This is a genomic window from Herbaspirillum sp. WGmk3, from assembly GCF_023952535.1.
GTDB lineage: Bacteria > Pseudomonadota > Gammaproteobacteria > Burkholderiales > Burkholderiaceae_D > Herbaspirillum > Herbaspirillum huttiense.
Map to the genome: position 1 here is coordinate 57,048 of NZ_JAKYWT010000003.1, position 454,293 is coordinate 511,340.

At 61.7% G+C, this 454,293-nt stretch carries 431 protein-coding genes, 4 tRNA genes, 1 pseudogene and 1 riboswitch (2 of these 437 running past the window's edge); of the genes and pseudogenes, 196 read left to right on the plus strand and 240 right to left on the minus strand.

The window, feature by feature from the left end; genetic code table 11:
• The 11 genes from MKD49_RS12150 to MKD49_RS12200 all read right to left on the minus strand — a co-directional run.
• Positions 1-3,046, minus strand: partial view of a T6SS effector BTH_I2691 family protein gene (locus MKD49_RS12150; RefSeq protein ID WP_252696416.1) — the 5' portion only. The gene continues 179 nt to the left of window position 1, outside the view; only the first 3,046 of its 3,225 coding nucleotides appear in the window; the start codon lies at positions 3,044-3,046; its stop codon lies beyond the left edge, outside the window.
• Positions 3,036-4,040, minus strand: coding sequence for a hypothetical protein (locus MKD49_RS12155; protein WP_252696417.1), 1,005 nt, complete (start codon positions 4,038-4,040; stop codon positions 3,036-3,038). Before MKD49_RS12155 ends, MKD49_RS12150 begins: the two co-directional genes overlap by 11 nt.
• Positions 4,041-4,042: 2 nt before the next feature.
• Positions 4,043-6,913 (minus strand): type VI secretion system Vgr family protein, encoded by a 2,871-nt coding sequence (locus tag MKD49_RS12160; RefSeq protein ID WP_252696418.1) that lies wholly within the window; start codon positions 6,911-6,913, stop codon positions 4,043-4,045.
• Positions 6,914-7,009: 96 nt separating this feature from the next.
• Entirely contained in the window at positions 7,010-9,685 is a 2,676-nt protein-coding gene (gene tssH / locus MKD49_RS12165; RefSeq protein WP_252696419.1) for a type VI secretion system ATPase TssH, read from the minus strand.
• A 72-nt stretch (positions 9,686-9,757) separates the two neighbouring features.
• Positions 9,758-10,846: a type VI secretion system baseplate subunit TssG gene (gene tssG / locus MKD49_RS12170; protein ID WP_252696420.1), complete on the minus strand. Its 1,089-nt coding sequence runs from the start codon at positions 10,844-10,846 to the stop codon at positions 9,758-9,760.
• On the minus strand, positions 10,810-12,654 hold the full coding sequence (gene tssF, locus MKD49_RS12175; RefSeq protein WP_039783887.1) for a type VI secretion system baseplate subunit TssF: 1,845 nt from the start codon (positions 12,652-12,654) through the stop codon (positions 10,810-10,812). Before tssF ends, tssG begins: the two co-directional genes overlap by 37 nt.
• A complete protein-coding gene (tssE, locus tag MKD49_RS12180; RefSeq protein ID WP_134223451.1) occupies positions 12,655-13,143 on the minus strand; it encodes a type VI secretion system baseplate subunit TssE in 489 nt (162 codons plus the stop codon).
• 190 nt (positions 13,144-13,333) lie between these two features.
• The gene (locus MKD49_RS12185) at positions 13,334-13,825 is read right to left on the minus strand and encodes a type VI secretion system tube protein Hcp (protein WP_034330822.1); all 492 of its coding nucleotides are present in this window, start codon (positions 13,823-13,825) and stop codon (positions 13,334-13,336) included.
• A gap of 34 nt (positions 13,826-13,859) precedes the next feature.
• Complete coding sequence (gene tssC / locus MKD49_RS12190; RefSeq protein ID WP_034330820.1) at positions 13,860-15,353, minus strand: type VI secretion system contractile sheath large subunit; 1,494 nt, start codon at positions 15,351-15,353, stop codon at positions 13,860-13,862.
• Positions 15,354-15,364: 11 nt separating this feature from the next.
• Complete coding sequence (tssB, locus tag MKD49_RS12195) at positions 15,365-15,865, minus strand: type VI secretion system contractile sheath small subunit (protein WP_034330819.1); 501 nt, start codon at positions 15,863-15,865, stop codon at positions 15,365-15,367.
• Positions 15,866-15,956: 91 nt separating this feature from the next.
• Positions 15,957-16,583: a tetratricopeptide repeat protein gene (locus MKD49_RS12200; protein WP_209535260.1), complete on the minus strand. Its 627-nt coding sequence runs from the start codon at positions 16,581-16,583 to the stop codon at positions 15,957-15,959.
• 367 nt (positions 16,584-16,950) lie between these two features.
• Here MKD49_RS12200 and tssJ point away from each other — a divergent pair, with 367 nt between their 5' ends.
• The 8 genes from tssJ to MKD49_RS12240 all read left to right on the plus strand — a co-directional run bounded on the left by tssJ (position 16,951) and on the right by MKD49_RS12240 (position 27,167).
• Complete coding sequence (tssJ, locus tag MKD49_RS12205; RefSeq protein WP_034330816.1) at positions 16,951-17,580, plus strand: type VI secretion system lipoprotein TssJ; 630 nt, start codon at positions 16,951-16,953, stop codon at positions 17,578-17,580.
• A 61-nt stretch (positions 17,581-17,641) separates the two neighbouring features.
• A complete protein-coding gene (gene tssK, locus MKD49_RS12210; protein WP_039783881.1) occupies positions 17,642-18,988 on the plus strand; it encodes a type VI secretion system baseplate subunit TssK in 1,347 nt (448 codons plus the stop codon).
• A gap of 2 nt (positions 18,989-18,990) precedes the next feature.
• The gene (gene icmH / locus MKD49_RS12215; protein ID WP_371925474.1) at positions 18,991-19,764 is read left to right on the plus strand and encodes a type IVB secretion system protein IcmH/DotU; all 774 of its coding nucleotides are present in this window, start codon (positions 18,991-18,993) and stop codon (positions 19,762-19,764) included.
• Between the two features lie 39 nt (positions 19,765-19,803).
• On the plus strand, positions 19,804-22,737 hold the full coding sequence (locus tag MKD49_RS12220) for a type VI secretion system Vgr family protein (protein ID WP_252696421.1): 2,934 nt from the start codon (positions 19,804-19,806) through the stop codon (positions 22,735-22,737).
• Positions 22,738-22,757: 20 nt separating this feature from the next.
• Positions 22,758-24,182 (plus strand): hypothetical protein, encoded by a 1,425-nt coding sequence (locus tag MKD49_RS12225; RefSeq protein WP_252696422.1) that lies wholly within the window; start codon positions 22,758-22,760, stop codon positions 24,180-24,182.
• Positions 24,179-25,144 (plus strand): hypothetical protein, encoded by a 966-nt coding sequence (locus MKD49_RS12230; protein ID WP_252696423.1) that lies wholly within the window; start codon positions 24,179-24,181, stop codon positions 25,142-25,144. The genes MKD49_RS12225 and MKD49_RS12230 overlap by 4 nt, the downstream gene beginning before the upstream one ends.
• Positions 25,145-25,348: 204 nt before the next feature.
• Positions 25,349-26,188, plus strand: a complete 840-nt coding sequence (locus MKD49_RS12235; protein WP_252696424.1) for a hypothetical protein — start codon at positions 25,349-25,351, stop codon at positions 26,186-26,188.
• A gap of 142 nt (positions 26,189-26,330) precedes the next feature.
• Positions 26,331-27,167: a hypothetical protein gene (locus MKD49_RS12240; protein WP_252696425.1), complete on the plus strand. Its 837-nt coding sequence runs from the start codon at positions 26,331-26,333 to the stop codon at positions 27,165-27,167.
• A 118-nt stretch (positions 27,168-27,285) separates the two neighbouring features.
• On the opposite strand, the gene MKD49_RS12245 is transcribed toward MKD49_RS12240, so the two are convergent.
• The gene (locus MKD49_RS12245) at positions 27,286-29,502 is read right to left on the minus strand and encodes an OsmC domain/YcaO domain-containing protein (RefSeq protein ID WP_252696426.1); all 2,217 of its coding nucleotides are present in this window, start codon (positions 29,500-29,502) and stop codon (positions 27,286-27,288) included.
• A gap of 677 nt (positions 29,503-30,179) precedes the next feature.
• Between MKD49_RS12245 and MKD49_RS12250 the strand changes: the two genes are divergently transcribed.
• Positions 30,180-31,010 carry a hypothetical protein gene (locus tag MKD49_RS12250; protein ID WP_252696427.1) on the plus strand — a complete coding sequence of 277 codons (831 nt, stop codon included), beginning with the start codon at positions 30,180-30,182 and terminating at the stop codon, positions 31,008-31,010.
• On the opposite strand, the gene MKD49_RS12255 is transcribed toward MKD49_RS12250, so the two are convergent.
• Positions 30,967-31,455 (minus strand): DUF488 family protein, encoded by a 489-nt coding sequence (locus MKD49_RS12255; RefSeq protein WP_252696428.1) that lies wholly within the window; start codon positions 31,453-31,455, stop codon positions 30,967-30,969. The genes MKD49_RS12250 and MKD49_RS12255 overlap by 44 nt on opposite strands.
• A 460-nt stretch (positions 31,456-31,915) precedes the next feature.
• Here MKD49_RS12255 and MKD49_RS12260 point away from each other — a divergent pair, with 460 nt between their 5' ends.
• From MKD49_RS12260 to MKD49_RS12270, 3 genes are all read left to right on the plus strand, one after another.
• Entirely contained in the window at positions 31,916-32,386 is a 471-nt protein-coding gene (locus MKD49_RS12260; RefSeq protein ID WP_252696429.1) for a Panacea domain-containing protein, read from the plus strand.
• On the plus strand, positions 32,373-32,900 hold the full coding sequence (locus MKD49_RS12265) for a hypothetical protein (protein ID WP_252696430.1): 528 nt from the start codon (positions 32,373-32,375) through the stop codon (positions 32,898-32,900). The genes MKD49_RS12260 and MKD49_RS12265 overlap by 14 nt, the downstream gene beginning before the upstream one ends.
• A gap of 674 nt (positions 32,901-33,574) precedes the next feature.
• On the plus strand, positions 33,575-35,323 hold the full coding sequence (locus MKD49_RS12270) for a methyl-accepting chemotaxis protein (RefSeq protein WP_252696431.1): 1,749 nt from the start codon (positions 33,575-33,577) through the stop codon (positions 35,321-35,323).
• A gap of 1,789 nt (positions 35,324-37,112) precedes the next feature.
• On the opposite strand, the gene MKD49_RS12275 is transcribed toward MKD49_RS12270, so the two are convergent.
• The 3 genes from MKD49_RS12275 to MKD49_RS12285 form a co-directional block, all read right to left on the minus strand.
• Entirely contained in the window at positions 37,113-37,697 is a 585-nt protein-coding gene (locus MKD49_RS12275) for a diguanylate cyclase (RefSeq protein WP_252696432.1), read from the minus strand.
• A 249-nt stretch (positions 37,698-37,946) separates the two neighbouring features.
• Positions 37,947-38,372 carry a CBS domain-containing protein gene (locus MKD49_RS12280; RefSeq protein WP_252696433.1) on the minus strand — a complete coding sequence of 142 codons (426 nt, stop codon included), beginning with the start codon at positions 38,370-38,372 and terminating at the stop codon, positions 37,947-37,949.
• A gap of 85 nt (positions 38,373-38,457) precedes the next feature.
• On the minus strand, positions 38,458-38,634 hold the full coding sequence (locus MKD49_RS12285) for a hypothetical protein (protein WP_252696434.1): 177 nt from the start codon (positions 38,632-38,634) through the stop codon (positions 38,458-38,460).
• A gap of 228 nt (positions 38,635-38,862) precedes the next feature.
• On the opposite strand from MKD49_RS12285, the gene MKD49_RS12290 reads away from it, so the two are divergent.
• Entirely contained in the window at positions 38,863-39,036 is a 174-nt protein-coding gene (locus MKD49_RS12290) for a hypothetical protein (RefSeq protein WP_252696435.1), read from the plus strand.
• A gap of 10 nt (positions 39,037-39,046) precedes the next feature.
• Entirely contained in the window at positions 39,047-39,382 is a 336-nt protein-coding gene (locus MKD49_RS12295) for a YetF domain-containing protein (protein ID WP_252696752.1), read from the plus strand.
• Positions 39,383-40,092: 710 nt separating this feature from the next.
• On the opposite strand, the gene MKD49_RS12300 is transcribed toward MKD49_RS12295, so the two are convergent.
• On the minus strand, positions 40,093-40,563 hold the full coding sequence (locus MKD49_RS12300; RefSeq protein ID WP_252696436.1) for an Lrp/AsnC family transcriptional regulator: 471 nt from the start codon (positions 40,561-40,563) through the stop codon (positions 40,093-40,095).
• Positions 40,564-40,671: 108 nt separating this feature from the next.
• Between MKD49_RS12300 and MKD49_RS12305 the strand changes: the two genes are divergently transcribed.
• Positions 40,672-41,232: an alpha/beta hydrolase gene (locus MKD49_RS12305; RefSeq protein WP_252696437.1), complete on the plus strand. Its 561-nt coding sequence runs from the start codon at positions 40,672-40,674 to the stop codon at positions 41,230-41,232.
• A gap of 102 nt (positions 41,233-41,334) precedes the next feature.
• Here the strand turns inward: MKD49_RS12305 and MKD49_RS12310 are convergent, their stop codons facing one another.
• Positions 41,335-42,543 (minus strand): MFS transporter, encoded by a 1,209-nt coding sequence (locus MKD49_RS12310; RefSeq protein WP_252696438.1) that lies wholly within the window; start codon positions 42,541-42,543, stop codon positions 41,335-41,337.
• Positions 42,544-42,584: 41 nt separating this feature from the next.
• Positions 42,585-42,914 carry a DHCW motif cupin fold protein gene (locus MKD49_RS12315; RefSeq protein ID WP_252696439.1) on the minus strand — a complete coding sequence of 110 codons (330 nt, stop codon included), beginning with the start codon at positions 42,912-42,914 and terminating at the stop codon, positions 42,585-42,587.
• A gap of 86 nt (positions 42,915-43,000) precedes the next feature.
• On the opposite strand from MKD49_RS12315, the gene MKD49_RS12320 reads away from it, so the two are divergent.
• The 7 genes and pseudogenes from MKD49_RS12320 to MKD49_RS12350 all read left to right on the plus strand — a co-directional run.
• Positions 43,001-43,804: a helix-turn-helix domain-containing protein gene (locus tag MKD49_RS12320; RefSeq protein WP_252696440.1), complete on the plus strand. Its 804-nt coding sequence runs from the start codon at positions 43,001-43,003 to the stop codon at positions 43,802-43,804.
• A gap of 92 nt (positions 43,805-43,896) precedes the next feature.
• Positions 43,897-44,265, plus strand: a complete 369-nt coding sequence (locus MKD49_RS12325; RefSeq protein ID WP_252696441.1) for a hypothetical protein — start codon at positions 43,897-43,899, stop codon at positions 44,263-44,265.
• 558 nt (positions 44,266-44,823) lie between these two features.
• Positions 44,824-45,192 (plus strand): VOC family protein, encoded by a 369-nt coding sequence (locus MKD49_RS12330; protein WP_017451633.1) that lies wholly within the window; start codon positions 44,824-44,826, stop codon positions 45,190-45,192.
• Positions 45,193-46,084: 892 nt separating this feature from the next.
• Positions 46,085-47,836, plus strand: coding sequence for a methyl-accepting chemotaxis protein (locus MKD49_RS12335; RefSeq protein WP_252696442.1), 1,752 nt, complete (start codon positions 46,085-46,087; stop codon positions 47,834-47,836).
• Between the two features lie 941 nt (positions 47,837-48,777).
• On the plus strand, positions 48,778-49,278 hold the full coding sequence (locus MKD49_RS12340; protein WP_252696443.1) for a spore coat U domain-containing protein: 501 nt from the start codon (positions 48,778-48,780) through the stop codon (positions 49,276-49,278).
• Positions 49,279-49,431: 153 nt separating this feature from the next.
• Entirely contained in the window at positions 49,432-51,054 is a 1,623-nt protein-coding gene (locus tag MKD49_RS12345) for a methyl-accepting chemotaxis protein (RefSeq protein WP_252696444.1), read from the plus strand.
• Between the two features lie 793 nt (positions 51,055-51,847).
• Positions 51,848-51,994: pseudogene (locus tag MKD49_RS12350) on the plus strand (ZIP family metal transporter); the annotation flags it as partial.
• 57 nt (positions 51,995-52,051) lie between these two features.
• On the opposite strand, the gene MKD49_RS12355 reads toward MKD49_RS12350, so the two are convergent.
• From MKD49_RS12355 to MKD49_RS12370, 4 genes are all read right to left on the minus strand, one after another.
• Positions 52,052-52,555 carry a ferritin-like domain-containing protein gene (locus MKD49_RS12355; protein WP_252696445.1) on the minus strand — a complete coding sequence of 168 codons (504 nt, stop codon included), beginning with the start codon at positions 52,553-52,555 and terminating at the stop codon, positions 52,052-52,054.
• A gap of 78 nt (positions 52,556-52,633) precedes the next feature.
• The gene (locus MKD49_RS12360) at positions 52,634-52,837 is read right to left on the minus strand and encodes a KGG domain-containing protein (RefSeq protein ID WP_252696446.1); all 204 of its coding nucleotides are present in this window, start codon (positions 52,835-52,837) and stop codon (positions 52,634-52,636) included.
• A 213-nt stretch (positions 52,838-53,050) separates the two neighbouring features.
• The gene (locus MKD49_RS12365) at positions 53,051-53,575 is read right to left on the minus strand and encodes a CinA family protein (RefSeq protein WP_252696447.1); all 525 of its coding nucleotides are present in this window, start codon (positions 53,573-53,575) and stop codon (positions 53,051-53,053) included.
• 1,193 nt (positions 53,576-54,768) lie between these two features.
• On the minus strand, positions 54,769-54,987 hold the full coding sequence (locus MKD49_RS12370) for a hypothetical protein (protein ID WP_252696448.1): 219 nt from the start codon (positions 54,985-54,987) through the stop codon (positions 54,769-54,771).
• A gap of 224 nt (positions 54,988-55,211) precedes the next feature.
• Here MKD49_RS12370 and MKD49_RS12375 point away from each other — a divergent pair, with 224 nt between their 5' ends.
• Together MKD49_RS12375 and MKD49_RS12380 are read left to right on the plus strand one after the other, a co-directional pair.
• Complete coding sequence (locus tag MKD49_RS12375) at positions 55,212-55,700, plus strand: DUF421 domain-containing protein (protein WP_252696449.1); 489 nt, start codon at positions 55,212-55,214, stop codon at positions 55,698-55,700.
• Between the two features lie 20 nt (positions 55,701-55,720).
• Positions 55,721-56,239 (plus strand): DUF421 domain-containing protein, encoded by a 519-nt coding sequence (locus MKD49_RS12380; RefSeq protein WP_252696450.1) that lies wholly within the window; start codon positions 55,721-55,723, stop codon positions 56,237-56,239.
• Between the two features lie 70 nt (positions 56,240-56,309).
• On the opposite strand, the gene MKD49_RS12385 is transcribed toward MKD49_RS12380, so the two are convergent.
• Together MKD49_RS12385 and MKD49_RS12390 are read right to left on the minus strand one after the other, a co-directional pair.
• Complete coding sequence (locus MKD49_RS12385; protein ID WP_371925475.1) at positions 56,310-56,444, minus strand: DUF4399 domain-containing protein; 135 nt, start codon at positions 56,442-56,444, stop codon at positions 56,310-56,312.
• Positions 56,445-56,844: 400 nt separating this feature from the next.
• The gene (locus tag MKD49_RS12390; RefSeq protein ID WP_252696451.1) at positions 56,845-57,315 is read right to left on the minus strand and encodes a helix-turn-helix domain-containing protein; all 471 of its coding nucleotides are present in this window, start codon (positions 57,313-57,315) and stop codon (positions 56,845-56,847) included.
• 61 nt (positions 57,316-57,376) lie between these two features.
• On the opposite strand from MKD49_RS12390, the gene MKD49_RS12395 reads away from it, so the two are divergent.
• The 9 genes from MKD49_RS12395 to MKD49_RS12435 all read left to right on the plus strand — a co-directional run bounded on the left by MKD49_RS12395 (position 57,377) and on the right by MKD49_RS12435 (position 62,926).
• Positions 57,377-57,577: a hypothetical protein gene (locus MKD49_RS12395; RefSeq protein WP_075259287.1), complete on the plus strand. Its 201-nt coding sequence runs from the start codon at positions 57,377-57,379 to the stop codon at positions 57,575-57,577.
• 15 nt (positions 57,578-57,592) lie between these two features.
• A complete protein-coding gene (locus MKD49_RS12400) occupies positions 57,593-57,835 on the plus strand; it encodes a hypothetical protein (RefSeq protein ID WP_252696452.1) in 243 nt (80 codons plus the stop codon).
• Complete coding sequence (locus MKD49_RS12405) at positions 57,828-58,028, plus strand: hypothetical protein (protein WP_044530748.1); 201 nt, start codon at positions 57,828-57,830, stop codon at positions 58,026-58,028. Before MKD49_RS12400 ends, MKD49_RS12405 begins: the two co-directional genes overlap by 8 nt.
• Positions 58,029-58,084: 56 nt before the next feature.
• Positions 58,085-58,282 carry an ogr/Delta-like zinc finger family protein gene (locus MKD49_RS12410; RefSeq protein WP_252696453.1) on the plus strand — a complete coding sequence of 66 codons (198 nt, stop codon included), beginning with the start codon at positions 58,085-58,087 and terminating at the stop codon, positions 58,280-58,282.
• A gap of 85 nt (positions 58,283-58,367) precedes the next feature.
• Complete coding sequence (locus MKD49_RS12415) at positions 58,368-58,589, plus strand: hypothetical protein (RefSeq protein ID WP_252696454.1); 222 nt, start codon at positions 58,368-58,370, stop codon at positions 58,587-58,589.
• 431 nt (positions 58,590-59,020) lie between these two features.
• A complete protein-coding gene (locus MKD49_RS12420) occupies positions 59,021-61,072 on the plus strand; it encodes a replication endonuclease (protein ID WP_252696455.1) in 2,052 nt (683 codons plus the stop codon).
• A complete protein-coding gene (locus tag MKD49_RS12425; RefSeq protein ID WP_252696456.1) occupies positions 61,069-61,215 on the plus strand; it encodes a hypothetical protein in 147 nt (48 codons plus the stop codon). The genes MKD49_RS12420 and MKD49_RS12425 overlap by 4 nt, the downstream gene beginning before the upstream one ends.
• Before the next feature lie 26 nt (positions 61,216-61,241).
• Positions 61,242-61,604: a hypothetical protein gene (locus MKD49_RS12430; RefSeq protein WP_252696754.1), complete on the plus strand. Its 363-nt coding sequence runs from the start codon at positions 61,242-61,244 to the stop codon at positions 61,602-61,604.
• Positions 61,605-61,840: 236 nt separating this feature from the next.
• The gene (locus tag MKD49_RS12435) at positions 61,841-62,926 is read left to right on the plus strand and encodes a tyrosine-type recombinase/integrase (protein WP_371925467.1); all 1,086 of its coding nucleotides are present in this window, start codon (positions 61,841-61,843) and stop codon (positions 62,924-62,926) included.
• Between the two features lie 35 nt (positions 62,927-62,961).
• On the opposite strand, the gene MKD49_RS12440 is transcribed toward MKD49_RS12435, so the two are convergent.
• The 7 genes from MKD49_RS12440 to petA all read right to left on the minus strand — a co-directional run bounded on the left by MKD49_RS12440 (position 62,962) and on the right by petA (position 67,511).
• Positions 62,962-63,162 carry a hypothetical protein gene (locus tag MKD49_RS12440; RefSeq protein WP_252696457.1) on the minus strand — a complete coding sequence of 67 codons (201 nt, stop codon included), beginning with the start codon at positions 63,160-63,162 and terminating at the stop codon, positions 62,962-62,964.
• Positions 63,163-63,284: 122 nt separating this feature from the next.
• A tRNA-Thr gene (locus tag MKD49_RS12445) sits at positions 63,285-63,360 on the minus strand.
• 25 nt (positions 63,361-63,385) lie between these two features.
• Positions 63,386-63,874, minus strand: a complete 489-nt coding sequence (locus MKD49_RS12450; protein ID WP_039783873.1) for a ClpXP protease specificity-enhancing factor — start codon at positions 63,872-63,874, stop codon at positions 63,386-63,388.
• 121 nt (positions 63,875-63,995) lie between these two features.
• The gene (locus MKD49_RS12455; RefSeq protein ID WP_017453790.1) at positions 63,996-64,607 is read right to left on the minus strand and encodes a glutathione S-transferase N-terminal domain-containing protein; all 612 of its coding nucleotides are present in this window, start codon (positions 64,605-64,607) and stop codon (positions 63,996-63,998) included.
• 98 nt (positions 64,608-64,705) lie between these two features.
• The gene (locus tag MKD49_RS12460; protein WP_034330805.1) at positions 64,706-65,470 is read right to left on the minus strand and encodes a cytochrome c1; all 765 of its coding nucleotides are present in this window, start codon (positions 65,468-65,470) and stop codon (positions 64,706-64,708) included.
• A gap of 23 nt (positions 65,471-65,493) precedes the next feature.
• The gene (locus MKD49_RS12465) at positions 65,494-66,900 is read right to left on the minus strand and encodes a cytochrome bc complex cytochrome b subunit (protein WP_034330803.1); all 1,407 of its coding nucleotides are present in this window, start codon (positions 66,898-66,900) and stop codon (positions 65,494-65,496) included.
• A gap of 2 nt (positions 66,901-66,902) precedes the next feature.
• Positions 66,903-67,511, minus strand: a complete 609-nt coding sequence (gene petA / locus MKD49_RS12470; RefSeq protein ID WP_034330802.1) for a ubiquinol-cytochrome c reductase iron-sulfur subunit — start codon at positions 67,509-67,511, stop codon at positions 66,903-66,905.
• Positions 67,512-67,803: 292 nt separating this feature from the next.
• On the opposite strand from petA, the gene mscL reads away from it, so the two are divergent.
• The gene (mscL, locus tag MKD49_RS12475; protein ID WP_039783869.1) at positions 67,804-68,241 is read left to right on the plus strand and encodes a large conductance mechanosensitive channel protein MscL; all 438 of its coding nucleotides are present in this window, start codon (positions 67,804-67,806) and stop codon (positions 68,239-68,241) included.
• Between the two features lie 70 nt (positions 68,242-68,311).
• Here mscL and MKD49_RS12480 read toward each other — a convergent pair whose 3' ends face one another.
• A complete protein-coding gene (locus MKD49_RS12480) occupies positions 68,312-69,076 on the minus strand; it encodes a Nif3-like dinuclear metal center hexameric protein (RefSeq protein ID WP_121040407.1) in 765 nt (254 codons plus the stop codon).
• A gap of 49 nt (positions 69,077-69,125) precedes the next feature.
• Between MKD49_RS12480 and MKD49_RS12485 the strand changes: the two genes are divergently transcribed.
• Complete coding sequence (locus tag MKD49_RS12485; protein WP_034330798.1) at positions 69,126-70,307, plus strand: Do family serine endopeptidase; 1,182 nt, start codon at positions 69,126-69,128, stop codon at positions 70,305-70,307.
• 18 nt (positions 70,308-70,325) lie between these two features.
• Positions 70,326-71,015 (plus strand): DUF2461 domain-containing protein, encoded by a 690-nt coding sequence (locus MKD49_RS12490; RefSeq protein ID WP_121040409.1) that lies wholly within the window; start codon positions 70,326-70,328, stop codon positions 71,013-71,015.
• A gap of 88 nt (positions 71,016-71,103) precedes the next feature.
• Here MKD49_RS12490 and tatC read toward each other — a convergent pair whose 3' ends face one another.
• The 24 genes from tatC to MKD49_RS12610 form a co-directional block, all read right to left on the minus strand.
• Entirely contained in the window at positions 71,104-71,877 is a 774-nt protein-coding gene (tatC, locus tag MKD49_RS12495) for a twin-arginine translocase subunit TatC (RefSeq protein WP_121040411.1), read from the minus strand.
• A 42-nt stretch (positions 71,878-71,919) separates the two neighbouring features.
• The gene (gene tatB / locus MKD49_RS12500; protein ID WP_134136891.1) at positions 71,920-72,444 is read right to left on the minus strand and encodes a Sec-independent protein translocase protein TatB; all 525 of its coding nucleotides are present in this window, start codon (positions 72,442-72,444) and stop codon (positions 71,920-71,922) included.
• A gap of 122 nt (positions 72,445-72,566) precedes the next feature.
• Positions 72,567-72,776: a Sec-independent protein translocase subunit TatA gene (tatA, locus tag MKD49_RS12505; protein ID WP_039783860.1), complete on the minus strand. Its 210-nt coding sequence runs from the start codon at positions 72,774-72,776 to the stop codon at positions 72,567-72,569.
• Between the two features lie 71 nt (positions 72,777-72,847).
• On the minus strand, positions 72,848-73,228 hold the full coding sequence (locus MKD49_RS12510; RefSeq protein ID WP_121040415.1) for a histidine triad nucleotide-binding protein: 381 nt from the start codon (positions 73,226-73,228) through the stop codon (positions 72,848-72,850).
• Positions 73,229-73,273: 45 nt separating this feature from the next.
• Positions 73,274-73,612 (minus strand): phosphoribosyl-ATP diphosphatase, encoded by a 339-nt coding sequence (locus MKD49_RS12515; RefSeq protein WP_069374928.1) that lies wholly within the window; start codon positions 73,610-73,612, stop codon positions 73,274-73,276.
• Entirely contained in the window at positions 73,609-74,112 is a 504-nt protein-coding gene (gene hisI, locus MKD49_RS12520; RefSeq protein ID WP_252696458.1) for a phosphoribosyl-AMP cyclohydrolase, read from the minus strand. The genes MKD49_RS12515 and hisI overlap by 4 nt, the downstream gene beginning before the upstream one ends.
• On the minus strand, positions 74,109-74,873 hold the full coding sequence (gene hisF / locus MKD49_RS12525; protein ID WP_034330780.1) for an imidazole glycerol phosphate synthase subunit HisF: 765 nt from the start codon (positions 74,871-74,873) through the stop codon (positions 74,109-74,111). Before hisF ends, hisI begins: the two co-directional genes overlap by 4 nt.
• Position 74,874: 1 nt before the next feature.
• The gene (gene hisA, locus MKD49_RS12530; RefSeq protein ID WP_039783854.1) at positions 74,875-75,672 is read right to left on the minus strand and encodes a 1-(5-phosphoribosyl)-5-[(5-phosphoribosylamino)methylideneamino]imidazole-4-carboxamide isomerase; all 798 of its coding nucleotides are present in this window, start codon (positions 75,670-75,672) and stop codon (positions 74,875-74,877) included.
• 78 nt (positions 75,673-75,750) lie between these two features.
• The gene (gene hisH, locus MKD49_RS12535; RefSeq protein ID WP_134136894.1) at positions 75,751-76,389 is read right to left on the minus strand and encodes an imidazole glycerol phosphate synthase subunit HisH; all 639 of its coding nucleotides are present in this window, start codon (positions 76,387-76,389) and stop codon (positions 75,751-75,753) included.
• Between the two features lie 61 nt (positions 76,390-76,450).
• On the minus strand, positions 76,451-77,047 hold the full coding sequence (gene hisB / locus MKD49_RS12540) for an imidazoleglycerol-phosphate dehydratase HisB (protein WP_121040419.1): 597 nt from the start codon (positions 77,045-77,047) through the stop codon (positions 76,451-76,453).
• Between the two features lie 72 nt (positions 77,048-77,119).
• On the minus strand, positions 77,120-78,226 hold the full coding sequence (hisC, locus tag MKD49_RS12545) for a histidinol-phosphate transaminase (protein ID WP_252696756.1): 1,107 nt from the start codon (positions 78,224-78,226) through the stop codon (positions 77,120-77,122).
• Positions 78,207-79,040 carry a site-specific DNA-methyltransferase gene (locus MKD49_RS12550; RefSeq protein WP_204727033.1) on the minus strand — a complete coding sequence of 278 codons (834 nt, stop codon included), beginning with the start codon at positions 79,038-79,040 and terminating at the stop codon, positions 78,207-78,209. The genes hisC and MKD49_RS12550 overlap by 20 nt, the downstream gene beginning before the upstream one ends.
• A gap of 4 nt (positions 79,041-79,044) precedes the next feature.
• The gene (gene hisD, locus MKD49_RS12555) at positions 79,045-80,361 is read right to left on the minus strand and encodes a histidinol dehydrogenase (protein ID WP_034330743.1); all 1,317 of its coding nucleotides are present in this window, start codon (positions 80,359-80,361) and stop codon (positions 79,045-79,047) included.
• Positions 80,362-80,400: 39 nt separating this feature from the next.
• The gene (hisG, locus tag MKD49_RS12560) at positions 80,401-81,051 is read right to left on the minus strand and encodes an ATP phosphoribosyltransferase (protein ID WP_134223469.1); all 651 of its coding nucleotides are present in this window, start codon (positions 81,049-81,051) and stop codon (positions 80,401-80,403) included.
• Positions 81,052-81,081: 30 nt separating this feature from the next.
• The gene (gene murA, locus MKD49_RS12565; RefSeq protein WP_134136897.1) at positions 81,082-82,332 is read right to left on the minus strand and encodes a UDP-N-acetylglucosamine 1-carboxyvinyltransferase; all 1,251 of its coding nucleotides are present in this window, start codon (positions 82,330-82,332) and stop codon (positions 81,082-81,084) included.
• 9 nt (positions 82,333-82,341) lie between these two features.
• On the minus strand, positions 82,342-82,578 hold the full coding sequence (locus MKD49_RS12570) for a BolA family protein (RefSeq protein ID WP_252696459.1): 237 nt from the start codon (positions 82,576-82,578) through the stop codon (positions 82,342-82,344).
• 47 nt (positions 82,579-82,625) lie between these two features.
• Entirely contained in the window at positions 82,626-83,390 is a 765-nt protein-coding gene (locus MKD49_RS12575) for an ABC transporter permease (protein ID WP_034330737.1), read from the minus strand.
• Positions 83,387-84,307, minus strand: a complete 921-nt coding sequence (locus tag MKD49_RS12580) for an ABC transporter ATP-binding protein (RefSeq protein WP_039783846.1) — start codon at positions 84,305-84,307, stop codon at positions 83,387-83,389. Before MKD49_RS12580 ends, MKD49_RS12575 begins: the two co-directional genes overlap by 4 nt.
• 326 nt (positions 84,308-84,633) lie before the next feature.
• Complete coding sequence (locus MKD49_RS12585; RefSeq protein WP_034330732.1) at positions 84,634-84,927, minus strand: lipid asymmetry maintenance protein MlaB; 294 nt, start codon at positions 84,925-84,927, stop codon at positions 84,634-84,636.
• A 46-nt stretch (positions 84,928-84,973) separates the two neighbouring features.
• Positions 84,974-85,615 carry a phospholipid-binding protein MlaC gene (locus tag MKD49_RS12590; protein ID WP_209532728.1) on the minus strand — a complete coding sequence of 214 codons (642 nt, stop codon included), beginning with the start codon at positions 85,613-85,615 and terminating at the stop codon, positions 84,974-84,976.
• A gap of 292 nt (positions 85,616-85,907) precedes the next feature.
• Positions 85,908-86,645, minus strand: a complete 738-nt coding sequence (locus MKD49_RS12595; protein ID WP_034330729.1) for a VacJ family lipoprotein — start codon at positions 86,643-86,645, stop codon at positions 85,908-85,910.
• Positions 86,646-86,650: 5 nt separating this feature from the next.
• Entirely contained in the window at positions 86,651-87,127 is a 477-nt protein-coding gene (gene mlaD, locus MKD49_RS12600) for an outer membrane lipid asymmetry maintenance protein MlaD (protein WP_034330727.1), read from the minus strand.
• A 73-nt stretch (positions 87,128-87,200) separates the two neighbouring features.
• Positions 87,201-87,980 carry a lipid asymmetry maintenance ABC transporter permease subunit MlaE gene (gene mlaE / locus MKD49_RS12605; protein WP_121040431.1) on the minus strand — a complete coding sequence of 260 codons (780 nt, stop codon included), beginning with the start codon at positions 87,978-87,980 and terminating at the stop codon, positions 87,201-87,203.
• Positions 87,977-88,780 (minus strand): ABC transporter ATP-binding protein, encoded by an 804-nt coding sequence (locus tag MKD49_RS12610; protein ID WP_198516418.1) that lies wholly within the window; start codon positions 88,778-88,780, stop codon positions 87,977-87,979. The genes mlaE and MKD49_RS12610 overlap by 4 nt, the downstream gene beginning before the upstream one ends.
• A 221-nt stretch (positions 88,781-89,001) precedes the next feature.
• Between MKD49_RS12610 and MKD49_RS26580 the strand changes: the two genes are divergently transcribed.
• Both MKD49_RS26580 and ychF read left to right on the plus strand, forming a co-directional pair.
• Positions 89,002-89,082, plus strand: a complete 81-nt coding sequence (locus tag MKD49_RS26580) for a hypothetical protein (protein WP_371925476.1) — start codon at positions 89,002-89,004, stop codon at positions 89,080-89,082.
• Positions 89,083-89,190: 108 nt separating this feature from the next.
• Positions 89,191-90,282 (plus strand): redox-regulated ATPase YchF, encoded by a 1,092-nt coding sequence (gene ychF / locus MKD49_RS12615; protein WP_034330723.1) that lies wholly within the window; start codon positions 89,191-89,193, stop codon positions 90,280-90,282.
• 194 nt (positions 90,283-90,476) lie between these two features.
• Here ychF and MKD49_RS12620 read toward each other — a convergent pair whose 3' ends face one another.
• Entirely contained in the window at positions 90,477-91,394 is a 918-nt protein-coding gene (locus tag MKD49_RS12620; protein ID WP_034330719.1) for a LysR family transcriptional regulator, read from the minus strand.
• A gap of 129 nt (positions 91,395-91,523) precedes the next feature.
• On the opposite strand from MKD49_RS12620, the gene MKD49_RS12625 reads away from it, so the two are divergent.
• The 10 genes from MKD49_RS12625 to MKD49_RS12670 all read left to right on the plus strand — a co-directional run bounded on the left by MKD49_RS12625 (position 91,524) and on the right by MKD49_RS12670 (position 101,562).
• Positions 91,524-92,282 (plus strand): 5-oxoprolinase subunit PxpA, encoded by a 759-nt coding sequence (locus MKD49_RS12625; protein WP_039786339.1) that lies wholly within the window; start codon positions 91,524-91,526, stop codon positions 92,280-92,282.
• 30 nt (positions 92,283-92,312) lie between these two features.
• Positions 92,313-92,561: an acetyl-CoA carboxylase gene (locus MKD49_RS12630; protein ID WP_039786338.1), complete on the plus strand. Its 249-nt coding sequence runs from the start codon at positions 92,313-92,315 to the stop codon at positions 92,559-92,561.
• 10 nt (positions 92,562-92,571) lie between these two features.
• A complete protein-coding gene (locus tag MKD49_RS12635) occupies positions 92,572-93,960 on the plus strand; it encodes an acetyl-CoA carboxylase biotin carboxylase subunit (protein WP_252696460.1) in 1,389 nt (462 codons plus the stop codon).
• Between the two features lies 1 nt (position 93,961).
• The gene (locus MKD49_RS12640; protein ID WP_204727029.1) at positions 93,962-94,861 is read left to right on the plus strand and encodes an allophanate hydrolase subunit 1; all 900 of its coding nucleotides are present in this window, start codon (positions 93,962-93,964) and stop codon (positions 94,859-94,861) included.
• The gene (locus MKD49_RS12645) at positions 94,851-95,828 is read left to right on the plus strand and encodes a biotin-dependent carboxyltransferase family protein (protein WP_209569328.1); all 978 of its coding nucleotides are present in this window, start codon (positions 94,851-94,853) and stop codon (positions 95,826-95,828) included. The genes MKD49_RS12640 and MKD49_RS12645 overlap by 11 nt, the downstream gene beginning before the upstream one ends.
• A gap of 199 nt (positions 95,829-96,027) precedes the next feature.
• Positions 96,028-97,359, plus strand: a complete 1,332-nt coding sequence (locus tag MKD49_RS12650) for a cytosine permease (protein WP_252696461.1) — start codon at positions 96,028-96,030, stop codon at positions 97,357-97,359.
• Between the two features lie 213 nt (positions 97,360-97,572).
• Positions 97,573-98,142 (plus strand): PAAR domain-containing protein, encoded by a 570-nt coding sequence (locus MKD49_RS12655; RefSeq protein ID WP_252696462.1) that lies wholly within the window; start codon positions 97,573-97,575, stop codon positions 98,140-98,142.
• Positions 98,143-98,213: 71 nt separating this feature from the next.
• A complete protein-coding gene (locus MKD49_RS12660; protein ID WP_252696463.1) occupies positions 98,214-99,131 on the plus strand; it encodes a hypothetical protein in 918 nt (305 codons plus the stop codon).
• A complete protein-coding gene (locus MKD49_RS12665; RefSeq protein ID WP_252696464.1) occupies positions 99,131-100,324 on the plus strand; it encodes a type VI immunity family protein in 1,194 nt (397 codons plus the stop codon). Before MKD49_RS12660 ends, MKD49_RS12665 begins: the two co-directional genes overlap by 1 nt.
• A 116-nt stretch (positions 100,325-100,440) precedes the next feature.
• A complete protein-coding gene (locus MKD49_RS12670) occupies positions 100,441-101,562 on the plus strand; it encodes a Fic family protein (protein WP_252696465.1) in 1,122 nt (373 codons plus the stop codon).
• Here MKD49_RS12670 and MKD49_RS12675 read toward each other — a convergent pair.
• The 6 genes from MKD49_RS12675 to MKD49_RS12700 form a co-directional block, all read right to left on the minus strand.
• Positions 101,541-102,374: an ABC transporter ATP-binding protein gene (locus MKD49_RS12675; RefSeq protein ID WP_252696466.1), complete on the minus strand. Its 834-nt coding sequence runs from the start codon at positions 102,372-102,374 to the stop codon at positions 101,541-101,543. The two genes, MKD49_RS12670 and MKD49_RS12675, sit on opposite strands and share 22 nt — an antisense overlap.
• On the minus strand, positions 102,371-104,161 hold the full coding sequence (locus MKD49_RS12680; protein WP_252696467.1) for an ATP-binding cassette domain-containing protein: 1,791 nt from the start codon (positions 104,159-104,161) through the stop codon (positions 102,371-102,373). Before MKD49_RS12680 ends, MKD49_RS12675 begins: the two co-directional genes overlap by 4 nt.
• Before the next feature lie 10 nt (positions 104,162-104,171).
• A complete protein-coding gene (locus MKD49_RS12685; RefSeq protein ID WP_252696468.1) occupies positions 104,172-105,224 on the minus strand; it encodes a branched-chain amino acid ABC transporter permease in 1,053 nt (350 codons plus the stop codon).
• Positions 105,225-105,380: 156 nt separating this feature from the next.
• Entirely contained in the window at positions 105,381-107,441 is a 2,061-nt protein-coding gene (gene paaZ, locus MKD49_RS12690) for a phenylacetic acid degradation bifunctional protein PaaZ (protein WP_252696469.1), read from the minus strand.
• Positions 107,442-107,655: 214 nt separating this feature from the next.
• A complete protein-coding gene (locus MKD49_RS12695; protein ID WP_204727025.1) occupies positions 107,656-108,801 on the minus strand; it encodes an ABC transporter substrate-binding protein in 1,146 nt (381 codons plus the stop codon).
• Between the two features lie 72 nt (positions 108,802-108,873).
• Positions 108,874-109,494, minus strand: coding sequence for a TetR/AcrR family transcriptional regulator (locus MKD49_RS12700; protein ID WP_252696470.1), 621 nt, complete (start codon positions 109,492-109,494; stop codon positions 108,874-108,876).
• Positions 109,495-109,811: 317 nt separating this feature from the next.
• On the opposite strand from MKD49_RS12700, the gene MKD49_RS12705 reads away from it, so the two are divergent.
• From MKD49_RS12705 to MKD49_RS12765, 13 genes are all read left to right on the plus strand, one after another.
• The gene (locus tag MKD49_RS12705) at positions 109,812-110,414 is read left to right on the plus strand and encodes a phenylacetic acid degradation protein PaaY (RefSeq protein WP_252696471.1); all 603 of its coding nucleotides are present in this window, start codon (positions 109,812-109,814) and stop codon (positions 110,412-110,414) included.
• A gap of 128 nt (positions 110,415-110,542) precedes the next feature.
• A complete protein-coding gene (gene paaA / locus MKD49_RS12710; protein ID WP_039786318.1) occupies positions 110,543-111,529 on the plus strand; it encodes a 1,2-phenylacetyl-CoA epoxidase subunit PaaA in 987 nt (328 codons plus the stop codon).
• Positions 111,530-111,622: 93 nt separating this feature from the next.
• Positions 111,623-111,907, plus strand: a complete 285-nt coding sequence (paaB, locus tag MKD49_RS12715) for a 1,2-phenylacetyl-CoA epoxidase subunit PaaB (RefSeq protein ID WP_008332574.1) — start codon at positions 111,623-111,625, stop codon at positions 111,905-111,907.
• Positions 111,908-111,919: 12 nt separating this feature from the next.
• Positions 111,920-112,672: a 1,2-phenylacetyl-CoA epoxidase subunit PaaC gene (gene paaC / locus MKD49_RS12720; RefSeq protein WP_252696472.1), complete on the plus strand. Its 753-nt coding sequence runs from the start codon at positions 111,920-111,922 to the stop codon at positions 112,670-112,672.
• Positions 112,669-113,202, plus strand: a complete 534-nt coding sequence (paaD, locus tag MKD49_RS12725) for a 1,2-phenylacetyl-CoA epoxidase subunit PaaD (RefSeq protein ID WP_134136917.1) — start codon at positions 112,669-112,671, stop codon at positions 113,200-113,202. Before paaC ends, paaD begins: the two co-directional genes overlap by 4 nt.
• 36 nt (positions 113,203-113,238) lie before the next feature.
• Positions 113,239-114,309: a 1,2-phenylacetyl-CoA epoxidase subunit PaaE gene (gene paaE, locus MKD49_RS12730; protein WP_252696473.1), complete on the plus strand. Its 1,071-nt coding sequence runs from the start codon at positions 113,239-113,241 to the stop codon at positions 114,307-114,309.
• A 61-nt stretch (positions 114,310-114,370) separates the two neighbouring features.
• Positions 114,371-115,162 (plus strand): 2-(1,2-epoxy-1,2-dihydrophenyl)acetyl-CoA isomerase PaaG, encoded by a 792-nt coding sequence (gene paaG, locus MKD49_RS12735; protein ID WP_252696474.1) that lies wholly within the window; start codon positions 114,371-114,373, stop codon positions 115,160-115,162.
• A gap of 1 nt (position 115,163) precedes the next feature.
• Positions 115,164-116,702, plus strand: a complete 1,539-nt coding sequence (locus tag MKD49_RS12740; RefSeq protein WP_252696475.1) for a 3-hydroxyacyl-CoA dehydrogenase — start codon at positions 115,164-115,166, stop codon at positions 116,700-116,702.
• Entirely contained in the window at positions 116,695-117,183 is a 489-nt protein-coding gene (gene paaI / locus MKD49_RS12745) for a hydroxyphenylacetyl-CoA thioesterase PaaI (protein ID WP_121040462.1), read from the plus strand. The genes MKD49_RS12740 and paaI overlap by 8 nt, the downstream gene beginning before the upstream one ends.
• A 35-nt stretch (positions 117,184-117,218) precedes the next feature.
• On the plus strand, positions 117,219-118,559 hold the full coding sequence (gene paaK, locus MKD49_RS12750) for a phenylacetate--CoA ligase PaaK (RefSeq protein ID WP_121040464.1): 1,341 nt from the start codon (positions 117,219-117,221) through the stop codon (positions 118,557-118,559).
• A gap of 41 nt (positions 118,560-118,600) precedes the next feature.
• Entirely contained in the window at positions 118,601-119,803 is a 1,203-nt protein-coding gene (gene pcaF / locus MKD49_RS12755) for a 3-oxoadipyl-CoA thiolase (protein WP_252696476.1), read from the plus strand.
• Positions 119,804-120,001: 198 nt separating this feature from the next.
• Complete coding sequence (locus MKD49_RS12760) at positions 120,002-120,901, plus strand: SAM-dependent methyltransferase (protein ID WP_209584558.1); 900 nt, start codon at positions 120,002-120,004, stop codon at positions 120,899-120,901.
• Positions 120,902-121,122: 221 nt separating this feature from the next.
• Positions 121,123-122,241 carry a sensor domain-containing diguanylate cyclase gene (locus tag MKD49_RS12765; protein WP_034330685.1) on the plus strand — a complete coding sequence of 373 codons (1,119 nt, stop codon included), beginning with the start codon at positions 121,123-121,125 and terminating at the stop codon, positions 122,239-122,241.
• Positions 122,242-122,249: 8 nt separating this feature from the next.
• Here the strand turns inward: MKD49_RS12765 and MKD49_RS12770 are convergent, their stop codons facing one another.
• From MKD49_RS12770 to MKD49_RS12800, 7 genes are all read right to left on the minus strand, one after another.
• Positions 122,250-123,137 carry a DMT family transporter gene (locus MKD49_RS12770; protein WP_252696477.1) on the minus strand — a complete coding sequence of 296 codons (888 nt, stop codon included), beginning with the start codon at positions 123,135-123,137 and terminating at the stop codon, positions 122,250-122,252.
• Positions 123,138-123,338: 201 nt separating this feature from the next.
• Positions 123,339-123,599 (minus strand): YfhL family 4Fe-4S dicluster ferredoxin, encoded by a 261-nt coding sequence (locus tag MKD49_RS12775; RefSeq protein WP_034330680.1) that lies wholly within the window; start codon positions 123,597-123,599, stop codon positions 123,339-123,341.
• Between the two features lie 83 nt (positions 123,600-123,682).
• Positions 123,683-124,165, minus strand: coding sequence for a pantetheine-phosphate adenylyltransferase (gene coaD / locus MKD49_RS12780; protein ID WP_006461533.1), 483 nt, complete (start codon positions 124,163-124,165; stop codon positions 123,683-123,685).
• Between the two features lie 36 nt (positions 124,166-124,201).
• Complete coding sequence (rsmD, locus tag MKD49_RS12785) at positions 124,202-124,873, minus strand: 16S rRNA (guanine(966)-N(2))-methyltransferase RsmD (RefSeq protein ID WP_121040472.1); 672 nt, start codon at positions 124,871-124,873, stop codon at positions 124,202-124,204.
• 95 nt (positions 124,874-124,968) lie between these two features.
• Positions 124,969-126,291, minus strand: a complete 1,323-nt coding sequence (locus MKD49_RS12790) for a pitrilysin family protein (RefSeq protein ID WP_134136930.1) — start codon at positions 126,289-126,291, stop codon at positions 124,969-124,971.
• A gap of 37 nt (positions 126,292-126,328) precedes the next feature.
• Complete coding sequence (locus MKD49_RS12795; RefSeq protein ID WP_121040476.1) at positions 126,329-126,988, minus strand: ParA family protein; 660 nt, start codon at positions 126,986-126,988, stop codon at positions 126,329-126,331.
• A gap of 136 nt (positions 126,989-127,124) precedes the next feature.
• Positions 127,125-128,504, minus strand: a complete 1,380-nt coding sequence (locus MKD49_RS12800; protein WP_252696478.1) for a pitrilysin family protein — start codon at positions 128,502-128,504, stop codon at positions 127,125-127,127.
• A gap of 169 nt (positions 128,505-128,673) precedes the next feature.
• On the opposite strand from MKD49_RS12800, the gene ftsY reads away from it, so the two are divergent.
• The 4 genes from ftsY (at position 128,674) to rpoH (ending at position 132,970) form a co-directional block, all read left to right on the plus strand.
• Positions 128,674-129,894 carry a signal recognition particle-docking protein FtsY gene (ftsY, locus tag MKD49_RS12805; RefSeq protein ID WP_121040480.1) on the plus strand — a complete coding sequence of 407 codons (1,221 nt, stop codon included), beginning with the start codon at positions 128,674-128,676 and terminating at the stop codon, positions 129,892-129,894.
• A 4-nt stretch (positions 129,895-129,898) separates the two neighbouring features.
• Positions 129,899-130,591, plus strand: a complete 693-nt coding sequence (locus MKD49_RS12810) for a cell division ATP-binding protein FtsE (protein ID WP_121040482.1) — start codon at positions 129,899-129,901, stop codon at positions 130,589-130,591.
• Entirely contained in the window at positions 130,588-131,511 is a 924-nt protein-coding gene (gene ftsX / locus MKD49_RS12815; RefSeq protein ID WP_034330663.1) for a permease-like cell division protein FtsX, read from the plus strand. Before MKD49_RS12810 ends, ftsX begins: the two co-directional genes overlap by 4 nt.
• Positions 131,512-132,070: 559 nt before the next feature.
• On the plus strand, positions 132,071-132,970 hold the full coding sequence (gene rpoH / locus MKD49_RS12820) for an RNA polymerase sigma factor RpoH (protein ID WP_134223498.1): 900 nt from the start codon (positions 132,071-132,073) through the stop codon (positions 132,968-132,970).
• A gap of 88 nt (positions 132,971-133,058) precedes the next feature.
• Here the strand turns inward: rpoH and MKD49_RS12825 are convergent, their stop codons facing one another.
• From MKD49_RS12825 to MKD49_RS12845, 5 genes are read right to left on the minus strand one after another with little or no spacing between them, the layout of a single operon-like run.
• Positions 133,059-133,649 carry an SCO family protein gene (locus tag MKD49_RS12825; RefSeq protein WP_034332698.1) on the minus strand — a complete coding sequence of 197 codons (591 nt, stop codon included), beginning with the start codon at positions 133,647-133,649 and terminating at the stop codon, positions 133,059-133,061.
• Positions 133,650-133,661: 12 nt separating this feature from the next.
• Positions 133,662-134,555, minus strand: coding sequence for a heme o synthase (cyoE, locus tag MKD49_RS12830; RefSeq protein ID WP_134223499.1), 894 nt, complete (start codon positions 134,553-134,555; stop codon positions 133,662-133,664).
• A complete protein-coding gene (locus tag MKD49_RS12835; RefSeq protein WP_034332702.1) occupies positions 134,552-135,688 on the minus strand; it encodes a heme A synthase in 1,137 nt (378 codons plus the stop codon). The genes cyoE and MKD49_RS12835 overlap by 4 nt, the downstream gene beginning before the upstream one ends.
• A gap of 44 nt (positions 135,689-135,732) precedes the next feature.
• On the minus strand, positions 135,733-136,362 hold the full coding sequence (locus MKD49_RS12840; protein ID WP_252696479.1) for a cytochrome C oxidase subunit I: 630 nt from the start codon (positions 136,360-136,362) through the stop codon (positions 135,733-135,735).
• Positions 136,349-137,065, minus strand: a complete 717-nt coding sequence (locus tag MKD49_RS12845; RefSeq protein WP_252696480.1) for an SURF1 family protein — start codon at positions 137,063-137,065, stop codon at positions 136,349-136,351. The genes MKD49_RS12840 and MKD49_RS12845 overlap by 14 nt, the downstream gene beginning before the upstream one ends.
• Positions 137,066-137,174: 109 nt before the next feature.
• Between MKD49_RS12845 and MKD49_RS12850 the strand changes: the two genes are divergently transcribed.
• Positions 137,175-137,375, plus strand: a complete 201-nt coding sequence (locus MKD49_RS12850; protein WP_006461519.1) for a twin transmembrane helix small protein — start codon at positions 137,175-137,177, stop codon at positions 137,373-137,375.
• Between the two features lie 72 nt (positions 137,376-137,447).
• Here MKD49_RS12850 and MKD49_RS12855 read toward each other — a convergent pair whose 3' ends face one another.
• From MKD49_RS12855 to MKD49_RS12890, 8 genes are all read right to left on the minus strand, one after another.
• Positions 137,448-138,308, minus strand: a complete 861-nt coding sequence (locus MKD49_RS12855) for a cytochrome c oxidase subunit 3 (RefSeq protein ID WP_034332705.1) — start codon at positions 138,306-138,308, stop codon at positions 137,448-137,450.
• 138 nt (positions 138,309-138,446) lie between these two features.
• On the minus strand, positions 138,447-138,623 hold the full coding sequence (locus tag MKD49_RS12860) for a DUF2970 domain-containing protein (RefSeq protein ID WP_166675599.1): 177 nt from the start codon (positions 138,621-138,623) through the stop codon (positions 138,447-138,449).
• Between the two features lie 73 nt (positions 138,624-138,696).
• Positions 138,697-139,269: a cytochrome c oxidase assembly protein gene (locus MKD49_RS12865; protein WP_034332707.1), complete on the minus strand. Its 573-nt coding sequence runs from the start codon at positions 139,267-139,269 to the stop codon at positions 138,697-138,699.
• On the minus strand, positions 139,266-139,376 hold the full coding sequence (locus MKD49_RS12870; protein WP_252696481.1) for a cytochrome oxidase small assembly protein: 111 nt from the start codon (positions 139,374-139,376) through the stop codon (positions 139,266-139,268). The genes MKD49_RS12865 and MKD49_RS12870 overlap by 4 nt, the downstream gene beginning before the upstream one ends.
• A 49-nt stretch (positions 139,377-139,425) precedes the next feature.
• Complete coding sequence (gene ctaD, locus MKD49_RS12875; protein ID WP_121040494.1) at positions 139,426-141,045, minus strand: cytochrome c oxidase subunit I; 1,620 nt, start codon at positions 141,043-141,045, stop codon at positions 139,426-139,428.
• A gap of 18 nt (positions 141,046-141,063) precedes the next feature.
• Positions 141,064-142,224 carry a cytochrome c oxidase subunit II gene (gene coxB / locus MKD49_RS12880; protein WP_252696482.1) on the minus strand — a complete coding sequence of 387 codons (1,161 nt, stop codon included), beginning with the start codon at positions 142,222-142,224 and terminating at the stop codon, positions 141,064-141,066.
• A gap of 22 nt (positions 142,225-142,246) precedes the next feature.
• Entirely contained in the window at positions 142,247-142,717 is a 471-nt protein-coding gene (locus tag MKD49_RS12885; protein WP_134223504.1) for a DUF2244 domain-containing protein, read from the minus strand.
• Between the two features lie 426 nt (positions 142,718-143,143).
• Complete coding sequence (locus MKD49_RS12890; protein WP_121040500.1) at positions 143,144-144,088, minus strand: methyltransferase domain-containing protein; 945 nt, start codon at positions 144,086-144,088, stop codon at positions 143,144-143,146.
• A 136-nt stretch (positions 144,089-144,224) separates the two neighbouring features.
• Between MKD49_RS12890 and MKD49_RS12895 the strand changes: the two genes are divergently transcribed.
• Together MKD49_RS12895 and MKD49_RS12900 are read left to right on the plus strand one after the other, a co-directional pair.
• Positions 144,225-145,076 (plus strand): ComF family protein, encoded by an 852-nt coding sequence (locus MKD49_RS12895; protein ID WP_252696483.1) that lies wholly within the window; start codon positions 144,225-144,227, stop codon positions 145,074-145,076.
• A 37-nt stretch (positions 145,077-145,113) separates the two neighbouring features.
• Positions 145,114-145,596, plus strand: a complete 483-nt coding sequence (locus MKD49_RS12900; RefSeq protein ID WP_252696484.1) for a tRNA (cytidine(34)-2'-O)-methyltransferase — start codon at positions 145,114-145,116, stop codon at positions 145,594-145,596.
• Between the two features lie 60 nt (positions 145,597-145,656).
• Here the strand turns inward: MKD49_RS12900 and MKD49_RS12905 are convergent, their stop codons facing one another.
• From MKD49_RS12905 to MKD49_RS12920, 4 genes are all read right to left on the minus strand, one after another.
• Positions 145,657-146,451, minus strand: a complete 795-nt coding sequence (locus MKD49_RS12905) for an ABC transporter ATP-binding protein (RefSeq protein WP_034331301.1) — start codon at positions 146,449-146,451, stop codon at positions 145,657-145,659.
• A 1-nt stretch (position 146,452) separates the two neighbouring features.
• Positions 146,453-147,346: an ABC transporter permease gene (locus tag MKD49_RS12910; protein WP_209532631.1), complete on the minus strand. Its 894-nt coding sequence runs from the start codon at positions 147,344-147,346 to the stop codon at positions 146,453-146,455.
• Positions 147,347-147,488: 142 nt separating this feature from the next.
• Positions 147,489-148,460 (minus strand): ABC transporter substrate-binding protein, encoded by a 972-nt coding sequence (locus MKD49_RS12915; RefSeq protein WP_034331298.1) that lies wholly within the window; start codon positions 148,458-148,460, stop codon positions 147,489-147,491.
• Positions 148,461-148,610: 150 nt separating this feature from the next.
• Positions 148,611-149,591 (minus strand): ABC transporter substrate-binding protein, encoded by a 981-nt coding sequence (locus MKD49_RS12920; RefSeq protein ID WP_034331297.1) that lies wholly within the window; start codon positions 149,589-149,591, stop codon positions 148,611-148,613.
• A gap of 211 nt (positions 149,592-149,802) precedes the next feature.
• On the opposite strand from MKD49_RS12920, the gene MKD49_RS12925 reads away from it, so the two are divergent.
• Together MKD49_RS12925 and MKD49_RS12930 are read left to right on the plus strand one after the other, a co-directional pair.
• Entirely contained in the window at positions 149,803-150,189 is a 387-nt protein-coding gene (locus MKD49_RS12925; protein WP_039783788.1) for a DUF2946 family protein, read from the plus strand.
• Between the two features lie 88 nt (positions 150,190-150,277).
• Positions 150,278-150,796 carry a copper chaperone PCu(A)C gene (locus tag MKD49_RS12930; RefSeq protein ID WP_252696485.1) on the plus strand — a complete coding sequence of 173 codons (519 nt, stop codon included), beginning with the start codon at positions 150,278-150,280 and terminating at the stop codon, positions 150,794-150,796.
• A gap of 78 nt (positions 150,797-150,874) precedes the next feature.
• On the opposite strand, the gene rfaE2 is transcribed toward MKD49_RS12930, so the two are convergent.
• The 4 genes from rfaE2 to MKD49_RS12950 all read right to left on the minus strand — a co-directional run bounded on the left by rfaE2 (position 150,875) and on the right by MKD49_RS12950 (position 154,680).
• Positions 150,875-151,357 (minus strand): D-glycero-beta-D-manno-heptose 1-phosphate adenylyltransferase, encoded by a 483-nt coding sequence (gene rfaE2 / locus MKD49_RS12935; RefSeq protein ID WP_034331294.1) that lies wholly within the window; start codon positions 151,355-151,357, stop codon positions 150,875-150,877.
• Between the two features lie 124 nt (positions 151,358-151,481).
• The gene (locus MKD49_RS12940) at positions 151,482-152,336 is read right to left on the minus strand and encodes a ferritin (protein WP_034331293.1); all 855 of its coding nucleotides are present in this window, start codon (positions 152,334-152,336) and stop codon (positions 151,482-151,484) included.
• A gap of 137 nt (positions 152,337-152,473) precedes the next feature.
• Positions 152,474-153,346 carry a PhaM family polyhydroxyalkanoate granule multifunctional regulatory protein gene (locus MKD49_RS12945; protein WP_252696486.1) on the minus strand — a complete coding sequence of 291 codons (873 nt, stop codon included), beginning with the start codon at positions 153,344-153,346 and terminating at the stop codon, positions 152,474-152,476.
• 29 nt (positions 153,347-153,375) lie between these two features.
• Complete coding sequence (locus MKD49_RS12950; protein ID WP_252696487.1) at positions 153,376-154,680, minus strand: branched-chain amino acid ABC transporter substrate-binding protein; 1,305 nt, start codon at positions 154,678-154,680, stop codon at positions 153,376-153,378.
• Positions 154,681-154,790: 110 nt separating this feature from the next.
• Here MKD49_RS12950 and MKD49_RS12955 point away from each other — a divergent pair, with 110 nt between their 5' ends.
• The 4 genes from MKD49_RS12955 (at position 154,791) to MKD49_RS12970 (ending at position 158,961) form a co-directional block, all read left to right on the plus strand.
• On the plus strand, positions 154,791-155,936 hold the full coding sequence (locus MKD49_RS12955; RefSeq protein WP_252696488.1) for a DUF3108 domain-containing protein: 1,146 nt from the start codon (positions 154,791-154,793) through the stop codon (positions 155,934-155,936).
• Positions 155,937-156,094: 158 nt separating this feature from the next.
• Positions 156,095-156,865, plus strand: a complete 771-nt coding sequence (locus MKD49_RS12960) for a DUF3108 domain-containing protein (protein ID WP_209532619.1) — start codon at positions 156,095-156,097, stop codon at positions 156,863-156,865.
• A 120-nt stretch (positions 156,866-156,985) separates the two neighbouring features.
• A complete protein-coding gene (gene queC / locus MKD49_RS12965; RefSeq protein ID WP_252696489.1) occupies positions 156,986-157,735 on the plus strand; it encodes a 7-cyano-7-deazaguanine synthase QueC in 750 nt (249 codons plus the stop codon).
• A 38-nt stretch (positions 157,736-157,773) separates the two neighbouring features.
• Complete coding sequence (locus tag MKD49_RS12970; protein ID WP_134223514.1) at positions 157,774-158,961, plus strand: serine hydrolase; 1,188 nt, start codon at positions 157,774-157,776, stop codon at positions 158,959-158,961.
• A gap of 142 nt (positions 158,962-159,103) precedes the next feature.
• Here the strand turns inward: MKD49_RS12970 and MKD49_RS12975 are convergent, their stop codons facing one another.
• Positions 159,104-161,419 (minus strand): penicillin-binding protein 1A, encoded by a 2,316-nt coding sequence (locus MKD49_RS12975; RefSeq protein ID WP_209584658.1) that lies wholly within the window; start codon positions 161,417-161,419, stop codon positions 159,104-159,106.
• A 352-nt stretch (positions 161,420-161,771) separates the two neighbouring features.
• Between MKD49_RS12975 and pilM the strand changes: the two genes are divergently transcribed.
• From pilM to MKD49_RS13015, 8 genes are all read left to right on the plus strand, one after another.
• Positions 161,772-162,671 carry a type IV pilus biogenesis protein PilM gene (pilM, locus tag MKD49_RS12980; protein ID WP_134223515.1) on the plus strand — a complete coding sequence of 300 codons (900 nt, stop codon included), beginning with the start codon at positions 161,772-161,774 and terminating at the stop codon, positions 162,669-162,671.
• A gap of 8 nt (positions 162,672-162,679) precedes the next feature.
• Positions 162,680-163,252, plus strand: coding sequence for a pilus assembly protein (locus MKD49_RS12985; protein WP_252696490.1), 573 nt, complete (start codon positions 162,680-162,682; stop codon positions 163,250-163,252).
• Positions 163,249-163,836, plus strand: coding sequence for a type 4a pilus biogenesis protein PilO (gene pilO / locus MKD49_RS12990; RefSeq protein ID WP_252696491.1), 588 nt, complete (start codon positions 163,249-163,251; stop codon positions 163,834-163,836). Before MKD49_RS12985 ends, pilO begins: the two co-directional genes overlap by 4 nt.
• A complete protein-coding gene (locus MKD49_RS12995; RefSeq protein WP_252696492.1) occupies positions 163,833-164,480 on the plus strand; it encodes a hypothetical protein in 648 nt (215 codons plus the stop codon). Before pilO ends, MKD49_RS12995 begins: the two co-directional genes overlap by 4 nt.
• Positions 164,477-166,513, plus strand: coding sequence for a type IV pilus secretin PilQ (pilQ, locus tag MKD49_RS13000; protein WP_252696493.1), 2,037 nt, complete (start codon positions 164,477-164,479; stop codon positions 166,511-166,513). The genes MKD49_RS12995 and pilQ overlap by 4 nt, the downstream gene beginning before the upstream one ends.
• Before the next feature lie 199 nt (positions 166,514-166,712).
• Entirely contained in the window at positions 166,713-168,512 is a 1,800-nt protein-coding gene (gene aroKB, locus MKD49_RS13005) for a bifunctional shikimate kinase/3-dehydroquinate synthase AroKB (RefSeq protein ID WP_204727003.1), read from the plus strand.
• 1 nt (position 168,513) lies between these two features.
• Positions 168,514-169,665 carry a deoxyguanosinetriphosphate triphosphohydrolase gene (locus MKD49_RS13010; protein ID WP_039783766.1) on the plus strand — a complete coding sequence of 384 codons (1,152 nt, stop codon included), beginning with the start codon at positions 168,514-168,516 and terminating at the stop codon, positions 169,663-169,665.
• A gap of 451 nt (positions 169,666-170,116) precedes the next feature.
• Positions 170,117-170,872 carry a DUF5610 domain-containing protein gene (locus MKD49_RS13015; protein ID WP_121040536.1) on the plus strand — a complete coding sequence of 252 codons (756 nt, stop codon included), beginning with the start codon at positions 170,117-170,119 and terminating at the stop codon, positions 170,870-170,872.
• 161 nt (positions 170,873-171,033) lie between these two features.
• Here MKD49_RS13015 and MKD49_RS13020 read toward each other — a convergent pair whose 3' ends face one another.
• Positions 171,034-173,385, minus strand: coding sequence for a Tex family protein (locus tag MKD49_RS13020; RefSeq protein WP_252696494.1), 2,352 nt, complete (start codon positions 173,383-173,385; stop codon positions 171,034-171,036).
• 242 nt (positions 173,386-173,627) lie between these two features.
• Here MKD49_RS13020 and pth point away from each other — a divergent pair, with 242 nt between their 5' ends.
• On the plus strand, positions 173,628-174,206 hold the full coding sequence (pth, locus tag MKD49_RS13025) for an aminoacyl-tRNA hydrolase (protein WP_034331266.1): 579 nt from the start codon (positions 173,628-173,630) through the stop codon (positions 174,204-174,206).
• A 74-nt stretch (positions 174,207-174,280) separates the two neighbouring features.
• On the opposite strand, the gene MKD49_RS13030 is transcribed toward pth, so the two are convergent.
• Both MKD49_RS13030 and MKD49_RS13035 read right to left on the minus strand, forming a co-directional pair.
• On the minus strand, positions 174,281-175,048 hold the full coding sequence (locus MKD49_RS13030) for a DsbC family protein (protein WP_252696495.1): 768 nt from the start codon (positions 175,046-175,048) through the stop codon (positions 174,281-174,283).
• A gap of 182 nt (positions 175,049-175,230) precedes the next feature.
• Positions 175,231-176,463 (minus strand): UbiH/UbiF family hydroxylase, encoded by a 1,233-nt coding sequence (locus MKD49_RS13035; RefSeq protein WP_252696496.1) that lies wholly within the window; start codon positions 176,461-176,463, stop codon positions 175,231-175,233.
• 85 nt (positions 176,464-176,548) lie between these two features.
• On the opposite strand from MKD49_RS13035, the gene MKD49_RS13040 reads away from it, so the two are divergent.
• From MKD49_RS13040 to MKD49_RS13050, 3 genes are all read left to right on the plus strand, one after another.
• A tRNA-Phe gene (locus MKD49_RS13040) sits at positions 176,549-176,624 on the plus strand.
• A gap of 323 nt (positions 176,625-176,947) precedes the next feature.
• The gene (locus MKD49_RS13045; RefSeq protein WP_252696497.1) at positions 176,948-177,379 is read left to right on the plus strand and encodes an STM2901 family protein; all 432 of its coding nucleotides are present in this window, start codon (positions 176,948-176,950) and stop codon (positions 177,377-177,379) included.
• Positions 177,379-177,747, plus strand: a complete 369-nt coding sequence (locus MKD49_RS13050) for a DUF1493 family protein (RefSeq protein WP_209584494.1) — start codon at positions 177,379-177,381, stop codon at positions 177,745-177,747. The genes MKD49_RS13045 and MKD49_RS13050 overlap by 1 nt, the downstream gene beginning before the upstream one ends.
• Positions 177,748-177,835: 88 nt before the next feature.
• Here the strand turns inward: MKD49_RS13050 and MKD49_RS13055 are convergent, their stop codons facing one another.
• The gene (locus MKD49_RS13055; RefSeq protein ID WP_252696498.1) at positions 177,836-178,600 is read right to left on the minus strand and encodes an OmpA family protein; all 765 of its coding nucleotides are present in this window, start codon (positions 178,598-178,600) and stop codon (positions 177,836-177,838) included.
• Between the two features lie 7 nt (positions 178,601-178,607).
• Complete coding sequence (locus tag MKD49_RS13060) at positions 178,608-179,303, minus strand: hypothetical protein (protein WP_252696499.1); 696 nt, start codon at positions 179,301-179,303, stop codon at positions 178,608-178,610.
• Between the two features lie 204 nt (positions 179,304-179,507).
• Between MKD49_RS13060 and MKD49_RS13065 the strand changes: the two genes are divergently transcribed.
• The gene (locus MKD49_RS13065) at positions 179,508-182,864 is read left to right on the plus strand and encodes an autotransporter domain-containing protein (protein WP_252696500.1); all 3,357 of its coding nucleotides are present in this window, start codon (positions 179,508-179,510) and stop codon (positions 182,862-182,864) included.
• A 73-nt stretch (positions 182,865-182,937) separates the two neighbouring features.
• Positions 182,938-183,798, plus strand: a complete 861-nt coding sequence (locus tag MKD49_RS13070; protein WP_252696501.1) for an alpha/beta hydrolase — start codon at positions 182,938-182,940, stop codon at positions 183,796-183,798.
• A 101-nt stretch (positions 183,799-183,899) separates the two neighbouring features.
• Here the strand turns inward: MKD49_RS13070 and mqo are convergent, their stop codons facing one another.
• On the minus strand, positions 183,900-185,549 hold the full coding sequence (gene mqo / locus MKD49_RS13075) for a malate dehydrogenase (quinone) (protein ID WP_252696502.1): 1,650 nt from the start codon (positions 185,547-185,549) through the stop codon (positions 183,900-183,902).
• Positions 185,550-186,051: 502 nt separating this feature from the next.
• Between mqo and cheD the strand changes: the two genes are divergently transcribed.
• From cheD to MKD49_RS13090, 3 genes are all read left to right on the plus strand, one after another.
• Positions 186,052-186,663: a chemoreceptor glutamine deamidase CheD gene (gene cheD / locus MKD49_RS13080; RefSeq protein WP_034341503.1), complete on the plus strand. Its 612-nt coding sequence runs from the start codon at positions 186,052-186,054 to the stop codon at positions 186,661-186,663.
• Positions 186,664-186,839: 176 nt separating this feature from the next.
• A complete protein-coding gene (locus tag MKD49_RS13085) occupies positions 186,840-187,139 on the plus strand; it encodes a type II toxin-antitoxin system RelE/ParE family toxin (RefSeq protein WP_252696503.1) in 300 nt (99 codons plus the stop codon).
• A 28-nt stretch (positions 187,140-187,167) separates the two neighbouring features.
• Positions 187,168-187,650, plus strand: coding sequence for an addiction module antidote protein (locus tag MKD49_RS13090; RefSeq protein ID WP_252696504.1), 483 nt, complete (start codon positions 187,168-187,170; stop codon positions 187,648-187,650).
• 91 nt (positions 187,651-187,741) lie between these two features.
• Here the strand turns inward: MKD49_RS13090 and otnI are convergent, their stop codons facing one another.
• The 6 genes from otnI to MKD49_RS13120 all read right to left on the minus strand — a co-directional run bounded on the left by otnI (position 187,742) and on the right by MKD49_RS13120 (position 194,012).
• A complete protein-coding gene (gene otnI / locus MKD49_RS13095) occupies positions 187,742-188,545 on the minus strand; it encodes a 2-oxo-tetronate isomerase (RefSeq protein WP_008332711.1) in 804 nt (267 codons plus the stop codon).
• Positions 188,546-188,674: 129 nt separating this feature from the next.
• On the minus strand, positions 188,675-189,988 hold the full coding sequence (locus MKD49_RS13100) for an MFS transporter (protein ID WP_034341512.1): 1,314 nt from the start codon (positions 189,986-189,988) through the stop codon (positions 188,675-188,677).
• Positions 189,989-190,265: 277 nt separating this feature from the next.
• Complete coding sequence (locus MKD49_RS13105; protein ID WP_008332714.1) at positions 190,266-190,913, minus strand: aldolase; 648 nt, start codon at positions 190,911-190,913, stop codon at positions 190,266-190,268.
• Positions 190,910-192,196 (minus strand): 3-oxo-tetronate kinase, encoded by a 1,287-nt coding sequence (gene otnK / locus MKD49_RS13110; protein WP_252696505.1) that lies wholly within the window; start codon positions 192,194-192,196, stop codon positions 190,910-190,912. The genes MKD49_RS13105 and otnK overlap by 4 nt, the downstream gene beginning before the upstream one ends.
• Before the next feature lie 37 nt (positions 192,197-192,233).
• Positions 192,234-193,130: an L-threonate dehydrogenase gene (ltnD, locus tag MKD49_RS13115; RefSeq protein WP_252696506.1), complete on the minus strand. Its 897-nt coding sequence runs from the start codon at positions 193,128-193,130 to the stop codon at positions 192,234-192,236.
• 180 nt (positions 193,131-193,310) lie between these two features.
• Positions 193,311-194,012, minus strand: coding sequence for a FadR/GntR family transcriptional regulator (locus MKD49_RS13120; RefSeq protein ID WP_121040565.1), 702 nt, complete (start codon positions 194,010-194,012; stop codon positions 193,311-193,313).
• Between the two features lie 250 nt (positions 194,013-194,262).
• Between MKD49_RS13120 and MKD49_RS13125 the strand changes: the two genes are divergently transcribed.
• A complete protein-coding gene (locus MKD49_RS13125; protein ID WP_121040567.1) occupies positions 194,263-195,204 on the plus strand; it encodes a 5'-nucleotidase in 942 nt (313 codons plus the stop codon).
• A 48-nt stretch (positions 195,205-195,252) separates the two neighbouring features.
• Positions 195,253-195,870 (plus strand): RDD family protein, encoded by a 618-nt coding sequence (locus MKD49_RS13130; RefSeq protein ID WP_252696507.1) that lies wholly within the window; start codon positions 195,253-195,255, stop codon positions 195,868-195,870.
• A 9-nt stretch (positions 195,871-195,879) separates the two neighbouring features.
• On the opposite strand, the gene MKD49_RS13135 is transcribed toward MKD49_RS13130, so the two are convergent.
• Together MKD49_RS13135 and MKD49_RS13140 are read right to left on the minus strand one after the other, a co-directional pair.
• The gene (locus MKD49_RS13135) at positions 195,880-196,545 is read right to left on the minus strand and encodes a ceramidase domain-containing protein (RefSeq protein ID WP_209584477.1); all 666 of its coding nucleotides are present in this window, start codon (positions 196,543-196,545) and stop codon (positions 195,880-195,882) included.
• A gap of 120 nt (positions 196,546-196,665) precedes the next feature.
• Positions 196,666-197,865, minus strand: a complete 1,200-nt coding sequence (locus MKD49_RS13140) for an MFS transporter (RefSeq protein WP_209584472.1) — start codon at positions 197,863-197,865, stop codon at positions 196,666-196,668.
• Positions 197,866-197,984: 119 nt separating this feature from the next.
• On the opposite strand from MKD49_RS13140, the gene MKD49_RS13145 reads away from it, so the two are divergent.
• Together MKD49_RS13145 and MKD49_RS13150 are read left to right on the plus strand one after the other, a co-directional pair.
• On the plus strand, positions 197,985-198,866 hold the full coding sequence (locus MKD49_RS13145; RefSeq protein ID WP_252696508.1) for a helix-turn-helix domain-containing protein: 882 nt from the start codon (positions 197,985-197,987) through the stop codon (positions 198,864-198,866).
• A complete protein-coding gene (locus MKD49_RS13150) occupies positions 198,851-200,407 on the plus strand; it encodes a CYTH and CHAD domain-containing protein (RefSeq protein WP_252696509.1) in 1,557 nt (518 codons plus the stop codon). The genes MKD49_RS13145 and MKD49_RS13150 overlap by 16 nt, the downstream gene beginning before the upstream one ends.
• A 33-nt stretch (positions 200,408-200,440) precedes the next feature.
• On the opposite strand, the gene pelG is transcribed toward MKD49_RS13150, so the two are convergent.
• From pelG to MKD49_RS13185, 7 genes are all read right to left on the minus strand, one after another.
• Positions 200,441-201,811, minus strand: a complete 1,371-nt coding sequence (gene pelG, locus MKD49_RS13155) for an exopolysaccharide Pel transporter PelG (RefSeq protein ID WP_134136983.1) — start codon at positions 201,809-201,811, stop codon at positions 200,441-200,443.
• An 11-nt stretch (positions 201,812-201,822) separates the two neighbouring features.
• On the minus strand, positions 201,823-203,448 hold the full coding sequence (pelF, locus tag MKD49_RS13160; protein ID WP_121040584.1) for a GT4 family glycosyltransferase PelF: 1,626 nt from the start codon (positions 203,446-203,448) through the stop codon (positions 201,823-201,825).
• The gene (locus tag MKD49_RS13165; RefSeq protein WP_252696510.1) at positions 203,445-204,509 is read right to left on the minus strand and encodes a hypothetical protein; all 1,065 of its coding nucleotides are present in this window, start codon (positions 204,507-204,509) and stop codon (positions 203,445-203,447) included. The genes pelF and MKD49_RS13165 overlap by 4 nt, the downstream gene beginning before the upstream one ends.
• On the minus strand, positions 204,499-205,989 hold the full coding sequence (locus tag MKD49_RS26585; protein WP_252696511.1) for a PelD GGDEF domain-containing protein: 1,491 nt from the start codon (positions 205,987-205,989) through the stop codon (positions 204,499-204,501). Before MKD49_RS26585 ends, MKD49_RS13165 begins: the two co-directional genes overlap by 11 nt.
• A gap of 11 nt (positions 205,990-206,000) precedes the next feature.
• The gene (locus MKD49_RS13175) at positions 206,001-206,630 is read right to left on the minus strand and encodes a penicillin-binding protein activator LpoB (RefSeq protein ID WP_252696512.1); all 630 of its coding nucleotides are present in this window, start codon (positions 206,628-206,630) and stop codon (positions 206,001-206,003) included.
• 135 nt (positions 206,631-206,765) lie between these two features.
• The gene (locus MKD49_RS13180; protein WP_252696513.1) at positions 206,766-210,860 is read right to left on the minus strand and encodes a tetratricopeptide repeat protein; all 4,095 of its coding nucleotides are present in this window, start codon (positions 210,858-210,860) and stop codon (positions 206,766-206,768) included.
• Entirely contained in the window at positions 210,790-213,774 is a 2,985-nt protein-coding gene (locus MKD49_RS13185; protein WP_252696514.1) for an endo alpha-1,4 polygalactosaminidase, read from the minus strand. The genes MKD49_RS13180 and MKD49_RS13185 overlap by 71 nt, the downstream gene beginning before the upstream one ends.
• 543 nt (positions 213,775-214,317) lie before the next feature.
• On the opposite strand from MKD49_RS13185, the gene MKD49_RS13190 reads away from it, so the two are divergent.
• The 6 genes from MKD49_RS13190 to MKD49_RS13215 all read left to right on the plus strand — a co-directional run bounded on the left by MKD49_RS13190 (position 214,318) and on the right by MKD49_RS13215 (position 218,482).
• Positions 214,318-215,064: a GntR family transcriptional regulator gene (locus tag MKD49_RS13190; protein WP_034334379.1), complete on the plus strand. Its 747-nt coding sequence runs from the start codon at positions 214,318-214,320 to the stop codon at positions 215,062-215,064.
• A gap of 65 nt (positions 215,065-215,129) precedes the next feature.
• Entirely contained in the window at positions 215,130-215,912 is a 783-nt protein-coding gene (locus MKD49_RS13195; protein ID WP_121040592.1) for a transporter substrate-binding domain-containing protein, read from the plus strand.
• Positions 215,913-216,116: 204 nt separating this feature from the next.
• The gene (locus tag MKD49_RS13200) at positions 216,117-216,788 is read left to right on the plus strand and encodes an amino acid ABC transporter permease (protein WP_034334375.1); all 672 of its coding nucleotides are present in this window, start codon (positions 216,117-216,119) and stop codon (positions 216,786-216,788) included.
• Entirely contained in the window at positions 216,785-217,441 is a 657-nt protein-coding gene (locus tag MKD49_RS13205; protein WP_034334373.1) for an amino acid ABC transporter permease, read from the plus strand. The genes MKD49_RS13200 and MKD49_RS13205 overlap by 4 nt, the downstream gene beginning before the upstream one ends.
• On the plus strand, positions 217,422-218,156 hold the full coding sequence (locus tag MKD49_RS13210; RefSeq protein WP_077236161.1) for an amino acid ABC transporter ATP-binding protein: 735 nt from the start codon (positions 217,422-217,424) through the stop codon (positions 218,154-218,156). Before MKD49_RS13205 ends, MKD49_RS13210 begins: the two co-directional genes overlap by 20 nt.
• A 170-nt stretch (positions 218,157-218,326) precedes the next feature.
• Positions 218,327-218,482 carry a hypothetical protein gene (locus MKD49_RS13215; protein ID WP_252696515.1) on the plus strand — a complete coding sequence of 52 codons (156 nt, stop codon included), beginning with the start codon at positions 218,327-218,329 and terminating at the stop codon, positions 218,480-218,482.
• Positions 218,483-218,578: 96 nt separating this feature from the next.
• On the opposite strand, the gene MKD49_RS13220 is transcribed toward MKD49_RS13215, so the two are convergent.
• Positions 218,579-219,124 (minus strand): hypothetical protein, encoded by a 546-nt coding sequence (locus MKD49_RS13220; protein ID WP_039783703.1) that lies wholly within the window; start codon positions 219,122-219,124, stop codon positions 218,579-218,581.
• Between the two features lie 301 nt (positions 219,125-219,425).
• On the opposite strand from MKD49_RS13220, the gene MKD49_RS13225 reads away from it, so the two are divergent.
• From MKD49_RS13225 to puuE, 5 genes are all read left to right on the plus strand, one after another.
• Positions 219,426-220,484 carry an adenosine deaminase gene (locus tag MKD49_RS13225; RefSeq protein WP_252696516.1) on the plus strand — a complete coding sequence of 353 codons (1,059 nt, stop codon included), beginning with the start codon at positions 219,426-219,428 and terminating at the stop codon, positions 220,482-220,484.
• A 442-nt stretch (positions 220,485-220,926) separates the two neighbouring features.
• Positions 220,927-221,667: a GntR family transcriptional regulator gene (locus MKD49_RS13230; protein WP_034334381.1), complete on the plus strand. Its 741-nt coding sequence runs from the start codon at positions 220,927-220,929 to the stop codon at positions 221,665-221,667.
• Between the two features lie 223 nt (positions 221,668-221,890).
• Positions 221,891-223,342: an NCS1 family nucleobase:cation symporter-1 gene (locus tag MKD49_RS13235; RefSeq protein WP_252696517.1), complete on the plus strand. Its 1,452-nt coding sequence runs from the start codon at positions 221,891-221,893 to the stop codon at positions 223,340-223,342.
• Between the two features lie 39 nt (positions 223,343-223,381).
• Complete coding sequence (locus MKD49_RS13240) at positions 223,382-224,116, plus strand: aspartate/glutamate racemase family protein (RefSeq protein WP_121040599.1); 735 nt, start codon at positions 223,382-223,384, stop codon at positions 224,114-224,116.
• Between the two features lie 64 nt (positions 224,117-224,180).
• Positions 224,181-225,113 (plus strand): allantoinase PuuE, encoded by a 933-nt coding sequence (gene puuE / locus MKD49_RS13245; RefSeq protein WP_252696518.1) that lies wholly within the window; start codon positions 224,181-224,183, stop codon positions 225,111-225,113.
• A gap of 945 nt (positions 225,114-226,058) precedes the next feature.
• On the opposite strand, the gene MKD49_RS13250 is transcribed toward puuE, so the two are convergent.
• The gene (locus MKD49_RS13250; RefSeq protein ID WP_252696519.1) at positions 226,059-227,303 is read right to left on the minus strand and encodes a urate hydroxylase PuuD; all 1,245 of its coding nucleotides are present in this window, start codon (positions 227,301-227,303) and stop codon (positions 226,059-226,061) included.
• A gap of 271 nt (positions 227,304-227,574) precedes the next feature.
• Positions 227,575-228,399, minus strand: a complete 825-nt coding sequence (locus MKD49_RS13255) for an outer envelope protein (RefSeq protein ID WP_252696520.1) — start codon at positions 228,397-228,399, stop codon at positions 227,575-227,577.
• 715 nt (positions 228,400-229,114) lie between these two features.
• On the opposite strand from MKD49_RS13255, the gene MKD49_RS13260 reads away from it, so the two are divergent.
• The 7 genes from MKD49_RS13260 (at position 229,115) to MKD49_RS13290 (ending at position 236,776) form a co-directional block, all read left to right on the plus strand.
• A complete protein-coding gene (locus MKD49_RS13260; RefSeq protein ID WP_252696521.1) occupies positions 229,115-230,155 on the plus strand; it encodes an ABC transporter substrate-binding protein in 1,041 nt (346 codons plus the stop codon).
• Between the two features lie 44 nt (positions 230,156-230,199).
• Complete coding sequence (locus MKD49_RS13265; protein ID WP_034332722.1) at positions 230,200-230,985, plus strand: ABC transporter ATP-binding protein; 786 nt, start codon at positions 230,200-230,202, stop codon at positions 230,983-230,985.
• A 28-nt stretch (positions 230,986-231,013) separates the two neighbouring features.
• On the plus strand, positions 231,014-231,793 hold the full coding sequence (locus MKD49_RS13270; RefSeq protein WP_051057499.1) for an ABC transporter permease: 780 nt from the start codon (positions 231,014-231,016) through the stop codon (positions 231,791-231,793).
• A 179-nt stretch (positions 231,794-231,972) separates the two neighbouring features.
• Positions 231,973-233,523 carry an ABC transporter ATP-binding protein gene (locus MKD49_RS13275; protein WP_034332724.1) on the plus strand — a complete coding sequence of 517 codons (1,551 nt, stop codon included), beginning with the start codon at positions 231,973-231,975 and terminating at the stop codon, positions 233,521-233,523.
• On the plus strand, positions 233,516-234,610 hold the full coding sequence (locus MKD49_RS13280) for an ABC transporter permease (protein WP_034332725.1): 1,095 nt from the start codon (positions 233,516-233,518) through the stop codon (positions 234,608-234,610). The genes MKD49_RS13275 and MKD49_RS13280 overlap by 8 nt, the downstream gene beginning before the upstream one ends.
• A gap of 16 nt (positions 234,611-234,626) precedes the next feature.
• A complete protein-coding gene (locus MKD49_RS13285) occupies positions 234,627-235,547 on the plus strand; it encodes an ABC transporter permease (protein ID WP_034332726.1) in 921 nt (306 codons plus the stop codon).
• 89 nt (positions 235,548-235,636) lie between these two features.
• The gene (locus MKD49_RS13290) at positions 235,637-236,776 is read left to right on the plus strand and encodes a BMP family ABC transporter substrate-binding protein (RefSeq protein ID WP_034332727.1); all 1,140 of its coding nucleotides are present in this window, start codon (positions 235,637-235,639) and stop codon (positions 236,774-236,776) included.
• A 96-nt stretch (positions 236,777-236,872) separates the two neighbouring features.
• On the opposite strand, the gene MKD49_RS13295 is transcribed toward MKD49_RS13290, so the two are convergent.
• The gene (locus MKD49_RS13295) at positions 236,873-237,148 is read right to left on the minus strand and encodes a HigA family addiction module antitoxin (RefSeq protein ID WP_209532542.1); all 276 of its coding nucleotides are present in this window, start codon (positions 237,146-237,148) and stop codon (positions 236,873-236,875) included.
• 22 nt (positions 237,149-237,170) lie between these two features.
• Positions 237,171-237,449: a type II toxin-antitoxin system RelE/ParE family toxin gene (locus MKD49_RS13300; RefSeq protein ID WP_039783937.1), complete on the minus strand. Its 279-nt coding sequence runs from the start codon at positions 237,447-237,449 to the stop codon at positions 237,171-237,173.
• A 240-nt stretch (positions 237,450-237,689) separates the two neighbouring features.
• On the opposite strand from MKD49_RS13300, the gene minC reads away from it, so the two are divergent.
• The 8 genes from minC (at position 237,690) to prmC (ending at position 244,739) form a co-directional block, all read left to right on the plus strand.
• On the plus strand, positions 237,690-238,487 hold the full coding sequence (gene minC, locus MKD49_RS13305) for a septum site-determining protein MinC (RefSeq protein ID WP_252696522.1): 798 nt from the start codon (positions 237,690-237,692) through the stop codon (positions 238,485-238,487).
• Positions 238,488-238,559: 72 nt separating this feature from the next.
• Positions 238,560-239,375: a septum site-determining protein MinD gene (minD, locus tag MKD49_RS13310; protein WP_039783678.1), complete on the plus strand. Its 816-nt coding sequence runs from the start codon at positions 238,560-238,562 to the stop codon at positions 239,373-239,375.
• Position 239,376: 1 nt separating this feature from the next.
• Positions 239,377-239,646 (plus strand): cell division topological specificity factor MinE, encoded by a 270-nt coding sequence (gene minE / locus MKD49_RS13315; RefSeq protein ID WP_006465131.1) that lies wholly within the window; start codon positions 239,377-239,379, stop codon positions 239,644-239,646.
• Between the two features lie 122 nt (positions 239,647-239,768).
• Positions 239,769-240,470, plus strand: a complete 702-nt coding sequence (locus MKD49_RS13320; RefSeq protein ID WP_034340459.1) for a response regulator transcription factor — start codon at positions 239,769-239,771, stop codon at positions 240,468-240,470.
• Positions 240,471-240,746: 276 nt separating this feature from the next.
• Positions 240,747-242,039 (plus strand): glutamyl-tRNA reductase, encoded by a 1,293-nt coding sequence (gene hemA / locus MKD49_RS13325; protein WP_252696523.1) that lies wholly within the window; start codon positions 240,747-240,749, stop codon positions 242,037-242,039.
• 107 nt (positions 242,040-242,146) lie between these two features.
• Positions 242,147-243,226, plus strand: coding sequence for a peptide chain release factor 1 (prfA, locus tag MKD49_RS13330; protein WP_252696524.1), 1,080 nt, complete (start codon positions 242,147-242,149; stop codon positions 243,224-243,226).
• A 185-nt stretch (positions 243,227-243,411) separates the two neighbouring features.
• Positions 243,412-243,906: a disulfide bond formation protein B gene (locus tag MKD49_RS13335; RefSeq protein ID WP_034331943.1), complete on the plus strand. Its 495-nt coding sequence runs from the start codon at positions 243,412-243,414 to the stop codon at positions 243,904-243,906.
• Positions 243,906-244,739 carry a peptide chain release factor N(5)-glutamine methyltransferase gene (gene prmC, locus MKD49_RS13340; protein ID WP_209584406.1) on the plus strand — a complete coding sequence of 278 codons (834 nt, stop codon included), beginning with the start codon at positions 243,906-243,908 and terminating at the stop codon, positions 244,737-244,739. Before MKD49_RS13335 ends, prmC begins: the two co-directional genes overlap by 1 nt.
• Positions 244,740-244,773: 34 nt before the next feature.
• Here the strand turns inward: prmC and MKD49_RS13345 are convergent, their stop codons facing one another.
• The 7 genes from MKD49_RS13345 to MKD49_RS13375 form a co-directional block, all read right to left on the minus strand.
• Positions 244,774-248,370, minus strand: a complete 3,597-nt coding sequence (locus MKD49_RS13345) for an indolepyruvate ferredoxin oxidoreductase family protein (RefSeq protein WP_252696525.1) — start codon at positions 248,368-248,370, stop codon at positions 244,774-244,776.
• Between the two features lie 600 nt (positions 248,371-248,970).
• Positions 248,971-249,852 carry a phenylalanine 4-monooxygenase gene (phhA, locus tag MKD49_RS13350; protein ID WP_252696526.1) on the minus strand — a complete coding sequence of 294 codons (882 nt, stop codon included), beginning with the start codon at positions 249,850-249,852 and terminating at the stop codon, positions 248,971-248,973.
• An 80-nt stretch (positions 249,853-249,932) separates the two neighbouring features.
• Positions 249,933-250,670, minus strand: coding sequence for a GNAT family N-acetyltransferase (locus MKD49_RS13355; protein ID WP_252696527.1), 738 nt, complete (start codon positions 250,668-250,670; stop codon positions 249,933-249,935).
• 12 nt (positions 250,671-250,682) lie between these two features.
• Positions 250,683-251,915 carry a multifunctional CCA addition/repair protein gene (locus tag MKD49_RS13360; protein ID WP_034331934.1) on the minus strand — a complete coding sequence of 411 codons (1,233 nt, stop codon included), beginning with the start codon at positions 251,913-251,915 and terminating at the stop codon, positions 250,683-250,685.
• Between the two features lie 10 nt (positions 251,916-251,925).
• Entirely contained in the window at positions 251,926-252,627 is a 702-nt protein-coding gene (locus MKD49_RS13365; RefSeq protein WP_034331932.1) for a glutathione S-transferase family protein, read from the minus strand.
• Between the two features lie 44 nt (positions 252,628-252,671).
• On the minus strand, positions 252,672-253,640 hold the full coding sequence (locus MKD49_RS13370; protein WP_252696528.1) for a complex I NDUFA9 subunit family protein: 969 nt from the start codon (positions 253,638-253,640) through the stop codon (positions 252,672-252,674).
• 73 nt (positions 253,641-253,713) lie between these two features.
• The gene (locus MKD49_RS13375; protein WP_252696529.1) at positions 253,714-255,714 is read right to left on the minus strand and encodes a lytic transglycosylase domain-containing protein; all 2,001 of its coding nucleotides are present in this window, start codon (positions 255,712-255,714) and stop codon (positions 253,714-253,716) included.
• A 34-nt stretch (positions 255,715-255,748) separates the two neighbouring features.
• Between MKD49_RS13375 and MKD49_RS13380 the strand changes: the two genes are divergently transcribed.
• Complete coding sequence (locus MKD49_RS13380) at positions 255,749-256,345, plus strand: 5-formyltetrahydrofolate cyclo-ligase (RefSeq protein WP_252696530.1); 597 nt, start codon at positions 255,749-255,751, stop codon at positions 256,343-256,345.
• Between the two features lie 45 nt (positions 256,346-256,390).
• Here the strand turns inward: MKD49_RS13380 and metF are convergent, their stop codons facing one another.
• The 4 genes from metF to metK all read right to left on the minus strand — a co-directional run bounded on the left by metF (position 256,391) and on the right by metK (position 260,663).
• Positions 256,391-257,233 carry a methylenetetrahydrofolate reductase [NAD(P)H] gene (gene metF / locus MKD49_RS13385; RefSeq protein WP_252696531.1) on the minus strand — a complete coding sequence of 281 codons (843 nt, stop codon included), beginning with the start codon at positions 257,231-257,233 and terminating at the stop codon, positions 256,391-256,393.
• The gene (locus tag MKD49_RS13390; RefSeq protein WP_008332818.1) at positions 257,230-257,583 is read right to left on the minus strand and encodes a phage holin family protein; all 354 of its coding nucleotides are present in this window, start codon (positions 257,581-257,583) and stop codon (positions 257,230-257,232) included. The genes metF and MKD49_RS13390 overlap by 4 nt, the downstream gene beginning before the upstream one ends.
• Before the next feature lie 151 nt (positions 257,584-257,734).
• Positions 257,735-259,141, minus strand: coding sequence for an adenosylhomocysteinase (gene ahcY, locus MKD49_RS13395; protein WP_088755197.1), 1,407 nt, complete (start codon positions 259,139-259,141; stop codon positions 257,735-257,737).
• Between the two features lie 49 nt (positions 259,142-259,190).
• Positions 259,191-259,280: riboswitch (S-adenosyl-L-homocysteine riboswitch) on the minus strand.
• A gap of 219 nt (positions 259,281-259,499) precedes the next feature.
• On the minus strand, positions 259,500-260,663 hold the full coding sequence (gene metK, locus MKD49_RS13400) for a methionine adenosyltransferase (RefSeq protein WP_039783651.1): 1,164 nt from the start codon (positions 260,661-260,663) through the stop codon (positions 259,500-259,502).
• Between the two features lie 189 nt (positions 260,664-260,852).
• Here metK and MKD49_RS13405 point away from each other — a divergent pair, with 189 nt between their 5' ends.
• The 3 genes from MKD49_RS13405 to dapF are packed head-to-tail and all read left to right on the plus strand — an operon-like array spanning position 260,853 to position 263,501.
• Positions 260,853-261,698: a lysophospholipid acyltransferase family protein gene (locus tag MKD49_RS13405; protein ID WP_121040627.1), complete on the plus strand. Its 846-nt coding sequence runs from the start codon at positions 260,853-260,855 to the stop codon at positions 261,696-261,698.
• Positions 261,695-262,579 carry a lipid A biosynthesis acyltransferase gene (locus MKD49_RS13410; RefSeq protein WP_034331920.1) on the plus strand — a complete coding sequence of 295 codons (885 nt, stop codon included), beginning with the start codon at positions 261,695-261,697 and terminating at the stop codon, positions 262,577-262,579. Before MKD49_RS13405 ends, MKD49_RS13410 begins: the two co-directional genes overlap by 4 nt.
• 58 nt (positions 262,580-262,637) lie before the next feature.
• The gene (gene dapF / locus MKD49_RS13415; RefSeq protein ID WP_134223577.1) at positions 262,638-263,501 is read left to right on the plus strand and encodes a diaminopimelate epimerase; all 864 of its coding nucleotides are present in this window, start codon (positions 262,638-262,640) and stop codon (positions 263,499-263,501) included.
• A gap of 104 nt (positions 263,502-263,605) precedes the next feature.
• Here dapF and MKD49_RS13420 read toward each other — a convergent pair whose 3' ends face one another.
• On the minus strand, positions 263,606-265,222 hold the full coding sequence (locus tag MKD49_RS13420; protein ID WP_252696532.1) for a tetratricopeptide repeat protein: 1,617 nt from the start codon (positions 265,220-265,222) through the stop codon (positions 263,606-263,608).
• Positions 265,223-265,589: 367 nt separating this feature from the next.
• On the opposite strand from MKD49_RS13420, the gene MKD49_RS13425 reads away from it, so the two are divergent.
• The 4 genes from MKD49_RS13425 (at position 265,590) to MKD49_RS13440 (ending at position 269,390) form a co-directional block, all read left to right on the plus strand.
• Positions 265,590-266,741: a porin gene (locus tag MKD49_RS13425; protein ID WP_121040633.1), complete on the plus strand. Its 1,152-nt coding sequence runs from the start codon at positions 265,590-265,592 to the stop codon at positions 266,739-266,741.
• A gap of 252 nt (positions 266,742-266,993) precedes the next feature.
• The gene (locus MKD49_RS13430; RefSeq protein ID WP_039783642.1) at positions 266,994-267,662 is read left to right on the plus strand and encodes a DUF484 family protein; all 669 of its coding nucleotides are present in this window, start codon (positions 266,994-266,996) and stop codon (positions 267,660-267,662) included.
• Positions 267,663-267,696: 34 nt separating this feature from the next.
• Positions 267,697-268,689, plus strand: a complete 993-nt coding sequence (gene xerC / locus MKD49_RS13435; protein WP_252696533.1) for a tyrosine recombinase XerC — start codon at positions 267,697-267,699, stop codon at positions 268,687-268,689.
• A 128-nt stretch (positions 268,690-268,817) separates the two neighbouring features.
• Positions 268,818-269,390 carry a Fur family transcriptional regulator gene (locus tag MKD49_RS13440; RefSeq protein ID WP_252696534.1) on the plus strand — a complete coding sequence of 191 codons (573 nt, stop codon included), beginning with the start codon at positions 268,818-268,820 and terminating at the stop codon, positions 269,388-269,390.
• Positions 269,391-269,412: 22 nt separating this feature from the next.
• Here MKD49_RS13440 and MKD49_RS13445 read toward each other — a convergent pair whose 3' ends face one another.
• Positions 269,413-270,150, minus strand: a complete 738-nt coding sequence (locus tag MKD49_RS13445; protein ID WP_034331773.1) for an HAD-IA family hydrolase — start codon at positions 270,148-270,150, stop codon at positions 269,413-269,415.
• A 77-nt stretch (positions 270,151-270,227) separates the two neighbouring features.
• On the opposite strand from MKD49_RS13445, the gene MKD49_RS13450 reads away from it, so the two are divergent.
• Entirely contained in the window at positions 270,228-271,148 is a 921-nt protein-coding gene (locus MKD49_RS13450; protein ID WP_252696535.1) for a TraB/GumN family protein, read from the plus strand.
• An 82-nt stretch (positions 271,149-271,230) separates the two neighbouring features.
• Here MKD49_RS13450 and MKD49_RS13455 read toward each other — a convergent pair whose 3' ends face one another.
• The 5 genes from MKD49_RS13455 to MKD49_RS13475 form a co-directional block, all read right to left on the minus strand.
• On the minus strand, positions 271,231-271,755 hold the full coding sequence (locus tag MKD49_RS13455) for a DUF2059 domain-containing protein (RefSeq protein ID WP_121040643.1): 525 nt from the start codon (positions 271,753-271,755) through the stop codon (positions 271,231-271,233).
• 110 nt (positions 271,756-271,865) lie between these two features.
• Positions 271,866-272,759: an acetylglutamate kinase gene (argB, locus tag MKD49_RS13460; RefSeq protein WP_121040645.1), complete on the minus strand. Its 894-nt coding sequence runs from the start codon at positions 272,757-272,759 to the stop codon at positions 271,866-271,868.
• Between the two features lie 131 nt (positions 272,760-272,890).
• On the minus strand, positions 272,891-273,673 hold the full coding sequence (locus tag MKD49_RS13465; protein WP_034331769.1) for a hypothetical protein: 783 nt from the start codon (positions 273,671-273,673) through the stop codon (positions 272,891-272,893).
• Between the two features lie 68 nt (positions 273,674-273,741).
• Positions 273,742-274,542, minus strand: a complete 801-nt coding sequence (locus MKD49_RS13470; RefSeq protein ID WP_204726975.1) for a type III pantothenate kinase — start codon at positions 274,540-274,542, stop codon at positions 273,742-273,744.
• Positions 274,539-275,381 carry a biotin--[acetyl-CoA-carboxylase] ligase gene (locus MKD49_RS13475; protein WP_121040651.1) on the minus strand — a complete coding sequence of 281 codons (843 nt, stop codon included), beginning with the start codon at positions 275,379-275,381 and terminating at the stop codon, positions 274,539-274,541. Before MKD49_RS13475 ends, MKD49_RS13470 begins: the two co-directional genes overlap by 4 nt.
• Positions 275,382-275,492: 111 nt before the next feature.
• Between MKD49_RS13475 and MKD49_RS13480 the strand changes: the two genes are divergently transcribed.
• From MKD49_RS13480 to MKD49_RS13495, 4 genes are all read left to right on the plus strand, one after another.
• Positions 275,493-276,644: a VanZ family protein gene (locus MKD49_RS13480; RefSeq protein WP_121040653.1), complete on the plus strand. Its 1,152-nt coding sequence runs from the start codon at positions 275,493-275,495 to the stop codon at positions 276,642-276,644.
• 67 nt (positions 276,645-276,711) lie between these two features.
• Positions 276,712-277,062 carry a ferredoxin gene (locus MKD49_RS13485; protein ID WP_039783618.1) on the plus strand — a complete coding sequence of 117 codons (351 nt, stop codon included), beginning with the start codon at positions 276,712-276,714 and terminating at the stop codon, positions 277,060-277,062.
• 78 nt (positions 277,063-277,140) lie between these two features.
• Positions 277,141-277,803: an alpha/beta hydrolase gene (locus tag MKD49_RS13490; RefSeq protein ID WP_209584390.1), complete on the plus strand. Its 663-nt coding sequence runs from the start codon at positions 277,141-277,143 to the stop codon at positions 277,801-277,803.
• A gap of 288 nt (positions 277,804-278,091) precedes the next feature.
• Complete coding sequence (locus MKD49_RS13495; RefSeq protein ID WP_034331763.1) at positions 278,092-279,246, plus strand: D-alanyl-D-alanine carboxypeptidase family protein; 1,155 nt, start codon at positions 278,092-278,094, stop codon at positions 279,244-279,246.
• A gap of 243 nt (positions 279,247-279,489) precedes the next feature.
• Here the strand turns inward: MKD49_RS13495 and ahpF are convergent, their stop codons facing one another.
• Together ahpF and ahpC are read right to left on the minus strand one after the other, a co-directional pair.
• Positions 279,490-281,091: an alkyl hydroperoxide reductase subunit F gene (gene ahpF / locus MKD49_RS13500; protein WP_252696536.1), complete on the minus strand. Its 1,602-nt coding sequence runs from the start codon at positions 281,089-281,091 to the stop codon at positions 279,490-279,492.
• Positions 281,092-281,335: 244 nt separating this feature from the next.
• On the minus strand, positions 281,336-281,899 hold the full coding sequence (gene ahpC, locus MKD49_RS13505; protein ID WP_008332872.1) for an alkyl hydroperoxide reductase subunit C: 564 nt from the start codon (positions 281,897-281,899) through the stop codon (positions 281,336-281,338).
• Positions 281,900-282,257: 358 nt separating this feature from the next.
• On the opposite strand from ahpC, the gene MKD49_RS13510 reads away from it, so the two are divergent.
• On the plus strand, positions 282,258-282,710 hold the full coding sequence (locus MKD49_RS13510) for a thioesterase family protein (RefSeq protein WP_252696537.1): 453 nt from the start codon (positions 282,258-282,260) through the stop codon (positions 282,708-282,710).
• A 92-nt stretch (positions 282,711-282,802) separates the two neighbouring features.
• Here MKD49_RS13510 and MKD49_RS13515 read toward each other — a convergent pair whose 3' ends face one another.
• The gene (locus MKD49_RS13515) at positions 282,803-284,671 is read right to left on the minus strand and encodes a phosphoenolpyruvate carboxykinase (GTP) (RefSeq protein WP_252696538.1); all 1,869 of its coding nucleotides are present in this window, start codon (positions 284,669-284,671) and stop codon (positions 282,803-282,805) included.
• A gap of 387 nt (positions 284,672-285,058) precedes the next feature.
• Positions 285,059-285,265 carry a LysR substrate-binding domain-containing protein gene (locus tag MKD49_RS13520; RefSeq protein ID WP_252696539.1) on the minus strand — a complete coding sequence of 69 codons (207 nt, stop codon included), beginning with the start codon at positions 285,263-285,265 and terminating at the stop codon, positions 285,059-285,061.
• Positions 285,266-285,445: 180 nt separating this feature from the next.
• Here MKD49_RS13520 and MKD49_RS13525 point away from each other — a divergent pair, with 180 nt between their 5' ends.
• Positions 285,446-286,432, plus strand: a complete 987-nt coding sequence (locus MKD49_RS13525; protein ID WP_134137016.1) for a D-2-hydroxyacid dehydrogenase family protein — start codon at positions 285,446-285,448, stop codon at positions 286,430-286,432.
• Here the strand turns inward: MKD49_RS13525 and MKD49_RS13530 are convergent.
• Entirely contained in the window at positions 286,410-287,174 is a 765-nt protein-coding gene (locus MKD49_RS13530; protein WP_034330392.1) for a hypothetical protein, read from the minus strand. The two genes, MKD49_RS13525 and MKD49_RS13530, sit on opposite strands and share 23 nt — an antisense overlap.
• Before the next feature lie 206 nt (positions 287,175-287,380).
• On the opposite strand from MKD49_RS13530, the gene MKD49_RS13535 reads away from it, so the two are divergent.
• Entirely contained in the window at positions 287,381-287,866 is a 486-nt protein-coding gene (locus MKD49_RS13535) for an asparaginase domain-containing protein (RefSeq protein WP_034330389.1), read from the plus strand.
• A 25-nt stretch (positions 287,867-287,891) separates the two neighbouring features.
• On the opposite strand, the gene MKD49_RS13540 is transcribed toward MKD49_RS13535, so the two are convergent.
• On the minus strand, positions 287,892-288,794 hold the full coding sequence (locus tag MKD49_RS13540) for a LysR family transcriptional regulator (RefSeq protein ID WP_209584381.1): 903 nt from the start codon (positions 288,792-288,794) through the stop codon (positions 287,892-287,894).
• Between the two features lie 161 nt (positions 288,795-288,955).
• Here MKD49_RS13540 and MKD49_RS13545 point away from each other — a divergent pair, with 161 nt between their 5' ends.
• Entirely contained in the window at positions 288,956-290,014 is a 1,059-nt protein-coding gene (locus MKD49_RS13545) for a YeiH family protein (RefSeq protein ID WP_209584379.1), read from the plus strand.
• A 103-nt stretch (positions 290,015-290,117) separates the two neighbouring features.
• Here the strand turns inward: MKD49_RS13545 and MKD49_RS13550 are convergent, their stop codons facing one another.
• Complete coding sequence (locus MKD49_RS13550) at positions 290,118-290,588, minus strand: SRPBCC family protein (protein ID WP_034330381.1); 471 nt, start codon at positions 290,586-290,588, stop codon at positions 290,118-290,120.
• Positions 290,589-290,714: 126 nt separating this feature from the next.
• Between MKD49_RS13550 and MKD49_RS13555 the strand changes: the two genes are divergently transcribed.
• The 7 genes from MKD49_RS13555 (at position 290,715) to MKD49_RS13585 (ending at position 298,600) form a co-directional block, all read left to right on the plus strand.
• Complete coding sequence (locus MKD49_RS13555) at positions 290,715-292,787, plus strand: UvrD-helicase domain-containing protein (RefSeq protein WP_209584377.1); 2,073 nt, start codon at positions 290,715-290,717, stop codon at positions 292,785-292,787.
• A gap of 218 nt (positions 292,788-293,005) precedes the next feature.
• Positions 293,006-293,818: a basic amino acid ABC transporter substrate-binding protein gene (locus MKD49_RS13560; protein ID WP_039783602.1), complete on the plus strand. Its 813-nt coding sequence runs from the start codon at positions 293,006-293,008 to the stop codon at positions 293,816-293,818.
• Positions 293,819-293,985: 167 nt separating this feature from the next.
• Positions 293,986-294,729 carry an amino acid ABC transporter permease gene (locus MKD49_RS13565; RefSeq protein ID WP_252696540.1) on the plus strand — a complete coding sequence of 248 codons (744 nt, stop codon included), beginning with the start codon at positions 293,986-293,988 and terminating at the stop codon, positions 294,727-294,729.
• A gap of 85 nt (positions 294,730-294,814) precedes the next feature.
• Positions 294,815-296,113 carry a TIGR03862 family flavoprotein gene (locus MKD49_RS13570; protein ID WP_134223602.1) on the plus strand — a complete coding sequence of 433 codons (1,299 nt, stop codon included), beginning with the start codon at positions 294,815-294,817 and terminating at the stop codon, positions 296,111-296,113.
• Positions 296,110-296,319, plus strand: coding sequence for a SlyX family protein (locus tag MKD49_RS13575; RefSeq protein WP_083859453.1), 210 nt, complete (start codon positions 296,110-296,112; stop codon positions 296,317-296,319). The genes MKD49_RS13570 and MKD49_RS13575 overlap by 4 nt, the downstream gene beginning before the upstream one ends.
• Before the next feature lie 39 nt (positions 296,320-296,358).
• Positions 296,359-297,513 carry a DNA polymerase IV gene (dinB, locus tag MKD49_RS13580; RefSeq protein WP_252696541.1) on the plus strand — a complete coding sequence of 385 codons (1,155 nt, stop codon included), beginning with the start codon at positions 296,359-296,361 and terminating at the stop codon, positions 297,511-297,513.
• A 160-nt stretch (positions 297,514-297,673) separates the two neighbouring features.
• Positions 297,674-298,600 carry a recombination-associated protein RdgC gene (locus MKD49_RS13585; RefSeq protein ID WP_034330361.1) on the plus strand — a complete coding sequence of 309 codons (927 nt, stop codon included), beginning with the start codon at positions 297,674-297,676 and terminating at the stop codon, positions 298,598-298,600.
• Positions 298,601-298,668: 68 nt separating this feature from the next.
• On the opposite strand, the gene lhgO is transcribed toward MKD49_RS13585, so the two are convergent.
• Both lhgO and MKD49_RS13595 read right to left on the minus strand, forming a co-directional pair.
• Positions 298,669-299,886 carry an L-2-hydroxyglutarate oxidase gene (gene lhgO / locus MKD49_RS13590; RefSeq protein ID WP_209532486.1) on the minus strand — a complete coding sequence of 406 codons (1,218 nt, stop codon included), beginning with the start codon at positions 299,884-299,886 and terminating at the stop codon, positions 298,669-298,671.
• Between the two features lie 68 nt (positions 299,887-299,954).
• Positions 299,955-300,596, minus strand: a complete 642-nt coding sequence (locus MKD49_RS13595; RefSeq protein WP_252696542.1) for a TetR/AcrR family transcriptional regulator — start codon at positions 300,594-300,596, stop codon at positions 299,955-299,957.
• Positions 300,597-300,823: 227 nt separating this feature from the next.
• Here MKD49_RS13595 and fusA point away from each other — a divergent pair, with 227 nt between their 5' ends.
• Positions 300,824-302,929, plus strand: coding sequence for an elongation factor G (gene fusA, locus MKD49_RS13600; protein ID WP_088755108.1), 2,106 nt, complete (start codon positions 300,824-300,826; stop codon positions 302,927-302,929).
• Between the two features lie 177 nt (positions 302,930-303,106).
• Here fusA and MKD49_RS13605 read toward each other — a convergent pair.
• From MKD49_RS13605 to rpmH, 8 genes are all read right to left on the minus strand, one after another.
• A tRNA-Asp gene (locus tag MKD49_RS13605) sits at positions 303,107-303,183 on the minus strand.
• A 111-nt stretch (positions 303,184-303,294) separates the two neighbouring features.
• The gene (locus tag MKD49_RS13610) at positions 303,295-303,888 is read right to left on the minus strand and encodes a nitroreductase family protein (RefSeq protein ID WP_252696543.1); all 594 of its coding nucleotides are present in this window, start codon (positions 303,886-303,888) and stop codon (positions 303,295-303,297) included.
• Positions 303,889-304,259: 371 nt separating this feature from the next.
• Entirely contained in the window at positions 304,260-305,372 is a 1,113-nt protein-coding gene (locus MKD49_RS13615; RefSeq protein ID WP_252696544.1) for an acyltransferase, read from the minus strand.
• A 267-nt stretch (positions 305,373-305,639) separates the two neighbouring features.
• On the minus strand, positions 305,640-307,040 hold the full coding sequence (mnmE, locus tag MKD49_RS13620; protein ID WP_252696545.1) for a tRNA uridine-5-carboxymethylaminomethyl(34) synthesis GTPase MnmE: 1,401 nt from the start codon (positions 307,038-307,040) through the stop codon (positions 305,640-305,642).
• Between the two features lie 154 nt (positions 307,041-307,194).
• Positions 307,195-308,895: a membrane protein insertase YidC gene (gene yidC, locus MKD49_RS13625; protein ID WP_252696546.1), complete on the minus strand. Its 1,701-nt coding sequence runs from the start codon at positions 308,893-308,895 to the stop codon at positions 307,195-307,197.
• A 16-nt stretch (positions 308,896-308,911) separates the two neighbouring features.
• Positions 308,912-309,265 (minus strand): membrane protein insertion efficiency factor YidD, encoded by a 354-nt coding sequence (yidD, locus tag MKD49_RS26590; protein WP_034340575.1) that lies wholly within the window; start codon positions 309,263-309,265, stop codon positions 308,912-308,914.
• Between the two features lie 18 nt (positions 309,266-309,283).
• Positions 309,284-309,697 (minus strand): ribonuclease P protein component, encoded by a 414-nt coding sequence (gene rnpA / locus MKD49_RS13635; protein ID WP_134223607.1) that lies wholly within the window; start codon positions 309,695-309,697, stop codon positions 309,284-309,286.
• A 26-nt stretch (positions 309,698-309,723) separates the two neighbouring features.
• Entirely contained in the window at positions 309,724-309,861 is a 138-nt protein-coding gene (gene rpmH, locus MKD49_RS13640; protein ID WP_006461360.1) for a 50S ribosomal protein L34, read from the minus strand.
• A 1,257-nt stretch (positions 309,862-311,118) separates the two neighbouring features.
• Between rpmH and MKD49_RS13645 the strand changes: the two genes are divergently transcribed.
• The 4 genes from MKD49_RS13645 to MKD49_RS13660 all read left to right on the plus strand — a co-directional run bounded on the left by MKD49_RS13645 (position 311,119) and on the right by MKD49_RS13660 (position 316,614).
• The gene (locus MKD49_RS13645; protein WP_013236263.1) at positions 311,119-313,041 is read left to right on the plus strand and encodes a PrkA family serine protein kinase; all 1,923 of its coding nucleotides are present in this window, start codon (positions 311,119-311,121) and stop codon (positions 313,039-313,041) included.
• A 102-nt stretch (positions 313,042-313,143) separates the two neighbouring features.
• Positions 313,144-314,412, plus strand: coding sequence for a YeaH/YhbH family protein (locus tag MKD49_RS13650; protein ID WP_034336397.1), 1,269 nt, complete (start codon positions 313,144-313,146; stop codon positions 314,410-314,412).
• Positions 314,409-315,938: a SpoVR family protein gene (locus tag MKD49_RS13655; RefSeq protein ID WP_008332933.1), complete on the plus strand. Its 1,530-nt coding sequence runs from the start codon at positions 314,409-314,411 to the stop codon at positions 315,936-315,938. Before MKD49_RS13650 ends, MKD49_RS13655 begins: the two co-directional genes overlap by 4 nt.
• A 22-nt stretch (positions 315,939-315,960) precedes the next feature.
• Positions 315,961-316,614, plus strand: a complete 654-nt coding sequence (locus tag MKD49_RS13660) for an LON peptidase substrate-binding domain-containing protein (RefSeq protein WP_039783570.1) — start codon at positions 315,961-315,963, stop codon at positions 316,612-316,614.
• A gap of 64 nt (positions 316,615-316,678) precedes the next feature.
• Here the strand turns inward: MKD49_RS13660 and MKD49_RS13665 are convergent, their stop codons facing one another.
• The 19 genes from MKD49_RS13665 to metH form a co-directional block, all read right to left on the minus strand.
• The gene (locus MKD49_RS13665) at positions 316,679-317,368 is read right to left on the minus strand and encodes a MarC family protein (protein ID WP_039783569.1); all 690 of its coding nucleotides are present in this window, start codon (positions 317,366-317,368) and stop codon (positions 316,679-316,681) included.
• A 121-nt stretch (positions 317,369-317,489) separates the two neighbouring features.
• A complete protein-coding gene (locus MKD49_RS13670; protein ID WP_252696547.1) occupies positions 317,490-318,740 on the minus strand; it encodes an MFS transporter in 1,251 nt (416 codons plus the stop codon).
• Positions 318,741-318,840: 100 nt separating this feature from the next.
• A complete protein-coding gene (locus MKD49_RS13675) occupies positions 318,841-319,302 on the minus strand; it encodes a hypothetical protein (RefSeq protein WP_252696548.1) in 462 nt (153 codons plus the stop codon).
• 342 nt (positions 319,303-319,644) lie between these two features.
• Entirely contained in the window at positions 319,645-320,226 is a 582-nt protein-coding gene (locus tag MKD49_RS13680; RefSeq protein WP_039783564.1) for a tetratricopeptide repeat protein, read from the minus strand.
• Positions 320,227-320,434: 208 nt separating this feature from the next.
• A complete protein-coding gene (locus MKD49_RS13685; protein ID WP_252696549.1) occupies positions 320,435-321,019 on the minus strand; it encodes a hypothetical protein in 585 nt (194 codons plus the stop codon).
• 86 nt (positions 321,020-321,105) lie between these two features.
• A complete protein-coding gene (locus MKD49_RS13690; protein WP_157845652.1) occupies positions 321,106-321,603 on the minus strand; it encodes a hypothetical protein in 498 nt (165 codons plus the stop codon).
• Positions 321,604-321,707: 104 nt separating this feature from the next.
• Positions 321,708-322,259, minus strand: coding sequence for a shikimate kinase (locus tag MKD49_RS13695; protein ID WP_039783562.1), 552 nt, complete (start codon positions 322,257-322,259; stop codon positions 321,708-321,710).
• A 66-nt stretch (positions 322,260-322,325) separates the two neighbouring features.
• Positions 322,326-322,775 (minus strand): hypothetical protein, encoded by a 450-nt coding sequence (locus MKD49_RS13700; RefSeq protein ID WP_157845651.1) that lies wholly within the window; start codon positions 322,773-322,775, stop codon positions 322,326-322,328.
• Between the two features lie 86 nt (positions 322,776-322,861).
• The gene (locus MKD49_RS13705) at positions 322,862-323,419 is read right to left on the minus strand and encodes a hypothetical protein (protein ID WP_252696550.1); all 558 of its coding nucleotides are present in this window, start codon (positions 323,417-323,419) and stop codon (positions 322,862-322,864) included.
• Between the two features lie 71 nt (positions 323,420-323,490).
• Positions 323,491-323,943 carry a hypothetical protein gene (locus MKD49_RS13710; RefSeq protein ID WP_252696551.1) on the minus strand — a complete coding sequence of 151 codons (453 nt, stop codon included), beginning with the start codon at positions 323,941-323,943 and terminating at the stop codon, positions 323,491-323,493.
• A 120-nt stretch (positions 323,944-324,063) separates the two neighbouring features.
• A complete protein-coding gene (locus tag MKD49_RS13715) occupies positions 324,064-324,861 on the minus strand; it encodes a hypothetical protein (protein ID WP_039783560.1) in 798 nt (265 codons plus the stop codon).
• Positions 324,862-325,235: 374 nt separating this feature from the next.
• Positions 325,236-325,664: a hypothetical protein gene (locus MKD49_RS13720; protein ID WP_252696552.1), complete on the minus strand. Its 429-nt coding sequence runs from the start codon at positions 325,662-325,664 to the stop codon at positions 325,236-325,238.
• 352 nt (positions 325,665-326,016) lie between these two features.
• Positions 326,017-326,334, minus strand: coding sequence for a hypothetical protein (locus MKD49_RS13725; protein ID WP_252696553.1), 318 nt, complete (start codon positions 326,332-326,334; stop codon positions 326,017-326,019).
• 219 nt (positions 326,335-326,553) lie between these two features.
• Positions 326,554-326,877 (minus strand): hypothetical protein, encoded by a 324-nt coding sequence (locus tag MKD49_RS13730; RefSeq protein WP_252696554.1) that lies wholly within the window; start codon positions 326,875-326,877, stop codon positions 326,554-326,556.
• Positions 326,878-327,217: 340 nt separating this feature from the next.
• Complete coding sequence (locus MKD49_RS13735; RefSeq protein WP_252696555.1) at positions 327,218-327,943, minus strand: site-2 protease family protein; 726 nt, start codon at positions 327,941-327,943, stop codon at positions 327,218-327,220.
• A gap of 9 nt (positions 327,944-327,952) precedes the next feature.
• Complete coding sequence (locus tag MKD49_RS13740; RefSeq protein ID WP_252696556.1) at positions 327,953-328,963, minus strand: DUF2167 domain-containing protein; 1,011 nt, start codon at positions 328,961-328,963, stop codon at positions 327,953-327,955.
• A gap of 215 nt (positions 328,964-329,178) precedes the next feature.
• Positions 329,179-329,511: a hypothetical protein gene (locus tag MKD49_RS13745; RefSeq protein WP_252696557.1), complete on the minus strand. Its 333-nt coding sequence runs from the start codon at positions 329,509-329,511 to the stop codon at positions 329,179-329,181.
• A gap of 99 nt (positions 329,512-329,610) precedes the next feature.
• Positions 329,611-329,895 carry a WGR domain-containing protein gene (locus MKD49_RS13750; RefSeq protein ID WP_034336458.1) on the minus strand — a complete coding sequence of 95 codons (285 nt, stop codon included), beginning with the start codon at positions 329,893-329,895 and terminating at the stop codon, positions 329,611-329,613.
• Positions 329,896-330,028: 133 nt separating this feature from the next.
• Entirely contained in the window at positions 330,029-333,772 is a 3,744-nt protein-coding gene (gene metH / locus MKD49_RS13755; protein ID WP_252696558.1) for a methionine synthase, read from the minus strand.
• A 200-nt stretch (positions 333,773-333,972) separates the two neighbouring features.
• On the opposite strand from metH, the gene MKD49_RS13760 reads away from it, so the two are divergent.
• A complete protein-coding gene (locus tag MKD49_RS13760; protein WP_252696559.1) occupies positions 333,973-334,572 on the plus strand; it encodes a 5'-methylthioadenosine nucleosidase in 600 nt (199 codons plus the stop codon).
• 86 nt (positions 334,573-334,658) lie between these two features.
• On the opposite strand, the gene fmt is transcribed toward MKD49_RS13760, so the two are convergent.
• The 7 genes from fmt to hemE all read right to left on the minus strand — a co-directional run bounded on the left by fmt (position 334,659) and on the right by hemE (position 344,067).
• A complete protein-coding gene (fmt, locus tag MKD49_RS13765; RefSeq protein ID WP_252696560.1) occupies positions 334,659-335,612 on the minus strand; it encodes a methionyl-tRNA formyltransferase in 954 nt (317 codons plus the stop codon).
• 33 nt (positions 335,613-335,645) lie between these two features.
• Positions 335,646-336,452, minus strand: coding sequence for an SDR family oxidoreductase (locus tag MKD49_RS13770; protein WP_121040730.1), 807 nt, complete (start codon positions 336,450-336,452; stop codon positions 335,646-335,648).
• Positions 336,453-336,552: 100 nt separating this feature from the next.
• Positions 336,553-337,260 carry a thiol:disulfide interchange protein DsbA/DsbL gene (locus tag MKD49_RS13775; RefSeq protein ID WP_252696561.1) on the minus strand — a complete coding sequence of 236 codons (708 nt, stop codon included), beginning with the start codon at positions 337,258-337,260 and terminating at the stop codon, positions 336,553-336,555.
• A 107-nt stretch (positions 337,261-337,367) separates the two neighbouring features.
• Positions 337,368-338,027 carry an SPOR domain-containing protein gene (locus tag MKD49_RS13780; RefSeq protein WP_121040734.1) on the minus strand — a complete coding sequence of 220 codons (660 nt, stop codon included), beginning with the start codon at positions 338,025-338,027 and terminating at the stop codon, positions 337,368-337,370.
• A gap of 21 nt (positions 338,028-338,048) precedes the next feature.
• On the minus strand, positions 338,049-339,782 hold the full coding sequence (gene argS, locus MKD49_RS13785) for an arginine--tRNA ligase (protein ID WP_134137043.1): 1,734 nt from the start codon (positions 339,780-339,782) through the stop codon (positions 338,049-338,051).
• A 286-nt stretch (positions 339,783-340,068) separates the two neighbouring features.
• Positions 340,069-342,252, minus strand: a complete 2,184-nt coding sequence (locus MKD49_RS13790) for a primosomal protein N' (protein WP_252696562.1) — start codon at positions 342,250-342,252, stop codon at positions 340,069-340,071.
• A gap of 717 nt (positions 342,253-342,969) precedes the next feature.
• The gene (gene hemE, locus MKD49_RS13795; RefSeq protein WP_252696563.1) at positions 342,970-344,067 is read right to left on the minus strand and encodes a uroporphyrinogen decarboxylase; all 1,098 of its coding nucleotides are present in this window, start codon (positions 344,065-344,067) and stop codon (positions 342,970-342,972) included.
• A gap of 224 nt (positions 344,068-344,291) precedes the next feature.
• Between hemE and MKD49_RS13800 the strand changes: the two genes are divergently transcribed.
• Positions 344,292-345,089, plus strand: a complete 798-nt coding sequence (locus MKD49_RS13800; protein ID WP_121040742.1) for a transporter substrate-binding domain-containing protein — start codon at positions 344,292-344,294, stop codon at positions 345,087-345,089.
• A gap of 32 nt (positions 345,090-345,121) precedes the next feature.
• Here the strand turns inward: MKD49_RS13800 and MKD49_RS13805 are convergent, their stop codons facing one another.
• Together MKD49_RS13805 and MKD49_RS13810 are read right to left on the minus strand one after the other, a co-directional pair.
• Positions 345,122-345,934: a polyphosphate kinase 2 family protein gene (locus tag MKD49_RS13805; RefSeq protein WP_034330975.1), complete on the minus strand. Its 813-nt coding sequence runs from the start codon at positions 345,932-345,934 to the stop codon at positions 345,122-345,124.
• Positions 345,935-345,986: 52 nt separating this feature from the next.
• Positions 345,987-346,454: a CoA-binding protein gene (locus MKD49_RS13810; protein WP_252696564.1), complete on the minus strand. Its 468-nt coding sequence runs from the start codon at positions 346,452-346,454 to the stop codon at positions 345,987-345,989.
• Positions 346,455-346,497: 43 nt separating this feature from the next.
• On the opposite strand from MKD49_RS13810, the gene MKD49_RS13815 reads away from it, so the two are divergent.
• The gene (locus MKD49_RS13815) at positions 346,498-346,851 is read left to right on the plus strand and encodes a hypothetical protein (RefSeq protein ID WP_252696565.1); all 354 of its coding nucleotides are present in this window, start codon (positions 346,498-346,500) and stop codon (positions 346,849-346,851) included.
• Here MKD49_RS13815 and MKD49_RS13820 read toward each other — a convergent pair.
• The 10 genes from MKD49_RS13820 to MKD49_RS13865 form a co-directional block, all read right to left on the minus strand.
• On the minus strand, positions 346,839-347,261 hold the full coding sequence (locus MKD49_RS13820; RefSeq protein ID WP_008332978.1) for a F0F1 ATP synthase subunit epsilon: 423 nt from the start codon (positions 347,259-347,261) through the stop codon (positions 346,839-346,841). The two genes, MKD49_RS13815 and MKD49_RS13820, sit on opposite strands and share 13 nt — an antisense overlap.
• A 121-nt stretch (positions 347,262-347,382) precedes the next feature.
• Positions 347,383-348,783 (minus strand): F0F1 ATP synthase subunit beta, encoded by a 1,401-nt coding sequence (gene atpD / locus MKD49_RS13825; RefSeq protein ID WP_008332979.1) that lies wholly within the window; start codon positions 348,781-348,783, stop codon positions 347,383-347,385.
• A 57-nt stretch (positions 348,784-348,840) separates the two neighbouring features.
• On the minus strand, positions 348,841-349,713 hold the full coding sequence (atpG, locus tag MKD49_RS13830) for a F0F1 ATP synthase subunit gamma (protein ID WP_034330979.1): 873 nt from the start codon (positions 349,711-349,713) through the stop codon (positions 348,841-348,843).
• A 30-nt stretch (positions 349,714-349,743) separates the two neighbouring features.
• Positions 349,744-351,285, minus strand: a complete 1,542-nt coding sequence (atpA, locus tag MKD49_RS13835; protein WP_034330981.1) for a F0F1 ATP synthase subunit alpha — start codon at positions 351,283-351,285, stop codon at positions 349,744-349,746.
• A gap of 45 nt (positions 351,286-351,330) precedes the next feature.
• A complete protein-coding gene (locus tag MKD49_RS13840) occupies positions 351,331-351,864 on the minus strand; it encodes a F0F1 ATP synthase subunit delta (protein ID WP_034330982.1) in 534 nt (177 codons plus the stop codon).
• Between the two features lies 1 nt (position 351,865).
• Positions 351,866-352,336 (minus strand): F0F1 ATP synthase subunit B, encoded by a 471-nt coding sequence (locus MKD49_RS13845; protein WP_034330984.1) that lies wholly within the window; start codon positions 352,334-352,336, stop codon positions 351,866-351,868.
• Between the two features lie 74 nt (positions 352,337-352,410).
• Positions 352,411-352,656, minus strand: a complete 246-nt coding sequence (gene atpE, locus MKD49_RS13850) for a F0F1 ATP synthase subunit C (protein ID WP_006461334.1) — start codon at positions 352,654-352,656, stop codon at positions 352,411-352,413.
• A gap of 76 nt (positions 352,657-352,732) precedes the next feature.
• Complete coding sequence (atpB, locus tag MKD49_RS13855; RefSeq protein ID WP_039783516.1) at positions 352,733-353,554, minus strand: F0F1 ATP synthase subunit A; 822 nt, start codon at positions 353,552-353,554, stop codon at positions 352,733-352,735.
• On the minus strand, positions 353,551-353,895 hold the full coding sequence (locus MKD49_RS13860; protein WP_039783514.1) for an ATP synthase subunit I: 345 nt from the start codon (positions 353,893-353,895) through the stop codon (positions 353,551-353,553). Before MKD49_RS13860 ends, atpB begins: the two co-directional genes overlap by 4 nt.
• Before the next feature lie 603 nt (positions 353,896-354,498).
• Complete coding sequence (locus tag MKD49_RS13865; protein ID WP_252696566.1) at positions 354,499-355,980, minus strand: HD domain-containing phosphohydrolase; 1,482 nt, start codon at positions 355,978-355,980, stop codon at positions 354,499-354,501.
• Positions 355,981-356,188: 208 nt separating this feature from the next.
• On the opposite strand from MKD49_RS13865, the gene MKD49_RS13870 reads away from it, so the two are divergent.
• The 4 genes from MKD49_RS13870 (at position 356,189) to rfbD (ending at position 360,290) form a co-directional block, all read left to right on the plus strand.
• Positions 356,189-356,974 carry an alpha/beta fold hydrolase gene (locus MKD49_RS13870; RefSeq protein ID WP_134137050.1) on the plus strand — a complete coding sequence of 262 codons (786 nt, stop codon included), beginning with the start codon at positions 356,189-356,191 and terminating at the stop codon, positions 356,972-356,974.
• Between the two features lie 240 nt (positions 356,975-357,214).
• On the plus strand, positions 357,215-358,291 hold the full coding sequence (rfbG, locus tag MKD49_RS13875; protein WP_199725060.1) for a CDP-glucose 4,6-dehydratase: 1,077 nt from the start codon (positions 357,215-357,217) through the stop codon (positions 358,289-358,291).
• A gap of 34 nt (positions 358,292-358,325) precedes the next feature.
• A complete protein-coding gene (gene galE / locus MKD49_RS13880) occupies positions 358,326-359,336 on the plus strand; it encodes a UDP-glucose 4-epimerase GalE (protein ID WP_121040756.1) in 1,011 nt (336 codons plus the stop codon).
• Between the two features lie 3 nt (positions 359,337-359,339).
• Positions 359,340-360,290: a dTDP-4-dehydrorhamnose reductase gene (gene rfbD, locus MKD49_RS13885; protein WP_252696567.1), complete on the plus strand. Its 951-nt coding sequence runs from the start codon at positions 359,340-359,342 to the stop codon at positions 360,288-360,290.
• A gap of 41 nt (positions 360,291-360,331) precedes the next feature.
• On the opposite strand, the gene MKD49_RS13890 is transcribed toward rfbD, so the two are convergent.
• Genes MKD49_RS13890 through rfbF form a run of 4 tightly spaced genes read right to left on the minus strand, consistent with a single transcriptional unit; the run spans position 360,332 to position 364,629 of the window.
• Positions 360,332-362,032 (minus strand): hypothetical protein, encoded by a 1,701-nt coding sequence (locus tag MKD49_RS13890; RefSeq protein WP_252696568.1) that lies wholly within the window; start codon positions 362,030-362,032, stop codon positions 360,332-360,334.
• An 11-nt stretch (positions 362,033-362,043) separates the two neighbouring features.
• Entirely contained in the window at positions 362,044-363,267 is a 1,224-nt protein-coding gene (locus MKD49_RS13895; RefSeq protein WP_134137055.1) for a class I SAM-dependent methyltransferase, read from the minus strand.
• Positions 363,264-363,821 (minus strand): dTDP-4-dehydrorhamnose 3,5-epimerase family protein, encoded by a 558-nt coding sequence (locus MKD49_RS13900; protein WP_252696569.1) that lies wholly within the window; start codon positions 363,819-363,821, stop codon positions 363,264-363,266. Before MKD49_RS13900 ends, MKD49_RS13895 begins: the two co-directional genes overlap by 4 nt.
• Before the next feature lie 28 nt (positions 363,822-363,849).
• Positions 363,850-364,629: a glucose-1-phosphate cytidylyltransferase gene (rfbF, locus tag MKD49_RS13905; RefSeq protein ID WP_134137057.1), complete on the minus strand. Its 780-nt coding sequence runs from the start codon at positions 364,627-364,629 to the stop codon at positions 363,850-363,852.
• Between the two features lie 367 nt (positions 364,630-364,996).
• On the opposite strand from rfbF, the gene MKD49_RS13910 reads away from it, so the two are divergent.
• The 12 genes from MKD49_RS13910 to MKD49_RS13965 all read left to right on the plus strand — a co-directional run bounded on the left by MKD49_RS13910 (position 364,997) and on the right by MKD49_RS13965 (position 376,251).
• Positions 364,997-366,538 (plus strand): glycosyltransferase family 4 protein, encoded by a 1,542-nt coding sequence (locus MKD49_RS13910; RefSeq protein WP_252696570.1) that lies wholly within the window; start codon positions 364,997-364,999, stop codon positions 366,536-366,538.
• Between the two features lie 5 nt (positions 366,539-366,543).
• Positions 366,544-367,386: a hypothetical protein gene (locus MKD49_RS13915; RefSeq protein ID WP_252696571.1), complete on the plus strand. Its 843-nt coding sequence runs from the start codon at positions 366,544-366,546 to the stop codon at positions 367,384-367,386.
• A 364-nt stretch (positions 367,387-367,750) separates the two neighbouring features.
• Positions 367,751-368,701, plus strand: a complete 951-nt coding sequence (locus tag MKD49_RS13920; protein WP_252696572.1) for an NAD(P)-dependent oxidoreductase — start codon at positions 367,751-367,753, stop codon at positions 368,699-368,701.
• Positions 368,698-369,285, plus strand: coding sequence for an SIS domain-containing protein (locus MKD49_RS13925; protein ID WP_034331006.1), 588 nt, complete (start codon positions 368,698-368,700; stop codon positions 369,283-369,285). Before MKD49_RS13920 ends, MKD49_RS13925 begins: the two co-directional genes overlap by 4 nt.
• Before the next feature lie 2 nt (positions 369,286-369,287).
• Complete coding sequence (locus MKD49_RS13930) at positions 369,288-370,280, plus strand: GDP-mannose 4,6-dehydratase (protein WP_252696573.1); 993 nt, start codon at positions 369,288-369,290, stop codon at positions 370,278-370,280.
• 85 nt (positions 370,281-370,365) lie between these two features.
• The gene (locus MKD49_RS13935; protein WP_209533854.1) at positions 370,366-371,193 is read left to right on the plus strand and encodes a transketolase; all 828 of its coding nucleotides are present in this window, start codon (positions 370,366-370,368) and stop codon (positions 371,191-371,193) included.
• Positions 371,190-372,122 (plus strand): transketolase family protein, encoded by a 933-nt coding sequence (locus MKD49_RS13940; RefSeq protein ID WP_134223631.1) that lies wholly within the window; start codon positions 371,190-371,192, stop codon positions 372,120-372,122. Before MKD49_RS13935 ends, MKD49_RS13940 begins: the two co-directional genes overlap by 4 nt.
• A gap of 1 nt (position 372,123) precedes the next feature.
• A complete protein-coding gene (locus tag MKD49_RS13945; RefSeq protein ID WP_252696574.1) occupies positions 372,124-372,729 on the plus strand; it encodes a haloacid dehalogenase-like hydrolase in 606 nt (201 codons plus the stop codon).
• Positions 372,690-373,721, plus strand: coding sequence for an aminoglycoside phosphotransferase family protein (locus MKD49_RS13950; RefSeq protein ID WP_252696575.1), 1,032 nt, complete (start codon positions 372,690-372,692; stop codon positions 373,719-373,721). Before MKD49_RS13945 ends, MKD49_RS13950 begins: the two co-directional genes overlap by 40 nt.
• Before the next feature lie 3 nt (positions 373,722-373,724).
• Entirely contained in the window at positions 373,725-374,393 is a 669-nt protein-coding gene (locus MKD49_RS13955; protein WP_121040779.1) for a class I SAM-dependent methyltransferase, read from the plus strand.
• Between the two features lie 5 nt (positions 374,394-374,398).
• Positions 374,399-375,454 (plus strand): zinc-binding dehydrogenase, encoded by a 1,056-nt coding sequence (locus tag MKD49_RS13960; RefSeq protein ID WP_121040781.1) that lies wholly within the window; start codon positions 374,399-374,401, stop codon positions 375,452-375,454.
• Positions 375,455-375,471: 17 nt separating this feature from the next.
• The gene (locus tag MKD49_RS13965; RefSeq protein WP_134137062.1) at positions 375,472-376,251 is read left to right on the plus strand and encodes a phytanoyl-CoA dioxygenase family protein; all 780 of its coding nucleotides are present in this window, start codon (positions 375,472-375,474) and stop codon (positions 376,249-376,251) included.
• Positions 376,252-376,271: 20 nt separating this feature from the next.
• On the opposite strand, the gene MKD49_RS13970 is transcribed toward MKD49_RS13965, so the two are convergent.
• Positions 376,272-377,705 carry a GSCFA domain-containing protein gene (locus MKD49_RS13970; protein WP_252696576.1) on the minus strand — a complete coding sequence of 478 codons (1,434 nt, stop codon included), beginning with the start codon at positions 377,703-377,705 and terminating at the stop codon, positions 376,272-376,274.
• Positions 377,706-378,228: 523 nt separating this feature from the next.
• Here MKD49_RS13970 and MKD49_RS13975 point away from each other — a divergent pair.
• The 6 genes from MKD49_RS13975 to MKD49_RS14000 all read left to right on the plus strand — a co-directional run bounded on the left by MKD49_RS13975 (position 378,229) and on the right by MKD49_RS14000 (position 384,739).
• Positions 378,229-379,023, plus strand: a complete 795-nt coding sequence (locus MKD49_RS13975; protein ID WP_252696577.1) for a nucleotidyltransferase family protein — start codon at positions 378,229-378,231, stop codon at positions 379,021-379,023.
• Between the two features lie 208 nt (positions 379,024-379,231).
• The gene (locus MKD49_RS13980; RefSeq protein WP_034331021.1) at positions 379,232-379,780 is read left to right on the plus strand and encodes a WbuC family cupin fold metalloprotein; all 549 of its coding nucleotides are present in this window, start codon (positions 379,232-379,234) and stop codon (positions 379,778-379,780) included.
• A complete protein-coding gene (locus MKD49_RS13985) occupies positions 379,777-381,018 on the plus strand; it encodes a class I SAM-dependent methyltransferase (protein ID WP_134137065.1) in 1,242 nt (413 codons plus the stop codon). Before MKD49_RS13980 ends, MKD49_RS13985 begins: the two co-directional genes overlap by 4 nt.
• A 1-nt stretch (position 381,019) precedes the next feature.
• A complete protein-coding gene (locus MKD49_RS13990) occupies positions 381,020-381,769 on the plus strand; it encodes an SDR family NAD(P)-dependent oxidoreductase (protein ID WP_121040791.1) in 750 nt (249 codons plus the stop codon).
• 67 nt (positions 381,770-381,836) lie between these two features.
• Positions 381,837-383,333 (plus strand): PfkB family carbohydrate kinase, encoded by a 1,497-nt coding sequence (locus MKD49_RS13995; RefSeq protein WP_034331025.1) that lies wholly within the window; start codon positions 381,837-381,839, stop codon positions 383,331-383,333.
• Between the two features lie 227 nt (positions 383,334-383,560).
• Positions 383,561-384,739: a class I SAM-dependent methyltransferase gene (locus MKD49_RS14000; RefSeq protein WP_252696578.1), complete on the plus strand. Its 1,179-nt coding sequence runs from the start codon at positions 383,561-383,563 to the stop codon at positions 384,737-384,739.
• Positions 384,740-384,789: 50 nt separating this feature from the next.
• Here MKD49_RS14000 and MKD49_RS14005 read toward each other — a convergent pair whose 3' ends face one another.
• The 3 genes from MKD49_RS14005 to MKD49_RS14015 all read right to left on the minus strand — a co-directional run bounded on the left by MKD49_RS14005 (position 384,790) and on the right by MKD49_RS14015 (position 386,066).
• Positions 384,790-385,719, minus strand: coding sequence for a glycosyltransferase (locus MKD49_RS14005; protein ID WP_121040795.1), 930 nt, complete (start codon positions 385,717-385,719; stop codon positions 384,790-384,792).
• A 59-nt stretch (positions 385,720-385,778) separates the two neighbouring features.
• Positions 385,779-386,018, minus strand: coding sequence for a hypothetical protein (locus MKD49_RS14010; RefSeq protein WP_252696579.1), 240 nt, complete (start codon positions 386,016-386,018; stop codon positions 385,779-385,781).
• A tRNA-Arg gene (locus MKD49_RS14015) sits at positions 385,991-386,066 on the minus strand. Before MKD49_RS14015 ends, MKD49_RS14010 begins: the two co-directional genes overlap by 28 nt.
• A 243-nt stretch (positions 386,067-386,309) precedes the next feature.
• Between MKD49_RS14015 and MKD49_RS14020 the strand changes: the two genes are divergently transcribed.
• Entirely contained in the window at positions 386,310-386,870 is a 561-nt protein-coding gene (locus MKD49_RS14020; protein ID WP_121040797.1) for a cytochrome c5 family protein, read from the plus strand.
• Between the two features lie 176 nt (positions 386,871-387,046).
• On the opposite strand, the gene MKD49_RS14025 is transcribed toward MKD49_RS14020, so the two are convergent.
• The 5 genes from MKD49_RS14025 to MKD49_RS14045 all read right to left on the minus strand — a co-directional run bounded on the left by MKD49_RS14025 (position 387,047) and on the right by MKD49_RS14045 (position 390,585).
• Positions 387,047-387,778 (minus strand): OmpA family protein, encoded by a 732-nt coding sequence (locus MKD49_RS14025; RefSeq protein ID WP_121040799.1) that lies wholly within the window; start codon positions 387,776-387,778, stop codon positions 387,047-387,049.
• A 176-nt stretch (positions 387,779-387,954) separates the two neighbouring features.
• Positions 387,955-388,401, minus strand: coding sequence for a hypothetical protein (locus MKD49_RS14030; RefSeq protein WP_252696580.1), 447 nt, complete (start codon positions 388,399-388,401; stop codon positions 387,955-387,957).
• A gap of 55 nt (positions 388,402-388,456) precedes the next feature.
• Complete coding sequence (locus MKD49_RS14035) at positions 388,457-388,867, minus strand: phage holin family protein (protein ID WP_039783474.1); 411 nt, start codon at positions 388,865-388,867, stop codon at positions 388,457-388,459.
• Positions 388,868-388,878: 11 nt separating this feature from the next.
• The gene (locus MKD49_RS14040) at positions 388,879-389,187 is read right to left on the minus strand and encodes a YqjD family protein (RefSeq protein WP_039783473.1); all 309 of its coding nucleotides are present in this window, start codon (positions 389,185-389,187) and stop codon (positions 388,879-388,881) included.
• A 228-nt stretch (positions 389,188-389,415) separates the two neighbouring features.
• A complete protein-coding gene (locus MKD49_RS14045; protein WP_121040803.1) occupies positions 389,416-390,585 on the minus strand; it encodes a type 1 glutamine amidotransferase in 1,170 nt (389 codons plus the stop codon).
• A 293-nt stretch (positions 390,586-390,878) separates the two neighbouring features.
• Here MKD49_RS14045 and MKD49_RS14050 point away from each other — a divergent pair, with 293 nt between their 5' ends.
• Positions 390,879-391,400 carry an NAD(P)H-dependent oxidoreductase gene (locus MKD49_RS14050; RefSeq protein ID WP_209570038.1) on the plus strand — a complete coding sequence of 174 codons (522 nt, stop codon included), beginning with the start codon at positions 390,879-390,881 and terminating at the stop codon, positions 391,398-391,400.
• A gap of 80 nt (positions 391,401-391,480) precedes the next feature.
• Positions 391,481-393,319: a glutathione-regulated potassium-efflux system protein KefC gene (gene kefC, locus MKD49_RS14055; protein WP_134223676.1), complete on the plus strand. Its 1,839-nt coding sequence runs from the start codon at positions 391,481-391,483 to the stop codon at positions 393,317-393,319.
• 187 nt (positions 393,320-393,506) lie between these two features.
• Here the strand turns inward: kefC and MKD49_RS14060 are convergent, their stop codons facing one another.
• The 5 genes from MKD49_RS14060 to MKD49_RS14080 form a co-directional block, all read right to left on the minus strand.
• Positions 393,507-394,991 carry a DegQ family serine endoprotease gene (locus MKD49_RS14060; protein WP_039783465.1) on the minus strand — a complete coding sequence of 495 codons (1,485 nt, stop codon included), beginning with the start codon at positions 394,989-394,991 and terminating at the stop codon, positions 393,507-393,509.
• 158 nt (positions 394,992-395,149) lie between these two features.
• Positions 395,150-396,484 carry an ATP-binding protein gene (locus MKD49_RS14065; RefSeq protein ID WP_121040811.1) on the minus strand — a complete coding sequence of 445 codons (1,335 nt, stop codon included), beginning with the start codon at positions 396,482-396,484 and terminating at the stop codon, positions 395,150-395,152.
• Positions 396,481-397,137 carry a response regulator gene (locus tag MKD49_RS14070; RefSeq protein WP_034332266.1) on the minus strand — a complete coding sequence of 219 codons (657 nt, stop codon included), beginning with the start codon at positions 397,135-397,137 and terminating at the stop codon, positions 396,481-396,483. Before MKD49_RS14070 ends, MKD49_RS14065 begins: the two co-directional genes overlap by 4 nt.
• Before the next feature lie 21 nt (positions 397,138-397,158).
• Positions 397,159-397,353, minus strand: coding sequence for a DUF2905 domain-containing protein (locus tag MKD49_RS14075; protein WP_034332265.1), 195 nt, complete (start codon positions 397,351-397,353; stop codon positions 397,159-397,161).
• Positions 397,354-397,363: 10 nt separating this feature from the next.
• Positions 397,364-398,524, minus strand: a complete 1,161-nt coding sequence (locus tag MKD49_RS14080; protein WP_252696581.1) for a class I SAM-dependent methyltransferase — start codon at positions 398,522-398,524, stop codon at positions 397,364-397,366.
• Positions 398,525-398,559: 35 nt separating this feature from the next.
• Here MKD49_RS14080 and MKD49_RS14085 point away from each other — a divergent pair, with 35 nt between their 5' ends.
• The 3 genes from MKD49_RS14085 to MKD49_RS14095 all read left to right on the plus strand — a co-directional run bounded on the left by MKD49_RS14085 (position 398,560) and on the right by MKD49_RS14095 (position 400,153).
• Positions 398,560-399,327, plus strand: coding sequence for an SDR family oxidoreductase (locus MKD49_RS14085; protein WP_252696582.1), 768 nt, complete (start codon positions 398,560-398,562; stop codon positions 399,325-399,327).
• Between the two features lie 18 nt (positions 399,328-399,345).
• Positions 399,346-399,735, plus strand: coding sequence for a dihydroneopterin aldolase (locus MKD49_RS14090; RefSeq protein WP_008333021.1), 390 nt, complete (start codon positions 399,346-399,348; stop codon positions 399,733-399,735).
• 163 nt (positions 399,736-399,898) lie between these two features.
• Positions 399,899-400,153 (plus strand): type II toxin-antitoxin system HigA family antitoxin, encoded by a 255-nt coding sequence (locus tag MKD49_RS14095; protein WP_252696583.1) that lies wholly within the window; start codon positions 399,899-399,901, stop codon positions 400,151-400,153.
• 81 nt (positions 400,154-400,234) lie between these two features.
• Here MKD49_RS14095 and MKD49_RS14100 read toward each other — a convergent pair whose 3' ends face one another.
• From MKD49_RS14100 to MKD49_RS14115, 4 genes are all read right to left on the minus strand, one after another.
• Positions 400,235-400,867, minus strand: a complete 633-nt coding sequence (locus tag MKD49_RS14100) for a YitT family protein (protein ID WP_008333023.1) — start codon at positions 400,865-400,867, stop codon at positions 400,235-400,237.
• Positions 400,860-402,050 carry an amino acid aminotransferase gene (locus MKD49_RS14105; RefSeq protein ID WP_252696584.1) on the minus strand — a complete coding sequence of 397 codons (1,191 nt, stop codon included), beginning with the start codon at positions 402,048-402,050 and terminating at the stop codon, positions 400,860-400,862. The genes MKD49_RS14100 and MKD49_RS14105 overlap by 8 nt, the downstream gene beginning before the upstream one ends.
• A 120-nt stretch (positions 402,051-402,170) precedes the next feature.
• Positions 402,171-403,487 carry an MFS transporter gene (locus MKD49_RS14110; protein WP_121040819.1) on the minus strand — a complete coding sequence of 439 codons (1,317 nt, stop codon included), beginning with the start codon at positions 403,485-403,487 and terminating at the stop codon, positions 402,171-402,173.
• A gap of 66 nt (positions 403,488-403,553) precedes the next feature.
• Entirely contained in the window at positions 403,554-404,969 is a 1,416-nt protein-coding gene (locus MKD49_RS14115) for a M20 family metallopeptidase (protein ID WP_252696585.1), read from the minus strand.
• Positions 404,970-405,233: 264 nt separating this feature from the next.
• On the opposite strand from MKD49_RS14115, the gene MKD49_RS14120 reads away from it, so the two are divergent.
• The 3 genes from MKD49_RS14120 (at position 405,234) to rfbG (MKD49_RS14130) (ending at position 408,865) form a co-directional block, all read left to right on the plus strand.
• On the plus strand, positions 405,234-406,169 hold the full coding sequence (locus MKD49_RS14120; protein ID WP_039783445.1) for a LysR family transcriptional regulator: 936 nt from the start codon (positions 405,234-405,236) through the stop codon (positions 406,167-406,169).
• Positions 406,170-406,382: 213 nt separating this feature from the next.
• Positions 406,383-407,345, plus strand: a complete 963-nt coding sequence (ttcA, locus tag MKD49_RS14125; RefSeq protein WP_199900276.1) for a tRNA 2-thiocytidine(32) synthetase TtcA — start codon at positions 406,383-406,385, stop codon at positions 407,343-407,345.
• A gap of 443 nt (positions 407,346-407,788) precedes the next feature.
• Positions 407,789-408,865, plus strand: a complete 1,077-nt coding sequence (gene rfbG, locus MKD49_RS14130; protein WP_199725041.1) for a CDP-glucose 4,6-dehydratase — start codon at positions 407,789-407,791, stop codon at positions 408,863-408,865.
• Between the two features lie 49 nt (positions 408,866-408,914).
• On the opposite strand, the gene MKD49_RS14135 is transcribed toward rfbG (MKD49_RS14130), so the two are convergent.
• A complete protein-coding gene (locus MKD49_RS14135; RefSeq protein ID WP_034332253.1) occupies positions 408,915-409,964 on the minus strand; it encodes a glycosyltransferase family 4 protein in 1,050 nt (349 codons plus the stop codon).
• A gap of 318 nt (positions 409,965-410,282) precedes the next feature.
• Between MKD49_RS14135 and glmU the strand changes: the two genes are divergently transcribed.
• Positions 410,283-411,641: a bifunctional UDP-N-acetylglucosamine diphosphorylase/glucosamine-1-phosphate N-acetyltransferase GlmU gene (gene glmU, locus MKD49_RS14140; RefSeq protein WP_252696586.1), complete on the plus strand. Its 1,359-nt coding sequence runs from the start codon at positions 410,283-410,285 to the stop codon at positions 411,639-411,641.
• A 143-nt stretch (positions 411,642-411,784) separates the two neighbouring features.
• On the opposite strand, the gene MKD49_RS14145 is transcribed toward glmU, so the two are convergent.
• A complete protein-coding gene (locus MKD49_RS14145; protein WP_034332250.1) occupies positions 411,785-412,276 on the minus strand; it encodes an Lrp/AsnC family transcriptional regulator in 492 nt (163 codons plus the stop codon).
• Between the two features lie 211 nt (positions 412,277-412,487).
• Here MKD49_RS14145 and glmS point away from each other — a divergent pair, with 211 nt between their 5' ends.
• Positions 412,488-414,305, plus strand: a complete 1,818-nt coding sequence (gene glmS, locus MKD49_RS14150) for a glutamine--fructose-6-phosphate transaminase (isomerizing) (RefSeq protein WP_034332249.1) — start codon at positions 412,488-412,490, stop codon at positions 414,303-414,305.
• A 102-nt stretch (positions 414,306-414,407) separates the two neighbouring features.
• On the opposite strand, the gene MKD49_RS14155 is transcribed toward glmS, so the two are convergent.
• From MKD49_RS14155 to mdlC, 4 genes are all read right to left on the minus strand, one after another.
• Positions 414,408-415,334, minus strand: a complete 927-nt coding sequence (locus MKD49_RS14155) for a ketopantoate reductase family protein (protein WP_252696587.1) — start codon at positions 415,332-415,334, stop codon at positions 414,408-414,410.
• Positions 415,331-416,710, minus strand: coding sequence for an MFS transporter (locus MKD49_RS14160; RefSeq protein WP_252696588.1), 1,380 nt, complete (start codon positions 416,708-416,710; stop codon positions 415,331-415,333). Before MKD49_RS14160 ends, MKD49_RS14155 begins: the two co-directional genes overlap by 4 nt.
• Positions 416,711-416,924: 214 nt before the next feature.
• Entirely contained in the window at positions 416,925-418,376 is a 1,452-nt protein-coding gene (locus tag MKD49_RS14165; RefSeq protein WP_252696589.1) for an aldehyde dehydrogenase, read from the minus strand.
• A gap of 86 nt (positions 418,377-418,462) precedes the next feature.
• Entirely contained in the window at positions 418,463-420,061 is a 1,599-nt protein-coding gene (gene mdlC / locus MKD49_RS14170; RefSeq protein ID WP_252696590.1) for a benzoylformate decarboxylase, read from the minus strand.
• Positions 420,062-420,239: 178 nt separating this feature from the next.
• On the opposite strand from mdlC, the gene MKD49_RS14175 reads away from it, so the two are divergent.
• Positions 420,240-421,205: a LysR family transcriptional regulator gene (locus tag MKD49_RS14175; protein WP_252696591.1), complete on the plus strand. Its 966-nt coding sequence runs from the start codon at positions 420,240-420,242 to the stop codon at positions 421,203-421,205.
• A gap of 311 nt (positions 421,206-421,516) precedes the next feature.
• Entirely contained in the window at positions 421,517-422,587 is a 1,071-nt protein-coding gene (locus tag MKD49_RS14180; protein WP_252696592.1) for a PHB depolymerase family esterase, read from the plus strand.
• 87 nt (positions 422,588-422,674) lie between these two features.
• Here MKD49_RS14180 and MKD49_RS14185 read toward each other — a convergent pair whose 3' ends face one another.
• A complete protein-coding gene (locus tag MKD49_RS14185) occupies positions 422,675-423,166 on the minus strand; it encodes a DinB family protein (RefSeq protein WP_252696593.1) in 492 nt (163 codons plus the stop codon).
• 75 nt (positions 423,167-423,241) lie between these two features.
• Positions 423,242-424,420, minus strand: a complete 1,179-nt coding sequence (locus MKD49_RS14190) for an MFS transporter (protein ID WP_252696594.1) — start codon at positions 424,418-424,420, stop codon at positions 423,242-423,244.
• A gap of 95 nt (positions 424,421-424,515) precedes the next feature.
• On the opposite strand from MKD49_RS14190, the gene MKD49_RS14195 reads away from it, so the two are divergent.
• Complete coding sequence (locus MKD49_RS14195) at positions 424,516-424,962, plus strand: helix-turn-helix domain-containing protein (RefSeq protein ID WP_252696595.1); 447 nt, start codon at positions 424,516-424,518, stop codon at positions 424,960-424,962.
• 217 nt (positions 424,963-425,179) lie between these two features.
• Here the strand turns inward: MKD49_RS14195 and MKD49_RS14200 are convergent, their stop codons facing one another.
• The 6 genes from MKD49_RS14200 to MKD49_RS14225 form a co-directional block, all read right to left on the minus strand.
• Positions 425,180-425,767: a mechanosensitive ion channel family protein gene (locus tag MKD49_RS14200; protein ID WP_199725043.1), complete on the minus strand. Its 588-nt coding sequence runs from the start codon at positions 425,765-425,767 to the stop codon at positions 425,180-425,182.
• A 212-nt stretch (positions 425,768-425,979) separates the two neighbouring features.
• A complete protein-coding gene (locus MKD49_RS14205; protein WP_252696596.1) occupies positions 425,980-426,516 on the minus strand; it encodes a DUF2846 domain-containing protein in 537 nt (178 codons plus the stop codon).
• Positions 426,513-429,692 (minus strand): CusA/CzcA family heavy metal efflux RND transporter, encoded by a 3,180-nt coding sequence (locus MKD49_RS14210; protein ID WP_252696597.1) that lies wholly within the window; start codon positions 429,690-429,692, stop codon positions 426,513-426,515. The genes MKD49_RS14205 and MKD49_RS14210 overlap by 4 nt, the downstream gene beginning before the upstream one ends.
• Positions 429,693-429,721: 29 nt before the next feature.
• Positions 429,722-430,987 (minus strand): efflux RND transporter periplasmic adaptor subunit, encoded by a 1,266-nt coding sequence (locus tag MKD49_RS14215; protein ID WP_252696598.1) that lies wholly within the window; start codon positions 430,985-430,987, stop codon positions 429,722-429,724.
• 8 nt (positions 430,988-430,995) lie between these two features.
• On the minus strand, positions 430,996-432,282 hold the full coding sequence (locus MKD49_RS14220; RefSeq protein WP_252696599.1) for a TolC family protein: 1,287 nt from the start codon (positions 432,280-432,282) through the stop codon (positions 430,996-430,998).
• Between the two features lie 69 nt (positions 432,283-432,351).
• Positions 432,352-432,723, minus strand: coding sequence for a cobalt transporter (locus tag MKD49_RS14225; RefSeq protein ID WP_134134359.1), 372 nt, complete (start codon positions 432,721-432,723; stop codon positions 432,352-432,354).
• A gap of 378 nt (positions 432,724-433,101) precedes the next feature.
• Between MKD49_RS14225 and MKD49_RS14230 the strand changes: the two genes are divergently transcribed.
• Positions 433,102-434,031, plus strand: a complete 930-nt coding sequence (locus MKD49_RS14230) for an NADP-dependent oxidoreductase (protein WP_252696600.1) — start codon at positions 433,102-433,104, stop codon at positions 434,029-434,031.
• Between the two features lie 50 nt (positions 434,032-434,081).
• Here MKD49_RS14230 and MKD49_RS14235 read toward each other — a convergent pair whose 3' ends face one another.
• Both MKD49_RS14235 and MKD49_RS14240 read right to left on the minus strand, forming a co-directional pair.
• Positions 434,082-434,657 carry a carboxymuconolactone decarboxylase family protein gene (locus MKD49_RS14235; RefSeq protein WP_252696601.1) on the minus strand — a complete coding sequence of 192 codons (576 nt, stop codon included), beginning with the start codon at positions 434,655-434,657 and terminating at the stop codon, positions 434,082-434,084.
• A 179-nt stretch (positions 434,658-434,836) separates the two neighbouring features.
• Positions 434,837-436,399, minus strand: a complete 1,563-nt coding sequence (locus MKD49_RS14240; protein ID WP_252696602.1) for an ankyrin repeat domain-containing protein — start codon at positions 436,397-436,399, stop codon at positions 434,837-434,839.
• A gap of 447 nt (positions 436,400-436,846) precedes the next feature.
• Between MKD49_RS14240 and MKD49_RS14245 the strand changes: the two genes are divergently transcribed.
• Positions 436,847-437,776, plus strand: a complete 930-nt coding sequence (locus MKD49_RS14245) for an amidohydrolase family protein (RefSeq protein ID WP_252696603.1) — start codon at positions 436,847-436,849, stop codon at positions 437,774-437,776.
• Between the two features lie 69 nt (positions 437,777-437,845).
• Here MKD49_RS14245 and MKD49_RS14250 read toward each other — a convergent pair whose 3' ends face one another.
• The 6 genes from MKD49_RS14250 to MKD49_RS14275 all read right to left on the minus strand — a co-directional run bounded on the left by MKD49_RS14250 (position 437,846) and on the right by MKD49_RS14275 (position 444,127).
• Positions 437,846-439,168, minus strand: coding sequence for an MFS transporter (locus tag MKD49_RS14250; protein ID WP_252696604.1), 1,323 nt, complete (start codon positions 439,166-439,168; stop codon positions 437,846-437,848).
• 61 nt (positions 439,169-439,229) lie between these two features.
• The gene (locus MKD49_RS14255) at positions 439,230-440,171 is read right to left on the minus strand and encodes a hydroxyacid dehydrogenase (RefSeq protein ID WP_252696605.1); all 942 of its coding nucleotides are present in this window, start codon (positions 440,169-440,171) and stop codon (positions 439,230-439,232) included.
• Positions 440,168-440,857, minus strand: coding sequence for an RraA family protein (locus tag MKD49_RS14260; protein ID WP_121040874.1), 690 nt, complete (start codon positions 440,855-440,857; stop codon positions 440,168-440,170). The genes MKD49_RS14255 and MKD49_RS14260 overlap by 4 nt, the downstream gene beginning before the upstream one ends.
• Positions 440,858-440,904: 47 nt before the next feature.
• On the minus strand, positions 440,905-441,825 hold the full coding sequence (locus MKD49_RS14265; protein ID WP_252696606.1) for an SMP-30/gluconolactonase/LRE family protein: 921 nt from the start codon (positions 441,823-441,825) through the stop codon (positions 440,905-440,907).
• On the minus strand, positions 441,822-443,168 hold the full coding sequence (locus MKD49_RS14270) for an MFS transporter (protein WP_134134350.1): 1,347 nt from the start codon (positions 443,166-443,168) through the stop codon (positions 441,822-441,824). The genes MKD49_RS14265 and MKD49_RS14270 overlap by 4 nt, the downstream gene beginning before the upstream one ends.
• Positions 443,169-443,179: 11 nt before the next feature.
• Entirely contained in the window at positions 443,180-444,127 is a 948-nt protein-coding gene (locus MKD49_RS14275; RefSeq protein WP_252696607.1) for an amidohydrolase, read from the minus strand.
• Positions 444,128-444,254: 127 nt separating this feature from the next.
• Here MKD49_RS14275 and MKD49_RS14280 point away from each other — a divergent pair, with 127 nt between their 5' ends.
• Positions 444,255-445,136: a LysR family transcriptional regulator gene (locus MKD49_RS14280; protein ID WP_121040882.1), complete on the plus strand. Its 882-nt coding sequence runs from the start codon at positions 444,255-444,257 to the stop codon at positions 445,134-445,136.
• 117 nt (positions 445,137-445,253) lie between these two features.
• Here the strand turns inward: MKD49_RS14280 and MKD49_RS14285 are convergent, their stop codons facing one another.
• The 3 genes from MKD49_RS14285 to MKD49_RS14295 form a co-directional block, all read right to left on the minus strand.
• The gene (locus MKD49_RS14285; RefSeq protein WP_209583318.1) at positions 445,254-445,751 is read right to left on the minus strand and encodes an SgcJ/EcaC family oxidoreductase; all 498 of its coding nucleotides are present in this window, start codon (positions 445,749-445,751) and stop codon (positions 445,254-445,256) included.
• Between the two features lie 168 nt (positions 445,752-445,919).
• Positions 445,920-446,603, minus strand: coding sequence for a response regulator transcription factor (locus MKD49_RS14290; RefSeq protein WP_134134346.1), 684 nt, complete (start codon positions 446,601-446,603; stop codon positions 445,920-445,922).
• Positions 446,604-446,615: 12 nt separating this feature from the next.
• A complete protein-coding gene (locus MKD49_RS14295; protein WP_252696608.1) occupies positions 446,616-448,244 on the minus strand; it encodes a HAMP domain-containing sensor histidine kinase in 1,629 nt (542 codons plus the stop codon).
• A 156-nt stretch (positions 448,245-448,400) separates the two neighbouring features.
• Between MKD49_RS14295 and MKD49_RS14300 the strand changes: the two genes are divergently transcribed.
• From MKD49_RS14300 to MKD49_RS14315, 4 genes are all read left to right on the plus strand, one after another.
• On the plus strand, positions 448,401-449,420 hold the full coding sequence (locus MKD49_RS14300; RefSeq protein ID WP_252696609.1) for a GNAT family N-acetyltransferase: 1,020 nt from the start codon (positions 448,401-448,403) through the stop codon (positions 449,418-449,420).
• A gap of 307 nt (positions 449,421-449,727) precedes the next feature.
• Complete coding sequence (locus tag MKD49_RS14305; RefSeq protein ID WP_252696610.1) at positions 449,728-450,849, plus strand: alpha/beta hydrolase; 1,122 nt, start codon at positions 449,728-449,730, stop codon at positions 450,847-450,849.
• A gap of 467 nt (positions 450,850-451,316) precedes the next feature.
• A complete protein-coding gene (locus tag MKD49_RS14310; protein WP_252696611.1) occupies positions 451,317-451,994 on the plus strand; it encodes a YitT family protein in 678 nt (225 codons plus the stop codon).
• Between the two features lie 115 nt (positions 451,995-452,109).
• Positions 452,110-453,369: a nitrate regulatory protein gene (locus MKD49_RS14315; protein ID WP_121040894.1), complete on the plus strand. Its 1,260-nt coding sequence runs from the start codon at positions 452,110-452,112 to the stop codon at positions 453,367-453,369.
• A gap of 24 nt (positions 453,370-453,393) precedes the next feature.
• Here the strand turns inward: MKD49_RS14315 and atzF are convergent, their stop codons facing one another.
• Positions 453,394-454,293: the 3' portion of an allophanate hydrolase gene (gene atzF / locus MKD49_RS14320; protein WP_252696612.1), read on the minus strand. Its footprint extends 516 nt past the window's final position; the window shows 900 of its 1,416 coding nt (coding positions 517-1,416); its start codon lies off the right edge, out of view; its stop codon occupies positions 453,394-453,396.

Here is a 454,293-nt window from a genome sequence, read left to right on the forward strand (position 1 = left end):
CGACGGTGGGCCAAGATATATCAGATTGCTTCAAAGGCTTGGTAGCGTTGGCAGTCAAGGGCCATGGTGGATTACCGTATTTATCTCGGTAGAGCCGCACATTTCCATATTTCTTATGCTTCGCATACCACTCCCACTCGTAGGCTGAATTCTCTTGGTCGAACATGCCAAAGCTGATTTTCAGGCGCACATTGTCAGAGAGATGACCGTCAAAGTCCAGCGCGCCGCTGAGCCGATTGACCATACTGCGTGTACCCATTTCTATCCGCAGACCCGCAATAATGGCGTTGAGTTCGGCCATTTCCTCGATCATCTGAGCATCGGTCCAGAGCCCCTTCTGATTTCTGTTCTCTCCGAAATAGCAGCGGTCAGCCCACATCTCGGCCTGGGTGGATTCGGAGTTCATCGCATACCATGTTGCAGCGATTCCCAAACCCACAAGGACCAACGCAACACCTATGGGGCCAAAGAGCGTACTGCTCCCTATGACCGCTGCAGTACCACTGGCCACTGCAGAACCAACAAACATCATCGATGCCACCAAATAGAAATCGCTAGCGGTCTTATCGCCATGCTTTCCTGCTCGCTGGGAAGAGGAAAAGGACTGAATCGCGTCCACGATCCCCGATATCGCCCCCATCAAACCTGCGGCAACGAAGAGGCGTCGGCCAAGCATATCCTTCCCTACGATCTTAAACACTGTCCCGGCCGTCTCCGTAGTTGCCGCGAGTACCCCGATACCGGCGGAGATTAACGACAACTGTGCCTCATCACCATCTGCTCCGAGCTTTTCCTTCACCTCCTTTAGGGCCCCCTTGAATGCCCAGGCCTGGAAGACTACCGCGCCGCCCGCCAGTAATGGCTCTTGCAACTGGCTACCAACTCGCAGCCCTTTACTCATTAGACTGCGCGTAAACTCGCTGGCCTGAGAGAGGCTCATGTCCACTCGGCGCCCCAGCCCACCGAGCTCACGAGTGGCAGTTTGGCTGATAATCACGCTAGATATCACCACTGACCGAATCACATTGTTAACAGCGGTCGTCCCTTCCTTCTTTACTTTCTCCAGCATGGCATTAATGGTAGCCGCCTTCTCGAAAGTCCAGAGCGTGACCTCGACCAAGGTATCACGTACTCTGGCGTTATTGATACTCATCAAGCCCGCCAGCACTAGCGATCCGACCTCCTTGCGAGCCTTTCCTGCTGCTTGAAAGGCAAGATCGGACAACAAGCGCTGATACTCCCGCACCGTCATCTGGACTTTGATGAAGATGGGTTCTACATCGTTGTACAGTATGATCGCCGCCTGAGTTGCTCGATGCGCAATCAACGCGGCCTGAGGGTTGATCTTGGATTCAAGGCGGCCGACCGAAGCGGAAATAGCCAACATAATCTGAGTCAGCGATTGCTTGATCCCTCCGCTAACTTCCCTAATTTTCTTTTGAACGCCTTCGCCCTGCTCTGAAGCAACCAGATTTTTACTGATGTCATACAGCTTATCGCCTTTGTTGACTTCACCATCCGCTGGTACCAGATAGGCAATGAGATCCATTCGTTTACCGAACAACGCTGGCCAGATGGGTGTATTCGGATCATCGACCTTCGCATTGATCCAGGCCTCCCAGACCGATTGTGTGTAGGTATCTTCGCCTGCGCCGCCGGCCAACGCAGGCGCATATGCCTGTACCAGCGCCACGTAATCACTACTGTAGCGAGTCCGATAATCCTTAAGATGATCCAGCCATGCACTATCCTTGGCCCATAAAGACCAGTCATGTGCGTGCTCCTTAATCTCCTCTGAATATTTTTTCATCGCCTCCTGGTAACGCGCGTCGAATGCACTGCGTTTGGCCTCACTATAGCGTTTGGCGATCTTGGACCAAGCGGCTGCGGCGTCTTGCTCTGCACGCTCTTTGCGGCTAGTGGTGTAGGTCGTTCCAACCCCACCCACCCCCAACGCAGGATCAAGCTGGTTGATTGTCACGGTTTGCACATCTGGCAGATTTTTCTTCTTCTCCTCCACCGTACGTGCAGCTAATGCAGCCTTTTCAAAGTAAGCCTTCAGTCCCAAGATAGACTTAGATATCACAAGAGGCCGCATTACCAAGTCGGTGTAGTTCTGCCGAAACTGAATGAAGTGCAGTCGAGCCGAATTAAGCTCTTGCACGATGCCCACCGGATCAGCCAAGACCACAGCTGCAGTCTTCCGTGCCGCACCGAACTGCTTGAGCGTTTTCTGGGAGTATGCCTTGACGTAACTACCGAGTGCAGCAAGTTGACCAGCTCGCGGGAAGTTTCCGTGGAGGCTTTCCCACATGAAGTTCTGATCTACCGTCTTTTCTACCATCCAAACCTTAGCGGGATAGGTCAGACGTAGCCTGTATTCTTTATCGTCTAGTGCGTATTCTTCCGCAAAGTTGTGAAGCTCGGCAGCCGTTTCGCTGACTTCAAGTGCGTGCTTGTGCTGCGCCGGGTTAGCGGCTAGAGCCGTGCAATCAACGTGCTGCATACGGGTGTCGGGCTTGGCCTCGAAAGCATCACGCACCTCTTTCCGCCACACAACGTCAGCAAACCCGATCCATACTTTTTTATAACGTTCTGGGATATTGATGAAACTCGCGGGGATATTGTGGCCGTCCCGCTTGCACGCCTCAGTCAAGGGACGATCGGCCTTTGCGTCCGGATCATCCGGATTCTTCATCAAACGCAGATAGCCGTCCTCAGTCACCGCATACGTTTGCCAGTGGCCTCTCACTCCTAGATAAACATGAACATACCCTTTGCGTAGCACCCGCAGGGTGTATCGGTTTCCTTTTAGCGGTTGCGCAGAGAACTTTTCCATCTGCGGCAATGAAAGCAGATTGGTGTTCAATGTGGTGACGTAGGCCGGCTTGACCGCATAGCGTAATGGCAGAATCGGATAGCCAGTACGCTGGCAAAAACTGCATTGACCGTTGCTGCCGAGAGCGCATTTCTGGGCGCTATCGGCATTGGCGCGCATCTTAGCTGCACCGGTGGCTGATTTAACTTGAGTGACGTCAGTGTCCATCAGAATCTCCAAATAACGTTGGACCGGCCTCGCGTGTGGCGGCGATCTCTTCCAGTGTGTCGTCAGTCAGCCTGCACATCAGTTCACTCAAGGTCCGCTCTCCTTGCAGCGCCTGCCTGATAGCATTCGCTGCAGCGGGATGGCTTGTCCAAGCGGGTGAAAACGAAAAATCATTGAGCGCGAAGAACACCAGATCTTCTGTACGCTGCAATCCCAGCGCAGCGGCCCGCTGCAGGGATGCGTCGATGGTAGTTTCGGGGTAGACAGGCAACGTGTGACCAGCATCCGCCATCGCCACCGCGACCACTCGTGCATTCGCTACCCTCTGCTGCGCCTCCCAGTGGCGCTGGCTGAGGTGATCCTTGCCTGGGACGCCATCGGCCAAATCACTGGCAGCGAGACTCCGGAGCTCTCCTTTCATATCGAGCCACATCCAGTGACTGATCGGCCCAATCCAGCGCCGCAGAAAACTCTCACGTCCCGCATCAACAACCAGCGAAAGACGATGAGGCTCAAACAAAGGCAGCACGCGACGGCATCCACGCGTCAGGTCGAATAACTCGCACGCGGGAGCCAAATGTTTGGCGACTTGATGAGCAGAACTTTCTGAGACCAGCCATCCACAGACATAACTGCCGTTGATACTATCGCGCCGATACCAAGCATGAGCAATACTCAAGTCCAGCAGCGCGTCGTCTGGGTACCCGCGATCACCAGGCGAATACAAGGTCACCAAGGCGGGGCAAATCGCTGGGTCGTGAGCAAAGTCGGCACGCGGCACCAAAACAGCCTCTGCCGGGATATCGCGTTTCTTCAGCCGCGTGATATGCAATTCATCGTCGTCAGCGCAAGGGTGATTCCCATCAAGCAGCAAGTGGACATAGCTCCCCGGATTGACTTCGCGCAATTGAAACAAGACGGCACGCAATTGTTCATTAATTTGTATTTGGCTCATGATGAGATTCGTCTTCCACCATTCATCGGATTCGAGCACCGTCAGGCACCAGTCTTATACTCACAATCAGCCAACGGTCCAGGTACCGGCAAACTTGCACTGGAGCCAGAGCTCGCCGGTCCCGTCAACTCCTTGGCACTAGCCCTGAACTCCATCGCCCCCGGCCCATGCACCTCGATGTTGCCGCCCTCGAGTTTCAGCCACGCGCCCTGCGCACTGAACTGCACATGCTGCTTGCCCGTGATCTGCACGTCCTGCCCCACGCTGGCCACCGTCACCTGCTTCGCCGCCGTCATGAGCGTCTTGCCCGACTGGCTCTGCACGCTGACCTTGCCCGATGCAGCATGTAGCGCCATGCCGGCATCCTGAACCGGCTTGCTGGCATCACCGACTTTGCCGTAAGTGAAAAGACTGATCCCTGCCTTGGCCAGATGATGCAGATTGCCCTGGGCAATCTGGTTGATGTCCTTGCCCGCCGTGACGCTGCTGGTCACCCCGGCTGCCAGAATCGCGCTGGCCGGTGTTGCCGCCGCGATGCCGGCCGGACTGGAGAGCTGCAACTGCGGCGCGCTGAAGGCGGTCGCGCCAGTTGTGCTTGCTTCGCTGCCCTCACCACCGCTGCCATTGCCCGATGAAGCCGTGGCACTCGCCTTGAGCACCTCGACCGACTCCGCCAGCGATTCCACCGCGGGCAACTTGCCTGCTTCCGTCTCGCCCTCGAATTTGGCATTGTGCTTCTGCGCGGTCTCCGCCAATTGCTTCTGCTTATCGACGCTGTCCGCCAGCTGCGAAAGCGCACCCCGCACATCCAGCTGCGCCCCCGAACTCTTCTCCGTCGACAGCAGCAATCCCTGACCGCCGCGCACGGCCGCACTGTAGCGGGTCTTCAGCTCGAAGCCCTGACCAGTGGTGGCCAAGCGCTGATTGTCGGTCTGCTGGCGCAGCAGACCAAGATTCAGTTCGCTGGCACCGTCATGGCCATCCGCATGCTGCTGCAGCGAGGCGCGCGACTGGCCGGGGGTATCGTCAAACACCAATTGGTTGTACGCGCCACCGCCGCTCTGGCTGGCACCCAATGCCTGTGTCTTGATACCGGAGAGCACCGCCGCATGCTGGTGCCCGTCCGTATCGCCAGGGAACCACGCCGGTGCATTGCCGGTGGCCGCACCTGCACCCTGCCCGGCCTGGTTGCCCTGGGCATTGTCCTGCCCGCGACCGTTGTACAGCGTGCCGATGACCACCGGACGGTCGATGTCGCCTTCGATGAAGTCGATCAGGACTTCCTGCCCCACGCGCGGCACCGCCTGCCCCCCCCAATTGGCGCCCGCCGTCGGCGCAATACCCGCCAGCACCCGAACCCAGGTGCCAGATTGTTCATTGGCTGGCGCGCCAACGTGACCTTCCGGTGCCGGAGAACTCAAGCCGCTGTGGCTGCGCTCGCCGCGCTGCCAATGGAATTGCACACGGATCCGGTTATCGCGGTCAGTATGGACCGCCTGTCCCTGCGCGCCGACCACCACGGCCGTCTGCTGGCCGCTCGCCACCGGCTTGGGATGCAGACGCTTGCCCTCAGCATCCGTCAGCAGGGGACGATACGGAATCTTGATGCGGATCGCCTCGAAACGATTGCGGTAAACCGGCCGTGCAACGCCGCGCGCAGGCTGCAAGGCGGCATCGAGCAGACTACCCGCAGCCGCGCCCTCGTCCAGTGCGGCTTCGCCCAGCAGACGCATCGCCTCCGCCGTGAGATCCGCGTTCAGATTGTTGTGTGCCTGGTGAACCACCCGCAGCAGCGCGAACTCGTCATCCGCGCCACCGATATGGTCGTAGTGACCAGTGAGGGTAAAGCTGGTCGCGGGCCTGAGACTGCGCACCGTGCCCGTGCCGGTGAAGATTTCATTGCGCGCCTCGATGGCCTGCATCTGATTGCGCGCCTGGCGTTCGGCCTGCGCACGGTTCTCGTTGGCGTAGACGCCGGGCGCATCGCGCAGGGTCAATACCAGACCGCCCGGTGTTTCGCCCTGGCTGGCGTGGGCATCATCGCCACCGGTACTGCTCATGCTGCTGGCCTCTCGTACAGCGGCCTGGCGGTAGTCCCAGGTCAGGATCTCGACCGCATTGCTCTGCCAGCGGCGCACGCTGCGCCAGCGGTCAATACTGTCCTGCGACATCACCGCTCCCGGCTGGCTGAAGGCAATCTGGTCACGTGCATTGGGCTTGAAGCTGCCGTTGTGGTCAGCGATGACCACAGTGTGCGTTCCCAGGCTGGCGCTGCTCGGGTCGCCGGTGTGCTCGATGTAGTAGAACAGGCCTTCCTCGGCCAGCAGGCGTTCGACGAAAGCGAGATCGGTCTCCTGGTACTGCGTCGCCAGACTGCGCCTGGGGTAGACCGAGGCATCCTGCAAGTCCAGTCGCCAGGCGGGCTGCAGCTTGCCTTGTCCCTGGTAGTCACGGAAGACGGATTCGATGATGTCCGGCACCGTCATGTCCTGGAATACTGCACTGTCGCGCCGATGCCGCAGGAAGGCCAGCCACGGCTCGATGGTCAGCAGGTAACGTGCCATGCCGCCATTCGCCCCTTCCATCCGGCAGTCGGTGACGTGGCCATGGAAGGCGCGCGGCACACCATCGGTATCCAGCTCAACCAGCACCGGCTGCCCCAGCAGCTTGCGCAGGGAAATGCCGGCGTTCAGGCTGAGGCAGGAGAGCTGCAGGCGATAACCGGCGATGTCCGCCTTGCCATCCATCGCGCCGCGCTCCTCCTGGAACGCACTGATCTGCTCGACGGCCTGCAATTTCTCGGCCATCAGCGTCTCAGCGCCCAGCTCCGCTCCTGCGGCCATGTACAGCCGCATCACCCGCGTGGATTGATTCCACGCCCCCGCCAGGGCGGCGATGGCCGAGGCAATCATGATTGCCCCACCGTTGATCGGACAAACTTAGCGGCGGGCGCTGCCGGGTGAAGGTGTGGAGAGGAACACGTCATGATCTTGACCGCTTCGTGAAGATTACTGGATGGTGTACTTGAAATCGCCCTTCTTGCTGGCCGAGACCTTGATGCGGCTGATGCCCTGCCCTTCGGCCATGCGCGCCAATACGCTTTCGGCGATCTCCGGCAAGAGGCTGCCGTTGAGGATGTTGTCCACATTGCGCGCGCCGGAATCAACCTCGGTGCAGCGCGCGAGCACGGCTTCGACCAGCGCCTTGTCGTAGCTGAACTCGGCCTTGTGGTTGCCGGCGATCCGGTTGGCGATGCGCGCCAGCTTGAGATGAATGATCTCGACCAGCACCTCATCGGCAATCGGGTAATACGGGATGACCTTGAGACGCCCCAGGAAAGCCGGCTTGAAGGCCTTGACCAGCTGGGGCCGGATCAGCGCATCGAGCTCATCCGGGGTGGGCAACTCTTCCGCAGTCTTGTTCAGGCACGCCTGCATCATCTGCGAGGAAGCGACATTGCTGGTGAGGATGATGATGGTGTTCTTGAAGTCGATTTCGCGGCCTTCGCCATCGTCCATCACGCCCTTGTCGAAAACCTGGAAAAACAATTCCAGCACATCCGGGTGCGCCTTCTCCACCTCGTCGAGCAGCACCACGCTATACGGATTGCGCCGCACCGCCTCCGTCAGTACGCCGCCCTCGCCATAGCCGACATAACCCGGCGGCGAACCCTTGAGGCCGGAGACGGTATGGGCTTCCTGGTATTCGCTCATGTTGATGGTGATCAGCTTGCGCTCGCCGCCATACAGCACGTCGGCCAGTGCCAGCGCAGTCTCGGTCTTGCCGACGCCGGACGGTCCGACGAACAGGAACACGCCCTTGGGCTTGCCCGGATCATCCAGATTGGCGCGCGAAGTACGCACGCGCTGTGCGACAGCAGAGGTCGCCTGCGGCTGCCCGAGCACGCGCTCGCGCAGCAAGGCGTCCAGGCCCAGCACAGTCTTGATCTCGTCCTTGACCATCTTGCCCAGCGGGATGCCGGTCCAGCCGGCCACGATCTCGGCTATCACATGGCCATCCACCTGGACCGGCACCATCGGGGTCTCGCCCTGATGCTGCTTCAACTCGTCCAGCAACTGCTTCAGGTCGGCGCGCGCAGCATCGGCATCACCGCTGTTGCTACCTTCCTTGTTGGCGCCTTCCAGCGCGGCACGCGTCTGCTGGATGCGCTCATTCAAGCCACGCTCCTGCTCCCAGCGGGTCCGCAGATCGGCCTGTTCAGCCAGGGCCGCGGCGTGTTGCGCCTGCAATTCGGCCAATCGTGCCTGATGCTCGGAGCCGCTGGCGCTCTCGCGCTGCAGTGCGCCGATTTCGACATCCAGACGCTCGATGCGCCGCGTGACGCCCTCCAGCAGCGCCGGCGTGGCATTCTGTCCCAGCGCCACCTTGGCGCAGGCAGTATCGAGCACGCTGATGGCCTTGTCCGGCAGCTGGCGGCCGCTGATGTAGCGATGCGACAGGCGCACGGCTTCGGTGATCGCTTCGTCATACACGCGCACGCCGAAGTGCTTTTCCATGAGCGGGGCCATTGCACGCAGCATGGCGCATGCCACTTCCTCGGTCGGCTCCTCGACCTTGATGACCTGGAAGCGGCGGGCCAATGCGGCATCCTTCTCAAAATACTTCTTGTATTCGCTCCAGGTCGTGGCGGCGATGGTGCGCAACTCGCCACGTGCCAGGGCGGGCTTGAGGAGGTTGGCGGCGTCGTTCTGTCCGGCCTGGCCACCGGCACCGATCATGGTGTGCGCCTCGTCGATGAAGAGAATGATGGGATGCGGGCTTTTCTTGACCTCGTCGATCACGTTCTTGAGGCGATTCTCGAACTCGCCCTTGACGCTGGCACCGGCCTGCAGCAGGCCCATGTCCAGCGTATGGATCTCCACGCCTTGCAAGGGCTGCGGCACATCGCCCTGGGCGATGCGCAGGGCCAGGCCCTCCACCACGGCGGTCTTGCCCACGCCGGCCTCGCCGGTCAGGATGGGATTGTTCTGGCGGCGGCGCAGCAGGATGTCGACCGCCTGGCGGATCTCGGCGTCACGTCCGATGACCGGGTCGATCTTGCCGTCACGGGCACGCTGGGTCAGCTGGGTGGTGTACTGGTCCAGCGCCGGGGTCTTGCTGGCAGCGCGCTGCTGCAGTTCGCCCACGGGATCGCCGCCTGCGCTGTCCTCTTCACCCGGCTTGCCGCCGGCATCTGCCATCGCGGGCGCTTCCACCGAACCTTCGGTGAGTTTGTGCAGGTCATGCTTCAGTTCGTCGACCTTGAATTTGGCAAACAGCTTGGAACCGCGATAGGCCAGTTGCGACAGCTCGCTCTGGGTCAGCAGCGCCAGCAGCAGGTGGCCGCTGCGGATGGCGGGATTACCGCTGTCCAGCGAAGCGATCAGCCAGCCATGTTCGAACAAGGTTTGCAGATGAGGAGACAGCACCGGGGTCCGGGTATTGCCGTTCTTGAAGGTGCCGATTTCGCGTTCGAGATCAGCCTGCAGACTGTCGAGACTGATGCCGCTACGTCGCGCGATCAGGCAAAAGTCGGATTGCGGCTGCTCCAGCAGGGCCAGGAACAGGTGTTCCAGGTCCACTTCATACTGGCCGCGCGACATGCACAGCGTGGCTGCGCGTTCCGTGGCCAGGCGCGCGGACTCGTTGAGTTTGCTGATCAGGGATTTCAGGTTGATGCCCATGCTGCGTTTCCTTCCTGCTTTGAGTGGCGACAGCCTTGGCGGCCATCTTGGTTTTTGTGGTTTTCTTTCACATCACTGAACGGCAATTTCGTAGCGGATATCGGCACGGTCCCTTGTTTCGGGCGCGGTGGCGATGAAGGTGTCCCAACCCAGGCGTCCTCCTTCATTTGTGCCCGCAAGCGCCATCCCGCGGACATCCTGCGCACGCAGCACCAGCTGCACTTCATATTCGAGCGTCGATCCGGTGAACATGCCCAACATGCGCGCCAAGGCCAGGGAGGCCTTCTTCCCTGGCAGGAACTGCTCGAAATCCTTCATCGCCAGCGGGCCGATACGCAGACGCATGCGCAGGTCGCGCTGCCAGACTCGCTCGCCGGCCATGGCCGTGCCGAGGGCCGAATTGGTCGAACCCAGCATGGTCTGGTGTTCGCGCGGCACCTTGTACCAGTAGCCGACGAACTGCTCGATCTGCAACGGCACCGAGAAATACTCGCCCAATACCTTCTGCATGTAGGGTGCCGAGGCGGGACGGTGGCGGAAGGCCCCCGCGAAGTGCGCCAGGGATTCGTCGCGGACACCGTTGCCCTCGATATCCTGCAGGCGCTCGCGCAATGAACGGAAACCGAGCCCGGACAGGGACAACAGCAACGGCAGGAAGGTATCGCGGCGGCCGGCTTCGTATTGAAAGGCCAGCCGGTACTTGCTCCACGCCTGATAGAACAGGGCGAGCGAACGCGTGGAAAAGGCATCCAGGAAAGCACGCGGACCTTCATCTCGCTGCTCGATCTGGTGACGGGCGATGCGCTCGGTGTAATGCGCAGGAAGCGAACCGCTGCCGCCCAGGAAGCCCATGAAGGTCGGCGTCAGCCGCACATACTTCATCTGCCCGCTGCGCAGTGCCTCTGCCATGTCAGCGACGGAGACAGTCTCGTCTTCGCGCGGCGGATAGGTCTCAATTCCCTCGATTTCGCTGGCAGGAAAACCGAGTACGGTGCGATTGGCAAAGCGCAGGAAATCACTGACCGCACGTTCATGCGGCACCCCGTTGCGCTTGAACCAGAGTTCGATCATGCGCACGGCCTGGAAAAACTGGAAGCGGTGAGGAGCGGCGAACAGCCGCTCGATCACGCTAGGCTCAAATCTCCGCTGCGTGGCCTGCATTTGAGCAGTTCCTCCCCGGTTCTTTTGGATATCACGGTCAACTGCGAAAAGCTGTTGGCGTGGACGTACAAACCCATGAAGCGATCGATCACGCCGGCAAAGGCGTGCAAGCCGCTGCCGACGAAACCTTCTTCATCCACAGTCAGCTTGACCTCGATGCCGCGCACCAGGCTGGCGAACGGATTGCCCGGTAACCATGCGGTGGTGGCTTTGTGATCGATGGCAGCGATGGCGCTGATCTGACGTTGCGAAATGGGTGAATTGGATTGGTCGTAAAGCGTGAGCATCTCCTGGAAGGCTTCCAGCCCGCCCCGCATGAGGGAGAGGTGATTCAGCGAGAGATGCGAGATCAGACGCCATTGCGCGCCGCGCCCACGCTCGAAGCGCGACGGCAGCGTCGGCTTGCGCAACAAGGCGGCGGTGCGGATTACGCCGCCACCTTCCAGGCTCAAGTCTCCGCCCGGCAGGCCGTAGGTCAGCAAGGCAGGCAGGTCGCGGTTGGTGCAGGTCAGCTCGATGCTCAGGGTATCGGTCTCGACCTTGGCCGGATCGAAATCGATATCGACGATCGAGATCTCCGTTTCATATCCGGGGCTCTTCAGGGCGACCAATTCGTCACGGCGCATGGCCCAGTAGTGACCATCACTCTCCGGTGCCTGGCCGTGGCGCAGGGAATAGAAGGGGCGGAAACGCGTGATCGATTCGCCTTGCGGCGTCTGGCGCACCAGCTGGACCGAATCAATCGAGTAGACCTCGTAACCGAAGGCACGACGCCCGTCGGGCAGAACCGGATAAGAGGCACCGGCATGCGTCAGGCGGATCGGATCGCCCCGCTGGCTGAACAGGTTGATGACTGGCGTGCAGCCCAGCAGCAGATTGGCCGCGCTGACGCCGCCGAGCTGGCGGGCGATATGCGAATCGGCGCGCAAGCCGGACAGGCCCAGGTGCAAGGTGAAGCTTTTGGTCCCGGCCGGCAGGACGGCGAGAATGGCCGACAGATCGATGTCGAAGAAATTGAATTTCTCGGGGAAGGCAAAATACTCGGTCAGCAGGCGATAAGCAGGATGCGATTGCGACGGGAAGTCGATCAGCGCGTCCTCTTCAGCGAACCCCACCTCGGCCAGCGGAACCTTGCGCAGCCCGGTCCAGCGGCCGCTGCGCGGCAGCTCGACCCAGGCAGCCGTGCTGCGCATGAAGAGGCTGTCACGCAGGGCGGCGCAGAACGAGGCCTCGCCATCGATGAAGACGCGCAGCGAGGCCAGGCCCAGCTTGGACAAGGTCACCTGCTCGGTGGTGGTCTCGATGGTGATGGACAGGGAGGATGTCACCGAAGTCGGCAATACCACTGCCTCGGGCGCATCGATGATGGGAGAAAAGACCGCTTGCGCTAACCGGATGGGCGCGACCGGCACATCGTAAGCGCTCTGGAACCGGCAGATCACGCCCTTCACCGGCCGCGTGGATAGCGCCGTCCCGCGCGGGATGACGGTGGCGTTGGTCAGCTGCGCAGCCGAGGCTGCAGAGTCCATGCGCGCGATCGAGCAGGAGGGGAAAGGTCGCAGGTAATGCGGATAGAGGACCTCGAACAAGGCCTCGGTGAATTCGGGGTAGTCGTCATCAAGCCGCTTGGAGACCCGCGCGTTGAGCAGCGCATAGGACTGGATCATGCGCTCGATATGTGGATCCTCACAGATCTCGCCGGCCATCAACAGGCTGCCTGCGATCTTGGGATAGCGCTCGGAGAACTCGCGGGAATAGCGCCGCAGGAAGCTCAGCTCGCGCTCGTAATAGGGAAGCAGCTCTTGCACTTAGACTCCTATGCGCGTGGTTCGCGACTTGCTGATCGAATATTGCAGGGTGGACGGCTGCAGGACGGCGTCAAAATTGACGGTCTCGCGCGCCGCATTGACCACGAGCAAGGCACTGATGGCGAAATTGAGGCGGTTGATCGAACCTTCCTGGATCTCCAGCGTGGCCTTGACGTTGCGCAATCGTGGCTCGTGCCGGGAGATGGCTTCTTCCAGGGAATGGCAGATGGCAGTGCGGTCATCCAGGCTGGCCAGGCTCATCCCGGCAAAATCATTGAGACCATAGGCGATGATGGAGGTGCTGCATTCGGGATATTGCTGCAGCAATTCCTCGGGCACGACGGAGCGCGTGTTGAGCATCGCTTCCAGATCGCGTGCGACGGCATCCTTGAGTTCTTCTATGGAAAGGCGGCTGACGACAGGGCTGAAGGAGGAACGCGGTCCATCATTCATCAGCTTGTCAAACAGGCTGGGCGCGAAGCCTTTCATATGCTTTCCCCCGTCTGGTGATCGAATTATCGGGTGGGTGAATCGACTGGCCTGGCCGACCAATCAACGATCTTGATAGTGAATCACACGGTGTTGAAAGCGGAAGTCCGCCGGAAGACCGGCGGACGTCATACGCTTCATGAATGGCTGTTCTTTTGCCGACAGCTCATCCGTTCAGTGCAAGGTTGCCTCAGATGACCTTGTTGGTCGACAGATCCCAACCGCCCGAGGTATTGCCGGCGGTCCCGCCATCCTTCTTCTGCTGGGTGTACTTCCACTTGACGGTGGAGTACTTCAGGCCGACCACTTCGTTCAGGATCTCGCCCGACTCGATGGAGGGAGCGACGCTGCTGATCATGACGTTGGTCAGTTCGATTTCGAAATAGCGGACGCGCTCGCCCTTGCCATCGGCGCGCATGAATTCGAACTTGGCCTTCGGGATGGTCTTGCCCGAGGAAGAGTTTTGCAGCAGCAGCGGCGAAGCCAGGTCAGCCACCTTGGTGAACACGATGTCCTTGTGCTCGCAGCGCTCGGCGGTGTGGCCACCACCAGTCGATGCGGTTGCCGATTTCGGCTGCAGGACTTCCCAGTCAACGGTCTTGCACTCGATCCAATCCTTGTGCAGGTCATCAGTGGATTCACCCTTGATGCCGTCGATTTGCAGATAGACGTCAATTGCCATAACTTATCCTGTAAACATGAGGGAGGAAAAATAGTTAAGATTTACCTGCCTGCGGCAGCTCCGCAACCAGCCGGAGCGACACGGACAGTTCATCCAACTGAAAATGCGGACGCAAGAACGACACGGCGCGATAAACGCCTGGCCGTCCCGGCACTTCCGACACCTGTACCGAAGCTTCGCGCAGCGGGAATTGCGCTTTTGCTTCCTGCGTGGCGTTGTCATCCAGCAGCACGTATTGCGCGATCCAGCGATTGAGGAAGTCTTCGACGTTTGAAGCGGCAGCAAAGCTGCCGATCTTGTCCCGCATCATCGACTTCATGTAGTGAGCGATGCGCGAGACGGCAAAGATGTATTGCAACTGCGAGGACAGGACCGCGTTGGCATTGGCCGCATCCGTGTTGTACTTCTTGGGCTTCTGAGCGGACTGGGCACCGAAGAAGGCGGCGTAATCCGTGTTCTTGCAGTGGACCAGCGAGATGAAGCCCAGATCCGACAGTTCTTTCTCGCGACGGTCGGTGATGGCGATCTCAGTGGGGCACTTGAGGGCGACTTCGCCTTCATCCGTCTTGAAGGTGTGGGTGGGCAGGTCCTCGACCAGGCCACCACCTTCCACGCCGCGAATGGCCGCGCACCAGCCGAAGTCCTCGAAAGCCTTGGTCAGTTTGCTGCCGAAGGCATAGGCAGCGTTGCACCACAGGTATTTGGAGTGGTCGGTGCCATCCACATCCTCGACGAAGTTGAAGCCTTCAACGGTGGTGCCATCCTTGGGATTGAATGGCAGACGGCCGAGGAAGCGCGGCAGGGTCAGGCCGACATAGCGCGAATCCTCGGATTCGCGGAAGGACTTCCACTTGGCGTATTCGACCGTGTCGAAGACCTTGGACAGGTCACGCGGCTTGCCCAGGTCGGCATAGCTCTCCAGGCCGAACAGCTCAGGCGATGCGGCGGTGATGAAGGGAGCGTGCGACGCAGCGGCGATGCGCGACATCTGCTCGATGAAGTACATATCTTCAGGCTGGCGCGTGATTTCGTAATCGCCCAGCAAGGCACCGAAAGGCGCGCCACCGAAGGTACCGAATTCTTCTTCATATACCTTCTTGAACATGGCGCTCTGGTCGAATTCCAGGGCCGAGTTGAAGTCCTTGACCAGTTCCTTCTTGGTGGCGTTGAGGATCTTGATCTTCTGATTCTCGCCAACGGTGGTGTTGCGCACCAGGTAGTTCAGGCCTGTCCAGCTGCCTTCGAGCTTCTGGAATTCGGGGGCATGCATGATGGCGCTGACCTGGTTCGAGATCAGATGATCCAGTTCGGCAATGCGGGCATCCAGGGTCGCCGACAGGTTGTCGGAGACGACCACCGTCCCTTCCATGACCTGGCTGACCAGTTCGGTAATCAGATCCTTGGCGCGGTCATGCTCGGAAGAGGACTTGGCGACCTTGCTTTGTTCGACGATGTCATCCAGAAGAGTGCTGGCGGCAGCGGCAGGCGCAGCACTTGCGGCAGCTTCGGTATTGGCTTGAGCGGACATGGGAATCTCTTTTACTTGTTGGTTTGCTTGCTGAGTTCGGCCAGCTTCTCGGTGCTGTTGAGCACGTCGCTGAGGATGTCTTCCAGCTTGTCGTTGCCGGCGATCTTGTTGCGCAGATCGGCCAGCTTGGTGCGGGCTTCCAGCAGCTTGCGCAGCGGCTCGACCTGCTGCACCACCGACTCGGGACGGAAGTCTTCCATCGAGCGGAACTTCAGTTCTACCGCGAATTCCCCGCCTTTGTCGGAGAGCTCATTGGAGACGCGATAAACCGCGCGCGGCTCGATGCCCTTCATGACTTCGTCGAAATTGTCGGGATCGATATTGATGAACTTCCGATCCTTCAGGCGCGGCTGCGGCACCTCCGAGTTGCCGCCAAAATCACCGACCACGCCGGTGACGAAGGCCAGTTCCTTCTTCTCGATGGCGTCACCGATCTCGACGTCATACGTCATCTGCACGCGCGGGGGACGCACTTTCTGCAGTTTTTTCTGGATGCTTTCTCTTTTGGCCATGTTTGCTCCGCTGCTGTATTGAGTGAACGCCCCATTCGCCTGAGGCGGCTTGAAAAGCGGGGACAGCACAAACTGCCCCCGCTGGCGCGCCTTACTTCAGATTGCCAAACGGATTGGGACCGCTGCCGCCGCCACTGCTGCCATTGCCAGCATCCGCGTCTGCAGCCGGTGCAGGAGCCGCCTTGCGGGCTGCCTTGCCGCGCGGACGGGCCGCTGCAACAGGCTTGGCCGGAGCGGGCACCAAGGTGTTTTCGCCGAGGCTTTCACGCAGGATCTTGGTCAGGTCCTGTGCTTCGGTCTTGACCGAACCATTCAATGCATTTTGTGAGCGCAGATCCCCCAGGGACTTGGTGGCCAGACGCAGACCGGAGACGGTCACGATGCTGTTGGCGACCTTGTCGGCGGGATCACGCTTGAGGGCTTCCTGGGCGTTGACGATCGCATCACTGTAATCACCTGCATCGAAGCGGATCTGGGCGATACGCAGCCAGGGCGTCTTATCAGCAGGGAAGCGGCTTGCCACTACCTTCAGCACCGACACGGCCTCGTCGGTCTTGCCTTCCGCCTGCGCGGTATTGGCCTGGGCCACTCCGCTTTCCAGCGTGTTCTTGGCCTCATCTTCCGGATTGGGCTTGCCCTGGGTATTGGCACAACCCGCCAACATCACCGCCAGCAACGCCGGAATGATCAGACCTGTCTTGAATTTGCTCGCACGCATTGGAAACCACTCCTTATATTTTTGACATTAAGAAAGCCTTGCACGACATCGCGCAAGCAAATTAGTCGGCACCGAAAAATTCCGGAGATTCCTGATTTTTAGACTGCAAATGAGATGCGACGGCAGTTTTCTGGCGAAATTGATGCTTCTGGAAACCGCACTTTTTCACTACGCCACGTTCTAATCACGACTATCAGGTTGTTGCCCGACTTAATAGTTTTAAGTAATTTGAACTTAAGCTCGTCCAAATGTATCGCATAGACCTTCAAGGGAAAATGCAGTTCCACAATCTGTAAAGACTTCCTAAAATTTTTTCGGCTCGCGAGAAATCGCTCATCAGAAATCCAATAAACCGCACGGGGCAGCGTTGAAAAACCGATTGATTAATCACCTGACAACTGGAGTTGTCATTTTTTCTCTATCCGGCTGCGCCGCCGTCGGCGCGGCCTCCGGGGTCGCGCAGGCCGCCAAGTCCACGCTGGAGGCACTCGGCCTGAAGAAGCCGGACACGCCGGAACTCCCCGACGCCCAGAAGCAGCCGCGTACCGTGCCGATCAAGCTGCACGCGTCCAAGGCGCTCAATGTCGATTCGCAGCAGCGGCCGCTGGCCCTGGTGGTAAAAATTTATAAGCTCAAGCAGAACATTAGTTTCCAACAGGCGTCATATGACACGTTCCTGAGTGCGCAAAAAGAAAAGGAAGCCTTGGGAGCCGACCTGCTGGAGGTCAAGGAAGTCACGCTGGTACCGGGCCAGCGCTATGAAATTTCCGAAAAGGTCAGTTATGAGGCCGGCTATATCGGTGTCGTGGCGCTGTTCGTCAATCCGGCACCGCAGCGCTGGCGTGTCGTCTTCAAGGCCGATGAAGCGGAGAAGAATGGCATTACCGTCGGCCTGCAATCCTGCTCATTGACAGTGGGTGCGGGGGCGGTGGCCATCGATATGCAGGGCAAGCCGCTGGAAAAGAATCTGATGCTGGCACCGGTTCAGTGTCATTGAAATTCAAACAACAATTCGCAGGACATCGCGACATGACAATCATCACGACGGGGCAATCCAAGTGAATCACTCCAACAAAGTCCTCTGGGGCGAAGGTCTTTTCCTCCGGCCACAGCATTTCCAGCGCCAGGATCATTATCACGAAACGCGCCTGCACCAGACCGCGCTGGCGCTCAATCCCTACTGCTGGGGCATCTCCTCCCTGCAGGTGGACCGCGATGCCCTGAACAACAATACGCTGCGCATTCTCGAACTGTCGGCCATCTTCCAGGACGGGGAGATCTACAAGGCACCGGATGGCGACGATCTGCCCGATCCCATCGAACTGACTGAAATCCCGCTTTCCCAACAATCCGTCACCTTCTACGCCGCCCTGCCGGCACTGAAGAGCTTCGGCAGCAATTTCGCCTCGGGTACCGGCAATCATCAGTCCAGTCGCTACATTCAAGACAACATCGAGACGCCGGATCTTTTCACCGATGCTGCCAAGGCGGAGATGAGCTATTTGAAGAAGGCGGTGCGGCTGGTCTCCGAGAACGAACCGCGCGACTCCCTGGTATGCATTCCGATCGTGCGCTTGCGCCGCGCAAGCTCATCAGGATTCGAACTGGATCCCGATTTCGTCGCCCCCAGCCTGTCGGTGCATGCGGCGCCCTTGCTGTTCCTGCGCCTGCGCCGCCTGCTGGATGCGTTGCAGGCCAAGGTCAGCGCGCTCTACGGACATCATCGCGAACCCAGCAAGAGCGTGGTGGAATTCCGATCGGGTGACATCACCTCCTTCTGGCTGCTGCATACGGCCAGCACCGCTTACGCCAGCCTCTCGCACTATCTGAACAATCCCCTGCTGCATCCCGAGCGCCTGTATGAACAATTGCTCGGGCTGGCCGGCTCGCTGATGACCTTCTCGCGCAGCCTGGCGCTGGCGGACCTGCCACCGTATGACCATCGTGATCCTGGTCCGCCGTTTGCGCGGCTCGATGGCATCATCCGCGAGCTGCTCGATACCGTCATCTCGTCACGCTATTTCGCCATCGCCCTGCACGAGAGCAAGCCGTCGTATCACATGGGCATGCTGGACTCGGGCAAGATCGACGAGAAGACCAGTTTCTACCTGGCCGTCAACGCCGACCTGCCGGCCATCGAGCTGGTGGATGTGGTGCCGCTGCGCTTCAAGATCGGCGCGCCCGAGGATGTGGAGAAATTCGTGCTGGCCGCACTGCCCGGCGTGAAGCTGGTGCACTCGCCGCAAGTGCCGGCTGCCCTGCCCGTGCGCCCCGATACCTATTACTTCACATTGGAAAGCAAGGGTGCCATGTATGAGCGCATGCTGCAGGCGCAATCGATCTGCATTTATGTACCTTCCGGCATCCGTGACCTCAAACTCGAACTCCTGGCGGTGACGCAATGAACATGACTTCGGCCCCTTCCCTGCTCGATCAGGACCATCTCCCCCCGGCCCAGATGGCCGCCGCGCCGGTCAATGCGCGCTCGCTGCTGGATCTGATGTATGACGGTTTCTACGCGCTCTTCATGCTCAAGAATGGCAGCGCGCCGGTGGATGAAGCTTCGTTCTCGGTGAAGATGCAGAAATTCCTGGGCGATGTGGAACGCAATGCGAAGAAACTCGACGTCTCCCCGGAAGATGTCTACGCCGCCAAATACGCGTTCTGCGCCTCGGTCGATGAAATCATCCTGCGCTCCAGCTTCGGCATCCGCGACGCCTGGGAGCGCCGTCCGCTGCAGCTGACCATGTTCGGCGATCAACTGGCAGGTGAAAATTTCTTCAAGCAGCTGGAAGACCTGCGGGTCCGCGGCAATGCGCACATCCAGGCGCTGGAAGTGTTTCACATGTGCCTGTTGCTGGGGTTCCAGGGCAAGTACGCGCTGGAAGGTCCGGAGAAACTGAATTATCTGACTGCACGGCTGGGGGACGAAATCGCCCATCTCAAGGGCAAGAGCGCCGGCTTCGCGCCACATTGGGCGCGGCCTGACGCCATCGTCAACAAGCTGCGCAATGATGTGCCGCTGTGGGTGGTGGCTTCGCTGTTTGCCTTCATCGCCCTGTTCGCGTACCTCGGCTTGAACTGGATGCTGACCAGCGGCACGGAGAACGGACTGGCCGGCTATTCCGATATCGTCAAGCTGGCACCGCGTACCGCTAACCTGACCATCACCCTGCCCTGAACGCGATCTCTCCCCTGATAGTCTTGGAAGGCCACACAGATGAATCTGCCTTTTCCCGATTCACTTTCCAGCGTCATCAACCAACTCTTCGGCCCTGGCCTGTCGCAACATGCGCGTCTGATCACGCTCGCCAGCGCGCAGGAAGCTGGTCTTCCGGAGTCCCTGGTCGTGGAGCGCTTCCACGGCCAGGAAAGTGTCAATGACAATTTCCAGTTCGAGGTCGACGCCCTCTCCGTCTCCACCGATCTCGATCTGAAGCAATTCATCGGGACCGAACTGACCCTGCGCCTGCTTCAGGCCGATGGCAGCCGACGCGCCTGGCACGGCTACTGCACCCAGGCTTCGTGGCTGGGTGCCGATGGCGGACTGGCGCGCTACAGGCTTAGGCTGGAATCCTTCCTGGCCTTCCTCGACCGCCGCCGCGACAGCTTCCTGTTTCAGGATATGAGCGTCACCGACATCGCCAGCGCCGTCCTGAAGGAATACCCGCAAGCCAATTTCGCTCTGGATGTCACCCAGACGCTCACCAAGCGCGACATCTGCACGCAATACCGCGAGAGTGATTTCGCCTTCCTGCGCCGCATCCTGGCCAGCGAGGGCCTGAACTTCCGCTTCGAGCATCAGCAGGAGGGTGAGCAAGGCCAGGCCTCCGGCCAGCAACAGGCGCGACACAAGCTGGTCATCTTCGACCGCGAGGCCAAGGCACCTGATCTGCCCGGCGGCGATACGCGCATCCGCTTTCACCGCATCGCCGCCACCGAATCCAGCGATGCGATCACCGACTTCAGCGCCGCGCGCAGTGTGCGTTCCAACGCAGTGGCGCTGGCCAGTTGGCATCCCGAGAAGATATCTTCACCTTCGGCCGAAGAGAGCTCCAGCCTGGATGCCGGCGAAGTCCCTGCCTTGGCGGTCTACGACGGCACCGGCCAGCAGGACTTTGCAGACCAGGAGGCGGCCGCGACCCATGCGCAGTTGATGCTGCAGGCTCTGGAAATGCAGAACAAGCGCTTTGAAGGCGCGGGCGCGGCGCGCCAGCTCAGTGCAGGTATGCAATTCACGCTGAGCCAGCATGAGCGCTATCCCGAGGGAGATAACCGCTTCAAGCTGCTCTCGGTGAGCCACAGCGCCCGCAACAACTTCGACAGCAACATTGCCCAGATCCTCGATCAGGTCGCCCCCGCCTCGCTGGGAAATTTGTTCGGCAAGACGCCCTCTTCGGGCAGCGTATCCGATGACGACCTGAAGGCAGGGACCTACCGCAACAGCTTCGTCGCCGTGCGGGAGGTAGTCCCCATCGTTCCTGCTGCAATCACGGAGCGTCTCAAGCCAACGGCGCGTGGCACCCAGACTGCGCTGGTGACCGGCCTGCCGGATGCGGCCGTTACCACGGACCGCAATCACCGCGTCAAAGTCCAGTTCCACTGGCAGCGCGGGAAGTCGCCCAATCCAGGCGGCTTGCGCGAGACCGGCAACCTAGATGACAAGGACGGCAATGCCCCCGGCAACGACGCCTCCGGCACCTGGGTGCGCGTGGCAGAAGCGCAGTCCGGCCCTAACTGGGGCAGCCAGTTCACGCCGCGCATCGGCAGCGAAGTGCTGGTCGATTTCATCGAGGGTGACATTGATCGTCCGGTCGTGGTCGCACAACTTTACAACGGTAATGATGTGCCGCCCTTCCCGGCAGGAGCCGAGTCTGACGCCAACCATGCCGGCACGATTTCGGGCTGGCACAGCACGGCGCATGATGGCAGCGGTTTCAATCAATGGGTGGTGGACGACACGCAGTCGCAACTGCGCATGCGTCTGGCCTCGAGCCAGGGCAAATCCCAGCTCAATCTCGGCCATCTGATCGATCAGGCAGATACCGGAGCCCGGCGTGGCAGCTATCGGGGCCAGGGCTTTGAACTGCGTACGGACGCTTGGGGCGTAGTGCGCGGTGCGGAGGGCTTGCTGATTTCCTCGACGGCGCGACCTGTCGCCGGTGCCAGCATCACCAGCACGCAGATGGATGCCCACGAAGCTGTGGCGCAGTTGAAGGGTGCGCAGCAACTTGCGCAGACCATGGGCGAGGCCGCCACACAGCAGCAGGCGCTGCACAGTGCGGACGCCTTGCACGCCAAGACCGATTTCATCTCTGTCATCGACCCGCAGGATCAGGGCAAGCATCCGGCCAGCGTCAATGGTCAGGACGCATTCAAGAGCCAGGCGGGCTCCCGTGAAAGCGACAGCGCGCAACCGGTCGAAAAGTTCAGCAAGGCCGCTGTACTGATGGAGTCACCCACCAACGTCAACTGGGCCAGTGCGGCTTCCACCGTGCTCTACGCTGGCGAAAACCTTCACTGGACCACACAGGGGGATACCCACTGGACTGCCGCCGACACCGCCAGCCTCGCGGCGGGCAAGGCAGCCACGCTGTTTGCGCACGACGGCGGCATCCAGGCCTTCGCCGGCAATGGCCCGGTTTCCTTGCAGGCGCATACCGATGCGCTGGAGATCCTGGCAGACAAGGATGTGAGCGTCATCAGCGTCAATGAAGGCATTGAGATCAAGGCGCGCCAGAAGATCGTGCTGCAGGCGGGGCAGGCTTCGGTGACGCTGGAGGGTGGGAATATCACGTTTGCCTGTCCGGGGACGTTTTCGGTGAAGGGGGCGACGCATGCGTTTCCGGGTGGGGCCGCGCTGGCGGCCTCTCTATCCCCTCTGCCTGATCCCAATGCTGAAATAAGCAACTTCATCGATATCAATTATCGGGACGTCTATGGAGAGCCGATGCGGGACGTCGCGTACAAAATCAAGTTCTCGGACGGTGCCACCATTCAAGGAAAATTGGATGCGAAAGGAAGTGCGCATCACGAAAATGTGCCCCAGAAGCCGACCCATGTGGAATACGAACCAAGGACACCCGATCTGGAGTCACCTTGGAAACCCCTATCCGAGCTGGTCGCAAAGGCGCAGGAAAAATTTAATTCTTAACGGCGCTTTCCTATCAATCCATGAATGACCAATTCGAAAATGCTCTGGCCTGGTTTTCTTCTGCGCCTGGGCGGTGGATCTCAAGTGCGAGAAAAGATCTCTCGGCTGCAGGAGAATGGCTCTGGGGCGTGATTCAGGGTGATTTCAACGAGAATCCGACGACAGCGCAAACTGCGGTGAGTACCGTAGTTTCGATGATACCGTTTGTAGACCAGATTTGTGATGTTCGGGATATCGTCGCGAACTGCAAGAAAATCCATTCGGAGCCCAATGAAGTATGGCACTGGGTAGCTTTGTGCTTGACGCTGATCGGCCTCTTCCCGACGTTGGGATCGTTGGTGAAGGGCTGCGGCAAAGTGATGTTCTCGGCGCTACGCCGCGCTTCATTAGGAGCCGCCAGAAAGGCAACCGCCGTATTGCCCGATATGACGAAATATATCGAACTCAGCATTTCTCTCCTGAACCGCTTTCTTGCTAGACCTGAGGTCGTCAAAACGCTGAGAGCATTGAAGATCGATAATCCCTATAAGTATCTGGCCGTGAAGCTGCGGGAAGTAAAAGCCCAAGTGAATGTCGGCAAGTTGCTTGCGGCCTTTGATGATGGGAAGAAAGCCACTTTATCGCTTCTGGAGTTGGTCAGAAAATGGGGGGGAGCTGCTTTGGGTGATCGCGCCATCGGTCTGATGAAACTGGTAAATGAAGTGCGCGCTCAAGCAGATCGGATGCTTGCCAAGGCGCTGAAACCTCTACAAGATCTGTTGGACCAGCTAGCCCGGCGCTTGGATATTGAATCGGACATGCTCCATCGCGCCCGTCTCAACACAGTCAATCCACATGGCTTCCGCAGAACCACCACTGATGCAGAAAAGGATGCTTTCGACAAAGACCTTCCGTCTTGGGCGACCAAATCCAAGACGTTGAAGTATCCTCCACTGGAAAAAGCTCCCCCCATTCCCCCAGGGTATCCTCGATTTGATGATGGGCTCGCCACAAAAAATGCGTACGACACTTTCAATACCATACGACCATTGGACCTGCCCCCCGGCACCAAACTGCGTCGGGTGCTTGACCCGAAGTCAGCGGACAATTCGATCTGTTGGATGACTGAAGAAGAATTCCAGAAGCTCCAGAGCAAAGCAGACTGGCGCAAACGCTTCGCAGTCTGGGCAAGCTGGAATAGCAACGGGGAAGTGATTACCTACATTGTTCCCGAAGGCGGCCTAAAGGTGTGGGAGGGTGTGGTAGCTTCGCAGAAATTGAAGAATTCAAGCTATGTGCTTGAAGGTGGAGCACGACAAATTGTGGTCAATCCGGATGACCTGAAGAAAGCCTTGGTGAGCAAGCGACAACCTACCCATTGGGGCTATGATGAATTCGGTCAAAAGACCGATCTGGTTGGTGTCCCGGTTCTCACTAACAATTGGTACGAGTCGAAAAAGAAATGATTAACTCTCCTGGCCATCTCGATCCACAAGAGATTTTTCTCTTGGAACGTTACACATCTCTTGAATACCTGGGCCAATTGCGAGACAACTGGCACGAGCTACTTGAATTTGTGGAATCACGGCTGAGTCAGTTCATGCAAAACTTGCCTCCCGATTACCGCAATCGTGCTTTACCTGAACAGCCTGATATCGTTTGGGGAGAGCAGGTGCTTCCCAACTTCCGAGATACATTCGACAGCCTCTGCAGCGGTTATATCAAGCTGTCTCATGGAGACCTCGATGGACTCAACAGCGCGCATGGAGTGCGCTCTGACTTCAAGGGGCAGCTCGAATTTTCCGCCGAGTGGATGGGCGAGGAAGGCGTACGTACGTATCGGCACCTGCTGAGTCAGGCGCTCGTCCGGGCGAGCAACATCATTTCTACTCTAGGTCCATACTGGTCGGCCGGAACCTTGTCACCCGGCTATACGCCGGAGGATCGCGGGCCACTCGATGCGCCGGATACCTGGCCTGGCTACGCGCTTGATCCTTCGACCACCGCGCGAACAGGACAGCCACCACCAAGACCAGGCATCTATGTTCCAGACCAATCCAATTCCAGTGCTCAGTTCCTGGGCCCGGATATTGATGAGGCTCCCGAATGCAGCATATTCTTGGGAATGCAATCTCTCTACATTCCTGGCACCTCGGAAAAATACGGCGAAGAAGCTCTGCATCAGACCGCTCCATGCACATGGACGCTGGTCAAGAAGGTGGCCCATCAACGGAAAATAACATCGCTAAACGCGCCGCAGGATTTCCAGCGACGCGTTGCAAGCGGAGAACTGTGCCCGGAGGATGGATATTATTTCACGCCTGCCCAACTGAATTCCCGACGCAAATTCAAGCGCGGAGAAACCATGCCAAGCCTGAATTCCCAATATGGCGCCACCATCTGGCAATGGGACTCCGATCAAGAATGAAGATAAACGGAGGGCTTCAAAGCTGACATGTGCTCAACGGTATCGATATCCATTACCTGGATGTTGGGGAGAGTTTCAAATGGCTGAACGCTCTGTCTGACCGCTGACGATCACGCTGAGAAATTCCCGGTGCATTCATCTTTTTACTCCCTCGAATACCAGCGGGCTCGTGTGTCCACCGCATTCAAATCCACGATAGGCAGAATGCTGATTTTCGTTATGGCGACCGCGATGCTGGGCGGCTGCGGCAATGGCAGCGGAGCCGAGCACCGCGCAATGAACGAGCTCATTCATATCCAACTCGGCCAGTCCGGCGACGATATCCTCAAGAACTATCCCGGACTGTTTTCGATGAGCGATCATCCCTCTGGCGCAAAGTTCTATGCGGCCAGATGGACCAAGGACGCGCGCGGCACAGTTGAAATCGGGCCATCCGAGACACTGTTTGTCATTCACCATGCGTTGAGCGCAACAGGGAATTACTCGCCTTCATTTGCCAACGAAAACATCATCGAATGGAACATCAATGCTGGCCTGGCGGAAAGCAGTCTAATCATGCACGACGCTGCAAGGAAGCAATTTCAATCCATTCGTGCAAATCTGCGCAAGGCCTCCTGGCATCGCTATATCGATCCGGATGCCCCCCGCCTGTCGGGTGCAAACGCGCTTCGCTATGCAGAATCCACGTCCTCCATTTATGGACTGGATACGGATTACGAGCCAACCCTGGACGAATGGATGCATCTTCCCGGCCGCACACTTTGGAAACTCTGGAGCAAGGAGGGCTACCTGACGATCGCTTTGTCCCGCGATCATCCTCTGAACGACGTCAACCAGCCGGGTGCCTACTTCATTGAATTCAACCTCCGGAGTGAAAAAGAGCAATTCCGCCAACTGGTGGGCCCTGACAAGCGGACGGTTTGGCAGCAAGCATTACCCGCTGAAATGAAGCTGCTGAAAGAAGAGCGCCAGCAGGCCGAAAGTACTTTGCGCAAACAGGGAGTCAATATTGACGAAGCCTATCGGGATCCGCCGGGCCTCTGATGATTGTCCACTCCACCCAAAGCGAGATGAGGACTCAAGTACCCAAGCCGGGCAAGACCAAATAGACAATGAGATCGCACTGCAGCTTCACTTTATATTGCTCATGCCAGTGAAAGCATTCCGGCTATTCCGAGTTAGCGCGATGACTTCCATGTTCTGGATCATCGCGCTCCTGACCGCCTGTTCTCCCGACAAATCAGAGAAGTCGATCAATATGCTCCATCAGATCGAAATCAGCGCCAATCAATCCGCCAAAGAACTTCTCGCACGCTACCCAAATCAGATAGTTCTGATCAACAGCCCCCCCAACGTCAACTTTTATTCAGTGGACTGGCCTCGCGATGCCTTGGGTGCCGTGGAGATACGCAACGGCACACACGCATTCATGCTCAATGATGTTCTTGGAATTTCTGGTAACGAGGATTCCCACTTCCCGGACGAAAATATCATTGAATGGAACATCTACGCCGGCTTGGGCGCTGAAGAGCATATCCCGCACGATGAGGCAAGGCAGAGAATGATGCGCATCCTGGACAACATAAGAGCCGCTGGCTGGCGTCACTACACAGAGCGCTCGCTGCCGCGGCTGAAAGGAGCGCAAGCCTTGCACTTTGCCATCACCTCACCGGTGCACTCGCTGGATCCCGCCTACGTGCCTGACCTGGATGAATGGATGAGTCTTCCCGCTGATGCGACATGGCGCTTCCAGCTTGACCATGCTTACCTGACCTTGACCCTGACCCGCGACACGGAACGACTTGACAGAAACAAGCCAGGCGCTTACTTCCTCAAGTTATCCCTGGTTGGCAGCAAGGAAGAGGCACGTCAGATAGTTGGGCCTGCAAAGCGATCAGATTGGCAAAACGCACTCACTTCGGAATTGCCGCTATTGAAGCAAGACCGGGATCAGGCTGAAGAGACGTTGCGACGACGCGGCGTTGTCATCGATAGCGCTTACCAGGACCCATCCATTCCTTGAAAGCCTGCTTCAGGCGAAAGTTGAAAGAATGGATGCATCTTCCCGGGCTTTGCACAAGAAAAAACGGCCTGATCGCAGATCAGGCCGAGTGGTCATTTCCGCAGCAAGGACAACTGCATCAAGCTGCTGAAGCAGAATCCGCCTGCGCAAACAGGGCACGCGCCTTGTGCAGCTTGCGATAACTATCCAGCAAGCGCTGATGGCGATCCAGCCCTTCGAGCTTCATGCTGGTCGGCGTCAAGCCAAAGAAGCGGACGCTGCCGTTCACCGATCCGATGGCCGCATCCATGCGCGCGTCGCCGAACATGCGGCGGAAGTTGGTCTCATAGTCGGATAGCTCCAGCTCATCATCCAGCTCCACTTCCAGCACGACATTCAACGCCTGGTAGAACAGGCCACGTTCCACCGAGTTGTCGTTGTATTGCAGGAAGGCACCGACCAGGTCGTGCGCTTCTTCAAACTGCTGCAGGGCCAGATTGATCAGCAGCTTCAGTTCAAGGACGGTCAGTTGGCCCCACTCGGTGTTCTCATCGAAGTCAATTCCGATCAGGGTGGCGATGTCCGAGTAATCATCCAGCTCGTTGTTTTCCAGACGATCGAGCAAGGCAGCCAGGGCCTTGTCATCCAGACGATGCAGGTTCAGGACATCCTCGCGGAACAGCAGCGCCTTGTTGGTGTTGTCCCAGATCAGATCCTCGACCGGATACACCTCGGAATAGCCCGGCACCAGGATGCGGCAAGCGGTCGCTCCCAGCTGATCGTAGACAGCGACATAGGCCTCCTTGCCCATCTCCTCCAGGATGCCGAACAGCGTAGCGGCCTCCTCGGCGTTGGAATCTTCGCCCTGGCCGGAAAAATCCCATTCCACGAATGCGTAATCCGCCTTGGCACTGAAGAAGCGCCAGGACACGATGCCGGACGAATCGATGAAGTGCTCCACGAAGTTGTTGGGTTCCGTGACAGCATTGCTCTCGAAGGTCGGCTGCGGCAGATCGTTGAGTCCTTCAAAGCTGCGTCCCTGCAGCAGTTCCGTCAGGCTGCGCTCCAGCGCCACCTCAAAGCTCGGGTGTGCGCCGAAGGAAGCAAACACGCCGCCGGTGCGCGGGTTCATCAAGGTCACGCACATTACAGGATAGACACCGCCCAGCGAGGCATCCTTGACCAGTACCGGGAAACCCTGTTCTTCCAGTCCCTTGATACCGGCCACGATACCGGGATACTTTGCCAGGACCTCCTGGGGAACATCGGGCAGGCAAATCTCGCCTTCCAGGATTTCACGCTTGACCGCGCGCTCGAAAATCTCCGACAGACACTGCACCTGCGCTTCAGGCAAGGTATTGCCGGCACTCATGCCATTGCTGACGAAGAGATTCTCGACCAGGTTGGAGGGGAAATACACCACCTGGCCATCCGACTGGCGCACGTAAGGCAGCGAACAGATGCCGCGCTGTGCGTTGCCGGAATTGGTATCGACCAGATGCGAAGCGCGCAGCTCGCCATCGGGGTTGTAGATCTCCAGGCAATACGTGTCCAGGATCTCCTTCGGCAATTTGTCCCCGCGGCCGGGCTTGAACCAGCGCTCGTTGGGGTAATGCACGAACTCGGCATTGGCGATCTCCTCGCCCCAGTAGGAACCCGCATAGAAGTGGTTGTTGCTGATGCGCTCGATGTACTCGCCCAGCGCCGAAGCCAGCGCACTTTCCTTGGTCGCGCCCTTGCCGTTGGTAAAGCACATCGGCGAGTGCGCGTCGCGAATATGCAGTGACCACACATTGGGAATGATGTTGCGCCACGAAGCAATCTCGATCTTGATGCCCAGCTCAGCCAGCAAGCCGGACATGTTGGCGATGGTCTGCTCCAGCGGCAGGTCCTTGCCCAAGATGTGCGTGCTCGTGCCAGCCTCGGGCTTGAGCGTCAGCAGCGATTGTGCGTCGGCGTCCAGGCTCTCCACTTCTTCGATGATGAATTCCGGTCCCTGCTGCACCACCTTCTTGACGGTACAGCGCTCGATGGAACGCAGGATGCCGCGGCGGTCTGCTTCCTCGATGTCGGGTGGCAGTTCGACCTGGATCTTGAAAGTCTGCTGGTAGCGGTTTTCCGGGTCGACAATGTTGTTCTGCGACAGGCGGATATTCTCGGTGGAGATGTTGCGCGTATTGCAGTACAGCTTCACGAAATACGCTGCGCACAGGGCCGATGACGCCAGGAAGTAATCAAAGGGACCCGGCGCCGAACCGTCTCCCTTGTAGCGGATGGGCTGGTCGGCGATGACGGTAAAGTCGTCGAACTTGGCTTCAAGACGCAGCTTGTCGAGGAAGTTGACTTTGATTTCCATGGCGAGATTCCGAGAATGAACCGAAGAGATGGCGGTAAGGCGTGCGAGCGACAGCGGCCCACAATTTTGTCGCGACGACGGCGACGGCCGTGGAGCGAGTCCGGCAGTCGTCGCGAAAAGATCTTCGATGATAGCCTAGTGCGGTTGCACCAGCATTGCCGGCCCATGTTGAGCACGCAGCGCGCTGCTGGATCACGATGGGCCTGCAAGATTGCGAACCAAAAGAAAACGGCTCACATCGCTGTGAGCCGCTTCGGTATTTGGTGCTGGCTGCAGGACTTGAACCCGCCACCCCCTGATTACAAGTCCGGCGCGAATTTCAATTATATCAAAGACTTAGATCATTTTTTGCTTCGCAATCAAGAAATTTAGCGCCTCGCAGGCCCTTATTGGGCCTGGGTCGCTTGAGAATTGCGAAGCAGAATTTTCATTGCCAGATACGAATGTTTGCTACAGTTGCCGATGTACTTAATCGGTCAAGTGATGGATATTTCGATTTTTTCTGAAGATCTGTTTTGGTCCGAAATGGGGGCGCGGTCCGAAAAGAGGTGGACTCTTCTGGCCAAGAACGGATCTAGTCCGGCTTGCTTGCGATCATTTCTCGTTAATCGGGAAATCTGGCAGAATTGACGTGGGGATTGTCGAGGAGAACCCTCTAACTAAACATGGGGACTGCGATGGCAGTAAGCCGGACAGAAAAAATTTTAATTCTGGCGAAAACTTATCCTTCACCGAGTGCGCAGTACATGGAGACATCGTGCGTTGCCGGCATCAACCAAGACGGCGTGATGCGACGCTTGTACCCCGTACCATTTCGGATGATTGAAGATGGGCAACAATTCAAAAAGTGGCAATGGATTGACGTCATTGTCGAGAAAGCCAATAAAGATCATCGACCTGAGAGCCATAAACTCTACGTTGACACCATTAGCTGTGGCGATTTGATCGGGACGAAACGAGAATGGATCCACCGCCGCGAGTGGCTCGATAAAATTCCTACGTTCACAAATTTCGATGCGCTTGAGGCCGATCGGCTTAGCAGTGGATTATCTCTGGCCCTTTTGCGGCCTAAAAAGCTGCTCCGGTTAGAGGTCACTAAAGCCAAAAATCAGGACTGGACCGACGAGGAAAGGGAGAAACTTGCTCGAGAACAGATGCAGGGAAATTTGTTTTCAGAGGTGGAAGTCAAAAAGGAAGTTAAGACGCTCAAAAAGGTCCCATATGATTTCCACTACTGGTATCTATGCGATACGCCCGATGGCGAGAAGGAGTTCAAAAACAAAATCGTCGATTGGGAAGCGGGTGCGCTCTACTGGAATTGTGTGAAAAGCTACCGGACAGATTGGGAAAGCCAGTTCAGAAAGAAGCTGGAAGAAGACTTTGCTTCCAAAGATTTGATGTTTTTGATGGGCAACCAGCACCGATTTCAGGATCAATGGTTGATCATCAGTCTCATCTACCCGCCTAAGCAAAAAGCTCACGAACTTGCGCAGTCGTCTTTGTTTTAAATACGGCTGCCGGCTTCTTTATATGGTTGATTTGGGTTCCAGCGAGAGCATGGATCGCATTGGCCACCATAGAGCGGTGGCAGAAATTGTGATCAGCCTCATAGCATAAGAGTGCGCAATTGGACGAGTTGACCAGCTCGCTTAGCTCGGCAATAGCTTCATCTTGGGTCTTAAGGTATTTCATGAAACCATCGGTATAACGTTTCCAGCTGCCGTCGGCGCGATACTGATCTCGCACATTCCTTGGGCATCCCAGTTGCACCATGTGCAAATAGTCGACGCCTTGAGAATTCACAGCACTGGCCAATGCCTTCTTCGAGAAACCCGGCTTGCGGGATAACGGCAGCTCACGGATGTCGACCAATGTCTCAATGTCGTGCTTTTGCAGCAACACCAAGAACTCGTCGACACTCAAACCTTCGTAACCAATCGTGAAAATCGTCATTTTTCCCTCACTGAATACGAGATTCTAGCCCATCGACTACCTTTGGCAAATAAACTTGGCCGGCGTGCTGTATTCTCGGCGATTATGTCGCGGGTCTTGATCATTAGGCAAAAAAATACCCTCGACGCGGTGCGGAGGGCGAGAATCCAATTCCGAGGAAATTGGTGGAGACGTGTCCAATATATTGCAATGCAACACGGAATGCAAGGTCTCCTATCGGCCAGAAGCAGACGTCGCCTGCCCAAGAAAACCCGCCCGCGTATGCGAACATTGCTTGACCGCAGGAACCTAGCGTGATGTATTGGGACTTAGCTATGGATCGTTGAAATTTGCCGCTTAATACTCAAATATGATGTAGGTCAGCGACATATACTGTATAAATAAACAGTGTTCAATGTGTACCTTATGCTATAGTTCGCGCGCCAGACTTTTTTTACCCACTTGATCGAAAGGAGAATGTATGGCAACGGCACTCGCTGTGGCTCAACGCTTCCTTGATCTAGCTGCGGCTGAAGGGAAGACCTTGACTAACATGAAGCTTCAGAAGCTCGTGTTTTTCGCGCATGGGGTCTATTTGGCAGGTTTTGATGCGCCGCTGATTGAGGAGCCGATTAGGGCTTGGGATTTCGGACCGGTGATTCCGCCTCTCTACGAGAAGCTGCGGAAATACGGGCGTGACAAAGTTGACTTTGATCTAGCCCCGGAAACGCGTAGTACCTTGGAAAATGATCCTCAAGCGGATGAGGCGATCATGGCCGTATGGGAAGCGTATCGAAATCACACGGCAATTCAACTCTCGCAAATCACTCATTTGCCTAAAACGCCCTGGGATCAAATCTGGAACCGGCCGGATGGCCGTTATGAAATGATCCCGAACGCGATCATCAAAGAATATTATAAGAATCGCGTTCAACGGAATGCAGGAACCTGACGGCGAGAAAAAGAAAAATGTGCAGTCCTCGGCTTCTCATAAGCTGGGGCTGCATCTTTTGCCTGAAGATATTCCTCTGGATTTCGGTGATGAGGATGCGCAAGAAGAGTTTGATCCTAAAAAGCCCTTGGATCAGCTAAAGCTGGAATCTGAGGTGCGGCAACTCCAGCGCAATGATGAAGAGCTTGCTCACAAGCTCCAGGAAAACAAAGAGAACCATCAATTAAGACAAAAGCACGCCAAGCGGCTTTTTGTGCTCGCGATTCTTTGGATCGCAATCCTCTGGATAGTTTTGCTGATCCAAGGATTTGGGAAATTCCCTATCCCTTCTTTTATTGCCGGTTACGAAAACCTGGAATTTAATCTTTCAGATTCGGTGCTAATTGCGTTCATGACATCCACGACGACCACGGTTGTCGGTCTCTATGGTATCGCGGCATATTGGCTCTTCCGGTCGCAGTCGAAAAAAAACGACAAGACCGAAAAAAATAGGAAAGAAAAGAAGTCCAAGTAATCGAACTGCCTCATGACAAAACGCCGCAGCCATCGTTAAAACGATCGCTGCGGCATTTTTTTGCGCCTGCAACCTTGGCCTGTCCGACGCCTATCAAAATGCACCTGTGGTGCGTCAAAATGCGTCAGTTTTGATGCCTGCCAGCGGGGGTATCAAGCCGGGCCAGGCGGGCCCCAGCGACTGACGCAAATTTGAGTCAAAACCGACCTATGTAGCGGGCAGGCGCGGGGTGGGGGCAACCGCACGCGCGAAGGCGAAAGTTCACGCCATCGATACCAAAAAGACAACACTTTCCCCCGCCGCCCTCGTTCCCGAAGCCCCCTAATGATGCGTAGCCGTCTTTGAAGGCGAAAACACACGTAAATCCCTTTCCCAGAGAGAAGTCACTAAAAATTTTGCTAAAGAATTAAGAGATAAGCCCGTTGTTAAAGTATGCGGTCAAGAGTCTTGCGTTCAGCATTGCACTTCTGATTTCCGATTTAGCAAAGTGAATTTTCACAATGGCAAAAAGCCTGCACTGAATGTAACTATCAGTGCGGAGAACTCGCTCGCGTGACTTTGACTAAGTAGTGCGCCGATTCACGCACAATCAAAAACTAGATATCTGGACATGAAAGGGGGGGCCCTATGGGTTGATACGTCGGTATCAACTCAGTATCTATCCAGGAGAAAATATGAACATCAGAAATATGAAGATCAGTACCCGATTAGCCACCTGCTTCGCACTGCTTATCGGCATTATGTGTCTGATCACGGGAACATCGCTGAAAAGTCTATCTTCTCTTGATGCGGCCAACACGGAAATTGCGAATGATCGATACGTCAAAATTGCATTAGCCTCAGAAATGTCTGATAGCGTTAACGGTGCCGCCAGAAACTTACGAAATGCGTTGCTCGCTCGCAGCGCAGAAGAAATGGAGCGTTTTCTTGGGCGCTCGGAAGCGCACAGTGTTAAGACCAACCAATCCCTTGCTGAACTGGAAAAGATAATTAATACACCTCGTGGCGCTGAGTTACTTAAGGCAGTGAAGGATTCTCGAAAAGCTTACCAAATACCCCGAGATCAGCTGAAAGCGATGATCAAGCAACAAAAAAGAGAAGAAGGAACAGAACATCTGTTCACACATGTGATCCCGCTGCAGGACAAGTATTTTTCAGCGTTAAATGAATTCGTAGCATTCCAAAAGGCGCAAATGGATAGCAGCGTCACCGTAGGTAAGGAAACTGCCAACTCGGCAATCTCTATCGTCCTGATTTTCTCTGGCATTGCCATCATTATTTCCGTCATAAGCGCCTGGTTAGTGACACGGTCTATCACTCGTCCTCTTAATGAAGCAGTGAAGGTTGCAAGTGCTGTAGCAGAAGGAGACTTAACGCAACAGATCGAGGCTAACACGAAGGACGAAACCGGTATGCTGCTCTCGGCATTAAAGACAATGAATGGAAATTTGCATCGCATCGTCTCCCAAGTGCGTGAGGGTACGGACACCATCAACACTGCGTCGTCAGAAATTGCTACCGGCAACCTCGATTTATCCTCCCGTACAGAGGAACAAGCAGGAGCACTGGAGGAAACTGCATCATCAATGGAGCAACTAACATCCACGGTCAAGCAAAACGCAGAAAATGCACGCCAAGCTAATAACCTGGCTGTGGTCGCTTCGGACGTGGCAATACACGGGGGCGGCGTGGTCGATCAAGTAGTTCAAACCATGGGAGAAATCAACCAAGCCTCGCGTAAGATCGTAGACATCATCGGTGTTATCGATGGCATCGCCTTTCAGACCAACATTCTGGCATTGAATGCCGCTGTAGAGGCCGCCCGGGCCGGCGAACAGGGACGTGGATTTGCAGTCGTGGCGTCAGAGGTGCGCGTCTTGGCACAACGCAGTGCCTCCGCAGCAAAAGAGATCAAAGTCCTGATTGAGGAATCGGTGACCCGGGTAGAGAACGGTAGTCGCCTTGTGGAACAGGCAGGCTCGACAATGAGCCAGGTGGTATCCAGCGTCAAACGGGTTACTGATGTAGTCGCAGAGATCTCCGCTGCCAGCCACGAGCAAAGTGATGGCATCGAACAAATTAATCAGGCAATCACGCAGATGGATGAAGTAACACAGCAAAATGCCGCATTAGTTGAAGAAGCTGCTGCAGCATCACAATCATTGCAAGAGCAATCAAAGCACTTGAGCGAGACAGTGAGCATTTTTAAGCTGGGCACTCGCGATTTTTCGGCTGCCAGACCGCCACAAAACACTTCGACACTTAAAAGAGCCCAAAAGCAACCTGTAAACGTCATAAGTCACGAGATAGAGGGAGCAATAACGAACGGGAAGCCATCGCAGCCAAAGATATCGCGAGCTGCACCTGTTAGCTCCACCTCGAAGATTGGCGTAGAGGACAGTAGAGACTGGTCGCAATTTTAAGGCATTGAGTTAGACAATAGCCGCCCCCTAAAGAGCTGTCAGGGGGCGTTACCTTGAAGGTGTAGCACCTCCGACTTCAGCCAAACCAAGATGACCTCAGATCAACGTACCCGGACAGTACTGCAATGAATTGCCGTGAGTAAAGTATATAAATTATTAATAGAATATCACTCATCTATATGAGTCATTTAAAATATGCCGCTGCCGACCATTGTGTTATGCGAGCTGTGCAGCCTGCCGCCGGCAGAGGTCGACCGGTTGCGGGTGATGATTGAAGTGGCGATGTCTGGCGCGTGGGCCCACGCATCACCGAGCAGCTCGCGCGCCTAAGGCTATGCTCGCAGACGTCATTAAAAAAAGAGTGGTGAAGTCAGATCGGCGCCGATCGATCCTTGACTACCTGAAGGGCTTCTATAGTGCTTCTAAGCGCCGGGCGTGTGCGCTGATTGGGATTCCCGTCGCGTCTACCAATACAAGAGTTGTAAAAATCCACAAACGGATTTGCGCATGAGAATGAAGGAACTTGCCGTCAGACGAGTTCGCTAAGAAGATCGGTGTCCTACTTAGGCGGGAGGTTTTGGTCATAGCACAGGTGTTATCTACCGTATCTATAGGGAAGAGGGCCTCAGCCTTCGATATCGACAAGGTCGTCGTTCGAAATCTCAGGCCACGCGCCCTCAACGGTCACCTACGACACACCCTGGTCAGGCTTGGAGCTTGGACTGTGTCGCAGAACGACTTTCGAACGGTAATCGCTTTCGCTGCTTGACCATTATTGATGTTTTCACGCGGAAATGCTTAGCCATTAGCGCCTTAGACCGCTCAATATGTCACGGTCACATCTATACCGCCTCCGCTAGGCGTCATGCCCTCCCCAAAACTTGACTTCTTACTTTCGGCCATGTTCTCAGAACTAATCAGAATCGTTGGCTTGGTGTCGTCGCTGCACGCGCTAGTGGTATTTGGTTGGCCGGTAGACGTGACAAGGACTTTAATGTTGCACCGGGTTAAGACAAATGCACTTACGCCAAGCCGGGCGGAGCTGGCAGCCGATACAAGCTTAGGAATGCCTGCCCCCGAAAGCGCTGACAAAATAATCAGTAATTGTGAAGTGAGGCGCATGTTTGCTCTAATCATGAATTGTTGAGCTCAGTATGCGCCGATCAAGATCCAGCGCTATCAGTCGTTTCCTTATTTATAGTTAGCAATTTAATCGCGTATCGCATTAATGTCGCTGCGAAGTGGGTAACTCACTGAGGACCAGATTTTTCTGGGATTGGACGTCTACTTTCGGGGCCAAGTGAAACTGAGCAGAGGATAATGAGAAATGCTTGGTAGCTTGAGCGCAGCGAGAGAATAGCTCAATCTCGTGAAGGAGCAGGAATTACCCGAGCGAGAAATCGTTTTCGAGCAAATTAACGCCGGGAGCATCGTTGCTCTGTGCGTTTGTGGCTACCACGTAGTTGACTTTCATGGCCCGACGCAATGAGCTGATACGTCCCTTGAAGTGGAAGTCAACGCCGTTCTGCGAATTTGGTTTCGAGTCCAAGTTTGGAGGTCGAATTGCAATTCTCCAATTTTTTGATGCAGATGGCTATTCGCCCCGCTTTGATGTTATGTACGCCTCCGAGAATAGCGAAGCAATGCAGAGGGTATTGAAGCGATCAAGTGGAAGCGCGTTTGGTCTTGCAAGAACTAATAGCCGTCGGCTTCTGGCCAGAAGCTGAACATCAAGAAAAAAATAGCTTTCGAAGCGGAAGATTCTGGTTATCAGAGAACAGCTGGCGATCTATTTGTTCTTAGTAGATGTGCTTTTCTTATGTGTATGTCGGCGTGCGCAAATTCCTGATGTAAGCTCTTGTAGGTAGGGCAGCGCCTCCAGGAGAACTATGGCGAACAATACCGCCCCAATATAGCTTGCAGGTAATGGTACCTGCTTGAGGCGCAAGCTGAAGTCCGCTATCTCATCACCAGCGCGAAATAGCGCCTGAAACTGCCCCCAATGTATCAGGGCCAGCACGGAAAGCGCCATCAACGGGACCATTTCCAGAAAACTATGGACATGCTGCTCTATGGGGGTTACCCGCCGGCGATGAACAGCATAGGTGACATCCCAAAGGGCAGTCGCCTCGTGCGCAAGAAATGCGAAGATCATTACGGCAAGAACAAGGGCGTTGACCTCAAAGAAAAGAGCAGCCAACACAGGGACACCCATCTCTAGCAACATGAGCAAATGCAGTAAAGATTCCCGCAAACCGCCATGTTGGCTGATATGAGAACGCTTATGGCAATACCAATCAGCCAGGCCAGCGCAAAGCCACACCGGCACCACAAAATACATGAGGTAACGCTCGCCGATAATTTCAGCTTCCATAGTGATAGATCAGAGCGCACATGGTGTTCTTCTGAGAATATTTTTTGTTACACGCTATCAAGCTCCACCGGTTCTGGGATCAATCGTGTCCACTTCCGACTGGGCAATCTACTTATTCGGCGTACCCGTGTCGGTATCGCGGTTTTCGATGTGCTTCCCCTCTGAGGCGTAAGCGTGGCATTAGACATTGACTGCCTCGGGCGTCAGTTCTCCCGCGGTTGAATTTTGAACTCGATAGGCATAACGGCCTTACTTGGGCAGATCGGTTGAAATCTCAGCCAATGCCTCATCTGTCTTTGGCTGCTCCTCCTTGGAGGCGATATCGCCCAAGGTGACGATACCGACCAACCTCTTCTCTTGATCCAGTACAGGCAAGCGCCGCAACTGATCGCCTCCCATGTATTCAAGTACCTCTTCTACAGACTGGTTTTCAAAGCAAAACGCCACTTCGTTGCTCATGAATTCCTTCACCTGGGCGCCTTCCAGCGTCTGGCGTTTGGCGAGTCCTCGCACTACGAGATCTCGGTCGGTCACGACTCCTACCAGCTTGCCGGCCTCGCAGACTGGGAGGGAACCGACGTCCATCTGATCCATCAATTGTGCAGCCAGCATCGCTTGGTCTTGCGGAGTGATGGTGCGTGCGCCGCGTGTCATTACTTCTGAAACGGTGGTCATGACGATCTCCTCAAATCTAAAACTGTTCTGCAAGCGAAAAAACAGCCGCCATCAGACGGCCGGTACTCATTGCACGATCAGCAGATCACTTGGTGTTCTTGTGGCTCTGCTGGCCGCCCTTCACGTGTTGCTCGTGCGAGCCGCCATGTGATGGGCTGGCCGACTTGGTGCTGCTGCTGGAAGCCGGGGAATTCTTGTGGCTCTGCTGTCCTGCCTTGACGTGCTGTTCGTGGCTGCCGCCGCGCGTATTTTCGCTAGACATTTGCAATCTCCTTGATCAGTTGGCAAAGATCGGATGTGTTGAGTACTTCCGAACGCTTAGATTACGGATAGAGCAAGTCAGCTGCTATCAGTGATCGTAGCGTTGGGCGGTGAGTTTCTGCTGTCGGATAGGTCAGCGACTTTTGATGAGAAGAGATATCAACTCATCTCGACCGGAATGAACCCAATTTAGGAGTATCAAAACGCAGAATCACAGAGGAGACACGAAATGGATATTTCTTCTGCACTGAGTAGCGTTGTGGCGGGCCTTGACCTATGGGACAAGAACGATGATCTGAATGCGACGGCCATGGTTATACGTGCCCTCATAGTCTTCGTCGCGACGCTGACCTTCTTGCGCATAGCGGGGTCGGCGATCCTTTGGTCAGGGGAGCGCCTTTGATCTCTGCTTGATGGTCCTGTTGGGCGCCATCTTAAGCAGGGCCGTGGCAGGTGCCTCTGCGATGATCCCGACATTGCGCGCCGGAGCGACTATCGTCATTCTTCATCGGACGCTTGCGATGATTATCATGCGTTGGCCAGCCTTGAATAACCTGGTCAGCGGCCATGAACGTCAGCTAGTTCGGGAGGGAAAATTGAATCGGGAAGAAATGCGGTCAGGATTAATCAGCCATGCCGATCTAAAGATTGCTTTACGCAAGAAAGGAGGTGGTATCGACCTGGATGAGGTTGCCAGTGCTGCGCTCGAAAGAAATGGAGAAATCAGTATTCGCACAAAGTCCGAGTAGGGGAAATTAGCTTTGCACCATTACTCATCTATTGAATAGGCAGGCAAGGACTTTCGCCAGAGCTCGGCTATTTCCGTGATTTGATCCCATGCGTCATCATGTGGTCATACAATCGTTCTTCGCCGTCCGCAAACTGTGCAGTTTGCATGTATTTTCCCGGGAGGCAAGGTCAACATGTTTTTTCAACTGCTTGCGTTGTAGTGGAATACGCTGCAAGGCGATCGTCGCGGGGAGCTGCCGGCCCCCCAGTTGTGCACAATTACGCCGACTTGATATGGACAGGCGGCAGGAAAGGCTGTTCCGTGCTTCTTTCTCAATGCCGTTATGGGACTTCCGCTATCGACCAGAAGCAGATGCTCTAGCGATCAGGGAAATCTCCCCTGGACATCTCTCGAAACACGGTTCGTCGGTATATCCGATCCGGAGCGATCGAGCCTTCCTATCCCTCAAGGCAGTCATCCAGTTCCCTAGATGAATTCGCACCTGGACATTCAGCCTGGCTCAGCGCTGAGGCGGTTAAATCGCGCAAGCAGGGACGAATCCTGAAACAGATGTTCTTGGATCTAAGAGAACTGGGATATGAAGGGTCGTATGGCCGGGTGGCTGCCTTCGGAAGACAACGGAAGGTGGGTCAAATGGAGCGGGGCAATTCTGCGAGAAAATCAGCAACTGGGGTCACCTTGAACACGGACTGCAATCGTAAAGGAGATTCAAGCCCTTGCAACGATAGCTTTCGAAGGGTAGCTTGCCAAAATTACTGAAGTGGTAACAGACCCGAACCTTGCCAGGGCATCGATGGCGGCTTCCAGTTGCGCCATCCCTTCCACCACGACGCGCACAATAAAGCAGTCCTCCCCTGTAATGCGGTCTGCATCAATAACCTCTGGCATCGTCTCGAAGGCGAGCAGGCAGCGTCTGATCTCCGCGTGGGTCGTGCGGATCCGCACCATTGCAGAGATATTGTGACCCACCAAGCCAGGATTTATTTTTGCCGCGTAGCCTTCGATGACACCCCGGTCTTCCAATTTCTTGATGCGTGCGGTGACTGCTGGTTGAGATAAACCAATTTCCTTTCCCAGTGCCGTATTGCTAATGCGCGCATTGTGTTGAAGCGCCTCCAAGATGCGCCAATCCAGGCGGTCTAGCTCATCCCCTTTGATTTCATTCGTAGAGTCACTCATCTTTTTTTAATTCATTCACGTGAAGCCTTCAATTCATTCGAAGGTTCATGGTGCCTTAATTCCGCTCTTCATACAATGAGCGCTGTTTCATCAATGGAGACTTCGCAAATGCATCATTCCGTCCTTCTGGTTCCTGGTATCGGCAACTCCGGCCCTTCGCACTGGCAGAGCTTATGGCAGTCTTCACATCCGAATTGGCGGCGCCTCATGGTCGAACATTGGGACAAAGTTGAATGCGAAGACTGGGTATCCGCACTAGAGCGACAACTTGTCAATGCTCCTGCAGGCACGTTGCTGGTAGCACATAGCCTTGGATGTCTAGCGGTAGCACATTGGGCTGTACAATCGCAGAAGAAACTTGGAGGCGCCTTGCTGGTCGCCGTTCCCGATCCTGCATCCTCTTCATTTCCACGTTGCGCGGCGCATGGATTCTTGCCGTTGCCTTCTGAACAATTAAGATTTCCTACGCTGGTCGTCAGTAGCACCGACGATCCCTACGGGAGCGTGGAGCATAGCCGAGAATGCGCCAATGCCTGGGGCAGCGAGTTCGTCAATGTCGGAGCGAAAGGGCATCTAAATGCTGAAAGCAACTTAGGTGCTTGGCCGGAAGGGCTAGAGTTGCTCGCAAGAATATCCACCTCCATCGATTATGGCCAAGGGAAGCTCTAGGGCCTGTTCACGCATTTTTATGAAATGGGTTCTAGCCAATACGCGCATATTGCAAAGAAGAAGCTACTTAACGATTTCCAAGCCTGTTTGACAATAAATCGGCTATCGGAAGGCCTTGGTACGCCATCGAAGCCGTAACAGAGTGATGAACCAGTTAGCGAGGGCAATCGCCAGCACTGCAATGAGGAAAGCCATGAGGCCCCAATGGAAGATCAATTTTCCGGCGATCCACGGGAATCCGAATACCCCGAGAAAATAGGCGAGACTGAACAGCAGCAGGGATTGGGATGTCAATCCCGGTGGCGATTCTTGCACCACCAGTCCATTGATGACCGAATAGGTCAAGCCATATCCGGTTCCCAGCGTGAGGGCCGCAATCAGGTAGCTGAGCGGTGTGGCAACGAAAAGCGTCAACATCAGAACCGACACCGCCATGACTGCGCTCAAGACACAGGACGCGATGTAGGGATCGCGCTTAACGACAAGACGGGCGATGAACAACCGGCAAATGATCGCAGCACACATGAATCCCATGAAGAACAAAGCATAGTCCAGCTGTTTGATGTGTGCATAGGAGGTCTGGAAGCTGGATAATCCGCCGAAAATGCACGCGCTCAGCCCGACCATAATGATTGAGTAAATGGCTTTGGAGCGGCATACGCTGACGCAGGCGGACCAGTTCAGACGATGCCCCTGTATGCCGTCCTCAATGTCTTCTCGACGCCTGGACAGCCCAGGGGCAAGCCTCCAGAACAGCGCCGCGCCCACCATGCTGGCGACAGCGGCAATGTCGAACGCCAGGTGCAGCGTGAGGCCGGACGCGGTCACCGTACGGCCGATGAGCGGACCGCTACCGATGCCAGCCATCATGCAGCCGGAGAGGAGCGCGAAGTGCTTCGTCCGGTGCGCTTGCGGCACCATCATAGCCACGATGATCGGGCCCAGGGTATAGAAAGTGCCCCAGCCCAGACCGAGGATGAGCGCACAGCCGCAAAACGCCAGCAGCCGAGGAGGAACCATGGTGAAGCCCAGGCATGCCAGGCCCAGCAACAGACCCGCGCAGGCAATCGCGTGCGCCGCCCCGATTGCATCCGATACGTGGCCCGAGAAAACCACGGCGAAGAAGGTGCTGGCCATGGCCACAGAAATTACCGTCCCTGCATCGGCGTCACTGCCACCTTTGCTGCCCATGAAGATCGACAATAGAAACGTCGTCCCATACGACATCGATAGAAGATAGCTGGCCAAGCAAAATAACGCGAATGCTTGTGGTGCCTGCTTGGATGCGGAGGCTGATCGCTGCTGTTCCATGGAGTGGAGACCTTTGCGGTGTTATGGGATGCCTGAGCGGCTCAGTCCACAATGAACAAAGTAGCCCCGCTCGCTGTGTAAGAGCGATGCGCCTCGGCGTTGTCGGCTACCTGATAACTGATACCAGGAGTCAGCAGAAAGGTCCGTCCGTCCGCCAGCTGGCTTTCCAACTCCCCTGCAAGGCACAGCAGGATATGTCCTTTGCGGCACCAATGGTCTGCGAGATAGCCAGCGCTGTATTCCACCATCCGAACGCGAATGGCACCGAACTGGCGGGTGCGCCACCAGGCGACGCCTTGTTCCCCTTTGTGCTCTGTCTTTTCGACATCTTCCCATTCGGTGATGCCGAACGGAATGTTGGCTATTTGCATGTCTCGTCCTCTCAAATAAAAAAAACTTGTGGGTGTACAGCATAGCCATGCTACCGTCTGTCCGAATAACGAATAATGGACATTAAATGTCGGCAAATGGACAAGAAGATATGTTGCTGATACCACCGACACTGACGCAATTGCCGCGCCCGATATATGTACGCGCTCAGGCCATGGCGTCCAGTGCGCATTTCGCTGAACACCAGCATGAGTGGGTACAGTTCCTGTATGCGACGTCTGGGATGCTGCGGGTTACTCTGCCGAGTGGTAGCTTCACCGTGCCATCGCGGTTTGCTGTCTGGATTCCCGCCGGGATGCGGCACCAGGTCAGCGCGCAGACCGAAGTAAGCTTTCGCAGCCTCTATCTCACCGCTGCAGCGACATCAGGTATGGTGGTTGATCGGTCCCGCGTGGTGGAGGTTACGGCACTGACGCGTGAACTGATCGTAGCGGCGGCCAAGCTCCCGCCGGAATATGACGAGCAGGGCCGCGCTGGGCGCCTGCTCGCCACCCTGCTCGACGAATTGGCAGATTTGCAGGAAGCCGAAATGTATTTACCTCTGCCAAGCGATGCACGGCTCAAGATCATATGCGAATGTCTGATGCAGGATCCCAGCGATGATCGCGAACTTGACGCTTGGGCCAGGCGCATCCATGTCTCTAGCAAAACCCTGGCGCGCATGTTTGAGCGTGAAACCAATATGAGTTTTCGCCAATGGCGCCAGCGCTTGCGTCTATGTCGGGGGTTGGAGTTCATGGCCAGCGGACGTAGCGTGACAGAAGTCGCGTTAGACGTAGGCTACAGCAGCAGCTCCTCATTCGTTGCCGCCTTCAAGCAGCAGTTCGGAAAGACACCGCGAGAATTCATGCAGAATGGATCGCCATTATGACTCGGAAATTATGTCCGCACCCGGCCAGAAGCGGTCCGTCGGGCCATTGTAGGCTGTCATTTTCCCTTCAGAATCACGAACGAGAATAGCCAATGATCAACAATGAAACGACGCCAGTCATCATCGAGGTTGCCCGAGCATTCGTACAGTTGGTGCAGGGGAGCACATCAGCTTGGGAAAAAGCCTATCTAAGACTTCAATTCGAAGATGGAAACACTGAGGCAAAGGGCTCTTATGTCTCCGGCAATGACGTTGAAATTATCGAGGTCATAAAAAATAGGGCCTTTTTCCATCCTATCGCTCGCTCGGGAGGTGAGCTTTTTTCGCACCTGGGCAAGAATGCCGGCGTTTTCTTGTTGACGATCAATGACCAGTTTGAGTATGACTTCCAGTTTGAGTACACAGACATGAATCGATGGCGTATCAGCAAATTAAACGACGGAACGGGTATTCCGACTTGAGATAGGACTTGCTCAGGCAACGGCCGCAATCGGCCACAAGCGGACGTTCGTCGCTAGACTTGCTATTGGATAATAATTTGTTTTTCAGCTTATTGTGAAGGGTAGCTAATGGAAAATCCTGGCTCCACGCCCATCTATCCCCGGCGTATTTGCTGAGACGCATGCACCGTTTCTCCAAACAAAGAAGGTCAGCACGAAAGAACTCAGGAAAATCCCGATGCCAAATTTGTTAGTTAAAGTATAACTTTTAACTAACAAATTATCTGTCAGGAATTCCATGCTTTCCCGTGAGCACGTCCTAAATTGTGTGTTGACTTTCGTTGGCATCTACTGCGTTTATATCGTATTGATCGGCGTGGTCTTTGGCTTATATGTGTGGAGCCGGGTTTATCAAAAAAGGAAGGATATGGGTTATGAGCCAAAATGACCGCTATCGGCCAGAAGCAGACTTTCCCGAAGAGTCAGATACTGGCTGAAAAAAATAGCTTTTATTGATAAAGTCGGTAGCCAAGGGCCTTGGGCCAAACTCTCAAATTTCCTATTCCTCTGCTCAAAGCCATGACTGCACCGCTCAATACGATTTTGATATACGCCCGTAATCCCGCCGTAACCAGTGCTTTCTACAAAGATCATTTCGGATTCAAGACGACCGGTGAAGTAGATGACGGCCTCATCGAACTGAATGCTCCAGGTGCTGGCATCAACCTTTTGATTCATCAGGCAGCCAAATCTCTGAAATTTGGGCAGGCAGTGGTCAAGCTGATGTTCAGCGTTTCCGATGTTGAAAAATTTAAGGCCGACTCGGCGCAAAGAGGCTTGGAATTCGGCAGTACCCATCAGGCAAATGGCTATCAATTCGCTAACGCGAAAGATCCTGATGGAAATTCGGTATCGATATCCAGTAGAGAATATCGCCAGCGAGCGTGAAAGAGAGCGGCTGCTTTCGGCCAGAAGCTGACGTCTAAGCCAATAAAAAAAGCCCGCAATCGCGGGCTTTTTTTGGGGCCATAAACCTTTCTACGGGCAATTCTATTACACAGATAGGCGTCTATTACCCAAATTGGGTCCCGGCATAAGCCGGAACCCTTGTGTATTACTGGTGCTGATGGGCGGAATCGAACCGTCGACCTACTGATTACGAATCTGCGAGGAAATCCATAAAAATCAAGGGCTCAGAGTGTTTATTGCTCCGCTATTCAAAAACATGGTGGCCCGTAAAGCCAATTAGAATGGGGCGAATTTGGAATTGCGGAGCGGAGTTTTCGTCGCTGAACGCGAATGTCATCGCCCATCCTGATCACAGGTTGTCCCCCGCTGTCGCCGCAGAAATGGACCTTCCCAGCTATTTTTCAGCTTATCGTAAAATAGATTACGGACAAATCGGCTCCTTCTTCCTGTCTGCTTCATCAGAATTACTTCTTAGGCGATTGGCGAATTACACGTATAGATCATGGCTTCTGGGCAAAAAAAAGCCCTCGGCTATGAGAGCGGAGGGCCTTAATCCAATTTCAAGGAAATTGGAGGAGACGCTTTAAATATATTGCGATGCAGCAGAAAAATCAAGTGCCATCAATTTCCGAGCCTCTAAGCAATTAGTCATTTCATCTGCTGGGCGGAAAAGGGGCTGGTTGAGGACCAGTATTCATTAGTACGTCGAGAATTACAGAAACAGCCCTTCCCTTCAATAATGTATGTGGCGAATAAGACAGGAAAATCCTGATATCGTACTTATTCCTCCGACAATAAAATCTGCTACAGCCCATCCTGATTATCAGGATGGGCGCTGTATATCGCGGCAATAACAATGCGGAGGGCAACAATGAAATGGTTCTATAATCTTAAGATCTCTAAAAAACTTATCGTAACCTTCCTCATAGTGGTGACGATGGTAGCTGCGCTCGGAGCTTTCTCTATCCGTCAGTTGGACAAAGTCAACAGCGCTTCTACGGAAATTTCGACCAACTGGCTTCCTAGTATCCGCACTCTTGCGACCTTGCAGCTGACACTGTCGCGCATCCGCAGTTTTGAAATGCAGCATCTTCTGGCCAGAGACGTCAAGGAATACGAGGACATCGAAAAAAGCTCCAAGAAACAGATCGATGCACTGCGAAAACAACAGGCTCTGTACGTATCGCAAATTTCGGAACGCGAAGAAAAAACGGTATATCCAGAAGTCGAGAAGTTGCTCACGATCTTCCTCAGTGAGCATGACAAAATCTTGGCCATTTCACGTCAAGGCAAGGTCGAGGAAGCTCGCGCCCTGCAACGTGGTGAGGCCACGCGTGCATACCGCGCGCTGTTGGAGAACCTGGACAAGCTCATCGAAGTCAACGATAAGGGTGCGGATGGCTCCAATGCCGTTGCAGACTCTATCTACGCTCAATCCCGACTGTGGATTATAGGTACGCTGATCGCCTGCATCGCAATTGCCATGACGTTAGCACTTTGGGTATCGCGCCTAATCGCTCAGCCGCTTGAGCAAGCAGTGTCGGTGGCGCAGCGCGTGGCTGGCGGCGACCTGACCGCAGTCATACCGGCTTCCGGCAAGGATGAGACGGGCCAACTGCTAGCGGCTCTTAAGAGAATGAACGAAAGCCTGCTACATGTCGTCTCTGAAGTGCGCGAAGGCACGAGTACCATTACAACTGCCTCCACCGAGATTGCCAGCGGTAATCTTGACTTGTCCTCGCGAACTGAGCAGCAGGCCAGCTCGCTAGAAGAGACCGCTTCGGCGATGGAAGAACTGACTTCCACTGTTAAGCAGAATGCACATAACGCCCGCCAAGCCAGCCAACTGGCCGTGTCAGCTTCAGAGGTGGCGGTCGCTGGCGGCGATGTCGTCAATAAGGTAGTGAATACCATGGGCTCGATTAATGAGTCATCACGCAAGATTGCCGACATCATCAGTGTGATCGACGGCATCGCCTTCCAGACTAACATTCTGGCTTTGAACGCAGCCGTGGAAGCGGCACGGGCGGGTGAACAAGGCCGCGGCTTTGCGGTGGTTGCGTCGGAAGTTCGTTCTCTGGCCCAGCGCTCAGCCTCTGCTGCCAAAGAAATTAAGGAATTGATCGAAGGTTCGGTAGCGCAGGTTGACGTCGGGAGCAAGCTGGTGGAAGAGGCAGGAAGCACCATGGTCGAAGTGGTCAATAGCGTACGACGCGTCACCGATATTGTCGCTGAGATCAGTTCCGCCAGCCAAGAGCAGAGTCAAGGCATCGAGCAGGTTAATATCGCTATATCGCAGATGGACGAGGTTACCCAGCAGAATGCCGCGCTCGTCGAGGAAGCTGCCGCAGCAGCCCAGTCGTTGCAAGAGCAGGCTGAGAAGTTGACGGGAACGGTCAGCGTCTTCAAACTCAATCGCGACGATACGCCAACCATGCAGCAACAAGCACGCGCAGCTCGCTCGATGGCAACCGTGACCGCCCCAGCTCCAGCGTCACAGAAGATGCCGGTGGCGGCGGCTCCGCATAAAGTAGATTCGGCGGCCAAGTCGGCTATCAAATCGGCTGCTGGGAAGGCCTTTCACGCCGATTCCCATGATAGTGGTAGCTGGGAGCAATTTTAGGTGAAGATGTTGTGAGTCAGCGGCCGCCCACGCCCGTCTATTCCGCGGTGTGATTTGCTAGGATGCTTAACCGGTTTCGACGTCCGACTATCCTCGTTGTTTCTTTCGGCTAGGATGTCCGCTATCGGTCTCGGCCCTACATCGTCTGTCCAAGAAAATGCCCGCGTATTCGCGGGCTTTTTTCATTTGGAGCATCTGTTTACGGATCTGTGAGAAAACGATAAAAATCAGAAGCTTAAGGTAATTATTGTTTCGCAATTCAAAAATCCGGCGGACCGCAAGGCCGGTTAGGACGTGGCTCGATTTGCAGTTGCGGAGCGAGATTTTCGCAGCCAATTGCGAATGCCGAGCCGTTTCTAAAAGCCGCTGGCGACAGCCGTAATCTCGGGTAGTGGGCAATCCCGATAACGCTCATCCGGGAATCCATCGACCTCAACGACCGATATCGCTCAATCATCTTGCAATTTTTACAAGCCTGGACGATTAGGCACCCGGGAAATTCCTGACCTGTCTGAGTGCTTGCTGGGGGAAACCACTACAGCCACCAGGGAGGATGCTGCCTAAGATGAACTCATTCTAGGAGAGCATCATGTTGACTACCTTTCTGCTGACCGTCGTTGCCTCTGCCTTGATCGCTGTTCTCATAGCTTCGCTTAGCCTTTAGATGTCTGGAAGTCGGTGCCATCAATTAGAACACCGGATCGGAAGGCATTTGGATAGCCTGACGGCGAACATCATGTGATGAGTTGCCGAAGTATAACGATGAGCTTAAAGCTGGTTCTTACTGTTCAGGTTTTTCCTTAACTAAATTGCTAGTGCGGTAGGGAATTCCCGGATGTCAGGCGAGCTCTTCAGAAATTACAGTATCTCCATACCACCGCTGCACGGGGAAGTTCTTGCAAGGGGCGAGGACTGGGCAGCCAGACCAGGAGAAACAAAAAATGTTCTTCATCAAGAAAAATCGTATCGTCGCTGCTTCCATCGCTGCTGTCGTCCTGGCTTCCAGCGCACCGGCTTCCTTCGGTGCTACCGCCAGCGGCACGCTGACCATCAGCGCCTCGGTCGTGGCTGCCTGCACCGTGGTCGGTTCGGCCATCGCCTTCGGCGCCTACACCCAGACCGTAGTGAACCAGACCGGCACCATCACCGTGCTCTGTACCAACGGCACCGCCTACAACGTCGGCCTCGATGCTGGCACCGGTACCGGTGCTAGCGTGAGCAATCGCAAGATGAGCGCAGCCGGCGGCGGTACCCTGAACTATGCGCTGTACCGCGATTCGGCCCGCAGCAACAACTGGGGTTCGACCATCGGCACCGATACCCTGACCGGCACCGGTTCCGGCCTGACTCAGACCCTGACCGTCTATGGCCAGATCCCAGCGGCCCAGACGCCACTGGCAGGTGCCTACTCGGATACCGTGACCGTGACACTCACCTACTAAATCGCAAATCGCGGCACCGAGCCGAATGACGCTTTGCCGCGGATTGAACGTCCCACTAATCGCCCGTTGAGCTGTCCCCAAATTATCGGGTGCCGGTAGCAGCCGGCATGCAGCAGATGTCAAAAATGCCGGTATTTAACCTAGGGGAAATATATGAATGCGCTCAAGAATATGAAGATTGGAACCAAACTGGCGTCGGCGTTCACAGCCTTAGTAACGCTAACGGTTCTACTGGCGGGAATAGCATTAGGTAGCATCAATTCACTTACTGTATCCATCAGGGCGGCCGATGCGGTACAGGATCAGCGCCTGGTACCGCTCTATCTCGCGAGAGAAGCTTTAGATCAAACGGGTCTCGCCGCTCGCAATGCCTACGTCTTCAGAAGTGATGCAGAAGCGCAAAAGGAGCTGGCAATCGTCGATGAACAGAAGCAGATCTATCTCAAGGCGCTCAAAGACATGGAGCCGCATTTCGCCGGCGACAAGGGTTTTGAGAAGGTCCGCGTGGGCCTTTTGCAGATGGCTGAAGAGTTGAAACGTCCGCGTATCTATCGTGAAGGCGGAAAGTCGGAGGAGTTTCGCGATTTTCTGGTTAATGAGTGTAGCCCACTACGCCGCCAGATCGTAATCGATATCAACAAGGTTATCGACGAAGTAGGCGCAGAAAATGCTAAGGCCCATGACGCCACCATCGACCTCGCAGCGAAGGCCTCCGTGGTAGTAGCCGTGTTGACCGCCATAGTGGCGCTCATTTCTGTACTTGTTGCGTTCGCGATCACCCGGGGACTTTTGAAGCAACTTGGCGGAGAGCCCACTTACGCTGCAGATATTGCGCAGCAGATCGCGGCTGGTGACCTGACCTCCGAAGTAAATGTCAAAGACGGCGACACTACCAGTTTGCTGTTCGCCATCAAGAAGATGCGCGATAGCTTAGTCGGAATTGTGGGAAGGGTAAGAGAAGGCACTCACTCCATCGAACAGGCATCTACCGAAATCGCAACAGGCAACTTGGATTTGTCCTCGCGCACGGAACAGCAGGCAGGGGCATTGGAAGAGACAGCTTCAGCGATGGAAGAACTGATGTCCACCGTGAAGCAAAACGCTGATAACGCCAAGCAGGCGAGTGAGCTGGCGGTGTCCGCTTCGAACGTCGCCACCCAAGGTGGTGAGGTGGTTGGCAAGGTGGTCAGCACAATGGAAGGTATCAATGCTTCCTCACGAAAGATCGTCGACATCATCAGCGTGATTGACGGGATTGCGTTCCAGACGAATATCCTGGCATTGAATGCCGCCGTCGAAGCAGCAAGGGCCGGTGAACAGGGGCGCGGATTTGCTGTCGTTGCATCGGAGGTCCGTAGCCTGGCACAAAGGAGCGCTACGGCAGCAAAAGAAATCACCGAACTGATCAATGATTCCGTGGTGCAGATTGCCCAGGGAAGCAGCCTGGTCGAGCAAGCCGGGATGACCATGGAAAATGTGGTCACCAGTGTCAAGCGGGTGACCGATGTGGTGGCGGAAATTTCTCATGCGAGTCAGGAGCAGAGTCACGGAATCACTCAAGTCAATCTCGCAATCACCCACATGGACGAAGCGACTCAACAGAATTCTGCGTTGGTCGAAGAGGCTGCTGCTGCTGCGAATGCGATGATGGAGCAGGCGGGCGAATTGGCCGGATTGGTCTCTACATTCAAGCTCGATAATGCGCAAAGCTCCGCTACTGTCGCAGGCATTGGAAAAAACACGGAGATGGGTGCCAGAGCCTTGGCACTAGGTTGAAAGGAACAGAATCATGGAAAATCGCCCGCTTCGTGCGGGGGCGATTTTTTTGGGGAAGCTGCTGATTACGAATTAGCGTTGCTGGGGCTAAAAGCTTATAAAAATCAGCAGATTAGTGCGGGGTGGGTTATTGAGACCTGCGATTGGTGCGTGTAAGTGCTTGATTTCATTTAAACGGAGTCAGACGAATAACCCGCTTTTAGCCAAGCGCGGCGGCCGATAATAGAATGCCGTGCATCGTGTTCGTGATCGGCCAGAAGCGGACAATCGAAAAGCAAGAGGCCCGCTTTCGCGGGCTTCTCGCTTTAGAGATCCGCATTCAAAAAAGTGAGTACCGTTTTTTGCGGTCACTCGCGGCTATTTGAGCGCACACAACGCCAATTAGCTCGCCCCGGCAACGTCGCAGTTGTTTGGTCGTCGGCAGAAAATATAGTCAATTTCTGCCGACGGCATCGTCTCGTTCAGCTGCCTTATGCTTGATTTCGGAACAGCAAGCCTCCTATCAGACTTGTGGACTATTACTCCGGGTATCCCGCGCAGAGTAAACATCGTCCGTTTTCTTGGCTTGCTCTGGAAGATGGTCCGTTTCTAGCGGCTTGGCGATTTCTTGTTCGCGGAATCGGTATCAGTTTCACGATTCTCTACGTTTCCGTTGCGCGGCTTTCTCACCGTCACATCAAAAGCGTCTTGGGCCGGCATTTCGTTTTCACGGGTGGGAAGTTTGGATTCGATAGACATTTCGTAGCTAAATAAAGTTGCGGCTACCAGAAGACGGCCGAGAGAAGGGTCACCACTAGGCGGAGCGGCGGGCCCCATGCTGTTCGTGCTTGCGCATAATGTCATCCCGGATCCACACCAGCGCCGAGATGACCGGAGAGCCACCTGCGGCCGGATGGCGGGCTTCGTCTTGATGATGATGCTCGATACTGCGTTGGCGTAAAAAACGCCTCCCAGGCTGAAGTTAACGAGGAAGGCGGGAGGTCGCTATCGTAGTGATTCATGCGGCCTGTGCGGCCTTTGCCTCCTCCGCAACCTTCTCTAGTGCGAGCACGCTCAGTTTCTGGTCAGTTGCCTTCTCTTCCTCCAACGTGTCATGCAAAAGCTTAGCGGCATCCTTCAAGCCAAGCTGCTTGGCCAGGGCACACAAAGTGCCGTAACTGGCGATTTCGTAGTGCTCCACCTTTTGCGCTGCACCGATCAGGGCGGCATCAAGGACGGGGCCATTGGCAATCTCTTCGATTTGCTCCTGCCCTTCTTCGACCAATCCTTCCATTGCAACGCACTTGATGCGCTTGAGTTTGAGGTTGGCACCCTCGACCAGTTGGTCGATGCGCTCAATTTGCCCCCGGGTTTCTTCCAGATGTGTTTCAAAGGCGGCGCGCAGTTCGGGATTGGTGGCGGCACGAGCCAACTTAGGCAGAGCCCGTGTGAGCTGTTTCTCGGCGCTGTAGACGTCGGAGAGGCTGTGAATAAAGAGGTCCTGCAGAGTTTTTGCTGTCATGGCGAACTCCCAAATATCAAAAGGATAGGAAATGAGAAAAAGGGCCCATCTGGGCCCTTTCTCAGGACGGTGAATGAATTAACGGTTGTTACCGCCGCCGCTGTGGCTGTTTTGGCCACCCTTCTGCCCAGCCGCACGCGCTTCTTCGGAAGAGAATTCATGCGCTGTGCCCTTCTCGTGGGCAGCCTTGCCACCTTGGCTGGCGATTTCACGTTGCTTGTCCGCATCCATCGAAGCGAAACCGCGGTTGCCGGTCGAGCCCTGATTTTGTTGATTTGCCATCTTGATCTCCTTTGTGGTTGAACGGGATTGGTCGGGGATACGTCATCGCACAATACGTGAGCCATGGGGCCCGACGTAAATTCATCGTAGCCGCAGGAGGGCTGCAGTCCTATCAGCAGTCGTCTCAATTAGGAGGACGGAACTGCTGTCGGACATGCCAGATACCTTGAAGATGAGTGAGGGTCCTAATGCTTCCTTTTGATCGCCTCGGGCCTATGCCTCATTCTCTTGAGACAGCAGCCGCACCGCTTCATTGATCGCATGCAGCGCAGCGGCATACCGTACTTTCTCCCGATCGCCGTCGAAATGGCACGTGGCCACGCGCAACTGCTGCTGCCCGCCACGATGCCATACCCATGCAAAGCAGACGGTACCTGCTTTGGTGCCATCGGGCGCGTCATCGGGACCTGCCACGCCAGTGTTGGCGATGGCCAGCGTAGCGTTGCAACCGGCAAGCCCGCCGCGCGCCATCCGCTCGGCAACGTATTCGCTGGTCAGCCCGTGAACGTCAACCTCTTCCTGCGTCACGCCCAGCATGCAATTCTTGGCCGGCACCGTGTAGGTTACAAACGCGCCTTCCAGCCAGGCTGCACAGCCTTCGATGCCGCCCAGTTCAGCGGCGATCAGCCCGGCGGTGCAGGACTCCACGGTAACAAGATGCAGTCCTCTGTGCTCCAGCACGCGCCCGAGGCGTTCTGCCGATTTTTTCATTGCCGCTTCCTTCTCTTTAATGTTCATGGCGTCTCAGCCTGGGGCAGATAAACCACCATATCGGCCGCCTTTTGCGGCGTCACGGCCAGTTCAGCCATGGCGCTTTCTGGCTTGAGGTGCCGGGAGTGACGGATTCAGTACGCGAGATTTGCGGGTGTGTTGGGCAAGATCCCTGCAATGAAATGTCGTTCTTGAATACCGTCGAGTCCGCCCGAAAAACGTCTGTGCCCCAACAATGCCTGAGATGCGATGGCATGACTTGAACGCGTATTGTGTCAGGACCACCGGCCCCCGCACGACATCGCCGACGGCGAGCACCGAGGCATCCTCCGGGGGGCGCTTCCTACGGCGCATCAATGTACCGGTCAGCGCTGCGGCGATAAATGCCGTCGCCAGCAGCGCGGAAAACAGCCGCATATGCGCGCGTTGAAGCGTTTGCGCATCAATAGAAAGCGGATCAGTTGGAAGTAATCAACTCTGCGAGCAAAGAACAGTCGGCTATTCTATTTTGAAGAGTCAGGCTGGGCATTGTTCTCTGCGGGAGTGCCAGGTGAAGCCGTTGGTGCAGCAGTGTCAGGATTTGTTGACTGTTTAGGGTTCTTTTTTTGATCATCTTTCAGCGGCTGCTTTTTCTTAGCCGCCTTACTGTTCCCTGTAGGTGGCTGCTGAGCTCCAGGGTTTCCAGTAACTGCACGGTTATCGCCAGTCGGACCGCGCTGCTCAAACGGCTGAGCAAACGTTGCGGCAGAGGCGGTAACCAGCACTAGCACAAGACCATATTCTCGAATTGCTGTCATATTGCTCTCGCAGATAAAAATACGATTCCTATTTTGAATATGAGGATCTGGCCCTAGAGGTCAGGTCTTCAATTTTAGTCAATTGATTCCGGCCGATTGAGTGTTGGGCCTTGGCGCAACTATTTTTAGGCGTATCCCTTACCAGCACATCGTGCGAGGAGTGATAAACCAGAGCGCGCATCGGCCCTCAGTGGTGAAAGTTAAAAGGGGTAGCGTAGCCCCATAAGGGGATATTCTTGGGTTGCCGCTGCACGACGTCGAATTCAGATTTGGCGATTCCCTTGTTACGGCTGCCGGCATCCAGTTCCCCGCTTCAAAGCGCTCGCTCCGTCTGGGCTTGCTGGTAGCGTCCCCGGCTGACTGAGCCGGACCAGGAATTTTCCGTACGAGCCTGTTGATTCAATGGCCACGCGTACTGCCGTGTTACTGATTCGAGGCACTGCTGCTCTGTTCCTGCTGGCCGGTGTTATTGTGGCTTTGCTGGCCCGCCTGAACGTACTGTTCGTGCGATCCGTCGCGTGTGCCGCCTTGCTGCTGCGCCGACGCGCTGTTGCTCTGCTGTTGTTGGCCAGTGTTCTTATGACTCTGCTGACCTGCCTGCACGTGTTGTTCGTGGCTGCCGCCTTGATTCTGGTTTGCCATTTCAATTCTCCTCTGGATTGCTGCGCTGTATTGCCTTCGGATAATGGGCTCCCTCGAACGAGTTCGCCATAAGCCAAACGGAAGAAATCCTGTCGGCAAACGCTGTCAGTGCCTGATTGTTTGAGCTCAGCTCATCGTCAAAGGAGAGAGCATTTAGCGGATAACAGTGAATTTAGCGGCCGCCCGCATGGTCAAATGAGGGTCTAGTCAGCAGGGGAATGCAGATGAATGTGCAATGGGATGAATTGACCAGCTTCAGCGTCTCGCCTTGGGAGATCGTTTTGCGCGGAACGCTGGTTTATCTCTTTCTGTTCGTCTTCTTTCGCTTCGTCTTGCGGCGTGACACTGGCAATGTGGGTGTGGGGGATTTCCTGTTGGTGGTGATCGTCGCGGATGCGTCACAAAATGGAATGAGCGGCGAGTCTAATACCGTTCCTGACGCCTTGCTCCTAGTACTTACGCTGATGGCATGGAACTACTTGATCGATGTCGCGAGCTACCGGTCAGCGCGCATCAGGAAGTGGCTGGAACCTCAACCGCTGCCTCTGGTGGAGAATGGCAGGATGCTGCGCCGGAACATGCGCAAGGAGCTCGTCACACCGGACGAGATCCAAGCCAAGCTGCGCGAGAACGGCATTGCCTCGCTCGATCAAGTCGCGCGTATGACGATGGAAAGTGATGGCGAGCTCAGCGTCTTGAAGAAAAGCCAATAGCTGCTGACAGGAGATGTCCCATGAATTTGATTTTGCTTTATAGCGACGTCGACCTGTGGAGTAAGAGCGACGATCTTGGCGCGCTCTCCATGCTATCCCGCGCCGTCATTGTCTTTCTGGCGACCTTGCTATTCCTTCGGTTGGCCGGACGACGCTCGTTCGGGCAAGGCAGCGCCTTCGATCTCTGCCTGATGGTGCTGCTGGGCGCCATCCTCAGCCGGGCGGTCGTCGGGGCCTCCGCCATGGCTCCTACGTTGTGTGCTGGCGCCACCATAGTGGCCTTGCACCGATTACTTGCTATGTTATTGATGCGCTGGGCGTCGTTTGACGACCTGATCAGCGGCCGGCAGCGAACGCTGGTTGAAGACGGCTGGGTCAATCGGGATGAGATGCGCGCGGGACTGATCAGCATGGGAGATCTGGAAACTGCCTTGCGTAAGAAGGGAGACGGAATCGCTCTCAAGAACGTCAAGAGGGCCATCCTCGAACGCAACGGTGAGATTAGTATCCAGATGCAGCCGGGGTGCTGCGACCAATAAGCGTTCCCCTGCCCAGTGCACCTCTCAGAACTCCCTAGACACGGTCAGTTCTGCGCCGCCATCCGTTATTTCACTGTGATGTTATGCCGTGCGCAATCATGTGGCCATACGATCGCTCTTCGCCGTCAGCGAACTGGGCTGTCAGTTTGAATTTTCCTGGAGGCAGGATCAGCGTCGCTTCTGTCTGGCCTTGATCAAGGTGTATATGGGTTTCGTCGCGCGGGTTATTTTGCCTTTACCTATCGGAGAGTGATTGATCAGCAGATGATGGTGGTCCGTATGATTAACCGGTGTTCCCACAGCTTGAGTAGTCATCGAATGCGCTGACAGACGGACTTTGAACGGACTTGTGACCGTTGCTCTGTTGAGTTGCATCGAAAACTGACCCACTTTGGTGTTCGTTGAAATCCTACATTCAAATCGCATATTTTCTAAACCCAGGCGGGAACAAGGTAGGCGTTGTCTGCCATACGTCTGCCCTCGAAGCCTCGTGGCCGTCCTTGAGGGCACAATTTAGGCTGCTACCGTCGGCACCACCGCTTGGTCCTGCCCACGGTTAGTTGAACCTGAGTAAGCGGGAAATCTAACCGCTACCTCAATCCACTCTATTTCACTTTTACTTTTTTGCGCCCCATTATGATGTTCTGCGGAGCAGTGATATCTCCAGTAATTTGCTGACCAACTGATCCGTGGATCGTCATTTGGATATTGCGCTTGTGTGTTTGCGATGGGGGCGAAGCATCCGAGGTGCCTATCCCTTCAACCATCCCAAGTAAGCGAGCCTTTCCCATTAGATCCAGATTGCGGAATCGAGCGAGTAATTGTTCTTCATCCAAAGACAGCGCTTGACCACTTCTTATACCCGTCACGACAAATTGCACGTCCACACCCAAACGTGCCACAGCTTGCAAATAACCGGCATCCGGGCGACGTTCATCTTGTTCGTAAAACAATTGCGCACGGCGCTGCACGCCTCCTATGGCTGCAAATTCAGTTTGATTAAATCCCAGTCGGGTGCGTTCCGACTTGAGGCGTTCCCCAATTGTGTTCATAAAGACGCATAAATCGATTGACATGGGTCCATTTGGACTCTATATTCACGCCATTGCTAAGTGACGTATACAACGATTATCCCATATGCCTACCTTCTCCAAGCACGTATGCCGCCCGCACACCGATACTTCGGTGGCCGTTACCTTCCGCCTTGAAGCCGATGAAGAGCAAAGACTGGCCGAGCTGGCCCGCCAGGATTTGCGCACGCGCTCTTCTTTTGTGCGCCTGCTGATCTTACGCGGCATGGCCGCCTACGACAAAGACGTCAAAGCCGGACGGGCTTGAGCATGGGAGACCGCCATGTACGATGATCCCCGCAAAATCCGTCATCACCGCATCGTAGTGCGCGTCAACGACGACAATTACGACATCATGAAGGCCCTGGCACAGTACCAAGGCGAAAATCTGGCCACCTTGGCCCATGATCTGTTGATGCATCAGGCCATCGCCCTGGCGCAATCCTATTCGATGCCGATCTTATCCGAGCAGAACGTGCAAGCCAAGGCGCTCACGAGCCACTTTTCAGTGCCTCGCAATGCCTGATATCGAACTGCCGTTCACCCATCCTGCGTTAGTCGAAGCCCTGGAAGTGATCATGATGCGAGAAGGCTTCGACACAATTGAACAGGCCGCTGAGTTCGCTCTAGCGCAATCTGTTCGAGAAGGTATCAAACGTGTTACCGGCAAGGGGCGTGCACTCTATGCCATCAAGGGAAAGAAAACAACATGCGTGTAATCAGCCTGCCGTGCCCTCATTGCCAAAGCCCTGTGCGTGCAGCCAAAAGCCGGACCATGTCTACGCTGATGAAGGAAATCACCTATCGATGCCAGAACGTCGATTGCGGCCATACCTTCGTTGCCACGCTGGAGATTTCTCGTACCGTTTCCCTGTCGGCCATGCCCAATCCCGAGGTGAGCCTTCCCATCTCACCCCGTGCGTACCTCCCCCCCAAGGAGCAGGCACGGCCTGACTTGCTGGTGACCGCGTAGCCGGTCGCTGAATCCCAAATTGACTAAGACCTGTCGTGCGCCGTTTGGCGCACGCGGGATTCGCTCACCCTCAAGAAACATCACCATGGCTCTCGATCAGCAACAGACAACGCTTGCGCTCGCCTCGCTGCGGCTTCGCATGGGCGACGACCTCAGAGAATTTCAATGCGCCCAACGCATGCTGATGCGCAAAGCCGTGCTGCAGGACGAACTGCAGTGGAATGTGATCTGGCAAGGAAAGAATGTTATTTCCGCCCGCCTCGTCCAACGCTTGCAGCGCCTCGGCGGTCTGATGGGGGCGTGGTAATGCGTACTGTGATCGCTCATGGAATCGCTGTGTTGTTGCTGCTTGCACCGGCTCTTCTGGCGGCTCTCGGGCTGGTGCGAGGGTAATTATGCGCGGTGCACGAATTAAGGACCATGCGTCATTCCGTCCGGCATCGGACCTTCTGCGCGAGCGCGCGGCATGGGTGCCCACCCCGCCGGGTAATGAAGCCGCTAAGGCTGAGCTCAGTAAATCCATTTCGCTGTTGCGCAATCGCAGGCGGCCCGATCTGCAAACTGGCATTGCTTATTCGTGGGCGGCGATGCCCAGGCCAGTGCGTCGACACATCCTCGCCCTGGCAGGACTCTCGGCGGATCGCTGGGAATCCCCTATTCACTCCTTCACTGAAGCAGAACGCCTGGCGATGCGCCATGCCGTGCTGCGTGCCATTACGACGTATGAAAGAGCGCTCAATGCAGTCTAGAACAGTCGATGCGAAGACACGCCGTCGCCATCGGGCCTTCGTCGAATCGCAGCAGTTTGCCGGAGAGCTGGCACGTATTCCGCTGAAGTGGCGTGGACGTGTCGTGAGCCAGGCCCTCGAACTGATGTCGGTATGGCACTGGAACAAGATTTTTGAGCCGGTTGCGGTTCAATTCGTCCGGGAATTCGCTGAGCAGTACGTGCCGGCGGGCGTGGATCTGTCGCAGGATGATGCCGATATTTGTGCCACGGCCGAGAAAGCTGCCGAGAACGTCAAGAAGGTTTTGTGGAAGGCGATTTCTGATACCCACGCACGCGACCTCATTGAACAAGAGTGCAGCGACTACGGCATTGATATGCCGGAAGTGGATGATGACGACCTGCGCGCCATCATTGCGCGTGTGGTGGATCCGCGCTGGTGGCGCAGGCAACTGCGTAAGGTGGTTGGTCGTGCCTTTGAGGGCGGCAATATCCGCTTGGGCTATGTGCACTATCACGGCGAGCCCTATGCCAGTAATGACGCCGTACTCTCTCGCCTGGCACAAAACAGAAGAAATGCCGCCGCGCTGGAAGCGACGATGGTGCGCAATGAGGCTGGCCAGGAATTCAGTATTGCTGAGCTGGCCGAGAAGACGACTGCCAATAAGACCATCCGTCGCGGCGAACTCATGCTGCGCATCAATGGCTTCGAGGTAATTGCGAAGGAGTGCAACGATCAGGGGCTGTTCCTCACATGGTCGTGCCCATCGCGCTTCCATGCGACGCTGCATACGGGCAAGCCGAATCCGAAATATGACGGCTCGGACCCGCGCACAGCCAATAAGTACCTTGGCAAGATGACTGCGCTAGCGCGTTCGGCGCTGGCTCGTCGCGGTATTGGTCTGTACGGCTTCCGGATCGCTGAACCGCATCATGATGGTTGTCCTCACTGGCACATGCTGGTGTTCGTGCGCGCGCTGCCGGACTACACCACGCTCCACGTCAAGGACGTGGCCAGCCGCGCTATCCGCGTCATGAAGCGATACGCCTGGCGCGTGGATCGCGGCGAACCGGGTGCATTCAAGCGCCGCCTGGATGTGAAACGTATTGACTGGGCAAAAGGTAGTGCTGCCGGTTATATCGCTAAGTACGTGGCCAAGAATATCGATGGCGTGGCGGATCACAAGACCAAAGAAGGTTACCTCATCACTACTGATATGGCGGGGGACCGTGAGCTGACGCCCTCGGCCCGTGTGGAAGCCTGGGCGGCTCGCTGGGGTATTCGCCAGTTCCAGCAATGGGGTGGCGCACCGGTGAGCGTCTGGCGCGAGCTGCGCCGCGTGCCGGCAGACATGGTCAAACAGGCTCCTCCGGCCATGGCCGCCGCATGGGATGCCGTACAAAAGGTCGAGGGCGAGAAGCGTGCGTGCTGGGCAAATTATCTGCGTGCGCAGGGCGGCGCGCTGTTGAAGCGAGACGATCTGATGGTCACGCTCGCGAAGGAGACCAAGACTGTCACCGGCCGCTATGAAGAATGCGAGCGGGTCATGCCCTATGGCGTCCAGTGCCGTCAGATGGTCGGTGTGGTTTTTAAATCCGTTCGTCACACATGGACGCCAGTTCAAGGGCACGACGCCCGCGCTACGGCGGGCTCGGGGTTCCCTTGGACTCGTGTAAATAACTGTACGCAGCCCGCTGGGCCTGACTTTGCAGCTGATGCGTCCTTCGAGCCGAAGGCATCACCCGCGCCGGTCATGTTCAAGCCCGACCAGGCCGCGCAAGTTGAGCATGCCTGGCTTGCCCTGGGCGCATGCCCCTGGCCTCGGCCGGTGGTCGATGACAGGCCAGCGTGGCAAGCGCCGACCACGACGGCGGACGAACAGCGCCAGGCCCTGGCCTCATGGGACGCCATCAAGGCATGCCCCTGGCCGCGCATGGTGCCGCAGCCCGACAAGTCCCCGCGTCGCGCCACACCGCGCCAGGTGGCCGACTGGCGCGCCGGGCAGCTCGATGTCAGCGAACTTCCGATTGCCCCCAACCTAACGAAAGAGAACGCCCCATGACCGCGTTTCGTGTCGTCGTGCGCACCGCCAGCGCACGCCATTCCTACACCGCCATCGCAGCCCATAGCTGCGACGTGATCGCCGCCGCCGTCGATCACTTTGGCGTGTGCTCCGTTACGGCCATTCAGGAGAACCAGAAGTGAACGCAACCACAAACACCAATCCCGCAGTGTCTTACCGTGCCGAAGGCTACGCCGCCAAGTATTTCGCCAAGCAGCCGAAACAGCGTGATTTCGTCATACTGCCACCGCAGCCCCTGGACCGCATCACGTTCAACACACCCGACGACGGTGTGCTGGCCGGCTATGTGTCGATCATTCGTCAGCACCTGGGGAACGGTGAGCGGTTCGCCTGGGTAGAGCTGGATAACGAGCCGCCCGGAATGTTTCGCGGCGTGACGCTGGCAGACATCATAACTTGCGATGATTCTGGCACCTCTCGGAGAAACGGGGATGCCGGCGGACAAGTTCGAGGCCTGTGCCTGGGAGACTACAGCGCCAGCTTGCGTGAAGAGGGGGAGGCACGTGACTGAAATCTTTCTCGATGATGCAAGCCTTGACCGTCTAACCGGAATCCGCCGCGGCTGCACACGCGACGGGATCAAACGATCAAAGCATGAGATGCAGGCTGCATTTCTGCGTGACGTCGGTATTCCGTTTATCTCGAATGCGCGCGGCCGCCCCGTGGTTCTGCTGTCAGCGGTAGAATCGCGGCGCGTGGCAGAGACACCGAAAGCAGGATGGTATCCAGCAGTGATGAGGACATAAAATGGGTCGCAGACCATCTAAAAACTCTAATCTCCCGCGCGGGATGCGCGCGCGTATCCAGCGTAGCGGCGCGGTGTACTACTATTACGAATTAGGGGGCGAGGCGCGCAAGGAAATATCGTTGGGGCCGAACTATGTGGAAGCCGTGCGTAAGTGGGCTGAACTGGAGGCGCTGCCGCCAGCGACGTTCTCCAAAGTGGTGACATTCCGATATGCATGCGAGGTATATCGGAAAAAATATCTGATAGAAAACGCACGTAAGACGCGAGAGGAAAAGTTGCGGCAGATAGAAACACTACTTGAGTTTTTCGACAATCCGCCTGCGCCGCTGGAGGAAATCAAGCCCATCCACATCAAGCAGTTCCTGTCGTGGCGCGTCCAGCGAACTCAAGATGCATTGCGCAAAAAGGGGGAACTGGTCGAAGGAAACGAAGGCCGCGTAGCCGCTAATCGAGAGAAGTCGCTGATTTCACACATCTGGAATGCTGCACGAGCCGAAGGGCTGACCGACCTCCCGAACCCGTGCGCCGGCATCAAGTCGTTCCGCGAATACGGCCGCGAAACCTACGTCTACGACGACGTGTTTCAGGCTGTTTGGAGCAAAGCTGATGTGCCGACCCGCGAGGCAATGGACTTGGCATACCTCACCGGCGGACGGCCAGCTGACCTATTGAAGATTGACGAAACACACCTACGTGACGGCAGCATCGAGGTACGGCAGAACAAGACCGGCCACAAGTTGCGCATCGCCATTGAGGGAAAGCTGGCCACCTTGATTGAACGTATCAAGGCCAGGAAGCGGAAGATCTCCGGTGTTGTGGTCTCAACCAAGCTCATCGTCAACGAAGAAGGGCAGCCCCTGGGAAAGTATGCTTTGCGCTTCCGTTTCGACACGGCCCGCGCGAAGGCTGGTATCGAGGGAGACGACTTTCAGTTCCGCGACCTCCGCGCAAAGGCAGCCACTGACAAGACGGACAAAACAAAGGATATTCGAGAAGCCCAGCAGCAGCTCGGCCACACCAGTGTAGTGATGACAGAGAACTACGTCCGTAAACGCCGTGGCCGCAAGGTCATGCCCACCGAATGAAAAAGCTGCCCATTGGGCAGTCTTTTTACAACGCCTTATCTTTTTTGCAGAGCCTCATTTTCAGTTCTGATCAACGCGCCCCTTGAAATTGCTCTATCCATCGCTTGAGTTGACTCTACTAAGCCGAATCCTTGCTCCACCAGTTTGAGCCTGAGAGTCGAGGCACGCATGTCGCGCACACCGTGCGCGTCAAACACAGCAATCACATCTTCTTGAGTTGGAATTTTGTCGGTCATCGGGAAGAGACTCAAACACGAATGTTTTTTGGCAACATCCGCTAAGTGTAAAAATTGCGAAGCAAAACAAGAATTGCGAAGCAAAAAAAAGCGGCCCACATCGCTGTGAGCCGCTTGGGTATTGGTGCTGGCTGCAGGACTTGAACCCGCCACCCCCTGATTACAAGTCAGGTGCTCTACCAGATGAGCTAAGCCAGCAAAAACTTCAGCCGGCGATTATAGCCTACTTGATGCGTGTCAGTACAGGACGGCCACCCTTTTTCGGTGGTTCCGGATCATCATCGCCCTTGTCGCTGCTTTCAGCCGGCTTCTTTTCGGGTTCGGAAACAGGTACCGAGGACAGCACAGGCGCACTGCTTTCCTGCTCAGGAGCCGGTTGCACCTCGTCGGCCGTGGCCGGCGCAGGCGCTTCAAACGCCATGCCCTGGCCGTTTTCACGGGCGTAGATGGCGATCACGTTTTCCACAGGGATCAGGATGTCGCGCGAAACACCACCAAAGCGGGCGCTGAAGTGAATGTTGTCGTTCTCCATCTTCAAGCCGCTGGTGGCCTCGAAGCTGATGTTGAGGACGATTTCGCCATTCTTGACGAATTGCATCGGCACGCGGGTGCTGCTGTCGACGACCACGGCAATGTGCGGCGTGTAGCCATTGTCGGTGCACCACTCATAGATGGCGCGCAGCAGATAAGGCTTGGTGGAGACTTCTGGCATGACTGGTGTGGTCTGCGATGCGACGGTAAAAACCGCATCTGCCGGCAAGGCCGGGGTGGAAAGCAATATGAACTTCTGTGAACTGCACCGCCGCCCAAGGCGGCAGTGCAGCCGGAACAGCTTAACGGCGCATGACCTTTTCGGACGGGGTCAGTGCTTCGATGTAGGCAGGACGCGAGAAGATGCGCTCGGCATACTTCATCAGCGGTGCCGCTGTCTTGGAGAGCTCGATGCCATAGTGATCCAGACGCCACAGCAACGGGGCCAGGGCCACGTCCAGCATGGAGAACTCGTCGCCCAGCATGTACTTGTTCTTCAGGAACAGCGGTGCCAGTTGGGTCAGGCGGTCACGGATCTCGTGGCGGGCCTTTTCCTGGTTCTTCTCGGCAGCCTTGGACTTTTCATTTTCCAGGGTGTGCACGTGAACGAACAGTTCCTTCTCGAAGTTGAACAGCATCAGGCGCGCACGCGCACGCATCAGCGGGTCAGCCGGCATCAGCTGCGGATGCGGGAAGCGCTCATCGATGTATTCATTGATGATGTTCGATTCATACAGGACCAGGTCGCGTTCAACCAGGATGGGCACTTGGCCATACGGGTTCATGACCGAAATGTCTTCCGGCTTGTTGAAGAGGTCAACGTCGCGGATCTCGAAATCCATGCCCTTTTCGAACAGGACAAGGCGGCAACGTTGCGAAAATGGGCAGGTCGTGCCCGAGTAGAGAACCATCATTTTTTCAGAGCCCTAAAAACAAAAGGGGGGCGAGACGCATAACGCTCACCCCGATACGCAATTCCGCAAAAACTGCGCGGATACGTGATTGTACGTTTTTACTTGATGTTCTTCCAATAGGACGCGTTCAAACGCCACGCCAATACCGAGAATATTCCCAGGAACAACAGTACCCAGACACCCAGCCGCTTGCGCGTATTCTGCGCCGGCTCGCCCATCCATTGCAAATAGGCAACGAGATCGGCGACATTGTTGTCATACTCCGCCGCGCTCATCTTGCCCGGCTTGACTTGCTCGAAGCCGGCAAACTTGTGGATGGTCTTGTTCGCGTCGTGAGGATCCTTCTCTTCCACGAACTTGGCCTTGCGGATACCTTGCAATTCCCACAACACGTGCGGCATGCCGACGTTGGGGAAAAGCATGTTGTTCCAGCCGGTGGGGCGGCTGTCGTCCGTATAATAACTGCGCAGGTAGGTATAAATCCAGTCCGGACCGCTGCCAGCCTCCGAGGCCTTGGCCCGGGCGATCACCGACAGGTCCGGCGGCGTTGCGCCAAACCAGGCCTTGGCGTCCTGCGGCGACATCGAGATCTTCATCAGGTCGCCGACCTTTTCCCCACTGAACAAGAGGTTGTTCTTGATCTGGTCTTCGGTCAGGCCGATGTCGCGCAGGCGGTTGTAACGCATGGCCGAGGCCGAGTGGCAGTTCAGGCAATAGTTGACGAACAGCTTGGCACCGTTTTGCAGCGAGGAAACATCCTTGGTACGGTCCGGGGCATGATCCAGCGGGAAGCCCCCTTCGTTGGCGCAGGCCAGCGCCGGCAGCAAGGCCAGCGCGGCAATCACTTTCTTGAGCAATGTCATGTTCTTGTCCTTTGGCGGCTGGCTTAGTGCGGATGGTAGACGACGCGCTCGGGCACCGGCTTGAAGGTACCGGCAGCACTCCACCACGGCATCAGCAGGAAGAAGCCGAGATAGATGAAGCTGCACACCTGCGAGACGGTGGTGCCGATGGCCGTCGGCGGTTGCACGCCGAGGTAGCCAAGGATGACGAAGGCGATGGCAAAGACCAGGTACACGTACTTGTGCCAGCTTGGACGATAGCGGATCGACTTGACCTGCGAATGATCCAGCCACGGCAGGCCGCCCAGGATCACCACCGACAGGCCCATCAGGACCACGCCCCAGAACTTGGCATCGAACACCAGCATGCCGGCGATGATGGCCAGGCCGATCACGATGGCCACGATCTTCAGCTTGGCCGTCAGGCGCGACTTGAACACCAGCAGCAGCACATAGCCTGCCACGCCGGCAATCAACCAGCCCATGAAGTCCGCGGTCGTGGCGCGAAGAATCGAGTAGAACGGCGTGAAGTACCAGACCGGTGCGATGTGCGGCGGGGTCTTGAGCGAATCGGCCGGGATGAAGTTGTTGTACTCCAGGAAGTAGCCGCCCATTTCCGGCGCGAAGAACACCACGGCCGAGAACACCAGCAGGAAGATCGAGACACCGAAGATGTCATGCACCGTGTAATACGGATGGAAAGGAACCCCATCCAGCGGTACGCCACGTTCGTCGGTCTTTTCCTTGATTTCCACGCCATCCGGGTTGTTGGAACCCACTTCGTGCAGCGCGATGATGTGCGCAGCCACCAGTCCGATGAGCACCAGCGGAATGGCGATCACGTGGAAGGAGAAGAAGCGGTTCAGCGTGGCGTCGGAAACGACATAGTCGCCGCGAATGAGCAGCGACAGGTCCGGGCCGATGAAGGGGATGGCGCCGAAAAGGTTCACGATCACCTGAGCGCCCCAATAGGACATCTGCCCCCAGGGCAGCAGGTAACCGAAGAAAGCTTCACCCATCAGGCAGAGGAAAATCCCCACCCCGAACAGCCACACCAGTTCGCGCGGCTTGCGGTAGGAGCCGTAGAGCAGGCCCCGCACCATGTGAAGATAAACGACGATGAAGAAGGCCGAAGCGCCGGTGGAGTGCATATAGCGCACCAGCCAGCCCCAGGGCACATCACGCATGATGTATTCGACCGAGGCGAAGGCCAGATTGGCGTCCGGCTTGTAGTGCATCACCAGGAAGATGCCGGTGACGATCTGGATCACCAGCACCAGCAGTGCCAGCGAGCCGAAGATGTACCAGAAGTTGAAGTTCTTCGGGGCGTAGTATTCGGAGAGGTGGGCTTTCCAGGTGGCCGTCAGCGGAAAGCGCGAATCGACCCAGTTCAGGGCCTTGGCTGCTACCGGTGCATCATCCGGCAGCTTCTTTTCGTGAAATGCTCCCATGATCAGGCCTCCCCTTTCTCGTCCTTGCCGATGACGAGCTTGTTGTCGCCTTCAAACATGTAGCGCGGGACTTGCAGGTTGTCCGGCGCTGGCTTGTTCTTGTACACGCGGCCGGCCAGGTCGAAGGTCGAGCCGTGGCAGGGGCACAGGAAGCCGCCATGCCAGTCGTCCGGCAGCGAAGGCTGCGGGCCGCTCTGGAAGCGGGAACTCGGGGAGCAGCCGAGGTGCGGGCAGATGCCGACCACGACCAGGATGTCCTTGCGCAGCGAACGCCACTCATTGAGCGCATAGTCGGGCGTTTCGGAGAAATCGGTGCGCTTGGAGTTGGGATCGGCCACCTCGCCATCGGTCTTCTTGAGGGACTCGATCATCTCGGGGGTGCGCTTGAGAATCCAGACCGGCTTGCCGCGCCACTCAACGGTGCGCATTTCACCGGGAGCCAGTGAAGAAATATCCACTTCCACCGGTGCGCCTGCTGCCTTGGCGCGTTCTGAAGGTTGCAGGGTGGAGACGAATGCTCCAGCGGTGGCCAAACCCGCTACACCTCCGGCCGCACAAGTCGCAACAAGCAAACCTCGTCGACTTGCGTCGACCTGATTCTCGTCAGTCATAAAGACCCCAATCTCCAAATGTAAGTTAGCGTGGACCTTCTAAGTGACCCTCATGCAACTTTTCGATTATATATAAGCTGAATAGGGTTTTGTAGCTAACGGCCGGTATGGTACAGGCTTGCGAAAATGAACATTTGACGCAGCGCAACCCCTTGTCAATCTGCTCTCGTTCTCAGTTTTTTTGCAGTGCGGCGTCAGTGCTTGTCCGATTTACTTTTGCTGGCGGGCAGGATATAACGCGTTGTAAGCCCGCCTCATGTTTAAACAGCAACTTTCAAAGGAGAAACCAGGGATGAGCATGCTCAAGGATTTTCGCGCCTTCGCGATCAAGGGAAACGTGGTCGACCTGGCCGTCGGTGTCATCATCGGCGGGGCCTTCGGCAAGATCGTCAGTTCTCTGGTCGAGGATATCATCATGCCGCTCGTCGGCAAGATCTTCGGCGGCCTGGATTTCGCCAACTACTACCTGCCCCTGAACGGCCAAGCCTATGGCCTGCCGCTGGCCGAAGCCAAGAAGGCCGGTGCAGTCTTCGCCTACGGCAACTTCCTGACCATCTTCATCAACTTCCTGATCCTGGCGTTCATCATCTTCCAGATGGTGCGTGCCATCAACAAGGCGCGCGACCTGGCTTCCAAGCATGAAGAAGCCGCACCGGCCGCGCCGGCACCAACGCCGGAAGACGTGCTGTTGCTGCGTGAAATCCGCGATTCGCTCAAGAAGCAAGGCTGACGCCTGCCCTGCCCCAAAAAGCTTCACTTACCTGACACGGTAAGTGAAGCAACATGTATCGCAGCCCCTCTCACACGGGATTGTCGATATCGATGAAGCGATGCTCGATGCCGAAGTGCCTGGCCACATGTTCCCCCAGCGCCTGGATGCCATAGCGCTCGGTGGCGTGATGGCCGGCGGCGAGATAGACGGTGCCGCTCTCGCGCGCCAGATGCACGGTCGGTTCTGAAATCTCGCCGCTGATGTAGGCCGTGGCTCCTGCTTCGATGGCCTCGCCCAGCATGCCCTGCGCTGCACCGGTACACCAGGCGACCTGCCCGATGGCCTGCTGCGGATCGCCGATGAGCAAGGGCATGCGTCCCAGGCGTTTTTCGATCAGCATCGCCAGGTCGGCGGCGGTCTTGACGGAGGGCGCATGGCAACGTCCGATCCAGCCGATGTCGTTCTCGCCGAAGCGGCCAGTGGCGTCAAAGTCGAGTCGTTTGGCCAGTTGCGCGTTGTTGCCCAGCTCCGGATGCGAATCCAGCGGCAAGTGATAGCCGAACAGATTGATGTCATGCCCCAGCAGCAGCTTCAGGCGCCGCTGCTTCTGCCCGATCACGCGCATGTCTTCACCGCGCCAGAAGTAACCGTGATGAACCAGGATGGCATCGGCCTGCCATTCCACTGCCGCCTCGATCAGGGCCAGGCTGGCCGTGACGCCGCTGACCACGCGCCCAATGGTGGCGCGCCCTTCCACCTGCAAGCCGTTTGGGCAATAATCGCGATATTGCGCCGCGTTAAGCGTCTGCCCCAGATAGACTGCGAACTCGTTTCTGCTAATGTGGCGGGTCATCTCTTCCTCATCCGATCAGATTTTCAATCCAAATACCAAAAATTCTTTTATGCGACGTTTATGGCTGTTGTTTGCCCAGACCGTGACAGTGGGTCTGGCGGTGTGGTTCATTGTAGCGACCTTGAAGCCGGACTGGCTGTCCGGATCCTTCACTTCGCGTGCACGCCCTGCCCAGTCCACCATCCAGATGCAGGAAGCCACACCCGCCGCGCCCGCCCTGGACTCCTATCGCCACGCCGCGCGCCAGGCCATGCCCTCGGTGGTCAATATCTTCACCACGACCGAAGCGCGCCCGCAGAAGAGCCCCTTCCAGAACGATCCGTTCTTCCGCAAGTTCTTCGGCGACCAGTTCGACGAACAGCAGCAGGATGACAAGCAATCCAGCCTGGGTTCGGGCGTGATCGTCAGCCCGCAAGGCTACATCCTCACCAACAACCACGTGGTGGAAGCCGCCGACAAGATCGAAGTGGCCCTGGCCGACGGCCGCAAGGCCAGCGCCAAGGTGGTCGGCATCGACCCCGAGACCGACCTCGCCGTCATCAAGATCGACCTGCCCAACCTGCCCGCCATCACCCTTGGCCATCCGGAAAACAGCTCGGTAGGCGACGTCGTGCTGGCCATCGGCAATCCCTTCGGCGTGGGCCAGACGGTGACCATGGGCATTGTCTCAGCACTGGGCCGCAACCACCTGGGCATCAATACCTTCGAGAACTTCATCCAGACCGATGCCGCCATCAATCCCGGCAACTCGGGCGGTGCGCTGGTCGATACCAACGGCAACCTGCTGGGCATCAACACGGCCATCTATTCGCGCACCGGCGGCAACCTGGGGATCGGCTTTGCGATCCCGATGTCCACCGCCAAGACCGTGATGGAAGCCATCATCAGCCATGGCCAGGTGGTGCGCGGCTGGATCGGGGTGGAACCGCAGGACATCACGCCGGAACTGGCCGAAAGCTTCGGCCTGGGCAAGAAGACCGGCGCCATCATCGCCGGCGTGCTCAAGGGCGGTCCGGCTGACCGCGCGGGCATGCGTCCGGGCGACATCCTGGTGAGCATCGACGACAAGCCGGTGGCCGATACCACCGAGATGCTCAACGTCATCGCGCAATTGACGCCGGGCCAGCAGATCGCCATGACGGTGCTGCGCAAGGCGCAGGAAACCAAGCTGAACATCACCGTGGGCAAGCGTCCGCCGCCGCCCAAAAACGATGATGCCGACGAAGAATGAGCCAGGAGAATCTGATCCATGCACGTGCGTGACCTGATCCAGTTCCTCGGGGAACTGTCCGAAAACAACAACCGCGCCTGGTTCGTCATGAACAAGCCGCGCTATGACATCCTGCGCGAGGAATTCCTGGCGCTGACCATCAAGCTCATCGCCGAGATCAGCAAGTTCGATCCGGCCATTGCCGGCTGCAATCCGAAGAAGGCGCTGTTCCGCATCAACCGTGACATGCGCTTCTCCCATGACAAGCGCCCGTACAAGACGCACTTCTCGGCCGCCATCACGGCCAGCGGGCTCAAGAAGCCCAGCCAGGGCGGCGGTCCGGCCTACTACTTCCACATCAATGAAGCGGGACAACTGCTCATTGCCGGTGGTGAATACCTGCCACCGACGCCGCGCCTGCGCGCCATCCGCAACCGCGTGGTGGAGGATGCAGCAGGCTTCACCAAGATGCGCAAGAACAAGAAGCTTGTTGCGACATATGGCGACCTGCAGGAAGAAGGAAAACTGCAGCGCCCGCCCAAGGGCTTCGATCCGGACACCCCAAACATCGAATACGTGAAGCTCAAGAGTTTCATCGTCTGGACCGAAGAGGACATCCGCAAGAAGATTCCGGCCGACCTCGGGAAGCAGGTACTGGAAGGCTTCAAGGATGCCTATCCGCTGGTGCAATGGCTGCGCGAGATTCCGCTGGTGACCATCGAAGAGTGAACGGTTTATCCAGCTCCTTCTCCTGAAGCCAGAAACGACAAAGCCCGCTCATCATCGAGCGGGCTTTGTTTTTGGTGAATTGCCAGGCTTATTCGGTGGGCACGGAACTGCCAGGTTCCGCCTCCGGCGCACGCGTGGCACGCTCGAAGATCGGTGCCACCAGCAGGCCCACCTCGTAGAGCAACACCAGCGGCACGGCCAGCATCAGCTGGCTCATCACGTCCGGCGGCGTGACGACGGCGGCAACGATGAAGGCACCGACGATCACGTAGGGACGGATCTGCTTCAACTTGGCCAGCGGCACCAGGCCCATGCGAACCAGGACGATCACGATCACCGGAACCTCGAAGGTCACGCCGAAAGCCACGAACATGGTCAGCACGAAGTCGACGTAGCTGTCGATGTCCGGTGCCACCGAGACTGACTTGGGCGCGAAATTGTTGATGAACGGGAAGACCACGCCAAAGACGAAGAAGTAGCAGAACGCCACACCCGCCACGAACAGCAGCGAGGACGAGATCACCAGCGGCGCGATCAGGCGCTTCTCGTGCGCATACAGGCCAGGCGCGACGAAAGCCCACAGCTGGTACAGCACCCAAGGCAGCGAGATCAGCACGGCCACCAGCATGGTGACCTTGATGGGGATCAGGAAGGGAGTGATCACGCCGGTGGCGATCATCTTGCTGCCGGCGGGCAGCGCATGGATCATCGGCGCGGCCAGCACGTCGAAGATATGGGCCGCAAACGGCATCAGGCAGAGGAACACTACCAGCACCACCGCAGCCGCCTTGACGATACGGCTGCGCAATTCGATCAGGTGCGAGATGAAGGTGTCTTCGGCTTGGGTGTTTTCTTCAGCCATGGATTCGGAGCATTCTGATGAAGTGAGACGCGCTGCGCCAAATTAGAAGAAACCTGCCGACTTGCCCACCCCGACCGGACGGCGATACTTGGCCACGCGGGCCGAGGCCGAGATCACGCGGGTCTTGTGGCCGCTCTGGTGCTTGTACCAGGACGGCACGCCGGTGGTGCGCGAGAGCTTCTTGCGGCGGAAAGCCTTGGCCTTGATCGCATGCAGGGAGGGGTCGGGCGTGCGGGTCCAGCTGCTGCCGGCACTGCTGCTGTCGGACACGGAGGAATCGTCGCCGCCGTTCCAGGCGTCATTGATCGACGCTTCCGTATCGGACATGCTTTTATGAATGCTGTTGCTGACGTCGCTGGCGGCGTCCTGCACATCCTTGTGCATCTTGCGCAGCTCGTCGAGTTCCATCTCGCGGCTGACTTCGGACTTGACGTCGTTGATGTAGCGCTGGGCGCGGCCGAACAGGGTGCCGGCCATGCGCGCCACCTTGGGCAGGCGCTCGGGGCCGATCACGACCAGCGCGACCACGCCGATCAAGGCCAGCTTGGTAAGGCCGATATCAATCATGAGTCTGTGTGGACATTAAGAGGACAACGCGGGCGCGCCATGCGCTTGAAGACGGGAGTGCCCGCTGCAAATCACGATGCGGGCCCATGCAAGCCCGCCAGGAGGGCTGGCGGGCGGCCTGATCAGCTGCCGGACTTGTCCTTTTCCTTGGCCTGCACGTCGATGGCCGGGTCCTTCTTGGCCGGATCTTCCTCACCACCCTTGACGCCATCCTTGAAGCCCTTGACTGCCTTGCCCAGGTCGGAACCCATGTTGCCGAGCTTCTTGGTGCCGAAGACCAGCATCACGATCACCAGAACAATCAGCCAATGCCAAATACTGAACGAACCCATTCTCTTCTCCTAAGCGGACATCCCTGCCCTGTGTACAAGTGAAACCTGCCAGCCCCCGGGCCGGCGAATGCTTATTGTTGCACGAACCGTACCCGCCAGGGATGCGGGCCGCCAATCACGTGCATGTGCAGATGGTACACCTCCTGGCCACCATCCGGTCCGGTGTTGACCAGGGTCTTGAAACCGCCGGTGGGCTTGCCTTCGGCATCGATGCCATAACCGCAGCCCTGCTCGGCCGCCAAGCGCGGTGCCAGGGCCAGCATCTTGCCCAACAAGGCCGCATGCTGCTCACCGCAATCGGCCAGCGTTGCCACATGCTGGCGCGGCACGATCAGGAAATGCACCGGCGCGGCCGGGTTGATGTCGTGGAAGGCGATCAGGTCCTCGTCCTCGTAGATCTTCTTCGAGGGAATCTGGCCTGCTGCGATCTTGCAGAAAATACAATTATCCAAAGCCGTACTCCTGGGAAACAAGGGGATGGGAAGTGCGCAGGACGCTCAGTCCTTGCGGGCAGCCTTTTCTTCCAGGCCCGAGAGGCCTTCACGGCGCGCCAGTTCGTTGAGCACATCCTGCGGGCTCAGATCGAACTGCGCCAGCAGGACCATGGAATGGAACCACAGGTCGGCGCATTCGTAGAGCACCTTGGACTTGTCGCCCGAGACGCGGGCATCCTTGGCGGCCATCACGGTTTCGGTGGCTTCCTCGCCGATCTTCTTGAGGATGGCGTCATCCCCCTTGGAGAACAGCTTGGCGACGTAGGATTTCTCCGGATTGCCACCGTTGGCCAGCTTGCGCGACTCGATGACTTCGGCCAGTCGCTTCAGGGTTTCACTCATGATGGGGTCTTGTCGCTGTCCACGGGCTTGGGGATGGTCTTGCGCACGCGCTTGGGCTTGGCGGCCGGCTCAGCGGCCACTGCGGTCGCGGGGCCACCGCCGGCACCCGGCTGCAGATCCTTCAGCACCGGCTCCACCGCGACCCATTCGCCGCTGTCAGCGCTGCCTTCGAATTTCTGGAAGAAGCAGGAATGACGGCCGGTATGGCAGGCAATGCCGGCCACCTGCTCGACCTTGAGCAGCACCACGTCTTCGTCGCAGTCCAGGCGGATTTCGTGCACTTTCTGGAAGTGACCTGATTCTTCACCTTTGTGCCAGAGCTTCTTGCGCGAGCGGCTCCAGTAGACCGCCTGGCCGATCTCCACGGTGCGCGCCAGCGCCTCGCGGTTCATCCAGGCGAACATCAGCACATCATTGGATCCGACTTCCTGGGCGATCACCGGCACCAGGCCGACTTCGTCCCATTTGACCTTGTTGAGCCATTTGGCGCTGATGCTCATGCCAGCCTCATGGAAATGTTCTGGTCGGCCATGAAGCGCTTGGCTTCCTGCACGGTGTGCTGGCCATAGTGGAAGATGCTGGCGGCCAGCACCGCATCGGCCTTGCCCTTGGTGATGCCGTCGGCCAGGTCCTGCAGGCCGCCCACGCCGCCCGAAGCAATCACGGGGATGCTGACGGCTTCGGAGACCGAACGCGTCAGGTCGAGGTCGAAACCGCTCTTGGTACCATCGCGGTCCATGCTGGTCAGCAGGATCTCGCCCGCGCCCAGCTGCGCCATCTTGCGCGCCCATTCGACCGCATCCAGGCCGGTGGCCTTGCGTCCGCCGTGAGTGTAGACCTCCCACTTGCCGTCGCCGGCGCGCTTGGCGTCGATGGCCACCACGATACATTGGGAGCCGTACTTGTTGGCGGCATCGGCCACCAGCTGCGGATTGGTCACGGCCGAGGTGTTGATGCCGACCTTGTCGGCCCCGGCGTTGAGCAGGCGGCGCACATCTTCCACCGCGCGCACGCCGCCACCCACCGTCAGCGGGATGAAGACCTGCGAAGCCACGGCTTCGATGATGTCCAGGATCAGGTCGCGGCCATCGGAGGACGCGGTGATGTCGAGGAAGGTCAGCTCATCGGCACCCTGCTCGTCGTAACGGCGCGCGATCTCGACCGGATCGCCGGCATCGCGCAGCTCCAGGAAATTGACGCCCTTGACCACGCGACCAGCGGTCACGTCCAGGCAAGGGATGATGCGTTTTGCAAGGGCCATGTTATTTGCTGCCGGAGAGGCGGTTGGCTTCCAGTTCGCGCGTCAGTTCATCCGCACGATCCTGGCCGCTGCGCAGGTCCAGCGTGCCTTCGTAGATGGAACGGCCGCAGATGACGGCTTCGATGCCTTCATCCTCGACGCGGCACAGCGCCTCGACGTCGCCCACGTGGTGCACGCCGCCCGAGGCGATGATGGGAATGGTCACGGCCTGCGCCAGGCGCACCGTGGCCTCGATGTTGACGCCGCCCATCATGCCGTCGCGGCCGATGTCGGTGTAGACGATGGCTTCGCAGCCATAGCCTTCGAATTTCTGCGCCAGATCCACCACTTCGTGGCCGGACAGCTTGCTCCAGCCATCGGTGGCGACCTTGCCATCCTTGGCATCCAGGCCCACGATGATCTGGCCGGGGAAGGCGCTGCAGGCGTCATGCAGGAAGCCGGGATTCTTCACCGCGGCGGTGCCGATGATGATGTAGGAGAGGCCATCGTCCAGGTAGCGTTCGATGGTGTCCAGATCGCGGATGCCGCCACCGAGTTGCACCGGGATTTCCTCGACGTCGTTCTCTTCGGCGAAGCTGGCGACCGCCTTGAGGATGGCCTTGACCGCCGCCTCGTTCTTGGGCTTGCCGGCGAAGGCACCGTTGAGGTCCACGAGGTGCAGGCGGCGCGCGCCCTGCTTGAGCCAGTGCAGGGCCATTTCCGCCGGATCTTCGGAGAAAACGGTGGCTTGTTCCATATCACCTTGTTTGAGGCGTACGCAATGACCGTCTTTCAGGTCGATGGCGGGTATGAGCAGCATGGCTAGGGGATGACTAGTCAGTAAAAAAGAAGGGTTGGCGACGGTCTGCGGCGAGGTTCTTGCCGGAAAGGCAAAAAATCAAGGTTTCCAGTGTACGAAATTCCGATACAGCTGCAAACCCGCCGAGGCACTTTTTTCCGGGTGGAACTGGGTTGCAAAGATATTATCGCGGGCCACGGCACAGGCGAAGTCACGGCCATACGGCGTTTGGCCAACGATGTGCGACGATTCGGCCGGTACGGCGTAGTAGCTGTGGACAAAATAGAAGAAGGCATTATCCGCAATTCCTTCCCACAGCGGATGGGCGCTGGTCTGATGCACATGGTTCCAGCCCATCTGCGGCACCTTGAACAGCGATCCATCATCCTGGCGCACGCCTTCGAGCTCGAAGCGCAGGACCTTGCCGGGCAGCAGGCCCAGGCCGGGGGTGTCGCCTTCTTCACTCCAGTCGAACAGCATCTGCTCGCCCACGCATACGCCGAACAGCGGCTTGGTGCGGGAAGCTTCAAGGACCGCATCTTGCACGCCCGATTCACGCAGGCTGCGCATGCAATCGGGCATGGCGCCCTGGCCGGGCAGGACCACACGGTCGGCGGCGCGGATATCGGCGACTTCGCCGGAGATGCGCACGTCGGCTTCAGGCGCGACATGGCGCAGCGCCTGCGCCACCGAGCGCAGGTTGCCCATGCCGTAATCGACTACAACAATTTTATTCATGGCGACATTGAACGGCGCTCGCGCGCCGGGAAACCCAGATGAGTTAGCGATACCCTGCGTTTTACAGGCTGCCCTTGGTGGACGGAATCGTACCCGCAGCGCGCGGATCAAGTTCCACGGCCATGCGCAGCGCGCGGCCGAAGGCCTTGAACACGGTTTCGGCCTGGTGGTGGGCATTCACGCCACGCAGGTTGTCCACGTGCAGTGTCACCTGCGCATGATTGACGAAACCGTGGAAGAACTCGCTGGTCAGGTCCACATCGAAGGAACCGATCATCGAGCGGGTAAAGGGAATGTGGTATTCCAGGCCGGGACGCCCGGAGAAATCGATCACCACGCGCGACAGGGCTTCATCCAGCGGCACGTAGGCATGGCCGTAGCGACGGATACCCTTCTTGTCGCCGATGGCCTTGGCAAACGCCATGCCCAGGGTGATGCCCACGTCTTCCACCGTATGGTGCGCGTCGATGTGCAGGTCGCCCTTGGCCTGGATGTCCAGGTCGATCAGGCCGTGGCGGGCGATCTGGTCCAGCATGTGATCCAGGAAGGGCACGCCGGTATCCAGCTTCTGCTGGCCGGTGCCATCCAGGTTGATCGCAACGCGGATCTGCGTCTCGTTGGTATTGCGGACGACTTCGGCGGTTCTCGGTGTAGACATGGTCGGGGTTGGACGGGGTTCTATCGTTGGTAATGCGTGATGCCTGCTTGCCTGCGGTGGACCTTCAAACCTTCACTGCTCGCGCAGTGCATCTTTCAGGGCCGTCAGGAAGATGGCGTTTTCTTCATCCGTACTGACGGTAATGCGCAAACAGTTTTGCAGCAATACGTGCATTCTACCGGCATTTTTGACAAGTACCCTGCGCGCCAGCAAGGCGGCACAGACTTTATCGGCCTCCGGGACGCGGATCAGGATGAAATTGGCCGCCGAAGGGAACACCTCCACCCCCTCCAGCGCCGCCAGTTCGGTCGCCAGCACGCTGCGCGCCTCACGCAGCTGCGCCGCCTGCGCCTCCAGCACCTGCAAGTGTTCCAGCACGAACAGCGCGGCCGCTTCGGTGAGCATGTTGACGTTGTAGGGCGGACGCACCTTGTCCAATTCGCGCAACAGCGCCGGGGCCGCCGACAGGTAGCCCAGGCGGATGCCCGCCAGCCCCAGCTTGGAGACGGTGCGCATCACCACCAGGTTGTTGTGCTGCGGCAATGCCGGCATCAGCGTCGATGCAGCGAAAGGCTGGTAAGCCTCGTCCACCACCACCAGGCCATAGGGTGCGGCGGCTTCGATGATGCGCAGCACGTCGGCCATCGGATAGAGCGTGCCGGTCGGATTGTTGGGATAACCCAGCCAGGTGACGACGGGCTTGTGTTGCTCAATGGCTGCCAGCATCGCGGGCAGGTCCAGCGTCAGGTCCGCGCGCAGTGGCACGCCCACATAATCCAGCCCGGCCATTTTTGCCGAGACGCCATACATGACGAACCCCGGTTCCGGTGCCAGGATGGTCCGCCCCGGAATGGCACAGGCTACTGAAAGCATGGTGATGAGCTCATCCGAACCATTGCCCAGCAGGACGTCATAGCCCGCAGGCACGCCCAGTTTCGCGCAGATGGCGGCTTTGAGGCGGGTATAGGACGGCACCGGATAACGGTTGAGCTCCAGCGCTGCCAGCCGCTGCGCCAGTTCTTCACGCAAGGCCGGCGGCAGCAGGTAGGGATTTTCCATCGCATCGAGCTTGACCATCCCTTCGGACGACGGCACGTGATAGGACTGCCAGCCGCGCACCAGCGGGCGGATCACGTTGGCTACCAGGTCGCCCACGGTCTCAGGCTTGGAGGGATTCATCATCTTGGCTCGCAGGCGCCGGCGCATCGAGAGCGTCGAGACGCTGGCGGATCAGTTCGCAATAATCGGGATTGAGTTCAAAGCCGGTGAAGTGGCGACCGCAACGGCGCGCAGCCACGGCGGTAGTGCCGCTGCCCATGAAGGGATCGAGCACCACGCCGCCCGGCGGGCAAGACGCCTTGACCATGCGCTCCACCACTTCCAGCGGTTTCTGGGTGGGATGGTCGGCGCGCTCTTTATGTTCACGATGCAGGCGCGACACACTCCATACATCCTTGGGGTTGTAGCCCATTTCCAGCCACTTGGCCCCGACGAAGATGGAGCGTGAACGCGCCTTCTTGGTCTGGGCATCGTAGGGAATGCGGATGGCGTCGAGATCAAAGAAATAATCCTTGGCCCGCGCGAAGAAACCGATGGTGTCATGCACCGAGGAATAGCGCCGGGTGCTGCCGCCCATGGAGGGCACGCGGCGATCCCAGATGATCTCGTTGATCATGGTCATGCGCTGCTTGAGCATCACGAAGATTTCCGGCGAATTGCGCCAGGTCAGGAAGATGTAGAGACTGCCATTGGGCTTCAACTTGGGCAGCGCGGCATCGATCCACTGCTCGGTCCACGACAGATAAGCGGCCGTATCGAGCTTGTCGGAATCGTTGCCGTAATCCTTGCCCAGCCCATAGGGCGGATCGGCGATCATCAGGTCGACGCTGCCATCGGGAATGCGCGCCAGGCCAGCGGTGGCCGAGAGCGCATCCTCGCAGAATACGCGGTCCAGCCAGCCAGCACCTGCGAGGGAGTCGGTGGCGGAGGTCATCCTGTCACTTCCTGAGCCGCAGTTCGGCCGAGCGGGCGTGCGCCTGCAAGCCTTCACCGTAAGCCAGTTCGGCAGCGATCTTGCCCAGCGTCTGCGCGCCCTCTTCCGAGACGCGAATGATGCTCGAACGCTTCTGGAAGTCATACACGCCCAACGGTGAAGAGAAGCGAGCGGTACGCGACGTCGGCAGCACGTGGTTGGGACCGGCGCAGTAGTCGCCCAGAGATTCGGAGGAGAAGCGTCCCAGGAACATGGCACCGGCGTGACGGATCTGGTCCGCCCACTGCTGCGGCTCCTGGGCGGAAATCTCCAGGTGTTCGGCGGCGATCATGTTGGCGATCTCGCAGGCTTCTTCCATGTCGCGCACCTTGACCAGGGCGCCACGGTCGGTCAGCGAAGTGCGGATCACGTCCTTGCGCGGCATGTCTTCCAGCAGGCGGTTGATCGAGGCTTCCACCTTGGCGATGTAGTCCGCATCCGGGCACAGCAGAATGGATTGCGCCAGCTCGTCGTGCTCGGCTTGCGAGAACAGGTCCATGGCGATCCAGTCGGGATCGGTCGCGCCATCGCAGATCACCAGGATTTCCGAAGGACCGGCGATCATGTCGATGCCCACCACGCCGAACACACGGCGCTTGGCGGCGGCCACATAGGCATTGCCGGGACCGACGATCTTGTCCACCTGCGGGATGGTGGCGGTGCCATAGGCCAGCGCACCCACGGCTTGCGCGCCACCGATGGTGAAGACGCGATCGACACCGGCGATGGCGGCTGCGGCCAGCACCAGTTCATTCTTCACGCCGTCCGGGGTCGGCACGACCATGATGACTTCCTGCACGCCGGCCACCTTGGCCGGAATCGCATTCATCAATACCGACGAAGGATAGGCGGCCTTGCCGCCCGGCACGTAGATGCCCACGCGATCCAGCGGCGTGACCTTCTGGCCCAGCTCGGTGCCATCGGCTTCGCGATACAGGAAACCATCCGATCCGCATTCCTTCTTCTGGCGCTCGTGATAAGCGCGCACGCGGTCGGCGGCGGTCTGCAGCGCATGGCGGCGCGCCTCGGGCAGGCCGGCCAGTGCGGCTTGCAGCGCATCCTTGCCGATTTCCAGGCCGGCCACGGAAGCGGCCTGCAGGCGGTCGAAGCGCTGGGTGTATTCCAGCACGGCCACATCGCCGCGCGCCTTCACATCGGCCAGGATGGTCGCTGCAGCGCGGTCGATGGCCTCGTCTTCGCTGGCTTCGAAGGCCAGCACGGCCGACAGCTTGTCACGGAAGCCGGCTTCGGCGGAATCGAGTTTTCGGATGGCAATGCTCATGGTCTCACCTGCTCTGCGAAGATATCTGGGGTCGGGGATTTACTTGGCCTTGGACGCCTTCTCGAAGGCATCGAGAATCGGCTGCAGGCGCTCGCGCTTCAACTTCAGCGCGGCCTGGTTCACCACCAGGCGCGAGGAGATGTCGATGATGTGCTCGACTTCCACCAGCTTGTTGGCGCGCAGCGTGCCACCGGTGCTGACCAGGTCGACGATGGCATCCGACAGGCCCACCAGCGGGCCCAGTTCCATCGAGCCATACAGCTTGATCAGGTCCACGTGCACGCCCTTGGCAGCGAAGTGCTCGCGCGCGGTATTGACGTACTTGGTCACCACGCGCAGGCGCGCGCCCTGGCGCACCGCGCTGGCGTAGTCGAAACCTTCCTGCACCGCCACCGACAGGCGGCATTTGGCGATGTTCAGGTCGATGGGCTGGTACAGGCCTTCACCGCCGTGTTCCATCAGCACGTCCTTGCCGGCCACGCCGAAATCGGCCGCACCGTATTGCACGTAGGTCGGCACGTCCGAGGCGCGCACGATGATGACGCGCACGTCGGGGTCATTGGTCGGCAGGATCAGCTTGCGCGAGGATTCGGGATCCTCGGCCACGGTGATGCCCGCGGCCTTGAGCAGCGGCAGGGTCTCTTCGAAGATACGGCCCTTGGACAGCGCCAGCGTCAGTTGTTGGGTCATGATGGTGTGCGTTTTCTGGGGTCCGTCAATTTACTTGATGCGTTCGATATCGGCACCGATGGCCGACAGCTTGGCTTCCATGCGGTCATAGCCGCGGTCGAGGTGGTAGATGCGTTCCACCACGGTCTCCCCTTGCGCGGCCAGCCCGGCGATGACCAGCGAGGCCGACGCGCGCAGGTCGGTCGCCATCACCGGCGCACCGAGGAATTTTTCCACGCCGGTGACGATGGCGGTATTGCCTTCCACATCGATGGCCGCACCCAGGCGATTCAATTCCTGCACGTGCATGAAACGGTTCTCGAAGATGGTCTCGGTGACGTGGCTGGTGCCTTCGGCCAGGCAGTTCAAGGCCATGAACTGCGCCTGCATGTCGGTCGGGAAACCCGGATATTCGGTGGTGCGGAAGCTCACCGCCTTGGGACGGCGCGCCATCTGGATGCGGATCCAGTCTTCACCCGAAGTGAGGATGGCACCGGCATCGCGCAGCTTGTCCAGTGCGGCATCCAGCAAACCGGCGCGGGTGCGGTGCAGGGTCACGTCGCCACCGGTGGCGGCGACAGCGCACAGGAAGGTGCCGGTCTCGATGCGGTCCGCGATGACTTCATGCTCGGCACCGTGCAGCTTCTCCACACCCTGGATCACCAGGCGGTCGGTACCGATGCCCTCGATCTTGGCGCCCATCTTCACCAGCAGGTGGGCCAGGTCGCCCACTTCCGGCTCGCGTGCGGCATTTTCCAGCACGGTCTCGCCATCGGCCAGGGCCGCGGCCATCAGGAGGTTCTCGGTGCCCGTCACGGTGATCATGTCGGTGACGATGCGCGCGCCCTTGAGGCGCTTGGCCTTGGCATGGATGTATCCGGCCTCGATATGAATTTCCGCGCCCATCGCCTGCAGTCCCTTGATGTGCTGGTCCACCGGACGTGAACCAATGGCACAACCGCCGGGCAGCGACACCTTGGCCTGGCCGAAGCGCGCCAGCAAGGGCCCCAGCACCAGGATCGAGGCGCGCATGGTCTTGACCAGTTCATACGGCGCTTCCGGGCGGGTGATGTCGTTGCCGTTCAAGACCAGTTGCTCGCCGTTCTCGCGCACGCGCAGGCCCATCTGGCTCATCAGCCTGGTAATGGTGACCACGTCCTGCAGGTGCGGCACATTGGAGAGCACAAGGTCGCCATCGGTGAGCAGGCCCGCGCACAGGATGGGCAGGGCGGCGTTCTTGGCACCGGAAATGGTGACGTCACCGGAGAGGCGCTTGCCGCCACGGATCAAAAGCTTGTCCATCGTGTTGCCTTATTTCTGGAATTCTTCGGGAGTCAGGGTCTTCATCGACAGCGCGTGGATCTCTTCACGCATGCGGTCGCCCAGGGCGGCATAGACCAGCTGATGGCGCTGGATCAGGCGCTTGCCGATGAAAGCCTCGGCGACGATGACGGCGGTGAAGTGCTGGCCATCGCCCTCCACTTCCAGGTGCTGGCAGTCGAGGCCGGCGGCGATGTAGCTTTTGACGAGTTCAGGTGTGGGTAGCATGGTGAGGCTCTTCACGGGAATGGGGGAGATGGCGGGGCGCAGGGTGTTCAATGCGAACCCGCGCGCAGCTTGTAGCCGCTTTTGAGCATGCGTACGGCCAGGGTCGACAGCGCCACGAAGAACACGGCGACGATACCGAGGCTGGTCATGGGGGGAATGTCGGACTGGCCGAAGAAGCCGTAGCGAAAACCGTCGATCATATAAAAAAACGGGTTGAAATGCGATACCGCCTGCCAGAACGGGGGCAGCGAGTGTATCGAATAGAACACGCCGGCCAGGAAGGTCAGCGGCACGATCAGGAAATTCTGGAACGCCGCCAACTGGTCGAACTTCTCCGCCCAGATCCCTGCAATCAGGCCCATGGTGCCCAGGATGCCCGCACCCAGCAGGGCGAACACCAGGATCCACAGGGGGGCGACGAAGTCTAGGTGACCGAACCAGACGGTGACCACGAACACGCCCGCACCCACCATCAGGCCACGCACCACGGCCGCGAGCACGTAGCCGCCGAACAGCTCCCAGTGCGACAGCGGGGTCAGCAGCACGAACACCAGGTTACCGGTGATCTTGGACTGGATCAGCGAGGAAGAGCTGTTGGCAAAAGCATTCTGCAGCACGCTCATCATCACCAGGCCCGGCACCAGGAAGCCGGTGTAGTTCACGCCCGGATAGACCTGCACGCGGTCCTGCAGGACGTGGCCGAAGATCAGCAGGTACAGCAGGGCCGTGACGATGGGCGCAGTGATGGTCTGGGTGGCGACCTTCCAGAAACGCAGGATTTCCTTGTAGAACAGGGTGCGGAAACCGATCATTTTTCATCTCCCATGATCTGGATGAAGACGTCTTCCAGGTCGGCCTGCTGCAATTGCAGATCATCGATCTCCGCGCCCGAGGCGCGCAGCGTGGCCAGAATGGGTTCGACTTCCTTGTAGTCATTCACGCGCAGCGTGTACTTGTTGGCGGCATTGCCGGCCAGCAGCTCCTCTGGATGGGTGACCAGAGCCTTGAGGCCATCGGGCAGGCTGCCGCGCTTCAGTCGCAGCACCATCTGCGAACCGGAGATGCGGCGGATCAGCGCATCGGTCGAATCCAGCGCCACCACCTTGCCGAACTTGAGCATGGCGATGCGATTGCACAAGGCCTGGGCTTCTTCCAGGTAGTGCGTGGTCAGCACGATGGTATGCCCCTCGCGGTTGAGGCGGCCGATGAACTGCCAAAGGGTCTGGCGCAGTTCCACGTCCACCCCGGCGGTCGGCTCATCGAGCACGATGACCGGCGGCTTGTGCACCAGCGCCTGGGCCACCAGCACGCGCCGCTTCATGCCGCCGGAGAGTGCGCGCATGTTGGTATCGGCCTTGTTGGTGAGGTCGAGGTTGTCCATGACCTCGTCGATCCACTTGTCGTTGTTGGTCAGGCCAAAATAGCCGGATTGCATGCGCAATGTCTCGCGCACGGTGAAGAAGGGATCGAAGACCAGTTCCTGCGGTACCACGCCCAGGTTCATGCGCGCGCCGCGATAGTCGCTGACCACGTCATGCCCGTGGATGGTGACCGAGCCGGAATCGGCCCGGTTCAGGCCGGCGATGATGGAAATCAACGTGGTCTTGCCGGCGCCGTTGGGGCCCAGCAGACCAAAGAATTCACCTTCTTCGATTGCCAGCGACACACCACCCAGCGCCTGCAGGGACTGGTAGCGCTTCTTGATGTCTGTGATTTGGAGAGCGGCCATTGCCTCGCCCGTTCAATACGTTACTTGCCAGAAAGAAATAAGGAGCCAGGAGTTCCACCGTGGAATCCGCTGTCCGCCTCGCCTCGGCCGCGCCATCCTCCCGACGGGGAAGCGTATGACGCAGTCATGTTGTCGTTGCGCTATGAAATAGCCAGAATGTTTTGCCGATGCCGACGGGCGGGAGAATGCCTGGCGGAAACGTGATCCGCTGCCAACGCCGCGAGCGCGCCTGCAAAACCTTCGATTATAGGGGAATTCGATATTCCGGGCCGCCGTAGCACGGGCTTCCCGGCACCCGGGAGCCCGGGCCGCGAGGGAAAATGCGATCAGTGATGTCGATCGGTAGCGGAGGTCGGTGCGGCTGCACCTTGCAACAGGGCGGTCACGCCGTAGAGATCGGCCAGGCTCTGCAGGTTGGCCGGCAAGGGACCGAAATCCAGCGCGGCGCCACGGCCGGCAGCGGCACGCCGCCAAGCCAGCAGAGTCGCCACGGCCGAGGAATCGACCACGGCTACCTCGCTGACGTCAATGCTGGCCTGGCCGGCGGCGATGGCCGACAGGCCTTCGCGCAGGACGGTGCTGGCATTGGTGAAGGTCAGCGAGGCGCCGGGCTTGAACATGGTGCGTTCTTTCGGTTCAGGAGATTGGTCGATGAACGGAAACAGCTTACTTCTTGCCGTTGCCGCGGGCGGCCAGCTGCTGGTTCTTGTCGGTCAGCGCCTTGATCAGGCCGTCGATGCCGCCCTTGCTGATCTCGTTGGAGAAGGTGCCGCGGTAGGCTTCCACCAGCCAGGCGCCCAGCACGTTGACGTCATACAGCTTCCAGCCGTCGGGCTTCTTTTCCAGGCGATAGCTCAGCTGGATCGGCTCGCCGCCGCGCGAGGAGATTACCTGCGAGTTCACTTCCACTTCGGTATCGGTCGGGGCGGCGCGCAGCGGCTTGAATTCGATCTTCTGGTCACGCACCTGCGACAGCGCGCCGGAGTAGGTGAACACCAGCAGACTGCGGAACTGGGTGATCAGCTGCTTCTGCTGCTCCGGGGTAGCCTGGCGCCAGTAGCGGCCGGCGGCCAGCTGGGTCATGCGCTCGAAGTCGACGTAGGGGAGGATCTTCTGTTCCACCAGCTGCATGATGCGGGTGTTGTCGCCGGACTGGATATCCTTGTCATTCTTGGCAGTATCCAGCACTTCCGAGCTGATGCGCTTGACCAGCGCATCCGGGGCTTCCTGGGCGGACGCTGCGCCGGAGAAGGACAACGCGGGAACCGCGAAGGCAGCGATAGCGAAAAGTTTGGTAAGCATCTTCATAAGTCGGTTTTCCATTCGAGTCAGCAGAAGGTGCCGGGGCTGCCCGGGCTGCATCGCAATGAGTCGCGATGCGTGCGCCGACGGCAGCCGGCATGTCCTTCGAAGCCCGCCCGGGAGCGGGGTTCCCGTGCCGTCACAGTTCGGCACGGATGTTACAGATTGCCCTCGGAGGGCAAAGAAACTGGGCAGACAGCGCAGATTGGGCAATTGGCCCGCATTTCAAGACAAGACTGCGGCACCGCAAGCGAGACCGCGGCCTCCCCGCCGGTCAGCGGGGCAAGGCCGGCGGCCATCAGGGCTTGATCGTTTCTTCCTTCTGCTCGCGGCCGCTGAAGCCACCATTGATCTGGCTCTGACGGCGTTGCAGGTAGGCGTCGCGCACGAAGTCGTACTTGTCCAGCGCGGCATCTTCCAGCAGGGTCGAGGCATCCAGCAACTGGGCGCGGCGGTCGACGATGCGGACCACGGCACCGACGTTGCGCCAGCGGGTCGGACGCTTGTAGGTCCACAGGTCGCCGTACAGGTCCACCGGCATGCCGGCGGTGTCACGCAGCGTGGACGGGCCGAAGAACGGCAGCACCACGTACGGGCCGGAGCCGACGCCCCACTTGCCCAGGGTCTGGCCGAAATCGGACTTCTCGCGCGGCAGGCGGGCTTCGGTCGCCACGTCCAGCACGCCACCCAGACCGAAGGTGGTGTTGATGGCCACACGCATGAAGGTCGAGACGCCCTGCTCGATCCGGCCCTGCAGCAGCTGGTTGATGGACGACCAGACATCGCCGATGTTGCCGAAGAAGTTGCCCACGCCATGCTGGATCGGGGTCGGAACCACGGTGTCGTAGGCTTGCGCGGCCGGCTTCAGTGCCACCTTGTCGACCGTGTCGTTGAAGCTGAACATGGTGCGGTTGAAGCCTTCCAGCGGATCGTTCGGATTGTTGCTGGTGCTGGCGCAGCCGGTCAGGGCTGCCGCCGCCAGGGTCAGGGCGCCGAGACGGCCTGCGTAGACGGTGCTGATGGCTTTTTTATTCATTTGATTCATTTGGAATCATCCTTTCCCTCTGCCGCCTTGCTGTACAGGAATTGACCGATGAGGTTTTCCAGAACGATGGCGGATTGTGTCATCTTAATCGTATCGCCCGAGGCCAGGTTAGCAGTATCGCCGCCTGGCTCGATGCCGATGTATTGTTCACCCAACAGACCCGAGGTCAGGATCTTGGCCGAGCTGTCCTTGGGGAATTTGTAGCTTTCGTTCATGTTCAGCGTGACCACGGCGCGGAAGGTCTGGTCATCGAAGCGGATCGAATCCACCCGGCCCACGACCACACCGGCGCTCTTGACCGCCGCACGCGACTTCAGGCCGCCGATGTTGTCAAAATTGGCCTTGAGGGCATAGGTCTTCTGGCCGAAGGACATCGAGCTCATGTTGCCGACCTTGAGCGCCAGGAACGCCAGCGCGGCCACACCGGCCAGCACGAAGATTCCTACCCAGGCATCCAGAGATTTACGTTGCATATTGAACCCTTTTTCTACCCTTTTATTCACATCATTGCGCCCCGACCGGGCGCTTGTCCAAGCACTGCGGCACTCAGCTGAACATCAGTGCAGTCAGCAGGAAATCCAGGCCCAGCACGGTCAGCGAGGCGATCACCACGGTCCGGGTGGTGGCCCGGGCCACGCCTTCGGGGGTCGGCTGCGCTTCATAGCCCTGGAACAGCGCCACGAAGGTGACGGCGATACCGAAGACGATGCTCTTCAACACGCCATTGGCGATGTCATTCCACACATCCACGCCGCCCTGCATCTGCGACCAGAAGGCGCCTTCATCCACGCCGATCAGCAGCACGCCGACCACATAGCCGCCCAGCACGCCGACGGCGCTGAAGATGGCCGCCAGCACCGGCATGGCGATCACGCCAGCCCAGAAGCGCGGGGCCACCACGCGTTGCAGCGGGTTCACGGCCATCATTTCCATGGCAGAAAGTTGCTCGCCGGCCTTCATCAGTCCGATCTCGGCGGTCAGCGAGGTCCCGGCGCGGCCGGCAAACAGCAGGGCCGTCACCACCGGCCCCAGTTCACGGGTCAGCGACAAGGCTACCAACAGACCGAGCGCCTGTTCCGAACCATACTTGTTGAGCGTGTAATAGCCCTGCAGCCCCAGCACGAAGCCCACGAACAGGCCCGACACGGTGATGATCACCAGCGAGTAGTTGCCGATGAAGTGGATCTGGTCGGTGATCAGGCGCGGGCGGCGCAGCAGGCCCAGGGAGGCGCCCAGCATATTGATGAACATGCGTCCGGCGAAGCCGACCCCGACCACGAATTCGCGCACGCTGCGGCCGAGGCCGCTGACGAAACCGGCGATCATGCTGCACCTCCCAGGCCCAGGTCCTCGGCCAGCGATTTGCCGGGATAGTGGAAGGGCACCGGGCCATCCGCCTGGGCGTGGACAAATTGCTTCACATAGGGATCGGTGGATTCACGCATTTCTTGCGGTGTCCCCTGCGCCACGATCTTGCCGGCCGACAGGAAATACACATAGTCGGCAATGGCGAAGGATTCATTGACGTCGTGCGATACCAGGATCGAGGTCGAGCCCAGGGCATCGTTGAGCCGGCGAATCAGATTGGCGGTCACGCCCATGGAAATCGGATCGAGCCCGGCGAAGGGTTCGTCATACATGATCAGCGCCGGATCAAGCGCGATGGCCCTTGCCAGCGCCACCCGGCGCGCCATGCCGCCGGAGATCTCGGCGGGTTTGAGCGAGGCGGCATTGCGCAGTCCCACGGCGTTGAGCTTCATGAGCACCAGGTCGCGGATGAGCGTTTCATCCAGATCGGTATGCTCGCGCAGCGGGAAGGCCACGTTGTCGAACACCGTCATGTCGGTAAAGAGCGCGCCGTTCTGGAACAGCATGCCCATTTTGCGACGCAACACGTAGAGTTGTTTGGTCGCCAGCGACGGCACGTTCTCGCCATCGACTTCCACCCTGCCCTCCTGCGGCTGCAGCTGCCCGCCGATCAGGCGCAGGATGGTGGTCTTGCCGGATCCGGAGCCGCCCATCACCGCCACCACCTTGCCACGCGGGAAGTCCATCTGCAGACCGGTCAGGATAGGCCGGTCGCCATAACGGAAGTGCAGATCGCGGATTTCGACGATATTAGTCAAAGCAGGCAAAGGGATTCGTTGAGGATTTGGGAAAACCGACATTGTAGAGCAAATTTTACAAATCGCTTTCAAGAAGGCAATACAGCCTGTAAATGGCGGGAGCCGAAAAGCCCCGTTCTTTACAAGTTGCCTGCATGTTCACCACAAATAACTACAATTTCCGCCAACCAACTAGATGACGATTGAGTCATTTAAATATTGCATCGGCAAAAAATTTCTCATTGCGTGGTGCGCCTGCAACGAAATGGTGCAATGCAGACAATTTTCCGAGACGCGAATCAAGGCTCGCATGTTACCAGTGATGGGGAGATACCACAGCGCGGGGGTGCGGAAGGATGCTGCATCGCAAAGCTGGGGCTTGGGGCGTGCGGCTTGCTACAATGTCGGTTTTGCTTTCGGAAGAATCTGTCATGAGCCTCAAATGCGGCATCGTGGGTCTGCCCAACGTCGGTAAGTCCACTCTTTTCAACGCGCTGACCAAGGCGGGCATCGCCGCCGAGAACTATCCGTTCTGCACCATCGAGCCCAACGTCGGCATCGTGGAAGTGCCCGATCCGCGTCTGAAGGCGCTGGCCGAGATCGTCAAGCCCGAGCGCATCCTGCCGGCGACGGTGGAATTCGTGGACATCGCCGGCCTGGTGGCGGGTGCCTCCAAGGGTGAAGGTTTGGGCAACCAGTTCCTGTCGCACATTCGCGAAACCGACGCCATCGTCAACGTGGTGCGTTGTTTCGAAGATCCGAACGTGATCCACGTGGCCGGCCGCGTGAGCCCGCTGGACGACATCGCCGTGATCCAGACCGAACTGGCGCTGGCCGACATGGGCACGGTCGAGAAGGCCATCCACCGCGAGCAGAAGAAGGCCCGTTCCGGCGACAAGGATGCCGCCAAGCTGGTGGCCCTGCTGGAGCGCATCATGCCGGCGCTGGACGAAGCCAAGCCGGTGCGCGCGCTGGGCCTGGATGCCGAAGAGATGCTGCTGATCAAGCCGCTGTGCCTGATCACGGCCAAGCCGGCGATGTACGTGGCCAACGTCTCCGACAGCGGTTTCACCGACAACCCGCTGCTGGATCAGCTGACTGCCTACGCGCAGGAACAGAACGCGCCCATCGTGGCCATCTGCGCGGCCATCGAAGCCGAGATCGCCGACCTGGACGACGCCGACAAGGCCGACTTCCTGGCCGACATGGGCATGGAAGAACCGGGCCTGGATCGCCTGATCCGCGCGGCCTTCAAGCTGCTGGGCCTGCAGACCTACTTCACCGCTGGCGTCAAGGAAGTGCGCGCCTGGACGGTGCCGGTGGGTGCGACCGGCCCGCAGGCGGCCGGCGTGATCCACACCGACTTCGAACGCGGCTTCATTCGTGCGCAGACCATTGCCTTTGAGGACTTCATTGCCTTCAAGGGTGAGGCCGGTGCCAAGGAAGCGGGCAAGATGCGCGCGGAAGGCAAGGAGTATGTGGTCAAGGATGGGGATGTGATGAATTTCTTGTTCAACGTGTGACGCCTTCCCGATCGACGCGAGTCGACCTCAATAAAAACCCCGAATTGATTCGGGGTTTTTTATTAACAGCCGCCTTGCGGCTTGATTCAATGTCGTACCAACATGTAGTACTTCCACTTGAAACGCCTCCGGCTCGCGATCAGGATTCCAGCCACTGATCGGCAAGTGCGTCCGGATGCTCGCCTTGCCGGCCCTTATCTCCTCCCACTACTCAACTGCGGCGTCAAAAACGACTGCCTGAAATACTCCCGCACCGCCTCCATGGCTGGCGTGAACGCCACCCCCTTGCGCCAGGCCAGCCCCACATTCATGGCCGGCACGTGATCCATCAGCAGCACCGTCTCGATCCGCAATCCCTCCAGCGACCAGGGCCGATACACCAGGTCCGACAGAATCGCCACCCCCGAACCATTGGCCACCATGCTGCGCACCGCCTCGATGGAACTGGTGCGCATGATGATGTTGGGCTTGCGTCCGCTTTGATTCCAGTAGCGCAGCGCGGTCTTGTCGGCCTCGTCCACCGTCAGCAGGATGAAGGGCTCATTGGCCACTTCGGACAAATTCACCACCGTGCGCTCGCCCAGCGCGTGCCGCGCCGGCAGCCACAGGCGGCGCACTGATCCGAACAAGGTCTCATAAGCAATCTCGCGGTGACGCAGATTGGATGTCAGCACCACCGCCATGTCGATCTCGCCCTCCACCAGGCTCTGCTCGATCTCCGCGCGCTCCTTCTCATGCACGTGGATCTTGATGCCCGGATAGGACTGCGACAGCCGCTGCAGGTGGTGCGGCAAAAAATACCCCAGCACCGTGTAACTGGCCGCCACCCGCAAACTGCCGCTGGCCGTGTTGTCCGGCAAGGGACTCTTCATCGCATCGTCCACGCTGCGCAGGATCGAATACGCATGGTTGAGGAAATGCCGCCCGCTGTCGGTGAGGATCATCCCCTGCGGAGAACGGATGAACAGCGGTGCCCCCAGCAAAGCCTCCAGTTCCTGGATGGCACTGGTGACCGAGGATTGCGAAATGTGCAGATGGATCGCCGCCTGCGAAATCTGCCCCACTTCCGCTGTGGCCACGAAATAACGGATCTGCCGGAGGGTGATGGCCATGTTTGACGCCCTTCATAAGCTATCGGATTTTTCGATATCAAGCCCTCTGATAATACATCTGTCCAATACCGTTGACGATTTCTATACTCGGTTTCATGTGCTGATTCCGACAGCACCGGAGACCACCAGATGAAGACAATCGACCTGAATTCGGACATGGGCGAAGGCTTCGGCCCCTGGACCATCGGCGATGGCGTCGATGCGGCCATCATGCCCCTGATCAGTTCAGCCAACATCGCCACCGGCTTTCACGCAGGCGATCCCAACACCATGCGGCGTACGGTGGAACAGGCCCGGCAACACGGCGTTGCCATCGGCGCACATCCCGGCTTTCGCGACCTGGTCGGCTTCGGCCGCCGCCATCTGAATGCGCCGGCCATCGAACTGGTCAACGACATGCTCTACCAGCTCGGTGCCCTGCGTGAGTTCGCCCGCCTCAACGGCATGACCCTGCAGCACATCAAGCCGCACGGCGCGCTCTACATGCACCTGGCCCGCGATGAAGAAGCCGCCCGCGTCTTCGTGCAGACGCTGCGCCAGCTGGACCCGAACTTGCTTCTCTTCTGCATGCACGGCTCGGCAGTCTGGCGCGTGGCGCAGGAACTGCAGCAGGCGGTGGTCTGCGAGTTCTATGCCGACCGCGATTACGACAACAGCGGCTCCATCGTCTTCACCCGCCGCGTCGGTGCGCTCGATCCGGCCCAGGTCGCGGCCAAGGTGCTGCGGGCGTGTCGCGAAGGCGTGGTGCGTACGGTAGAAGGACGCGACATCCCCATCGCCTTCGACTCCGTCTGCATCCACAGCGATACCCCCGGTGCACTGGCGCTGGTGCAGGCCACGCGCAAGAGCCTGGACGCGGCCGACATCGCCATTGCCGCGCCGCGCTGATCCCCCCATTCGTTACGAAGGAGAAAAGTCATGGCAGTCCACGAAGTGCACTCCCCTTTGCCCGGCACCTTCTATCGCCGGTCCAGCCCCGATGCCCCACCCTATGCAGAGGCAGGCGACGTCATCGAAGCCGGCCGCGTGATCGGCCTGATCGAAGTGATGAAACAATTTACGGAATTGCAGGCCGAGCAAGGCGGCAAGCTGCTGGCCTTCCACGTCGGCAACGGCGACCCGGTCGAACCCGGCCAACTGGTCGCCGTGATCGAGACCGCAGACTGAGGCCGGCATCATGACGACTTCCCTGCGCAAACTCCTCATCGCCAATCGCGGCGAGATCGCGGTGCGCATCATTCGTGCCGCACAAGCCCTGGGCATCAAGACGGTAGCTGCCTGTAGCGAAGCCGATGCCGATTCGCTGGCCGCGCGCATGGCCGACGAAGTCCAACTCATCGGCCCGGCCCGCGCCGACCGCAGCTATCTCAATATGGACGCCTTGCTGAAGGCGGCACGCGACAGCGGTGCCGATGCCATCCATCCTGGCTATGGTTTCCTCTCCGAAAACGCTGCCTTCGCCGAAGCCGTCAGCGCGGCCGGATTGATCTTCGTGGGACCGGAGGCCGATACCATCCGCCGCATGGGCGACAAGGCCGAAGCGCGTCGTACCGCAGCCGCCGCCGGGGTGCCGGTGGTGCCCGGCTCGGCGGGTGAACTGGAGGATATCGCCAGCGCGCTGGCCTGTGCCGACGAGGTCGGCTATCCGCTGCTGATCAAGGCCTCTGCCGGAGGCGGCGGCCGTGGCATCCGCATGGCGCGCGATGCCGCCGAACTGGCGCGGGAGTTTCCGCTGGCGCAGGGCGAAGCCCAGGCCGCCTTCGGTTCCGGTGCAGTGTATCTGGAGCGTTTCATCCGCCGTGCGCGCCACATCGAAGTACAGATCCTGGGCGATGGCCAGCGAGCCGTTCACCTGTTCGAACGCGAATGCTCGCTGCAACGGCGTCGCCAGAAGGTCTTCGAAGAAGCCCCCTCGCCAGCGCTCACGCAGGAACAGCGGCAGGCCCTCTGCGACAGCGCCGTGCGCCTGGCCGCCCGGCTGCGCTATCGCGGTGCCGGGACGCTGGAATATCTGTTCGACGACGAGAGCGGCGAGTTCTTCTTCATCGAGATGAATACCCGCATCCAGGTCGAGCATCCCGTCACCGAGATGATCACCGGCATCGATCTGGTCCAGGCCATGTTGCGCATCGCCGGTGGCGAGCCGCTGGGCCTGCAGCAGTCCGACATCCGCATGCAGGGCGCGGCGCTGGAGATGCGCATCAATGCTGAAGATCCCGAGCGCAATTTCTTCCCCTGCCCCGGCACTGTTGCCGAACTGCAGTGGCCGCAGGGCGAGGGCATCCGAGTGGAGAGCCATCTCTATGCGGGCTATCGCATCCCGCCGTATTACGACTCGCTGCTGGCCAAGCTGGTGGTCCATGGCAAGGACCGCGCGCAGGCCATCGCCCGCGCCCAGGCGGCGGTTGCTGCCACGCACATCACCGGCATGGCCAACACCTTGCCCCTGCATCAGTGGTTGCTGGCCGATGCGCGCGTGCAGGCCGCCCGCTTCGATACCGGCGCGCTGGAAAGCTGGCTGGCCGAACGTGCCAACGCGCGCACCGCGCAACTTGAGGAGGCCTGAAATGAACCGCCCACAGACCGCCCCTGCCACGCCCATTCGCTACAGCATTGCAGGTGACGAACATCTCTTTGCGGAAGTATCGGAGTCGATGTCACTGGAAGCCTTCTTCCGCGCCATGGCCATCACGCGCGCAGTGGAACAGCTGGCATTGCCCGGCGTACTCGATGTCTGCCTGGCCAATGCCTCCTTCCAGATCCGCTTCGATCCCGACCTGATCCATCCGCTGGCCCTGCTGGAACAGGTCAAGGCGCTGGAAAGCAGCACCACGGCCGAGCGCCGCATCGATACGCGCATCATCGAAGTTCCGGTGCTGTATGACGATCCCTGGACCAATGAAACCCAGGCGCGCTTCCGCGACCGTCACCAGGATCCCGCCTCCACCGACCTGCAATACGCAGCGCGCATCAATGGCTACGACGAAGTGCAAGCCTTCATCGCAGCCCACAGTGGCACGCCGTGGTTCGTCTCCATGGTCGGCTTCGTGGCCGGCCTTCCCTTCATGTACCAGATGGTCGAACAGGACCGGCAACTGCAAGTCCCCAAGTACCTGCGTCCGCGCACCGACACCCCAAAGCTGACACTGGGACACGGCGGCTGCTTCGGGTGCATCTACTCGGTACGCGGTGCGGGCGGTTACCAGATGTTCGGCGTCACGCCTGCGCCAATCTACGATCCGCAACAGGGCCTGCCCTACCTGCAGGAATCGATGGTGTTCTTCCGCGCTGGCGACATCGTGCAATTCAAGGCCATCGATCGCAGCGCGTATGACGCCGCCATCGCGGCCGTCGATGCCGGTCGTTTCGACCTGCGCATCCGCCCGGCGCGATTTGATCTCGATGCCTTCCAGGCCGATCCCCAGGCCTGCATCCATGCTCTCAAGGAGGCCCTCCATGACGATTAAGGTGAAACAGCCCGGCCTGGCGACCTCGGTGCAGGATGGTGGCCGGGAAGGCTACTACCATCTGGGCATCCCGCCCTCGGGGGCGCTGGACCAGTACGCCCTGCGCAGCGCCAACCTGCTGGTCGGCAACCACGCCACCACCTCCGCGCTGGAGTGCAGCCTGCTCGGACCGCAACTGGAATTCCGGTCTGACGCCCTGGTCGCCGTGACCGGAGCGCGCATGCAGCCGCGTGTGGATGGCAGCGAACGCCCGCTCGATACCGCCTTCATGGTGCGCAGCGGCCAGGTCCTGAGCTTCGATTATCCGAAAGCGGGCGCACGCAGCTATCTCGCCATCGCCGGCGGCATCGATGTGCCGGTGGTGCTGGAAAGCCGTTCCACCTATGCGCTGGGTGCGCTGGGCGGGTGGCAGGGACGCAAGCTGGCCAAGGAGGATGAACTGCCGCTTGGCCGGGCCTCGTCGAAGGCGGTCGAGGGGCGTGCCCTGCCGCTGTCACTGGTGCCGGTCTTCGATCGCGAAGCCACGCTGCGCGTGGTGCCGGGGCTGTATATACATCGTCTCACCGAGGAGGCCGTGGAGCGCTTCTTTGCCGATACCTGGACCGTCGGCTCGGAAGCGGACCGTATCGGCTACCGCTTCAAGGGCGGCCAGGCGATGCAGTTCAAGCCACGCGAACAGCCCTTCGGCGCCGGCTCGGATCCCTCCAACATCGTCGATGCCTGCTATCCCATCGGCTCGATCCAGATCCCCGGGGGCCTGGAACCCATCGTCCTGTTGCGGGATGCAGTCTCCGGCGGCGGCTACGCCACCATCGGCACGGTCATCAGCGCCGACCTCGACCTGATCGGGCAATTGCAGCCCAACCACAAGGCGCAGTTCGTGCGGGTGACGCTGGAGCAGGCCCTGGAGGCCCGCCGCCAGTACCAGCAGCGCTTCCAGCGCCTGAGCAGCCTGCTGGGCAGCTGACACTTCCGCGCAGGTCACACCGCGTTTGACGCTTGTCCCCAGGCCAGTCCGCACAGGCGGCTGCCCTGGGGCCGGGCCCGGCTTTGCCTTCGTCTTCGTACTCGCAGTCGCAGCAACTTGCAGCAACTTGTTGGAACGTCCTTCTTGCCTCTCATCCGCCTCATTGAATCATTGCTTCAACGTCTCTGGAGAAACTGACATGGCCGGCCTATCACACACGCAGAACAAGGAAACCGATCTCTCCACCCACAGCGTTCCCGCCAGCGCGCGCATGGGCAAACTGTCGCTGACGATGGCCTGGTGGGCCGTCTGCAGCGCGATCTTCTACATCGTCGTGGGCGCATCGCTGGCGCTGACCTACGGCGCGCGCAATGCCCTGATCGGCATGGTGCTCTCGGTCATCAGCTACGGACTCATCAATGCCTGCATCAGCCGCTACGCCATGCGCACCGGCCTGTCGGTGGCCCTGTTCTCGCGCATCCTGTTCGGCCGGCTCGGGGCCTCGCTGGCCACGCTGATCTTCTTTTCCACCGCGATCTATTACGCCGTCTTCGAGGGCTCGGTGATTGCGGTGGCCCTGCATCATCTTTATCCCTCGCTGCTCTATCCGGTCGCGGCGCTGATCGTGGTGCTCTACAGCGTGCCGCTGGTGTTTGGCAGCGTGCAGAACTGGCTGGACAAGTTCAACGGCGTGCTGCTGCCGTTCTATCTGCTGGGCCTGCTGATGGCACTGGTGCTGGCGGTGAGCCAGTATGGCTACCAGCCGCAGTGGCTGGACTTCGGCCCGGCGGTGCCGCCGGCAGATGGCTGGTGGAGCTGCTTCACGTATTACATGGGCGTATGGGTATTGATGATGTTCACCTTCGACTATGCCCGCTTCGGCAAGCCGGAAGATGCGACGTATCACGGCCGCTTCAATTTCGGGATGCCCTTCTACCTGGTCACCATCCTGCTCAATGGCGCCGCCGGCATCTATCTGGCCAGCAGCATTCCGCAGGATGGCCCGCTGTCCGAGGTGTCGGTGGTGATGGCCATCCTCAAGCTGATGGGCTTCTGGGGACTGCTCTTCGTCTGGGTCACGCAGACGCGCATCAATACCGCCAACTACTATCTGGCAACGGTCAACATGCAGGCCTTCTTCGGCAACCTCCTGAGCCTGCACGCCTCGCGCCTGGTGTGGTCGGTGGTGGTCAGCGCAGTGGTCTATGCGCTGATGCTGGCGGACGTGTTTTCCTATCTGCTCAAGGCACTGGCCTATCAGGGCGTGTTCGTGGTGGCCTGGGTGGGCGTGGCGCTGGCGCATATTCTCACCGTACCGGATCACGCTGGCACCGGTGAAGGGTCGGCCGGCATCAATCGTGTCGGACTGGGGGCGTGGTTCTGCGGCGTGGTGCCGGGCTTCGTGCTGATGGAGATGGCAGGCTTCTGGCCATCGCTGTCGGCACCGCTGACCTTCGTGGCTTCAATGGGGGTGTATGCCTTGTGGCAGCAGCGGGGACGCGCGGGCAAGACCTGGCAGACGGCAGAGTGATTCCGTTCCGGTACAACACGAAGGCACCCGCGGGTGCCTTTTTTCATGGCTGGACAATCCTGCGGCCAGCCACCCTGCGACACCGGCCACCGAAGATTTTCGAGGATCGACAAAGCTTAGCGACGATTGCCCTGATTTGCCCGCCCGGCCAACTTATCCCGCCAAAAAGATCTTGATAGCCTCGACCGCTTTGACAGCGATCAGGAGCTTGATATGGCAATCATCGGTTTCATCGTGATGGGCGACCGCACCTCACACGGCGGGGTAGTGATGTCGGGTGATCCGACCTGGACGGTGGACGGCCAGCCCATCGCCCGCATCGGCGACAAGGTAAGCTGTCCGCGTTGCAAGCGCGTGGCGACCATCATCAGCAGCCGCTTCCCGACGATCATGGACAACGGCCAGCCGGTGGTCTATGACCAGGACGTCACCGACTGCGGCGCAATCCTCTACTCGCGGCACAACAATCACGCTGGCTGGGGTTCGCCAGATGAAGACGGCGTCCCGAGCGAGCCGCCGCAACAAAGCGCCCCGCGCCAGGCACCGCGCTTCCAGGAGCACTTCGTCCTGCGCAACAACACCACCGGCGAACCACTCGCAGGCGTGCCCTACCTGATCAAGACAGGTGATGGCCGGACGGTGGAAGGCGAGACCGATGCCCAAGGCCGCACCGATGTGGTCTGGACTGATTCCCCCCTGCCGCTGCAAGTGATCGCGCGTCCCAAACCGATGGGTGGCGATGATCCCTACCATGTGCCGGAGTGGCGTAGCGAGGATATCTGATGGGAGAAGGTATCTCGCCATCGTCCCGCCCAATCGGCCGCTCGGGTACGCACCAAGGCCCCAGAGGCCGCGTGCTGTCGCTCGACAATCCCATGGATCGGAGTTACCTGTGCGCGGTGATGTGCATGTGCAATCAGGGGACCAAGCTCAAGGACAGCCTCGGGCGGGCACTGAAGCAGCGCTGTACCACCGCCAGCATCTGGAATGACGAAGAGCGCAACCAGCTGGTCTGGCGCTACAAGGCCGAAGTCGGATACAGCATGGCAAGCCATCCGCCTGCGCCGCTGATGAGTCGGGAACAACCCAATCGTCCCAGCCGGTTTCCGCTCGGACGAGCCATGGCCGATGGGCTGCTCAAATGGCAGCTGGATGGCAAGCCGCAGAAGGGGCTATTGAGGATTCCGGACTGCATCATTCTTGCGACTACAGGCGAAGAGCTGGCCGCCATGCGGGCGTCGAGGAAGATTGATTGGAAGCGGCTGATGCCGGTGCAGGAGAATATCGAGGCGGTGGTGGAAATCAAATTCGAGGGAGATACCCTGAAACGCCATCAGCTCCTCGATTATCGGACTATCGCCGGTGAGCGAGACAAGTTTCAGATACTCGAAATAGCAGAATGCGATTGCAAAAGCAGACGGGAAATTCCCGAAAATAAGCCCGTACGAGTACCTGTCACCACTCCACTAGAAAGTGAACGGACGAAAAGAAGGCATTGGTTCCGACCAAATCCTCCTCCCCCCCATCCAATACCCGCACCTCAACCTGTGAGGCCAGATTATGGTCCGGTCGCTTCAGAAGCTGAAGGTGAATCAATAGTGGACTTCCTCAAAGGCGCGGCAGTCGTCGGAGGCAGCATTCTGGTCGGCGCGATAGCTATTGCGGCACTACCGCTGGAAGCCGCAGGTGCAGCAGCAGCTGCATTGGTCGTTTTGGCGGCGGGCACGAGAACAGCCAACGCGAAACCCATAGGCAAGAAAGACAAATACTGATGAACGAGAAACTTGCAGAAATCGAATCCCTGTGTCCCGATTTTCAATATGTGGACGACAACCGCATTATCACCAGCATAGGAATGACTGCCACATTTTATTTCTGGGGTGGACACACGTCGGAGAAGCGTCAAGCACTGGTTGATTTCTTCGAGGCGTACGAAGAGGCTTTTGGCATTCACCTGAAATGGGGCTGTGATCCCGATAGTTGGGCGACAAGAAAGTTTTCCAACGCCAGATTTCCGACACTGCGTGACCATGTAGCGGGCCTTGATGAGGATGACTGTGTCGAATGGCACCTCTCTTCCAGCGCACATCGTGAAGAGGTTGCGCAGTACTCGATCACCTGCCTGACTGAACGCGGTTGGCAGAGGGGATTTATATCGGATCTGCAATTCCAGCTACCACGCGATCACGCCTTTGATCCGCACCACCGCAAGACGCTTGATGAACTACTTTTACGCGCCATCGAAACACTGAAGCCGTTCCATGGTCGGGCAGGACTGGCTGCCATTCTTCCCGAGCAGGATGTTTCGTATGAGCCAGAAGCCTTCGACCTCGCCACGCGTTATCGCTCACTCTACATACCCGGTGCCGGCGACCTCATTCGCGCGCCTGTTGGTCCCAAAAGCATTGACTGGATCACTATCGTCGGCGACGTACTGGCTGAACGTATGGGCGGCGTGGATGCCTGTGCAGACTATTGTCGAGAGATTGGCGTAATACCTGTCCGTCACCGGCAAGCGCTGGTACTGCGTACCGGAGCGACGCCGGAAATCGGGCCTGTCACGCAGACTGTGCCAGCGGGCTATGTAAAAGTCGACAGGGCATTACGACCGTTGCGCGACGGTGCACATGGCTCAATGGGAGGCGGCTCCAGCGGCGGAGAAGTTCGCTTCAATCGTTGCACTTCCGATCAATGGATACGCCGCCTTGACCAGTTGGGTGCGTGGCCGCCGGCCACGCCACTGAGGCTGGGCAAAGTACTGGATGGCACTCAACCCATCAAAAAGGTACGCCTGAAAACAGGCCGACCCAGTCCCTGTTATGGCCGCTTCCACCGCCCTGGCACAGAGAAATTCGGCGTGATCCTGATGCCCGGCGACATCGCCCCCTACTGGCTGAACCTGGGACCGCACGGCGAATTTCTCGGACGCGAGGCCATCACCTGGGAACTGCTCGCCGAACTCTAAACCCTTGACAACCTGAGCGCAGCCCTCAAAAACCCTGCCTGGCCGTCGTCCATTCACCGCATTTTTTTCGGCAAACAGACTTGCCCCCTGCGGCGAATACCCTCCATAATCACCGCATGAATCACGGTGATTACACTTACCTCTGGCAGGCTCCCGACTGGCCCCGATGGCGCTACGACCTCAACGTCCTGGCCGCACCACTGGCCGAGGTGAGTCATGCGCAAGGCCTGCTGCTGGGCCGGCTGGCCGATGTGGGACTGGGGCTGCGTGATGAAGCCAACCTGCTGGCCCTGACCGAGGACGTCCTCAAAACCAGCGCCATCGAAGGTGAACAGCTCAATCTGGCCTCGGTCCGCTCTTCCGTGGCACGTCGCCTGGGTGTCGACATCGGTGCCTTGGCCCCGGTGGATCGCCACGTGGAAGGGGTGGTCGACATGATCTTCGACGCCACCACGCATCACCGCAAACCACTGACGGCCAAGCGTCTCTTCGGCTGGCATGCGGCCTTGTTCCCGACCGGCTATTCAGGGATGAGCGAAATCATCGTCGGCGACTGGCGCGATGATGCCCAAGGCCCCATGCAAGTAGTCTCCGGTCCACTGCATCGACAGAAAGTCCATTATGAAGCGCCCCCGGCCCGACGCCTGGCGCGCGAGGTGACGCGCCTGCTCAACTGGATCAATACCGCGAACCCGGTAGAGCCCGCCCTGCTGCGCGCGGGCCTGGGGCATCTTTGGTTTGTCACCCTGCACCCTTTCGATGACGGCAACGGACGCATCGCCCGCGCCATCGGCGACCTGCTGCTGGCCCGCGCTGACGGCAGCCCGCAGCGCTTCTACAGCCTGTCGGCGCAAATCCAGCGCGAACGCAAAGCCTATTACGAGATCCTGGAACGCACGCAAAAGGGCGACATGGATGTCACCCCCTGGCTGCTGTGGTTCCTGCAGATGCTGTCAGCTGCGGTGAGGCAGGCGCATCGCACGCTGGATGCGGTACTGGTGAAGGCCCGCTTCTGGCAGAGAATCGCGGGCACGCCGCTCAATGGCCGTCAGGTCAAAGTGCTCAACCGTCTGCTCGATGGTTTCGAAGGCAAGCTGACCAGCAGCAAATGGGCGGCGCTGGCGAAGTGTTCTTCCGACACCGCCCTGCGCGATCTCAATGAACTGGTCGCGCTGGACCTGCTGCACCGTTCGGCCGCAGGGGGCCGCAGCACGAGTTACGAACTCACGCTTCGCTGAATCAGCTCCACCGGCTCCCGCGCCACCCCCAAATAACTCTCCACAATCCTCTTGTCCGCCGCCAGCACCCCCGCCGGCCCTTCACAAACGATCTCCCCCATCTCCAGCACATACCCGTAATCGGCCACCTGCAAGGCCGCCCGCGCATTCTGCTCCACCAGCAAGGTGGCCACGCCGGTGCTGCGCAATTGGCTGATAATGGAAAGAATTTCCTTGGTGATCAGCGGGGCCAGCCCCAAACTGGGTTCATCCAGCATCAGCAACTGCGGCTTGGCCATCAAGGCGCGCCCTACCGCCAGCATCTGGCGCTCACCACCGGACAGCGTCCCGGCCGCCTGCTTGCGCCGTTCCTTCAACCGAGGGAACAAGGCATAGACAAACTCCTGCTGATCCAGATAGCCGGACTCGCCATTGCGCCGCCGCTTGTACGCACCCAGCAGCAGATTGTCCTCCACGCTCATGGACGTAAACAATTCACGCTTTTCCGGCACCAGCGACAGCCCGCGCGCCACGCGCTCCTCCACCTCCATCTGGCTCACATCCTCGCCCTGGAAGGCGATCCGTCCGCTGGCCGCCGCACCCGGCGGCATCGCGCCCATCATGGCATTGAGCAAGGTCGATTTGCCCGCGCCATTGGGCCCAATCACGGTCACGATCTGCCCGGCCCGCAGCGACAGCGCGGCCTCGGTCAATGCCGGCACCTTGCCATAGCGCGCCGAGAGCCCGCTGACTTCCAGCAACAGCGGCGCGCTCGCCGCACGCACTTCAGATTCCACGCTGGCAGGGTTCATCATGGTCGCGGCGGTCATCATTGGGCTCCTCCCAGATAGGCTTCCAGCACCGCCGGGTGGACCTGGATCTGGGCCGGCGTGCCCTCGGCAATCTTGGTGCCGAATTCCATGACCACGATGTGGTCCGTCAATTGCATCACGAAGTCCATGTCGTGCTCCACCAGCAGCACCGCCATGCCCTCGCCGCGCAGCTTGTCCAGCAATGCCGCCAGCGCCTGCTTCTCTTTCAGGCGCAGACCGGCCGCCGGTTCATCCAGCAACAACAGCGCCGGATCACAGCACAGCGCGCGTGCAATCTCCAGAATGCGCTGCTGGCCCAGCGCCAGGCTGCCCGCAGGGCGGTCAATCAGATCGCCCAGGCCGACACGCTCCAGCTGCCGCCGCGCCTCACTGAGAATGCGCGCTTCCTCCTTGCGATTGGCCCGCGCCAGGCTGGCCAGGATGCCGCGCTGGGGCGCGAACTCGCCGCGCCGGAACGCGCCCATGGCCGCGTTCTCCAGCACGCTCATGCCCGGCACCAGCCGCACATGCTGGAAAGTGCGCGCAATGCCACGGCTGGAGATCTCGCGCGAGGACAAGCCCGCCAGCGACTGCCCGCGGTAATTGAGCTTGCCGCTGGTAATGGAGAGCACACCGGTCACCAGATTGAACGTGGTCGACTTGCCCGCGCCATTGGGCCCGATCAGTCCCACGATCTCCCCGGCCTTCACCGAAAAGCTCACGTCATTGACCGCCACCAGTCCACCGAACTGCTTGCGCGCCGCTTCCACTTCCAGGATCACTTCGCCCCGCGCCGGCTTGGGAATCTGCGTCAATGGCGCAGCATCCTCTGGCAACTGGCGCGGCAGGCGACGTCCGAAGCGGGCCTGCAGACGCGGCCACAAGCCCTCGTTGGCGAACTGCAAAAAGATCACCAGCGCGATGCCGAAGACGATGGCCTCGAAATTGCCGCCGGTGCCCAGCACCCCCGGCAACCACTCCTGCAGAAAATTGCTCAGCACCGCCAGCAGCCCCGCACCGAGGATCGCTCCCCACACATGGCCGGCACCACCGACGACCACCATCAGCAAATAGTCGATGCCGTATTTCAAACCGAAGGGCGTGGGATTGACCGCCTGTTGCAGGTGCGCGTAGAGCCATCCGGAAATGCCCGCCAGCACGGCCGCGTAGACGAAGATGACGATCTTCAGCCGCGCCGTATCGACGCCCATGGCCTCGGGCATGACGGTGCCGAACTTGAGCGCACGCACCGCGCGCCCGGCCCGCGAATCGAGGAAATTGACCACCGATACCAGCGCCAGGATCACCACGGCCCAGATCAGCAGATACATCGAGGCCCCGTTGCCGAAGGTGAACTGGCCGATGGCAATCGGCGGGATGCCGTTGATGCCGTCATGCTTGCCCAGCATCTCCAGGTTGCCGAACAAGTAGTACAGCGACAGACCCCAGGCAATCGTGGACAGCGGCAGGTAGTGGCCGGAGATGCGCATGGTAAGCGTGCCGATCAGGAAAGCCGACAAGCCGGTCAGCCCGATCCCCGCCAGCAAACCGACCCAGGGCGAGAGTCCGAACTGCGTCGTGAGATACGCAGTCGTGTAGGCCCCGATGCCGACAAACGCCGCCTGCCCGAACGAGATCAATCCCGCCACGCCGGTCAGCAACACCAGTCCCAGCGCGACGATGGCATACAGGCCGACATAGGACAGCAGCGTGACCCAGAACGGTGGCAGGCCCAATTGCGGCAGTACCAGCACGATGGCGAAAAACAGCACCGGCAAGGCGGCGCGATGCGATGTGAATGCAGTCATGGCGGCGTCCTCAGGCTTCTTCGTCGATGTGGTGGCTGGTCAGCGAACGCCACAGCAGGATGGGGATGATGACCGTGAAGACGATCAGCTCCTTGAAGGCACTGGCCCAGAAGGAGGAAAAACTCTCGATCAGCCCGACGGACACCGAGCCCAATGCCGCAATCGGATAACTGGCCAGCCCGCCGAAGATGGCTCCCACAAAGCCTTTCAGGGCGATGATGAAGCCGGACTCATAGTTGACGATGGTGAAGGGCGCAATCAGGATTCCGCACAGCGCACCGATCCCCGCCGACATCGCGAAGGACAGCTTGCCCGCCTGGTTGATGCCCACCCCCACCAGCCGCGCGCCGAGACGATTGACGGCAGTCGCGCGCAGGGCCTTTCCGGTCAGCGTGCGTTCAAAGAAGACGTAGATCACGGCGATCAGGGCCGCCACCGTCACCAGCACGATCACGCTCTGCCCCGAAACCGGGCTCTCACCCAGAGTGAATTGCATCTCGGTGAAGGGCTTGGTGTTGGTCCCCTCGGGGCCGAACATCAGCAGTCCCAATCCGACCATGGCCAGATGCACACCGAGTGAGACGATCAGCAGCACCAGAACGCTCGAATGCGCCAGCGGCTGGTAAGCCACGCGATAGATCATGGGTCCCATCGGCACCACGATCAGCAGCGTCAGCAGGATCTGCCAGGGCATGGCCAGCGCTTGCAGGTCCACGTAGCGCGTCAGTGCGTAGAGCACCAGCGGCAGGCCGATCTGCATCGCCAGCAGCGACGGCAGGCGGCGCAGAAAACGCGCGCGCGTTGCGGCCAGGCGCAGCGCGTTGCCGCCTTCAACGGCCAGCGTCACACCGCCCAGCGCCACCAGCAGCAAGGCGGTGCCGGGGGCATGGCCGTTCTGGATGGCCGCCAGGGTCAATGCGCCGAAGGCGACGAACTCGCCCTGCGGCAGGAAAATCACCCGTGTCACTGAAAACACCAGGACCAGCGCCAGCGACAGCAGCGCATAGATCGCGCCGGTCGTGATGCCGTCCTGGATCAGCACGGTCAGAATGCTGGTATCCACTTGTCTCCTCCTGTTGATGCCGGCCGCCGCAGATCGGGCTGCGACTGGCCGGGATAGGCCCGGTTCTTGTCAGAGATGAACCTTTGGGGCTGCTTTCTTGTGTCTGGCGCGGAATACCGGATGGAGCATGAAGCTTTCTGCAAAAAACCGGATGGCTCAAGCCTGCGGCTTCTTCGCCACCAGGGTCAGGATGTCGTAGGACGCCACCAGCTCGCCGTCCTGGTTGCTCACCTCCACATCCCAGGCCACCACGCCCTGCCCCTGGCCGTTGGCATCCTTCTTGTTGCGGTCGATCTTGCGCTTGCAGGTCAGGCGCGCCGAGATGGTGTCGCCGATGCCGACCGGCTTGACGAAGCGCAGCGTGTCGAGCCCGTAGTTGGCCAGCACCGGACCCGGCGCCGGCGAGACGAACAGGCCGGCCGCTGCCGACAAGACGAAGTAGCCATGCGCGATGCGCTTGCCGAACGGCGACTGGCGTGCCGAGATGTCGTCGAAGTGCATGTAGAAATGGTCGCCCGAGAGGCAGCCGAAATTGACGATGTCGGCTTCGGTCACGGTACGGCGGTGCGTAGCCAGCGAGTCGCCGATCTGCAGGTCCTCGAAGTAGTGGCGGAAGGGATGGATATCCGATTCGCGCACCTTCGCGCCCCGCACGTGTTCGCCCACGACTGCGGCCAGCATGGTCGGTGAACCCTGCACCGCCGTGCGTTGCAGGTAATGCTTCACGGCGCGCGAGCCGCCCAGTTCCTCACCGCCACCGGCGCGGCCAGGACCACCGTGCTTGAGCTGCGGCAGGGGCGAGCCGTGGCCGGTGGATTCCGGAGCCGCTTCGCGATCGAGCACCAGCAGACGGCCATGCCAGGCAGCGGCCGCAGGAATGGCACGCGCCGCCACCGATGGACTGCGCGTGACCAGGCTGGCCACCAGGCTGCCGCGTCCGCGTGCGGCCAGCGCCAGGGCTTCATCGAGATCGTCATAAGGCATCAGTGTGCTGACCGGACCGAAGGCCTCCACTTCATGCACCGGGCTGCCGGCGGAGGTATCACGGGCCAGCAACAGGGTCGGTGCAAAGAACGCGCCCTCGCCCACGCCTTCGCCTTGCGGCTGGAAGCTGCTGCCCGCACCCAGGATCAGCTCGGCACTTTGTTTCAGCAAGGCCACGCGTTCTTCCACATCACGTTGCTGTGCGCGTGAGGCCAGCGGCCCCATGCGCACCGACTCCAGCGCAGGGTCGCCGATCACGGTCTTCGACAGGCGCGCGACGAGTTTTTCCGAAATTGCATCTAAGTGTTGGCGCGGCACGATGGCACGGCGAATGGCGGTACATTTCTGGCCGGCCTTGGTGGTCATCTCGCGCGCCACCTCCTTGACGAAGAGATCGAATTCTTCATCGTCGGCATTGACGTCAGGGCCAAGAATCGCGCAGTTCAACGAATCGGCTTCGGCATTGAAGGGAATGGAATTCGCAATCAGGTTGGGATGCGCCCGCAGCTTGGCCGCCGTATCGGCCGAGCCGGTAAAGGTCACCACGTCCTGCGCCTGCAGGCGGTCGAGCAGGTCGCCGGTGCTGCCGATGACCAGTTGCAGGCTGCCCTCGGGCAGCAGGCCGGATTGCTGGATCAGGCGCACCGCCGCTTCAGCCAGATAGCTGGTGGCAGTGGCCGGCTTGACGATGCAGGGCATGCCGGCCAGGAAGGTCGGGGCGAATTTCTCCAGCATGCCCCAGACCGGGAAATTGAACGCATTGATGTGCACCGCTACGCCTCCACGCGGCACCAGGATGTGCGTCCCGGCGAAGCGGCCCTGCTTGCCCAGCGAGATGGCCGGGCCTTCGTGGACCAGGTTGGACGAGGGGAATTCATTGGTGCCGATGCTGGCATAGGTGAACAGCGTGCCGCTGCCGCCTTCGATGTCGATCCAGCTGTCGGTGCGGGTCGCGCCCGTGTGGGCGGAGACGGCGTAGAGCGTTTCCTTGTGCTCGACCAGGTACTTGGCCAGCGCCTTGAGGATCGCTGCACGTTGCTGGAAGTCCAGCTGCATCAGCGCCGGCAGGCCCTTCTTGCGGGCGTGCTCCAGCGCTTCGCCGAAGTCGATGGATTCCTGGTGGGTGCTGGCGACGGTGTGGCCATTGACTGCGCTGTGCAGTGCCTGGGCCGGGCTTTCACCGAACCAGCGGCCGGCGATGAAACTCTGGAGCAGAGGGGGACGGGTAGTCATCGGGGACTCCTGATTTGCATAGTGGATGAGCTTTACAAAATGAGGCAGCAGCGGCGGTTACATCCGTCACCACCGGCCGTTCGACCTGAGTAGCGGCGCAGCCGCGTATCGAAGGCGTGGCTACGGTACAAACTCCGCAGCGCCTTCGATACGGCCCGTCGGGCCTACTCAGGTCGAACGGTCAGTGGTGCGCGAGCGTATTCGTTGTTGCTGCTCAGGGCTGGTACTGCCAGGCGCCATCAACGATCTTGACCATCACCGAAGCACGCTGGTCCAGGCCCAGGTGATCGGTGGCCGACATGTTGTAGACGCCATGCACGCCGGTGACTTCCTTGGTGGCTTCCAGCGCATCGCGCAGGGCGGCGCGGAATTCCGGCGTACCCGGCTTGCCGCGCTTCAAGGCCACGGGGATGGCCGACTGCAGCAGTACGCCCGCATCCCAGGCATAGCCGCCGAAGAGCGAGACGCTGTCCTTGCCATGCGCGGCTTCATACTTGGCGGTGTAGTCCAGCGCCACCTTGCGAATGGGGTTGGCCGCAGGAAGCTGCGCCGCTACCAGCACGGGGCCGGCCGGCAGCAGGGTGCCGTCGAGCATCTTGCCGCCCACGCGCAGGAAGTCGGCATTGGCCACGCCGTGGGTCTGGTAGATCTGGCCCTTGAAGCCGCGCTCCTTCAAGGCACGCTGCGGCACCACGGCCGGGGTGCCGGAGGCGGCGATGAGGATGGCATCCGGCTTGGCCGCCACCAGCTTCAGGGCTTGCGCGGTGGCCGAGGTATCGTTGGGGGCGAAGCGTTCATTGGCCACCAGTTCCAGTTTCTTGAGGCCGGCGGCCTTCTTGAATTCTTCGTACCAGCCTTCGCCATAGGCGTTGGAATAACCGATGAAGGCAATGCGCTGGTAGCCGCGCGCCACCATGTCCTTGGCGATGGCCAGCGACATCATGATGTCGTTCTGCGGGGTCTTGAAGACCCACTTCTTCTTGGCGTCCATGGGCTCGACGATGCGCGCGGCGGCGGCCAGCGAGATCATCGGCGTCTGCGCTTCGGCGGCCACTTCGATCATCGAGATCGAGTTGGGGCTCACCGACGAACCGACGATCACATCCACATTGTTTTCGGAGACGAAGCGGCGTGCGTTCTTGACCGCCTGCGTGGTGTCGGAGGCGTCATCGAGGACGATGTAGTTGATCTTCTGCCCGCCGATGGTGGCAGGCAGAAGTGCGATGGTGTTTTTTTCGGGGATGCCCAGCGAAGCGGCCGGGCCGGTGGTAGATACGGTGACGCCGACGTTGATGTCGGCGTGTGCGACGAGCGCGCAGCCGGCCAAAGCCAGCGCCAGCAAAGGGCGAGCAAACTGCATGGAGGTCTCCTTGATGATTTTGTCATTGTGGTGCTGCATGCCTGCAATGACGCTACCGATCAAGGGCTCACGTCATCGTTTCTTCTTTTCGGTGCCTTCCAGGCTGACGGCACCGATTCCGCCAAACAGCAAATCGGACACGACCACGGCCATGCGTTCATGGGTCAGTTCGCCCTCGGGCTTGAACCACATGAACATCCAGTTGATCATGCCGAACAACAGCATGGCCAGCGGCTTGGCCATGCGGCTGCGATCCAGTTCCGGCCGCACCGCGCACATGGCCTCGGCCACCGCCTTGACCACCTTGCGCTCGCCGGTGAGGATGCGCTTCTGGTCTCCCGGTTCCAGGAAACGCACGTCCTCGGTCAGGACGCGATGCTCGTTCTGGGCATCGCGGTATTCCTCCACGAAGCGCTGGATCAGCAGGCGCAAGCGCGGCTCGGGCTCCAGCTCCTGCTGCGCAACTTCATCGACCAGCGCACAGAGGCGATCGATGTGGTCTTCGCAGATGTGCATCAACAACTGGTGCTTGTCGGCAAAGTAGTGATACAGCGACGCCTTGGACAGGCCGCACGCCAGCGCCACCTCATTCATCGATGTGCCCACGAAACCATTGCGCGCGAACAAGGCTGCCGCCTGTTCGATGATGGTCTCGCGCTGGTTGTCGTATCCCGCTGCTCGCTTGCGTGGCATAAATGCTTCCTCGTCGATATTTCCGCAAAGTCATGATTGTGCCGTAAATCAAAACTCTTACGAAACATCTATCGGAGACATCCCGCTCTGCCAGCCTCCCTGCCCTGCCTCAACTTCCCTGCGCCCTGACCACGGTCAGAAAAAATCTTCAAAACATTATTGACCAACCGGTCGGTCGAAATTATTATTCCTCAAAAAACAGCGGCAGGCAAATGCTTTTTTCCATGCGTTTCAAGCGGGAAAGACAAGCAAAGCCCGGCACGCTGCAACCACAAGCGGCTGGCGCCTGCAGTGAAAGCGCTGGCCAAGGAGACGCTGTGCCCTGTTACTCGATCGAAGGCGTGATCCCGGTGGTCGACCCGGCCGCCTATGTCCATCCCACGGCGGTGCTGATTGGCGACGTTATCGTCGGTCCCGATTGCTACGTCGGCCCGGCCGCCTGCCTGCGCGGCGACTTCGGCCGCATCGTGCTGGAACGCGGTGCCAACGTGCAGGACACCTGCGTGGTGCACGGCTTCCCCGGCCATGCCACGGTGGTCGGCGAGAACGGCCACATCGGCCATGGTGCGGTGCTGCACAGCTGCACCGTCGAACGTGATGCGCTGGTGGGCATGAATGCGGTGGTGATGGATGAGGCAGTGGTGGGCGCACAGTCCATCGTGGCGGCCTGCGCTTTCGTGCGCGCCGGCATGCAGATTCCCCCGCGTACCCTGGTGGCCGGTTTGCCGGCCAAGGTGGTGCGCGCCCTGACGGAAGAAGAGATGGCCTGGAAACGGGCCGGTACCGAGACCTATCACGACCTCGCCAAGCGCAGCCTGAAGAGCCTGCGGGAGGTCAGCCCCCTGGCGCAGATCGAAGAGGACCGGCCGAGCCTGGCCGCGCCCTTCGTCGAACCGCTGATCGCAGCCAGGCGGGCCTAGCAGACGGCATCAGATTTTTTTCAGTTTCAAGATTCACGCCTACACCTCACGCAGACGCAGGGCCGGTCCCTGCGGCAAGGACCGCGTTCGTCCTGCCTCCGCGTGATCCACCTTCATGGAGAAGCAGCATGTATGCACAACTCGTAGAAACCGGACTGGCCAAGGTGCGCAGCGCCGATGACATGTCCCCCGAAGAACAGGCTTTCCAGGCGCGCATCGATGCGGGCGTCAAGATCGAGCCCAAGGACTGGATGCCCGAGGCCTATCGCAAGACTCTGGTGCGCCAGATCTCGCAGCACGCCCACTCGGAAATCGTCGGCCAGTTGCCCGAGGCCAACTGGGTCACACGCGCCCCGACCCTGGAGCGCAAGGCCATCCTGCTGGCCAAGATCCAGGACGAAGCCGGGCACGGCCTCTACCTCTACAGCGCGGCAGAAACCCTGGGCGTGTCGCGCGATGCGCTGCTGGGCGACCTGCATTCCGGCAAGGCCAAGTACTCCAGCATCTTCAACTACCCGACCCTGAGCTGGGCCGACATGGGGGCCATCGGCTGGCTGGTGGATGGCTCGGCCATCATCAACCAGATCCCGCTGTGCCGCTGTTCCTACGGTCCGTATTCGCGCGCCATGGTGCGCGTGTGCAAGGAGGAATCCTTCCACGCCCGCCAGGGCTACGACATCATGCTGGCGCTGTGCCGTGGTACGCCCGAGCAGAAGCAGATGGCGCAGGATGCGCTGAACCGCTGGTGGTGGCCGGCGCTGATGATGTTCGGTCCCTCCGATGCGGAATCGGTCAACAGCGCGCAATCGATGCAGTGGCGCATCAAGCTCTTCTCCAATGACGAACTGCGCCAGCGCATGGTCGACCAGACCATCCCGCAGATCGAATACCTGGGCCTGACCGTGCCCGACCCCGATCTCAAGTGGAACGAAGAACGTGGCCGCTACGACTTCGGTGAAATCAACTGGGACGAATTCCACAACGTCCTGCGCGGCAATGGCCCCTGCAACCGCGAACGCCTGGCCACCCGCAAGAAAGCCTATGACGACGGTGCGTGGTTCCGCGATGCGCTGGTGGCGCACGCCGACAAGCGTGCCGCGCGCAAGGCGGCGTGATTCGCCCATCGTCTGTTTCTGAATCGCTTCATCTCACAACCTGCCAGTGGCCGCCCGACATCACCGGGCGGCCCGCCAACAAGGAAACGCATCATGAGCAAGGAATGGCCTCTCTGGGAAGTCTTCATCCGCAGCCAGCACGGTCTGGCCCATAAACACGTCGGCAGCCTGCATGCCCCCGATGGCGAGATGGCCATCAACAACGCGCGCGACGTCTACACCCGCCGCAACGAAGGCGTGGGCATCTGGGTGGTGCGTGCCGCCGACATCGTCTCCTCCAGCCCCGGCGACAAGGCCCCGCTGTTCGAACCGGCCAACAGCAAGGTGTATCGCCACCCGACATTCTTCCCCATGCCGGCCGAACTGAAGAACCTGTAAGAGGCGCGCACCATGACCCACAAAACCGATTACGTGCGACGCCTGGGCGACAACGTCCTGGTGCTCTCGCAACGCCTCTCCGAATGGTGTGGCAAGGGCCCGGCCCTGGAAGAAGACATGGCCTTGATCAACGTCTCGCTGGACCTGATCGGCCAGGCGCGCCTGTGGCTGGCCTACGCCGCTGAACTGGAAGGTGCAGGACGCAACGAAGACCAGCTGGCCTTCCTGCGCGATGCCCATCAGTTCCACAACCTGCTGCTGGTGGAGCTGCCCAATGCCAGCTATGCCGATACGCTGGCACGCCAGTTCCTCTTCGACGTGTGGCATTACTTCCTGCTTGAAGGCCTGTGCGACAGCAGCGATGCACGCATCGCCGAGATCGCGCAGAAGTGCTTCAAGGAAGTCACCTATCACGTACGCCGCAGCACCGACCTGATGATCCGCCTGGGCGATGGCAGCGAAGAAAGCCATCACCGCATGCAGGACGCCATCGATGCGCTGTGGATGTACACCGGCGAACTGTTCACCACCGACGCGCTGGACCAGGCCATGCAGGCCGATGGCATCGCACCGGATCTCGCAGAACTGCAGCAGAAGTGGCAGCAGCACGTCACCGAGGTGATGCGCGAAGCCACACTGCAACTGCCAGCGTCCGGACTGTGGATGCAGAGCGGCGGCAAGCAGGGACGGCATACCGAACACCTGGGCTACCTGCTGGCGGAGATGCAGTTCCTGCAGCGCACCTATCCGGGAGCGAGCTGGTGAACGAGCTGGCCTCCCGCGCGCAGACGCTGCAGGCGAGCATCTGGGAATGGCTGGAGGCCATTCCCGATCCGGAGATTCCGGTCATCTCGGTGGTGGACCTGGGCATCGTGCGCGCCGTCGAGGTTTCCGATGACGATGCCGAGGCAGCACGCTGCACCGTGGTCATCACCCCGACCTACTCCGGCTGCCCGGCCATGGGCGTGATCGCGCAGGACATCAGCACGGCACTCAAGCAGCACGGACTGGCCGAGGTGGCCATCCGCACGCAGCTGGCACCGGCCTGGAACACCGACTGGATGAGCGAGAAAGGCCGCCGCAACCTGCAGCAATACGGCATCGCGCCCCCGGCGCAGCAGGTGGTCGACATTCGCGGCATCAGTATCCGGCGACAGGCAACACCGCAGGTGCAATGCCCGCATTGCGGTTCGATGCAGACGGTCTGCGTGAGCCAGTTCGGCTCCACCTCCTGCAAGGCGCTGTACCAGTGCAAGGACTGCCGCGAGCCGTTCGATTACTTCAAGGCGCATTGAGCCGCGCTCAATGTCCCAGAACAAAGGCACAAGATCATGAGCAAATTCTATCCACTGACCATCTCGGGCGTGAAACAGGAAACGCGCGACACCATCGTGGTCTCCTTCGCCGTCCCGCCCGAATTGCAGGACACGTTTTCCTACCAGCAAGGCCAGCACCTGACGCTGCGCTCGCACATCGAGGGCGAGGAATTGCGCCGCTCCTATTCGATCTGCGCGGCCACCCAGGAAAAGCAGTTGCGCGTGGCCATCAAGCGCGTACCGGGCGGGCTGTTCTCGAACTGGGCCAATGAATCCTTTGTCCCGGGACAAAGCATCGAAGTGATGCCGCCCATGGGCCACTTCAACGTCCCGCTGGATGCGGCCAACCGCAAGCACTACCTGGCCTTTGCGGCGGGCAGCGGCATCACGCCGATGATCTCCATCATCAAGACCACCCTGCTGGCCGAGCCGCACAGCCGTTTCACTTTGGTCTATGCAAATCGCGCTTCCTCCTCGGTGATCTTCAAGGAAGAGATCACCGACCTCAAGGATGCCTACCTCGAACGCCTCAACGTGATCTGGGTGATGAGCCGCGAACAGCAGGACGTGGAATTGTTCAACGGCCGCATCGACCGCAGCAAGTGCGATGCCTTCTTCGCCTCCTGGATCGATCTCAAGGACGTGGACGCCGCCTTCCTGTGCGGCCCGGAAGAAATGGTGCAGGCCGTCTCCGATTCGCTGCAGGCGCATGGCCTGCCCAAGACACAGATCAAGACCGAATTGTTCGCCGCCAGCGCGCCCACGCGTTCGCATGCTTCGCGCCCGGTCGTCGGCAAGAAGGAATGCGAAGTCACGGTGATCGTCGACGGTTATCACAACGTCTTCACCATGGACAAGGAAAAGGAATCCGTGCTCGACGCAGGCCTGAAGCACGGCATCGACCTGCGCTACTCCTGCAAGGGCGGCGTGTGCGCCACCTGCCGCTGCAAGGTGGTCGAGGGCAAGGTCGACATGGATGCCAACTACGCGCTCGAAGACTACGAGATCGCGCGCGGCTTCGTCCTGAGCTGCCAGTCCTTCCCGGTCAGCGACAAGCTGCTGCTGGACTTCGACCAGGACAACTGAGCCAGCCACGCCCGCACGATGCGGCCCTCCCTTTGATCAGCCCCTGAACTTTCCTGAGCCCATGAGCGACTCCACCATCCTCTTCGAGAACCATGACGGCATCGCCGTCATCACCCTGAACCGCCCCGACAAGCTCAACAGCTTCACCGTGGCCATGCATCTGGAATTGCGCGAGGCCATCGCCACGCTGCAGGCCGACCCCAGCGTGCGGGTGCTGCTGCTCACCGGTGCCGGACGCGGTTTCTGCGCCGGCCAGGACCTGGGCGACCGCGCCGTCAAACCCGGTGACGGCGCCGTCGACCTGGGCGAATCCATCGACAAGTACTACGGTCCGCTGGTGAAGTCGCTGCGGGCGCTGCCCTTCCCGGTGATCTGCGCCGTCAATGGCGTGGCCGCCGGTGCGGGCGCCAACCTGCCGCTGGCCTGCGACATCGTGCTGGCCGCGCGTTCGGCCAGCTTCGTGGAAGTGTTCTGCAAGCTGGGATTGATCCCCGATACCGGCGGCACCTATTTCCTGCCGCGCCTGGTGGGCACGGCGCGCGCCATGGGCATGGCACTGCTGGGCGAGAAGATCAGCGCCGAGCAAGCCGAACGCTGGGGCCTGATCTGGAAGTGCGTGGACGACGACAAGCTCATGGAAGAAGCCTATGCCATGGCCACCCACTTCGCCCGCGCCCCGACCAAGGGCCTGGCCGCCACCAAGGCCACGCTGTATGCCAGCCCGGCCAATACGCTGCCCGAACAGCTGGACCTGGAACGCGACACCATGCGCGCCCTCGGCCACAGCCGCGACTACCGCGAAGGCGTGAGCGCCTTCCTGGAAAAGCGCGCGCCGCAATTCACGGGACAATGACATGAGCGCAGCAGAGTCTCCGCACGCCCTGCCCGCCACGGCCCGCGTCGCTGTCATCGGCAGCGGCACCATGGGCGCCGGCATTGCGCAGGTGGCGGCAGTCGCCGGCCATCCGGTGCAGCTCTACGACAGCCGCGACGGTGCCGCGGCCAAGGCCATCGCCGACATCCGCGCCAGCCTCGACAAGCTGGCCAACAAGGGCAAGATCACGCACGAACAGGCGCAAGGCGCGAGCGACCGGCTGTCGGTAGCGCACGCGCTGCAGGAAATGCGCGATGCGCGCCTGGTGGTGGAAGCCATCGTCGAACAGCTGGCGGCCAAGCAGGAACTGTTCGGCAAGCTGGAAGCCATCGTCGATGCGCAGTGCATCCTGGCCAGCAATACCTCCTCGATCTCGATCACCCAGATCGCAGCCACGCTGCGCCATCCCGAACGTCTGGCCGGCATGCATTTCTTCAACCCGGTGCCGATGATGGCGCTGGTGGAAATCATCCGCGGCGTATGCAGCGATGCCACCGTGGTGCAGTGCCTGCATGACACCGCGCTGGCCTGGGGCAAGGTGCCGGTGGTGGCCGCCTCGACACCGGGCTTCATCGTCAACCGGCTGGCGCGTCCCTATTACGCCGAGGCCTTGCGCGTGCTCAACGAGCGCGGTGCGCAGCCCGCTACCATCGACGCCATCCTGCGCGAGTCCGGCGGTTTCCGCATGGGGGCGTTCGAACTGATGGACCTGATCGGGCATGACGTCAATTTCGCCGTCACGCAATCGGTATTCCAGGCGTATTTCAATGATCCGCGTTTCACGCCTTCGCTGATCCAGCAGGAACTGGTGTACGCCGGCTTCCTCGGGCGCAAGAGCGGACGCGGTTTCTATCGCTATGGCGAGGCACCGGAAACGCCACAGCCAGTCACCGTCCCGGCATTCGACACGCCCACGGTACCGCTGCAATTGTTCGGTACGCATCCGCTGGTGGAAGTGATCCGCGCGCGCTATCAGGGCCGCGTGGAGTACTGCGAGGCGCGCGCCGACCAGCTGCTGATGAAGGCCGGCCCCGGCCGCCTCTACATGACCGGCGGCCGCACCGCGACCCAGCAATCCTACGACTACAACATGCCCGACGTGGTGCTGGTGGACCTGGCACTGGACTATGCCACGGCCCCGCGCCTGGCCCTGACCCGCGCCGACCAGTGCCGCGACCGTGCCTGGGAGGCGGTGGCGGGCGTGCTGCAACACTGCGGCTTTGCCCTCTCGCCGCTGCAGGACGTGCCGGGCATGGTGGTCATGCGCACCGTCTGCATGCTCATCAACGAAGCGGCGGACGCCGTCAGCCAGGGCGTGTGCAGCAAGCAGGACGCCGACCTGGCCATGCAGAAGGGCGTCAACTATCCGCGCGGCCCGCTGGCCTGGGCCGATGCCATCGGCGTCGACACCGTCGCCAATGTACTGCGCCAGCTCAGTGCCACCTATGGCGAAGACCGCTACCGCGTCTCGCCCCTGCTCCAACGACTGCAAGCATCCGGGAGGAAATTCCATGAGTGAAACCGCATTGTCATTCCCATCTGCCGAGATGGATCCGCAAGCCCTGGCCGAGGCCACGGTACAAGCCATGTTCCCGCGCGACAACGCCTCCCAGGCGCTGGGCATGAGGATCCTGGAAGTCGCGCCCGGCCGCGCGCGCATGAGCATGCTGGTGCGCAGCGACATGCTCAATGGCCACGCCACCTGCCACGGCGGTTTCATCTTCGCGCTGGCCGACAGCAGCTTTGCATTTGCCTGCAACAGCCGTAATCTCAACACCGTGGCATCGGGGTGCAGCATCGAATACGTGGCACCGGCCCTGCGCAATGACGTCCTGACCGCCGAGGCACAGGAACGCACGCTGGCCGGCCGCACCGGGGTCTACGACATCACCGTGAGCAACCAGGACGGCAAGATCATCGCGCTGTTCCGGGGCAAGTCCTATCGCATCAAGGGCGAGGTGATCAGCGGACTGCCAGCGGCGCAGCAAGGCCACGCATAAAAGAACACCAATACCAACAGAGACAGGAGACCACCATGACCACCCGCACTCCACAACCCGGCGATCTGGAACCCATCGAAACCGCCAGCCGCGACGAACTGCAGGCGCTGCAGCTGCAACGCCTGAAATGGTCCTTGCAGCACGCCTATGACAACGTGGCGCACTACCGCAATGCCTTCGACCAGGCCGGCGTGCATCCGGACGATCTCAAGAGCCTGTCGGATCTGTCCAAATTTCCCTTCACCACCAAGCAGGACCTGCGCGACCACTATCCCTTCGGCATGTTTGCCGTACCGCGCGAACAGGTGGTGCGGGTGCACGCTTCCAGCGGCACCACCGGCAAGCCGACCGTGGTGGGCTATACGCAGAACGACATCGATACCTGGGCTACCGTGGTGGCGCGCTCCATTCGCGCCGCCGGCGGCCGGCGTGGCGACATCGTGCAGATTTCCTATGGCTATGGCCTCTTCACCGGCGGCCTGGGCGCGCACTATGGTGCGGAAAAATTGGGCTGCACCGTCATCCCCATGTCAGGCGGCCAGACCGAGAAGCAGGTGCAGCTCATTCGTGATTTCAAACCCAGCATCATCATGGTCACGCCCTCCTACATGCTCAACGTGATCGAAGAATTCCAGCGCCAGGGACTGGATGCGGCGGCCAGCTCGCTGAAGGTCGGCATCTTCGGCGCCGAGCCCTGGACCGATGCCATGCGCCGCGAGATCCAGCAGCGCGCCGGCATCGATGCAGTGGACATCTACGGCCTCTCCGAAGTGATGGGGCCGGGCGTGGCCAGCGAATGCATCGAGAGCAAGGATGGCCCGGTGATCTGGGAAGACCATTTCTATCCCGAGATCATCGACCCGGATACCGGCGAAGTGCTGCCCGATGGCTCTGAAGGCGAACTGGTCTTTACCTCGCTGACCAAGGAAGCGCTGCCGATGATCCGCTACCGTACCCGCGACCTCACGCGCCTGTTGCCGCCGACCTCGCGCGCGATGCGCCGCATCGGCAAGATCACCGGACGCTCGGACGACATGCTCATCATCCGTGGCGTGAACGTGTTCCCGACCCAGATCGAGGAACTGATCCTGAAGCTGCCGCAACTGGCCCCGCAATACCAGCTGCAGATCGAACGCCACGGCCACATGGACAGCATGTGCGTCTTCGCCGAGCTGCGCGAAGATGCCTCCAACGAACACGTGGAGGCGCTGGAGAAGGAACTGCAGCACAGCATCAAGACCTATGTCGGCATTTCGACCAAGGTGACGGTGGTGCCGGCCGGCATGATCGAGCGCACTTCGGTGGGCAAGGCCAAACGCGTGATCGACCATCGCAAGAAGGCGGAAGCCGCCGCCACCTCGGCCGTTCCGGCCTGATGCCCGGCCCTGCAACCCTTGATCCAGGAAGAAAAAAACTTATGGAAGCATTGATCTGTGACGCCATCCGCACGCCCTTCGGCCGCTATGGCGGTGCATTGGGCGCAGTGCGCGCCGATGACCTGGCGGCCGCGCCCATTCGCAGCCTGATGGAGCGCAACCCCGGCGTGGACTGGCGCTGCGTCGACGACATCCTTTACGGCTGCGCCAACCAGGCCGGCGAAGACAACCGCAACGTGGCCCGCATGGCCGGTCTGCTGGCCGGCTTGCCCATCGAGGTGCCGGGCACCACCCTCAACCGCCTGTGCGGCTCCAGCCTCGATGCAGTGGGCATGGCTGCACGCGCCATCAAGTCGGGCGAGGTGCAGCTGATGATCGCCGGCGGCGTGGAGAGCATGACGCGCGCGCCCTTCGTGATGGGCAAGGCGGAATCGGCCTTCTCGCGCAGTGCCGCGATCTTCGATACCACCATCGGCTGGCGCTTCGTCAATCCGCTGATGAAGGCGCAGTACGGCATCGACTCGATGCCCGAGACGGCCGAAAACGTCGCCACCGATTTCAACATCAACCGGGCCGACCAGGATGCCTTTGCGCTGCGCAGCCAGCAGCGCTGGGCCGCAGCACAAGAGGCCGGTTTCTTCGCCGGCGAGATCGCACCGCTGGCCATCCCGCAGAAGAAGGGCGATCCGCTCATCGTCACCACCGACGAACATCCGCGCCCGGACACCACCCTGGCCACGCTGGCCAAACTGAAGGGCGTGGTGCGTCCCGATGGCACGGTCACGGCGGGCAATACCTCCGGCGTCAACGATGGCGCCTGCGCGCTGCTGCTGGCCTCACCCAAGGCGGCCGACCTGTATCGCCTGAAGCCGCGTGCGCGCGTGCTGGGCATGGCCACCGCCGGTGTCGCGCCGCGCATCATGGGCTTCGGCCCGGCCCCGGCAGCACGCAAGGTGCTGGCGCAAGTCGGCCTGACGCTGGCGCAGATGGACGTGATCGAACTCAACGAAGCCTTTGCCGCACAGGGACTGGCGGTGACGCGCGATCTGGGCTTGCCCGACGATGCCGCACACGTCAATCCGAATGGCGGTGCGATTGCCATCGGCCATCCGCTGGGGGCTTCCGGCGCGCGGCTGGTGACCACCGCCCTCAACCAGCTGGAGCGCACCGGTGGCCGGTATGCGCTGTGCACCATGTGCATCGGCGTGGGCCAGGGCATCGCGCTGGTGATCGAACGGGTGTGAGCCCATGAGACTGGCCCGTGCGCGCATGTTTGCTCGCTTGCAACATGCCGCGCACGGCAGCAGCACTTCACGAAGCTGACATCGGGATCGGGTAAAATGCCCGGCCACGGCAGGCCTTTGCCGAGCTCCGGAGCTCGCCGCCCTGCCCCCGAATCCACCCCGCCGGCCTGCGCGCCGGCCCTTCGCCAGTGCAGCATCATGAGCAAGCAAGCCAACAGCGCCCCCGGCCGCCAGCCGAACCGGGCCAAACCCGCCGCCGAGAGCGCCCCGCAGGCGCATGAGATCCGCCCCGGCCAATCCATCGAACTGCTCAAGGAACTCCACATCCTCACGCGCGACGGCAAGCTGAACCAGGACAGCCGCCGCAAACTGAAACAGGTCTACCACCTCTACCAGTTCATCGAACCGCTGCTGCAGGAAGTGCTGGACGATCATCCCGACGTGAGCCTGGTCGACCATGGCGCGGGCAAATCCTATCTCGGCTTCATCCTCTACGACCTGTTCTTCAAAAGCCTGCAAGGGGCACCGCGCATCTACGGCATCGAAACGCGCGAAGAGCTGGTGCGCAAGTCCGAAGAACTGGCCGCACGCCTGGGCTTCGGCGGCATGTCCTTCCTGAACCTGTCGGTGGCCGATTCCATCACCTCGCCCAGCCTGCCGGAAAAGATTGACGTCGTCACCGCCCTGCACGCCTGCGATACCGCCACCGATGACGCCATCCATTTCGCGCTGGCCAAACAGGCGCGCTTCATCGTGCTGGTGCCGTGCTGCCAGGCCGAAGTGGCCTCGGTGCTCAATCGCAACAAGGGCAAGTCGCTTGCCAATTCGCTAACCGAGATCTGGCGCCATCCGCTGCACACGCGCGAATTCGGCAGCCAGGTCACCAACGTGCTGCGTTGCCTGCAGCTGGAAGCGCATGGCTACAAGGTCAGCGTGACCGAGCTGGTGGGCTGGGAACATTCGATGAAGAATGAGTTGATCATTGCGCAATACCGCGACCTGCCGCGCCGCCGTCCGGCCGAGCGCCTGCAGGAAGTGCTGCGCACGCTGGGTCTGGAAGAGATGGGCGAGCGCTTCTTCGCGCCCCTGGCCGCCTGAGGCGGCGCCAGCAGGCAAGCGGACGGGAACGCTTCTTGCTGGACAGTAATGACAGCGGGACGGGCTTCATTTGCCGCCGTCCCTGCCGATAACGTCGGATCGGATCACGGCAATCGCAATACAGGCAGTCAGGCCGCACGCGCGACATCGCGGCCGCAGGGAGACCGGGCAACCGGATTGGGCAAGGGGCCGGCCGGACGCCGGAAAATGCAGATGAGCACATGAAAGCCACCATCGATATGGAATCGCTGATTGCCGACAACGAGCAACTGAGGAGCGAGCTGCAGGAGCTGCTGCAGCAGGCGCACATCAACCAGTCCATCATCGAACGCCATCAGGCCTTCGACCTGAAACTGATCGGCGCCAGCGAATTCCGCGAACTGATTGACGTCATCCTGACCGTGATGCCCGGCGTGTTCAGCCTGGAGACGGTGACGCTGTCCCTGATCGATGGCGACTACGCGATCCAGCGCATCCTGCGCGACCTGCAGATCGGCGTGAACGAATTCCCCAAGCTGCTGTTCCTGAAGGCCCCGCTGCACTTCATCGACGAGGATGGCCCGCTGGACGACGAAAAACCGCGCCTGGGCCAGTACGTGCCGGCGCTGCACGGCGCGCTGTTCCCGCATTACCAGCCGGTGAGCGTGGCGGTGCTGCCGCTGGTGCGCCAGCACCGGCTGCTGGGCTACCTGTCGCTGGGGAGCGCCTATGCCGAGCGCTTCACCCGCAGCCTGGCCACCGACTTCATCCAGCGCCTGGCCACCGTGGCGGCCATCTGCCTGGAAAACGTCATCAACAACGAACGCCTCAAGCACATCGGCCTCACCGATCCGCTGACCGGCGTGAACAACCGCCGCTACATCGAGCAGCGCATGCAGGAAGAAGTGGCACGCAGCCAGCGTGACCGCTCGGCACTGTCTTGCCTGTTCATCGACATCGACCATTTCAAGCGCGTCAACGACCAGTTCGGCCACCAGAGCGGCGACGATGTGCTGCGAGAAGTGGCCGCGCGCATCAAGAAGGAACTGCGCCTGTCGGATGCGCTGGGCCGCTTCGGCGGGGAAGAGTTCGTGGTCCTGCTCACGCACGCCACGCGGGACGACGCCGCACGTATCGCCGAGCGTATCCGCGCCGGCATCTGCAGCCGTGGCGTGATGATTGAAGGCTCGCGCGATCCGCTGCGCATCAGCGCCTCGATCGGCGCGGCCTCGCTGTCACCACCCGACCGCAGCCGTCCCGCCGCCGAGGTCAAGCAGGCCATGCTCAAGGCCGCCGACCAGGCGCTCTACCAGGCCAAGGAAGCCGGCCGCAACCGGGTCATGCTGGCACCGGCCGAATGAGCGACTGATCAGGCCGGCTGCGCCGCTACCCGGCGATCGCGCACGATCCACGGGGCGGCGATGATGAGTACGCCGCCGATCAGATCCTGCGGCCGCAGCTCGGCCGCGCCCAGCATCCAGGCCGAGAAGGTCGCGACCAGGATTTCGGCCAGCATGATGACGGCCGCGATGTTGGCCGGCAAGCGCGCCACGCCATATTGCAGGCTCAGGTTCGACACCAGGAACAGTACCGCCCACAACGCCACCACCGGCGCGGCCGCCACCGGCAGGGGCAGCGGCCAGGCCACCACCCCGGCCGTCGACAGCACCACGCCCAGCAGGCTGGCAAAGACGCCGCTCCCCACCAGCATCGCCACCGCCCGCGTGCCATCGGAGAAGCCATGCAGGCGGCGCAACAGCACGTTGGTCACCGCAAACAGCAAGCCCGAGGCCACCGCCATCCAGTCCGGCAGGCTCTGCGGCAGCGGCAGGCCCAGCCGCGGCTGGTACAGCACGATGAAGGCGCCCCCCAATCCCAGGGCCACGCGCGCCAGCGAGCGCGGGGTGATGGCCTCGTGCAGCACCAGGCGCGCCAGGATCACGGTCCACACCGGCATCAGGTAGAACAGCAGGATCACCCGCACCACGTCGCCATAGGCCACCGCCATGTTGAAGGAGGCATTGGTCAGCCCCGTGGCCAGCCCCACGCCCAGCAGGGCCGGATGGCGCCACAGCAGCGGCAGTTCGCGATGGCGCAGGGTCAGCAGCAAGAGCGCACAGCCGCTGAAGATGGCGGCCGTGGCCCAGACCGGATGCAGGCCCATGCCTTCCAGCGCGCGCGTGCCGGTCCAGGACAGGCCCCAGATGAAGGTGTTGAGCAGCAAGGCGGCGACGGCGGATTTGGGAAGGGAGTGCATGTCGTGTTCAGGAGGAGGCGCGTCAGTCAATCCGGGAGGCAAGCCAATGTACGTGCGCAGTGGCAGACGGTGGTTGGCCGGCGCTGATAGCGGGTATTAATCCAGGCTTAATGCTCCCAGCAAGGAGCATTAACAAAATCAAAATGCCGTTCAGTGCAGCACTGAACGGCATTCAATTGCAGCACGGCCGCAGCCGGACGATCAGCTGCGCTTGGCCTCGGCCTGCAGGCGTTCGTACTTGTCCATCAACTGCTCGCGGCTTTCGCGCCAGGCCGGATTGAAGGGGATGCAGGCCACCGGGCAGACCTGCTGGCACTGCGGCTCCTCGAAATGGCCCACGCATTCAGTACATTTGTCCGGATCGATCTCATAGATCTGCGGCCCCATGTAGATGGCCTCGTTGGGGCATTCCGGTTCGCAGACGTCGCAGTTGATGCAATCGTCGGTAATCATCAGTGCCATTGCCGCACCTCGCTTGCTTGAAACATCATTGCACTACCTTTTGCTTGCCTGTTGCCTGGCTTGAATCCTGACCATCGCCGGCATCATTGCTTGGCGATCTTTTCCTTGAGCCACTTCTCTACCGAGGGGAACACGAACTTGGACACATCGCCGCCCAGCTGCGCAATCTCGCGCACGATGGTGCCGGAGATGAACTGGTACTGGTCGGACGGGGTCAGGAACAGCGTTTCCACGTCCGGCAGCAGGTAGCGGTTCATGCCGGCCATCTGGAATTCGTATTCGAAGTCCGAGACCGCGCGCAGGCCGCGCACGATGACGCGCGCATTGTTCTGGCGCACGAAATCCTTCAAGAGGCCCGAGAAGCTCTCCACCTGCACATTGGGATAATGCCCCAGCACTTCGTTGGCAATCGACAGGCGCTCTTCGAGCGAAAAGAAGGGCTTCTTGTTCTTGCTGTCGGCTACGCCCACGACCAGCTTGTCGAACAATCCGGAAGCGCGGCGGACCAGGTCCTCATGACCGCGCGTCAACGGATCGAATGTCCCCGGATATACAGCTGTGACCATGGTGTCTCCTCTCCGGCTATTGAATCAGAAGGCGCATTATGCCTCAATTTGGGTGCCGCTTTTGCGTTGCAATAAATGATAGAAGACCATGCCGGCCTTGTCGGCGCGGACCACTTCCCAGTCCTGCATCCATTCGGGGGCCTGCTCGCCGTCGAGCGGATATTCGGCTTCGGCATAGACCAGTCCGGAGGGCGTGAGCAAAGGCATGCAGGCTGGCAACACTTTTTCCAGCCAGCCCTGGTGATACGGCGGATCGATGAAGACCAGGCCGTAGCCCGCGGGCTCGCGCTGGGCCGCGCTCTGCACGGCGGCCAGGGCGTCGCCACGGACGATGGCCAGCTTGTCGGCCTTGAGCTTGTCGCGGTTGGCTTCCAGCTGGCGCACGGCCGGGCTGCTGTTTTCCACCATCACCACGCGGCGCGCGCCACGGCTGGCGGCTTCGAAACCGAGGGCGCCGGAGCCGGCGAAGAGATCCAGGCAGGCCACTTGCTCCCAGGCGCCATCGATGAGATGGGTGATCCAGTTGAAGACGGTCTCGCGCACGCGGTCGGGCGTGGGACGCAGGCCTTCGGCGTCCAGCACCGGCAGCGGCGTGCGCTTCCACTGGCCGCCGATGATGCGCACCTGGTGCGGGCCACGGTTGACGGGCCGGGATGGCTTGCCGCCCTTGGAGGGCGCGCCATGGGAGGGGGGACTGCTCTTGCGCATGACTTTCCTTGCTGCTGACGGCGGGGCCGTTGACGGGATCGGTGGATCCCCTGATTCTCAAATGAACAAATGGACTAAACGATTTACCCGGCGATTTACTCGGCGGCTTCACCGACGATGACGGTGGACAATTCTTCCGGATGCACATGCTTGCGGAAGGCCGCACGCACATCCTGCACGCTCACCGCGCGGATGCGTTCGATCCAGTGGTCCAGGTAATCCAGCGGCAGGCCATAGAAGCCGATCACCGAGAGGTTCTCCAGCAGCTTGGCATTGCTGTCGATGCGCAGGGCGAAGCCACCGGCGAGGTTGTCCTTGGCGGCCTTCAGTTCGGCGGCGGTCGGGCCTTCCTGCAGGAATTTGTCCAGCGTGGCGCGGGTCACGCGCAGGGCTTCGGCGGTCTGCTCCTTCTTGGTCTGCAGGCCGATCTGGAACGGACCCGGCTGCGCCAGCGGCGAGAAATAACTGTAGACGCTGTAGCTGAGGCCACGCTTCTCGCGCACTTCATCGGTCAGGCGCGAGACGAAACCGCCGCCGCCCAGCACGTAGTTGCCCACCGTGAGCGCGAAGAAATCATTGTCGCCGCGCTGGATGGCCGGGGCGCCGATGAGGATGTGCGATTGCGAAGCCGGATGGGCGATGCGGCGCTCCACGCCCTTGGGCGCAGCCACTTGCGGCAGGGCCGGCAAGGCGCTGCCCTGCGGCAGTTCACGCGTGAGGGCGCTGGCGATGCTGCGCGCCTGCGCTTCGGTGATGTCGCCGATCAGGGCAATCACGGCGCGGTTGGCCACGTAGTGGGCGCGATGGAAGGCCAGCAGGTCCTCACGGGTGATGGCCTGCAGACTGGCTTCGCTGGCATCGACGGCATAGGGATGGCTGCCGTAGGCGGCTTCCATGAAGGCCTTCTCGGCGATGGTTTCGGGCTTGGTCAGTTCTTCCTTCAGATTGGCGATGGCCAGCGCACGGTCACGCTCCAGGCCCGCCTGCGGGAAGGCCGGATGGGCCAGCATGCGGCCCAGCAAACCCAGCGCGGCATCGCGCTCGGCGGGCGAGGACAGGCTGCGCAGGCTCACGCCGGCACGGTCCTGCCCGGCCCCGCCATGCTGCTGGGCGGCGACATCGGCAAAGCCGTCGAGGATCTGGGCTTCGGTGAGTGCCGGCGCGCCGTTGGCGGCCTCCACGCCGCGCGTGAGGCTGGCCACGGTCAGCTCGGCCAGGCCGGCCTTGGCGGCGGGATCACGGCGCTGGCCGGCATCGAACTGCACGCTCACATCCAGCATGGGAATGGAGTGATTGGCCACGAACAGCACGCGCGCGCCATCGGGCTGGGTCCAGGACTGGATGGCCAGGGCCGCCGAGGCGGGAGCGCTGCAGAGGAAGGCCAGCGGGAGCAGCAGGAGAGGAAGAATTTTTTTCATGGAAACGGAAATCGAAAGCGACGGGGCAAGCGTGATGTCAGGCGTTCTGTTCAGGTTCAGGTGCAGCGGCGGGCTGTCCGCCCAGCCACTGCAGGATGGGCTGCCACTGGTCGAGATCGCGCTGCACGCGCGAAGGCGCGATATCCCACAGGGTCAGGCCGTGCGCGGCCAGTTGCACGTAGTTCTGGGTATCGCGCAGATGGCCCAGCACCGGCAGCTTCAGGCCCTCGATGAAGCGCTGCAGCTGCTCGGCCGAGCGGGTGCGGGCATCAACCCGCATGCCGACGATGCCGACATCGATCTCGCCATCGCGTACCGCCTTTTCATTGGCCAGGCGGCGCAGGAAATCCTGGGTGGCCAGGATGTCGAAAATCGAGGGCTGCAGCGGCACCAGGATCTTGTCGGCCAGCTTGAGGGTATCGTTGAGACGCCAGCCATGCAGCCCGGCGGGCGTGTCCAGCACCACGTGGGTGCTGCCCTTGGGGGGCTTGGCGACGTAGTCCTCGTTGATGTCCCAGGTGCTGATGGGGCGCGCCTGCTCCGGACGGATCGACAGCCAGGCACGCGAAGACTGCTGGCGGTCGATGTCGCCCAGCATGACGGCATGGCCAAGGCTGGCGAAATAACCGGCCAGGTTGGTGGCCAGGGTGGTCTTGCCTACGCCTCCCTTGGGGTTGGCGACGACGATGACGGGCATGGTTTTCTCCGTAAAGAACAGAAGCCGATCGATCAGAAAAGGAAGAACTCAGCGACTTGGACATCCCATTAAGCCGTCGTTAATGCCGTTCGATACAGCATTCATCCCGGCTTAATGGTGCAAAAAACGTCAATCCTCAATGCAACAGGCCGGGCGGCGGCGCGGCGGGCTTCTTGCCGTTCAGCGGCAGCGGGACCAGCGTGGCGACCGTGAGCGTATCGTCCTTGAAGTATTTCTGGGCCACCGCCTGCACCTGGGCGGCGGTCACGCTTTTGAGGCGGTCGATGATGCGGTCGATGTTCTTCTGGCCCAGGCCGGTGGTTTCCATCATGCCGATCTCCATGGCCTGGCCGAAAACGGAATCGCGCTTGTAGACCTGCGAGGCGATCAGTTGCGTCTTGACGCGCTGCAGTTCCTGCTCCGAGACGCCTTCGCTGGCGATGCGCTGCACTTCGCCGCGCAGCAGGCCTTCCAGCTGTTCGGTGGAAACGCCGTTGGCCGGGCTGCCTTCCAGCGTGAACAGCACCGGGCCGCGTGCTACACCGCTGTAGCTGGCACCGACGGCAGTGGCCTGGCTGGCGGTGCGGATCAGGTTGGCCGTCAGGCGGGCATTGTCATAGCCATCCAGCACGGCGGAGAGCACGTCGAGGGCGTAGGCTTCCTGGTCGGCTTCCACATTGCGCAGGGCGGGCACCTTCCAGGCCATCACGACATAAGGATTTTCAGCCGGTGCCTTGACGGTGACGCGGCGCAAGCCCAGTTGCTCGGGCTCGTTCTGCGGCTTGCCCTGTGGCACGGGGTGGGACGGGATCTTGCCGAAATATTTTTTGGCCAGGGCCAGCACGCGCTGGGCATCGACGTCCCCGGCCACCACCAGGGTGGCGTTGTTGGGGGCGTACCACTGGCGATACCAGCCGGCGATGTCCTGCACCGTCATGTGCTGCAGGTCGTCCATCCAGCCGACCACGGGGTGGTGATAGGGGTGGGCGGTCCAGGCGGCGGCGTTCAGGGCTTCATTCAGCAGGCCCATGGGCTGGTCATCGGTGCGCCAGCGGCGTTCTTCCATGATGACGCGGATTTCCTTGGCGAATTCCTTGGCATCGAATTGCAGGTTGGCCATGCGGTCGGCTTCGAGCGCCATCACCTTTTCCAGATGGCTCTTTTCGATCTGCTGGAAGTAGGCGGTGAAGTCATTGGCGGTGAAGGCGTTTTCCTGCCCGCCCAGCTCGGCCACCAGGCGGCTGAATTCGCCGACCTTGTGGTTCTTGGTGCCCTTGAACATCATGTGTTCCAGCGCATGCGATACCCCGGTGGTGCCGTTGAGTTCATCGATGCTGCCGACCTTGTACCAGACCATCTGCACCGCCGTGGGGGCGCGCCGGTCTTCCTTGACGACCACTTTCATGCCGTTGGCCAGCACGAATTCGCGCGCCGGCTCGGCCCGCACCTGCGCCGCCGTAGCGGCCAGGAGGCTCAGCAGGGCGGTGGCCAGGAGGGCTCTGATCTTCGATTTCATGGGCTGTGCTCTGATAAAATGCAGGATTCATTGACCCTGGCGGCCATGCGCGGGTCTTGTGGAAGGGCAATTGTAACCTGTCCACTGCGGTTGTCAGGGCAGCCACGCGCCTGCCGTCCCGCCCTCCCCCGCCCCGGCCGCAGCTACCATCCAGCCTATCCGCCATCCGATGTTCAGTTTTTTCAAAAGAAAACCCAAACCGGAAGCGCAACCCGCGCTGCCGCCCCAGGCCGAACCGGCAGCCCAGCCGGCCCCGGTGGTTCCGCCCCCGACTGAATCCGTTGCTCCTGCTCCTGCCGCTCCCGCTGCGGTTCAGCCACCAGTTGCCGCGCCTGCACCGGTAGCACCGCCAGCCCCGACGCCGATCGCTGACCCGGAGCCTGTGCCCCAACCCTTGACTGCCCCGGCCGCCCCCCCGGAGCCGGTGGCCGCCATCGAAGAGTCCGCCGAAGAAGTCGAGATCGTCGCCGCGCCGGAACCGGCCCCAGAGGTCAAGCGCTCGTGGCTGTCGCGCCTGAAGGCCGGGCTGTCCAAGACCTCGAGCAACCTGACCACGCTGTTCGTGGGTGCGCGCATCGATGAAGACTTGTACGAGGAACTGGAATCGGCCCTGCTGGTATCGGACGCCGGCGTGGAAGCCACCCAGTGGCTGCTGGCCGAGCTGAAGAAAAAAGTCAAAAACGAGCGCCTGACCGAAGCCGCCCAGGTGCGCACCGCCCTGCGCACCCTGCTGATCGACCTGCTGCAGCCGCTGCAGCGCCCGCTGGTGCTGGGCCGCGACAAGCCGCTGGTGATGATGATTGCCGGCGTCAACGGTGCCGGCAAGACCACCACCATCGGCAAGCTGGCCCTGCATCTGCAGGCGCACGGCCAGTCGGTGCTGCTGGCCGCCGGCGACACCTTCCGCGCGGCCGCCCGCGAGCAGCTGGCAGTCTGGGGCGAGCGCAACAACGTCCAGGTGATCGCGCAGGAATCCGGCGATCCGGCCGCCGTCGCCTATGACTCGGTGCATTCGGCACAGGCGCGCGGCACCCATGTGGTGATGGTCGATACCGCCGGCCGCCTGCCGACGCAATTGCACCTGATGGATGAACTCAAGAAGATCAAGCGGGTCATTGCCAAGGCGATGAACTCGGCACCGCATGAAGTGCTGCTGGTCATCGACGGCAACACCGGCCAGAATGCGCTGGCCCAGGTCAAGGCCTTCGATGATGCGCTGGGGCTGACCGGCCTGGTGGTGACCAAGCTGGATGGCACCGCCAAGGGCGGCATCCTGGCCGCCATCGCCAAGACCCGCCCGGTGCCGCTGTACTTCATCGGCGTGGGCGAGAAGATCGAAGACCTGCAGCCGTTCAATGCCACCGAATTCGTCGATGCCCTCCTGAGTTGAACCGATGATTGAATTTACCCGGGTTTCCAAGCAATACGCGCGCGAGGTCTATGCCCTGCGCGACATTACGTTGTCGGTGAAGAAGGGCGAATTGATCTTTTTGGCCGGCCCTTCCGGTGCCGGCAAGTCCACGCTGCTGAAGATGATCGCGGCCATCGAGCGGCCCACTTCGGGCAAGCTCACCGTCAGCGGCACCGACATCGCGGGCTTGAAACCTTCCGGCCTGCCCTACCTGCGGCGCAACCTGGGGCTGATCTTCCAGCAGCAGAAGCTGTTGCTGGACCGCAATCTGCTGGCCAACGTGATGCTGCCGCTGATCGTGACCGGCTCTTCCCGCCCGGATGCGGAAAAGCGCGCCCGCGCCGCGCTCGACAAGGTCGACCTGCTGGAGAAGGCCATGTGCGAGCCGCTGGAACTGTCCGGCGGTGAGCAGCAGCGCGTGGCCATTGCACGCGCCATCGTCAACCGTCCGCAGATCATTCTGGCTGACGAGCCGACGGCCAATCTGGACCGGGCCAATGCCAACAAGGTGCTGGCCGCCTTGAAATCCTTCCACGGCGTGGGCGTGACCTGCCTGATCTCGACCCACGACGAAAATTTCCTCACCGGTGCCGACCGCATCATCTACCTGGACCGTGGCCGCATCGTCGATGGCTGGCACAACGGCGTGGCCAATCCCGTGGAGGTGTCGCCATGAACTGGCTCCGACAGCATTTCGCCGCCATTGCGGACGCCCTGCGCCACCTGCTGCGCTCGCCGGGCAATTTCCTGTTGAACGTGCTGGTGGTCTCGATTGCGCTGGCGCTGCCCTTTGCCGGCCTCTCGGCGCTGGAAAACGTGCGCCCGATCTCGGAGCAGATGTCGGTGGAGCCGGAGATCAGCATCTTCATGAAACCCGATGCCAGCCGCGAGGCCGCGCAGGCCGTGGGCAAGACCATCAGCCAGGTGTTGAAGGACAGCAACACCAATGGCAAGGTCGAGTTCATCCCGCGCGAGAAGGCCTTCGATGCGATGAAGAGCAAGACCGGCCTGGCCGATGTGCTCGCCACGCTGGGCAGCAATCCGCTGCCGGACAGCTACGTGGTGCGCCTGCCCGGCTTCGAGAACGCCATGAATGCCAGCCGGGTGGATGACATCGCCCAGCAGCTCAAGAAGCAGCCGGGCGTGGATACGGTGCAGATCGATTCCGAATGGGTCAAGCGCCTGGCGGCGCTGCTGCGCATCCTGCGGCTGGTGCTGCTGTTCCTGGGGATCACGCTGGGGGCGGTGGTGGTGGCGGTCGTTTTCAACACGATTCGCCTGCAGGTCATGACGCAGCGCGACGAAATCGAGGTCTCGCGGCTGTTCGGGGCGACCAATTCCTTCATCTATCGTCCGTTCTATTACACCGGCGCGCTGCTGGGCCTGTGTGCGGGCGCGGTGGCGCTGGGGCTGGTGGTGGCGGCGCAGCAGCCGCTCAATGAAGCCATCCTGGATTTCGCCCACCTGTATGCCTCGGAATTCCAGCTGGCCCTGCCCAGCCCCATGGCCATCGGCCTGCTGCTGGCCATCAGCGGCTTGTTGGGCTTGTTCGGGGCGATGCTGTCGGTGCGCAGGCAGTTGGCCAGGAAGGCTTGAGCGCCACCTCAGCCATCCGGTTCGCCTGGCCTGAAAGCCCGCTCATGCGGGCTTTCCTTTTTTGACAGGAACATTCACCTGATCCTGCTGCCCATACAATAAGAGCGGCGTCAGATCGTCTTCTACTTGAAGCCAAGTTCATTTGACCGGTTTACCACCCCCCCAGCACCGAAGCTTCCCAATGCAGGATGGCCATTTCCTGCGCCTTGCCCCTCACTTGGCGCGCTGCAAAAAAGTGTTACAAGTTTCTGGCCCCCTTTTGACCCCAATCGCAACTTTTGTCGCCCAAAGGCGACTAATATGAAGGGGAAGTAATGCAATGATTAGCTGAGCAGCAATAGTTCTTGGCTATCAACACCGCACCATCATGCAATTAGCACTCTTGGGTGACGAGTGCTAGAATACCTATTGAATTGCTCCAGTTTTATCGGAGCACTGCAGCAAACAGCGTCTGGCCACGTTGGCCGCGCCGGGGAAGTTGGCAACATTGCCCCCGGCAACCGAAGCATCCGCTTCCTACCGTTTCATACTGTTTCCGCAAAGGAACCAAGGAGAATCCATGAAAACTGCGTCTGCACACACTGCACTCATGCCTGCCGAGTCCAATGCACTCGCGCTGGGTTTTTCCGGCAGCCTGGGCAATATCGACGCGTATATCTCGGCAGTGAACCGCCTGCCCATGCTGACCCACGAAGAAGAGGTCAAGCTGGCGCGCGACCTGCGTGAAAAGAACGACCTGGGCGCCGCTCAGAAGATGGTGCTGTCGCACCTGCGCCTGGTGGTGTCGATTGCCCGTGGCTATCTCGGCTACGGCCTGCCGCACGCCGACCTGATCCAGGAAGGCAATATCGGCCTGATGAAGGCCGTCAAGCGCTTCGACCCGGCCCAGAACGTGCGTCTGGTGTCTTATGCCATGCACTGGATCAAGGCCGAGATCCACGAGTACATCCTGAAGAACTGGCGTCTCGTGAAGGTCGCGACCACCAAGGCCCAGCGCAAGCTGTTCTTCAACCTGCGCAGCCACAAGGAAGGCCTGGACGCGATGACGCCGGCCCAGGTCGAGGCCCTGGCCAAGACCCTGGACGTCAAGCGCGAAGAAGTGATCGAGATGGAAACCCGTCTGTCCGGTCGCGACATCGCCCTGGAGTCGCCCACCGATGATGAAGATGACAAGTTCGCCCCCATCGCCTACCTGTCCTCCGACAATTCGGAACCGACCCGCGTGATCGAAGCCAAGCAGTACGACCGCCTGCAATCCGAAGGCCTGGAAGCGGCCCTGTCCAAGCTGGATGACCGTTCGCGCCGCATCGTCGAAGCCCGCTGGCTGGCCAATGACGATGGCTCGGGTGCGACCCTGCATGAGCTGGCTGACGAGTTCGGCGTGTCGGCCGAGCGTATCCGCCAGATCGAAGCAGTCGCGCTGAAGAAGATGAAGACCTCGCTGCAGGCTTATTCCTGATCCGGATTTCATTCAGATCAGCAGCAATGAAAAAGGCACCCTCGGGTGCCTTTCTTTTTATCCAAACGATTTATATCGTTTCAAGCCATCACGACAGCAGCAGCTTGATGTCATGCGCCAGCGTCTGCGGCCCTTGTCCGTGCTTGACGAACAGGCGGATGTGTCCCTGCGGATCGAACACGTAGCTGCCCGCCGTGTGATCCATCGTATAGCTGCCCGGCTGCTTGCCCGGCACCTTCTGGTAGAACACCTTGAATTCCTTGGCCACCTTCTCGGTCTGCTGCAGGTCGCCGCGCAAGCCAAGGAAACGCTTGTCGAAGGCCGGCACGTATTGCGCCAGCACTTCCTGGGTATCGCGCTCCGGATCGACGGTCACGAAGAGCACCTGCACGCGGTCGGCGTCCGGTCCCAGTTCCTTCATCACGTTGGACATCTCGACCATGGTGGTCGGGCACACGTCCGGGCACTGGGTATAGCCGAAGAACATCACCACCACCTTGCCCTTGAAATCGGCCAGAGTGCGCGGCTTGCCGGTATGGTCGGTCAGGGCGAAGTCCTTCGCGTAATCCAGCCCGGTGACATCGGTATTGTTGAACTTCAGTTCAGGCTTGGACGGCCCGCAGGCCGCCAGCAGCGTTGCGCAGCCGGCCAGCAGCAGCGCCGAGAGGAATCGTTTCATGCGTTCAAGGAATCAGAAACTGCGGAACAGGAAGTAATGGTCCACCAGCAGCACCGCAAACAGGATGGACAGGTAGACGATCGAATAAGCAAAGGCCTTGCGCGCGATCAAGTCGGTGTAGTGGCGGTAGATCTGCCACGAATACCAGAAGAAGATCGCCCCCAGCACGATGGCGGTACCCAGGTAGATCAGGCCGCTCATGCCGATGGCGAAGGGCAGCATGCTCACCGCCAGCAGTGCAATGGTGTACATCAGGATGTGCAGCTTGGTGACATCCATGCCATGCGTGATGGGCAGCATCGGCAGGCCGGACTTGGCGTAATCGTCGCGGCGGTACATGGCCAGCGCCCAGAAATGCGGCGGGGTCCAGATGAAGATGATCATCACCAGCACCCAGGCCTGCATCGGCACGTCATTGGCCATGGCCGCCCAGCCCAGCGCGGGCGGCATGGCACCAGCCAGGCCACCGATGACGATGTTCTGCGAGGTCGCGGGTTTCAGGATGATGGTGTAGATGATGGCGTAGCCAACGAAGGTGGCGAAGGTCAGCCACATGGTCAGCGGATTGACCAGGTTGTACAGCACCCACATGCCCAGGCCACCCAGCACGCCCGAGAACACCAGCGTCTGTCCCACCGTGATTTCGCCGCGCGCCATCGGACGGCGGGCGGTGCGCGCCATGCGCGAATCGATCTCGCGCTCGACCAGGCAATTGATGGCGAAGGCCGCGCCGGCCAGCAGCCAGATGCCCAGCGTGCCGAAGATGACCTTGTGCCAGTCCGGCAGGTCAGGCGTGGAAAGGAACATGCCGATCACGGCACAGAACACTGCCAGCTGCGTCACGCGCGGCTTGGTCAGTGCCCAGTACTGGGCGATGCGGTTGGGTTGGGCGGTCAATGTGGTCATGGCGTGACGGGCCGGGCGGATGCTGGTGGAGCAGCGGCGGCCAGGCCGGAGGGTGCGTAACGGACCTTGTAGTTTAACATGACCATCAGGATGACCAGCAGCGCCGCGCCGCCGTTGTGGATCACCGCAATGGCCAGCGGCCAGTTCAGATAGATGGTCGCCAGGCCAGTACAGAGCTGCAAACCCAGCACCGTCAGCATCCAGCGGGCGGTCTTGCGCAAGCCTTCATCACGCAGCGCGCGGTGTGCCAGCCATACAACATACAAGATGACGACAAAGGCAAAACTGCGATGCACCCAGTGGATCGCGGTCAGCGCTTCCACCGGCAGGTAGTCGCCCGAGGAGGTCATGCCGAGGTGGCGCCAGAGCGTGAAGCCGTGTTCGAAGTCCATCTCCGGCACCAGCTTGCCATTGCATAGTGGGAAGTCGGAACAGGCCAGCGCCGCGTAATTGGTGCTGACCCAGCCGCCCAGTGCGATCTGCAAACCCAGCAGGGCCGCGCCGATGGTGGCCGGCACGACCAGCGCGCGGCCTGCGGGCGAGACCGGCACATGCGGTTCCTGCCGCGCCCCCAGCCAGGCCAGCATGGCCAGGAGCGTCAGGCCCAGCAGCAAGTGGATGGTGACGATGATCGGTTGCAGCTTCATGGTCACGGTCCAGGCACCGAAGGCGCCCTGCAGGCAGACGAAGCCCAACAGCGCCGTCGGGAACCAGGGACGGAACTGCAGTTCGGTCTTGCCCGACTTGATCCAGCGCCGCCAGGCGGCCACCATCAGCACGATGATGAGGAAGCCCACGGCCATGGCGAAATAGCGGTGGATCATTTCGATCCAGGCCTTGGCCCAGGTCACCGGACCAAACGGCATGGCTTCCTGCGCGGCATTGATGTGCTCATGCGCCAGCAGCGGATTGGCATGGCTGTAGCAGCCCGGCCAGTCGGGACAGCCGAGGCCCGAATCGGTCAGGCGCGTGAAGGCCCCGAACATGATCAGGTCGAAGGTAAAGAACAGCGTCACCCACACCAGCTTGCGGTATTTGTTGGCCACGCCCTGTGCGCGCCACACCAGCGCCAGCGGAATCAGGGCCACCACGAGCCCGGTCAGGCCCAGTTGTATCAGCGTCGTTGCATTCATCTTGAGTCAAACGTGCGTCACTGCGTGCAGGGGATCCATCCGCATCAGCCGATGGAGGAAGCGCGCAGCAATTTGGAAATGTCCTTCTTCATCTTGCCGGGGTCGGGGTCCTTGGGGAAGCGCATCATCAGGTTGCCCAGCGGGTCGATCAGGTAGATGTGGTCTTCGGCCGAGCTGCCGGCATCGGCCGGCAACCAGGACTGCAATTTGCCAGCGTCAACCCGAAGGATATCGGTTCCGTCGAATTCGCGCAGGAGCAAAGTCGCAATCGGTGCGCGATCCGTGACCAGCCACACGCGCTCGATGCGCTCCATTTCCTTGCCTTGCATCAGCCGCAGCTGGCGCATGGTCAACAGTTTCTTCTGGCAGGGTTCGCCGCAGTCGCCGCGATCGACCTGCAGCATCACCCACTTGCCCTTGTAATCCTGCAGCCTGGCCGGACCGCCATCGATGGCACTGCTGCCCAGATCCGGAATCGGATACTGGCGCGGATCGATCAGCGCGCCATAGTTGTTGCGGCTCTGCGGCTTGATCACGTAATAGGTGAGGTAGGAAGCGATGAGCGGGGCGGCACACACGGCCACCACCGCCAGCATCTTCCAGCGGCCGATGCGGCGGCGCGCCTCGTCGACGGATGCGGCTTGCGCGGATTGCTCAGCTTCAGGCTTTGTCATGACGACCACGTTTGTATCCTGTCACGATGAAAAAAAGAAGAGCCATGCCCGCCAGTGCATACCACTGCACGGCATAGCCGCGATGACGATCGATACCCAATGACGGAGCGGGCCAGTCGCGCACCAAGGTATCGCCCGCCGCCCCGCCCTGCTCGATCACCAGCGGTGCCAGCGTTATACCGCTGGCCTTGGCCAGTGCCGGCACATCGAGATTCTGCAGGATGGCTTGCGGACGCGGTGCATCGGCCGTCCCCAGTTGCAGCACATGCCCGGCATCGCGACGCAGGATGCCTTCCACCTCGGTAACGCCCGATGGCGACGGCACCTGAGGCACGCGCGTGCGATCGGCCGCATCGCGCGGGGCCCAGCCGCGTGCCACGACCACGGCCGGTCCGCTGCCCTCGGGCTGGAACAGCGTGAGCACATGGAAACCGACGGCGCCGTTGTAGGGGCGGTTCTCCAGATACAGCGTCCATTGCGCAAGATAGTGGCCACGCAGGCGGATATGGCGGAACTCTGCATCGCTCACATCACCCGGCAGCGCACTCAGAGGAGCTTCGCTGCCCCGCGCCTGCATGCGCTGCTGCAAGGCCAGCTTCTCTTCGGCGCGATGCGTCTGCCACTGGCCCAGCGCAATACCGGCGGCGGCCACGACGAGCGTGGCGCAAAACGGGATGAGGCGAAAAACGAATCGGGTCGGCATCGATGAAGTTTGGCCTTACAATGAAGCGCGCACGGGACTAGAAAAATCTTAAACACACCAGCGTCGCAGCATACCGCATGCACGCCTTCGGAGACAGGGTTCCATCCTCATGAAAATCATCGTCGCCATCGCCTTCATCCTGATCCTGGCCAGCCTGGCCTCGGCATTGATCTTCCTGATGCGCGACAAGGGCAAGAGCAATCGCACGGTCCAGGCGCTGACGCTGCGGGTCGGCTTCTCGGTGGCGCTGTTCCTCTTCATCCTGCTGAGCTACAAGCTGGGCTGGATACAGCCGACCGGCATCCGCTGATTTCATCCGCACGCACCCCACAAAAAAGCCGCACCGAAGTGCGGCTTTGTCATGGCGCAGGCGGTGCCCGCCTTACAGCCAGTACACCACCACATACAAGCCCAGCCACACCACGTCCACGAAGTGCCAGTACCACGCCGCGCCTTCGAAGGCGAAGTGATGCGTGGGCGTGAAGTGCCCGCGCAGCACGCGATAGAGCACCACCGACAGCATGATCGCGCCCATGGTCACGTGGAAGCCGTGGAAACCGGTCAGCATGAAGAAGGTCGAGCCGTAGATGCCGGAGGTGAGCTTGAGGTTGAGCTCGCTGTAGGCGTGGATGTATTCATAAGCCTGAAAGCCCATGAAGACCGCACCCAGCAGGATGGTCAGGAACAGCCACACGGCCGTCTGCGCACGATGGCCGGCGCGCATGGCGTGGTGCGAGATGGTCAGCGTCACGCCCGAGGTCAGCAGCAGCAAGGTGTTGATGGTCGGGATCGGGAACGGACCCATGGTGGTGAAATTCTCCACCGTGCCGGCCGGGCCGACATTGCCCCACTGCCCGGTGAAGTCGGGCCAGATCACCTTGTGGTCCAGATCGGCCAGCCACGGCATGGTGATGCTGCGCGCATAGAACAGCGCGCCGAAGAAGGCCGCGAAGAACATCACCTCCGAGAAGATGAACCAGCTCATGCTCCAGCGATAGGACAGGTCGATGCGCTCGCTGTAGAGGCCCGACTCGGATTCACGAATCGCATCCCCGAACCAGTAGTACAGCACCACCAGCACCATCAGGATGCCGAGGATATTGACGTAGGGCGCCCACGAGACGCCATTGACCCAGGCCGAAGCCCCGATCATGGTGATGAGCATGGAAATGCCCGCCATCATCGGCCAGCGCGACGGGCCTGGAACGAAATAATGGGGTGCCTTGGCTTGTTGAGAACTCATGTTCTTCTCCCGGTACGAAATCCGATTGTCCTGGCCTGGGCAAGAGCAGCAAACTTGGGCATTAAGCTGCGTTGAATGCTCTTGCGATACAGGGTTTACGTTTCCTTAATGCTCTTTTTCGGTCAGTCTCGATCAGCCTCATCCACCTGCCGCGCTGCGTACCACCAGCTTGACGATGCTCACCAGCACGGTCACGAAGATCACCGCACCGAGAATGCCGGCGATGATGACGTGCACCGGATTCAGCCGTGCTGCATCCGACTCGTAATCCTTGCGCTTGCGCACGCCGAAGAAGGACCAGAACACCGCCTTCATCGTCGCGCCGAAGGAGGCCTTGCGCCGGGCCGCCTGTTTCAGCTCATCGTTCACACCCGCTCCTCGGGGCTGGTCAGCCCGCCGTCTTGGCCTTGCCGTTGATCTCGAAGAAGGTATAGGACAGCGTGATCGTGGTCACTTCCTTGGGCAGCTTGGGGTCGATGTAGAACACCACCGGCATCTGCTTGGCCTGGTTTGGTCCCAATGTCTGCTGCGTGAAACAGAAGCACTCCACCTTCTTGAAGAAGGCCGCCGACTGCAGCGGTGCATAGCTCGGGATGGCCTGGGCATCCACGTTGCGCGGCTGGGTGTTGACCACTTCGTAGGTGACCTGGGTCATCTCGCCCGGGTGCACCTGCATGCTGGCCACCGTCGGGCGGAAGCGCCACGGTCCCTGGGCATTGCCATCGAACTCCACGGTGATGGTGCGCGTCTTGTCGATCTGCGTATTGGCCGGCGCTTCCACCGTCACATCCTTGGGCGTGAGGAAATTCACGCCGGTCACTTCGCAGATCTTGCGATAGACCGGGATGAGCGCATAGCCAAAGCCGAACATCAGCACGGCCACCACCAGCAGCTTCCTGAACATCACGCGGTTCAGGCCGCGTGATGTCGTCTCTTCTGCCTGATCGTCATCTCTGCTCATTTGGCGAACCAGATGCGGTTGATGAAGATGCCGACGAAGAAGGCCAGCACCACCAGCCCCAGCAGCAGGCCGGTGCGCAGGTTGTTGGGTTTCTTGCGTTCGGTCATGAGGGTTGCCTTTGCATTAGGGACGATGACTTGTGTTATCCACAGGCGTTTACTTCACCACCGGCGGTTCTTCGAAGGTGTGGAAAGGCGCCGGGCTGGGCACGGTCCATTCCAGGCCCTCTGCCCCTTCCCAGGGCTTGGCTTCCGCCTTCTTGCCACCCTTGATCGAGGGGATGACCACGAAGAACAGGAAGTACACCTGCGACAGCCCGAACCCGAAGGCACCGATGGAGGCCACCATGTTGAAGTCGGTGAACTGCGCCGGGTAATCCGCATAGCGGCGCGGCATGCCCGCCAGTCCCAGGAAGTGCATCGGGAAGAAGGTGATGTTGAAGGTGATCAGCGAGGCCCAGAAGTGGAACTTGCCGCGCCATTCGTTGTACATGAAGCCGGTCCACTTCGGGCCCCAGTAGTAGTAGCCGGCGAAGAGCGCGAAGAGCGAACCGGCCACCAGCACGTAGTGGAAGTGGGCCACCACGTAGTAGGTATCCTGCATCTGGATGTCGATCGGGGTCACGGCCAGGATCAGGCCGGTGAAGCCGCCCATGGTGAAGACGAAGATGAAGCCCACCGAGAACAGCATCGGCGTCTCGAAGGTCATGGAGCCGCGCCACATGGTGGCGATCCAGTTGAAGATCTTCACGCCGGTGGGCACGGCGATGAGCATGGTGGCGTACATGAAGAACAGCTGCGCGGTCACCGGCATGCCGGTGGTGAACATGTGGTGCGCCCAGACGATGAAGGACAGGATCGCAATCGAGGCCGTCGCATACACCATCGAGGCATAGCCGAACAGCGGCTTGCGCGCGAAGGCCGGGATGATCTGCGAGACGATGCCGAAGGCCGGCAGGATCATGATGTAGACCTCGGGGTGGCCGAAGAACCAGAAGATGTGCTGGTACATCACCGGGTCACCGCCGCCGGCGGCGTTGAAGAAGGAGGTGCCGAAGTGACGGTCGGTCAGCGTCATGGTGATGGCACCGGCCAGCACCGGCATCACGGCAATCAGCAGGTAGGCGGTGATGAGCCAGGTCCAGCAGAACATGGGCATCTTCATCAGCGTCATGCCGGGCGCGCGCATGTTGAGGATGGTGACGATGATGTTGATCGAACCCATGATGGAAGAGGCGCCCATGATGTGCATGGCGAAGATGCCCATGTCCATGCCGGGGCCCATCTGGGTCGACAGCGGTGCGTACAGCGTCCAGCCGGCCGCGGTGGCGCCGCCTGGCACCAGGAAGGAACCGGCCAGCAGGAGCGCGGCCGGCGGCAGCAGCCAGAACGAGAAGTTGTTCATGCGCGCAAAGGCCATGTCGGAGGCCCCGATCTGCAGCGGGATCATCCAGTTGGCGAAGCCCACGAAGGCCGGCATGATCGCACCGAACACCATCACCAGGCCGTGCATGGTGGTCAACTGGTTGAAGAATTCAGGACGGAAGAACTGCAGGCCCGGCTGGAACAGCTCGGCCCGGATCAACAGCGCCAGCACGCCGCCCGAGAGCAGCATGGTGAACGAGAACCACAGGTAGAGCGTACCGATGTCCTTGTGGTTGGTGGCGAAGAGCCAGCGCCGCCAGCCGTGCGGATGGTCGTGCGCGTGGTCGTCGTGAGCGTGCCCATGCCCGTGATCGTGGGAATGATCGGGGGCGTGATCGGCGGTGGTAGTCATGTCCGGTTCTCCAAACGATTACTTGCGGGCGGCCAGGATTTCGGCCGGCTGCACGATGTTTTCCTGGGCCTTGTTGGACCAGCTGTTGCGCGTATAAGTGATCACGGCGGCGATTTCGGTGTCGTTCAAGACACCCTTCCAGGCCGGCATGGCGTTCTTGCCGTTGAGCAGGATGTGGATCTGGCCATCCTTGGGGCCATTGACCATCGCGCTGCCATCGAGCGCCGGGAAGGCACCCGGCACGCCCTTGCCATTGGCCTGGTGGCAGGCCACGCAGTTGGCCGCATAGACCTTCTCGCCGCGCTGCTTCAGCTCATCCACCGTCCAGACCTTGCTGGGATCATCGGCCTTGGCGGCCATTTCCTTCTTCTTGCCCTCGACCCATTTCTTGTAGTCGTCATCGCTGACCACGTTGACCACGATGGGCATGAAGGCGTGATCCTTGCCGCACAATTCCACGCACTGGCCGCGATAGGTACCGATCTTCTCGGCGCGGAACCAGGTGTCGCGCACGAAGCCGGGAATCGCATCCTGCTTCACGCCGAAAGCGGGGATGGTCCAGGAGTGGATCACGTCATTGGCGGTGGTAACGATGCGCACCTTCTTGTTGACGGGCACCACCACCGGATTGTCGACTTCGATCAGGTAGTTGTCGTTTTTCTTCAGGGTCGGATCGGTGACCTGCTCGCGCGGCGTGGCCAGGCTGGAGAGGAAGGAGATGCCTTCACCATCGCCCTTGAGATAGTCATACCCCCACTTCCACTGCATGCCGGTGACCTTGATGGTGAGGTCGGCGTTGGAGGTGTCCTTCATGGCCACCACGGTCTTGGTGGCCGGCAAGGCCATGCCGATGACGATCAGGAAGGGCACCACGGTCCAGGCGATTTCCACGGTCGTGCTTTCGCGGAAGGACGCGGCCTTGTGGCCGACCGACTTGCGGTGCTTGATGATGGAATAGAACATCACGCCAAAGACCGCCACGAAGATGACCAGGCAGATGATCAGCATCAGGATGTGCAGGTCATAGATCTGCTCGGCGATCTTGGTCACCGGTGGCTGGAAATTCATCTGCAGCACGGCCGGTCCGCCCGGACTATCCACCACTGCCCAGGCCGGCAAGCCGGCCGCCAGCAGCGAGGCACCGAGGGTCAAGGATTGAAGGCGCTTCGCAAGTTTCATGGATTTCCTCAAAAGCCCAAAATTATAAGAATGAGAGTGCTGCCATCCCGCCACCCCTGGCGGCCAGTTCCTGTTGCAACTCCTGCACCAAAGCGCGCCGCTGCCACAAGCTCATGAACCGGCCAATTTCCACGCGCTGCCCCCGGCTTTCCAGGGCCACCAGCGACTGCCGGCCCACAGGAAAAGCGATGCGCATGCCATGCAACTGCAAGCTGCTGCGGTGCGAACGACTACCCTGGATGACTTCCACCTCCAGGCCATGATCGGCCAGCACCAGCACTTCGCGATCGGTGGCGTGACGGGCGTAGACCAGCATGGCCGCGCCCACCGCCACCAGTTCAATGCATGAAAAAACCAGGATGATCCAAGCGCCGCGCAGCGTGAAGCCCAGCGCGACCGTGAGTGAAACCGTACAAAGGACTGCGAAGACCCACGCCAGCTGGCGTGGCGCAATCGAACAATTGCGCTTCAATATCCATTCCCGCGTCTCCATGGCACCTCGCCAGCATGATTGTCGGTCGAGCGTGTCTCTGTCTCTTACCGCAGGGGATGCTCACTGGATGCGGGCCAGCCCGTTCCTGCCGGGGGCCGTCTTGCGTGGGGCGCACTCCGTGGCTATCCGTTTTGCGGTCTTTATTTATTCTTGCTATTCGTTCGTACTGGAATTTCTTTGTGTGAATTTTTTTACCCATTTGAGTATAAGGGCTAACGTCGCCATGGATCAAGCACGCACCGCCGCATTGACAACGGTGGCGCTTGCGGGCTGTCCGGCGGGCCGGGATAGTGGCAGCAGAGCCGCCAGGGGCGCGGCTTTGCGGCGATATGAAGGCTTCGACAGGAACAGGCAGGGCGTAACGATACAGCAACTATCTGACAGGCCAGATAGGGCTGGGCGACTAAGCCTTATATGAAGTTTCGACTATCGCGGCGGGCGTTCGAAGCGAATGATGCTCTCGCCGGCCGCGGTGGTCTTGGGCACCGGACGGAAGGCGTGGCCGTAGACGACCTCGAAGGTCAGCGGGATCTTGCCGTCGGGCTTGCGCATGGCCTCGAAGGCCGCCAGCAGGCGCTGGTACTGGCTGCGGCTCATCATGCTGCGGCGCCGCGATTCCAGCGGATTGCCACCCCAGGCGCGCACATCTTCCAGCAGGCGCTGGGGCGTTTCGTAGGTCACGGTGATGGTTTCCATGTCCATCACCGGTGTGGAAAAGCCGGCATTGACCAGCATGTCGCCGAAGTCGTGCATGTCGACGAAGGGCAAGGTGTGCGGTGCAAGATCGATTTGTTCGAAAGCGCTGCGCACTTCGCGCAGCGTATCGGGGCCGAAGCAGGAAAACATCAGCAAGCCCTCCACCCGCAGCACGCGCCGCCACTCGGCAAACACGCGGTCGGGCTGGGGATGCCAGTGCAGGGCCAGGTTGGACCAGACCAGGTCCAGCGCATTGGCCGCCAGCGGCAGGCGCGCGAAGTCGGCACAGGCCAGTTCGGGACCACCGGCATTCGGACCGGAACCGAGCCACTTGTTGATGGAGCCGAACAGGCGGTTCATGGCCGTCTGCGCGCCGCGCTGGTGGTCGGCGGCCCTGGCGAGCATGCCGTAGGCGCCGTCCAGACCGATCACCTGCGCCTCGGGATAGCGTTTCTGCAGCACCGGCAGGTCGGCCCCTTCGCCGCATCCGGCGTCCAATACTTCACGCGGGGCGATTTTCACCAGGGCCAGGCGTTCCTGCATGCGGGCCGAGACTTCACGGCGCAGGAAATCGGATTCGGCCACGCGCTGGGGCTGGCCGAAACGGCGGCGCACCAGGGGCAGGTCGATGGGAGCGCTCAGCTTGGCGCTGGCAGAAGGCGGCGGCAGGGACATGGGCAACGGAACAGGAAGATGGACTGCGCAGCAGCGTGGCAAGCTCGGGCGGCCAGCAGAGGGCCGCCGATCCACGGGGCTGATGCGATAATGCGCGTAGTTTAGTCGAAATCCATTTTTCCCGGGCGCACCTCGCATGGATCTCAAATCCTCCAAACCCGCTGCCGCATCGCCCCAAGCCAAGCCTGGCAACGCCTATCGCGCCGTCGGCGGCAAGCCGGCCCGGCCGGGCAAGCCATCCGGCCCCGGCTGGCTGCAGCGCCTGCTGGCGCATGTGCCGCAACTGCTGCCGTCTTCCTGTGCGCTGTGCGGCGCGGCCGGACGCGAGACTCTCTGCGCGCCCTGCCACAAGCGTTTCTACACGCGCCAGCACCGCCGCTGCATTCAGTGCGCCCTGCCCATGCCGGTGACCGGCAAGGAACTGCGCTGCGGAGCCTGCCTCAAGGATCGCCCGGCGTTCGACGCCACCATCGTGGCCACCGATTATTTCGCCCCGTCCGACCAGCTGGCGCTGGCGCTGAAGTTCGGCGGCGACCTGCGCCTGGCACCGCTGCTGGCGCGATTGATCTTCGATGCGACACGGCGCAATCCGGTGCCGGGCAGCGACGTGCAGCTGCCGATGCCGACCTTGCTGGCCCCGGTGCCGCTGGGATTGGCGCGATTGCAGGAACGCGGCTTCAACCAGGCGCTGGAAATCGCCCGGCCGCTGGGCAAGCTGATGGACATCCCGGTGCAGCCGCGCCTGCTGGAACGCGAGAAGGAAACCGATGCGCAGTCGGCCCTGCCGGTCGGGGCTCGCGCGCGCAACGTGCGTTCGGCCTTCGCCCTGCCCTTCGCGGCCATGGACCAGGTGCGCGGGCTGCATGTGGGCATCGTCGACGATGTCATGACCACCGGCGCCACCTTGAATGAAGTGGCGATCGTGCTCAAGCGGCACGGCGCCCGGCGCGTGACCAACCTGGTCTTTGCGCGCACCCTGCCGACCTGAAGCGGGTCGGCCATCCTTTACATAGCAGGAGAATTGTTTGTTCCACGTCGTCCTGGTCGAGCCGGAGATCCCTCCCAATACCGGCAACATCATCCGCCTGTGCGCCAATACCGGCGCGCAACTGCACCTGGTGGAGCCGCTCGGCTTCCCGCTCGATGACGCCAAGATGCGGCGCGCCGGGCTGGATTACCACGAATACGCCAACATGCAGGTGCACAAGGACTGGGACCAGTTCCTGGCCCATCGCCGCCAGGACCCGCAGTTCAATGAGGCGCGCATGTTCGCCATGACCACGCATGGCTCCACGCCCTTTGCCGGCCTGCCCTTCCGTCCGGGCGACACCTTCGTGTTCGGCTCGGAAACACGCGGGCTGGCACCGGAGCGGCGTGAATCCTTCCCCACTGCACAGCGCATCCGTCTGCCGATGCGGCCGGGCAATCGCAGCATCAACCTGTCCAATACGGTGGCGGTGGTGGTGTATGAAGCCTGGCGGCAGAATGGCTATGACGGTGGCAGCTGACGACCCGCTGCGACCATGAAAAACGGCTCCCGAGGGAGCCGTTTTCGTTGGTTGCGCCGATCAGCCCAGCAACAGGGCGTCGTCCGAGAGCTTCTCGCCGCGCGTCTGCTCGAACATCTTGAGCAGGTCCGGCACGTCCAGTCCGGCGCGTTCGGGGCCGGAGACATCCAGCACCACGCGGCCCTGGTGCAGCATCACGGTGCGGTCGCCGTAGTCCAGCGCCTGGCGCATGCTGTGGGTCACCATCATGGTGGTCAGCTTGGCCTCGGAGACGATCTTGGCCGTCAGTTCCAGCACGAAGGCGGCCGTCTTCGGGTCCAGCGCGGCCGTGTGCTCATCCAGCAGCAGGATGCGCGAAGGCTGCAGCGAAGCCATCAACAGGCTCACCGCCTGGCGCTGGCCGCCCGAGAGCAGGCCGATGCGGTCGGTGAGGCGATTCTCCAGGCCCAGGTTGAGGATGGCCAGCTTCTCGCGGAACAGCTCGCGCATCTTGCCGCGAATGGCGAAGTTGAAGCCGCGGCGGCGGCCACGGGCCATTGCCAGCGCCATGTTCTCCTCGATGGTCAGCGCCTCGCAGGTACCGGCCATCGGATCCTGGAACACGCGCGCCACCATGCCAGCGCGATCCCACGCCTGCTTGCGGGTGACGTCGGTGCCGTCGATTTCGATCTTGCCGGTATCGACCAGCAGGTCACCGGAGATGGCGTTGAGGAAGGTCGACTTGCCGGCGCCATTGGAGCCGATCACGGCCACGAACTGGCCGGTCGGGATTTCCAGCGAGAGGCCGCGCAGGGCCGGGTTCTCGATGGGCGTGCCGGGATTGAAGGTGATCTTGAGATCGGTGGCTTTCAACATTTCAGGCTCCCTTTCTCAGCAGTTTCAGTTTGCGCTTGCCCATGGGCAGCACCAGCGCCAGCATCACCAGCACGGCCGTCACCAGGTTCAGGTCCTGCGCCTGCAGGCCGATGAAGTCGCTGTTGAGCGCCAGGGCAATGAAGAAGCGATACAGGATCGCGCCCAGGATCACCGCCAGCGTGGTCCACACCAGGCGACGCGCCGGCAGGATGTTCTCGCCGATGATGACGGCAGCCAGGCCGATGACGATGGTACCGATGCCCATGGAGATGTCGGAACCGCCCTGGGTCTGCGCAAACAGGGCACCGGCCAGGGCCACCAGGGCATTGGCCAGGGCCATGCCGGCCAGCGTGGCGCGGCCGGTGGCGATGCCCTGGGCACGCGCCATGCGGGCATTGGCACCGGTGGCGCGCATGGCCAGGCCGATCTCGGAAGAGAAGAACCAGTCCAGCAGCAGCTTGGCGCCAGTCACCACCACCAGCAGGATCAGCGGTCGGGCCACGTAGTCGGGGATCGAGTCCGGCTGCAGGATGCTGAAGATAGTGGGCTCGGAAATGAGCGGCACGTTGGGTTTTCCCATGACGCGCAGGTTGATCGAGTACAGCGCGATCATCATGAGGATACTGGCCAGCAGGTCCATGATCTTCAGGCGCACGTTCAGCCAGGCGGTGATGAATCCGGCCAGTGCACCGGCCAGCAACGCGACGAAGGTGGCGAGGAAAGGATTGAAACCGGCTGCGATCATGGTGGCGGCCACGGCACCGCCCAGCGGGAAGCTGCCGTCGACGGTCAGGTCAGGGAACACCAGGATGCGGAAGGAAATCAGCACGCCGAGGGCCACCAGACTGAAGATCAGGCCGATCTCCAGGGCGCCCAGGAGGGTATACAGCGACATAAAAAGGACTTTCTAAAAAAAACACATTCGGCACGGCGCGGTACGCCAATGCCGAATGTCTTCTGCGTGGCGCCGGCGCTGCACGGGTGGTGCGGCGCCGGCGGTGCATGGCCGACGAATCAGACTGCGGTCATGCTCAGTTTCAGTTGAGGACCTTGGTGGCCGACTTCAAAAACTCCGGCGACAGGGTCACGCCCTGCTTCTGCGCCGCCGAGGTATTGACGTACAGCTCAAGATTCTTGACCGGCGAGGAAGCGATCTCGCCGGCCTTCTCGCCCTTCAGGATACGGGCCACGACCTTGCCGGTCTGGCGGCCCATGTCGTAGAAGTTCACGCCCAGGGCGGCCACGGCACCGCGCTTGACGCTGCCGGTATCGGAGGCGATCAGCGGGATCCTGGCGTCATTGCAGACCTTGGCCAGCGACTCGAAGACCGAGACCACGTTGTTGTCGGTGGTGGTGTACATCACGTCGATCTTGCCGATCAGGCTCTTGGCGGCCGGAGCCACGTCCACCGAACGGGGCGCGGCGGCTTCCACCAGGGTCAGGCCGGCTTTCTGCAGCTCGCCCTTGAGGTTGTTCAGGGCCGACACGGAATTGGCTTCGCCCGGATTGTAAACCACGCCCACCCGCTTGGCCTCGGGCACCACGCGCTTGATGACCTCGACCTGCTTGACCGGGTCCAGCATGTGCGACAGGCCCGTCACGTTGGTGCCGGACGGCTTCCAGTCCTTGACCAGCTGTGCGGCCATGGGATCGGCGATGGCCGAGTAGACGATGGGGATGCTCTTGGTCGCGGCCACCATCGGCTGCGCCGAGGGGGTGCCGATGGCCACGATCACGTCGGGGTTGTCACCCACGAACTTCTTGGCGATCTGGCCGGCGGTACCGGCATTGGCCTGGGCGCTCTGGAAATCCCACTTCAGATTCTTGCCGGGCTCGAAGCCCTCGGCGATCAGTTCGTCCTTGGTGCCGTCACGCACGGCGTCCAGCGCCGGGTGTTCGACGAAGGAGGTGATGGCCACCACCTTCTCGGCGGCCAGGGCCGACGCGCAGATGGCGCTCAGGGCGAGCGCGCCGGCGATGGCGCGCAATGACTTCGATACTGCAAACATGGTCCTCTCCTCGTTCATGGTGGTCAGGCCTCGGCGTTCCTCTCGACCGGGCCCGTTATGCGTATGGGCAGATCTTGCTGCGGTGTTGCGGTGTTGCGGCCAGATACGGAAGATCCCGCATGGCAGCGGGATCTTCAGGCGAACCCTGGTTTATTGCTTGATGACGGTCTTGGCCGAGCTCACCAGTTCCGGCGACAGGGTCACGCCCTGCTTCTGGGCGGCGGCGGTGTTGACGAACAGTTCCAGCTTGCTGCTGGTGGCCGAGGCGATGTCGCCCGGCTTTTCACCCTTGAGGATGCGGCCGACCACCTTGCCGGTCTGGCGGCCCAGGTCGTAGTAGTTCACGCCCAGGGCAGCGATGGCGCCGCGCTTGACGCTGTCGGTGTCGGAAGCCACCAGCGGGATCTTGGCGTCGTTGCCGACCTTGACCAGCGCTTCATAGGCCGAGACCACGTTGTTGTCGGTGTTGGTGTAGATCACGTCGACCTTGCCGATCAGGCTCTTGGCGGCCGAACCGACGTCCACCGAACGGGGTGCGGCGGCTTCCACCAGGGTCATGTTGGACTTGGCCAGCAGTTCCTTCAGGGCCTTGACCACCACGGCGGAGTTGGCTTCGCCCGGGTTGTAGACCATGCCCACGCGCTTGGCGTTGGGGACCACGCGCTTGATCAGGTCGATTTGCTTGTCCAGTTCCAGCAGGTCGGACACGCCCGTGACGTTGGTGCCGGAGGCTTTCCAGTCCTTCACCAGTTGCGCGGCGACCGGATCGGTCACGCCGGAATAAACCACCGGGATGCTCTTGGTGGCCGATACCAGGGCTTGGGCCGAGGGGGTGGCGATGGCCACGATGACGTCGGGCTTGTCGCCGACGAACTTGCGCGCGATCTGGGCGGCGGTGCCGGTGTTGCCCTGGGCGCTCTGGTATTCCCACTTCAGGTTCTTGCCGGCTTCAAAGCCTTCTTCCTTCAGCTCGTCCTTCACGCCGTCACGCACGGCGTCCAGGGCCGGGTGTTCGACGATGGCGGTCACGGCGACCGATTTGTCGGCAGCCATGGCCGGGGCTGCGCAGACGGCAGCCAGGGACAGGGCGGCGACCATCGCGCGCAGTGTCAGCTTGTTGGTGTAGGACATGCAGTCTCCCTTGGAAAAATGTGAACGAAAACCCAAAAACCCGAAAAGACGCTAAGTCTAGCCTAGCGCCTGTCAACAATCAATTTGCATGAAGGCCCGCCGCCGCCCGCACTGGCAGGCGGGCCGGGCGGCTCGCATTGCGAGGCATCCCCTGATCGGGATCAAGCAGCGTGCCGGGCAAAATGGGACACGGGCGCTATAATCAGGCCCCATGTCTTCCCGCCTGCGCCCCTCCCCCACACGACTTGCCTTGCGCCGCCCCTGGCTGCGCCTGCAGGTGTGGACCAGCCTGGCGCTGCTGCTGGCGATGGTGGCCGCGCCCTGGTGGCAGCAGGCCGCCGCGCGCACCCTGCGGGACAGTCCGGCCATGGCCATCTGCAGCGTGGGCGGCGGCGCTTCCGGCAATGCACCGGCGCATCTGGCGGCCAGCCATTGTCCGCTCTGTTGCGGCACACAAGCGGCCACGCCGGCACCGGACTCTTCCTTCGATACCACGGTCCTGCCGGGCATCAGCTATCCGCTGGCCGGCACCGCGCTACGCCTGCGTCCGCTCAGCCTGGCACCTGGTTCGCCGCGGGCCCGTGCGCCACCGGCCTGAACCCGCCGTTCCCCGGGTCTTTGCGCCCACCCATGCAGGCCGCGCGCCCGCATTCCAGACATGAACAAGACAACCAGGAATCACTGATATGAAGCATTTCGTCCAAAAGCTGGCCACCTTGGCCATCACCTCCGCCCTGCTGGCTGCCGCCCCGCTGTCACAGGCCCATGAATACAAGCTGGGCCAGCTGGAAATCGGCCATCCCTACGCCCGCGCGACGGTTCCCGGCCAGCCGGCCGCCGGTGCCTACGTGAGCATCGAGAACAAGGGCAGCGCGCCGGATCGCCTGGTGGGCGTGTCCTCGCCGGTGGCCAAGTCGGGTGAAATCCACACCATGGCCATGGAAGGCAACATCATGAAGATGCGCGAAGTCGAGGGCGGCCTGGAAGTCAAACCCGGCCAGAAGATCACCATGCAGCCGGGCAATGGCTACCACATCATGTTGATGGGCCTGTCCAAGCCGCTGCAGGCGGGTGAGAAGGTGCCGGCCACGCTGACCTTCGAGAAGGCCGGCAAGGTCGACGTGACCTTCAACGTCGAGGACCGCAATGCGGCAGCGGCGGGCAAGGACGACATGAAGGACATGAAGGGCCACACGCACCACTGATCCACCGGGCAGCCTGAAACGGCAAGGCCGGCAGCGAGCGATGCTCCTGCCGGCCTTGTCGTTTGCAGCCTGACGCGATCAGCCAGCCAGCTTGCGCACCTTGGCCAGCAGCTTGGTGGTGGAGCGGTCATGCTCGAAGGCAATCGACAGCACCTGGCCGCCATAGGCCGCCACCGCCTGGCCTTCGGGGATGGCGTGCATGTCGTAGTCGCCGCCCTTGACGTAGATCTCCGGACGCGCCTGCTGCACGGCTTCCAGCGCCGTGTCTTCATCGAAGGGGACTACCAGCGACACCGATTCCAGCGCCGCCAGTACCGCCATGCGGTCTTCGCAGGTGTTGATGGGACGGTCATCGCCCTTGCCCAGGCGCTTGACGGAGGCATCGGTATTGGCTGCCACCACCAGCGACGCACCCTGGGCGCGGGCCTGCGCCAGGTAGGTCACGTGGCCGCGATGCAGGATGTCGAAGACGCCATTGGTCATCACCACCGGCTTGGGCAATTGCGCTACGCGCTGCTGGAGTTCGTCGCGGGTGCAGAGTTTGGATTCGAAGTCGGCCATCTTGATCGGGATCGGTTCGGGTGAGCGGGTGATTGATTGCTGATTGCAGGATGAAAAAAGCCGCAACCTGGGTTGCGGCTTTCGTGATTGTACTGCCTTGCTGCCTGTGAAGGATTTTTCCCTGTCAGGCGGCGGCTGTGCCCGGCGGCAGGATGCGCTGGGTCACTTCCTTGCGGTAGCGGTTCAGCTCCTGGACGTTGCTGAAGGTACGTTCAAACAGCAGCGACATGTTGTGCAGGATGCGGTCCACGACCTTCTTTTCCCACTCGCCGTCGAACTTGATCTGGTTGTCCAGCCAGCGTTCCAGCCATTCCGGATCCGGCAGGCGGCTCTGGACGGTGTCGTTGGGGAACAGCGCCTGGTTCACGTGCAGGTTGGTCGGGTGCAGAGGCTTTTCAGTGCGGCGCGCCGAGGCCATCAACACGCCGATCTTGGCGAAGGCGGCACGGGCCTTGTCGCCCACTTCGTTCAGGGCCTTCTTCATGTAGCGCAGGTAGGCGCCGCCGTGGCGGGCTTCGTCCTGGCTGATGATCTTGTAGATCTGCTTGATGACCGGCTCGGTGTGCCAGTCGGCGGCACAGCGGTACCAGTGGTTCAGGCGGATCTCGCCGCAGAAGTGCAGCATCAGGGTTTCCAGCGGCGGGGCGGGATCGAACTCGAAGCGCACGTTGTGCAGTTCTTCTTCGGTCGGGCACAGGTCCGGGCGGAAGCGGCGCAGGTATTCCATCAGCACCAGCGAGTGCTTCTGTTCCTCGAAGAACCATACCGACATGAATGCCGAGAAATCGCTGTCCCCGCGATTGTCGCGCAGGAACATCTCGGTAGCCGGCAGCGCCGACCATTCCGTGATGGCGTTCATGCGGATGGTCTGCGCCTGTTCGTCGGTGAGCAAGGAAGCGTCGAACTTGTCCCAGGGAATATCCTTATCCATATTCCAACGGACCTGCTCTAGCGATTTGAACAATTCTGGGTACAGCATCTCAGTATGTGCCTATATGCGTTAAGTGTTTGATTTTAACAAGATTTTCCCGATCCATACTAAAACGGTCAGGTTTCAGCAATATGACAGAGACCCGGCGCGGCTGCGCCCGGGGCCAGGCTCTGCCATGGCGAGGATCAGGGGGAATTTGGCTTGCGGGAGGCTGGCTTCTTGTTTTGCCGGGATTGTACAACAGCCGTCCGGGCGGGCGCGCTCGTATTTTCCGCACGCTTGGGCGCTTTCTTGACCGGTGGCTTCTTCGGCGCCGTCTTGGCTCCCTTGGCCGGCTTGGGAGCGCCAGCAGGCTTGGCTTTGGCGCCTGCCTTGGGCTTGGGGGCAACTGTCTTATTTTCGCTACGCTTGGGAGCCTTCTCGGGCTTGGGCGGCTTGGCAGGCTTCAACAGCGGTTCCTGCTCAGCCAGGCCACCGGCCAGGGCGTTGCCGACGGCATGCTTGAATTGCTCCTGCAACACATTCCACCAGGCATTGGGATTGGCGATGGCGGACTGGAAATCCGGCGCCGGCGGAGCACTGCCCTCGGCTTCTGCAGCAGGCTCGGCATCGGCCTGCGGCGCAGCGGCTTGCTCCTCTGCAACTTCAGGCGCGGAAGCAGGTTCTTCCTCTTCTTCAGGCGTTTCTTCGGCCTGGGTGCCTGCTCCCGGCCACATCGGGAAACTGAAGGGGAAAGCCGGGGCCGCGCTGCCCTCTTCCTCCGCCGGGGCCTCGGCCTGGGGCGTGCCGCGCGACGCCATGATCTCGCTCATGGCCTGCAGGGTGGAGAGCGTGGCGCTCTGCACTTCCAGGGTCTGGATGGTGGCCTTGAGCATGTTCAGGTTCAGCTCCAGCCAGGAGGCCACGGTCTTCAGGTCGCTGATCTTCTTGTTGATGTCCTCCACCGACAGCGAAGGCGTGGCCATGGCGGGGGCGCCCATGCTGCTCCACATCTTCTTCATGAAATCGATGGTATCGGCTACCGAGCCTGCGCCCGGCATCTGCTCATGGTTCAACATTGATCGCTCCTCTTGTTGTGGTGTCGTGCTCAGCGTGGCGGGCGCTGCATCCGGCAGGTGCTCGGCAGTGCGGTCTGCTCGGCCGGGATGAAGCGCTCGGTACGGAATCCGAAGCCGCTGCCCTCATTGTCGAAGCGGATGCCGCCGCTGTCGGCGCGCTGCATCTGCATCAGGTAGAGCGGCTGGATCAGCTGGTGATCCTCGGCCCGCAAGGTGGCCTCGTGGAAGGCGTTCTGATAATGCGCGCCTTCCAATGCATATGCAACCGCCTTGGGATCGGTGCTCCTGGCTTTCTCGATGGCCTTGACCAGCATGTCGATCATCACCTGCATGCGCAGGTAGAGGTAATCGTCCTTGGGCTGCGGGTAGCGCTTGCGGAATTCCTGGTAGTAGGCGTCGCTGGGCGAGCCCGGATTGCCACCGGCATTGGGATGCCATTCCGCCACCGCACGCACCACGCCCACACCCGCGTCCCCAATGGCCGCAGGCGCGCCCAGGCTGTTGGCATAGAAGGTGTAGAACTTGGCCTTGAAGCCGGCATCGCGTGCGGCCTTCACCAGCAGCGTCAGGTCATTGCCCCAGTTGCCGGTGATGACGGCGTCGGCCCCGGCGCTGCGCATCTTGGCAATGTAAGGCGCAAAATCCTTGATCTTGCCGATGGGATGCAGCTCGTCGCCGACGATGGCGATATCGGGCCGCTTGGCCGTGATCTGCTCGCGGGCGGCCTTGGCGACCTGGCGGCCGAAGCTGTAGTCCTGGCCGATCAGGTAGACCTTTTTGGTCGCCGGATCAGCCTTGATGGCTTCGGTCAGGGCCTGCATGCGCATGTCGGCACTGGCATCGAAACGAAAATGCCAGAAGCTGCATTTCTCGTTGGTCAGCGTGGGATCGACCGCCGAATAATTCAGGAACAGCACGCGCCGGTCCGGCTCGCGCTGGTTGTGCTTGTTGACCGCATCGATCAAGGCCGCAGCCACGGCCGAGCTGTTGCCTTCGATCAGGAAGGGAATGCGCTCGTCCGTCAACTGGCGGAACTGCACCAGCGAGTCTTCCACGCCCAACTTGTTGTCGAAGGTGGAGAGCTGCAGCAGGTGCTTGCCATCGGGCAGATTCACGCCGCCGCGCGCATTGACGCGCTCGATGGCGTAGCTGATGTTGCGCACCACCGCTTCACCGGCATTGGCGAAAGGACCGGAGAGGCCATCGATCATGCCGATGCGCACCGGCGGCAAGGGTGCGGCAACGCTGGAAACCGGGGTGGAAACGGCGGCCAGCGCCAGCAGGGCGGCCGGGAACATGCGCAGGGGCAGGCGGAAAGACAGGGACAGGTTCATCGATTCTGCAAGAGACAGCGGCAAAACCCGCATTGTACGTTGTTTGAAATGGCCCTCCTTTGCCCTGCGCCCCCACGACGCTCCTTGCATGATCCGATACACTGGCGGGCATGAGCGAAGTTTCCCGTCCCACCCGGCGCTGGCCGCGCCTGTTGATCCTGATTGCATCGAGCCTGGCACTGCACGCCGCGCTGGTGGACTGGGGCCGGCGCCAGATCGTGATGCCGGGCCGGACGCAGGAACAGGCCATCACGGTGGAACTGCGCCCGGTGCCGCCGCCGGAGCAGCCGGTGGCACTGCCGACACCCAAGCCGGTACCACCGAAGACGGCCAAACCGTCCACTCCCGCCAGTCGCCCGGCACCACAGCCACGGCGCGCGCCCGAGCCCTCCGTCGAACCGCCAGACGAGCCTATCCGCGAGACCGTGGAACGCATCACCACGCCTGCCCCGGAAGCGCCGCAAACGGCCGCAGCGCCCTCCCCTGCGGAAACTGCGGGCCCGGCCTCGCCAGGCAGCGGACCGGGCAGCGGCACCGCCAGCACCGCAACCGGCAGCGGCGATGCGCCCGAGGCCGCCGCCGGCAAGCAATACCAGACCAGCGCCCCGCCCAGCGTGCTGCTGGAATACGACGTCACCGGCACCAAGGACCAGCAGCCGGCCTACGGCCGCGGCAGCATCGCCTGGCACAACGAGGGCGATCACTACAAGGTGGAAGGCAAGGCCAAGGCGCTGTTCTTCACGCTTCTCAATTTCACCAGCGTGGGCGAGCTTGATGCCTGGGGCGTCTCGCCCGAGCTCTATACGGAACAGAAAGGCTTCAAGTCGGCCACCAACACCCATTTCAATCGCGAACGCAACGTCGTCAGCTTTTCCGCCTCCACCACCAGCTACCCGCGCCGGGGCGGCGAGCAGGACCGCGCCAGCCTGATCTGGCAACTGGCCGCCATCGGCCGGGGCGATCCGGGCCAGCTCCAGCCGGGCGCAGTGATCGACCTGTTCGTGGCCGGCGTGCGCGATGGCGAAATCTGGCGCGTGCAGGTGTTGGGACAGGAAAGCCTGACCCTGCCCGTCGGCACGGTCCAGACCTGGCACGTGGTGCGCCAGCCCAAGCCCGGCTCCTATGACGACCGCGTCGATATCTGGCTGGCCCCGCAGCATGAGTGGTATCCGGTGCGGGTGCGCTATACCGACCTGCGGCCCAATGGCGACTACACCCAACTGGACCTGTCGGGCCTCAAACCGGTGGACCAGTAAGACCAGATCCTGCAAGCCCTGTCAAAATCGGAAACAATTGCGCACAATTACGCGCCCGGACGGCAGAACCGCCCCCCGGCATTTTGGTCGTATTCCTTCATATGGCTCGGCATTGCCTCATCGCCGAGCCCCACAGAGACCAACACGAAGAGCTCGCCATGACATTTCTTTCATATCGCCTCAAAACCACCCTCGCTGCGCTGCCGCTGGCCGCCCTGATCGCCAGCGCGCCCGCCCTGGCCGCCGACGGTCCGCATCCGGTGGACAAGCGCCCCTTCAACCTGCCGCCTTCGGCCGAGCTGCATTACGCCATCACGGCCAAGCAAAGCGGCCTCGACCTGAAGGGGGAAGGCCTGGTCAAGTGGACGCAGAGCAAGACCGCCTACAGCGTCAACACCGAAACCCGCGCCATGCTGCTGGGCAAGATCCTGGAAACCAGCAGTGAGGGCAGCATCGACGCCTACGGCCTGGCTCCGTCGCGTTTCGTCGAAAAGCGCCTGCGCCGCGAACCGACCACCACCACCTTCAATCGCGAACAGAACAAGATCACCTTCACCGAATCGGCCGAGAGCTTCCCGCTGCAGGGGGGCGAGCAGGACCGCACCGGCATCACCTGGCAGTTCGTGGCGATTGCCCGCGCCAATGCCGCCAAGATGAAGCCGGGTTCGGAGTGGAATTTCTTCGTCGCCGGTCCGCGTGATGCCGAGCAGTGGACCTTCAAGGTGGTGGGCCGCGAAAAGATCAAGACCGCCCAGGGCGAGACCGAAGCGCTGCACCTGTTCCGCAATCCGCCCCCGGACGACCAGGCCCAGAAACTCGACATCTGGCTGGCACCGAAGATGGAGTGGTATCCGGTGCGCCTGAAGTTCACCGATCCCAATGGCGACTATATCGAGCAGGTGCTGGATTCGGTCAAGAAAACCAACTAAGCTTGCCGCTATTGCAGGCGCGGGGCCAGGCCGGCAGCGATGCCGCCTGGCCCCGCGTGCGTTTTTCGCCCCCATCACGCGCCTGATTCCCCCGATTCCGATTACTTGTTGAGCCCGACCATGTCCGCCAATCCCGCCACTCCCGCCATCGCCCCGACCCTCAGCACCCAGAGCGCCCTGGTGCTCTTCTCCGGCGGCCAGGATTCCACCACTTGCCTGGCCTGGGCGCTGTCCCGCTATCAACGGGTGGAGACCATCGGCTTCGACTACGGCCAGCGCCATGCCATCGAACTGGAAGTGCGTCCGGCCCTGCTGGAAAAGATGAAAGCCTTCTCGCCCGCATGGCAAGCACGCCTGGGCGAGGATCACATGATCGACCTGTCGCTGATCGGCAAGATTTCCGACACGGCCTTGACACGCGATGTCGCCATCGCCATGCAGGACAACGGCCTGCCCAATACCTTCGTGCCCGGCCGCAACCTGCTGTTCATGACCGTGGCCGCCACGCTGGCTTATCGCCGTGGCTTGAACGTGCTGGTCGGCGGCATGTGCGAGACCGATTTTTCCGGTTATCCCGATTGCCGCGACGACACCATGAAGGCGCTGCAAGTGGCGCTCAACCTGGGCATGGCCACGCAACTGAAGGTGGAAACCCCGCTGATGTGGATCGACAAGGCCGAGACCTGGTCCCTGGCCGAATCGCTGGGCGGCACCGCGCTGGTGGACCTGATCCGCGCCGACACCCACACCTGCTACCTGGGCGAACGCGGCCAGCTGCATGACTGGGGCCATGGCTGCGGCAAATGCCCGGCCTGCGAACTGCGCGCCCGTGGCTATCAACAGTACGCGGCACGCAAAAGCGCCGGGTAATCGGGCACAATAGGCTCACCATTCCAAGAGCGAGCCTCATGCCCCAAGCCCGCACCACCCTTCTGCTCGCCCGCAGCGCCGCCGCCTTGCTGGTGCTGCTGGCCAGCGCCGAGATCGGCCGCCGCATCGCCGACCTGCCCAGCCTGCCCGCGCTGGTCGACCTGCAATTCGACCTGACACCACGCAGCCAGAGCTTCAAGGTGTTCGAGGACAACCCGATTGCACGATCCTCGCATCCACAGCCGCTGCCCACCGCGCTGCGCCCGCTCAACATTGATGTGCCCTGGAAAGACGGCAAGCGCCTGCCGCTGATCGATTTCATCAAGGGCACGGCGGCGCACGCCTTTGTGGTGATCCAGGATGGCAGCGTGGTCTATGAGCGCTACATCGATGGCTACGATGCCAATTCGCGCTTCACTTCCTTCTCGGTGGCCAAGTCCTTCGTCTCGGCGCTGACCGGTGTGGCGCTGAAACAGGGCAAGATCCGATCGCTCAATGATCCCATTGGCCGCTATCTGAAACCCGATGAGATTTCCCCGGCTTACGCCAACATCACCATCGGCCAGTTGCTGGACATGCGCTCCGGCATCGATGTCGATGAAAACTACGGCGGTTCGCTCGCCTCGCCGGTGGTGCGCATGTTCGTCAGCACCGACCTGCAGCGTTTCATCGCCCGCCGCAGTGGTTTGCGCTTTGCACCGGGTTCTCGCTTCGAATATCGCAGCGTCGATACGCTGATCCTGTCGCGGGTGCTGGCGCGCGCCACCGGCATGCGCCTCTCCGACTTCGCCCAGCAGGCGCTGTGGGAGCCGCTGGGCATGGAGCAGGACGCCAGCTGGAGCGTGGACAGCCGCCAGCATGGCGTGGAGAAGGCCTTCTGCTGCCTCAATACCACGGCGCGCGACTTCGCCCGCCTCGGTTTGCTCTATCTGCATGGCGGCCGCATCGGCGAGCAACAGATCGTCAGCCCGGCCTGGGCCGCGGAGCCACGCCAGCCGGTCAACAACGGCAATGCGCTGGATTATCGCGATGGCTGGTGGATCCCGCCGGGCAATGCCAATGACCGCGACTTCTCGGCCATCGGCGTGTTCGGCCAGTACATCTACGTCAACCCGGCCACGCGCACGGTCATCGTCAAACTCAGCGACTACGGCACGGAGCAGGATGAAGTGCTGACCATGCTGGCCATGCGCAGCATCAGCCATGTGGTGTCGGGCAAGGAGTAAGCTGGCCTGCCGCATACCGATGGCCATGAAAAAACCGCCTGTCTTGCAACAGGCGGTTTTCGTTTGAAGCGGCGATCAACGGAAAAAATTTAAATGATATAAATCGTTTATATTTTTTGATCCGTTCATCGAAAATCAGAAATCAGAACAGCTCGTTCTTCATCTGCGTCTTGGCTTTTTCTTCTTCCGGCGTCAGTCCACCGCGATCGCCCATGCCCAGGTCACGCACCATTGCGCTGGGCGGGAACTCGGCATAGTAGTACTCGCCGCCCGATTCGATCACGCCATCCGGCACCTTGCGGTCCACGTTGGGCACATCCTTGAGCGCCTTGGACATGTAGCTGATCCACACCGGCAGGGCCAGGCCGCCACCGGTTTCGCGGTCGCCCAGGCTCTTGGGCTGGTCATAGCCAATCCACGCAATCGCGGTCAGGCCCGGTTGATAGCCGGCGAACCAGGCATCCATGGAATCGTTGGTGGTACCGGTCTTGCCGGCCAGGTCGGTACGCTTCAGCGACAAGGCCTTGACGGCGGTGCCATGGCGCACCACGTCGCGCAGCATGCTGTCCATGATGAAGGCATTGCGTGCATCGATGACGCGATTGGATTCATCCTCGGCAGTAGCCGGCTTGGCCTGCGAGAGGACTTCGCCGTTGCTGTCGGTGACCTTGGTGATCAGGTAGGGATTGATCTTGTAGCCGCCGTTGGCAAACACCGAATACGCGCCCACCATCTGCAGCGGCGTGACGTTGCCCGCGCCCAGCGCCAGGGTCAGGTAGGGCGGGTTCTTGTCGGCATCGAAACCGAAGCGGGTGATGTATTCCTGCGCATACTTCACGCCCACGCGCTCCAGGATGCGGATGGACACCAGGTTGATCGACTTCTGCAAGGCGCGGCGCATCGAGATCGGGCCTTCGAACTTGCCACCGTAGTTCTTCGGCTGCCACACCTGGCCGCCGGTCTGGGTGAAGGTCAGCGGCGCATCATTGATGATGGTGGCCGGCGACAGGCCCTTTTCCAGCGACGACGAATAGATGAAGGGCTTGAACGACGAACCCGGCTGGCGCCACGCCTGCGTGACGTGGTTGAACTTGTTGCGGTTGAAGTCGAACCCGCCGACCAGCGAGCGGATCGCACCATCGCGCGAGTTCACCGAGACGAAGGCCGATTCCACTTCCGGCATCTGGGTGATGATCCAGCTGTTGCCATCCTGGAACACGCGGATGATGGCGCCACGGCGGATCTTCTTCTGCGGCGGTGCCTTGTCCGACAGCAGGTTGGCACCGAAGCCCAGGCCGGCACCGGAGATGCTGATCTCTTCGCCGGTCGAGAGCATGGCGGTGATTTCCTTGGGCTTGGCCTCCAGCACCACGGCGGCGACCATGTCGTCACTGTCGGGATGGTCGGCCAGTTCCACTTCAACCGCATCTTCCACCACTTCCTTGGTGGCCTTCTCCGGCAGCTCCATGTAGCCTTCCGGACCGCGATAGCCATGGCGGCGCTCATAGTCGATGATGCCGCGGCGCAGGGCGATGTAGGCGGCGTCCTGGTCAGCCTTGGTGATGGTGGTGAAGACGTTCAGGCCGCGCGTGTAGGTCTCGTCCTTGTATTGCGCATAGACCAGCTGGCGCGCCATTTCGGCCACGTATTCGGCATGCATGCCGAAGGCCGAGCTGTCGCCCTTGACGCGCAGCTCCTCATCCTTGGCTTCCTGATACTGGGCATCGGTGATGTAGCCCAGCTGGCGCATGCGCAAGAGAATGTACTGCTGGCGCGCATGCGCGCGCTTGGGATTGACCACCGGGTTGTATGCCGAGGGGGCCTTGGGCAGGCCGGCCAGCATGGCTGCTTCGGCGATGGTGAGGTCCTTCAGTTGCTTGCCGAAATAGATCTGGGCGGCCGAGGCGAAGCCATAGGCGCGCTGGCCCAGATAGATCTGGTTCATGTAGACCTCAAGGATCTGGTCCTTGGTGAGGTTGTTCTCGATCTTCCAGGCCAGCGGGATCTCGTAGAAGAACTTGCGCGTGGCCTTCTGCAGGAAGGTCGGCTCGTTGCTGGTCAGGAAGAAGTTGCGCGCCACCTGCTGCGTGATGGTGGAAGCACCGCCGCCGCCGCCGGACAGGTTGGAGAAGGTGGCGCGGGCGATACCCTGGTAGTCGACACCGCCGTGTTCGTAGAAACGGTCATCCTCGATGGCCAGCACGGCCTTCTTCATGATGTCCGGGATGTCCTTGAAGTGCACCAGGTTGCGGCGCTCCTCGCCGAATTCGCCGATCAGCACGCCATCGGCGGAGAAGATGCGCAGCGGGATCTTGGGGCGATAGTCGGTCAGCGTATCGAGGTCGGGCAGCTTGGGATAGGTCAGGGCGACGATGAAGGTCACGCCCAGCAGCACCATCACCACCAGGCCCAGCACGGTACCGAACAAACCCAGAAGGATGCGCAGCGACCAGTGCATGCGCTTGCGGGGCGCTTTTTCTGCGGGGGCATCCGCCGATGCCGGTTTGGGTTGATCGCCGCCGTTGGAAGATGAAGACATTCGAATTAAGCGTTAAAGCAGGCCGAAGCTGCAGGCCAGAGCCGGAGTGGAAGAAACAAGCCCGCATTATAGCGGCTCGCCCTGAGCCGCCGCGCGGCCGGGTGTTGCAAATAGACCAAAGGGCAGGAGGCCGGTTCCGGAGTGAGAGCGGGGAAGTGCGGCATTGGGCGCAAATTGCTGCAAATTGACGGGCATTCCTCAAGTTTCAGCGATTCCCGCCTGGCCGCGCAGACCGGAGAATCCGGGGTTTCCCTCCGCATGAGAACGGCATATGACAGGCTTACCTCTCTTTTTCGGCCTCGGCACCCCGCGCCTGTGCGCAGGCCTCGACATCGCGACCGACCGTGTGCGGCTGGCGCTGCTGCGCCGTAGCGGCCGCCGCGCGCAGTTGTTGAAGCTGACGCAGCGGCTCACCGGCGGGGTGATCTGCCGGGACGGACAGATCACCGACTTCGAGGCCTTGACCCTGATCTGCCGCTCCCTGCTGGACGAGGCCGGCTGCCAGGGTGCCGCCTTGGCGCTGGCGGTCCCGGTGCAAGGCCTCACCGGACGCCGACTCGTGCTGCCGGCTGACAGCCACCCGGTACAACGCTGGCGGCAAGTGCAATCCGAACTCGCGGCCCACGGCATCGCCGCTGACGATCACGCCATGGACTACCGTGAACTGGGTCCGCCGCCGGGCTCGCCCTCGGACCAGCAGGTACTGGCGGTGGCCGCCTCCCGGCTCATCATCGAAGACCGCCTGTCGCTGGCTGCAGCGGTGGGCCGGCCGCTGGTCACCCTGGCACCGGAAGACCTGTGCCTGGCCGCCTGGCTGCGCGACGACCGGCTTCCCGGCGAGACCGCCGTGCTGCGCCTGGATCGCAGCGCCCGCTGGCTGCTGCACGGCGAGGGTCCCAGCCACGCCTTGCCGGAGGTCAGCGCCCGCGGCGGGCACCTGGCCCTGCTGGCGCACGCCGCGCCCTTGCTGAAACCCCTGCCGCGTCGCCTGCTCCTGAGTGGCGACCATCCGGCTCTCGGCACGATTGCCCGCGCCTTCGTCAAGTACGCGGGGCTGGAGGCCCGGGTGGCCGCGCCTCCCTCCTCGCTGGTGCTGACGCCGCAGATCGCGGCGCTGATGCCGCCGGACTACCAGCTGGCACTGGCCCTGGCCTGGGAGGGACTGGCATGAGATGCGACATGGATTTCTCTCAGTCACCGGCACAGCGGCGGCGCACGCGGGAACGGAATTTCTATCGGGTGCTGGTCTTCTTCCTGCTGCTGGGCATCGCGCTGGCGGCCTTCCCCGGCTGGCGCGTTTCCTTGCACACGGCCTCACTGGAAAAAGCCAATGTGCTGTTGACCGGCGAGTTGCACACCCTGGCACCCCAGTCCAGGCAAACGGCCGAGTTGCGCAGCCAGATCGCCGCGCTGGAAAAGCAGATCACGGCACACCAGCAGCTCGGCAAACGCCGCCAGCAGTCGGCGCAATTGCTGCGGGCTGCCGCCCGAGCGGCGCAGGCAAGCGCGGGCAAGATCCGCCTGCACCGCCTGTTGCTGCAAGGCGATCGCGGCGAATTGCGCGGCCAGGCGGCCAGCGCGCAGGAAGTCCGCGACTTTACCGCCGCGCTGGGTGCTGCCGGCCTGGAGGGGGCCACCCTGCATGACCTGCACGTCGAAGACGGTGCCTATGCCTTCATCTTGGCCATCCCCCTGCCCGCCTTGCAGACGGGTACGTCCCCCGCGCCCGCAGCCAAGGTGGCCGCACCGTGAACCAGTCGCGCTGGCAGACCCATCCCGCGCACTGGCCGTTGCTGCCCCGGCTGGCCTTGTGTTTGCTGGCCCTGCTGGCGTGTGCCGGCAGTGGCCTGCTGCTGGCCGTGAGCGAACTGGATGAGGCACGGCGGTCCGCGCGCCAGCGACAGCAGGATCTGCGCGTGCAATACCAGGCGGCATTGACCCAGCAGGCGCAACTGCCTGCCCTGCAATCACGTGAACGGGCGCTGGCGGTACGACTGACCGCGCAGCAGAGCCAGTTGTGGCCGACCGAGCAGCTGCAGCCGGAGCTGCTGCAAGCCAAGCTGGCCCGCCGCGCCAGTGAATGCGGGTTGACGCTGTCCTCCTTCAAGCCATTGAGCGGCAAGCTGGCCGCGGCCATCGTGCTGCGCGGCAGCCATGCCGGCCTGCTGCGCTTTGTGGAACTGGTCAGCAGCCTGCCCTTGCCGGTGATGGTCGAGCGGCTCGATGTCAATGTCGTCGAACAGGACGGGCAAAGCGAGTTGCAGATGAATGCCTCCGTGAGCGCACTGGTGACGGCGAGCCTGTCCGGCACCGGGACGAAGGAGAGCGCGCCATGAGCCCGCTCTGGCTGGCAGCGCTGCCGGTCTTGCTGGCGGGGCTGGTGATGGGCGCAATGATGGCGCTCGACCATCCCGATGAAGTCCACGCCACGCGGATGTGGATCACGCAGGTCCGGCCCTCTTCCACCCTACCCCTTCCTGCTGCCGCCCTCTCCGACGCGGCGACGGAAGACAGCCTCCCCGGCGAGGACAGCGAGTTGCCCGATCCCTTCCAGCTCGGCGCGCTTGCGCCCGCCAGTCCGACGCGACCGGCCGCCTCACGGGTTCGCGCGCAAGATGAGGAGGATGAAGAAAACAGTCCAGTCCCGGCCGCCGCCCCGATTGCCCCGCTTCCGACGCCCGTCCTGCGCCTGCTGGGTACGCTGCGCCGTGATCAGGAGTGGATCGCCATCGCTGAACTGGAGGGCAGCACCAGGCAGTTGCAAACCGGGGATACGCTGCCTGGCGGCCTCGGACGTGTCCTGGCGGTACGCGAAGACGCCCTCGACATCGGCCAGGAGGACGCTGCTCGACAGACCATTGCCATGGCCGCCCTCCCCGCTGCCGGCCCGATGCCCCTCGCCCCTGCGCGCAAGGTCCCGGCGCGAACTTCCCAGCGCAACACACGTCGCCGCCTGATCCGTCCCGGAATGTCGCCATGAAAATGATCCTGTTCCTGCTGGCCCTGCTGGCGAACCACGTTGCCTTGGCGGAAAACCGCCTGCTGGCCATCCACCTCCATCCCCGTGCAGACGGTACGACCCTGGAACTGCAGTTGCAGGCTCCGGTGGACCCTGCACTGGTCCAGAACTTCCTGTTGATCGAGCCACCGCAACTGGTCCTCGACCTGCCCCGGAGCACGGCGGCGGCAACGCTCGCACGGTCCCTGAGCGGCAGCGGCCTGGTCAAGCGCATCCAGCTGGCCGAGGATGATGAACGCCTGCGCCTGCAGGTGATGCTCAAGCACGCCGCCATCTACCAACTGCGCGCCGAAGAAGATCGCCTGCTGGTGGACCTGACGCTGCAGCCGCCCTCCGATCCCGTTGCGCTGCAAGCGATCGACTTGCGCCGCGGTCCACAGGGCGAGGCGCACCTGGCAGTGGACATGGGTAGCCACGCACATACCGTGCAGGTACGCCAGCTGGGCGGACGCCTGATCGCCGACATCGCCGGTGCGACCGTCCCGCTGGCCCTGCGACGCCTGGTCGAGACCGGACAGATGGGCACGCCGGTCCTGCAATACCGTGCTTACGGCCATAAGGACGGCGCGCGTCTGGTCCTGGAGATGCAGGGCCAGTGGCGCTACCAGGCCTATCAGAGCAAACGCCGGCTGATGATCGATGTCGTGCCGGTCAAATCGGCTCTGACCGGGATTGCGGCGGCCGGCTTGCAGGAAGGCAAGACCTACGGCGGCCCCCGGCTGTCGCTGAACTTCCAGAACATCGAGGTGCGCACCGCCCTGCAAGTGCTGGCCGAGCACAGCGGCGTCAACATCGTGGCCAGCGATACGGTCACGGGCCAGCTGAGCCTGCGCCTGAAGGACCTGCCCTGGGAGCAGGTGCTGGACCTGATCCTGCAGGCCCGGGGGCTGGAAATGCGCCGTCATGGCGAAGTGCTGTGGATCGCGCCGCGCGACGAGATGCTGGCGCGCGAGCGACTGGAGCTGGAGCAGAAGGCCATGATCGCCGACCTCGAACCCTTGCACGCCGAGAGCTTCCAGCTCAATTACCAGCGTGCCGACACCCTGCGCAAGGCGCTGGGCATCGGCGAAGACGGCAGCACCCAGGCCAATCGCCGCAATGCCCTGCTGTCGCGCCGGGGCAGCGCCATGATCGACAGCCACACCAACCAGTTGCTGGTCACCGACACGCTGGCCGTGCTGGCCAACGTACGCAAGCTGATCGAGCGCATCGACGTGGCCTCGCGCCAGGTCCTCATCGAAGCCCGCATCGTCGAGGCCGACGACAGCTTTTCGCGCAATCTTGGCGTCAAGCTCGGACTGGCCGCCACCACACGCGGTGCCGCCGTCGGCAACGGCTATGCGGCCATCGCTGAACAGAGTGGCCAGACGCCGGCCACACCCGATCTCACCCTGCGCGAACCGGCCCTGAACCTGCGCGCCGACGGCCTCAGCGGCGCAGCCCCGGGCAGCTTCGCCTTCACCCTCTTCAATGCCGCTGCCCGGCGCTTCCTCAACGTCGAACTCTCGGCACTGGAAGCCGACGGGCGCGGCAAGATCGTCTCCAGCCCGCGCCTGATCACGGCCGACCAGCAGGCAGCGCTGATCGAGCAGGGCGAAGAAATTCCCTACCAGCAATCTGCCGGCAATGGCAGCACCGCCACCGCCTTCAAGAAGGCCAACCTCAAGCTGGAGGTCACGCCCCAGATCACCCCGGACGGCAACGTGATCCTCGACGTCGACGTCAACAAGGACAGCCGGGGCAGCGTCACGCCGGGCGGGCTGGCCATCAACACCAAGCACATCAAGACCAAGGTCCAGGTCGAGGATGGCGGCACGGTGGTCATCGGCGGCATCTACACCCAGACCGACAACGACCACGAGACGCGGGTACCGCTGCTGGGCGACCTCCCGGTGCTGGGGGCGCTGTTTCGCAGCCAGAGCAAGGTGCGGGACAAGACCGAGCTGCTGATCTTCCTGACCCCGCGCATCGTCGCCGGGCCGCGCCCGTATTGAGCCGGAAGGCCCCGGCCACGGGATTTTTCCCCGGTGGCGGGCCAAAGAACGGTAAAATCGCTGTTCCAGGCCCGCTGCGCCGGGCGCAAGCCCGCCAGCGGCGGGCAACACAGCCGTCCACCGGGCGGCAGGCGACCGTGCCGGCAGACGTGCGGCGCCATGACATTGGCCAGTAGCGCAAAGCGCAGAATTCTTAGATATGACGGGAAGCATTTTCCTTGTCGGCCTGATGGGAGCCGGCAAGACCACCATAGGCCGGGCCCTGGCCAAAAAGCTGAACAAGCGCTTCGTCGATTCGGACCACGAGATCGAAGCGCGGACCGGTGCCACCATCCCGGTGATCTTCGAGATCGAGGGCGAGGAGAACTTCCGTCGCCGCGAAGCCGAGATCATCCGCGAGCTCGCGGCCCAGCCCGACATCGTGCTGGCCACCGGCGGCGGCGCCGTCCTGCGTGCCGAGAATCGCGAGAATCTCAAGAAGGGTGGCACCGTCGTCTACCTGCGCGCCAGCATCAACCAGATCCTGCAACGTACCGGCCGCGACAAGAACCGCCCGCTGCTGCAGACCGCCGATCCGCGCCGCAAGCTCGAAGAGCTGTCGCGCCAGCGCGATCCGCTGTATCGCGAAGTGGCCGATTTCGTCGTCGAGACGAACCGGCCCAATGTGCAATTCCTGGTGCAGACCATCATCAGCCATCTGGAACTCTCGCCCAAGGATGGTTCCTGGCTGGCCGAACCGGAACCTGACGAAACCGTCGTATTCGAGAGTCACAGCGCGGTCCTGACGCAAGGCGCGGACGGCAGCACCACGCTGTCCCGCAGTCATTCCACCCAGATCTTCCATGGTGCCGCCAGCACCGAACCGAATCTTCGCAGCATGAACCAGAACACCGCTCCCGCCGCTACTACGATCGCTTCGCTGACCCTCAACGTCGACCTGGGCGAACGCAGCTATCCCATCCACATTGGCCGCGGCCTGCTGGATGACGCCACGCTTTTGCCGCAATACGTCAAGGGCAAGCGCGTGGCCATCGTCACCAATGACAAGGTCGGCCCGCTCTACCTCGACAAGGTGGCGCAAGCGCTGCGCGCGGCCGGCAAGCAGGTCACCGAGATCGTGCTGCCCGATGGCGAGGAAGAGAAGAACTGGGCCAGCCTGATGAAGATCTTCGATCGTCTGCTGGCCGACAAGTGCGACCGCAAGACCACCCTCATCGCCTTGGGCGGCGGTGTGATCGGCGACCTGACCGGCTTTGCGGCGGCCTCCTACATGCGCGGCGTGCCCTTCGTGCAAGTGCCCACGACCTTGCTGTCGCAGGTGGATTCCTCGGTGGGCGGCAAGACCGGCATCAACCATCCGCTGGGCAAGAACATGATCGGCGCCTTCTACCAGCCGCAGGCCGTGATCGCCGATACCGCCACCCTGCACACCCTGCCCCCGCGCGAACTGGCGGCCGGCATTGCCGAAGTCATCAAGCACGGTGCCATCATTGATGCACCCTTCTTCGACTGGATCGAAACCAATATGGCGCGCCTGGTCTCCAAGGATGACGCCGCCCTGGCCTATGCCATCCAGCGCTCCTGCGAGATCAAGGCCGAGGTGGTGCGCCAGGACGAACGCGAAGGCGGCCTGCGCGCCATCCTCAACTTCGGCCACACCTTCGGCCACGCCATCGAGAATGGCCTGGGCTACGGCCAGTGGCTGCATGGCGAGGCCGTCGGTTGCGGCATGGTGATGGCGGCCGATTTGTCGCAGCGCCTGGGCTATATCGATGGCGCCACGCGCGAGCGCATCCGCGCCGTGACCGCCGCGGCCGGCCTGCCGACGGTGGCTCCGAATCTGGGCACCGAACGCTGGCTGGACCTGATGGAAGTGGACAAGAAAAACGAAGGCGGTGCGATCAAGTTCATCCTGATCAAGCCGCTGGGCAGTCCCCTGATTACCAACGCGCCGCAGGAACTGCTCCTGCAAACCCTGGCGGCCTGTACCGGAGAATGACATGCACACTGAAGCGCCCGACCATCTCGCCCCCTATGCCGCCCACTCGGCAAGTTCGCGAGGCCGGCGCTTCAGTGAAACGCCACCGGGCTCGCGCAGCGAATTCCAGCGCGACCGTGACCGCATCGTCCACTCCACCGCCTTCCGCCGTCTCGAATACAAGACGCAGGTCTTCGTCAATCATGAAGGCGACCTGTTCCGCACCCGCCTGACCCACAGCATCGAAGTCGCCCAGATCGCCCGCTCCTGCGCGCGCAACCTGCAACTGAACGAAGACCTGGTGGAAGCCATCTCGCTGGCCCACGACCTCGGCCACACGCCCTTCGGCCATGCCGGACAGGATGAGCTGAACCACTGCATGAAGCATCACGGCGGCTTCGAGCACAACCTGCAGAGCCTGCGCGTGGTCGATGAGCTGGAGCAGCACTACGCTGCCTTCGATGGCCTCAATCTCACCTTCGAGACGCGCGAAGGCATCCTCAAGCACTGCTCCCTGCACAATGCGCGCCAGCTGGGCGAGATCGGCGTGCGCTTCCTGGAAAAGAAGCAGCCCTCGCTGGAAGCACAGCTGGCCAACCTGGCCGATGAGATCGCCTACAACAATCACGACATCGACGATGGCCTGCGCTCCGGACTGTTGACCATGGAGCTGATGAGCGAAGTCGATTTCTTCGCACGCCATCTGCGCGAAGTCGAACAGACCTATCCCGGCATCACCGGACGCCGCGTCATCCATGAGACGGTGCGCCGCATGATCAATGCGCTCATCGTCGACCTGAACCGGACCTCGCGCAGCCGCATCGCCGAGATCGCCCCGCGCGACATCGAGGATGTGCGCAATGCGCCGCAGCTCATCGCCTTCTCCGATGCGATGGCAGCCGAAGCGGCCATCCTGAAAAAATTCCTGCGCGAGAAGCTCTACCGCCACTATCAGGTCAATCGCATGACGGCCAAGGCACGGCGCATCATTGCCGAGATGTTCGAAGCCTTCACCTCTCAGCCCAGCCTGCTGCCGCCGGACTATCAGGTCAAGGGCATCACGGATGAAACCCAGCGTCTCGACAAGCAGGCGCGCAAAGTCGCCGACTACATCGCCGGCATGACCGATCGCTATGCCATTCGCGAGCATCGGCGCTTGTTCGTGATGGAGTGAGGATTGATGGAGCGGGGGCGACGCCCGCGTTGAACGCAGCGTGTCGATACGCTGCGTTTTCATTCAGCGCATCCGTGCGCCCTCATTGTCGTGCTGCCAGCGCAATTTCATTACCTCACTGCAATTGAAATCCCGCTGCCGGTCTCTCGCGCACATTTCGTTACATTTTTTCTTGATCGCCTGCGTCCGTCGCGGTCAGCCCGACGGCACGCACGGTATCGCCGCAAACCCGCTTCCAGCAAGGCTTTTCCAAAGATTGCGCGGGTGCAATGCAGACTTGTCAACGAAGTCCCCCAGAAACTGACAGGTGTAAATTTCTGTCAATATCAAGTCCGCTTTGAACAGGCCGTTATGCAGGAATGGAGTGGATGCGCATGGTGCGCAGTTTCGCTTCCGTGGATCCGTCTCCCCCTCTGATGCCCGGATCCCCTTTCATTTTCAGGAGACCGTCATGGCTATCGGCAACACCAGCGGCGTGGACAACAAGTCCCTGCTGCCCGTCACCCCTTCTTCCACTTCGTCGACCTCTGCCGCAGCGTCAGACAACGACAAGCTGCCCGCCACCGCCGGCGACAGCAGCGGCGGCGACAAGATCGCCCAGGCCAAGCAAGCCAACCTGCTCACCGTGAGCGGCGCCAAGGCCCAGTTCAATCTCTCCATCGTGCAATCCTCGCTGGAGGTATCGCTGCAGACGCAGAACGATCCGCTGTCACTGGTCTACAAGACCGCCATCGAGAACATCAACGATATCCTGCGTCCGCAGCTGGGCGACAACGCCATCCAGACCGCATCGACCCAGGACAATTCGCCGGAGGCAACGGCCGGCCGTATCGTCTCCTTCATCACCAACATGTTCGAGCTCTACAAGCAGAACAATCCGGACAAGGAAGACGCCAGCAACATTGACGACTACATGAACCTGATCTTCAAGGGTGTCGACCAGGGCTTCAAGGAAGCACGCGGCATCCTGGAGAGCCTGAACGTGCTGCAAGGCGATATCGCCAGCAACATCGACAAGACCTATGACCTGGTGCAGAAGGCGCTGGGCGACTTCATCAACAAGGTCAAGGGCGGCAAGCAGGAGGGTGAGGACGGATCGGGCAGCGAAGGCAATGCGGATGGCCAGGGCGGTACGCTGGTGGCCAGCGAGACGACTGTCAGTATTTCAGTGTCGGTGAGCCAGACGCGGATCAGCACCAGTGCGTAATCGCACCTTGCAGTCGCGCTGAGCTGCAAAAGCCAATTCGCAAAAACTAATAAAAAAGAGGCTGTCTCTCTTGGGAGACAGCCTCTTTTTACTTATTTTTCATGACATCGAAAGGCGTGAGAAAAACCGCCCTCGACATCACAAACCATCACAAAAAAACATCACCCACGCAACTTCGCAAACGCCGCCGCCATCGCATTGTTGGCCGGTGCCTGCTCACGGCCGCGCTGGTTCTGGTGTTGCGACAAACGGCGCGAATCATTGCGATCGCCGCGCTGTTCATTGCGCGCACCCGGGGCTGGCGCGGTGTCGTTCAAACGCATGGTCAGGGCGATGCGCTTGCGCTTCTCGTCCACTTCCAGCACCTTGACCTTGACCACCTGGCCGGCCTTGACCACGGTGTGCGGATCCTTCACGTAGCTGTTGGAGAGCGCCGAAATGTGGACCAGGCCATCCTGGTGCACGCCGATGTCGACGAAGGCACCGAAGGCCGCGACGTTGGTGACCACGCCTTCGAGGATCATGTCCACGCGCAGATCCTTGATCTCTTCCACGCCTTCCTTGAAGGTCGCCGTGGTGAACTCGGGACGCGGGTCACGGCCCGGCTTGTCGAGCTCCTTCAGGATGTCGGTGACGGTAGGCACGCCGAACTTCTCATCGGCATACTTGGCCGGCGACAGGCCCTTCAACAGCGAGGTCTGGCCCAGCACGCTCTTCACATCCTTCTTGATGTCGGCCAGGATCTTTTCCACCAAAGGATAGGATTCCGGGTGCACCGCCGAGGCATCCAGCGGGTTCTCACCATTCATCACGCGCAGGAAGCCGGCGGCTTGCTCGAAGGTCTTGTCGCCCAGGCGCGGCACCTCACGCAATGCGGCGCGGGAATTGAACATACCCTTCATATCCCGGTAGGACACGATGCTCTGCGCCACGCTGGCGTTGAGCCCGGAGACGCGTGCCAGCAGCGGTGCGGAAGCGGTGTTCACATCGACCCCCACCGCGTTGACGCAGTCCTCGACCACGGCATCCAGCGAGCGCGCCAGTTGCGACTGGCTCACATCGTGCTGGTACTGGCCCACGCCGATGGACTTGGGATCGATCTTGACCAGCTCGGCCAGCGGGTCCTGCAGGCGGCGCGCAATCGAGACCGCGCCGCGCAGCGACACGTCCAGATCCGGCAATTCCTTGGAAGCGAATTCGGAGGCCGAATACACCGACGCGCCCGCTTCGGAGACCACGATCTTGGTGAGCTTGAGTTCGGGACGCAGCTTGATGAGGTCCTGGGCCAGCTTGTCAGTCTCACGCGAGGCGGTGCCGTTGCCAATCGAGATCAGCGAGACATTGTGCTTCTCGGCCAGTTGCGAGAGGGTATGCAGCGAACCGTTCCAGTCATTGCGCGGCTGGTGAGGATAGATGGTATCGGTAGCCACGACCTTGCCGGTGGCGTCGACGATGGCGACCTTCACGCCGGTACGCAGGCCCGGATCCAGGCCCATGGTGGAACGCGGGCCGGCCGGCGCGGCCAGCAGCAGGTCCTTCAGGTTGCGGGCGAAGACGTTGATGGCTTCGGCCTCGGCCTTCTCGCGCAGGTTGGTCATCAGCTCGGTTTCGAGGTGCATGAAGACTTTCACGCGCCAGGCCCAGCGCACCGTGTCGGAGAGCCACTTGTCGGCCGCACGGCCCTTGTTGGACACTCCGAAACGTGAAGCAATGCGACCTTCGCAGGGGTTGTGCGGGGCATCCCACTTCGGCTTCTCTTCTTCGGTATCCAGGCGCAGGATGACGTTCAACATCTCTTCGCGGCGGCCACGGAACAGTGCCAGCGCGCGGTGCGAGGGGATGGTGGAATAGGTTTCGGAATAATCGAAATAGTCGGCAAATTTTTCACCGGCATCCTGCTTGCCCTCGATCACCTTGGATTCGACCACGCCGTGCTCGGTGATGTATTCGCGCAGGCTCTGCAGCAGCTCGGCATCTTCCGAGAAACGCTCCATGAGGATCTGGCGCGCGCCATCCAGGGCGGCCTTGGTATCGGGCACGCCGGGGTTGTCGCCGTTGTCGGTGGTGAAGGCGGGCTTGAGGAACTTGGCCGCTTCTTCTTCCGGATTCAGGGTCGGGTCATTCAGGAGCGCATCGGCCAGCTCGGTCAGGCCGGCTTCGGCGGCGATCTGGGCCTTGGTGCGGCGCTTGGGCTTGTAGGGCAGGTAGAGGTCTTCCAGGCGGGTCTTGTCTTCCGCGTGGGTGATGGCGTCCAGCAGCACGGGCGTCATCTTGCCCTGCTCTTCGATGGAGGCGATGATCGCGGCGCGGCGGCTTTCCAGCTCGCGCAGGTAACGCAGGCGCTCTTCCAGCAGACGCAGTTGGACATCGTCCAGGCCGCCGGTGACTTCCTTGCGGTAGCGGGCGATGAAGGGAACGGTGGCACCTTCGTCCAGCAAGGCGATGGCGGCAGCGACCTGAACCGGCTTGGCGGCGAGTTCGAGGGCGAGTCGTTGTTCGATAGAAGGCAGCATGGTGAAACCCAGTCAACAGTTGAGCAATTAAGCGGTTAAGCGTTTATGCAGTGAAGAAAAACAAGCGTTGGATGATACGCAATTCAGGCAGCCAAGCCAATCTTGACATTATGCGATTGCACGCCAAAGTGCCTTGGCACGGGCCTCGCGGCCCCCTGCCCGGCTGCACGCGGATTGGACGCGCGGCCGCAAAGCCGGGATAATCGGCGCTTTCGCATTGCGCGTCCTCGTCCTTTAGCACCATGTCCATCCGTCTCATCGTCGGTCTCGGCAACCCCGGCCCGGAATACGAACAAACCCGCCACAACGCCGGCTTCTGGCTGGTCGACAATCTCGCCGGTCCGGTGCGCCTGGCGCGCGAGCAGCGTTTCAACGCGCTGGCGGGCAAAACCAGCATCGCCGGCAATGAGGTCTGGCTGCTGGAACCGCAGACCTACATGAACCGGTCCGGCCAGTCGGTCGGTGCACTGGCGCGCTTCTACAAGATCAATCCGGATGAAGTGCTGGTGGTGCATGACGAACTGGACCTGCCGCCGGGCGCGGCCAAGATCAAGAAAGGCGGTTCCTCGGGCGGACACAACGGCTTGAAGGACATCACCGCTGCGCTGGGCACGCAAGACTACTGGCGCCTGCGCCTGGGCATCGGCCATCCGCGCACGCTGGGGCTGCAACAGCCGGTGGCCGACTTCGTGCTGCACCGGCCGCGCAAGGAAGAACAGGCGCTGATCAACGAGGCGCTGGACAAGAGCCTGAACGTCATCCCCCTGCTGGTGCAGGGCAAGTTCGAACAGGCCATGATGGAATTGCATACCGGGAAGTAATCCCCTGCCGGGGAAAAAACAAGGCAGATGAACGAAGGGCGCTCGACATGCGAGCGCCCTTTTTCTTGATCCGCTTACTTCAGCGAAGACAGCTTCTGTTCCAGTCCCTTGGCATCGACCGCGCCAGGAATGCGCGAGCCATCGGCAAAGAAGATGGTCGGCGTGCCGGTGACCTTGAGCTTCTTGCCCAGGGCCAGCACCTCTTCATGCGGGGCGTTGCAGGAGGCGGCAGCGGCCGGTGCTTCCTTGCCGCTCACCATCCACTCGTTCCAGGCCTTGCTCGGATTGGGTGCGCACCAGATGTTGCGCGACTTCACGATGGAATCCGGCGACAGGATGTTGTACTGGAAGGTGTAGTAGGTGATGTTGTCCACTTCCTGCAGGGTCTTGTGCAGGCGCTTGCAATAGATGCAGTTGGGATCCTCGAAGATGGCGATCACGCGCTTGCCGTTGCCCTTGACGGTCTTGATGGCCTTGTCCAGCGGCAGGGCCGAGAACGGCGTCTGGTTCAGCGAATCGATCTTTTCCTTGGTGTAGTCGCGATAGGTCTGCGAATCGACCACGCGGCCGATGAAGAGATACTGGGCCTTGGCATCGGTGTAGATGACGTCGCCATCGATCTGGATTTCATAGAGACCGGCATAGGGCGTCTTGGTGACGGCATCGACCTTGGCATCCTTGCCCAGGCGCGGCTCGATGAGCTTCTTGATGGTGGCCTCGGTGCTGTCGGCGGCCTCGGCTTGCGCATGGGCGCTCACGCCCACGACGGTGGAAGCCAGCAGCACTGCCGCCATGCTCAGATGGCGCAAGGAGCTCGCACCTGCGGTCAAAAAATTTTTCATACTCGTCCTGATTCAAATCAAACGCACGCCCAATCTTCGGAACGTCGGCCGCAAAGCCGCGCCGGGACTGGGTTCGCACATGTCTTTCAACAATGTAGGGGGAAGGTGTTGCGCTGGCGAAGACAGGCATCGATACCGCCGCGCTTCGCCAGAGGCCCTACCTTACCCGAAATCACCGTCCCTTACTGCCCCAGCGCATGGGCAATGAGGCGGCGTTTCAGGATGGGCAGATGGTTGACCAGGCTCATGCCGAGGTTGCGCACCAGGCGCACCGGCTCGGCCTCGGTGGAGAAGAGGCGATGCAGGCCGTCTGTGGCGATCTGCATCAGGAGCACTTCTTCCTTGCGGGCGCGGGCATAGCGGCGCAGCACGCGCTCGTCGCCGCAGTCGTACTGCGGTTCACGCTTGACCAGGATGTCGATCAACGCGGCCACATCGCCGAAGCCCAGGTTCATGCCGTGGCCGGCCATGGGGTGCACGACGTGGGCGGCGTCGCCGATCAGGGCCACGCGCGGGGCGATCATCGCGTGCGGTTTGATCAGGCGCAGCGGGAAGGCCTTGGCCACTTCGGGCTGCAGCGGCGTGAGCGTGCCCAGCACAGGCGCGGCCCACTGGGCCAGGCGCTCGGCCAGGGCCGACAACGGCAGCTGCAGCAATTGATCGGCCAGCGCCTGGGGCGCGGACCAGACCAGCGAGACGCGGTTGCCCGGCAGCGGCAGCAGGGCGATCACGCCTTCGGTCGGGCTGAACCACTGGTAGGCCACGCCGCGATGGGGCAGCTCGCAGGAGAAATTGGTGACGATGGCGTTCTGGCCGTAGGCGCGGTAATCGAGGCCGATATCGCACTGGCCGCGTACCCAGGAGTTGGCGCCGTCGGCACCGACCACCAGCGCGGCCGACAGCGACTGGCCGGATTCCAGCGTCAGGGTGGCGGTCTCACCGGCCACTGCCAGCGCGGTGGCGCGCCCGTGCAGCACGCGCACGTTGGGGGCGAAGCGCAGGGCGGCGTCGAGCGCCTGGTCGAGGTTGCGGTCCTCGACGATCCAGGCCAGGGCATCGGTGCGGGCAGCATAGGCATCGAAGGAAAGCAGGCCGGGGCGGGCTTTCTCGGGCAGGCCATCGCCATGCACGGTCATGTTGTCCACCGGCGCGATGCGGGCGGCATCCATGGCGTCCCAGACGCGCACCGACGACAGCAGGCGGTGCGCGGTGTGGTTGAGGGCGTAGACGCGCACGTCCCAGCTGGCGGGGTCGGGCGCGGTGGTTGCAGGCGGGGGGGCCAGCAGGGTCACCTTGAAGCCCGCCTGGGCCAGCCCCAGCGCCGCCGTCTTGCCGACCGCGCCGTCGCCGACGATGCAAATGTCAGTGCCAGACGCAGCCGGCGAAGAAGTATGGGTGTGTGCTTGGGTAGTCATGCTGGCGATTATAAACGGGGTCGCGAAAACTATTTTTCAAAAAGGACTTGCATAATTTTTTAAAGTGTCTATACTTGTCCGTCTTGGCCTGGTAGCTCAGTTGGTAGAGCAGAGGATTGAAAATCCTTGTGTCGGTGGTTCGATTCCGCCCCGGGCCACCAAGTTACAAGAAAAACGCCAACCTTCGAGTTGGCGTTTTTCATTTCTGCGCCAACATTCTTTGGCCCATTCGGGTTTGCGCCTCTGATCCTCTTGCAACCCACATCCCTACCCATGCCGCTTGCAGCAAACTGATTGGTTATCGGCATAGCGTCCGGCAACTGAGTTACTCCTGGCATCGCCCCAAAGAACCAGCACAACTCACAAGATCGAGTTCTGCGACACTTGCTTGCCTCTTGGTGCAGGTCTTAGAACTCAGCAGTTAGCACCCAGTCTGATCGCGGTTTGATGAGTAATCCCCCCCTCAACACGCGAAGACTAAATCATGGACAACACATACAGCTTTGGCCTGCACACCAAACTTTCCCCTAACGAGCTGCTCTTCTACGTCTTCATCGATGAGACGTGCAAAGAGTTTGGCGTCGATGACGTCAGTGCTGCTGCCGCAGTTCTTGTCGGTCAAAATTGGATTCCGACCAGAGCCAAGCCTCGGGGCGCAACCAAAGGCACCTCGTTAGCCTCAATCATGGGGCGTAGATATCTCAACTACGATTTGAAGAGAAAGATTCTTCCAACTGTTACTAACAGAAGTATCAAGACGCTCAAAATTTTGATGACAGCCAATATCGGAAAATTTATTGGTCGTGCGGTACCCATGGTCGGGTGGGCGGTATTAGCCTATAACGTAGCGTCGATCACCAGCCGTTCTATCGCGAACTATAATCGCAGGGTCAAACCGGAAGACAGGGTCTTTTAATGCGGGACATTACTTGGGAAAGATTGGAAGCTTGGGTCCGCAAGGAAAACAGCACGAGTCCCAAAAAGCTGATCACTCGCGATACTCAGCTCTACAATGACTTGGATGTCGATGGTGAAGAAGCGGTTGATTTCATGGAGCACTTCTTTGAAGAATTCTCCATCGACTTCGGGGACTACAATTTTGATCACTATTTTGTCCCCGAAGGCTTCAGCCCACTTGAGATTTTCCTGCTCATGATCTCGAAGAAAAAGCGGGCTTCATACGACAGGCCACCAATCACCCTGGGCATGCTCTACCAGGCAGCCCTTGATGGCCGATGGGATTGTGCCCGCCTGGATTCATTGTCATCACTTTCACAGACATGAATCACCCCTCCCCATCACGCCAGCTGATAATAAAAATACGTAAAAAATCCGCCCTGATCGCTCCGCTTGCGACGATCACGACCTGAGCTCAATTCCTCTCCCCCCCATTGACGAACCGCACCTCCACCCGCCGGTTGCGTTCATCACTGGCTGCCAGCCCCTGCAGCGGTTGCGAATCCCCATACCCCGCCACGATCACGCGGCGCGCCGCTTCCGGCGCACTGCGTCCGATCAGCAGCAAGCGCGCTTCGCGGGCACGCGCCGCAGACAGCGTGAAGTTGTCATCGTAGACCGTGCAATACGCCCGCACATCGGTCACCGGTGCCTTGACCGGCTTGTCATCCGTATGGCCTTCCACATAGATGCGGCCCGCCGGATACTGCTGCAAATACTCCGCAATCCGCTCCTCGACCTGCGCAAACGCGGCCCGCGCTTCCGGCTCCACGCAAGCACTGCCGCGCCGGAATGCCCCCTCTTTCAGCGTAATCTTCCCCGCCTCGGTATCGACCGCCACCAGGTTGGAAGCGCCCTGCTGCGCAAACACCGTCTGCACCTGGCGCAACACGACCGTCAATCCCGGCCCGTCGGATTCGCGGCGGGCCGTCGCCGGCGCGGCTGGCGGTGGTGCAGCTTCAGCCGCTGCAGGCGCCGGTGGGGTGGGTGCTGCAGGAGGCAAGGGGGCAGCCGGTGCCGGTGCCGACGTGGAAGCGGCTGCCACCTGCGGTGCCTCCGCACGCAGCTGCGCAATCTCGGGACCACCCGCCCGGCTCACCGCCAGCAGGACGATCAATACCCCCGCCAGCGCCGCCATCAGCCCGGTAGCCGCGACCCATTCGTGATCGGATTGACTCATCACGGCCTCAGGAAGAACGTCCGGACTGGCGCTGCAGCGCTTCCAGCCATTCGCCATGGCGCAGATGCGCGCGCTGAGCCTCGGCCTGCTGTGCCGCCAGCAGGGCTTGTCCGCTTTGCTTGATGGCGTCGACCAGACGCTGCTGTTCTTCTGCGTGTTGCACCGCCTGCGCTTGCGCAGCCGCAGTGGCCGCGTCCTTGAGAATGCCGATGCTCCACGCCAGCCGCGCCTGCTCATGCCCGCGCAAGATCATCCAGCACTTCAGAATCAGAAACGCCAGCATGCTCCACGCGGCAATCTTGAACTTGCTGCCCAGCGCATCGATCACCGCTCCCAACGCCCCCGGTGCGGCCTGTGGCCCGAGCACGCCCGCCGTCGCCGTCAAGGCCAGGCCCAGGCCGATGAAGGTGCCCAGCAAACCCAGCATCAGGATCAAGCCCGGCATCGCGGCGGCCCAGCGTTCCGGCGCAGCGGCCACGGCCTGGCTCAGTTCGTCCGGAGTGGTCGTCGCAGGCAGAGGCCCGCGCTCACCGGTCAGCGCTTGCCACCGCGCCTGCCACTGTGCAGGCCGGGCGCTGCGTGAAAGCAGCAGCGGCAGTGCGATCACCAGCAACAGCAACACCAGCGCAAACACCCACTGCAGGCCGCCATAGGCCGTGCCATCCCATTGCGGCAGCAGGAAACTCCACAGCGATTTATCCATGAACAGCCCCTGTCTGCATGACGAACCTTCCCATCCTTGCTCCCCCTCTTCTTTACATTGTCAGCGTCTTGTCACGACAGGAGATTATCAGAAAGACCACACTGAGGGACGAAAAGCCCCGCGCAGCCGACCGATGTAATGGTCCGGTCACAAGTTGTCAGCAAACTTTCAGTTCTTGACAACTTGCTACCAATTTCTTTGCACATGGCCCGCTCTTCTTTACCTCTTCGCCTGCTTCCGCTGGCCCTGGCCCTGCAAGCCATCCATGCCCCTGCCCAGGCGGCCAACTACACGGTGGCCAACGGCGCGACCGACACCAGCGCCAAGACCCTGACTAAGAACGGCGCCGATACCATCACCGTCAATGCCGGCGGCACCCTGGCTTCCGGCAGCGCGGCCACCATCCGCACCTCGCAGGACAACGACAACCTCAGCACCGTCACCATCAACAACGCCGGCACCATCGGCCAGAACAGCGGCCTGACAGCCATCAGCATCAACCACAAGAAGGTCAACCTGATCCTCAACAACGCCGCTGGCGGCGTCATCACCAGCTCCTCCAGCAGCGCCAAGACACCGACCATCCTGATCGGCAAAGGCAGCGATACCTTCTCCATCGTCAACCTCGGCACCATCTCGCAGACCGGCCCCACGCCCACCAATGCGGACAACGGCAAGAACTACGCCATCAATGCCAACGGCGACTACTCCACCGCCGGCAATACCATCGTCAACGGCTCGGCCAGCAACAGCAGCGCCACCATCAGTTCGTCGAGTTCGAGCGCGATCAAGATGGGCTCCAACATTCTGCTGACCAACTACGGACGCATCTTCACCACCAGCCCGGTCAACACCTCCTGCCCGGATTACCTGTCGGCCTGTGCCAGCGGCTCGCCGCCGAAAGCGGCCGATGGCATCTCCATCGACGACGGCATCCGCAATGCGGTCATCGTCAACTACGGCAGCATCACCGGTGCGCGCCACGGCATCGATGGCGGTGATCCGGTGGCCGCCACACCAGACAGCAATCTCGCCAATGCCATCCAGCTCACGCCGCGCCTGAGCGCCACCGGCATCACCTTCGACGCCACCTATGCCGATGGCAGCACGCGCAGCAACGTGACCATCAGCAACAACGTGGTGATCAACCAGGCCGGCGGCGTCATCACCGGCAACAATGGCTCGGGCGTGGGCTTCGACAGCCATGGCGTGGTCTTCAACTACGGCACCATCATCGGCAACTACGCCGGCAGCGGACGCGTGTATGACGTGCTCGGCAATGGCGCCACCACCAGCAATGGCGATGGCGACGGCGTCGATATCGACGGCACCGCCTATATCGAAAACTGGGGGACCATCCGTGGCAATGGCGCAGGCGGCCTCGATTCCACCGGCCAGCCAAACGGTGCCGATGGCATCGCCGCCGGTGGCGGCACCATCATCAACCACGCGGGCGCGGTGATCTATGGCGATGCCCACGGCATCCTCATCGACGATGGCAATGACTGGTCCAAGGACCCGAGCAATCCGCGCATCACCTACAACAACGGCAACACCACCGGGCGCGGCACCGGCGGGGCCAGTGGCGTCAATGGTGCCAAGGCGTATATCGTCAACGACGGCAGCATCACCGGCAACAAGGGCATCGCCATCGGTCTGGTCGGCAATTACGATGACACGCTCATCAACAACGCCAGCGGCGTCATCACCGGCGGCGCCCAGGCCACGCTCACCGGCCAGGGTGGCAGCACCGTACCGGGCGCGGCGGTGCAGATGGGCGGCGGCAACGATACGCTGATCAACTACGGCCGCATCGAAGGCAAGAATGGTCTGGCCATCGACATGGGCGACGGCGACGATTCACTGCAACTGCTGGGTGGCACCGTGATCGGCACCATCAACGGCGGCGCAGGCATCGACACGCTCACCACCGGCGGCACGCAGACCTTTGCGGCCGGGGTGCTGTCGGGCTTTGAAAACTACGTCGTGCGCGACGGCGTCACACGCTTCAATTACGACCTCGGCACCGTCAGCAACATGACCGTCAACCAGGGGGCGGTACTGCAGGTCAATGGCGCCTTCGGCACCAGCGGCAACCTCGCCATCAATGGCGTATTCCAGGCGGCGGAGGGTACGGCCACGCGCACCATCAACGTCGGCGGCAATCTCTCCGTGGGCAGCAACGGGACCCTGCAGGTGGCCGTGGCGGGACCGCAGGCCGATCGGATCAATGCAGCCGGCAGCGCCACGCTGGCCAACGGTGCGACCCTACAGCCGGTGGTCAAGACCTATGTCCCCAACACCGCACGCTGGACCATCCTCTCGGCCGCAAGCGGCCTGTCGGTCGATGTGTCGACGATCCAGCTGGCCGACACCGCCACGCTGGACTACGGTCTGCAAGTCTCGGGCAATGACCTGATCCTCACCGCCCGGCGCACCGCCAGCGTGAGCGACGTCAGCGGCAGCCCGCTGGGCCGCGCGCTCGACGCGCTCGGCAACAACAGCAGCAACGCCCAGGTGCAGAACCTGCTGGCCTCGCTGGATGCCTTGCCCACGGCCGCCGCCTATCGTAGCGCGGTGCGCCAGTTGCAACCGGAAACCAATCGCGCCAGCCAGCAGGCGGCGCAGGTCTCCATGGGCAGCGTCTTCTCGGCCGTGGCCGGACGCGTGGACAGCGCACGTGGCGATGCGCCTGTGGCCAGCCAGGGTGGCAGCGGCGTGGCCACCGGCGAAGCCGCCGCACGCGGCCGTGTCTGGCTGCAAGGTCTCGGTGCCTGGGGCCGTCAGCAGGCCCGCGCCGGCGCTGATGGCTATGATGTCAGCGCCTACGGCATGGCCGCCGGCATGGAGACCGACCTCTCCGCCCGCGAAGTGGCCGGCCTCACGCTCGGCTACACGCGTGCCGGCACGCGTGGCAGCGACAACGCCAGCGGCAATGACGTCAACGTCGATGCGGTGCATGTGGGCGGCTACGTTGGCCTGGACATGGATGGCTGGACGCTCGACGGCGCGCTCATGGTGGGCGGCAATCATTACAGCAGCCAGCGTGCCATCCCCTTCCTCGGCCAGACCGTCAGCGGCAGCTACAACGGCTGGCAGGTCGGTGCCCGCGTGGAAGCCGGCCTGCCCTTCGCCCTCAGCCAGCGCTGGTCGGGCCGCTGGCTGGCCGGCCTGCGCCTGTCGCACCTGAGCAATGAGGGCTACACCGAAAGCGGCAATGCGGCGCTGGCGCAGAACGTGGAATCCAGCCGCGCCAATTCGGTACAGCCGACCCTGGGCGCGGAATTCAATCGCCTGAGCGACAACGGCGACCGCCTGCAACTGCGTGCGCGCTACCTGCACGAGTTGGCGGGCAACCCGGATGTCACCGCCAGCTTCGTGGCCGGCGGCCCCAGCTTCACCACCGCCAGCACCGCACCCAATCGCGATGCCGTGCAACTGGGCGTGAGCTATCGCTTCAACGGAGCCCAGGGCAGCTATGGCACGCTCGGCTATGACGCCGAAGTCCGCGACCGCTCGCTGATGCATCAACTGACCGCACGTGTGGGCTGGCTGTTCTGATGCTGACCTGTCCATGAAACAAGGCCCGCAGCTTGCGCTTGCGGGCCTTTTTCACTCCGGCGACAATCGCCCGATGCGCTCCTCTTTCCTCTCCCGGTTCCGGCTACCCCGCCCTGCCCTGGCCCTCGCCAGCCTCGCCCTGCTGGCCGGCTGCGCCAGCGATCCCGATCTCGTGCAACGTGCCGATGCCCTGGTCGCACCTGCCGGCCTGCAACGCGAGGAAGTCCGCGGCGGTCCCTTCGTGCTGACGGCCTACGTGCACGCGCGCCCGAAAGCCCCGCTGTTGCGCGTGTATCTGGAAGGCGATGGCCGCGCCTGGATCACGCGTACTCAGGTCTCCCCCGATCCGACGCCCCATACCGCCATGGGCCTGCGCCTGGCCGCCAGCGATGGCGGCGACGTGGTGTATCTGGCGCGGCCCTGCCAGTTCACGCCGATGGCGCGCAATCCGATCTGCCAGCCGGAGTACTGGGCCGGCCTGCGCTATTCCCCGCTGGTGGTGAGTGCCATGGATGAGGCCCTGAGCCGCTATGTGGCGCGGCTGCAGCCGGCCCGGCTGGAGCTGGTGGGATTCTCGGGCGGCGGTGCCATCGCCGTGCTGCTGGCGGCGCGGCGCAAGGATGTGAGCGCCATCCGCACGGTGGCCGGCAACCTCGATCACGTGGCCGTCAATCAATGGCACAAGGTCTCGCAGATGCCAGGCTCGCTCAATCCCATCGATGTGGCGGCGCAGGTGGAGCGCATCCCGCAACTGCATGTGAGCGGTGCCGAGGATACCGTCATCCCCACTGCCATCACGCACAGTTTCGTCGACCAGGTCGGCCGCTGCGCCGGACTGGTGACCGTGCAGGGCATGGCGCACCAGAGCGAATGGGATCAACTCTGGCCCAGGCTGCTGGCAGTGCCCCTGCCTTGTGCGGCCAAGCGTTCCTGACCGATCCGCCATAAAAAATGGGTAGCCGGGAAAATCCGGGCTACCCATTTTTCTAACAAAACTTCATATCGCGATTGCCTGAAAAACAGGCAACCCCGCCATCACAGCGCCATATCGGCCGATGCGTTGGCTTTTGGCTTTTCCATGCTGCCACCCTTGCCGGTCTGGCCGGCCGCCTTGGGCGCGATCACCGGCGGCGGCATCAGTTGCAGCACATCGGCGGTGTAGGCCCACTCCTTGGCGACCTGGTCCGGGTGGTCATTGAGCTTGGTGCCATAGCTGGGCACGATCTGGCGCACCTTCTGCTGCCATTCGGGCGTGGCCAGCTTGTCCTTGAAGACCTTCTGCAGCACGGTCAGCATGATCGGCGCGGCGGTCGAGGCACCGGGCGAGGCACCCAGCAGACCGGCGATGCTGCCATCGGCCGAGGCCACGATTTCGGTGCCCAGCTTCAGCACGCCACCCTTGGCCTCATCACGCTTGATGATCTGCACGCGCTGGCCGGCTTGCCACAGACGCCAGTCTTCCTTTTTGGCGTTGGGGAAGTATTCCTTGAGCGCGGCGAAACGCTGATCGTCGGACTGCATCAACTGGCCGGCCAGGTATTCCACCAGCGGGTATTCATCGATACCGACACGGGCCATCGGCCAGACGTTGTGCGTGGTGGTCGCCGAGAACAGGTCCCACAGCGAGCCCTGCTTCAGGAACTTGGTCGAGAAGGTGGCGAAGGGGCCAAACAGGATCACGCGCTTGCCATCCAGCACACGGGTATCCAGGTGCGGCACCGACATCGGCGGCGCGCCCACGGAGGCCTTGCCATAGGCCTTGGCCAGGTGGCGCAGGGCGATGTCCTGGTTGTCGGTGATGAGGAAGGAACCGCCCACCGGGAAGGCGGCGTAGTCGCGTGCCTCGGGGATGCCGGACTTCTGCAGCAGCTTCAGGGCACCGCCACCGGCACCGATGAAGACGAACTTGGCATCGGTCTCGGTGGTGCTGCCATTCTTGAGGTTCTTGTAGACCACGCGCCAGGTGCCATCACCGTTGCGGGTGATGTCGCGCACTTCGCTGGAGAGCTTCAGGCCGAAGTTGGGACGCGTCTGCAGGTAGGCTGCAAACTGGCGGGTGATTTCGCCGAAGTTGACGTCAGTACCCAGCGGGGTCCAGGTGGCGGCCAGCTTCTGGTTGGGGTCGCGGCCTTCCATCATCAGCGGCACCCACTTCTTGATCTGCTCGTGGTCTTCCGAATACTGCATGCCGGCAAACAGCGGGCTGGCCTGCAGGGCTTCGTAACGCTTCTTCAGGTAGGCGACGTTGTCATCGCCCCAGATGAAGCTCATGTGCGGGGTGGAATTGATGAAGGAGCGCGGATTCTTCAGCACGCCGCTCTTGACCTGCCACGACCAGAACTGGCGCGAGATCTGGAAGGCTTCGTTGATCTCGATGGCCTTGGCGATCTGGATCTTGCCGTCCTTGTCTTCGGGCGTGTAGTTCAGTTCGGCCAGGGCCGAGTGGCCGGTGCCGGCGTTGTTCCAGCCGTTGGAGCTTTCTTCGGCCACGCCATCGAGGCGCTCGACCATTTCCATCGACCAGCCCGGTTCCAGCTCATTGAGCCAGACCGCCAGGGTGGTGCTCATGATGCCGCCGCCGACCAGCAGCACGTCGACCTTCTTGACGTCCGCCGCCTGCGAAGCGGGCGTGACGACCAGCGCAACTACGAATCCCAGCAGGGCCAGGAAGGATTTTTTCAACATTGTCTAATCCATTTGTGATGAGAGAGGGCTGCCTCCCCTGCACAGTGGCGGGGAGTCGGACAACCGGTGCATGTCACAGGCCGCAGCGCCTGCCGTGGAGGGCGGGCGCGAAAGCGCTGCGTCATGTGGGCCTTGCAGATCAATGCAAGCCCGGCCGGGCGTGGCCGCGCGGGGCCACGGCGCACGTACAGGCCTGTAGCCTGGGTGGTGCCTGCCGGTTTCAACTGCCTGTCCGATACCTGTCTCCGGCATTTGGGGAATGCCTGTACAAATCGTCTCCGTCAGAGCGGACCGGGATCGGGTCATGTCGAGGGGGCGCAGCGTACCACGGGACGGGAGCCAAAGGCGATTGCGGATATCCCCTATTAACGATGGCGCACAAGCATGTTTTGGGCTAGGGAATTCCCCGATATCGTGTGGGCCGTGCCTGACTGACAATGCATGAACCGCCAACACTCACCGTCCCTCATCGGGGCGCACACAAGAACGATCAGGGGCCCGTATGCAAACCGTCATCAACAAGCCGGAGAATTTCGCGTCGTATCGGTATCACGACCGGGCCTTCAATTGCGACACTGCCAAGATCCTGCCGGGCGAATATTTCTATACCGGCGAGGACATGATGATCGTGACCGTGCTGGGTTCCTGCGTCTCGGCCTGTCTGCGCGACCGCGTCAGCGGCGTGGGCGGGATGAACCATTTCATGCTGCCTGATGGCGGCGGCGAAGCCGACAGCCCGGTCTCGGCCTCGATGCGCTACGGCACCTATGCCATGGAAGTCTTGATCAACGACGTGCTCAAGGCCGGTGCCCGGCGCGAGAACCTGGAATGCAAGGTCTTCGGCGGAGGCGCGGTGCTGCGCGGCATGAACGCGATGAACGTGGGCGAACGCAATGCCGCCTTCGTCAAGAATTACCTGTCGGCCGAGAAGATCCGCGTGGTGGCCGAAGACCTCAACGACATCTGGCCGCGCAAGGTGCATTTCTTCCCGCGCACGGGCAAGGTGCTGGTCAAGAAGATCAAGGACGCCGCTGCCGATCTGGCCAGTCGCGAACGTGAATATGCGTCCAAGCTGCAGGCCAAGCCGGTGGGTGGGGAAATTGATTTGTTCTGACGTTTTCGGGACGTTTTCAACGCCACTCATTTTCCGCACATGAGTCGTTCCATCGCATGCAGGAAGGCTCGTCAATTCACGATATTGAACGCAACAAAAGAGAGTGATTCGGGTCTATTGTATCCAAATGGATACAATCCTGAGCGATATCGCATACAATGCTTCCATCGCTCCCCATGTACATCATCAAGGAAACAGGCAAATTCCAGTTGTGGCTGACCCGCCTGAAGGATCCGCAGGCGCGAGCGCGCATCCTGGCTCGTATATGGCGTGCCAGCCATGGCAATTTCGGTGACTGCGAACCAGTTGGTGATGGCGTCAGCGAAATGCGAATAAATTACGGGCCCGGATATCGCGTCTATTTTGCAAGGGAGGCCGACGTGACCTATCTCTTGCTATGCGGGGGAAACAAATCTACCCAAGCGCGCGATATCGTCGCGGCAAGGGAGTTATGGAATCAATTGAAGAATTCATGACATCGACCGGGATCTCAAGGGAGTCACCATGACCAGCCGAAAACTTAGCAACAAGGATCTGCACGTTTCCACCTTTGATCCGGCGAACTATCTCGACAGCAAAGAGACCATCACGGCCTATCTGCAAACTGCGCTCGAAGAAAACGATCCTGACTTCCTGATGGCCGCACTCAGTGACGTCATCCGCGCGCAGGGTATCGCGGAGGTGGCCGGCAAAGCAGGCTTGGGGCGTGAAAGCCTCTACAAGACCCTCAAGCCGGGTGCGGAGCCCAGGCTGGGCACCGTCCTTCGCTTGCTCGGAGCACTCGACCTGCGCTTGAGCATTGCCGCACCTCAGGGGGGGCGCAAAGCCAAACGATCCGGCACCGTAAAAACATCATCAGCCCAGGCTCCTGCAACAAAGAAACCGGCACCACGACGCGCCGCCATCACCAAGATGATACCGGTGAAAAAGCCCGGCACGACGCGTGCCACCAAGAGCGGAAAACAAGGCAACCCTATCTGCGCTTGAGTCCTGCGCAATCAAAGAAAATGCCGTCCGGCTCAACACCGGACGGCATTCTCACATCTCAGCCAGCTCCGGTTCCGGAGCCGTCAAGCCATCACTTCTTGAGCGTGGTCAGGCCTTGCTCAGCCAGCGCCTTCAACCACCCCAGTCCCGCCGAGGTCGCTCCCGCCGGGTTGTATTCGCAACCGATCCAGCCCTGGTAACCCAGGCTGTCGATCAGCTTGAGCAGATACGGATAGTTCAGCTCACCCACATCCGGCTCATGGCGCTCGGGCACGCCGGCAATCTGGATGTGGCCGATGCCGGGCATGTCGCGCTTCAACTTCACGGCCACGTCGCCTTCGACGATCTGGCAGTGGTAGCAGTCGAATTGCACCTTCAGGTTGGGCGCACCCACTTCGGCACAGATGGCCTGCGCATCGTCCTGGCGATTCAGGAAGAAGCCCGGAATGTTGCGGGTGTTGATCGGCTCGATCACCACGGTCAGCCCGGCCGATTCAGCCTGGTGTGCCGCATACGACAGGTTGTCCAGGTACACCGCACGGTGGCGCGCGCGATCCTGCTCGGGCTTGATCAGGCCGGCCATCACGTGCAGGGTCTTGTTGCCGATGACGGAGGCGTACTTCAGCGCAGTCTCGATGCTGCGCTTGAATTCGTCTTCGCGGCCCGGCAGCGAGGCGATGCCGCGCTCACCGGCAGCCCAGTCACCCGGGGGCGCGTTGAACAGCGCCTGGGTCAGGCCGTTGGCCTCCAGGCGCGACTTGATCTCTTCAGGCTGATAGTCGTAAGGGAACAGGAACTCGACGCCGGAGAAGCCATCCTTGGCGGCGGCGGCGAAGCGGTCCAGGAAATCGTGTTCCACATACATCATGCTCAGGTTGGCGGCAAAACGCAGCATCGGATTCTCCTTGGTAACGAAGGGGCCAGTGTAGCGCGAACACTCTTGCGCGCGTCCACACAGGCAGAAGGTGCAGAAAACGTCAAAGCCCGCAGGCACAGGCATGCGGGCTTTGAACGGGACATCACATTACTTGTTGACCATGCCCGGCTTGGTGGCCAGCGTGGCAATCGAACCCACCACCAGCATCACTGCCAGCATGTACATGCCGGTAGCGTTGTTGTGGGTCAGGTCCTTCAGGTAGCCGATCAGGTAGGGGCTGACGAAACCGGCCAGGTTGCCCACCGAGTTGATGGCGGCAATACCGACAGCCGCCGCAGCGCCCGACAGGAAGGCGGTCGGGAGCGACCAGAACAGCGGTGCGCAGGTCAGCACGCCGGCCGCGGCCAGCGACAGCGATGCGATCGAGACCGCGGTGTTGTCGGCGAACAGCGCCGCACCCACGAAGCCCACGCCACCCATCAGGGCCGGGATCACCAGGTGCCAGCGGCGCTCACGCATGCGGTCGGCGCTGCGGCCGATCAGGTTCATGGCGATGATGGCGCAGCCAAACGGAATGGCCGACAGCAAGCCGATTTCCAGGTTGCCCTTCACACCGGTGGCCTTGACCAGCGTCGGCATCCACAGTGTCAGGCCGTATTGACCCATGACGAAGGAGAAGTAGATCAGACACATCAGCCAGACACGCGCATCCTTCACGATGGCGCCGAAGCCGTGCTTGCTTTCCTTGCCCTTGGCATCGCCGTCGATGTCGGCTTGCAGGCTGGCCTTCTCTTCATCGGAGAGCCACTTGGCGCTCTTGACGTCGTTGTCCAGGTACAGCACCGTGGCCACGCCGATCAGGACCGCCGGAATGGCTTCGATCAGGAACATCCACTGCCAGCCTTCCAGGCCGCCATTGTTGTGGAACGCATCCATGATCCAGCCCGACAGCGGGTTGCCCAGGATGCCGGCCACCGGAATGCCGGACATGAAGACCGCGATCACCTTGGCACGGCGGTGCGAAGGGAACCAGTAGGTCAGGTACAGGATGATGCCGGGATAGAAACCGGCTTCGGCCAGGCCCAGCAGGAAGCGCAGGACGTAGAACTGGGTCGCGTTCTGCACGAACATGAAGGCCGCCGAGAGGATGCCCCAGGTGATCATGATGCGGGCGATCCAGATGCGCGCGCCGACCTTGTGCATCAGGATGTTGCTGGGCACTTCAAAGAGGAAGTAGCCGATGAAGAACAGGCCAGCGCCGAGACCGAAGACGGTCTCGGAAAAACCCAGGTCCTGCGACATCTGCAGCTTGGCGAAGCCGACGTTGACGCGATCCAGATACGCGATCACGTAGCACAGCATCAGGAACGGCATGATGCGCCAGAAGACTTTCTTGTACAGTCCGTCCTTGGATTTGTCGTTGACGTCGAGTCCGACGCCGGAAGTGCTTGCGGTGGTCATGGTGTTACATCTCCCTAAGAGTGTCGCGGCTGTCTATGCACGGCCGCTGGTTGCTTGGTGCCCGTGGTCTGACGGGCAATTTATGGATTCAATCGGACCCGCGTGCCGCTCCTTGCGGAACGATACACAGGCCGGCATTGATTGGCCGGTCTTGTGCCGGCTTGGCTGCACCCACCACCTTCCGTTGGGCGCAAGCGGGGCATGGCGGACTGGCTGCGTCCGCCATGACGTGTTGTTGCTATGGGTTGCTGAAGCTGCCTGAGCGCTACCGTTACTGCTACCAGCGCGCCTTGAAGGTGTCGCGCAAGTCCTGCAGCGCGGGCTCTTCCAGCGGCGTGGCACGGCCACCGGCCAGGTGCCACAGCTTGGCGGTTTCTTCCAGTTCTTCCAGGGCGAAGGCGGCCTTGGAGACCGAGCTTTCCCACACCACCGGACCGAGCCGCTCCAGCAGCACGCCGCGCACTTGCGTGGCGATCTTCGCCACCTGCTCGGCCACTTCCGGCGCGCCCGGACGGGCATAGCGGATCAGCGGGATGTGGCCGACCTTCATCACGTAATACGGGGTGATGGGCGGCAAGACATCCTGCTCGCTGTAGACACCATTGATGGTCAGCGATACCAGATGCGTGGAGTGCGTATGCACCACCGCATGCATCTCGGGATTGTTGTCGTAGATGGCGCGATGCAGGACCAGGGTCTTGGAGGGCTTGTCGCCCGAGACCCATTCCCCTGCCGCATTGACCTTCGCAATGGCCGCCGGATCGAGGAAACCGAGGCAGGCGTCGGTCGGCGTGATCAGCCAGCCGTCATCGAGACGTGCGCTGATGTTGCCGGCCGACCCGACGGTATAGCCACGCTGATAGAGCGAAGCGCCGATGCGGCAGATCTCTTCGCGCAGCGCGCTTTCGTTGGTGTTGCGGCTCATGCCGTCTTCCCGTCGAGATAGCGCAGTGCCTTCTCGAAGAAATCGACGCTGCCGAAATTGCCCGACTTCAGGGCCAGCGCAACCGGCTGTTCATCCAGCGTGGCAGTGGCCGGCACGCCCGGATCGATCTGCGGGCCGATGCGCAGGGCGCGCACATCCAGCGCCTGCACCACCGCACCCGAGGTCTCGCCACCGGCCACCACGAACTGGCGCACGCCACGTTGCTTCAAGCCAGCGGCGATCGATGCCAGCGCCTGTTCGACCAGGTGACCGGCCTTGGCGACGCCCAGTTCTTTCTGCACGGCCTTGACTTCATCGGGCGTGGCGGTCGCGTAAATCAGTACCGGCTCGTTCTTGATGCGTTCATCGGCAAAGGCCAGCGCCTGTGCCACCACGTCTTCGCCACGGGCCAGGGCCAGCGGGTCGATGCGGAAGGCGGGACGCTTGGCCTTCCATTCGGCCACCTGCGCATTGGTCGCCTTGGAGGCAGAACCGGCCAGCACCACCGACAGACCGTCGACCTTGGGCAGTTGCGCGGCTTCACCGGCAGCAGTCAGCAGACCGGCGCGGCGGAAGTTCTCGGGCAGGCCCAGCGCCACGCCGGAACCACCGGTGATGAGCTTCAGTTCGGCGCAGGCTTCGCCCAGCGTGAACAAGTCCTTGTCGGAGACAGCATCGGCGATGGCCATCTTGACGCCGTCGGCGCGCAGGGCGGTGAAGCGTTCCTGCGTGGCGGCCGCGCCGCGTGCCACGGTGTCGTAGCGCACCAGGCCGACCTTGGATTCGGTCTGGCGCTGCAGGACGCGCACCAGGTTGGCATCGGTCATCGGAGTCAGCGGATGGTTTTCCATGCCCGATTCATTCAACAGCACATCGGCCACGAACAGGTAGCCGCGATAGATGGTGCGGCCGTTTTCCGGGAAGGCCGGGCAGGCGATGGTGAAGTCCTCGCCCAGTTCCTTCATCAGCGCATCGGTCACCGGACCGATGTTGCCTTCGTCGGTGGAATCGAAGGTGGAGCAGTACTTGAAGAAGAACTGCGTGCAGCCCTGCTGCTGCAGCCAGCGCAGTGCGGCCAGCGATTGCTCGATGGCTTCGGCAGCGGGAATGGTGCGCGACTTCAGTGCGATCACCAGCGCGTCAGCCGCCACGGCCGGCATTTCGCTGGGCACGCCGATGGTCTGCACGGTGCGCATGCCGCCGCGCACCAGCATGTTGGCCAGGTCAGTCGCGCCGGTGAAATCGTCGGCGATACAACCGAGCAAGGGACGGGATGTGGACATGAAAACTCCTCGATTCAGATGCAGGGACGACGCTGGATTACTTGGCCTTGGCCGGCGGCAGGTCGATGCCGGGGAAGATCTTGATGACGGCCGAATCATCCTCGCCGCCATGACCGGCGGTGGAGGCCATCATGAACATCTGGTGCGCAGCGGCCGACAGCGGCAGCGGGAATTTGCTGCGGCGAGCGGTATCGAGCACCAGGCCCAGGTCCTTGACGAAGATGTCCACCGCCGACAGCGGGGTGTAGTCGCCGTTGAGGATGTGCGGCACGCGGTTTTCGAACATCCACGAATTGCCGGCGCTGTGGGTGATGACGTCATACAGTGCATCCGGATTGACGCCTTCGCGCAGGCCCAGGGCCATGGCTTCAGCGGAGGCGGCGATGTGCACGCCGGCCAGCAGCTGGTTGATGATCTTGACCTTGGAGCCGATGCCGTGGGTATCGCCCAGGCGATAGACCTTGCCGGCCATGCCGGCCAGCACGTCTTCGATCTTGGCATAGACGTCGGCAGGACCCGAGGTCATCATGGTCATCTCGCCGGAAGCGGCGCGCGCGGCACCACCGGAGACTGGTGCATCCAGCAGCAGCAGGCCCTTTTCTGCCAGGCGCTTGCCCAGTTCGACGGCGAAGTCCGGCGCCACGGTGGCGCTGGAGATGACGACGCTGCCCGGCTTCATGGCGGGAACGGCACCGTTCTCACCGAAGAGCACCATCTCGGTCTGGGCGGCATTGACCACCAGGGTGATGACCACGTCGACCTTGGCGGCCAGCTCGGCCGGGTTGGCACAGGCCACGCCACCGGCGGCGGCGAACTTGTCCAGGACTTCCTTGCGCACGTCGCAGGCATGCACATTGAAACCGGCACGCAACAGCGAGCTGGCCACGCCATAACCCATGGCTCCCAAACCGATCACACCTACATTCTTGGACATAATTGCCTCCGCATTGATGACGCCGCTGCCGCTCTTGACGGGCAGGACATTGCGCCGGGTTGATGATGCAACGCCGGCAAAGGCCGGCGTCAGAATTTCAAATTTCGTAAAACTTATAAACCGTTTAAATCGTTTAAAACATTCAAATCATTTGCTGCCGTTCAAGCCGGGACACTCTCTTCAGGACTGTCCCTGGCTCAAGCGCCGTGCCGCGTTGAACATGTGGGTCTGGGCGGCATTGCGGGCCGCCATTTCATCACCGGCGCGAATGGCCGCGACGATGGCCTCATGTTCTTCGCGCACCTGGCGCGAGAAATCCTCATACCGTGCTTCATTGCCACGCGTCACCGCCGTGGCCGCTTCCAGATACTGGGACAGGAACTCCAGCGTCTTGATGAAGTACGGATTGCGCGTGGCCTGCGCCAGTGCGCGATGGAAGGCCACATCGGCGGCCACGCCATCACCGCCGGCTGCCACATCGGCCCCGATCTGCACCAGTGCCGCGTCAATCGCCTGCAGGTCTTCTGCACTGCGGCGCTTGGCTGCCTGTGCGGCGACTTCGGCCTCGATGGCACGGCGCAGCTCGACGATCTGCAGCACCGCCTCGGGCGAACTGACCTCGGTGTAATCGATGCGCAGCGGCTTGATGCCGGCCTGCTCGGTCACGAATACGCCGCTACCCTGGCGCGGTTCGACCACGCCTTCATGTTTCAGGCGCGCGATGGCTTCGCGCACCACCGTGCGGCTCACACCGAACTGCTGCGCCAGCACCGCCTCGGTGGGCAGCTTGCTGCCCCGGGGGAAGGCACCGGCGTCGATGTTTTCCAGCAATTGCCTGGCTACAGTGTCGCTGAGCGCCTGTGCGGGGATCTTCTGAAACATGCTGTCTCGCGGTCGTTATCGTAAAGTTATCCGGTCATCATACAAATTTATTTTGAACGGGGCAATCCGATTTTTTCTCTTTACCGGGAGTAACACCCCCGTTTGGCAAACAATATGCGCAGTTGACGGAACTTGACGTGATATATGCAGCAGTTCGCTCCAGACATCAAGAATACGAATATCTCTGCCAAGGCTGCGCCAGCAGGCCGGGGGCTCTACAATCAGGGCTTTCCTGCCACGGATGTGCCGCATGCCCTACGATCTCTCGGACAAGCTCGTCATTGGAATCTCTTCCCGCGCCCTCTTCGATCTCGAAGTGGAGAACGCCATCTACGACCAGCAGGGTGTGGATGCTTATGCGCAGTACCAGCGTGATCACGAGAATGATCCGCTGCAGCCGGGCACTGCCTTCCCGCTGGTCAAGGCGCTGTTGCAGCTCAATGAACTGATTCCGGAACGCCGTCTGGTGGAAGTGGTGGTCATCTCGCGCAACACGCCCGACACCGGCCTGCGCGCCTTCAATGCCATTGCCGCCCACAAGCTCGACATCAGTCGTGCGGCCTTCACCGGCGGCGGACCGACTGCGCCTTATCTGCAGGCCTTCAAGATCGACCTGTTCCTCTCGCGCGATACCGGCGACGTGCAGGAAGCCATCGATGCCGGCGTGGCGGCGGCCCAGTTGTATGCCGCGCCGCTGGACTACAGTGCGCCGGACAAGCAGATCCGGATTGCCTTTGATGGCGATGCCGTGCTGTTCTCGGCGGAGTCCGAGCGCATCTTTGCGGAGAAGGGGTTGGAGGCCTTTGCGCGGCATGAACAGCGCCATCGCAAGAAGGCCATGAAGGAAGGGCCGTTCGCCAAATTGCTGCTGGCCTTGTCGGCGATCCAGAAACAGTTTCCGCCCAAGCAGTGCCCGGTGCGCATCGCCATCGTCACGGCACGCAACAGCCCGGCGCACCAGCGCGTCATCCATACCTTGCGGACCTGGAATGTGACGGTGGATGAAGCCTTCTTCCTGGGCGGGCTGAACAAGGCGGAAGTACTGCAGGCCTTCGGCGCGCACATGTTCTTTGATGACCAGGAGGGGCATGTGCAGAAGGCGGCCGTGGTGGTGCCGTCGGGGCGGGTGCCTTACAAGGGAGGCACGCTGGAAGGGGCACGTGCGGCGCGGGGGCGGGCGGCCAAGGGCTGAATACAAGAGCGGATATCCGGACGTCTCAACCAACAACAAGGGGAAAACATGGCAGCAGACCTGAACAGCAACATGGCCGCGCAATTGCGTGAAACCTACAACGAAATGAGCGCGGAGGACCTCTTGCACCTGCGCGCCCAAGGCACGCTGACCGAGACCGCCGAAGCGGTACTGCAAGAAGTCCTGCAGACGAAAGGAATGGATCCGGACGAGGCACGGACCATCGAGGAAGGCTTCCGGCACGAAGTCATGGTCAATGCCGCAGCAGCATTGCGGCTGCCATCGCTCGGCAGGCGGCTCACCGCGCACATCCTTGACATGTTTGTCACGATCGTCGGCCTGTTCGTGGTGACGATTGCCATGGAGAAGCTTTCCCCTGCTGGCAGGGAGACCAATTCAATGATCTGCGTATCGCTGGCCGTGCTCTACCTTCTTTTCAAAGACGGCATTGGCGGACGCAGCATCGGCAAGCTCATGATGGATATGAAGGTCGTCAGCTACAAGGATGACCGTGCGTGCGGCTTGCTGCAATCCGCAGTGAGGAATGTCAGCAGCTTTCTCGGCATCCTTGACAGCATCTTTGCACTAGGCAAGCAGCGCCGCCGTCTGGGCGATCTGCTGGCCGGCACGCAAGTGATCAACAGCCGCGTCAGTGTAACGCTCTGACGCCTTCGCTTACCTGGGCGGGCGGTCTGCGTTGAGTACGAAAGCTCGGGTCGTGAAATACAGCACCACCCCATTGAGCAAATGCCAGAACATGTGTGTCCCGATGCTCACGTACTGACAAGCCACCATGTCCAGCGACCGCAACACCAGCGACAGCGTAAATACACCGGTGGCCAGCAGCAGGATCCCTGGCTCCACCTTGCGCATGCGCCAGTGATACACGCCCAGCCCGCCAATGAACAGCCACGCCGATCCATACGACGCCACCGAACCATTGAGCCACTGATCCGGCAGCATGCCGACGCCATACGTGACGACAAAGAAGAACAGCACCCAGCCCATCGTCACCAGCCAGCTGCAGCGCGCCACCTGGCGCACATAGAAGGCCAGGAACAGCACCTGATAGACCGAAATCGGAATGACATCGGCGAACAAGGCCCAGCGTTGCGCAAAGGTGTGGAAAAGAAAACTGCCCACGCCGATCACGGCCACCATCAGCGTCAGGATCCGTGACATCACCACGCCACCGCGTTCCTGCGGCAACGGCAAGCGCCACAGGAAATACGCCGCAAGCAGGAAGGCGAGATTGGAAAGGGCATTGACGGGCTCAGCCCAGAAGGCGGTGCTGAGGCGTTCGCAATACAGGTCTACCGGGGAAAGAAGCGATGCGGTCATGGTGTGTGTCGCGCTGGTCGTCGCAGATCAAGGGGGAATCGTAACCGGCGATCAAGAAGCCACCTGTTCACGATGCAGCCGCCATGATCCGCGAAGCCGCAGAATTTTTCCAGTCGCGCTTTACTGTCCTTGCGTGTCCGCCCCGATCACCCTGCCCGGCCGCCCCGCCAGCCAGCCCAGTACGCCCATCAGTACTGCACCGCCGGCACACAGCGCCAGCACCAGCGTCCATCCCCCGCTGGCATCATGCAGTCGCCCCATGAGGATGGGCCCGGCGGCCGCCAGCAGATAGCCCACGCTTTGCGCCATGGCCGACAGTGCAGCAGCCTGTGGTGGTGTCGATACGCGCGTACCGACAAAGGCCAGCCCCAGGATCAGCACCGCGCCCGTCCCGAATCCAAACAGCGGCACCCAGACGATGGATGCCTGTGGCCACGCAATGAGGCCGATGAGGCTCAGGACAGTCGCAGCAGACATGCTCACCGCCACCGGGCGATGATCGCGCATGCGCGGACCCAGCGGCACCAGCAGCAAGCCCGGCAAGGCCGAGGCCAGCTGCATCAGGCCATGCAGGTTGCCCGCCTCCACCGCACTGTGCCCATTGGCCGCGAGGATGGAAGGCAACCATGCCGTCACCACGTAATACACCAGCGAATTGGTCCCGAGAAAAAAGGTCACCTGCCACGCCAGTGGCTGCCGCCACATCGAGGCCGCGCGCGCAGGCGCCGTGGCCGGGCGCGTATCACGCCGCAATTGCGGCAGCCAGACCAGTACCGTCACCACCGGCAATGCAATGAACGAAGCCAGCGCCCACGCCCAGCCCAGGCCCGCCGCCAGCGGCACCGCACAGACCGAGCCCAGCGCCGACGCACCACCCATGGTGAGCGCATAGATGGCCGTCATGCGCGTGAGGTCATCGGGAAAATCGCGCTTGAGCAAGCTGGGCAAGAGCACGTTGCCGCCGGCAATCCCGCAGCCGATCACGCAGGTCCCGGCCAGCAAGGCCGCCACCGATCCCGAAGAGCGCAGCACGATACCGCCCGCAATCAACAGCAAGGCCAGCAGGAGCGTGCGCTCCAATCCGAGGCTGCGCGCCACGCGGGCCGCCAGCGGCGAGACCAGCGCAAAGCACAGCAGTGGCAAGGTCAGCATCAGCCCGGCGGCACCGGCCGAGAGGGCGAAGGTCTGTTGCAGCAGCCCCATCACCGGCCCCACGGCCGTGACCGGTGCGCGCAGATTGGCGGCGATCAGCAGGATGCCTGCAATGAGCCAGACACTGCGATGAACAGGGCGAACGTGAGAAGGATGCGTGGCGTGCATGGCGGGCGTGATGGCAAGGATTGATCGAAAGCAGCAAGCGCCCAGCTTAGCCAATCGCAGCCTGTACGAATTTGGCTACAATGCCAGCCTATTGCTAAAAACGGTCAACCCTGCTCCCTATGGCCACTCTCTACGCCAGCCTGGTCGAACACGATCCGGACCGCCTCGACGCCGCGGTCACGGCCCTGCGCGTGCATACCAGCCAGAGCGAGCGAGAAACCCCCTTCCACAGCCATCGCAAGGGCCAGCTGGTGGTGGCCCTGCGCGGCGCGGTCACCTGCGAGACGGCCCAGGGCATGTGGATCGTGCCGCCGCAGTCGGCGGTGTGGATTCCGCCTGGCGTGCCGCACAGCAACCGCGTCACGCTGGACGGCCAGCTGTGCTTCCTCTTCATCGCGCCACATGCAGCCAGCATGCCGGACCAGTGCTGCACGCTGGCACTGTCGCCCTTGCTGGTGCAGATGATCTGCCACCTCGCCGAGCAGCGCCAGGATTACGCCCCGCACGAGCGCACCGCGCGCCTGGCCTCGGTCCTGGTGGAGGAACTGGAACACAGCCAGCGCCACGCCCTGCCCTTGCACCTGCCGATGCCCCAGCATTCGCGCCTGCGTGCCATTGCGCGCCACCTGGCCGAACAACCGGCCGACCGCAGTACGGTGGCCGAATGGGGCCAGCGTCATGCGATGAGCGAGCGCAGTTTTGCGCGCTTCGTGCAGGCCGAAACCGGCATGAGCTTCGGCCGCTGGCGGCGGCAGATCCACCTGATGCTGGCCCTGCAATGGCTGGCCTCGGGCAGCTCGGTGCAACGCGTCTCGCAAGACCTGGGCTATGAATCGGTGAGTGCCTTCATCACCATGTTCCGCAATACCCTGGGCAAGCCGCCCGCGCGCTACATGGCGCAGCGCCAGGCACCGCTTGCCCGCCCCGCTTCTTCCCCACCGGCCAGCCCGGCGGCCCCCTACTTCCAACCGACACGGAACGCCTCATGGAAACCGAACTGAAACTGCTGCTCGCTCCCGAGCACACCAAGGCCTTCATCCGTCATCCGCTCATCAAGCGCTACGCCCAGGCCGCGCCGCGCATCAAGGACCAGACCGGCACCTACTTCGATACGCCCGAGCTGCTGCTGCGCCAGAACGAAGCCGGACTGCGGGTGCGTCGGACCGGAAATGAATATATCCAGACCCTCAAGGCAGGCGGCGGCGTCAGTGGCGGCCTGCACCAGCGCAATGAATGGGAGTCGCTGGTGGAAGGTGAACAACCTGACCTGCCGGTGCTGCGCGAGCTGGCGGCCTCCGACGAAGCCTGGGCCAGGAAGGTGTTCTCCGACAAGACCGCTGCGCAGTTGACGCCCATCTTCAGCACCCGCATCCAGCGCATGGTGTGGGACCTGGTACTGCCAGATGGCAGCGAGGTCGAATGCGTGCTCGACCAGGGCACGGTAGAACATGGAGAGCTCAAAGCGGAGGTCTGCGAAATCGAACTGGAACTCAAACAGGGCGAGGCCAGCGCCCTCTTCGATTTCGCACTGCAACTGCTGCAGACCCTGCCGCTGCGCATCGGCATCCAGAGCAAGGCGCAGCGCGGCTATGGATTGTTCCACCAGGCGCGCCGTGCGCAGCAGGCCATTGCCGCCACCTCGTCGGCCAGCCGTGCCAAGCCGCTGCAGCTGACCCGCAAGATGCCGGTGGAGCGGGCCTTCCTGGCGGTGGTCAACAATTGCGTGGAGCAGATCCAGGCCAATGACATCGCCGACCAGGACAGTGACGACATCGAACGCCTGCACCAGATGCGCGTGGGCCTGCGCCGCCTGCGCTCGGCCTTCACGCTGTTCGAGCCCGTCATTGCCCTGCCCGCTGCCCTGGCCGCTGAATTCGACTGGGTCTCGCAAGCCATCGGCCATGCACGTGACTGGGATGTACTGGCCACGCAAACGCTGACCACGCTGCCACCGCACGCCATCGGTGCCATCGATCTGGAACGGGTGCGCCATGCCGCGCTGGTGGAAGCCGGCAAGGAACATGCACTGGCGGTACAGGCCGTGGCCTCGCCGCGCTATACCGCGCTGGTCCTGCAGTTCAGCCGCTGGCTGCTGACCTCTGGCTGGCGCGATGGCCTCGGCGAGGCGGGACAGGAAGCCCTCTCGCAAGCGCTTTTCCGCTATGCACGGCAGATGCTGCGGCGGGATGAGAAACGCCTCAACAAGCGCGGTGCGCATCTCGAAGAAAACGACCGCGCTCGCCACCGTACCCGCATCGCTGCCAAGAAGATGCGCTACGACATCGAGTTCTTCCAGGCGCTGTATGGCGAGAAGAGCAGCCGCCCCTACCTGAAAGCCTTGTCACGCCTGCAGGAGCAACTGGGCGTGCAGAACGACCTGGTGGTGGCCGATGCCCTGCTGCAGCAACTGCAGCAGAAGCAGGTACGCCTGGCCCCGAGCATCGCCTACGCGCGCGGCTTCCTGGCCGGCCAGGTCAACGATGGCCACGAGCGCATGCATCGCCTGTGGAAAAAATGGAAGGCGCAGGAGTTGCCTCAGTGAGTACCGCAATGAGTGCTGCAATGAGCGCCGCGCTCATTGCAGCATGAAGGTCTCGTACTCCAGCAGTTCCAGCTTGCGGGTGAGCAGCACGAAACCGGCCAGCACCACCACGAACACCGCCAGCGCAAATCCGAAACCGTAGAAGGTCGGACCCAGGTGCAGCGAGAGCGCGGTGAGCGCGAAGTTGAGCACCACCAGTCCCCCGCACAGGCCCAGCACGATGCGGCGCTTGTCGAGATAGAAGAAGACGTTGAGGATGCCCAGCAGCACCACCTGCAGGCTGGCCGCGATGACGTCGATGTAGAGCAGCGGCAGGTAGAGCGTGGAAATGCCCAGCCACTTCAGGATGGACTCACCCGTCACCATCAGCAGCAAAGTGGTGATGGCCTGGATCTTGATGATTTCCAGCAGGCCCAGGCGCACCGTTTCCACCATGCCGTTGCGGTGTTTCTCGATGGTTTCCAGCGAGGCCCCGGTGCGCACGGCCTCGTAGAAGGCATCGTAGTCCTCGACGAAATCGGTCTCCATGCGCAGCAGGAAAATGGCCATGCCCGGAATGATCGAAAGGTAAGCCAGGAACACCGGCAGGTCATAGATCACCGAGGCGCGCAGCGGACCGATGATGGCCTGGCTGGTCTCGGGCGTGTACCAGAACATGGCCTTGTCGATCCAGATCGCGGTGTTGTAGAGCAGGCCGATGGCCATGAGCGAGGGATAGAGTTTCTTGCGCTCATAAAACTCGAAGGAGATGAAGCGGTCCGACGGAAAATTGCGCAGGATCAGCGCCATCATCGCCATCAGCAGCACCGCCTGGCCGATCACGAATCCGCCCATCAAACCCTCCAGCCCCAGCGGACGCAACAGCAGCGCCGCCACCACCGTGATGGCATAGCCGAGCGCATAGATCCAGAAGATGGCCTTGTACTGCTTCATCCCCGACAGGAAGATGGTGGCGATCCAGATGTTGCACATGATGATGAAGGCCGCCAGCAACAGCAGCCGGTACAGCGCACTCTGCTGCGGGAACAGGAAGGCCACCGCCAGCAGGCCCAGCACGCCCCCCACCACCGTCACCGCCATCGACACCGAATGGAAATTGGGCAGAATGGCGTGATTGTCCTTCTCGAACAGACGGTCCGCTGCGAAGCGCGTCAAGGCCAGCTGGAAAATGCCGGTGAAGATCAGCGACAGCGAAATCACGTAGGTGATGCTGACCTGGAATTGCACGATGGCCAGCTTGGGCATGTTCACCGTATAGCTCACCAAACCGATGACCAGGATGCCGACGATGGACATGATCCACGGCCCCGAACTGATCAGGGCCGCATAGGAATACGCCTGCATCAGCGAGAGCAGGCTGTCGCGCTTCAATATCTTGCGCAGTTCAAAACCGATACCGGCCATGGCGGTCCTCGTCAGTGCCGCACCGGGCAGCGCAACGGCTGTCCGGATGCGGCGTCGCTGTCCGGCCCACCCTGCGCCAGCGAACGCTGGTACAGCTCACGGTAGGCACCGAACATCATGTCCTGGGTGTAATAACGCTCCACGCGCGCAATGCCTGCGGCCTGGGCCGCGTGCCAGCGCTGCGGATCGGTCAGCAGTTTCAATGCCGCGTCGGCCAGCGCCTGGGGCTGGGCGATGCCGACCACATCCCCCGCTGCGCCCAGCGCCTGGTCTTCTTCCGACAGTCCATACAGCAGCTGGCGGCACGATCCCACATCGGTGGCAACGGCCGGCACACCGGCCGCAAAACCTTCCAGCAGCACCAGTGGCAAGGCCTCGCTGATGCTGGAGAGCACCACCAGTCCGATCTTGGGCATGAGCTCGTCGATCTTCTGGAAACCGAGGAACTTGACCTTGTCGGTCAGGCCCAGGCCATCGGCAATCGCATGGCACTCACCGGCATAGGCCGGGTCTTCATCTTCCGGTCCGGCGATCCAGGCTTCGGCCTCCGGATACTGGTTGACCACGGTACGCATGGCACGGATGAAGGTCTTCACATCCTTGATCGGCACCACCCGGCCCAGCAGGCAAAGCACCGGCGGAATCTTCTCACTGCGCAATGCGCGCAGCTTGGACAGGCGCGGCAGGTCAATGCCGTTGGGGATATTGCGCGTGCGCTCGGCCGGTGCGCCGTCATGGATCTGGCGCAGACGGTTGGTCTCGTAGAGCGCGACGATGTCGTTGGACGCCTGGTAGCACAGCCGGCCCAGCGCCTCGAAGAAGCGGATCCACATCTCGCGGAAGTAGGGAATCTGCGAGGCATCCTTTTCGAAGACGTTGCGGTTGTCGCGAATCCACTCGCTCTGGAACAGGTCGATCTTGCGTTCCTTGGTGTAGATGCCGTGTTCGGAAAGGATCAGCGGACGGCCGGTCTGCATCTTCATCAGCGCCCCGAGGAAGCCCGCGTAACCGGTGGAGATGGTGTGATAGCAGCGCGCCGGGATCAGCTGGCGCGCCACGCGGGCCAGGGTCCATACCGGCTGGTGCATGATGCGCACGGTCCAGAAGTAATCGACGAAGGAAGGATCGGTGCAGAAGATGCGGTATTGCGAAGCGAGGTAATCCCAGGAACGCTTGCTGAAGAGGAAGGTGTCCTGGTCCATCTTGCCCCCATCTTCCATCATCGGAATCAGCTCACCCAGTTGCGCCACCAGCGCCGAATGCGAGGTGGCATCGGTGCGGTCGTAGGCGCGGAACATGGCATGCAGTTCGTCGATGCGCTCGAAGGCGGCTGCATCGCCGCGCGAACGCACCACCTGCGTCGCCGAGAGATGTTCGTGGATGAAGTGCGTTTCCAGATGGACCACGTTGTCCGGCAGTGCGTACTTGGGGGTGCCGTAATCCTCGGGCCGACTGCCGATGAAGCACAGGCCGAAACGGATCTCGGGAAAACCCCGGATGATCTGGTTGACCCAACTTGACACGCCACCGCTCACATACGGGAAGGTCCCTTCCAGCAGCAGCATGACGTCGCAGTCCTTGGCGCGGCGCTGGTAGGACGCATCGCCGGCGACCGGTTTGACGACAGGCGCATTCATCGGCGGCCTCCGCCAGGACGGCCCGCAGGCGCGGGACTGAAGGTGTCAGGCCGGTTGGCAATGGTGCGCCGGCCATGGCGCCAGTAACGGTGCAGCTGCGGCTGCGAGGACACGCTGGGATCGTATTGCATTTCGATGAAGAGCTTGCGAACTTGTTCGTAGTCGTGTTCGAGGAAGCTGAGTTCGGCCAGGTAAGGCAGGAGACGCACGCGCGAAAAACCATATTCATGGGCGCGCTGCATGGCCTCGGCGGCGTCGGCCACGTTGCGGTTGGCCAGCTCCATGCGCGCCAGCATGAACCACAGGCCCGGTTGGGCGGCATCGATCTGCAGCGCCGCCCGGGCGTGCTCGCGCATCTGGGTGTAGGAGTAGTTCAGCAGGTCGCCCTGCACCAGGTTCTGGTAGATCAGTTCCTGATAGAGCTCGGCCACCTGCTGATGCAGGATGCTCAGGGTCTCGGGGTCGGAGACGGTCTTGAGGTGGTTGCGCATGTCGACGATGCGCTGGGTGATCTTCTTTTCCTTGCCATCCAGGATGCCATAGGCCAGCAGCCGCACGTCGTCCGCCGGATCGCCCAGCAGGCTGCGCAGCGAAGCGCCGCTGGCGCGCGTGGGCGTGCTCTGGATCGCCACCAGTGCATTGAGCCGCTTGTCCACGGGCGTGGCGACGTTGCCCAGCTGCGCCCGCACGCGGTTGCCGGAAAAACCGCTGCCCTCGCGCCTGCGCGCAGTGACGAAGGCCGGGGCCTGGGTGGTGTCGAAATGGTCTTCCGGCTTGTCCTTGGGCCAGAGCACGGCCACCAGCAGCGCCACCACGGCACACAGCACGCCGCCGATGGGAATGAAGAAATTGAAGAAGAACAAATACAGCAGCAAGGCCGTGCGCGGACGCCGGTACTGCGGCGGTGCCACCTGCGCGATGGCCAGCGCGAACAGCGCCGAGGAGGCCAGGTGCAGCAGCAGATAACCGGAGAGTACGCCCAGCCCGTTGCCGCCCTGCAGCAGCAGGGCCACGGAGGCGGTCTCGAAACTCAGACCGGCAGCGGAGAGTTTAAGCAGCACAGCGTTCCACCAGGTTGATCAAGAGGCGCATCGGCTCATCGCTGCCCAGCGCAGCGGTGTGCGCAGCGGCGAAGTTGGCCAGGGACTTGTTGTCGAACTGCGCGTGCGAAGCGGTTTCGATGCGCATCAGGTAGCCATCCACCGCTGCCGGTCCGGCCAGCGGCAGCAAGGTCATCAACACGTTGCGGCCACCGGCCTTGTAGGTCCAGACCACATCGGCGGCGCGCTTCAAACGGCGTACCTGATCGTACATGTCGCGCGAGAGTTCGTCGTCACCGAACACCAGCGCCACCAGCGAGGAATCGATGTCGGTGCTGCGCTTGAGACGATGCAGGCGCACCAAGTCCACCGCCAGTTCCGGCGGGCAGGTCGGCAGCTGCTGCAGGATGGCGCGGGCGCTGTCGCCCATCTCGATGCCGTCGGCGTAGTAGTCGATGAGCACCGACATCAGTTGCAGCGTGTCTTCGTTGAGGGCCAGGAAGGGCAACTGTTCCACCACCAGCAAGCCGAACTGGCGGCCCTCGTAGTTGCGCAAGGGCGCACAGACCAGATAGCGGCTCTGGTTGCGCAGGGTCTGGTTCAGGCTCTCGGTCTGGATATGGCCCAGCTTCTGCTGCGTCAGGCAATAGCGCACCAGCGGGTCGTCGGCCGCCAGCGGCGTGACCTTGCCCACGCTGGCCACGGCGTCAGGCAGGACGTGTCCATGAACATCGCAAGCGAAGACTGAGGCCGACTCCACCTGGCAGCTCTGCACCAGGATCTGCAGGAAGGCATCCGGTGCCGGCATGCGTCCCGGGTCCAGCAGGTATTGCGTGAGCGTGAGGGCGCGCATGCGGTCCAGCGATTCACGCAGGGTCAGCGGCTTGGACAGCAGGTCCTGTTCCAGCCGCTCATGCGACAGGCGCAGCAGGAAGTGATTCTTGGTGAGCATGGTCAGGCGCTCTTCCAGATAGGCATTCACCCCGCGCAGGCGGCGGCTGCGCGCATTCCACACTTCGGCGAACTGGCCGCACAGCAGCGTCAGCACCAGCCCGCCCAGGAAATAGGCTTGCGGAAAGGCCTGCGCCGCCGACACCACGGCCTGCGCCTCATCCTCATGATGGCCATGCATGAGCAGATACCAGCCCCCCAGCATGGTGGCCACCGCCACCACGCCCAGCGTGCTGCCGTAGCGCATGGCAAGGATGGCCGGCATCAGCCACAGCCAGGGGAATTGCGCCTCCAGCCCGAACGGATCCTCCGGCGCCAGCCACCAGGCCACACCCAGCGCGGCGGCCACCAGCGCAATGGTCTCGACGATGCGCAGGGCCGCCTTGCGCGGTGATCCGCTGTCGGTATCGAAGCGCGTAAACAGGCGTGACCAGAACTTCTGGCGCTTCTGCGCCGCCGTCGGTGCCGGACGCGGACTGGCCGCCCACGGCTGGCCGCCGCCGGGACGTCCGGAGACCGGTGGTGCAGTGGGCCGTTGGCTGTCGTTCACGTTCTCTCCCATCAGGGGCGCTGCATCTCGAGTGTGGCGGACTCGGCCTGCGCAGCAGCATCCGCGGCATTGGCCGCATTGACGGCCGCCGAGGTCCGCGCCAGCGCGCGCAAGGGCGACAGCAGGCTGCGCATGAGTTTCTGCGCCACGGCCGACAAGGCTTCGCGGCTCCAGCCACTCTTCGCGCCGGCCGCTGCCCAGACCACCTTGCCACTGGAGACCTCGATCAGCTGCAGCGTCAGGCCCACCGCCGGCTCGCCATCGATGCCGACCTTGTAGCGCCATTCATCGACGCTGCCGGAGAGTGCATGGGTGATGTTCTCGCTGCGTGCCCAGTCTAGGGCGGCATCGAGCTGCTTGCGGTCCATCGGTTCGAACAGGGTTTCATTGTTGAGCGACGCCGGATAGCGGCGCAGCTCGGCCAGGCCATTGGCGCGCAGGATGCTTTCCGAGATCGACTCGGCACGCAGTCCGGCCTGCGGGGTCTCGGTGTGATTGGCAAAGGGCAGCAAGCCCCAGCGCGCATCGGCCGGCACCACCGGCGCGCGGCCGATGTCGGTGGTGGAGCAGGCGGCCAGGCCCAGGGCCAGTACGGCAGCGCTGCCGAGTTTCAACAGCGTGTAGCGGATCTTGTTTGTCATGGTGGTCACCTTGGAGCAATACGCGGCCTTTCGCGGCCATAGATTAATGAGGACTGATTCATCGATTTCATTGATCAATCATTTTTCGACACGATACGGACAGCGAGGCCTTCATCTTCGGTTTCGGTTTCCATTTCAGTAGAACCATTTGTAGAGCACATTCAATTCAAACCCGCGCTGCGGCGTGTTGGGCGTGGCGCTGGTGCTCTGTGCCGCCACCGACAGCACGTCCTGCCCCAGCACGCTGCCGGCCACCCCGGCGCGCAGGTTGCGGCCCCAGCCGATGTCGGAAGTGCGGGTCAGGCCGAACTCCGCATAAGGACGCCAGGCGCGCGTGTAGGCATTTTCGATGACGGTGCCGGCCCCCAGTGCCACACCCCACGAGCGCGCATCCAGCGGCATGTAGCGGAAGCCGGTCGGATCGTTGCCGGCCGGGACCAGGCGCGCGATCTGGCTATCGCTGGCACCACGATCACTGAACCTGGCATCGTTGACGAAGCCGCGCAGGGTCAGGTTGGGATACTCCACGCGCAAGTGCGTCCCGATTTCGGCATTGAGGGTGCGGCCATTGCCGAGCGCCGTGCCGGATTGCGTCTGGTAGCGCTGCAGGCCGCCGCCCAGGCGCAGGTATTCGGTACGGCTCAATTGCAGATTCAGGTTCAGTTCGCCGCCGCTGCGCCGTCCGCCCACGCGGATCAAGGCCGAATCGATGGCCGCCAGGTTCAGCCCGCCATTGCCGGAGAGCGTGAGCTTGGGCGTGAGCTGCTGCGAGAATTCCAGGCGCAGGCCATTGAAGGAAGTCATCGCATCGCGGTGCTGCAGGCTGGCGCTGACGAAGCCATCCTCGATGCGACGGCGCAGGGTGAATTCGAAGAGCCGGTCCACCGCCGGCACATCGCCCAGCAGAGTCGTGTCGTCCACGGTCTGGTGCCGTTCGGTATAGCCGAAGGAGAAGCGCGTGCCCGGCGTGAGCGCCACGCCGGTGTTGACCGTGAACAGCTTGGTGGCCAGCGGGAATTCGCGCGTGGCGGTGTAGCCCGCCGAGAAGCGCGGCGGCTCATCGGTCACCAGCCCGGTCAGCCGTCCGTGCAGTTCATCGTCAGCGGGCAGGCGTTCGAGCTGGTCGAAGGCCAGCGTCTGTGCCAGGCCGACGCGTCCGGCCACGCGTGCCGCTTCGACGCGGTCATACATGGGCAGCCAGTCGGCCAGGTTGTCCAGCATGGCATTCAAGCGCTGGCGATCATCGTTGCCCAGCGCCATGGCCAGCTCGCCCCACAGCGGCTTGTCGAGCTGTTTGGCAAAGCGCGTGGCCAGCCAGGTGCGGGCCAGGTCGGACTGGTTCTGGTTCATCGCATAGGCCAGCGCCAGTTCGCGTGCACCGGAAGACAAGCGCGCATCATCGCCCGGGCGCTGGCCGGTGTCGGTGGTGGGCGCAAACAGTGCTGCCGGCCCCTCGGCCAGTTGCGCTGATCGCACCTCATCCTGGCTGCGCTGGACGGCATCGCTGCGCGCGGCTTGCTGCATGTCCTTGAGCAGGGCCGGGCCGTTGGCGGGGTTGGACTGGCCGTCCGGCCGCGGTGGCAGCGTCACATCGCTGCGCAACAGTGCGCGCATGACGCGGGCGCTGTCATCGGCACTCATGAACAGCGGTGCCAGCGCCGCCAGACGATCGCGCCATTCATGCAATTGCCCGGGCGGGACATTGCGCAGCCGTTGCGGATTGCGCACTTCCAGCCAGGCATGGCGGCGGATGCGCCAGGCCAGGTCGGGCTGGCCGGTGGCATCCAGCGCCTCGGCATAACTCATCAGCCACAGGTAATCGTCGTGCGGGAAGCCGGATTTGCGGAACCAGTGCAGCGCCTGGTTCTGCCGATTCAGCGACATGTTGGCGGCGGCGTACGGTCCCCACAGTTGCGGCGTGGTCTCGGCATCATGGGCCCACATCGTCATGGCGCGATTGAGCAGTGCGGCATCGCGCGTGGCGATCAGTACCCAGAGGGTCTCGGCCCGCACATCGGCCGCGCGCGGTGCCAGCGACAGCGCCAGGCGCATGTCGGCACGCGCGCCCTCGAGATCACGCTGCAATTGCTTGACCGAGGAACGCACGCTGAGGAAAGGAACGTATTTTTCCAATGCCGCATTCTGCTGCGGAGTCAGGCTGGCGAGGAAGCTGCGCGCGCCCTCCAGGTCATTGAGACGCAAGCGATAGGTCAGCGCCTGCACCGCGAAATTGGGCACGCCGGTGCGGTGGAAACCGAACTCGGCCAGCTCGGCGGCGGCGCGTGGTTCGCGGTCCTGGATCACCACCATCATGTTGCTCATGTCGCCTTCGGCGGCCTGGTCTGCGGCCAGCAGGCGGTCATAGCCGATGCGCGCCTCTTCATTCAGACCCATGTAGCGCGCCACTTCCGCATAGGTGCGCCAGAAGTCGGCATTGCCGTCCGGTGCCACCCTGGCGGCAGCGCGCAGCACTTCCAGCGCATCGTCCAGGCGGCCGCGCAGATACAGGGGATTGGCGGTCATCAGGGCGTTCGCAGCAGAAGGGCCGAACTCCTCGCGCTGGCGGCGCAAGGTCGCCAGCGCAGCATCATCGCGGCCCATGCGCAGATACAGCTTGGCCAGCGCTTCCATGGTGCCGTTGCGCTCGGTGGCGGCGTCGGGAGTGCGGGCCGGCTTGCCGCGCAGACGCTCTTCCAGCAAGGCGGCGGCGCGTTCGGGCTGGCCGATGTTTTCGTATTGCGCCACCAGCAGGTTGACCCACTGCGCATTGCCGGGCTCGACCTGCATCTTGTGCTGCAGGGCCTCGACCAGCATGTCTTGTTCAAAGGTCCCGGCGGCGGCACGCAGGACGTTGTCCCATGCCGCCTCGTCACCCGACAGGCGCGCATAGGCCAGCCATTGCGGCGTGGCCTGTTCCGGCACGCCGCTCCATTCGGAGACCTCGGCCAGGCGCTTGCGCCAGGCCGCGTCATCGGGGCGCTGGCGCACCGCCGATTGCGCCAGCAGGCGCGCATCGACCAGGTTGCGATTGGCCAGGAAGACGTTGTAGGCCAGCGTGTAGATCTCCTCATCGAAGGGCAGCCTGGCCAGCGCGCGGCTGGAAGCCACATCGGCCGCCGAGGGCTGGTTCTCCCCGGCCACACGCAGCAGGCGGCCCTGCTGCATCGCGCGCTGCAGTTCATTGTGCAGGCGCCGAGGGTGGTGCAGCAGCGATTGCATCTGCTGCAGCGACTGCCGGAAGTCCTGCATGGACACGGCCACCACGCCCCCCTGCCCGGCCCGCACAGCCGCCAGCGGCGACGGCGCACGCGCCATCGACAATTGCAGCAACTGCTTCACGTAACGTTCGGCGGCATCCGGGCGATTGGCCGCCTGGGCCAGCCGCGTCAGGTACAGCAGCACGGTCTTGTCATTGGCCAGCGGACCGAGGTTGGCCTCGGCGGCGGCCAGCGCTTCCTGGTAGAAGCCGCCGGCCTGCAGGGTCCGCATCGCATCGAGGAAATTCTCGCGGCGCGCCGCCAGCGATCCGGCATGTTGCATGGCCAGCAGGTAGAAGGCCGCGCTGCTGTGATAATCGCCCACGCCCAGACTCTGCTGGCCCAGGCGCACCGCTTCGGTGTAGGACATGTCGGCCGTGCTGCGATCGGCCAGCAGGCGCGCGAAGGCAGCGCGTGCGGACTCGCCGTCACCGAGTGCCAGCGCATCCTGCGACAGCGTCAGCCATTGCTGCGCAGTGAGCGGATAGGTCATCAGCACATTGAGCTGTTCGCGCAACTGCGCCAGCAAGAACGTGCGCTCGGGCGCATCCTTGGGCAGAGCGAAGACTTCCTGCTGGCGGATGCGATATTCCAGCCAGGCCGCCGACAGGCGCGCCGCGGCGCTGCTGTCCAGCTGCAGCAAGGCCAGTTGCGCGCGCGCCTCCCCGAACTGGCCGAGGTCGATCATCTGCTTGACCAGCTCGGCACGCAGCGCCGCATTGCCGGGCTGGGCCTTGAGGAAGACCTTGATGTACTCGACCGTCAGCTGGTCGGATTTGCCGCTGGCATTGGCCACTTCCAGCCGCTGCTGCAGCGAGACCTTGGGATAGACCAAGGCGAGCACCGTCCCGACTGCCAGCGCGAAGCCGGCGATCGTCCAGGGCGAGAACAGCCTGGCCCGTTCATAAGGTGCATTGAACGAGTACCAGGTGCCGTGTTGTCGCGAGCGGGGCGGTTGCGGAGCCGATGTCATATTGATGAACTGCAGTCTTGCCGGTGAAATTGCGGTACCACGTCTGGCCGGTGATGCTGACCGACTTGCCCTTGGCCAGCGCCACGCCATTGGCGGTGGCAGTACAGGCGCGCGCGCCGCTGACGCTGAAGGTCGTCACGCCATTGGCGGTGAGCGAAAAACGCAGCTCGGCCTTGTTGCCGTTGATGCTGCGCTGGAAATCACCGACCTGGCCGGCCGCTTCCAGCAGCATGGGCAAGGCCGGCGACGCATCGGATGGCTCGTCGGCGCTGCGCTGGCGGATGCGCACTTCGCCGGCCGACGTGATCAGGTAACGGCCACTCGGGCCCGGCGCGATCCCGGCGATGCCGGGCTGTGACAAATCCACGTCAGGCGCATCGGCCGGAATGCGCAGCGTGCGCAGATACTCACCGGTGCGATACACCAGCGTGCCATCGGCAGTGCGGGCGATGCTGGTATTTTCGAAATCGATGACCTTGCGGATGTACTGCGAGACGTACAGCCGCGTGAACGGCTGCGCCTCCGCCCAGCGGTGGATCTTGTGCAGGGCCGCCACCGAGGCGGGCTTGGTGCCGGCGTAGAAGTGGTAGTAGATGTCCACCGCCTTGAAGCGGACCGGCTCGCCGGTCAGTTCATAACTTTCTATGGCGCGCTCGAAACCGTAGAAGGGACCGGTCCAGTTGCCGGTGTAGACATTCTCGTCCTGGTTGGGCGCGAAGACCTGGTACCAGCCCTGCTTGCGCACCCCCTGCGCGGCGATGTCGGTCCAGGTGTTGCGGCTCCTGGTGATCATGGTGTCGCCGCCGTTCATGTTGAGGAAACCGTCCAGATAAGTCTGGGCGATGGCCTCGGGCGGCGGCACGCAGTTGCCGGTCCAGAGGAAGACTTCGGCCTTCTTTCCCGGGGGCAGCAGGGTCTTGTTGATGTAGTCCATCGACCCCTTGATCTCGCGCTGCAAGTTGAATTTGTAGTTGGGGATGTCCAGCGTGCGCGAGGCATCGCCATCCATCTGGTTGATGTCCGCGGTGCGGGTGTCATACATCGCATCGGCCCAGTTGAAGGGATGCGAGAAGGAATGGCTGGCCGGCTCGACATAAGGCAACGTGAACATCTTGCGCGCCAGCGCCGTGGTCTGCGCCGAGAGCTGCGGATAGACGCCCTGCGGGCTCAGCTCGCCCTCCACCACCGAGACCGTCACGGGGAAGCGGTATCGGTCCCAGATCTCCCGCTGCAGCACTTCGACCGCAAAGGGCGAGCCCGGATATTCGGCCTTGGAGGGAAACCCATCGCCATCGAGGTGGCTGGTCTGGATGCGGCGGCCGCCCTCGGTGGTCACATCCGGCACCGGGATATCGGGCAGGCGCAGCGCACGTTTGAGGAACAGCATGGGCTGCAGCACCCAGCGCGGCGGGTCCATCACCTGCAGCGTGGTGGTAGCGAACGGGGCCAGGGCGAAACCACCCCAGGGCATGATGGCGGCGGCATCGTAGATGTTGTTGCGGCCATCCTTCATGCGCAGCAGCGACTTGGCGGCAGGATCGGTCAGGCGCACCAGCTCCAGCTGCGTGCGGTCCACGCGCGGCTTGGTCTCGAAACCCATCAGTTCGGGATCGGCTTGCGTGACCTCCAGCTGTTCCGGCGCAGGGGCGGAAAAACTGGTCAGCCCCAGCATGCCGGCACTGAGCCTGGTCATCTGGAAACCGAAGGCATTGAAGATGGCCACCGGCACACCTTCCTTGATGCGCTGCCCGATCCACGGACCCAGGCGCTGGTGATCGGTACCGCTGCGGAACCAGGTCACCACGCCCGCATAGCGTCCGGCCAGAGGCTCGGTGGGCAGGCCCTCGCGGCCGACTTCACGGAATTCATAGCGCAAGCCGAGGTGATTCAGCTGGATGCCGAGGAAGCGTTGTGCCTCGGTGGTATGCAGGTCATCGCCCTTGGCCACATCCAGCAGCACCAGCACATTGCGCGGCACCAGTTCGACACTGGACACGCCCATGGACATCAGCGTGCCATCGGCCACCCAGGGCAGGAAGCCGTCGGCGCTGATCTTTTTGGCGGTCTCGCGCGCCAGGGCGCGGGCACCGGGCTGGAACGGGTCGACGTAATCGATGGCGATGGCCGGCAGGCGATAGCGGTCGCGGATGGTGCGCAGCTGGCCGGAGAGCCAGGCGCGGTCATTGTCGGTGACGGCACCATAGCTGCGGCGGCCGGCGTCGTAGCCGCGATAGAGCGATTCGGCAGCCACCGCATACGTCAGCGGTGCCACATCGGGGAACAGTTCGAAGCCGCGATTGAGAATCAGCTTCGCCTCCGGATAGCGGCGCTTGAATTCGCGCAACGTGGCGATCATGGCCTGCGTCTGGGCGGCGCGTTCGGCATCGGTCTTGGCGAACAGCTGGTAGGAATCCAGCGTGTCGAGGAAGAAACCGCGCCAGCCCTGCGCCCACAAGGGCGCCACGATCTTGTCGAGGAAGAAGTCGCGCCAGCCGGGCGCGGTCTGGTCGATCACGCGGCTGCCCCAGGCGGCGTTGTCGCCCTTGAGCAGGCCGGGCGGCATCTGCTTGTAGTAAGGCCGCGAAGGCTGGACCTCGCCCAGCGAGACATAGGCAAACAGCTGGTGCGCCCCGTTGGCCGCACTGCGCGTGCGTGCGGCCGGGTCGCGCACGAAGGCCGGTTCCACCACGGCCACGTCAAAGGCCTGCAGGTCAGCCAGCGGGGGATTGGGGCCGTAATAGAAGGCGATCGAGGTGGGCGCGGCCGCCGTGGCCGCCGCCGGGTTCTGGGCCGGCGCTGCACCGGTCACCAGCGCCGCCGCGCTGGCGGCCAGGGTCCAGGCCAGCGCCCGCAAGGCGCGCCAGGTCCGGCCGGCTGTTTGTTGTATGGCTTGGCTTGCTGCAGAGCGCGGCACGGGCTCTCCCTGATGGATTTGTTATCAATTTGGCAGGCCGTATGAAACCACGGCTGCGGCATTGCGGAAATCCGGAAAATCCTGACATGGATGAGCTTCCATCCTTGTTCTTGTTAAATTTGCCGGATTTTCCCTGTGTGCTTGTTAGCAATTTGTATCAGATTCTAACTAGATTCAACTGCAAGTTTATTACTTGAAGGGAATTTCGATGTCTCTTGATGTGAATATTTTGACGCCCATCCAAGATAATCCGCTGCCTGAAATTGCCAATGCATTCATATTCGACAATGCGGCGCACAAAAGCAGGGCAGCCCAAACCCGCCTGTGGCGGGCTCAAACGCACCAAAAGCAGGCAAGCCCTGCGCCGACTCCTTCATTTCGTCCATTTTGCGCCGCATCACCCGCCCTCCCGCCAGCGTGACCACATTGCGACACCCCGCGCAAACCCTTGCCACACCGGCGTCTGGCCGCCAATAATCGTCGCGGCTTGTTGTATGCCAATCTTGTATATCAGCGTGGCACACAACTTGCTGATGAGAGGATATGAACACCGATCCTTCCGCCAAGTCGTCGTCGCAGATAGCGGTCCGCATCACCGAGGCCATCCTCGCCAAGCAACTGGCACCGGGGACGCGCTTGGGCGAACAGCAGCTGGCCGATCTGTTCGGCGTCTCGCGCACCCAGGTGCGCGAAGCGCTGACCCGGCTCATGGCGCGTGGCATCGTCACCGTCAGTGCCCGGCGCGGCTGGTTCGTCATCGAGCCGACTGCTGAACAGGCGCGCGAAGCCTTCGAGGCACGCCGCGTGATCGAACTGGGGCTGTTGCGCCAGGCGCGGGTGCGGCCGATCAGCGCGCAGGCCATCGGCCAGCTGCGCGATCACATCGCACGTGAAGAGGCGGCCATCGCCGGGGCCGATGTGGGGGCGCGCAGCTATCTGCTGGGGGACTTCCATGTCTGCCTGTGCGAATGCCTGGGCAACTCGCTGCTGTCGGAAACGCTGCGCGACCTGACCGCGCGCACCACCTTGACGGCCATGCTGCACCAATCGTCGGAGCAGGCTGAGGATTCGTGTTCGGAACATGTATTGATCGTCGAAGCGCTGGAACGCGGCGATCTGGAACGGGCAGAGCAACTGATGCAGGACCACCTGCAGCATGTGGAATCAGGGCTCACCCAGGTGCGCAGCAGCGATCCGCTGGAACCGCTGCGGCAGGCGCTGGCATCGGTGTCGCGGCAGGGGGCTGCGGGCGAGACCGGACTGCCGCGCCAGGAAAGCAAACGGCCTTGAGCAGCACAGTACAGCACAGGCCACTCATCAACGTAGTCAACGACGTCAACCCAAGGGAAACTGCTATGAAACTGACCAAACTCCTGCTCGGCCTGATGGCCGGCGCCATGATGTTCTCCGCTTCGGCTGCCCGCGCCGACGCCCTGGACGATATCCAGAAGCACGGCACGCTGCGCGTGGCGGTGCCGGCCGACTTCCCGCCGTTCGGCTCGGTCGACAGCGACCTCAAGCCGCTGGGCTTCGACATCGACGTGGCCAATCTGATCGCCAAGAAGATCGGCGTGAAGGTCGAACTGATCCCGGTCTCCAGCGCCAACCGCATTCCCTACCTGACCACGAAGAAAGTCGACCTGGTCATCTCCAGCATGGGCAAGAACGCCGAGCGTGAGAAGGTGATCGACTTCAGCGCTGCCTATGCGCCCTTCTTCAATGGCGTGTTCGGCCCGGCCGACCTGCCGGTCAAGAGCGCCGCCGACCTGGCCGGCAAGACCATTGCCGTCACCCGTGGCTCGGTGGAAGACCTGGAACTGACCAAGATCGTGCCGGCCTCGGCCACCGTGAAGCGCTACGAAGACAACAACAGCACCATCAGCTCCTTCCTCTCCGGCCAGGTGCAGCTGGTAGCGACCGGCAACGTCGTGGCAGCCGCCATCATCGCCAAGAACCCGCCCAAGAAGCCCGAGACCAAGTTCCTGATCAAGGATTCGCCCTGCTTCATCGGCCTGAACAAGGGTGAGAAGAAGCTGCAGGACAAGGTCGACGCCATCCTGGCCGACGCCAAGAAGGACGGCAGCCTCAACGCCATCTCCCAGAAGTGGCTGGGCCTGCCGCTGCCGGCTGGCCTGTAATTTGCTGGTGTGACCGCACACCTTCGTGGTGTGCGGCATGACAGTTGCGGAAATCCACCAGTACAGTAGCAAGGCGACGGCAATACGGTCGCCCTAGAGCACCAATACAGTACCAATACAGCAGCAAACCAGTTTCACCCCGGCAGCAGGCAGGCGGACAACCCGGCAAACGCAGCATTTTCGAGGCAGGGCAGACACGACATCATGGCTTATCAATTCGATTTTCTTTCCACGCTCGACTACACCGACGTCATCGTCAAGGGTGTGGCGACCACCGCCGAGCTCATCGCCATCGGCGGCGTGCTGGGCGTGGCCGTGGGCATCTTCGGTGCCTGGGCACGCACGCAGGGGCCGGGCTGGCTCAAACCCATCGTCAGCGGCTATGTGGAGATCATCCGCAACACGCCCTTCCTGGTGCAGCTGTTCTTCATTTTCTTCGGCCTGCCTTCGCTGAACATCCACATCAGTGAAATCACCGCTGCCATCCTGGCCATGGTGATCAACCTGGGTGCCTACAGCACCGAGATCATCCGCGCCGGCGTGCAGGCGATTCCGCGCGGGCAGATCGAGGCGGCGCAATCGCTGTCGATGTCGCGCGGGCAGATCTTCCGCCACATCATCCTGCGTCCGGCGCTGCAGAAAATCTGGCCGGCACTGTCTTCGCAGGTGGTCATCGTCATGCTGGGCTCGGCGGTGTGTTCGCAGATCGCGGTGGAAGAATTGTCCTTCGCGGCCAACTACATCCAGGGCCGCAACTTCCGCGCCTTCGAAGCCTACATCGTCGCCACCGCCATCTACCTGGTGCTGGCCATCCTGTTGCGCCAGTTGCTGCGCCTGATCGGCAACCACTTCATCACCGCCCGGAGGACCGCATGATCACGTTCACCACCTGGGACATCGTCCGCAACCTGATGCTGGCGTGGCGCTGGACCATCGTCCTGTCGCTGGTCACCTTCGTGCTCGGTGGCGCACTGGGCCTGATCATCCTGTTCATGCGCACTTCGCGCCAGAACTGGCTGCGACAAGTCGCCCGGCTCTACATCGAACTGTTCCAAGGCACGCCGCTGCTGATGCAGTTGTTCCTGGTCTTCTTCGGCATTGCGCTGTTCGGTATCGAAGTGCCGGCCTGGCTGGCGGCGGGACTGGCGCTGATGTGCTGGAGCGCGTCGTATCTCGCCGAGATCTGGCGCGGTTGCGTGGAAGCCATTCCCAAGGGGCAGTGGGAAGCCTCATCGGTGCTGGCCATGGGCTACTTCCAGCAGATGCGCTACATCGTGCTGCCGCAGGCTTTCCGTATCGCGATTGCACCGACGGTGGGATTTGGCGTGCAGATCATCAAGTCGACGGCGGTGACCTCCATCATCGGCTTCATCGAATTGTCCAAGGCCGGCACCGTCATCACCAATGCCACCTTCCGCCCCTTCACGGTGTTTGCCATCGTGGGTGCCTTCTACTTCGTGCTTTGCTGGCCGCTGTCCAAGTACAGCCAGTCTTTAGAAAGGAAATACAATGCCGCTCATCGCCATTGACAACGTCAAGAAACGCTTCGGCGACAACGAAGTCCTCAAGGGCATCAGCCTGGACGTCGAGCCCGGTGAAGTGATCGCCATCATCGGCAAGAGCGGCTCGGGCAAGTCCACCCTGCTGCGCTGTATCAACGGCCTGGAGAGCATCGACGAAGGCAACATCAGCGTGGCCGGTGCCAAGCTGGGGGCGAGCGAACTGGAGCTGCGCAACCTGCGGCTGAAGGTCGGCATGATCTTCCAGCAGTTCAACCTGTTCCCGCATCTCTCGGTGGGCCGCAACGTGATGATTGCGCCGATGATCGTGAAGGGCACGAGCGAAGCCGAAGCGATGGCCACGGCCAAGGCCAATCTGGAGAAGGTCGGGCTGGGTCACAAGTTTGATGCATTTCCGGACCAACTCTCCGGCGGCCAGCAGCAGCGCGTGGCGATTGCGCGCGCACTGTCGATGAGTCCGCAGGCGCTGCTGTGCGACGAGATCACCTCGGCGCTGGATCCTGAACTGGTCAACGAAGTGCTGACCGTCATGCGCGGCCTGGCCAAGGAAGGCATGACCCTGCTGATGGTGACGCACGAGATGCGCTTTGCGCGCGAGGTCTGCAACCGGCTGGTGTTCATGCACCAGGGCAAGGTGCATGAGATCGGACCGCCGGAGGAATTGTTCGGCAATCCGAAGACGCCGGAATTGCAGCAGTTCATCGGGATGACGCAAGGGGCTTGAAGCGGACTCTGCACAAGTTGCTGTAGCGGGATCACAACCCCAGGTCTGGAAGAATTTCCGGGCCTGGGTTTTTTAATGCTCAACCTTCTTTCGATGACCGTCGGACTGCTATGGTCCCTTCGTCTCAACAGCTCCAATTTTTCAACACTGCTCAAGCGAAGGAAGCGACCATGATCAGCGCTGCAATGACGGAATCGGAATATCTCGCCGCGCTTGCCGAGATTGAAACACTGATGTTGGCGACACTTGACTCTGAAGATGGGCAGCGTTTGGATGCGCTGGTGTGCCTTGTCCAAACCTATGAGTCAAAATATTGCCGGCTGTGAAGGCATTTCCGGCCGACACCGCCGAAAATCATTGCCCCATGCAAAAGCCCCGGCTGAAACCGGGGCTTTTGCATGATGCGATCGGGCAATCGCGAATCATCGGTCGACTTCACACACCTTCCGGTCATTCTCATAAAACACCACCGGCCCCGTCGTGAACCGTTCCTTGGGAATGGCCACCATCAGGTAATCCTTGATGCGATACGAAGCGCCGGAAGCCGGTGCGCGATAGAGATAGTTCAGACGCAGGGTGCCGTCGCGCAGACGCAGAGACAAGGGCGTGAAGACATGGGGACGTTCCGCCGCATCCGGGGCGGTCATGCTGCGCGCCACCACCAGATATTGCTTGCGTTCAAAATGATCGGCCGAAGGACCGAAGGGACGCTTGTCGTTCATCACCGGAGCCGGCTGCATCCAGCGGTCCCACTCGGCGCGGCTGCGGATCAGGGCACAGAAAACCGGCTGGCGCTGCTCATCCCAGTTCTTCAGGAAACCCTGGTAGGAACCGCTCAGGACCGTCTTGTACGGTACCACCGTCGGATCCTCGGCTTCCGTCCACGGCATCATGGAACACCCCGACATGGCCACCAGTACGGTGCCACCCACGATCCACTGCATGCTTTCCCTGATCGACTTGCGCATTCGTTTCCCCCAAGAAGCTTAGCATTTAAACATGGCTTGCCCGATGCTGGCGAGATTTAGTTGCATCCCTGCCAAAGTCCCGCCCGGCGAGAGGACGCAGCACTGCTGCTCAGAACTCACGCAGCCTCTTTGGTTCAGCGGCATACCGGCTTTTACCTTTGTGGAGCCAGGGCTGCGATTTGCGTGATAATGCGGGGTCCGGAAGGCGGCTATGCTGGCGCGGCGAAGTGTCGCGCGGCGCCCACGGGTCTGTTCCCGCGCCCGCCTTCCCTGTTTCTGCCATTTTTGAAGGGTCGTTTCCATGAGCTCAGCTGTCATTTCTTCCTCCGCTACCGGCGCCGCGCTGGACGGTTTCATCGCCGGCCTGCCGAAAACCGAACTGCACCTGCACATCGAAGGCACGCTGGAACCCGAGCTGATGTTCGCCCTGGCCCAGCGCAACAACGTCGCCCTGCCCTATGCTTCGGTCGAGGACCTGCGCGCGGCCTACAACTTCAGCGACCTGCAGTCCTTCCTCGATCTCTACTACGCCGGCGCCAACGTGCTGCGCACCGAGCAGGACTTCTACGACATGACCGCCGCCTACATTGCCCGCGCGCAAGCCGACAACGTGCGCCATGCCGAGATCTTCTTCGATCCGCAAACCCACACCGAGCGCGGCATTCCGATCGCTACCGTGTTCGCCGGCATCGCCGCCGCCCTGCGCGATGCGCGCCGTCGCGACGGCTTCGGCAGCGTGATGATCATGTCCTTCCTGCGCCATCTTTCCGAAGAAGATGCCTTCGCCACCTTGGAAGCGGCACTGCCGCTGCGCGAGCAGTACGCCGACCTGTGGCTGGGCATCGGCCTGGATTCTTCCGAACGCGGCAATCCGCCGGAGAAGTTCGAACGCGTCTACGCCCGCTGCCGTGAACTCGGCTTCCGCCTGGTGGCCCACGCCGGTGAAGAAGGTCCGGCCGCCTACGTGATCGGCGCGCTGGACGTGCTGCACGTCGAACGCATCGACCACGGCGTGCGCAGCGAGGAAGATCCGGCCCTGATGCAGCGCCTGGCGCAACAGCGCATCCCGCTGACGGTGTGCCCGCTATCCAACCTGAAGCTGTGCGTGGTCAAGGACATGGCCGAGCACAACCTGGCGCGCCTGCTCGATGCCGGCCTGGCCGTGACCGTCAACTCCGACGACCCGGCCTACTTCGGCGGCTACATGAACGCCAACTACCACGCTGTCGCCCGCTCGCTGAACCTCTCGCGCGAGCAGGTGCTGCAGCTGGCACGCAATGGCATCGACGCCTGCTTCCTGTCCGACGAAGACAAGGCCACCCTGCACCAAGAGCTGGAACAGTACGCCACCAGCCACTGAACCTGCCGCAGCTTGCAACACCGCGCCCGGCCATGTGCCGGGCGTTTTCATATCCCTTGCGGTCAAGCACGCTTCTTGCATAGGAGTTACAGGGGATTGGCGACGGTCCGGCCCGTCTTTTGCAGCGCGCCACCGGCACCATTGACCACCCGTTTTTGCCGCAATCGAACGCACAGATTGACAACAATTTTTGAAATCAAGATTACGCCATGCAGCATGCGGTACGCCATTGTTCACAAGGGAAGTTTGCCCGATCGGCGCTGCGTCGCAGCATCGAAAGTCGCGTCGGCGGTGACCCAAAGAGGGTCACAGGGCATTCTTTTTGGTGCAGAATGAGCCCCGTTTTGTTGCAAATCCATTTTCAGATTGTTGACGATCCATGCGCCTCGTTGTTGACCGGCAAGACCTTCCAGACAGTCATTCCAGCCAGAGCATGAGCATCATGAACAAAGCCAGCAAAACCGCACGCCCCCCTGCCGCCCCGGCCCGCGCAAGTGCACGCGAGCGCGAAAGCACGGGAGCGGTCGAGGAGAGGATGTACCAGGACATCTATGACGCGATCATGGAACACCGCCTGCCGCCGCGTACCAAGCTGACCGAGCAGACCCTGTGCCAGATCTACGACACGGCCCGCCACACGGTGCGCAAGGTGCTGTCGCGCCTGGCCTCGGAGGGCATGGTGGATCTGGAAGCCAACCGGGGCGCTTTCATCGCCAGCCCTTCGCATGCCGAGGTGCGCGACATGTTCGAGCTGCGCAACATCCTCGAACATGCGGTGCTGGAGAAGGTGGGGCGCGAGGCGGGCACGCGCCAGATCGCCGGCTTGCGGCGCATGGTGGAGGAAGAGCGGGATTGCTATCTGAACGGTGACCGGCCGCGCTGGATCCGGCTTTCCGCCCAGTTCCACCTGGCGCTGGCGGAACTGACGGGCAACGCGCTGCTGGTGGAAACGCTGCGCAAGCTGGTCTCGCGCACCACGCTGATGATCGCCAAGACGGAGGCGCCGGGCCACAACGCCTGCTCCTTCGATGAACACGAAACCGTGCTGGAAGCGCTGGAAAAAGGCGATGTTGCCGCAGCCCAGTCGCATATGGCACATCACTTGCATTTGTGCGAGGACCGGGTACGGCCGGATGCGGACGATCAGTTCGATCTGCGTGCCGTGCTCGGCAAGGGACTGTGACCCACGGGCCGGCGCGCACACCCTGATTTTCCCGCCAGGGCGGATCAGGAAGATGGAAGAAGGAAGTGAGAAACAAACAGGGCCACGTCGCGCGGCCGAATGCAATACCGACCGTGTGACCACCACCATGCCGACAAGAGCATGCAGGAAGTCCGTTGAACAGCCCGGCTGCGGCCGGGCGTGATTCGTTTCACCCAACCTTTCTCTCTGATGGAGACCGGCCATGACTACCGACGCTTCCCCCTCCGCTGCACCCGGCGCCTATCTCGCCGGCGCCGACGATGCGCGCCTGACCAATGAAGACCTTGCCCCCCTGAAGAAACAGACCTGGGGTTCCTACAACATCTTTGCCTTCTGGATGTCCGACGTACACAGCGTGGGCGGCTACGTATTCGCCGGCAGCCTGTTCGCCCTGGGCCTCACCAGCTGGCAGGTGCTGATCTCGCTGCTGATCGGCATCAGCATCGTCTACCTGCTGTGCAACCTGGTGGCGCGTCCCAGCCAGGCGCATGGCGTGCCCTATCCGGTGATGAGCCGCCTGTCCTTTGGCGTGCTGGGCGCCAACGTCCCCGCCATGATCCGCGGCCTGATCGCGGTGGCCTGGTACGGCATCCAGACCTACCTGGCCTCGGCCGCCTTCGTGGTGGTGGTGCTGAAGTTCTTCCCGGAACTGAAGCCTTATGCCGATGTTCATGTGCACTCCTTCGCCGGCCTCTCCGCGCTGGGCTGGGGCGGCTTCCTGCTGCTGTGGGTGTTGCAGGCGCTGGTGTTCTGGAACGGCATGGAGACCATCAAGAAATTCATCGACTTTGCCGGTCCGGCGGTCTATGTGGTCATGTTCATCCTGGCGGGCTGGATGATCTACAAGGCCGGCTGGCAGAACGTCGGCCTGAACCTGGGCGAGATCAAGTACAGCGGCTGGGCCGCGGTCTCGGTGATGATCACGGCGATCTCGCTGGTGGTGTCCTACTTCTCGGGGCCGATGCTCAACTTCGGCGACTTCTCCCGCTACTGCCATACCTTCGCCGATGTGAAGCGCGGCAACTTCTGGGGCCTGCCGGTCAACTTCCTGGCCTTTTCGATAGTCACGGTGGTGACTACTTCGGCCACCATTGCCGTGTTTGGCGAACTGATCACCGATCCGGTAGAGACCGTCTCGCGCATCGACAGCACGACCGCTGCCGTGATTGGCGCGCTGACCTTCCTGACGGCCACCATCGGCATCAACATCGTGGCCAATTTCGTCTCGGCTGCCTTCGACTTTTCCAATCTCTCGCCCAGCCGCATCAGCTGGCGCGCCGGCGGGATGATCGCCGCCACGGCCTCGATCTTCATCACGCCCTGGAACCTGTTCGGCAATCCGGAAGTGATCCACTACACGCTGGATGTACTGGGCGGCTTCATCGGGCCGCTGTACGGCATCCTGCTGTCGGACTACTACCTGGTCAAGCAACGCCAGGTGAAGGTTGAGGATCTCTACACCATGCGTCCCGAAGGCCGTTACTGGTACACCAATGGCGTGAACCGTGATGCGGTCAAGGCGCTGGTGCTGGCTGCTGCCGTGTGCGTGGCCTGCGTGATGCTGCCGCAGCTGCGCAAAGCGGCGGACTTCTCCTGGTTCATCGGTGCGGCGCTGGGCGCGGTGTTCTACCTGATGTTCGCGCGCAAGCGTTGAGCGTCGCCGACCTGGACTTCATTGCATCAAGGAACAAGCATGCGCATCAAGCTGATCAATCCCAACACCACCATGAGCATGACCGAGGCCATGACTGCCTGCGCCCGTCAGGTAGCGGCACCCGGCACCGAGATCACGGGCGTGAGTCCGCAGATGGGGCCGGCCTCGATCGAGAGCCACTATGACGAGGCGCTGGCCGTGCCGGGCCTGCTGCAGGAAATCGAGCAGGGCGAGCGCGAGGGTGTGGATGCCTACGTGATTGCCTGTTTCGGTGATCCTGGTTTGTCGGCCGCGCGCGAGCTGGCGCGGGGACCGGTGATCGGGATTGCCGAAGCGGCGATGCACATGGCCAGTCTGGTCGCCCCGTCCTTCTCGGTGGTGACCACGCTGGCGCGCACCAGCGGCATGGCCTGGCATCTGGCCGAGCGTTACGGCATGCAGCGTTTTTGCCGTAACGTGCGCGCCTGCGAGATTGCGGTGCTGGAGTTGGAGAATCCGGCTTCCGATGCGCGGGCGCGCATTACCGACGAGTGCCGGCGTGCGCTGGCTGAAGACGGGGCCGAGGCCATCGTGCTGGGGTGTGCCGGCATGGCCGACCTGTGTGCGGCCATTGGCCGTGACATTGGTGCACCGGTGATCGACGGCGTGACCGCAGCGGTCAAGCTGGCGGAGTCGCTGGTGGCGCTGGGGCTGGGCACGGCCAAGGGTGGTGAGTGGGCGCGGCCTTTGCCCAAGGCTTATCATGGATTGCTCAGCGGTTTTGCACGTGTGTGATTTTCCCTGCGGCGCTGTGGTCGGGCGCTGCGATTTCCTTTCTTGACAGCCAAACGAAGAACTTATGTCACAGCAACAAACTTACCCTCGCGACCTGGCCGGCTACGGCCGCAACCCGCCGCACGCGCGCTGGCCCGGCCAGGCGCGGGTGGCTTTGCAATTCGTGCTGAATTATGAAGAAGGCGGCGAGAATTGCGTCTTGCATGGCGATCCGGCGTCGGAGCAATTCCTGTCCGAGATCGTGGGGGCGGCGGCTTATCCGGCGCGGCACATGTCGATGGAATCGATTTACGAATATGGGTCGCGGGTGGGGGTGTGGCGCATCCTGCGCGAGTTCGAGAAGCGTGGTCTGCCGATGACGATCTTTGGCGTGGCCACGGCCTTGCAGCGTTCGCCTGATGTGACTCAGGCGTTCCAGGAGCTGGGGCATGAGATTGCTTGCCATGGCTTGAAGTGGATTCATTATCAGAACATGGATATCGAGACCGAGCGGGCGCATATGCAGGAGGCGGTGCAGATCTTCCGTGAGCTCACCGGGAGCGCGCCGCTGGGCTGGTATACGGGGCGGGATTCGCCCAATACGCGGCAGCTGGTGGTGGAGCACGGGGGCTTTGCCTATGACTCCGATTACTACGGGGATGATCTGCCGTTCTGGACTGAAGTCGAGACCAGCGGTGGCGTGAAGGCACCGCATCTGGTGGTGCCTTATACGCTGGATTCCAATGACATGCGGTTTGCTACGCCTCAAGGGTTTAACACTAGCGAGCACTTCTACCAGTACCTCAAGGATAGTTTCGACGTGCTCTATGAAGAGGGTGAAGACGCGCCGAAGATGCTGTCCATCGGGATGCATTGCCGATTGCTCGGACGGCCTGGACGGTTCCGTGCCCTGCAGCGCTTCCTGGATTATGTGCAGTCACACGACAAAGTCTGGATCTGCCGGCGTATCGATATCGCTGAACACTGGAAGAAGACGCATCCATTTTTGGAGCGCTGATTTATTCCTTTTTGGAATTTATCTGTACCGCCTTGGGGTTTTGTCCTTGGGCGGTATTTTTTTGTCGGTGATGGTTTTGTGGCTTGGGGTAGTCTGCACGGAAATCTTTCCTGCGCTCTAGCTTAATTCTGTTCTCTCTCCGGTCGGAAGAACGCGCCGGGGGCGGCCCGGCAGCCGCTCACTTTTCTTGTCTCGCCAAGAAAAGTAAGCAAAAGAAGGCGACCGCAACTCCGCCGCCCTCCTTCGGAGGGTCCCCGCTTCAGTACCCAATAAAACGGGAAAAATAAAGTCGCTTCGCTCCGGTTATTTTTCTGATCCGTTTTATTGGGTACTGAAGCGGCGGCGCAGATGCGGACGACTGAAACGGCTCGCCTTCGGCCTCGCAACATCTCCGACTCGCCTTCGGCTTTGCGTTGGCGTTCTCTCGCCTTCGATACGTCGCTGCGCGACTACTCAGGACGAACGGACGGAAATTATTTAAACAAAAAACAAAAAAAGGAAAAACCCAAAACCCAGAGCGGGAATGGGAACGAACAAAAGGTCGATGCCGCAGGCGAGCCCACGCAAAGCCGAAGGCGAGTCGGAGACACGGCGAGGCCGAAGGCGAGCCCGTGGGGGGTGCTGTCCCCATAGAGCCAGCCGTCGCAGCGGAGCGAAAAGTGGATCAGAAGGATAGTGGGAGCGAAGCGACTCTATCCTTCCCACTTTTCGCTTCGCTGCGGCGGGGACCCTCCGCAGGAGGGCTGGCTCTTTGGGGTCGCCTTCTTTTGCTTACTTTTCTTGGCGAGACAAGAAAAGTGAGCGGCTGCCGGGCCGCTCCCGGCGCGTTCTTCCGACCGGAGAGAGAAAATAATTAAGCTAGAGCGCAGGAAAGATTTCCGTGCAGACTACCCCAAACCACAAAACCAGAAAAGCAGTCTGCCAAGCCACCAAGCAATCAAACCATCATTTAACGGGAGCGCCGCTTTCGAACCACTTCCCGATGATGGCACGTTCATCGTCGGTGATCTGAGTCATGTTCCCTAAGGGCATGGCCTTCTGCACGACAGCCTGTTGATAGATCTGCTGAGCGTGCTGGGAGATATGTTCAGGCGAATCGAGCAGCACGCCTTTGCCGGGCACAGGCATGAGGGCAGGTTTGGCGGCATGGCACTGGATGCATCGTGCCTGGATGACTTGCTGGACTTGGGCAAACGACCCTGCAGCCACAGCTTCGCCAGCAGGAGCAGGAGCAGCAGAGGAAGAAGGAGCAACAGCAGCCACCGGCTTGGACTGCATGGCAGGGCTCATCCACAAGATCACCGCCAGCAGCAGTGCAACAGCAATCCCCGGATACCACCAGTTATAAACCCCCTTGTGCCGCAACACGAAGAACTGCCGGATCAAGGCACCAGCGGCCATGATGCACAACAAGACAATCCAGTTATGCGGCGCGCTGTAAGTCATGCTGTAGTGATTGGACAGCATGGCAAACAGCACCGGCAAGGTGAAGTAAGTATTGTGGACGCTACGCTGCTTGCCGCGCTTGCCATGAATCGGATCGGGCGCTTGCCCGGCGCGCATGGAGGCCACCATCTTGCGCTGCCCCGGAATGATCCACACCAGCACGTTCGCGCTCATGATGGTGGCAAGGGAAGCCCCGCTGATGAGGAACGCCGCCCGCCCCGAGAACAGATGGCAGGCTGCCCAAACCGAAACGATCACCTGCAACCCGACCAGAATATTGACCAGCCGATCCGCCCCCGGCCGATCCCCGATGGTGCTGCAGATCGCGTCATAGATCAGCCAGTTGAAGACCAGGAAGGCAATCGCCGTCCCGCCCGCCATCGACGCCGACATGTCGAACACATTGCGATCCACCAAAAAGACGTTCGCATTGAAGAGATACAACAGCGAAAACAAGGCAAAGCCCGACAGCCAGGTACTGTAGGACTCCCAATAAAACCAGTGCAGATGCTCCGGCAACACCTTGGGTGCAAGAAGATACTTTTGCGGATTGTAGAAACCGCCGCCATGCACCGCCCACAGCTCCCCGCCGACGCCCTTCTCCTTGAGCTCAGGATCGGTCGGTGCCACCAGACTGTTGTCCAGCCAGACGAAATAGAACGAAGACCCGATCCAGGCAATCGCCGTGATCACGTGCAGCCAGCGCAGCAGCAGGTTCAGCCAGTCAAGTAGGTATGCTTCCATGATGCTCCGCTCTCAAATCCCTGTTGATGACGAAGGCCGCAACACGCAAACCCCCATCCTGTTCAAAACCCAGCAATTAGATATCAGCCCGGCCGATACCTCATGCCTGAAAACCTATAGCCAACATATGGCAAACAACATAGCGCCCGGGGCGCCACCGGCCAGCCACAGTGTAGCCAATTCCCGCCCAGGGGCGAGCACCCAATAAAAATGCCGGATCCGAAGACCCGGCATCGCCTTGATGCTGCAAGCAGCCGGATCGACCGGACGCTTAGAAGTGATACTCGGCGCGCACCATCGGGGTCTTTGCCAGCGAACCCGCCACGTTGCTCGGGTTGCCGAACTTGTTGCGCCAGTATTGATACTCCAGACCCACGCGGAAGGTGTTCTTGCCCATGCCCATCGTGGTACCGAGGTCATACATGATCTGGCCGTCGAAGTTCAGCTCGGGCGCAGTCGGACCACCGAACTCGTTCTTGCCCTTGGACGCGATGTAGTTCATGTAGCCTTCGAATGCCAGCCCGGTCGAACCCAGCGGGATGCCCCAGGCCAGGTTCAGCATCGGGTGCGTGTCGTAGCTGTAACGGCTCGACACACCGATCGGCTGGTTGCTCTCGAACAGCGCCAGCACGCTCACGTTCAGGAAGCCCGGCACGTCCAGCATCAGGGTCGGACCGACCACCCACATGCGCTTCTTGGAAGCGTAGCTCTTGTCATTCTTGGTGTTCCAGTCAAAGCCCAGCGTCAGGCCGACACCGCGTGCCGGGCCGAAGGACAGGTCCTTGCCGCTGATCTTGCCGATGTCCAGGGTATTGCGGTAGACGATGTAGGCTTCCTGCGCATTGTCATCCTTGCTGTCCGACATCAGCAGGTCCACGTTCAGGAAGTTGGTGCCGTACTTGTAACCGCTGGCGTGCTGGAAGTTGATGATGTTCTTGGTGATGTCCTGCGAATTGAAGGGCTCGGCAAACTTCGTGCCGTAACGGTAGCCGATCGAATTGTCCGACCAGTCAGCCGCCTGCGCCGACATGCTGCCGGCCGCCGACGCGACCACGGCTGCCATCATCCAGTACTTCCCCTTGATACCCTTCTTCATAAGTTTCTCCCTGTGTTGCTTGTCTAAAAAAATGGCGATTGAACCGGAGCCCGGTTCGCATATCGTGACGCCCTGCACTCTCCCCGTCACGGCATGGAATCCGCACCCCTCGTGTGCTTGCCCTCGTCAAATCAGGTCTGGCAAATGGCTGACCATCTGGCCGACACCCACACCGACCGGAGCGTTTACGCAAAGCCCGTGCCAGCCCCCAAGCTGGCCCTGTGCGCCTGCGATCGCCTGCCTCCGAAGTGCCTGATCGATTGCCCGCAACGCGAGCCGCACATCGCTGCATCGAGCGATGCGCCCCGCGCGCCGGGGCGCAATCCTAGCCGAGTCCCGGCACTTTCCCAAGCCCTCTTCCAGGACTTGGTTGCATGGTGACTCGCATTGTCGACAATCGTGGCAACGATGTGCGATCCGACAAAAATGCCCAGGAGGCGCATGCCGTCTGCCTTACAGCGCTGTAAGCCAATTTTTTTTAGTGCATTTTTTTCTACTTAGGTGCAGACAAGCACCAAATTGTCGCAAATGAATTTTTTGATTGTCGACAAAACGAAAAGCAGCTGTCGATCATCGGCACCACCCCTTGCCGACGGCGTGACGCCCGTCAAGGCCGACAAAGCGGAGCAGACGCGAACCGCAGGAGGCTTGGCACATTAAATGCTATTGAAGCTCCGGGATCTGACATTCAAACGAACAAGGAAGGAAGTCCACCGTGCATTCCAGCAAGCTCTTCAAACTCGGCACCACCGTTCTCGGCCTGGTACTGGCCGCCAGCTCCTCGCTGGCGCTGGCACAGGAAACCAAGGTCAAGTTCCAGCTGGACTGGCGTTTCGAAGGACCGGCCGCCCTGTTCCTGGTGGCCAAGTCCAAGGGCTACTTCGCACAGGAAAAGCTGGATGTCACCATCGACGCCGGCAACGGCTCCGGCAATGCGGTCAACCGCGTGGCCTCCGGCACCTATGACATGGGCTTTGCCGACATGGCCGCCCTGATGGAATTCACCGCCAACAATCCCGATGCCCCGGGCAAGCCGGTGGCCGTGATGATGGTCTACAACGACACGCCGGCCGCAGTGTTCTCGCTCAAGAAATCCGGCATCAAGAAGCCGGCGGACCTGGCCGGCAAGAAGCTGGGCGCACCGGTATTCGACGCCGGCCGCCGCGCTTATCCGATCTTCGCCAAGGCCAATGGCCTCGATGCCACCAAGGCGCAATGGACCAGCATGGACCCGCCGCTGCGCGAAACCATGCTGGCACGCGGCGACGTGGATGCCATCACCGGTTTCTATTTCACCTCGCTCCTGAACCTGAATGCGCGCGGCATCAAGGATGAAGACATCAACGTCATGATGTACCCGGACTACGGCGTGCGCCTGTACGGCAATACCATCATCGCCTCCGAAACCATGGTCAAGCAGAAGCCGGAAGCCATCAAGGGCTTCCTGCGCGCCTTCGCCAAGGCCAGCCGCGATGTGATGGCCAATCCGGAAGCCGCCATCAAGGTCCTGAAGGAACGCGATGGCCTCATCGATGAAAAGCTGGAACTGCGCCGCCTGAAACTGGCCATCGCCAGCGCGATCGCCACGCCGCACGCCAAGGCGGAAGGCTACGGACAGGTCTACAGCCCGCGCCTGACGCTCATGGCCTCGCAAGTCTCGGACGCCTACGGCACCAAGACCCGCGTCAACGCCGACAAGATCTGGAATGGCAGCTTCCTGCCGAGCAAGGCCGAGCTGGACGTGTTCCCCAAGTAAATCATTTATATCGTTTACCAAATTCATCCTTGACTGAAGCATTCATGAGCGAACCCTTCGTCGATTTCCGCCACGTCTACCTGGCCTATGACGGCGCCGCCGAATTTGCGGTGGAAGACATCGACCTGCAGACCCGCGCCGGCGAATTCATCGCCATCGTCGGGCCGTCCGGCTGCGGCAAGTCCACCTTCATGAAGCTGGCCACCGGCCTGAAGCAGCCCAATCGCGGCAGTGTCGTCATCAATGGCCAGACGGTCACGGGGCCGCTCAAATTCGTGGGCATGGCCTTCCAGGCCCCGACCCTGTTGCCCTGGCGCACCACGCTGGAAAACGTGCTGCTGCCGCTGGAGATCGTCGAGCCCTACCGGCGCGAGTTCAAGCAGAAGAAGGCCGAGTACACAGAGCGTGCGCTCAAGCTGCTCAAGACCGTGGGCCTGGATGGCTATGCCGACAAATTCCCGTGGCAACTCTCGGGCGGCATGCAGCAGCGCGCCTCGATCTGCCGCGCGCTGATTCATGAGCCCAAGATGCTGCTGCTGGATGAACCCTTCGGCGCGCTCGACGCGTTCACCCGCGAAGAGCTGTGGTGCGTGCTGCGCGACCTGTGGGCCGAGCGCCGCTTCAACGTCATCCTGGTCACGCACGACCTGCGCGAGGCGGCCTTCCTGGCCGACACCATCTATGTGATGAGCAAGCGCCCTGGCCGCATCGTGGTGCGGCGGGAAAACCCGCTGCCGCGTCCCTGCCCGCTGGAAACCACCTATACCGACGGCTTCAACGCGCTGGTGCATGAACTGCGCGAGCACATCGGCCACGTGCGCAATACCTGACCCTCACCAGGCCCGGCCAAGGAAACTCATGAAAACTCCGTTCAACGGCAAACTCAACCGCGCCGCCACCACGCTGGCGCCCTGGATCCTGCTGCTCGCCATCCTGGGCGTGTGGCAATTCATCTGCAGCGTGTGGCAGGTCTCCGACTTCATCTTTCCGAGTCCCGCTTCCATCCTGCAGGCCATGGTGGATTACGCCGGCCCAATTACGGAACATGCCCTCTCGACCTTTTGGGTCACCATGGTGGGCTTCGCCATCGCCGTGGCGGTCGGTGTGACGCTGGGCTTCGTGATCGGATCTTCACCCGTGCTGTATGCCGCCGCCTACCCGCTCATGACGGCCTTCAATGCCCTGCCCAAAGCGGCCTTCGTGCCGGTGCTGGTGGTCTGGTTCGGCATCGGCGCGGGGCCGGCCATCCTCACGGCATTCCTGATCTCCTTCTTCCCCATCATGGTCAACATCGCCACCGGCCTGGCCACGCTGGAACCGGAGCTGGAAGATGTCTTGCGCGTGCTGGGCGCGCGCCGCATGGACATCCTGCTCAAGGTCGGCCTGCCGCGTTCGATGCCGTATTTCTTCGCCTCCCTGAAGGTGGCCATCACGCTGGCCTTCGTGGGCTCGACCGTGTCCGAAATGAATGCCTCCAATCAGGGCATCGGCTACCTGCTGGTCTCGGCCGGCTCCTCGATGAAGATGCCGCTGGCCTTTGCCGGGCTGGTGGTGATCGGGGCCATGGCCATGGCCATGTACGAGCTGTTTGCCATCATCGAGAAACGCACCACCGGTTGGGCGCATCGGGGAAAATGAGGTAAATCGGGCCGTTACGCCGCAACAGGGGCGCAAAACCCGGCAAAAGCGGTATGCGGCGCGGCGCAATTTGTCTATGATGTCGCGCGTGCGAGCCGCAGGGGCGCTCGCGGCGGCCGCAGGCACGCGGACCGCGTTGCATTTCGACATGACCACATTCATCACCACAGGGAAATCACGTGAGCGCAGTTCCACTCCGTCTTGAAATCAGCCATGTGCGCAAGGCCTACCCGGGCGTGCTGGCCAATGACGATGTCAGCCTGGCGGTGGCGCCCGGCGAGATCCACGCCGTGCTCGGGGAGAACGGCGCGGGCAAGTCCACCCTGATGAAAATCATTTTCGGCGCCGTCAAGCCGGACGCCGGCGAACTGCGCTGGAACGGCGAGACCGTGCAGATCGCCAATCCACAGGTGGCGCGCAAGCTGGGCATTGCGATGGTGTTCCAGCATTTCTCGCTGTTCGATACGCTGACCGTGACCGAGAACATCGCCCTGGGCCTGGATGCCAAGACCGACCTCAAGGAACTGGCCGAACGCATCACCCGCACCGGCGAAAAATACGGACTGGAACTCGAACCGCAGCGCCATGTGCATACACTGTCGGTCGGTGAACGCCAGCGCGTGGAAATCGTGCGCGCGCTGCTGACCGAACCGCAATTGCTGATCCTGGACGAGCCGACCTCGGTGCTCACGCCCCAGGCGGTGGAAAAACTGTTCGTCACCCTGCGCCGCCTGGCCGACGAGGGTTGCAGCATTTTGTACATCAGCCACAAGCTCGACGAAATCCGCGCGCTGTGCCACAGCGCCACCGTCATGCGCGGTGGTCGCGTGACCGGCAACTGCGATCCGCGCAATGAAAGCAGCGCCAGCCTTTCGCGCATGATGATCGGTGACGAACTGGTGCGCCTGCAGCGCGAACGCAATCCCGATTCGCTGCGCAATGAACGCAAGCTGCACGTCAATCGTCTCTCGCTGCCCAAGGCGCATCTGTTTGCCACCGAACTGAAGGACATCGAATGTGAAGTGCGCGCCGGTGAAATCGTCGGCATCGCCGGGGTTTCGGGCAACGGCCAGCAAGAGCTGCTGGCGGCGCTCTCGGGCGAAGACCAGCGCGCTGCGCCCAACATGATCATGCTGGCCGGCAAGGCCGTGGGCGATCTCTCGCCCAATCCGCGCCGCGCGGCCGGCCTGGGCCTGGTGCCGGAAGAACGCCTGGGGCGCGGTGCCGTGCCTGGGCTTTCGCTCACGGCCAACATGCTGCTGTCGCATCAGAAAGCGCCCTACGTGAAGCGCGGCATGATCGATTTTGGTTTTACGCGGCGCGCTGCGGCGTCCATCATCGAACGCTTCAAGGTCAAGGCGGCAGGACCAGATGCCCCGGCCAAGAGCCTGTCGGGCGGCAATCTGCAGAAATTCATCGTCGGCCGCGAAATGGAACGCAAACCCGCCGTCTTCGTGGTGGCCCAGCCGACCTGGGGGGTGGACGTCGGTGCCGCCGCCCAGATCCACGGCGAAATCTTGAAACTGAAACAGGAAGGTTGTGCAGTGCTGGTGATCTCGGAAGAACTTGACGAATTGTTCGCATTATGTGATCGCCTGCACGTCATCGCCAAGGGGCGTCTGTCGCCTTCCATCCCCATCGAACAGGCCACGCGCGAACAAGTGGGGGTGTGGATGAGCGGCTTGTGGGATGAACCGGCAGCCGCTGCGGCGGAGGTGAACCATGGCTGAACGCATGAGCTTCCCGCTGCGTCTGGAACTGCGCGGTGCGCCGTCCAAGACCATGACCTATCTGTCGCCGGTGATCGCCATCGTCGCCACCCTCTTCCTCGGTGCGCTGCTGTTCCTGGCACTGGGCAAGGATCCGCTGGCCGGCCTGAAGGTGTTCCTGGTTGACCCGTTCAATGGCAAGCGCGCCATCAGCGAGCTGCTGCTCAAATCCGTGCCGCTGATCCTGTGCGCGCTGGGGCTGGCGGTGTGCTTCCGCGCCAGCATCTGGAACATCGGTGCCGAAGGCCAGTTCACGGTCGGCGCGCTCTGCTCGGGCGCCATGCTGGTGTGGCTGGATGTGCCGGGGCACGGCATTTCCGGCGGCATGGGGCTGGTGCTCATGATCGTGGCCGGCGTCATCGGCGGTGCCTTGTGGGCGGCCATCACGGCTTACTTGCGCGACCAGTTCAATGCCAATGAAATCCTGGTCTCGCTGATGCTGACCTATGTGGCGCAGCTGCTGCTGATGTGGGCCGTCAATGGCCCGCTGAAGGATCCCAATGGCATGAACTTCCCGCAATCGAAGGTGTTCTCCGGCGAATTCATGCTGCCCATGCTGATGTCGGGCACGCGCCTGCATATCGGCTTTGCGGTGGCCATCGTGGCGGCCATCCTGATGGCGATCTTCATGATGCGCAGCCTGCGCGGCTTCTCGCTCATGGTCGGTGGCGTGGCACCGCATGCGGCGCGCTATGCGGGTTTCTCGGCACGCTCGGCCTTGTGGGTATCGCTGCTGATCTCGGGGGCCTTTGCGGGACTGGCCGGGGCCTTCGAGATCGCCGGGCCGATCGGGCAGCTGTTACCGTCGGTGTCGCCGGGCTATGGTTTCGCCGCCATCATCGTGGCCTTCATCGGCCGCCTGCATCCGGTGGGTGCCATCCTGGGCGGGCTGATCATGTCGCTGCTGTACCTGGGCGGCGAGCTGGCGCAGTCGCGCCTGGGCCTGCCTTCGGCCATCACGGGCGTATTCCAGGGCATGCTGCTGTTCCTGCTGCTGGCCTGCGATACGCTCATCGATTACCGCCTGGCGTGGAAAAAGAAAGTCTAAGGAATCAGGACAGGACATGGAACAACTCGCTCCTCTCATCGCAGCCTCCATCAATGCCGGTACGCCCCTGCTGCTGGCGGCCATCGGGCTGTTGATCAATGAACGCTCCGGCGTGCTCAACCTGGGTGCTGAAGGCATGATGCTGGTGGCCGCCATCGCGGGCTTTGCGGTCGGCTATGCCACCAAGAGCCCGCTCCTCGGCTTTGTTGCCGGTGCCGTCTGCGGCATGCTGATGGCCACGCTCTTCGCCTGGCTGGCGCTGCGCCTGGCCACCAACCAGGTCGCGACCGGCCTGGCACTGTCGATCTTCGGGGCTGGCCTCTCCGCTTTCGTCGGCCAGCGTTTCGTCGGCCTGGCGCTGCCGGCGCAACCGAATTCGATTCCGCTGCTGGGTGATATTCCCTTCCTCGGCAAGGCGCTGTTCCACCAGCACTGGATGAGCTATGTGGCCTTCGCGCTGTGCCTGGCCAGCATCTGGTTCCTGTATCGCACACGGGCCGGACTGGTCTTGCGTGCCGTGGGCGAGTCGCCGGAATCGGCGCATGCGCTGGGCTATTCGGTGCGTGGCATCCGCTATCTGGCGCTGCTGTTCGGCGGTGCTTGCTGCGGCCTGGCGGGTGCCTACATGTCGCTGGTCTATACCCCGATGTGGGTCGAAGGCCTGGTGGCCGGACGCGGCTGGATCGCGCTGGCCCTGACCGCCTTCGCCACCTGGCGTCCGGCACGGGTCTTGCTGGGTTCGCTGCTGTTCGGCGGCGTCACCATTGCGCAGTTCTACCTGCAGGGCATGGGCGTGACGGTGCCCTCGCAGATCCTGTCGATGGCCCCGTACCTGGCCACCATCGTGGTGCTGGCGCTGATCTCGCGCAACCCCGACTGGATCCGCCTGAACATGCCGGCCTCGCTGGGCAAGCCGTTCCGTCCGGGCGCTTCCTGAACTATTTATACCGTTTATATCGTTTAAATCGTTTATTCCGTTTCTGTAGCAGCACTTGCATTTATCCACTGACCTTGAGGGAGAACACAATGAAGATTTCGCGCAGGGCATCCTTGACGATGCTCGCCACCCTGGCGGCAGCAACCCTGATCGGTTGCGGCAAGAAGGAAGAACCCGCTGCCGCCGCGCCCGCTGCTGCGCCGGCTGCTGCGGCACCGGCGGCTGATCCGCTGAAGGTGGCCTTCGTCTACATCGGCCCGGTGGGCGACGCCGGCTGGACCTTTGCGCATGACAAGGGCCGCAAGGCGGTCGAAGAAAAATTCGGCGACAAGGTCAAGACCACCTTCGTGGAAAACATTCCTGAATCCGCAGCGGATGCCGAGCGCGTCTTCCGCCAGCTGGCCACCGATGGCAACAAGCTGATCTTCGGCACCACCTTCGGCTACATGGAAGCGATGCTCAAGGTCGCCAAGGAATTCCCGGATGTGAAGTTCGAACACGCCACCGGCTTCAAGACCGCCGACAACCTGGCGCAATACGACGTGCGCACCTATGAAGGCGCTTACCTGGCCGGCGTGGTCGCGGGCAAGATGAGCAAGTCCGGCAAGCTGGGCGTGGTGGCCTCGGTGCCGATTCCTGAAGTGATCCGCAACATCGACTCCTTCACCCTGGGTGCGCGTTCGGTCAATCCGAAGGCCACCACCGCCGTGGTGTGGGTCAACAAGTGGTTCGATCCGGGCAAGGAACGTGAAGCCGCCACCACCCTGATCGGCCAGGGCGTGGATGTGCTGATGCAGAACACCGACTCCGCGGCCGTGGTGCAGACCGCGCAGGAAAAGGGTGTGTATGCCTTCGGCTGGGACAGCGACATGACCAGCTTCGGCCCCAAGGCCCACCTGGCTGCTTCCATCATCAACTGGGGCGTGTATTACACGGCGCGCGTGCAAGCCGTGCTGGATGGCTCGTGGAAGAGCAGCACCAGCTGGATCGGCCTGAAGGAAAACGGCATCGACCTGGCCGCCTTCAATCCTGAACTGCCGGCCGACGTGAAGTCGCTGGTGGAAGAGCGCAAGAAGGGCATCGTCGACGGCTCGGCGCCGATCTGGAAGGGTCCGATCAAGGACAACGCCGGCAAGGAAGTGCTGGGCAAGGACGCCGTGGCCGATGACGGCTTCCTGCATGGCATCAAGTTCTACGTCGAGGGCGTGGACGGCAAGGTGCCGGGCTGATTTCCGGTTTCCTCACCCGGCGCTGCTGTCAGGCGCCGGGGCAAGCTTGACGAAGACCGCTGGCATCGCGAGGTGCCGGCGGTTTTTTATTGGGGATCACGCAGTGATGCGTTCGATCACCGGACGGGCCAGTTTGCCCGCTTGGTGCAGATCGTACTGCAATTGCATCCCGGCCCAGAGTTCGGGGCTAGTGCCAAACGCCGCAGCGAGGCGATAGGCCATGTCCGGCGAAATGCCGGCGGCACCGTTGACGATACGCTGCAGCGTGACACGGGCGACACCCAGACGCATGGCCGCTTCCGTGACGGTCATCTCACCCAGATATTCCCTCAGGACCTCGCCCGGGTGCGGCGGGTTGAACATGCGCGTCATGACTGACCTCCGTTGATTTGCATTAGTGATAGTCGCGGTAATCCACCAGTACCGCGTCCTTCCCCTCGAAAGCGAAAATCAACCGCCAATTGCCATTGACGGTGATCGCCCATTGCCCCTTCAGATCACCTTTGAGTGGATGCAGCGCCCATGCAGGCGCTGACAGGTCTTCCGGACGGATGGCTTGTTCCAGCGCAGCCAGCTGCAATCGCAGCCTGCCCGCATGGGCGGCCTGGATACCGGCCTTGCTGCCCGTCTCAAAGAAACGTTGCAGCCCTTTGTGTCGGAAACTCTTGATCATGGCGATTAATGTATCTTGTAACGCTACACTTTACAAGACTGGCGTAGAGTGTAGCTGGACACTGGCTTTTCGCCATAAATATTTGACAAATCGACGGCACCCGCTGCGCCCCCTCCTTGCCTGCCGAAAACCCCCGCTCCACCGCTATCGCAGCCGCATCCAGCCTGTATAATGCACAGCCAAACCGGGTGGAAAGCCAGCATTTTCCTTCACTTTCCGCCGCATTGAACTACAGGATTTATGCAAAAAGCGCGCAAACCGATCGAAATCAAAATTTCCACTGTAGTTGCCATTTCGGCAATCCTGCATGAAACCGATCCGACTTCGCTGGAAAAAGCCCTGAAGGAAATGACTGGCGGCGTCGCCGATTTCTTCGAAGACGAATTCGCGGTGCTGGACATCGGCACCCTGGATGCGGCGGCCGCTGCGGCCATCGACTGGAGCGCCGTGGTGGCCCTGTTCAAGCGCTTCCGCTTGAATACCGTGGCCGTGCGCAATGCGCCGGAAGAGTTGCACGGCGGCATCGTCGCCCAGGGCCTGGCCATCGACAACTCGGCCGTGGCCGGTGCCGGCACCGCCAATGCACGTGCGCAGGAGGCGGCAGCCCAGCAAGCCGAGCCGGCACCGACACCGGTAGCCGCCCCCGCAGCACTTGCCGCTCCCGCCGCGCCCGCTCCCCAGCCCGCCCCGGCTCCGGTGGCCAACACCGTGGTCATCGACACCCCGGTGCGCGCCGGCCAGCGCATCTATGCGCGCGGTGCCGACCTGGTGGTGCTGGCCGTGGTCAACAACGGTGCCGAGCTGATCGCCGATGGCTGCATCCACGTCTACGCACCGCTGCGCGGTCGTGCCCTGGCCGGTGCCTCGGGCAATACGACCGCGCGCATCTTCGCCGCTTCACTGGAAGCGGAACTGGTTTCCATTGCGGGGGTCTATCGGACCTTCGAGAACGGTCATGCGCCCGAACTCGCCGGCAAGCAGGTGCAGGTGCGCCTGCAGGGCGAACGCATCGACGTGCTGCCAATGGCGGCATCGTAAGGCTGCGGCGTAAATCATTTAAACGAATCCAGCCGGAACCGCCGGCGTACTGTTCTTCTTAAGGAGTTTTTCGTGGCAAAAATCATCGTTGTGACTTCGGGTAAGGGCGGCGTCGGCAAAACGACGTCCAGCGCCAGTTTCGCATCGGGCCTGGCCATGCGCGGCCACAAGACGGCCGTGATCGACTTCGACGTCGGTCTGCGCAACCTGGACCTGATCATGGGCTGCGAGCGCCGCGTGGTCTACGACCTGATCAACGTGATCAACAAGGAAGCCACCCTGAACCAGGCCCTGATCAAGGACAAGCACTGCGACAACCTGTTCATCCTGCCGGCCTCGCAAACCCGCGACAAGGACGCCCTGACCGAAGAAGGCGTGGAGCGTGTCCTGAACGACCTCTCCAAGATGGACTTCGAATACATCATCTGCGACTCCCCGGCCGGCATCGAGCACGGTGCGGTGATGGCGCTGACCTTCGCCGACGAAGCCGTGGTGGTCTCCAACCCGGAAGTGTCGTCGGTGCGTGACTCGGACCGCATCCTCGGCATCATCCAGGCCAAGTCGCGCCGTGCCTCCTCGGGCGGCGAGCCGGTCAAGGAACACCTGCTCATCACCCGCTACTCGCCCAAGCGCGTGGAAGACGGCGAGATGCTGTCCTATACGGATGTGCAGGAAATCCTGCGCATTCCCCTGATCGGCATCATCCCCGAATCGGAAACCGTGCTGCAGGCCTCCAACCAGGGCTCCCCCGCCATCCACATGAAGGACAGCGACGTGGCCCAGGCCTATCAGGACGTGGTATCGCGCTTCCTCGGCGAGACCGTCGAGCTGCGTTTCACCACCTACGAAAAGCCGGGCTTCCTGCAGCGCATCTTCGGAGGTAAGTGACATGTCCCTGCTTTCTTTCCTGTTCCCCAGCAAGCCCAAAAGTGCGGTGGCGGCGAAGGAGCGGCTGCAGATCATCATCGCCCGCGAGCGTTCCAACGGCCGCCAGGGCCCGGACTTCCTGCCGGCCCTGCACAAGGAACTCATCGAGGTCATCTCCAAGTACACCAAGGTCAACGCCGACGACATCAAGATCTCGCTGGACCGCCAGGGCAACCTGGAAGTGCTGGATGTGAACGTGGTGCTGCCTGACAGCGACGTACCGGCTGCCTGAGCGCACATACCGCACTCTGCATGAAGAAAAGGGCAGCTTCGGCTGCCCTTTTTGCCAATACGGTCCACCACACCCGGGCTCTGCGCGTTGACTGCCTTTTACTGCTGCCCTGAACTGATGCAATGAAAATCGGGATCCTTTCCAAAGACGCCGATACCGTGACCCTGGTCACGCAGCTGGCCGATCGCCATGACTGCCAGGTCTACAGCGGCGTCGAAGGCTTTGCCGCCGCCTGTGCCGACCGCGCCAACCTGGTCGTGCTGGATCTGGACGACCTGCAGCGGCATCAGCATGCGGTCACCATGCTGGTCCAGCAGCACCGTCCGCCGGCGGCCTCCAAGGCGCGGCCGGTGGTGTTGCTGCTGTGCACGCCGGCTCATCAGCACTGGCTGCGCAACCTGCGCATGGCGGGGGCCGATGATTTCCTGGTCAAGCCGGTGGACCGCCAGGAACTGGCCCTGCGGCTGGACTTGCTGCTGCTGGCCGCGCAGCCCTACGAAGCCCCGCCCAGCGTGGTGGAAGCCGGCGGCTTCATGGTCGACCTGGCGCGCCTGCGCATCACCCATCCCGAGCGGCCCGGCCTGGATGCCACGCTCACCCGCAAGGAAGTCGAACTGGCGCTGCTGTTCATGCAGCACCTGGGACGCCCGCTGTCGCGCGCCTTCCTGCAGGAACGCATCTGGGGGGCCGAGCCGGAAACCCCGACCCGCACCATCGATACCCACGTCTCGCGCATCCGCACCAAGCTCAAGCTGCATCCCGGCAATGGCTACCAGTTGGCCACCGTCTACGGCTACGGCTACCAGCTGGAGCGGCTGGAATAACACGCCGGGAGCCTTCGCGCAGGCCAGCCGGAGAGTGTTGCATCGGCACCCCGGCCATCTGCGCCAAGCCTGATCCATGTCAGGGACATATACCTATTATCAGGGGGCGCCCCAACCCGAAAGTGGGCAAAGAGTATAATTATTCCCAAAACCGGGGCCGAATCTGTCTGATTTTGTACGAATTGCATTGTTTCGTACGCTTTTCATTCAGTTTCACAGCCATAGAAGTGCAATTTTCCAGCTCATCGGCACTGCTGCCTTATAGTCGATTCCTCCATGCATTTGCTCGCCGTCGGACTCAACCACACTACCGCGCCGGTCTCGCTGCGCGAGAAAGTGGCATTCCCCGCTGACCAGATCGGTCAGGCGGTGGCGTCCGCGCGTGCGTGGTTTGGCGGCAATGACAAGATCGTGGCCGCGGGCGAAGCCGCCATCCTTTCCACCTGCAATCGCACCGAGCTGTATGCCGCTGCGGCGGCCGGGCAAGACGGGGTGGAATTCGCCATCGACCGTACCGCGCAGTTCCTGGCCGAGTATCACCACATTCCCTACGCCGACCTGCGTCCCTACCTCTATTCGCTGCCGCAGGACAATGCCGTGCGCCATGCCTTCCGCGTCGCCTCCGGGCTGGACTCGATGGTACTGGGCGAACCGCAGATCCTGGGCCAGATGAAGGATGCAGTACGCCAGGCCGATGCCGCCGGCGGCCTGGGCACCTATCTGCACCAGCTGTTCCAGCGCACCTTTGCGGTGGCCAAGGAAGTGCGCAGCACCACCGAAATCGGCGCGCACAGCGTCTCGATGGCCGCCGCTGCCGTGCGCCTGTCGCAGCGCATCTTCGATTCCATCTCCGGCCAGAACGTGCTCTTCATCGGTGCCGGAGAGATGATCGAACTGTGCGCCACGCACTTCGCGGCCCAGAATCCCAAGACCCTGACGGTGGCCAACCGCACCATGGAACGCGGCGAAACCCTGGCCCATCGCTTCAGCGGCCGTGCCATCCGCCTGGCTGACCTGCCGGCGCAGCTGGCCAGCTTCGACATCGTGGTCTCCTGTACCGCCTCGCAGCTGCCCATCATCGGCCTGGGGCTGGTGGAACGGGCCGTCAAGGCACGCCGCCACAAACCCATCTTCATGGTCGACCTGGCCGTGCCGCGCGATATCGAGGCCGAAGTCGGCCGCCTGGATGACGTTTTCCTCTACACCGTGGACGACCTGGCCTCGGTGGTGCAAAGCGGCGTCGAAAACCGCCAGGCTGCGGTCGCGCAGGCCGAAGCCATCATCGAAACCCGGGTGCAATCCTTCATGCACTGGATCGACAGCCGCGCCATGGTGCCGCTGATCCAGGACCTGCACGAAACCGGCGAGGCCCTGCGCCTGGCCGAACTGGAGCGCGCACGCCGCATGCTGGCCAAGGGCGAGGATGTGGAAGCGGTGCTGGACGCCCTCTCCAAGGGCCTGACCGCCAAGTTCCTGCACGGCCCGCAACAGGCCCTGCACCACGCCCAGGGTGAACAGCGCAGCCAGCTGGTCTCGCTGCTGCCGCAACTGTTCCGCGCCAAGCGTTAGCGCCTCTCCCGCCGCGCTGGCCGCTGCCTGCGGCTGGCAACCTCGCGCCGTCGCCGACGGCTGCCGTCGTCCCCCTCATTGCTGACCGATACTGACTTCCCGACCTCATGAAACCCTCAATGCTCGCCAAACTCGACCAGCTCGCCGAACGGCTGGAAGAGCTCAACAGCCTGCTGGCCCAGGAAGATGCCACGTCCAGCATGGACAACTTCCGCAAGATGACCCGCGAACACGCCGAACTGGGCCCGCTGGTAGCGCTGTACCACGACTATGTGCAGGCCAGTGAAGATATCCGCACCGCCGGCGAGCTGCTGTCAGACCCCGACATGAAAGCTTTCGCCCAGGAAGAAATCGATGGCGCCAAGGCCCGCATGGAGGGGCTGGAGCTGGATCTGCAGAAGATGCTGCTGCCCAAGGATCCCAATGATGAACGAAACATCTTCCTGGAAATCCGCGCCGGAACCGGAGGTGACGAATCAGCCCTGTTCGCCGGCGACCTGCTGCGCATGTACACCCGCTATGCAGAACGCCAGCGCTGGCAGGTGGAGATCGTCTCGGCCTCGGAATCGGAACTGGGCGGCTACAAGGAAGTGATCGCCCGCATCGCCGGCTTCGGCGCCTACTCGCGCCTGAAGTTCGAATCCGGCGGCCACCGCGTGCAACGCGTGCCGGCCACCGAGACCCAGGGCCGCATCCACACCTCCGCCTGCACGGTGGCCGTGATGCCTGAAGCCGATGAAGTCGAGGATGTGGACATGAACCCGGCCGACCTGCGCATCGACACCTATCGCGCCTCCGGGGCTGGTGGGCAGCACATCAACAAGACCGATTCGGCGGTGCGCATCACGCACTTGCCGACCGGCATCGTGGTGGAATGCCAGGACGACCGCAGCCAGCACAAGAACAAGGCGCAGGCCATGAAAGTGCTGGCAGCACGGATCAAGGACGTGCAATTGCGCGAGCAGCAATCCAAGGAAGCCGCCACCCGCAAGTCCTTGATCGGCTCGGGCGACCGCAGCGAGCGCATCCGCACCTACAACTTCCCGCAGGGGCGCATGACCGACCACCGCATCAACCTGACGCTCTACAAGCTCGATTTCATCATGGATGGCGACCTGGACGAACTGACCAATGCCCTCATCACCGAGCACCAGGCTGAACTGCTGGCCCAGCTGGGCGACGACTGAGGCCAACGGAACCAAGCCGGGGGGATCCGTTCAGAGTGCCTTTGCCTGCGCGGGCAGCATGCACGCAGGCCCGGACTTCTCTACAATCGCGTCATGGCAAAAAAACCGCCGGATCATCCGCGTGGTCCCGCCCATCGAACTGCCCCGACGCATTCCCCCATTAATGAATCTCTGAATCCTCAACCATGAAATCATCCAAAGCGGTTTTCCTGCTGGTGGCGCTGGTGTGCGCTGCCCTGCTGGGCGTTGCCATGTACCTGCAGATCGTCGAAGAAATGCAGCCCTGCCCGCTGTGCGTCATCCAGCGCTACATGTTCGTGCTGGTCGGCGCCTTCGCCCTGATCGGTGCCCTGATGCCCGAAGCCGCCCGCCGCGGCAGCGCCGGCCTGGGCCTGCTGGCCGCGCTGGCTGGCGCCGGCACCGCGATCTGGCATCTGTACGTAAAGGCGCATCCGGGTGTCTCCTGCACCACCGATCCGCTGGAAACGGCGCTCAACCAGCTGCCCACGGCCAAGCTGTGGCCGCAGATGTTCACCGCCGACGGCTTCTGCTCGGCCCCCTGGCCCCCGGTGTTCGGCCTGCAGATCCCGACCTGGTCGCTGATCTGGTTCGGCGTGCTGGCCCTGGTGCTGGCCGTGCAACTGTTCAAGCGCGCCCCGCGCACCACCATCTGGAAGTGATGGAGCCGCTCTCCAGCTATGCCGGCTGTACGCTGGCCACCGTATTGAAGACGGCGCCGCTGGAGCCGCTGGAGAACCGCATCCTGCTGTGCCACGCGCTGCGCATGACGCGCGTGCAACTGATCACGCAATCCGAACGGCGGCTCGATGCCGCTGAATCGGAGGCGCTCACGGCCCTCTACACCCGTCGTCTGCGTGGCGAGCCGATTGCCTACATCATCGGCCAGCGCGAATTCTATGGACTGGACTTGCGCGTCACGCCGGATGTGTTGATCCCCCGGCCCGATACCGAGCTGCTGGTGGAACTGGCCATGGAAAGATTGCCGCAAGGCGCGGCGCTGCTGGACATGGGGACCGGTTCTGGGGCGATTGCCATCGCCATTGCCCATACGCGGCCCGATGCGGTAGTGACGGCACTGGATGCCAGCGCTGCTGCACTGGCCATCGCACGTGAAAACGCCACCGCCAACCAGGTCCGCCTGACGCTGCTGGAAAGCGACTGGTACGCCGCCCTGCCCCAGGATCAGCGCTTTGCAGTGATCGCCTCCAACCCGCCTTATATCGTCGCAGGGGATGTACATCTCTCCCAGGGCGACCTGCGCTTCGAACCGGTCGATGCGCTCACCGATCACGCTGATGGCCTGACCGACCTGCGCAGCATCATCGACGGCGCACCGGCGCATCTGCTGCCCGGCGGCTGGCTGCTGATGGAGCATGGTTACGACCAGGCCGCTGCGGTGCGCGGACTGCTCTCCGGCACCGGCTTCAAGGAAGTCCGGAGCTGGCGCGACCTGGCCGGTATTGAACGGGTCAGCGGCGGCCGCCTGGCCTGATCCGCTGACCGTTTCTGGCTTTCCTCCTGCTCTCTCAGGCCGCCCGCTTGCCGCCTCCTTGCGGCGAGTGCGGCTGACCGCTTGAGACGCCCTGTTCCAGTTGCGCCAGCAAGGTAGCCTGCTTTTGCATGGCCGCTTTCAGATGGCGTTCCTTCACGTGGCCATAGCCGCGAATCTCTTCCGGAATGCGGGCCACGGCGACGACCTGTTCCAGGTTCTCGGGCGTGAGCTTTGCCAGCAGGCGTGACAGGGTGGCACGGTACTCGCTGATCAGCGCCCGCTCCTGTCTGCGCTCATCGGTGTAGCCAAAAGGATCGAAGGCCGTACCCCGCAGGAAGCGCAGCTTGGCCAGCACGCCGAAGGCCGGCATCATCCAGCTGCCGAAGGCCTGCTTGCGCAGGTGTCCCTTGTCGTCGCGCTTGGCCAGCAGCGGCGGGGCCAGGTGGAAGCGCAGCTTGTAATCCCCCTCGAACATGCCGGCGATCTTGGCGCGGAAGGCCGGCTCGGTATAGAGGCGCGCGACTTCGTACTCATCCTTGTAGGCCATGAGCTTGAAGAGACTGGTCGCTACCGCACGGCTCAATTTGAAGCCGCGTGCCGCCTCACCCAGCGTGCTCTCGCGCGCACGCACTTCTTCCACGGCATCGCGATAGCTGCGCGCATAGGCGGCGTTCTGGTAATCGGTGAGGAAGGCCACGCGGCGCTCCACCAGTTCATCCAGGCTCGGCGTGCGCTTGAATTCGATCACCTGCGCCGTCATGCCGTTGCGGCTCGCGGCGGCCAGCACGAAGTCCACATCATGTGCGGCTACACGGCCCCAGGCGAAGGCCTGCTTGTTGAAATCCACCTGCAGCGCGTTGAGTTCGATGGCGCGCAACAGGGCCGCTTCCGACAACGGTACCCACCCCTTTTGCCAGGCATAGCCGAGCATGAACATGTTGGTCGCGATCGCATCGCCCATGAGCGCCGTAGCGATACGGCCGGCATCAATCAGTGAAAGATTGTCGCGGCCGCAGGCCTTGGCGATCTCGCCTTCGCTGGAGGCAGTGGGGAATTGCCAGTCCGGATTGCGGACGAACGCGGCAGTGGGCATCTGCGTCGAATTGACCGCTGCATGGGTACGCCCCTCGCCCATGCGCGAGAGGGCATCGCGGCCTGCAGTGACGATGACGTCGCAGCCGATGACCAGGTCAGCCATGCCGGTGCCCACGCGGGTGGACTGGATGTGCGCCGGGTCCTCGGCCACGCGCACGTGCGACATCACCGGCCCGCCCTTCTGGGCCAGTCCGCTCATGTCCAGTACCGAGCAGGCGCGGCCTTCGACGTGCGCCGCCATGGCGATGATCTGGCCGATGGTAATCACGCCCGTGCCGCCTACGCCGGTGACCACAATGCCATACGGCTGGGCCAGCCCCGGCAGCACCGGCTCGGGCAAGGTCGGCAAGGCCGGACCCGATTGCGTCTTGGCGCGTACCGGCTTCTTCAGCTGGCCACCTTCCACCGTCACGAAGCTGGGGCAGAAACCGTTCACGCAGGAATAGTCCTTGTTGCAGGAAGACTGATTGATCTGGCGCTTGCGGCCGAACTCGGTTTCCAGCGGCTCCACCGACAGGCAATTGGACTGCACGCTGCAATCGCCGCAGCCTTCGCACACCGCCTCGTTGATGACGGCGCGCTTGGCCGGGTCGGGATAGGCATTGCGTTTGCGGCGACGGCGCTTTTCCGATGCGCAGGTCTGGTCATAGATCATGGCCGACACGCCCGGCTGTTCACGCAGTTCGCGCTGCACGGCATCGAGTTCGCTGCGATGCCGGATGGTCACGCCCTCGGCCCATTGGGTGCCGGCCGGATACTTGTCCGGCTCATCGGTGACCACGATGATGGGACGCACGTTCTCAGCGGCCAGCTGGCGCGAGATCATGGCCGGATCGAGCGGGCCATCAAACTCCTGGCCACCGGTCATGGCCACCGCATCGTTGTACAGGATCTTGTACGTGATATTGACCTTCGCCGCGACCGAGGCGCGCACTGCCAGCAGGCCGGAATGGAAGTAGGTGCCATCACCGAGGTTGGCGAAGACGTGTTTTTCCGTCGTGAACGGTGCCTGGCCTACCCAGGTCACGCCCTCGCCGCCCATGTGGGTGAAGAGGCTGGTCTCGCGGTCCATCCAGGTGACCATGTAATGGCAACCGATACCGGCCAGGCCACGGCTGCCATCGGGCAATTTGGTGGAGGTGTTGTGCGGGCAGCCCGAGCAGAAATGCGGCACGCGGTCCTTGTCGGGATCGGGCTTGCTGCTGATGTTGAGGGCCGCTTCCTTGGCTTCGAGATAGGCCACGCGGGTGCGCACACGCTGCTCCACCGGATGACCGGCGAAGTAGCGCGAGATGCGCGTGGCAATCGCGCGTGCGATCTGCGCCGGATTGAGTTCATAGGTGGCCGGCAGCAGCCAGTTGCCATGGCCTTCGCGCTGCGAACCGCTCCATTCTCCGGTGTCATCGAATTTGCCGACCACGCGGGGTCGAACATCGTCGCGCCAGTTGTAGAGTTCTTCCTTTAATTGGTATTCAAGAATCTGGCGCTTCTCCTCGACCACCAGGATCTCGTCCAGACCCTGCGCGAATTCACGCACGCCTTCGGCTTCCAGAGGCCAGGTCATGCCGACCTTGTAGAGACGGATGCCGATGTCGGCGGCGACCTGTTCATCGATGCCCAGGTCTTCCAGCGCCTGGCGCGTATCGAGGTAGGACTTGCCGGCAGTGATGATGCCGATGCGCGCACGCGGACTGTCCCAGATAATGCGGTTCAACTTGTTCGCACGTGCGTAAGCGAGGGCGGCATACCATTTGTAGTTGATCATGCGCGCTTCCTGGCCCAGCACCGTATCCGGCATACGGATGTTGAGACCATCGGGCGGCAGTTCGAAGTCCGGTAACTCTATCTTCACGCGCTCCGGATCGATCATCACCGACATGCCCGATTCGACCAGGTCGGTCACGCATTTCATTGCCACCCACAAGCCGGTGTAGCGGCTCATGGCCCAGCCATGCAGGCCGTAGTCGAGATACTCCTGCACCGACGACGGATAGAGCACCGGAATGCCGCAGGCCTTGAGGATGTGCTCGCTCTGGTGTGCGGCGGTAGAGGACTTGGCGGCGTGGTCATCGCCCGCGATCACCAGCACGCCGCCGTGTTTGGAGGTGCCTGCCATGTTGGCGTGCTTGAAGACATCGCCGCAACGATCGACCCCCGGGCCCTTGCCGTACCACAGCGAGAACACGCCGTCGTATTGCGCGCCCTTGAAGAGATTGACCTGCTGCGTGCCCCACACACTGGTGGCGGCCAGGTCTTCATTCATGCCGGGATGGAATTTGACCTGTTTGGCTTCCAGGTATTTGCGCGCCTTCTCGGCGGTCTGGTCGACCGAGCCCAGGGGGGAGCCGCGATAGCCCGTGATGAAGCCGGCGGTGTTCAGGCCCGCGCGTTCATCGTATTGCCGCTGCAGCATCGGCAGGCGGATCAGCGCCTGAATGCCGGTCATGAAGACGCGGCCGCGCTCCAGTGCATATTTGTCGTCCAGGGATACATCGTCCAGCAGCAGGCGTTGCCCGCCGGGTAGGGGTGCGTTCATGTGGTCTCCGTGCCAAAAATCTTGTTTTTGCCTTGCACATGCTCCCGCCAGTCACGCCCCGCACCCTGTCGCTGTGCGGCTACGCCGATCTGTCGGGAATCGGGAACACCTCAGTCTTGTGAACCGGGTGTCTTCAAGTTGTGGGGTCAAGTTAGCACAAGGGTGACCGGCCCGCTACGCGCGCCGCAGCAGGGTTTCCGGGCTTTTTTGTCTTGCGGGAAACTGTTTCCGCAAGTCCTGCGGCATTCACTGCATTGCGGAGAAGAAAATGCCGGAAAGCGAAAAACAACAACATTTCCGGCTGAAAAAAAAGGGCTGCGGACGCCCCAAGTGTTACAAGCAAGACGTGAATGTAACAGCCCGTAAAAGCCGTTGGACCAGCTCGGCCGCTGACGTTTAATAGACCTCACTTGAACAGCGATTGATTGGTATCCGTTACTGTGCAAGGTTCCTCCCCTCTAGTGTTGAAAGCACCACTAGCTCGCGGATCCGGCCTCCCCTGTCGGATCCGCTTTTTTTATGTGCGCTTCTGCCGGGCACAAAAAAAAAGCCGGACGCATGTCCGGCTTTCCTGAGCGCTTGCTTGCAGCGATGTCATCTTCAGCGATTGGGCGGGAAATTGGTCTCGCCCGGCAGCAAGGTATTGGCCGGCAGGGCCTCCTGCTGCTTGAGCCGCTCGTAGAGCGGCGTGAAGTCCGGCGCGGTATCGTTGAAGAGCTGTTCGAAATCCTTGATCACGAAATAGGTCTCCTGATAGGTGTCGATCTTGTAGAGCGTGCGCATGATGCGCTCCACTTCAAACGGCACGCGGCGCGGCTGGTCGCTGGAGAGGCAGTACTCGACCTCGCCGCCCGAGGAGAGGATGCCGGCACCATAGATGCGCAAACCCTCCTTGCTCTGGATCAGCCCGAACTCGATGGTGTACCAGTACAGGCGCGCCAGATAGGCCAGCCCGTCGAGCTTGAGCGCCTTGAGGCCACCCTTGCCGTATTCCTGCAGGTGGTTGGCGAAGATCGGATTGAACAGCAGCGGGACATGGCCGAAGAAGTCATGGAACAGATCGGGCTCGACGATGTAATCGAACTCGTGCTCTTCACGCAGCCACACCGTGACCGGGAAGCGGCGATTGGCCAGGTGCTCGAAGAAGGTGTGGTCCGGCACCAGGCCCGGCACGGCCACCAGCTCCCAGCCGGTGGCCTTGAAGAGTGCTTCGGTGGTGCGGTCAAAGCGCGGGATGCCTTGCGAGACATCGAGCGCCTTGAGGCTGTCGATGAAGACATCACAGGCGCGACCCGGAATCAACTTGGCCTGGCGTTCATAGAGACGACGCCACAGCGCGTGCTGGGCGGGCGTGTAGCCCTCCCAGTTCTGGGCCACGACGTAGTTGGCGTCGGCCTGGCTGTAGTCGCCGCGCAAGGCTCCGCTATCGGACTTGGTGGCGACGGTGGCGAAGAAATCATCGGTGTTGGGATTGGTGCTCATGGCATACCCGTTATCAAAGTGAGGCGCATATTATGCGCTCCCGGCACGGGATGGTCATGTGCGTTCGCGCAAGCAGCGCGTCAGGCAGCAGGCGGCGGCGTGCCGTCGTCCTTCTTTTTGGTACCGATGCCGGTCACGCGCGCGCCCCATTTCAGCAGTGCCTTGAAGTTGGCCTTGACGATATAGTCCAACATTGCAACTTGCTCTTCCAGCGCTTCCTGGAACACCGTGGCCGAGTTGGCAGGCTTGATCTTGAGGTAGGCATCGGCCTCGCCATAGTCGCGGTGGATTTCCATGCCGGCCTTCTTGGCGATGTGCATCATCACCTTGTTGGACGAGAGACAGTGCATGTACAGCGTATCGACATCGGCATTGCGACAGTGCATCGAAGCGCGCATGAACAGGCGCGTGCCCACCCCGAGCCCGCGTGCGGCGGCCGTCACCGAGACCCCGAACTCGGCCACCACCGGCTTGATGGTGGCACCGCTGATGCGCGTGCTCTCCTTGGGCGCGAAGGCCAGGTGGCCGACACCGAGCAGTCGCAAGCGACGGTCATAGACGCCGAAGACGGTATCGCGCTCGAAGTTGATGCCCTCCACGTAGCGCGTCACCATCTCATCGGAGAGCTTGGAACCGAAGCGCAGCAGGCGATCCTTTTCTTCCAGCGCCAGGAAGTGGCGCAGCAGGTGGCGGCGCGCACGCGGCGAGAGCTCCTTGACGAAGACGTTGGGCTTGTCCTGCTTCTCCGGCTGTGCAGGCGGCAAGCCGGATTGCTGGCCACGCAAGCGCTGGAGGAGACGGGACAGGGGATGGCTCATCGTGACGTTTCCTCAAGACTGCGCCGGACGATGCTGCTCGACATAGGCCGCCACTTGCGCGGTACGTGCCGCCAGGATGGCCTCAGGAATGCGTTGCGGCTGTGCCTGCTGCTGCGCGATGGCGCCGGCATCGATGGCCTGCGCGGCCTGCAGTGCGCCTTCCAGATAAGCCGCCTGCGGGAAGGGCTGCAACTCCAGCCCGGTGCGGCCGCGATGGTCGCATTCCGAGGCGCGCAGCATGTCGACGAAGCGCTGCGGTTTGCGGAAGGCATCGCACCGTGCGAAGAACTTGACCAGGGTATCGGGACGCATCTCGAAGGAGCGTCCCACATTGCCATGTTCGCGCGCCGTCATCAGCGCCAGGTCACGGCATTCGCCGGGCACCTTCAGGCGCGTGCAGACGTCTTCGGCCAAACGCTCGCTGCGCGCTTCATGGCCATGATGGCGCGGCCAGATCTCGGGTGGCGTGGTGCCTTTGCCGAGGTCGTGCAACAGCGCGGCAAATCGGATCGGCAATGAAAAATTCTGCGCGGCGGCCCAATCGACCACCAGCATCACATGAACACCGGTATCGATTTCGGGATGCCATTTCTCCGGCTGCGGTACGCCCCACAGCGCATCGAGTTCGGGCAGGATGCGCTGCAAGGCGCCGCAGGCGCGCAAGACCTCGAACATGCGAGACGGCTTGTGCTCCATCAGGCCGCGCGCCAGTTCCTGCCAGACGCGTTCAGGCACCAGCGCATCCACCTCGCCCTCTTGCACCATGCGCTGCATGAGCGCATTGGTTTCCGGGGCCACCGTGAAATCGGCGAAGCGCGCCGCAAAACGTGCTACGCGCAGGATGCGTACCGGATCTTCGACAAAGGCCTCGGAGACATGGCGAAATACGCGCGCCTCAAGATCGGCACGGCCGTGATACGGATCGACCAGGGTGCCATCCTCATCCTGCGCAATCGCGTTGATGGTGAGGTCGCGGCGCGCGAGATCGTCTTCCAGCGTCACATCGGGTGCGGCATGGAAGGCGAAGCCCTTGTAGCCGGGCGCGGTCTTGCGCTCGGTGCGGGCCAGGGCATATTCCTCGTGGGTGTCGGGATGGAGGAACACCGGGAAGTCCTTGCCGACGGGGCGGAAACCCAGTTCCAGCAACTGCTGCGGCGTGGCCCCCACCACCACGTGGTCGCGGTCCTTCACCGGCAGGCCCAGCAAGCCGTCGCGCACTGCGCCGCCGACGGTGTAGGTCTTCATCGGCTGCGCCTCACTGGTGGTCCGGAAGGATTTCCTTCTCGGCCAGCGCCTCGGCGATCCAGCGCGCCACCGCCGGGTGCTCGCGCACACGGTCGGCATAGGCTTGCAGGGCCGGAGCCAGCGGCACCTGGTAGCTGACGAAGCGCATCACCACCGGTGCATAGAAGGCATCGGCAATGGAGAAATCGCCGAAGAGGAATTCATGATGGCCGAATTGCGAGAGGCACTCTTCCCAGATCTCGCACACGCGCGCGATATCGGCTTGTGCGTCGGCGGTGCGCCCCTTGCCGGGGTAGCGGCCACGGATATCCATGCTCATGGCCGTGCGCAGGCCGGTGAAACCGGAGTGCATCTCGGCACAGATGCTGCGCGCGATGGCGCGGGCATCGGTGCGGGCCGGCCACAGGTGGCGGTCAGGGAATTGCTCGGCCAGGTATTCGCAGATGGACAGCGAATCCCAGATCGCGATGTCGCCATCGAGCAGCACCGGCACGCGGCCCGAGCCGGTGTAGCGGGCGATCTCGCCGGCGGTCTCGGGCTGGTCCAGCAGCACGCGCACTTCCTTGAAAGGGATATCGAAGGCCACGGCGGTGACCCACGGGCGCATCGACCACGAGGAATAATTCTTGTTGGCGATCACCAGGGTGGGCATGTGGCGTCCGGCCTTTTGCAGGGTTTCGGACAAGACCGGATCCAGTTCTGTATCTTGCATGGGAGCTCGTTTCTCGAAGATCAATGTCGCGGCGACTGAACCATTCAGCGTCGCGCGGTGCTACGGAAAAAGTCGAATTGCTGTTGCGGGCTGCGCGGCAGGAGATAGCCGGGAATGACGTCTTCCAGTGCGCGCGGCGTGAGCTGCAGCTCGGGGGCGATGGGGCCGTGCAGGACATTGTCCACCTTCATCGAGGCGACGTTGTCGCGGCTCATCAGCTTGCCCGGCAGGTGTTCCAGCGCGAAAGCCTGCAGCCAGCCGGCCGCATCGGGCAAGCCGATCACCGGACGCGGATGGCCGCTGTACCAGCCCGACAGGCGCACCAGTTCACGCAGAGAATATTGCTTGGGCCCGCCCAGCTCGAACACCTTGCCGCCCAGACGCGGCAAGGCCAGGGCATTGACGAAGGCCTGTGCCACATCACCCACGTAGACCGGCTGGAAGCGCGCATCAGGGCTGCCCAGCGGAATCACCGGGAACAGGCGGTTCAGGCCGGCGAACATGTTGATGAAATTGTCGCCCTCTCCGAACACGACCGACGGACGGAAGATGGCCACATCGAGCGCCTGAGAAGCCAGCGCTTCCTGTTCGCCGGCCGCCTTGGAACGCAGGTACATCGACGGCCCCTGGGCATCGGCGCACAGCGCGCTCATGTGCAGGTAGCGCGGCACGCCCTGCTGCACGCAGGCGGCCACGATGCGGCGCGGCAGCAGCACGTGCTGGCGTTCGAAATCCGGACCATAAGGGGCACCGCCACGCGCCGGGCGCGATTGCAGGATGCCGACCAGGTTGATGACCACGTCCGCCTCGGCCACCAGGCGCGCCAGCACGGCATCGTCATGGATGTTGGCCTGGACCACGCTGACCACGGGCGAGACCAGCAGATGCTTGGCGCGCTCGTAGCGGCGCGTGGGCACCATGATGCGGTAGCCGGTGGTGCTGCCCAGCAGTTCGATCAGGCGAGTGCCGATGAAGCCGGAACCGCCGATGACGAGGATCTTCTTGACTGCCATTTGTCTCTCTCCGATTTCCAGGGAAGACCGCTGGCCGCCGCGTCAGTGAGGGACGGCGGCCGCGGCGATGGGATCAGGGCAGGTCGGTGGCGACGTTGGCATTGGGGGCCACCGTGCCCATGCGCTGCTTCAGGGATTGCGGGCGGTTCTCGAACATGGCCGCATAGTAGGTCGCATTGGACATCACGTTCTTGACATAGCCCCGGGTTTCATTGAAAGGGATGATCTCGGCGAAGATCGCCCCTTCGACCGGACGCGGCAAGGTCGCGCGCCAGGTGCGCGGACGGCCGGGGCCGGCATTGTAGCCGGCGGTGGCCAGGGTTTCCGAGCCTTCCAGGTTGTTCAACACCATGTCCAGATAGCTGGTGCCCAGCAGCAGGTTGGTGTTGATGTCATTGACCTGGTCGGCCGTGAATTCGGTCATCCCGATCTTCTTGGCAACGAACTTGGCGGTAGCCGGCATCAACTGCATCAGGCCGGAAGCGCCCACGTGCGAACGGGCCGACTTGATGAAGCGCGACTCCTGGCGGATCAGGCCATAGACCCAGGCATTCTCCATGCCCAGCGGACGCGTGGCCGCATTCATCTCGGGCAGGTGCGGTGCCGGGAAGCGCTGGGTGAAATCGAACTCGGTCTTGGTGCGGTCGGAGGTGTTGACCATGCGGTCCAGCACATCATTCTGGCGTGCGTATTCGGCGGCGGCCAGCAACTGGCGGTCGGTCATGTTGCGCAGTTCCCAGTTCCATTCGCGGATGGCTTCGAAGCGCAGGTTCAGCTGATAGAACTTGAGCGAACGCTTGAAGCCGGCATTCTGCGAATACAGCGCCACTTCACCGGCGCCCGGCGGGGTCGGGCCGGGCGGAATGGTGATCTGCTGACCCAGCTCTTCCAGCGCCAGCTGGCCATAGAAGCTGAAGTTGGGCGCGATCGATTCGAACAGGCGGCGCGCGGCCTCGTTCTGGCCTTCGGCCTTCAGGGCACGGCCGAGCCAGTAGACCCAGGCAGTGTCGCTGCGCAGCGGGGCCGGCATGGCTTCGATGGTCTTGCGTACGGTCTTCCAGTCGCCGTCGCGAAGGGCCATGCGGACCTTCCATTGCATCGCATCCTGGGTCAGCGGCGCGTCCTTGGCTTTGCGCCAGTAGTCCGAGGCTTCCGGTGCCAGCTTGTAGGATGCGGCCAGGGCAATCTGTGCCCAGCCAAGCGCGACCTCCTGCGAACTCATGTTGCGGCCGGCATCGTTGAGATAGGTCGCGGCCTGGGACGGATTGTTTTTGGCGATGCGGCCCAGGGCGATGATGTAGAGCTGGTGATTCACCGGGCCCCGGCCCGGTCCCTTGGCCAGCATCAGCGCCGGACGATCCATCACCTGGGTCACGCTGACATCGCCGCTGTCGACCAGCACCGCCGCACGGCGGGCCACGGTGGCATTGCCGTTCTCGGCGGCCTGGCGGATCTGGAACCAGACGTCGGCATCGCTGAACTGGCCGTTCTGCGCCAGGGTGGCGATCAGGTCGCTGCAGCCCTGGCCATAGTCCTTGGGATTGCTCAGCAGCGCACGCGCCTCCTCGGCCACATTGGCCCCCTTGAGCGCGCGCGAGTTCAGGGCAAAGCACTTGACCTGGGTATCATCATTGAGCACGAACTTGGGGTACTGCTCATCGAAGACGGCCCAGTTGCCGGTCTTGCCCAGGGCCAGCAGCCAGTCGTTGCGCAGGCGATCAACGATGGCCTGGCCGTCCCAGCGGGCCAGGAAATCGCGGATCTCCTGCTCGCTGGCGCTGTAATCGCGCACGCGCGGCTTGAGCCGGTAGTAATCGACATAGGACGCCAGCTCATAGCCCGACAGCCGCGAGGCCAGGTCTTGCGCCAGCGCGGCGTTGTCGCTGGCGGCCGCCTGGCGCAGGGCCAGGAAAATATCGTCAGGAGCGGCGTCCGGGGCCACACGCTTCTGGGCGTGGGCGGCGGGCGCAGCGGTGAACATGGCACCGGTCGCCAGCGCCAAGGGGAGCGCCACGGAGGCGGCCAGCGCGCGCAGGCGCTGGTTGAACGGATGATTCTTCGGACGCATACTCATGCAAGCTTCTTCATGCAGATTGTTGGAACAAATAATGAACCCAAGCATAGCACGCGATACGCCCCCTCCACCGACGGAACAGGAGGCGGCCGCCCTTCACAAACAGCGCCTGCGCGCCGAGCTGCTGGCGCGCCGCAAGGCCCTGCTTGACGAGGACAAGATCGCAGCCGATGCCATCATCGGGCAGCGGGTACTGGACTGGTGCGCCACGTACGCCATCCACAGCCTGGCGGTGTACCAGCCGATCCGGCGCGAACCGGATCTGTCTGCGGCCTATAACGCGCTGGCCGCGCGCGGGGTGCACCTGTGCCTGCCGGTGGTGGTCGATAAAGATTCGGCACTGGAATTTCGCGCCTGGCAGCCTGGCGATCCTCTGGAAAAGGATGGGATGGGCACACTCGTGCCACCGGCCGGGACCACCGTCGTACAGCCGCAGGCCTTGCTGATTCCTTGCCTGGGTGTCAATGCGGCAGGATGCCGTCTGGGCTATGGCGGCGGCTTCTACGACCGCACGTTGGCGGCCAGTCCGCGGCCGCTGGCGGTGGGGGTCTGCCACGGCTTCGGACGGGTCGAATTCGAAGCGCAGGCGCACGACATCGCGCTGGATAGCGTCATTTTCGACGATATATGAAGAAAAAAGCCGGACTCAGGTCCGGCTTGAAAAGGCAATCTCCGCCTACTTCACCAGTTGTTGCCAGATCGCCTCGGTCGGCCCCGCCTGGTTCAGTGAATAAAAATGCAAACCGGGCGCCCCCCCAGCCAGCAGGCGCTGGCACAGCTGGGTCACCACGTCCTGACCGAAAGCGCGGATCGATTCGGTATCGTCGCCGTAGCTGGCCAGCTTGAGACGGATCCAGCGCGGGATCTCGGTACCGCACATGTCCGAGAAACGCATCAGCTGCGTGTAGTTGGTGATAGGCATGATGCCGGCAATCACCGGAACGGTCGCGCCCAGTCTGGCGGCCTCGTCCACGAAGCGGAAGTAGGCGTCGGCATTGTAGAAATACTGGGTGATGGCCGAATTGGCACCGGCCTTCACTTTGCGTGCGAAGTTCTGCACGTCGTCCTGCGGCGAGCGCGCTTGAGGGTGCATCTCGGGATAGGCCGCCACTTCGATGTGGAACCAGTCGCCGGTTTCGGCGCGCACGAACTCGACCAGTTCGTTGGCATGGCGGAATTCGCTGGAGGCCTGGTCCACGGCGCCATAGCCGCTGGGCAGGTCGCCGCGCAGAGCCACCAGGCGCTTGATGCCTTGGGCACGATAGTCTTCCAGGATGGCACGCAGGCTGGCACGGGAGCTGCCGATGCAGGACAAGTGCGGCGCGGCGTTATGGCCTTCACCGATGATTTCCAGCACGGTGTCGCGCGTACCCTGCTGCGTCGAACCGCCGGCACCGAAGGTCACCGAGAAATACTTCGGTGCCAGCGCCGCCAGCCGGGCGCGGGTAGCGCGCAGCTTTTCCGCCCCCTCGGCAGTCTTGGGCGGGAAAAATTCGATACTGAAATTATGTGTACTCATTGATTCGAACCCGATTTCAGCAACAGTGTGGACAGTGCCCAAGACACGATGCTGTAGAGCAGTGCGCCGCCAACCGCAGACCAGAAGCCGGCCACGTGGAAGCCGCCGACCAGTTGCGCCACGACCCAGAACATGAGGCCATTGATGACCAGGATGAACAGGCCCAGGGTGAGCATGGTCACCGGCAGGGTCAGCACCACCAGCACCGGGCGCACGATGGTATTGACGAACCCCAGGATCAGCGCGGCCAGCAGGGCCGAGCCGAAGCTGTCGACCTGCACCGAGTGCATCAGGTAAGGAACGGCCAGCAAGGCCAATGCATTGATGAGCCAGGTCAGCAGCAGGCGCATGTAAAAACCTTTCGATCCCGTCGGGGAGTGATGAAGATACGTGAAGCTTGCATCACCTCAGGAGGGGATGCAAGGTCCGCGGGCGGGAGACGATGCTGAGACTGCCGGGCCGGCCCTCTCAGGGGAAGAGAGGGCCGGCGCCAGGCAGAGATCAGTAGCGGTAGTGCTCAGGCTTGTAGGGGCCTTCGACCTTCACGCCGATGTAGGCGGCCTGTTCGGCGGTCAGTTCGCTCAACTGCGCATTGAGTTTCTTCAATTGCAGACGGGCGACCTTTTCGTCCAGGTGCTTGGGCAGCGTGTAGACGCCGACCGGATAGTCCTTGGTGTTGACGAACAGTTCGATCTGGGCAATGGTCTGGTTGGCGAAGGACGAGCTCATCACGTAGGACGGGTGGCCGGTGGCACAACCCAGGTTCACCAGGCGGCCTTCGGCCAGCAGGATGATGCGCTTGCCATCGGGGAAGATCACGTGGTCGACCTGCGGCTTGATGTTTTCCCAGGTGTACTGCTTCAGGGCGGCAACTTCGATTTCATTGTCGAAGTGGCCGATGTTGCAGACGATGGCCTGGTCCTTCATCTTCTTCATGTGCTCGTGGGTGATCACATGGTAGTTGCCGGTGGCGGTGACGAAGATGTCGCCGTGTTCGGCGGCGTAGTCCATGGTCACCACGCGATAGCCTTCCATGGCGGCCTGCAGGGCACAGATCGGATCGATCTCGGTGACCCACACTTGCGCCGACAGCGCGCGCAGGGCCTGGGCTGAACCCTTGCCGACGTCACCGTAACCGGCCACGATGGCGACCTTGCCGGCGATCATCACGTCGGTGGCGCGCTTGATGCCGTCCACCAGCGATTCGCGGCAGCCGTACAGGTTGTCGAACTTGGACTTGGTGACCGAGTCGTTGACGTTGATGGCCGGGAAAGCCAGCTTGCCTTCCTTGAACATCTGGTACAGGCGGTGCACGCCGGTCGTGGTCTCTTCGGTGACGCCCTTGATTTCCTTGATGCGCTTGGAATACCACTGCGGGTCCTTGGCCAGATAACGCTTGATGGCGTTGAAGAGGCACACGGCTTCTTCCGAATCGGGCTTGTCCAGCACCGAAATGTCCGCCTCGGCACGAGTGCCCAGGTGCAGCAGCACGGTGGCGTCGCCGCCGTCGTCCAGGATCATGTTGGAATAGCCACCGTCGGTCCATTCGAAGATGCGGTGGGTGTATTCCCAGTATTCATCCAGGGTTTCGCCCTTGACGGCGAACACCGGGGTGCCGTTGGCCGCGATGGCCGCAGCAGCGTGATCCTGGGTCGAATAAATGTTGCAGGAGGCCCAGCGCACTTGCGCGCCCAGTGCTTCCAGGGTCTGGATCAGCACGGCGGTCTGGATGGTCATGTGCAGCGAACCGGTGATGCGTGCGCCCTTCAGGGGCTGGGAAGCAGCGAATTCCTCGCGGATCGCCATCAGGCCCGGCATTTCGGTTTCAGCGATCTTGATTTCCTTGTGGCCCCAGTCGGCCAGCTTGATGTCTGCGACGATGTAGTCTTGGGTAGGATTGGTGGTCATGGCAATGGCGCTGTTCACGCCCTCCTTTCATGAAAAAGCCAGAAAAAAAGTAACGTGAGCGCGGTTGCCAGGCGACTTGCGCCTGTTCACCGCTTCAAGCCTGGCAGGGGATGTCCCTGTCGCAACGCTCCTTGCAGCGGTGAGGCATTGTGAGATTTGGCGTTCCGGACGCAATGCCAACATCGGAACAGTGCGCGAATCTTCATTCGCGGGAACAGCATTGTAGCGCGGGTCAGGCGTTAGTCAATCCTCGGAACAGGCGTGTGAATCACTATTCACAAGCCTTTCCAGCAGGTTTGCAGATGCATTGGCGCTTCATTGTGCATACTGCAAGCCGGCTCGTGCCGGATGGGCTGGCTTACAGGCCGGCCGAGGCACGCAGGGCGGCGACCTTGTCGGTGCGCTCCCAGGTGAATTCCGGCTCTTCGCGGCCGAAGTGGCCGTAAGCGGCGGTCTTGGCGTAGATCGGACGCAGCAGGTCCAGCATCTGGACGATGCCCTTGGGACGCAGGTCGAAGTGCTCCTGCACCAGTTGGGCCAGCTTTTCATCGCTGATCTTGCCGGTGCCGAAGGTGGTCACCATGACCGAGGTCGGCTTGGCGATACCGATGGCATAGGACACCTGGATCTGGCAACGCTCTGCCAGGCCGGCAGCGACGATGTTCTTGGCCACATAGCGGCCGGCGTAGGCAGCCGAACGGTCGACCTTGGACGGGTCCTTGCCGGAGAAAGCGCCGCCACCGTGGGGCGCTGCGCCACCATAGGTATCGACGATGATCTTGCGGCCGGTCAGGCCGCAGTCACCCTGCGGGCCGCCGATGACGAAGCGGCCGGTCGGGTTGATCAGGTAGCGGGTGTTCTTGAGCCACTCGGCCGGCAGCACCGGCTTGATGATTTCCTCGATGGCGGCTTCGTGGATGTCCTTCTGCTCCATCTCGGGCGCATGCTGGGTCGACAGCACCACGGTATCGATGGCGACCGGCTTGCCATCCACATACTTCAGCGTGACCTGCGACTTGGCATCCGGACGCAGCCAGGGCAGGCGGCCATCCTTGCGCAGTTGCGACTGGCGCTCGACGATGCGGTGGGCGTAATAGATCGCGGCAGGCATCAGTTCCGGGGTTTCATTGCAGGCGTAGCCGAACATCAGGCCCTGATCGCCGGCACCTTGCTCCAGATCAACGCCACGGCCTTCGTCCACGCCCTGAGCGATGTCGGGAGATTGCTTGTCGTAGGCCACCAGCACGGCGCAGCTCTTGTAGTCGATGCCGAAGTCGGCGTTGTCGTAGCCGATGCGCTTGATGGTTTCGCGGGCCACATCGATGTAGTCGACGTTGGCACGGGTGGTGATTTCACCGGCCAAGACCACCAGACCGGTGTTGCACAAGGTTTCGGCAGCGACGCGGGAATGCGGATCCTGGGTGAAAATGGCATCCAGGATGGCGTCCGAGATCTGGTCGGCAACCTTGTCGGGATGGCCTTCGGAGACGGATTCGGAAGTGAAGAGATATTCGTTGGACATGCAAGCCTCTGACTGAAAACGATTTACCAATGTCGCGGCCCATCGTTAGTCGTGCCTGCGACGCTTTAGCGATATTTGTACCCCGTCTCGCAAGTTGTCATTAACTCGACGGCTTGTGCTATTTTACGCGTCTTGCATTTTTCTGCAATTTGACGGCGGAGCAACTCCGCCTTTTTGTTATCGGCAAGTATGCTCGTTTCTTTATTCCGCCTGCTCTCTTTCCTGCCGCTGCCGGCCTTGCATGCCCTCGGCGTGGTGGTGGGCTGGCTGGTTTTCCTGCTCTCCCCCGCCTATCGCCGCCGCCTGACTGACAACATCACCCTGGCCGGCCATCGCGGCAGCCTGTGGAAATCGGTCGGGGAAGCCGGCAAGGGCATGTTCGAGCTACCCTTCATCTGGTGCGCCCGCCCGGAACGGGTGTTGCGCACGGCGCGCATCGTCAACTGGGATCTGGTCCAGCAGGCACTGGACGCCAAGGCCGGCATCGTCTTCCTCACTCCGCACCTGGGCTGTTTCGAGATTTCGGCGCAGTCGGTGGCGCGCCATCACAGCCTGAGCGTGCTGTACCGCCCACCGCGCAAGGCCGCACTCAAGCCGCTCATCGAGGGTGCCCGCGCCCGCGCCAACCTGCACCTGGCACCGGCCAACCTGTCCGGCGTGCGTATCCTGCTCAAGGCCTTGAAGAATGGCCAGGCCATCGGCCTGCTGCCGGACCAGGTGCCGCAGAATGGCGAAGGCGTGTGGGCCAATTTCTTCGGCAAGCCGGCCTATACCATGACCCTGCCAGCCAAGCTGCAACAGATGAGCGGCGCGCCCATCATCCTGGCCTATGCCGAGCGCCTGTCCTGGGGACGCGGCTACGCCATCCATTTCGTGGCCTTTGAAGGTGAACTGGGCGAAACGCCCGAGCAACAGGCTCGTGCCATCAACGCCGCCATGGAAAAGCTGATCGCCCGCTGCCCGGCGCAATACATCTGGAGCTACAACCGCTACAAGACGCCCCCGGGCGTAACCCCGCCGGGAGCCGCGCAATGAGAGCCCTGATCGGGCTGATGTGGCTGCTGCACTGGTTGCCGCTGCCCATTCTGGGACGGCTGGGCGAGGCGCTGGGCTGGCTGCTCTATATCTATATGCGCCCGCGCCGCCGGATCACCCTGATCAACCTGCGGCTGTGCTTTCCCGAGAAATCGGAAGAGGAACGCCGCCTCATCGCCCGCCGCCACTTCCAGGCCTACGCCCGCAGCGCCCTGGAGCGCGGCATCCTGTGGTGGGCCCCGGAGTCCCGCCTGAAGCGCCTGATCCAGGTCGAGCCCGGCATTCCCTTCGAGACGCTCGACAAGGGTCCGACCATCCTGCTGTGCCCGCATTTCGTCTGCCTGGAGATTCCCGGCATCGCGCTGGTGCTCAACTCGGACTACTCGGTCTGCACCATCTACTCCCGCCAGCAGAACGAAGTGGTGGACCAGGCCCTGCTCAAGGGACGCTCGCGCTTCCGCCCGGTGACCCTGCTGGCGCGCGAGAAAGGGGTCAAACCCATCATTCGCGCCATGCGCGAGGGCCTGCCCTTCATCATGCTGCCGGATATGGATTTCGGCACCCGCGATGCCGAGTTCGTCCCCTTCTTCGGCGTGCCGGCCGCCACGCTCACCGCCACCGCCCGCATCGCGGCGGCCACCGGCGCGTCGGTGGTGCCGGTGATCACCACCTTCCTGCCCGGCTATCGCGGCTGGAAGACCACTTTCTATCCGGCCTGGGAAAACTATCCGGGCGACGATATCGTGGCCGCCACCCGCCGCATGAATGCCTTCATCGAAGAACGCGTACTGGAAGCCCCGGCCGAATATTTCTGGGCGCACAAACGTTTCAAGAACCGGCCCCCGGGCGAGCCCGACGTCTACCGCAAGGGCCAGCACTAGGCCCTGATCTCCCTCCCTGCGCCCTGTGAATCGGGCGCGGCGTACTTATAATGATGTGATGAAAATCAAATTTACCAAGATGCATGGTGCCGGCAACGACTTCGTCGTGCTTGATGCCGTTAACCAGGCCATTTCGCTCACCCCAGCCCAGTGGCAGTTCATCGCCGACCGCCGCTTCGGCATCGGGGCCGACCAGATGCTGGTGGTGGAAAAGGCGCAAGCCCCTGGCGTCGATTTCCGTTATCGCATCTACAACGCCGATGGCGGCGAGGTGGAGCAATGCGGCAACGGCGCGCGCGCCTTCGTGCGTTTCGTCACCGAAAAGGGCCTGACCGACAAGCGGGCGATCCGGGTGGAAACCATGTCCGGCGTGATCGAACCGCGCCTGGAAGCAGACGGCCAGATCACCGTGGACATGGGCGCGCCCATCCTCACGCCGGCCGACGTCCCCTTCGACAGCCGCGGGCTGCAACACCGTACCGAAGCCGAGGACACGCTGTGGCCGCTGGATGTGGCCGGCAAGACCACCTGGATCTCGGTGGTGTCGATGGGCAACCCGCATGCGGTGCAAGTGGTGGAGGACAGCGAAGCGGCCCCGGTCCTGGTGGACGGACCGCTGATCGAGCACCATGAACGTTTTCCCAGGCGCGTCAACGCGGGCTTCATGCAGGTGGTGGATCGCCATCACATCAATCTGCGCGTCTACGAACGCGGTGCAGGAGAAACCCTGGCCTGCGGCACCGGCGCCTGTGCCGCGGTCGTCGCGGGTATCCGCCGTGGCCTGCTGGATTCGCCGGTAGCGGTCCAGACCCACGGCGGCGTGCTCAACATCGCCTGGGCCGGCCCGGGCGAACCGGTGATGATGACTGGCCCCGCGGTGACGGTGTTTGAAGGCGAAATCGAACTGCCTGATTCGCTTTGATCCCGGAGAGTTCGGGATCAAGACAAAGCGGCTTGCTGAGGCATCAGCAAGCCGCTTTTCATTTGCGCTGCAAGGCTTGCGCTGAACAGTGACTTCAGGTTCAGTCAGGCCGCCAGATCCTGGGTCTCGGTTTCCTCGTCTTCCTGCGACTGGGGCAGCACGGTCTTCAGACGGTACAGACGCTGGCGGTAATTGCCTTCCGGCCCGCTGGGACCGCAGTCCATGTCTTCGAAGAGCCGTCCGATACGGTTGAGCGTACCACGCTGCTCGCCGGTCTCCACCATGATGAGCCGCCGCTTGCTGCGCGCGTACTGGCTGCGGATGTCGATCATCAGGCAATGTCCGCAATCCGCCTGCTTCAGGTCGATCAACAGGGCTTCGGGCCGGGTCAGGCCAAACAGCATGGCCAGCTCGATGCGGGCGGCCAGGAAGGGATGGGCATTGACCTGCTCGCGGCTCATCTGTGCGCGGGCCTGCACGGCCCAGGCGGCAGATTGCGGACGATCCGCCACCTTGTCGAGCAAGGCTTGCGCCTGTTGCGCACCCTGGCTTGCCGCCTTTTGCAACCAGTACAGCGCACGCACGTCATTGGCGGGATCGTCACGCCGGTTGCGCCACGCGCCCACGCCGCATTCCAGCTGCGCCTCCACATGACCCATCTCGGCGGCACGCTCCAAATAATGCTGCACATCGGCAAGGTTGCGCTGTGAAAATTCCGGCTTCAAATAGATACGGGAAAGAACAAACCAGGCCGCTGCCATCCCCTGCTCGCCCGCCAGGGTCAGCCAGCGGATGGCCTTCTTGTAATTGGCCGAGCCTTGTCCGGCAAATCGGCGCTCACCCGAGGCATCTACCCGCCCATACAACAGGCCCAGGGCCAGTTGCGCATCCCGGTCGCAGGCCAGGGCCGCCAGTTCCAGCAGTTGCTGGGCCTGCAGGAGATCAGGGCGCTTGTCGGACTGGTGCACTTCGGCCAGGCGGCGCAGCAACTGGATGTTCTGCGCACCGAGCGCAGCAGCCAGCGCCTCCGAAGGAGCATTGAGCTGCGCCACCTGCTGTTCATGCTGGCGCAACAGGGCATCGGCCAGGGGCTGGGCGCGCTGGCGGAAGGCCGCAAAGTCGGACTGCTGCCAGGCGCTGTCGGCCAGCGCATGCTGGGCCTGTTCGATACCGGCATCGGCGGCTTTCTGCGTCCATTGCTGCAATTGCTCGGGCCTGACCGTTGCCGCCGCCGCTGGCGCCACATCGGCTGCGGCCTCTGACGATACTGCTGTCGGGACCAGCATGCGTTCGCCCTGACGCGCCAGCAGCCACTGGGCATCCGGATCGCCCTCCGCTGCCACCGTTTCCAGCGCGCGCAGCGCGCGGCTCTTCTGCTCGGGACTGGCCGCCGCCACGCCGGCAGGATGTTCCAGGAGCAGGCGCGCCAAGGTCAGACCAGCGCGCGTGGCCCCCGCCTCGAAGGCGCGCTCGTACCATTGCGCAGCTTCGTGCGGCTTGCCCAGCTGGCTCACAACTTCATAGGGAATATGCCGGGCAATGAGCATCCAGGCATCGGCCAAGCCCTGGCGGGCAGCCCGCTCCAGCCAGTGCCATGCGGTGCCCGGACTTTGCGGCAAACCGTTGCCGCCAAACAGGTAGCGCTGGCCCAGGCTCAGTTGCGCCTGGGCATCTCCGGCACGTGCTGCCCGGATGATTGCTAGATCTTCGCGATTGGCCATCCAGCCTCCACATCAGGTCAGAAAGCCAAAATTATGCCGCACAATCGACATTTTTTTAAAATTCCCTGGAAAAGTATCCAAATGCATCGTTTTAACAACAAACTTGTTGACGAGACGGGGCGGATCAAGTTTTGCGCGGCCATGCCGTTAATGAGTGACACGCTGCAAGCCAAAATTTGCCTGTCATGCATTGACGGGCAGGAAAGCGTTTGAAAAAAACAACACTCCATCCGTGGATTGACGCTTTCAACCAAAATTCCTCCCTCCACGTGACCAATCTGCGGCCACGCCAAATGAGAACCCTTAATGTCTCACCATCCGACCAGAAGTACGGATCCTCAAGACTATTTTTATAGAAGGATGTCAAATGAAAAAATCTCTGCTGGCACTGGCCGTCCTCGGCGCGTTCGCAGGTGCTGCTCAAGCACAAAGCTCCGTTACTATCTACGGTATCGTTGATACCGGTCTGGTTTACACCAGCAAGGCTGTCAACACTGGCAACGCCAGCACCGGCAGCAAGTTCGGTCTGAACTCCGGCATCATCCAAGGTTCGCGTATCGGCTTCAAGGGCGTTGAAGATCTGGGCGGCGGCCTGTCGGCTGTGTTCCAACTGGAAACCGGCTTCAACAACGACAACGGCGCTCTGAACGGCCAAGATCCGAACACCACCAACCTGTTCCGTCGCAAGTCGGTCGTTGGTCTGTCGGGTGGCTTCGGCACCGTGCTGGTTGGCCGTCAAACCGACTTCGCTGACACCATCTCCGCTTACACCTCCGTGAACGATTTCGGTGGCGTGACCGGCGCTGTTGGCCACAACCTGAACCGCCTGGAAGGTACCCGTACCAACAACTCCATCAGCTACACCACCGCCAACCTGAGCGGCTTCACTGGTAACCTGATGTACGGCTTCGGCGAAACCGCTGGCCAAACCTCCGCTGGCCAATCCTTCGGCATCGGCGGCAAGTACGACAACGGTCCTCTGGGTCTGGGCATCAACTACTACCAGTCCAAGCAAGGCGCAACTCCTTCGGACACCAGCCTGCTGTCGACCGCTACCGCTACCCAAGCCGGTAACAGCGCCTACAAGGGCCTGAACGTCGTGGCTTCGTACCAGTTCGGTCCGGCCCGCGTGTACGGTAACTACTCGCGCGTCAAGCAAGACCTGAACACCGGTTCGCCGACCGCCGTTGCTGCCAAGACTCTGGGTGCTGCCAACAAGGCCGACATCTATGAACTGGGTACCGCTTACTCCCTGAGCCCGTCCCTGAAGCTGCTGGGCGCAGTGACCCACACCCGTGCTGACTTCAACTCGTCCTCCAAGGGCAAGCTGACCCAAATCAGCCTGGGCACCGACTACTGGCTGTCCAAGCGTACCGACCTGTACGCATTCGTGGCTAACATCCGCGCAACCGACATGGCCAACACCGGCGTGTTCGGCGATGCAACCGGTACCGCCGCCATTGGCAACGCCAGCGACAGCCAAACCGCTGTTGCCGTTGGTATCCGTCACAAGTTCTAATTCAAGGACCTGAAACCGGTGTGAACACATCGGTTTCAACCTGAGTTGAACCTGAGTCGTACCGGAAGAGGCCTGCATGAGCAATCATGCAGGCCTCTTTCTTTTTGCCCTCATCCGCTGCCATCGCCCCGTCCAACTACCCTGAACGGCGCCGATGATTGTCAGTGTGTCCGATAGCGAGGATAATCTCGCGATACTTCCGGTGCGCCCCTCCCCGCGCGCCACCGGCACTCCAACACAGACCCCGCGACGATGACCACCGAACTGGATTCCAGCCTGATTGCCGACTACCTGCTCGACCACCCTCATTTCTTCGAGGAGCACGCCGAACTGCTTTCGACGGTCAAGCTCACCAGCCCGGTCATGGGCCGCGCCGTGTCGCTGCAGGAACGCCAGATGGAAATCCTGCGCGAGAAGATCCGCGTACAGGAACTGCGCATGGCCGATCTCATGCGTATCGCCCAGGAAAACGACGAGATCACCAGCAAGTTCCAGGCATGGAGCCGCGCCCTGCTGCTCACACGCGATGCCGACGACCTGCCGCGCGTGCTGGTGGACCGCCTGCAGGAGATCTTCCACGTGCCGCAAGTCACCGTCCGCCTGTGGAATCTGGGCCCGGCCCACGCCGGCAACTGGGCCACGCAGGAAGTCTCGGACGACGCCCGCATCTTCGCCAATGGCCTGTCGGCCCCGTTCTGCGGCCCCAACAAGGATTTCGAAGCCGCGACCTGGCTGGATGATGCCGCCTCCGTGAAGTCGGTCGCCATGCTGCCGCTGCGCGTCGGTGCGGCACCGGAAGCCTTCGGCTTGCTGGTGCTGGGATCGCCCGATCCGAATCGCTTCACTGCCGACATGGGCACCGATTTCCTGACCCGCATCGGCGAAACCGGCAGCGCCGCCCTGGCCTGCCTGCTGCGCTGAGCGCGGCCGAGCGCGTCCCACCGGGAGTCATGGCATGGATGGCCCAGCTTCCCCGGCGTCTTCCCTGATCGGACAGTATCTTTCCTTCCTGCGCAGCCAGCGCAAGCTGTCGCCGCACACGCTGGACAGCTATGCGCGCGACCTGCAGGAGCTGCGCGCCCTGCTGGCCCCCGCCGATCAACCGCAAGAGGCCGAACCCGCGCTGCAGCGCGTGACCCAGGCCCAGATCCGCAAATGCGCTGCGCGCCTGCATGCGCGCGGGCTGAATGCACGCTCCATCTCGCGCAAGCTGTCGGCCTGGCGCGGCCTGTTCGCCTGGCTGGCCGTGGAACAGGCGATGCCTGCCAACCCGGTCGACGGCGTCAAGCCGCCCAAGAAGAGCAAACCCCTGCCCAAGGCCCTGCCGGCCGACGAAGCCATCCGCCTGGTCTCCCAGGCCGATCCGGCGCGCGACCCCGATTCCACCCTGGCGGCCTGCAACCGGGCCATGTTCGAACTACTGTATTCGAGTGGGCTGCGGGTCTCTGAACTGGCCGGCATTGATGTGAAAGACGTACGCGAAGGCCCTTACGAATCAGCAGGCTGGATCGATCTGGAAGAAGCGGAAGTCACCGTGACCGGCAAGGGCGGCAAGAAGCGCAAGGTCCCGGTCGGGCAGGCCGCGCTGCAGGCGATCCGCGACTGGCTGCCCCTGCGCGCCAGTCTGGTCAAGGCCGATGGCGGCATGGATGGCCATGCGCTGTTTCTCAATGAACGTGGAGCGCGCATGTCGCCCCGGGTCACGCAGCTGCGCCTGAAAGCGCATGGCAAGAGTGTGGAGATGCCGGCCGACGTCCATCCGCACATGCTGCGGCATTCCTTCGCCTCGCATGTACTGCAGAGTTCGGGGGACTTGCGGGCGGTACAGGAAATGCTGGGCCACGCTTCCATCACCGCCACCCAGGTCTACACCGCACTGGACTTCCAGCGCCTGGCCCAGGTCTACGACCAGGCCCATCCGCGCGCCCGCAAGGGCGGCGGGAAATAGTCACTGACGAGCCACAGTCCGGCCGCGCCGCCGCGAGCGCCGGGCCGTGATCGGCTAAAATGGAGGCTTCCGCACGCCACGTGCTACCGAATCCTTTCGCCAGTCCTGCTGGCCCAGCACACTCGCCCATGCCGACCATGAAAGCCAAAGCCGCCGACTCCTCTCCCGCCAGCACCGCCGCCCAGGCTGCGACGGTGACCGCGCTGGCCGAGGCGCAGCTGCGCGAGGCCGGCGTGCGCGTGACGCAAGCCCGGGTCAACGTGCTGGGCGCGCTGCTGGAAACCCGCAGCGCCGCCTCCCATCAGGATATCCAGGATCGCTTTGCCGACATGGACCGGGTCACCCTCTACCGTGCCCTGGATTGCCTGACCGAAGCCGGCCTGGCACACAAGATCTCCAGCGACGACCGCATCTTCCGCTACAGCGCTGGTGCCGATCACGCTGAACACGGGCTGCACGACCATACGCAGGGCAAGCAGCACCAGCACGGCCACTTCAAGTGCACCCGCTGCAACCGCGTGTTCTGCCTGGATGCCAGCGATGGCACCGACTTCCTGGCCACCGTGCTGCCCGATGCCGACCGTCACCGCTCCACCGCCGCGCAACTGCAGTCGGCCTTGCGCAAGACCCTGGGCAAGGGCTTCCAGAGTCACGAAGTGGAACTGACCATCAAAGGCTGGTGCGCCGACTGCGCCGACTGACTTTTTGACACATCCCTTCAGGTCAGCGCGCAGCACCCAGCGCCGCGAGCCGTCGCGGCAGCTGCCGCACTGAACGAACCTTCACATCGACAAAACCCGGCAGGCGACTGAGCGCACGCTGGCCTCCCATGTGCCCGAGCAGGGCCTGGCTGCCGCGCAGGTACTGGGTGACCCATGCCGTGCGCACGCCCAACTCGCGGGCACTCTTGAGGTTATCCACCGTATCCTCGACCAGGATGCAGCGCCGTGGGGCCACCTTGTGGCGTGCCAACAGCTTGCGCAGCATGATGCGCGAAGGCTTGGGGCGCAGCTGGCGATGCACGTGCATGGATTCGATGGAAATGTGATGCGAGAAATGCCGGTGCAGCCCCAGGTGCCGCACCAGCTCGCGCGAATAGCGGCGCGGCGCATTGGTGAGCAGGATCTTCTGCCCCGGCAACTGCGAGAGCCAGCGGCCGATGCCGCGCTCGGCGCGCACCATGCCCGGGAGGTCGTCGAACAGATGCGCTTCATGCAGGAATTCATCCACCCCCAGTCCATGATGCCGCACCAGCCCCAGCAGGGTCGCGCCGTAGAGCTTCCAGTAATGCCGCCGCAGGTAATTGACCGCCGCTTCGTCGCTGGGCTGGCCATCGTTATCCAGCACGCGCTTGATGATGCGGTTCATGTTGGTGTTGATGGCGGGGAAGATCGCGTGCGAGGCGTTGTGCAGGGTATTGTCGAGATCGAACAGCCAGAGCGGTGTAGTATTGGACGCCATAAAAAGACCGGCGCGCCGCCGTCGCCGGGGCGCACCTTCAGCAAGCTAGGAAAGAAAGGCCAGCAGTGACCGGATTGATGCAACGCTTGATTATAGTGAGTTTGACCTGGCTGTCCTGCCTGAACTTGCTCTCCCCGGCCCGCGCCGCGACGCCAGCCGATGCAGCTCCGGCCGCCCCGCCGCGCGGCGCGCTCTACCAGGTCTCCGATGGCCGCCATACGCTGCTGCTGTTTGGCACCATCCACGTCGGCGCACCCGATTTCTATCCGCTGGAACCGAAACTTCAGCAAGCCCTGGCCGCCGCCCCCACGCTGGCGCTGGAACTGGATCCGCAGAACACCGCCGCCATGCAGAGCGCCGTGCAACGCTATGCGGTCTATCCTGCCGGTCAACAACTGCTGGACCAACTCGACCCGGCGCTGCGCGAACGGACCCGGACCACGCTGCAGCGTTTCGGCATGACGCCGGACAACGTACAGCAACTTCGTCCCTGGATGCTGGCCATGGCCCTGACCGTGCAGGAATATGTGCGCCACGGCTATCGCACCGACCTGGCCGTCGACAGCCACCTGGCTGAGAGCGTGCGCGCACATGGTGGCAGGGTGATCGAACTGGAAAGCGCCGACCGCCAGCTGGGCCTGTTCAGCAAGCTGACGCCGGCGCAGCAGGCGCAATTCCTGTCCGATACCCTGCAGGAGCTGGACGATGCCGACCTCACCCGCAAGCTCGATCGCCTGGTGGCAGCCTGGCGCAGGGCCGACAGTGCCGACTTCGGTGCCGCCTTGCAGGAGATGCAACAGGATGACAGTTTCGCCAGCCGCTTTGCCGTGCAAACCCTGCTGCGTGAGCGCAATCCTGGCCTGGCGGCGGGTATTGCCGGACTGCTGCGCCAACAGGACAAGGCCGTGGCGGCTATCGGCATCCTGCATCTGGTCGGGCCGCACAGCGTGCCGGTGCTGCTGGGCAAGCAAGGCCTGCAGGTCAGACAACTCTATTGACCCGGTCGGACCAGGATATCCGGAAAACATACAGGGATGAGCGTACTCGTCCCTGTTCATCTCACCAGCGTCAGAAAACGGCTTACTTCGCCGCCTTGATTTCCGCCATGAAGTCCTGCTGGATCTGCTGCATCCTGGGCTGCATCGCGATGAGCGATTGCTGCATCAGGTCCATGTTCCGCTGCATCAACACTGGCAACTTGTGGATCATGGCCTGTCCGGCCGGGGTCCGGTAGAAGTCGAGCATACCCTGCACCTCTTCCTCCGTGAAGGTCTCACGGTAGAGGCGTATATAGGCCGGCTCCATCTTCTCCCAGTTGATGCTCTCCCTGATGAGGTTGAGCATGCGGAATTTCATCTTGTCCATCGCCTGCTGCTGAGCCGGGGTGGGCTTGTGCCCCGCGAGCACCGCCGTCATGACCTGATCCATGCGCGCTGCCTGCTGGTCCATGATGCCGTCAACGAGCTGACGCGATTGGGTCACTTCCAATATCTGGCGAACGGTGTCCTCGCTGGCGGGTGCCGCCAGCGCAGGTGCCGAGACGGCAGACAGGGCAGCCAAGGCCGACAACGCGACGGCCAGCAGGATACGGCGGTGATGCATCATGGTTTCTCCAGTCGATGAGGAAGGCAAACAAAAAAGGATGGGGGCACCATCCTTTGGGGGTTCATGGCGATCTGCGCCGCCTTGATGTTGAAACTTGAATCGCGTGTGGATCAGTGCGAACGGATCATGGTCCCGAAGGCCTGCTCGGTCAGCACTTCCAGCAGCAGCGAGTGTTCAATACGGCCATCGATGATGTGCACCGTGTTCACGCCCGACTTGGCCGCATCCAGCGCCGAGGAGATCTTGGGCAGCATGCCGCCGGAGATGGTGCCGTCGGCGAACATCTCATCGATCTCGCGCGCCGACAGGTCGGTCAGCAGGTTGCCGGCCTTGTCCTGGACGCCGGCAATGTTGGTCATCATGATCAGCTTTTCGGCGTGCAGGATCTCGGCGATCTTGCCGGCCACCACGTCGGCATTGATGTTGTAGGCCTGGCCGTCGTCGCCGAAACCGATCGGCGAGATGATGGGGATGAAGGCATCATCCTGCAGCGCCTTGACCACCGCCGGGTTGATCGCGTCGATCTCACCCACGTAGCCGATGTCGAGGAATTGACCCGGATGCTCCTTGTCCGGCATCTGCATCTTGCGCGCGCGGATCAGGCCGCCGTCCTTGCCGGTCAGGCCCACCGCCTGGCCGCCGTAGTGATTGATCAGCATCACGATGTCCTGCTGCACCTCACCGCCCAGCACCCATTCCACCACTTCCATGGTTTCTTCATCGGTAATGCGCATGCCCTGCACGAAGGTCCCCTGCTTGCCGATCTTCTTGAGCGCCGCATCGATCTGCGGGCCGCCGCCGTGGACCACCACCGGGTTCATGCCGACCAGCTTCAACAGGATCACGTCGCGCGCGAAGCCGTGCTTCAGGCTCTCTTCGGTCATCGCGTTGCCGCCGTACTTGACCACGATGGTCTTGCCGTGGAATTTGCGGATATACGGCAGCGCCTCGGCCAGGATTTCGGCTTTGATCTGCGGGGCTACGTGGGTGAGGTCGGTGGTCATGGCAATGTCCTGTCGATGCGATGAGGAAAAAGTGATGGGGTGATGCGGTTAGGGACGCGATTTTACATGGAAAGCCGCTTGCCTTCGCACTGCAACATGCGGCGTGTCCTATCCAGACAACGCCGCCGCGCTCAGGCGCTGCAGGCGCGGATTTCCTGATCCGGGAAGGCGCTCTTGATGTTCTCCAGTGCGGTGCGGGCTTCCGGGCTCAGGTCGCGCAGCTGGAATACCTGTTTGCCGGCCCCCGAGCGGCGCGCAATGATGCGGGCGCTGCGCACGCCCCGCGAGATCAACTGGCCCACATAGGCCTTGGCCGCCTCCTCGGTACGGAAGATGCCCAGCGAGACGCCCGAACGCAGTGCCGGATTGGGGAAACTGTCTGGAATGACGTAGAAATCGCCGATACCCAGCCGGCGCAGTTCGGCGATGCGGCGGTCCGCGCCCTCGCGGCCATCCTGGGGCGGGATGTAGACCATGTGGCTGGTGACGTCCTGGGTCAGCTTCTGGACCACCTTGTCGCCCAGCTTGAGGCTGGCCAGCTGGTCCGAGAAGCGGCGGGCGTCGGCGGCGGTAAAGTTGCCGACTTCGGTACAGGAAGGCGTGACCGTGGCGACCTGCGGGACCGCTGGCTGGGCCGGGGCTGCCGTGGCGGGGGTGGCCGCAGGGGCAGGCGCTGCGGCCGCCGTCCCAGTGTCGGCAGCGGCGGCCTGCGCGATTGCTGGCTGCGCGCGCAGTTGCGACGCGAGTTTGTCGCTATTGGCGGGCAGCACGCTGAGCAGTTCCGGGCGCAATTGCTCAGCCAGGCGCTGCGGCTCGCGCCGTTCGGACGCGTTGGCACCGAAATAGCCGCGCGACATCCCGAACAGGACCACGTTGCCTACCAGCAACAGCCAAAAAAGCAGTTTCAGCTTCATCCGCGCCCAGTCTTCCTTGCCCTCATTGATTTGCCTGTCTGCATGGACAAGCGCTCAGCGTCCATGGTTCATACCCGCATGGTGGCCATATGAAGGCCTATGAGCACCAGATTATCCACTTTTTCCAGTGGCGTATCGCCCGATGCGAGATACGGCGCCAGCAACAAGCCGGCGCCCCCGGCCAGCAGGCAGCGCAGCGGAACGTTCGGACGCAGGCGCCGCCGCTCGGCCAGCGCATGCTCGATGGCTCCGACCTGGGCCGCGATGCAACCGGCGACGATGGCCTCGACGGTATTGTCCGCAAACAGGCGTTCGGGCGGTGCGGCGCCATCGATGCGCGGCAGCTGGGCGGTATTCAAGGCCAGCGAGGTGGCCATGGTACCGAATCCCGGCAGGATCATGCCGCCCTCGAAGCACCCGTCGGCACTGACCACGTCGATGGTGGTGGCCGTGCCGCAGGTCGCCACCAGCAACTCCTGGTCCGGAAACAGCGCCCGCGCACCGATGGCCGCCGCAAAGCGGTCGCAGCCCAACTGGCCGGGATGGCGGTAGCCATTGCGCACGCCAGCCCGCTCGGCTGTGGAAGCGAACCATTCGACGATCACACGCGGTCCGAAGACACCGTGCAGAAGGGCCTGCAGGCTGTCGCGCAGGGCCGGGCCGGCGACGTTGGACACACAGATCTGCAACGCCTCCTCAGGAGCAGCCTGTCTGGCCAGTGCCCCCCAGTCCCGTGCCAGCCTCTCCACCTGGGCGCGTTCCACCGCGCCTTGTTGTTGCCAGCGCGGCAGCGGCAGCGTGGTCCGTTCCGCATCGGCCACGACCGCCCACTTGATGCGGGTGTTGCCGGCGTCGACCAGCAGCCTCATGCGTCTTGCAACCGCAAGGAGACATCCCCGGCCAGGATCTCGACCTGCCCGGCCTCGGTGTCCATGAGGAATCGGCCCATCATGTCCACGCCCACGGCCGTGCCTTCCTGCAGCACGCGGCCATTCTCGACGATCTTGACGGCCTGGCCGGCATAGGCGTGGAAGGCTTCCCAGCGCTTGACGAAGGCCCCGAAGCCGCGCGCCTCGAACTCTTCCAATACGCCTGCCAGCGCGCTGGCGATGATGGCCAGCACGGTTTCGCGCGGCGGCTTCTGCAGTTCGGGGGCCGCACCGATGGCGCGCTGCAGTTCATCTTCCAGCCCCGGCGGAACCGCCAGATTCAGTCCGATGCCGATCACGGCCCAGGTGGCATTGCCCTGGCGGCCATCCGCGGCGGTCTCGATCAGGACACCGGCCAGCTTGGCGCCATCGCGCAAGACGTCATTGGGCCACTTCAGTTGCGGCCGGATGCCGAACACTTCCAGCGCCTCGGCCAGCGCCACGCCCACAGCCAGCGGCAGACCCAGCAGCGCGTGCATGGGACGCTGCAGGCGCCAGGCCAGCGAAAAGGTCAGGGAATCTTCCGGTGCGGCGCGCCACGGACGGCCCGCGCGGCCACGGCCGGCGGTCTGGCGGTCGGCCACCAGCAGCAGCGGACGCTGCAGGGACGACAGGCGCTGCATCAGGTCGACATTGGTGGAACCGGTCTCGGCCACGGCTTCGACATCGATGCGTTGCTGCCCCTGGGGATCGGAACCGGCCAGGAGCATGCCGATGCGCTCGGGACGCACCAGCGGTGCCGATTCAGACTCGGCGGGCATGGGAAAAGTCAGTGTCATGCGGGCATTGTAACGGCAGAGCGCACCTGCGCGGGGGGCCGGGCACGCTGCAATGGTAAAGACGGCAGCCGGCGGGCGCTGCCTGGCCCGAAATCGGTTACCCTCTGGCCCATGCCCGTTCCACCCGATTCCCGCTCCGAGCCTCCCGCTACCCCGGCCAGTGCACCGGCAGCCTCGTCGTTCGCGCGCGTGAGCCTGCTGGTCTATACCCTGCTGATCGTCTATGCCAGCTGGTATCCCTTCTCCGGCTGGCGCGACATGGGAATCAAACCCTTCGATTACCTGGGCGCGCGCCTGCCCTACTACTGGACCGTGTTCGACGTCTGGACCAACGTGGCCGGCTACATCCCGCTGGGCCTGCTGCTGGTGCTGGCCCTGCATCCGCACCTGCGGCCCCGGTGGGCGATATGGCCGGCCACGGTGGCCGGTGTGCTGCTGTCGGCCTGCATGGAGGCGGTGCAGACCTACCTGCCCACGCGCGTGCCCTCCAATCTCGACCTGCTGACCAATTCGCTGGGCGTGGCGCTGGGGGCCGTGCTGGGCGCAGCTTGCAGTCGTTATTTCCTGGAGGATAGCCGCTTCCTGATGCTGCGCCGCCGCTGGTTCTCGGGCGCGGCCAGCCGCGGGCTGGTGGTAGCGTGGCTGTGGCCGCTGGCGCTGATTTATCCACAGAATCACCTGTTCGGCCTGGGACATCTGGTGCCGCCGTTGTCTGCATTCTTTTCCGACCTGTTCGATACCCCCATCGACCTCGCCACCACCTGGCTCAACAGCGCGCAACCGAGCGCCGAGCAATACTGGCTGGCCGACGTCATCGTCACCGCCTGCGGCCTGACCGGCGCGGCCCTGCTGGTGCTGCTGCTGATGCGCCGACAGGCCCCGCGCCGGCGGCTGGTAACGCTTTACCTGCTGGCCTGCATCGCGGCCAAGTCGCTGGCCTGCGCGCTGTTCTTCGCGCCGCAGAATGCCTTCGTCTGGATTTCTCCCAGTGCCGTGGGCGGTATCATGCTGGGGACGCTGATGATCGTCGGCCTGGCCTGGGCCCCGCCTACGGCGCAGCGGCGCGTGGCAGCGCTGGCACTGATCCTGAGCCTGGTGGTGACCAACGCAGTCCCGGCCAATCCCTATTACCTCTCCACGCTGGAGACCTGGGTCCAGGGCAAATTCCTCAACTTCGACGGGGCCGCGCAGTTCCTGTCGGTGCTGTGGCCCTTCCTGGCGATCTGGTTCCTGTTGCACCCGGTGCACCGCAGGCCGGGCTGAGCGGGGTGTATCATTGACGCTTTGCCGGCCCGCGCCGGCACTGCCGTCACTCTCCACAGGGCATTCCATGAGCGATCAAGAGCAACCGCAAGAGCAAGAGCAAGAGCAACCCTATTACGAACATCACGTCTTCTTCTGCCTGAACCAGCGCAAGCCGGGCGAGCGTACCTGCTGTGCCGACAAGGGCGCGCAGGCCGCGCAGGAACACGCCAAGAAGCGCATCAAGCAACTGGGCCTGTCCGCGCCCGGCAAGGTCCGCATCAACAAGGCCGGCTGCCTGGAGCGCTGCGAAGAAGGCCCGGTGGTGGTGATCTACCCGCAAGGCACCTGGTACACCTACGTCGACAATGAAGACATCGACGAAATCATCGACAGCCACATCGTCGGCGGCAAGGTCGTGGACCGCCTGAAAATCTGACGATATGAAAGTTTGATCATGCTGCCGCCCTGAATGCCGGGCGCAGCAAGCTTCCCCTCATCCGTTTCCCCGCACGCCATGAACGTACATACCCAAAACTTCCAGATCGCCGGTGCCGTCGGCCAGCTCGAATGCGCACTCGACCTGCCGGATCCCGAGCAATTCGCCGCGCCCGTCGGCCTGGCCTTGGTGGCCCATCCGCATCCTCTGTATGGCGGCACGATGGACAACAAGGTCGCACAAACCCTGGCCCGCACCTTCCTGGCGCTGGGCTACGTGGCGGTGCGCATGAATTTCCGCGGCGTGGGCAAGTCCGAAGGGGTGCACGACCACGGTGCCGGCGAGACCGACGACATGGCCCTGCTTCTGCAGCACATGCGCGCGCAATATCCTGACCTGCCGCTGGCACTGGGCGGTTTCTCCTTCGGTACCTTCGTTCAGGCGCAATTGCAGCAGCGCCTGCTGCAACAGGATGCAGCCAGCGCCGCCGAACGCCTGGTGCTGGTCGGCACCGCTGCCGGCAAGTGGCCCATGCCGCCGGCCCCGGCCAATACCATCCTGATCCACGGCGAGCAGGACGACACCATTCCCCTGTCCGCCGTTCTGGACTGGGCGCGCCCGCAGGAGCTGCCGGTGGTGGTGATTCCGGGCTCGGATCACTTTTTTCACCGCAAGCTGCAACATATCAAGAACGTCGTGGTCGAAAGCTGGCATCGCCGCCCGGCGCAGCTTCAGGCCTGAACCTTTCCGGCACGTCCGGCGTTCATCCGGAAGCATGGCGGCGCTGTACGAGGCCAGAGCCAGGGTGCATGCCGGTATCGTGAGGGGATTTTCGGGGATGAAGATCCATTCAATTGGGAACGATGCCACATGACGTTTTATAATTCAGTGCGACCAGCCAGACCGGCGCAGCGCGCGCCATTGCGGTTGTTCGCATCGATTGAACCAGACTGATCCGTCCTGCCTCACCCTCTTTTCAAACCAACAGCTACGATGTTCCCCCGTGCTGGCAATTTTTCTTAGGCACCGATGAAAAAGCTTCTCGCGGCATTTGCCGCAACCGTCCTTTCCCTTTCCGCCCTGACCGCCTCCGCCCAAAGCCTGCCGCCGCCGACCGTGGCGGCCAAGAGCTGGCTGCTGCTGGATGCCTCGGCCAACCAGGTGATCGCCTCCAGCGACGCCGACACCCGCGTGGAACCAGCCTCGCTGACCAAGCTGATGACCGCCTACCTGGCCTTCGCCGCCCTGCGTGACAAGCGCCTGAGCCTGGAGCAGGAAGTGAACGTTTCAGTCAACGCCTGGAAGGTCGATCCGAGCAGCTCCAAGATGTTCATCGAGCCCAACAAGCCGGTCTCGATCGACAACCTGCTGTATGGCCTGATCTCGGTCTCCGGCAATGACGCCGCCGTGGCCGTGGCCGAAGCCGTCTCCGGTACGGAAGATGCCTTCGTGCAGCTGATGAACCGTGAAGCGCAGCGCCAGGGCCTGACCAACACCCACTTCAGCAACCCGCACGGCCTGCCCAGCGCCGACACGTACACGACCGCGCGCGACCTGTCCATTCTGTGCCGCAACCTGATCAACGACTTCCCTGACTATTACAAGCGCTATTACTCGGTCAAGAAGTTCACCTACAACAACATCACCCAACCCAACCGCAACCGCCTGCTGTGGCTGGATCCGACGGTGGATGGCATGAAGACCGGCCACACCTCCAGCGCCGGCTATTCGCTGATCACCTCGGCCCATCGCCCGGTGCCCAACGGCGAGCGTCGCCTGATCTCGGTGGTGATCGGTACCGTTTCCGACCAGGTCCGCACCCAGGAAAGCCAGAAGCTGCTGAACTGGGGCTTCCAGAACTTCGACGCCGTGAAGCTGTATGCCAAGGGCCAGGCCGTGGATACGCCGGACGTGTGGAAGGGTTCGCAGAGCAAGATCAAGGTCGGCTTCAAGAACGACGTCTACATCACTATCCCCAAGGGCACGGCTGACAAGGTCAAGACCAAGCTGGAACGCAATGATCCGCTGATCGCCCCGATCTCGGAAAACGCCAAGGTCGGCACCCTGAAGGTAACCATCGATGACAAGACCGTGGCCGAACTGCCGGTGATCGCACTGGAATCGGTGGGCCCGGCTGGCTTCATCGGCCGCGCCTGGGACTCGCTGCGCCTGATGTTCAAGTAATCCTCAGGTGGTTCTGCCGCCACGGCGGCAGATGAGCAAGATGAGCAAGTCAAGAAAACGCCATCGGGTGACCGATGGCGTTTTTTCATGTGCGCTGCCAAGGCCACGCATTGCATGCCGATACGTATACGCAAACCCTTGGATGCATCGGATCACATACCCCAAGCCAGAAACAAAAACGCCACCGGCGAACCGGTGGCGTTTCTTTTACTGCTTTGCTGGCTGGCTGAAATCAATCAGCAATCAGGCCGCAACCGCTTCCATGGCTACTGCCGGTGCCACATCATCCGCCGACGACCGGATCAGGTGATCGAAGGCCGACAGGCCAGCCGTTGCACCTGCACCCACGGCGATGACGATCTGCTTGTACGGCACCGTGGTGACGTCACCGGCCGCGAAGACGCCCGGAATCGAAGTCTGGCCCTTGGCGTCGATCTCGATCTCGCCGTGCTTGGACAAGGCCAGGGTACCCTTGAGCCATTCGGTGTTGGGCACCAGGCCGATCTGGACGAACACGCCTTCCAGTTCCACGTGCTTGACCTCACCGGTTTCACGTTCCTTGTAGCTGATGCCGTTGACGCGCTGGCCGTCACCGGTGATCTCGGTAGTCTGCGCCGAGGTCACGATGGTCACATTGGGCAGGCTCTTGAGCTTGCGCACCAGCACCGCATCGGCCTTCAGTTCGGCTGCGAACTCGATCAGGGTCACATGGGCGACGATACCGGCCAGGTCGATGGCTGCTTCTACGCCCGAGTTGCCGCCACCGATCACCGACACGCGCTTGCCCTTGAACAGCGGACCATCGCAGTGCGGGCAATAGGCCACGCCCTTGTTCTTGTATTCCTGCTCGCCCGGCACGTTGACGTTGCGCCAGCGGGCACCGGTGGACAGGATCACGGTCTTGCCCTTCAGCACGCCGCCATTGGCCAGCTTCACTTCGATCAGCTTGTCGCCCGGCACCAGCGCTTCAGCGCGCTGCACGTTCATGATGTCGACGTCATAGGCACGCACGTGCTGTTCCAGCGCGGTGGCGAATTGCGGGCCTTCGGTTTCCTTCACCGAGATGAAGTTCTCGATGGCCAGGGTGTCGAGCACCTGGCCGCCGAAACGCTCGGCCACCACGCCGGTACGGATACCCTTGCGCGCTGCATAGATCGCCGCAGCTGCACCAGCGGGGCCACCGCCGACGATGAGCACGTCATACGGCTCCTTGGCGCTCAGTTCTTCACCCTTGCGGGCAGCGGCACCGGTGTCGAGCTTGGCGAGGATCTCTTCCACGCCGGTACGGCCCTGGCCGAAAACTTCACCGTTCATATAGACGGTCGGCACGGCCATGATCTGGCGTTGCTCGACTTCACCCTGGAACAGCGCGCCATCAATGGTCACGGACTGGATGCGCGGGTTGATGATGGACATCACGTTCAGCGCCTGCACGACTTCCGGGCAGTTCTGGCAAGTCAGCGAGACATAAGTCTCGAAGCGATAATCGCCGTCCAGGTTCTTGATCTGTTCGATGACCTTGTCGTCGAGCTTGACCGGGTGCCCGCCGACTTGCAGCAGCGCCAGCACCAGGGAGGTGAATTCGTGGCCCATCGGGATCGCGGCGAATTCGACGCTGATATGGGTCCCGGGGCGGTTCAGTCTGAAGGACGGGGTACGTCCCTGGGCATCGGCACCGCGTTGCTCGACCAGCTTGATGCGGTCAGACAGCAGCACGATGTCTTGCAGGAGTTCCTGCATCTCACGGGACTTGGCGCCATCATCGAGCGACGCGACGATCTCGATCGGGTGGCTGACCTTTTCCAGATAGGCCTTCAATTGGGTCTTGAGATTGGCATCAAGCATGATGATTACTTCCTCGTTGAGAGATTCTAGGGTCGCCCTGACCACGGCCTCGCCCTTGTGGGGGTTGGCCGCTTGCCCGGGGGGAGCGGGCCAGGACGGATACTGCAGGGGAATTACTTCAGAGAATTTAATTGCCGAGTGGGCGTAGCGAGCGGCCCGAGGTCCGCGGGAGAAGCGCAGCCGTACTCAGGTACGGCGAGCATCGCAGCGCGGAGATCGGGTCGCGCAGTAGCCCAATCGGTAATTAAATCTTGCCGACCAGGTCCAGCGAAGGCTTCAGGGTGGCAGCGCCTTCTTCCCACTTGGCGGGGCAGACTTCACCCGGGTGCGATGCCACGTACTGGGCAGCCTTGACCTTGCGCAGCAGTTCCGAAGCGTCACGGCCGATGCCGTTGTCATGCACTTCCATGACCTTGATTTCGCCTTCCGGATTGATCACGAAGGTGCCGCGCAGTGCCAGGCCTTCTTCTTCGATCAGCACTTCGAAGTTGCGTGCCAGGGTTGCGGTCGGGTCGCCCACCAGCGGGTACTGGACCTTCTTGATGGCTTCCGAGGTGTCGTGCCATGCCTTGTGAGCGAAGTGGGTGTCGGTGGACACGCCGTAGATTTCAACGCCCAGCTTCTTGAATTCAGCGTAGTTGTCGGCCAGATCTTCCAGCTCGGTCGGGCACACGAAAGTGAAGTCGGCCGGGTAGAACACGAACACGGACCACTTGCCCTTCAGGGTGGCTTCGGTGATGTCGACGAACTTGCCATCGTGGTAAGCGGTTGCCTTGAACGGCTTGATAGTGGTGTTGATCAGGGACATTGTCGATTTCCTTTTAAAGGGGGGTTGAGTGAAGCGATGGGTTGAATAGTAGAACGCCAAACAAAATAGATCAATTTTATTTAATCAATACTTTTGATTGGATTTAACTATCAGTCTTGAGGATCAGGCTATCGGCAGCGCCGGCGCCCGCAAAACGACGCGGTCACCGGAAACACATGGCATCGGCCTGCGCAGATGCAAGCGCGACACTGGCCAATCTCTGACCGTGATCGCTTAAGATGGAACACTTCCGGCCGCGCCAAGGAGCGGGTGCGAGCGGAAGTGGGAGCAATGTTACTGCAAGCACGCCGTTCTTGTGCAGCTGCACAAGCTGACCAATCCTGACCCTGATGAACCGATGAGCGAGCACCGTCCCCAACCCGGCCGCCGCGCCGATTTCCTGCACTTCCACGCCATTGCGACACGCTGGATGGACAACGATGTCTATGGCCACGTCAACAATGTCGTCTACTACAGCTGGTTCGATACCGCCGTGAACCACTACCTGGTGCAGCGGGGCGTGCTGGACATCGAGCGAGGGGAAGTGATCGGGCTGGTCATCGAAACGCAGTGCAACTATTTCGCTTCCGTGGCCTTTCCGGACCTCATCGAAGTGGGCGTTCGCGTATCGCATCTGGGCCGCAGCAGCGTGCGTTACGAGCTGGGCATCTTCAAGGCGGGGGAAGAGACTGTCGCTGCGCAAGGCCACTTCGTGCATGTGTACGTGGATCGCGCCAGCCGCAGACCGGTGGCCTTGCCCGAGGCATTGCGGGCGGCGCTCATGCCGCTGACCTTGCTGATGCCGGGCTGAAAAAACGCTTCGGCCAGATCCGCCACCCCAAAAAGAAAACGCCCGCCGCATCAATGCGGCAGGCGCTTCCTGTCTTCTCCGAACCGGTCAGCTTAGGCTGCCAGCTTCTTCTCCAGCTTGTCCTTCACACCCTGCAGTTCGGCCGGCAGCTTGTGCTTGAGCTTGTCGAACAGTTCGGCATGCAGCTCCAGTTCCTTGACCCAGGCGGCCTTGTCGATGGAGGTGATGGTGGCGAACTGTTCGGCGCTGAAGTCCAGGCCTTCCCACTGCAGGTCATCGAAGCGCGGGGTCACGCCGAACAGGTGTTCGACACCGCCGGTCTTGACGCCCTGCGGATCCTCGATGCGGTCCAGCATCCACTTCAGCACGCGCATGTTGTCGCCGAAGCCGGGCCAGACGAACTTGCCATCGGCATCGGTACGGAACCAGTTCACGCAGTAGATCTTCGGCAGCTCTGCGGGCGAGGCGGCGATCTTCTTGCCGATGTCCAGCCAGTGCTGGAAGTATTCGCTCATGTTGTAGCCGGCAAAGGGCAGCATGGCGAACGGATCGCGGCGCACCACGCCCTGCTGGCCGACGGCCGCAGCAGTGGTTTCAGAACCCATGGTCGCGGCCATGTACACGCCTTCCACCCAGTTGCGGGCTTCGGTCACCAGCGGCACGGTGGTGGAACGGCGGCCACCGAAGATGAAGGCCGAGATCGGCACGCCGGCCGGATCATCCCAGGCCGGATCGATCACCGGGTTCTGGGTCGCGGCCACGGTGAAGCGGGCATTCGGGTGCGCTGCCTTGCGGCCGGTTTCCTTGCCGATTTCCGGGGTCCAGTCCTTGCCCTGCCAGTCGATCAGGTGCGCCGGGGCTTCCTTGGTCATGCCCTCCCACCAGACGTCGCCATCATCGGTCAGCGCCACGTTGGTGAAGATGGTGTTGGCTGCAACCGAGGCCATGCAGTTGTAGTTGCTCTTTTCGTTGGTGCCCGGGGCCACGCCGAAATAGCCGGCTTCCGGGTTGATGGCATACAGGCGGCCATCGGCACCCGGCTTGATCCAGGCGATGTCGTCACCGATGGTGGTGACCTTCCAGCCGCCGAAGGCCTTGGGCGGGATCAGCATGGCGAAGTTGGTCTTGCCGCAGGCCGAGGGGAAAGCGGCAGCCACGTAGTGCTTCTTGCCCTCCGGGGATTCGACACCCAGGATCAGCATGTGCTCGGCCAGCCAGCCCTGGGCGCGGCCCATGGTGGAGGCGATGCGCAGGGCGAAGCACTTCTTGCCCAGCAGCGCATTGCCGCCGTAACCCGAACCGTAGGACCAGATCTCGCGGGTTTCCGGATAGTGGACGATGTACTTGGTGGCATTGCACGGCCAGGCCACGTCCTTCTGGCCGGCGGCCAGCGGTGCGCCCACGGTGTGCACGCAGGGCACGAACTCGCCATCGCTGCCCAGCACGTCATACACGGCCTTGCCCATGCGGGTCATGATGCGCATGTTCACGGCCACATAGGGGGAGTCGGACAATTCCACGCCGATGTGGGCGATGGGCGAACCCAGCGGACCCATCGAGAACGGCACCACGTACAAGGTACGGCCGGCCATGCAGCCGTCGAAGAGGCCGTTCAAGGTCTGGCGCATCTCGGCCGGATCGGTCCAGTTGTTGGTCGGGCCGGCGTCTTCCTTGTTCTGCGAGCAGATGAAGGTGCGGTCTTCCACGCGGGCCACGTCCGACGGATCGGAGCAGGCCAGGTAGCTGTTGGGACGCTTGGCTTCGTTGAGCTTCTTCATGGTGCCGGCGGCGACCATTTCAGCGCACAGGCGATCGTATTCTTCCTGCGAACCATCGCACCAGTAAATGCGAGCCGGCTTGGTCAGCGCGGCGATTTCGGCGACCCAGTTGATCAGTTTCTGGTGTTTGACGTAGGCGGGCGCATTGACTGCGGGAATGCCTGCCATGAGGGGTTGGTTCATATGCTACCTCCAATGCCACAAGTTGATGAATTCGGTTGGCACGGCAGGATCGTCGTTGCACGGGCCTGGCGGGATACGCACGCCAGTCTGCAATACGGCGGTCTTGTCGATGGCGGCCGGCTCCAGGAGCCCGGCTACCCGGCCCGCCTCCTTGCTGGCGGCGGGTTTTGCTCACTCTTCGACAGTCGAGAGTGCAGGAAAGTGGCAGCGATTGTACCCCGATAAAACGGAATTTACGCAAATTTGTAGCGAAAAATACCCGACTTATGTAGTAGGTAATTACAAATCAAAAAAAATCTGTTAATTCATTACCGTGGGATATAACAGTCATTCCTTGATAAACCGCATGAACACTGGATTTGCGGGGCATTGCGGGCGATACACCATTCACAACGTGAATATCTCCTGCAGAAATGCGACGAAAACTTTCACCTTGGCTGTCTCGCGGCGTGTTGGTTGGTAAAGCACCACGATGTCCGGACCGGCCACCTGCCATTCCGGCAGCACCGGCACCAGGCTGCCCTCCTGCATGGCCGGATCGAGGGTCACCGACATCTGCTGGATGATGCCGCTGCCGGCCTGTGCGGCAGTCATCGGAGTCGCTGGCGGCCGCCGGATCGGGCGGCCCTGAAAAATATGCGAGCTTTACGCGCCGCCCCAATTGCATGGGCAGCAGCGCCCGTGCCGAATCCCGGCAATCGCTTTATGATGGACGTCCACGCCGGCCACGCAGGTGGCCGGTCACAGCCCCTCAAGAGTGCCAGGAGACTTCCCATGAAAATCGCCATCCTCGACGACTACCAGGATGCCGTGCGCCACCTAGATTGCTTCCGCCTGCTCGACGGCCACGACGTCAAGGTCTTCACCAACACCGTGCGCGGCACCGGCCAGCTGGCCGCGCGGCTGGCGCCCTTCGACGCCGTGGTGCTGATCCGCGAACGCACCGCCCTCACCCAGCCCCTGCTGGAAAAACTCCCCCTGCTGAAACTGATTTCCCAGACCGGCAAGGTCAGCGGCCATGTCGACGTGGCCGCCGCCACCGCGCGCGGCATCGCCATCGTCGAAGGCGTGGGCGACCCGACCGCGCCGGCCGAACTGACCTGGGCCCTCATCATGGCTGCCATGCGCCGCGTGCCGCAATACTGCAGCGCCCTGCGTGCTGGGGCCTGGCAGCAGGTCTCGCCCACGCCGCATCACAACCTGATCGGCACCGCCCTGAAGGGGCGCACCCTGGGCATCTGGGGCTACGGCAAGATCGGCAAGCTGGTGGCCGGTTATGGCCGCGCCTTCGGCATGCAGGTGGTGGTGTGGGGACGCGAGGCCAGCCGCGAGCAAGCCGTCAAGGATGGTCTGCAAGCTGCCGCCAGCAAGGAAGATTTCTTCACCCAGGCCGACGTACTGACCCTGCACCTGCGCTTGAACGACGCCACGCGCGGCATCGTCAAGGCCAGCGACCTGGCCCGCATGAAGCCGACCGCCTGCTTCGTCAACACCAGCCGCGCCGAACTGGTCGAGGCCGATGCGCTGGAAGCGGCCCTGCACGCCGGCCGCCCCGGACTGGCTGCGCTCGACGTCTACGAGCGCGAGCCGCTGCCGGTGGATTCACCGCTGCTGAAGATGGACAACGTGGTGGCCGCCCCGCACCTGGGCTATGTGGAAAAAGACGGATATGAACTTTACTTCCGCGCGGCCTTCCAGAACATCGTCGACTACGCCGCCGGATCGCCCAAGAACGTGCTCAATCCTGAGGCTCTGGGGTGATGCGGTGAATGGTTCTGACCGGCGGGTCATAGGTGAGCTGGGGCATGGCCCCGGCGCGCTTCCACAGGTGCCGCCAACCCGGCGGCCAAGGTAGCGGCGGGCCGGCGTATTCGGGGACGTTGCGCCGGATCGGGATCACCGGCAGGTGTTCCGGGATGCTGCCGTTGCTGTGCCAGCCGAGGCTGAAGGCGTAATCCGGCAAGAGCGTGGCGCAGACCAGCTCGAACCAGCTGGCGTGGGCTTCGTCTTCGCCCAGCGCCTGGGCCAGCCCCTGCGGATCGAACTGGGCCAGCAGGCGCGCCAGTTCCTCGGGGGACGAAGAAGGTCCGTCGCCCCAGCCCATCACCGGATTGAAGTTGTAATCGGCGCCCGAGCCATACCAGCCCTCGCGCCAGGGCCGCTCGATCCAGTTGCGCGGGCCGCTGAAGAGATGCCAGCGCCAGTGCAGCCCGGACGGCTTGGGCCAGCTATAGAGGTAGAGCCGCTGATAACCGGCACGATGCAGCTCGCGCACCATGGCCATCAGGCGCGCATGCGGCATGCGGTCCGGCGGAGCGCGGCGAAACAAAATGGGCGTGCCATCGGCGTGCTGCACTTCGTCCGACGACAGGTTCAGGTCCAGGGTGCGCACTTCGCTGCCGAAGCGCGCAGAAATCCAGCCCGTCATCAGGTTGACGAGCACGATCACGCCATAGCCACGATGGCGGTGGAAGATGACGGTGCCGGGTGCCAGAGGTTTCATATGCGGTCCATTATAAATGTCCTTGGAAAATCGCTCCGGCCCCGCCCGTCTCGACACGAAAATGAAGCTTCCTGCGTGTAAGATAGCGCCTGCCAGCAGCCATAGCGCGGCTATCCGGGGGGAAGCGGCTGGCACGCGGCGTCCGGGACCGCATCTTGCTTATCCCGCGATGTGAACATTTTGACCAGTTGGAAGATAGGAAACCCATGAGCCTGCGCATCATCGCCACCGGTGGCACCTTCGACAAGCATTACGACGAAATCGCGGGCCAGCTTGGCTTTGGCGAGAGCCACCTGCCGGACGTCATCGCCCGCGCCCGCATCACCACCGAAGTCTCCCTGGAAACCCTGCGCCTGCTCGATTCGCTGGAGATGCAGGACGGCGACCGCCAGCGCGTGCTGGAAGCCTGCCAGGCCTCGGCGCAGCAGGCCATCGTCATCATCCACGGCACCGACACCATGCAGCAGACCGCCCAGGTGCTCGGCCAGGCGCTCACCGACAAGACCGTGGTGCTGACCGGCGCCATGATCCCCTACGAGATCGCCAATTCCGACGCCTTCTTCAACTTCGGCTTTGCCTGCGGCGTAGCCCAGGTCCTGCCGCCGGGGGTGTATGTGGCCATGAACGGCCGCATCTTCGCCTGGAACAAGGTGGCCAAGAACCGCAGCGCGGGCGTTTTCGAGCCGATCTGATTCCGGCCTTTGGCAGGCCCCGTCTTCAGTGCGGTGCCTGCCGCTGCGCCCAGTCGCGGCAGAACGACAGCAGCGCCGCGAGGCTGGGCGAAGGCGCGCGGTGGCGGCTGACCACCATGTAGAAATGCCGGCGCAAGGTCGGCAGGGGCGTGTCCAGTTCGACCAGCTTCCTCGATTCGATCAGATCTTCCACCACCGAACGTGACAGGCAGCTGATGCCCAGGCCTTCGGCGGTGGCGCGCTTGATGGCTTCCGAATTGCCGAACTCGAAGGACGACGGCAAATAGTGCAGGTAGGGAATGAGCGCATGCTCGACCGCCTCGCGCGTGCCGGACCCGGCCTCGCGCAGCAGCCAGTCGGCTTCGCGCAGCATCTTCAGGGTGATCTTGCGGCGCGCGCGGACGATGGGGTGTTTGGGCGCGGCCACCACGATCAGTTCATCGGTCATCCACGGCTCCACCTGCACATCATCGGCATGGCAGGGCCCTTCGATGAGCCCCGCATCCACTTCGAAGTTGACTACGGCCTCCACGATATCGGCGGTATTGGCCACCAGCGCGCGCACTCGCGCTCCTGCATGACTGCGCCGATAAGCGGCGATCATGGCCGGCAGCAGATAGCTGCCGATGGTGGTGGAAGCCCCCAGGTGCAGGTCGCTGCCGGCGGCCGGATCGCTGAACTGGCGCTCGATGGTCTGGGCCGCATCCAGCATGTGGCGCGCCTGCGGCAGCAGCTGTCGGCCGCTGTCATTCAGCACCAGCCGCTTGCCGACACGGTCGAACAATTGCACGCCCAGCAGGCTCTCCAGTTCGTTCAGCGCAGCGCTGGCCGCCGACTGCGACAGCGCCACCAGCCCGGCCGCCGCCGTGGTCGAGCCCGATTGGGCCACCGCCAGGAAAATCTGCAATTGCCGCAGCGTGATCCTCATCGATCCTCCGTTATGCATTTCCAACATGGGGGTGCGCAGAAAACGTCACCGTCCATCTACCTGTTTAACAGGTAGATATTAGCAAAATAACGCGTTTTTCTTTTATAAGCCCGGCGCGTAAAGTGCACTCCATCGACAGCACACCCTTCGTGGAGAGCCCCATGCGTACCGCCATCCAGACCTCCTCCCTGCCGCCGGCCGCCGCCGGACTGGCGCTTTCGGGCGCCGTCGCCTGGGCAGCTATGAGCCTGGGCAATATCGGCTGGCTGCAGAATCACGGCTTCTCGGCCCTGACCGTGGCCATCGTGCTGGGCATCCTGATCGGCAACACCGTCTATCCGCGTCTCGGTGCGTACTGCGGCGAGGGCGTGCGCTTCTCCAAGCAGACGCTGCTGCGTGCGGGCATCATCCTCTACGGCTTCCGACTGACCTTCCAGGACATCGCCCACGTCGGCGTGGCTGGTGTGGTGATCGATGCGGCCATGCTGCTGTCCACCTTCGGGCTGGCCTGGCTGGTCGGTACCAAGTTGTTGAAGCTGGATCGTGACGCCGCGCTGCTGATCGGTGCCGGCAGCTCGATCTGCGGTGCGGCTGCCGTGATGGCCACCGAGCCGGTGCTGCGCGCGCGCAGCGAGCAGGTCACCGTGGCGGTCTCGACCGTGGTCATCTTCGGGTCGCTGGCGATCTTCCTCTATCCGCTGCTCTATACGCTGCAGGCCGAACCGGTGTGGGGCCTGCGCCTGCCGGACTTCGGCGTCTACATCGGTTCCACCGTCCATGAAGTGGCGCAGGTGCTGGCCGCTGCACGCTCCATCGATCAGCACACGGCCGACGTCGCGGTGATCACCAAGATGGTCCGCGTGATGATGCTGGCGCCCTTCCTGCTGATGCTGTCGATGAAGGTCGCACCGTCTGCAGCGGCGGCATCGGGGGCTGCACATGCAACGAAGAAGCTGTCCATTCCCTGGTTCGCCTTCGCCTTCATCGGTGTGGTGGTGTTCAACTCCTTCTTCCCGCTGCCGGCCGCGGTCAACCAGCTGGTGCTGCAAGCCGATACGCTGATGCTGGCCATGGCCATGGCGGCCCTGGGCTTGTCCACCCACCTCTCGGCGCTGCGCAGCGCTGGCATCAAGCCCATGATCCTCGGTGCGGTGCTGTTTGCCTGGCTGGTGATTGGCGGTGCCCTGGTCAATGGCGCATTGGGACGCTTGCTGGCCTGAGGCCCACTCCACCTCATCAAGCAAAAAGGCGCGCTCCGCAGGGAGCGCGCCTTTTTTGTTACATCAGGAAAACTGACTCAATGGGAAACTTGATTCAGTTTCTTCAATGCAGCTCACCACGCTGGGTCAGTTCGCGGATGATGCGCACCGTATCGATATCGGCTTCCTGATAAGCCGAGCGGCGGAAGTTGTCATAGAAAGCTTCTTCGCCGGTGACATCCTCGGGCTTGCCGTCGTCATACTCAAAGCGCACGAAGAGCACATCGGCCTGGGGCTCCTCGATGGTCATGCTCATGCGCGACGCCGGGATCTCGCCCTGCGAGGGCACTTCATAGAGCACCTGGATCTGCGGCAGGTAAGTGACCTTGTCGATGATGACCAGCTCGCCATAGCGTAACTCGCGGCGCACGCTGTCGAGGCTTTTTTCGGAGAGGCGGCAGTCATCCAGATGCGGCATGAACAGGCGCGGCGACTCCGCACGCAGGACCAGGCCGCGCCAGAGTTGCTCGCGGGTCAGGGAATCGATCAGCGGATTGAGCGGATCGTTGATCTGGATGAGATGGTTGAATTTCATGGTTGCTCTCGTGTTGTTGTTGCCGCCGGCAATGCGGGCATTGTCCCACAGGCGCAGCCGGGCCGGTCGGGCGGGCTGCTACAATGGCGCCTCGTTTCTTCTCCTGCCCACGCCGATCGCCTCCGTATGTCCGCACCCTCCTTCGGCCTGAACAAGCCGCAAAGCGAAGCCGTCCACTACATGGCCGGGCCCTGCCTGGTGCTGGCCGGTGCCGGTTCGGGCAAGACCCGCGTGATCACGCAGAAGATCGCGCACCTGATCGAGAACTGCGGTTACGAATCGCGCAACATCGCCGCGCTCACCTTCACCAACAAGGCCGCGCTGGAAATGCAGGAGCGCATCGCCAAGCTGCTCAAGGATCCCAAGCAGGCCAAGCACCTCACGGTCTCGACCTTCCATTCGCTGGGCGTGAAGATCCTGCGGCAGGAGTCCAAGCATCTGGGGCTGAAGGACCGCTTTTCAATCATGGACAGCGACGATTGTTTTTCCCTCGTGCAAGAACTGGCGGTCACCACCGACAAGGCCATCATCCGCGGCATACAGAACTCCATTTCCTTGTGGAAGAACGGCCTGGTCGATCCCGAGCTGGCCGAAAAGAATGCCCGCACCGAAGACGAAGCCCAGGCCGCGCGCATCTACCGCAGCTATGTGGCTACGCTGAAGGCGTACCAGGCGGTCGATTTCGATGACCTGATCCGCCTGCCGGTGGAACTGTTCCGCAGCAACGAGGAAGTGCGCGACCGCTGGCAGCGCAAGCTGCGCTACCTGCTCATCGACGAATACCAGGACACCAACACCTGCCAGTACGAACTGGTCAAGCTGCTGGTGACCGGCGTGGGCAAGAAGCCGATGTTTACCGCCGTGGGCGACGACGACCAGGCCATCTATGCCTGGCGCGGCGCGACCATCGAGAACCTGAAACTGCTGGGCGTGGATTTTCCCAACCTGCACCTCATCAAGCTGGAGCAGAACTATCGTTCCAGCACGCGCATTCTGCAGGCGGCCAATGCGGTGATTTCCAACAATCCCAAGCTGTTCGACAAGACCTTGTGGTCCGAGCACGGGCTGGGCGATCCGATCACGGTCATGGCGATGGATGATGAAGAAGCCGAAGCCGACCAGATCGCCATCACGCTCTCGGCGCACCGCTTCGAGCGGCGCGCCAAGTTTGCCGATTACGCCATCCTGTATCGCGGCAACCACCAGGCGCGCATCCTGGAAAAATCCTTGCGGCGCGAACGCATCCCCTACGTGATGTCGGGCGGGCAGAGTTACTTCGACCGTGCCGAGATCAAGGACATCATTGCCTACCTGCGCCTGATCGCCAACCAGGACGATGACCCGGCCTTCATCCGCGCCGTCACCACGCCGCGCCGTGGCGTGGGCCAGGCGACATTGGAGGTGCTGGGCACGCTGGCCGGGCAGTGGCAGTGTTCGCTGTTCGAGGCGGTCTACAAGGGCGGCCTGGAAGACAAGCTGACCGACCGCCAGCTGCTGCCGCTGCGCAAGTTCTGCGACTTCATCAATGCGCTGGAATCGCGCGCCACGCGGCCGGGTCCGTCCGGCAGCGGCGAAGAGGCGGGCAAGGTGCTGGACGACATGATGGAGGCGATCAACTACGAGTTCTACCTCTACGACAGCTTCGAGGAGCGCGCGGCGCTGGCACGCTGGCAGAACGTGGTGGACTTCATCAACTGGTTGAAGGAGCGCGCCTGCGGCGGGCGCGATGGCGAGGGTGAAGAGAAGAACCTGCTGGAGATCACGCAGATGGTGGCGCTCATGAGCATGCTCGAAGGGCGCGACGAAGAGCAGGATGCGGTGCGCATGTCGACCTTGCATGCGTCCAAGGGACTGGAGTTTCCGCACGTGTTCCTGGTGGGCGTGGAGGAAGGCATCCTGCCGCACAAGGGCGACCCCGACACCCCGCCCGAGGCCGCCGCTGCGCGCGTGGAAGAGGAGCGCCGCCTGATGTACGTGGGCATCACGCGCGCGCAACGTTCCCTGCACCTGTCCTGGTGCAAGCGCCGCAAGCGCGCCAAGGAAGTGATCGAATGCCAGATCTCGCGCTTCGTCAAGGAGATGCGCCTGGATGAGGGCGAGGCGGTGCCGCAGGAGAGCGAGAAGATCACGCCGCAGGCGCGGCTGGCGAATTTGAAGGCGTTGTTGCAGAAGCCGCGTCCGACGCCTGAAGGAAGTTGAGTCCAGGGGCGCATACGTGCCTGAAGCGTGGCGAAAATGTCGATATCACGCACATCCATAGTGCGATTTGATCTCGAAATGAGCGCCCTGACCGCATCGCGGTTTACAATGCCGCCTGCAAAAAAATCCCCGAGTTTCACCCAAGCAACACCGCCCGCCGCGCTACCCGCTCGTCTGCCCCTGTTGCCCCAAACCATTCCAGACAAGGAAATCAAGCAATGATCAAGATGTTCTCCCGCCACGCCCGTACGCTGGCACTGACCGCCGGCTTCGTCGGCATGCTGGGCCTGGCCGCCTGCGGCAAGCAGGAAGACAAGAGCGCCGCCACCCCGGCACCGCAAGCCGCAGCCGCCCGCGTCTACGTGGTCGGCGTGGAATCGGCCTATGCGCCCTTCTCCTCGGAAAACGAACAGAAGGATGTGGTCGGTTTCGACATCGACGTCATGAAGGCCCTGGCCAAGAAGATCGGCATCGAAGTCAAGTTCGTACCGACGCCCTTCGAAGGCTTCTTCAACTTCCTGGCGCAAGGTGACCGCGACCTGCTGATCTCGGCCATCACCATCACCGATGAACGCAAGAAGTCGGTGGCCTTCTCCGAGCCCTACTTCGTGGCCACCCAGACCATCGCCCTGCCGGCCGCCGACACCAAGGTCAGCAAGATGGACGACCTGAAGCCCCTGACCGTCGGTACCCAGAGCGCCACCTCCGGCGACGAACTGGTGCAGCAGGTGCTGGGCAAGAACAGCGCCAAGATCAAGCGCTTCGACTCCACCCCGCTGGCCCTGAAGGAACTGGAAAGCGGTGGCGTCGACGCCGTCGTGGCCGATGAACCGGTGGTCAAGAACTACATCGCCAACAACCCCAACAGCAAGCTGCGTACCGTCACCGATCCCAGCTTCCCCAAGGAAGACTACGGCATCGCCGTGCGCAAGGATGATCCGGAACTGCTGGCCAAGATCAACAAGGGCCTGGCCGACATGAAGGCCGATGGCAGCTTCGCCGCCATCAGCGCACAATACTTCGGCAAATAAGCCCGCACGCCGTCCCGCTGCTCCTGCCGACCTCTACAGGAGCAGAGGACTGCATGAGTGCATGAGTGCTTGAGTGCATGACTGCCTGATCCGGCAACAAGACGGCGGCCCCGGCCGCCGTCCCCGTTTTGTTCCTTTCCCGATTTCAACCACCAATCGAGTCCGACATGGATTTCCGCTGGAGCATCATCCAAGGCTACGCGCCACTGTTCGCCAAGGGCGTCCTCATGACCTTGCAGGTGTCGCTGATCAGTATCCTGATCGGCACCGTGATCGGCTTGCTGGTGGGCATGCTGCGCCTGGCCGACCTGCAGCACGGCCCCTGGAAGTGGCCGCTGAAGCTGCTGCGCTGGCTGGCCAGCTTCTACGTCGCCTTCTTCCGTGGCACGCCGCTGTTCGTGCAGATCATGCTGATCCACTTCGCGGTGATGCCACTGCTGGTGCAACAGGAACACGGCCTGCTCATCACCGGCGAACTGGCGCGCACCATCAAGCAGGACTATGGTGCCTTCCTCTCCGGCACGGTCGCGCTGTCGCTCAATGCAGGAGCCTACATTTCGGAAATCTTCCGAGCCGGCATCCAGTCCATCGAACGCGGCCAGTCCTATGCCGCCGCCAGCCTCGGCATGAACTACGGGCTCACGATGCGCTACGTGGTACTGCCGCAGGCGTTTCGCCGCATGCTGCCGCCGCTGGGCAACGAAGCCATCACGCTGTTGAAGGATTCCTCGCTGGTCTCGGCCATCGGCCTGGCCGAACTGGCCTATGCTGCGCGCACCGTGGCGGGCACGTATGCCCGTTACTGGGAGCCGTATATCACCATCTCCATCCTGTATTTCGCCATGACCATCTGCCTGGCGCTGGTGGTGGCCCGTCTGGAAAACAAGTACAGCGCGCCGCATCGCCGCTGACCGATTTGCCCGCCGATCCGCAGCGATCAGCGGGAAGCGCGTGCGCTGCTCGCAGGCGGGCGGTATCATGCCGCGCATGACATCGATGCACACTCTTCCCCAACTCGCTCCCGGCAGCCGCCGCGTGGCCGTGATCGGCGCCGGTCCGGCCGGCCTGATGGCCGCCGAAGTGCTGGCCGCGCAAGGCGCCGCCGTGGACGTCTACGACGCCATGCCCTCGGCCGGCCGCAAATTCCTGCTGGCCGGGCGCGGCGGCATGAACATCACGCACTCCGAACCGCAACCCGACTTCCTGCCGCGCTATGGCCATCGCCGTGAACAGGTCGCGCCCTTCGTGCGCCGCTTCGACGCCGACCAGTTGCGCGCATGGATACACGGCCTCGGCATCGAGACTTTCGTGGGCAGCTCCGGTCGCGTCTTCCCGCGCGAGATGAAAGCCGCGCCGCTGCTGCGCGCCTGGCTGCATCGCCTGCGCGAAGCCGGCGTGCGCTTCCACATGCGCCATCGCTGGGTGGGCTGGCAGGAGGACGGCGCGCTGCGCTTTGCCCATCCTGACGGCCACACCGATGTGCAAGCCGATGCCGTGGTGCTGGCTCTGGGCGGCGCCAGCTGGCCGCGCCTGGGCTCGGATGGCAGCTGGGTGCCGCTGCTGCAAGACCGCCAGGTCGAGGTCGCACCGCTGCTGCCTTCCAACTGCGGCTTCGAGCTGGACTGGAGCGAACATTTCCGCAGCCGCTTCGCGGGCGAACCGGTCAAGCCGGTGGTAGCCAGCACGGCGCTGCCCAGCGGCGGCGTGCAGAATCGCCGCGGCGAATTCATCATCACCGCCGAAGGCATCGAAGGCAGCCTGGTGTATGCCATGTCCTCGGCGTTGCGCGACACCATCGCCGCAGAAGGCGCGGCGCGTCTCTACCTGGACCTGCTGCCCGACTGGCCGCTGGAAAAAGTGGAAGCCGAACTGGCCCATCCGCGTGGTGCGCGTTCGCTCTCCAGCCACCTGCAAAGCCGCCTGCATCTCAAGGGCGTGAAGGCCGGACTGCTGCGCGAGCTGGTCAGCAAGGACGACTTCGCCGACATGGGCAAGCTGGCGCGCGCCATCAAGGCCCTGCCGCTGACCGTGCTGCGCACGCGTCCCATCGCCGAAGCCATCAGCAGCGCCGGTGGCGTCAGCTTCGAGGCGCTCGATGATGCGCTGATGCTGCGTGCCCTGCCCGGCGTGTTCTGCGCCGGCGAGATGCTGGACTGGGAAGCGCCCACCGGCGGCTACCTGCTTACTGCCTGCTTTGCCACCGGCCGCGCCGCTGCGGCCGGTGCCTTGCATTGGCTCATCAGTGATGACCGCGCTGCCAGCCTGAGCAACTCTTCCAAGGAACAACACAAGTGACCCAAGACGACCGCCTCATCGACCTGGAAATGAAACTCGCCCATCAGGAACACCTGCTGGACGAACTGAACCAGACCGTCTATCGCCAGGAAAAGAAGATCGAGGAACTGGACATGCTGCTGCATGCCCTGGCCAAGCGCTTCAAGGAATTGTCCGACACCAGCCAGGACCGCGCCGCCGCCAACGAGAAGCCGCCGCATTACTGATCGCGCCGCTTCCGTTTCCTCTTCGCTGCTCGCACCACCATGGCCAACGAACGCCGCATCGCCCACCTCGACATGGATGCTTTCTATGCGTCGGTGGAATTGCTGCGCTATCCCGAGCTGCGCGGCCAGGCGGTGGTCATCGGCGGCGGTTCGGCCACGCGGCCGGTGGAATTGCCCGATGGCACGCGCCAGTATTTCCGCATGCGCGATTACGCCGGGCGCGGCGTGGTCACCACCTCCACCTACGAGGCGCGCGCGCTCGGCGTCTTCTCGGCCATGGGCATCATGAAGGCGGCCCAGCTGGCACCGGACGCCATCCTGCTGCCGACCGACTTCGAGGCCTATCGCAAGTATTCGCGCCTGTTCAAGGAAGCGGTGCGCAGCATCGCGCCGCTGATCGAGGATCGCGGCATCGATGAAATCTATATCGATCTTTCTGCGTGGCCCGATACCGCGCATGAGGTCGCGCGCCAGATCAAGGACGCGGTGCATGCCGCTACCGCCCTGACCTGCTCCGTCGGTGTGGCGCCCAACAAGATGCTGGCCAAGATCTCTTCCGAACTGGACAAACCCGACGGGCTCACCATCCTCACGCCCGAGGATATCGAGCGCCGCATCTGGCCGCTGCCTGCGCGCAAGATCAACGGCATCGGGCCGAAGGCCGCCGAGAAGCTGGCGGCATTGGGTATCGAGACCGTGGCCGACCTGGCACGCGCATCGCCTGAGTTGCTGCGCGCGCATTTCGGACGCAGCTATTCCGAATGGCTGGGACGTGTGGCGCAGGGCGTCGATGATCGCCCGGTGCAGACTTATTCCGAACCCAAATCCATCAGCCGGGAAACCACCTTTGAACGCGACCTGCATGCGCGTGCCGACCGTACACAACTCTCGGAAATCTTCACCGCCCTGTGCGTAAAGCTGGCCGGTGACCTGGAGCGCAAGGGCTATGTCGGCCGCACCATCGGCATCAAACTGAAATACGCCGATTTCCAGGGTGTGACGCGCGATGTTACGCTGCCCGCACCCACCGGGGACGCTGCCACCATCCGCCAGGCGGCGGGGGAATGTCTGAAGCGAGTGCCGCTGGAAAAGAAGCTGCGCCTGCTCGGTGTGCGCGTGGGCGCGCTTTCGCGCAAGGATGAGCTTGCCTTGACGGCGCAGGCGCTGCAGGCGGAGTTGCCGTTCGGCGGCTGATCCATTTTTCCGCGAACTATTTGTGCGTTTTTCTGACGTACTCTGCGGCAAGCCTGGCCACGAAAAATTTAACTGCAAGCGTGGACAATCCGACATCGCTTGCGGCGAGACGGGCGTGTAAAATCTCCCCCTTTCCCTCTTTGCCCTGCTCCGGAAACCTATGTGGTTCAAGAATCTCCAGATCTACCGTTTGCCCGCACCGTGGGCGATCAATGCCGACGAACTCGAATCCCATCTCGCGCCGCAGGCCTTCACCGCCTGCTCCAGCCTGGACATGCAGAGCCAGGGCTGGGTGCCGCCGCGCAACAATGAAAAACTGGTGCATGTGGTCAACCGCCAGCTGCTGTTGAAACTCGATACCGAGAAGAAACTGCTGCCCTCGACCGTCATCAACCAGGTCACCAAGGCCCGTGCCGCCGAGCTGGAAGAGCAGCAAGGTTTCCCGCCGGGCCGCAAGCAGACCAAGGAATTGAAGGAACAGGTCACCGACGAACTGCTGCCGCGCGCCTTCTCGGTAGTGCGCAGTACCTGGGTCTGGATCGATCCGGTCAATGGCTGGCTGCTGGTCGATGCCGGCTCGCCCTCCAAGGCCGAAGAAGTCCTGAAGCTGCTGTTCAAGGCCATCCCCAAGTTCCCGCTGGAAACGCTGCGTACCGTCATGTCGCCGGCAGCGGCCATGACCGACTGGCTGGCCAGCGACGAAGCGCCCAACGGTTTCACCGTGGACCAGGATACCGAGCTGCGCTCCACCGCCGAGAGCAAGGCCACGGTGCGCTATGTGCGCCACACGCTGGAAGCCGACGACATCCGCCGCCACATCGAAGCCGGCAAGCAGTGCACGCGCCTGGCGCTGACCTGGGCCGACAAGGTGTCCTTCGTGCTGACCGAGAACCTGTCGGTCAAGCGCATCGCGCCGCTGGACGTGCTCAAGGAAGACAGCGAGATCGCCGGCAAGAACGACGATGAACGCTTCGATGGCGACTTCATGCTGATGACCGGTGAGCTGGCCAAGCTGCTGACCGCGCTGGTCGACGCGCTGGGAGGCCAACTGAAGGAAAACGACGGAACACTGGCCCGCGCGGCCTGACCGGCATCGCTTCAGTACGCCAGTACGAATGAAAACGCCGCGACGGGCTGACCGTCGCGGCGTTTTTTTCATATCGTCCCGTGCGGGTGGATCAGGTTGCGCACGATGTGCTCGCCGATGGCCAATGAAGAGGTGGCCCCCGGCGAAGGCGCATTGCGGATATGCGTGACGCGGCTGCTCTGGCGAATCACGAAATCGTCCACCAGCCGGCCATCGGGTTCCATGGCCTGGGCACGAATGCCGCGCACGGCCGGGGTCACGCTCACCTCGGACAGGGCCGGCACATAGCGGGCAGCTTCGCGCACGAAGTGCCGCTCGCTGACCACCGTTTTCAGTTCACGCAGGGTCGCGGCCATGTTGCGGCTGGCGAATTTCCAGAAACCCGGATAGCCGAGATAGTCGGCCACATCGCGCAGGCTGAAACGATCCCCTTGGTAATTCTCGCGTCCCAGCGAAATGAAGGCGTTCGGACCGATGGTCATCTGGCCATCGATACGCTTGGTGAAATGCACGCCGAGGAAGGGAAAGCGCGGATCGGGCACCGGATAGATCAGGCCCCGGACATGCGACTTGAAGGCTTCATCGATGACGTAGTACTGACCGAAGAAGGGCACGATGCGCGGCGTGGCGACATCGCCCGATTGCTGCGCCAGCCGGTCTGACTGCAGGCCGCAGCAGGCGATGGCGAAATCGAACGCATCACCGTGCACCTCGCCGCCGGCCAGTTCGATCTGCACATGCTGCCCTTGTTCGAACACGCGTTGCACCGCTGCATTGAGACGGATCACGCCGCCCCTTTGCACGATCTCCTGCGCCATGTGCTGCGCGATCTGGCCATAGCTGACGATGGCCGTGCGCGGCGAATACAGCGCGCGCAGCCCTACGCAATGGGGTTCGATCTCGCGCAGGCGTGCGCCGTCGATCATCTCCACATCCGGCACGCCATTGGCCAGCGCCTTGCGATGGATGGCTTCCAGGCGCGGCAATTCGTCCGCGTCCAGCGCCACCACCACCTTGCCGCATTCATCGTAGGGCAAGCCATTCTGCTCGCAGTAGCGCCTGACCAGCTCGACGCCACGCCGGCACAGCCGCGCCTTGAGGCCGCCCGGTTCGTAATACAGGCCGGCGTGGACCACGCCGGAATTATGGCTGGACTGGTGGCGGGCCACGGCGTCTTCCTTCTCGAAGACGGTGACGCGCACATCGGGTTGATCCAGCAGCAACTGGCGAGCCACGGCCAGGCCGTTGATGCCGCCGCCGATGACGGCATAGTGCAAGGGTCTCATGAGGCTGGCAAGGGTCCTGGTAACGGCAAAGGGAGGGAGGATATCGTAACGGGCGCAGCAGGATTCATTCACTCCGGCGGCAGCGCATGCACCATCACGTTTTCCAGCGGCAGCATCGCATGCGGCAGTGTGGCGGCCAGCCGCGCCGTGGAGACCCCATCGCGCGCACCCAGCGCCAGTCCGTTGAGAAAGCTGGTGTAAAAATCGCCCAGGGCCGTCACATCGGCATCGGCCCGGATCTCCCCTTCACGCTGCGCCTGCAGCAGGCGCGCGCGGATTTCATTGCGGCGCTTGTGGCGACGTTGCGAGAGCGCATCACTGTGCTCGCTGTTTTCGGGTGCACAGTTGATGGCGGAAATCACTACCATGCATCCCTTTCCTGTCGGCAAGCCCGGCACCGTCGACTTGCCCGAATACATGCGCACGCTGGCGCGCAGCATCGCTTGCAGGTCTTCGCGAATGCCCTTGCCGGCCTGCAACAGGCGCAGCGGTTCGGCGCTGATGGTGCGCGAGTAAACCTCCATGACTTCACGGAACAGCGCATCCTTGTCGCCGAAGGCCGAGTAGAGACTGGGGGCCTTCACGCCAATGGCCTCGCACAGATCGGCCATGGTGGTGCCTTCGTAGCCCTTGCTCCAGAACACTTGCATGGCCTGCTGCAGCGCCTGGTCGCGGTCGAAGCTGCGCGGGCGGCCACGGGTTTTTATCATCGGTTTCCTTTGCGGGGTATTACCCCTGGCGGTAATGGTATTGCGGAGAAGTGTAGTTTAATTTAGTCGGCATTACAAAAATAAATCGCCAGCCCTTGAACTTTGGGGAAGAGGTTCCTATTATCTAATGCTCGTTACATAAATAAACTTTGTAGCGGGCAATTTGATCAACCGTAACCATCAACACTGAATCCAGCATTTGACGGCACCCATCGAAAGGACATGCCATGAGCCGCAAGACCCGAATAGAAAACTACCGCAACATCGGTATCAGCGCGCATATCGACGCGGGCAAGACCACGACCACCGAGCGCATTCTTTTTTATACGGGTGTGAACCACAAGATCGGTGAAGTGCATAACGGTGCGGCCACCATGGACTGGATGGAGCAGGAGCAGGAACGCGGCATCACCATCACCTCGGCCGCCACCACGGCCTTCTGGAAGGGCATGGCCGGCAATTATCCCGAGCATCGCATCAACATCATCGACACCCCGGGCCACGTGGACTTCACCATCGAGGTGGAGCGTTCCATGCGCGTGCTCGATGGCGCGGTGATGGTGTACGACTCGGTGGGCGGCGTGCAGCCGCAGTCCGAGACCGTCTGGCGCCAGGCCAACAAGTACAAGGTGCCGCGCATTGCCTTCGTCAACAAGATGGACCGCATCGGTGCGGACTTCTTCCGCGTGCAGAAGCAGATTGAGGAGCGCCTCAAGGGCAAGGCCGTTCCCATCCAGATTCCGGTGGGTGCGGAAGACCATTTCTCGGGCGTGATCGACCTGGTCAAGATGAAAGCCATCATCTGGGACGAAGCCAGCCAGGGCGTGCTGTTCAAGTATGAAGACATCCCGCTGGAGCTGGAGGACACCGCACGCCACTGGCGTGACCTGATGGTCGAGCAGGCCGCCGAGGCCAATGAGGAACTGCTGGAGAAATATCTCTCCGGCAATCCCCTGACCGAAGACGACATCAAGCGCGGCCTGCGCCTGCGCACGGTGGCCAACGAGATCGTGCCGATGCTGGCCGGCAGCGCCTTCAAGAACAAGGGCGTGCAGGCCATGCTGGATGCGGTGATCGATTACCTGCCCTCGCCCGTCGACGTGCCCGCCATTGCCGGCCATGCCGAGGACGACAGCGAGATCGAGCGCCATCCTTCGGACGAGGAACCGTTCTCGGCGCTGGCCTTCAAGATCATGACCGATCCCTTCGTGGGGCAGCTGACCTTCTTCCGCGTGTATTCCGGCATCGTCAATTCGGGCGACACGGTCTACAACCCGGTCAAGGGCAAGAAGGAACGCCTGGGCCGCATCCTGCAGATGCACGCCAACGAGCGCAAGGAAATCAAGGAAGTGTTCGCAGGCGACATCGCAGCCGCCGTGGGCCTGAAGGATGTGACCACCGGTGACACGCTGTCGGATCCGGAACATCCCATCATCCTGGAACGCATGATCTTCCCTGAGCCCGTGATCTCGCAGGCAGTGGAACCTAAGACCAAGGCCGACCAGGAAAAGATGGGCATCGCCCTGAATCGCCTGGCGCAGGAGGATCCGTCCTTCCGCGTGCATACCGATGAGGAATCGGGCCAGACCATCATGTCGGGCATGGGCGAGCTGCACCTGGAAATCCTGGTGGACCGGATGAAGCGCGAGTTCAACGTCGAGGCCACGGTCGGCAAGCCCCAGGTGGCTTACCGCGAAGCGATCCGCAAGGGCGTGGAAGATGTGGAAGGCAAGTTCGTCAAGCAATCCGGTGGACGCGGGCAGTATGGCCATGTGGTCATCAAGCTGGAGCCGCAGCCGGCCGGCAAGGGTTATGAATTCGTCGATGCCATCAAGGGTGGCGTGGTCCCGCGCGAATTCATCCCGGCGGTCGACAAGGGTATCCAGGAGTCGCTGAAGGCGGGCGTGCTGGCGGGTTATCCGGTGGTGGACGTGAAGGCCACGCTGACCTTCGGTTCGTACCATGATGTGGACTCCAACGAGAACGCCTTCCGCATGGCCGGCTCCATGGCCTTCAAGGAAGCGATGAAGCGTGCGGGTCCGATGCTGCTGGAGCCGATGATGCAGGTCGAAGTGGAAACGCCCGAGGAATTCATGGGCAACGTGATGGGCGACCTGTCCTCACGGCGCGGGATGGTGCAGGGCATGGAAGACATGGTGGGCGGCGGCAAGCTGGTGCGTGCTGAAGTCCCGCTGTCGGAAATGTTCGGCTACTCGACCACGCTGCGTTCGCTCTCGCAGGGACGCGCGACTTACTCGATGGAGTTCAAGCACTATGCCGAGGCACCGAGGCAGGTGGTGGAGCAGTTGTCGGGGAGCAAGGGCAAGGGTTGATTGGACTTGCTAGCTGCTGGCTGCTAGCTGTATGAGGAAGCCGATGCATCTTGGGGTGCATCGGCTTTTTTATTCGAATGATGCGCGCCTTCGATACGCCCTGCGGGCTACTCAGTCCGAACGGGAAAGAAGCGCAAAAACAAAAACGCCCCATTCTTTCGAATGAGGCGTTTTATCTGGCGGAGCGGACGGGGCTCGAACCCGCGACCCCCGGCGTGACAGGCCGGTATTCTAACCAACTGAACTACCACTCCTAAAACCGTTTCAGCTGTCGTTGCTTGCTGAAAGATCGCTATTATAGGAGAGGCTTTTTGAAAATACCAGCCCTTTTTAAAAATAATTGCGAAATATTTTACGGCCCGGCATCAAGCCTTGAACTTGCCCTCAAACGCCAGCTTGGACAACGGCTCACGCGGGCTCGGGACTTCACGTGCCTGCAGGCCTTCCGGCAGGATGGCCTTGTCACCCAGCTTGCCCACCACCACCATCGCCTCCACAGAGAACTCGGCCGGCACGTTCAGCTCGGTACGCGCCTTGTCCTTGTCGAAACCGGCCATGCCGTGCGCATGCCAGCCGGACAGCGACGCCTGCAGCGCCAGGTAGCCCCAGGCAGAACCGGTGTCGAAGGAATGGGTCGGCGCAGGCACCGCCTCGGTCGCACCCGGCGGCACCATCACGGTACGCGACAGCACCACGAACAGAGCCGATGCATTGGCGCACCAGGAACGGTTGAATTCATTCAACAGACCCAGCAGGCTGTCCCAGGCAGGCGTGCCACGGCGTGCATAGACGAAGCGCCACGGCTGGGCATTGTAGGCCGAGGGTGCCCAGCGAGCAGCTTCGAGGAAGGTCAGGACGGTTTCTTCGGAGATCTCGGCACCGTTGAAGGCGCGCGGGGACCAGCGGTTCAGGAATTGCGGATCGATGGGATAGTCGGCGTTGCGCGGATTGGCGGACATGCTCTTTTCCTATGAGGATGAGGGTGGATGAATTCAGGCAGCAGGCATCTTAGCAGCGCCGCCCCTTTCCTGCAGAGCCGGCACGCAGCCATAAAAAAACCCGCGCACCTTGCGGCCGCGGGTTAAATCCAATTCTCAGGGGTGATGAATTGGAGGGGGAGGAACTTCAGAATAACGATGGCCCTCTCGCGCCTCCAACGTTTTTACACGCTGTAACATCCGTTGCAATTGTGCAGTGGACTGTGGGGACTTTGTCAGGATTCGAAACTGGCCCGATTTTGCTCAGCTCGCATGCTCTATATACCGACAACACTTGCGCTGGCGGGGATTACCCCCCCCCTTTACATTGCCGGCAGAGCTGCACGTTCCATTCACCCCCGTGAGGAAGACGGTGCGTAAAGCCAGCGCTTTCCAAACCTTATTCCGGGAGATTCAATATAGCGATAACTGCAATAGGCCACTATCGCGGTAACCGCAAACAGACCCGCGCTTGCGAAAAACCATCCCCACGTTGGCAGCGGACCTGAACTGAGCAGCCAAGAAAAATAGGGAAGCATCAGCAGCAAGTGAAAAATATAAAGCGAGTACGAAATGTCGGCCAAGATTTTCGACGACCGATGCGCGAACACACGTTGAAGCCCACTTCTGAGGATTTCAAGATGCCGTGCGGACGACAGAAACCAACACCCAAAAACGAAAAGCAACGGAATAGGCAGGCTTCGATTTCCCAATAAAAGGAAAAACAATACCGTCGCAATCACAAACATCCGGGAAATTCTCCCGGCATCCGGATTCAGCATTAAATAAGCCAGCGCGATGCCTGCTGCAAAGTTGTGGAAACTGAGCGGCAACAAGCTCGGCATAGGGAAGTCCAACCCCGAACGTCTTATGACCATCCACGCGCAGTACATGAGGATGAGCGTTACGGGCAAGGCGATCTTGAAATTTTTGCGGTAGCCGAAGTACAGCAGCGGGAAAACGAAATAGAACTGCATTTCAAGGCCCAAACTCCAGTCTGGAAGCGGGGTACTGAACGCAAACTTCGGAAACAAGCCAAAAATGAAACTCACATGGACCAGGACACTGGTGACGTAATCCTCGATGTAATACCGCTCCATTGAGGTTGCCGACGAGGGCAAGACCTGCGCGATCTGCTCGCGGCACTGCCCGAGATAGCTTGAGAGAAGCAATGCAAAAAGCAGGGCCACATAATAAGCCGGCGCTATTCTGAAAAAACGTCGAACGTAAAAATTACGGATACCGGCCGAGCTTTGAAGATGGTCATATCCGGCCGATGTGGAGCATTGCAAATAAATGAGGAAACCAGAGGCCATCATGAATACATTGACCGCCTCTTTGCCCAGCGCACCAGTCAAGTAACCCGGCCCGCCGCCAAGAATAGCCGCGTGGTGAAAAAACACGAGAACTGCCGACCAGCCCCGTAGAAAGTCCAGTAGGGCAATATCGTGTTTAGTCGTAGACATCTTTAATCGAAGATCCTTTTCTTGGTGAGCAACTGCCGGCGTAAAACAGATTTCACTACCGGTCAAACCTGGCAACACGCGTAAGCTCAAGCACTCTTGATAAACTTTTGGCAATTTTTTTTGCGAGGATAGCATAACGAGATCAGACAGCTCGTACGCAAAAAACCTTCATCTCGGATGTGCTCCGGAGCTCTTCGGGAAAGCGCACCCGGGCAACACGCTTCAAGATAGGTCCGGCCAAGTGCGCGACGAGGCGCAGATCCCTCGCTATTTCCCGATACAGAACCGCGAAAAAATCACCCCCAGCAAATCATCCGGCGTGAACTTGCCCGTGATGCTGGACAAGCGTTCCTGCGCCAGTCGCAGCTCTTCTGCAAACAGATCCAATGCATGCTCACCAGCCTCATTGTCCAGCGCCGCATGTGCCGCTGCATGGGCCAGATGCTCATCGGCCGCCTTCAGCGCCAGCAAATGCCGCTCGCGTGCGAGGTAACGCGATTCCACCGTCTGCTGCCAACCAGCAATGCGCAACAACTCGGCACGCAGCAACTCCACGCCCTGCCCTTCGGCGGCCGACAGATACACATGCGTGGCGTCCGGCATCGGATCCACCGCCGGCTTGTGGCCCGAGCGGTCGATCTTGTTCCAGATGCGGATGATGGGCACGCCCTCGGGGAAGCGCGCGGTGATTTTTTCATCTTCCAGCGTCGGGCCACGGTCCGCATCCAGCATGTGCAGGATCACGTCCGCCTTGGCCACCTCGGCCCAGGTGCGCTCGATGCCGATGCGCTCGACTTCGTCCGGGCCGCTGCCATCTTCACCAGCCTCGCGAATACCCGCAGTGTCGATGATGTTGAGCGGCATGCCTTCGATCTGAATCGTCTGCGTCACCTTGTCGCGCGTGGTGCCGGCGATCGGCGTGACGATGGCCACATCCGATCCGGCCAGCACGTTCAGCAGAGAAGACTTGCCCACGTTGGGCTTGCCGGCCAGCACCGCATTCAGACCATCACGCAGCAAGGCCCCTTGCGCGGCATGCTTGAACACCTCTTCCAGCGTGCTGCGGATGGTGGCCAGCTGGCCGCGCGCGTCGCTCTGTTTCAGAAAATCGATTTCTTCTTCGGGGAAGTCCAGCGTCGCTTCCACCAGCATGCGCAGGCGCGTGACCTGGTCCACCAGCTCGTGGATCACCTTGGAGAACGCGCCCGAGAGCGATTCGGAGGCCGACTTGGCCGCCGCCTCGGTGGTCGCTTCGATCAGGTCGGCCACCGCCTCGGCCTGGGCCAGGTCGATCTTGTCGTTCAAGAAGGCACGCTGGGTGAATTCGCCCGGCTCGGCCAGACGCAGGCCGATCTCGTGGCCCGCCTGCACACAGCGCGCCAGCAGCATCTGCATCACCACCGGGCCACCGTGGCCCTGCAGTTCCAGCACATCCTCGCCGGTATAGGAATGCGGGGCCGGGAAGTGGATCGCCAGGCCCTGATCGATCGGGCTGCCATCCTCATTGAGGAAGGGCAGATAAGTGGCGTGGCGCGGTGCCAGGCTGTCGCGGCCGCAGACGGCGCGGATCACCGGGGCCAGGTTCTTGCCTGAAATGCGGACCACGCCGATGCCCCCGCGTCCGGGTGCGGTGGCGATGGCGGCAATGGGAGAAGAATCGAAAGTCATCTGCAAATACTTGTTGTTGTGTTGAGGTGAGCCCGCCGCTGCATCCCCCTCGGAGCAACGGCGTAAAGCCATGTTAACCCTGCTTGCGCTCTACGACCGAAAAAAAACCCGTGGATTCCACGGGTTTTTCCTTTGATGGCCTGCAAGAAGCAAATTATTTGGTCTTGCCGCTCTCGATATTGCGGGTGATCACCCATTGCTGCGCGATCGACAGGATGTTGTTCGTCACCCAGTACAGCACCAGGCCGGACGGGAAGAAGAAGAACATGAACGAGAACACCAGCGGCATGAACATCATCACCTTGGCCTGGACCGGATCCGGCGGCGTCGGGTTCAGCTTGGTCTGCAGGAACATCGACGCAGCCATGATGATCGGCAGCAAACCGATGGGCATGTTGAAGTAAGGGATGGTGCCGAACAGGCGGTCCGGGGCGGTCAGGTCATGCACCCAGCCCAGCCAAGGCGCGCCGCGCATTTCCACCGAGGCCAGCAGCACCGAGTACAGCGCGATGAACACCGGGATCTGGATCACGATGGGCAGGCAGCCGCCCAGCGGATTGATCTTCTCGGTCTTGTAGAGCGCCATCATCTCGCGGTTCATGGCCTGCGGATCACCCTTGTGGCGTTCGCGGATGGCCTGCATCTTCGGCGAAACCGCCTTCATCTTGGCCATGCTGCGATAGCTGGCCGCCGACAGCGGGAAGAACACCAGCTTGATCAGCACGGTCAGCAGGATGATGGTCCAGCCCCAGTTGCCCACCAGGTTGTGGATGTGGGTCATCAGCCAGAAGATCGGCTCGGCGATCACGGTCAGGTGGCCGTAGTCGCGCACCAGGTCCAGGCCCGGGGCAATCGCTTGCAGGGTCTTGGAGACGGTGGGACCGGAATACAGCTGGGTATCCATGGTCACGCTGGCGTTCGGGGCCACGCTGCCCAGCGGCAGGATGGAACCGACCGCGTACAGGTTGTCGCCGACCTTCTTGCTGAAGATGTCGCGCTGCGCGTTCTGCGGCGGGATGAAGGCCGAGACGAAGTAGTGCTGCACCATGGCGATCCAGCCGTTGTCCGCCTTGTTGACGTGCTGCTGCTTGCCGTTGGCGATCTTCTCGAAGTCCAGCTTCTCGAAGTGCTCGGTGCTGCTGTAGACGGCAGGACCGGTGAAGGTGCTGTAGAAGTGCGATTCGCCGCCCGGCTTGTTGCCGTCGCGCACCAGCTGCAGGTACAGCGAAGGATTGATCGCCGCACCCGTGGTGTTGGTCACGGTGTGCTTGACGTCGATCAGGTAGCTGTCGCGCTTGAAGGTGTAGGTCTTGGTCAGCTTCACGCCGCCCTGCTCGGCCACCAGCACCAGCTGCACTTCATTGCCGTTGTCCAGCGAACGGGCGCCGGGCTGTGCGGTGAAGATGGTCTTGTGGTTGGGGAAGGGACCGCCGATCAGGCCCGACTCCGCCAGGTACATGTGGCCGGGTTCGGAATCGAACAGCACGACGTTCTTGGTCGGATCGACCACGTCGGGTTGCTTCAGCAGTTCCAGGCGCTTCAACTCACCGCCCACGGTATCGATGCTGGCCTTGACCAGGTCGGTGGTGATGGTGATGGTTTCGCCCTTGGTGGCGGCAGCCACGTCAGCACCGGGGACCGCGCCAGGTGCCGGTGCCGGCGTGCCAGCCTGCGGCACCGGGGAACCGGTCGGGCTGGCGGTGGGCGCGGCCAGATTGGCGGCGGCTTGCTCCTGAGTCGGGTTGGCCGACGGGAAGAACATCGACTGATGTCCGTTATGGCGCATCCAGCCATCCCACAGCAGCAGCAGGGAGAAGGAGAATACAACCCACAGGACGGTACGTTTGATATCCATATGCGTATTGATGAGTTCAGGAGTGGCTGCAACCGTCAGCGGCCACAGGGGGAGACAGCCGCGCTGCCGGAGACGGCAGCGCAGAGGTCGGGGAATCGGGAACGACGGAAGAAGACGGGCTGTTCGCCTGCGCCTGCGCATGGGCTTGCGCCTCGGCCGAGCCGGGCACGAAATCCAGGCCGCCGGCATGCCAGGGATGGCATTTGCAGAGGCGCTTGCCGGCCAGGACACTGCCCTTGAGCGCGCCATGCAGACGCACCGCCTCGGCGGCGTAGTCGGAACAGCTGGGATAGAAACGGCAATTCTGCCCCAGGAAAGGGCTCACTCCCAGCTTGTAGGCACGCAACAGCAGGAGCAGAGGGGTCTTCATCACTTCCTGTTTTCCTGGCTATTTCCTGGCGAACGCGGGGGCGCTCGGCAGGAAGGCGAACAATTGCATCAGTTCGGCACGCAGCATGGCCTTGACGGACGCACTGCGGGCAGGATCCTTCCTGGTATTGACCGGGCGCGACAGGCGCACGATGCAGTCCACGGCAGGCAGTTCAGCCTGGCGAAACAGCTCGCGCGTGGCCCGCTTGATCGTGTTGCGGGTGACCGCACGCGGTGCCAGCCGCTTGGCCGCCACTACGCCCAGACGGGCTTGCGGCAGGCTGTTGCGGCGTGCGTACAACACGAAATGCTCGGTACGATACACGGGGCGCAAACGAAAAACGGATGAAAACTCATCCGTTTTAACGATTCGCCGATCGCGTGGGAAGTCGCCTGCTTGACGTGCTGGAAGCGGTGTACGGACGTCCGTCACACGAAACGGCAGCGCAAAGCCCCGGCTTAAACTGCAGCCAGACGCTTGCGGCCCTTGGCGCGACGGGCGTTGATCACGGCACGGCCGCCACGGGTTGCCATACGGGCACGGAAACCATGGGTACGCTTGCGACGCACGACGGAAGGTTGGTAAGTACGTTTCATGTTGGACTCGCTAAGTTGGGCTGCCTTGGAGCAAACAGCAAAAATAAATCGGAATTCTGGAACCGCTTTCGGTGTGCCTGTTCCGCATCACCGATGCCCTGCCGCCTGTCTGAGCCGGCAGCCCCTGCATCGCTGACACCATTAACTCTGTTGGCCTCTGCCGCCTCCCGGTGTGATCACTGGGTAATCGACCGGTGGACAACTGAAACAGCACTGCGTCGGCACCGCGCGCAATTCTTCAGATGGTGAACCCTGAATTAGACTGCATTTTCCACTTCGCTGTCAATGACTTATGCGCTTTTACGCCCTCCCCGGGCACTCAACGGCCGAGTTCGGGGCCAATGCGTGGCGGAATTGCCGCATCTGGCCAGAATCGCCCCTTCCCTGCCGCCAGCCGGCCGGCAAAAAGCCGATATGAAGTTGCTTGCAGGACATCACCCCGTTTTCAGTACAAGCCTTCACCTGACGCGTTCAATGCATGAAGAAAATGCAGGCACGCCATGCGCCCCACGCATGAACAAATCCGTAAATCATCTAAAGCATTTTTTCAGCAGGGCTGGACACCGGTGCGCCTGACTTGCCCATGGGAGGCGGATGAGGCAGATCAGCAACATTGAGACAGCGCAATCGTCCTGTTACAAAAAAGATGCGTCATGAAAGCTGCACCCTGCAATATGACAAACATGCCTGGCACGATTCCAGCTATAAGGGGAGATGAAGCAAAGAGACCGGCAAGCAGGCAGGAACGAATTGCACCGGCAGGAGGAGATCGGCAGCATCGCCAGGCATCAGCCGCGCTGGCCTGCGCAACCGCCCGACAGGCATTGTCCGCCTGTTCCCTCCCGCCGGCTATCAGGGTTTTCACGATGGCGCGCTGCGCGAAAATAGCGCACCGTGTGGTCAACCGCTGAAGCAATCCGCACATTGAAAGAGCATGATGTGAATGAAGCTGCGAATGTCCCTGCGCACGCAATGGGATAAACGCTTCACCCCAATGCGCGGGAAAATGCAAAGAAAATCCAGCGCTTGCTGAATGAAGCTGCACTATAGGGATCACCAAGCAGAAGCAAAAAAAGGAATAGAATGAACTGCAGGATCTGAAAAGATCTTCGCATCACGTTGTAGAAGCTACGGCTTTCAAAGAACACACCGGCAATGACGCAATACAGAGTCACCGACGCGTTCTTCGATAACCGCAGATGGCAAGTCCAGACATATGAATCTGTTTCGTACTTTTTTGAGAGCGACGGAGGTGGTATGGATATCTACAGCAGCTTTGCAAGCCGGTTCGACAAGACCAGAGAAGAAGAATTATCGCTTGAAGAGTATCTGAATCTTTGCAAGAACGACCCGGCAGTCTATGCATCGGCTGCCGAACGGATGCTGATGGCCATCGGCGAACCGGAGAAGGTCGACACCCGGGAAGATCCGCGCCTCTCGCGCATCTTCGCCAACAAGGTCATCAAGGTCTATCCCGCCTTCAAGGAGTTCTACGGCGCGGAAGAAGTGATCGAGCAGGTGGTTTCGTATTTCCGCCATGCCGCGCAAGGCCTGGAAGAAAAGAAGCAGATCCTCTATCTGCTGGGACCGGTCGGTGGCGGCAAGTCCTCCATCGCTGAACGCCTGAAGCAGTTGATGGAGCAGGTGCCCTTCTATTCCATCAAGGGTTCGCCGGTCAATGAATCCCCGCTGGGCCTGTTCGATTACGACGAAGACGGTCCCATCCTCGAAGAGCAATACGGCATCCCGCGCCGCTATCTCAAACCCATCCTGAGCCCCTGGGCAGTCAAGCGCCTGCACGAGTACAACGGCGACATCCGTCAGTTCCGTGTGGTCAAGCGCTATCCGTCCATCCTGCGCCAGATCGGCATTTCCAAGACCGAGCCGGGCGATGAAAACAACCAGGATATTTCCACCCTGGTCGGCAAGGTCGACATCCGCAAGCTGGAACAATATTCGCAGGACGATGCCGACGCCTACAGCTACTCGGGCGGCCTGTGCCTGTCCAACCAGGGCCTGCTGGAATTCGTGGAAATGTTCAAGGCCCCCATCAAGGTGCTGCACCCGCTGCTGACGGCCACCCAGGAAGGCAACTTCAAGGGTACCGAAGGTTTCGGCGCGATCCCCTTCGATGGCGTCATCCTGGCCCACTCCAACGAATCGGAATGGAAGGCCTTCCGCAACAACAAGAACAATGAAGCGCTGCTGGACCGCATCTTCATCGTCAAGGTGCCGTATTGCCTGCGCGTCTCCGAAGAAATCAAGATCTACGAAAAGCTGATCCGCAGCTCCTCGCTGGGCAAGGCCACTTGCGCGCCCGGCACGCTGAAGATGATGGCGCAGTTCTCGGTGCTGACACGCCTGAAGGAACCGGAAAATTCCAGCCTCTTCTCCAAGATGCAGGTCTATGACGGCGAGAACCTCAAGGACACCGACCCCAAGGCCAAGTCCTACCAGGAGTATCGCGACTACGCCGGTGTCGACGAGGGCATGAACGGCATCTCCACGCGCTTCGCCTTCAAGATTCTGTCGCGGGTGTTCAACTTTGATACCACCGAGGTAGCGGCCAATCCGGTGCACCTGATGTACGTGCTGGAACAGCAGATCGAGCGCGAGCAATTCCCGCAGGAGACCGAGCAGAAATATCTCTCCTTCGTGAAGGACACGCTGGCCTCGCGCTACGCCGAATTCATCGGCAAGGAAATCCAGACGGCCTACCTGGAGTCGTATTCGGAATATGGCCAGAACGTCTTCGACCGTTACGTGACCTATGCCGACTTCTGGATCCAGGATCAGGAATACCGCGATCACGATACCGGCGAGAGCTTCGACCGTGCGGCCCTGAATGCGGAACTGGAAAAGATCGAGAAGCCGGCCGGCATCAGCAACCCCAAGGACTTCCGCAACGAGATCGTCAACTTCGTGCTGCGTGCGCGGGTCAACAACGGCGGCAAGAATCCGCTGTGGACCAGTTACGAAAAACTGCGCGTGGTGATCGAGAAGAAGATGTTCTCCAACACCGAAGACCTGTTGCCGGTGATTTCCTTCAACGCCAAGGGCTCCACCGAGGAAATGCAGAAACACGAAGACTTCGTCAATCGCATGGTCAGCAAGGGATACACGCCCAAGCAGGTGCGCCTGCTGTGCGAATGGTACCTGCGCGTGCGCAAGTCCTCGTAAGCGCCGCTGTTGCGCATCGCCCGCAGAGCGCGTGGCGATGCGCGCGGCGACCCTTCGGCGCCGTGCGCCTGGCGCACCGCCGACCACTAGCAGGAGAACCGAGTGCTGCATCAGATCATCGACCGCAGGCTGGCTGGCAAGAACAAGAGCATCGCCAACAGGGAGCGCTTCCTGCGGCGCTTCAAGGGGCATATCCAACGTTCGGTGGCGGACGCCGTGCGCGACCGCAGCATCACCGATCTCGAAAAATCGAAGAGCATCAGCATCCCGCGCAAGGATGTCTCGGAGCCCTTCTTCCATCACGGCAAGGGCGGCAAGCGCGAAGCCGTGCATCCGGGCAACCAGGATTACCTGCAGGGTGACCGCATCCCGCGCCAGAACGGCGGCAGCGGCGGCGGGGGCGGCAGCAGTGCCAGCAACGACGGCGAAGGCCAGGACGATTTCACCTTCGAACTGACCCGCGAAGAGTTCATGCATTACTTCTTCGAGGACCTGGAACTGCCGCGCCTGGTGGAAACCAACCTGTTGCAGGTACCGAACTGGAAGAACCAGCGCGCCGGTTATTCGGTGGACGGTTCGCCCAACAACATCGATGTGGTGCGTTCGCTGCGTTCCTCGCTGGGCCGCCGCATCGCCCTCGGCGGACCGCTGCAGCGCCAGCTCGACGTGGCCGAGGAAACGCTGGCCGAGATGAAGCGCAAACCCGAGGAGCACAGCGCCGACATCCCGCTGCTGGAAGAGGAAGTGAAGCATTTGCGCGCACGCATCCTGCGCATCCCCTTCATCGATCCCTTCGACCTGCGCTATGTGAACAGAGTGCGCCAGCCGCAACCCTCCAGCCGCGCCGTGATGTTCTGCGTGATGGACGTATCGGGCTCGATGGATGAGCAGCGCAAGGATCTGTCGAAGCGCTTCTTCATCCTGCTGTATCTGTTCCTTACGCGCAATTACGAACACATCGAAGTGGTCTTCATCCGCCATCACACGCGGGCCGATGAAGTCGATGAGAACACCTTCTTCCATTCGCAGGAAAGCGGCGGCACGGTGGTCTCCAGCGCGCTGGAGCTGATGCATGACATCATCACCAAACGCTACTCGCCCAGCGAGTGGAACATCTATGGTGCTCAAGCCTCGGATGGCGACAACTGGAACGACGATTCCCCCAAGTGCCGCGAACTGCTGGAGTCGTCGATCCTGCCGCTGACGCGCTACTTCGCCTACATCCAGGTGGCCGAGCCGGAACAGAACCTGTGGACCGAGTACATGCAGCTGATCGAATCGCATCCGCACTTCGCCATGAAGAAGGTGCAATCGGCCGCCGAGATCTACCCGGTCTTCCGCGAACTCTTTGAAAAGCAGGTGCACGCATGAACAGCCGCTTCAAGCATGACCCGCTGCCTTGCCCCTCGGATTGGAGCTTTGATCTCATCGAGCGCTACAACGAGGAAATCGCACGCGTGGCCAAGGGGTACGAGCTGGACATCTATCCCATCCAGCTGGAGATCATCTCGGCCGAGCAGATGATGGATGCCTATGCCTCGCACGGCATGCCGGTCAACTATCGCCACTGGTCCTACGGCAAGCATTTCATGCTGACCGAGCGCGATTACAAGCGCGGGCAGATGGGCCTGGCCTATGAGATCGTGATCAATTCCGATCCCTGCATCGCCTACCTGATGGAAGAGAACACGATGACCATGCAGGCCCTGGTCATCGCGCATGCGGCCTATGGCCACAATTCCTTCTTCAAGGGCAATTACCTGTTTCAGTTGTGGACCGATGCCAGCGCCATCATCGATTACCTGGTGTATGCGCGCAATTACATCGCCGAGTGCGAAGAGCGGCACGGCTTCGAGCGCGTGGAAGAATTGCTGGATTCCTGCCACGCGCTGATGAACTACGGCGTGGACCGCTACAAGCGTCCGCAACGCCTGTCGCTGGCGCAGGAGAAGGCGCGCCAGCGCGAGCGCGAGGCCTACATGCAGTCGCAGGTCAACGAACTGTGGCGCACCCTGCCGGCCAAAAAGGAAACGGCCGCCGCAGCCGTGGAAGGCCGCTTCCCGTCCGAACCACAGGAGAACCTGCTGTATTTCGCCGAGAAGAACGCCCCCCTGCTGGAGCCCTGGGAACGCGAGGTGATCCGCATCGTGCGCAAGGTCGGGCAGTATTTCTATCCCCAGCGCCAGACCCAGGTGATGAACGAAGGCTGGGCCACTTTCTGGCATTACACGCTGTTGAATACGCTGTATGACCAGGGCCGCCTGACCGATGGTTTCATGATGGAATTCCTGCATTCGCACAGCAATGTGGTGTTCCAGCCGCCCATCACCAAGCCGTATTACAACGGCATCAATCCGTATGCACTGGGCTTCTCGATGATGAGCGACATCCGCCGCATCTGCGAGAACCCTACCAATGAAGACCGCGAGTGGTTCCCCGACATCGCCGGGCGCAACTGGCTCGATACCTTGCAGTACGTGATGCGCAACTACAAGGACGAGAGTTTCATCGCGCAATATCTCTCGCCCAAGCTCATGCGCGACATGCGCATGTTTGCCGTGCTCGATGACGAGGCGCGCAGCGAGATCGAGGTCTCGGCCATCCACAACGAACGCGGCTTCCAGTACGTGCGCCAGGCGCTGTCCCGGCAGTACGATATCAACCACCGCGAACCCAACATCCAGGTCTGGTCGGTCAACACGCGCGGCAACCGCAGCCTGACGCTGCGCCACTTCCGCAGTGACGGCCGCTCGCTGGGCGACAGTACCAACGAGGTGCTGCGCCACATGGCGCGGCTGTGGCAGTTCGACGTCTATCTGGAAAGCGTGGACGACAACGGCTACATCGTGCAGCGCTATGAATGCGTGGCCGAGAACCGGTATGCTCTGCGTTCGTGAGTGACCGCTGCCAGGAGTGACCATGCCCGCCGCCCCCGCTACCCCGCGCCCGCCGATCTCGGCCCAAACCATCCCGCTGTTTCCGCTGGCCAGCACGCTCTTCCCGGAAGGGCGGCTGCCGCTGCAGATCTTCGAGGTGCGTTATCTGGACATGATTGGCAAGTGCATCGCCGAGGGCAGCAGCTTCGGCGTGGTGGCCCTGACGGAAGGATCGGAAGTGCGGCGGCCCGGCCAGAGCGAACGCTTCGTCGGCGTGGGCACGCTGGCGCGCATCCAGGAATGGAGCACGCCCTCCCCCGGCCTCATGCGCATCGCCTGCCTCGGCAGCGAGCGTTTCCGCATCGTGCAGGCCGAGCAGCAGAAACATGGACTATGGACGGCGCAGGTGGAGATGATGGAAGCGGACCGCGCCGTGACGATCCCCGAGGAGTTGCGCAATACCTCGCAGGCGCTGGACAACCTGCTGCAATCGGTATTGCGCCAGGGCCTGCCGGACAGTGAAGTGCCCATCGCCGCGCCTTACCGGCTGGACGATTGCGGCTGGGTGGCCAACCGCTGGGCCGAGATGATGCCCATCTCCGTCAACCTCAAGCAGAGCCTGCTGGCGCTGGACAATCCCCTGTTGCGGCTGGAGCTGGTGCAGGATGCACTGGATGAGTTGGGCTGGCTGAAATAGTTAGTTATTTCCATATTGCAACCAACTATCCCGCTTCACATTTCCTGAGATTCCTTCGTGCCCGTCACGGCGACACGCCACTGATCCCCGCCTCGGCCAGCAGCGCCGACATCCCCGACCAGAAGATCTGGATCCCGATACACAGCAGGATGAACGCCGACAGGCGCAACACCACCATGGTGCCCAGACGCCCCATCAGGTGCACCAGCTTGTGCGCATAGTTGTAGCAAAGGAAGATCACCAGCGCCGTGAGCGCGGCACCCAGCGCGGCACTGCCGACCGAGATCACCCAGTCCAGCAGGCGGGTCGGCGTATTGGCCCCCAGCGTGATGGACGCGGCGATGGTGCCGGGGCCGACGGTCAGGGGAAAGCTCATGGGATAGAAGCTGCGCGCCTTGATTTCATCGTCGGGCAGGTCTTCGTCATAGGTCTTGGCCACTTGGGTGGGGATGGAGCTGTCCTGGCTGTTGTCGTTGAGGAGTTTCCAGCCCGAGACCGCCACCAGCAGGCCACCGCCGACGCGCACGATGGGCAGCGAGATGCCGAAGAAGGTCAGCACGTGCGAGCCGATGAAGATCGCCGCCACCAGCATGAACCAGCAATTGATGGCGACCTGGCGCGCGATGCGCTTTTCGGTACTGCGGCTGACGTTGCCCAGCAGGTTGGCGAAGACCGGCGCGATGCCCAGGGGATTGAGGATGGGCAAGAGCGTGACCGGGATCAGGACGACCGCCTTGAGGAAAAGGATGAACATGGCGCAATCAGAAATAAACGGCGAATAATCGGCATTGAAGGTTGACCCGGCAGCGTAGCTGAAAGCCGCTACGCTGCCAACCACGGCCGCATCTGCCGTTGCGCGGTTGTGCCCTCTTCTCTCAGGCGGCCCGCAACCGCATGCCGCGCACCCGCGTGAAGAGCAGCACCGCGATACCCAGGTTCAGCAGGTTCCAGGCGATGCCATTGGCGAAGGCCGCGTGGTAGTTGCCGGTAAGGTCGAAGATCTTGCCGGACATCCAGCCGCCCAGCGCCATGCCGAACATGGTGGCCATGATGACCGCGCCCACTCGCTGGCCGGCTTCGGCAGCGGGGAAGTATTCGCGCACGATGATGGCGTAGGACGGCACGATGCCGCCCTGGAACAGCCCGAACAGGGCCGAGATGAGATAGAGCGAGGCCAGGCTGTCGAAGGGGATGAACAGCAGCAGCGACAGGCCCTGCAGGGCCGAGCCCAGCAGCAGGGTGCGCAGGCCGCCGATGCGGTCGCAGATGGCCCCGGAGACCAGGCGGCTGACCACGCCACAGGCCAGCATCAGCGAGAGCATCTGGGCACCGCGTGCCGGGCCGTAGCCGAGGTCGCCGCAGTAGGCCACGATGTGGACCTGGGGCATGGCCATGGCTACGCAACAGGCGACACCGGCCACGCACAGCAGCAGCTGGGCGGAGCCCGGTGCCAGGCCGAAGGGACGCGGGCCGCCGCCGGCGCGGGGCGTCGCTGCACTGCTGTCCTGCACCGGCGGCCGGGCGCGCATGAGCAGGGCCAGCGGGCACATGACCAGGATGCAGATCAGGCCCAGCCCGCGATAGGTTTCCTGCCAGCCGTAGTTGTCGACGAAATGCTGGACGATGGGCGGCCAGATCGCGCCGCCCAAGTAGTTGCCGCTGGCGCAGACCGCCACGGCGATGCCGCGCCGCTTGCGGAACCACAGCGAGGTATCGGCCACCAGCGGAGAAAAGGTGGCGGAGGTCCCGAGCAGGCCGATGAGGATGCAATGCACGGCCATGAAGGTCCAGATGTCCTGGGCCCAGGAAGCGGCGATGAAACCGCCGCCCAGGCACAGCCCGCCCAGCATCATCGGCCGGGTGATGCCGGAGCGGTCGGCCATGCGGCCCATGAGCAGGCCACCGACGCCCACACCCAGCATGGTGAGGGTATAGGGCATCGAGGCCAGGCCCCGGTCGACGTAGTAATGCGCCTGCACGTAGGGCAGCACCACTGCGATCACGTACATGCCGCTGGCACCCACGACCATCAGGATCATGGTGATGCAGAGGCGCATTACGGCGTAGGGGGAGTCGACCTGGTGGGGGTCGGGGGGTGCGGGGCTTGCGGGGGAGGATGGGGGCATGGGGGTCTCCTGATCATTTTTTTAATGGGGCGCTGCAACGCCCGCTTGTGCTCGATTGGCAATTTTTCTTGGCTGACTGCTGGCGATGAGCTTGGTCCGATCAGCCTTGTTTCTCATCTTTTTTATAGGGATAGTAATCGAGGCAGATGCCCAGGCTTGCTTCGGCAAGGCGTCCCATCAGCGCTGGTTCCAGCTCAACGACGATATTGAAATCGCTGAAGAGTCCGACAAACAATTCGGCCCGTCCTCCTTCTGCACGAACTTTCCTGAAAAACAAAGCTTGTTGGGAAAACGCTTCGACTTGCCGCGCTATCTCCTCTTCTACCCAAATGGTATCGGAGAGCACTGTTTTCTTCGTTAGTCTTTCGGTCCAGTAGGAGGAATCATAGGCACCTCCCAAAGGTTTTCCATGAATCGAGAAGCGAGGACTTCCCACAGTCCAACTGCGATTGGGCGTGCGCCCCATCGTTCTTGAAATCTCTTCGTGAGGCATATTTGGATGCCAAATCCGAAGGGAAATAACGTACTGATAAGCACAGGGATCTGGTTCTTGCATGTTCATGACACCACGTTTTTGTTCAGAGGGTCGTTATCGGACCAAGCCGCTTCAGCCGAAGGAAGATTCAATCTTGCGCAATCATAGTCGGCTTCTCTCGCCCCTTTGGGTCCAAGAAATTCAACTTCAAGAAGTCGTCGCTTCGAAAACCTGATCAGCAATTTCCCGACGTCTCTGCGACCAAAAGGCAGCTGTTTTACCAAATGCTGGATCTCATGGCTCGTTGACTATTCCCGGCCTATCGTGACAGCAAGCCACACTAGCGGAATCACTGCCATCGAAAACAGGAGCACTGGCTGACCGTGTGCCTGTAGTCTTGGTGTTGCTCACATTTGGCCGCTGGTGATTTCATGGATCATCTTTAAATCGCGGGATGGAGCCAAAATCCGAGAGCAACTTCTCCTTCAATTGGTTTGCCTTTTCCATATCAGCGTCACCCATTTTTCCAGCCAGCATCTTTAAATTCGATGCGAGAAATTGTTTTAGCTCTGCTTTTTCTTCATGACTTTCCGCGACAGAGAACCATGCGTAGGACAGTGGTAGATTCTTGATCGGAGAGCCTTCGCCATAAGCGAACGCAAGGTCAACTTCAGCTAAACGGAAGCCTTTTTGTGCGGCACCAAGGAAAAACGGAACAGCTTCCTGGATGCTGCGCTCTTTGCGAAGAATGACACCAAGGATATGAATTGCGGGCGGATATCCACTCTCGGCCGACTTGGTTTCCAGCTTGACGCCTTCATCACTATCTTTTCTTCCACATTGCCCCGTCAAAAGCTGAGTGCCCAACAAATATTGGGCCTTGGGATTCCCTTGCTGAACTTCTGCCTCCAGCAACTTTTGTGAGGCATCGCTGCAATCGCGGGGGAGTTGCGCATGAGCGCAGTTCGACAGAAATAACAGGAGAAAAAAAATTGCCGGGTAAATTTTCATTTTGAATTTTCGTGATTGTTTGAATTCTCGCCGATTGCGGACGCGAACGCGCCAAGAAGAAGTCATTGCGGATGAGACACCGAAGGCAACTACCGCAATATAGGTCATCCTAGCCGCAATAACGTTCGCCTCTCAACCGCTCTCCGCCACGTTTCCAGAATTTGCTGCAGGGCAGACTATTTGGTCCAGCGTGTGGACTATCAGGAATTCATTTCTCCGCTGCACGTTTTAAAACTGCCTTCAATTGATCCCAATACCAAATGGACTCGTTGACGAATTCGGCGGATAGCGCGCTATCCCACAGTTGGATGTTTGTTGCAATCCCTTCGCGAAGCAACATGGCTTGCATCAGGCAAAGCGTTCGTCGCCGGCCAGTAAGCCAGTGAGATGACTCCGACGAAACGAGCTTCATTGCTTGCTGCAACGAGCATTCGATCTTTTGTCGTAGCCGAATAACCGCGCGCTTGTCATCCTTCCCAAATGCAGGGCCCAATACGTAATACATAGCACCGGCCGCAGCAGCATCGTACATGTCCTGAAGATAATCATCCACGCTGCACGAGCTGCCAACGCGGTCGATCTCACCGGAAACCGTATCGACCAGGTAGGCATTAACCCCAACATAGCAACGTTCCAGTATCCCTCGGACGACATACGCCTCACTATTGGCGCGGATGATCCAGTAATCACTCCGCTCAGACAGCGTACAGGACTGGATTGCAAAAGGTTCGGTAGCCGAGGAGCGGTCAAGATAGCGAAGCACCAAGGTCTTCGCCTGTTCTGCATCGATCATTACTCCCTTCCACGTTTGCGTAGATCAGACCAGCCATTCGGATGATTTTAGTCATGTCCTCTTCTGGCCGGCTGCGGACACGCTACTCACTCAAACTTCGGCGAAGCGCAATTCCAGGCATTTTCATCATATCGCCCCCAGTGCAGCTTTCCGTTCGATGTGTAAACGGCCATGGTGCCCGCTCCAGATTCTTTCGATGGGTAAGAGTCGAATTCGATTTTTCCATCTATTTCCAGAGGAGGCTTGGATTCGTCCAACGGTCTTAGGCGTAGGCGCAAGTTGTTTTCCGGATCCAGGCTCCAAGAGCCAATCGCGAGATTCCCTTTTCTAAAACGCTCATTGACGTCGCACGGCATGAATGAGATCAGCGTTCCATCATGCTCAAATTTCCAGGCTACGCCAACGTCACCAGTCCGAAAAAGATGCGGAAAAGATGCAGTGGTTCCGGGTGCAATAGAGGCAGGAAAGAAATTGGAGAGCCAGCTTCCCACCACTTTATCCGACATCCCATCGCCCTTCGCCCTACTGGCGGTTGTCACCAGTACCAGAGAAATGAGTGCAAAACAAATGTTGATTTTTTTCATGATTTTAGTGTGATCTTCCAGTGAGCAACTCCGGAAACATTCTTGCGTCTCTTCTTGGCCGATTGCAGACGGCACTTAGGGCCTGTGTCAATTCACGCGTCTCTCTAGAAGGCAGGCTTCCGCTCCCTTGCAAACCGCATAATGCGGCACGCCAGCTCCGTCACGGGGACATTACTTAGGAAACGAGTGCATTCAAAGGACATGAATGCCGGAAAACGTTGCCGGATTTTCTCTTCTTCTCGGTGCGAGTTCCCATTGAGGTAATGTCGTCCCATTTGGCGGCTGACAATGATCTCAACACATTCCTCCAGCTCGAAGGATGGTAACAGCAAGACAGACAGAGGATTATGTTCGATTCGGTGACGCAGCCCTAGATAACCTTCGGCAACGTCTGCTGGATATGTAATGAAGCCGGAAGATAGGGCAAGAACTACGGGCGCATTGCCTATGGAAACAATTGATTCGTAAATTGCCAAGTTTCGCTGTGCGTATGCGCGATAGCCTTTCGTTTCGATAAATGCGGAAATATCGCCCGCAGAGGAGATAAAGGATTCATCAAGATCGATGAACTCCCAAGCTAGCAGCTTCCCCAGCAACTTTCCAACACTCGTTTTTCCGGCACCGCCTGGGCCCGCGAGATGAAGTACATTTTTCATTTTTTTCTTCTCATGCGCATGGCCGAAGCATATGTCCGACGTCTGTTCTTGGCCGATTGCGGACGTCTACGAACCTGTAATCCATTGGTCCGTATCGCGACATTTATTCAGTCCCACAACGCGAAATCCATCCTCATCCTCGGAGACATTGACGCCGACCAAAGCAAGCGCGGAATTAATTGCATCAGCACCGACAATCGGACCTGAAACCAATTCGCCGCCATTGATCACCGCACATGCTTGCGTCCCGACGCCTCCAAAGTATTCGGCTTCCAAGTATAGGACGATACCTGGAAGAGCGATTTTTTTGCAAAGAGCGATCAACGAGTGTGGCATCGCTTTTTCACCACCCTCCGTCAGAGGAAGGAAAGGAATGCCGGTGGCCGCTCGCAGAGCGCTTGTCATTGGAATCATAGCCAACCCCTGATTTAACTCCACCAAACCCGGAAAGACGGCCGAGCCCCCATTTTCTAAAGAAGATCGCGGCAAAACGAATGCCTGAAGGGTATATGCCATTTTTATATTTCACACGATTCGCGTCTGGCCGAATTAGAGCATGCCCTCGGATGACGTATGCATAGTCCTCTTCTGATCGATTGCAGTCATTCCGGTAGCTTACTAAAAACTGTGACATCACTACTCGTCGCAAAGATGAATGAGTTTCCGCTAAAGGAAAATCCAAACGTTTGAAAGTAACCAGATGCGATATGCAGACAGTCTGTTTGATGACCTTCTACGAAAGGCGATTTATAGGGGGCACAGAAGAACAGATCAGACTCAGGCCAGTTGGGAGCGGCGCTTTCCAGCGATTCTCCACGCTTGTTGGCAAGAGGCAAACCTCCACCAACCAGGCCAGCCAGCTGTATTCGTTCATCCTTCAGCGGGCCTATCCCTTCACAAGTCAAGGACCATGCAGAATACCAATCGCCATTGATCTCATAGTCGCGCGCGATTTTTTCCCCACGCGTGCAATCAATCACTCCTCTGCCAGCGCTGGACACAACCAAAAGCAATTCTGATCGTTGTGAGAACCCAACTTCGGTTAGACCTCCAACAGCGAATGTTCCCGTCTTTTGCCAACCAAGGGGACAAGCTTGAGATGGAATCTTCGACAACAGCTGAATGAGTCTTGCACGATTGTTTTTTTCGTATTCGTTCATGACGTGCCGATGCATTTTTCGTTATAGGAGATTCCGCTTTTGGCCGATAGCGGATCTTTTTCGAAGCGCTCTTAATACAGCAATTCCGGGGGGCGAGGCCATTTCAGATAGGGAAGCAAGCTGACTTTGTCTTCTTCGGAGAGAGGTTCCGATAAAGGGATTGCCAACGCTCGCACTTGCGGCCAAGGGGCCTGTTCTGCGATTTCTGCCGTGAACCCCATCAGTTTCTCAATGTTTTCAACTGGAGGGGTGAGCAATAAAGGCGATAGATTGCAGACATAACTGAAATTAAAAGTGTTGCCGCGTCTAGCCCATTCGCAAGGTCGCCAAGCATGCTCCGGCACCTCGTGCAACATAAAATTCACGATGTCGACGCCTTCGGCCTCTGGGCCGCGCAACTGCTCTCTTACCGTTTTGAGTCTTCGCTTGAACCAGGTTGCGAATCCCCAATGCGTCCTATTGAGTTGCAGTGTGCGTTTCTCGCTGCGCGCCTCGTAATAGATTCGTGCTGTAGTAATAGTCATAATAGAAACGATAAGCTAAGACGGCTCCTGCCCGAAATCGGCCTTGACCGTCGCCTCTACTGCGGCAGAAGCGTGTTGATTCCATTCCGGAGGATCGCCATATCGCGCTTTGCAAGAGCATTAAAAGAGTCCAGCGCGCTGAACTAATTCTTCGATTGCCTTATAAGTCGTCTGCATATTAGGCACGATGCCGGCGATATCTCTTAGCCCCGAGATAAGTCCTTTGACAGTGAATCTATTAGGTTTATCTGCCTTCACCGCAGCGTTGCACTGCTCGACGTGATCCAACATATCTTTCCTAGCGGCGGGATCAACTTCACTAGATGCGTTAATCGCTATTTTCATATCATTCAGCAGCTCAAAAATCTTTGAGATATCCGCGTCGACCGTTTGATAAATGACAGCACTTGAACCTGAACCATTTTGAATTGCACCCACTGGACCATGCACAGTGGTATTGAACACGTTTGGCGATGGAGCCTTTTCTCGGCGCTCGGCAAAGTGGAGCGCGACTTCGGTCTTATTCTTAGCTAGAACCCTGCTGGCGGCACTATCGAAGTCCAAAGCTTGCTGCAGTTTCGGATCGATTTCTCGTAAGTAGACGCTACGTAACGTCTGAATTTCATGCTCAAGAGAATCGTGGGTAATCTTATGAAGCGCATTTTTTTGCGCAAGTTCTTCTACATCACGCAAGACGCTAGATGCCCGGTACGCCTCAGAGCGGATTTCGTCAGATCGGGCGGTGAGTTCGCTCACAATCGCTTCAAACACCATTTTGTACCGAGCCCCTGAATTGAGCGTGCCTTTCGCAGCCAGACTTCGCTTAATACCCTCAATTGATTGCTCTATACGTACCGTTTGTTGCTGCAACTTATTGGTTCTCTGCTCGGCAAAGAGCACATCAAATTGTTCATGCATTTATTCATCCCTCCGGTCCACATCTTGATATTTTTTCCGACAACTAGACAGAGTTCCACCAACGATCGATCAAGGAACTTGATCGCGACCCGATGCTGAGTCCCTGGAGCCAATATTTCGTGTTCAGCCAGTAGCCAACGGCAATCGAAATATTCGGCATCGATCGATAACAAGCAACCGTAGCCGTGAGATTCATAAGATCGAATAGGTTGGCGTCGACCGCCATCCTCCATCCTTATAAGATGAAGACGTACTATCACGTCAGGAGCAGGAATTGGCTTATCCATTTGTGCCAATCATATAGTACGTTGAGAACCAGGCACCCGTTCCCGGCCGAGGGCGGACTTCCTTAAATCGTATACAAAGAGATGCGATCACCCCATCTGCAACCTGACCATCTGTTTCTCGAGCGATGTAAGTACCAAGTTAACAATGTGATCGACGTCTTTGGATGCCCTTATCTGTGCCACGGCATCAGTTATTTCTTGAACATGCGGTGAGATATATGCCGCGCTACTCAAATGAGATCGGATCGAATCAAGTACTGCGACGCGGATATCAGAATTTACGGATTTGAGTAGTTGGAGCAAAACTAAAATCGCGTTGTAACTCTGGATATCGCCGAGAGTCTCTGCGCATCGAATACCCCACTTTTCGGGCTTGCCAAGGCACGAGGTAGCAAGAGCACTCCAATCGCTATCGGTAAATCTGCTCAAAATCAATCCCGCCTGCGATATTCCCTCATCTGACCAATAGTCAGACGAGAAGTCGCGACCAAGATATTCATCGTAAAGTTCGTACATTTCAGATTCTCGCGGGTCCAGGAACGCCCGCTTGTTCCGAACGCCAAACCATGAGTATTTCCATCCACAACAAACAGCCTGAATTCGTGGGACAGTTTGCGTAGAAGGGCCACTTCTGACCGATAGCGGACATCATAGCCCCAATAACAATGACGATCGCCGATATGGAAACCGCCTATGGTTCTCAGCAAATCATGCGAACCCCTAAACGAGCATGTGATCGGGATAGCTCCGTTATCTGCCGTTCATCATTAGCTAAAAACGCGGCCAGGAAAGCACGCTTCTGAAAACTTGCGGACGACATCGGGACGTTGAAACGCAAGCATGGAAGCAGCAAGAAAAAAGCGGGCGCTCAACGGCAGGTATTGAGATCTGTATTGCTGATGATCATTCCTTGCTTGCTGCCTACGCTCCGGCTCAATGACATATCCTCGGCATGATAACCAGGTTCATCTTGTTCCAGAACGATATACTGCGCGCCGTTTTTCCAGGCACGCAGAGATCCGTAAACCCTTCCCTTTTTGATGTCTTTCAGATACTCGGCTGTTGCGTCGCTATAGTTCTTGTCGAAGCAAAGACAGCGGCCAAAACGGGAACCTGAACATGCGCAAATTCCATCTGGCAGAGTGGTGCTCCCATCACCATCAAAGACTTTGCACGAGGAAAGCATTTATTGGGTTCAGAATCCGAGTCCTGTACGACAACAGCCTTCTTCGATACAAGTAATTGCGCATCAGCCATTTGCCTTACAGTTCTGGGGGTGGCACTTAATTTCTCACAGGCCTCCTGGACCGAGCTTGCAGTCGCCTGCAACGCATCATTGTCACGACACAGACATCGACATCGGGTGACTCTGCAACCGCCAATTCCTGAACGTGACCAAACACCTTCAGCGATTCACAAGCAGAACGATTGCAGAAAATATCATTCCCCAAAATACCAACACGCCTGCCAATCCCATCAACATGAGGATCTGGCTGAGATAACGAAGAGCTGATCGGGCTTGATGGAATCTGTCATTCAACTTTGCCAGGAACAGGATGGCGAGCCCCGAACAAATGGTGAAGAAGATGGTGCCGCGGATACTGGCCGTGACAACCCGATTCCCCTCCTTCAACCACGAGGAATAGGAATGATCCATGAAGCTCACTACTATCAGCCATTGAATCGCGATAACGATGCCCGCAAGGACCAGTCCGATTTTTGTCTTCATTGAAAATGAGAAGTCAGATTTCAGACCATTTGCCAGTAGTACTTCGCCGCCAGCCGATAGGCTCGCAATTGTTCGGTGACGCTTGCATCCAAGGCAAGCGGTTCATCAATGACTTGTGAGAGAGGATCGCAGGTCATATGGCTTCTTTCGATATGTCGGTTGGGCCGCAGTCCGTCCCGGGCCGATTGTGGGCATCGTGCGCAAGAAAAATCCATGTCACTCGCGGTTGCACAGGACTCCGATTACATCGTTACAGGTAGCGATTGGCCAACTCGTCGATCGCCACCGATAGGTGGCCTATATTGACTCCTTGCATGCGCCACACCTGCTTGCGTGATTCCTAGTGCATAACTCGCACCGTACCCAACATGTCATGCACACCAAGCACCATCATCGCGAGAAATGCAATCAAGGCGAGGTAGCACGTACTGTAGTTAAGCTTCGTCGAAAGCGGAACTCCGTAATAGCGCGCATTGTCGGGATGACTCGGATCATAGTTCCAGGCTAGTCGAAGTTGCGGCAAAGCCAATATCGCAACCAGGATCAGCATCGGGCTCGGATGGTAGACGAACAGCGCTATCAACACCGGAACGCCGGCGAACCAGATACGGGGAGACAATACTGCCGTAATGCGGCCACCATCGAAGGGCGACAACGGGATGAGATTGAATAGATTGAGGAAAAAGCCACTGTATGAAATGGCGAGCAACAGCGAGCTGTCCAGTTGACGTGCTGCGAAATAGCAGGCAAGCGCTGCAATACTGCCAGCAAGTGGGCCGGCCAATCCGACATACGCTTCCGTTTCTGCATCGAGGGGCTTGTCCTTCATTTCTATCCACGCACCGACGAATGGAATGAAGGTCGGCAAGCCGACATCCAGCCGCCGATTGCGGGCTGCCCAGTAATGGCCGTATTCGTGAATCAGCAGCATGCATACAAAGCCCAGCGCATAGCGCCAGCCGAAGATCAAGGTATAGCCTAATAGCGACAGCAGCATGGAACCGCCCGACGCAAGCAACTTGCCGAACTTGAGCCCGGATAGGGCAAGCACTAGCAGTTTGATCATGACGTTTGCTCAGCGTGAGTCCGCAGGCCCGGGCGACGACGGTGGAGTGTTCTGCGCTTCCGGTGGAATTAGCACGGTCGAAACGGGAGCATGCGTATCTTCTCCCGACACAGTCGGAGAGGCAGTCTTGGCTTTACCGGTAAAGAACTTCTTGAAGGCCGCGCCAAAGCCGAACACGGCCAACAGAATCACCTTGAAGAACTTGGCAAAAAAGGCAGCAATGAGAGCAAACAGGCCCAGCTTCTTGATCGCCACCCCTGCCACCAAAGCGGCAAGACCATATTCGGCGACATGATCGGTGGATGCGTTGAAATCAATGTATCGTTTGCCTTCGTTGAAACTGATCGCCGCAAGCAGTTGTTGCGCAGCTGGCTTGTATTGTTGGAGCAGATCCAGCGAGCTGACCATAGTGAGTGAGAGATAGCCTTCACGACCCAATGCTAAGGTACGGTAATTCACCGAAAGGTCGGATGGGGCATCATGCTTGCCTTTGTTGGCCACGATGGCTGACCACACCAGCTTATGTGTAGCCGAATCATATTTGGGTATCTCGGCCCAACCGGTCACTTCGATCTCAGGAATCCCGTGTTGCGTGCGCTCAGCATTGGCGGCCTCCGTGCCTTCCTTGAGGTTGCTGAGGATGTCGTCTGCCTTCCAATCCTTGGCATCATCGTCACGGACATAGCCGGCTTTTTCCACGGTCAGTACGCTCAGCCATGAGCTTGTGCCATCGGTAGGCACAATGATGCCGACCAATCCTTGTTCATTAACGCGGTTGCCAAGGGAACGCAAATAACGTGCCGCGGCAGCAGAAGGGATGAATGCAGTTCCAGCCGGGAGCGCAAGCTTTGCCTGATCTTGGATATCGATGGAGGCAGGGCCATGCTGGAGAAGCTTTTCAGCCTCCTGAGCCGCAGCTTTTTGCTCGGCTTCGGTCGCTTGGTCCACCGCATTGGCGCTGCTGCAGATGAAAAATAGACTTGCAAAAAAAGAAATGAGAAAACGCAGTGATGCATTCATGGATGGAATTCCCCTTTTAATTGTTTATGTCGGCGGTATGGCTGCCAAACATTATGGCAGAAGAAGTTCCCGACTGATGAGATTGAGTGGCATGCCGGCCTCAAAGCTGTCATCGCCAAAAATTGGATTCTGCTCGTGTACCAACGGCGTCAGAAGAACCACCCAAAGCTACTGCTTCGATAAAAAGAAAGAGCGATTTTCTGTGACGCATGGATTCACCTTCCGGACTTCACAAGCTCACATGCAACGATTTCCATGTGCCCCGCTACCAACTCGATACACCCGAAATCACCTTCGAGCGTGAGCCTATGGGGAGCAAACTGTATCGCTTCAATCTCACCGAGGCTTGGGCTGCCGTCGGCAGTGCAACGACCTGCATTGAGCGCGATTGGATGAAAGCTCATCTGCACGTCGACATCATGCAAGGCGATGGCGTCGATCCGAACTCTCCGGTCGTCCACAGTAAGGACTTCAAGGCCGGCATACGTCTTCTCTTGCGCCCACTCAATGGAGAGGAGCTCACCCTCCAACAGGTCATGCATGTTCATGCGACACTCCTGAATATCGGCCTGCCAGACACCCGCACATAAAAAAACCGTCCGGGCCACCAGGGCGCGAACGGCGATCAGCAAGCAAGGCAGGCAGCCTCAGCCCACGTGATAAAGATGCACCGGCCGAAACCCCAGGCGCTCCTTGTGCCGCGCAATCTTCTGCAGCATCCGCAAGCCTTCCTCATGCCCGGCCACCACCACCCGGCGCACGGCGCTGCGGCCTTCGATGCCGTCCCAGGCTTGCGTGAGCACCCAGTCCCCCAGCAGATCCTGCACCAGGTCCACCGTGAAGATGGCGCGCGTCTTGCCGTCGGTGAAGTGCAGGCGCGTGGCCACGGTCACGGGCAGTGCATGGGTGACGTGGTCAGCGGAATCGATCATGGCAAAAGCAGGGCTACGGAACGGCGGGCGTGGATGATAGCAGGACGGCGACGGAATACAAGAACCAGCGGCAAAAGTCCGGAAATGAAACTAACCGCCCGGCATCAGGCCGGACGGCGATTCCGTAAACTATTTACAGGTTCGGCGCCAGCCAGCGCTCCACCTCTTCCTTGGGCACATGGCGGCGCTCTGCCATATCCACCACCTGGTCTTCGCCGATCTTGCCGACCACGAAGTACTTCGACTGCGGATGCGCGAAGTAGAAGCCCGACACCGAGGCGCCGGGGAACATGGCGTAAGACTCGGTCAACTGCATGCCGATCTCGTCGCACTGCATGACACGGAAAGCCTCAGCCTTGACGGTGTGCTCCGGGCAAGCCGGATAGCCGGGGGCGGGACGGATGCCGAGATATTTTTCCTTGATGAGATCGGTGCTGCTCAGGTTCTCATCAGCGGCATAGCCCCACAGGTCCTTGCGCACGCGCTCATGCAGGTATTCGGCAAAGGCTTCGGCCAGGCGGTCCGCCAGGGCCTTGAGCATGATCGAGGAGTAATCGTCGTGCGCATCCTCGAAGCGCTTCTCGTATTTCTCGATACCCAGGCCGGCGGTCACGGCAAACATGCCGATGTAATCCTGCACGCCCGATGCCTTGGGCGCGATGAAGTCAGACAGGCACTGGTTGGGACGCGCCACGCCATCCACCACCGGCTTCTCGCTCTGCTGGCGCAGGCCGTAATAGGTGAAGGCCACCTGGCTGCGGCTGTCGTCGGTGTAGATCTCGATATCGTCGTCGTTGACGGTGTTGGCCGGCAAGAGCGAGATGACGCCATTGGCGGTGAGCCAGCGGCCATCGATGATCTTCTTCAACATGGCCTGGGCTTCCTGGAAGACCTTGGTCGCCGCTTCGCCCACGACTTCATCGGTGAGGATGGCAGGATAAGGACCAGCCAGGTCCCAGGTCTGGAAGAACGGACCCCAGTCGATGTAGTTGGCCAGCAAACCCAGGTCCACATTCTTGAACAGGCGGCGGCCGATAAACTTCGGCTTGACCGGTGCGAATTCCAGCTTGGTCTTGTTGGCGCGGGCCGCTGCCAGCGGCAGCATGGGCGCGGCCTTCTTGCTGGCGTGCTGTTCGCGGATGCGTTCGTAGTCGGCGTTGAGGTCGGCCACGTACTGCGTCTTCTGCTCGTCGGCCAGCAGCGACTGTGCCACCGACACGGCACGCGAAGCATCCGGCACGTAGACCACCGGGCCTTCATAGTTGGGAGCGATCTTGACGGCCGTGTGGGCGCGCGAGGTCGTGGCGCCGCCGATCATCAGCGGCATCTTCAGGCCGGCGAAATACGGGTCGCGCTGCATTTCCTTGGCGACGTAGGCCATCTCTTCCAGCGACGGGGTGATCAGGCCGGAGAGGCCGATGATGTCTGCCTTCTCTTCCTTGGCCTTGGCCAGGATCTCGGCGCAGGGCACCATCACGCCCATGTTGACGACCTCGAAGTTGTTGCACTGGAGGACGACGGTGACGATGTTCTTGCCGATGTCGTGCACGTCGCCCTTGACGGTGGCAATGACGATCTTGCCCTTGGGCTTGGCGACTTCGCCGGTGGCGATTTCGAGCTGGCGCTTCTCTTCTTCGATGAAGGGGATCAGGTGCGCCACGGCCTGCTTCATCACGCGCGCCGACTTGACCACCTGCGGCAGGAACATCTTGCCCTGGCCGAACAGGTCACCGACCACGTTCATGCCATCCATCAGCGGACCTTCAATCACGTGGATGGGGCGGCCGCCATCGGCGGCGACCTGCTGGCGCACCTCTTCGGTGTCTTCCACGATCCACTGCGTGATGCCGTGCACCAGCGCATGCGAGAGGCGCTTGGCCACCGGCAGGTTGCGCCATTCCAGGGTGGCTTCTTCCTTCTTGTCGCCAGCCTTCAAGGTGGCAGCGTATTCGATCATGCGCTCGGTGGCATCTTCGCGGCGGTTCAGGACCACGTCTTCCACGCGCTCGCGCAGCTCGGCCGGCAGGTCGTCATAGACGCCGATCATGCCGGCATTGACGATGCCCATGGTCATGCCCGCCTTGATGGCGTGATACAGGAAGACCGTGTGGATCGCTTCGCGCGCCGGGTCGTTGCCGCGGAAGCTGAAGGACACGTTGGAGACACCACCGCTGATCTTGGCGTAGGGCAGGTTCTGGTGGATCCAGCGGGTGGCTTCGATGAAGTCGACCGCGTAGTTGTTGTGTTCCTCGATGCCGGTGGCGACCGCAAAGATGTTGGGGTCGAAGATGATGTCTTCGGGCGGGAAGTCCAGCTTGTCCACCAGCAGGCGATAGGCGCGTTCGCAGATCTCGATCTTGCGGGCGAAGGTATCGGCCTGGCCCACTTCGTCGAAGGCCATGACGATGACGGCGGCGCCATAGCGGCGGCACAGCTTGGCTTCGCGCAGGAATTTCTCCTCGCCTTCCTTCATCGAGATGGAGTTCACGATGGACTTGCCCTGCACGCACTTCAGGCCCGCTTCGATCACCTCCCACTTGGAGGAGTCGATCATGATGGGCACGCGTGCGATGTCGGGTTCGGAGGCGATCAGGTTGAGGAAGCGCGTCATGGCGGCAACCGAATCGAGCATCGCCTCATCCATGTTGATGTCGATGATCTGCGCGCCGTTCTCGACCTGCTGGCGGGCCACTGCCAGGGCCTCGTCGTACTGCTCGTTCAGGATCAGGCGGGCGAAGGCCTTGGAACCGGTGACGTTGGTGCGCTCGCCGACGTTGACGTAGAGCGACTGGTCATTGATGGTGAAGGGCTCCAGGCCCGACAGGCGCATCTCGTGCGTGGGCTCGGGCAGCTTGCGCGGGGCGATGGTGGCCACCGTCTCGGCAATGGCCTTGATGTGCGGCGGCGTGGTGCCGCAGCAGCCACCGGCGACGTTGACGAAACCGCTCTCGGCGAATTCCTTCAACAGGGCCGAGGTGACGTCCGGGGTTTCATCGAAGCCGGTATCGCTCATCGGATTGGGCAGGCCGGCGTTGGGATAGATGCAGACGTAGGTGTCGGCGATCTTGGACAGCTCTTCCGCATAGGGGCGCATCAGGGCCGCACCGAGGGCGCAGTTCAGGCCCACGGTCAGCGGGCGCGCATGGCGGATGGAGTTCCAGAAGGCGGTCACGGTCTGGCCCGACAGGATGCGTCCGGAGGCATCGGTGACGGTGCCCGAGATCATGATGGGCAGGCGCTTGCCACTCTCTTCGAAGAAAGTATCAATGGCGAACAAAGCCGCCTTGCAGTTGAGCGTATCGAAGATGGTCTCGACCAGCAGTACGTCGGCACCGCCTTCGACCAGCGCACGGGTCTGTTCCAGGTAGGCTGCCACCAGCTGATCGAAGGTGACGTTGCGCGCGGCCGGGTCGTTGACGTCCGGCGAGATGGAAGCGGTCTTGGGCGTGGGACCGAGGGCGCCGGCCACGAAGCGCGGCTTGTCCGGGGTCGAGTACTTGTCGCAGGCCGCACGGGCCAGACGCGCCGATTCCACGTTCATCTCGTAGACCAGGTGCGCCATGTGGTAATCGTCCTGAGCCACGCTGGTGGCACCGAAGGTATTGGTCTCGATCAGGTCGGCACCGGCGGCCAGGTATTGCTCGTGGATTTCCTGGATGATGTGCGGCTGGGTCAGCGAGAGCAGCTCGTTGTTGCCCTTGACGAACAGGTCCTTGCCGGGAACGCTGAAGTCGGCGAAACGCTGGCCGCGATAATCCTCTTCGGTCAGCTTGTAGCGCTGGATCATGGTGCCCATCGCACCATCGAGGATGAGGATGCGCTGCGACATCAGGTCGCGCAGCAGCAATTCGGTCTGGCACAGTTCGTTCGGCTTCATCTGGCGTTTTTCTCTGGTAACGGCAACAATGCGAGGCCTGATCCCGCGCGCAAGCGCGCTGCGGATAAAAAAACCGGCCAGAAAAGGACCGGTTCATCAGGCAAAAAGTGAACCCGATTATACGCCAAAGCACCCTCCTCCCGCCTCCCGGCAGGCTTTGCGGGCGGGGCTTGGTTGCAGAATGTTAACTATTTACATCCATGCCCGATCACCCGCCCATCCTCATTCTGACCGCCCTGGAAAATGAACTCGATGCCACCGCCGCCCCGGCGGGGGTGCAGGTGGTCTATTGCGGCGTGGGCAAGGTCAATGCCGCCCTGCATGCGACCCAGGCCATCCTGACCCATCGCCCGCGCGCACTCATCAATTTCGGCACGGCCGGCAAGATCGATCCGGGGCACGACGGGCTGCTGGAAGTGGCGGCCGTCATCCAGCGCGACATGGCGGCCATGCCGCTGGCACCGCGTGGAGTGACGCCATTGATGAACCAGGAGCAACAGCCGGCGCGCCTGGAGTCCGGCTATCCCGGCGTGCTGTGCGGCACCGGCGACAGCTTCGTGACGGCAGCCGACGACTGGCTGCTGGAACAGAAGGTCGATCTGGTGGATATGGAATTGTTTGCCATCGCCCGCGTGTGCCGGCACTTTGGCTTGCCGTGGCGGGCTTTCAAGTTCATCACCGATGGGGCCGATGACGATGCGGCCGATGACTGGCAGGCGCGCGTGCATCTGGGCGAGGAGTTGTTCTGGCGGCATCTGCCGCTGGTGCTCAGGCAGTTCGAGGAAGAACAGGCGCGTTGATTCGCGCAGGCATTCAGGCGCGACGGGAGGACTTAGTTCGCGCCTGAACCAAAGTCCTCATGCCTGCCAGAAGGTGGTCGCAGCGCTCAGGCGAAGCGGCCGCCTTCCAGCGGGAATCCCTTCAGGAATTCTGCCGCCGGCAGGCGCTTGCCGCCCGGCTTCTGCAGTTCCGTCAGCAGCAATGCGCCTTCACCGCAAGCCACCACGATGCCAGCCTGGGCATCGGCCGACAGCACCTGGCCCGGTTCCCCCTGCTGCGCCACCTTGACCGGACGCGCCTGCCACAGCTTGACCAAGGTATCGCCGAAGCGGCCCGTTGCGCCGGGGAAGGGGTTGAAGGCGCGGATGCGGCGGGCCAGTTGGTCGGCGCTCTGGGTGAAGTCGAGCGCGGCCTCTTCCTTGGCGATCTTGGCGGCGTAGTTCGCGCCCTCTTCCGGCTGCGGCGTGGCCGGCAACGTGCCCTGTTCCAGCCTCGCAATCGCTTCCACGATCATCTTGCCGCCCAGCGCGGCCAGCTTGTCATGCAGGCTGCCGGTGGTGTCGTCCTCAGCAATGGGGACGCTTTCGATCAGCATCATGGGGCCGGTGTCGAGACCCTCTTCCATCTGCATGATGGTGATGCCGGTCTCGGTGTCACCGGCCTCGATGGCGCGATGGATGGGGGCGGCACCGCGCCAGCGCGGCAGCAGCGAGCCGTGGATGTTGATGCAGCCCAGGCGCGGGATGTCGAGCACGCTGCGCGGCAGGATCAGGCCATAGGCAGCCACCACCATCACGTCATGCGGGGTCGATTGCAGCAGGGCGTGGGCTTCCTGTGCCACTTCCGGATATTTGCCGTTCAGGCGCAGGGAGACCGGCTGCGCCACGGGCGTACCGTGCTTGATCGCGCACTGCTTCACGGGTGAGGCCTGCAGCTGCATGCCGCGTCCGGCGGGGCGGTCGGGCTGGGTCAGCACCAGCGTGATCTCGTGACCGGCAGCGTACAGCGCTTCTAGCGCGACGGCGGCGAATTCCGGCGTGCCGGCAAAAATGATCTTCATGAAAAACTCCAGGGGCGGCCGCAGCCGCCAGATTTACAGATTGCGTTTCTTGTGGGGCGCGCGGGCGAAGGCGATATCGTACAGCCAGTTCGGCAGCAGCCGCAGCAGCTTGGCCACCACTCCCATCTGCCACGGGATGACGCGATAGCTCACGCCCTCGGCGATGCTCTCGACGGCACGCTCGGCAAAGCGCTCCACGGGCATCAGGAAAGGCATCGGATAGGTGTTCACGCGGGTCATCGGGGTATCGATGTAGCCCGGCGCAATGGTCACGACCTTGATGCCCGAAGAGCGCAGCTCCACCCGCAGCGATTCGCAGTAGCTGATGACGGCCGACTTGGAAGCGCTGTAGGCCCCCGCCCCCGGCAAGCCGCGAATGCCGGCCACGCTGCCGATGCCGACCAGACGGCAGCGATTGCGCTGCGCGGGCGGCGCGGCCTTCATGCGGGCCACGAAGGGCGTGAAGGTGGCAAAGGTGGCCGTGACGTTGACGGCCAGGATGCGTTCGAAGGCCGGCAGGTCTTCCTGATATTCGGTCAGCGTGCCTTGCGAGATGCCGGCGTTGGCAATGACCACGTCTGCCCCGCCGAACTCGGCCAGGAAGGCTTCGGCGGCGGCGGCCAGGGCCGCATGGTCGGTCACGTCGAGGGCATAGACGCGGTGCCGCTCCGGATGCGGCAGGCTGGCGCGCAGGGCTTCCAGCTCGGCCGTGCGGCGCGCGACCAGGCCGAGGATGGCGCCACGGCGGGCGTAGGCTTGCGCCAGGGCCATGCCGATACCGCTGGAGGCGCCGGTCAGGAACACGCGTTCCTGGGCTGCAACGACGAGAGGGTTGGCCATGCCTGCTCCTGAGGTGAGTTGAAGGTTTAGGTAATTTCTGCTGCCCAAATGACAACGGTCCGCGGCCTTGCGGACGCGGACCGTGTGGAACGGGTGAAGCTTATTTCTTTTTCGCGGGGGTGCTGCCAGCGGCCTTTTCAGCAGCCACCTTGGCCACCAGGTGATCCATCACCTGCAGGGCGGCGGCTTGCTGCATCGATTCCGGCTGGTTGGCCAGGGCCACGCCGACCACGGCCGGCGAAGTCACGTAACGGCCATCGATGGCGATCATGGGCACGCCGTCGACCTTGTAGGCTTCCTGCAGCTGGGCCGCGCGGCGGGCCTTGGTCTGCACGCCAAAGGAATTGTACAGATCGAGGAATTTCTGCTTGTCCAGGCCGATCTTCTCGATGTAGGCCAGGATGGTCTTGTCGGTGTTGATGCGCTGGTTTTCCACGTGGATGGCCTGGAAGATCTTGGGGGTCAGTTCATCGGCCTTGCCCATGGCTTCCAGCGTGTAGTAGAGCTTCTGCTGCGGCACGAAGCTGTCGCGGAAGGCCACCGGCACTTTCTTGAAGCTGATCTTGTCGCCCTGCTTCTTGACCCACGCCGTCAGCGACGGATCCCAGGCCGCGCAGTGCGGGCAGTCGAACCAGAAAAATTCGGTGACTTCGACCTTGTTGCCGGAGTCGGTCGGCTGGGCCTGCTCCAGCACACGGTAGTCGCTGCCCACTTGCGGATTGGCCGGCGAGGCCGAAGCGCCAACGCTGGCGGTGACAGCCAGTACGCCGAAGCTGACCGCAGCCAGCAGCTTTTGATGGAAACGCATGGTATTACCCTCTCTGATGGATAGTCGGCGGAATCGGCCTGGGGCCGTTCCAAGCCCGTCGTGCCGGTCGGTTATCCCCTGCCGCCGGCATCCACGGTGCGATCTGTTTATTTGGGGATGCGCACGATGGCGGCATCGACCCCGTTATCGGACAGCTTGCTGCGCGTGCGGTTCATCGACTCCGCATGCTCGAAGGGACCGATGCGCACGCGGTAAAGCACGCCACTGTCTGCCGTGCGTTCGGTGACCTTGGCCTCGAAGCCCAGCAGGGCCAGCTTGGCGCGGGCACTTTCGGCATCGGCCTGGTCGCGGAAGGCACCGGTCTGCAGGAAGTAAGTCCACTTGTCGTCGTTGGTGTCGTTCTTGGCGGCCGGGGTCGCAGGCGTGGTGGCCGAGGGCTTGGCGTCAGCCGTCTTGGTCTCCGGCTTGGACGGTGCCGGGGTGGGCTGCGGCGTAGGGGCCACTGGCGGCACCGGTTGCGCGGCGGCCGTATTGGGCGGCACCGGCGTCTGCGACTGCTGCTGGTCGCGCGCTGCTTCGCGGGCGATGTCGCGGTTGCCGTAGAGCGGACGGTTGGGATCGGCCGCCTGGGCCGGTGTCGGGTCGGCGCGCTCGGGGCGCGTCACCTTGTTGACGAAGGGGATGGGCGACTTGGTGATCATCAGTGCCACACCCACGGCGATCCCAAGGCCGACGATCAAACCCAGGATCAGGCCGAGCAGCGTACCGCCGGCCTGCTTGTGATATTTCGCGTTCAACGGTTTCACGTTTCTCTTTAGCTGCTTGTTTTACATTCTGGCCGGAGCCGATACGCCCAACAATGCCAGGCCGTTGCGCAGCACCTGGCGGGTGGCGGACAACAGCGCCAGGCGTGCAGACCTGGTTGGGACATCGTCGACCAGCACGCGTTCCGCATTGTAGTAGCTATGCAGTTCGCCTGCCAGATCGCGCAGGTAGAAGGCCACCTGGTGCGGTCCCAGTTCCTGCAGGGCATGGGCCAGCATGTCCGGATACTCGGCCAGCTTGGCCAAGAGCGACGCTTCGCGCGGGGCGGTCAGCAGCGACAGGTCGGCCGTGGTCTTGAGCGCTTCTTCATCCACGCCCGACTTGCCCAGCACGGTGCAGATGCGGGCATGGGCGTACTGGACGTAGTAGACCGGGTTTTCATCGGACTGCGCCAGGGCCAGGTCGACGTCGAAGACGAACTCGGTATCGGCCTTGCGCGAGATCAGGAAGAAGCGCACCGCATCGCGGCCGCGCGTGAGATCACGTTCCTGGCCCTCGACCGCTTCGCCGGCCGACCATTCGATCAGGTCGCGCAGGGTGACGTAGGAACCGGCGCGCTTGGAGATCTTGACCTCTTCGCCATTGCGCATGACGGTGACCATCTTGTGCAGCACGTAGTCGGGATAGCCCTGCGGGATGCCCACGCCGGCAGCCTGCAGGCCGGCGCGCACGCGGGCGATGGTGCCGTGGTGGTCGCTGCCCTGGATGTTGATGACCTTGCCGTAGCCGCGTTGCCACTTGTTGATGTGATAGGCCACGTCCGGCACGAAGTAGGTGTAGGTGCCGTCGGTCTTCTTCATGACGCGATCCTTGTCGTCGCCATAGTCGGTGGTGCGCAGCCAGAGCGCGCCATCCTGCTCGTAGGTCTTGCCGGCGGCAATGAGCGCCTCCACGGCGGCGGCCACCTTGCCGTCGGCGTAGAGCGAGGACTCCAGGTAGTAATTGTCGAACTTCACGCCGAAGGCCTGCAGGTCCAGGTCCTGCTCGTGGCGCAGGTAGGCCACGGCGAAGCGGCGGATCGATTCCATGTCTTCCACATCGCCGCTGCCGGTGACGGGTTCGCCATCGCTGGCCGAGACGGTTTTCTTGTCGAGGAAGTCGCGGGCGATGTCGGCGATGTAGTCGCCGTTGTAGGCCGACTCGGGCCATTCGGCGTCACCCGGCTTGAAGCCGCGCGCACGCGCCTGCACCGAGGTGGCCAGCGTGGCGATCTGCACGCCGGCATCGTTGTAGTAGAACTCGCGCAGCACGTCATAGCCTTGGGCTTCCAGCAGCGAGGACAGCGCATCACCCAGCGCGCCCTGGCGGCCATGGCCCACGTGCAGCGGACCGGTGGGGTTGGCCGAGACGAACTCGACCAGCACCTTCTTGCCAGCGCCCAGGCTGCCACGGCCGAAAGCCTCGCCCTGTTCGTGGATCACCTTGACCACCGCCTGCTTGGCGGCAGCCGCCACGCGGAGGTTGATGAAGCCGGGGCCGGCGATCTCGACCGACTCCACCAGGCCTTCACGCGCCGGGTCGGCCATGACGGCGGCCACGATGGCTTGCGCCAGCTCGCGCGGGTTCTTCTTGAGCGGCTTGGCCAGCTGCATGGCGATGTTGCAGGCGATGTCGCCGTGCGAGGCATCGCGCGGACGCTCCAGGGTGATGGTCGGGGTCAGGCCGCTATCAGCCAGCAGCGGCTGCAAGGCGGACGAGAACAGGTCGGAGATGCGTTGTTTCTGTTGTGCGAGCATGGGAATGAGGGGTAAAGCGGAAGCGGCCGAGGCGCTGGTCTGGCAGGCTGCGCCGCGCGGAGGGATCGCTTGCAATTGGTTGAGCAGCCGAGATTATACCGGCTAGGCGCACCATGTTGGCTGCCCGAGCAAGCAGCTTGCACACAGGCAAGCTCTCTGTTCCATAAAGATGGCGCAATCACAACAAAGCGTGCAGCCTCACTTGGAAGCGCTTAGGTCAATTTTGCAACAAACTTCACCGGGCATTTCACGATGCGCCGGGGGCCCGCCTGCGGCCGGGCTGCCTTCATATATCGACCGGATCGACCTCAAGCGACCAGCGCACCCGCGTCTTCAGTTGCCGCAACTCGGCCAGCCAGTGCTTGAGGAAGCCTTGCAGCGCCGGGCGTGATGGACATTCGATGAGCAACTGCGCCCGCTCCACGTTGGCCACCCGCATCATGGTCATGGGGATCGGTTCGTTGATGGTGATGGCGGGGGCGTCCAACAGGGCGGCGGCCTCCTTCAGGAAACCCATGGCCGTATCCAGCTCGCGCGCCTCGGCGCGCAGCAGGGCCTGGTACATGAAGGGCGGGAAATGGGCCTGGCGGCGCTCGTCCAGCAGGTCGCCGGCAAAGCCGTCGTAATCGTGGCGCATCACGGCCTGATACAGCGGGTGATGCGGATAGCGGGTCTGGATGAGCACCTCGCCCGAGCTGCCATCCGCGGACAGCCCGGCCCGTCCGGCGCGGCCGGCAACCTGCATCAACTGGGCAAAGAGCCGTTCGCTGGCGCGGTAGTCGTGCGAGAACAGCGCCGTATCGGGATTGAGCACGCCCACCAGCGTGAGTTTTTTGAAGTCGTGTCCCTTGGCCACCATCTGGGTGCCGACCAGGATATCCACCTCGCCCCGGTGCACGCTGTCGAAGGCGCTCTGGGCCGAGCCCTTCAGGCGGGTCGAATCGGCATCGATGCGCAACACGCGCGCGCCGGGGAAAATCGCCCCCAATCCCTCCTCCACCCGCTGGGTGCCGCGCCCCAAGGGCTGCAGGTCGACGTTGCCGCAGGTCGGGCAGGCGCGCGGGATGGCCAGTTCCAGGCTGCAATGGTGGCAGCGCAGGCGGCGCTCGGGCCGGTGCACCACCATGAAGGCATCGCAGCGCATGCAGTTGCTGATCCAGCCGCAGGCATCGCAGGCCAGCACCGGCGCATAGCCGCGGCGGTTCAGGAACAGCAGCGACTGCTCGCCCTGCTCCAGGCGCTTGCGCACGGCGGCGATCAGGCCGGCGGTGAGGCCGTCGACGGGCTTGTCGCGCTCCATGTCGATCACCTTGACGGTGGGCAGCACCGCCTGCTGGGCTGCGCGCTGGCGCAGTTCCAGGCGGCGGTAGCGGCCGGCCTGGGCGTGATGCCAGGTTTCCAGCGAGGGCGTGGCCGAGCCCAGCACCACGGGAATACCGAGCTGGTGCGCGCGCCACACCGCCAGGTCGCGCGCGGAATAGCGCAGTCCTTCCTGCTGCTTGTAGGAGGGATCGTGTTCCTCGTCGATGACGATGAGCTTCAGGGATGGCAGCGAAGACAGGATCGCCAGCCGCGTGCCCAGCACGATGTGAGCCTGGCCCAAGTGCGCGGCCAGCCAGTTGCGGGCGCGCTCGCCCTCGGCCAGTCCGCTGTGCAGCGCCACCACGTTCAGGTGCGGGAAGCGTGCGCGGATGTTGCCTTCCAGTTGCGGGGTCAGGTTGATTTCGGGCACCAGCACCAGGATCTGCGCGGGGGCCGGGGCGGGCTGGCCAGGGTCGGCCGTGCCGGTGGGCGCTTCCTTGTTGCCCTGTGCCGCCTCATCGGCCGCACGGCGCAGGATGGTGGCGGCGGCTTGCAGGTAGACCTCGGTCTTGCCGCTGCCGGTGACCCCGTACAGCAGCAACGGCGCGAATCCCGTGGCACCGGCGATGGCGTCCACGGCCTGCTGCTGGGCCGGGTTCAGGGGCGGTGCCTCACCCAGCTCGAGCGGATCGGGTGCAGCCTGCAGGCCGGGTTCTGCTGCCTCGGCGGTGATCGCTTCAGCCTCGGCGCGGGTCTTGCGGCGCGCCTTGGTCTTCTTGGGCGCGACCAGACGGCCCAGGGCCTTGAGCGCCTTGTCCAGCGCCACGGTGGTCAGGGCGCGCAGGTTCTTGGGCAGCCCCGGCAGCATCACCTCGCCCAGCGGGCGCTGGTAGTAGTCGGCCGCGAAGCCGCACAGCGCCAGCCAGTGCGCCGACATCGGCGGCAACTGGTGGCGCACGGCAATGACGTCCTTGATCTTGTCGGCCTGCAAGTCGGTCTGATCCGCATGGCCGACCACCACCCCTACGGCTTCACGGCGGCCAAACGGCACCACCACCAGCTGGCCGATGGCCGGCATGGGCTCCGCCGGCGTGGCCGGCTGCCAGCGGTAATCGAAGACGGTATGCAGGGGCGTATCGAGCGCCACCTGGAGCAGGCGTTGTTCCACGAACTTAAAGTCAATCCTGAAAAACCGGGCTAAGCCCCGGTTTCATCGTCATTTTTGGACCTATCCACATACGCTGTGGATAACTTTGGGGACAAGTGCCACTTGACATCGCCCCGCGCAGGCTGGCTGCGGCTTGCGATGCGTTGCCCAAATCGAGGGCAAAAAATTAAGCCAATGAAATCAATGACTTGCATCCGAGGCTTCAAGCACGAAAAATATTTTTGCATGGAAGCTTTGCGCATGGCGCTGGTGCTTCCTGTGTGCATAAGTCTGCACCAAGGGGCAATGTGCCCAGCGTTTGTCAAGTCCTGACCGACAGAATTTTGTCGGCTTTGGCCGGCAGGCCGTTATCTCACTGTCCTACAAACTTAAAGTAAACCTTCAAAGATTTCGATAAGCAGCGGTTTTGTAAACGCTTTTGGGTCTTATACACAGCGTCTGTGGATAACTTTGTGGGCAACTGCCTATTGACAAGCTCGCAAGCCACGGCCAGTGCATCTTTCAGCAAAAATGCCTCTGCAAGCCAAAAAATTAAACCCAATAAAATCAATGGGTTACAAAGGAGCCCTCTGCGCAATCCTTCATATTCAAATAAATTTGATTCTCAGTCAAAAATTCTGCCTGTATGTGCATAAGTCCCTCGCCAGTGGCACGAATGTGCATATGGACTTGGCAAACTGCACAAATACGAAAAGATAACGACAGATACGCGCACGTTCAACCGCGCAGCGAGCGGCTGATCTCGTGCACGGCCTGCGCGAGGGTCGCCACCGCTTCCGGCGGGGTGTGCTGGGAGATGCCGTGGCCCAGGTTGAAGACATGCCCGCTGCCGGCGCCGGGGCGTCCGAAGGACTCCAGCAGCTTGCGCACTTCGGCGCGGATGGCGTCGTCACCGGCAAAGAGCACGTTGGGGTCGAGGTTGCCCTGCAGCGCCACCTTGTCGCCCACGCGACGGCGGGCTTCGCCCAGGTTGACGGTCCAGTCCAGGCCCACGGCATCGGCGCCGATGGCGGCGATCTGCTCCAGCCACAGGCCACCGCCCTTGGTAAAGACGATCACCGGGATCTGCTGGCCATCCTGCTGGCGCTGCAGCTGGCCGACCACCTGCTGCATGTAGGCCAGCGAGAATTGCTGGTAGATGCCATCGGCCAGTGCGCCACCCCAGGTATCGAAGATCATCACGGCCTGCGCACCGGCGGCGATCTGCGCGTTCAGGTAGGCGGCCACGGCATCGGCATTGGTCTTGAGGATGTGATGCATCAGGTCCGGGCGGCGATAGAGCAGGCTCTTGACCAGGCGGAAATCATCCGAGCCGCCGCCTTCGACCATGTAGCAGGCCAGGGTCCAGGGGCTGCCGGAGAAGCCGATCAGGGGCACGCGGCCATCGAGCTCGCGGCGGATCTGGGTGACGGCCTTGAAAACGTAGTCCAGCTTGCCCAGGTCGGGGGCCTGCAGGGCTTGGATGGCCGCCTCGTCGCGCAAGGGGCGCTCGAACTTGGGACCTTCGCCATCGGCGAAATACAGGCCCAGGCCCATGGCGTCCGGCACGGTGAGGATGTCGGAGAAGAGAATGGCGGCGTCCAGCGGATAGCGTTCCAGCGGCTGCAGCGTGACTTCAGTGGCGTAGTCGGGATTGGTGGCCAGGCCCATGAAGGAACCGGCACGGGCGCGCGTGGCGCGGTATTCCGGCAGGTAGCGGCCGGCCTGGCGCATCAGCCACAGCGGCGTGTAGTCGGTGGGCTGGCGCAGCAGCGCACGCAGGAAAGTATCGTTTTTGAGCGGAGCGAAGGTGGACATGGAAGAAGAGGAGGACATGGTCGGCCTGCAATGCGGTCTGACGACAATCCGGCATTATCTCATCCTCCGCGCATGGCTTCCGGCTAATTGTCGCTATCAGCGTGCGCTGATATTGATGCAGGTCGTGGCGCGCGGTTTTGCTATGATCCGATGGCTGTCGCCAGCCGGTCCTTCCAATGAACAAGAAGCGGACCGAATGCAATGCCAACGTCCCTGTCCATCATCATCCACGAGGAGCTTCCATGAAGTCCATCATCCGCACCGCCCTGCTCGCAGGCCTGGCCACCCTGTCGCTTTGCCTGACGCTGTCGGCGGCCCGTGCCGACGACGCCATCCCTGCCTCACGCCTGGACCAGGTCATCAAGGCCGGCAAGCTGCGCATCTGCATGACCGGGGACTACAAGCCCTTCACCTACTATCGTCCCGACCAGACCTTCGAAGGCATGGACGTGGAGCTCGGCCAGTCGCTGGCCAAGTCGCTGGGCGTGGAGGCGCAGTTCGTCAAGACCACCTGGAGCACCCTGATGAATGACTTCATCGCCCAGTGCGACGTGGCCATGGGTGGTGTCTCGATCACCCTGGATCGCGCCCGCCGGGCGGCCTTTTCCGAGGCGGTCATGGTGGATGGAAAAGCGCCCATCATCCGCTGTGCCGACAAGGACAAGTTCCGCAACTTCGACATGATCGACCAGCCCGGCACGCGCGCCATCGTCAACCCGGGCGGCACCAACGAGCGCTTTGCCAAGGCCCGCTACAAGAATGCGACCCTGCTCCAGCATCCGGACAACGTCACCATCTTCCAGCAGATCATCGATGGCAAGGCCGATGTCATGGTCACCGATGCCAGCGAGACCCTGTGGCAATCCAAGCTGCATCCGGAACTGTGCCCGGTGCAGCCTGACCAGCCGCTGCAGTTCGCCGAGAAGGCTTACCTGCTGCCGCGCGGCGATGTCGCCTTCAAGGCCTATGTCGATACCTGGCTGCACCTGGCCAAGGCGACCGGCGAATACCAGCGCATCTTCGACAAGTGGCTGAAGTGATCAAGTAAGGGCCGGTTGACTCGCGCCCGGCCTCAATCGAACTTGAGATCCTTGAGTTCGGGCTTGGGGTCGGGGAAGCGCAGCTTGAGCTTCTGTAGCGTCTCCAGGACCACATTGGCCACCAGCAGGTTGCGGTGGGTCTTGGAGTCGGCCGGCACCACATACCAGGGCGCATGCAGGGTGCTGGTCTGGCGCAGCACCTCCTGGTAGCGCTGCTGGTAGGCATCCCAGAACTTGCGCTCGGCCAGGTCTTGCGGATCGAATTTCCAGTGCTTGTTGGGATCATCGATGCGCGATTGCAGGCGTGATTTCTGCTCGGCCTTGGAAATGTGCAGGAAGAATTTCAACACCACCGTTCCGGTTTCCCACAGCATGCGTTCGAAGTCGTTGATCTGGCGATAGCGGCGCTTGCACTCCTTGTCGTCGATCCAGTCGTGCACGCGGGTGATGAGCACATCCTCGTAATGGCTGCGATTGAAGACGGCAATCTCCCCCGCCACCGGTACCTGCGCATGCACGCGCCAGAGGTAATCGTGTGCCAGTTCGATGGCCGTCGGCCCCTTGAAGTTGGCGATGCGGATGCCCTGCGGATTGACGGCCGCAAAGACGTCATTGACGGTGCCATCCTTGCCGCTGGTATCCATGCCCTGCAGGATCACCAGCACCTTGTGCTTGTGGCCGGCGTAGAGCATCTGCTGCTGCAGGCCGATCTCGGCTGCCAGGCGCTGCACGGTGGCGCGGTCGGTTTCCTTGTCGCCGCTGGAGAGCGGCTTGGTGGAGGCTTCACTTTCCTTCAGGACGAACTTGGGATGGACGATGAATTGCGGGCCGATTTTCTTTGCCATGCTGTCTCGCTTTTTTCGTTATAAATCATTTCCGGTTGGGACCGGTGACGTCTTACAACACGCCGTGGGATTGGCCCATGGCGTGTTCGATCTTGATGCACTTGTCCATGACTACCTTCAGCCCGGCGGCACGGGCGCGCGCCGCCGCTTCTTCGTGGACGATGTCGAGTTGCATCCAGACGCATTCGGCGCCGATCGCAATGGCCTCCTCCACCACCGGCGGGATGTCGGCCGACTTGCGGAAGCAATCGACGATGGAGATGCGCAAGCCGTCGCTGGCCAAGGCCGCGCTGGCGTCCTGCAGGCTGGCGTGGCAGTGTTCGCCGAGGATGGTCTGGCCAGCGTACATGGGATTGACGGCCACGATGCGATAGCCCGCTGACTGCATGTAGGCCGCCACGTCGAAACTGGCGCGCTCGGGGCGATTGGAGAGACCGACCACGGCAATGATGGGCTTGCCGTGCTGGCGCGGGCTGGCCGTGGAAGAGGATGCGGAAGATGCGGGTACAGCTGGCGACATGAGGGCTCCTGTCCGGCTGGTTTGAAAGGGGCGAATGCTTTAAATGATCTGGCTGGAAGGAATTGGTTCTTTTCTTCACCATCCGGGCACTTTACCCGAGGATGGCAGTGGCCGCAGCGCCAGTGGACGCGGCATTGGGGAAGGTTTGATGCAGATTGTTTCAAAGTGCCAGAAACCGGCAGGCCTGGTCAGCTCGGCAATCACTGTGAGCCCGGGGAGCGGCCAAAGGAAGGCCGGTCTGAGCGGATCGAGCGCGCATGAAAAAAGGCAGCCGAAGCTGCCTTTTCACGTACTGCATTCCTGCGGTAATACTGTGCTGCTGTGCTGCTGTGCTGTTGTGCTACCGGACCAGGCGTGCTTCGCAAGGAAGAACGCCGCTGCCGATCAGCGCTTCTGACGCAACTTCTGGATCGCGGCCAGCTGTGCCACTGCGGCGGCCAGTTCGGCCTGGGCTGCGGCGTGGTCGATCTTGGAGTCACGGTTCACCAGCGCTTCCTCGGCCAGACGCTTGGCTTCGGCGGCCTTGGCTTCGTCCAGGTCGGCACCACGGATGGCGGTGTCGGCCAGCACGGTCACGGCGTCGGGCTGCACTTCCAGCAGACCGCCGGCCACGAACACGAATTCCTCGTGCGCCTGGCCCGCGACCTTGATACGGACAGCACCTGGCTTGATGCGCGTGATCAGCGGGGTGTGACGGGGATAGATACCCAGTTCACCCGCTTCGCCCGGCAACGCGACGAATTCTGCCTCGCCGGAGAAGATTTCCTCTTCCGCCGAGACCACGTCCACGTGAATAGTATGTGCCATGTCGTTTCCTAGTCGATGGACCGCTCCTGCGAACAGGAGCGGCGCCAATGAATCAATGTGTACTTACCTGCCGCCACCGGAGCGGGCTATGCACCCGCTGCCTGCGACGGCATGGCCAGTCTTAGTTGATCTTCTTGGCCTTTTCGATTGCTTCGTCGATGGTACCGACCATGTAGAACGCTTGTTCCGGCAGGTGGTCCAGTTCGCCGCTGGCGATCATCTTGAAGCCCTTGATCGTGTCCTTCAGCGAAACGTACTTGCCCGGGGAACCGGTGAACACTTCGGCGACGTGGAAGGGCTGCGACAGGAAACGTTGCATCTTGCGAGCACGGGCGACGATCAGCTTGTCTTCCGGTGCCAGTTCGTCCATGCCCAGAATCGCGATGATGTCGCGCAGTTCCTTGTAGCGCTGCAGGGTACCCTGGACCGCACGGGCGGTCTCGTAGTGTTCCTGGCCGACCACTTGCGGGTCCAGCTGGCGCGAGGTCGAGTCCAGCGGATCGACGGCGGGGTAGATACCCAGCGAGGCGATGTCACGCGACAGAACGACGGTCGAGTCCAAGTGGGCGAAGGTGGTTGCCGGCGACGGGTCGGTCAAGTCATCCGCAGGGACGTACACGGCCTGGATCGAGGTGATCGAGCCAGTCTTGGTCGAGGTGATACGCTCTTGCAGGCGGCCCATTTCTTCGGCCAGCGTCGGCTGGTAGCCCACGGCCGAAGGCATACGGCCCAGCAGCGCGGACACTTCGGTACCGGCCAGGGTGTAACGGTAGATGTTGTCGACGAAGAACAGCACGTCCTTGCCTTCATCACGGAAACCTTCCGCGATGGTCAGGCCGGTCAGCGCCACGCGCAGACGGTTGCCCGGCGGTTCGTTCATCTGGCCGTAGACCATGGCGACCTTGGAGTTGGTCGGGTTTTCCAGGTCCACCACCTTGGCTTCTGCCATTTCGTGGTAGAAGTCGTTACCTTCACGGGTACGCTCACCAACACCGGCGAACACGGACAGACCGCTGTGCGCCTTGGCGATGTTGTTGATCAGTTCCATCATGTTCACGGTCTTGCCCACACCGGCGCCACCGAACAGACCAACCTTACCACCCTTGGCGAACGGGCAAACCAGGTCAATGACCTTGATGCCGGTTTCCAGCAGCTCTTGCGAGGGCGACAGTTCGTCGTACGCGGGAGCCTTGCGGTGGATCGAAGCGGTTTGCTCGTGCGAGACCGGACCGCATTCGTCGATCGGGTTGCCCAGCACGTCCATGATGCGACCCAGGGTCGCGGTACCGACGGGCACGGTGATCGGCTTGCCGGTGTTCGAGATGGTCAGGCCGCGGCGCAGACCGTCCGACGAACCGAGCGCAATGGTACGAACCACGCCGTCGCCCAGCTGCTGCTGGACTTCCAGGGTCAGATCCGAACCTTCCAATTTCAAGGCATCGTAAACCTTGGGCATCGCATCGCGCGGAAACTCCACGTCCACCACAGCGCCGATACACTGAACGATTTTGCCATCAGCCATTTTCGTTCCTTCAATAGATAAAATTTAAATTCTGTTTCGCTACGCTACGCCAGCTGATCAGCCGACCGCAGCCGCACCGGCGACGATTTCCGACAGCTCTTTGGTAATGGCGGCCTGGCGAGTCTTGTTGTAGACCAACTTCAACTCACCGATCACGCTACCTGCGTTGTCGCTGGCGGCCTTCATCGCGACCATGCGTGCCGATTGCTCGGAGGCCATGTTCTCGGCGACGGCTTGATAGATCAGCGCTTCGACGTAACGCACCAGCAGTTCGTCCACAACGGATTGCACATCGGGCTCATAGATGTAGTCCCAGGAGTGCGCACCCTCGTCAGCCTTGAGCTTGTCGCTGGTCAGCGGCAGCAGCTGCTGCAGGGTGGCTTCCTGCTTCATCGTGTTGATGAACTTGGTGTACACCAGGTACACCGCGTCCAGCTTGCCTTCCTGGTAAGCGTCGAGCAGCACCTTGACGGGGCCGATCAGCTTTTCCAGGTGCGGCGTATCACCCAGTTGCGTCACGTTGGCGGCCACACGGGCGCCGATGCGATTCAGAAAACCCAAACCCTTGTTGCCAATGGCGACGGTTTCGATGGCCTTGCCCTGGCCTTCCAGTTCACGGAACTTGTTGGTCAACAGACGCAGCGAGTTGGTGTTCATGCCGCCGCACAGGCCCTTGTCGGTCGTGACGACGATGAAACCAACGCGCTTGGCCGTATCCTGCTGGACCATGAACGGGTGCACGTACTCCGGATTGGCCTGCGACAGGTTGGCCGCAATGTTGCGGATCTTGTCGCTGTACGGGCGGGCTGCGTGCATCCGGTCCTGCGCCTTGCGCATTTTGGATGCCGCGACCATTTCCATCGCCTTGGTGATCTTCTTCGTATTTTCTACGCTCTTGATCTTGCCACGTATCTCTTTACCTGTAGCCATGAGTAAGACTCCTTATAGCTTCAGTAAGAATTAGTACGCGCCGGATTTCTTGAAGTCAGCGATGGCGGCTGCCAGGGCTGCCTCAGCATCCTTATCCAGTTGCTTGGTGTCTTCGATCTTCTTCAGCAGGTCAGCGTGGCTGGTCTTCATGAAGTTGTGCAGACCCGACTCGAAGGCCAGGATCTTCTTCACTTCGACGTCGTCCATGTAGCCCTTGTTGACGGCGAACAGGGTGACGGCCATGATCGAGATCGATTGCGGGGTGTACTGAGCCTGCTTCAGCAGTTCGGTCACGCGCGCACCGCGGTCCAGCTGCTTGCGGGTGGCTTCGTCCAGGTCGGAAGCGAACTGCGCAAAGGCAGCCAGTTCACGGTACTGTGCCAGGTCGGTACGGATACCGCCGGACAGGCCCTTGATGACCTTGGTCTGGGCAGCGCCACCGACGCGCGACACCGAGATACCGGCGTTGATCGCAGGACGGATACCGGCGTTGAACAGCGAAGTTTCCAGGAAGATCTGGCCGTCGGTGATCGAGATCACGTTGGTCGGAACGAAGGCGGAAACGTCACCAGCCTGGGTTTCGATGATCGGCAGTGCGGTCAGGGAACCGGTCTGGCCCTTGACTTCGCCGTTGGTGAACTTCTCGACGTAGTCGGCGTTCACGCGGGCAGCACGTTCCAGCAGGCGGCTGTGCAGGTAGAACACGTCGCCAGGGTAAGCTTCACGGCCCGGCGGACGGCGCAGCAGCAGCGAGACCTGACGGTAAGCCACGGCTTGCTTGGACAGATCGTCATACACGATCAGGGCGTCCTGGCCGCGGTCGCGGAAGTATTCGCCCATGGCGCAACCCGAGTAGGCCGACACGTATTGCATCGCTGCCGATTCGGAGGCGGTTGCTGCCACGACGATGGTGTATTCCATCGCGCCGTGGGCTTCCAGTGCGCGCACCACGTTCTTGACCGACGAAGCCTTCTGGCCGATCGCAACGTAGATGCAGGTCATGTTCTGACCCTTTTGATTGATGATGGCGTCGATCGCAACAGCGGTCTTGCCGGTCTGGCGGTCACCAATGATCAGCTCGCGCTGGCCACGGCCGACAGGCACCATGGAGTCGATCGACTTCAGGCCGGTCTGCATCGGCTGCGACACGGACTGACGCGCGATCACGCCCGGGGCGATCTTTTCGATCGGGGCGGTCAGCTTGGCGTTGATCGGACCCTTGCCGTCGATCGGCTGGCCCAGTGCGTTGACCACACGGCCCTTCAGTTCAGGACCGATCGGCACTTCCAGGATGCGGCCGGTGCACTTGACCAGGTCGCCTTCGGAGATGTGTTCGTATTCGCCCAGGATAACGGCGCCCACCGAGTCACGCTCCAGGTTCAGCGCCAGGCCGAAGGTGTTGCCCGGGAATTCCAGCATCTCACCTTGCATCACGTCGGACAGACCATGGATACGGCAGATACCGTCGGACACGGAAATGACCGTGCCCTGATTGCGAATCTCAGCGGTATCGCCAAGGCCTTGGATCCGGCTCTTGATCAGCTCGCTGATTTCAGATGCGTTGAGTTGCATACTAACTCCTAAAAATTGTTCTTTCGCTTAGCCAGCCAGAGGCACTTACGCGGCCAGAGCAGCTTGCAGCTGCTGCAGCTTCGCGCGCACGGAGGTATCGAACACTTCGTCGCCGACCACGACGCGCACACCGCCAATCAGGCTGCTGTCGACCGTCACGGAGGGGTTCAGCTTGCGGCCGAACTTCTTCTCCAGTGCCGAGACCACATCCTTGACCTGGGCATCGCTGAGCTCAAAGGCGCTCACGATGTTGGCATCAGCCGAACCTTCCGCCGTGTTCTTGAGCACGTGGAATTGTTCGGCGATCTGCGGCAGCAGGACCAGGCGGCCGTTGTCGACCAGCGTCTTGACGAAATTCTGCGCCTCGACGGACAGCGGGGTCTTCAGGGCAGCGGCAAACACTTCTGCCAGCTTGTCATGCGATACGGAAGGGTTCTGCGCCAGGGCCTGCACCTCGGGATGCGCCGCCACCTGGGCCATCTCGTCGACGAGATCGGACCAGGCTGCCAGGCTGCCTGCCTTGGCCACACGGAACAAGGCTTCGGCGTAAGGACGAGCGATCGTTGCGAGTTCGGCCATATTACAGCTCTGTCTTCAGTTGATTCAGCAAGTCGGCGTGAGCAGCCGCATTCACTTCGCGCTTGAGGATCTGTTCCGCGCCCTTGACGGCGAGCGTTGCGACCTGGCCGCGCAGTTCTTCACGTGCCTGGTTCACTTGCTGTTGAGCGTCGGCACGGGCAGCGGCGATGATGCGGGCAGCTTCTTCAGCGGCCGTCTTCTTGGCTTCTTCGATGATCAGCTGAGCGCGCTTTTCGGCTTCGCCGATGCGCTTCTGGCCTTCATCACGTGCCGATGCCAGTTCGCCCTGGATACGCTTTTCGGCGGCGGCCAGATCGGCCTTACCGCGGTCAGCGGCTGCCAGCCCGTCCGCAATCTTCTTGGCGCGTTCATCGAGCGCCTTAATCAACGGCGGCCACACGAATTTCATCGTGAAGCCGGCGAGGATGAAGAAGACCACGAACTGTGCAATCAATGTTGCATTTAAGTTCACGGTAATTTCCTTCTCAGAATAACGAGTGCCGGAACCAATCGTCCGGCAGATGAGAATCGGCTATGAAGCGCGAATTACTTGGCGATGAACGGATTTGCGAATGCGAACAGCATGGCGATACCAACGCCGATCAGGAAGGCCGCGTCGATCAGGCCAGCCAGCAGGAACATCTTGGTTTGCAGGGTGTTCATCAGTTCAGGCTGACGTGCGGATGCTTCGAGGTACTTACCGCCCATGATCGCGATACCGATACAAGCGCCGATAGCACCCAGGCCAATGATCAAACCGCAAGCCAGAGCAACGAAAGAGACATCAGTCATGACAATTCCTTAAGAAAAGTTAAATTAAATACAAAACCAAAAAACAAACTGAAAAACAGGTACTGCAAGCCTTGTGTTAGTGCGCTTCGTGCGCCTGGCCCAGGTAAACCAGTGTCAACATCATGAAGATGAATGCTTGGAGCAACACGATCAGGATGTGGAAAATTGCCCAGATAGAACCGGCGATCACATGGCCGATGAAGCCGAATGCGGTCGCGGTCGATCCCAGCAATGCGATCAGCAGGAACAACAGTTCGCCTGCATACATGTTGCCGAACAGTCGCATGCCCAGGGACACGGTCTTGGCGGCGAATTCGATGATGTTCAGCAGCAGGTTGAACGGCGCCAGCCAGATGCCGAAGGGTGCTGCAAACAGTTCGTGGATGAAGCCGCCTGCGCCCTTGATCTTGACGCTGTAATACAGCATCAGGGCCAGCACGCCCAGGGCGATGCCCAGGGTGCCGTTGAGGTCGGCGGTGGGGACGATGCGGTGATGCATTTCACCCAGGCCGAACAGGCCCAGGATGCCGGAAGCCAGATCCACCGGCAGGAAGTCCAGCGAGTTCATCAGGGCCACCCAGACGAACACGGTCAGGGCCACCGGGGCGATGAAGGTACGGTCGCCGTGGACGATGGCCTTGGACTGGTCTTCCACCATTTCGACGACCATCTCGACGAAGGCCTGGAAGCGGCCCGGCACGCCCGAGGTCGCCTTGCGGGCAGCCAGGAACATGAAGAAGCAGGCGATCACGCCGCAGAACACGGACCAGAAGATGGTGTCCACGTTCAGGATGGAGAAATCGACGATCTTGGTCTGGTGCTGCGTGGAGAGGTGTCCGAGGTGGTGGACGATATATTCAGAGGCTGTCGGCGCGTGCTCTGCGGCTTCTACGGTCATGGTCGGTGTCTAAACAGTAAAATGAAATAACTCTTAAGCACCACGATGAAGCTCAGCAAAAATGCGAGCCAGTGAACACCGTGGTACAACCAAACGATCGCGCCCATGAGCGCAAAAGTCGTAGCAATCTTGATAAATTCCCCGAAGAAAAACGTCATCGGGTTGGTACCACCGGGTTTCTGCGCACTGACATGAAGTCGCAGTGCAAACAGGGCATTGGGAACGACACAGCAGACGCCTCCCAACAATGCGGACCAAAGCGCCGGAAGTCCGCCCAGCATCCCCGCCACCAGGGCAGCAATGACCGTGGTGAGGAGCTGCAAGAGAATGATGCGCAGCATATCTATCCAATATCGTGCATGCGCCGCACCCTTTACGAGCAGACGGCAGCTTAAAAGCCCGGCGATTATAAAGGTTCGTTTTCCGGTAAGTCAAACCTTTTGCAGCCAGATCAAGGGCTTATCTGGGGCACTTCGCGGCGAGTTGTGGCAAATAAGCAGCCACTTCGATTTTTTGCAGTGCAGCACAAAAACGCCATGGCGCGTGTTTTGTCCCCTGCCCGCTTTTTGCTCCCGACGGATCTCCCCTTCTTGTCCGTTTGTTCAGATTTATGCATCTCGCAGTGAATTTGCAGAAATGCATGCACAAAAGCCGGAAAAACGCGCCGGTTTTTGAAACAGCGCTCAATTTAATCAAAAACGCCCCTCGACGCCAGAGAAATATCCCGCAAATTCAATGATTTACGGAAATTTCCGGGGCGCTCGCAAACGTTTACGCAAGGCGCTGACATTTTGTCAGGAAATCGGGAGAGGTCGGACGACCGGGCTCGCTTTCAGGGACGCATGTTGCAGCACAGCGCCGCCCCGCAAAAAAGTGAGCCCGCTCACCAGACCGGTGCAGTGGTCGGACCGTTGATGCCGTAGAAATACGGCATCGGATCAAGATCAGATCAAGCCCAGGTGCAGCCCCTTGAGGGTGGCGGCAGCCCGCGTGGAGCACTGCAGTTTGCGGAAGATGCTCTCGACGTGGGTGCGTACGGTGGAGGGACTGATCTGCATGGTACGGGCGGCTTCCTTGTTGCTCTCGCCCAGGCTGATGCGGCGCAGCACCTCGACCTCGCGCTCGGAGAGCAAGCCCTTGCGGACCGGGAGCGGAACACCCTCTCCTGCCGCTGCGGCCAGCACCCAGCGCACCGCCTCCGGATCAACGCGGCCAAGGCGGGCCTGCTCCTGCAGCACCTCCCCGGCGGCCTGCGGCGCATACGCCTCGCGCCAGGGACGGCGGGCGCACAGCGCGGCCTGAACCGACGCGGCCGCCAGGAGTCGGGCTGGCAATCCCAGCATGTCGGCGTCCAGCCCCCGGAAATAACCGCTGCCATCCAGACGTTCATATAGTTGCGAGGCCAGCGCGGCCTCATGACGCAGGTCGGGGATCAGCGCGCCGGCACGGGCGGTCCAGTAGGGTGCGAGGCGAATGCGCTCCCAGTCAGCCTGACCCGGACGGCCCTCGCGCTCCCAGATCGTATTGGAAACCGAAGCACGCCCGATGCCATGGATCAAGGCGGCCCGTGCCAGCCGTTCCTGTTGCTCCACAGGCAGGCCCGCCAGCACGGCTGCCCGCTGCACCAGTTCGCTGACGCGCCTGGAGTAGCCGGTCAACCACGGCAGCTTCAGTTCGATCAGGTCGGCCACGATGCTCAGGGGAACGGCGTGCATGGGCAGGTCCACCGGTTTCGCTGCCGCATCGGCCTCCTCGTCCAGCGCCGCCAGCCAGTCTGCCGCCTGCGGCAGGACGCGGCTGACCAGCTCGGCCGGATACTTGATGCCGCCGTTGCGCTGCACCGCCTCCAGGGCGAACGGGATATCGTGCGACCGTGCATGAATCTCCAGATCCCCTGCCAGGCTGGTGTAATAGACCACGGCGGGCACGGCCGCGCCCTGCAGCCGCTGCGGCACGCCGCTGCCATCGTAGTGTTCCCAGACATGGCGCAGTCCGGTCTCGACCCCGCCCGGCAAACCCAGCATGCCGGCCACGTCGCCCGCCACTTCACAGTGGATGCGGGCCAGCGGCTCGACCGTCGCAAAGTTCAGGGGATGCCCCTCGGGCAAGGCTTGCCGCAGCATGGCCTCGCGTCCGCCCACATCGTCACCCAGCAGGCTGGCAAAGCCCGCCGCATTGGCGGTGCAGCCGGACCAGCGCAGCCAGGCCACCAGCTGCGCCTGCTGGATCAGGTCGGCCGAGGCACCGTCCAGCGCGGCAATGCGGGCGGCCAGGACAGCGCACCGGCGGGACTGGTGCGGCGGCTGGCCCATGCTGAGGTCGCCGACCAGTGCCAGAACCTGCACGGCAGTGCCGGCGGCGACCAGGTGGGCGGCGGGTAGCGCGGACGTGCCGGCGTCGGGAAGGGGGGAAGCGTCGGGAGGCATCCCGACACTGTAGCGGCAAGCATCCACCGGCCGCAATCAACTCTTCGGTTAATGGGCAGGCCGGTGGCAACCGGCCACAATCGCAGCGCCTTGCCGCACGCTGGCCGGGGTCGGTCAATTGACCGATACCGGCAGCGCAGCGGCATTTCTATACTGGCCTCACTGCAACACACCCCTAGCCCACGCACTCTTTGAACAGGAGAACACCATGAAATCCGCTTTCCCCCGCTTCAGCTTCAAGACCACTCTCGGCATGCTGGCTCTCGCCGCCGCCTTCACCGGCAGCAGCGCGATCGCCGCCGATGCCTCGGACAAGCCGTCGGTCGTGATCGTCCACGGTGCCTTTGCCGATGGCTCCGACTGGGCCAAGGTCATCCCGCTGCTGCAAGCCAAGGGCATCAAGGTCACCGCGGTGCAGAATCCGCTGACCTCGCTGGCCGACGACGTCGCCGCCGCCAAGCGCGCCATCGACAACCAGCCGGGCAAGGTGGTGCTGGTCGGCCACTCCTGGGGTGGCACCGTGATCACCGAGGCCGGCAATCATGAGAAGGTCGCCAGCCTGGTCTATGTCGCGGCCTTCGCACCGGACGCCGGCCAGGCCACGGGCGACCTCGGCAAGGACCTGCCGGTACCGCCGGGCATCGCCAAGCTGTCGGTGGACAAGGCCGGTTTCGCCAGCCTGCCGCCGGCCGCGCTGGCCGCTGATTTCGCCCAGGACGTGCCGGCCAGGCAGGCCGCCGTGATGGCCGCAACCCAAGGTCCGATCGCCATGAAGGCCTTCGGCGACAAGGTCGAGACCGCCGCCTGGAAGACTCGTCCCAGCTGGTACATCGTCAGCACCAAGGACCGCATGATCCAGCCCGCACTGGAGCGCAGCTTTGCCAAGCAGATCAACGCAAAGACGACCGAGCTGGCCGCCAGCCACGTGCCGCAGCAATCGCGTCCGGCTGACGTAGCCAAGGTGATTCTGGAAGCCGTGGCCGCGACCAAGTAAGCCGCCCTCCTCAGCAAAGTTCGCCGCCGGCCCGCGCCGGCGGCGCATCTCTCATTCCCTTTCCTCCTCTTCCGCCGCTGCGCAACGGCGGGAATGAAAGAAGAAAGCCTGCCTGCTTCACTCTTGCCCGGCCGCCACGCCATGGTCTAATAGGGGCCTCGTCGACACCAACGCTGCTGCGCACATGCATTCGTCCGGGTGATCTCGGCGATATTCCTCTCCCGCATTCGAGGCTGCATGATGTCGAACTTCTGGCGTGACAAACGTGTTTTCATTACCGGGCACACCGGATTCAAGGGTGGCTGGCTGAGCCTGTGGCTGCACATGATGGGCGCGAAGGTCAGCGGCTATTCGTTGCCTGCACCGACCCATCCCAGCCTGTTTGAACTGGCCCGGCTGCACGACTGCGTGCAGACCACCACCGGCGATGTGCGCGACCCGGTGCATCTGGCGCAGACCATGGCAGCCGTGCAGCCTGACGTGGTGTTTCATCTTGCGGCCCAGGCGCTGGTGCGGGACTCCTATGCCAACCCGGTGGACAACTACGCGACCAATGTCATGGGCACCGTGCACGTGCTGGAAGCCGTACGGCACACCCCCAGCGTGCGATCCGTGGTGGTGGTCACCAGCGACAAATGCTATGAGAACCGTGAATGGCTGTGGGGCTACCGCGAAGACGATCCCATGGGCGGGCATGATCCCTACAGCAGCAGCAAGGGCATCGCCGAACTGGTGACCTCGGCCTATCGCCGCTCCTTCTTTGGCGAGCGCGATGCGGGCCGCGCCGCAATCGCCAGCGTGCGGGCCGGCAATGTGATCGGCGGCGGCGACTTCGCCGCAGATCGCCTGATCCCCGATGTCATCCGCGCCCTGCAAGCGCAGACGCCGCTGAACATTCGCCACCCTGGCGCAATCCGTCCCTGGCAATTCGTGCTGGAACCGCTGTCAGGCTATCTGAAGATTGCGCAACTCCTTTACGAAGAAGGCCCGCGCCATGCGGAAGCCTGGAATTTCGGCCCGGCCGATGCCGATCCCCGCAACGTCGGCCAGCTCTGCGAGAGCTTCAACAAGGCGCTTCGGCAACACGACATCGCGCCGCTGGACATCCGTGTTGAATCCCAAGCCCATGCCCCGCATGAAGCCCATCTGCTGCGGCTGGATATCTCCAAGGCGCGCCAGCGCCTGAACTGGACGCCCAAACTGGAATTGACCGTCGCGCTGCAGATGACCGCGCGCTGGTACGCCGCCTACCTGAACAACGATGACCTGCGCACCCTGACCGAAGAACAGATTGGGTTTTACCAGACTCTGACATAATCACGCTGTTGCCAACTTACCAAGAGAAGCTCACATGAACATCCTCGTCACCGGCGGTGCCGGCTACATTGGTTCCCATACCTGCGTGGAATTGCTCAAGGCAGGCCACGAAGTGATCGTCTTCGACAATTTCTGCAACAGCAGCCCGGAGTCGGTGGCGAGAGTGCAGCAGATCACCGGCCGTTCACTGGCGCTGGTCAAGGGGGACATTCGCAACCGCGATCAGCTGGAAAGCGTGCTGCGCGAGTTCAAATGCGACGCGGTCATCCATTTCGCCGGCCTGAAAGCCGTGGGCGAGTCGGTGGAAAAGCCGCTCATGTACTACGACAACAACGTGGTCGGCACCGTGCGCCTGCTGGAGGCCATGGAAGCCACGGGCGTGAAGACCATCGTCTTCTCCTCCTCGGCGACGGTCTACGGCGACCCGCAATACCTGCCGCTGACGGAATCCCACCCGCTGTCGGCCAGCAATCCGTATGGCCGCAGCAAGATCGTCATCGAAGACATGCTGCGCGATTACCATCGCGCCCATCCGGACTGGAAGATCGCCCTGCTGCGCTACTTCAACCCGGTCGGCGCGCACGAGAGCGGCATGATCGGCGAAGATCCGGGTGGCATCCCCAACAACCTGATGCCCTATGTCGCCCAGGTCGCCGTGGGCCGCCGTGAAAAACTGAGCATCTGGGGCGGCGATTATCCGACCCCGGATGGCACCGGCGTGCGCGACTTCATTCACGTGGTCGACCTGGCGACCGGCCACCTGGCCGCGCTGCAGGCACTGACCGAACCACAATGCTTCGCGGTCAATCTCGGCACCGGCAATGGCTACAGCGTGCTGGATGTGGTCAAGGCCTATGAAAAGGCCGCCGGCAAACCCATCCCCTACACCATCGCCGCGCGGCGTCCGGGCGATATCGCCTCCTGTTATGCCGATCCGGCGGAAGCGCGCCGCAAGCTGGGCTGGGAAGCCAGGCTGGGACTGGACGCCATGTGCGCCGACTCGTGGCGCTGGCAGCAGAACAATCCGAACGGCTTCAAGCCCTGAGCCATGAAACCCATGCGCATCCTGCTCACCGGCAGCAGCGGCCAGGTCGGCAGTGAATTCCTGCGCCGCCTGCGTGCCATGCCGGCCGGCCTCGATGTGATCGCGCCCGTGCGCGGGCAACTCGACCTCACCGACGCGGATGCGCTGCGCACGGCGGTACGCGAAGCCCGGCCCGATCTGATCATCCACCCGGCCGCCTATACGGCGGTGGTCAAGGCCGAGTCCGAACCGGAGCTGGCGCGTCGCATCAACACCGACGCGCCAGCCCTCCTGGCGCAGGAGGCCGCGCGGCTGGGGGCTGCCCTGATCCACTTCTCCACCGATTACGTGTTCGACGGACAGCACCCCGGTGCCTATACGGAAGACATGCCGACCCATCCGCTGAATGTCTACGGTGCCAGCAAGCGTGACGGCGAACTGGCCATCGCCGCCAGCGGCGCAGCCCACTGGATCTTGCGGACCAGCTGGGTCTACAACCGCACGGGCAACAATTTCATGAAGACGGCCATTCGCCTGGCCCAGCAGAAGGAAAGCTATACCATCGTGGGCGACCAGTTCGGGGCACCGACCTGGGCCTCCACCATTGCGGCGGTCTGCTGCCGCATGCTGGCCGGGACCGACGGCGGGCGCGAGAAAGTTGCGGCCACCAGCGGCATCTATCACCTCACCGCGCAGGGAGCCACGTCGTGGCATCGCTATGCGCAACTGGTGGCGCGCGAGCTGGTGGCACGTGGCGTCCCGGTCAGGCTCAAGGGACTGCACCAGATCACCCCGGTACCGACCTCTTCCTACCCCACGCCGCCCGAGCGTCCGCTCAATTCACGGCTGGATTGCAGCAAGCTGGAACAGCGCTTCGGCATCACCCTGCCCGCATGGGATGAGGACGCCACGGCCTGCCTGCAGCAGATCATCGACCACTACCAGCTCGATCAGGGCAAGCTGCTCCCTGACTGAAGACGCAGGCGGTATCGGCGGCCGGGCCGTGATGAACCTGGTCAGTGGCTGGGGACGTACTTGGTCTGGTCGCCACGGGTGATGAGATTGAGCTGTCCAAAGAAACGCATGTAGCCCGGATCACCGTAGCGTGCGCGCAGTTCGCGCAGGAGCAGGTAGCTGCCCAGGCGTTCAGCGCAGAAGGCCCACGCGCGGGATTGATAGCCTTCGCGGCGGGTGTCGTAGTGCTGGACGCAATACCAGGTCACGGCTTCGATCTGCTCCACGGTGCGCAGCCAGAAATCGGCGGGAAACACGCCCATCTCGATGCCGCCCATGAAGAAGGTCTTCTCGTTGAAGAACAGCTCGGCTTCGCTGCGTGCGAAGACCCCCAGCTCGGTTGCGGCAGCCGCATAGCGCAACAGATCCTCGGCGTGATGCGAGACCGCGTAATGCGACAGATAGCCGGCATCCCGGCCGCTCACCTTGAACCCGCAGGTCTTGCCAACCAGGAATTCCTGCTCGCCCGGCTCCATCATCTGCTCCAGCGACAGCCGTGCGAATTCCTTGTCGGAGACCACGTCCATCATCCAGTTGTCTTCAGCAGGCACGCCGCTGATGCGCTCGCGCGAAATGAACTTGCGGTACAGGCAAACGCCCACGCGCTTGACGTGGGGGTAGTCGCGCAGGATCAGGTTGCGCAAGGCAAAGTTGCCGAGCATGCCGGCCACGATGGGGTGATAAGGGACCCATTGGGGTGCCAGGTCGCGCAGGTTGAGCGCGCCCTCATGCTGGGCCTCGCCGAGGTAGATCGGCAGCACATGATCGGGGAATTTCACCGGCAACGGTACGTGGGTCATGCAGCCAAACACCAGCTCGCCACGCGCGGCCTGGGCCGCCGCGTTATCGGGCTGCGCCAGCGTGCGCGGTGCCAGCGTCAGCGATGGAGATGACGCAGCGGCGAGCGGTGCCGACAGCGGCGCAGGCGGCCGGGCCGGCGCGCCACGCAACTGTCCGCAGCGCAAGCTGAAACGCTGCAGATCAGCGGCGTCACCGCTGGCCGCATAGGCGTTGCGCAAGGCTTCCAGTTCCGCCAGGTCGGCAGCTGCCACGGGCAGGGCAGCCGGCATCAGCGCCGGCGGGCAATGCCATACGCGCAGTTGCTGGTCCAGTCCCAGCACCAGGGAGCCCAGGCGTGCCGCCAGCAGCGACCGTCCGGACTCGCCGGATACTGCCTGGCGCTGCAGTGCCGCGCGCAACTCACCCGGCTCCTGCTCGGCCATCTGGAACAGGCGTTCGGCCAGATCAAACCAGGTTTGCCAGAACGCCGGCTTGGCCGCGATGAAACCGTGCGGCACATTGTTCTGCCACTGCGGCACGAAATGCAGCGGGTCCAGTTGCAAGCCCAGCGCCTGCAGGAAACGCTTGGCCAGCGCGGTGAAACCCTCCAGGTGCTGCTCCGCCTGCAGCAGCAGGTTGAGCTGGCCACAGGCCTCCAGCGGATGCGGCATGAAGGTCCAGGCGGCGGCTTGCGGATTCGCCTCGATCAGACTGCGCACGCCAGCCGCATCCAGACCGGTCTGGCCGAGAAATGCCGACGTGACGAAGGCATAGCAAGCCTCACCATCGATAGCCTGTTCATGAAAAAAGCGGCGCATGGCCAACAGATCGCCCCAAGCGTCAGGCGCAGGGGTGAGCACGTGCTGGAAGCCTGGCGCTACCGGGACGGTCGACGGAGCGAGCTGCAACAGATGAATATGCATGTTGGCCTCCCTCACCACACCTGAAGCTGCGGCACCGCGATGGCGAAGCGGCCGCCCCACGCACGGATCTCGGCCAGCTGCTGCGCGACCTCGTCCTTGATGTTCCAGGGCAAGATCAGCACCACGTCCGGTTTTTCGTCGAGCAGGCGCTGCGGGGAAACGATGGGAATATGACTGCCTGGCATGTACTTGTCCTGCTTGGAAGGTGCAGCATCGGCGACCATGGCCAGCAGATCGGGATGCACGCCGGAATAATTGAGCAGCGTGTTGCCTTTGGCAGCGGCGCCATAGGCCAGCACCTTCTTGCCGGCGCGCTTCTGCTCCAACAGGAAGGACAGCAACTGCAACTTGATCTCTTCGGCACGCGCCTGGAACCCTGCATAGCCCTCGATGCGCTCCAGCCCGGCCTCCCGCTCACGTGCCAGCATGGCCTGCACGGCCGGAGTGGCGGCGATAGCGGCATCGGCATGGCAGGCATAGATGCGCAGGCTGCCACCGTGGGTCGGCAGCTCCTCGACGTCGTAGACGCGCAGCCCCTGCGATTGCATCACGCGCTGTACCGCCACCAGCGAGAGATAGGAGAAATGCTCGTGGTAGACGGTATCGAACTGTGCCTGAGCGATCAGGTTCAACAGGTGCGGACACTCGACCGTCACCGTCCCTTGCGGTGCCAGCAGGGCGCGCATGCCGCCCACGAAATCATTGATGTCCGGGACATGCGCCAGCACGTTGTTGGCGGCGATCAGGTCTGCAGCACCATGGCTCTCGCGCAGCCGCTGGCCAAGTGCCACGCCGAAAAATTCCTCGACGATCGCAATGCCCCTGGCACGCGCGGCGTCAGCCGTGCTGGTGGTGGGCTCCACGCCCAGGCAGGGGATGCCCTTCTGCTGCACGTACTGCAGGAGATACCCATCATTGGCGGCCAGTTCGACCACCAGGGATTGCGCGTTCAGGTTCAGGCGTGCCGCAATCATGTCCACATAGCGCGCGGCATGCGCCAGCCAGGTGCTTGAGGTGGACGAGAAGTAGGCGTAATCGGTGGCAAAGAGCTGGTCGTAGTGCGTGTAATCCTCGGTCTGGACCAGCCAGCACTGGCGGCACACCATCACCTTGAGCGGATAGGTGGTTTCAGGACGACGCAGATCCTCGGCCCTCAGATAAGCGTTGGAGGGCGGTGAGAAACCCAGGTCGAGGAACGTGTCATGCAGTTCGGTCTGGCAGTGGCGGCATTTCATAGCGGTATTCCATCGAAATCGGGAGCCAGCAGCGGATGCTGGAGGTCGCGTGGCGACAGGTTCTGCGGTGGCAGCGGCCAGGCAATGGCCACGCGTGGATCATCATGGCGCACACCGCCTTCGGCATGCGGGACATAGGGAGCAGTATGCAGGTAGAGCAGCGAGCTGCCCGCTTCCAGGACCTGGAAACCGTGCGCACAGCCTTCCGGCACCAGCAGCGCGCGGTCGTCACCGGCCGCCAGCTCGACGCCGCGCCACTGCAGGAAGGTGGGCGAGCCCTTGCGCAAGTCCATCACCACATCGAAGACGCGGCCTGCCAGGCAGCGAATCAGTTTCTTTTCCGCGTGGGGCGCATGCTGGAAGTGCATGCCGCGTACGCTGCCGGGCTCGGCCGTGAACGAATTGTTGACCTGCACGATGCGGCTGCCCTGCAATACCGGTGCCAGTTCCTCGTCGCAGAACCAGCGCGCGAAGCTGCCGCGCGCGTCACCGCGCCGCACACTGGACACCACCGCCGCCCCCGCGATTCCGGTGGGCGTGATCTGCAGGTTCATGCGCACTCCCCGCGCCCGCAGGACGGGCTCAGCTCCAGGTCTTCCATCGTGCCTGGTCCTGGTCCCACATCTGGTTGAGCTGGATCTTGTCGCGCAGGGTGTCCATGCATTTCCAGAATCCGTGGTGCGGCCAGTTCAGCAGCCTTCCATCCCCTGCGATCTGCTCCAACGGGGCGCGTTCGAAGATGGTGCCCTCGCCTTCCCTGAGGTAATCGAACACGCCCTGGCGACATACCATGAAGCCGCCGTTGATCCAGCCCAGGTCTCCCGGCGGCTTCTCGCGGAAATCGCGGATGAAGCCGGCCTCATCGGTCTGCACCATGCCGAAACGCGCCTCGGGCTGCACCGTGGTCATGGTCACCAGTGCCTGGGGATTAGCCTGGTGATGCGCCACCAGAGCGGTCACGTCGACATCGGAAACGCCATCGCCATAGGTGAGCATGAAATCGCCCTCCTTGAGATAGTCGCGGGCGGCCAGCAAACGGCCGCCCGTCTGGGTCGACAGGCCGGTTTCCACCAGCGTCACTTTCCACGGCTCGGATTTGTTGCGATGGACTTCCACCCGGTTGTCGGCCAGATCGATGGTGACATCGCCCTGATGCAGAAAGTAGTTGGCGAAGAATTCCTTGATCAGGTAACCCTTGTAGCCCAGCAGGATCACGAACTCATTGAAGCCGTGCTGCGAATAACCCTTCATGATGTGCCACAGGATGGGCTTGCCACCGATCTCCACCATCGGTTTCGGACGCACATCGGTTTCTTCCCCAAGCCGCGTACCCAGACCGCCGGCGAGAATGACGACTTTCAATTTCTACCCCTAGATGAGTGATGATCCGTCAGCCATGAAAGTATTGCATCCAAAGCAACACTCTCACCAAAGATGCCTATGTTACCGGCTTTGCCAGCAGGAACAACCGTGGGTCTGGGCGGTTTATCGAGGCCAATTTGGCTTTTTGCAGTCCGCCGCAGCAGCCGGCCATGCGAGGATTTGTCGCCCTCTTTGCCGCCAATTCAGGCCATTCCCCGCAAAAGTGCACTGCTATACTGCGCCGATTGCATGAGGTCTGCCCTGCAGGGGGCGCAGCGCCTGGATGCCGCCGCCGGGGGCAGGAAGCCGGGGCGCTGTCCGTTGCGCAGATCATCGAGCCACCCAGAGACAGACCACCGAGTAGCATATGAGACCAGATTTGTTCGCCCGGCTGCACTCCCCCTACTACATCTTTGCGCCCGCCTTCTCCACCCAATCGGAAGAAGCCCTGCTGCTGCATCGCCTCTGCCACGCACTGAACCTGTGGGGCGAAGAAGCCTATGTCACCGAAGAAGGCAGCACCGCCCTGCGCACGCCGCGACTGACGCAAGAGCTCATCAACGCCCACCTGGCGGCCGGACGCAATCCCATCGTGATCTACGCCGGCAGCGTGGCCGGCAATCCCCTGTCCGCAGTGAACGTGGTGCGTTTCCTGCTCAAGCCTGGACAGGCCGCGCTGGCCGGCGAATTGCCATTGGCCTGGCAGCCCGGACTCGGTGGCGGCGTGCAACTGCTGGAATTGCCGCTGCTACCAGCGGCGGACCAGGCAGCCCGCCGCGACCTGGTGGCGGGGCAGTTGGACGACTTCATCCTGGCCAGCCAGCGGCGCTTCAACGCGCCTCCTGCCGCGCCGGCCTTTACGCCAGCACCGGTCCCGACGCGCCGCAAGAAACGGCTGGTGGTGTATTCGGTGGAATCGACCTGGAGCCCTTGCCCGCAGATCCGCCTGATCCGTCCCTTCGCCCATCTGCAGGACGAGTGGGAACTGGTCTGGGGCATCCAGAATGGCCAGCTGCAGAGCAATTACCTGGCCGATGCCGACCTGATACTGCTGCATCGCTACACCCCCGGCCTGATGTCGCTGGACGTGCTGCGTACCATCTTCAGTTCCAAGGTTCCCATCATCTACGAGTCCGACGACCTGCTCAACGAGATTCCGGCCGACCACCCTGAAGCCCAGCAAGGCGCGGCCTGGAAGACCGGCATCGAGTTCGCGGTCCGGCATGCGAAGGCCGTCGTGGTCTCTACCGAATTCCTCGCCGCCAAGTACCGCGAGCTCAATGCGGCGGTCCACGTCCTGCCCAACTACATCGATTTCGATCTGTTCTACCGTCCGGTTCCCCAGTCCACCGCCCCCGATGGACGCATCAACATCGGGCTGCTGGGCTCTTCCATTCAGCCCTCCAATTTTGCGCTGGTCGACCAGGCCTTGCGCGCCCTGGTGGAGCGCTACGGTACGCGCCTGCACATCGACTTCGTCGGCTGGGAGTGCCCGCAGGGCTGGGCCGGCCATCCGCTGACGACCTTCCATACCTTCGTGCATCAGTACGTGGACTATGCGGCGCAATTGCGCCAGTGGAACTGGGATATTGCGCTGATCCCGCTGGCCAGCGACGAATACAATCAATGCAAGAGCTACATCAAGTGGCTCGATTACTCGGCGGCCGGCATCGCCTCCGTCTTCAGCGACGTCTCCGTGTACAGCCAGGTCGTCACGCATGAGGTCACCGGCCTGTTGATGCCCAATTCAAGCCAGGCATGGCTGGACGCCATCACGCAACTGATCGAATCGCCCGGGAAGCGCCACGCCCTGGCCGCCGCCGGGCAGAAGGAAGTGCGTGAAGGCTTCGACCTGGCCGCCAAGGCCGCCCACTATCACGATGTCTACAGCCGTTGCCTGGCCCCCTGATGACCATGAACAAGCACATCCTGCAGATCCACTACGACGAAGCCAGCCGCCGCATGCTGGATCCCGGCTTCACGCCGCTTGAGATCGTCGGCAATCCCCGGCCTGACTGGCGCGAGTACTGGGGCATCCGCAATTATTTCCTGAACACGGCGCTCAATGAGGACGATTACTACGGTTTCCTCTCTCCGCTGTTCTTCGACAAGACGCGCATGAACGCGCAGCAGGTGCACGCCTTCATGGACAGCCGCCCTGGCGCGGATGTGTACACGTTCTCGCCGTCGATGTCGGATGCCTCGGCCTACCTGAGCGTCTTCGAACAGGGCGCCCGGCGCCATCCCGGCATCGTTCCGGTCGCGCAGGCGCTGATGGCCGACATCGGACTGGACGTGAACCTGCAATCGCTGATCAACAATTTCCGCTCCACCGCGTACTGCAATTACATCATTGCCAAGCCCGTGTTCTGGGACAAGTGGTTCGCCATCAACGAGCACATGTTCGCCCTGGCGGAGGCCAATGCCACGCCACTGGCGCGCAAGCTCAACGAAGTCACCGACTATGGCAAGAGTACGGTGCAGATGAAGGTTTTCATCATGGAGCGCATCGGTTCGCTGGTGATGGCGCTCATGCCCGAACTGCAGGTGACGAATCTGAACATTGCCGCCATGCGCTTCGGTGACCCGCTGTTCTATCCCTGCCGCGACGAGATGGTGGTCCTGGATGCGCTCAAGACTGCCTACCTGCATTCGGCCGACCAGGCTTACCTCGATCGTTTCCACGCCCTGCGCCACGACCTGCTGCGGCGCTGCGATCCCGAGTACCGACAGGATCGCCCAGCCAGCTTCTTCTGATCCGGCACTGGACGCCGCCCCGGCGCGGCGGCCATCCGGCCATTCAAGTTTTACCCTTTCCTTCCGTAGTTGAACGCATCGGTGCGGGCTTGCCTACCTGCGCGCGGGCGATCCTTCAATGACGTCCATGCGATAAATAGGGGGCAAGTTTCCTCGCTTATGTGGCCGTCGTCCGCCTGCCCAAGCTGTCAAGATGCAAGCATGGGCAAGACTCTCTGTGATATTTCTCCAGGGAAATTTCCTGCACTGCAAGCGCACGGTACGGCCTCGGCCGAGGTATCCGCAGCCGCCGGCCTGATCCGCTTTGGCCAGCCATGGCGCGATCACCACTGACAGTTTTTACATTAGGGAATCACGCGTAGATATGAATATTCTGGTCACCGGCGGCTGCGGCTACAAAGGCAGCGTTCTCGTCCCCAAACTGCTGGCGCGCGGCTACAAGGTGCATGTGCTGGACATCATGTGGTTCGGCAATTACCTGCCCCCCCACCCCAACCTGACCGTGACCGAAGGTGACGTGCGCAACATCGACCAGATCAACCTGGACGGTGTCGACACGATCATTCACCTGTCGTCGGTCGCCAACGATCCCTGCGGCGATCTCGATCCCAAGCTGACTTGGGAGGTCAGCGCACTGGCCACGATGCAGCTGGCCGACAAGGCCGTGCGCAAGGGTGTCAAACAATTCATCTACGCTTCTTCCGGCAGCGTCTACGGCGTCAAGGAAGAGCTGCAGGTCACCGAAGACCTGGAACTGAAACCGATCTCCGAATACAACAAGACCAAGATGGTCTCCGAGCCGGTGCTGCTGAGCTACAAGGACCGCATGATCGTCCAGATCGTGCGTCCGGCTACCGTGTGCGGCTACTCGCCGCGCATGCGCCTGGACGTGTCGGTGAACCTGCTGACGATGCAGGCGCTGGCCAAGGGCAAGATCACCGTGTTCGGCGGTACCCAGGTGCGTCCGAACATCCATATCGATGACATCACCGATGTCTACCTGCACCTGATCGATCATCCGGAAATCACCGGCGTCTACAACGCCGGCTTCGAGAACATCTCCATCCTGGACATCGCGCGCATGGTCGCCAAGCACATCCCGGTGGACATCGTGGTGACCGAATCGAACGATCCGCGCTCTTACCGCGTGAATTCGGACAAGCTGCTGGCCACCGGTTTCAAGCCGTCCAAGTCGGTCGAGACCGCCATCACCGAGATCATCGAGAAGTACCGCAGCGGCGTGCTCAAGGATGAGGACCGCTATTACAACCTGAAGTGGATGGAGCAGACCGTACTGTCTCCCAAGGCGGCATGAGCCCGGCACCGGTTTCGCTGACGGCGTTCCAGGATTACGCCACCCGCCTGCAGGCGGTACTGGCAGGTTCGGACTGGAATGGCGTGGGCCGCCTGGCGCAGGCCATGCAGGAATGCTGGCTCAAGGGCCGCCAGGTCTTTCTGTGCGGCAATGGCGGCAGCGCCGGCAATGCCATCCACCTGGCCAATGATTTCCTGTACGGCATCGCCAAGCGCACGGGCGGTGGCATGCGGGTCTCGGCGCTGTCGGCCAATGCCGCCGTGCTGACCTGCCTGGCCAACGACATCGGCTACGACCACATCTACTCCGAGCAGCTGGCCGTGCAGGCGCAGCCGGGCGATCTGCTGATCGTGCTGTCGGGCAGCGGCAATTCGGGCAACATCCTGCGTGCGCTGGAACAGGCCAGGAAGATGGATGTGCTCTCCTGCGCCATCCTCGGCTACAGCGGCGGCAAGGCCAAGGACCTGTGCGACATCCCGGTCCACTTTGCGGTGGATGACATGCAGATCGCCGAGGACATGCAGGTGATCGTGGGACATATGGTCATGCAGTGGCTGTACGAAAACAAACCCGCAGTGGAATGAACATGTCGGCAAAATATCTCATCATCGGCAGCAACTCGTTTTCCGGTGCCAGCTTCGTGGATTACCTGCTGCGCAACGGCAACGACGTCATCGGCGTGAGCCGTTCACAGGAGCCGCATCGCGCGTTCCTGCCTTATCGCTGGTCCGAGCATCAGGCCGCATTCACGTTCTACCCGTATGACCTCAACAAGGACCTGGCCGCGCTGACCGAATTGATTCAGCGCGAGAAGCCCGCCATCGTGGTCAACTTCGCCGCGCAAAGCATGGTCGCCGAAAGCTGGAAGAATCCGGAACACTGGTTCGAGACCAACGTCATGGCGACCATCCGCCTGCACGAAGTGCTGCGCCAGTGCGACTTCCTGGACAAGTACGTGCACATCACCACACCCGAGGTGTATGGCAGTACCGATGGCTTCATCAAGGAAGACACGCCGTTCAACCCGAGCACGCCCTATGCGGTGTCCCGCGCGGCGGCCGACATGAGCCTGAAGACCTACTTCGATGCCTACGGTTTCCCGGTAGTGTTCACCCGGGCCGCCAACGTCTACGGTCCGGGCCAGCAGTTGTATCGCATCATTCCGCGCACCATCCTCTCGGTGCTGACCGGGAAGAAACTGCAGCTGCATGGCGGTGGACTCTCGCGCCGCTCCTTCATCCACATGCGCGATGTATCGAGCGCCACCCACGCCATCGCCACGCGCGGTATCAATGGCCAGACCTACCACATCTCCACTGACGAGATCGTCAGCGTGCGCGAACTGGTCGAGCGCATCTGCGCCAAGCTGGACGTGGATTTTGCGGCCAACGTCGAGATCGTCGGCGAGCGCCTGGGCAAGGATGCCGCCTACATGTTGGATAGCAGCAAGCTGCGCCAGAGCCTGGACTGGAACGTGAAAGTCTCGCTCGACGAAGGACTGGATGAATGCGTCAGCTGGGTCCGGCAGAACCTGGACGCCATGCAGACCATGGAATGGAACTACGTCCACAAGCCCTGAGCCGCACTGATGTGCAGCCTCGGCGAATGCCGCATCGTTTTGCTGCCCGTTTGAAAGAACGGGCATTGCTTTTGGATAGATCGTTATGGCCCAAGACATTACCGCGCTGAAGAAAACAGCCAGCCAGCTGCGTGGCCGCATCATCGAGAATGCGCACCGCACCCAGACACCGCACCTGGGCTCCTGCCTTTCCTGCGTGGACATCCTCACGGCGGCCTATTTCGGTACGCTGCGCATTGATCCTTCCAGGCCGGCCGACCCGCTGCGGGACCGCTTCATCCTCAGCAAGGGACACGGTGCTGCAGCACTGTTCCAGGTGCTGGCCTTGCGCGGCTTCTACCCGATCGCGATGCTGGACGACTATGGCAAGGACGGCGGCATCTTCGCTGAACACCCCCCGACGCCTGATCACCTGCCCGGTATCGAGGCCGCTACCGGCTCGCTCGGCCATGGTCTGCCGATCGGCCTGGGCATGGCCCTGGCCGGTCGCATCCAGCAACAGCGCTATGACGTCACGGTGCTGCTGGGTGACGGCGAATGCAATGAAGGTTCGGTCTGGGAAGCCGCCATGATGGCCGCGGCCCAGCGTACCGGCAACCTGATGGTGCTGGTCGACTTCAACAAGTGGCAGGCCACCGGCCGCAGCGAGGAAGTGCTGGCTTTGAATCCGCTGGTGGACAAGTGGCGCGCCTTCGGCTGGGATGCGATGGAAATCGATGGGCACGACATGGCGACCCTGGTCGAGATCATGGGACGCCCGCGCGCACCCGAAGGAAAACCCATTGCCGTGGTGGCACACACCGTCAAGGGCAAAGGCGTCTCCTTCATGGAAGACGACAACAACTGGCACTACCGGATTCCCAATGCCGACGAAGTGGCCGCTGCCTATCAGGAACTGGGAGCTCAGGCATGAGAAACGCATTTGCAGATGAGATCACCAAACTGGGTAGCAGTGATCCGCGCGTGGTGCTGCTCTCGGGCGACATCGGCAACAAGCTGTTCGACAAGTTCAAGGCCGCCAACGGCACGCGCTTCCTCAACTGCGGCATCGCCGAAGCCAACATGATGGGCGTGGCCGCCGGCATGGCACTGTCCGGCTTGCGGCCCGTGATCTACACCATCACGCCGTTCACCACCACCCGCTGCTTCGAGCAGATCCGCGTAGATGCCTGCTATCACAACGTCCCGGTGATCATCGTGGGGACCGGCTCCGGACTGTCCTATGCCGAACTGGGGCCGACCCATCATTCGTGCGAAGACCTGGCGATCATGCGGGTACTGCCCAACATGACAGTGCTCGCGCCGGCCGACGAAGTCGAGCTGCGCCAGTGCCTGCGTGCTGCGCTCAAGCTCGACGGCCCGGTCTACATCCGTATCGGAAAGAAAGGCGAGCAGATCGTTCCCAAGCAGGACGAGCACTTCGAGATCGGCCGCGCCATCAATGTGCGCAGCGGCAGCGATGTCTGCCTGATCGGTGCCGGTACCTTGCTGCCCACCGTGATGGCGGCAGCCGATTTGCTGCAGGCACGCGGGATCTCGGCGCGCGTGGAGAGCTTCCACACCATCAAGCCGCTCGATGAAGCCAGCCTGGAGCAGGCGTTCGCGGGATACGCGGTGGTAGGCGTGGTGGAAGAACACAGCCGCATCGGCGGCCTGGGTGGTGCCATTGCAGAATGGCTGGCACGGCAGGAGCCCATGAAGGGGCGTCTGCTTGGCTTCGGCGTGGACGACAGCTTCATGCACGAGATCGGCTCGCAGGAATATGCCCGCGCCAAGTACGGACTGACCGCCGACAACATCGCCGCCAAGGTGGAGGCTGCGTTCCGGAAGACGGCAGGCTGAGATGCGCATCGGACTGGATTTCGACAACACCATCGTCACCTACGACTCGCTGTTCCACAAGGTGGCGACCGAGCAGGGGCTGGTCCCGGCGAGCTTGCCGGTCTCCAGGCTCGCCGTGCGCGACTACCTGCGCGAGGCCGGCCAGGATGCCGTCTTCACCGAACTGCAGGGCGATGTCTACGGCGCCCGCATGGGCGAGGCCGAAGCCTTTGCGGGCGTGTTCGACTTCATCCTTCAGGCTTCTGCGCGGGGTGCCGAACTGCTGATCATCAGCCACAAGACCCGCTATCCCTTCAAAGGTCCGCAACACGATCTGCATGCAGCGGCCACCGGCTGGATTGACGGCACGCTGCGCGCAGCCACCGGGAAGGACGCCGTGCAGGCCGTGTATTTCGAGCCGACCAAGGAGGCCAAGATCGCGCGCATCGCCGACTGCGGCTGCGATTACTTCATCGACGATCTGCCCGAGATCCTGCGCATGCCGGGATTCCCGCCGCAGACGGTGCGCCTGCTGTTCGATCCCGAGGGCAATCATGCTGCCACATCGGAATTCACGCGACTCAGTGGATGGCCGGGGATCCGGGCCTTCTTCGAGGAACGATGGTGAACACCGGGCTGCAAGCCACCATCACGGCCTTGCTGACACAGTCGGGACTGGATGCTGGCGACCTGCGCCTTACTGCGCTCGACGGCGGCGGCAACAACCGCGTCTATGCCGTCGACACGGCAGGTGGCCGCTATCTGGCCAAGGCCTATTTCAGCGATGCTGCCGATACCCGCGACCGCCTGGGAGCGGAGTACCGTTTCCTGCGCTACGCCGGCAAGCTCGGCTTGCGCTGCGTTCCGCGCGCGCTGGCCTGCGACCTCCAACAGCGGGTCGGCCTTTACGAATACGTCCATGGCGAGAAGATCGTCGCAGCACGACTGACATCGGCCCATGTCATGGACGCCGCACAATTTCTGCACGCCCTCAATGCGGCGCGGCACGACGGTCACGATCTGCCGCCGGCCTCCGAAGCCTGTTTCGATCTGACGCAACACCTGACCACCGTCGACCGGCGCATCGCGCGCCTGCAGGCCCTCGTCCCCGGCGATGCGCTGGACGCACAAGCGCAGGCACTGATCAGCGAGATGGCGGCAGTCTGGCAGCGCCACCGTGCACGGCTGGTTGCCGAGGGTCTGCCAGTGCTGTTGGAGGCGGACCGTTGCATATCGCCTTCCGACTTCGGCTTTCACAACGTCCTGCTGCGACCTGATGGCCAGTTGTGCTTCATCGATTTCGAATACGCCGGGTGGGATGATCCGGCCAAGATGATCGGTGACTTCTTTTGCCAGCCCGCCGTCCCGGTACCCTTTGGCGACTTCGAGGATTTTGCCGGCCAGGCACTGGCCTGGTCCGAGCGGGCCAGCTCCCTGCGTGAGCGCTCCCGGCAACTGCTGCCGGTGATGCAGGCCAAATGGTGCTGCATCATGCTCAACGAATTCCTGCCCGAGGCCGCGCGGCGACGGCAGTTTGCCGATGCCTCGATTTCAGTGGAGCAGCGCAAGCGCACCCAGCTCGACAAGGCGCGACAATTTTTCCAATCCAGACTGGTATAAGACATGGCCTACATCGACTTCCTCAGCTCCGTTCACAAAAGCACCCAGCGCGATTATCTGGCGCGCGTGAACGACCCTGAATTCCCCAAGCCCAAGGCGGCCGAGCTGGCCAAGCAATGGGGATTCGACTACTGGGACGGCGATCGCCGCATCTGCTACGGCGGCTATCGCTACATGCCGGGCCGCTGGGCACCGGTGGCGCAGGCGATGATCGACCACTATGGCCTGAAGGCGGGCGACAAAGTGCTCGACGTGGGATGCGGCAAGGGTTTTCTGCTCTATGAGATGTCGCTGCTGGTCCCCGGCCTGGAGATCCATGGCATCGACATTTCTCCCTATGCGCTGGAGCATGCCAAGGAAGAGATCCGCGATCGCCTGCTGTTGGGCAATGCCACCAGCCTGCCCTTCCCTGACCAATATTTCGATTTCGTCTTTTCCATCACCACGCTGCACAACCTGCACAACTACGATCTGGACAAGGCCTTGCGGGAAATGGAGCGGGTCGGCAAGCAGAAGTATGTTTGCGTAGAGTCATATCGCAACGAAACCGAAAAGGCTAACCTGCTGTACTGGCAGGTCACCTGCGAAGCCTTCTGCACCCCCGAAGAATGGGACTGGTGGTTCCGCCAGACCGGCTATACCGGCGACCATTCCCTCATCTATTTCGAGTGAACACCATGAGCATTCCCAAGACCATGCGTGCGGCCATCCTGGCCGAACTGCAACAGCCGCTGATCATCGATGAGGTCGAACTGCCGCCGCAGCTCGACGTCGGACAAGTGCTGGTGAAGATCGGCGTCAGCGGCGTGTGCGGCTCCCAGCTCGGTGAAATCGACGGTGCCAAGGGCGAGGACAAGTACCTGCCGCACCTGCTCGGCCACGAGGCCTCGGGCATCGTGGAGGAAGTCGGTCCCGGCGTGCGTTTCGTCAAGCCGGGCGACCGTGTGGTATTGCACTGGCGCAAGAGCCAGGGTATCGAATCGCTTCCGCCCAAGTACACCTGGCGCGGCAAGCCGCTCAACGCCGGCCTGATCGCAACCTTCAACGAATACGCCATCGTTTCGGAGAATCGTGTCACCCGTATCGATCCCTCCAGCGACATGGATGTTGCGGCACTGTTCGGGTGTGCGGTCACCACGGGCTTCGGTGTGGCCGAGAACAATGCGGACATCCGTTTGGGGGAATCGGTGGTGGTCTTCGGTGCCGGCGGCGTCGGCCTGAACATCATCCAGGCAGCCTCGCTGCGCTCGGCCTATCCCATCATTGCGGTCGATCTGCACGAAGGCCGGCTGGCGCTGGCCAAACAGGTCGGTGCGACGCACCTGATCAATGCCAGCCAGGTCGATGCACGCACAGCGCTGCTGGAGCTGACGGGCAAGCAGGGCATCGACGTCTTCATCGACAACACCGGACAGCCGTCCATCATCGAGATGGGCTATGAGCTGACCAAGGCGCAGGGACGCGTGGTTCTGGTGGGGGTGCCGCGTGCCGGCCGCAACATCAGCATCTACTCGCTGCCGCTGCACTTCGAGAAGACCATCAGTGGCTCGCATGGCGGCGAGGCCGTGCCGCATGTCGACATTCCCCGCTATACCAGGCTGCTTGATGCCGGCCTCATCCAGCTCAAGCCGCTCATCACCGAGCACTTCAAGCTGGACGACATCAACGTCGCCATCCAGCGCATGCGCAGCGGTGCCATGTCGGGCCGCTGCCTGATCCGCATGCACGACTGACCCAGCGCGAGCACGCCATGACTGCACTGAACCTGAAGCACAAGATTTTCGACACGCCCGGCTACTCCAGCGATGTCCGGCTCACGCCTGAGGAGCTGGAGGTGTTTCGCGCGGCCATCACCGAGCAGTGGCTCGACGTGATCGGTAGGGCGCATCCTGAACTGGCGGCGCAATTCGGGGAAGTGGGCATTGCGCGTTACCACGAGCTGTCCCATTTGCTGAAGCACGAATCACTCTGGCCCAAGCAGCATCGCTGCCTGCCGCTGCACAGCTGCCAGCAGATCCGCGGGCTGCCGTTCCTGCAGACCATCCGTGCGGAGATGGGCGAGTTTGCCATCTCCGATGTCTTCTATGGGGATACGCACGAGGCCGGACGCGAAGAGATCTACTGGAGACTGGTACGCCCGAATGCGCCACGCGACATCGGCGGCATGCATGCCGACAAGTGGTTTCACGATGTCATGGGCATGGACGATCGCGCCTTCGCGGCACAGGCGGAGACCGTCAAGATCTGGATTCCGATCTATTCACAGCCGGGGCGCAACGGGCTCATGATCGTGCCCGATTCGCATCGCCGCCAGTATCGCTACCACGGCGAACCCGGTGCCGGCGGCATGAAGCCCATCATCGATGAAGATCCCGCGACACTGGGTGCGCAGCTGATGCTCACGGAGCCCGGCAACATGCTCATCTTCAACGAAGGCATTCTGCATGGGGGGGCGGTCAATCTGGGGGACCAGACCCGCGTGAGCGTGGAGATCACGCTGGTCTTCCCGCAACGGATGACGAAAAACTGACCGCCGTCCGCCAGCGCTGATCAGCGACCGGCGTCGAACATGTCGATGAAAGCGCCGATGGTCCCGTTGACCTTCTCTTCCGAAACATGCCATGCGGCGCCATCATCGGCCGCATAGAAGGTGCTGGCATTGGAGCCGCCCCAGCGGAAGACCTCGAAGGAGGGCCAGTAAAGCACATTGCTCAGGCCGGATTGGTGCACCACCTGATGCGCCACCAGGCGCATGGTGCTCTTGGACAGGCAGTCGGCCACGACGCAGGATTCAAATTCAAACGACGCAATCAGCGGCACCGGCGAGACCGTGATCACCACTTTGGCGTGCGGAGCCAGCTTGCGCACGAAGTTGATCAGGTACAGGACGTTGTCCACGTTCTCCTGCACGGTGGTCGTCCGGTATTCGTACTTCTCGCCCAGCACGCGGGAGTTCAGCGCGGTCGGGCGCGGCAGCACGAAAGCGCCGGTGGTCTTGTCGAAGAAAGCCGGTGCCACCCCGAGCGTAAGGATGAAGACATCCGAGTTGCGAATCTTCTCCAGCGTGCTGTCGGCACTCCAGCCCGGCGGCAGCAGTTCCTGGATACGCTCACTCACCGCCACATCGGTCTTGCCGGTGCTGAGCCAATCGACAAAGGCGCGATTGGCGAAGGTGGTGTTGATGTACTCCGAGATTTCCATGTGGGTGCTGTTGTAGCCGCTCTTGTTCAGGGCGGCGGAAATGTTGCGCGCAAAGCAGGAACCCATGGTGAAGAAGCGCGTGGCACGGCTGATGAATTTCTCTTCGTTGCGCAGATCGAAGGCGATGTGTTTCTTGATCAGCGCAGGCAGGTCGCCGACGAAATCCTCGGTGAGCGGATAGCGTCCGATTTTCTTGCGTTTCGGGCTCGCTGCCTCGGCTTGCTGGGCCAGCGCAGCCTTGCCAAGCTTGATGGTTTCGCGATTGGTATCGGTATCGTAGACGGCCGGGTCCAGCGCGATGGCTTTTTCCAGTGCGGCAATCGAGTCCGCCAGGTTGTTGGCTACATTGTTGATGTGCGAGAGGCTTTCGCTGAGATGGTAGTAGTCCGCAGCACTATTGGACATGGCGACCAGCCTGCGATACAGGTCGGCGGCCTTTTCCTGTGGGCCGACATAGCTGCAGCGCTGTGCGGCAAAGCGCACCAGCGCGCAGTTGGCCTCGGTGCCGTTGTCGAACAGAGCGGGAAAATCCTCCAGGATGGACACTGCCGCATCCCGTGCGGCGGCCAGCTGTTTGTGCGACCCGTCATCAATCAGTTGCGCATGGATGAAACGCGCATTGAGGTCACTCTTTTCCTCGGCCAGCCTGGCGAAGCAGGCAATGGCATCGCTGCGGCGGTTTTCCCGAATGAATTGAGCGCCGGCGGCGAGCAGGTCCTCGCGCTTGCCGTGCTCGATCAGGTGGGTCACGATGGGGTCAAGGTTGGAGGCTGATGAGTTCATGATGGCTTCGCTGAAGTGGGGTTGCTCACGTACTGCTTGCACGCGGGCCTGAATGCACCGGGCCTGCCTATCGCCGCAGGCCCGCTGTCGTCGTCACGCAGCGAGCATGCAGAACCGGAGGCTCGCCGCACGTGTGGTTCTGGTGCGACTGATTTTACACAGGTTCAGTTGCGCTCTGGACGGCTGTAAATGCAGGAAAAAGGGGGGTTATTCCCGCGTTGAACTGCCGTAACAGGCTGTTCAGCCCCCACGCTGGCGGCGCAGCGCTGCGCCAAATCAAGATCTAGCCCCCCTTTCCGCCGGTTATTCCCTGCTTTGGCGTGATATTGGCCCATTATCATCTGTCACATCCGGAAAAGGCGGCTCCGCCGCACAGAACGCGCCAGAGAAATCATCCAAGGAACCCCATGCCTACCGTCGTCCTTCCGGCCCGAAAGCACCGCAGTGACCTGGTGCCATTGACCGACCATGCGTTGTTTGAAAACGCCACCTGCCGGGCGACGCACGCTGCGTCCGATTTCCCATGCGCGCACTTCTGCTAGCTGCCGGCCTGGGAACCAGGCTGCGTCCCCTGACCGATCTGCTGCCGAAATGTCTGGTTCCGATCAACGGCCGGCCGCTGCTGGACTACTGGATCGAGAACCTGCTCGGACAGGGCGTGGACGACATCCTGATCAATACCCACTATCAGGCCCGTCTGGTGGAGCGCTACATCGCCGCCAGCTGTTGGCGCGACCGGGTCACGCTGGTCAGCGAGCCTGTCTTGCTGGGCACGGCGGGCACTGCACTGGCCAACCGCGCGTTCTTCGGCAACAAGCCCTTCCTGCTGGCACATGCCGACAATCTGACCCGTTTCGACTGCCGCGATTTCCTCGCTGCGCACCGCGAACGCCCGGTGCACACCGCCTTGACCATGATGCTGTTCGAGACACCCGATCCCCGTTCTTGCGGCATCGTCGAGCTGGATGCCAACGGCGTGGTGCAGGCCTTCCACGAAAAGGTCCCGGAGCCACCTGGCAGGCTGGCCAACGCGGCGGTCTACCTGCTCGAACCGGAGGTACTGGATTTTCTGGACAGCCTGGGTCGTCCCGACATCGACTTCAGCACCGAAGTCATTCCGCACTATCTGGGCAGGATCGCCACCTTCACCAACCATGCCTACCATCGCGATATTGGCACCGTGCAGAGCTGGACCCAGGCCCAGCAGGACTTTCACATGCCCCCTGCCCAGCCCGGAAATGCGCACGCATGGGCAGAGCTGACGCAATCCCTCGCACCGGAACTGCATCAGCTGCTGCACCGGCTGGCCGGGCAGTGAGTTGCCATGACGGTGGCAAAACGCCTATTTGGCGGGCATTTGCACGGCCGTTTCACGGATGGCCGCGCTAGCCACCGGGTTATCCTGTGCAAGATGCATTGTCCACGATTGCCAATGTGGCAATAAAACTCACAATAGGGAAACCTGTGCGGGGGTGCGGCCGGTACGGCTGATTTCGCCGCACATTTTTTAGTCGTGTTGGAAGGCCATGAACCAGGATCAGCGCAAATACCGATTCCAGAACCCCGAGGTGATCTATTCGGAAATGGAGATCGTGACCGCTTCGCGGGAGGACATCGAGCATCTGCAGGCGCTGTCGTCCCGCAATCCGCGCAAGCGGGTGCGCCTGTGTGCGCACGACAGCCCCGACGATGCCTTGCACGAGATGCTCATCATTCATGAGCGCGGAGCGTACGTGCGTCCGCACAAGCATCCTGGCAAATCGGAATCGATGCACGTGATTGCCGGCCGGGTCGATCTGGTGATGATGGACGACGAAGGGCAAGTGACCCGCGTCATCGAAATGGGCGACTATGCATCCGGCTTGCCCTTCTACGAGCGCATGGACAAGCCGATCTTTCACACCTTGATCATCCGCTCGCCGGTCCTGGTCTTCCATGAAGTGACCAACGGCCCCTTCCTTCCCGCCGCCACGGCGTTTCCCGCCTGGGCAGCCGATGGCAGCGATGCCGCGCTGGCCGACGCCTACATCCGGGAACTGGAACTCCGAATCAAGCCCTTTACGAGAACCCAATGAAGCAAATCATCCATCGCCGCACGACCTGCCGCGCTTGCGGCAGCCATGATCTGGACCTGGTATTCGCACTCAAGCCCACCCCCATCGGCGACGACTATGTCACCGCAGAGCGCCTCGGCGAAGCACAGCCGAGCTATCCTATCGATCTGTTCATGTGCGGTCAGTGCGGTCTGGCGCAGATCACCGACATCATTGACCCGGACGTTCTGTACGGCAACTACATCTACGTCACCCAAAGCTCCCCCGGTCTGCATGCCCACTTCCACGCCTACGCTCGGAACGTCGTACAGCGCTGCCAGCTTGCGCCCGGCTCGCGCGTCATGGACCTGGGCTCCAATGACGGAACTCTGCTGCGTTCGTTCAAGACACTCGGCATGGATGTGCTGGGCGTGGAGTTCGCCGCGCACATCGCCGAGCAGGCAACCGCCAGCGGCATTCCCACCATCGGCAAGTTCTTCGACCGCGGTCTGGCCAAGGACATCCTGGCGCAGCACGGCCCTGCCCGGGTGATCACGGCCAACAATGTGTTCGCCAATATCGATGATCTCGGTTCGTGGGTCGACGGCATCAACACCTTGCTGGCCGACGATGGCGTATTCGTCTTCGAGAGCTATTACCTGGCCGACCTCATCGACAACATGGTGTTCGATTTCATTTATCACGAACACCTTTCCTCGTTCTCGGTGCGCCCGATCCAGGCGCTGTTTGCCCGCGTGGGGCTGGAGCTGACGGCCATCGAGCGGGTCGCCACCAAAGGCGGATCGCTGCGCTATTTCGTCCAGCGCCCCCAAGGTCCGGTGCAGCCGGATGGCTCGGTGCAGCAACTGCTGGAAGAAGAAGATCGCAAGGGGATCTACCGCAAGGACACCTACGATGCCTATGCCGCCAGGATCGATGCCCTGAAACGGCAAACCCTGGACTTCCTGCGCCAGGCCAAGGCCGAGAACAAGACGGTGGCCGGCTTCGGTGCGTCCATCACCTGCACCACGCTCATCTATCACTTCGAACTGGGGCAGTACCTCGATTACCTCGTGGACGACAACCAGGCCAAGCAGGGCCGCTACAGCCCGGGCTGGCACCTGCCGGTGCTGCCGTCGTCGGCGATCTACGAGCGCAAGCCGGATTACGTGCTGGTCCTGGCCTGGCGGTTTGGCGAACCCTTCATCCAGAAACACCAGGCCTACCTTGAGCAAGGTGGCCATTTCATTCAGCCCGTGCCGGGTTTCAAGATCGTCTGAGATGAGTGAACGTCATTTCCTGGTCGTCGGCGGCAGCAAGGGCAGCGGCCTGGCATTGGTGGAGCACCTGCTGGCAGCAGGGCAACGCGTCTCGGTGCTCGCACGCAGTGCCAGCCCGCTGCCATCGTCCCCGCTGCTCAATTGGCAACAGCTGGATGTGACCGACGGGGGGGCGTTGCGTGTCGCGCTCGATGCGTGTGCCAGGTCTCAGGGAAAGATCGACAGCGCCGTCTTCATGCAGCGCAACCGCGCGACCGGCGACGCCTTCGACACCGATCTGGCCGTCGCCCTGACCGCCACCCGCAATGCCATCGACCATCTGCTTGCCCAAGGCCATTTCAGCCTGGACGAATCCGGCAACAGCATCGTGATGGTCAGTTCCATCGCAGACCACTACGTCGCCCCGGAACAGGATCTTGGCTATCACGTCAGCAAGGCCGGCCTGGTGCAGCTGGCGCGCTATTACGCTCTGCAGCTTGGTCCGCATGGCATCCGGGTCAATGTGGTGTCGCCCTGCGTGGTCATCAAGGAAGCCGCGCGGGAGTATTACCGCCAGAACAGCTGGATCACGGATCGCTTCGAACGCTTCATTCCCCTGCGGCGCGCCGGCTCCTCCCGCGACATCATCAATGCCATCCTGTTTCTCACAGGAGAACAGAGCAGCTATATCACCGGACAAAACATCGTGGTCGACGGCGGCCTGAGCTTGCGCAGCCATGAATCGATCATCAGGGATTTTCCCAGGCAGTGAAGTGGCCGCGTGCGGCAGAAAAAAGCGACCGGCACGGACCGGATCAGGCAAGGTATCGGAGGATCAATTGGATAGTTCGTCTACAACTGACATCGCAGAAATCAACAAAGCCAGGAGCCTGGCGGGCGAAGGCGCACGCATCGTCTTCGTCGCCGGCAACTTCAACACGGTACACCCGGGCCACCTGCGCTTGCTCAAGTTCGCCTCGGAATGCGGCGACTTCCTGGTCGTCGGCGTGGCAGGCGACCATGTCCCCGGTGCGCTGCTGCCGGCCCAGTTGCGCTTCGACGGCATTACTGCCATCAGTTTCGTGGACCATGCCTTCGTGATGACTTCTGCACCGGAGGACATCATCCGCGCGCTCAAGCCCAGCATCGTGGTCAAGGGCGACGAGCATGAGTCCAAGTTCAATCCCGAGCAGGCGGCCGTGGATGAATATGGCGGCAAGCTCATGTTCAGCTCGGGCGAGATGCGCTTCTCCTCGATCGACCTGCTCAAGCGCGACATCCTCGAACCCAACCTGTCGTCCATCGTGCTGCCCAACGATTACCCGGAGCGTCACGCCTTCACGATGCACGACCTGCGCAGCACGGTAGAGAAATTCAAGGGATTGCGGGTCGCTGTACTGGGCGACCTGATCGTCGACGAATATGTCAGCTGCGAAGCCCTGGGCATGTCGCAGGAAGATCCGACCCTGGTGGTCACCCCCATCATGCAGGAGCGCTTCATCGGCGGGGCGGGCATCGTGGCGTCGCATGCCTGCAAGCTCGGCGCGCAGGTCAATTACTTCTCGGTCGCAGGCAAGGATGCCGCTGCCGACTTCGCCCGTGAGAAGCTGAGCGAATACCATGTCACGGCCACCCTCTTCGAAGACGACAGCCGCCCGACCACGCTCAAGCAGCGCTTCCGCGCCGCTGGCAAGACCTTGCTGCGCGTGAGCCATCTGCGCCAGCACGACATCGAACCCCGGCTGGCCCAGCGCTACGCCGAGGCCGTCATCGCCACGCTGGACAACTGCGATCTGGTGATCTTCTCCGACTTCAACTACGGCTGCCTGCCGCAGGCCGTGGTCGATCAACTGGTGGAAGCCTGCGTCGAGCGCGGCATCCCCTTCGTCGCTGACAGCCAGTCCTCCTCGCAGATGGGCGATGTATCGCGCTTCCGCGGGGCCATGCTGCTCACGCCGACCGAACGCGAAGCACGCCTGGCCGTGCGGGACTACAGCTCGGGTCTGGTGGTGCTGGCCGAAAAGCTGCGCCAGCGCTCGCAGTCGGAGAACATCATCCTGACCCTGGGGGCCGAAGGCATCCTGGCTCATGCGCAGTCCGAGGGTGAGCTGGATTGGCTTACCGACCGCCTGCCTGCCTTCAACAGTTCGCCCAAGGATACGGCAGGTGCCGGCGACAGCTTCCTCACCTGCACCTCCATGGCCATGACGGTCGGGGTAGACATCTGGCAAAGCATGTATCTGGGATCGATTGCGGCCGCCTGCCAGGTCAGCCGCGTGGGCAACATCCCCTTGTCCGCCAGTGACCTGATGCAGGAGCTGGCCGACCAGCATTGACGCGCGCCTGACTGCAGGAGCCTGCATGCGTGCAGGCCTGCGCCGGTGCACAGAAGAGACAGAGTGATGCCCGCGAGACCCCTGCGCAGCTGCTGCACAAGCAGCATGCAGGGCAATACCGGGCAGACTGAGCAATCAAGGGTAGCTCGTGCCGCAAGGTCCGAGCATCAGGCCGAAGGGTCTGGCGGCCGAGAGCACCCGATCCGAACTTTCCGAGGGAATACACCATGACTGAGAAAATGTACGAGTACTACGCCAAGCAGGACGTACAGCCGACCTATGCCGATTTCAGCAGCGATGCCGAGCTTTCCCGCTATGCACAGTTGCGCAAGAACGTGTTCTTCCGTCTCTCGCTGCCACTGGCCCTGTTTCAGGGCAAGGAAGTGCTTGAGTTCGGGCCGGATACCGGCGAGAACTCCATCGTCTTCGCCCAATGGGGCGCGCGCGTGACGCTGGTGGAACCCAATGCGGAGGCGCACCCCTATATCCGCCAGTATTTTTCCCGATTTTCCCTGGAATCGAATCTGACCGAGATCGTCACCAAGTCAGTTCTTGATTTCGAGCCAGCCCGCCAATACGACTTCGTGGATGCAGAAGGCTTCATCTATACCGTGCAGCCGACCAGCGCCTGGGTCAGCAAGCTGCATGAATGCCTGAAGCCGGATGGCATCGCCTTGGTGACCTATGTCGAGAAGTACGGCAGCTTCATGGAATTGCTCTTGAAGGCGATCTACCAGACTGCCCTGCGCCACGGCCAGGGTGAGGGCGGGATCGAGACTGCCCGGCATCTGTTCCTGCCGAAGTGGAACAGCATTGCGCATACGCGCAAGATCGAGTCCTGGTTCATGGACGTGATCCAGAATCCCTTCGTGCGCATGAAATATTTCATCGATCCGGCGCAATTGCTGCGTGAGATGCATGCCGGTCATTTCCGACTGTATTCGGCCTGGCCGAACTACAAGGATGTGCTGGCAATGAACTGGATCAAGGGCGAGTATCGCGCGGGCGACGACAACGAGGCGGCCATTGCCTATATCGAGCAGAGCCGGCTGAGCCACGTCCTCAGTACGCAATGCCTGTTGCCGGCGCCCTCACCGACCATCTCCAATCAGTTGGCCGAACTGGTCGGGATCGTGGACGGCCTCATCGACAATGCCGCGGAAACCAACTGCCTGCGCGCCGTCGCCATTCTGGATGAATTGATTGCCTTCCTTGCCGCGGGCAACATCATCGCGTCGCCAGAAGATGCGGCCAAGGCCCGGACCATCCTCACGATGATCAAGACGGCCATGACGCTGATGGGACAGGGCAAGGTCGACGAGCTGACCACTTTCTGCCGTGAAGACAGCGTATTCATCGCCACCTGGGGCATGCCCAATCATCACGGGGTGTTCCAGAAGTTGTAAGCCTGTACTGGCCACGCGCGATGCGCGGCCAGGCACCATTGCGGCGGCACTTACATATTGTTCAGAATGGTGTCTGCCGCGAGAATCATCGGCTTGTAGATCTGCTGGAAATTGGAGGTCTGCTTGGCCGCCTCCGTGATACCGCCAAACTTGGCATAAAACAGGTTCTTGACGGACTGATGGAAGTAGGGCTCGCTCTTGAGCTTGGCGCGCAAGGAGTAGTCGCTGAGGAATTTGACGATCAGCAGCGCCATTTCAAATGCCGATCTGCCCGTGTGGACGTAGACGGAATCGCTGGAGAGCTGGTTGGCGACCTTGCGGAACACGGCAATGTAATCGTCCACGAAGCAGATCTCGCCGGGATGGGCCACCGCCATGTCAAGCGCCAGTGCCCAGTCCTGTCCCCGGAATTCCCCCAAGCCGTCGGCGGCCACCAGCTTGCTGAGCGTCAGGTCAAACATGAACCCGTTGCTGCCGTGGCGCGGCAAGGCATCGGTTTTGTAGATGCCGCAGAAGACATAGTGATCAAAACCGATCAATGCCTCGAAATCGCAATTGGGCTTGTATCGTCGGGCCTGCCAGCCAGGATGGCTGAGGTTGGACAACTGGCCGTTTTCCAGAATCTGGTATTTTCCGAAGGCCATTTTTGCGTTCGTGCGCAACATTTCCTGGAACAGCAGGGCGAGCTTTTCGGGATAAAACAGATCGTCGGAGGCCAGCATGGTCATGTAGGGCGTGTCGATCAGCGGGCACATCTTCTGATACCCCCCGAGCACACCCACGCTCGGCCCGTCCCCCCCCAAGACCCGCACCCGCGCGTCGCCCGAATATCTGGCAAGGATTTCCGCCGTATTGTCGGTCGAACCATCGTTGTAGACGATCAGCTTGGTCACTGGCGATCCGGGCGCGAAAATGACGCTGGAAAGCAGGCTTTCCAGATAAATACCGTGGTTCTTGGTCGGAATGAGGAGAGTCAGCATGGGTCGGATCGCAAGCCTGTAATGAAATTGATCGGTTTTGACGGGCAGCTGGAACGATATCAGACGCGCTCATGCAGCACCAGCAGCTTGCATATGAAGCTGCGCTGCTCTCGCAGCAGCACAGGTCCGGCATATTTGATATTGCGCAAAGCAGCAAAAGCAGAAAACGCGCATGATGTTTCCCAACGGAATTCGTTGCAACTATTGCAATTTGCGTTGGAAATCGGGTCGCAGAAGATTGACTGCTGGCGTGAGGAAGGCGGAAAAGAAATGGCGCGGCTGGCGGGGATCGAACCCACGACCCTTGGCTTCGGAGGCCAATACTCTATCCACTGAGCTACAGCCGCGCTGAATCGGGGCGAACCCCGGAAAGGCCTGAAGGATACCGTCTTTCCGGCTGGACGTCCATGGCGCTGGCGGTTTTTCCGTGTCAAACGGAAAGCATTGTGACTATAATCAAGAGTTCGGCGAGAGAGCGCAATGAAAGCCCTGCCTGATCCCAGTTCCACGCAATGCCAGGCGATAAGGCAATACAAAGGGAACCGACGTTTTCCGCCCCAATTTCGAGGAAACATTACGGAGGGACGCCCATGAGCTCAGCTCAGCAGGAACACGAGTCGGCAATCAAGACTCCCAAGCAATTGATCGCAGCCGTCGTCGCAGGCTTTTTGGTCCCCATCGTGTGCATCGTGCTGCTCGTGCAGTACGTCACCAATGGCCAGAAAACCGGTGCCGGCTCCGACAGCCAGACGCCCGAGATGATCGCGGCACGCATCAAACCCGTCTCCGACGATGGCTTCACCTTCCGTGATGCCAACGGCCCCAAGCAACTGCTCTCCGGTGAAGAAGTCTACAAGACCACCTGCGCCGCCTGCCACAGCGCCGGCGTGGCCGGTGCTCCCAAGGTCGGTGACGCTGCCTCCTGGCAGGCCCGCATCGCCGCAGGCTATGACACTCTGGTCTCGCACGCCATCAATGGCCTGCGCGCCATGCCCGCCAAGGGCGGCAACCCTGATCTGGATGACGTCGAAATCCAGCGCACCGTGGTCTACATGGCCAACCAGTCCGGCGCCAAGTTCAAGGAACCCGAAGTGAAGGCCCCGGCCGCCGCCGAAGGTGCCGCACCGGCTGCCGACGCACCCGCCAAGTAATCCTCGCAGTGGCCAGCGACCCGCTCGCTGGCCTCGCCAAAAAAATCCCCGAAGCGAAATTCGGGGATTTTTCAATTTCATTCACGTACAAGCGCAGCCAAAAGCCTCTGCGCCCTATTCCAGCCCCTCCGGATGCGCCCTCATGCCGGACGCATCGGAGAAAGCTTCATATCGCCTCAATACCGCTGGGGTGGAGGCGGCGGCGGGTAGTTGCCCGGTGCATAACCCGCCGGCGCCTGCTGCTGTGCCGGTGCTGCAGCCTGCTGCTCGGCCACGAAGATTTCCACGCGGCGGTTCTTGGCGCGGTTGGCATCGCTGGTGTTGGGGACCAGCGGCTCATGCGAACCACGGCCCGAGATGTTGAAGCGGTTGGCGGCCACGCCGCGCGTCGTCAGGTAATCGCGGGTGCGCGCCGCGCGCTGCTGCGACAGCGGGTCGTTGATGGCATCGCTGCCGGTGTTGTCGGTGTGGCCGACGATGGTCACGGTGGTGGCCGGGTTCTCCACCAGGGTGGCGGCGAAACGATCCAGCACCGGGCGCATCTCCGGCTTGATGTCGGCACGGCCGGTATCGAAGGAGATGTCGCTGGGGATTTCCAGTTTCAGGCGGTTGTCGGCAGTCTGCGTGACCTGCACGCCGGTGCCTTGGGTAGCCTGTTCCATGGCGCGTTTCTGGTTTTCCATGCGGTTGGACCAGATGTTGCCGGCCACCGCACCAATGGCGCCGCCGATGGCCGCACCACCCAGCGCACGTCCGCCACCGCCACCGCCGGTAGCCGCACCGATGATGCCGCCCAGGCCGGCACCGATACCCGCACCGGTGGCCGTGCCACGCTGGGTCGGGCTCATGTCGGCACAGCCGGAGAGCGCCAGCACGCCGGCGATCGCTGCGATTGAAATTTTCTTCATGTCATGTCCTTTCTTGCCTTGTCAGTCTTGTTGTCCAGGCCATGGGCCGGTGTTCTTCAGAGCGTATCGGGGCGGATATGTTCCTGCCGCGCTTGCCAAAACGCTACCCATGAATGACAAAGGCATCCGGAAAACCGGATGCCTTTGCAGGAACATCATGGATCAACCCGAAGCCCTCAATCCGGCTCCGGTGGCCCTTGCAATGCTGCCGCATCGGACGCATCCGATGGATCCCGGCTGCCGCCGCGCTGGCTGAAGTAATACGCCAGCCCGCCCACGGCTGCAATCACGCCGCCCATCATCAGCGGCTTGCGCAGCCAGCGGCGTGACAGCAGCGAGGCACCGGTCATCAGCAGCGGCGTCACCGTCTGCAGATTCAGGTTGCCCAGTCCGCCGCTGAGCGACTTCAGGGATTTGATCGATTGCACCGTCCTGCCGCCGCCGAACAGCGAGGCGGCAAAATGGCCCACGCGGCTCAAGGCACCCTTGGCCAGCGACTCGGCGCTGAGATTCTCGCGCACGACTTCACGCGCTTCCATCACGCCCAGCCGGTACAGCGCGCCTTGCGCCAGCACCTTGCGCTTGCGTTCCTCATGGGTCATGCCCTGGTCCTGATCGCTCATGCAGTCCTCATTGAACTAGGAAAATTGCCGCAGACTTCACGTGCAGACAGTCTCATCACAACAGCGCATCGCGGTCCTTGCGCAGCTCGGACATGGTCTGCGGCAGCGACAGCTTGCCCTGCATCAGCACCGACCTGGCGTAATACACCAGACCCACGGTTGCCACGCTGAACACGAAACCCAGCAGGGCCAGGATCTTCCAGCCCCAGGTATCCCAGGCCAGCATGACCACCAGCACCGACCAGAAGGCGATGGCGAACCACAACGCGACCGCGGCCAGCACGAAGATGACGGCGAAACGGACCAGATTGGCCCCGATCTCCGACATCTCCAGCGAAGCCAGTTCGATGCGGCTGATGATGAGGCCCAGCAGGTTCTTGGCCAGGCCCAGCAGGCCCGCCGTCAAGCCGGGGTTGGCGGCATGCGCGGCGGGTGCGGCCGGGCCTTCCTTGTGGGGCGTCGCCATCGGGGCGGCGCTTACTTGCTGCGGCCGATGACCAGGCCGACCAGCAGGCCCAGGCCTGCCGAGATGGCCACGGCACGCCACGGATTCTCGTGGACGTAGTCGTCGGTCTTGGCGGCGACTTCCTTGCCCTTCTCGATGGCGGCGGCTTGCGCGGTCTGGGCGGCTTCGGCAGCGGCTTCCAGCAGGGTCAGGCCACGCGCGCGCAGCTCGTCGGCCTTCTCGCCGGTGGCGGCGGCGGCTTCGGCGAACAATGCCTGGGCGTCCTTGACCAGCGTCTTCATGTCATTGCGAACGGTCTTCAGTGCGGGGGATTGAGGCATGTAAATTCTCCTTTTTTGCCGGTGATGGAAAAGACTAGCAAGTCGCCGCACCCTGAACGCCGCACCTGAAGAGGTGCTGCATTGCGACGACCGTTTGATTCTACAGAGTCCGCAACGAGGCGGGTAGCGCATTGCAGCCATGCTGCAGAGGCGATGCAATTGGCTTGCGCCAGCGCAAAGAGGGTTCGATGACGCTGGCGGGCTTAGGTTCCGGCCAATCGCGCCGGATCAGAAACGTGTTTCGCGCGCTGCCCGCAGGAAACTGTCCAGGATCGGCGTGCAGTCCAGCAGTTCCGGACCGCCCGCGCGGTGGAATTCCGGGTGCCACTGCAAGCCCATCACGAACGGTGCCTTGCGGTAGCGGATGGCTTCCACGATCTGGTCCGGCCCCGAGACCGCCTCCACCGACAGGTCGCGCCCGAGGTTGTGCACGGCCTGGTGGTGGATGGAGTTGACGATGGCATTCTCGGTCTTGACCATGCCGGCCAGCGACGATCCCTGCGGGAAATGCAGCGCGTGATAATTGCTGTCGTACTGCTCGTTGACGTGCGGGATGGCGGTCGGCACATCGGTGGCAATGTCCTGGTAGAGCGTGCCGCCGAAGGCCACGTTGATCAGCTGGCAGCCACGGCAGATGCCCAGCACGGGCTTGCCGGCCTCGATGAATTCATGCAGCAGTTCCAGCTCGTACATGTCGCGCACGCGGTCGCCGCTCCATTCGGGCCGGGTCGCCGCTTGCGCATAGCTCTGCGGCGAGACATCGGCCCCGCCCTGCAGCACCAGGCCATCCAGATGCTTGGCATAGTCGCGCAGGCGAATATTGCTCGGGTGGACCAGGCCATTGGTATTGACGGTGGGGATCATGAAGACCAGCACGTCACGCGACATCACCCATTGCGCGATCGACTCTTCCAGATATTGCAGGGTCTTGCTGCGCAAGCCCTTGGCACCGCTCTCGGGATGGAAGATGCGGGCCGACACGCCGATCTTGAGCGTACGCTGCATGACGCGCCGGCCGGCCTTGTCCGACAGCTGGCGCAGGCGCGCCGTCAGGAAGCGCCAGGTCTGCGCCCAGGGTGCATCGCCCGCGTGATGCGGAGGCGGCGGCAGCGAGGTATAGATGCGCTGCTGCGCCTGGTCCGCCGTCTGGCCGTGGGCGGCCTCAGTGGCGGGCTGCGCGTCCGGCTGGGCCGGCGGCGTTACGGCTTCAACGGCCGGCACTGCCGCAGAGGCTGCCGGTGCTGCTACCACGGTGGTAGCAGGTGCAGCGGCGGGCTGGGCAGGATTCTGTGATGCGGCCGGCGTACCGGACGCGTCGGCAGACACTGGCTTGGCCGGGACCGCGCCCGGGGAGCGGTCTGGCGGCAGATTGGCTTCGGAATCTTGGATGTCGGACATGGCTGCAATAAGTAATCAGATGAAATGAACTGCGGCGAGTACCAGCGGCGGCATGCAAGCCGTCAATGGCGCGACGGGCCCGGGGAGTGGCTGAGTATATTCCATTGCCCGGCTTTGGACACCTGCGGACGGCGCCGCCTGCAAGCAGTTTCATCCAAGCCGGCCAGCGCCCTTTCGTGGCACACTCCTCTCCCTTGCAAGGGCAGACAGCGCCAGGGCCATGCATGTTCCGGCCATTTGCACCGGAGGCCATCGTCCCCCCTGCCCACCACCCACATTGCCCGCGCCGACACATGTCCAAGGTCCTGATCCTGTACGCCCATCCCGCTGCCGAGCTCTCGCGTACCAATCGCCTGATGCTGGAAGCCGCCGCCCGCCTGCCCGACGTGACCGTGCATGATCTCTACGAGCACTATCCCGACTTCCACATCGACGTCGAACACGAACAGCAACTGCTGAGCCAGGCCGAGCTGGTCGTGATGCAGCATCCCATCCACTGGTACAGCATGCCGGCCCTGCAGAAGGAATGGCTGGACCGCGTGCTGACGCGCGGCTGGGCCTTCGGCCACGATGGCCATGCGCTGGAAGGCAAGCGTTTCTGGCTGGTGGCCTCGACCGGCGGGGAGACGGCGTCCTACCAGAGCAGCGGCCGCCACGGCCATCCCTTTGCCGATTTCCTGCCGCCGTATCAACAGACCGCGCGCCTGTGCGGCATGCAGTGGGTAGAACCGCTGATCCTGCATGGCGCGCACCACGTACCGCCGGTCGAGTTCCAGCGCCATGTGGAACGCTACCTGGAAGGCTTGCAGGCATGAGCCACGCATCGGATTTCTCACCAATCCTCGCGCATCACTGCGCCCTCCCCTTTCAACTGACCAACTGACCGGACCCCGCCATGGATGAACAACTGCTGATCGCCCTCGTCTACCTGCTGGCGGCAGTGGCCGCCGTGCCCATCGCCAAGCGCCTGGGGCTGGGTGCCGTGCTGGGCTACCTGCTGGCCGGCATCGTCATCGGCCCGTGGGGACTCGGCCTCATCACCGAGGTCAAGCACATCCTCGAATTCTCCGAATTCGGCGTGGTGCTGCTGCTGTTCCTGATCGGTCTCGAACTCGATCCCAAGCGCCTGTGGGCGCTGCGCCGTTCCATCTTCGGCTGGGGCAGCGTGCAGGTGGCGGCGGTGTCACTGGCGCTCTTCGCTGCAGCGCTGGCAGCGGGCGTGCCGTGGCGCATCGGGCTCATCGGTGCGCTGGGCATGTCGCTCTCCTCCACCGCCATCGCCCTGGCCACGCTGGGCGAGCGCAAGCTCACGGCCACACCGGCCGGTGCGGCCGGCTTTTCCATCCTGCTGTTCCAGGACATCGCCGCCATCCCCATGATGGCCGCTGTCCCCCTGCTGGGGGTGGCGGCCAGCCAGGGCAGCGGGCAGGGCTGGCTGCATGCCGGCCAGGTGGCGCTGGTAATCGCCCTGCTGATTTTCGGCGGACGGGTGCTGATCCGCCCCATCCTGCGCATCATCGCCAAGACCGACATGCGCGAGATCTTCACCGCCTTCGCCCTGCTGCTGGTCATCTCCACCTGCCTGCTGATGCAATCGGTGGGCATGTCGATGGCGCTGGGCACCTTCCTGGCCGGCGTGCTGCTGGCCGATTCCGAATACCGCCATGCGCTGGAAAGCGATCTGGAACCCTTCAAGGGCTTGCTGCTGGGCCTGTTCTTCATTGCCGTGGGCATGTCGGTGGACTTCGGCGTCTTCCTCGCCCAGCCCTGGCGCATCCTCGGCATGGTGGCGGGCTTCCTGACCATCAAGACCGGCGTGATGTGGTTCCTCGGCCGCTGCTTCGGCATTCCGCGCGGGCAGCAATTGTTCTTCGCCTTCCTGCTCTCGCAGGGCGGGGAATTCGCCTTCATCGTCTTCGGTGCCGCCGTCACCGCCAAGGTGTTGACGCCCGAGATCTCGTCCATGCTGGTCGTCGTGGTGGCGCTGTCGATGCTGATCACGCCCCTGCTCTTGCTGGTGCATGACCGCCTGCTGGTGCGCTGGCTGGAAGGCGGCAAGCGCCGCCCGGAAGACAAGATCGGCCCCCAGGACAACCAGGTCATCATCGCCGGCTTCGGCCGCTTCGGCCAGATCGTGGGCCGTCTGCTGGCGGCCAATGACATCGGCGCCACGGTGCTGGATCACGATCCGGACCAGATCGATTTCCTGCGCAAGTTCGGCTTCAAGGTGTTTTATGGCGACGCCACCCGCATCGACCTGCTGCGTACTGCCGGTGCCGACAAGGCCAAGGTCCTGGTGATCGCCATCGACGATGCGCAGGCCGCGCTGGACATGGTGGAAAAAGTGCGTGAGGAATTCCCGCACCTGCAGATCGCCGCCCGTGCGCGCAACGTCACGCACTACTACGACCTGATGGATCGCGGCGTCACGGTGCTGGAGCGCGAGACCTTCGAAAGCGCCCTGCACATGGGCCGCCAGGTGCTGCAGCAGCTGGACTTCGGCGCCTATCGCGCGCGTGAAGCCGCGATGAAATTCCGCTCTCACAATCTCAAAACCCTGGCAGCGCTCTACCCGCACTACAAGGACCAGGCGCAGATGGTGTCCATGGCAGTGCAGGCCCGTGAAGAATTGCAGGCCATGTTCGCCGGGGATCGCGAAGCCATGCAGCGCGATCATACGCATGACCAGTGGCGTGAAAAACCCGCTCCCGCCAAACCGGCAGCGGAAGAATAAAAAAAGGCCGGACACGCTTGCGCACATCCGGCCAAATCCCTCACTGCTTACTACTCACTGCTTACCACTTACTACTCACTGCTTGCTACTTGCTGCTCACCGGTACTACTCACTGCAAAACCTCAAGACTTGAAGACGTCAGTACCGCAAATCATTTAAATCATCCAAATCATTTAAACGATTTAGTTCAATTCAAGGCCAGCGGCACGAAGATCTTTTCGTCACCGCGTTCCACCAGCAGTGCGACGTTCTTGCCTGCCTCGCTGGCCAGCTTGCGCAGTTGCGCCACACTGGAGACGGGCGTGCCGTTGAGCGCCAGAATCACGTCGCCGCTCTGGATGCCGGCCACTGCGGCCGGACCGCTGGCGTCTTCCACCAGCAAGCCTTTCTGGCCACCGATCTGGGCCTGCTCATCCTTGTCCAGCGGACGCACCGCCAGCCCCAGACGTCCCTGATCATCGGACTTGCCGGGCTTGGCCTCATTCTTGGCCTGCTTCATCTCGCCCACGGTCACGTTCATGGTCAGCACCTTGCCGCCGCGCATGACCTGGATGGGCTTGCTGGACCCCGGCGCGGTATCGGCCACCAGCGTAGGCAAGTCGACCGAATGATCGATGGCGTGGCCATCGAAGCTCAGGATCACGTCACCCGCCTGCAAGCCGGCCTTGTCCGCCGGGCTGCCCTTTTCCACCGAACTGACCAGCGCGCCCTCAGCCTTCTTCAAACCGAAGGATTCGGACAAGGCCTGGTTCAGGTCCTGCACCGAGACGCCCAGGCGGCCACGCGTCACCTTGCCGTGCGTGACCAGTTGCTGCTCGACCTTCATCGCCACATCGATGGGGATGGAGAACGACAGGCCCTGGAAGCCGCCGGTCTGGCTGTAGATCTGCGAGTTGATGCCGATCACCTGGCCATTCAGGTCGAACAGCGGGCCACCGGAGTTGCCCGGATTGACGGCCACGTCGGTCTGGATGAAGGGCACGTAGTTGTCATCCGGCAGGCTGCGCGACTTGGCGCTGATGATGCCGGCGGTGGCCGTGTTGTCGAAGCCGTAGGGCGAGCCGATGGCCAGCACCGGCTGGCCGACCTTCACGCGGGAAGGATCGCCGATCTGCACCGTGGGCAGGTTCTTGGCATCGATGCGGATGACGGCGATGTCACTCTGCTTGTCGATGCCCAGCACCTTGGCCTTGAACTCGCGGCGGTCGGTCAGCTTGACCACCACTTCCTGGGCGCCATCGACCACGTGGGCATTGGTCAGGATCAGGCCATCGGGCGAGATGATGAAACCGGAGCCGAGGCCGTGCATGATGCGCGGCTGCTGCGGCATCTGCAGTTGCGGGCCGAAGCGCTTGAAGAATTCGGAGAAGGGGTCGTTCGGATCGAGGCCGTTGTCATCGTCATCGGCGACCTTGCGGGCCTTGCCGGTGACGCTGATGTTGACCACCGCCGGGCCGTAACGCTGGACGATGCCCGAGAAATCGGTCGCCGCCGCGACCACCGGTCCGGCCGGGGCAGCGGGCGCGGTATTGGACGCCACCAGCGGGGCGTTGAGCGCGGCCGCGTGCGCCGACGGCAGGTCGGCACCACGAAAATAGACGTAGCTGCCGCCAACCACCGCGGCAATCATCACAGCCAACGTGTTACGAACAAAAACGATGCGACGGCTCATCTTCTTCTCCTTGATCGAACGGGATATCGAGGGTCGGGGCCGTTGGGCCTCAACCGTTGGAGTGAAGATTAAGCAGTGAAAATTAAGACAAACTTAAGGCTGAAAAATTGAGCATTAATCTGCGCTTAATGCTCCGAAAACGCCATCCGGCAAGCGATTCAGGCCGGCAACAGCGTAAAGACCACACGCGCCTGCAAGCCGCGCCCGGTATTGCGCAATTCCACCGGCACCCGGTGCAGGTCGGCGATCTGGCGCACGATGGCCAGCCCCAGGCCGCTGCCGAATGCACCGCGTGAAGAGCCCTGTTCCTGCGCACGCTGGGCCCGGTAGAAGCGATCGAAGACGCGCGGCAATTCGCTCTCGGCGATGCCGGGGCCACTGTCCTGGATCACCACCGCACACCTTCCCGCAGCGGGAAATTCGAAGCCAACATCGACCACGCCGCCCGCCGGGGTATAGCGCAGGGCGTTGTCCACCAGATTGTTGAAAAGGATGCGCAAGGCATCGGCATTGCCCTGCACGCGCACCGGACGGCCATCATCGCCCTGGTCCGACAGCCCGAGATCGATGCCGCCATGATCGGCCACCGAGGACAAGTCGCCCACGACACTGCCCAGCAGCGCACGCAGGTCGACCTCCGCAAAGCCCATCGCATCGGGCTCCTGGCGCGCCAGCGTGAGCAGCTGGTGCACCAGATGGGTGGCGCGCTCCAGCCCGTTCTTGAGATCGGCAAAGGCGGCGCGCCGCTCCTGTTCGTCGGTGGCGCGCTCAGCCAGTTGCGCCTGCAGGCGCAAGGCCGTCAGCGGTGTGCGCAGTTCATGCGCCGCATCGGCGACGAAGGCACGCTGCGTTTCCGTGGCGTGTTTGAGCCGTGCCAGCAGGTCATTCAAGGCATGCGTGAGCGGCTGGATTTCCTGCGGCATGCCCACATCCGACAGCGGCTGCAACGAGTTCATGTCGCGTGCCGCCACTTCGGCGGCGGCCTTGCGCACCGGGGCCAGCCCCCGGCTGACCGCCACCCACGACAGCACACCGATCAGCGGGAACAGCAACAGCAAGGGCACCACCGTCTTGACCGCCATCTGCGCGGCGATCTCGTCACGCGCGCTCTGGGGCTGCGCCACCTGCACCACGGTACTGCCGATCTGGGCGCTGTAGACGCGCCACATGCCATTGGGTCCGCGCACATTGGCAAAGCCCAGTTCGGCCTGGCGCGGCATGGCCCCGCGTGCATGGGAGTGATAGATGACCGAGCCACGGCTGTCCCAGATCTGCATCATGATCTCGTCCTCCAGCTCGGGGAACTGCTGCCCCGGCGAGATGGGTGAGAAGGCCTGGCGCGGCAGCGAAGCGGCGATCTGGCGCATCTGGTAATCGAAGATCTGGTTGGCCTCGCCACGCGCCTGGAAGTACAGCGCCGCGCCGGCCAGCACGATGATGGAGAACAGCCCCAGCCCCAGCCACAGCAGCAGCTTGTTGCGGATCGATTTCATGCCGGTACCAGGTAACCCACGCCGCGCACGTTCTTGATGAAGTCGCTGCCGACCTTCTTGCGCAGCGCGTGGATGTGCACTTCGACGGCATTGCTCTCGATGCTGTCATCCCAGCCGTAGAGTTTTTCTTCCAGCTGGGCGCGCGAGAGCACCACGCCCGGGCGATCCATGAAGGCGTGCAGCAGCGCGAATTCGCGCGCCGACAAATTGACCGGCTTGCCGCCCACGGTCACTTCATGCGTGGCCGGATTCAAGACCACTTCGCGCACCTGCACCAGGCTTTCGGCGCGTCCGGCCTGGCGACGCGAAAGGGCGCGCATGCGGGCCGACAGTTCTTCCAGGTCGAAGGGCTTGATGAGGTAATCGTCGGCACCGGCATCGAGCCCGGCCACGCGATCGGCCACGGCATCGCGTGCAGTGGTGATGAGCACGGGAATGGCGCTGCCGCGTTCACGCAGGGTGCGCAGCACGGCCAGGCCATCCTTCTGCGGCAGGCCCAGGTCCAGCAGCAGCATGGCGTAGTCCTCGGTGCGCAGGGCCACATCGGCCGACTTGCCATCCTGCACCCAGTCGATGGTGAAGCCATCCTGGCGCAAACCCTTGCGCACGGCCTCGCCCACCATGGGATCGTCTTCCACCAGCAATACGCGCATGTTGACTACTCCTGATCGGACTCAGAGGATCTTCGCCAGCAGGAACACCACCACCGAAATGAGGATGGTCGAGGCGAAGGGCAGCGAAAAGATGCGGCCGAACAAGCGGAAACGCAAGTCTCCGGGCAAGCGGCCGATGCCCAGCTTTTCCAGCCAGGGCAACAAGGTCGAGAACACGATGACCGAGAGGAAGATGACAACGATCCAGCGAATCATGCGCGGCTCCTCACAGGCGATGGGTGCGGTCATGGCGCAGCATGCGGGCTGGCCATTCGACGTTCTTGCCAATGGCCAGCACCTTGAAGAGCTCGCCCATCTCGGCCGGGGAAATCAGTTTCTGCATGCCGTTGGCCAGTGGCAGGTAGCGCAGGCTGTCCTCGGGCGAGGTGCGCAGCAGCAGCTCGCCGATACCGGCATTGAGCAGGAAGGCGCCCTGGCTGGTATAGGCCAGCACCTCCGCGCCCTCCTCCACCGCCGCCACCGCCATCGCCGTGAAATCCACGTGCGCGGTGATGTCCTGCAAACCCGGCCAGTAGAAAGGATCGGTGTGGGCATGATGGCGATAGTGGCACATCAGCGTGCCCTGGTCGCGGTCGGGCAGGTAGTATTCCGCGGCGGGGAATCCGTAATCCGGAAGGATCGCCAAGGCACCGGGACCGCTGGCCAGCATGCGGCCCAGGGTGCGCATGAAGCCGATGGCCACCGGCGACAGTTCGGTCAGGTAACCGGCCGGCAAGGGTTCGGCCTCGGGAATCTGCGCCACCGGCAGGTCGCTCACGGTGCGGTCCGCAAACTGCAGACGGCCCGTGGCATCGACCGTGACGCCGCGTTCCTGCCAGCCCTCTTCGGCCTTGATCGCCAGGCGCACCGGCATGGCATCGAGCACTTCGTTGCCGACCACCACACCCGAAAATGTTTCCGGCAGGGCATCAAGCCACTCCACCAGCGGCGCGAAAGCGGCCAGGGTTTCCTGCTGGCGGGCGCGCAGCTGGGCCGAGATTTCCACGATGAAATATTTCTGGGGCAGCGCTTCGCGCGACTGCAGTTCGGTGAGGATGTCGCGCGCCAGCTTGCCGGTGCCGGCACCGAATTCCAGCAGCACATTGGCCACCTGCGGGCTGGCCGCGATCACTTCGGCGGCCAGGTGGGCCAGGGTCGCGCCGTACAGCGGCGAGATTTCCGGGGCGGTTGTAAAATCGCCCTCCTTGCCCAGTTTGGAAGAACCCCCGCTGTAATAGCCGACCTGCGGCGCATACAGGGCCAATTCCATGTAACGTTCGAAGGAGATCCAGCCGCCGGATGCGGCGATCTCGCCGGCGATCAGGTGCTGGAGGGAATGCGAGGCGGACTGTGCGTCAGCGCCGGGTTCGGGTAGTTGCAGTTGCATGGGCCGTATTGTATCGACGATTGGAAACCTGGAACATGACATCACCCTCTTCTGCAGGTATTGCGCTGGTCACCGGCGCCGCACGCCGCATCGGCCGTCACATCGCAGTGGCTCTGGCCCGCGCGGGCTGGGACGTGGCGGTCCACTACAACCGTTCGCGCGAGGAAGCCGACACGCTGGTGCGCGAGATCGAAGCCCTGGGCCGCCGTGCCCTGGCGGTGCAGGGCGAACTGGGCGACGAAGCCCAGGTCCGTTCCCTGCTGCCCCAGGCCGCGCCGCTGGGACGCATCACCTGCGTGGTCAACAACGCCTCGCTGTTCGATTACGATGACGCCGCCAGCTTCGGCAATGACCGCCTGCTGCGCCACATGAGCGCCAACGTCGGCGCGCCCGTGCTGCTGGCGCAGGCCCTGTTCGAGGCCACGCCGGAGGGCCAGCAGGCCGTGGTCATCAACCTGCTGGACCAGAAACTGTACAATCCCAATCCTGACTTCCTGTCCTACACCCTTTCCAAGGCCGCCCTGCACAGCGCTACCACGCTGCTGGCACAGGCACTGGCGCCCAAGGTGCGGGTGGTCGGCGTGGCACCCGGGCTGACCATGGTCTCGGGCGACCAGACCGAGGACCAGTTCGACAAGGCGCACACGGTCACCCCCCTGGGCCGTGGCAGCACGCCCGAGGACATTGCCGCTGCGGTCTGCTACGTCGCTTCGGCGCGGGCTGTCACGGGCACTACCCTGCTGGTCGATGGCGGCCAGCATTTGCTTCCCCTTTCGCGCGACGTCATGTTCGTGGCGAAATAACCTTAATTTTTTCTGATCATGCTCTTTCTCTCCCATCCTTCCCTGCAAGATTGCCGCCGCCTGTTCCTGCGCAACTACGAGGTGTTCATCAACATCGGCGTGCACGAGTTCGAAAAGAAGGGTGAGCAGCGCATCCTGATCAACGTCGACCTCTACGTCCCGCTGGCCGAGACCACGCCGACCGCCGACCACCTGGACGAAGTGGTGGATTACGACTTCATCCGCTCCACCATCGCCGAGCGCATGGCCCGCGGCCACATCCACCTGCAGGAAACCCTGTGCGACGACGTCATGACCGCCATGCTGGCCCACCCCAAGGTGCGCGCGGTGCGGGTGTCCACCGAGAAGCCGGATGTGTATCCGGATTGTGATTCGGTGGGGGTGGAGACTTTCCGGATCAAGGCTTGATCCACATCGGCCAGACTGCTGTGTCCTGCTCACCCCGCTTGATGCGGGGTTTTGTTTTTTGGACCTTCGTTTTTCCCAAAGCGACGATTGCCGGCTCGGATGCTTGCGCGTAAAACGCAACGCAAGATCGGTTCAATGTGGAAGCACTCGGAAGGAGCACGGCATGCAATTCAAACTGATACGCACCCGCAAGGATTACCACGCCGCGCTGGCCGAAGCAGAACGCCTGTGGGACGCGCCCGCCCAATCGGAACAAGCCGACCAGCTCGATGTGCTCACCCTGCTGATCGCCGATTACGAACGTGCGCACTTTGCCATCGATGATCCCGATCCCATCGACTTCCTGCTGCACGTGATGGAGGCACGCGGACTCTCGTGCAAGGATCAGGAGCCTGATCCGGGATTGTTGCAAGTGTGAACTAACCCAGAACTAAAAAAAATGCCGTCCAGTCTGCACTGAACGGCATTCATTCCAGCCAGGCGATCCCGCCTGCCCTTCTTACATTCCCATATACCTGCCCGCCCGGTGATTCAAGGCAATCACCAGATTGGCCGTCACCGCCCCGAGGATGGAGGCCAGCAACACGCGCGGGGTCACCACGAACAGCGAGCACAGCACGATCACCACATCCACGCCCATCTGCAGCTTGCCGGCGCGCAGGCCGTAGCGATCCTGCAGGAACAGCGTCACCACATTGATGCCCCCCAGGCTGGCACCATGGCGGAACAGCATCACGAAGCCCACCCCCATCAACAGTCCACCCAGCACCGCGCTGTAGAACAGGTCCAGCTTGGCATAACCGATGAAATGCGGATGCATCAGCGAGAAGCCCGACACCAGCGCCACCGCACAGAAGGTCTTGCCGGTGAAGCGCAAGCCCATGCGGCGAAACGCGAAGTAGTAGAACGGGATGTTGATGGTGAAGAACACCACGCCAAACGGCAGCCCCGTCAGGTAATGCGTCAGGAAGGCCAGGCCGGCGGTGCTGCCGGTCAACAGGCCCACCTGGCTGTACATGTTCACCGCCAGCGAGACGAAGAGCGTACCGGCCACCAGGGCCAGCACGTCTTCATAGCTCTTGTGGCGCAGGTCGGCCGCCGACACGGCGGCCTTGCTTGCCACTTCAGCCACGCAGCACCTCGGCCATGGTCTCGGCCACGCGTGCAACGTTGCTGTCGTTCAGGCCCGCCACGCAGATGCGGCCGGTGCCCACGGCATAGACGCTGAACTCTTCACGCAGGCGATCGACCTGGGCCGAGGTCAGGCCGGTGTAGCCGAACATGCCGTTCTGGCGCAGCAGGAAGGAGAAGTCCTGGTCCGGCACCGCGCTCTTCAATTGCGATGCCAGCTTGACGCGCATGTCACGCACGCGCACCCGCATCTCCTCGACTTCGGCACGCCATTGCGTGGCCAGCTTGTCGTCGTTGAGCACATGCGCCACCAGCAGCGCACCATTGCGTGCAGGGCTGGAGTAGTTGCGGCGCACGGTCAGCTTCAGCTGGCCCAGCACGTTGGCCGCCTGGCCGGCCTGCGGGCAGAACACCGACAAGGCACCGATGCGCTCGCTGTAGAGCGAGAAGATCTTGGAGAAGGAGTTCGACAGGAAGAACGGAATCTGGCGACGCACCGCTTCGCGCACCGGCCAGATGTCGTCGTCCAGACTTTCGGCAAAGCCCTGGTAGGCCAGGTCGAAGAAGGGCAGCAGGCCGCGCTGCTCGACCACCGCAATGATCTGCTCCCACTGCGCACGGGTCGGGTCGACGCCGGTCGGGTTGTGGCAGCACGGGTGCAGCAGCACCACGGCGCCCTTGGGCAGGCTTTGCAGCTTGTCCAGCATGCCGTTGAAATTGAGGCCCTTGGTCTGGGCATCGTAGTAGGGATAACGCTCGGTCTTGAAGCCCGCGCCTTCGAAGATGCCGACGTGGTTGTCCCAGGTCGGGTCCGGCAGCCAGATGGTGGGCTGCGGGAAGAAGCGCGCGATCAGGTCGGCACCGACCTTCAATGCGCCCGAACCACCCAGGGTCTGGACGATGGCCAGGTGCTCGGCCGACGGCAGGTCGGCACCGAAGAGCAGCTTGGCCACGGCCTGGCGGTAGGCGGCATGGCCTTCCATGGGCAGGTAGACGTAGGGCGCGCCGGTCTCGGCCACCGCTGCAGAGGCAGTGCGCACGGAGGGCAGCACCGGCACCACGCCACGGCCATCGGTGTAGATGCCGATGCTCAGGTTGACCTTGTTGCTGCGCTCGTCGCGCTGGAATTGTTCCATCAGGCTCAGGATGGGATCGCCGGCATACGGCGGGAGATGCGAAAACATGAGGACCTCGTCAATGTGGGTAAACGCCGATGCCGGCACAGTCCAGCTTGTCCGGCAAGACCGCCATGGTAGCGCGGCACGGGAAAAAATTCCCGTCCCGCGTGCCCCCTGTGCGTTTTTTCACAGGTATTTTTTCAGCCGGAAGTGGTAGATGCTCACGCACAACAGGCTGATCGCGGCGCAAACCATCAGGTAATAGCTGGGCGACACCGGATTGCCGGTCTTGCCCACCAGCCAGGTCACCATGAAGGGCGTGAAGCCGCCGAAGAGGGTTGCTCCCAGGCTATAGCTGATCCCCATGCCGCGCACCCGTGTGGCCGGCGGGAAGATCGACGACAGCACCACCCCCAGCGAACCGAAATAGACCGCCTTGAGGATGCCGGCCCAGATCATGATGGCCATCATCACCCACACGGTCGGCATGGCAATCACCCAGACGAAGGAGCCATAGATGGTGGCTAGCGTCAGCACGGTGGACACCACCATGATGCGGGCACGGCCCACGCGGTCGGCCAGCATGCCCATGAAAGGCGCGCCGATCATGAGGATGGCACCGGTCACGGCGGCCGCCGCAAACGCGGTCGACTGCGGCAGGTGCAGCTGCTTGATGGCATAGGTCGGCATGTACAGCAGCATCAGGTAAGTGGCCGCAGTGGAGACCGAGAGAATGCCCATGGCCACCAGCACCCGCGTGACCTGCAGGCCCCAGCTGGCATCGTCCTCGCCGGCCACTTGCGCCTTCTTGGCCATCGGTACTTCATCGATGTGACGGCGGATGTACAGACCCACCGGCGCGATCAGCAAGCCGAAGGCGAACGGCAGGCGCCAGCCCCAGGCGGAGATCTGCTCGGGCGTGAGCCACTGGTTCAGCAGGAATCCGGCCAGCGCCGCCATCAGGGCCGCTGCGCCCTGGCTGGAGAATTGCCAGCTGGCCATGAAAGCGCGGCGCTTGGAGCCGGTCTCGGTCAGCAAGGCCGTGGCCGAACCGAATTCGCCGCCAGCCGACAACGCCAGCAGGATACGCGCCACCAGGATGCCGATGGGCGCGGCCACGCCGATAGTCTCGTACGTGGGGATCACGGTACAGATCAGGGTGCCGGCCACCGTCATCGACAGCGAGACCAGCAGCGCCGGCTTGCGGCCGACCTTGTCGCCATACCAGCCCAGCAGGATCGCCCCCAGCGGACGGAACAGATACGACAGCCCGAAGGTAGCAAACGTTACCAATAGCGAGACCGTCTCGTCGCCTGTCGGGAAGAACAGTTTGGAGATGGTCACCGCAAAGAAACCATAGGCCACGAAATCGAACCACTCCAGCGCATTGCCGATGGAGGAGGCGACGATCAATCGCCGCGTACGCGCGGCCGACATGGGCGCGGGGGCGGCTTCTGCTGCTGAAGAAATTTCCGGTGTTGCCGAGGGTGACGCTGCGTTCATGGTCGTGTTCCCGTTGGAAGATGGACTGCGCTGGCTTGCGTTCTTGAAAATGAAAAAGGGCTCAACTCAGGCAACTGCCGGCTGCGCCCGCTGCTGGCGCACCTGCCGCCCCTGCTGGCCGATATCCCACAACAGGCCCGCCATCAGTTGCAGGCCTTCGCGCGCCACCGGGGCCAGCAGGTGTTCGTCCGGCGCATGCTGCGAGCAGGAAGGATAGGAGTGCGGCATCCAGAGCGTCGGCAAACCCAGCGCTTCCGAGAAGCAGTGATTGGGGATGGTGCCGCCCAGGTTGGGCAGGATGGTCACGGGCTTGCCGCTGGTCTCCTGCAGGGAACCGGTGGCCAGGCGCACCCAGGCGTCATCGGGATCGAGGCGCGTGGCGGGCGCGGCGGCCTGGATCTCGATCTGCACATCGGCATAGCCGTGTTCATCGAGATGGCGGCGCAGGCTCTGCTGCACGTCTTCCCACACCGTGCCGACCACGAAGCGCAGTTGGAACACCGCCTGCGCCCGCGCCGGAATCGCCCCCACCGGACGCTGCGCATTGCCGGCCTCGAAAGCGATCAGCTCCAGCGTATTCCAGGCGAACAGACGCTCGCCAGCGCTCAGGCCGGGCTCGCCCCAATGCGCATCGAGTACCGGATCACCGTCGTCGCTGCCCACCGCAAAGTCGCGCACCAGCGCCCGCACCCGCTCGCTCACGTTGCGCGGACGCATACCCGGCACGCGGATCACGCCGCGTCCATCCACCAGCGAGGCCGCTGCATTGGCCAACACCGTGGCCGGATTGCGCAGTACGCCGCCCCAGTTGCCGGCATGGTGTGCACCGTTGCCGGTGTCGAGCACCAGCTTGAACTGCAGCGCGCCACGCGAGCCGAGGAAGAGCGTCGGGCTGGACGCCGCCAGACGCGGGCCATCCGAGGCCAGGAACAGGTCCGCCTCCAGATAATCGGCGTGATCGCGGCAGGCCTCGTAGAGACCGGGCGAGCCCACTTCCTCGCCCATTTCGAAAATCATTTTCAGGTTGCAGCCCAGCTTGCCCCCTGCCGCCTCGATGGCGGCGGCCAGCGCGCCCAGGTTGATGCTGTGCTGGCCCTTGTTGTCGGCGGTACCGCGACCGTACCAGCGATCGCCATCCGGGCTCAGCTGCCAGGGCGAACGGTCCTGCTGCCAGCGGCCTTCCTGGCCGTTGACCACATCGCCGTGGCCATACATGAGCACCGTCACCGCGTCAGCCGATTCGATGCGGCGCGCCAGCAGCAGCGGCGGTGCGCCTTCCACCGGATTGGCAATCTGCTGCGTCTCGAAGCCCAGTGCGGCCAGCGCCGGTGCGATCTCTTCGCGCAGGTAGGCGGCCAGTTCATCGGCACGTGCGGCGTTCTGGCTTTCGGTCGGCAGCGCGATGCGGCGTTGCAGGTCACGCTGGAAACGGCCCGAATCGAAATATTCGGCGGCCAGGCGAAGGGCGGTGCTGCGGGACATGGAGGACTCCGGGTGAACTGTCATTGGAGACGATTCTAGGAGCCGACATGGTTTCCAACAATGTCAATTTTTAAAACACTGCTTTCACAAATTGGCAAAATGATTTATCGTGTTTTTCAGCGCGTTCCAGCCCAAGAAACGTGCATGAATTGCGCTTCAACGCGGTGATTTCGTGCATCTTCATCCACGCGCACCAGGATGGCCTTGCGCAGCTTTGCAAGGTTCCTCTTCATTGATTGCCGAATTCAGAAAGCCATTTCTGCCATGCAAAGTACCGCGCTCCGCTATTTCTACCAGGTCGGCCGCACCGGCTCCCTGACGGCTGCCGCCGAACGGCTGCACGTGGCCGTCTCGGCGGTGAGCCGCCAGATCGCCAAGATGGAAGAAGAAACCGGCGTGCCGCTGTTCGAGCGCCGCGCGCGCGGCATGGTGCTCACGCCCGCCGGTGAAGTGCTGATGGCTTTCGCGCGGCGCAACCTGCTGGAGGTGGAACAGGTGATGGCAGAAGTGAAGGGGCTGCACGCCGTCGGCCAGAGCGTGGTCACGCTGGCCTGTTCGGAGGGTTTTGCCTGGGATCTGCTGCCCAACGTGATGGCGCACTTCCGCGAGCAATATCCGGGCATGCAGTTCAAGCTCAACGTGGTCGGCGCGGCCAAGGCTTCGCAGATGGTCATCGATGGCGAGGCCGACATCTCGGTCACCTACAGCCTGGGCCCGGTGGAAGGGCTCAACATCGCCTACCGCGAATCGGGACCAATCTTCGCATTGATGCGGCGCGACCACCCGCTGGCCGCGCGCAAGCTGCTGTCCTTGAACGATCTTTCACCTTACCCGCTGGCCCTGCCCGAACAGGGCTCCACGGTGCGCCAGCTGTTCGACATCGCCTGCGGCATGCGCGGCCTGCTGTTCGCACCGGTCTTCACCAGCCATTCGCTGGGCGCGGTCTACCGCTTCACCGCCCGCTCGCCGGATACGGTGGCGCTGGGCGGCTTCCTCACCGTGCAGGAACGCGCCGAGGAAGATGCCATGGCCCTGGTGCCGATGGCCGAGAGCGAACTGCACCAGCGCACCCTGCAGGTCCAGACCATGGCCGGCCGCAAGCTGCCGCCGGCGGTGGCGGCCTTCATCGATTTTCTGGTGGCGGCGATCCGCCAGATCCGCACGCGGCACGAACTGGGCGCGCTGCAAGCCGAAAAATGAAACCGTAAAAAGGCCCTGAAAAGGCCGTGATGAGGCATCCATGCGACGCTTGCCGCGCGGCAAGCCACGCAGAAATGGCAGGATCCGGCGCTGCATGAGAAAATGCCGGTCCTCCGCCCGCACGCAGCCTTCCGCCCCTGTCCCCTCCGGATATGGAGGAGCGGCAACATTGCTCGTCCGGCAGCAACAGCCTACCGATTGAAGGAATACCCCATGAACGACATTGCCGCTGCAGTGCAACTGTCCGACCTTGCCGACCTAGATGCTTCCTCCGCCCAGGAACAGGAAGAACGTGGCCAGCCTGAAGTGACCGCGCGCGGTTCGCGCCGCTTCGAGCTGCTGGAAAAGAACATCCGCCGCCTGACCGGCCGCGCCATCGCCGACTTCGACATGATCCGCGACGGCGACGTCATCATGGCCTGCATGTCCGGCGGCGCCGACAGCTACACCATGCTGGACACGCTGCGCTACCTGCAGACGGTGGCCCCGGTGAAGTTCGAGATCATCGCCGTCAACCTGGACCAGAAGCAGCCCGGCTTCCCCGAGCACATCCTGCCGGAATACTTCGAGCGCATCGGCGTGCCCTATCGCATCGTCGAAGAAGACACCTACAGCATCGTCAAGGAAAAGATCGCCCCGGGCAAAACCACCTGCTCGCTGTGCTCGCGCCTGCGCCGCGGCATCCTGTATCGGGTGGCCAAGGAACTGGGTGCGACCAAGATCGCGCTGGGCCATCACCGCGATGACATCCTGCACACCTTCATGCTCAACATGTTCTACGGCGGCAAGATCAAGACCATGCCGCCCAAGCTGATCGCCGACGATGGCGAGAACGTGGTGATCCGCCCGCTGGCCTACGTGCGCGAGCCGGACATCAAGAAGTACGCGGCCGCCATGGAATTCCCCATCATCCCCTGCAACCTGTGCGGCTCGCAGCCCAACCTGCAGCGCCAGGCCATGCGCGAGATGCTCAACCAGTGGGAAAAGACCAATCCCTTGTGGATCAAGAGCATGTTCACGGCCATGGCCAACATCACGCCGTCCCACATGCTGGACCGCAGCCTGTTCGACTTCACGCATTTCACCGCCGGGGCCGGCAAGGAAGCGCAGGGCGATACCCTGTTCGACCGCGACGACAAACTGGACCAGGGCCAGTCCGTCATCAATCTGGTCTGAGCACACGAGACGCTGCGGCTCATTGTGGCGTCTCGCAAAACCTTAGTCCGGCGAGACACTGCGTTCCACCTCATCCGCAGGAAATGCCCTTGTGGCGCGGCTTTCGCGCCCATTGCCGATTCCCGCAGGCCGATGCAAAAGTAAATTTTTGTTGTCATATGGCTATAGTCGGGGATTGGGCATCAAATACCCTCCTCTTCCACGCTTGAAGGCGAAAACACGCATGTTCTAATCTGTCCCATCGCAATGGCGTGCCGCGAGGCCGCTTTGCCAGGGAAAGAAAAAACATAACCATGCAGTCGTGGTTTCGCAGGGAAACGTGGTTTCGGCCAGTGTCACGGCCGGCCTGCGTGGTATCGCCATCCGCGTGATTGAACGGCTTGCCGCCGTCATGCCTCTGCACCCCGAACGACTCTCTGCCATACCGTGTATGAGGCTGCCTGATGGCTAACTTTTGGCGCGACAAGCGCGTTTTCATCACCGGTCACACCGGCTTCAAGGGAAGCTGGCTGACCCTGTGGCTGCACCTGATGGGGGCCAAGGTGAGCGGCTACGCGTTGCCGGCACCGACCAATCCCAGCCTGTTCCATCTGGCGCGCTTGCAGAACTGCGTGCAGACCACCATCGGCGACGTGCGCGATCCGCAGCACCTGGCCGAGACGCTGGCTGCCGTGCAACCCGATGTGGTGTTCCACCTGGCGGCCCAGCCGCTGGTGCGCGACTCCTATGCCACGCCGGTCGATACCTACGCCACCAATGTCATGGGCACCGTGCACCTGCTGGAAGCCGTGCGCCATACGCCCAGCGTGCGTTCGGTGGTGGTGGTCACCAGCGACAAGTGCTACGAAAACCGCGAGTGGCTGTGGGGCTATCGCGAAGACGATCCCATGGGCGGCCACGATCCCTACAGCAGCAGCAAGGGCGCCGCTGAACTGGTGACTTCCGCCTATCGCCGCTCCTTCTTTGCCAGCAATCCCGACAACACCGTCGGCATCGCCAGCGTGCGCGCCGGCAACGTGATCGGTGGCGGCGACTTCGCAGCCGATCGCCTGATTCCCGATTTCGTGCGCGCCCTGGAAAAGGAAGAGCCGGTCGTGATCCGCAATCCGCACGCGGTACGCCCGTGGCAGTTCGTGCTGGAGCCGCTGTCGGGCTACCTGCAGATTGCCCAGCTGCTCTACGAGCAGGGCGGTGCGTTCGCCGAAGGATGGAATTTCGGGCCGGCCGATACCGACCTGCAGACCGTGAGCCAGCTGTGCGCCACCTTCAATCATTCGCTGCAGAAGAATGACGCGGGCCAGGTGGAAGTGCGCCTGGAGACCCAGGCCAACGGACCGCACGAAGCTGCCCTGCTGCGCCTGGATATTTCCAAGGTGCGCCAGCGCCTGGACTGGATTCCGAAGATGGAGCTCTACACCGCGCTGGAACTGACGGCGCAGTGGTACGCGGGTTACCTCAACAACGAGGACCTGCGCACGCTCTCGGAAAACCAGATTGCCTTCTATCAAAGCCTGAACTAAGTCCGCAAGGGACTAGCCCCCGCCGGATCTGCTCCGGCGAGGGCTTTGTTCAATATCCCATCTTTCTGATTTCAGCCATGGTCTGGGTACGCAGGATCAGGCGTTCGAATTCGTCCGACCATTCCCGCGTGAGATTCTTCAGCAGCAGGCTCTTGCCGGCACGCGTGACGCGGCGGCGCACATCCTCGTTGTGCAGCACCGTCTGCAGGTTCGAGCACAGCAGATCGATGTTGCCGACCGGATGCATCAGGGCGTTGACGCCATGCTTGAGACCGATGTGGCGATAGGTCTCCAGATCGGAGAGGCAGACCGGCACATCCAGTTCGAAGGATTCCCAGATGGTCAGCGGCTGTGATTCGCTGGAGCTGGCCAGCACGTAGGCATCGGCCGAGGCCAGGTAACGCAGGGCCTCCTCGTTGGGCTGCTCGCCCAGGAAACGATAGCGTTCCGGCAGTGCTTCGGAGAGCTTGCGCGCGCCCTCGCCCAGCTGCAGGTACTTGCCGATGAAGACCACCTCGATGCCCGCACGCTGGTCGCTGCTCATGGCATTGACGGCCATGATGGTGTCTTCCATGCGCTTGCGCGGCTCGATGGTGCCGATGCAGACGATGCGCTTCTTGTCCTTGGGCTTGGGTTGCAGGTCTTGCTGGCGGTAGATGGCGTCGTTCCAGAACGGCAGCACGTGCACCATAGCCGGGCTGTCGAACAGGAAGCTGCCATAGACCAGGCGCTGGAATTCGGTCTGGAAGACGATGTGCGAAGCGCTCTTGAAACCCTGTGCCATGTTGGGATAGCGCAGCAGCAGGTCGCGTCCGATCTCGGCTTCGTGGATCCACCAGATCACCGGACAGCGTGGCGCCATCTCCCCCACCAGCGCCCCCGAGAGGATGCAGTTGGACACGATCACGTCGGGATCGCCTGCCAGGTCCTTGACGATGGGCACGCCCATCGCCTCGAACTGCTTGCGCACTTCACCCTGGCCATCGATACGCGGCAGGACCGACACCTCATGGTTCTGCACCAGGCGCTCGGCCAGACGCAGCATCGCGGTGCTGGCACCGGTGGTGTAGAACTCATCGTTCAACAGAAGAATCTTCATGCACTTTCCAGGAAGGGTCGGCCTTGGCCGGACCGGTTGTCATTATTGGTTCTATTGGTTCTATTGGTTCTGTCAGTTCATCAGTCGGCTGCCCGCTCGCATCGCTAAGGCCTCCTGCAGACGTGGGCAGTCGCAATGCGCGGGCGAGACTGTGCAGCTTGACATGGTAAGGGGGAGCCGTGCGCATAAAGACCGGAGTAGACCGCCAAAGGCCCCTCAACTTCCTCTTTTGCGACGATGCGCAGCGATGCGGATGCTGGCGCGCAGGGGTCGCGTGCTAGACTTTTGGCTTTTCTTCGCTCCTCTTCGCTGCCACTCATGAACATCGTCATCCTCGCCGCCGGCATGGGCAAACGCATGCAATCCGCGCTGCCCAAGGTCTTGCATCCGCTCGCCGGCAAACCCCTGCTGGGCCATGTCATCGATACCGCACGCCAGCTGGCACCGACGCAACTGTGCGTGATCTACGGCCACGGCGGCGATGCCGTGCCCAAGGCTTTCGCCGGCCAGGGCCTGTCGTTTGCCCTGCAGGAACCGCAGCTGGGCACCGGCCACGCCGTCATGCAGGCCGTGCCGCATCTCGATGATGGCGCGCCCACGCTGGTGCTGTATGGCGATGTACCGCTGACCACGGCCGCCTCGCTGCAGCGCCTGCTGGATGCCGCCGGCCAGGACAAGCTGGGCGTGCTGACCGTGACCCTGGACAACCCCACCGGCTATGGCCGCATCGTGCGCGAAGACGGCCAGATCAAGCGCATCGTCGAGCAGAAGGATGCCAGCGAGGCCGAACGTGCCATCCGCGAAGTCAACACCGGCATCATCGTCGCGCCCACGGCGCGCCTGCGCCAGTGGCTTGCGAAGCTCTCCAACAACAACGCGCAGGGCGAGTACTACCTGACCGACGTGATCGCGGCCGCCGTGGCCGATGGTGTGGAAGTCATCTCGGCCCAGCCCGATGACGTGGCCGAAACCCTGGGCGTGAACAGCAAGGTGCAACTGGCCGAGCTGGAGCGCGTGCACCAGCGCAACATCGCTCATGGCCTGCTGGAGAAGGGCGTCACGCTGGCCGACCCGGCGCGCATCGATGTACGCGGCTCGCTGGAATGCGGGCGCGATGTGAGCATCGACGTCAATTGCGTTTTCGAAGGCCAGGTCAGCATTGGCGAAGGCAGCAGCATCGGTGCCCACTGCGTGATCCGCAATGCGCGCATCGGTGCCGGCGTGGCCATCAAGCCCTTCACCCACATCGACGACGCCGTGGTCGGCGCGGGCGGCCAGATCGGTCCTTACGCACGCCTGCGGCCCGGCACCGAACTCGCGCAGGATGTGCACATCGGCAACTTCGTCGAGGTCAAGAACAGCAACGTGGGCGTAGGCAGCAAGGCCAATCACCTGGCCTATGTGGGCGATGCGGATGTGGGCAGCGGCGTCAACGTCGGGGCGGGCGTGATCACCTGCAACTACGACGGTGCCAACAAATTCCGCACCATCATCGAAGACGGCGCCTTCATCGGCAGCGACACCCAGCTGGTCGCCCCGGTGCGCGTGGGCAAGGGGGCCACCATCGGTGCCGGTACCACGCTGACCAAGGATGCCCCGGCCGATCAGCTGACCTTGTCGCGCGCCAAGCAGCTGTCGCTGGCGGGATGGCAGCGGCCGGTCAAGATCAAGAAGTAAGCGTCTCCGGCCGCGCGCCCTGTGGACAACTCCAGCTCGGGTGGTGGTTTCAGGGCGATATGAAGGAAAAAGCCCGTCAACACGCTACTTCCTGACTTATCCACAGGCCAACACGGCCGAAACCTGAAGGTTTCGGCCGTTTTTCATGGTGCGTCGGCAGCCGCGCCGAGCGGGATGGCCGTCTCGAACTTGCTGCGGTGGATGGAGAAATAGCTGCGCACATTGCGCACGTTGCGCTGGGAAGCGAACAGCCGGTGCGCCAGTGCGTGGTAAGCCGGCATGTCGCGCACCAGCACCACCAGCACGAAATCCGGCCCCGGCGAGACCCGATAGCACTGCTGCACCGCCGCCTCCCCCGCCACCAGGGCCTCGAAGGCCTGCTGCTCTTCCTCGCCCTGGCGATCCAGCGTGATCTCGACCAGTGCCGTGAGCGTGGACGCCAGTTGGGCCGGATCCAGCAAGGCCACCTGGCGCGCGATCACGCCGGCATCGACCAGCCGCTTGACGCGGCGCAGGCAGGTCGGCGGCGAGGCATGCACCTGCGCGGCCAGCTCCTGGTTGGTCTGGCTGGCATCACTCTGCAGGGCTTGCAGGATGCGGCGGTCGAGATCGTCCAGATCGAGGGGGGTTTTCATGGATACCTGCGTCAGCTTGTGAAATTGCCGGAGATTGCGTGAGGGTGAGCGAGATTGAATGACATATAAATCCAAATTTCACCTCTGAATTTAATATTATTTCATCACCCAATAGCTAAGCAATATTAGTTCATTTCACCGATATTTTAGAAATCTTATTTCACGATGCCTCGCCTAAGATGCATGCACATCTTTTCCAGCGAGGTAATCCATGTGCGGCATCGTCGGCGCGGTAGCGCAACAAAACGTCACTCCCATCCTGCTCGAAGGCCTGAAGCGCCTTGAATACCGTGGCTATGACTCCTGCGGCGTGGCGCTGCATGTGGATGGCAAGCTGCAGCGTTCGCGCAGCACCTCGCGGGTAGCCGAGCTGCAGCAGCAGGTGGCGCAGAGCGGCCTGTCCGGTTTCACCGGCATCGCGCACACCCGCTGGGCCACGCACGGCGCGCCTGCCACCCACAATGCGCACCCGCACTTTTCGCGCGACCGCATCGCGCTGGTCCACAACGGCATCATCGAGAACCATGACGAACTGCGCGCCGAGTTGCAGGCTGCCGGTTATGTCTTCGAGAGCCAGACCGATACCGAAGTGATCGCCCACCTGGTCGACCACATGTATGACGGCGATCTCTTCCACACCGTGCAGCAAGCCGTGCGCCGCCTGACCGGTGCCTACGCCATTGCCGTCTTCTGCGCCGACGAACCGCATCGCGTGGTGGCCGCGCGCCAGGGGTCGCCGCTGATCGTGGGTGTGGGCGAAGGACAGAATTTCGTGGCGTCGGATGCGATGGCGCTGGCCGGTACCACTGACCAGATCATCTATCTGGAAGAAGGCGACGTGGTCGACCTGCAATTGCAGAAGGTGTGGATCGTCGATGCAGCCGGCCGCCCGGCCGAGCGAGAAGTGCGTACTGTGCAGGCTTACACCAGCGCGGTGGAACTGGGTCCGTACCAGCATTACATGCAGAAGGAAATTTTCGAGCAGCCGCGCGCGATTGCCGACACGCTCGAAGGCGTGGTCGGCATCATGCCCGAGCTGTTTGGCGACAAGGCCTACAAGGTCTTCAAGGAAGTGGATTCGATCCTGATCCTGGCCTGCGGCACCAGCTATTACGCGGGCCTGACTGCGAAGTACTGGCTGGAGTCGATTGCGAAGATCCCGGTCAACGTCGAGATCGCCAGCGAATATCGTTATCGCGACAGCGTGCCCAATCCGAAGTCGCTGGTGGTGACCATTTCGCAGAGTGGCGAGACGGCCGATACGCTGGCTGCGTTGAAGCATGCGCGTGGTTTGGGCATGCAGCACACGCTGACCATCTGCAACGTGGCCACCAGTGCGATGGTGCGCGAATGCGAACTGGCCTACATCACGCGTGCCGGTGTGGAAGTGGGCGTGGCCTCGACCAAGGCCTTCACGACACAGCTGGCGGCGCTGTTCCTGTTGACGCTGGCGCTGGCGCAGACGCGCGGGCTGCTGACCGAAGAACAGGAAGCCGAACACCTGAAGGCCATGCGCCACCTGCCGGCCGCGCTGCAGAGCGTGCTGGCGCTGGAGCCCTCCATCGTGGCGTGGGCCGAGGCCTTTGCGCGTCGCGAGAATGCGCTGTTCCTGGGGCGTGGGCTGCATTATCCGATTGCGCTGGAAGGTGCGCTCAAGCTCAAGGAGATCACCTACATCCACGCCGAGGCTTATGCCGCAGGTGAACTGAAGCATGGTCCGCTGGCGCTGGTGACGGATCAGATGCCGGTGGTGACCATTGCACCCAATGATGCGCTGGTGGAAAAACTGAAGTCCAACATGCAGGAAGTGCGTGCGCGTGGCGGGCAGCTGTATGTGTTTGCGGATGGTGATTCGCGTATCACTTCGGCGGAAGGGCTGCATGTGATTCGCATGCCGGAGCACTATGGCGTGCTGTCGCCGATTCTGCATGTGGTGCCGTTGCAGTTGCTGTCGTATCACACGGCGTTGGCGAGGGGGACTGATGTGGATAAGCCGCGGAATTTGGCTAAGTCGGTGACGGTGGAGTGAGGACGAAAGGGGGAAAGACCTGATCTCCCCCTTTTCTATTCCCGCTCGCCACGGTCTGGTCCCAGCATCAGAACCAAACCGTGGCGGAGCCTCTTGATGCCTTCATTTCCCATTGAGCACTGCGTCCTGCTTCATCTTGACCAGCTCGTAAAGCGCGGTGACGGTAGGAACCGCAACCCCACAGCCGCGCGCCTGATCGGCGACGGCGCCATTGATGAAATCGATTTCCGTCTGTCTGCCTGCCTCGATATCCTGCAGCATCGATGGCTTGTGGTTGACGTGCATCCTGAAGGCATCCAGGAGCGCCTCCTCCACCTTCGCCATGCGGGCGGGAATCTGGAGCGCCTGAGCTACCGACACCGTTTCAGCGGCAATGCGCATCGCCAGTGCGCGCCCTTGCTCGGTCGATCCGGCCGTACCGACTGTACAGCCGATGACCGCGCACACCGAATTGAGTGCCGCATTGAAAGCGACCTTTTCCCAGATGGCAGCTCGTACCTGAGGGTCAGCACTGCAATTGAGTCCGGCTGCACTGAAGATCTCCGCCACTCGGCTGACTTCCGGCCGCTCCTTGCCCGACATAGTCCAGATCCTGACATAACCCTCCCCATGACTATGCACCACCCCCGCAGACTTGAGATCCGCAGGGAGATTGGTCATCCCGACAATGATGCGCTCGCTCGGAATGACCTCGGAAATGATTTCCGCATTACCCAATCCATTCTGCACGGATAAAGCCCAGGTATCCTGGCCCACAAGATGGGAGATGCTACGTACTGCGCTTTGGGTATGCAGGCTCTTGGTAAAGAACACGATGAGGTCAAACGGCTCGGCAAAGGAGTCAGCCCTGCCTACCGGGACTCTTACCGTATGGGTGCCACTGTCATCGGAAAAGGCCAGGCCGCTATCGCTGATCGCCGCTATCGTAGCGGGCGCGACTTCGATGAAACTGACCTTCTGCCCGTTCAACGCAAGACGCGCACCAAATAGTCCGCCCATGGCGCCAGCGCCAACAATGGCAATGTTCATGCTTGCTGCTCCTTCTCTTGATGTTTAACGGTCGCCGCTGCGCGGGGAATATGCTTGCTCACCGTCAGCAGAGTCGCGAAGACGCACAGCATCGCCCCTCCCAGCATGGCGAGATAGCCCGAAGCACCACCTTGGGTGATCACGATGGCACCCGCAAATGCACTGAGGATGGCCCCCAGGCGACCGAAAGCCAGCGCGCCCGCCGTCCCGGTCGCGCGTACCTGGGTCGGATAGATATAAGCGCAAAGCGCGTACATGGTGCATTGGACGGCGTTGACGAACAGTCCGTGCAAGCCGATGCCCGCGACCAACAAGCTCGTCTGGCTGCTCACGTCCAGGCTGCGCAACGCAAATGCAGTCCCTGCGGCGGCCAGGCAGCAGAGCAGCATGGGAACACGCGAACCGAAGCGGCCGATGACTACCGCGCACAACAGTGCGCCAAAGACGCCGCCGATGTTGTAGGCCGTGAGGCCATTGGCGGCCACCGATGGGCTGAGGCCTTCGCCTGCCAGCATCGTGGGGAGCCAGCTGAATGCGCTATAGACGGCCAGCAGGTTCATGAAGAAAGCGAGCCAGATGGCAATGGTGTCGCGTGCCCTTCCCTCAGTAAACAGCGCACCGAATCCTGCCTTGGGTTGGGAATCCTGTTCACGCGCGTCGGTGAAGCGCATCCCCGCGGAGATCGTGCGGGACATGCGCGTAAGCAGGGACCGCAACTCATCCCACCGGGCGGGCTGGCGTGCCAGATATCGTGGCGACTCCGGAATGCTGAACCATAGCAGTACCGAAAATGCTACCGGCAGCATGCCACCCAGCAAAAAGAGGCCACGCCAGCCATAGTGAGGCAGGACCAGGTTGGCGAAGAGCCCGGCCAACATTCCTCCCAGGGGAACGCAGACGATGGTCGCGGTGACGGCCAAGGTACGTATCCTGGCCGGGCTGAATTCTGCCGTAATCGTGGTGGAGACAGGCAGGGCACCGCCGATTCCGAGGCCGGCGAAAAACCGCAGAATTGCAATCGTGGTGATATCCGGAGAAAACGAGATCAGGCTGGTAGCGATCCCGAACACGAAGACACTGCCAATGATGGCCAGGCGGCGACCAAAGCGATCTGCAAACAAGCCGGCAAAGGCGCTTCCCAAGCCCATGCCGACCAGGCCCGCGGCCACAGCCGGAGCAAACGCATTGCGCGTGACGCCCCACTCCTTGATCAGGCTGGGAATGGCGAAGCCAATCAGCTGCCCGTCGAATCCGTCCATGACGATCGACAGCGCTGCCAGGATGACCACCATCTTCTGGAAGCCGGTAAACGTCCCTTCATCCAGCACGCGTCCGATGTCAACGACCTTTGCTTGATCGTTCCCGTAGGTGCTCATGTGCGCTCCCGGATCGTGTCTTCGATGGTGGCCGCGGCGAACGCATTGATGCGGATCGGATCGTGTTTGTGATGCTGGTGCCAGGATGTCATTTTCATGGCTGTCTCCTCGGTTGTATCGCACGGGTCCGGTCATTGCCGGCCCGCATTGGCGATTGTTTTTATAGTCATTGGCAATGCGGGACGGCGTACCGCCCCGCGTGCAGCGAACTCTCTCAGAACGGGTACTGGCGCTGCGAGGTTTGAACCGTGATCCATCGCAGATCAGTGAATTCGGCCACCCCGGCGGTACCGCCAAAATGACCGAAGCCACTGGACTTCACGCCGCCGAAGGGCATATGCGCCTCGTCATGCACGGTCGCTCCGTTGATGTGGCAGATTCCGGACTCGATACGGCGTACCAGGTTCAGTGCGCGGGCGATATCACGGCTGAACAGTGCGGCCGAGAGGCCATATTCATTGTCGTTGGCACATGCAATGGCGGCATCGTCATCCTTGACTCGCACGATGGGCTTGACCGGACCGAAGGACTCCTCGTGATAGATGTCCATCTGCGCCGTGACATGGTCCAGCAGCGTGGCCGGCATGAGCGTGCTCTCGGCCTTGCCGCCGCACACCAGGCGTGCGCCCTTGGCAAGGGCATCATCGATCAGCGCGTTGCAGCGCTGCACGGTGGCCAGGTCGACCACCGAACCCAGCACGACCGGCCCTTGGCGGGGATCACCCAGCGGAAGGCTACGCGCTTTGGCGACCAGGCGGGCGACAAAGTCATCGGCCACACGTTCGTCGACGATGATGCGCTCGGTGGACATGCAGATCTGTCCGGAATTGGCGAAGGCGCCGAAGGCCGCTGCCTGCACGGCGGCCTCGATGTCCGCATCGTGCAGCACGATGAAAGGTGCCTTGCCCCCCAGCTCCAGTACGGAAGGCTTGAGGTGCTTGGCGCATTGGCCGGCGATGATGCGGCCTACGCGCGTGGAGCCCGTAAAGTTGACACGTCGCACTGCCGGATCGGCGATGATGGCTTCAACAATTTTTCCGGCATCTTCCGGTGCGTTGGTGATGAAGTTCACCACGCCAGGTGGCAATCCGGCGTCCTGGAATGCGTCAATGATGAGGCCATGCGTCGCCGGGCAGATTTCAGATCCCTTGAAGATCACGGTATTGCCGCAGGCCAGCGGAAGTGCGACGGCACGCACGCCCAGGATGACGGGAGCATTCCAAGGGGCGATGCCCAATACGACACCGGCCGCCTGGCGCACACCCATGGCGAGGTTGCCAGGGACATCGGAGGGAATGAGCTGCCCCGCGATCTGGGTCGTCATCGCTGCGGCTTCGCGCAGGCCGTCGGCGGCCAGATGAACGTTGAAAGCGGCCCAGTGATGAGACGCACCGGTCTCGGAGGCCATGGCCTCCGCAAAGGCGTCTGCGCGGGCTTGCAGCGCATCGGCCGCACGGGCAAGCAGGCCGCGGCGTTCTCCGGGGCCCATCGCTGCCCAAGCAGGGAAAGCCTCAGCAGCAGCGCGAACGGCAGAATGTGCATCCGCGACGGTCGCCGCCGGTGCCCGCGAGGCAACGCTCTCATCGAGCGGGTTGCGCCGCTCGAAGCAAGCACCGCCAGTGGCTGGACGGCGCTGGCCGTTGATCAGCATGTCAACTTCTTTCATAGTCTCCTCCTGTTGTTTCTAGCTTCCATCTCGCTGCCAGGCCATTAGTATCGATTTGCAACCAAGCAGAATCCTAACGAAAACAATCAGCGCACCACGACTTCCACCAGACGGGGTTCATTCGACGATATCGCCGTCCGCAGTGCAGCGGCCAGCTCGCCGGGCTCACTCACACGCACGCCTTTGCATCCCATCGACTGCGCCAGTGCAACGAAGTTGAGCCCGGGAAGATCAGTCCCTTGGACCACGTCGCCGGCACCGAAGCCGAAAACCGGCGCGAAGTCCTGCAGGGCGGCGTAGCGCCCGTTGTTGATGATCACGAAGGTGAGGGGAAGACGCAGCTGCACAGCGCTGTAGATGGCTTGCGGCGAATACATGGCAGAACCATCCCCAATCAGCCCGATGACGCGTTGCTGCGGTCTGGCCAGGGCAACCCCCACCGCCGCCGGCATGCCATAGCCAAGACCGCCGCTGGCCATGGTGTAGAAGGTTCCCGGGCGTGTAAAGGGCAGATAGGCCTGCATGGTCGGACGGGATCCTGGCGCTTCCTCGACGACGATATCCTCTGCTGCGCGCACTTCAGCGAGGGTCTGCATGGCAAAGGCCGCTGACATCGGTGTCTCCGGCTCGGCGCGGGGACGCGCAGCACGCGCAGGTGGCGCCGGACGAGCGGCGGGCGCATGCTGCAGCATCTGCGCCAACAGATCTTGCAGTCCCAGCTGGATATTGCCGACGATGGCAGTCCCGGACGGCGTCCAGGAAGCCGTCACCGGATCATCAATCAATTGGTACAGCTGCGCCCCGGGTGGCAGATGCGGCCCGCTGCCTTCGACGTGATAGGTGAAGGCCGGAGCGCCGGCGACGAAAATCAGGTCGTAGCCATTGAGCAATTGCACGATCTTTTCGCGCATGGCCGGCAGGAATCCAGCGAACAGGCGATGGTCTTCAGGGAAGCTGCAACGCGAGGACATCGGCGCAACAAACACGCGAGCGTTGGAGGTCTCGGCCAGACGAAGCACCTCATCCCAAGCCCCGGCACGGTCCAGTTCCGAACCGACGACGATGGCCGGACGCTCACTGCGGTGCAGGGCGGTGGCGAGGGCAGCGATGGCGTCCGCCTCGGGGCGGCTGCGCGTGGTGACCGCGGTGGCCTCGAGCAACTCCCCAGGCTGATCCCAGTCATCCACGGGAATGGAAACGAACACCGGACCACGCGGTTCCTGCATGGCAATGTGATAGGCCCGGGCAAGCGCGCGTGGGACGTCAGCGGCGCGCGCAGGCTCGATGCTCCACTTGACGTAAGGCTTGGGAAGCTCGGTTGCGTGCGAGGCTGCCAGGAACGGATCGAATGGCAGGATGGAGCGTGCCTGCTGGCCGGCAGTGATGATCAAGGGAGTGCGATTGCGGAAGGCGGTGAAGATGTTGCCCATGGCATTGCCGACGCCCGCCGCGGAATGCAAGTTGACCAGGGCGGCCTTGCCACTGGCCTGGGCATAACCATCGGCCATGCCGACCACGACTGCCTCCTGCAAGCCCAGCACGTAACGAAAATCGGCCGGGAAGTCACGGAACATGGGCAGTTCAGTGGAGCCCGGATTGGCAAAGACGGAGGTCATGTCCAGGCGACGCATCAGATCGAGGACGGCGTCGCGAACTGTGATTCCAGGTAATTGGGGCGCCTGCATGTGAAGTCCTATGGAAGATCTTGTGACTTGGGTGGAAAGTGATTCGGGAGGAGTATGTGACTCAATCATCTCTTTGAAAATTGCCAAATTGGATAAAAGTCATAACCTTTGGTAATGTGCCAGCTCATGTCACACAAGCGCCGAAATGCTCAGCCAGCACGATCATCGGGAGAAATCATTGAGCTTCAATCTGCAGCAACTGGAAATGTTCTGTGCCATCGTCGGTGCTGGTAGCCTGGGGCGAGCGGCGCACGTGCTCGGCCTGACCCAGCCGGCCTTGAGTCGCGCCATCAAGCGTCTCGAAGAATCCGTTGGCGGCATCCTGTTTGAACGTCACACCACCGGCATGCATCTGACATCGCTTGGACAGGCGCTGCTGCCGCACGCACTTTCCTTGCAACGGGAAGCCAAGCAGGCGCGCGACGAACTGGATGCCCTGCGTGGTTTGAGCAAGGGCGTCATCAAGGTCGGGGCGGTGGGGAGCATTGCCAGTCTCGTACTGCCACTGGCTGTGGCCGGTGTACTGGAAAAATGGCCCAACCTGCGCGTGGAAATCATCGAAGGCGTTTGGGATCGTCTGGCAGAGGGCTTGCTGACCCACGAGATCGACCTGGCACTGGGAACGTCGGGCATGGAAACGGATGGCGTGGCAGCGATCGCGGACTGCTGCTGGACAGATCTGAGCTACGTGGTGGCAGGAAACGATCATCCCTTGCGGGGCAAAGACAAGATCAGCCTGGCCGAAACCCTTGAGCTGCGATGGGCATTGACCCCTGCAGGCACAGGACCTTATCTGCACTTGAAAGAAACGTTTGCGAAGGCTGGATTGCCGATGCCTGAGATCGCAGTGGAATCCCGTTCCGTCACGGTACTCAAGAGCCTGGTAGCACGCTGTGGATTCGTGGGCTGGATGTCTGGCCCGATGTTCGATACGGAACGCAAGGCCGGCCTGATTGATGCGCTGCCGGTGGAGGGACTGAAAGCCCCACGGACCTTGATGGCATTTCGACGCCGCCAAGGGATACTGCCCACACCAGCGACCCGCTTGCTGGACGAATTGCGCAATCTCGCGGGTTCCTTGCAGTCTTTTAGTCCTGAGGCCGATACGGCAGAGAACAGTTCAGCTCACCATCCTTGGCGGTAATCCCATGATGGCGCTCGCATCCGCCATCTCTCCTTGGATTTTGTCATGCAGATAGGGCGATATTTTGCGGAATCGAAATTGCATTCAATGCCGCACCCCCAGCTTCTGTGTAATACCAATCCCAAAAAAATTGGCAAGAACATGATATGTCCCTGAGCAACGGACGAGTCGACCATTCCGCCTCCGGAGCGCCCAGGCTTGCGACTGTCGTTTCGGACATGGCGCGCAGCGACTGCTCTGGCTCTCGCAAGAGAACCTGCTTGCAGGCACAACGGTCAAACGAAACCCATCGTCCACCTGGCGCCATCCCGATGAAAAAACTGAGCCGCCTGTGGCTATCGGCCATGAAAAAAGCCGGGAAAGTACAGCGCAAACAATTTCTCGATTTTCTTTCGCCCGCTTCACCCCGCAGCAAAACCTCATCCATACGCAAGCCCAAGACCGCTCCCCGTGCAGCCAGCTCATCCACATCCGAAGTCACGGTCACCTCCGCAGTCCATCACGTCCCCGCCACCACCCATTCGCTGCAGTATCGCCTCTGCCTGCCCAAGCCCACTCCTTCAGAGCTGCCCTTGATCGTGATGCTCCACGGCTGCCAGCAAAACGCTGCCGACTTTGCGCAAGGAACCAGGATGAATGCGCACGCAGCAAAGCACGGCTTTGCCGTCCTGTATCCCGAACAATCCTTGCGTGCCCATCCGCACCGATGCTGGCGATGGTACGCACCGGACGCCCAGAAGGGAGAAGGTGACGTCGCACTGGTGGCCTCCCTGATCCAGGAGATCCTGAAAACGCACCCCATCGACCCGCAACGCATCTACGTCTGCGGAATCTCGGCCGGTGCAGCGATGGCACATCTCCTGGCATTGACGCACCCCGAACTCATCGCTGCTGTCGCGCTGCACGCAGCACCGGTTTCCGGTGTCTGCAGCAATGCCGCCGGAGCGTACTCTGTCATGCAGCACGGATCGCTGCGCGCTTCAGCCGCCGCCAAGCGGGCGCTCACACGTTTTCCCCGAACAGGTGCATTGCCGGCGATCCTCATCGGCGGGACTGACGACAAGATCGTGCGGCCCATCAATCAGCGCCAGCTGGTGGAACAGTTTCTTTTAATCAATCACACGCAGAGCTTGACCGAGCAGCCTCCCCGGGAAACGCCCTACGGCCGTACCTCCAAAAAGCAGCCCCGGCGCAGGATAGTTGCAACCCGTGACTATGTGCGTGGCCGCAAGCTCATCATCCGCTCAGTGTTGATCGAGGGACTCGGACACGCCTGGAGCGGCGGGGACACCTCCCTGTCCTACAATGCAGCGGGGCCGGATGCCAGTCGGCTGGTTGTCGATTTTTTCTCCCGGCATCGCCTGGAACCGGGGATGAAGTGAAGCATCCTGGTCACCCGCACTACCGAAGAGAGAGGAGCGCAAAGCAGATCAGCCATGCATCAAAACACGACTGCGTTTTGATGATCGCTAGTTCCTTCTCTCGGGTTCTGCAGCATGAATGAACACGTTGTAAGTATCGGCAGGACGTTTCCCCACGGCCAGATCAAGCGCATGGCCAATCGCCCCGCGATGGTAAGTGCCGTGATTGATGAGGTGAAAGATGACTTCTTCGCGGCTGAGTCTTCCGCGCTTCCCATCCACGAACGTGAAAGAAATATTTTCCTTCAACTGGCTGGGACTGAGACTCCTGGCATAGGTCAGCAACCACTGGTTCGCCGCCATCAGCCTGGCCTCCAGCTCAGCCAGTGCAGGCAGGTGCTCGGTATTGGTGGAGTCATGCGGATCGGCCACGCCACGTAAGCGGGACTGGAACAATTCCTCCACGCGCACCATGTGGTTCAACTGTTGCCGCGCGAAATCGAACGCGCGCTGTTGTTCCTCTTGCGTGAGTTGCGCGACCGCATCAAGAATGCGGCGATCCGACCAGTGCTTGTATTCCAGGATATTGGTAAAGTCCATGAGCCATCTCCTCCGTAGCCCTGAACGATACCTCAATGGTGCGCATCATGCCTGGCGTGATTGCTGGGTCCTGCCCTATCGCCGTCGGCAGGTGATCAGCCAGAACAGCAGAGCGCTGAAGCTGACGGCGGCACCAAGAAGACAGACACCCCGCCACCCATGGGCCGCATAGACAACGGTAGTAGAGAGTGCGCCCAGACCGCTGCCCACCGCGTAAAAGAGCATGTAGATGCCGATCAGGCGGCCATGCGCTTCCGGACTGCTGCGAAGAATCAAGCTCTGGTTCGTGACGTGCAGCGCCTGCCCGCCCAGATCGAGCAAGATGATGCCGGCCACCAAGGCCCACAGCGACCCATCCATCAGCGACAAGGGCCACCAGGCCAACAGCAAGAGCGAGAGCGCGGCCGCACTGGTGCGTTGTGCGTGTCCCTTGTCCGCCCATCTTCCGGCGCGTGATGCCGCCAGCGCTCCAATGACGCCAACCAGACCAAAAGAACCAACCACGGTATGAGAGAAGTGATAGGGACTCGCGCTCAAGGGAAGAACCAAGGCACTCCAGAAGATATTGAAGCTGGCGAACATCAACATCGCCAGCGTACCTCGGACCTGAAGTACCTTGTCATGACGAAGCAAGGACCACATCGACGCAAGGAGCCTTGCATAACTCAATCCATTCGAGGACACCGGTACTGCGGGCAGGCCTCGCCACAGCGGCCAGGCCAACAACAGCATCATGAGGGCAGCACAGAAGTAAACGCCCCGCCACCCCGTGACATCGCTGATCGCACCAGAGAAGACGCGTGACAAAAGCAAACCGATGAACACGCCAGTTTGCGCAGCACCCACTACCCTCCCACGTTCGTTCTCACCAGCGACGCTCGCGGCGTAGGCAATCAGACCTTGGGTCATTGCCGTCCCCAGCAAACCGACTGCCAGCATGCCTGCCAACAGCGTACAAGAAGTTCGTGCCAGTCCCACCGTGACCAGTGCACAAATCAGACCGGACAACTGAAGGCCAGTCAGCTTCTTGCGCGCCACCTTGTCGCCAAGTGGAACCAGAAAGAGCAAGGCCAGCGCACAGCCGAGCTGGGTCGCCGTCACAACACCGCCGACAGCTGACTGATTGATCCTGAAATCTTGAGACAACGCATCCAGCAAAGGCTGGGCGTAATAGACATTGGCTACGCTCAAGCCACTGGCCAACGCAAACAGAAGCAGCAAGCGGCGGGATAACGCAGGGGAAGATGGGACCATGGCAGCAATCTGGTTTCAATTTAAAACCATTTGAATGCTAGTGGATATGGTTTTAAAATGCAACCACATTGCGGACTACACCAGCTGGAAGGCTTATGTCGACTCAACTGAATCATGATGAAGAATACTGTCCCATCGCACGCAGCGTGAGCGTGGTGGGGGACCGATGGGCGCTGCTGATCGTGCGGGATGCGTTTGACGGGGTATGCAGGTTTGGCGACTTTCAGCGCAACCTGTCGGTATCGAAGAACATTCTGGCAGACCGCCTGCGCAAACTCGTGGATGCCGGCATCCTTCAGACGCAATCGGCATCCGACGGGACGTCTTATCAGGAGTACGTGCTGACTGAAGCGGGACTCAGTCTGTTTCCATTGCTCGTTGCGCTAAGACAATGGGGGGAAGCGCACCTGTTCAAGCGCGGTGAGCGCCATTCCGTCCTCATTGATGCAGAGACCGGGAAGCGGGTGACGTATATGGCACCGCTTTCCGCAGACGGCAGCTACCTGCACCCGGCACGCACGCTGGTGAGGAAAGTGAAATAACCAGGCTGCCGTTCATGTTGGCCCCGCTGTTGGGGAGGCCGCCTGGCATCGTGCTGATGCAACCTCGGTATCTGCAGCATCTGGAATTCCTTGAATGGCTGTCGCTGTTCAGGGACCTGCGCAGTGCGGGAGCTCTGATAAGCAGCCCGGACTGACGAACTGGTCGGTTGGAAGAGATCGCCCCCGCGAACCAGTCAGTACGCCCTTCCGCGAGCCACTAAAAACCAGCCCCACCCTCATCATTCCACCTGCGCACAATCCGCTGAAAGAACATGCTGTTGGGCAGCTGCAAAATCGTCTTCGATTCCTGCTCCGGCCCTTCCTCCAGCAAGGTGGTATAGACCAGATTGATATCCAGCACGCGCCCCTTCACGCCGGGCTTGTCGCCGCCCTCCAGCACCTCGATCAGATCCCCCACGCGGAACGGGCTGGTGGTGAAGATCAGGATGGCGCAAAACAGATTGGACAACACGCTCCACACCGCAAAGAACGCCACCGCACCCACAGCGGCAAACCCGGTGAATGCTGACCACAGCACCGCTCCGGACACGCCCATGCGCTCCAGCGCCCACAGCATGGCACCGCCATAGATGAAAAATCCCAGTACCCGCTGCGTGAGCATGACGGCCGTGGCCGGCAGTCCATAAGTCCGCGCGATCCTGGCCATCACGCTTCGGGCCACCCGCATGATGGCCAGCGCCAGCAGGAAGATCAGGACCACCTCCGTCGCCGGCACGAGCACGTCGAACCAGTCGGCCATCCATTGCGGCAGGTTATCGTGGATGGACTGCAATACTCTGTTCATTCATTTCCTCTTGAAAATCACTTTGACGATGCGCTCCCGATCATGCAACGACACCGCACACGCAGAAAAAGTGCCGTCAAAATCCATCGTGATAAAGCCACATCGAAACAGCGCACAGAGTAAACCAGATTCAACGGAAAATCTGACTTGGTCACATAAACGGACCAAGTCCCGGAGACAAACAGGAGAGCCATGGCAGGCCCTCCTTCCCCTCAGTGCGCCCCCTGCTGGTCCGCGTTGAGCACCATCTCCAGCGGCTGCATCGACTCGCTTGCCCGCTCGCGCGCAACTGATTTCAGGCTCGGCTCGGTGCTGAAAAAGTGCTCCACGACCTGATATTCCAGAAATGTTACTTTCTCCGTATCGGTCGCCATCGAGACCGCTTCCACCTTATCGGTGACCACCCTGACCGTATGCCTCCCCGGCCTGACCGCGATGCGCGCAAAGGACATCGGCCTCAACTCGGCTACCAGCCTGTCGTCCACATACACCCGCGTCCTCGCCCCACGCTGCTGTGCATAGGGCCGCGTGATGTACAGGTAGGCCATGCCCTCCGGCGGGGGTGTCAGTTTCTTGGCCTCATCCTCGTGCACGTCGTCATGCACCGGCACGGCAACGCAGGCGCTGGATTGCTGCAGGATCCTGCACGGAGCCCTTTCCTGCTCCGGCGCGGCGCATGCCGAGATCAGCGCGACAACGGCCACAAGGGACGAAACCTTGATCCAGGGATGAATGTTGGAGGCCCTCATGCTTGTGCCCTCCTTTTCCGCAAAAACTCAAACCAGCGCGGCCCGCCCTCTTCATCCCCCGCATGCGCCAGCCGGTACAGCAGCGGCAGCACCAGCAAGGTCAGCGCCGTCGAGGACAGGATGCCGCCGATGACCACCGTAGCCAGCGGACGCTGCACTTCGGCACCGGTCCCGGTCGCCAGCGCCATCGGCACGAAACCCAGCGAAGCCACCAGCGCCGTCATCAGCACCGGACGCAAGCGGGTCATGGCGCCCTCGTGAATGGCTACATCCAGCGACCGCCCCTCCTCGCGCAGACTGCGGATGAAAGAGATCATCACCAGCCCGTTGAGCACCGCCACCCCGGACAGCGCAATGAAGCCCACCGCCGCCGAGATCGACATCGGGATGTCGCGCAAGGCCAGCGCGAGAATGCCGCCGGTCAGCGCAAACGGAATGCCGGTAAACACCAGCAAGCCATCCTTGACGTTGCCAAACATCGCAAACAACAGCACGAACACCATCAGCAAGGCCACGGGAATGACGATCTGCAGACGCTGCGTGGCCGATTGCAGGTTCTCGAACTGGCCACCCCAGGTGGTCCAGTAACCGGTCGGAATCCTGACCTCGGACTGCAACTGGCGCTCGGCATCGGCCACGAAACCACCCAGGTCACGTCCGCGCACGTTGGCACTGACCACGATGCGGCGCTTGCCGTCTTCGCGGCTGATCTGGTTGGGACCCGGCGCGATGTTCAGCGTGGCAACTTCACCCAACGGGACGTAACTGGTACGCTGCGCGCCCTCCTGCAGCGGCAAGGCTACCGGCAGGCGACGGATCGCCTCCAGATCGGTGCGGGCCTGATCAGGCAGGCGCACCACGATGGCGAAGCGGCGGTCGCCCTGGAACAGCGTCCCGGCTTCCTTGCCGCCGATGGCGGTGGCGATGGTGTCCTGGATGTCCGAGACATTGAGCCCGTAGCGCGCCGTCTTCTGGCGGTCGATGTCCACCGTCAGCATCGGCAGGCCGGTGGTCTGTTCGATCTTGACTTCGGTGGCACCGGGGATCTTCTCCAGCACTGCCGATATCCTGGCCGCGGTCTCGTTGAGCACCTTCATGTCATCACCAAAGACCTTCACCGCGACGTCACTGCGCACGCCCGAGATCAGCTCGTTGAAGCGCAGCTGGATGGGTTGCGAGAACTCGTAGCTGTTGCCCGGAATCTTTTCCACTTCGGACTGGATCGCGGCCAGCAACTCTTCGTGTGTCTTTCTCGGCTGGGGCCACTGGTCCTGCGGCTTGAGCATGATGTAGCCATCCGAGATGTTCGGCGGCATCGGATCGGACGCCACTTCGGCCGTGCCGGTGCGGGCGAACACGCGTTCTATCTCGGGGAATGTCTGCTTCAGCGTGCGCTCGATCTGCTTTTGCATCTCGAGCGACTGGCTCAGGCTGGTACCGGGAATGCGCAGCGCCTGCACCGCCATGTCACCTTCGTTCAAACTTGGTACAAACTCCGTCCCCAGGCGGGTGGCGACTGCGCCGCACACCACGATCAGGGCCCCGGCAAAGGTCAGCACCACGGCCTTGTTGTCCATGATGCGCTTGAGCATCGGCTCATACAGGCGCTTGGCCCAGGCCATCATGACATTCTCCTTTTCCGCGACGCGCTCGCCGATGAAGAGGGCGATGGCGGCGGGAATGAACGTGACCGACAGGATCATCGCGCCGACCAGCGCCGCCACGACGGTAAAGGCCATTGGCGTGAACATCTTGCCCTCGACGCCGGTGAGCGCAAACATCGGCAGATACACGATCATGATGATCAGCTGGCCGAACAGCAGCGGGCGGCGCGCCTCCCTGGCCGCAGCGAAGACCTCATGGAAGCGCTCGCTGCGGGTGAGCGTGCGGCCATGATGCTGCTGCGCATGGGCCAGCCTGCGCACGCAGTTTTCCACGATCACCACCGCGCCATCGATGATGATGCCGAAGTCCAGCGCGCCCAGACTGAGCAGGTTGGCACTCACCTTGTTGGAGACCATCCCGGTGAAGGTGAACAGCATCGCCAGCGGAATCACGGTGGCCGTGATGATGGCCGCGCGGATGTTGCCAAGGAAAACGAACAACACCGCCACCACCAGCAAGGCCCCTTCGACCAGGTTCTTCTTGACGGTGGCGATGGCCTTGTCGACCAGTACGGTGCGGTCATACACGGTCACCGCCTCCACGCCCTCCGGCAGGGTGCGGTTGATCTCGCGCATCTTCTTGTCCACCGCCTGCGAGACCTTGCGGCTGTTCTCGCCGATCAGCATGAACACGGTGCCCAGGACCACTTCGCGGCCATTCTCGGTAGCGGCACCGGTGCGCAGTTCCTGACCGATCCCCACCTCGGCCACATCGCGCACGCGTATCGGCACGCCCTTCACGTTGGCCAGGACGATGTTGCCGATGTCTTCCGTGGAACCCACCTGGCCCGGTGCACGGATCAGGTATTGCTCGCCACGCCGCTCGATGTAGCCGGCACCGACGTTGTTGTTGTTCTTCTCCAGCGCCTTGACGACCGTGTCCATGGTCATGCCGTAGGAGGCCAGTTTCTCCGGTGAGGGTGCCACCAGATACTCCCTGGCGAAGCCGCCGATGGTGTTGATCTCGGTGACGCCCGGCACCAGGCGCAATTGCGGCTTGATGACCCAGTCCTGGATCTCGCGCAGGTCGGTGGCGGTATAGGGCGTGCCATCGGCCTTGCGCGCATCCTCCCTGGCCTCTACCGTCCACAGGTAGATCTCGCCCAGGCCGGTGGAGATCGGTCCCATGCCGGGATCGATGCCGGGGGGCAGCTGGCTTCTGGCCTGCTGGATGCGTTCATTGACCAGTTGCCGCGCAAAGTAGATGTCGGTGCCGTCCTTGAAAATCACCGTCACCTGCGACAGGCCATAGCGCGAGAGCGAGCGCACCTGTTCCAGATGCGGCAGGCCCGACATGACGGTCTCGATCGGATAGCTGATACGCTGCTCGGTCTCCAGCGGTGAATAGCCGGGCGCGGCGGTATTGATCTGTACCTGCACGTTGGTAATGTCGGGGACGGCGTCGATGGGCAGCTTCTGGTAGCTGTAGATCCCGTACGCGCCCATGCCGAGCACCGCCAGCAGGACCAGCCATCGATGCTCGATGGCAAAGCGAATGATGCGTTCAAACATGATTGTCGTCTTTCCTGAGGTCGCGCTGGTCAGTGGCTGTGCTCGGCGGAACCCTTGCCCAGTTCAGCCTTGATGGCGAAGCTGCCGGTGGCGGCATAGCCGGTGCCGGCATCGAGGCCGGAGATAATCTCGACGGACTTGCCATCGGAACGTCCCAGGCGTACTTCCCTGGCCACGAAGCCATCCGCATCACGGACAAACACCACGTTCTTGCCCTCGACCGTCTGGATGGCATCGGCTGCCACGGCCACCGGGACCTGTGTCTCGCCGGCGATCACCTCGACATTGACGAACAGGCCCGGACGCCAGAGGTCACCGGTATTGGGCAACACCACATGGGCCTTGGCCGTACGGCTCTGTTCGCCGATCAGGGAGCCGACGTAGGAGATCTTGCCTTCGGCACTGGCATCGAAGGCGGTGGCACGCACCACCACCTTCTCACCGACCCGGACCACCTGCATGTCCTTGGGCGAGACGATGATCTCGGCCCAGACACTGGAGAGATCGGAGATCAGGAAGGCATTGGCATCCTCGCGCACGGCCTCGCCCAGGCCGAGATGTTTCTCGACCACGATGCCGTCGAAGGGCGCGCGGATTTCATAGCGGTTGAGGCTGCCGGACGATGTGCCCGTCGCACCGATGGCCCACAGCTTCTGCTGCGCATTGCGCACCGCCACCTCGGCCTCGCGCAGCGCGGCTTGCGCTTGCAGATAATCCTGTTCGGCAGAAATCTTCTGTTCCCACAGGTGCTTCTCGCGCTGATACGCGCTGCGGGCCAGCGACAGGCGCTGTTCTGCATTGAGCAGATCGGAGCGCTGCTCGGAGACGGCACTGCTGCTGATGACGGCCAGTACCTGGCCTTTCTTGACCTTCTGGCCCAGATTGGCCGAGACCGATTCGACGATGCCGGCGACCTGCGGGACTACGTGCGCAGTGCGATCTTCATTGAAACGGATCTCGCCCGGCAGCTGCACGGTGGACCTGATCTGCAGGGGACCGGCAGTGTCGACCCGGATGCCGGCGGCGGCCATCTGCTCCTTGCTCAGGGCGATCTTTCCTTCTTCCTTGTGCTCACCTTCCTTGTGCTCGTCGTCCTTGTGCTCAACTTCCTTGTCGTCATCATGCGCAGCCTTGTCCTTGTGACCGCCCTCTTCACGATGCTCGCCATCTTCCTGGTGGGCGTCCGGCTTGGCGTTGCTGCCCTGAGCGGAGTTGTCCTTCATCAGGATGACTCCCGACACGAGCGCTGCAATGGCGATGATCGCCGCGATGGTGAATGTCTGCTTCTTTGTCATGGTTGTTCTCACTCTGCTGGAAGGGTCTCGACGCCGGCCAGGCGATCAAGATCGGCGGCGGCCTGGAAGGCGGTGGACAGGGCTTTCCAGTACTGCGCCTTGGCCTGGAAATAGGTGCGCTGAGCGTCAAGGACGTCCAGGTAAGCGAACTTGCCTGCTTCAAATCCGGTACGGGCGGCCTGGTAGGCCGATTGCGCGGCCGGAACGATGTCGTTGCGCAAGGCCGTGGCCTCTTCCCTGGCATTGCGCAACCGCTCGAAGCCCTGTGCGGCCTCGCCCTGCATTTGCACCTCGGCGACCGCCAAGGCATCGCGTGCGATATCGACGCGCTTCAAGGCTTCCAGCTCATTGCCCTGGTTGCTGTCGAAGACCGGGATGGGCACGGAAAAACCCACCACCCACATGTTGCGAGCACTGGATTCATCGCGCTTGTTGCCCAGGGTCAGGCTCACATCGGGAGTGCGCTTGCTGGTCTCGATCCGGGCCAGCGCACGGCGGCGCTCGACTTCAAGCCGGGCCAGGCGCACTGCCGGGCCATTGGCGACCTGTTCGGTCAGCTGTGCAATCGCCGGCAAAGGCGGCAGAGACTCGACGCCGCCTTCACTCAACTGAACGCGGTCATTGCCACCACCCCACAGCATCGCGAGGGTTCTCCGTGCGAGGAGCAGCTCGCTGTTGGCTTGACTGAGTTCCAGTTGCGCGCCGGACTGCGCCACCTGCGCCTTGGTCTGTTCGACGGGAGAAATCTTGCCTGCCGTAACGCGCCGACCCGTCATCTCGGCCGAGGTCTTGGCCAATCCGAGCAGTTCGCCGGCAAGACGCTGCCGCTCGGTGGCGACCATCACGTCGACATACGCGGCCACCACGGCGGCGCGCAGTTCGCTGCGTTTGGCGGCGTATTCCAGCACGGCCATGTCGCGGGCGCGCTGCGCGGCCTCGATGCGGGCACCGCGCTTGCCGCCGAGTTCGATGGCTTGATTGATCTGGTAGGTGGTGGTGCGGCTGGATTTGCGGACATCCTCGATCAGCGCCGAGAATTCCGGATTGGGCCGGGCACCCGCTTGCAGGATCGTGGCCTCGACGGCCTCGATCTCTTTGCGGGCGGCGGCCAGCGTCTTGTTGTGGTCAAAGGCCAGGCTGATCGCGGCTTGCAGCGACAGCGGGCCGGCTTCCCGGTCCAGGGCGGATGCCGTGGCGGGCAGAATGGATTGCGGGCTGGATTGCGCGGGTGATTGCGCATGGCTGGAACTGGCCGCAAGCAGCGCCAGCCCCAGCGTGAAGCTGTGACGAAACATCGAATTCTCCGGTGATGAAAAGGGGAATTCGGCGAGAGCAGATGACGGGTGTGGATTGTCCTCGCCGACTCAGGCGGCGAGCAGCCAGTTGGGCTTGTCGGGCCCGTCGGCGATGTGGGAGGCAGGATGGGAAACGTGCTTGAAATGGGCTGACACACGCGTGGCCAGCGGCGCGATGAGGAGCCTGCTGCCGGCCTGTACCGACTTCATGGCGCAGAAGTGGCAGAGGGAACAATCCAGGTCGAGCTCCCCTGCTTTGGATTCCTTGGAGTCCTTGGAGTCCAAGGACTTCACCTGCGCGTGCGTCTCGGCGGCGGGGTGGTCGTGATGTCCCAGGTGCGCGGACGTACTCTCCTTTTCCGCCTGGCAATACGATGCCACTGCCGCCCAGGAGAGCTGCATCGGCAACAGGAAGGCAAGCAGGAGAATCAGTGCACGCATGGTGGAAATGAGAGATGGCGACCAGCCAGTCCGGTCGGCAGCCACGGGATGGGAATGCGACGCTGGCAAGAAGCGGGGGCGATTATGCACCGTCGTACAGCGACGCGTCAAAGGCCTTGCGCTGTGCGGGCCTGCATCGGCTGGCCCAGACGGTGGTTTCCGGGAATGAATTCTAAGAAGCGGGTGGAGACAGAAAGATTGCCGAGTCATTACAGCGCTGTAATGACTTCGGCCAGGCTGGCCTTGCATCAGCAAGGCTGATCGGCTGAATCGGCAGGACCGATTTGCACTACCGTGAGACGACTCTCTAGTATCCGTGCATGGCCTCCTGCGAGGAGGAATGTCGCATCTTCACAAGCACTCCATGAAAGACAAACGATGAATACGCAAGCCATCCGCTATCACCAGTATGGCCCGCCCGATGTCATGGCCCTGGAAGCCGTTGAGCAGCTTCCGCTGAAGCCGGGCCAGGTCCGCGTCAGCCTGCGGGCAGCGGGCGTGGCTCCGCTGGATGCCAAGCTGCGCGCGGGCCTGCTGCAAGCTCAGCTGGCGTTGACGCTGCCCAAGGTACCGGGCCGCGACGGTGCCGGCGTGATCGTCGAATCGCGGGCAGAGGGTCTCCCTGTCGGTGAGCCCGTGTGCGTGATGGCCGACATGTTCGGCCAGGGCAGCTACGCCGACAGCATCGTTGTGCCGGCCGCGCGCGTGGTCAGGCAGCCGTCCACGCTCTCGACCAGGCAGGCAGCCGCCTTGTTGCAGCCCGGTGCCAGTGCCTGGATCCCCATCGTCAGGACGGCACAGGTGCGCAGCGGGATGAAGGTACTGGTGCACGCCGGGTCGGGTGCAGTGGGAAGTCTGATGATCCAGCTGGCGCTGCATCTGGGGGCCGAGGTCTGGGCGACCTGCAGCAGCGCCAACCGGGACGACGTCCTGGCACTGGGCGCGACCGGCGTCATCGCCTATGACAAGGAGGATTTTTCGGCGCTGCGTGGAGTGGATATCGTCTTCGACCTGGTGGGCGGGGACACCCACGACCGTTCCTATCCGGTGCTCAAGCCGGGCGGCCAACTGGTCTGGCTGGTCGCATCACCGATCCTGGAGCGCGGCGAGGAATTCAAGGTGCGCGTGGTCCGCGCGATGATTGATGATGCCCCGGAGTGCCTGCGCGCGGTGGCGAAGCTGGCAGAGGAACGCGTATGGGTGCCGACGGTCGGCCAGTGCTTCCCGCTGGCCGAAGCTGCCCGCGCGCATGCCTTGCTGGAGTCAGGCAAGGCAGCGCGCGGCCGGATCGTGCTGGATATCCCCTGATTCAAACATGGGGGCGGAATGTTTGAATTTCCGCCAGGGTCGCCCTCCGATCAGCGCGCAGCTTGACCGGTCTGTTCCGCAAAGGGCAGCGCGCCATCGCCGTGGCGCACATGGAAGACATTCAGGGTCATCGCCACCAGGGAGTAGTAACCCAACAAACCCACGAGATTGACCAGCACCTCGATGCCGAAACGCTGTTCGGCTTCCCGGTACAAGGGGTCGGAAATGCGCTTGGTCTCGTAGAGTTCCTCCACCAGTTCCCAGATCATCTGTTCATCACGCGCAGCGAAGTCGGGGCGCTCGCCGCGCCGGATCCGTTCGACGTTGGCCGCATCCAGTCCCGCTTCGATCCCGATCGGATAGTGGATCTGCCATTCGGCCTGGGCTTGCCACCTGGCGGCGGTGCACAGGATGGCCAGTTCCGACAGGGACAAGGGCAGCTGCGTGTGATAGCGGCAGAATGCGCCCAGCTTCTGCGCATGCTGGGCCAGTTCGGGACTGTGGATCCAGGACAGGAAGGGGCCGGCGAGGTTGCCGCGCGGGCCCTTCAGGATATCGTCCAGGACTTCCTTTTGGGCGGGGGTGGCGGTGGTGATGTCCACTGACGGGAGGCGGGATTCGGGCATGTGTGCGACGTGGTTTTTGGTTGGAGAAGGAGTTTGTGTGAACCGGCATGATACTGCCCGATCCGGCCACGCGGGTGCGATGAGGCCAACCCGATGGGACGGATCAGGCGACCCGCCATAGCCCACGTGCTCCGCACCATGCTGCCGGAGCACAGAACGACAGGCCTTGACCCATCGCTTCACGGACTGGACCACACCCGCTCCGACTCATAGGGCGTACCATCCGGCACCCAGCTGGACTTGCCGAAGATATCCGTTCTGCCCGTGATTTTCTTGCCGGTCTGCAAGCGGATCTCGTAACTCACCCCGGCAGCCGCTCCACCACGCGGATACTGCATCAGCAGTCGCTGGTCGGTTTTACCCGGCCTTGCCCCCAGTGCGATCAAGGCATCCCGGGCGTCGGTACGGAAGTCATCCGCCGAGACGTAATTGAGGATGGTTGCACCGTAACGATTGCGCGCATTCACCGGCAATCCCGCCTTGACCAGCATGGCTGCGATGTCAGGGAAAGTGTCGGTACGATAGAAATAGGCCAGCAAGGTATTGCCCTCAGCATCGCGCCAACGCGGGTTCAATCCATGATCGAGCATGATTTGCATGAGCTTCAGGTCTTTGATCTCAAGCACGTCCAGCGCAGTCGGGTTGAAACGCACACCCGCCTCCAGCAAGAGGCTGAGCGTCTCTGTATTGTTGCTTCCCAGGGCAGCGGCCATGAGAGATTCACCGCTGCGGCCGACTACATCGAGCCGCAGCCCCGGGGTTGCCAGGAACGGTCGGAGAAATGCCGGTCCTGCCTTGACAGCCATGAAAATGAGTGGCGGAGAATTGTTTGGTCGCTCATTGGGATCAGCACCATGGGCAAGCAACAGCGCAGCCACCTTCGGCTGTCCCTCGAAGATGGCGCCGTGCAGCAACGAAGCGCTCCCGGGCAATGGCCCCATGGGCAAGCCACGCTTGAGCATGCTTTCAAATATCGGCAGCGCTCGGGTTTCGTTGTCGATCTCGCCGGGCTTCACGTTGTCCTGCTGGCGATGGTCCACGCTCATCAGCATCCGACCCCAAAGGCGCGGCAACGCTGCGTCGTCCGCCCGATCGACGAGCCAGGCCGCAGCAGCATAGTTGTGCTGTTCCATCGCCGATTCGGCCGCCTGCGCGAAGGAGCAAGCGAATGTGGGCCCGAACCGAAGTTCTTTGGTGATGAATTCGAGACCCTGGACGTCGGTGAATCCCGCCACCTGGCACAGCAAGTAGAGGACGTCATCCTGGAGCTGGCGCTGCAGTTTGACGTTGGAAATCACCATCTTGCGCGCAGCCTCCACATCACTGGGATGACGCGTGCCATCATTCCCGGAGGGGGCACCCATGACCTCCCAAAACTGCGAAGGAATGTCCCGCCCGTCGTGCGACGTGCTACCGATGTTTCGGACGATCTTCTGCACCGGCTCCAAGATCGACTTGCCGGATAGCTCACCCAGGATGACGAATCCCACGAGGGTGATCAGCTGCAAGACGAACAGTATCGACACCGGCTTGTTCTGCCATGGCTTCTGGATGCAGGCGTAGATCGCCAGCAGACAGCCGCCGGCCAATGCAACGTACATGACGAAGTCGAACAGTGCCCCGACCAGATAGACCCCCGCCAGCGGGCCCATCCCGGTAGCTCCGAATCTGGCCGTGGATAGCGTGAAGACGGCCAACCCGAATGGCCCCCACAACAGCAACCCCGAGAGGAACAGCACCATGCTGCCCCATGGGTTGCGTACGGCAGCGGCCGTGGATGGCAAATGTTCTGGTGATGGGTCTTCCGGGGTTGGAGTTTGGGGTGAGCGGGCTTCTGGCGATGAGTTTTCTTGTGGTTGCATGGCGCGCGGGATCTCAGTTGGACGGGAAAACGATCGGGAACCGACGCCAGCGGCGCAGTACCGGACAGTGCTGCTGTAGAGTCACTCCGGATTCTTTAAGTTCTCGCTTGACGAGAATCAATCTTCACTTGGCTGCAGCTTTGCTCGCACAACGGCGCGATCCGGCCCGATCGGTGCCGACTCCCGATCCATTCCCCGCAGTTATGAATGCAGAAAAAAAAGGAAATAGTCTGCATCCCACCCCATCACTAGACTCCATGGCAGACGCTGGTGCCCTCTGATCTGATGCGCCCCGGCCGTCCCGACAACAACAATGCAAGGAGACCCATGGTCAACAGAAGACAATTCCTGGCCGGCAGCCTGCTCGCCTGTACTGCAGCGCGCTCGGCCATCGCCCAGTCCATTCCCAACTCCGCCGGCGACCAGCCGCCCCGGCTCAAAGCGCCAGCGCTGGCCTGCGACAGCCATCACCACATCTATGACGCGCGCTTCCCGGTCTCGCCGCACTGGCGCGGCGGCCGCCCTGACGGCGCCACCGTGGCCGACTACCGGCGACTGATGGCCAAGCTCGGCATCGCCCGCAACGTGGTGGTCCAGCCCTCCACCTATGGCAGCGACAACCGCTGCCTGCTCGACGCACTCACCCAGTTCGGCGCGCAGGCACGCGGCATCGTGGTCATCGACGATGACGTGGAACTGGCGCAATTGAAGGAGATGGATCAGTTGGGAGTACGCGGCGTGCGAGTCAATTTCCTGTCGCCGCAAAGCTGGGGCATCACGACCGTGGACCGCTTGCTGCGCACGGCAAAGCGCATCGCGCCGCTGGGCTGGCATGTGCAGGTGCTGATGTCGGGCACGCAGATCGCCGAGCATGAAACCGTGCTGGCCGGCCTGCCCACCCCGGTGGTGATCGACCATCTGGGCCGCATCCCGCAGCCGCAAGGACTGGATCATCCCGGCGCACAAGCCATCCTGCGCCTGCTGGCCAAGGGCAATACCTGGATCAAGCTCTCCGAGCCCTATGCCGATACCCTGCAGGGGCCGCCTGATTATCCCGATACCAGCCTGCTGGCGCGCGCCTATCTGCAGGCGGCACCGCAGCGCACGCTGTGGGGCAGCGACTGGCCGCATCCCACCGAAAAGATCAAACCGGATGACGCCGTGCTGTTCGACCTGCTGGCCGCCTGGGCCCCTGATCCGGCGCTGCGCCACCAGATCCTGGTGAGCAATCCGGCGAGTTTGTTCGGTTTTTCCTGAAACCGCGACACGCAATGCAAAAGAGCCGCCTGCGCAAGCAAGGCGGCTCTTTTGTCATCACGCTTGTGCTCAGCGCACGGCTTCCTTCAAGCCGCCGGTAGCGGCCACGCGCGACTTGCGCGACAGCACCAGCAGGATGGCCACGCTCACCACCGACAAGCCCACCAGCGGCAACAAGGCCATGGCGTAGCTGCCGGTCGCGTCCTTGATCCAGCCGTAGGCGTTGACCATCAGGCCACCGCCGATCAGGTTGGAGACGGCATTGATCCCCGCCAGTCCGGCCGCGGCCGAACCCGTGGCCAGCCAGGTCGAGGCCATGGCCCAGAACGGTCCCTTGAACGAATACGCGCCAATCAACACCATGGTCAGCAGCAGCACCACCGGGGCCAGCGTGTTGGCCAGCGATGCCAGCGCCAGGCCGCCACCGATGAGGATCAGCGGAATGGCGGTATGCCAGCGGCGTTCACCGGTCCGGTCGGAATGACGGCCCCACCACACCATCAGCACCGAGGCCACCAGGTAGGGAATCGAATTGACCAGGCCGGTCTGCATCACCGTCAGCCCGAAGGACTTGAGCAACTGCGGCTGCCACACGTTCAACACCGAACCGGCCGCCGAAGCGCAGGCACAGACCAGGGCCATGCCCCACACGTGCGGCTGGCTGAACAGCTTCCACAAGGGAATGTGCTGCTTGGCGGTACGGCTGGCCGCTTCCTTGTTCATGGTGGCAACCAGCCACTGGCGCTGCGCATCATTGAGCCAGCGCGCCTGGTCCGGACGATCCGTCAGGAAAAACAGGCAGACCACGCCCAGCAACACGGTCGGCAACCCTTCCAGCAGGAACAGCCAGTGCCAGCCGCGCAATCCGCCGATGCCATCCATCTGCAGCAGCAGCGCCGAGACCGGCGAGGCCACGAAGCTGGCCGCCGGGATCGCCACCATGAACAGCGCCACGATGCGGGCGCGATATGCCGATGGCACCCAATAGGTCAGGTACAGCACCACCCCAGGGAAGAATCCGGCCTCCGCAGCGCCCAGGATGAAGCGCACGAAATACAGCGAAGTCGGCCCCTGCACGAAGGCAGTACAGGCCGAGATCAGGCCCCAGGTGACCATGATGCGGGCCAGCCACTTGCGTGCGCCGAACTTCTGCAGTGCCAGGTTGCTGGGCACTTCGAAGATGAAATACGCAATGAAGAACAGGCTGCTGGCAAAGCCGAACATCTTGGGCGAGAGCCCGATGTCGTGGTTCATCTGCAAGGCCGCCATGCCGATGTTGCCGCGGTCGATGAAGGCAAACAGGTAGCACAGCATCAGGAAGGGCAGCAAGCGCCAGGTCACTTTGCGCACGGTCTCTTGTTCGAGCCGCTTGTCGTCTTGGATGGTCTCCATGTCTCTCTCTCGGAAGTCGGGTGCCGCCTGTGTCGGCGGCTGGCCCGTCAGTCATTATGAATCAGCCGGTGACGGTCTGTTCGTTCAATACCGCCAGGACATTGCTGGCCGCCCCGGTGCCCATGGCGATGTAGGCATCGGCCGTCACGCCGCCGATATGCGGGCTCAGGATGGCGTTGCTGACGTCCTGCAGCGGATGCGGTGCGGTGAAGGGTTCCTTCTCGAAACTGTCCAGGCCAGCTGCGCGCAGCTTGCCCGAAGCCAGTGCCGCGATCAGTGCCGGTTCATCGATCAGTCCGCCACGCGCCGTGTTGACCAGGATGGTGCCGTCCTTCATGCGGGCCAGCGATTGCGCATTGATCATGTGCTTGTTGTCGGCCGTCAGCGGGCAGTGCAGCGAGACCACGTCGGATTGCGCAAACAGCGTATCGAGATCGACCAGCCGCACGCCTTGCGGAGCGTCCTTCGCATACGGGTCATAGGCCAGCACCGGCATCTCCAGCGCGACCGCCACAGCAGCCACGCGACGCGCGATGGCACCGATGCCGACCAGGCCCAGCGTGCGTCCGCGCAGCTCCAGGCTCTTGTGGGTGGACTTGTCCCAGTGGCCTTCGCGCATGCGCTGGTCCAGTCCGACCACGTTCTTGGCGCAGGCCATGATGAGCGCCCAGGTATGCTCGGCCACCGCCGGCGCATTGGCACCGGCCGCTGCCTTGACGACAATGCCGCGCGCCTTGGCCGCTTCGGTATCGATGGAATCGATGCCGGTGCCGTGCTTGGAAATCACGCGCAGGCCGGGGGCCGCATCCATCACGCGCGCGCTCACGCCGCCATAGCGCACGATGATGGCCACCGGCAGATGTTGCTGCACAAGCCTGACCATGTCTTCCTCGGTCGGCTTGGCACCGGCATAGACCAGCTGAAAGTCGCGCAGGATCTCAACCGCTTGCGGTGCCAGGTCGACACCGGTGACGATCACCACTTCCTTCTTGAAAGCGATCACAGCGATTCTCCTTCGGCCAGCACGCCGCCCTTGCGCAATGCGCCTTCCAGCCAGGCCGGGCGCAGCGGGCCGCCACCACGGATTTCGGTGAGGCGCTTGGTTTCATCGGCCACCTTCTTGGCGGCAGCCGCCAGCAGCGATGCGGCTTTCTCACGCTCGACCACCACCACGCCATCGGCATCGCCCACGATCAGGTCACCTGGCTGCACGGCGGTGCCGCCCACCGAGACCGGCCAGTTCACGCGGCCGGCGATGTTCTTGGTCGGGCCGTTCGGATTGGCGCCCACGGCATAGACCGGGAAGCCGATGGCACGGATGGCTTCGGTATCGCGCACCGAGCCATAGATGATGATGCCGGCCAGGCCGCTGGCCTTGCATTGCGACACCATGATCTCGCCCATCAGCGCGCAGGTCTCATCACCCTTGCCATCGATGACCAGCACGTCGCCCGGCTTGGCGATGGCCATGGCGGCGTGGATCATCAGGTTGTCACCGGGACGCACTTCCACCGTCACGGCCGGTCCGGCCACGCGCATGGAGGGCGACAGCGGTGCCACGCGGCTGCACAGGGTGCCGCGACGGCCGGCCACATCGGCCAGGATGGAGGCCGGGAATTCTGCGGCCTGCGCCACGATGGCAGCGTCGACGCGTTCGATGTCGCGGATGAAATCAGGTTGGGTGCTCATGGGGATCCTTTGATGGAAGAATTGAAGATGCAGTCAGGGGACCACGCTCAAGCGTGGGAATACATGGGCAGGCCGGCCACCGGCACGTCGGCGCGCAGGATGGATCCGGTCTGGGATTCGGTGATGAAGAGGCTCTTGCCATCCACTCCGCCAAAGGCCAGGTTGGTGGTCGAGATGCCGGCCGTGGAGCGGATGCGCAGCAAGGGTTCGGCAAACTTCGACAGCCGCCAGATGGAACCGAAGCCGGTGTGGGCGATGTAGAGGCAGCTCTCGGCATCCAGCGCCAGGCCATCAGGACCGGCCATGCCGCCGTGCAGGTTGGCGAACACGCCGACCTTGCCGACCACGCCGTTGTGATGCAGCGGGATGCGCCAGATCTGCTGTGCCCGCGTGACCGCCACCAGCAGGTGGTTCAGGGCCGGGTCGTAGACGATGCCGTTGGGGCTGGGGATGGTGTTGATGAGGCAGGTCAGCTGGCCATCAGGCGCCAGGCGATACACGCGCCCGGTGGCATCCTGCAGGCCGGTCTGGCCCTGGTCGGTGAAATAGATCTCGCCCTTGGGACCGAACACCAGGTCATTGACGCCCTTGAAGCCTTCCGAGCCGACCGTTTCCAGCAGCGGCGTGACGGTGCCGGTATCGGGATCGAGCTGCACCAGGCCGCGCTTGTAGTCGGTGATGACGATGCGGCCGCTCTTGTCGATCTTCAGGCCATTGGGCCAGCCGTCGTATTCAGTGACCAGTTCCCATTGGCCGTCCATGCTGATGCGGAAGATGCGGCCATAGGGAATGTCGGTGACGTAGAGCCGGCCCTGGCGGTCGAAGGACGGCCCTTCGAGGAAGGAATCGATGGGCAGGCCGCCCCGGTTGGCATCGCCCCAGGCATTCTTGCGGGAGGACCTGAAATGATCGGGCAAGCGCGTGAAGACGCTGGCTTCGACCGTGGGAGGCGGGGCAAAGAAGCTCATGCTGTTTCCTTGGAAGTGGAAGGGGCACGGGACGGATCACCCAGTGCCAGCGTGATGACGGCACCCAGCAGCAAGGCACCGGCCACGAAGATCAGCGGATAGGTAAAGCCCTGGGTGCTTTCGCGGATGAAGCCGATCACCGACGGGCCGACGAAGCCGCCCAGGTTGCCGATGGAGACGATCAGCGCCAGGCCGCCGGCGGCCGCGCGGCCGGTCAGGAAGCCCGAAGGAATGGCCCAGAAGGTCGCCTGGAATGACAGAATCGAGGCCACCGCTATGGTGATGGCCAGCATCTTCAGCAGCGGCGTATGCAGGAAGGCCGAAATGGCCAGCGACAGCGCCGCCAGCACGATGGCCCCGGCCACGAAGAACAGGCGGTGCGCACTGCGATTGGCCAGGCGCGCCCACAGCGTCATGGCCACCGCGCCGACCAGGTAGGGAATGGCCGCCACCAGGCCGACCTGATGCGAGGGCAGTCCGAACTCGCGGATGATCTGCGGCAGCCACAGGCCGATGCTGAGCGAACCGATGATGCCGCAGAAATTCGCACCAGCCAGCGCAAAGACACGCCAGTTGGTGAAGGCATCCTTGAGCTTGTTGCCATGGCGGGCGGCCAGCACGTTCTGCTCGGTGGACAATTCGTTTTCCAGCCACTGCTTTTCAGAAGGCGTGAGCCAGGCCGCCTTGGACGGACGATCCGGCAGCAGGAACAGGCAGAGCACGCCCAGCAGCACGGCCGGCAGTGCCTCCAGCAGCAACAGCACCTGCCAGCCCTTGAAGCCCCACATGCCGTGCAATTCCATGAGCGCACCCGACAGCGGCGAACCGATGATGTTGGCCACCGGGATGCCGATCAGGAAAAAGGCCGTGGCCTTGCCGCGCCAGGCACCGGGGAACCACTGCGTGAAATACAGGTAGATGCCCGGCGTGAAGCCGGCCTCGGCCATGCCCAGCAGGAAGCGCGCCAGTGCAAAGCTCTTGGGGCCGACCACGAAGGCGGTGGCCATCGAGATCACGCCCCAGGAAATCATGATGCGCGAAATCCACATGCGCGCGCCGAAGCGATGCAGCGCCAGGTTGCTGGGAATCTCGAAGAAGAAGTAGCCGATGAAGAACAGACCCGCGCCCAGACCGAATTGCGAGGGCGTCAGGCCCAGGTCCTTGTTCATGGTCAGCGCGGCGAAGCCGACGTTGATGCGGTCCAGATAGCTGACCACGTAACACAGCAGGATGAAGGGGATGAGGCGGCGCATCACCTTCTTCATGGTGGCTTCTTCGCTGACGGCGGTGGCAGTGCCGGCTGCGGCGGCGTGCGCCGCGGCTTGGGTGGAAACCTGCGACATGGTGTTCTCCGTCAGAATTGGTAAAGGCGGGCGGGGTTGTCGACCAGTACCGTGCGCAGCATCGCGTCGGACCCCAGCCATGTCGTCATCACATCAAGCAGGCGCGCATCATCGGGCTTGTGCTGCTCGGTCGGATGCGGCCAGTCGCTGCCCCACACGACCTGCGACGGTGCGGTCTGCACCAGGGTGCGGGCCAGCGGCGCGACATCCTCGTAATCGGGCGCACCACGCTTGCTGTAGAGGTAGGCACCGGAAAGCTTGACGCTGGCGCGCTGCTCGCGCATGAGTCCCGTCACGAAGTCGAAGACCGGATGGCCCGGACCGGCATGCAGGGGGATGCGCGCAAAGTGATCGAAGACCAGCGGCACCGGCAGCGCCGACAGCAGCGCGCGGTTGGCCAGCAGCACGTCATTGGGCATATTGACCTGGAGATGCCAGCCCAGCGCTGCCACGCGGCGCGCCAGAGGCTCCATCATCTCCACGGTGGTGACCGATCCCAGCGCCAGGTTGAAGCGCAATCCGCGCACGCCGGCCTGATGCAGGCGCTGCAGCTCGGCATCGCTGACCTGGTCATTGACCACCGCCACGCCGCGGGCAGTCGCACCCAGTTGCGCCAGCGCATCGAGGGTGCAGCTGTTGTCCACGCCATAGGCCGAAGGTGTCACCACCACGTTGCGCGTCGTGCCCAGCCGCTGCTGCAGGCGGCGATACATGGGGACGGTGGCCGGAGCGTGCAGCAGCTTGGCACCCGGTGCCCACGCGAAACGCGGGTCGTAGATGTGCATGTGGCAATCACAGGCATCGGCGGGCAGGCGGCTGGCGGCGTGTTGCGTGCCGGCAGAGTGCGCATAGGGCTCGGTTTGCGCACGCGCCAGCGGCAGCCGGGCGATGGCACCGAGGCCGAGCGCGAGCCGTGTACTGTGCCGCAGGAAAGCGCGCCGGGAAGGCAGGTCTTGCATCGTGCTGGTCTCCGTGTTGTCGTCGCCGCAAAGGGCGAGGGTTCTTGTTTGGAGGGCAGTCTACGTGCGGGGATATTTAATGTATATTTGCTTTTATTTTGTTATCCATAACTTTCAGGAATGAATCATGGACTTCCGCGATCTCAAGTATTTCGCCGTCATCGCCGAGGAAGGGCACGTGGGACGGGCGGCCGAGCGGCTCTTCAAGACGCAGCCGGCGCTGACCAAGTGCATTGATCGCCTGGAAGAACAACTGGGCGCACCGCTGTTCGAACGCGTGGGTCGCGGCATCCGCCTGACACCGGTGGGCGAGGCCCTGCTGCACCGCGCACGCCGCATCAGCCTGATGATGGACGAGACTGCACGTGAGATCGGCGACTACGCGCACGGGCGCGAAGGCAACATCCGCCTGGGCTGCATCCCGACCCTGGCCGAACACATCCTGCCGGGCATCTGCCAGCAGTTGCTGGCCGAGGCGGAGAAGGTCACGATCGATCTGAAGGTGTCGATGAACGATGCCCTGCTGGAGGGCCTGAAGGCGGGAGAACTGGATGTGGTGCTGGGGCCGATGATCCAGGATGACGAGCTGTTTCACACCGAAGAAATCATGCGCGACGAGATGGTCGTCATGGCCAGCCCCAATCACCCCATCTTCGACCGCAAGATCCGGCTGCGCCATCTGCTGGAGTATCAATGGGTGCTGCCGGCGCAATCGGTACTGAGCCGGCAGTGGCTGGACAACGTCTTCGACCGTCATCACCTGTCGCGTCCCACGGTGCAGATCACCCCGACGGTGCTGAACATGATCATGCCGCTCATCGAGCGCAGCAATTTGCTGGGCTTTGCTTCCAAACTGAACCTGCTGGCCGGGCGCAATCACCTGCGCGAGGTGGTGCTGAAAGAAACCACGATGCTGCGCCGGATGGGATTGAGCTACCGGCGCGATACCTATCTTTCGCCGGCGGCACTGAGGCTGATCAAGATCATTCGCGGGACCACGCTGGACTGATGGGCAAGACGCCCGCTGGTCCGCCCTGCGGCGCATGCCCATTCCTTCGTCTTGGCGATGACAGCAGGACGAACCAGCGCAGCGATTTATCGTGATCCGCTGCCCCGGCAATGCGCCTCAGCGAATCGCCTGCTCCGGCATGGCCGAGGAGTGATGGTGGGCGATGAGCCACTTGCCGTCCTGCCACTCATAGACATAGGTGTAGCGCGCCTGCACCTTCTTGCCATCGGCGAACTTGAAGGTGTAGGTGCCGACGTCCTGGGCCACGTTGCAGCCGATCTTGACGATGCGGCTGTCGATCGTGCCTTGCGGACCGCTCTTGAGGAACTTCACGAAATAGTCGCGAATCTCGGCCGGGTTGGTGCGCGGCTGGTTGGAGACGGTCGGCAGCAGCACGCCGTCGGCGGCATAGTTGGCCACGACCTGGTCCGGATCACCCGTGCGCAGGGAGGCGTTCCAGCGATCGAACAAGGCTTCGATCTGCTTCGGGGTGGCGGCTGCGCAGGTGGCGCTGGCAGGCTGTGCGGCCGCTGCGGTCTGAGCCGCAGCCGGCAGCCCCGTGCCGATGCCAAGGCCGGCCAGGGTCAACAGGGGGATGGCGATACGATAGTTCATCAGGTTTCCTATCAGGGGGACTGGTTCAGATGCCGTCTCCGGCACCGCGCCACGAAGACGGCGCAACACCATTCTGGAGAGGCGAGATGAACCTCAACCCGCGATTTCCATGAAGGCTCGCTGAGCGGGAGATGAACGCAAGATGAACGGCGGCCGCTGGCCGGCCCTTCACGCAGGCTGGTCGTCGAGGCGATAACCGAGTCCGCGCACGGTCTTGAGCAGGGGCAGATCGTGGCCCTCGTCGATCTTGCTGCGCAGGCGGCGAATGTAGACGTCCACGATGTTGGTCAGCGGATCCTCGTTGGCCCCCCAGACGTTGGAGAGGATGCGCTCGCGGCTGTAGAGCCGGCCCGGTGCGCTCATCAGCAATTCCAGGAAGGCCAGTTCCTTGGCCGTGAGCGTGATGGGCTTGCCGGCGCGCGTGACCTGCATGCGCTCGCGATCGAGCACCAGATCGGCCACTTCCAGCACGGTCGCCACGGTGCGCTGCTCGCGTCCGCGACGCAGCAATGCCTCGATGCGGGCCAGCAATTCCTCGAAGGCGAAGGGCTTGGTGAGATAGTCGTCCGCGCCCAGGCGCAGGCCGGCGACGCGGTCGTCGACATCGCTGAGCGCCGTCAGCATCAGGATGGGGACGTGATTGCACTCGGCGCGCAGCGTCTGGCACAGTTCCAGCCCGGTCATGCCGGGCAGCATCACGTCCAGCAACAGCAGCGCATGCTCGCCTTCGCGGGCCAGCTGCAGGCCGTCCGGCCCGGTGCGCGCATGCTGTACGCGGTAGCCTTCGGCACGCAGTCCACGCGAGAGGAAATCGGCCACGCGGGCGTCGTCTTCGATGATGAGGATGTTCATGGTGATGCAGGATCAGTGGTATCGGCTGCCGGATATCGGTGCGGGATGGCGCGGCAAGTCGATGGTGACGCAGGTCCCCTCTCCGGGTGTGCTCTGCAAACGGATCTCCCCCTGATGCGCATGCAGGATGGCGCGCGCGATCGACAGCCCGATGCCGGTCCCGTCGGCCCGATGCGCCCGCGCACGGCGGCCGCGCACGAAGCGCTCGAAGACCTGCGGCAATTCGTCGGCATCTATGCCGATGCCCTGGTCGGTGATCAAGATCTGCACCCGATCCGGCTGCTGCAGGCATTGCACGCTCACCACGGCCCCGCGCGGGGAATAGCGGATGGCATTGTCCAGCACGATCACGATGGCCTGGCGCAGGCGCTCCGCATCCGCCATCAGCCAGCAGGCATCGGCCTCCGGGAAAGGCAGGCGCTGCACGCTCACCTGATTGTCCGCGCCCAATGCTTCGGCAACGTCGGCCGCATCGGTGAGCAGTTCGTGCAGCTGGATGGGCTGCGGCTGCATCACGATCTGGTCGGCTTCGGCCTTGGCGATGAGCAGCAGGTCATTGATGCGGCCGGTGAGCTGCTTGCTGTCTTCGACGATGCGCTGCAGGGCCTGGCGATATTCCTGCGCCGGCTTGTCCGCGCCGCGCAGGGCGATCTCGGCTTCGCCACGGATGGCGGTGGTGGGGGTGCGCAATTCGTGGCCGAGATCAGCGAACAGCTGGCGTCGCCGCAGGTCGATGTGCTGCAGGGTTTCATGTGCATGGCGCAGTTCGCCGGTGCGCGCCTCCACGGCCTCTTCCAGCCGGCGCCGGGCGGCATCGGCATCGGCGCGGTGCTGCTGCAGTTCGGCGGCCATGGCATTGAAGCCCTCGGCGACGCGATCGAATTCATCGCCGGAACCGACCGGTACACGATGATCGAGCTGGCCCGCGCGCAAGGCGCGCACGCCGTCCAGCAAGCGTTCCAGCGGCCGTTGCAGGCGGCGTCCCAGGTGCAGCGCCAGCAGTGCCGCTCCCAGCAAGGTCATGATGACCATGAAGATGGCCTGGGTCCGAACCCGGTCCAGGCCGCGTTCGGTGGCCAGGCGCGCAATCGGCACCGCCTTGCGCTGGCGCTCGATGGCTCCGTTGAGCAGCTCGCGCAGGTCGCGTCCGCGCGCCATGTCGAAGACTTGATTGATCTCGCGCCAGACGCCCGAGAATTCGGCATCGCCCCGCAAGGGGGCCAGGGCCAGCAGGCGGGTCTGCACGGCGGCGATGTTGTCGCTCAGCAGGTCAGCCACCGACGCCAGCTGTTCGACATCGGCGGGGATCGGCACCTGGTCGCGCGCGGCGATCTCGGTCCACAGCGTGATGTCGCGCCGTGCCAGTTGCTGCAGGCGCGCGGCACTCTCCTGCATGCTGGCCAGCAGGCGGTCGCGTACCTCGGGCGAGGCATCGGCATCCATCAGCTGCTGCGAAGCCCACACGCGCAAGCGCTGCTTGTTGGCGGACAGTTCCAGCAGCTCGGACTGGATGTCGCTGGCCAGCCGGCTGTGCTGCGCATAGTCATTGACGCGGTTGGCACCCCAATAGACGAAACCGGCCTGCACGCAGACCAGCACGACCAGCAAACCAAAGGCGAGAGAAAGCCTGAGACGAAACATGAGCGATGCACGAGGAGGGGCAGGGAACGTGGAGTGTACACGGAACAGATCACCGCAAGATCACGGCTGCCCGCAGCCGGCACGCCAGCCCCGACACGGGTATGCTGATAGCCCCGCTACCACCTGACCGATGCCCGCGCCCCCCGGTCCCGCAAGATGACCCGCTCTTCCCTGCTCCGCCTGGCCCCGCTGGCGCTGTTCCGGCAAACCCTCCCCTCGGATCTCGACCACCTGGTCGCCCTGCGCATCACCGCCATGCGTCCCAGCCTGGAGCAGATCGGGCGCTTCGATCCGCAACGGGCGCGCGAGCGCTTCACCAGCGGCTTCGTGCCGGAAGTGACCTTCCACATCATGCAGGCGGGCCAGGCCGCAGGCTTCTTTGTGCTGGAGCGACAGACCGACAGGCTGCGGCTGCGTCATCTGTATCTGCATCCGGACTTCCAGCATGGCGGCCTCGGTGCGCAAGTCCTCAGGCGCATCCTGGCCGATGCCCGCCGCCATGGCTGCAGCGTGCAGCTGGCTGCATTGCGCGATAGCCCGGCCAATGGCTTCTATCAGCGCCATGGCTTCGTGCAGGCCGGCGAGGGAGAATGGGACATCCTTTACGAGCATCCCCGGCCTGCAGACGCCACCGCAGCGCATGCACCTGAAGCTGGCGTCATACGCTGGCTGGAGCACGCCGACCTTCCCGCACTCGATACGATCCTGCGCCAGCATGTCCGCGATCTGCACGATGGCAGCATGGTCGAGGCCGAGATCGCCGCCATCCGGCAAAGCATGAACGGCGAGCGGGATGCCGATGGGCGCTATCGCAGCTATCTGGTGGCGCGTGATGCGCAGGGCGTCGCGCTGGGCTGCATGGCGCTGTCGGGTCCGGATGCGCGCATCAGCAGCCATCTCGCAATGGATACGCAGGGACAAGGGAGCGCGCTCGAATTGCTCAATGTCTTCGTGCACCGCGATGCGATGCGCGGACGGGGAATCGGCCGTGCACTTTTGCAAGCCGCCTGCGATGAGGCCCGTGCGGCCGGGGCCACCAAACTGGTCGTCAACAGCGGGCCGCGCTATCGCACCAGCTGGGGTTTTTACGACCATCTCTTCGATGCCAGCCACGGAATGATGATGGATTACTACGGCGCAGGCCGGCATGCCAAGGTGTGGAGCATGGCGCTCTGAACAGCGCACGCATGGCCACTCCGATGGGGTGGTCGTCACAGCTGCAGGCGAACACACACCTCTATCCATTAGCCAGGCTAATAAGGTAATTAAGCATTGATTAGCTAGTCAGTCCTGCGGTCCCCTGACAGACTTTGTTCTGTCCCGGAGAGGTTCCCCCCTGACCGCCCGGGGCACATCACGGCGCATGGTCCGTGTCCACCAGGACGACAGCCGCCGGGCCTCTGCCCGGCGGCTGGTGGGTTGCGCGCCGATATGAACTTCCTTTCCCCCTTGGCGTCCCGGGGGGCCATTGACCGGAAATGCAATGAACGAACCGACCCAATCCGCAGAAAACCCGCTCCGTCCGGAGCCGTCCACCGTGAGCCGCCGCAGCATGCTCAAGGCAGCTGGCGCCGGCCTTGCCGCCCTGGGAACCACCTTCATGACCACTGCCAACGCCCAATCCAATCAAACTACTGCACTGCCGTTCAGCGCTGACGGCACCCTGTGGGACAAAACCTTCGCGCGCAGCGACAAGGTCGAGCACCGCAAGGTCAGCTTCCGCAACCGCTACGGGATCGTGCTCGCAGGCGATCTCTATGAACCGAAGAACATCAGCGGACGCATTGCCGCCATCGTTGTGAGCGGGCCATTCGGCGCCGTCAAGGAGCAATCCTCCGGACTGTACGCCCAGACCATGGCCGAACGCGGCTTCGTCACGCTGGCCTTCGATCCCTCTTTCACCGGCGAGAGCGGCGGCGAGCCGCGCAATGTCGCCTCGCCCGACATCAATACCGAAGACTTCAGCGCCGCCGTCGACTTCATCGGCCTGCTGCCCCATGTCGATCGCCAGCGTATCGGCATGATCGGCGTCTGCGGCTGGGGTGGCATGGCCCTCAATGCGGCCGCTGTAGACAAGCGCGTCAAGGCGGTGGTTGCCAGCACCATGTACGACATGACGCGCGTGCTCTCGCGCGGCTACAACGACAGCGTCACGCTGGCCCAGCGCACGGAGCTGCTGGAGCAGCTCGGCCAGCAACGCTGGAAGGATGCCGAGCGCGGCACGCCGGAACATGGTCCGGTCATGAACCAGCTCAAGGGCGGCGAGCCGCCATTCCTGGTGCAGTATCACGACTACTACCGCACCCCGCGCGGCTTCCATCCGCGCTCGGTGAATTCGAATGCCTCGTGGACCAGGACCATGCCGCTGTCCTTCATGAACATGCCCATCCTCAGCTACATCAAGGAAATCTCTCCGCGCCCGCTGTTGCTGATCCATGGCGAGCAGGCACACTCGCGCTACTTCAGCGAAACCGCCTTCGCCGCCGCCGCCGAGCCCAAGGAACTGATGATCATCCCGGGGGTCGTGCATGTGGACCTGTACGACCGTGTCGACCTGATTCCCTTCGACAAGCTGACCAGCTTCTTCCGCACGCACCTGGCCTAGCCGCTGCAGGCGATCAGGGGTGCCACATCCATGCCCTGATCGCTTTCTCCCTCCTTCTTCGGGCCACGCAGAGTGCGCTGGCCCGATCCACGTTGCCTGTGCGGTGAGACTCATGCGCCCGATCGATGAACGCAAGTGGATTGATCTGTAGCGCAGATGAATGCCAACGCGCCAAAGACCCGTCACCTTCCCTCCTGCGGCCAGTTCCTTGCACCAGCAAGGTGAATCCTGCTGCCTTGCTGCTCTTTTTTGCATTGGCACATTTCCTGCTAGCCGAGAAGTGTTGCAGCAGCGCCGCGCCGCCTCATCCGGCGGTCGCCGCACTGCAACAAATCCTTTACCATGCGCACCTGCGGCGGCTGTCGGCGATTGAAGGCAGCTGCACACTGATGACTGGGTCAGCTTACCCGCCGGCCTGGCCATTGACGTGACGCGTTCGTTATCCACGATTGATGATTGGTATTGCCATGACGACTTCCACTGCGGATTCCTCGCCCTCCTCGCCGATTGCCTCCGCGCCCGCTGCGCGGGCAACGGCTCCTGCCACCCCGGCCGTGCGCCACAGCTGGATCGACAACCTGCAGGGCCAGCTCTTCGGGGTGGTGATGATCGCCTTCGGCATGTCCATGCTGCACAGCCTGGGCCTGATCATCGGCCAGATCGCCGGCGTGGCCTTCCTGGTGACCTATGCCACCGGGATCAGCTTCGGCATGGCCTTTACCCTCATCAACCTGCCCTTCTACCTGCTGGCCGCCTTGCGCATGGGCGCGGCCTTCACCTGGCGCACGCTGGCGGCCGTCACCGCCGTGTCGGTGCTGACCAACGTGGCCGGCAACTACATCAGCTACAGCCACCTCGATCCCGCCGTGGGTGCCGTGCTGGCCGGCCTGTGCGTGGGCATTGGCCTGATCGGCCTGTTCCGCCACCAGGCCAGCTGCGGCGGCATGAGCATCCTGGCTACCTATGTGCAAGAGCGCACCGGCTTCAAGGCCGGCTGGCTGCTCATGGGTTTCGACCTGGCGCTGTTTGCGACGGCGGCGCTGTTCCTGCCGATGGATCGCGTGTTCTATTCGCTGGTCGGCGCCATCACGATGAACCTGTTCGTGGCGTGGAATCATCGCTACGAGTGGTATATCGCCCGCTAGCGCTGGCAGGGGAAGCGCCGGGCGGGGCGATTCCATTACAATCCGGGACATCCATGCATCGCACGAATCTTGCTCGCGATGCGGCCAGCCATTGTGATTCTTAGCCCTGCCCGCCATGAGCCAAGTCCTGAACTACCTGATCACCGCCCGCCGCTGCGAAGCGGAAGAACTGCAACGCCTGGCGCACACCTGCCAGCTGGTACTGACCGTGGGCAAGCTCATCCATTGCCTGCAGCAGGAACGCGGCCTGTCCAACATCTATCTCGGTTCGCGCGGCGAGCGGGATGCGCAGGCCTGGCAGGAGCGCGTGGCCGCCAGCCAGGCGGCCCAGTGCGAGTTCGACACCTGGCTCGGCTCCACCGTCCCCGACAACGCCCTCTCCAACGGCGCTCGCCTCTACACCCGCATCGCCTTCGCCCTGCATGCGCTGGACGGGCTGCCCAAGCTGCGCGCCGATGTGGCCGCACTGGCCTGCACCCCGGCGGCCAGCTACGAGCGTTTCAAGACCGTGGTGGGTGCCTTGCTGGCGCTGGTATTCGAAGCCGCTGACGTGGCGGTGGATCCGCAGATTTCGCGGTTGCTGGTGGCGCTGTTCAACCTGATGCAAGGCAAGGAATTTGCCGGCCGCGAACGGGCCGCCGGAGCTGCCGCCTTCGTCACGGGCAAGATCACGCGCGAACAGGAACAGACCATCGAGACCCAGATCGAGATGCAGGAACAGGCCCTGCGCCGTTTCGAATCCTTCGCCGAAGGCTTCCGCAATGAATGGAGCGCCATGCAGGCCACGCTGCCGCTGGCCGATCTGGAACGCCTGCGCCGCAAGCTGCTCACCGCCCACGGCCGGCCGCTGGATCCCGAGCTGGCCGATGCCTGGTATCAGTGCTGCTCCACCCGCATGGATGGCCTGCATCGGGTCGAGATCCATCTCGCGCAATACGTGCAGTCGCAATGCCAGGACAAGATCCGCGAATTGCAGAAGGACCTGGACCATCAGGGCCAGTTCTTCACGCAGGCCGATGACCGTGATCCGCTGGCCTCGCTGACGGCCTTCGCCTCCGGCCTGGATGGCCAGCCGTTGCCGGACGGCTCGCTGAGCGCGGGCGTGGGCCCGCACCTGACCCAATCCATCGTCGACATCCTGCGCACCCAGTCCGAACGCCTGCAGAACCTGACCCAGGAACTGGCCACCGTGCGCGAGAGCCTGGAAGAACGCAAGCTCATCGAACGCGCCAAGGGCGTGCTGATGATGAAGCAGGGTCTCAACGAAGAGGCCGCCTATCGCCTGCTGCGCAAGCATGCGATGAACCAGAACCGGCGCATTGCCGAAGTGGCGCAGGCGATCCTGTCGCTGACCGAGATCCTGCCGGACGCCTGATCCGGCGTCCCTGCCCTCGCTCTTTCAAGCAGCCAGCAGCCGGCTTTCGATGTGACGCTGCCCGGCCAGCGGCCGCCCATGGGCGCGCTGCAGGGCATCGGCCACACCCAGCAGCCTCTGGTCGCTGAAGGCCGGACCGAATACCGTGATGCCCCAGGGCAGGCCGTTCTTCATGAAATTCATGGGCGTGGCCACGGCGGCGTAATCCAGCATGTTCATGAAGTTGGTGTACCAGCCCAGGTCCGAATTGCGCTGCACCGGCTGCTCGCGCAATTCTTCAAGCGTCACCGGGCGCGGATAGGCCGGCGTCACCACGCAATCAACGGTGGCCAGGATGCGGTCGCATTCGGCCTTCAGTTGCTGCAGGCGATATTGCGCGCGGAAGGTATCGACGGCGCTGAACTGCGGCGCCTTGCGCAGCACGTCGCGAATCACCGGCAGGATTTCCTCAGGCCGTTCCTGCAGCAGCGCCTCGATGGTGCTGTAGCGTTCTGCCACCCATGGCCCTTCGTAAAGCAGGCGCGCTGCCTCCAGGAAAGGAGTGAAATCGATGGTCACGGGCACGCCGCCGATGGCCTCCATCTGCTCCAGCGCCTCCACGAACAGGACCGGACTCTCGCTGCAGCCGAGGAATTCCAGCTGGCGCGGCACCCCCACGCGCAAGCCTTTGCGCGGTGGCTGGAAGGCCGCTGCATCGTTCTGCGGCAGGTTGGCGCGGCTGTATTCATCGCGCTCATCGGGCTGCATGGCCTGCGTGCAAAGCGCCAGCAGGTGGCTGGCCTCGGCCGCCGTGGCAGTGAAGAAGGTCACGCAATCCAGCGTGCGGCAGGCGGGGACCACGCCGGCGGTGGAGAGCAAACCCTTGGTCGCCTTCAACCCGACCAGATTGTTCAGGGCGGCGGGAACGCGGCCACTGCCGGCGGT

Excerpts from the sequence above, each read along its gene's own strand:
- ftsY (WP_121040480.1), top strand. The coding sequence starts at position 128,674 with ATGTTCAGTTTTTTCAAAAGAAAACCCAAACCGGAAGCGCAACCCGCG.
- MKD49_RS12630 (WP_039786338.1), top strand. The coding sequence starts at position 92,313 with ATGGCAGTCCACGAAGTGCACTCCCCTTTGCCCGGCACCTTCTATCGC.
- mlaE (WP_121040431.1), bottom strand. The coding sequence starts at position 87,980 with ATGATCGCCGGTTTCGTCAGCGGCCTCGGCCGCAGCGTGCGCGAATTC.
- MKD49_RS13975 (WP_252696577.1), top strand. The coding sequence starts at position 378,229 with ATGCGCGCACTTCTGCTAGCTGCCGGCCTGGGAACCAGGCTGCGTCCC.
- MKD49_RS13920 (WP_252696572.1), top strand. The coding sequence starts at position 367,751 with ATGAATATTCTGGTCACCGGCGGCTGCGGCTACAAAGGCAGCGTTCTC.
- MKD49_RS13175 (WP_252696512.1), bottom strand. The coding sequence starts at position 206,630 with ATGACAAACAAGATCCGCTACACGCTGTTGAAACTCGGCAGCGCTGCC.
- MKD49_RS12695 (WP_204727025.1), bottom strand. The coding sequence starts at position 108,801 with ATGCAGTTTGCTCGCCCTTTGCTGGCGCTGGCTTTGGCCGGCTGCGCG.
- MKD49_RS14270 (WP_134134350.1), bottom strand. The coding sequence starts at position 443,168 with ATGTCGCAGGTTTCCACCCAAGCCGCGGCGCACGCCGCCGCAGCCGGC.
- MKD49_RS12985 (WP_252696490.1), top strand. The coding sequence starts at position 162,680 with ATGGATTTCTCTCAGTCACCGGCACAGCGGCGGCGCACGCGGGAACGG.
- MKD49_RS13970 (WP_252696576.1), bottom strand. The coding sequence starts at position 377,705 with ATGAACTCATCAGCCTCCAACCTTGACCCCATCGTGACCCACCTGATC.
- paaZ (WP_252696469.1), bottom strand. The coding sequence starts at position 107,441 with ATGACTACCCGTCCCCCTCTGCTCCAGAGTTTCATCGCCGGCCGCTGG.
- tssH (WP_252696419.1), bottom strand. The coding sequence starts at position 9,685 with ATGGGCATCAACCTGAAATCCCTGATCAGCAAACTCAACGAGTCCGCG.
- MKD49_RS13680 (WP_039783564.1), bottom strand. The coding sequence starts at position 320,226 with ATGAAAATTTACCCGGCAATTTTTTTTCTCCTGTTATTTCTGTCGAAC.
- MKD49_RS13865 (WP_252696566.1), bottom strand. The coding sequence starts at position 355,980 with ATGCCTCCCGACGCTTCCCCCCTTCCCGACGCCGGCACGTCCGCGCTA.
- hisI (WP_252696458.1), bottom strand. The coding sequence starts at position 74,112 with ATGAGCATCAGCGCCAAATGGCTCAACAAGGTCAAATGGGACGAAGTC.
- hisF (WP_034330780.1), bottom strand. The coding sequence starts at position 74,873 with ATGGCCCTTGCAAAACGCATCATCCCTTGCCTGGACGTGACCGCTGGT.
- MKD49_RS13265 (WP_034332722.1), top strand. The coding sequence starts at position 230,200 with ATGAGCGAACCCTTCGTCGATTTCCGCCACGTCTACCTGGCCTATGAC.
- MKD49_RS13380 (WP_252696530.1), top strand. The coding sequence starts at position 255,749 with ATGAACCCAAGCATAGCACGCGATACGCCCCCTCCACCGACGGAACAG.
- tssC (WP_034330820.1), bottom strand. The coding sequence starts at position 15,353 with ATGTCCGCTCAAGCCAATACCGAAGCTGCCGCAAGTGCTGCGCCTGCC.
- MKD49_RS13915 (WP_252696571.1), top strand. The coding sequence starts at position 366,544 with ATGAACAAGCACATCCTGCAGATCCACTACGACGAAGCCAGCCGCCGC.
- xerC (WP_252696533.1), top strand. The coding sequence starts at position 267,697 with ATGGATGGCCCAGCTTCCCCGGCGTCTTCCCTGATCGGACAGTATCTT.
- MKD49_RS14115 (WP_252696585.1), bottom strand. The coding sequence starts at position 404,969 with ATGTCCCGCAGCACCGCCCTTCGCCTGGCCGCCGAATATTTCGATTCG.
- otnI (WP_008332711.1), bottom strand. The coding sequence starts at position 188,545 with ATGCTGCGTTTTGCCGCCAACCTGAGCATGATGTATGTGGAACACGAT.
- MKD49_RS12450 (WP_039783873.1), bottom strand. The coding sequence starts at position 63,874 with ATGCCAGAAGTCTCCACCAAGCCTTATCTGCTGCGCGCCATCTATGAG.
- MKD49_RS12885 (WP_134223504.1), bottom strand. The coding sequence starts at position 142,717 with ATGGAGACGCGGGAATGGATATTGAAGCGCAATTGTTCGATTGCGCCA.
- MKD49_RS13615 (WP_252696544.1), bottom strand. The coding sequence starts at position 305,372 with ATGTCTACGACTAAACACGATATTGCCCTACTGGACTTTCTACGGGGC.
- yidD (WP_034340575.1), bottom strand. The coding sequence starts at position 309,265 with ATGAAGACCCCTCTGCTCCTGCTGTTGCGTGCCTACAAGCTGGGAGTG.
- MKD49_RS12265 (WP_252696430.1), top strand. The coding sequence starts at position 32,373 with ATGCAGGAACCTGACGGCGAGAAAAAGAAAAATGTGCAGTCCTCGGCT.
- MKD49_RS14030 (WP_252696580.1), bottom strand. The coding sequence starts at position 388,401 with ATGAGCGATCAGGACCAGGGCATGACCCATGAGGAACGCAAGCGCAAG.
- MKD49_RS13665 (WP_039783569.1), bottom strand. The coding sequence starts at position 317,368 with ATGTTCATCCTTTTCCTCAAGGCGGTCGTCCTGATCCCGGTCACGCTC.
- MKD49_RS12280 (WP_252696433.1), bottom strand. The coding sequence starts at position 38,372 with ATGACCACCGTTTCAGAAGTAATGACACGCGGCGCACGCACCATCACT.
- MKD49_RS12655 (WP_252696462.1), top strand. The coding sequence starts at position 97,573 with ATGGCAATCATCGGTTTCATCGTGATGGGCGACCGCACCTCACACGGC.
- MKD49_RS13935 (WP_209533854.1), top strand. The coding sequence starts at position 370,366 with ATGGCCCAAGACATTACCGCGCTGAAGAAAACAGCCAGCCAGCTGCGT.
- MKD49_RS13190 (WP_034334379.1), top strand. The coding sequence starts at position 214,318 with ATGAACACCGATCCTTCCGCCAAGTCGTCGTCGCAGATAGCGGTCCGC.
- rfaE2 (WP_034331294.1), bottom strand. The coding sequence starts at position 151,357 with ATGGCCGACTTCGAATCCAAACTCTGCACCCGCGACGAACTCCAGCAG.
- MKD49_RS13980 (WP_034331021.1), top strand. The coding sequence starts at position 379,232 with ATGAACCAGGATCAGCGCAAATACCGATTCCAGAACCCCGAGGTGATC.
- MKD49_RS13390 (WP_008332818.1), bottom strand. The coding sequence starts at position 257,583 with ATGCGCCTGCTGCTGACCTGGCTCATCAATGCATTGGCCTTGCTGGCC.
- MKD49_RS12840 (WP_252696479.1), bottom strand. The coding sequence starts at position 136,362 with ATGACAAAGCCTGAAGCTGAGCAATCCGCGCAAGCCGCATCCGTCGAC.
- MKD49_RS13565 (WP_252696540.1), top strand. The coding sequence starts at position 293,986 with ATGGATTTCCGCTGGAGCATCATCCAAGGCTACGCGCCACTGTTCGCC.
- MKD49_RS13940 (WP_134223631.1), top strand. The coding sequence starts at position 371,190 with ATGAGAAACGCATTTGCAGATGAGATCACCAAACTGGGTAGCAGTGAT.
- MKD49_RS14045 (WP_121040803.1), bottom strand. The coding sequence starts at position 390,585 with ATGTCCGACATCCAAGATTCCGAAGCCAATCTGCCGCCAGACCGCTCC.
- MKD49_RS13490 (WP_209584390.1), top strand. The coding sequence starts at position 277,141 with ATGAACGTACATACCCAAAACTTCCAGATCGCCGGTGCCGTCGGCCAG.
- MKD49_RS13965 (WP_134137062.1), top strand. The coding sequence starts at position 375,472 with ATGACTGCACTGAACCTGAAGCACAAGATTTTCGACACGCCCGGCTAC.
- MKD49_RS13425 (WP_121040633.1), top strand. The coding sequence starts at position 265,590 with ATGAAAAAATCTCTGCTGGCACTGGCCGTCCTCGGCGCGTTCGCAGGT.
- MKD49_RS13895 (WP_134137055.1), bottom strand. The coding sequence starts at position 363,267 with ATGAAATGCCGCCACTGCCAGACCGAACTGCATGACACGTTCCTCGAC.
- MKD49_RS13520 (WP_252696539.1), bottom strand. The coding sequence starts at position 285,265 with ATGACTGCCGCACAGGCCGGCAGCGGCATCATCCAGCAGATGTCGGTG.
- rfbD (WP_252696567.1), top strand. The coding sequence starts at position 359,340 with ATGAAACCCATGCGCATCCTGCTCACCGGCAGCAGCGGCCAGGTCGGC.
- MKD49_RS13525 (WP_134137016.1), top strand. The coding sequence starts at position 285,446 with ATGAAAATCGCCATCCTCGACGACTACCAGGATGCCGTGCGCCACCTA.
- MKD49_RS13715 (WP_039783560.1), bottom strand. The coding sequence starts at position 324,861 with ATGCATGAACAATTTGATGTGCTCTTTGCCGAGCAGAGAACCAATAAG.
- MKD49_RS13300 (WP_039783937.1), bottom strand. The coding sequence starts at position 237,449 with ATGATCAAGAGTTTCCGACACAAAGGGCTGCAACGTTTCTTTGAGACG.
- argS (WP_134137043.1), bottom strand. The coding sequence starts at position 339,782 with ATGCTCGCACAACAGAAACAACGCATCTCCGACCTGTTCTCGTCCGCC.
- MKD49_RS14050 (WP_209570038.1), top strand. The coding sequence starts at position 390,879 with ATGTCCAAGGTCCTGATCCTGTACGCCCATCCCGCTGCCGAGCTCTCG.
- MKD49_RS14295 (WP_252696608.1), bottom strand. The coding sequence starts at position 448,244 with ATGTTTCGTCTCAGGCTTTCTCTCGCCTTTGGTTTGCTGGTCGTGCTG.
- MKD49_RS13200 (WP_034334375.1), top strand. The coding sequence starts at position 216,117 with ATGGCTTATCAATTCGATTTTCTTTCCACGCTCGACTACACCGACGTC.
- MKD49_RS13015 (WP_121040536.1), top strand. The coding sequence starts at position 170,117 with ATGGCTATCGGCAACACCAGCGGCGTGGACAACAAGTCCCTGCTGCCC.
- MKD49_RS13085 (WP_252696503.1), top strand. The coding sequence starts at position 186,840 with ATGTACATCATCAAGGAAACAGGCAAATTCCAGTTGTGGCTGACCCGC.
- MKD49_RS12910 (WP_209532631.1), bottom strand. The coding sequence starts at position 147,346 with ATGTCGCTGTATACCCTCCTGGGCGCCCTGGAGATCGGCCTGATCTTC.
- MKD49_RS12590 (WP_209532728.1), bottom strand. The coding sequence starts at position 85,615 with ATGAAGATGCTTACCAAACTTTTCGCTATCGCTGCCTTCGCGGTTCCC.
- galE (WP_121040756.1), top strand. The coding sequence starts at position 358,326 with ATGAACATCCTCGTCACCGGCGGTGCCGGCTACATTGGTTCCCATACC.
- icmH (WP_371925474.1), top strand. The coding sequence starts at position 18,991 with ATGACTTCGGCCCCTTCCCTGCTCGATCAGGACCATCTCCCCCCGGCC.
- MKD49_RS13870 (WP_134137050.1), top strand. The coding sequence starts at position 356,189 with ATGAAATCCGCTTTCCCCCGCTTCAGCTTCAAGACCACTCTCGGCATG.
- MKD49_RS13900 (WP_252696569.1), bottom strand. The coding sequence starts at position 363,821 with ATGAACCTGCAGATCACGCCCACCGGAATCGCGGGGGCGGCGGTGGTG.
- lhgO (WP_209532486.1), bottom strand. The coding sequence starts at position 299,886 with ATGAGACCCTTGCACTATGCCGTCATCGGCGGCGGCATCAACGGCCTG.
- MKD49_RS13910 (WP_252696570.1), top strand. The coding sequence starts at position 364,997 with ATGAGACCAGATTTGTTCGCCCGGCTGCACTCCCCCTACTACATCTTT.
- hisD (WP_034330743.1), bottom strand. The coding sequence starts at position 80,361 with ATGAGCATTGCCATCCGAAAACTCGATTCCGCCGAAGCCGGCTTCCGT.
- otnK (WP_252696505.1), bottom strand. The coding sequence starts at position 192,196 with ATGTCCACATCCCGTCCCTTGCTCGGTTGTATCGCCGACGATTTCACC.
- MKD49_RS14180 (WP_252696592.1), top strand. The coding sequence starts at position 421,517 with ATGAAAAAACTGAGCCGCCTGTGGCTATCGGCCATGAAAAAAGCCGGG.
- MKD49_RS13660 (WP_039783570.1), top strand. The coding sequence starts at position 315,961 with ATGCCCGCCGCCCCCGCTACCCCGCGCCCGCCGATCTCGGCCCAAACC.
- tatC (WP_121040411.1), bottom strand. The coding sequence starts at position 71,877 with ATGGCTGAAGAAAACACCCAAGCCGAAGACACCTTCATCTCGCACCTG.
- MKD49_RS13510 (WP_252696537.1), top strand. The coding sequence starts at position 282,258 with ATGAGCGAGCACCGTCCCCAACCCGGCCGCCGCGCCGATTTCCTGCAC.
- MKD49_RS13210 (WP_077236161.1), top strand. The coding sequence starts at position 217,422 with ATGCCGCTCATCGCCATTGACAACGTCAAGAAACGCTTCGGCGACAAC.
- MKD49_RS12420 (WP_252696455.1), top strand. The coding sequence starts at position 59,021 with ATGCAGTCTAGAACAGTCGATGCGAAGACACGCCGTCGCCATCGGGCC.
- MKD49_RS13670 (WP_252696547.1), bottom strand. The coding sequence starts at position 318,740 with ATGCCCCCATCCTCCCCCGCAAGCCCCGCACCCCCCGACCCCCACCAG.
- MKD49_RS13225 (WP_252696516.1), top strand. The coding sequence starts at position 219,426 with ATGAGCTCAGCTGTCATTTCTTCCTCCGCTACCGGCGCCGCGCTGGAC.
- MKD49_RS13655 (WP_008332933.1), top strand. The coding sequence starts at position 314,409 with ATGAACAGCCGCTTCAAGCATGACCCGCTGCCTTGCCCCTCGGATTGG.
- MKD49_RS13420 (WP_252696532.1), bottom strand. The coding sequence starts at position 265,222 with ATGGCCAATCGCGAAGATCTAGCAATCATCCGGGCAGCACGTGCCGGA.
- mqo (WP_252696502.1), bottom strand. The coding sequence starts at position 185,549 with ATGTTGAAAAAATCCTTCCTGGCCCTGCTGGGATTCGTAGTTGCGCTG.
- murA (WP_134136897.1), bottom strand. The coding sequence starts at position 82,332 with ATGGACAAGCTTTTGATCCGTGGCGGCAAGCGCCTCTCCGGTGACGTC.
- queC (WP_252696489.1), top strand. The coding sequence starts at position 156,986 with ATGTCCGCCAATCCCGCCACTCCCGCCATCGCCCCGACCCTCAGCACC.
- pilM (WP_134223515.1), top strand. The coding sequence starts at position 161,772 with ATGACAGGCTTACCTCTCTTTTTCGGCCTCGGCACCCCGCGCCTGTGC.
- MKD49_RS14005 (WP_121040795.1), bottom strand. The coding sequence starts at position 385,719 with ATGCTGACTCTCCTCATTCCGACCAAGAACCACGGTATTTATCTGGAA.
- MKD49_RS13540 (WP_209584381.1), bottom strand. The coding sequence starts at position 288,794 with ATGAGGATCACGCTGCGGCAATTGCAGATTTTCCTGGCGGTGGCCCAA.
- MKD49_RS12360 (WP_252696446.1), bottom strand. The coding sequence starts at position 52,837 with ATGGCAAATCAACAAAATCAGGGCTCGACCGGCAACCGCGGTTTCGCT.
- metF (WP_252696531.1), bottom strand. The coding sequence starts at position 257,233 with ATGAGTACACATAATTTCAGTATCGAATTTTTCCCGCCCAAGACTGCC.
- MKD49_RS12740 (WP_252696475.1), top strand. The coding sequence starts at position 115,164 with ATGAGCGCAGCAGAGTCTCCGCACGCCCTGCCCGCCACGGCCCGCGTC.
- MKD49_RS14035 (WP_039783474.1), bottom strand. The coding sequence starts at position 388,867 with ATGGCGACGCCCCACAAGGAAGGCCCGGCCGCACCCGCCGCGCATGCC.
- ahpF (WP_252696536.1), bottom strand. The coding sequence starts at position 281,091 with ATGCTTGATGCCAATCTCAAGACCCAATTGAAGGCCTATCTGGAAAAG.
- MKD49_RS13820 (WP_008332978.1), bottom strand. The coding sequence starts at position 347,261 with ATGGCACATACTATTCACGTGGACGTGGTCTCGGCGGAAGAGGAAATC.
- MKD49_RS12570 (WP_252696459.1), bottom strand. The coding sequence starts at position 82,578 with ATGCTACCCACACCTGAACTCGTCAAAAGCTACATCGCCGCCGGCCTC.
- rpmH (WP_006461360.1), bottom strand. The coding sequence starts at position 309,861 with ATGAAACGTACTTACCAACCTTCCGTCGTGCGTCGCAAGCGTACCCAT.
- paaI (WP_121040462.1), top strand. The coding sequence starts at position 116,695 with ATGAGTGAAACCGCATTGTCATTCCCATCTGCCGAGATGGATCCGCAA.
- MKD49_RS13745 (WP_252696557.1), bottom strand. The coding sequence starts at position 329,511 with ATGAACATGCATGACCTGTTGGAGGGTGAGCTCCTCTCCATTGAGTGG.
- MKD49_RS12425 (WP_252696456.1), top strand. The coding sequence starts at position 61,069 with ATGACCGCGTTTCGTGTCGTCGTGCGCACCGCCAGCGCACGCCATTCC.
- MKD49_RS12890 (WP_121040500.1), bottom strand. The coding sequence starts at position 144,088 with ATGTCCCTGCCGCCGCCTTCTGCCAGCGCCAAGCTGAGCGCTCCCATC.
- kefC (WP_134223676.1), top strand. The coding sequence starts at position 391,481 with ATGGATGAACAACTGCTGATCGCCCTCGTCTACCTGCTGGCGGCAGTG.
- MKD49_RS14195 (WP_252696595.1), top strand. The coding sequence starts at position 424,516 with ATGTCGACTCAACTGAATCATGATGAAGAATACTGTCCCATCGCACGC.
- MKD49_RS13930 (WP_252696573.1), top strand. The coding sequence starts at position 369,288 with ATGTCGGCAAAATATCTCATCATCGGCAGCAACTCGTTTTCCGGTGCC.
- MKD49_RS12390 (WP_252696451.1), bottom strand. The coding sequence starts at position 57,315 with ATGTCAATCGATTTATGCGTCTTTATGAACACAATTGGGGAACGCCTC.
- MKD49_RS14265 (WP_252696606.1), bottom strand. The coding sequence starts at position 441,825 with ATGAGCTTCTTTGCCCCGCCTCCCACGGTCGAAGCCAGCGTCTTCACG.
- MKD49_RS14310 (WP_252696611.1), top strand. The coding sequence starts at position 451,317 with ATGACGACTTCCACTGCGGATTCCTCGCCCTCCTCGCCGATTGCCTCC.
- aroKB (WP_204727003.1), top strand. The coding sequence starts at position 166,713 with ATGACGGGAAGCATTTTCCTTGTCGGCCTGATGGGAGCCGGCAAGACC.
- MKD49_RS13100 (WP_034341512.1), bottom strand. The coding sequence starts at position 189,988 with ATGACCACCGCAAGCACTTCCGGCGTCGGACTCGACGTCAACGACAAA.
- MKD49_RS14090 (WP_008333021.1), top strand. The coding sequence starts at position 399,346 with ATGCTCTTTCTCTCCCATCCTTCCCTGCAAGATTGCCGCCGCCTGTTC.
- pth (WP_034331266.1), top strand. The coding sequence starts at position 173,628 with ATGTCCATCCGTCTCATCGTCGGTCTCGGCAACCCCGGCCCGGAATAC.
- MKD49_RS13375 (WP_252696529.1), bottom strand. The coding sequence starts at position 255,714 with ATGAGTATGCGTCCGAAGAATCATCCGTTCAACCAGCGCCTGCGCGCG.
- MKD49_RS14220 (WP_252696599.1), bottom strand. The coding sequence starts at position 432,282 with ATGTTTCGTCACAGCTTCACGCTGGGGCTGGCGCTGCTTGCGGCCAGT.
- MKD49_RS12290 (WP_252696435.1), top strand. The coding sequence starts at position 38,863 with ATGGATATTTCTTCTGCACTGAGTAGCGTTGTGGCGGGCCTTGACCTA.
- MKD49_RS12645 (WP_209569328.1), top strand. The coding sequence starts at position 94,851 with ATGACGATTAAGGTGAAACAGCCCGGCCTGGCGACCTCGGTGCAGGAT.
- MKD49_RS13690 (WP_157845652.1), bottom strand. The coding sequence starts at position 321,603 with ATGAAAAAAATCAACATTTGTTTTGCACTCATTTCTCTGGTACTGGTG.
- MKD49_RS13610 (WP_252696543.1), bottom strand. The coding sequence starts at position 303,888 with ATGTCCGCCAATCCGCGCAACGCCGACTATCCCATCGATCCGCAATTC.
- MKD49_RS13810 (WP_252696564.1), bottom strand. The coding sequence starts at position 346,454 with ATGTCGCCAGCTGTACCCGCATCTTCCGCATCCTCTTCCACGGCCAGC.
- MKD49_RS13535 (WP_034330389.1), top strand. The coding sequence starts at position 287,381 with ATGAGCCTGCGCATCATCGCCACCGGTGGCACCTTCGACAAGCATTAC.
- MKD49_RS12410 (WP_252696453.1), top strand. The coding sequence starts at position 58,085 with ATGTCTACGCTGATGAAGGAAATCACCTATCGATGCCAGAACGTCGAT.
- MKD49_RS13860 (WP_039783514.1), bottom strand. The coding sequence starts at position 353,895 with ATGCTGCGCATCATTCTCTTGCAGCTCCTCACCACGGTCATTGCTGCC.
- MKD49_RS12160 (WP_252696418.1), bottom strand. The coding sequence starts at position 6,913 with ATGATTGCCTCGGCCATCGCCGCCCTGGCGGGGGCGTGGAATCAATCC.
- MKD49_RS13705 (WP_252696550.1), bottom strand. The coding sequence starts at position 323,419 with ATGAACGAATACGAAAAAAACAATCGTGCAAGACTCATTCAGCTGTTG.
- MKD49_RS13345 (WP_252696525.1), bottom strand. The coding sequence starts at position 248,370 with ATGAACGCACCCCTACCCGGCGGGCAACGCCTGCTGCTGGACGATGTA.
- MKD49_RS12335 (WP_252696442.1), top strand. The coding sequence starts at position 46,085 with ATGAAATGGTTCTATAATCTTAAGATCTCTAAAAAACTTATCGTAACC.
- MKD49_RS13685 (WP_252696549.1), bottom strand. The coding sequence starts at position 321,019 with ATGATCGATGCAGAACAGGCGAAGACCTTGGTGCTTCGCTATCTTGAC.
- ctaD (WP_121040494.1), bottom strand. The coding sequence starts at position 141,045 with ATGACTACCACCGCCGATCACGCCCCCGATCATTCCCACGATCACGGG.
- MKD49_RS12825 (WP_034332698.1), bottom strand. The coding sequence starts at position 133,649 with ATGAAACGATTCCTCTCGGCGCTGCTGCTGGCCGGCTGCGCAACGCTG.
- MKD49_RS14215 (WP_252696598.1), bottom strand. The coding sequence starts at position 430,987 with ATGACAAAGAAGCAGACATTCACCATCGCGGCGATCATCGCCATTGCA.
- ahcY (WP_088755197.1), bottom strand. The coding sequence starts at position 259,141 with ATGACCACCAATCCTACCCAAGACTACATCGTCGCAGACATCAAGCTG.
- hisB (WP_121040419.1), bottom strand. The coding sequence starts at position 77,047 with ATGTCTACACCGAGAACCGCCGAAGTCGTCCGCAATACCAACGAGACG.
- MKD49_RS13595 (WP_252696542.1), bottom strand. The coding sequence starts at position 300,596 with ATGATAAAAACCCGTGGCCGCCCGCGCAGCTTCGACCGCGACCAGGCG.
- MKD49_RS14250 (WP_252696604.1), bottom strand. The coding sequence starts at position 439,168 with ATGGAGACCATCCAAGACGACAAGCGGCTCGAACAAGAGACCGTGCGC.
- MKD49_RS14120 (WP_039783445.1), top strand. The coding sequence starts at position 405,234 with ATGCAAAGTACCGCGCTCCGCTATTTCTACCAGGTCGGCCGCACCGGC.
- MKD49_RS13800 (WP_121040742.1), top strand. The coding sequence starts at position 344,292 with ATGAAGTCCATCATCCGCACCGCCCTGCTCGCAGGCCTGGCCACCCTG.
- MKD49_RS13840 (WP_034330982.1), bottom strand. The coding sequence starts at position 351,864 with ATGGCCGAACTCGCAACGATCGCTCGTCCTTACGCCGAAGCCTTGTTC.
- MKD49_RS14275 (WP_252696607.1), bottom strand. The coding sequence starts at position 444,127 with ATGCAAGACCTGCCTTCCCGGCGCGCTTTCCTGCGGCACAGTACACGG.
- MKD49_RS14065 (WP_121040811.1), bottom strand. The coding sequence starts at position 396,484 with ATGAAATCGATCCGCAACAAGCTGCTGCTGTGGCTGGGGCTGGGGCTG.
- tssG (WP_252696420.1), bottom strand. The coding sequence starts at position 10,846 with ATGCAGGCCACGCAGCGGAGATTTGAGCCTAGCGTGATCGAGCGGCTG.
- MKD49_RS14300 (WP_252696609.1), top strand. The coding sequence starts at position 448,401 with ATGACCCGCTCTTCCCTGCTCCGCCTGGCCCCGCTGGCGCTGTTCCGG.
- MKD49_RS12795 (WP_121040476.1), bottom strand. The coding sequence starts at position 126,988 with ATGCCCGTCATCGTCGTCGCCAACCCCAAGGGAGGCGTAGGCAAGACC.
- MKD49_RS12355 (WP_252696445.1), bottom strand. The coding sequence starts at position 52,555 with ATGACAGCAAAAACTCTGCAGGACCTCTTTATTCACAGCCTCTCCGAC.
- MKD49_RS12485 (WP_034330798.1), top strand. The coding sequence starts at position 69,126 with ATGCGACGTTTATGGCTGTTGTTTGCCCAGACCGTGACAGTGGGTCTG.
- ftsX (WP_034330663.1), top strand. The coding sequence starts at position 130,588 with ATGAACTGGCTCCGACAGCATTTCGCCGCCATTGCGGACGCCCTGCGC.
- ttcA (WP_199900276.1), top strand. The coding sequence starts at position 406,383 with ATGAACGACATTGCCGCTGCAGTGCAACTGTCCGACCTTGCCGACCTA.
- MKD49_RS13410 (WP_034331920.1), top strand. The coding sequence starts at position 261,695 with ATGAGAGCCCTGATCGGGCTGATGTGGCTGCTGCACTGGTTGCCGCTG.
- MKD49_RS12305 (WP_252696437.1), top strand. The coding sequence starts at position 40,672 with ATGCATCATTCCGTCCTTCTGGTTCCTGGTATCGGCAACTCCGGCCCT.
- MKD49_RS12245 (WP_252696426.1), bottom strand. The coding sequence starts at position 29,502 with ATGGAAATCAAAGTCAACTTCCTCGACAAGCTGCGTCTTGAAGCCAAG.
- MKD49_RS12295 (WP_252696752.1), top strand. The coding sequence starts at position 39,047 with ATGGTCCTGTTGGGCGCCATCTTAAGCAGGGCCGTGGCAGGTGCCTCT.
- atpD (WP_008332979.1), bottom strand. The coding sequence starts at position 348,783 with ATGGCTGATGGCAAAATCGTTCAGTGTATCGGCGCTGTGGTGGACGTG.
- MKD49_RS12665 (WP_252696464.1), top strand. The coding sequence starts at position 99,131 with ATGAACGAGAAACTTGCAGAAATCGAATCCCTGTGTCCCGATTTTCAA.
- MKD49_RS14190 (WP_252696594.1), bottom strand. The coding sequence starts at position 424,420 with ATGGTCCCATCTTCCCCTGCGTTATCCCGCCGCTTGCTGCTTCTGTTT.
- MKD49_RS13205 (WP_034334373.1), top strand. The coding sequence starts at position 216,785 with ATGATCACGTTCACCACCTGGGACATCGTCCGCAACCTGATGCTGGCG.
- MKD49_RS12480 (WP_121040407.1), bottom strand. The coding sequence starts at position 69,076 with ATGACCCGCCACATTAGCAGAAACGAGTTCGCAGTCTATCTGGGGCAG.
- MKD49_RS12465 (WP_034330803.1), bottom strand. The coding sequence starts at position 66,900 with ATGGGAGCATTTCACGAAAAGAAGCTGCCGGATGATGCACCGGTAGCA.
- MKD49_RS13495 (WP_034331763.1), top strand. The coding sequence starts at position 278,092 with ATGAAAAAGCTTCTCGCGGCATTTGCCGCAACCGTCCTTTCCCTTTCC.
- MKD49_RS12800 (WP_252696478.1), bottom strand. The coding sequence starts at position 128,504 with ATGAAATCGAAGATCAGAGCCCTCCTGGCCACCGCCCTGCTGAGCCTC.
- mdlC (WP_252696590.1), bottom strand. The coding sequence starts at position 420,061 with ATGCAGGCGCCCCAATTACCTGGAATCACAGTTCGCGACGCCGTCCTC.
- MKD49_RS12230 (WP_252696423.1), top strand. The coding sequence starts at position 24,179 with ATGATTAACTCTCCTGGCCATCTCGATCCACAAGAGATTTTTCTCTTG.
- MKD49_RS13720 (WP_252696552.1), bottom strand. The coding sequence starts at position 325,664 with ATGTACGAACTTTACGATGAATATCTTGGTCGCGACTTCTCGTCTGAC.
- MKD49_RS14105 (WP_252696584.1), bottom strand. The coding sequence starts at position 402,050 with ATGTTTTCGCATCTCCCGCCGTATGCCGGCGATCCCATCCTGAGCCTG.
- MKD49_RS13250 (WP_252696519.1), bottom strand. The coding sequence starts at position 227,303 with ATGGAAGCATACCTACTTGACTGGCTGAACCTGCTGCTGCGCTGGCTG.
- MKD49_RS13450 (WP_252696535.1), top strand. The coding sequence starts at position 270,228 with ATGCAACGCTTGATTATAGTGAGTTTGACCTGGCTGTCCTGCCTGAAC.
- MKD49_RS12345 (WP_252696444.1), top strand. The coding sequence starts at position 49,432 with ATGAATGCGCTCAAGAATATGAAGATTGGAACCAAACTGGCGTCGGCG.
- MKD49_RS14020 (WP_121040797.1), top strand. The coding sequence starts at position 386,310 with ATGAGCTCAGCTCAGCAGGAACACGAGTCGGCAATCAAGACTCCCAAG.
- MKD49_RS12945 (WP_252696486.1), bottom strand. The coding sequence starts at position 153,346 with ATGTTGAACCATGAGCAGATGCCGGGCGCAGGCTCGGTAGCCGATACC.
- MKD49_RS13010 (WP_039783766.1), top strand. The coding sequence starts at position 168,514 with ATGCACACTGAAGCGCCCGACCATCTCGCCCCCTATGCCGCCCACTCG.
- MKD49_RS13320 (WP_034340459.1), top strand. The coding sequence starts at position 239,769 with ATGAAAATCGGGATCCTTTCCAAAGACGCCGATACCGTGACCCTGGTC.
- MKD49_RS12855 (WP_034332705.1), bottom strand. The coding sequence starts at position 138,308 with ATGAGTTCTCAACAAGCCAAGGCACCCCATTATTTCGTTCCAGGCCCG.
- MKD49_RS14025 (WP_121040799.1), bottom strand. The coding sequence starts at position 387,778 with ATGAAGAAAATTTCAATCGCAGCGATCGCCGGCGTGCTGGCGCTCTCC.
- rfbG (WP_199725060.1), top strand. The coding sequence starts at position 357,215 with ATGTCGAACTTCTGGCGTGACAAACGTGTTTTCATTACCGGGCACACC.
- MKD49_RS14235 (WP_252696601.1), bottom strand. The coding sequence starts at position 434,657 with ATGCCCGAATCCCGCCTCCCGTCAGTGGACATCACCACCGCCACCCCC.
- rsmD (WP_121040472.1), bottom strand. The coding sequence starts at position 124,873 with ATGCGCAAGAGCAGTCCCCCCTCCCATGGCGCGCCCTCCAAGGGCGGC.
- MKD49_RS12870 (WP_252696481.1), bottom strand. The coding sequence starts at position 139,376 with ATGACCGAACGCAAGAAACCCAACAACCTGCGCACCGGCCTGCTGCTG.
- argB (WP_121040645.1), bottom strand. The coding sequence starts at position 272,759 with ATGACCACCGACCTCACCCACGTAGCCCCGCAGATCAAAGCCGAAATC.
- MKD49_RS13925 (WP_034331006.1), top strand. The coding sequence starts at position 368,698 with ATGAGCCCGGCACCGGTTTCGCTGACGGCGTTCCAGGATTACGCCACC.
- paaG (WP_252696474.1), top strand. The coding sequence starts at position 114,371 with ATGAGCGACTCCACCATCCTCTTCGAGAACCATGACGGCATCGCCGTC.
- MKD49_RS13530 (WP_034330392.1), bottom strand. The coding sequence starts at position 287,174 with ATGAAACCTCTGGCACCCGGCACCGTCATCTTCCACCGCCATCGTGGC.
- minC (WP_252696522.1), top strand. The coding sequence starts at position 237,690 with ATGCAAAAAGCGCGCAAACCGATCGAAATCAAAATTTCCACTGTAGTT.
- MKD49_RS12845 (WP_252696480.1), bottom strand. The coding sequence starts at position 137,065 with ATGCCGACCCGATTCGTTTTTCGCCTCATCCCGTTTTGCGCCACGCTC.
- MKD49_RS12700 (WP_252696470.1), bottom strand. The coding sequence starts at position 109,494 with ATGCCACGCAAGCGAGCAGCGGGATACGACAACCAGCGCGAGACCATC.
- MKD49_RS12365 (WP_252696447.1), bottom strand. The coding sequence starts at position 53,575 with ATGAACATTAAAGAGAAGGAAGCGGCAATGAAAAAATCGGCAGAACGC.
- coxB (WP_252696482.1), bottom strand. The coding sequence starts at position 142,224 with ATGAAACTTGCGAAGCGCCTTCAATCCTTGACCCTCGGTGCCTCGCTG.
- MKD49_RS13465 (WP_034331769.1), bottom strand. The coding sequence starts at position 273,673 with ATGAAGCTGAAACTGCTTTTTTGGCTGTTGCTGGTAGGCAACGTGGTC.
- MKD49_RS12315 (WP_252696439.1), bottom strand. The coding sequence starts at position 42,914 with ATGCAAATAGCCAACATTCCGTTCGGCATCACCGAATGGGAAGATGTC.
- MKD49_RS12455 (WP_017453790.1), bottom strand. The coding sequence starts at position 64,607 with ATGATGGTTCTCTACTCGGGCACGACCTGCCCATTTTCGCAACGTTGC.
- dapF (WP_134223577.1), top strand. The coding sequence starts at position 262,638 with ATGAAAATCAAATTTACCAAGATGCATGGTGCCGGCAACGACTTCGTC.
- hisG (WP_134223469.1), bottom strand. The coding sequence starts at position 81,051 with ATGACCCAACAACTGACGCTGGCGCTGTCCAAGGGCCGTATCTTCGAA.
- yidC (WP_252696546.1), bottom strand. The coding sequence starts at position 308,895 with ATGGATATCAAACGTACCGTCCTGTGGGTTGTATTCTCCTTCTCCCTG.
- atpG (WP_034330979.1), bottom strand. The coding sequence starts at position 349,713 with ATGGCTACAGGTAAAGAGATACGTGGCAAGATCAAGAGCGTAGAAAAT.
- MKD49_RS13035 (WP_252696496.1), bottom strand. The coding sequence starts at position 176,463 with ATGACTACCCAAGCACACACCCATACTTCTTCGCCGGCTGCGTCTGGC.
- MKD49_RS12675 (WP_252696466.1), bottom strand. The coding sequence starts at position 102,374 with ATGATGACCGCCGCGACCATGATGAACCCTGCCAGCGTGGAATCTGAA.
- MKD49_RS12620 (WP_034330719.1), bottom strand. The coding sequence starts at position 91,394 with ATGGCCATCACCCTCCGGCAGATCCGTTATTTCGTGGCCACAGCGGAA.
- MKD49_RS13135 (WP_209584477.1), bottom strand. The coding sequence starts at position 196,545 with ATGACCGCATCGCTTCTTTCCCCGGTAGACCTGTATTGCGAACGCCTC.
- MKD49_RS14085 (WP_252696582.1), top strand. The coding sequence starts at position 398,560 with ATGACATCACCCTCTTCTGCAGGTATTGCGCTGGTCACCGGCGCCGCA.
- MKD49_RS14110 (WP_121040819.1), bottom strand. The coding sequence starts at position 403,487 with ATGAACGCAGCGTCACCCTCGGCAACACCGGAAATTTCTTCAGCAGCA.
- MKD49_RS13675 (WP_252696548.1), bottom strand. The coding sequence starts at position 319,302 with ATGAACATGCAAGAACCAGATCCCTGTGCTTATCAGTACGTTATTTCC.
- MKD49_RS14145 (WP_034332250.1), bottom strand. The coding sequence starts at position 412,276 with ATGAAAACCCCCCTCGATCTGGACGATCTCGACCGCCGCATCCTGCAA.
- MKD49_RS12970 (WP_134223514.1), top strand. The coding sequence starts at position 157,774 with ATGCCCCAAGCCCGCACCACCCTTCTGCTCGCCCGCAGCGCCGCCGCC.
- MKD49_RS13760 (WP_252696559.1), top strand. The coding sequence starts at position 333,973 with ATGCCCGATCACCCGCCCATCCTCATTCTGACCGCCCTGGAAAATGAA.
- MKD49_RS14230 (WP_252696600.1), top strand. The coding sequence starts at position 433,102 with ATGAATACGCAAGCCATCCGCTATCACCAGTATGGCCCGCCCGATGTC.
- MKD49_RS12440 (WP_252696457.1), bottom strand. The coding sequence starts at position 63,162 with ATGACCGACAAAATTCCAACTCAAGAAGATGTGATTGCTGTGTTTGAC.
- MKD49_RS12490 (WP_121040409.1), top strand. The coding sequence starts at position 70,326 with ATGCACGTGCGTGACCTGATCCAGTTCCTCGGGGAACTGTCCGAAAAC.
- MKD49_RS13215 (WP_252696515.1), top strand. The coding sequence starts at position 218,327 with ATGATCAGCGCTGCAATGACGGAATCGGAATATCTCGCCGCGCTTGCC.
- MKD49_RS13055 (WP_252696498.1), bottom strand. The coding sequence starts at position 178,600 with ATGAGTCAATCCGATCACGAATGGGTCGCGGCTACCGGGCTGATGGCG.
- MKD49_RS12920 (WP_034331297.1), bottom strand. The coding sequence starts at position 149,591 with ATGTCCTACACCAACAAGCTGACACTGCGCGCGATGGTCGCCGCCCTG.
- MKD49_RS14260 (WP_121040874.1), bottom strand. The coding sequence starts at position 440,857 with ATGAGCACCCAACCTGATTTCATCCGCGACATCGAACGCGTCGACGCT.
- MKD49_RS12320 (WP_252696440.1), top strand. The coding sequence starts at position 43,001 with ATGTCGGCAAATGGACAAGAAGATATGTTGCTGATACCACCGACACTG.
- glmU (WP_252696586.1), top strand. The coding sequence starts at position 410,283 with ATGAACATCGTCATCCTCGCCGCCGGCATGGGCAAACGCATGCAATCC.
- hisH (WP_134136894.1), bottom strand. The coding sequence starts at position 76,389 with ATGAATAAAATTGTTGTAGTCGATTACGGCATGGGCAACCTGCGCTCG.
- MKD49_RS13560 (WP_039783602.1), top strand. The coding sequence starts at position 293,006 with ATGATCAAGATGTTCTCCCGCCACGCCCGTACGCTGGCACTGACCGCC.
- MKD49_RS14075 (WP_034332265.1), bottom strand. The coding sequence starts at position 397,353 with ATGATTCGCTGGATCGTTGTCATCTTCCTCTCGGTCATCGTGTTCTCG.
- MKD49_RS12635 (WP_252696460.1), top strand. The coding sequence starts at position 92,572 with ATGACGACTTCCCTGCGCAAACTCCTCATCGCCAATCGCGGCGAGATC.
- MKD49_RS12200 (WP_209535260.1), bottom strand. The coding sequence starts at position 16,583 with ATGCGTGCGAGCAAATTCAAGACAGGTCTGATCATTCCGGCGTTGCTG.
- MKD49_RS12395 (WP_075259287.1), top strand. The coding sequence starts at position 57,377 with ATGCCTACCTTCTCCAAGCACGTATGCCGCCCGCACACCGATACTTCG.
- MKD49_RS13360 (WP_034331934.1), bottom strand. The coding sequence starts at position 251,915 with ATGAAGACCTACACCGTCGGCGGCGCAGTGCGCGACGGCTTGCTGGGC.
- MKD49_RS13485 (WP_039783618.1), top strand. The coding sequence starts at position 276,712 with ATGAGCGATCAAGAGCAACCGCAAGAGCAAGAGCAAGAGCAACCCTAT.
- ychF (WP_034330723.1), top strand. The coding sequence starts at position 89,191 with ATGAGCCTCAAATGCGGCATCGTGGGTCTGCCCAACGTCGGTAAGTCC.
- MKD49_RS12575 (WP_034330737.1), bottom strand. The coding sequence starts at position 83,390 with ATGATCGGTTTCCGCACCCTGTTCTACAAGGAAATCCTGCGTTTCTGG.
- minE (WP_006465131.1), top strand. The coding sequence starts at position 239,377 with ATGTCCCTGCTTTCTTTCCTGTTCCCCAGCAAGCCCAAAAGTGCGGTG.
- MKD49_RS12270 (WP_252696431.1), top strand. The coding sequence starts at position 33,575 with ATGAACATCAGAAATATGAAGATCAGTACCCGATTAGCCACCTGCTTC.
- MKD49_RS13280 (WP_034332725.1), top strand. The coding sequence starts at position 233,516 with ATGGCTGAACGCATGAGCTTCCCGCTGCGTCTGGAACTGCGCGGTGCG.
- MKD49_RS13065 (WP_252696500.1), top strand. The coding sequence starts at position 179,508 with ATGGCCCGCTCTTCTTTACCTCTTCGCCTGCTTCCGCTGGCCCTGGCC.
- ltnD (WP_252696506.1), bottom strand. The coding sequence starts at position 193,130 with ATGTCCAAGAATGTAGGTGTGATCGGTTTGGGAGCCATGGGTTATGGC.
- MKD49_RS12255 (WP_252696428.1), bottom strand. The coding sequence starts at position 31,455 with ATGACGATTTTCACGATTGGTTACGAAGGTTTGAGTGTCGACGAGTTC.
- MKD49_RS13985 (WP_134137065.1), top strand. The coding sequence starts at position 379,777 with ATGAAGCAAATCATCCATCGCCGCACGACCTGCCGCGCTTGCGGCAGC.
- hemE (WP_252696563.1), bottom strand. The coding sequence starts at position 344,067 with ATGTCCTCCTCTTCTTCCATGTCCACCTTCGCTCCGCTCAAAAACGAT.
- mlaD (WP_034330727.1), bottom strand. The coding sequence starts at position 87,127 with ATGCAACGTAAATCTCTGGATGCCTGGGTAGGAATCTTCGTGCTGGCC.
- MKD49_RS13150 (WP_252696509.1), top strand. The coding sequence starts at position 198,851 with ATGGAAACCGAACTGAAACTGCTGCTCGCTCCCGAGCACACCAAGGCC.
- MKD49_RS13140 (WP_209584472.1), bottom strand. The coding sequence starts at position 197,865 with ATGCACGCCACGCATCCTTCTCACGTTCGCCCTGTTCATCGCAGTGTC.
- MKD49_RS13700 (WP_157845651.1), bottom strand. The coding sequence starts at position 322,775 with ATGGCATATACCCTTCAGGCATTCGTTTTGCCGCGATCTTCTTTAGAA.
- MKD49_RS13195 (WP_121040592.1), top strand. The coding sequence starts at position 215,130 with ATGAAACTGACCAAACTCCTGCTCGGCCTGATGGCCGGCGCCATGATG.
- MKD49_RS14315 (WP_121040894.1), top strand. The coding sequence starts at position 452,110 with ATGAGCCAAGTCCTGAACTACCTGATCACCGCCCGCCGCTGCGAAGCG.
- tssB (WP_034330819.1), bottom strand. The coding sequence starts at position 15,865 with ATGGCCAAAAGAGAAAGCATCCAGAAAAAACTGCAGAAAGTGCGTCCC.
- MKD49_RS12790 (WP_134136930.1), bottom strand. The coding sequence starts at position 126,291 with ATGAAAAAAATTCTTCCTCTCCTGCTGCTCCCGCTGGCCTTCCTCTGC.
- MKD49_RS14060 (WP_039783465.1), bottom strand. The coding sequence starts at position 394,991 with ATGAGCCGTCGCATCGTTTTTGTTCGTAACACGTTGGCTGTGATGATT.
- MKD49_RS13470 (WP_204726975.1), bottom strand. The coding sequence starts at position 274,542 with ATGAGGCTGCTGGTCGACGCCGGCAACACCCGCATCAAGTGGGCGGTC.
- cheD (WP_034341503.1), top strand. The coding sequence starts at position 186,052 with ATGCAAACCGTCATCAACAAGCCGGAGAATTTCGCGTCGTATCGGTAT.
- MKD49_RS12680 (WP_252696467.1), bottom strand. The coding sequence starts at position 104,161 with ATGACTGCATTCACATCGCATCGCGCCGCCTTGCCGGTGCTGTTTTTC.
- MKD49_RS14155 (WP_252696587.1), bottom strand. The coding sequence starts at position 415,334 with ATGAACATTGCCATTGTTGGCGCTGGCGCCATGGGCGGACTATTTGGT.
- MKD49_RS13220 (WP_039783703.1), bottom strand. The coding sequence starts at position 219,124 with ATGCGCAAGTCGATCAGGGAAAGCATGCAGTGGATCGTGGGTGGCACC.
- MKD49_RS12905 (WP_034331301.1), bottom strand. The coding sequence starts at position 146,451 with ATGTTGAAAGCCACCGATCTCAAGATCACCTTCAATCCCGGCACGCCC.
- MKD49_RS13405 (WP_121040627.1), top strand. The coding sequence starts at position 260,853 with ATGCTCGTTTCTTTATTCCGCCTGCTCTCTTTCCTGCCGCTGCCGGCC.
- rfbG (WP_199725041.1), top strand. The coding sequence starts at position 407,789 with ATGGCTAACTTTTGGCGCGACAAGCGCGTTTTCATCACCGGTCACACC.
- MKD49_RS13950 (WP_252696575.1), top strand. The coding sequence starts at position 372,690 with ATGGCCGGGGATCCGGGCCTTCTTCGAGGAACGATGGTGAACACCGGG.
- MKD49_RS12810 (WP_121040482.1), top strand. The coding sequence starts at position 129,899 with ATGATTGAATTTACCCGGGTTTCCAAGCAATACGCGCGCGAGGTCTAT.
- MKD49_RS13645 (WP_013236263.1), top strand. The coding sequence starts at position 311,119 with ATGGATATCTACAGCAGCTTTGCAAGCCGGTTCGACAAGACCAGAGAA.
- MKD49_RS13430 (WP_039783642.1), top strand. The coding sequence starts at position 266,994 with ATGACCACCGAACTGGATTCCAGCCTGATTGCCGACTACCTGCTCGAC.
- puuE (WP_252696518.1), top strand. The coding sequence starts at position 224,181 with ATGTCACAGCAACAAACTTACCCTCGCGACCTGGCCGGCTACGGCCGC.
- MKD49_RS14225 (WP_134134359.1), bottom strand. The coding sequence starts at position 432,723 with ATGCGTGCACTGATTCTCCTGCTTGCCTTCCTGTTGCCGATGCAGCTC.
- fmt (WP_252696560.1), bottom strand. The coding sequence starts at position 335,612 with ATGAAGATCATTTTTGCCGGCACGCCGGAATTCGCCGCCGTCGCGCTA.
- MKD49_RS13180 (WP_252696513.1), bottom strand. The coding sequence starts at position 210,860 with ATGACATCGGCTCCGCAACCGCCCCGCTCGCGACAACACGGCACCTGG.
- MKD49_RS12835 (WP_034332702.1), bottom strand. The coding sequence starts at position 135,688 with ATGAATGCAACGACGCTGATACAACTGGGCCTGACCGGGCTCGTGGTG.
- MKD49_RS14070 (WP_034332266.1), bottom strand. The coding sequence starts at position 397,137 with ATGCGCGTATTGCTGGTGGAAGACGATCCCATGGTGGGCGAGGCCGTG.
- MKD49_RS12260 (WP_252696429.1), top strand. The coding sequence starts at position 31,916 with ATGGCAACGGCACTCGCTGTGGCTCAACGCTTCCTTGATCTAGCTGCG.
- MKD49_RS13070 (WP_252696501.1), top strand. The coding sequence starts at position 182,938 with ATGCGCTCCTCTTTCCTCTCCCGGTTCCGGCTACCCCGCCCTGCCCTG.
- MKD49_RS12435 (WP_371925467.1), top strand. The coding sequence starts at position 61,841 with ATGGGTCGCAGACCATCTAAAAACTCTAATCTCCCGCGCGGGATGCGC.
- MKD49_RS13365 (WP_034331932.1), bottom strand. The coding sequence starts at position 252,627 with ATGCAAGATACAGAACTGGATCCGGTCTTGTCCGAAACCCTGCAAAAG.
- hemA (WP_252696523.1), top strand. The coding sequence starts at position 240,747 with ATGCATTTGCTCGCCGTCGGACTCAACCACACTACCGCGCCGGTCTCG.
- MKD49_RS12375 (WP_252696449.1), top strand. The coding sequence starts at position 55,212 with ATGAATGTGCAATGGGATGAATTGACCAGCTTCAGCGTCTCGCCTTGG.
- MKD49_RS14205 (WP_252696596.1), bottom strand. The coding sequence starts at position 426,516 with ATGAGGGCCTCCAACATTCATCCCTGGATCAAGGTTTCGTCCCTTGTG.
- MKD49_RS12275 (WP_252696432.1), bottom strand. The coding sequence starts at position 37,697 with ATGGAAGCTGAAATTATCGGCGAGCGTTACCTCATGTATTTTGTGGTG.
- MKD49_RS12380 (WP_252696450.1), top strand. The coding sequence starts at position 55,721 with ATGAATTTGATTTTGCTTTATAGCGACGTCGACCTGTGGAGTAAGAGC.
- MKD49_RS12250 (WP_252696427.1), top strand. The coding sequence starts at position 30,180 with ATGGCAGTAAGCCGGACAGAAAAAATTTTAATTCTGGCGAAAACTTAT.
- MKD49_RS12895 (WP_252696483.1), top strand. The coding sequence starts at position 144,225 with ATGGATCTCAAATCCTCCAAACCCGCTGCCGCATCGCCCCAAGCCAAG.
- MKD49_RS12285 (WP_252696434.1), bottom strand. The coding sequence starts at position 38,634 with ATGTCTAGCGAAAATACGCGCGGCGGCAGCCACGAACAGCACGTCAAG.
- MKD49_RS13730 (WP_252696554.1), bottom strand. The coding sequence starts at position 326,877 with ATGAAGACAAAAATCGGACTGGTCCTTGCGGGCATCGTTATCGCGATT.
- MKD49_RS12220 (WP_252696421.1), top strand. The coding sequence starts at position 19,804 with ATGAATCTGCCTTTTCCCGATTCACTTTCCAGCGTCATCAACCAACTC.
- MKD49_RS12995 (WP_252696492.1), top strand. The coding sequence starts at position 163,833 with ATGAGCCCGCTCTGGCTGGCAGCGCTGCCGGTCTTGCTGGCGGGGCTG.
- MKD49_RS12585 (WP_034330732.1), bottom strand. The coding sequence starts at position 84,927 with ATGTTCAAGCCCGGCGCCTCGCTGACCTTCACCAATGCCAGCACCGTC.
- pcaF (WP_252696476.1), top strand. The coding sequence starts at position 118,601 with ATGGAAGCATTGATCTGTGACGCCATCCGCACGCCCTTCGGCCGCTAT.
- MKD49_RS14000 (WP_252696578.1), top strand. The coding sequence starts at position 383,561 with ATGACTGAGAAAATGTACGAGTACTACGCCAAGCAGGACGTACAGCCG.
- atpB (WP_039783516.1), bottom strand. The coding sequence starts at position 353,554 with ATGACCGTAGAAGCCGCAGAGCACGCGCCGACAGCCTCTGAATATATC.
- MKD49_RS13130 (WP_252696507.1), top strand. The coding sequence starts at position 195,253 with ATGGCAGCAGACCTGAACAGCAACATGGCCGCGCAATTGCGTGAAACC.
- MKD49_RS13955 (WP_121040779.1), top strand. The coding sequence starts at position 373,725 with ATGGCCTACATCGACTTCCTCAGCTCCGTTCACAAAAGCACCCAGCGC.
- MKD49_RS13775 (WP_252696561.1), bottom strand. The coding sequence starts at position 337,260 with ATGCGTTTCCATCAAAAGCTGCTGGCTGCGGTCAGCTTCGGCGTACTG.
- MKD49_RS14305 (WP_252696610.1), top strand. The coding sequence starts at position 449,728 with ATGAACGAACCGACCCAATCCGCAGAAAACCCGCTCCGTCCGGAGCCG.
- MKD49_RS13295 (WP_209532542.1), bottom strand. The coding sequence starts at position 237,148 with ATGACGCGCATGTTCAACCCGCCGCACCCGGGCGAGGTCCTGAGGGAA.
- MKD49_RS13890 (WP_252696568.1), bottom strand. The coding sequence starts at position 362,032 with ATGCATATTCATCTGTTGCAGCTCGCTCCGTCGACCGTCCCGGTAGCG.
- MKD49_RS12775 (WP_034330680.1), bottom strand. The coding sequence starts at position 123,599 with ATGGCACTGATGATTACCGACGATTGCATCAACTGCGACGTCTGCGAA.
- MKD49_RS13570 (WP_134223602.1), top strand. The coding sequence starts at position 294,815 with ATGCACACTCTTCCCCAACTCGCTCCCGGCAGCCGCCGCGTGGCCGTG.
- MKD49_RS12930 (WP_252696485.1), top strand. The coding sequence starts at position 150,278 with ATGAAGCATTTCGTCCAAAAGCTGGCCACCTTGGCCATCACCTCCGCC.
- MKD49_RS12400 (WP_252696452.1), top strand. The coding sequence starts at position 57,593 with ATGTACGATGATCCCCGCAAAATCCGTCATCACCGCATCGTAGTGCGC.
- MKD49_RS13270 (WP_051057499.1), top strand. The coding sequence starts at position 231,014 with ATGAAAACTCCGTTCAACGGCAAACTCAACCGCGCCGCCACCACGCTG.
- MKD49_RS12640 (WP_204727029.1), top strand. The coding sequence starts at position 93,962 with ATGAACCGCCCACAGACCGCCCCTGCCACGCCCATTCGCTACAGCATT.
- MKD49_RS12760 (WP_209584558.1), top strand. The coding sequence starts at position 120,002 with ATGAGCAAGCAAGCCAACAGCGCCCCCGGCCGCCAGCCGAACCGGGCC.
- atpA (WP_034330981.1), bottom strand. The coding sequence starts at position 351,285 with ATGCAACTCAACGCATCTGAAATCAGCGAGCTGATCAAGAGCCGGATC.
- atpE (WP_006461334.1), bottom strand. The coding sequence starts at position 352,656 with ATGACTGATGTCTCTTTCGTTGCTCTGGCTTGCGGTTTGATCATTGGC.
- MKD49_RS13045 (WP_252696497.1), top strand. The coding sequence starts at position 176,948 with ATGGACAACACATACAGCTTTGGCCTGCACACCAAACTTTCCCCTAAC.
- MKD49_RS13355 (WP_252696527.1), bottom strand. The coding sequence starts at position 250,670 with ATGAGCCATCCCCTGTCCCGTCTCCTCCAGCGCTTGCGTGGCCAGCAA.
- MKD49_RS12975 (WP_209584658.1), bottom strand. The coding sequence starts at position 161,419 with ATGCACTGGTCGCTGCGCATCCTTCTGGGTTTGTTCGGTACCGTGCTG.
- MKD49_RS14040 (WP_039783473.1), bottom strand. The coding sequence starts at position 389,187 with ATGCCTCAATCCCCCGCACTGAAGACCGTTCGCAATGACATGAAGACG.
- MKD49_RS13290 (WP_034332727.1), top strand. The coding sequence starts at position 235,637 with ATGAAGATTTCGCGCAGGGCATCCTTGACGATGCTCGCCACCCTGGCG.
- MKD49_RS12330 (WP_017451633.1), top strand. The coding sequence starts at position 44,824 with ATGACTGCACCGCTCAATACGATTTTGATATACGCCCGTAATCCCGCC.
- MKD49_RS12625 (WP_039786339.1), top strand. The coding sequence starts at position 91,524 with ATGAAGACAATCGACCTGAATTCGGACATGGGCGAAGGCTTCGGCCCC.
- MKD49_RS12405 (WP_044530748.1), top strand. The coding sequence starts at position 57,828 with ATGCCTGATATCGAACTGCCGTTCACCCATCCTGCGTTAGTCGAAGCC.
- paaB (WP_008332574.1), top strand. The coding sequence starts at position 111,623 with ATGAGCAAGGAATGGCCTCTCTGGGAAGTCTTCATCCGCAGCCAGCAC.
- MKD49_RS12960 (WP_209532619.1), top strand. The coding sequence starts at position 156,095 with ATGACATTTCTTTCATATCGCCTCAAAACCACCCTCGCTGCGCTGCCG.
- MKD49_RS12325 (WP_252696441.1), top strand. The coding sequence starts at position 43,897 with ATGATCAACAATGAAACGACGCCAGTCATCATCGAGGTTGCCCGAGCA.
- mnmE (WP_252696545.1), bottom strand. The coding sequence starts at position 307,040 with ATGACTTTCGATTCTTCTCCCATTGCCGCCATCGCCACCGCACCCGGA.
- MKD49_RS13990 (WP_121040791.1), top strand. The coding sequence starts at position 381,020 with ATGAGTGAACGTCATTTCCTGGTCGTCGGCGGCAGCAAGGGCAGCGGC.
- MKD49_RS12865 (WP_034332707.1), bottom strand. The coding sequence starts at position 139,269 with ATGAGCAGAGATGACGATCAGGCAGAAGAGACGACATCACGCGGCCTG.
- MKD49_RS13475 (WP_121040651.1), bottom strand. The coding sequence starts at position 275,381 with ATGACACTGACTTTTCCCATGCCCGCCGAGTCTGAATCGGCACCGCTG.
- ahpC (WP_008332872.1), bottom strand. The coding sequence starts at position 281,899 with ATGTCCCTGATCAACACCACTATCAAGCCGTTCAAGGCAACCGCTTAC.
- MKD49_RS13740 (WP_252696556.1), bottom strand. The coding sequence starts at position 328,963 with ATGAATGCATCACTGCGTTTTCTCATTTCTTTTTTTGCAAGTCTATTT.
- petA (WP_034330802.1), bottom strand. The coding sequence starts at position 67,511 with ATGACTGACGAGAATCAGGTCGACGCAAGTCGACGAGGTTTGCTTGTT.
- MKD49_RS13230 (WP_034334381.1), top strand. The coding sequence starts at position 220,927 with ATGAACAAAGCCAGCAAAACCGCACGCCCCCCTGCCGCCCCGGCCCGC.
- MKD49_RS14185 (WP_252696593.1), bottom strand. The coding sequence starts at position 423,166 with ATGGACTTTACCAATATCCTGGAATACAAGCACTGGTCGGATCGCCGC.
- hisC (WP_252696756.1), bottom strand. The coding sequence starts at position 78,226 with ATGAATCCCTCCAAGCCTGAGACCGTGGGCGACCTGGTAGCCAACGTG.
- fusA (WP_088755108.1), top strand. The coding sequence starts at position 300,824 with ATGAGCCGCAAGACCCGAATAGAAAACTACCGCAACATCGGTATCAGC.
- MKD49_RS12940 (WP_034331293.1), bottom strand. The coding sequence starts at position 152,336 with ATGCTGTACCCAGAATTGTTCAAATCGCTAGAGCAGGTCCGTTGGAAT.
- paaA (WP_039786318.1), top strand. The coding sequence starts at position 110,543 with ATGTATGCACAACTCGTAGAAACCGGACTGGCCAAGGTGCGCAGCGCC.
- MKD49_RS13710 (WP_252696551.1), bottom strand. The coding sequence starts at position 323,943 with ATGACTATTACTACAGCACGAATCTATTACGAGGCGCGCAGCGAGAAA.
- metK (WP_039783651.1), bottom strand. The coding sequence starts at position 260,663 with ATGTCCAACGAATATCTCTTCACTTCCGAATCCGTCTCCGAAGGCCAT.
- MKD49_RS12415 (WP_252696454.1), top strand. The coding sequence starts at position 58,368 with ATGGCTCTCGATCAGCAACAGACAACGCTTGCGCTCGCCTCGCTGCGG.
- MKD49_RS13125 (WP_121040567.1), top strand. The coding sequence starts at position 194,263 with ATGCCCTACGATCTCTCGGACAAGCTCGTCATTGGAATCTCTTCCCGC.
- MKD49_RS13060 (WP_252696499.1), bottom strand. The coding sequence starts at position 179,303 with ATGGATAAATCGCTGTGGAGTTTCCTGCTGCCGCAATGGGATGGCACG.
- MKD49_RS12300 (WP_252696436.1), bottom strand. The coding sequence starts at position 40,563 with ATGAGTGACTCTACGAATGAAATCAAAGGGGATGAGCTAGACCGCCTG.
- MKD49_RS13105 (WP_008332714.1), bottom strand. The coding sequence starts at position 190,913 with ATGAGCCGCAACACCAACGAAAGCGCGCTGCGCGAAGAGATCTGCCGC.
- MKD49_RS13335 (WP_034331943.1), top strand. The coding sequence starts at position 243,412 with ATGAAATCATCCAAAGCGGTTTTCCTGCTGGTGGCGCTGGTGTGCGCT.
- MKD49_RS13235 (WP_252696517.1), top strand. The coding sequence starts at position 221,891 with ATGACTACCGACGCTTCCCCCTCCGCTGCACCCGGCGCCTATCTCGCC.
- tatA (WP_039783860.1), bottom strand. The coding sequence starts at position 72,776 with ATGGGTTCGTTCAGTATTTGGCATTGGCTGATTGTTCTGGTGATCGTG.
- tatB (WP_134136891.1), bottom strand. The coding sequence starts at position 72,444 with ATGATTGATATCGGCCTTACCAAGCTGGCCTTGATCGGCGTGGTCGCG.
- MKD49_RS12670 (WP_252696465.1), top strand. The coding sequence starts at position 100,441 with ATGAATCACGGTGATTACACTTACCTCTGGCAGGCTCCCGACTGGCCC.
- MKD49_RS13120 (WP_121040565.1), bottom strand. The coding sequence starts at position 194,012 with ATGTTTCAGAAGATCCCCGCACAGGCGCTCAGCGACACTGTAGCCAGG.
- MKD49_RS14095 (WP_252696583.1), top strand. The coding sequence starts at position 399,899 with ATGCAATTCAAACTGATACGCACCCGCAAGGATTACCACGCCGCGCTG.
- MKD49_RS12770 (WP_252696477.1), bottom strand. The coding sequence starts at position 123,137 with ATGCACTCCCTTCCCAAATCCGCCGTCGCCGCCTTGCTGCTCAACACC.
- MKD49_RS12650 (WP_252696461.1), top strand. The coding sequence starts at position 96,028 with ATGGCCGGCCTATCACACACGCAGAACAAGGAAACCGATCTCTCCACC.
- MKD49_RS13695 (WP_039783562.1), bottom strand. The coding sequence starts at position 322,259 with ATGAAAAATGTACTTCATCTCGCGGGCCCAGGCGGTGCCGGAAAAACG.
- MKD49_RS12925 (WP_039783788.1), top strand. The coding sequence starts at position 149,803 with ATGTCTTCCCGCCTGCGCCCCTCCCCCACACGACTTGCCTTGCGCCGC.
- MKD49_RS13815 (WP_252696565.1), top strand. The coding sequence starts at position 346,498 with ATGATCTGGCTGGAAGGAATTGGTTCTTTTCTTCACCATCCGGGCACT.
- MKD49_RS13960 (WP_121040781.1), top strand. The coding sequence starts at position 374,399 with ATGAGCATTCCCAAGACCATGCGTGCGGCCATCCTGGCCGAACTGCAA.
- paaK (WP_121040464.1), top strand. The coding sequence starts at position 117,219 with ATGACCACCCGCACTCCACAACCCGGCGATCTGGAACCCATCGAAACC.
- MKD49_RS13240 (WP_121040599.1), top strand. The coding sequence starts at position 223,382 with ATGCGCATCAAGCTGATCAATCCCAACACCACCATGAGCATGACCGAG.
- MKD49_RS13255 (WP_252696520.1), bottom strand. The coding sequence starts at position 228,399 with ATGAAGAAGGGTATCAAGGGGAAGTACTGGATGATGGCAGCCGTGGTC.
- MKD49_RS13445 (WP_034331773.1), bottom strand. The coding sequence starts at position 270,150 with ATGGCGTCCAATACTACACCGCTCTGGCTGTTCGATCTCGACAATACC.
- MKD49_RS12860 (WP_166675599.1), bottom strand. The coding sequence starts at position 138,623 with ATGAAGGCGGTGTTCTGGTCCTTCTTCGGCGTGCGCAAGCGCAAGGAT.
- MKD49_RS13550 (WP_034330381.1), bottom strand. The coding sequence starts at position 290,588 with ATGAAATTCAACCATCTCATCCAGATCAACGATCCGCTCAATCCGCTG.
- MKD49_RS14210 (WP_252696597.1), bottom strand. The coding sequence starts at position 429,692 with ATGTTTGAACGCATCATTCGCTTTGCCATCGAGCATCGATGGCTGGTC.
- pilQ (WP_252696493.1), top strand. The coding sequence starts at position 164,477 with ATGAAAATGATCCTGTTCCTGCTGGCCCTGCTGGCGAACCACGTTGCC.
- coaD (WP_006461533.1), bottom strand. The coding sequence starts at position 124,165 with ATGGTCACAGCTGTATATCCGGGGACATTCGATCCGTTGACGCGCGGT.
- MKD49_RS13555 (WP_209584377.1), top strand. The coding sequence starts at position 290,715 with ATGTCCGCACCCTCCTTCGGCCTGAACAAGCCGCAAAGCGAAGCCGTC.
- glmS (WP_034332249.1), top strand. The coding sequence starts at position 412,488 with ATGTGCGGCATCGTCGGCGCGGTAGCGCAACAAAACGTCACTCCCATC.
- MKD49_RS13285 (WP_034332726.1), top strand. The coding sequence starts at position 234,627 with ATGGAACAACTCGCTCCTCTCATCGCAGCCTCCATCAATGCCGGTACG.
- MKD49_RS13370 (WP_252696528.1), bottom strand. The coding sequence starts at position 253,640 with ATGGCAGTCAAGAAGATCCTCGTCATCGGCGGTTCCGGCTTCATCGGC.
- MKD49_RS14200 (WP_199725043.1), bottom strand. The coding sequence starts at position 425,767 with ATGAACAGAGTATTGCAGTCCATCCACGATAACCTGCCGCAATGGATG.
- MKD49_RS13440 (WP_252696534.1), top strand. The coding sequence starts at position 268,818 with ATGCCGACCATGAAAGCCAAAGCCGCCGACTCCTCTCCCGCCAGCACC.
- MKD49_RS13145 (WP_252696508.1), top strand. The coding sequence starts at position 197,985 with ATGGCCACTCTCTACGCCAGCCTGGTCGAACACGATCCGGACCGCCTC.
- pelF (WP_121040584.1), bottom strand. The coding sequence starts at position 203,448 with ATGAATGCGCCTGTCGTCAAACCGGTCGCCGGCGATGCGTCCTACCAG.
- MKD49_RS14280 (WP_121040882.1), top strand. The coding sequence starts at position 444,255 with ATGGACTTCCGCGATCTCAAGTATTTCGCCGTCATCGCCGAGGAAGGG.
- MKD49_RS13480 (WP_121040653.1), top strand. The coding sequence starts at position 275,493 with ATGCCCGTTCCACCCGATTCCCGCTCCGAGCCTCCCGCTACCCCGGCC.
- paaC (WP_252696472.1), top strand. The coding sequence starts at position 111,920 with ATGACCCACAAAACCGATTACGTGCGACGCCTGGGCGACAACGTCCTG.
- MKD49_RS14080 (WP_252696581.1), bottom strand. The coding sequence starts at position 398,524 with ATGCAACTGCAACTACCCGAACCCGGCGCTGACGCACAGTCCGCCTCG.
- MKD49_RS14290 (WP_134134346.1), bottom strand. The coding sequence starts at position 446,603 with ATGAACATCCTCATCATCGAAGACGACGCCCGCGTGGCCGATTTCCTC.
- MKD49_RS12240 (WP_252696425.1), top strand. The coding sequence starts at position 26,331 with ATGACTTCCATGTTCTGGATCATCGCGCTCCTGACCGCCTGTTCTCCC.
- MKD49_RS13050 (WP_209584494.1), top strand. The coding sequence starts at position 177,379 with ATGCGGGACATTACTTGGGAAAGATTGGAAGCTTGGGTCCGCAAGGAA.
- prfA (WP_252696524.1), top strand. The coding sequence starts at position 242,147 with ATGAAACCCTCAATGCTCGCCAAACTCGACCAGCTCGCCGAACGGCTG.
- MKD49_RS13455 (WP_121040643.1), bottom strand. The coding sequence starts at position 271,755 with ATGATGCATCACCGCCGTATCCTGCTGGCCGTCGCGTTGTCGGCCTTG.
- MKD49_RS13805 (WP_034330975.1), bottom strand. The coding sequence starts at position 345,934 with ATGGCAAAGAAAATCGGCCCGCAATTCATCGTCCATCCCAAGTTCGTC.
- MKD49_RS12950 (WP_252696487.1), bottom strand. The coding sequence starts at position 154,680 with ATGAACCTGTCCCTGTCTTTCCGCCTGCCCCTGCGCATGTTCCCGGCC.
- MKD49_RS12370 (WP_252696448.1), bottom strand. The coding sequence starts at position 54,987 with ATGGCAAACCAGAATCAAGGCGGCAGCCACGAACAACACGTGCAGGCA.
- MKD49_RS14160 (WP_252696588.1), bottom strand. The coding sequence starts at position 416,710 with ATGAGCACCTACGGGAACGATCAAGCAAAGGTCGTTGACATCGGACGC.
- MKD49_RS12955 (WP_252696488.1), top strand. The coding sequence starts at position 154,791 with ATGAGCGAAGTTTCCCGTCCCACCCGGCGCTGGCCGCGCCTGTTGATC.
- MKD49_RS12595 (WP_034330729.1), bottom strand. The coding sequence starts at position 86,645 with ATGAATAAAAAAGCCATCAGCACCGTCTACGCAGGCCGTCTCGGCGCC.
- MKD49_RS13770 (WP_121040730.1), bottom strand. The coding sequence starts at position 336,452 with ATGGCCAACCCTCTCGTCGTTGCAGCCCAGGAACGCGTGTTCCTGACC.
- cyoE (WP_134223499.1), bottom strand. The coding sequence starts at position 134,555 with ATGACCACATTGACCGCCCAACCCAACCGCATCGCCCAGTACTGGGCA.
- MKD49_RS13585 (WP_034330361.1), top strand. The coding sequence starts at position 297,674 with ATGTGGTTCAAGAATCTCCAGATCTACCGTTTGCCCGCACCGTGGGCG.
- MKD49_RS13515 (WP_252696538.1), bottom strand. The coding sequence starts at position 284,671 with ATGAACCAACCCCTCATGGCAGGCATTCCCGCAGTCAATGCGCCCGCC.
- MKD49_RS12235 (WP_252696424.1), top strand. The coding sequence starts at position 25,349 with ATGCTGATTTTCGTTATGGCGACCGCGATGCTGGGCGGCTGCGGCAAT.
- MKD49_RS12310 (WP_252696438.1), bottom strand. The coding sequence starts at position 42,543 with ATGGAACAGCAGCGATCAGCCTCCGCATCCAAGCAGGCACCACAAGCA.
- MKD49_RS13725 (WP_252696553.1), bottom strand. The coding sequence starts at position 326,334 with ATGCTTTCCTCGTGCAAAGTCTTTGATGGTGATGGGAGCACCACTCTG.
- rpoH (WP_134223498.1), top strand. The coding sequence starts at position 132,071 with ATGAAAACTGCGTCTGCACACACTGCACTCATGCCTGCCGAGTCCAAT.
- MKD49_RS14240 (WP_252696602.1), bottom strand. The coding sequence starts at position 436,399 with ATGGTGCTGTTCCTCTCGGGGTTGCTGTTGTGGGGGCCATTCGGGTTG.
- pelG (WP_134136983.1), bottom strand. The coding sequence starts at position 201,811 with ATGGCCGGTATCGGTTTTGAACTGCGCAAGATATTGAAGCGCGACAGC.
- MKD49_RS12765 (WP_034330685.1), top strand. The coding sequence starts at position 121,123 with ATGAAAGCCACCATCGATATGGAATCGCTGATTGCCGACAACGAGCAA.
- MKD49_RS13735 (WP_252696555.1), bottom strand. The coding sequence starts at position 327,943 with ATGATCAAACTGCTAGTGCTTGCCCTATCCGGGCTCAAGTTCGGCAAG.
- MKD49_RS12225 (WP_252696422.1), top strand. The coding sequence starts at position 22,758 with ATGAATGACCAATTCGAAAATGCTCTGGCCTGGTTTTCTTCTGCGCCT.
- dinB (WP_252696541.1), top strand. The coding sequence starts at position 296,359 with ATGGCCAACGAACGCCGCATCGCCCACCTCGACATGGATGCTTTCTAT.
- metH (WP_252696558.1), bottom strand. The coding sequence starts at position 333,772 with ATGAAGCCGAACGAACTGTGCCAGACCGAATTGCTGCTGCGCGACCTG.
- mscL (WP_039783869.1), top strand. The coding sequence starts at position 67,804 with ATGAGCATGCTCAAGGATTTTCGCGCCTTCGCGATCAAGGGAAACGTG.
- MKD49_RS12515 (WP_069374928.1), bottom strand. The coding sequence starts at position 73,612 with ATGAGTGAAACCCTGAAGCGACTGGCCGAAGTCATCGAGTCGCGCAAG.
- prmC (WP_209584406.1), top strand. The coding sequence starts at position 243,906 with ATGGAGCCGCTCTCCAGCTATGCCGGCTGTACGCTGGCCACCGTATTG.
- MKD49_RS14165 (WP_252696589.1), bottom strand. The coding sequence starts at position 418,376 with ATGAAAGAAGTTGACATGCTGATCAACGGCCAGCGCCGTCCAGCCACT.
- MKD49_RS12340 (WP_252696443.1), top strand. The coding sequence starts at position 48,778 with ATGTTCTTCATCAAGAAAAATCGTATCGTCGCTGCTTCCATCGCTGCT.
- MKD49_RS12550 (WP_204727033.1), bottom strand. The coding sequence starts at position 79,040 with ATGACCTCCGCCACCGACTCCCTCGCAGGTGCTGGCTGGCTGGACCGC.
- MKD49_RS12460 (WP_034330805.1), bottom strand. The coding sequence starts at position 65,470 with ATGACATTGCTCAAGAAAGTGATTGCCGCGCTGGCCTTGCTGCCGGCG.
- MKD49_RS12185 (WP_034330822.1), bottom strand. The coding sequence starts at position 13,825 with ATGGCAATTGACGTCTATCTGCAAATCGACGGCATCAAGGGTGAATCC.
- paaE (WP_252696473.1), top strand. The coding sequence starts at position 113,239 with ATGAGCAAATTCTATCCACTGACCATCTCGGGCGTGAAACAGGAAACG.
- MKD49_RS14285 (WP_209583318.1), bottom strand. The coding sequence starts at position 445,751 with ATGAACTATCGTATCGCCATCCCCCTGTTGACCCTGGCCGGCCTTGGC.
- MKD49_RS13020 (WP_252696494.1), bottom strand. The coding sequence starts at position 173,385 with ATGCTGCCTTCTATCGAACAACGACTCGCCCTCGAACTCGCCGCCAAG.
- MKD49_RS14245 (WP_252696603.1), top strand. The coding sequence starts at position 436,847 with ATGGTCAACAGAAGACAATTCCTGGCCGGCAGCCTGCTCGCCTGTACT.
- MKD49_RS13750 (WP_034336458.1), bottom strand. The coding sequence starts at position 329,895 with ATGATCGATTCCGCTGACCACGTCACCCATGCACTGCCCGTGACCGTG.
- MKD49_RS14135 (WP_034332253.1), bottom strand. The coding sequence starts at position 409,964 with ATGAAGATTCTTCTGTTGAACGATGAGTTCTACACCACCGGTGCCAGC.
- MKD49_RS13945 (WP_252696574.1), top strand. The coding sequence starts at position 372,124 with ATGCGCATCGGACTGGATTTCGACAACACCATCGTCACCTACGACTCG.
- phhA (WP_252696526.1), bottom strand. The coding sequence starts at position 249,852 with ATGAGCACCAATCCCAACACCGATGATTTCTTCGCCACCGTCGCCACC.
- MKD49_RS12850 (WP_006461519.1), top strand. The coding sequence starts at position 137,175 with ATGAAAATCATCGTCGCCATCGCCTTCATCCTGATCCTGGCCAGCCTG.
- MKD49_RS13090 (WP_252696504.1), top strand. The coding sequence starts at position 187,168 with ATGACCAGCCGAAAACTTAGCAACAAGGATCTGCACGTTTCCACCTTT.
- tssE (WP_134223451.1), bottom strand. The coding sequence starts at position 13,143 with ATGAAAGGCTTCGCGCCCAGCCTGTTTGACAAGCTGATGAATGATGGA.
- MKD49_RS12915 (WP_034331298.1), bottom strand. The coding sequence starts at position 148,460 with ATGTTTGCAGTATCGAAGTCATTGCGCGCCATCGCCGGCGCGCTCGCC.
- MKD49_RS13545 (WP_209584379.1), top strand. The coding sequence starts at position 288,956 with ATGCGTACCGCCATCCAGACCTCCTCCCTGCCGCCGGCCGCCGCCGGA.
- MKD49_RS12580 (WP_039783846.1), bottom strand. The coding sequence starts at position 84,307 with ATGGCCGCTCTCCAAATCACAGACATCAAGAAGCGCTACCAGTCCCTG.
- hisA (WP_039783854.1), bottom strand. The coding sequence starts at position 75,672 with ATGCTGCTCATACCCGCCATCGACCTGAAAGACGGTCATTGCGTACGC.
- MKD49_RS13030 (WP_252696495.1), bottom strand. The coding sequence starts at position 175,048 with ATGAAAAATTTTTTGACCGCAGGTGCGAGCTCCTTGCGCCATCTGAGC.